The sequence below is a fragment of the Sulfitobacter sp. L-8 genome, assembly GCF_056859255.1.
Genome location: NZ_JBSXOD010000053.1, coordinates 230,686 through 658,406, shown reverse-complemented (window position 1 = coordinate 658,406; position 427,721 = coordinate 230,686). Strand labels below are relative to the sequence as shown.

The window sequence follows — 427,721 nt, the reverse complement described above, 5'->3', positions numbered from 1 at the left end:
GGGAAAGGATCAAACGTAAGACGCTCGAAACGCGACGCTTGCATCACCGACAGCACGCCGCATAATCAAACCAACCAGATGAGCCGAACTCTCTCTTAGTTTAGGCCGCCATTGGTCCCAAAAACCCTGACGACGGACAGTACAAATTAGTGATGTGGCGAAGTCATCAAATGTGTATACGCAAATCTCCAAAGATTTTGAGTTGGTCAAACAGCACCCATATGGCACCCAGCACAAATGTTGCAATGAGCAACCTAGATGCATATGCACTTAAGGTATTACTTTCGCTTGATAAAATTGGTGCCCAGGGGCGGAATCGAACCACCGACACGAGGATTTTCAATCCACTGCTCTACCCCTGAGCTACCCAGGCACCGGAGACCACCGCAGTGGTCGGGTGAGCGGTTTCTAGGAGGTTGCAGCAGGGGTGTCCAGTGGATTTTCCCTGTCAGGCAAAGCTTTTTTGTATTTGCTTTAATGTGGCATTCCAAAGGGGTCCACCCGATCGTCGTCCATGCCTTCGCGGCCATCGTCTTGGTCTGCCTCAGAAGCAGGCACGGCATAGCTTCCATCCAACCATTTCGCCAAATCGATGTCGGCGCAACGGCGCGAGCAGAACGGCCGGTACTGCACCGATGTTTCCGCCTTGCAGATCGGACAGCTCACTTGAGGAGCTCCGAGATCGGCAAGCGAGAGCGCTTTCGCTGCAATTCGTAGTGGCCAAGCGGTGTCCAGCCGATCAACGTGGTTTCCACGTTGTCAGTACGAAACGCCTGGCGCAACGCAGTTTCAAATGGCCGACGGTCCTTCTTTGGCATCGGAGCCAGATCAAGCGTGATCTGCCCGCCAAGTCCCCGCAGACGCAACGCCCGAGGCAGCGCGCGTGCACATGCCATGTTTGCCTTGATACCAGCGGCAAGCGACACATCCGGGCCGGTGTTGACGTCAACGGCCACCAAGGCGCGGGTTGGCTCAACAAACATCGACGCGCCGCCGTCCAGAATGACTTGCGGTTGTGAGAGGCGTTCGATCGCATCGAGCACTTCATGAATTTCGAAACTGCCGGCATCTGTCACGACATCTGCGGGGTCCACCCAATCACGCCAGGCCAGGATATGCGGGCCATCTCCTTCCGCCAACACCTCCATCTGCGTCGCATCGTCCCCCAGCACCTTGTCCGCAAGGGTCAGCATCGCGTCGATATCATCGGCGATGTCGTCGGCTTCTGCATCCGCACACGAAGACCGCAGGATCAACCCGTGTGTCGCCCCATCCGCCGCCTCATGCGCGATTTCCAACAGTCGGTCGCGTTCGCTTTCGTTGCGTATACTGCGGGAAATGTTCGTTCCGGGCGCATCGGGCGTCACGATGACATATCTGCTTTTGAACAGCAGCTTTTGTGTAACGGGGATCGCCTTGCCCGGTTCGGCGTGCCCTGTGACCTGCACCAGGATCGGCTGCCCGGGCGCAAGGCCTTTGATTTGTCGCAGAAAGGCCGACCCATCGGGCGTTCTCAAAAACATTCCGCCCTGCCCTTTCACGGGCCGATCGGCAATGGCACGGTAAATGGTCCCAGGGCGCGGGCCGTCGCTGTCGACCAGCAGGTCGTCCAGCTTGCCGTCAACGATCAAGGCGGCGGCTTCGAGGCCATTAAGGTGATCGAGAACGATCGTACGACCTTTCATGATACTTCTCCGTCCATAGGATGGCCTGCGGTACGCAGCAGGTTCGCAGTTTCGGCCAGCGGCAACCCAACGATGCCCGTGAAAGAGCCGCTGATCCATGGTATCAACGCACCCGCCGGCCCTTGGATACCGTATCCACCGGCCTTGCCCTGCCAATCGCCGGTGGCAAGATATGCCTTCAATTCGGTCTCGGACAAGCGCTTCATGCGCACGGTGCTGACCACGTCACGTTCCCAAAGCTGTGTGCCGCGCCGAATGGCAACAGCCGTAATCACCTTGTGCCGGCGGCCCGACATAAGCCGCAAGAAATCGGCGGCTTCGTTAACGTCAACGGGCTTGCCGAGAATACGGCGCCCCACCGCGACAGTCGTATCCGCACATAAAACGATATCCGTTTCGCCCGACGGCACCGCCGCAGCCTTCTCGCGCGCCATCCGTGCACAATATGGCCGAGGCAATTCCGCGGCAAAGGGCGTTTCATCTATGTCGGGAGCCCGCACTTCATCAGGTACAACGCCAATTTGCGCCAGCAATTCCTTGCGGCGCGGACTGCCTGATCCGAGAATAAAGGTCATACTAACCTCAATGCACTGACCGGATAGCGCGAAGCTGCCGGAAGAGCGCGTTACTTAAAGCGGTAATTGATCCGGCCCTTGCTCAGATCATAGGGGGTCATTTCCACCTGCACCTTATCGCCAGCCAGAACCCGAATGCGGTTCTTGCGCATTTTCCCTGCCGTGTGCGCGATGATCTCATGGCCATTTTCAAGCTCGACCCGGAACGTCGCGTTCGGCAGGAGTTCCTTCACGATACCGGGGAATTCGAGCGTGTCTTCCTTGGCCATGGTCTCTCCTTGAACACTTTACCCCGCAATTTCGGGGCGCAGGCCTAAATGGGCCCAATTTCTCTCTTTTTCAAGGGCTATTCACATCAAGGAAACGTTTATCGCGTCTTGGTCGCGTCCAAATTGGTCTGACCAGTGGTTTCGGTTCAACACGACCCCATCTTCACGCACTTTGGCTATCTGTTCCAGGTCAACGTCTGCAAATGTCCAACCAGCGACGTTGATCTGGCCGGCTGCCAGCACGCCGGTTGACGGAAAACCGACGTCAGGTGGGCAAAATATGCCACCGGCACCAACCGATTGCCCTAACGCATCGGACCAATCAGCAGCCCCCACGCATGACGACATCGCCGTAACGCACTGATTCTCGAGTGCACGCGCCATTGACCCGATACGCACACGCCAATAGCCTGCCAGCGCTTCTGTGACACTGGGGACCGCGATGATGTCGCACTGTGCCAAGGCTCTTCCCAACAATGGGAATTCGCTGTCATAGCATATCAGAATGCCTATTTTGCCAATCGCGGTTTCGAATACCTGCAATGAGTTGCCGCCAACCACCCCCCAGACTTCGCGCTCGAACCGGGTCATGATCTGCTTGTCCTGGACCCCGGTCTGCCCTGACGGCGTGATAAGACGTGCCCTGTTTACCGGGCGGCCCTGGGTGGCGGCTGGCCCCGACGCGGCCACGATGTGCACGTTGTATTCCGCCGCAAGCGCCTTGTGTGCCGTATCGGCGTCCGACAATCGATCCGACACCGCAAATAAAGACGCTTCCAGGTCCCCGGCCACGTTCAGTCCGGCCAGCGTTGCCAGCTCCATCGCGCCATATTCGGGAAAGACCAGCAATTCAGCGCCACTGGCGGCAGCCGAAGCGACCCACGCGGCAAGCTTGTCTTCGTAATGAGCCCAACTGGACAAGATATCCAACGGATAGGCGGCTGTCGCGATTCTCATACCCTGCTCCGCGTGTGCGTTCTTGCGCTCATGGTGCCCCCATAAAGCCCATGCTGCAAGGGTCCGAAACCAAATCAACCGTATTTCACTTTCTGAATAACACCATGGCCGATCTTCATGCTCCTTGCAAAAAACGTGGAAACAATTCACTAATTTGAAATCAACAGGGGATGCTCAAATGATCAAGAAAGGCGTCACCTTGCGCGGGATCGAGGTGTTCGAGGCGCTCGCGGGGCGCGGATCCGTTGCGCATGCTGCGGCGATGACCGGTCTCAGCCAACCTGCAGTAAGCCAACAGATCAGCAACCTTGAAGCCGCCGTAGGTGCCAAGCTAATCGATCACAGTTGTCGCCCGATGCGTTTGACAGCCGCAGGCGAAACCTTTCTGAGGCACAGCAGTCTGGCCTTGGCCCATGTCCGGCAGGCGCAATCAGAATTGACCGTGATGGATCTGGTCAGCCTCACCGACCTGCATCTGGGGGTTATTGATGATTTCGACAACGATCTTACCCCCCGTCTGGCCACGATCCTGGCCGACAGCATGGCAGGGTGCAGGTTTCGCATGGTCACCGACAGCAGCAAGAGGTTGCTGCAGGCGGTTCAGGACAAAGCGCTGCATATCGCCATCGCTGCCACCGACGGTGACGCAAAAGAAGGATTGATCGAAATTCCGTTGGCCCGCGATCCCTTTATCATCGTTGCGCCTGCGGAGATTGAAGCAGACGGGGCTGACTTGCTCGGCGGCCGCACTGGCCTGCCGTTTCTGAGATATGAGGCCGATCAATTAATCGCAGGGCAAATCAGCAACCAGCTTTCGCGCCACAATATCAATCTGACGTCGCAGTTTGAAATTGGCAGTCACCTTGCGCTGATGGCGATGGTCGCCCGGGGCATCGGGTGGACGATCACGACGTCGTTCGGCTATTGCCGGGCACAACGATTTCATAGCCAGCTTGCGACGCAGCCCTTCCCTACGGCGGAGTTCTCGCGACAAATTTCGCTGTTCGCCGGGTCGGACTGGACCGGGTCGGTCCCACACGATATCGCTGACACCATGCGACAACTTCTGCATACGCATATGATTGCGCCGACCCTTGCACAACTGACATGGCTTGCAGGCAGGTTCAAAATTCTCGAGACATGAGACCTTGCGACCGCGCGGTATTGCTGGTTCACTTCCACATGGGAAAGGCACGGATATGAGCAAGATTGTCATTCTTACGGGTGCAGGAATTTCTGCCGAGAGCGGACTAGAAACCTTCCGCGCGGAAGACGGGCTTTGGGCGCAACATCGTGTCGAAGACGTCGCCACCCCGGAAGGATTTGCGCGCGATCCGGCACTGGTCGTCGATTTTTACAATGCACGTCGCAGACAGGCTGCCGAGGCAACGCCAAATGCCGCCCACAAGGCCCTTGCAAAGCTCCAACAGCGCTACCCCGGTCAGGTCGTCATAATCACACAGAACGTGGATGACTTGCACGAGCAAGGCGGTGCTCGGGATGTGATACATATGCACGGCGCGTTGAACTCTGCGATGTGCGCTGCGTGTGAACACCGCTGGCCCGCTGCGATGGTCATGGCTCCCGGTGATGCTTGCCCGCAGTGCTTGGCACCGGCAGCGCGACCTGACATCGTCTGGTTCGGCGAAATGCCCTATGATATAGACGCAATTTTCGACCATCTGGCCGAGGCTCGTATTTTCGCGGCTATCGGCACGTCGGGAAATGTATACCCTGCCGCGGGTTTTGTCGCTGAAGCCCGTCGGAACGGTGCGCACACGGTCGAACTGAACCTGGAGCGTTCTGCGGTGGGTGGACAATTTGCCGAACACCGAACAGGGCCAGCGACCCGTGTCGTGTCCGAGTGGGTCGACGAGTTGCTGGCCAAGCCCGAGCAGCCCCGCGGCGGTTTCAGATCGGGGGATGATCATTGATCCGGCCGTTGGACATCGAAAGCTTTACGGTCGGCTTCAAAATCGCCTGGTCGCTCCGTGTTACGGCCTGCGCTCGTGGTCCACGGGAACCGCAACGCTGACGGTGCCGGCCTTTTCAAACTCCAGCATCACGGTAACTGTATCACCCTGCACCAGCGGCTGCTTCAACCCCATGAACATCAAATGATCGCCCCCACGTTTAAAGACGTGCGTTCCCCCTGATACCAAGTTTATTCCGCCGTCAATCTTACCCATGCGCATCACCCCGTTGGCATCCGAACTATGGCTGTGGAATTCAACCTTCTCAGCGATATCCGCTGATGCCCCGATCAACCTGTCGTCTGCTCCACTGTGGTTCGTCACACTCATGAATGCCGCGCCAGATGTCGATTGCGGGGTCGAACTCCGCAGGTAAGCGTCGGTCACGTCAAGCCCTTGCGCGGCAAGCGGCGCGGAAGACAGGATTACAAACGTGCAAAAAGCGCGCGCGAGAAAAGCAATATTCATCAAGATATCTCTGTTCTGTTTCAAGCGTTTACAAGGGGTCCACGCTTAAGGATACGTAGTTGAAAGGCGGTTCAGGTCAAAGGCAGCATTAGCAGTCGACAAACGGCCCCTCAATGCGGCGTGTTAACACCCGGACACCGGTGCGATCTGCCAGACCAAAACATGTACGAAACGCGGGGAAGTTTTCCTGATACGTTATACACGCAACGCCTCGGGTGACCTTAGCGCCAAACGAAACAACCCCGGCCAAAGGCCAGGGTTGAAAAATACCGTTTAACAAAGCGTTTAGGACAGAGCGTCTGCGGTCGCGCTGGACTTGGCGATAGCCTTTTTGACCTTCAACGCGTTGTCGGACAATTCGGTGTCCTTGGCTTTCGCCATGAATTTGTCCAAGCCACCGCGGTGGTCAACAGTGCGCAACGCAGCAGCAGAAATGCGGAACTTGAAACCGCGACCCAGCGCTTCAGACTGAAGGGTCACATCATTCAGGTTCGGCAAAAACCGACGGCGGGTGCGGTTTTTGGCGTGGCTTACGTTGTTGCCCGTCATCGGGCCTTTTCCGGTCAATTCGCAAACACGCGACATGGGTTCATCCTTTTGCTGAAGGGCGATTCCGGCGATGCGGTGTGACACCCGTATGGGACGCACAATGGCGACCCTTGAATTAGTTTGCTGGCTTTAGGCGGAATCGCGGGCGGGGTCAACCCAAGCCTGCTGTGCTTATCACGCTTTTCCTTTTGCATCATGCTAAAAGATTTGTCATCTGTGACACATGAGTATTCACACACGCGCCCTTCTTGTTCACCTGTTCACCGCCACCGGTGCGATATTCGCGATGCTGGCCATGCTCGCCGCCGTTGATCAGGAATGGGACATGATGTTCCTGTGGTTGGTCATCGCATTCTTCGTGGACGGTTTTGACGGGCCTCTTGCCCGAAAATACGATGTAAAGAACAATGCGCCCGAATTTGACGGCGTCCTGCTCGATCTCATCATCGACTACCTGACCTATGTCTTCATTCCTGCATTCGCTCTGTTCAAATCCGGCTTGATGGATGGGTGGAGCGGCTGGGTGATGATCATTATCATCACTTTTGCAAGTGCCATGTACTTTTGTGACACCCGCATGAAAACAAAGGATAATTCGTTTTGGGGCTTTCCGGGCTGCTGGAACATGCTGGTGTTGGTGCTGTTCGCCCTGTCACCACCATGGTGGGTGTCGCTTATTCTCGTGACGTTTCTTGCCATCACCATGTTCGCGCCGCTCAAATTCGTGCATCCGGTGCGAACCGAGCGCTGGCGCAGCGTGACGTTGCCGATGGCGCTGGCGTGGACATTCTTTGCCGGCTGGGCCGCCTGGGTCGATTTTCATCCGCAAAGCTGGGCCCATTGGGGGCTGGTGATTACCAGTCTTTACCTGACTTTCGCCGGTGTTGTGCAGCAGTACATGTACGAACGCGAAGTCTGACCGCCGCCCTAGATCAAAATCCCAGCCGCGCCTTCGTGTCGCAGCAATGCCACTTTGGTTTCGATACCGCCGACGCCTGAATAGCCGGTCAGCCCCTTTGCCCCCATCACACGGTGGCAGGGAACGATGACGGGAATCGGGTTCAGTCCACAGGCTTGCCCGACGACCTGCGCAGGGACACCCAGCTTTCTGGCGATATCGCCATAGGTAAGGGTATCGCCGAAAGGGATCGCAGAGATTTCCGCACAGACGGCTCGCAATGTATCGCTGCCGCCAATGCGCATAGGGAGTGCAAAGGCGGTAAGCGTCCCTGCGTCGTAGCCAAGCAGTTGCACCACCGCCTCATCAAGCACTGCGCTGACGTCGTGATACGCAGTACCCTCGTCCCATTCCAGCCGTGTCACCGCATCTTGCTCTTCGGTCACGACCAGCGAACCAAAACGCGTCTGAACGCTGCGCCGCTTCACCCCGGTCTCCGGTGGAAGCGGCGCAGCTCCATCTCAGGATACCGCTTCGTCACAACGGGCGCACAAGCCTGCGTGCTGGTGGGTGCCCACGTCCGGCAATACTTTCCAGCAGCGCGCGCATTTGTCACCCTGCGCCTTTTCAAACACCACCGCGACGCCATCGGTTTCAGGCATACGGAAGGCTTCGGGTGGCGAATCGTCACCGGTGATTGCCACGTCAGATGTGATGCACACGTCTTCGAAGGTGACACTTTCCAATGCCGCCCGCTGCGCGTCATCCGCCACAAACACGGTCGGCGCTGCCTCGAGCGAAGCGCCTATAACCTTTTCGACCCGTTGCACTTCCAATGCAGCCGTCACAACGCGACGCGCAGCACGCACCTTTGCCCACTTCGCGGCCAGTTCGGCATCCAGCCAGTCGTTGGGCGTATCGGGGAAATCAGTCAGGTGAACCGAACTTTCGTCCCCGGGGAACCGCTCAAGCCAGACTTCTTCCATGGTAAAGACAAGCACCGGTGCCAGCCATGCGGTCAAACGATGGAACAGGATATCAAGCACGGTACGTGCAGCCCGGCGTCGCAAGGTGTCGCCATCGCAGTAGAGCACGTCCTTGCGTACGTCGAAGTAGAACGCCGAAAGGTCAACAGTGGCAAAGGTGAAAACCGCTTGGAAAACGCCTTGGAAATCGTACTTGGCATAACCGTCGCGCACGACCTGGTCCAGCTCGGCCACGCGGTGTAGCACCCAACGCTCCAGTTCCGGCATATCGGCGGGTTCGGTCCGGTCGCTTTCCTCCAAATCCGACAGCGCGCCAAGCATGTAGCGCATCGTGTTGCGCAAGCGGCGATAGCTATCGGCGGTCCCTTTCAGAATCTCGGCCCCGATGCGCTGATCGGCGGTATAGTCCGTTTGGGCCACCCACAAGCGCAGGATGTCAGCACCATACTGCTGCACGATCTTTTCCGGTACGATGGTGTTGCCGAGAGACTTGGACATTTTCATGCCCTTCTCATCCAGGGTAAACCCATGGGTCACAACGTTGCGGTACGGCGCGTGCCCCGTGGTGCCGACCGATTGCAACAACGACGAATGGAACCAGCCCCGGTGCTGGTCGGTGCCTTCCATATACACATCCGCGATCCCGTCCTCGGACCCATCGGGGCGGTCGCGCAGAACGAAAGCGTGTGTAGACCCGGAATCGAACCACACGTCCAGAATGTCGAACACCTGGTTATATTCATCCGGGTTCACAATACCGGTCAGGAAGCGTTCTTTTGCACCTTCTTCGTACCAGACATCCGCACCGTCGGCTTCGAACGCGTCGACCACCCTTTGATTAACCTCGGAATTGCGCAGCAAGAAATCCTCATCCGTCGGCAATGCGCCTTTTTTGGTAAAACAGGTGAGAGGTACACCCCATGCCCGTTGACGTGACAGCACCCAGTCGGGGCGTGCCTCGATCATTGAATGCAGACGGTTGCGGCCTTTCTTCGGTACCCAGTTGACGTTGTCGATCTCGGTCAGGGCGCGTTCGCGGATGGTCTTGCCGAATGTGTCCTGCCCGTCGCCGACAGGGCGGTCGATCGCGGCAAACCATTGCGGCGTGTTGCGATAGATCACCGGAGCCTTGGAACGCCAGGAATGGGGATAGCTGTGCTTGATCTTGCCACGCGCCAACAGCCCGCCGACTTCCGCCAACTTGTTGATCACAGCGGTGTTGGCGTCGCCTTCCTTACCGTTCGGCTTCAGGATCGCCTTGCCGCCAAAGAATGGCAGATCGGGACGGAAGGAACCGTCTTCGACCACATTGTAGGTGATGACCTGCTCGAGCATGCCGAGATCGCGATACAGTTCGTATTCCTCAAGGCCGTGGGACGGCGCGCAATGCACAAAGCCCGTGCCTTCGGTGTCGGTCACAAAATCAGCGGCGCGGAAATCGCGGATATCATCCCATTCGCCATTGCCGCCTTCTGCCCCGGCCAAGGGGTGTTGCAGCTGGATCCGGGCCAGTTCGTCCTGCGACACATCGCGCAGCCGGCGCACCATTGTATCCTCCAGACGCGCCCTGGCGAACACGTCCATCGCCATGGAATCCGACAGCAGATAGCGATCACCGACATCGACCCAGGATTCTTCCGGGCAGCCGGTGACTTCGTACAGGCCATACGAAATGTCTTTACCGTAGACCACGGCCTTGTTGCTGGGCATGGTCCAGGGGGTCGTGGTCCAGATTACCACATGTGCCCCGTCCAACGTATCATCACCGGTGCCTACAACCTTGAATTTCACCCAGATCGTAAAGCTTTCCTTGTCGTGATACTCAACTTCGGCCTCGGCCAAAGCGGTTTTCTCTACGGGTGACCACATCACGGGCTTGGACCCCTGATACAATGTGCCATTCATCAGGAACTTCATGAATTCTTCGGCGATCACACGTTCTGCGTGGAAATCCATCGTCAAATAGGGATCGTCCCAATTGCCGGTGATGCCCAGGCGTTTGAACTCCTCGCGCTGCACATCGACCCAGCTGGCAGCAAACTTGCGGCACTCGGCGCGGAAGTCGTTGATCGGCACGTCGTCCTTGTTCTTGCCCTTCTGACGGTACTGTTCCTCGATCTTCCATTCGATCGGCAGACCGTGGCAATCCCACCCGGGGATATAACGCGCATCGAAACCCATCATCTGATGGCTGCGCACGATCATATCCTTGATCGTCTTGTTCAGCGCGTGACCGATGTGCAGGTGGCCGTTCGCATAGGGGGGGCCATCGTGCAGCGTAAAAGGCTTGCGCCCCTGTTTTTCACGCAGGCGGTCATAGACGCCGATCTTTTCCCACCGGGCCAGCCATTCGGGTTCGCGCTTGGGCAGCCCCGCGCGCATGGGGAAATCGGTCTTGGGCAGGTTCAGCGTTGATTTGTAATCGAGCGTTTCGGGGGTGTCGGCGCACATGGCAGGCGTCCTTTGGCAAACGGAGTATGGGAATGGATGATCAGATATGGTGCGAGTGGCTCAAACACCTCGGCCCGGCGTCTCGTGGAATCAGAGCGCCGGGAAAATAATTCGTATAATGATCGCGGACATCCGGGTCATAGCGCCTTATAGGCCGCGGCAGAACCACCGACAAGCCCCCTCGCCCAGGCAATCATGTTCCTCTGGAAAACAGCCCCGACAATGCGCGTTTGACAATGCTGCGCACCTTGGGTCTGCGCCCTTCGCTAAATGGCATCGGGCGGCAGACTTCCATGGCGGCCACCCCTACTCGCGCCGTCAAGGCTCCGTTGACCAGCCCTTCGCCAAAGCGACGCGAAAGCTTTGCCAGCACCGTGCCGCCTAAAATCGGCTCCAGCATATCGTCGCCCACCGCAACCGCTCCTGTTGCCACCAGATGCGACAATACCACGCGCGTCAGCCGCCACGAGCCAAAGAAACCCGAACGCCCGCCATAAATCTCGGCCACCCGGCGGATCATCCGCAGGTTGCTGGTCAATGCAGCAGCGACATCGGCCAGGGCAAGAGGTACCAACGCGGTCACCGTCGCGACCTGACGCGCCGCAGCCTCAACTTCTCGGCTTGCGGCAATATCAAGCGGGCCGAGCAGTTCCGCCTCGGCCAGGGACAATAGCGCCTGCGCATCCATCTGGTCGCCGCGCAGTTCCGCCAGCCGGTCACGACCCCAGCGGGTATCTTCGCGACCTTTGTACAATGCGACCAGGCGGTCGGTCACTGACCGCGCCGCCTTCAGATCGTCCTGGGACAGCGCCTGACCCGCGTCGTGATGCAAACCATCGAGCCGGGCGAGACGGCTGAATGCGGCCAATTCACGCAAGCACAACAAGGCCAGTACCAGCAACACAGCGCCGATCAGGATGGTCATCGCCATCCCCAGGATCGGATAGCTTGCCATCAGCCCCATCACAAAGTTCCATGCGGCAATCGACACCAGTGCCCCAATCAGCGTGCTCAGCAGCCACCAGAACAGGCGCACCAGTTTTGACGGCTTGCGCGCAGCCAGCCGCGCCGCGATCTGCATCGCCTGCCCTTGCGGGGCCGCGATGCCCACGTCAGGCACGGGCGGAGCGTCCGAGACCGAGGGGCGCGGCGACGCTTCCGCTTCCAGGTCGAATAAAACCGGGCCTTTCGACATTACGCTGCTCTCCTTTGCCATTCAAACCGGACATCCGGCAAACCGAATTCATTGTCAGCACCGTCGCTGCGCATGACTTCCACGAACCCCGCCTGCCGGTAGAACCGCGAAGCGCGCGCGTTCGCGGCAAAGCTCCAAAGCCCCAGGTGACTACGGTTATCCTTGGCAACGTTTATCAGGCGACGCCCGATACCTTTGCCCTGCGCCTTGGGGTGGAGATATAGCCCGTGTATTTCCGCACCCCGTCGCACCACAAACCCGACCACTGCCTCGTCGGTCCGCGCAACCTGCACCCAGCCGACATCTATCATGTCGCCCAAGGTGCCGATTTCCTCGGCACGACTGTGGGCCCGGGGCAGCCATTCATGCTGGGCATTGGCGCACGTCATCACATCAGATAACCTGCCGGCATCAAGTGCCCGCGCCGGCGCGATTGTCAGGTCGGAGAGGATCACAGGCGGTCACCGATCAGAAATTCCGCCGCACGATCCAGCCGGATGTGCGGCGGCCCGTCGCCCGGGCGCAGGGTCAGCCGCGCGGGGGCGAACCGCATGATCTGATAATCCTGATCCAGCCATTTATCTGCCCCCGCCCGGGCGGGACTGAGCAGGTGCGCAGGGTCCTTGGGCAACTCACCTGGGTAAAACGCGGCCTCCTTGCCGGTCTCAAGCAAGCTGCCGCGCACCACATCCAGTGTTTCGCCGTCGTGGATCATTGTTGTTTCTGTGGTTGCCCGAAGCGACGCCAGCGACATGGCGGATGTATCGGCCCCGGCAAATCGCGCCCGGTCGCGGGCATCCCGGGTGAGGGCTTCCATGATCGCTGTAAGGCTAGGGTGTTGCGAATGATGCAGATGGTCCGCCTTGGTCGCGGCAAACAATATCTTCTCGACGCGTTTGCCGCGCAGGAGCTGGGTCAGAAAACCATTGCGGCCGGGTTTGAAGCTGCCGAGTATTTCGCTCATTGCGCCGCGCAGGTCTTCGACAGCACGCGGGCCTTGATTGATCGCACCCAGAGCATCGACCAGCACAACCTGACGGTCGATACGGGCAAAATGATCGCGAAAAAAGGGTTGCACGACCTTGCGTTTATAAGCCTCGAACCGCCTTGCCATTTCACGAACCAGCGACCCACGTGATCCGTCACCTCCCGGCAGTGGGGCAAAGGTCAGCACCGGCGATCCGGCAAGGTCTCCGGGTAACAGAAACCGCCCCGGCGTGCAGTCTGAATAACCATTGGCCCGTGCGGTCTGCAAATATTCCGCGAAGCTGGCGGCCAATGCCTGTGCGGCAGGTTCATCAAGGCGGCCATCTGGATCTGTCTGCGCGACAAGGACGCGGTACGCGGCGGCCTCTTGTCGGTCGACGATACGCGCCAATACCTGCGCAGACCATTCGGTATAGCTGACATCCATCAGCGCTAGATCCAGCAGCCATTCGCCGGGGTAATCCACGATATCCAGATGAACCGTGCGCGGTCCCTGAAACCCGGCCAGCAACCCGTTCGGCCGCACCCGCAGCGACAGGCGCAGTTCGGATATGGCGCGCGTACTGTCGGGCCAATGCGGGGTCGGCCCCGTCAATGCGGCAAGGTGGTTTTCGTAGTCGAACCGTGGCACGGTGTCGTCAGGTTGGGGCTGCAAGAACGCAGCCTCGATCCGCCCCTCGGATGCGGCCAACAGGCCAGGCATCCGCCCGCGATCCAGCAGGTTCGCAACGAGCGACGTAATAAAGACCGTCTTGCCGGAGCGCGCCAGCCCGGTCACCCCCAAACGGATGACCGGTTCAAAAAAGGTCTCGGCCACACCGTCCTGAACGTTTTCGACCTGCCGCCAAATTCCATCGGCAATTCTTGAGAGTACCAAAGCCCGCGCCCGCCTTCATCTGCTGTTGCGGATCAACATAAGCACAGGGTTCAGGGATTGCCAGATGGGCTGCCCCGAGGTACATGGTCGCCATGCATCGCTATGCCTTGAAAGTTGAATATCACGGTGCCCCTTTTGTCGGGTGGCAACGTCAAGTCGGCCTTGCCTCTGTGCAGGGCGCGATCGAAGCAGCTTTGGCCAAGATAGAACCTCGTGAACACAGGATCGCCGCCGCGGGACGGACGGATGCGGGGGTTCACGCGCTGGCACAGGTTGCCCATTGCGACATGACGCGCCAATGGGATCCATTCCGGCTGTCCGAAGCGCTGAATTATCACCTCAAGCCTCACCCTGTCGCTATCGTGGGGTGCGCCTATGCCACGTCCGATTTTCATGCCCGATTTTCAGCAACCGAACGGCGCTATCTTTTTCGCATTCTGGTGCGCCGCGCCCCGACCACCCATCAAACGGGTTTGGTCTGGCAGGTTAAAAAACCCCTCGATTTGGACCGTATGCGCATGGGGGCTGCCCATTTGATCGGACAACATGATTTCACCACGTTCAGATCAACGATTTGCCAGTCCACCACGCCGGTAAAAACACTCGACACGCTGAACATCAAAGAAGTCGAAACCCTCGGCGGACTTGAGGTGCACTTCGACGTGCGGGCACGGTCGTTTCTTCACAACCAGGTACGCAGTTTCATTGGTACGCTCGAACGTGTGGGTGCCGGTTCGCTCATGCCGGCGGATGTCAAGGATATGCTCGACGCTCGCGACCGCGGAGCCTGCGGCCCCGTTTCGCCGCCGCACGGGCTTTATCTGGCACATGTCGGTTATGACAAAGACCCGTTCTCTCAGCCTGCGGCATAGCCCTTAGCTGACGGCGATAGGTTTCCAGTCGCCGTGGTGCACACCGGGGTCGTCGATCCGTTCAAACCCGTGCGATCCGAAAAAGTCTCGCTGTGCCTGGATCAGGTTCGCCGTGCCTTTCGCGGTCCGCATCGTGTCGTACCATGCCAATGGGGCCCCAAGTGCAGGTACCGGAATACCTAGTGATACCCCGGCTGCCACGGTTTTGCGCAGCCCGCCCAAGTGGGCCGCAAGCAGGTCGCGTATCGCGGGGGACAAGATCAAGGCACCTTCGGGCAATCCGGCACGAAACGCATCGGCGATATCGTCAAGCAAAATCGACCGAATGATGCACCCTGCCCGCCAGATTTCGGCGATACGGGTCATATCAAGGTGCCATTCAAATTCGTCAGAGGCTGCTGCCAGCACCCTGAATCCCTGTGCATGTGCCAAGACACGCGCAGCAAGCAAGGCCGATTTCAGCTCTTCCGGTGATGGGAATGCTGCCTTGTGCGCAACAGCGGGAAGAAGCGGTTCGGCGGCGACGCGCAGGTCTTTCTCGCTTGACCAGCCGCGCGCACCGACAGCGGCCTCAATTGCGCTTGCAGACTGCCCTAGCTTCAAAGCCTCGATCAAGGTCCAGCGGCCTGTACCCTTTTGGCCCGCCTTATCAAGGATCATGTCAACCAGCGGTTCGCCACTACGGGCGTCAATCGTTTGCAGGGCCGCGGCAGAAACTTCGATCAGGTAAGAACTGAGCGGCCCGCTTTGCCAGGTTTCGAACTGCGCGCCAATTTCCGCCGCCTTGAACCCACCGGCATCACGCATCAGACCGTAAATCTCGGCGATCATTTGCATGTCTGCGTATTCGATACCGTTATGCACGGTTTTGACAAAGTGGCCTGCCCCGTCCGGCCCCAAATGGTCAACGCATGGATCGCCCTCAAATTTCGCTGCGATCTTGCGGAGCATCGGGCGCAGTTGTGACCAACTATGCGCGGTGCCTCCGACCATCATCGACGGGCCGTGACGCGCGCCTTCGGCCCCGCCCGATACCCCCATGCCGACAAAGTGTTTGCCGGTGCCGGAGAACGCGGCCGACCGGCGGCGTGTATCGTGAAAGTCTGCATTACCGCCGTCAATGATCGTATCGCCATCATCCAGTAGAGGTAGAACGACGTCGATCATCGCGTCCACGGGCGCACCAGAGGGGATCATGAACAATATGCTTCTGGGACGGGCAATCGAGGCAATGAATTCGGCAATGTCCGGGTATCCGACAAGGTTTCCAGCCAACTCGTTCGCCTGCGCCAGAAAGACGGGGATCCTGTCTGCGTGTTTGTTGCTTACGGCAACCCGAAAGCCGTTTTCGGCCAGGTTCAGCGCCAACGCACTGCCCATGGTACCCAAGCCGAAAACACCGATATCGGCGTTCACATTGTTCGGAGCCATTCTATTTCCCTTTGTATGAGATATCGAAATATCGGCCGCCGCTTTTCCCTCTTGCCAGTGCCGCAACCCTAAGAAATTGATTTTAGGACAGTTTTGCTATATGACAAATTTATAAGAACAAAAATAAGTACAGGCAGTTACAATAAAGATGATACATAATCTAAAACGTGCGTGGGAAGACGTGATCCTGCCTATTTGGCAACGCCCGAAACGGGTGCAGATTGCCGCGCTTTGCTATCGCGAAACGCCACACGGCAAAGAGGTCTTGCTGATTACAAGCCGTGACACCGGGCGGTGGATCGTGCCCAAAGGGTGGCCTATCGATGGGCTGGACGGGGCTGGAACCGCGTTGCAGGAAGCGTGGGAAGAGGCCGGCGTTTCCAAGGCGGATATCGAAGCGGAGCCTATCGGGTTCTATGACTATGACAAGCGCCTGAGCGAAGGCATGACCACGCCGGTCATCGCCCAAGTCTATCTTACCCGCGTGCGTCACATAAAGGATGACTACCCGGAGGTGGCGTTGCGCAAGCGACGCTGGATGACGCCGACGGCGGCAGCGGAACTGGTGTCGGAGCCCGATCTCAAGGACATCCTGTTGAACCTGTAGCTGGCTGTGGCCTTGTGGAAAATAGCAGGTTGTGCGACGAGCGTATGCTTTAAGCAAAAGAGGCTGCGATGACCGACGGACCTATCGGCCAACAGTGGAAAACGCTGGATTCCGACCTTAATCGTATTTCACGGGTCGAACAGGCTGCAACCTATGTGGCACGGCCCATGGTTGGGTTCGGGATCGCCCTTGCCTTTATCGTGCTGGCTGCATTGGCCGCGACCTTGTTCTTTGGGCAGGCACCTTCAAACTATGTCGTTGTCGCCGCTGCGGCTTTCGGGGCCTATATGGCGGTCAACATCGGTGCAAACGATGTGGCCAACAACATGGGGCCTGCCGTAGGTGCCAAAGCCCTCAGCATGGGGGGGGCCATCGTCATCGCAGCGATTTGCGAAAGTGCGGGTGCATTACTGGCCGGCGGCGATGTTGTATCGACCATTTCCAAAGGGATCATTGACCCGGCATCGGTCGAAGACGCACAGGTGTTTATCTGGGCGATGATGGCGGCCCTGGTTTCGTCCGCGTTGTGGGTCAACCTTGCTACATGGGTCGGAGCCCCGGTATCCACCACCCATTCCGTCGTCGGTGGTGTGATGGGGGCAGGTATCGCAGCAGCCGGGTTGTCGGCGGTGAACTGGTCATCGATGAGCATGATCGCCGCAAGCTGGGTCATCTCGCCCGTCATGGGCGGGGCGGTCGCCGCGTTTTTCCTTGCCCTGATCAAGTCGCAGATCCTCTACAAGCAGGACAAGATCGCCGCCGCGCGTCGCTGGGTGCCCATCCTGATTGGGCTGATGGCGGGCGTTTTCGCCAGCTATCTGGCTCTGAAAGGTCTGAAAAAGATCGTGCACGTGGATATGGGGCCGGCCTTGTTCATTGGTCTTGCCGTTGGGGCGCTGTCCTACGCAATGTCGTACCCGGTGATCCGCCGCGCCTCTGTCGGGATGGAAAACCGGAATAAATCAGTGAAGATCCTGTTCGGCCTGCCGCTGGTTTTTTCGGCGGCGTTACTCAGCTTTGCCCATGGGGCCAATGACGTCGCCAATGCCGTCGGCCCGCTGGCAGCTATCGTGCACGCGTTGGAATTCGGTACCGTCGAGGCAAAGGTGTCGATTCCGATGTGGGTCATGGTGATCGGAGCGTTTGGCATTTCGTTCGGGCTGTTTCTGTTTGGTCCCAAGCTGATCCGGATGGTCGGTAGCCAAATCACCAAGTTGAACCCCATGCGGGCCTATTGTGTGGCGCTGTCCGCGGCGATTACCGTGATCATCGCCTCTTGGTTGGGCCTGCCGGTCAGTTCCACCCATATCGCGGTGGGTGGGGTGTTTGGTGTGGGTTTCTATCGCGAATGGCACATGGAGCGCCGTCTGCGCAGGCCGGACGTGACATCCGGTCAGGTCAAGCAGATCGCCCGAGAAGAGCGGCAACGCCGCAAGTTGGTTCGGCGGTCCCACTTCTTGACGATCATAGCGGCATGGGTGATTACCGTGCCCGCGACAGCCATGATTTCAGCGATCACCTTTCTGGGACTGAATGCGGTGGTCAATTAGATGTCGGACGGCGATAGGCTGGGTACCCCCGCGCCGGCCTTTTCAGCCTCTTTGACCAGCTTCGAAACCCTCTCGCAAATCGGGGTCGGTACAGATATAGATTTCCCCAACCCGATGATCGTGCCCTGCAAGGCATCGATTTCGGTCGGTTTGCGGTTTTCCAAGTCGTAAAACATGGATGTCCGGGCTTTGGGGTCGATGGTCAGCATCTTCGACGCAATACGTGAAAACAACGGCGTCGGCAGCCGCAGCACCCACGGTATCATGCGGGACGGTAACGGTGTGTTCGACAGCGGCCTGATGCCATGGGCACGCAGAACCGTCAGTGCCTCGACCATTTGTGCTGCCATGACACGCCGCCAGCTTCGGCTGAGAAGCTGCTGTTGCAGTGACAGCCCCGAAAGAGCGTTCAGAGCATTATTCAGATTGATCAGCAGCTTGCCCCACTGCACGTCGCTGATGGCCCCGGTTTCGGTGACCGGCATGTCCGGCGTGGCGAGCAATTCCGCCAAGGCACCCGGCCCGGCTTCGATGACGATGTTTCCGCTGGTCGCCCGGTGAAAGGTAGAGTTTGGTTGTCGGACGATGTTGAACGGCACCATGCCGGCACGGACGTCGAACCCGGGCAACATTTTACGCAGGATGTTCACCGCTTCGAGCCCGTTCTGCAGGCTGACGACAACGGCGTTCGGGGGCGCATAGGTCGCAATCATCACCGCGATGTCGGGGGTGTCGGCGGTTTTGACCGTGACCAGAATGACACCGGCCTCGGTAAGGCGGGCCGGGTGATCCGTCAGAGATATCTGCGAGGGCATGACAGCAAGGCTGAGTGACCCAAAATCGGTAAGGTGCAGACCGTCCTTATTGATCTGCTCAATCATACGCGGCCGCGCCAGCAGGGTTACCTTGCGGCGCTGCGCAGCCAGCATTCCCCCGACGAAGCAGCCGATCGCCCCTGCTCCCGCAACGGTGATCGACCGCGCGGCCGTCATTTACCCAGACACCAGCGCATGATGGATTTCTGAGCGTGGAGGCGGTTTTCGGCCTCGTCGAAGATGACCGAACGGGGGCCGTCCATGACCGAACTTGTCACCTCGTCGTCCCTATGGGCGGGCAGACAGTGCATGAACAAGGCGTCGGGCTTGGCTTTGGCCATAAGCGCGTCGTTCACCTGATAGGCACGAAGCTGATTGTGCCGCCTTTCGCGCGCCGACTGAGGGTCGTGCATCGAAACCCAGGTATCGGTTACGACCAGATCGGCGCCTATCACCGCTTTGTCCGGGTCGCGTTCGGTGGTATAAAGACCGGAAAGGGCGGCTTCGGGATCGAGCGTCGGCGGGCCGGTGAACACCAGATCGAAATCAAAGGATTTAGCGGCATGGGCGAAGCTGGCGAATACGTTGTTGCCGTCGCCTGACCAGACGACCTTTTTACCCTTGATGGGACCATTGTGTTCTTCGAAGGTCATGATGTCAGCCATGATCTGGCAAGGATGGGTGCGGTTGGTCAGCCCGTTGATAACCGGTACCGTCGCATATTCCGCCATCTCAAGCAGGGTGGCTTCCTCGAATGTTCGGATCATGATCAGGTCGACATACCGGCTGAGCACCCGTGCCGTGTCGGCGATGGTTTCGCCGTGACCCAATTGCATGTCGGCCCCGGAGAGCACCATGGTCTGCCCCCCCATCTGGCGCACACCCACGTCGAAGCTGACACGGGTACGGGTCGAGGGTTTTTCGAAGATCAGCGCGACCATGTGGTCCTTGAGCGGTTGTTCGTCATCGGGGGCACCACGCGGCCGGCCAGCGCGGTCCGCCTTCATTGCGGCGGCACCGTCGATGATATCACGCAGGTCGGCGGGAGCGGTTTGGTTGATGTCGAGGAAATGTTTCATTGGGTATTCTTTTGTTTGAGAAGCGGGGGCCAGCCCCCGGACCCCCGGAGTTTGCTTTGCAAAATGAAAATCAGTTTGCGGTGATATTGCTTGCGGCTTGCTCGAGACGGGAGATGGCTTCGGTGATTTCGTCGTCGGTGATATTGAGCGGAGGAAGCAGCCGGATGACATTGTCAGCAGCAGGGACGGTGATGACCTGATGGTCATAGCCCGCGGCGACGACATCACTGTTGGTTACCTTGCATTTGATGCCCAACATCAAACCGCTGCCGCGGACACTGTCGAAGACATCGGGATGGCCTGCGACAAGACCTTCGAGTTTTTGGCGTATCAAGCCGGCTTTGCGGTTTACCTCGGCCAGGAAATCCGGGGATGCGATGATATCAATTACCGCGTTGCCCACCGCGCACCCCAGCGGGTTACCGCCGTAGGTGGAGCCGTGCGTGCCCGGTTTCATGCCGGATGCCGCGTTTTCGGTCGCGAGCACCGCCCCAAGCGGGAAGCCGCCGCCAATTCCTTTGGCCACCATCATGATATCCGGCGTGATTCCGGCCCATTCGTGAGCGAATAGTTTGCCGGTGCGGCCTACCCCGCACTGCACCTCGTCGAAGATCAATAGGATGCCATGTTGATCGCACACGTCGCGCAGCCCCTTGAGGCATTGATCCGGGACAGTGCGGATACCGCCTTCGCCCTGCACGGGTTCGATCAGGATCGCGGCCGTTGACGGTGTGATTGCTTCTGTCAACGCATCGTGATCACCAAATTCGACATGCCTGAATCCGGGCAGAAGCGGGCCGAAACCCTTTGTCATTTTTTCGGACCCGGCGGCGGCGATCCCCGCCGAGGAGCGCCCGTGGAACGACCCTGTGAAGGTAATGATTTCCACCCGGTCGGGCTGGTCCTTGTCATAGAAGTGTTTGCGCGCCATCTTCACCGCAAGTTCACACGATTCCGTGCCGGAATTGGTGAAAAATACCGTGTCTGCAAAGCTGAGCGCCACGAGTTTGTCGGCCAGCGCCTGTTGTTGCGGAATCTGATAAAGGTTTGATGTATGCCACAGCTTGCCGGCCTGTTCCGTCAAGGCCGCCACCAGCGCAGGGTTGGCGTGGCCGAGAGCGTTTACCGCGATACCTGCACCAAGATCGAGAAATCGGCGGCCATCCTCTTCGATCAGCCATGAGCCTTCCCCCTTTACGAAGCTGAGAGGTGCACGGGAATAGGTCGGCAGAACAGATGGGATCATCGGGATCATCCTTTAGCGGTGGCCGGGTCAAAGGCCCAAAAGGGCATGTGTCACAGCAGGGGTCAATGGGATTTGCAGGGGTGCGACACAATATTATCGCAAAACGATCAGGGCCAACCCATTTTCGGGCAGGTTCAGCTTAACAAGCCTAGCGTCGTCGCAAGATATGACGTGGAGAATTGATCATGAAGGACGGTTTATTGAAAATTCAGCATTTTGCAAAGTATAATTTCCCGTGCTGCTGTCTTTTGGTGACGGTAAAAGGCGCAGGTGCATGCCACCATGTGGTTTTCCGCGGTCGTTTGCCTGTCCATGGCTTCAATCTCTGCTTCGCGCCTTGCACCCAAGCTGTCAGTGATTAGTATAGGGACTTGAGAATTTTCCAAGGCGGTCCGGTATGGGGCCGCTTTTTAGCTGAGGACGCCAAATGTCTTGGACCGATGACCGCGTAGAGATCTTGAAGAAAATGTGGGGCGAAGGCCAGTCGGCCAGCCAGATCGCCAAGGAATTGGGTGGCGTGACGCGCAATGCCGTGATTGGCAAGGTGCACCGACTGGGTCTGTCCAATCGTACCGCTGCCGGAGCCGCCGCGGCTCCCGCTCCTACGCCTCCCAAGGCGGAGCCCAAACCAAAGCCGGCCGCAAAGGCTGCCCCAAAAGCCACTAATGTGCCCGAGCCTGAGGCGGCGGCACCAGCGCCCCGGCCCAACTTGCCTGCACGGGCCAAGATAATCCCGGCTGGACAGCCTTTGCCTCCGCAACCTTCTGCAAATGAAATCAGCCCCGAAGCCTTGGCGAAGGTGAGCGAAGTTGAAAAGAAGTCAAAGAAGATCGGATTGATGGATTTGACCGAACGCACCTGCAAATGGCCAGTCGGCGACCCTGCCACTGAAGATTTCTGGTTTTGCGGCCTTCCGGTGCAACAGGGCAAACCCTATTGCGAGGCCCACGTGGGCGTCGCCTTCCAACCGATGAGCGCCCGCCGCGACCGCCGCCGCTAACCCGCAACGGACACCAGTTAGACGAAAGGCCGGACAGTGATGTCTGGCCTTTTTCGTATCAACCCGTCGGCACAGGGGGTGGATCGTCCCTGCCGGGCTCTGCCGGATTTTCCGAGAACAGCGCGATCTTGTTACCTTCGGGATCACGCAGGTAGCTGACGTAGAAGCGCGGACCATAGGTGGCGCGAAACCCCGGTTGCCCTTCATCGCTACCGCCCGCGGCGAGCGCAGCGGCGTGCAACGCGCGCACCTGTGCCTGACCGGTTGCTTGGAACGCGACCATGGATCCGTTGCCACCGGAAGCCGGCGCGCCATCAAAGGTCGGTTTGACGTAGAAATCCGCCAAGGCGGCGGGCTGCCCCGTAGCCTTCGGCAGTACAAAGCTCAGGCCCTCGGGACCTTCGGTCAACGCATAGCCCAAGGCAGGCAGGAAAGCGGAATAGAAGCGTTTGGCGCGTGCAAGGTCGTCGGCCCCGACGGTGACATAGGCGATCATACGAAACCTCTCCTACCCCGCTGCTGTTTTCCCACGCCGATCACCGCGCAGGTGCGCATAAAGCACATGGGTGCGCCAACGGCCATCAATCTGCAAATAGCTTTGCGCGACGCCTTCGTATTTGAAGCCGGTCTTTTCCAGCAACCCGCGTGAAGCGATGTTCTCGGGCAGGCAGGCGGCTTCGACCCGGCTTAGATCAAGGCGCGTGAAGGCATAGTGAACGGTCGCTTCGATGGCTTCGCGCATGTAGCCACGGCGACTGAAGGGTTCGCCTGTCCAATAGCCGAGCGTCCCTGCTTGCGATGGCCCACGGCGGATGTTGTCGAGGGTGATCGCACCGATAAGCATGTTGTCGTTGCGCCGTATCAGAAACAACGGCAACGCCGTACCACCCGACACCGAACGATTTGCCCAATAGACACGGTTCGTGAACGCCTTGCGAGACAGATGGTCGCTGGCCCAGGACGGTTCCCACGGGCTGAGGTATTCAATGCTGTCGGAGCGCAGCGTCGCCCACGATCTGAAATCTGCGTGCAGTGGCGGACGCAGCGTCAACCTCTCGGTTTCGATCGCCACCTTTCGTTTGAGCAGCTGCATCAGGCGGCGCGACGCTCCTGAATTTCCTGCAAGGTAGGGGCCGCTTCGACCGGGCCATAAAGCGCCAGTGCCGCCGGAGCTGTTTCGGCAATGTTCTGGGCAAAGTCGCGTACGTCACCGGTCGTGACCGCGTCGATTTGCGCGATCGTCTCCTCGATCGGTGGAATGCGGTCCCATATCTGGATCAGACGCGCCAACCTTTCGGCGCGGTTCGACGGGCTTTCCAGCCCCATCAGCAGGCCGGCCTTCATCTGGGCGCGTGCCCGCGCCACTTCGGCGGGGGACATGTCGGAGGCAGCGCGTTTCATCTCGTCTATGGTGATACCGGCCAGTTCAGGCAACTGTTCGCCGCTGGTACCAGCATAGATTGTCATCATGCCAGTGTCCGCATAGGCACCGGCCTGCGCAAAGATCGTGTAACAGAGGCCACGGTTCTCACGAATCTCTTGGAAAAGACGACTGGACATACCACCGCCAAGCGCCGACGCGTATATCTGTGCGACATATATGTCATCCGCCCGGTATCCCGGAGATTCGAAACCCAGCGCAAAATGCGCTTGCTCAAGCGGTTTCAACTGGCGTACTTCGCCGCCACTGAAGCGGGCGGCATCCACATCGAACATGGGCTTTGGTGTCATGTCACCGAACATCTGTTCTGCGAGGCGCACGATTTCGTCGTGGTCTACGGCCCCGGCCGCCGCAAGGATCATCTGTTCGGGTCCATAATGCTGTCCGATAAAATCGGATAGATCGGTGCGGGTAAATTTCGACACTCGTTCAGAAGGGCCAAGAATGGTGCGACCGATCGGCTGATCCGGATAGGCCTTTTCCTGAAGCCAATCAAAAATCACATCATCAGGAGTGTCGAGCGCCTGGCCGATTTCTTGCAAAATTACCCCACGCTCCACTTCCATCTCACCGTTATCAAGCAACGGATTCCGCAGGATGTCAGCTATGACGTCGAGCCCGAGCGCCACGTCGTTTTCCAGCACACGGACGTAGTAGGCTGTCACCTCTCGCGAGGTATATGCATTTATATAGCCCCCCACGTCTTCGATCGCCTCGGCGATTTGAAGCGACGTGCGCTTGGTCGTCCCCTTGAATGCCATATGTTCAAGAAAATGAGCGATGCCGTTTTGTTTGGCCGCCTCGTGGCGGGCACCTGCTGTTACCCAGACACCGATAGAAGCAGATGCCAGCCCCGGCATCTTTTCGGTCACTACGCGAAAGCCATTGGACAGGCGATGTTGTTGCAGGCTCACTGGGCGATGCCCCCCTTGATGATATCTTTTAGCGATGCAAGATCATTGGAAACACGGGTTACGCGTTCGTCGCGGTCGAAAAGATCAGCCATATGATCGGGCAGTGGCGGGCGTACCCCGGTTGCTGCCTCGACCGCATCTGGAAACTTTGCAGGATGCGCTGTCGCCAAGGTGATCATGGGCGTAGCAGGATCGCGCAACGCCTGCGCGACCCGTACCCCGATAGCAGAATGCGGACACAGCAATTCGCCGGTGTTGGCATAAAATTCCTTGATGGTGGCGCTGGTTTCCTCTTCGGAGACGCGGCCAGATTTATAGGTATCTTGCAGGCTGCGCAAAACGTTGTCGCCAAGATCGAACCCACCGTTGGCCAGATCATCCATTAACGCGCGGGTCGCGTCGCTGTCCTGACCTTGGGCGAAATACAACGCGCGTTCAAAATTGGAGCTGACCTGAATATCCATCGAGGGGCTGATTGACGCATGCACCGCGCCCTTGTGGTACGCGCCCGTCGTAAGGCACCGGTGCAAGATATCATTCTGGTTCGTGGCAATCACAAGGTCTGCGATCGGCAACCCCATTTCCCGTGCAATATAGCCGGCGAAAATATCACCGAAGTTGCCGGTGGGGACGGTAAAGCTTACCTTGCGGTCACACGCGCCCATGCTGAGAGCAGCAGTAAAATAATAGACGACCTGCGCCAGCACCCGCCCCCAATTGATACTGTTAACACCCGCCAAACGAACCGCGTCGCGAAAGTCGTGGTCGTTGAACATATCCTTGAGACGCGCCTGGCAATCATCGAAATCGCCATCCATCGCCAAGGCATGCACGTTACTTTCCACAGGCGTTGTCATCTGGCGGCGCTGCACGTCGGACACGCGGCCATGCGGGAACAGGATAAACACGTCAACATTGTCGAGCCCGCGAAACGCTTCGATCGCTGCCGAACCCGTATCACCCGAGGTGGCCCCGACGATGGTCACACGTTCGCCCTTGCGCGAAAGCACCGCCTGAAACATCTGCCCGATCAACTGCATCGCAAAATCTTTGAAGGCCAGCGTCGGCCCATGAAAGAGCTCAAGAAGAAAGTGCCCCTGGTCAAGCTGCACCAGCGGCGCGCGTACCACGTGGTTGAATCCGGAATAGGCCTTGTCGATCAAGGCTGTGAATTCGGTATCAGTAAACGTATCGCCGATGAAGGGGCGCATTACCTTAAAAGCTACGTCCTCGTATGACATGGTCGCCATGTCTGCCAAATCTTTATCGCTGAACCTTGGGATGGTTTCGGGTACGTATAGCCCCCCATCGCGGGCAAGACCGGTCAGCAACGCGTCTTCAAAAGATAAAACAGGGGCGGAACCACGGGTGGAGATATAGCGCATAAGGTTGTTCAGCTTTCGGCTTTGGGGGCGCGACGGCGGCGCAAGAAAAACAGGCTCATGCCAAGCCAGATGGCGGCAAGAGAGAACCAAGTGATGGCATATTGCAAGTGGTCATTGGGAATTCGGCTGGTATCAACCGGTAACGGACTGATATCGTTGTCTGCCGGGGTGCTGAAGCGGGCAACAAGCAGGATTGGCAAAGTTTGCAGCGTCTGCGCCATCGCCGGGACGTCGCGCGCGAACCAGATATTTTCGGCGAGATCCGGAGCCGGCGTGAACCCGTCGGTTTCCTGCGGCCACTGAAGGTTGCCGGTGATCGACGCGGGCCCGCCAGCGCGTTCATTATCCTTGTCGGCAGCGATGGCGAACCCACGGTCCACCAATATCCGCCGCCCGTCATTCAGCTGTAATGGCGTGATGATCCGGTAACCTGCTCCCACGTCCTTTTTCGACACAAGCACGTGGATTTCCTCGTCGTCCAACAAACCTGATACGGTGACCGGTAGGTACGCGTCGGCGGTCGCGTCTATCGCCTGAGGCAGATCCACGGGCGCGGCGGCGATACGGGCGTTGATGTCAGAAATGATCGCTTGTTTCCATGCAAGCCGCTGGACCTGCCACAGGCCAAGCGCAATCAGGATCGAAGCTCCACCAAGGCCGATAATCAGCAAAAATAGCGTACGACGCATGAGAAACTCTTGAGATTTGTACCCTGTGCCGGGTGGCGACAATGTAAAGGCGCGCAAGGTTCCCCTTACGCGCCTGAAGCTTTTAGTGAATACGCCACGGTTTGCAAGGCGTCGGGGATGCTTAAATGCCCCACATGTAGACGGCAAAGAACAAGAACAGCCATACTACGTCGACAAAGTGCCAATACCAGGCTGCTGCCTCGAATCCGACGTGCTGTTCAGGGGTGAAGTGACCCTTGATCGCGCGGACCAGACAAACGGCCAGGAAGATCGTACCGATGATCACGTGGAAGCCGTGGAAGCCTGTCGCCATAAAGAAGCTAGAGAAGAACAGGTCGCCACCGAAGGTCCAGTCATCGTGGACCAGCAGTTCATAATACTCATACGCCTGGAAAGCCGTAAACATCATGCCCAATACGATTGCGATGCTAAGCCCCGCAATCAGGTCCTTGCGATTGTTTTCGTGAACCAGCGCATGGTGGGCCCAGGTCACGGCACAGCCTGACAAAAGCAGTATCAGCGTGTTGATCAACGGCAGGTGAAAGGCATCAACCGGGATGATGTCGGGCTGAACATAGGTTGAACCCGGAAACGCGCTCATCGGATACAGCGCTTCTTTGAAGAAGGTCCAGAACCAAGCGACAAAGAACATCACTTCGGACATGATGAACAGGATGAAACCATAACGCAGGCCGATGCGCACGACCGGAGTATGGTCGCCAACCTTGCTTTCCGCGACCACTTCGGACCACCAGCCAAACATGCAATACAGCACAGCCGCAAGCCCGCCTAGGAAGACGTATGGCGTGATATCGTGCATCCAGAATACAATGCCGGCAAGCATGATCACGCCACCAAGCGCACTGAGCAAAGGCCATGTGGATGGCGTTAGAATATGATAGTCATGATTTTTTTCATGAGCCATGGGTTTAGTCCCTCACCTTTTACTTAATTCAGGTTTATTTTTTCGTCCTGATCAAGGGCCGCATATCCCTCGGGCAGGTCAATTTCATAGAACGTATAAGATAGTGTGATCGTATGTACATACTTGCCATCACGGTCATTGACGATTTCGGGGTCGACGAAAAATGTTACCGGCATTTTCACGCGTTCGCCCGGGGCAAGCACCTGTTCGGTGAAGCAAAAGCATTCGATCTTTTCAAAGAATGCGCCGGCTGCATAAGGCGTAACATTATATGCAGCCTGTCCCGCCACGGGGCGATCGGTAGGGTTGTAGGCCTCGTAATATGCAAGCCCCGTTTCGCCGATGCGAAGTTTCATTTCATTCACCACGGGCTTGAATTCCCACGGCATGCCGCCATTCAAACTGCCGTCAAAGCGAACTGTTATGGTCTGATCCAGGATTTCGCTTGATTCCGCGCTGACCTGGCCCGGTGTCCCGCCAAAGCCGGTGACACTACAGAACCAGTTATAAAACGGTACGGATGCCCAAGCCAGCCCGCCCATCAGCACGACGACGGACACGGTTTGCAGCACCGTTTTGGTAGGACCTGACATTGCCATTACTTGGTCTCCTGCGTCTGGATAGCCCCGCCCGGCAAATTGTTAAAATCGATGTTGGTGATTTTGACATAGGTCAGCGCCATCACGAGCAGAACAAAACCGCCAAGCATCAAACCGATGCCCAGATTGCGGCCCCTGCGTCGTGTGTGAAGCTCATGCTCTGCCCGAATGCTCATGCCCATCCTCCTAAACCGTATGACCGTAGGGTTGCTTCGACCAAAATCGCGCCGAAATGCAAGAACAGATACCATAGAGACAGACGGAAAAACTTGCGTTCGACTTGAAAGTTGTCCGCTTCGCTATCGTCTTCGTCGCGCTGCCAGATGCGGATCGCCCCGAGAAGGAACATCCCGTTCAATATGGCAGAGGTGACCAGATAGATTGGCCCGCCGATCGCCGTGAAACCGGTGCCGACCGCCAAGATAACCAGCAAAACCGTGTAGCCGAGGATATGACGACGGGTGGCGCGGCGACCGTGAGTGACTGTCAGCATGGGGACCTTGGCATCGTCATAGTCATTGCGCATAAACAGTGCCAGCGCCCAGAAATGCGGCGGGGTCCACATGAAAATCAAGGCGAACATCAACCAAGCCTCGATCGAAAAACTGCCGGTGGCGATAATCCAGCCGATCACAGGGGGAAACGCCCCTGCGGCACCCCCGATAACGATGTTTTGCGGCGTCGCCCTCTTGAGCCACATGCTGTAAAACACCGCATAAAAAAGGATGGTGAACAAAAGCATGCCCGCGGCGAGCAGGTTTGCGGCAAGCCCCAACATCATGACGGACAGACCCGACAGGGCAACACCGATCGCCAACGCTTCCTTCGGCTGCACCCGTCCCGATGGAATAGGACGGTTCTGGGTACGCCGCATAATGGCGTCGATGTCGGCATCCCACCACATGTTCAAAGCACCAGATGCCCCTGCCCCGATCGCAACGAACAAAATCGACGCAAAGCCAACGATCGGGTGCACTGAAACAGGTGCCGCCAACATGCCCACGACAGCGGTGAAAACCACGAGCTGCATAACGCGGGGCTTCAGCAACGCAAAATAGTCGCCCAGCTGTGCCTCGTATTCGCCTGCCGGAGTGGTGCTCATGTCAGTCATGCCAGATCTCGCAAAAAGATAAATTGGGGCGTGACCCTCACGCCCCAATACAAAATAGTTGGTATTACTTCGACGCGACGGTCAAAGTTTGGGGGATGCCCGCATACTCAGCCTTGGCTTTTCCAAGCCACTCGGCATAGGCCGCTTCGGACACCACCTTGACAGTAATGGGCATGTACGCATGCGCGTTGCCGCAAAGCTCCGAGCATTGCCCAAAGTAAATGCCTTCCTTCTCAGCGGTAAACCACGTTTCAGCCAAGCGACCGGGCACGGCATCTTGCTTTACGCCGAACGCCGGCATCGCCCAGGCGTGGATAACGTCGGAACCAGTCACCTGTACCACAATTGTTTTGCCAACGGGAATCACAACCGCGGTATCTGTCGCCAGCAGGAACTGCTGCTCGGTGTAACCAGCGGCTTCCAATTGGGCGACAACTTCTGGTGTCTTGCGGTTGTCACCGCCAACCGCAGGTGCGCCGATCATGTAGCTGTCAAAGCCGAACCCTTCGTCAACGTACTCATATGTCCAGTACCACTGATTCCCGGTGGCCTTGATCGTGATATCCGCCTGTGGGATCTCTTGCTGACGAAACAGGATCGGAAGCGAATAAGCACCGATCAGCACCAGGATCAGGATGGGCACGATGGTCCACGCGATCTCTACCGGAGTGTGGTGGGTAAACTTAGCGGCCACCGGGTTACGCTTTTTGTTGTAGCGGAAAGCAACCCAAAGGATCAGGCCGGTCACCAGCAACGTTATCAGCGTGATGATCACAAGAATCAGATGGTCGAGGTCATGGATGTCTTGTGCAACCCGTGTAACGGCAGGCTGAAAGCCCGTCTTGCCGTCAACAGGCTGGCCAATGATTTCCAACCCGTCCACGCGAAGATTCTCTTGCGCCCATGCAGGCACGGTAGAAAAAGCGGCCATGAGACCCGAAAAAGTGAGAAGATGTTTCATATGTCGTCCTGATCTTGTGACCATTGATAAGCGAATCTCGACCTTACAGCCAAAGAGAAGCCGCGGTGCCGTTGTAATCTTTACGCTTACAATCATATTCTAACTTCAAGATAAAGACTTCTGCTTGCGTCAAACGGACGCGAAGCGCTTTTTATGACACGTTTCGAGGAACATTTTGATGAGCCAGCCGCCCTTCAACCCTTTTGAGGCGAGTCTTGATCGCGACACCGCTCTCAAAATTCTACGCGGCGCAGTCGCGGGTGCCGATGACGGAGAGCTGTTTTTCGAGCGGCGGCGCTCTGAAGGGCTGATGTTTGATGACGGAAGGCTCAAGACCGCCAGTTACGACGCGTCCCAAGGTTTCGGCCTGCGGGCAGTCCGTGGCGAAGTCGCCGGTTACGCGCATTCATCCGAGATCACCGAAGCCGCCTTGCGCCGCGCCAGTGAAACCGCGCGACTGGCGGTGGGGGACGGGGGCGGCACCTGGGCGGATGCACCCGCCGCGACCAATCAGCGGCTTTATACCGATGAGGACCCGATCGCCGGGGCGGCCTTTCCTGTCAAGATCGAAACCCTGCGCGACATCGACGCGTTCGCCCGCAGCCTGGACAGTCGGGTCGTACAAGTTTCCGCTTCGATCTCTGCGTCGATACAGGAGGTCGAAATCTTGCGCCCCGAGGGCATTTCCGTCACCGACATACGTCCGATGACCCGGGTCAATGTATCGGTCATTGTCGAACAGAACGGACGTCGCGAAAGCGGTTCGGCCGGAGGCGGCGGCAGGGTCGGCTTGAACGGTCTGCTGGAAAGCGCCGACTGGCAGGCCAAGACACGCGAAGCATTGCGCATCGCCTGCGTGAACCTGGAGGCTGTTCCGGCCCCGGCGGGCGTGATGGATGTTGTGCTTGGCCCTGGCTGGCCGGGCATCCTGTTGCATGAAGCTATCGGTCACGGGCTTGAGGGAGATTTTAACCGCAAGGGATCAAGCGCATTCGCCGGCCTGATGGGGCAGCAAATCGCCGCAAAAGGCGTGACCGTGCTGGATGATGGCACAATTCCCGACCGGCGGGGATCAATTACCGTGGATGACGAAGGCACCCCTTCCGCCAAAAACGTGCTTATCGAAGACGGCGTGCTGGTCGGCTATATGCAGGATAGACAGAATGCACGGCTGATGGGAGTGAAACCCACCGGTAACGGTCGTCGGGAATCGTATGCTCATATTCCGATGCCGCGGATGACCAATACTTATATGTTGGGTGGCCAGATCACCCCCGGCGACATCGTGGCTGACCTGAAGGACGGCATTTATGCCGTGGGGTTCGGTGGAGGTCAGGTCGACATTACCAACGGAAAATTCGTATTCTCGTGTACCGAAGCGTATCGCGTCCGGAATGGGGTGGTCGGGGAACCGGTAAAGGGTGCGACACTGATCGGTGACGGTGCGACCGCGCTCAAGCAGATACGCGCCATCGGAAACGATCCCGCATTGGACCCGGGAATGGGCAATTGTGGCAAGGCCGGGCAATGGGTGCCAGTCGGCGTCGGCCAGCCCACATTGATGATCGGTGGATTGACCGTTGGCGGGGCCGCGGCTTAGTTTTCCGCATCCGGCCGTCTTGCGATACAACCCAAGCCACGGGTCCGGGTTATATGCGGCGATCAACTGAGGGCGGTCGGCGTAAGGCCGGCTATTTGAGGCAAATAGGCTGCATATCATTCATGCGTTGTTAACCAGGTCGATCTATATCTGAATCTGCAACGGATGGAGACCCGGGGAATGACTGACAAGGATTACAATCCTTCTTCCTGTACCCCCCCAATCCCACCCACCTCGGAAGATGAAAGTTTTGCCCGCCTCCGTCTGTTGCGTTCGCGGCGCGTCGGCATCGCGACCTATAACCGCTTGCTTGCCGAACATGGATCGGCGCGGCGTGCGCTTGCCGAGCTTCCCTCGATCGCACGTGCGGCAGGTGTCTTGAATTACGAGACCTGTCCCGAGGCCGTGGTCTATGCCGAGATGCGCGCGGCAAAGACAGTGGGCGCGCGTCTGGTCATACAGGGTTCGTCGGATTATCCGCAGACTCTGAACGATCTTAGCGATGCGCCTCCGATGCTCTGGATCATTGGTGATGCAACACTGCTGAACCGGCCGACAGTGTCTCTGGTGGGGGCGCGAAATGCGTCGTCGCTGGGGACTCGCATGGCCAAAGCCTTGGCGCGCGGGCTTGGCGAGGCGGGATATATCGTTGTCTCGGGGCTCGCGCGGGGAGTTGATGCCGCCGCGCACCTTGCCGCCCTGCCCACCGGCACCATTGCCGTTCAAGCAGGTGGCGTTGACATAATGTACCCTGTCGAAAATACCCGGCTAGCGGAGGACATAGCAAAACAGGGTCTACGTATTTCCGAACAGCCCGTTGGCCTGCAACCGATGGCGCGGCATTTCCCCAGCCGCAACCGGATCATTGCCGGTCTAGGCCAGGCCACGGTCATCGTCGAGGCCGCCGCGAGGTCCGGCAGCCTTATTACTGCACGCGATGCCCTGGATCAAGGGCGCGAGGTGTTGGCCGTACCGGGGCATCCGTTTGATGCGCGTGCCGCCGGATGCAACATGTTGATCCGCGACGGCGCGACGTTGGTGCGTCATGTCGCAGATGTGATCGAGGTTTTAGAACCTCTCCATCCGGAGCGAGGCCACGACGCCCGGCAAAGACGGTCGGACAGCCCACCGCGGCCCGAGCCCGACTTGCACGAGACAGACGCGCTTCACAGCCGCATCCTGTCGCGGCTGGGTCCCAGTCCGGTTGCGGAAGACCAGCTTATCCGTGACCTAGAGCTGGCACCTGCATCGGTGACTGCCGTGCTTGTGGAGCTTGAGCTGAACGGCCATGTGCTCAGGCAATCGGGCGGGCTGATATCGCGGGTCAACTGATCGGGATCGGGTCTTCAGCCATGTTGCCGGGGGCCAGCCCCCGCCCCGGATTTTATCCGGGTCTCCCCCGGGATTTTCAGCCATTTGGAAGTGGTGTTCTGGGTTGGGTTGACGACGTGGGGACATGGGCGGGTTCGAGAAATTGCCGTGCCGGGTCCGGGTTTATTGCGGGATGATCCGGCGCTGCGGCATTGACAAAACACACTGATCGCCACATGTCACAGCACAAGCCACGCAATTTCAGTTGATCCAGGGTGCGGAAATTTATGCCAGTTGTTGTTGTCGAATCGCCCGCTAAGGCCAAAACGATCAACTCGTACCTAGGTAGTGACTACACCGTTCTGGCGTCTTATGGGCACGTGCGCGATCTCCCCCCCAAGGACGGATCCGTGGACCCGGACAACGGGTTCGACATGACGTGGGAGATTGCTGCTGCCAGCAAGAAGCATGTCAAAGCCATCGCTGACGCTCTCAAGGACGACAATGCGCTGATACTCGCGACGGACCCTGACCGCGAAGGTGAAGCCATAAGCTGGCATTTGCAGGAGGCGCTTACCAAGCGAAAGTCGATCAAGAAAGATACGCCGGTCAGCCGTGTGGTATTCAATGCGATTACCAAGACCGCCGTTACCGAGGCGATGAAAAACCCGCGGCAGGTAGACATGCCGTTGGTCGAGGCTTATCTGGCGCGGCGCGCGCTCGACTATCTGGTGGGCTTTAATCTTTCACCGGTTTTGTGGCGCAAACTGCCCGGGGCAAAGTCGGCGGGCCGGGTTCAATCCGTGACACTGCGGTTGATCGTCGAGCGCGAGATGGAAATCGAAGCCTTTCGCAACCGTGAATACTGGAGCGTGAAAGCGTTAGTCGCCACACCGCGCGGGCAGGAATTCGAAGCCCGGTTGGTGACGCTGGCCGGCAAGAAGCTGGACCGGTTTGATTTGGCGAACGAAACGCAGGCCGAGATGGCTGTGCAGGCGATCACCAGCCGTGACTTGACCGTGACAAGCGTCGAAGCGAAACCCGCCAGCCGCAACCCGTCCGCCCCCTTCATGACGTCGACCCTGCAGCAGGAAGCCAGCCGCAAACTGGGAATGGGGGCTCGGCAAACAATGAGCACCGCTCAGCGGCTTTATGAGGCCGGACACATTACATACATGCGAACCGATGGCATTGATATGGCACCCGAGGCGATGACGATGGCTCGGGACGCGATCAAGGACAGATTTGGAGCGGAATACGTTCCTTCGGCACCGCGTATCTATAAGAACAAGGCGAAAAACGCGCAAGAGGCGCATGAATGTATCCGGCCGACAGACATGGCAAAGGATGCAGATGCGCTTAAGCTAGGGGAAGCGGATCAACGCAAGTTGTATGATCTGATCTGGAAACGGACGCTGGCGTGCCAGATGGAGAGCGCGCGGCTGGAACGCACCACCGTAGAGATTGGCAGCAAGGATGAACAGGTCGGGCTGCGCGCCACAGGTCAGGTCGTGCAGTTCGACGGGTTTCTGCGCGTCTATGAAGAAGGCCGTGACGATGTGGTGGATGAAGACGACAAACGCCTGCCGCAGATCCATGAAGGTGACAAGATGGACAAGCGTTCTGTTACCCCAGAGCAGCATTTCACCCAGCCGCCGCCACGCTATACAGAAGCGACCCTGGTCAAGCGGATGGAAGAATTGGGCATCGGCCGTCCCTCTACGTATGCCAGTGTCGTTACCACGATTCAGGATCGTGAATATGTGCGCAAGGAAGGCAACCGTCTGTTCCCCGAGGATAAGGGCCGTTTGGTGACGGCGTTCCTCGAGAACTACTTCCGCAAATATGTGGGCTATGATTTCACCGCCGATCTGGAAAACCAGCTTGATAAGGTGAGCGCGGCGGATGCCGATTATAAGGATGTGCTTGGCCGGTTCTGGCAGGATTTCTCGGCTGCGATCGCGGAAACAGCCGATCTGCGCATCACCGAGGTGCTGGAAAAGATCAACGAGGTGTTGGAACCGCATCTGTTCCCGCCGAATGAAGACGGCAGCGACCCGCGTCTGTGCCCAAACTGCGAAATCGGGCGTCTGTCGATGCGCACGGCACGGTCCGGCGGGGCGTTCATAGGGTGCTCGAACTATCCGGAATGTCGCTATACGCGACCGTTTGGCCCGCCCGATCCCGAAGCGGAGGCGTCGGCGATTCCCCCTGATGGCAAGCTGTTGGGCGAGGATCAGGGCGATGAAATTCGCGTATTCAAAGGGCGCTTCGGTCCGTACGTGCAGCGCGGCCCCGTCACCGAAGACAACAAGAAACCGCCGCGGCAGTCGGTACCCAAGGACTGGCCTGCAGAAGAATTGGAGCTGGAACGGGCGCTGTTGCTATTGTCCCTGCCCCGCGAGATTGGCCCGCATCCCGAAGACGGGGTCATGGTCTGGGCCAATATTGGTCGCTATGGCCCCTACATCAAACACGCGGATAGCACGTCGGATCGGGGTGGTACCAATGCCAACCTCGAGAGTCTTGACGAAGTGTTTAGCGTCGGCATGAATCGAGCCGTCCAACTGCTTGCCGAAAAGGTCGCCAGCCGGGGTGGCCGTGGCAAAGCCGCCAAGCCAATTCGCGAGATGGGCGAACACCCTGATCAGGGCGGGGCTGTAAACATCATGGAAGGTAAATACGGCCCCTACGTGAAGTGGGAAAAGGTCAACGCCACCATACCAAAAGAGATCGAGCCGGCAGATCTGTCGATGGAGCAAGCGGTCGAGCTGATCGAGGAAAAGTTGGCGAAATCTCCGGCCAAACGCAAGGCGGCCGCAAAAAAGCCCGCTGCCAAGAAAGCTACGGCCAAAAAGTCCACGACAAAGGCCGCTGCGCCGAAAAAGACCGCGGCCAAGAAACCTGCGGCGAAAAAAGCGCCCGCAAAAAATGCGACAACCAAAAAGGCGACCGCAAAATCGGCGGACTGAGGCGGTAACGTGGCGATTGCGGACATATCAGCGCATTTCATGTAACCGCCGTACACTGGTGGTATCCCCCCGAATTATAGCGCTGCAGCGCTATAATTCCACGCCGACATGCCCCCCCCGGGTGCAAAACGGTCACCTTTTTGCGTTGCAGGGGTCGAGAGAATCCATTGCCGGTGCTTTGCTTTTGCAACCATATTTGACACCCGAGTAACGTGGCGTCATAGAAGTCGTATGCATAAGGTATGATGGGGCGCGAGGCCTCTTTCGAAAGGAGCCGGAATGAAGAAAATCTATGGAAGTGCCGCCGAGGCATTGGACGGTGTGCTAAAGGACGGCATGCTGATCGCCGCGGGGGGCTTTGGCCTGTGCGGCATCCCGGAATTGCTACTGAGCGCCATTCGTGATGCAGGCACCAAAGATCTGACCTTTGCGTCGAATAATGCTGGCGTAGATGATTTCGGCATCGGCATCTTGTTGCAAACCAAGCAGGTCAAAAAGATGATCAGCTCGTATGTTGGTGAGAATAAAGAATTCATGCGCCAATATCTTGGCGGCGAGCTTGAGCTTGAGTTCAACCCTCAGGGCACCCTGGCCGAGCGTATGCGCGCCGGTGGGGCGGGCATACCGGGATTTTACACGAAAACCGGCGTCGGTACCGTCATTGCCGAGGGTAAAGAGCACAAGGATTTCGACGGCGAGACCTATATTCTGGAACGCGGTATCGTCGCGGATCTTGCGATTGTCAAAGCGTGGAAAGCTGACGACACCGGCAACCTCGTGTTCCGTAAAACGGCACGCAACTTCAACCCTCCCGCGGCGATGTGTGGCAAAATATGTATCGCCGAGGTCGAAGAAATCGTGCCACGGGGCTCGTTGGGTGGCGACGCTATCCACCTGCCCGGCATATATGTGCACCGTATTATCCAAGGTGAGCATGAAAAACGCATCGAACAGCGTACAGTGAGGACTGCATAATGGCTTGGGATCGCAATCAAATGGCCGCACGCGCAGCGCAAGAGCTGCAAGATGGTTGGTATGTTAACCTGGGCATCGGCATTCCCACGCTGGTATCGAACTACATCCCCGACGGGATGGACGTGACGCTGCAATCTGAGAACGGCATGCTGGGCATGGGTGCATTCCCAATCGACGGGGAAGAAGACGCCGACCTGATCAACGCCGGCAAGCAAACCATCACCGAACTTGAGCGTACTTCATACTTTGATAGCGCAATGTCGTTTGGCATGATCCGGGGCGGCAAAATCGCCATGGCGATACTTGGCGCAATGGAGGTCGCGGAAAACGGGGATCTGGCCAACTGGATGATTCCGGGAAAGCTTGTCAAAGGCATGGGCGGTGCCATGGATCTGGTGGCGGGTGTAGGCCGCGTCGTGGTCGTGATGGATCACACCAGCAAACATGGTGACAGCAAGGTTCTGAAGGAATGTACGTTACCGCTGACCGGCAAGGCCGTGGTTGACCGGATCATCACCAATCTGGGCGTGATGGACGTGGTCGAAGGCGGGCTTAAAATCGTCGAATGCGCCGAGGGCGTCACCGAGGAAGAGCTTCGTGCCGCGACGGAGGCGACTCTTATCTGATCTGATGCTGCAAAGCCGGATCATAGCGGCGCGGCCTCGATGGGCCGCGCCGTTTGCGTTCAAGGTGCGGGCCTTGTACCAACTACCGTGCCTGATCCGGACGGCGCGCTTAGTTCATCGCGACGAAGACGCAGCCGTCTGATATAAGTTCCGGTGGCGTCTGACAAAGCCCTTTGGCAACTTGGAACGCCGCCAATACCTTGGGTACATAATCGCGGGTTTCCGCAAAAGGCGGCACACCGGCGTGTTTGCGGACTGTTCCCTCGCCGGCATTATACCCCGCCAGCACCAGTATGGGGTCCCGGTCGAACTCGCCCATCAACCAATCAAGATATTTCACGCCGCCGGCAATGTTCTGTTGCGCGGCAAAGCTGTCCTTGACCCCAAATCGCGCTGCCGTGTCCGGCATCAATTGCATCAACCCTTGGGCACCGGCACCGCTGACCGCATCGGCGCGCCCGGCTGATTCAACGCTGATCACCGCCAGTACCAACGCAGGAGACACTTGTGTGCCGATGGTTGAACGCAAGATATCAATGCCGTTGGCCCTGGCGATCTCTTGCATCTGCTGCATTCGCGGCGCGGGTACCTTGGTGTTGGCGGTTGCCAAAGTCGTCATGGCAACTTCAAGCCTTCCAGGTCCGGATTTGTCGACGGCGGGGGATACCCTTTCCCAAAACCAATCGTATTGGCCCGGAGCCAGAGGCACGATGGCACCGGATGCGGTGGCTACCACATCTGGCACGGCCATGACCTTTGGTTCGATGAATACATTGATCCGGTTGGTGCTGCCGGGCTGTGGCGGTTTCACACGTTTCGCCTCGAATGTTGGAAAGGGTTTGGGCGCTTCAGCCCAAAGCACGGACCCTGCCAACGCCCCCGCTACCAGAGAAACGGTGATTAATCGAAACATCGCTGCCTGCTTTTCAGTGTTTTTTTACTGCTCTTGATCGGGAATATCACATGATTCAGCGTAGTCGCCTAGCGAATCCTCAGTCCGATCATGGCGATTTTGCCTTATTTGCCACGCTTTCGCGGTGAAATATGTAAAAAGACCGCGCAGAAAGCAGAAATTACCTCATATTTAACAGCACCATACCTGTGACTGAGCAAAGAAAATTAGCAAAATGTAAAATGTCCAGCTTCCTGCCAAAATCATGCCCCAATCCACAGGCTATATAGCGCCATACCAAGTCGAACAGGCGTTTAGTGAGAGTACAGCGTCAGACGTAAGACCCGGTTGACCAGAAACACTTCATGATCCTTGGAGGGACATACCATGATTAACTTTATCAAAAACTTCAGCAAAGATGAATCCGGTGCTGTGACAGTTGACTGGGTTGTTTTGACTGCCGCCGTAGTTGGCCTGGCCGTTGCTGCATACAGCTCGATCGAAACTGGCGCAAAAAGCCTGACAAGCGACACGGCGACCTACATGACAGGCAAAAAGCCTACATAATAGCTTTCGGCTATTCATCTGAACATTATTGGCCGCATTCTGCACGACAGGGTGCGGCCAAATTTAATTCATCCGAGCAACACCAAGGTCAGTTTATATGTTTTTACATTTGAAAAAACTATGGCGTCGAGAAGAAGGTGCCGTGACCGTTGACTGGGTTGTTCTTTCGGCGGCTATCGTTCTATTGGCTGCATTGATCGTCTCAAGCATGACGACAGGTACGGTTGATCTAGCTGACAGCCTGATGAAGAAAAACCCCGGCACCTATTGATAATCGCGTTACGAAAATTTGCAGCGGCTTGGCAACCGACCGCATCGCGTAACGACATTATGCGACACAACGCTTCCCGTCTTTGCAGCCTGACAAAGCTCCACTGCATTTTATAGCCCGGAACGCTCCTTAGTCTGAACACAATCATCGTCTAAACCAAGGTTAAGAATTTAGTCGGAAGTGGCCCGGCATCATATCAAAAGAGGTAAGTAACATGCGGATGGTATTTGGACTGGTCCTGTTGGCAGGTATCGCCCTGGCGGGCGGTGCTGTCTATCTGGCAAAAGATCGTATCGGTGAATATCAGATGGCCAACGCCCGGGCGCAGGCCGCACTTGCGCAGATTGTCCCGACGGTAGATGTATTCGTTGCGGTTGAACCATTGAAATATGGCCAACAACTGCGCCGCGAGGATGTTCGCCAGGTAGCTTGGCCCGAAAACGCGATCCCCGAAGGTTCCTTTACCGACGAGGCTGAACTATTCCCTGAAAATAACGACCAACTGCGCGTGGTTCTGCGTGCGATCGAAAAAGACGAAGCGATCATGCTCGTCAAGGTTACTGAGCCTGGTGAAGACACCGGCCTCACATCGCGGCTGGAGCGCGGAACCCGTGCGTTTACAATCAAAGTTGACGTATCCAGCGGCGTTTCGGGCTTTTTGCGCCCCGGAGACCGTGTGGACATTTATTGGACAGGGCGCGTCGACTTGGGTGACGGCATTCAACGTGGTTCTGGCGATGTGACCAAGCTGATCGAAGCAGGCATCAAGCTGATTGCAATTGACCAAAGCGCAGGTGGCGAACGCAGTGAGGCAGCTATCGCCCAGACTGTAACGGTCGCGGTAAAACCCAATCAGGTTGCCGCCCTCGCTCAAGCTCAATCCACTGGCAAGCTGGCGCTTTCATTGGTCGGTGCCGAAGATGACACGATAGCATCTGGCATCGAAGTGGACCAACGTTCTTTGTTGGGTATCTCGAACGAGACCGTCAAGGTGGAAGTCGCCGAGGAAAAGGTGTGCACGATCCGCACACGTCGGGGTGCCGAAGTCGTCGCAATTCCGATCCCCTGCACCAACTAATGTCGCGCTCAGGATGATTTGGATACACCGTGCTTCGACTGCGCGGTGTATCATATTTTACGACCTATGTTGCTGATAGTCCACATACCCGTCGCGGCACATGTCATTGATTCTTGCAAAAAAAACAAAATCAAAGCACAGTGTACCAAATGACGGGCGCAAAGACCCAATCCAGAGGCGTGATCACAAAGGCAGGTCACATGAAAATTGACGATCTCATCAAGGCAGCTCTTTTCGGGCTGACGATATGTGCGATGCCGTTAGCCATGGCGGCACCGAGCGCGGTTGCGGCCGAAACGCTGCGCGTGGTCAAACGTGGTACCAGCCGCTCCCTGGACGTGCCGATGAATCGCGCGGTAGTCGTTGAAAGCGACATCCCCTTCGCAGAGTTGAGCATTGCAAACCCCGGTATCGCAGACATCTCGTCACTTTCGGATCGCACGATCTATGTATTGGGTAAATCACCCGGCCTTACGACGTTGACGCTTTTGGATGCTGCGGGACAGTTGATCACAAACGTCGATGTACGCGTCGCTGCCGACATTTCCGAATTCAAGGAACGGTTAAGACAGATATTGCCAGGCGAACGAATCGAAGTCCGCACAGCCAATGACGGTATCGTGCTGTCCGGCATCGTATCCTCCACGCAGCGATTACAGCGCGCTTTGGACCTGGCCGAACGTTACGCCCCCGAACGGGTTTCCAATTTGATGAGCGTGGGTGGCATTCAACAGGTGATGTTGAAAGTCCGGTTTGCCGAAATGAAAAGATCGGTTTCGAAGTCGCTCAGCGCATCTTTGGCGTTGAACGGTCTTTTGGGAAGCGACGTCGCCTTGAACGGTGGGACCAATAGCACGAACACCGCCGGCGCAATTACCAATTCGTTGTCAGGCTCGACCCCTTCCGCCAACTCCAATGCAGGCGCAATTCTGTTTGGCTTCAACGCCGGGTCCACCCAGGTGGGGCTTCTGCTTGAAGCACTTGAGCAAAAAGGGGCCGTGAGGTTTTTGGCAGAACCAAACCTTGTCGCGCTGTCGGGGCAAGAGGCCAAATTTCTTGCAGGCGGCGAATACCCGGTTCCTGTCTCGCAGTTGGGCGACAGGATTTCGGTCGAATATAAACCGTTCGGCGTCGAGATGAGCTTTATCCCCCGTGTTGTGGATAAGGACCTTATCAACCTCGAACTCAAAGCGGCGGTCTCAGCGATTGACCCCACCAATAGCGTATCGCTTGGCAATGGTTTTGACATCTCGGCGTTTACGCGCCGCGAGACGTCTACAACCGTTGAAATGCGGGACGGAGAAAGCTTTGCGATCGCGGGTCTGTTGACCGACGACTTTACCGATAGCTCCAAGCAGTTGCCTTGGATCGGCGACGTGCCGGTTTTGGGTGCGTTGTTCCGCAGTGCAAATTACCAGCGCAGTCAAACGGAACTGGTCATTATCATCACGGCGCATCTGGTCAGCCCTACCCGGGGCGAAGCCTTGGCACTGCCGACCGATCGCATCCGCCCCCCTACCGAAAAACAGCTGTTCTTGTCAGGTCAAACCGCCAGTGGGGGCAAAACTCCGACCCGGGGTGCTGCCGGAGAAGTAGCCAAGCAAGATTTCAGCGGCTCATATGGCTATGTATTGGATTGATCGATGACGAAAAGGATCATTTCAAAAATCGGTTTGATAAACGGCTTCACAGCGCTGGCCATGGTCGCCGCGTGCGGCACAAGCTCCGATCCGGTTTACACGCAGTTTTACCGCGAAGCAGGTTCGCTTACAGATCTGGGCACCTTTGGCGATGCGACCTTGAACAACCGCTTGGTAATGACGGGTGAACGCCAATATACTTTTGACTTGGCAAACCGCTTTGCGGGTGAAGTCCAGTCAACCGTGACTTTTGCCTTTAATTCTGCACAGCTAGACAGCACCGCCCAGGCAGTTCTGCGGCATCAGGCCGGGTGGATCAGGCAATTCCCCGAGGTTCGGTTTCGCGTCTACGGGCACACCGACGCGGTCGGATCAAACCAGTACAACAAGGAACTGGGCCTGCGCCGCGCCTATGCGGTGGTTGCTTTCCTGTCTACCCAGGGGATCAGCCGCAGCCGACTTGAGGCTGTCGTATCCTTTGGGGAAACCCAGCCTCTTATCGTGACGCAGGGTCGCGAGCGGGCCAACCGGCGCACGGTTACCGAAGTAAGCGGGTTTGTCGGGCGGCACCCCACTGTCTTGGACGGTAAATATGCGCAAATCATATATCGTGATTACGTGGCCAGCGCGGTGCCACCCACCCAACTGACCAGCGGTGCTACGGGCACTCCGACCACTTCGGAATAATTTTAAAGATACAAAAACCGGGATCAGGGCGCATCAAAAACGTCCCGATTTTTTGGTTTTCAATCAACCTCAGGCGCTTTGATCGTTTCAAAAAACCAAACAATAGAAACTTTTTAGCCCCAATCTTGCCCAAGTTAGCTGGGATATTCACTGCAATAGGACAATTGCGTTCGGCCAAAACGGCTGGAAGCCTGGACCGCAGAGAATGACCAGTAAGCGATAATCGCCGCTGATCTTTGCTAAGTCCGAATAGTAAAGAAAGGTTGAGCTATGAGTAACAGTGCACCACAGGTTGACGCATCTCCGATTGTCGCCTGTACCGTCAGCCGGGATGTCCAGAATTTCGATCTTCTTATCGAAGATATGGAGGGCGCACTTGGTGAAAGCTGGGGCGATCTTGGTTTTGCGGAAAGCCTGGCGTTTTTCGGGCAGCCCGAAGCCCGATCGCTGGAGCTTATTGCCCTGGCTCTGGATGCGGAAGATGAAGAAAACCTGGTGATGATGGGCGAGATCATTACCCAAGCCAAATCGCGCAGGATCAAGGTGATCCTCATCGCCGAAGACATGAGCCCGGCAGCGCTGCATTCATTATTGAGACAGGGTGCAGACGAGTTCATCCCCTACCCGCTTCCCGAAGGAGAGCTGTCCGCAGCAATAGAACGGCTTCGTGCTGATCCGCAGCAAGGCCCGGAACCTGCAACCAATGCCCCCAAGCTCAAGGCCGGTACCGATAAGGACGGGGCCTTGATTGTCGTGCACGGTCTGGCGGGCGGCACGGGCGCGACCACCTTGGCGGTCAACCTGGCGTGGGAACTGGCGACATCAAACAAGAAAGCTTCGCCAAAGGTCTGCCTTCTGGACCTCGACCTGCAATTCGGGACTGTAGCCACCTTTTTGGATCTGCCGCGTCGCGAAGTTGTCTATGAAATGCTCAGCGACACCGAATCGATGGACGACGAGAGCTTTGGCCAAGCGTTGCAGACTTATGAAAACACGTTGCAGGTGCTAACCGCCCCGGTCGAGATATTGCCACTGGACCTGATCACGTCAGAAGACGTGAACCGGGTGTTGGAGATTGCCCGCAGGCAGTTCGATTATGTGATCGTGGATATGCCATCAACGCTGGTGCAGTGGTCGGAAGCCGTGCTGAACAGTGCACATATCTATTTCGCCATGCTCGAACTTGATATGCGCTGTGCCCAGAATGCCCTGCGCTTCAAGCGCGCTCTGCAATCAGAAGACCTGCCTGTCGAAAAGCTACGGTATGTCATGAACCGCGCGCCCAAGTTCACTGATCTGAACGCCAAAAGCCGGGTCAAACGTATGGCTGAAAGTCTCGGTATCTCTATTGACGTGCAGCTCCCAGATGGCGGCAAGCAAATTACCCAGGCCAATGACCACGGCATGCCGCTTTCGGCATCGGCAGGCAAAAACCCCTTGCGTCGCGAAATCTCTAAACTCGCCGCGTCCATTCTAGATTTGACGGCCGACGAGGCCAAAGCAGCGTAACGACGTTTCGGGCAAAGTTGCTCCAGAAAGAGTGAACAGATGTTTTCAAAGTACAAAAAGCAAGGTGACGCTCCGTCGGTCGGACAGATCGCTGCAGTAAAAACTGCCCCAGAACTATCAACCGAGCCGGTTTCACCCAAACCCGTTTCAATACGCCGTGCTTCGCTTCCTGCAAATGTCGCCCCCCTGGACAGAGATCTGAAACGAAAACAGCGGATGGGCGACATCAAGCTCGAGCTGCACCGCGCGCTTCTGGATAATCTCAACCTCGCAGCGTTGGAACATGCGAGCGAACAGGACCTGCGTACCGAAATCAACGAGATATCGGCCGAAATACTCTCGGAAAAGTCCATCGTCCTCAACCGTGAAGATCGCAACCAGTTGAATTCCGAGCTTTATGATGAAGTGACCGGTCTAGGCCCGCTTGAGACCTTGCTGAAAGACGACAGTGTCAACGACATTCTGGTTAACGGCCCGCAGCAAATTTTCGTTGAACGCGACGGCAAGCTGCAACTTACAGACGTCACGTTCAAGGATGAGAAGCACTTGCTTCGGATCATCGACAAGATCGTTTCGGCGGTGGGCCGGCGTGTCGATGAAAGCAACCCCTATGTCGATGCGCGCCTCAAGGACGGTTCGCGCTTTAACGCCATGGTTTCCCCCATCGCGGTGGACGGCAGTCTTGTGTCTATCCGCAAGTTCAAGAAGGACAAACTGGGGATAGATGATCTGGTTGCTTTCGGGGCATTTTCCGAAGAGATGGCCGCTTACCTACAGGCTGCGGTGGCCACGCGCCTGAATGTAATCGTATCCGGTGGTACAGGTTCAGGCAAAACCACCACGCTGAATGCGCTTTCGTCATTCATCGACAATAACGAACGCATTTTGACGATCGAGGATACCGCCGAACTTCAGTTGCAACAGACCCATGTCGGCCGGATGGAAAGCCGTCCGCCGAATGTCGAAGGCAAAGGTGAAGTATCGCCACGCGACTGTCTGAAGAACGCGCTGCGTATGCGCCCAGACCGCATCATCGTCGGGGAAACCCGTGGCGAAGAAGTTATCGACATGCTTCAGGCAATGAACACCGGCCACGACGGTTCAATGACAACGATCCACGCCAACTCGGCGCGCGATGGCGTCAGCCGACTGGAAAACATGATCGCGATGGCGGGGATAGAGATGCCGCTCAAGGCCGTGCGGTCGCAAATTTCGTCGGCGGTAAACCTGATCGTTCAAGCGTCGCGGCTTCAGGATGGGTCGCGCCGCATGACCTCGATAACCGAGATCACCGGGATGGAGGGTGACGTTATCTCCATGCAGGAGATTTTTCGCTTTCAACGCGTCGGCCTGACCCCCGAAAACAAGATCATCGGGCATTATACCGCCACCGGAGTGCGTAGCCATTACTCAGAGAGATTCAGGATGTGGGGCTATGATTTGCCTGCGTCGATCTATGAACCCGTCGTGGCGAAATAAGGAACCCGTATCATGAGCGCTGAACCAATTATCTATGGCCTGATCTTCATTGGGGTTCTTGTCTTGGTCGAAGGTCTGTACCTGGTCGCCTTTGGCAAATCCATCAGCCTGAACAGCAGGGTGAACCGCAGGCTGGAAATGCTGGAAAAGGGCGGCCCCCGCGCCGAGGTTCTGGACAAGCTGCGCAAGGAAATGCAGCAGCATATGAACAACAAATCCATTCCCATCTATTCAATACTGGCTGAAAAAGCACAAAAAGCCGCCATCGCTTTTTCACCCAAACAGTTGATCATGATCATGGGTGGGTTGTCTGTCGTGGCGTTCTTTGGCCTGACAATCGGAACGACCACCGAATTCCTGATCAGGGTTTTGATATCTGCTGGGATCGGGATAGGTGCCGTCTATTTCTGGATCGCTGCAAAAGCTAAAAAGCGGATGAGCATGATCGAAGAGCAACTGCCCGACGCGGTCGAACTGATGGTCCGTTCGCTGCGTGTGGGTCATCCGTTCACCAATGCGATTTCCATCGTCTCAAAGGAGATACAGGACCCTTTGGCGTCAGAGTTCGGGGTCATCGCGGATGAAGCCGCCTATGGCCGCGATATCGGTGAAGCCTTGAAAGACATGGCCGAACGGCTGGACATGCAGGATTTGCGGTTTCTGGCGGTTGCTGTCACGATTCAGCAGCAGTCGGGGGGGAACCTTGCGGAAATCCTCGCAGGGCTGGCCAAGGTTATTCGCGCCCGGTTCCGTCTATTCCGCCGGGTCAGTGCCATCACCGCCGAGGCAAAGTGGTCAGGAAAATTCCTGTCGGCGTTTCCAATCGGTGCCTTGATCCTAATCAACTTGGGCGACCCGAATTATTACGACGAGGTAATGACCCACCGGTTGTTCGTGCCTGGCTGCATCGCCGTGGGATTGTTCCTGGGAGCGAATTTGCTGGTCATGCGCAAGCTTACAGACATCAAGGTTTAAGGGGTTCCGACATGCAGATAATCACGACTGTTAACGAAATGCTTGGACCTATTGGCTTGATAGCGGTGTTAGGTGTCCTTGGGGTGATGATGGTGGCCACAACCGTTATCATGATGCTTCGCCAACCCGAGGATCCGCTGGCCAAACTCAAACGTAATCAGACCAACGCAAACGCCGGCGCAACTCAACAACGCCTCCGGCAGTCTGACCGGAACGAACAACTGCAAAAGTTTGCCAAATTTCTCGAGCCTGAAAACGTAGAGGAGCTGAGTGCCAAGGCGTTGATGTTGCGACAGGCAGGTTATCGGTCGCGTGATGCCGTTCGGTTTTTTCACTTTGCCCAGATGGCCCTTGGCATTGCGGGGCTGGTTATCGGCGTCGTCTACGTGAACTTTCTAGGGGGCGGTGAAGGTCTGAGCACCAACAAGATGATGCTTTATACCGTTGGGCCCGGCGGCATCGGCTATTATTTACCACGCTACTGGATCACAAAACGTATCGAGGCGCGAAAGGAACAGATTACCCGTGGTTTTCCTGATGCCCTGGACATGATGCTGGTCTGCGTCGAAGCCGGTCAATCGCTGGACCAGTGCATCGTGCGCGTGGCAAAGGAATTGCGCGCCTCTTACCCGGCCCTGGCGGAAGAATTCGAAATCGTGGCCTACGAGATGAAAGCCGGCAAGGAGAAGGTCGGCGTGTTGAACGATATGGGAGAACGCTGCGGTGTTCAGGACGTGGCTTCGTTTGTGACGGTGCTGGTGCAATCTGCGTCTTTCGGAACATCGATTGCGGATGCGCTTCGGGTCTATGCGTCAGAAATGCGGGACAAACGAGTTATGCGTGCGGAAGAAGCCGCAAACAAGTTGCCAACAAAGATGACACTTGCCACTATGATGCTCACTGTTCCGCCGTTGCTGATTATTCTGGTCGCACCTTCGGTGATGGGCATTACACAACTAGGTTCCGCAGGACCCAAATGACCCCGATAACACTCCGCAAGCGTCGCCTTGAGCTTGTGATCTGTCTTGTGTTCCTATTCGGATTGACTGCCTGCTCTGCGGGCAGTTTTTCCGATTCATCGGGGTTCAAAAAACCAACCAGCCCCTATGCTCCCGGCATCAACCAACGCAAGGATGCCCAAGACGGCATCGAAGTAGCGCATCGCCTGATGCAGGCCGGCGAATACGAATTGGCGATCCGCGCGTTCAATCGTGCGGCGCTTGCCACCTCGCTCGATGCAGAAATTCTCTCCGGACTGGGCAGCGCGAACCTTGGTTTGGGTCGGCTGGGTCAGGCAGAAGATCTTTTGCGCAGTGCCGTAGAAATCGACGATACACGCCCCGAAGTTTGGAACAACCTCGGGGTGGTCCTGATGGAGCGTGGCAAACTGGCCGAAGCAAAACTGACGTTTCGCAAGGCCTATGCGCTGGATAATGGCGAAAGTGACGCAATCCGCGACAATTTGCGCTTAGCACTCGCAAAATCGGAAAAATCTGTTACGGTTCAAGATAAAGAAGAAAGCTATAAATTGGTGCGGCGCGGTTCGGGCGATTTTCTTATCCGGCCAGCATCATAAAAGAGGCAGAGCAACAAAAGGACGCAAAAAATGCGCCACCCCACTCTACTGACCGCCTGCTTTGCAGGTGTCATCACGCTTGCAGGCTGCGGTGACAAATCAGGTGACAACACGGTGTCACGCGCATTTCAGGACGTGAATGTCGTCGATGAGTCCAATCTGAACGATGTCATGTTGACTGTCGGCGACCCGAACGAAGCGGTCACCTATTTTACACGCACCGCCAAAGAAAGCCCCGACCGCATTGATATCCAGCGTGGTCTTGCCAAATCCTTGATCCGCGCCAAACGGAACAAGGAAGGCGCTTCCGCCTGGGCCGTGGTGGTCAACATGGAAGACGCAACTGCCGATGACCAGGTCGAATATGCCGATGCCTTGATCCGCGCCGGCGAATGGGCAGAAGCCGAAAAGACCCTGGATGCCGTGCCACCGACCCACGAAACCTATAACCGCTATCGCCTCGAAGCGATTATCGCGGACAGCAAGCAGGAATGGGCGAAGGCGGACAGTTTCTATGAAACAGCAATCGGCCTGACGACCACTCCCGGTTCCGTCTTGAACAACTGGGGGTACTCCAAGCTGACGCGCGGCGACTACAGCGCCGCCGAAAGGCTGTTCGGAGAGGCTATTCAGAACGATCCTTCCCTGTTCACGGCCAAGAACAACCTGGTTCTGGCCCGGGGGGCGCAGCGTGAATATACGCTTCCGCCAATCGAAATGGATCAGACAGAACGTGCGCAGCTTTTGCATACTCTGGCCCTTTCGGCGATCAAGAAAGGCGACGTGGAAACTGGCAAGGGTTTGCTGCAAGACGCGATCAACACCCACCCGCAGCATTTCGAGGCGGCTGCCCGGTCTCTTCGCGCGCTTGAAAACGCTGGATAATTCTCCGTGTCGATCAGCGTTTACGCCGCCATGTGGTTTCTGCCCTTCGTCGTACCACTGTGCCTGTACACAGCCTATACCGACATGGCTTCCATGCGGATTACCAATCCGACCGTTATCGCCCTCGCTTCGGTATTCGTCGTCATCGGGCCGATAGCGCTGCCTTTCGAGACTTATCTTTGGCATTTGCTCGCGATGTTCATTGCATTGATCGTCGGCATACTCGTGAATGCTGCGGGCATTATGGGCGCGGGTGATGCAAAATTCATCGCCGCAGCCACGCCCTTTGTGGCTTTGGGCGACTTGCGACTTGCCATGGCTCTGTTCATGGCCACTTTGGTTGCGGCCGTGGTGATCCATCGCGGCGTTAAACATACCCGATTGCGCCAGCTTGCCCCGCATTGGGTCAGTTGGGATCAACCCACGAAATTCCCCATGGGGCTGGCGCTTGGTACCGCCCTCGCATTCTATTTAATTCTCGGTGTGATCTTCGGGGCCTGAATTACGCCATATTCGCCCCTTAGGGTATGCCCATAAGCGCTTACATCCGATCTGAAGGGCCGTTCATGAATATGCACAGCAACGCCGTTATGGCACCTCCGCCGCCTCGTACTATCGAAGAAATGCGGCTGCCTTTGGTGATGATGCGAGACATTCTGATCAAGACAATTTTTCGCAAAAATACCAATTCGGTAAGCGACCTGGCAAAGGCGGTCCGTCTGCCGGTTCAAGTTACCCAGGAGTTGGTTGACCTGGCGCGCGACCAGCGCCTGCTCGAGGCGACCGGAACGCTCAACGCCAATAGCTCCAACGAAATGGGGTATCAACTGACCGATCTCGGCAAGGCGCGCGCCTTGGATGCACTGGCGCAATCAGAATATTTCGGGGCGATGCCTGTTCCCTTGGACGTCTACCGTGAACAGGTAAAACGCCAGTCCGTCAAGAACATGCAAATAACCCGTTCTCAACTCGAAGGCGCCATGGGCCATCTGGTGCTTCCGAATGAACTGATCGGCAATCTGGGCCCTGCTGTCTCTGCGGGGCGATCAATCTTGATGTACGGCCCGCCGGGCAACGGCAAATCGAGTATCTCAAACGGCATCCGCGACGCATTGGGCGATAAGATATACGTCCCCCGGGCGATCGAATATGCCAGCCAGGTCATTACCGTCTATGATCCGATCGTGCACACCGCCGCCGAGGATGACACGCAAGACCCCAACGCCCTGCGCCGGATCACCCGCTTTGACAGCCGCTACGTAAAATGCGAACGCCCGACGGTGATCACCGGCGGGGAACTGACCCTCAATATGCTTGATCTGGTCTACAATCCGACCGCGCGGACCTATCAAGCCCCGTTGCAACTGAAATCGACGGGCGGCATTTTCATTGTGGATGACCTCGGACGTCAGGCTGAACCGCCTCAAAGTCTGGTAAACCGCTGGATCGTCCCTCTTGAAGAAAACAAAGATATTCTCGCCCTCCAATCAGGAGAAAAATTCGAGGTGCCTTTTGACACACTTGTAATTTTCTCCACCAACTTTCACCCTAACGAGATCTTCGATCAGGCTGCCCTGCGGCGTATCTTTTACAAGATCAAGATAGATGGACCCAACCAAAAGAACTTTCTGAAAATATTCGCGATGGTAGCGAAAAAGCGCAAGGTCCCGCTGGACGAAGGGACGTTGATCCATCTTCTCAAACACAAGTACCCTACGATCAACAATGTATTCGCGAATTATCAGCCGATTTTCTTGATCGACCAGATGATCGCGATCTGCGAATTCGAAGGCATCCCCAATCAGATGTCCCCTGACCTTATTGACCGTGCATGGGCGAACATGTTCGTCCAAGATGAAAAGATCATAAAATGATCGTCGTCGCCGGATGTGGTCGCATGGGCGAACCCATGCTCGCCGCGCTGCGCCGTGCCGGGCATCAGGCATGGGGTTTCGACGTCGTTCCCAAAGACGACAGTTTCATAACCACCGACATTTCAAAGGTCTATGCACCTGTTGAAACCCTCATCACCGTCGTCCGCGACATCGCCCAGACGGAAGATGTGCTTTTCGACAAGCAGGCCTTTATCGACTCGCCAAACCTCAAGCGCATCGTCGTATCCTCGACCCTGAGCCCCCGTTACGTTCAAAATCTCCGCGCACGTATCGCGCCCCATATCGCGCTGATAGACGCTCCAATGTCTGGTGCGAGGATCGCAGCTCAGCAGGCACGGCTAAGCTTCATGCTGGGCGGTTCGCAAACCGACATTGCCGCGATTCGACCCCTGTTGTCCGCAATGGGAAGCCATTTTCACCACATGGGCGACTACGGTGCCGGTATGCAGGCCAAAGTGTTGAACAATATGCTCGCCGCCGCAAACACCGCCATGACCCGACTTGTGCTAGACTGGGCCGACCACGCAGGCATCCACGAGGCGAACCTCCTCGCCCTTATCCACACCTCATCCGGCCAGAACTGGTTCGCCTCGGGAATGGAGGAAATAGAATTCTCGCGCGACGGCTATGCCCGGGACAATACCATCGGCATCCTGGTCAAGGATATCGCAAGCGCACTGGATGCCGCCCCTCCGGGCGCTGACATCGCGCTCCCCACAGCCATTCAATCCGCGATCGCAAACCTGAAACCGCGCCCCTGATTTCATTTTGCCGATAAACTCCGGGGGTGCGGGGGCTGGCCCCCGCCCGGTTCGCACCTATTTAACCCAACATGCACAGTTTACCCCCCAACTTCGCGGCATGGTTTAACCAAAAAGGCTGGACGATCCATCCTCACCAGCAAGACTTGCTGGATCGCGCAGATGCGCCGGCCCTGTTGCTGATCGCGCCTACCGGCGGGGGCAAGACCCTTTCGGGCTTCTTGCCAAGCCTCATCGACCTGTCCGATGGCGACCATGCAGGGCTACACACCCTGTATATTTCACCGCTCAAAGCACTTGCAGCCGACATCAAACGCAACCTGATGACACCGGTTACCGAAATGGGCTTGCCCATTCGCATTGAAGACCGCACCGGCGATACATCCCAGGCGCATAAACGCCGGCAGCGCGCGGATCCGCCGCATATCCTGCTTACCACCCCCGAAAGCCTGGCGCTGCTGACGTCTTACGAAGACGCGGCCCGCACATTCAAAGGCCTCAAACGTGTGGTGATCGATGAAATACACGCTCTGGCCGACAGCAAGCGCGGCGATCAACTGATGCTGGCGCTGTCTCGACTGGAAACGCTCTGCCCCGGTCTTCGTCGTGTAGGTTTGTCGGCAACCGTTGACGACCCGGCAGAAATCGCGCGGTTCATGGCACGGCATCCGGATCCATGCCCAATACTGCTGGCTGACCCTGGTCCGGCTCCAGACATCCAGATGTTGCGCACGGATGCGTCGCCTCCTTGGGCGGGAAACGGTGCGGCCTATGCAATCCCAGACGTACTTGAACAGGTAAAACAACATAAGACCACGCTGATTTATCACAACACCCGCGCCCAGGCTGAAATCTTTTTCCACAGGCTATGGCTCGCCAATGAAGAAAGCCTGCCCATCGGAATCCACCACGGCTCGCTCGACCGCCAGCAGCGCCTCCGCGTCGAGGCCGCGATGGTGCGCGGCGACTTGCGGGCGATCGTCTGTACGGGATCGCTTGACCTCGGTATCGACTGGGGGGACGTCGACCTGGTAATTCAGATCGGTGCCCCCAAGAACGTCAAACGCCTCGTGCAACGCATAGGACGGGCCAATCACCGCTATAACGCTCCGTCCAAGGCGCTTTTGGTTCCGGCCAACCAATTCGAGGTCGTTGAATGCGCGGCAGCGCTAGAAGCGACGATGGCGGGAGAACTGGACGGTGAGCCTCGCGGCCCCGGCCCCCGGGATGTGCTGTGCCAGCACATCCTCATAACCGCGTGCGCCGGCCCGTTTGCTGCCGATGATCTTTATGCCCAGGTCACCTCAACCGGGTCGTTTGCGACCCTCACACGCGCCGCATTCGATGCCTGCCTGGAATTTTGTGCAACAGGTGGATATGCATTGCGCTCTTACGACCGTTGGCAAAGACTGCTGTTAAAAAATGGAAAATGGCAACTGCGTGACCCCAGAAGCAGTCGCATTATCAGAATGAATATTGGCACCATCCAGGATACGGAAAAACTGAAGGTGCGCATGAAAGGGAAACGTACCGGTGTTCCCTTGGGCGAAATCGAAGAAGGATTCGCCGCGACGCTCTCGGCCGGTGATACATTCCTGATCGGGGGTCGGATCGTCAAATACGAAGGCTTGCGCGAGTTGACCGTCGAGGTAAGCCGCGCTACAGCGAAAAAACCGCGCGTGGCGAGCTTCATGGGCACAAAATTCGCGACCTCAACCCAACTATCGGCCAAGGTCCAGGCCATACTGGCTCGGGATGGCTGGCCCGAATTACCTCGACACACCACAAAGTGGCTATCGCTGCAACGTCACATCAGCCAACTCCCACAGCCCGGCCGCATGCTGATTGAAAGCTTTCCCCACGAAGGCATCCAACATACTGCCTTCTATGGCTTTGCAGGGCGAAACGGACAACAAACGCTCGGCCTGCTCTTGACCCGGGAAATGGAGGAGCTTGGCCTGCACCCTCTTGGCTTTGTGGCAACCGACTACGCGACGCTTGTGTGGGGGTTGGATGAAATCGACTCTCCAGGTGATTTACTTACCCCCGCCACTCTGGATCGCGGGCTGGACGCATGGCTCTCCGGCAATGCCGTTATGAAACGTATCTTTCGTGCTGTAGCTACCATTGCCGGGCTGATAGAAAAAAACACGCCTCAATCTCGAAAATCAGGGCGGCAAGCCACTTTCAGTTCCGACATCCTGTACGATACCTTGCTCAAGTATGACCCTGAACATCTTCTACTCCAGATCACGCGGGAAGAGGCGTTTCGAGGACTGGTGGATTTCGGACGAATCAAGGAAATGCTCCTGCGCGTCGACGACCGCATCGATCATATTAAACTCGACAGGGTGAGCCCTCTGAGTGCGCCTATGCTCTTGGAGGTAGGTCGTGTTCCTATAAAAGGCGAAGCGGAACGAAGGCTCATGGCAAAAGAAGCCGAGAGACTTATGGGGGAAGCAGGGTTGCTAGCTTTAAATGTCTCGCCTGCATAACAAAATGCACAAATGTCTCGCCTCGTTTGATAACGTGGCAACAGCTTCGGGCGATGAAGTGAGTATTTTAAAAAGGGTGAAGCCGGACATTCACAGAATATTCACTGGTTCTAAGTATCCAGATAGGTGCGGTACAGGCTGGAGAGCCGATGGCCGTAAAGGGTGAAGGCGTCCGTTCCCAAGAATGCATCTTTTGATTACGGACGTCTTCCATTCACCCTTTCTGAAATACTCATGAAGCCCCCATGCCGCTCCCACTACTTCAATATTTCACGAAGGATTTGCTTGCTTCTGGCGGCTGACCGCTGCATGAACGCATCATGAACATGTGCTGCCAATTCAACTTCTCGGGCATATATTTTACAGCTCTTGGATCGGGTGCCTTGTGGTGGGCCGAAAGACGTTTACTCTGTGTGTCAGATCTTCATCTGGGAAAGTCCGAACGCGTAGCCCGCAGGGGAGGTGCCATTCTGCCACCCTATGAAACGCAAGATACGTTGGAACGTCTTGAACAGGATCTGCAAGATTATCCGGTCGAAACGGTCGTCTGCTTGGGCGACAGTTTTGATGACATGACAGCAGGTCGTAGTTTGCCTACCGGTATACGGGGCTGGGTTGCCCGTCTTCAGAGCCAAAGAGAATGGGTATGGATACAGGGCAACCACGATCCGGCACCGATGGATATGGGCGGCGTGTGTCTGCCCGAGGTGTGTATCGGGCCTATTACCTTCCGGCACATTGCCGTAGCAGGTGCGTCTGGCGAGGTGTCGGGGCATTATCACCCCAAAGCAAGCCTGCGGTTTGGGAAGCACACAATATCCAGACCGGCGTTCTTGATTGATGAAAATCGGGTAATCATGCCAGCCTATGGGACATATACCGGAGGCTTGCGCAGCAGCTCTCCGGTTTTGCAGTCTTTGATGAGCGCCGACGCTTGTGCCATCTTGACCGGGTTTTGCCCCACCCCCATTCCGATGCCCCGTTAGACACGTGCATTGTCGGGGTATAACGGTGGTAATTATTTAAAAGGGCACCGTATGAATACTGAAGAAAAAACCCGCATCCGGACGAGCTTTGCTGCACAGACGATGATGGCCACATTTGAAGCACGTGTCATCGATATCCAGCGCGGTTCGGTGAGCATAGAGGCACCAATTTCTCCCGGTGCCCGCCAGCAGCAGGGCTTTGGTCACGCCGGCCTTACCTTTTCGATCGGCGACAGCGCGGCGGGGTATGCCGCCCTTACGACGCTACCGCTGCACCAAGAAGTCGTGACCGCCGAGATAAAGATCAATCTGCTTGCCCCTGCGCGGGGAGAAAAGCTGATCGCCATCGGCAAGGTCGTGAAACCGGGTAAGCGGCTATGCGTCGTGACCGCAGAGGTTTTTGCCGTGGAGCAAGGCGTTCAGAAGCTTATCGCCCTGCTGCAAGGAACGATGGTGCCGGTAGAGGCATAGGTTCAGCGAAGGGTCGCGATGTGCTAGGCTGTCAGCCCTTCGGGTTCCGACAGCCCGTTGGCGCGGCAACAGGCCGTCACGGTATTTGCCAACAGGCAAGCGATTGTCATTGGCCCTACCCCGCCCGGTACCGGCGTAATCGCACCGGCGACCGCGGCGCAACTTTCATAATCGACATCGCCGACAAGTCGGGTTTTGCCCGCGCCGCGTTCGGGGGCGTCCAAACGATTTATGCCCACGTCGATGACCGTAGCACCTGGCTTGATCCAGTCGCCCGGAACCATCTCAGGTCGTCCTACCGCGGCTATGACGATATCGGCGCGGCGCACAACGTCTGCCAAATCTTTGGTGCGACTGTGGGCAATCGTCACCGTACAGCTGTCACCCAGCAGCAACTGCGCCATCGGCTTGCCGACGATGTTGCTCCGCCCGATCACTACGGCGTTCATGCCGGACAGGCTCCCGTGATGGTCGCGCAGCATCATCAGGCATCCCAACGGGGTGCAGGGGACCATCGCCTTCTGACCGGTACTCAGCATACCGACGTTGGAGATGTGGAACCCGTCGACGTCCTTGGCGGGATCAATGGCGTTTATGACAAGGTCTTCATTGATATGCCGGGGCAGCGGTAGTTGTACGAGTATCCCGTGAATATCGTGGGCTGCGTTCAAGGTCTCGATCAGGTTCAGCAATTCCGCTTCGGACGTGGCCGCATCCAGGCGATGCTCGACCGATTTCATACCGACCTCGCGGGTCATCTTGCCTTTTGACCGGACATAAACGTCGGAGGCGGGATCGGTACCGACCAAGACCACCGCCAGCCCCGGCGTAATATCGTGATCGGATTTCAACCGGTCGACATGTCGTGCCACCTGCGCACGTACGCGGCCTGCAAACTCTTTACCATCGATGATAGTCGCCGCCATGGTTCTGTCTCCTGCAATTCACTAATTTAAATGCGTGCGCGTTGCATGTGAAAGGGCGCGGGACGAAGCTTTCCCGCGCCCTTTTCATACGCCTTTAGAACAGACCTTCAACATCACCGGCATCATTTAGGCGGATATTTTCAGCCGAAGGTACACGTGGCAGGCCCGGCATCGTCATGATCTCGCCGCAGATGGCGACCACGAATCCTGCGCCTGCGGAAAGCCGCACTTCGCGGACCGGGATGTGAAAGCCAGTCGGAGCCCCCCGCGCTTCGGGATCCGTAGTGAAGCTATATTGGGTTTTGGCCATGCATACCGGCAGATTGCCATATCCCTGCTCTTCCCAGTCTTGAAGCTGTTTCAAGATTTTATGATCCATCAGGGCGGCGTCGGCGCGATATATCTTGGTCGCGATGGTATTGATCTTGTCGGCAAGGCTCATTTCATCCGGATAGAGGGGTGTGAACCTAGCCTCGCCGCGATCTATGATTTCCACAACTTTGGTTGCCAGATCAGCAGACCCTGCGCTGCCCAGCTCCCAGTGCCGTGACAGGACCGCTTCCGCCCCTTGAGAGGCGACGTAATCCTTTACCGCCTGGATTTCGGCATCGGTGTCGGTCACGAAGTGGTTGATCGCCACAACCACCGGCACGCCAAAGGATTTCAGGTTTTCGATATGACGCCCGAGGTTGGGGCAGCCTGCCTGGACGGCATCGACATTTTCGGCCCCCAGATCGGCCTTGGCCACGCCGCCGTTCATCTTCATCGCGCGCACCGTGGCTACGACCACGACGCAGGACGGTGCCAACCCGGCCTTGCGGCATTTGATGTTCAGGAACTTTTCTGCCCCAAGGTCAGCGCCGAAACCCGCTTCGGTGACCACGTAATCCGCCAGCTTCAGCGCGGTCGTGGTTGCTATGACCGTGTTGCATCCGTGCGCGATATTGGCAAACGGCCCCCCGTGAACGAAGGCGGGGTTGTTTTCTAGCGTCTGCACAAGGTTCGGCTGCATCGCGTCCTTCAACAGGACGGTCATCGCGCCATCTGCCTTGATGTCGCGGGCATAGATCGGTTTACGCTCGCGGGTATAGGCGACGATCATATCGCCCAAGCGTTTTTGCAGGTCACTCAGGTCACGCGCCAAACACAAGATCGCCATGACTTCGGATGCCACGGTAATATCGAACCCGGCCTCGCGGGGGAAACCGTTCGACACACCGCCCAAGGACGCCGTGATCTGGCGCAGGGCGCGGTCGTTCATATCAACGACACGGCGCCAGACGACGCGCCGCAGGTCGATCTCTAGCGCGTTGCCCCAGTAGATATGGTTATCAATCATCGCACTGAGCAAGTTATGCGCCGATGTGATGGCATGAAAATCCCCGGTAAAGTGCAGGTTCATTTCTTCCATCGGTACGATTTGGGCGTAGCCGCCCCCAGCGGCACCGCCCTTCATTCCGAAGTTCGGGCCAAGCGACGCTTCGCGGATACAGACGGCCGCGTTTTTTCCGATCCGGTTAAGCCCGTCCCCTAGCCCGACGGTCGTGGTCGTTTTACCTTCGCCCGCAGGGGTCGGGTTAATCGCCGTGACCAGGATCAGTTTGCCATCGGGGCGGTCCTGTACCGAGTTGATGAATGATTGCGACACCTTCGCCTTATCATGCCCATAGGGCAGCAGATCGGCGCTGCTGATTCCAAGTTTCTGACCGATTTCTTGAATGGGCCGTTTTGCTGCTTCACGTGCAATTTGAATATCGGTCTTAAATGCCATGTTGATCCCCTGTCGCGGTGCTGGACGTTATGCGTTGCTGTGCCTTGCATACGCGCCATATGCCACGTTCAGAGGGCGCATTTCCGACATTTCCACCACGTGAAACGGCGACTGACCCCAAGCGCGTTTCTTTTTGGAAATCTTTTTAGCGATTCAGGGCCGGTACGTCATTCAGCCGTGTCGCCAAGCGGGTTGATCGGGGATGAACAGACGCAGTGCATCACCGACCTTCAGCAGCCCTTCTCGTTCGACCCAAGCGGTTACCCCGCGACGATTCCAGGCGGCAGCCTTGAACTTTGCACCATGACCGGGGTTGTCACGCTCTACCTCGCGTCCCGGTAACACGCAGGGTAGATTTTCCATATCTATGGTAAGGGTCGCACCAGACTCGGCTTGTAGGCGCGCGTTTGGCGGCACATGAGTAAAATCGGGAATCCCGTTGATGACGATAGAGGCACCAAGATGAACAGGGTCAAGATCATCAAGGCCCATGTCATCTGCTATCAAAGCCAGCTCTTCAGCAGATAGAATGGAAAGCTGACGCACGTTTCTGATTTCGGTGCCTTTGGGATAGGTTGCCGTCATGCGTATGCAAGACGGACGGGTGAGGCCGGAATGGACGTCCTCTTCGAACCCTGCATAACTTGCGAACACTTCCGACCGGATTTCGGCACGGATGCCGTTGGCAAGCTTTGGGACCACGCCCAGCCAAGTGATAGTCCCCGTGAAGTCCGTGGGTCTGAGCGCCGGCATAGTTTATATCCTGTTCTTTTTTCCACGCCGCAGTTTGCGCAATGGCAGATCAAAAGGAAAGGCCCCGCAAATGCAGGGCCTCTTAAATATGACATATCGGGATAAACAGCGATGCTGCTTAGGCCATTGGTTCAGGTTCCAACCCGCTCGACGGCGGCGTTTTCTTTCCCTTGGCTTTGGGGATAGCGGTCACGCTGGGTTTATCCATGCCGCTGGTGTCGTCTCCGTCGGGGTCCTGGGGCGGTTTGCCCGCGATCACACGCTTGATCTCTTCGCCGGTAAGAGTCTCGTATTCCAGCAAACCTTGAGCCAGACGTTCGAACTCCTCCTCATTTTCAGAAAGGATCTTATAGGCGCGATCATACCCCTCATCGATAAAGCGTTTCACTTCGCTTTCGATAAGTTCCTTTGTGGCCGCAGAGACTGAAAAGCCGCCCGCCCCGCCGTTCGCCTGATAACCTGCCGCAGCTTCGGAGTAATCGATGTTACCCACCTTGTCGGACATCCCCATGCGCATCACCATACCACGTGCCAACTGGCTGGCTTGCATGATGTCGCCCATCGGTCCCGACGATACAGTTTCAGCACCGTATTTGAAGATTTCCGCAGCTTTGCCCGCCATCGTCATCGCGATCTTCTGCTCGGCTTCATCCTTGAACATCTGCAACTTGTCCATTTCGGGCAAGCTCATCACCATCCCCAAAGCACCGCCACGAGGGATGATGGTCGCTTTATAGACAGGGTCACATTTGGGCAATTTGATGCCAACAATCGCGTGGCCAGCTTCGTGATAGGCAGTCTTTTCCTTCTGGTCCTGCGTCAGCACCATCGAACGCCGCTCTGCGCCCATCATGATCTTGTCCTTGGCGGATTCGAAATCCATCATCGCAACAAAACGGCGGCCTACACGCGCAGCAGTAAGCGCTGCCTCGTTCACAAGGTTCGCCAGATCGGCACCCGAGAAGCCCGGTGTACCACGTGCAATGATCCGCAGATCCACGTCAGGGCCAAGCGGCGTTTTCCGAGCATGGACGCCCAGAATTTTCTCGCGGCCTTTGATATCAGGATTGCCGACCGACACCTGACGGTCGAAACGTCCAGGGCGCAGCAACGCCGGGTCAAGCACATCCTTACGGTTGGTCGCGGCGATGATGATCACGCCTTCGTTCGCCTCGAAGCCATCCATCTCGACCAAGAGCTGGTTCAACGTCTGTTCGCGCTCGTCATTGCCGCCGCCATAGCCCGCACCCCGGTGCCGTCCGACAGCGTCAATTTCATCGATAAACACGATACAGGGCGCGTTCTTTTTCGCCTGTTCGAACATGTCCCGTACGCGCGACGCACCGACACCGACGAACATCTCGACAAAGTCGGAACCCGATATGGTGAAGAACGGCACGCCGGCCTCGCCCGCAATTGCGCGGGCCAAAAGCGTTTTACCGGTACCCGGAGGGCCTTCAAGCAGCGCCCCTTTGGGGATCTTGCCGCCCAGGCGGCTGAACTTTTGCGGGTTCCGCAGAAATTCGACGATCTCTTCGAGTTCTTCCTTGGCTTCGTCGATACCTGCAACATCATCAAATGTCACCCGACCGTGCTTTTCGGTCAGCATCTTGGCCTTGGACTTGCCAAAGCCCATGGCCCCGCCTTTGCCCCCACCTTGCATGCGGTTCATGAAATAGATCCACACACCGATCAAAAGCAAGATCGGCAGCAACGACATCAGAAACGTCTGGAACCCAGATTGCTGCTGCGGTTCGGCACGAACCGGAATGTCGTTGGCCATGAGCAATTTGGTCACTTCGGCGTCTTCAGGCCTGATCGTGACATAGTCACTGCCGTCGGCGCGGCGGAAACGTACCTGTTCACCATCCAGCGTGACGTTGCGGACATCACCGGCTTCGACAGCAGTCACAAATTCTGAATAGCTGATTTCGCGGCTTTGAAGGCCACCGGTCGACCCGCTGAACAAATTGAACAGCGCCAAAACCAAAAGCATCAATACAACCCAAAAGGCGAGATTGCGCATATTACCCAAAGGAAAGTCTCCTACATCCGGGGGACGGCACCAAGACAAAGCACCCGTTGCATCTAAGATAGACACGATGAGCGTATGTTCAATGCGTTATGTGAGTGGCAAAGAATACGTCTTCGCCTCGTTGGGGCACTGCTTGCCAGTTTTGCGCCCAACCAGCAAGGGGTGCCGCGATCAGTTCTGCGCCGTTCCACACCGCCGGAGAGGCCAAAAGCACCCCTCTCGGAACGTCGATGTCGCGCCAGTCGGGACATTGTGCCAGACCCTCGGGGCCCAACGCCCGGATGGTCAGATGGTCAAGATTACCGGTCCATTCAGGGGGCGGAACGACACGCCACCGGTTGTCCCATACGTCCAGAACCGATGCCTCATGCATGTTTGCGGCATTCAACTCTCTGAATATCCAGAGTTTTTGGCCCTTCCGGCGGATGATGCAACCCTGAACCGTGGCCGCCGGGGACGTTTCCAAACTGGAGAATACGTCACGCAATGCGCTACTGCGTGGTGCATACGGCGCGTTGTTCACCCATTTCAAAGCATGGCATAAAAACCTGCGCCTTGTTTCAGACGGAAGCGTTCGGAACGCCTGTTCGTCAACTGAAACGGCTCCGGCGCGACAGACCGCGATTTGCCGCGCAGCCATCAACATGTGATGAACAAGAGCATCGCGTGCAGATTTCAGATTTCCAGCGACATCCGCCAGCGCCATAGAATCAATGCCGAGTTCGGACAGTACGGCCAACGCCTTGCGCACGCGAACCCGGGTGTATTTGTCGTCATTGTTGCTTGGGTCACTTACCCAGGTGATATCTCTTGCGGTCAGATATTCCTGTAATTCGATCCGGCGCGAGGTCAAAAGCGGGCGCACCCACCGCATTTGATCGCGCTCAAACGCGTGCGAGATTGCGGCCAAACCATCTACTCCGGCCCGTCGCCCCAACCGCATGACAAATGTTTCGGCCATGTCATCCGCCGTATGGCCCACCGCGATAACGTCAAGCCCCTGCACCCGCCCCCACTGCGCCAGCAAGCGATAGCGTTCCTTTCTGGCCTCGTCTTGCAGGTTGCCGCGCGCGTCCCAACCGATCCATGGCAGCACCGTATGAGGAACATTCAGCCCGGCGCAGATTTCGGCAACCAAATTCGCCTCGGCTGCGGCTTCGGGCCTTAACCCGTGATCCACGGTAGCGGCAGATAGCGCGACGTGATGGTCCCGCGCAAAATCGTGCAACAGGTACAACAAGGCTAACGAATCGCTCCCGCCGGAAACCGCGACCCCGATAAACTTGGGAGGGTCGGGCAGGAAGCTGTCAGCGACGCGATGAAACAGCGCTGACGCCGTCATTGTTTATTGGCACGAAAGCACGGCACGTTGTGCCTGAGCCTGTGCCACGTATGGGCTGGAAGGAAACCGCATGGCAACCTCACCTAAGGTGACGCAGCCTTCCTGAACCTGACCCAGTTCGCCGAGGGATTTACCCAGTTGAAAAAGCGCCTCCGCGGCCAACGGTCCGGTCGGATCAGCGCTAAAGCTGGCCAGATACGCACGCGCGGCTTCGCGGGTATCACCCAAGCCTTGCAGCGCGTCACCGTGGCGCAAGTCGGCTTCGGGGCCTAGCGGTCCGCCCGGATAGGTCTGATTGAAGGTCGCAAACTGGTCAGCGGCGGCGCGAAAGTCACCGTCAGCGAGCGCCGCCTTCGCCCGCTCAAAATCCGATGCTTCACCAATCGCCAGTTCCGCGCTGTTGTACGGCGTTGTTGGCGATGTCGTCAGCGCAGATGCCGCAGGTGCGGCAGTGGCCGGCAATTCTCCTCCGCCAAGCGTCGATGTCTGGCCGATGCTTCCCACGTCGCCGCCTTCCAGCTCAACCAACCTGAATTCAAGATCACCGATCCGGTTGGTTCCGTCGGTCACTACCCGATTGACCTTGTTCTCAAGCTCTTCGGTTTTCGAAGTGAGCCGTTGCAGTTCGCTTTCCATCGCATTGACGCGATCCAGAACCGACCCGCTTGCCACGGCGATACCCGCTCCGCCCGTCGTTGAAAGCTCGCGGCGCAGTTTTTGCACCTCAACATTCAGAACAGTCAATTCCTGGCGCACATCCGCCAGGGTTTGGGCATCCTGTGCATGCGCTGCGACTGGCCCGAAGGCCAGCCCAAGCGTCACTATCAAAACAAACCGCATAGTGATATTCCTAACTTCCCGTAAGCTGATTTAGCTGGTCAAACCACCAGCCAGAACCGTCACCGCCCGGCGGTTTTTGGCATAGCAGGCTTCTTGCGAGCAAATCTCGATCGGCCGTTCCTTGCCGTAGCTCACGACGCGCAACCGGTTGGCCGCGACCCCCCGCGAAATCAGGTATTCACGTGCGGCGTTGGCACGACGTGCACCCAGGGCGAGGTTGTATTCGCGTGTGCCCTGCTCATCAGCGTGACCTTCGATCACGGCTTGATAATCGGTGTTGGTGTTCAGCCACGTAGCCTGACCGTTCAACGTGGCCTGACCAACGGTTGTCAGCGTGGACTGGTCAACCTCGAAAAGCACGCGGTCGCCGATGGCCTGCTGGAAATATGTCGTCGAAGCGGGGTCGTTCGCACTGCCCGGGATGATTCCGCCGTTGGCGTTGGCCATATTGCCGGCACCGTTCATACCGTCCGCACCAAAACGGTTCGGGTTGGTACAGGCGGAAACGGCCAGGACTGCGATGAAAAGAGTGCTGGTTAGAATGCGGTTCATAAGATGGGCCTTTTTAAAGCTGGCTGTTATCGGTGTTTCAAAACTATTATCACAGAGCCTGGGCATTGGGAAATGCCAAGGTATCGCGAAATCACTTCTGTAGTGGCGACCACGACGGGTCCGATCCGCCTTCCTGAGTGCGTACGGGTTTCAGGTTCCGGCCGGAAATATCGACAGAATACAGCGACGAAGCACCCCCTGCACCCTGGGTTTCACGGGCAAACATGATGACACGTCCATTGGGGGCCCATGTCGGGCCTTCGTCTAGGAACGAAGCCGTCAGCAGCCGTTCTTCCGAACCGTCCAGACGCATCACCCCGATGTGGAAGCGGCCTTTGTTCTGCTTGGTGAACGCAACCAGATCACCGCGCGGTGACCATACGGGTGTCCCGTATCGACCCTCGCCAAAGGAAATGCGTGTCGCCTCTCCGCCGTTGGCGGGCATCACGTACAACTGCTGCGAACCTGAGCGATCGCTTTCAAAGACAATCTGGCTACCGTCCGGCGAATAGCTGGGGGCGGTTTCGATCGACGGTGTATTGGTAAGCCGTGTGGATTGCCCTGTGGCAATATCCATGACGAAGATATCGGTGTTGCCGCCCTGAGTAAGCGAATAAGCAATGGTGTTCCCCGATGGAGAGAAACGCGGTGCGAAGCTCATCGTGCCTTCGGCGCTTTCCAGCCCGCGGCGCTGAACCGATCCGATATCCAGGACGTAAATGCGAGGGAACCCGCTTTCGTAGCTGGTGTAAAGGATGCGATCACCCGAAGGAGAGAAGCGCGGGGCCAGCACGATCGACGAGCTATCGGTAAGATACTGCACGTTGGCACCGTCGTAATCCATCACCGCCAGTCGTTTCTGACGACCATCCTTGGGGCCGGTTTCTGATACATAGACGACGCGGCTGTCAAAATACCCGCCTTCACCAGTGATGCGTGAATAGACGGCATCCGCAACTTTATGGGCCATCCGTCGCCAGCCATCGACCGTTCCCGCAAATTGCAGGCCCGACCCAAGTTCGGCCCCCGAGAACACATCGTAGAGACGGAACTTCACATTCATCGTATTGCCCGACACGCTTACGGCCCCGGTGATCAAAGCTTGGGCATTGATCGCTTTCCAATCGGCGTATTGCACCGGCGCATTGAAATCGCTTACCGTTGAAATGAATGCACTCGCAGGTATTTCGCGAAACAGGCCCGAGCCGACGAGATCTTCGGATACAACCCGCGCCAGGTCGACGGCCATCTGACCTGCGTCACCACTTTCCGGTTGGAAACTGGGAACGGCAAACGGCAACGGTTCAATCACGCCCTCTGTGATCTCGATCCGCAGCGGTCCTTGCTGCGCCTGTGCCGAAGTGGCCAACACGCCAAAAAGCGCCAACCATATGCTCAAGACTCGTACAATCATTTGATGCGCATCCTTTCAGGATTAAAAGTCATCTCAATATTCTGCCATTGGCCAAATTTATCTACAGGAAGCTGGTATCCACGCGCCCCACAGCGGATAATCGCCCGCCTTGCCGCTTCGAACGCCTTACCGGCAGCGGCTTGTGTCCCCCCCGAGCTGCTGGTCATGGTGATCGAATTGGTTTGGGGTGTACCATCCTGGTTCATTGCCACGCTGACAACAACAGTAGTGCGCAAGGCCTCAGAGGAAAGTGAACCGACATTCCAACATGACGAGACAGCCACCCGCAACGCTTCTTTCTCGCCGGCCGACAGCGGTGGACCAGACGGGGTCGCCGGGGCCGTTGCCGGCGCATCAGAGCTGCCCAAGGCTTCGGCCAAAGCGGCGGCAACGGCGTCTTTGTCGGTCGATGGTGCGGGGGCGGGCTTCGGCTTGGGTTTATCAGGCTTAGGGGCCTCGGGCTTGGCGGGTGCCGGCTTTGCCGGGGTCGGCTTTGGTGTATCGACAGCCGTTTCCACCACCTCCGGTGCAGGAGGCGTCGGCCGACGAGCAGGCGGTCGCGGCGATTGTTCGGGGGCGGCCTTGGGTGCCTCTGTCGCTTCGGTGACGATCTGCGTCGTCGCCTCTTCGGGCGCGGTGGCCTCTTGTGCCTCTTCGACGATTTTTTCCGCGGTCGCGTCGGGCGTCGTCGCCTCTTGCTCGATAACGTCAGAACGCGCCGCGGGATCTGGTGGCGCAACCGCTTCCGGAGCGACGCGTTCCACCGGGCGCGGCACGGCGACGGGGGCCTTTTCCGGAACCAGTACAGCGACTTCGGCCGGCGGCTCCGGCGCTTCGGGTGCTAGCTTGCTGATATCCTTGGACGGGGGCGGTGGGGCAGGTTCGGCCACCTCGGGTACCGGATCGGGCGGTGGGGCTTCTGCCTGTAATGGTGTGGGCTGTTCAATGGCCTGATCGGAGGGTGCGTCGACTTCAGGCGGCTGCGCGGATGTTTCCGGCGCGACGGGCTGGTCCACCTCAGAGCTTTGCTCCGGAGCTTGAGCCGATGCCACCATCGCATCGAATTCAGCCGCTGAGATGACCGATACTTCCTGCATCTTGAACGGTTCGGGGCGCGACGTGAAAATATTCCCCAGCAAAAGCCAGGCAATAAGCCCCAGATGGCCCGCGCCAGAAATGTAATGCCCGGTGTGCATGTTACCCGCCCGACGCGCCTGTGCCATCCAGCTTGGGCCCGCCGTTTTCGGTAACCAAGCCAATGTTGCTGAACCCGCCCGCATTCAAAGCGCCCATGATCTCCATGATCGAGGCATAGGACACAGCCCCATCGGCCCGAAGAAACACCCGGTCGCTCGCGCGTTCTGCGGCAATGGCCTTCAGCTTGGTGACCAAATCGTTGCGGGCTGTTTCGGTTTTCTGTATCTGTACGGACCCGTCGGCAAGAACGGTGATGGTCAGCGGTTCTTCCTGTTCGGACGGCAAGGCGGTCGCTGCGGTTTTCGGCAGCTCGACAGGGACGCCAACCGTCAGCAACGGGGCCGCAACCATGAAAATAATCAAAAGCACCAGCATCACGTCCACAAACGGGGTGATATTGATTTCGGCCATCGGCTGCGCACGGCCCCGGCGTCTGCCACGCCCCCCGCCGCCTTGCTTCTTCATTACCCCACCAGCCATGATTTAACTGTCCAATTGACGGCTGAGAATTGTGGCGAACTCATCGGCAAAGGCTTCGTAACCGCCCAGTATGCGATCAGAATCCGCGCTCAGCTTGTTATAGAATATAACCGCTGGAATCGCCGCCAACAGCCCGATACCCGTGGCCAAAAGCGCTTCTGCAATTCCGGGTGCGACGACGACGAGGCTGGTGTTTTGCTGCGCCGCAATTTCGATGAACGAGTTCATGATCCCGAAAACGGTTCCGAACAATCCGATAAACGGCGCCGTCGACCCTGTTGTCGCAAGTACCGGAAGCCCTTTTTGCAAACGCTCCGCCTCTTTGGCGATCGCGACGTCCATGCTGCGATCAATCCGCGCCGTTGCTCCCGGAATCAGGCCGCCGTCCTCGCGGTGCGACCTGCGCCACTCGGTCATACCGGCCGCAAAGATTTTCTCTGCGGCCCCGTCCGGGTCCGGCCCGATCGCATCATAAAGTCCGTCCAGAGGCTCCCCTGACCAGAAAGCCTGATCGAAACGCTCATTTTCCGCCTTGGCACGACGGTACTGAATGATTTTCTGGACAATGATCGACCATGACCAAAACGAGGCCAGGATCAAGATGATCATTACTAATTTTACGGTAATTGTCGCTCTGAGAAATAACCCCAAGAGCGAGAAATCAATCTCGCTCGCCGCCGCCAGCGTTTCTGCTTCCATCGGTTCTGCTCTTTTCTTTGCGCCCGTAGCCGGGCCTGTCTGCCTCAACGGCCCTGTTTTCCAAGGCGCTATTTGGCACAAGCTTAACCGAGTGCAATATCTATTACTAGGATTATGGCACCGAACCGCTGTCTAGACGGTGAGTGAGCGAAGTTTCGCTGGCAATCGGCACGGTTTGCCGACCCCATTGATACACACGATCGTGACATTCGCCCTGAACAGGACTGTTTCGCCGCGATAGACCTCTTGGGACATCACCAAGCGGGCCGGTGATAGCGATATCGGCCAGGTACGCACCTCAAGCAGATCGTCAAAAACCGCGGGCGCAATGTAATCAGCTTCAACACGTCGTACTGCAAAAACCACCCCGGACGCCTTCATCTCCAACTGATCGATACCGATCTCGCGGACCCAATCGCTTCGGGCGCGCTCGATGTAGCGCAGGTAATTGGCATAATACACGATACCCGCCATGTCCGTATCTTCGTAATAGACCCGTATGGGCAACCGGTGCGTCATGAGGTCCCTCCCATTCGCGCAAACAACCTCAATGCATGCGACGTATCCTGCGCCGCCGCAGGCAATACCGGGTCATACGCTGCGCGCAGCAGGTCCGCTACGTCTGGGCGCAATACGGTGTTGCCCTCATGCTTGGCCAAGGGTGAAACATCCCGAAACGCCACATCGGACCACAACAGAAATGACTGGACCACCTGGCCCAACGCCAGGGTTTCGGCTGGCAGGGCGCTCAGTTGCTCATCCATTCGCAGAAACACGAAACAAGCCTTGATCGCTCCGGCGGCATCGAACCGAAACAACCGGTATTGGTTGGCACCAACAGCCTGTAACCTCTCCACCAAAGGCCCCATATCCGGGACCAACTGGTCCAGGCCGGGCACCCCCCCCAGTTCGGCCCATTCCCGAAAAAAGAACATCATCAAATTACTGCCAAGCTCGGGGTCGGTTTCGACAATCGGCTGCCTCACCAATCGGCACGTCGCCTCGACCGCGCCCTTGACGACAGCAAGGGTCGCGTCATCCACACCAAAGACGACCGGTGCGATCGGTCGCCCCCACCGCGCAAACGCGAACCGCCCGTCAGACCGTGTGAAAATCGCTTCGATATCTTGTGGTGTCATCTCAACTTCCAAATGGGCCCAAATCCTCGCCGAAGGCATCCCCGGCCTCAACCAAACAAATCCGCCTGGGGCTTGGGAGGAGCAATGCCCAAGTGCGTCCAGGCCTTCTGTGCCAACATGCGTCCGCGCGGGGTACGCTGGATCAATCCCTGTTGCAGCAAGAACGGCTCGATCACCTCTTCCAACGCATCCCGAGATTCCGACAGCGCCGCCGACATGGTCTCGATGCCCACCGGCCCGCCCTGATAATTCTCGGCAATCAATCTGAGGTATCGACGGTCAGCCCCGTCCAGACCCAGATGATCGACACCAAGCCGCGTAAGCGCCATATCCGCCAGTTCCCGCGTTACCCGCCCGTCCCCTTCCACCACCGCGAAATCTACGACCCGGCGCAAAAGTCGACCGGCGATACGTGGAGTACCCCGGGCACGTCTGGCAATTTCACGCGCACCGCCTTCATCCGCCGGTGCACCCAATTTGCGGGCATTGCGGTCGACGATAACAAAAAGCTCATCCTCGGTATAGAATTGCAATCGCGTCGGTATGCCGAAACGGTCGCGCAAGGGCGTGGTCAGCAACCCCATCCTTGTCGTTGCCCCGACCAGGGTGAAAGGTTGCAATTCGATACGGACGGTTCTGGCCGCCGGACCCTCTCCGATAACCAGGTCCAGCTCAAAATCTTCCAAAGCAGGATATAAAACCTCCTCCACCGCTGGATTAAGGCGGTGGATCTCGTCGATGAAAAGCACGTCGCGCGCTTCCAGATTGGTCAGGATCGCAGCTAGATCCCCGGCTTTTGCAAGCACGGGTCCCGAGGTCATGCGAAACCCCACGCCAAGCTCACGGGCGATGATCTGCGCCAGCGTGGTCTTGCCCAAACCGGGGGGGCCGTGAAACAGCGTGTGATCCATTGCCTCGCCGCGCTGTCGGGCGGACTGGATAAACACCTTCAGATTTGACCGCGCCTCAGCTTGGCCCACAAATTCGTCCAATGTCTGGGGACGCAATGCGCGGTCGATGTCGCCGGGCAGCGGATCCGGCCGCAGATTGGGGTCACTGTCGATCATGTATCATCCAAGATTGAAGGCAAAGCGAGAGAGCGCAAGCGGTACGCCCGCCACCCTATCCCTTCGGGGCCAGAAGTTTCAACGATGCTCGGATCAAAGCAGGGGTATCGGCATCCGGGTTTTCTCCCGCCGCTTGGGCCACTGCCCCGGCCGCATCGCCCGGCCCATATCCAAGATTGCCAAGCGCCGACAGCGCCTCGGATTGCGCGGATTGGTTCGGCGCGTTGACTGACGGCCTTTTCGGTCTGGGGTCTTCGATGACGCTCGCGGCCTCGACTTCGCCATGCGCTTCGGCCAATGTCCCTGTCATGGCCATCACGCCGGGGGCCTTTTCCTTCAGGTCCAGTACCACGCGCTGTGCGATCTTGGGGCCGACCCCCTTGGCCACCTTGATGGAATTCCAGTCACCAAGAGCGATCGCGCGGCTGACACCCTCGGGACCAAGCGCCCCCAGAATCGCCAGTGACGCCTTGGCACCCACGCCCTGCACGGACGTCAGCAACCGGTGCCATTCCTTTTCAACCAGCGTTTGGAAACCAAACAATTGCATTAGGTCTTCGCGCACGACCAGTTCTGTAAACAATGCCACGACCTCACCGACACCGGGCAGTCCTGCCATCGTCCGTTCAGAACAGTAGACCAGATACCCGACACCTCGCACATCGATCAGCAAATGATCTGGCGCGCGATAGTCGATCCGTCCTGTAATCTTCCCGATCATGCGCTGGCCTTGGCAATCGCCTGCGCCAATGTCCCGGCCCCGCCGTGGTGCGCATGACAGATTGCAATCGCCAGTGCATCCGCCGCATCCGGGCCGGCGATCTCTGCGCCGGGCAACTGCATCCTGACCATGTGCAGCACTTGACCCTTGTCGGCGTGGCCTACGCCCACGACGGTCTTTTTGACAGAGTTGGGTGCGTATTCCCCGATCGCCAACCCCGCCTGCGCGGGTACCAACATCGCTATACCACGCGCTTGTCCCAGTTTAAGCGTGCCTGCACCGTCTTTGTTCACGAAGGTCTGTTCAACCGCCGCGGAATGGGGCCGGTAGGTCACAAGGATCCTGGTTAACTGAGCATGCAACGACAAAAGCCGCGCGCCCAGATCGGCCCCTTCGGATACACAGATCCCATTGGCGACATGGCTCAACCTGCTTCCGGCAACATCGATGACGCCCCAACCCATGTTTCGCAGCCCCGGATCAATGCCGATTATCCGTATCATCTGCTTTATTACCTCACGTTTCTGATTTCGGTATCAATTAGCACGAAACGCGAACATCCACCAAGCGTTTTGCGTAGCGCCTTGAAATTGCCACAATTGGCCTGCTTTTCCGCGCAGAAAGCCTGAACGCGACCGTTGGCCCCGTGGAAACGACAGTTTCGGCGCGCCCAAAATCCGCCTTGTTTCTATGGGCGAAATGCAAAGTATCGCTATGCAGAAAACGCAGATCACGCATGCGCCCCTGCCTATTGTGAAGCGTTTTCATTCTGCCTAGTTGCTGGGCATTCCGCCGGGTTATCCGGCTCTTTTTATTTAAGGATGGCTCCCATGGCTGTTTACTACAACACTCCCACAACTTACGGCACAGCTGCTGCGGTGAACCGTTTCTTCTCACAGCTTGGCGACATTGTAGGGTCGATTGAAGCTTGGAACGATGCGCGTCTGACCCGCAAGGCACTCTCGGCACTCTCTGACCGCGCACTTGATGACATCGGCCTGGTCCGTGGCGACATCGAACATGTGGCTCTCAACCATTTCATTCGCTGAACGAATGCCTATCAAGGTGCCCGTCGGACTTTATAAATCTGGCAAAGCCGCGCTGACCTGAAAAGTTGCGCGGCTTTGTCATTTCGGATGGCCGCCTTTCCCACGCCGTCACCGGTTGACCCTAGCCACGAAAGAGCGGGCCTATTTTTGCAGATACTGCCAGCGTGATAGGATCCATGCCCAGGAACCAGGCACCGGCCTGTTCAAATGCAGTGCCATTGCGCAACGTTGTCAGCCTGCTTTCGTAGGTGTCATCGCCGATCACCGACAATACGAACGCTTTATACAGAAAAAACAGTGCCATCAGAACAAAGACCAGTTTGAATGGAAAGCTGGATGTTTGCCGCGTTGGCCTCGCAACGATCAGCCCGTCGTTTTCGACAGTGCTGTAATACCCTTTTGATAACCTGGCACGGTTACGTTCAAGGTGATGGACGCGTCTTCCAAAATGTTGATGTGTCTCAACCATGGCAGCCTCGAATTGCTTGAGGCCCCCACCTCTCACCCTCCCACATTACAGCAAGAATGTGCCGAAATCCACAAATATGCTGCGAACCGCGTCCAAAAAGCGCGCAGATTAAGGCATCTTTTGGACGGTTAGCGTCGTCCAGTCACCAATCATCTCTTTGTGTACCAGATTGATGCCAGATGCGGCATAAACGTCGATAACGTCCTGTGCCTGTTCATTCAGGATACCCGAAAGAATCGCCATCCCCTTCGGGGCAAGCGCCGCAGCCATATCAGGGGCCAATGCGACCAAAGGCCCTTTGAGAATATTCGCGAATATCAGGTCGAAAGGCGCTTTCGCAGAAAGCTCCGGGTGGTCAAAGCCTGCGGCCTCGACGCAAATCACCCGGTCGCTCAGGTCATTTGCAGCGGCATTTGCCCGCGCCACATCGACCGCCACTTCGTCAATGTCACTCGCCAGTACGGCGTTTGGCCAAATCCGCGCGGCCGCCATAGCCAAAACAGCGGTACCGCAACCGATGTCAGCCACATTCCGACCCACCATACCCGCTTCCGCCAAACGGTCCAGCGCCCGAAGGCAGCCCAGGGTCGTTCCATGGTGACCCGTCCCAAACGCCATCGCCGCCTCGATCAACAGGGGCTCACAATCAGGCGGGACCTTGTCTGCGTCGTGGCTGCCATAAACGAAGAACCGGCCAGCCGCGACAGGCGACAGTTCGCGACGCACATGGGCGACCCAATCTGTCTCTGGCAATTCCGACACGACAAAGTCCTTGGCCCCCATCGATGCGGCGAGCACCGCCAATGCCGTTTCATCCGGTGCCTCTTCGAAATAACCACCGACTTCCCACAGCCCCGACCCATCTTCCAGTTCGAACACCCCCACACCTGTCGGTTCCGGCGTCAGCCGTTCCATGGCATTGCCCAAGGCATAGGCGGGCTTGCGTCCTGCAAGGGTGGTCAGCGCTGTGAAAGTGGGCATCGGGTTCTCCGCATATATGACGCCTGTGGCCTAAGCCGACAGACGCAGAGGGTCAAGCTTCGCTACGGGGCCACGGCGACGCGCAGGGACGCAAAGACAGTTTCGTGGCCGGGCCTGGGGTGGCGCGGGATCAACAGCGCCAGTATCAATGAAATCGACGCCATCCCGGCAGCAAGAAAGAACACTGCGGCAGGCGATACCATCCATAGCAAACCCAGGCCCACCGGCAGAAACACTGCCGCGATGTGGTTGATCGTGAATGCCACTGCCGCCGTTGGCGCGATGTCGGCAGGGTCGGCAATCTTTTGGAAATAAGTCTTCAACGCCAGCGCAAGCGCAAAAAACAGGTGATCCAGCACGTAAAGTGTCGACGCGACCACGACGCCCCAGCCAAGATAGTAAACACCACCATACGCCAGAAACACGAAAACCAGCCCGATGTACTCGAAACTCAATGTACGCCGCTCACCAAAAAATCCAACAGCCCTGCCCATCAACGGGGCAAAGACTATGTTGGCAATCAGGTTGATCAGATACAGCAACGTGATCTCATGCACGTCGAAACCGAACCGCTCGACCATCATGAAACCGGCGAATACCACAAATATCTGACGCCGCGCACCCGACATGAACTGCAGCGCGTAATACAGCCAATAGCGCTTGCGAAGCACCATCTTCTTGACCTGCGGCGTGGGGGCTTCAAACTGCGGATAAGCGATCAGCGCCACAACAGCCACGGTTGCGGTGATCCCGCCGCCAATCATGTAAACAATGTTATAGGACAGAGCCAGCGTGTCCCACAGCGCCATGATCGCCAAATACGCCAGCAATGTTGCCGCGGATCCCGCAGCCATCAACCAGCCGATCACCCGTGGCGCATCCTCTATCTTGAGCCATTGCAACTGGAGCGATTGATTCACCGTTTCATAGTAATGGAACCCGATCGAACTCATCATTGTGATTGTCAGGATCCCGCCCATTGACGGAAACCACGCGGTCACAGCCGTGGCCATGCCAAGCAGGACCAAGGATATCAAGCCCAATACCTGTTCGCGCACAAAGATTATAATCGCGATAACGCCAACTGCCAGAAACCCCGGAATTTCACGTACCGTGTGCAACAGTCCGATGTCGGATCCGTCAAACTGCGCCGCTTCAATGACAAAGTTGTTCAACAATGCGGACCACGTGTTGAACGCCACCGGCATCGCCAGCGCCATCAAAAACAAAAGCGCCACGGGGCGGCGCCAAATAGGGTGATGCTTGGCATCGTCGAGGGTCACATATCTGGTCATATCTGTAGGCAATACCCCCGTTTCCGTCCCTTGACGAGATGAAAACACAGGCGACCTGCCCCTACCTTCCTATTCCAATTGGCAAAAAATCCTCGCCGAAGGCATGTCTTGCCTCCGGCAAGACCGAACAAAGATCTAGTAAAAGCTTTGCGGATCAATATCGACCGCAATACGCATATCGCCTTTCATACGCAGCTGGCCCACCCATTTCGCCAAAGCATCCTGAAGCGCGACTGATTTCTCTGCCTTGACCAGCAACCGAACCCTGTGTCGCCCACGCACCCGCGCAATCGGAGCAGGAGCGGGTCCGTATACCTGCGCGCCGACCATGCGCAACGGACCGTCCTGACGGGCAAGCTGATTTCCGGCATCAAACAACGCCGCCACGTCTGGCCCGCTTAAAATGATTCCCGCCATACGGCCATAGGGCGGCACCCCCGCTTGGCGGCGTTCGCCCGCTTCGGCTTTCCAGAACCCCTCTTCGTCCCCCGCCAAAATCGCCCGGATCACCGGATGGTCGGGTTGAAAAGTCTGCAACATCGCCGCCCCCGGCGCTTCGGCTCGTCCGGCACGGCCCGCAACCTGGCGCATCAATTGAAACGTTCGCTCTGCTGCGCGTAGGTCGGACCCCATAAGGCCCAGATCCGCGTCAATCACCCCCACCAGCGTGAGGTTGGGAAAATTATGCCCCTTGGCCACCAGTTGCGTGCCGATAATGATGTCCGCGGCCCCTCCAGCGATCCCCGCGATCTCGGCCTTGAGCGCACGCGCGGACCCGTACATGTCAGAACTGAGCGTGGCTACGCGGGCGTTGGGCCAAAGCGCCGCGGCCTCTTCGCCCAGCCGTTCCACGCCGGGACCGATCGCAGCCAGCTTGCCTTCGGCATCGCATGAAGGGCAAGCCTCGGGCATCGGTTTGCTTTCGCCACACTGGTGGCACACGAGGCGTTTGAGGAAACGGTGTTCCACCATCCGCGCATCACAATCATCACAGCCGATCTGATGGCCACAGGACCGACAAAGGGTCACCGGCGCATAGCCGCGGCGATTGATGAACAGCATTGCCTGCTCGCCGCGTTCCAATCGTTTGTCGACCTCGGCGCGCAAGGTTGGCGACACCCATTTGTCGCTTGGCAGCCCCTCGCCGCGCATGTCGATGGCACCCATCTGTGGCATCACCGCTGGCCCGAAACGTGATGTCAGCTCTACCCGGGTATACTTTCCCGCTTCCGCATTAGCCCAGCTTTCCAACGACGGTGTGGCAGAGGCCAGCACCACCTGCGCCCCGCAGATCGACGCCCGCAGCACCGCCATGTCACGGGCATTATACAGTACGCCCTCTTCTTGCTTGTAGGATGTGTCATGTTCTTCATCGACCACGATCAGCCCCAGGTTCTGGAACGGCAGGAACAGCGCTGACCGTGCACCGATCACGACCTGAGCCTGCCCCTGCCCCACCATCCGCCAGATCCGGCGGCGTTCGGTCATCGTTGCCCCTGAATGCCATTCGGCCGGCTTGGCACCGAACCGTGCCTGCACCCGGTGTAAAAACTGTTCGGTCAGTGCGATTTCGGGCAGCAACACCAGCGCCTGCCGCCCTGATTTCAGCGCGGCAGCCACGGCTTCAAGATAGACTTCGGTCTTGCCGGACCCGGTAACACCGCGCAGCAAGGTAGTACCGTATTTGCCGGAGGCCACCCCCGCCGCGAGCAGCGCCGAGGCGGCGGCCTGATCATCCGTCAAGTTCTTGCTGGGCAGGCTTGGGTCCATCCGCATGAATGGTTGGTCACGCGGGCTGTCTTGTTCAAGCACCGCCCCCTGCGCCACCAACCCCTTGATAACCGACGCCGTGACGCCCGCCATCTCGGCAAGCTCTTTCAGGGTAAAGGATAGATCACCATATTCCGCCAAGGTCTCAAGAACGCGGCGGCGGGCATCGGTCATCCGGTCGGGATCGGATGTGCCGCGCCGGTATATCTTGCGCATTGACGGCGGGTCGCCCAACCCCGGCGCACGTGTCGCCAAGCGCAGCATCGCCGGCATCGGCGTCAATGTATAGGCAGCGGCGCGCGTCAGAAAAATGCGCAATTCCTCGCGCATGGGTGCTGCGTCCAGCACGCGGATCACCGACCGAATCTTGGCCAGATCATAGTCGCCTTGCCCGGCCCCCCAAACAACGCCGATCACCTTGCGCGGGCCCAGTGGCACCTCTACAAATGCGCCCATATGGCAGCCGCCCTCAGGTGCTTTGTAATCCAGCGCACGACCCAAGGGCTGAGTGGTCAGTACCGCTACCAGATCTCCTTGATGAAAAAATTCGGGTGTAGTCACCACCAGCTCCGGCATCGTGTTTCGGGAATCAGGGTTCCAGCTTTACGGATCATGCGCTAAAGCCCTTGGCGACAGACATAGCCATTCCTGCTGCCTATTCCAACCTGAAGGACATAACATGAAATTCTTCGTAGATACCGCCGAAATCGACGCCATCGCCGAGTTGAACGATCTGGGCATGGTCGATGGGGTAACCACCAACCCGTCATTAATCCTGAAATCCGGTCGTGACATCCTGGAAGTCACCAAGGAGATCTGCCAGCTTGTCGACGGACCGGTTTCGGCCGAGGTGGTTGCGCTCAAGGCCGATGACATGATTGCCGAAGGCCGTAAACTTGCCGAAATAGCCGAAAATATAACCGTGAAGCTTCCGCTGACCTGGGACGGTCTCAAGGCCTGCAAAACCCTTTCGGACGAGGGTAAGATGGTCAATGTCACGCTATGTTTCTCGGCCAACCAGGCATTGCTCGCGGCAAAAGCCGGAGCAACATTCATTTCCCCGTTCATCGGACGCCTTGATGATATCAACCTCGATGGCATGGACCTGATTCAAGACATTCGCATCATCTATGACAACTATGGCTTCGATACCCAGATTCTGGCCGCTTCCATCCGCACTGTTAACCATGTGCTGGACGCTGCCCGCATCGGTGCCGATGTGATGACTGCCCCGCCGGAAGTCATCAAAAAGCTGGTTTCGCACCCGCTTACTGACAAGGGGCTTGAAACATTCATGGCGGATTGGGCGAAAACGGGTCAAAAAATTCTCTGACCTGCCTATTGCCCTACAGTTCTGCGTGCGCAGCCCAAAACCGCGCACGCAGGAAAATCAGTACAGACAAGGCGGCAACTGCCCTACTTAACCCTGCCGCAAGCCTTGGGTCCCACCCAGACACGCCGCGCGCGGTCTCTCTTGGGGCGCTAGCTAAGATCGTGCCGTTCCGGATCCCGTAAATGCCCTGGGCACCCGAAAAAATAAGCCGCCGGTTGGAAGAAAAAAGCAGATTTCACCAAAGCTGCATGCTATGCCCATGCAAAACAAAAAAGAGACGAGCATGAGCAGTAATCACAAAATCGAAGATTCTCTTCGCGAAGCAATCATTTCACAACCCGACGTCATTCTGGACGATAATGATGTCATGCAGGCGCTTATCGCCGCGAATGAACGCGCGATGGGTGGCAATATCGTGGATCTGCGCGGCATCGCTATGGACAGGCTGGAAACGCGTCTCGACCGGCTGGAAGATACGCATCGCAACGTCATCGCAGCCGCCTACGAGAACCTGGCGGGTACCAACCAGATACACCGTGCGGTTTTGCGGATGCTCGACCCGGTTGAATTCGAAACGTTCCTGGCCGATCTGGGCGGAGAGGTCGCGGACATTCTGCGAGTGGATGCCGTTCGGCTTGTGCTTGAGTCCGTGCAAAATGATGATGATCCGACGATCCAGAGGCTGGGTGACGTCCTTAACGTGGCTGAACCCGGATTTATCGACAATTACATCACCGGCGGCCGTAGCGGTACGGTGCGTCAGGTTACCCTGCGCAGTATCCAGAACAGCCCCGAACACATCTATGGCGGCACTGCCGACTGGATCCGTTCGGAAGCCTGCCTGAAGCTGAATTTCGGAGCAGGGCGTCTACCTGGCCTGCTGATTCTCGGGTCCGAAGACCCGCATATGTTTGGGGCCCAGCAGGGAACCGATCTTCTGGGGTTCTTCGCCGGCGTGTTCGAGCGCACGATGCGCCGTTGGTTGTCTTGAGCAGCGCGTCAAACTCGTTTTTGATCAGCCCGGCAGCGCGGGACGCGCTTCAGACATGGCTGGAGCACCAGCGCGCTTTGAATGGGGCGGCCGAAAATACCATTACGGCATATCAAGGCGACTTGGTCGACTTTCTGGCTTTCATGACCCTGCACAAGGCTGACAGTCAGGGATTGGGCGCGTTGGCCAGGATCAGTATCTCAGACATGCGCAGCTGGATGGCACAAACCCGCAGTGCGGACATAGGGCCGCGGTCACTGGCCCGCAAACTTTCCGCGGTCAAGGCGTTCTATCGCTGGCTGGCGGAACGCGAAGGGTTCGAACCAACGGCCGTCTTGTCGACAAGGTCACCGAAATTCCCAAAAAAGCTACCCCGTCCACTTTCCGTCGACGCCGCGACCGCGATGATCGATCGCGTAGGGGTACAGGCGCGGCAGCCGTGGGTCGCGGCCCGTGACGTTGCAGTGCTCACCCTGCTGTGGGGCTGCGGCTTGCGGATATCCGAAGCTTTGGGCCTGAAAGGTGCGGATGCGCCATTGCCTGATGTTCTGCGCATTGTCGGAAAAGGCGGTAAGGAACGGATCGTGCCGGTATTGCCAGCGGCGCGGGATGCCGTTGATGATTATTTGCGGGTCTGCCCCTATCCACAGGAATCGGACGCCGCATTGTTCAGGGCAATTCGCGGCGGGCCGCTGGCAGCACGTGCCATCGCCCAAGTGATGGCCGACGCCCGCATGCAGCTGGGCCTGCCCGCCACTGCCACCCCCCACGCCATGCGGCACAGTTTTGCGACGCATCTATTGGATGCAGGTGGCGACTTGCGGGCGATTCAGGAATTGCTGGGTCACGCGTCTCTCTCGACCACCCAGGCTTATACGGCCGTAGACACCGCCCGCTTGATGGACGTCTACAACCGCACCCATCCAAAGGCTGCCGGCTAGGTCGACTGGCCGACGAAACGGTTCACTGCCAGAACCGCCACCCGGCCCGTCGCACGCACCTCTGTCGCCTAACGTTCCAATTGCGCGACAAAATCCTGTGCTGCTTTTGTCGGATCAATCGCCCCTTGCGCGACCAGATCGCTCAGCTCGCTCAGGGCCGCCTTGGCCTTCGGTGCTTCCAGTTGCGCCAGCAAGGTGTGCTTGACAGTTTGCTCGAACCAATACCGGGCCTGCGCCGCGCGCGCGCGCGCCCAAAACCCATTGGCCCGGCGCCAGTCTGTCAGCGCCTGCACCTCGCGCCATGTCTCGCTTAACCCGCTTTCCTGCAAAGCAGACACCATCATCGCCTTGGGGAACCCGTCAGGGTCCTGGGGTCGCTTGCGCAGCAACCGCAGCGCCCCTGCATAGTCAGCACAGGTTCGCGACGCCGCGGGTTTTAGATCGCCGTCGGCTTTGTTGACCACAATGATGTCGGCCATTTCCATGATGCCCCGTTTCACCCCTTGCAGCTCGTCCCCTCCGGCGGGGGCCAGCAGCAGCAGGAACACATCCGACATTTCCGCAACAACAGTTTCGGATTGCCCAACACCAACAGTTTCGATGAGCACCACATCGAATCCGGCCGCTTCACATAGGGCAACCGCCTCTCGGGTGCGTCGCGCAACCCCGCCAAGATGGGTCTGGCTGGGCGATGGTCGGATGAATGCGTCTTTTTCGCGCGACAGCAGGTCCATGCGGGTTTTATCCCCCAATATCGACCCACCTGACCGCGACGAAGACGGATCGATCGCAAGTACCGCGACACGCAGCCCCTGTGCGATCAACATCATCCCGAAGCTTTCGATGAACGTGGATTTTCCGACCCCCGGTGTACCGGAAAGCCCAATCCGCAGCGCCTCGCGCTCTTTGGGCAGCGCCGCCAACAGGGCCGTCGCTTGCGCCCGGTGATCTTCTCGGGACGATTCAACCAGCGTGATTCCGCGTGCCAGCGCCCGACGTTCGCCTGCCGCGATACCCTTGACCAGATCGTCGATATTCATATGCGTCACCCTCTTGGTCTTTGGCATCATCTTGTCAGGCGCAATGCCGCAAATGTCCAGACCAAGGCGGGACTTGGCTGTACGATGGGTTTCCCCCATAACGGGCTGCATGAGCTTTACCCTTCCCATAGATGACGTCCTTCCGCAGGTGATATCGGCGCTCCGCACAACCGGCCGCGTTGTGTTGCAAGCGCCGCCAGGGGCTGGCAAAACAACCCGAGTGCCGTTGGCAATGCTGGACGCAAATCTCACCCCGGGGCGCATCATCATGCTGGAACCGCGCCGCCTTGCCGCGCGCGCAGCCGCCGACCGCATGGCGGCGACCCTTGGTGAATACGTCGGCCAGACGGTCGGTTTCCGCATGCGCGGCGCGTCAGCAGTCAGCAACGAGACCGCGATCGAGGTGATAACCGAAGGCATCTTGACGCGCATGTTGCAACAAGACCCCGAACTGTCGGGCGTGGGTGCCGTGATCTTTGATGAGTTTCACGAAAGATCGCTCAATTCTGATCTAGGGCTCGCTTTGTGCCTTGAGGTCGCCGGAGCACTGCGCAGTGACTTGTTGCTGGTCGCCATGTCAGCGACGTTGGATGCGGCCCCCGTTGCGGCTTTGATGGACGCCCCCATCGTGACATCACAAGGGCGCAGCTTTCCCGTCGTTCCCAAGTGGCTGGATCGCCCCGTGGGCAACCAGCGCCTTGAAATTGCAGTGGCAGACCTGGTTCTTCACGCTTTGGATAGCTCTCCTGGGTCGGCGCTGGTATTCCTGCCCGGCGAAGGCGAAATTCGCAGGGTAGAAGCCGCATTGCAGGGTCGGCTTGCGCCGGATTGCACTGTCGCGCCCCTGTTCGGTGCGATGGATTTTAAAGCGCAACGTGCGGCAGTCGCGCCAGCCCGAACGGGTCGCAAAGTCGTTCTTGCCACGTCGATCGCCGAAACCTCCCTGACCATCGAAGGCGTCCAGATCGTTGTGGATTCGGGGCGTGCGCGGCGGATGCAATTTGACCCGTCATCCGGCATGTCCCGGCTGATAACCGAACGCGTGACCCGCGCGGAAGCCACACAGCGGGCGGGGCGCGCGGGACGGGTTTCCGAAGGGGTCGCCTTCAAGCTTTGGACGCGCGGCGAAGAGGGGGCACTGGCGGGCTTCCCCCCTGCCGAGATTGAGGTCGCCGACCTTTCGTCCTTTGCGTTGGAGCTTGCGATCTGGGGTGCGAAGGCAGACGACCTGAGCTTTGTTACCCCGCCACATCAAGGGCGGCTGGCAGAGGCGCAGAGCGTGTTGCAGATGTTGGGTGCCCTTGACCAGACCAAACACATTACCCCGCATGGTCGCGCCTTGGCCCGGCTTCCGCTCCATCCCCGTCTGGCGCATATGGTGACCAAAGGCGGGCCCTCTGCCCCGCTGCTTGCGGCGATCCTGGCCGAGCGGGATCCATTGCGTGGAGCCCCGGTTGATTTGGCGCTGCGGATGGATGCCGTCGCGGGCAAACGCACATCAGGCGAAGTAAATCACGCGGCAGTGTCGCGGATCAGACAAGACGCCAAAAGGCTGGCACGCGCGCGGAACGATCATGGCCCTGACAGCTTGGGGGCTCTTGCAGCGCTGGCATATCCTGACCGCGTGGCATTGCGGCGCAAGGGCGATGCACCGCGCTTTGTGATGTCGGGCGGCAAGGGGGCCATATTGCCCGACAGCGACCCTATGGCCAATGAACGCCTGTTGGTCGCCACCGACCTGGACGGTGACCCACGCGAGGCACGCATCAGGCAGGCTGCACGGCTGTCCGAAGCGGACTTGCGAGACGCATTTGCAGGCCAGATCGTCTGGCATGACGTCTGCGAGTGGTCACGCCGCGAGGGTCGCGTTCTGGCACGGCAGCAAGAACGCTTTGGCGCATTGGTGCTGGATGACCGCCTCTGGTCGAACGCCCCTTCCGAGGATATAGCGCGCGCCATGCTGACCGGTGTGCGCCAGTTGGGCCTCGCCCCGGGCAAGGGCGCGGCGTTTTTCCTGGCGCGCGCGCGGTTGATGCCGGACAACTTCCCTGACTTTTCAGACGATCACCTAATGGCCACGATAGATGAATGGCTGCTTCCGTATCTGGACGGTGTGCGCAGTGCCGGAGACTGGAAAAACTTTGACCTGCTACCGGCATTGGAGGCGCGGTTATCATGGGAGGCCCGGCAGGACTTGGACACATCCGTTCCGGCCCATTTCATAACACCGCTGGGACGCAAACTACCTATCGACTATACCGCAGCTCAGCCTCAGATAGCTCTGCGCCTGCAAGAGGTGTTCGGGGTCACCCAGCACCCGATGATCGCAGGACAGCCCTTGCAGTTCACCTTGCTGTCCCCCGCCCAGCGCCCTGTTCAGGTCACCACCGACCTACCGGGTTTTTGGGCCGGATCATATGCTGATGTGCGCAAGGATATGCGGGCGCGATACCCTCGCCACCCGTGGCCCGAGGACCCGACGCAGGCAAACCCGACGCTGCGGGTGAAACCAAAGGGGACTTAGCATCTGCGGCGTTCCCACGCGTGCCCCGCAAGGGCCAGCAATCCACCGGCAATCGCCCAGTTCTTCACGAATATAGACATCTGCCAAGGATCGCTGGGGATAAGGTGGAATATGCTGGTGAACATGCAATATAGCGCCAAGGCAAAGCTGACTTGCGCAACCCAAATGCCCGTCACCAACATGAACGCAGCTACACCGTTAAAGACCATGGCTGGCCAGACCAGCGCCCCAGGAAGATACCACGACGCCAACAGGGCTTGGGCAGCCGACGGGTCAATCAGTTTTTGGAGAAATCCCGCAAAAAACAGCGACGCCAGCAGCCAACGCCCGAGCGTCAGGGCGACATCGCTTACCGATGCTTTCATGACTGTAACATGGCAAGGAAAGCCACGGCACATGCGCTGATGTTACCGAGTTCACGTTTGGGGTCCAGTTCATGGCCCATGGAGCGCGTCGGGTAAATTTCACAGTTCTTGCCACAATAGCCGCCTCGTTGGACAGGCAGGCAATGGAATGTGATTTGATGCATTACTGAAGGCTCGTTTCAGGACAAAACAATCGGCGCTCACTATGAGAAACCGATACCGGCGAAAAAAAATGCCAGGTGTTGGGTTAACCCAAACACCTGGCGGAACTCGTTAACTGCACCGCAGTGCTTACAATGATCAAACTAGGGACTCGCTAACATCGTTCCAAACAATTGTCGCATGATGGCAATTGACCACCACCACCGCAAGTAGTGACACCACATCACGCCCACTGCGGATCGCGTCGGCAGCCACCGCATTCCCAACATGCCAAGCTTACTGCCCAACGAATGTTGAAAGCACTTGTGGCTGACAGTGAATATGCACGCGGGAAGGTTACAAATAGTTTCGCGCAGCATGAAAAAAAGGCTGAATTTATCAGAAATTGAACGATTTCGACACGCTCGCATGTATCACATATATCATGTGATACAGCAGGGGGCAGTTCCCCGATATCAAAGATTTGTCATCGCCCCGATGGCCAACACGTCACCTGTTGGGGCACCGGTTGGCGACCCTCCAATTGGTTCGTCGGAAATGGCAAGCGTCATCTGGGCTGTCTGATCACGCCACGAGGGCGGTATCGCGACGCGGGTGGTTTCGCTGTCGGGCAGAACGCCAAGAGATACCGGCGCTTGGTCGGGCAGGATCGCCCAAAGTTCGAATGATCTGTTGGGGACAGGTTCCCCAGCCACCCGTCGCAACGCAATTTCGTTTTTGACGGGTTCCAAGACCGCCAATACCCGAAGCGGGCTGGAATCGCTGTCCAATTGCGCGGCAAGGACCGGTGGTGGAATGTCTGGATGGGTGGTCACCTTCAGCAACTGGACACCTAGATAGCCGGCGAACAACAGCGACGCCATGGCAACGCCTTGCCATAACAAAACACGCTGCAATATCGACACTTTCTGCCTGGCGAACACCTGAGCGAACAGCTTCTTCTTGACCCGGGCCGGAGGCTTTACCGGATCGATGTCGTCAGTCAGGGCGGTCATTCGTTCATACCAAAATACGACCTTCGTCGAAAACGCGGCATCCGACGCCATTCGCTGACGGGCAGCGGCTGTGTCTTGCTCGGACGCAAGCCCAAGCACCATTTCAGCAGCCAGCATTTCGTCGTCAGGGGCAGTATCGTTCACATCGCTCACAGGCTCATGCACTCCCTCAAGGCGATCAGTCCACGGCGGAGCCAAGTACGCATCGTATTTAGCGGTACATTAAACCGCACCGCCAGATCGGCATATGTTTCGCCATCCAGATAGGCCCCGCGAATGGCCTGCCCCCGGTCCCCCTCAAGAGTCTCGAGACATCCCGCCAGCTTTGCCGCTTCTGATGCATTGACGGCTGATTGTTCCGGGGTCGGGCCGGGTGCGACCAGCTCGAAGCCGGGACTATCGAGATTCTGGTGCCCTTTTTTACGCGCACGAAGGCGGTCGATCGCGGTATTGCGCGCGATGGTAATCAACCACGTCATCGGGCTGAGGCCATTGGAATTATATCTGTCGGCATTATTCCAGATTTTGACGAATGTGTCTTGCATTGCATCCTCTGCTGCGGCGCGGCTGTTCAACACACGCAGGCAAACTCCGAAAAGTTTCGCGGACACACGATCATAAAGCTGTTCAAACGCCGCGCGATCTTGCAACGCCACACGCGCAATTAAATCTTCGATCTCTTGTCGGTCCATGTCTATGGTCCAGGCTCCAATAGGAAAACATGCGGGATGCGTTTCGGCATAAACTAGGTGACTAGTTGCAATTGTCCAGCACTACATTGACGTCGCTATGGCTACCCATCGTGGCCGTTAAAACGTTTTCTCAGCTATCGCACGGAAATTGGCCGGTATCGAAATCAATTATGTCTTGCGGCCTCACAGACAATAGACGCCGGACGAAATTGGGGCTTTAGTCTGTCGTGGCAAAATGGAAGGACGAAACATGGCACGATCAAACTGGCGCTTGGGAGTAGGCATAGGCGGCACGTTTACGGATGTTGTGCTTGAGGGGGGTAACGAAGTTTTTTCCACCAAGGTCCTGACCACATATGACGCCCCTGAAAACGCGATATTGGACGGTCTGTCGCAGGTGTGCGGCAAGGCGCATATCAACCCGGCGGAAATTACCCAGATCATCCACGGCACCACCTTGGCAACCAATGCGTTGATTGAACGGCGGGGTGCAAGAACCGCGTTGATCACCACCGAAGGGTTTCGCGACGTGATCGAGATGCGGACGGAATCGCGGTTCGAACAATACGATCTTAACCTGCCCCTTCCCGAACCACTTTTGCCACGTCAGCGGCGGTATACCTTGCGGGAACGTGTGGGGGCGGACGGTGATGTATTAGTTGCATTGGATCGAAACGACATAGAAAGCTTGGCAGATGAACTGGCCTTGGCCGGATATGACAGCGTCGCCATAGGCTTTCTGCACAGCTATCTGAACCCTGCTCATGAACGAATGGTCCGCGATGTCCTGTCCCGGAAGCTTCCGGACATGATGGTGTCTCTTTCCTCTGACGTGTCCCCCCAGATGCGCGAATACGAACGCTTCAACACCACGATCGCAAACGCTTACATCAAGCCGTTGATGAAATCATACCTAGACCGGCTGGCCGACCGGCTAGAGAATGCGGGAACCACCTGCCCGATCTTTCTGATGCATTCGGGCGGCGGGATCATATCGCTCGCTTCGGCTGCTGAATTTCCCGTGCGGCTGGTTGAATCCGGTCCGGCGGGCGGTGCAGTGTTTGCCGCAACGCTGGCGTCGCAATACGGGCTGACCAAGGTGCTCAGCTTTGACATGGGCGGCACCACCGCGAAAATTTGCTTGATCAAGAACCAGATGCCCAAAACCGCGCGGGTCTTTGAAGTTGCCCGAAGCTATCGCTTCAAGAAAGGGTCGGGCATGCCGATCTCCATTCCCGTGATTGACATGGTGGAAATCGGCGCGGGGGGTGGTTCGCTGGCTCATGTCGACAAATTACGGCAAATCCGGGTCGGTCCGGAAAGCGCAGGTTCTGAACCTGGCCCCGCATGCTATGGTCGCGGCGGTGTGCGTCCGGCGGTCACCGATGCTGATCTGGTGCTTGGAAAGCTTGACCCCGACAATTTCGCCGGCGGGTCGATGGGCCTTTCTGTTGCAGATGCGAAAACAGCGCTGATCGAAACGCTTGGCCAACCGCTGGATATGGATGCCGTCACGGCGGCGTTTGGTCTGGCAGAAGTTGTCGACGAAAACATGGCAAATGCCGCACGTGTTCATGCCGTCGAAAACGGCGAGGACCTTGCCGAATACACCATGATTGCCTTTGGCGGTGCCGCGCCTTTACATGCCGCACGGCTATGTGAAAAGCTTGGCATATCGCGCTGTCTGATCCCGAAGGGTGCCGGCGTAGGATCTGCCATCGGCTTTTTACGTGCCCCTTTCAGCTTCGAGGCCAACCGCAGCGTCTATATGCGCCTGTCGGATCTGTCACCCGTGACCGTTCAGGGCCTGTTTGCCGAGCTCGAGGCAGAGGCAACCGGCTTTGTAAGGTCCTGTGACACCACCGCTGCCATACAGGCGGAACACAAAATCTATATGCGCTACGTGGGGCAAGGGTGGGAAATCCCTGTCAACCTGACCGCTGCGCAAGCCGCAAACCCGGATGCCGAAACCTATCTGAAGCTGTTTGAAGCCGACTATACCCGGTTGTTCGGGCGTGTTGTCGACGGACTGGACATCGAAATAACCGTTTGGTCGGTAAATGCCGCGACCCCGACTGCCACGGTGACGCAGGTACATCCCGTGACTGAATTAGTGGCCGCTGAATCTCCTGACCAAAGGCAAATGTTTGATGCGGCGTTGGGCCATATGACCACCGCGCAGGTTACGGCGCGCCGTGGGCTGGGGCCCGGTGATCGCGTCTGCGGACCGGCGATCATCACGGAAGACGAAACCACCATCATCATTCCAGCCAGCCGTCGTGCGACCGTACAGAATGACGGAACAGTCGATATTGAAAGGGTACCAGCATGAACACCGCTTCCGTAGCCTATCAAGTCATGTGGAACCGACTGATTTCGGTTGTCGAAGAACAGGCACAAGCGCTGGTACGCACGGCCTTTTCAACTTCCGTCCGCGAGGCAGGCGACCTGTCCGCCGGTGTCTACAACGCCGACGGTCTGATGATCGCGCAGGCCGTCACCGGCACACCGGGCCACGTCAACGCCATGGCGGACGCTGTTGCCCACTTCATCCGCCGCATCGGGCGCGACAACATCCACCGCGGCGACGTCTATATCACCAACGATCCATGGGAGGGCACCGGCCACCTGCATGACATCACCATTGTGTCTCCGGCCTTTCATGGCGATCGGTTTGTCGGTTTCTTTGCGTGCACAGCACATGTCGTCGACATCGGAGGGCGTGGCTTCGGCGCGGACGCCAACTCGGTATATGAGGAAGGCATCTATATTCCGATCATGAAATTTGCCGCGCGGGGCACTGTCGATAAAACGCTGGTGGCGATGCTGCGCGGCAACGTGCGCGAACCCGATCAATTGATCGGCGACATCTATGCGCTTGCCAGTTGCAACGAAATCGGACAGCGCCGCCTGTCCGAAATGATGACCGAATTCGGCTTGGATGACCTGACAAGCGTGGCCGATTACATCTTTGCCAATTCGCGCCGCGCCACGCTGGAAGCCATTACAAAGTTACCGCGCCGTTCAGCATCGGGCGAGATGCGCATAGATGGGTACGACACGCCGATTGATCTGCGGTGTCGGGTCACGATCGCCGCCGATCATATCGCCTGCGATTTTGCTGGCACTTCGGGTCCGGATCCCAAAGGAATCAACGTGCCTCTGGTCTATACCAAGGCCTATGCCTGTTACGCGCTTAAGTGCGCTGTTGCGGCAGAGATTCCCAACAACGCCGCGTCGCTGGAGCCGTTCAGGATAACCGCACCGGAAAATACCATCGTGAACGCGATGCACCCTGCCCCGGTCGCTCTGCGGCATGTGATCGGCCACATGATCCCCGATACCGTTTTTGCAGCTCTTGACCAGCTTCTTCCGGCGACCGTTCCGGCCGAAGGCGCGGGGTGCCTGTGCAACTTTCAGGTATCTTTGCGCCCGCGCAGCGATGCACCTGCCCCGGCCTCGGCGCGACGGTCCGAAGTGCTTGCGTTCAATTCCGGGGGTACCGGTGCGCGCCCTGGCGTTGATGGGTTGAACGCAACAGCATTCCCGTCCGGCGTGATGACAATGCCCGTCGAAGCAACAGAACACGCCGGCCCGGTGATCATCTGGCGCAAGGAACTGAGGCCTGACAGCGGTGGTGCGGGGGCCATGCGCGGGGGCTTGGGCCAATATATGGAAGTAGGAGCCAAAGAGGGGCACGAGTTCGACTTTTCCGCGATGTTCGACCGTGTCCACCACCCTGCCCGGGGCCGTCAGGGGGCCGGACAGGGGGCACCGACCACGATCAAACGCAGCGACGGCAAAGCGATGCGGGGCAAGGGCAAGCAGTTCGTACCGCATGGTGCGCGGGTGGCTTTGGCATTCCCCGGTGGGGGCGGATATGGACCCGCCGCCGACCGCGACCCTGAATTGGTAAAACGCGACCTTGCCCGCGGGTATATCTCGGCCCGGTCCGCAGCCCTCGACTATGGCCTGGCCGAGGCCGACATAACCGCAGTGCTGCGCGCCATCAAAACAGGAGAGATCGAATGACGCCTAAACATGCATCCTATGACGTCGTCATTGTCGGCGGCGCGATCTTTGGGTCATCTGTGGCATGGTGGCTGACGCAGATGCCGGGTTTCAACGGCACGGTGTTGGTCGTTGAACGTGACCCGACCTATCAATTCGCCTCGACGAGCCATACCAACAGTTGCATCCGCCAGCAGTTCACCGCGGCGATAAACATCAAGGTATCGCAATTCGGGGTCGAGTTTATCAAGAATTTCCGTCGCATCATGGGGGACGACCCAGAGGTGCCGCATCTTGCGCTGCACAGTTTCGGGTATATGTATCTGGCGGATACCCCCGAGTTTGCACAAACGCTGAAGCAAAACCAACAGGTGCAAGTGGCGCTTGGTGCGCACACCCGGCACCTTGGCCGCGAAGAGATAGCTGCAGCATATCCGTTCTATCAGCTTGATGACATTCTGGCTGCCAACCACAACACCCATGACGAAGGCTATTTTGACGGCGGCACCATGTTTGACTGGTTCAAGCGTATGGCCCGGCGCAACGGTGTCGAATATATCCACGACGAAGTCGTCGCCATGACCAAATCCTCGGATGGCACGGCGATCACCAGCGTGAGCCTGAAATCCGGCTCTACGGTTGGGTGCGGCACGGTTGTAAACGCGTCCGGCCCCCGCGCTTTGGCAACCGCGCAGATGGCGGGGCTCAGTTTGCCCGTAGAGCCCCGTAAGCGTTATACGTTCATATTCGACGCCGCCAAACCATTGGACCGGGATCTGCCGCTGACCATTGATCCGTCCGGGGTGCATTTCCGCACTGACGGAAAGTATTACATGGCAGGATGCCCGCCGGAAGATGACCCTGCAGTGGCCTACGATGACTTCGGCTTTGATCACGGGTTATGGGAAAACAAGGTCTGGCCGGCGGTCGCTGCCCGCGTGCCCCAGTTGGATCAAGTCAAGGTCATCAACGAATGGGTCGGGCATTATGCGTATAATGTATTGGATCAAAACGCCATTCTGGGGCGTCACAGCGTGGTCAGCAATTTTGTCTTTTTGAATGGGTTTTCGGGGCACGGGTTGCAACAATCTCCGGCTTTGGGGCGTGGCATCGCTGAACTGATCACCTATGGTGAATATCGCAGCCTCGATCTGTCGCCGTTTGAATATCGGCGGATCGAAACCAATCAGGCGATGATCGAAAAGGCCGTGATATGAAACTGCAAGAAAACAAGTTTCTTTCTGCAATTCGCGCTGGTCAGCAACAGGTCGGGCTGTGGATCAGCCTCAGCCATGCCTATGCCGCCGAGGTGATTGCGCCCTCTGGCTATGACTGGGCCTTGCTCGACATGGAGCATTCGCCGAACGAACTGGCGTCGTTACTTGGTCAGCTTCAGGCATTCGCCGCGACGGATACAACCGCGATCGTGCGCCCGGACTGGAATGATCCGGTCAAGGTCAAACGCCTGCTGGACCTCGGAGTGCCGGGGTTGCTGTTTCCGATGGTCGAAAGCGTGGACGAAGCGCATGCGGCAGTCGCGGCCTGTCGCTATCCGCCTCGGGGCAAGCGCGGCGTCGCAGGAACCACACGAGCCAACGGGTTTGGACGCATCGCAAACTATTTTACCGAGGTTGAAAAGCAGACCGCAATACTGATCCAGCTGGAGACCGTTCAAGCGGTCGAAAACGCCACCGCTTACGCGACGGTTGAAGGCGTGGATGGCATATTTTTCGGGCCAGCGGATATCGGTGCCGATATGGGTCACGTCGGCCAGCCGATGCACCCCGACATATGGCAACTGATCCGCCCAGCCGCCCGAGCGTTAATGAGCCGGGGAATGCCTGTGGGTACCTTGGTTTCTGATCCGTCATTCGCTGCCGAACTGCTAAACGAAGGCTTTAGCTTTGTGGCATGCGGCAGTGATGTTGGGTTGCTTGCCAAAAGTGCCGACGCCCTTTTGGCCCAGGTCAAAACAAATTTGAAATAACCGACAGAGGAATACACATATGATGAAGAAACTGGTCTTAACAGGAGCTGCCGGTCGTTTGGGGTCTTATCTGCGCGAACCGCTAAGCAAGATGTGCGAAGAACTGGTCAGCACAGATATCATCGAAGACTTTGGCGCGCTGTACCCGACCGAGACATACGCCCAGGCCGACATCGCGGTCTATGACCAAATCGCGCCCGTGTTGGCAGGGGCCGATATGGTTGTCCACTTCGGGGCCATCGTCGATGAAAAACCCTTTGAAGAACTTCTGGGGCCCAACTTTGTCGGATCTTACAACATTTGGGAAGCAGCCTATCAACACGGTGTGCAGCGCGTCGTGTACGCTTCTTCAATCCACGCGGTCGGGATGCACAAAAAGGCCGATTTCATTGGCATCGACGCGCCCCATAAACCCGATACGTTCTATGGTCTGGCCAAATGTTTCAGCGAAGACCTTGCCAGCATGTATTGGGACAAACGCGGGCTGGAGGCTGTTTGTCTGCGGATCCTGAGCTGTGCCCAGGTCAACAACACGCGCGCGCTTGGGTCCTGGCTGTCTTATGATGATCTGATCCAGCTTGTTACACGGGCCATCGACACACCATCGGTCGGGTTCAGCATCGTTTACGGTGTGTCCAACAACGACCGTGTGCCGGTGGACAACGCCAAAGCGTCTTTTCTTGGCTATCGCCCCAAGGATAACGCCGAACAATTTGCGGAGCAGATTCTGGCCGACGCACCGCCCGTGGACCTGAAGGACCCAGGACAAATGCACCACGGCGGCCCCTTCGCAGCGGTTGACCTTGGCGAGAGCGGCGTGGCGTCGATGAACATCGTCGATGATAAGAAAACGAACTGATTTCAGGGCAGTCGATCAAGAGGGGCCGGATTCACCGGCCCTTTCTTGACATCATGCCGATCAAACTGCGCAAGCCGGTACCTGCGCAATGATAGGGTGTACGCCTTTAGGTGTTGAACAAAAAGTGCAAGACGTCGCCGTCCTTGACGGTATAGGCCTTACCCTCGGATCGCATTTTACCCGCCTCCTTGGCAGGCCCTTCGCCGCCAAGCTTGACGAAATCGTCATAAGCAATCGTTTCGGCCCGAATGAAACCTTTTTCAAAATCGCCATGGATCACGCCTGCTGCCTTGGGTGCCGACGTCCCTGACTTGATCGTCCAGGCGCGCGCCTCCTTGGGACCCACGGTAAAGTAAGTCTCCAGGTGCAACAGCTCGTAACCGGCACGAATCAACCGATCCAGCCCAGCCTCTTTCAGGCCCATCTCGTCGAGGAACATCTTGGCCTCATCGGGGTCCAGTTTGCTGATCTCTTCTTCGATCTGCGCCGAGATCACCACATGACTGTTCCCCTGAGCGGCCGCCATCTCTGCCACTTTGTCAGACAGCGCATTGCCGTCAGCGGCCTCGTCCTCTCCGACGTTGCACACATAGAGCACCGGCTTGGTGGTCAGCAGTTGCAGCATACGCCATGCTTTCGCGTCGTCTTCGTCGATCTTGACGGTACGGGCCGGCTTGCCGTCCTCGATTGCGGCTTGTGCAAGTGCAAGCAGGCGATCTTGCTGGGCGGCGTCCTTGTCATTGCCTTTGATCTTGCGGACCAATCCTGCGCGACGCTTTTCGATGCTTTCGAGGTCTGCCAGCATCAATTCCGTATCGATCGTTTCGGCATCCGCAACCGGATCAACACGCCCCTCAACATGGGTCACGTCGCCGTCTTGGAAGCACCGCAGCACGTGGGCAATTGCATCTGTCTCGCGAATGTTGGCGAGAAACTGATTCCCCAAACCTTCGCCTTTCGACGCGCCTTTGACGAGGCCGGCGATGTCGACGAATGTCATACGCGTCGGGATAATTTGCTTTGACCCCGCAATCGCGGCCAGTCTATCCAGCCGGGCGTCGGGAACGCCGACCTCACCCACGTTGGGTTCGATCGTGCAGAACGGAAAATTCGCCGCCTGCGCCGCGGCAGTTTTGGTCAGCGCGTTGAACAGGGTCGATTTGCCGACATTCGGCAGACCCACAATTCCCATCTTAAAGCCCATGACAAGCATCCTCTATAAGTTGGCGCTGTCCTATGGTCTCAGCGACGTCTGCGCAAGTCTTAGCGCTGCCGCCGATCCTCGTGAGACTGGTAGATCAGTATCCACGCCAGGACGATGAACATCGGATGGGTTAGACCGCCGGAAAAAATGATAGCTGGAATCCAGATTATGAACACGATTATGGCGGTAAAGATCCGGCCCGTCAGCAGGATCGATAGCGGCGGCAAAAGCAGAGCAAGTACGTAGTTCATAATCTTTACCTAAGCTGTTCCAGAAGGATCTAAAGGATAGATATGTGAGAGTCGGTGCAGAATTCCAACCTTTCGCATGGTTTTTTCTGATATCCGCTAGCTCACTCTTGATGTCGCATTGATTTCCCGCGTCATATTCGGCATTGCAACAGGGCAACGTAAAAAGGCCACCTTCATGACACGTATCGATGCCAAATTCGCTGACCTGAAAACTAACGGCAAGAAAGCCTTTGTCGCTTATGTCATGGCGGGCGACCCGGATTTCGACACATCGCTTCAGGTTGTGCGCGGTCTTCCTGCCGCTGGCGTCGATATCATCGAGCTGGGATTGCCCTTTACCGACCCTATGGCCGACGGCTCAGCTATCCAATTGGCCGGGCAACGGGCATTGGGTGCCGGGATGACACTGGACAAAACCCTTGCGCTTGCCGCCGCGTTTCGCGAGCAGGACGATACCACTCCGATTGTTCTGATGGGCTATTATAACCCGATTTATTCAAAAGGCGTGGACACATTCCTGGCGGCGGCGAAAAAGGCCGGTGTGGATGGACTGATCGTCGTCGATCTGCCGCCAGAAGAAGACAACGAACTCTGCCTGCCCGCCCAGAAGGCTGGTATGAATTTCATCCGTCTGGCCACCCCGACAACCGATGACAAACGTCTGCCGCGCGTTGTGCAAAATACCTCGGGTTTTGTGTATTATGTGTCAATCACCGGCATCACCGGGTCTGCCGAAGCCGAAGCGGGCGATGTCGCCCCCGAAGTGGCGCGCATCAAGTCTGCCAGTGGTCTGCCTGTTATCGTGGGTTTTGGCGTAAACACGCCAGACAAAGCCCAAGCAATTGCCTCGGTGGCGGATGGTGTGGTCGTCGGCTCGGCTATCGTCTCGAAAATCGCGGATGGCCTGCCGGTGGCTGATGTTTTGAAATTCGTCAAAACCCTGTCGGATGGGGCCCATCGCGCCTAAGCCCTCTGACAGAGCTTGCCGGCAGCGCAAAGCGATTGATTTACCGGGGGCGTATTGGTTAGGTAAACTGACCAATACATAGGATATCTTCGCCATGCCCGTGATTACGAATATCAACGACCTTAAACGCATGCATGAACGCCGCGTGCCGCGCATGTTCTATGATTACGCCGAATCGGGTAGCTGGACCGAACAGACGTTCCGCGAGAATACGTCGGATTTTGACCAGATCCGTCTGCGTCAGCGCGTGGCCGTCGATATGAGCGGCCGTTCGACCACCACACAGATGATCGGTCAGGACGTAGCGATGCCTGTGGCGCTTGCCCCTGTCGGCCTTACCGGCATGCAACACGCCGACGGAGAAATCAAAGCGGCGCGTGCCGCCGAAGCCTTTGGCGTGCCATTCACCCTTTCCACGATGTCGATAAACTCGATCGAGGATGTGGCCGAGGCCACGACCAAGCCATTCTGGTTTCAACTCTACACCATGCGTGACGAAGATTACGTCGCACGCCTGATCCAGCGGGCAAAGGATGCCAAGTGTTCGGCCCTTGTCATCACACTTGATCTGCAAATTCTGGGTCAACGACACAAGGACCTGAAAAATGGGCTGTCCGCCCCGCCCAAGCTGACGGCCAAGACAGTTGCCAACCTGTGCACCAAATGGGGCTGGGGCATCGGCATGCTGGGGGCGAAACGCCGCAGTTTCGGCAATATCGTGGGCCATGTGCACGGTGTCGATGATACCGCCAACCTGGGTGCCTGGACGGCTGAACAGTTCGATCCGACACTTGATTGGGGCAAGATCGCCAAACTGAAAGAACAGTGGGGCGGCAAGGTAATCCTCAAGGGTATTCTGGACGCCGAGGACGCCAGAATGGCGCTGAAGGTCGGGGCCGATGCGATTGTCGTCAGCAACCACGGCGGTCGGCAGTTGGACGGTGCCATCAGCTCGATCCGCGCATTGCCGTCGATACTGGACGCCGTGGGCGATCAGATCGAAGTGCACCTGGACAGCGGTATCCGGTCAGGTCAGGACGTGCTCAAGGCGATGGCGATGGGGGCCAGCGGCACCTATATCGGGCGCGCTTTTATCTATGGCTTGGGGGCCATGGGCCAAGCGGGTGTGACCGCGGCACTTGAAGTGATCCACCGAGAGCTGGACCTGACGATGGCCCTGTGCGGCGAAACGTCGATCGAGGGGCTGGGCAAGCACAACCTGCTTATCCCCAAGGGCTTTGAGGGCGACTGGCAGGAATAATCCGGGTCAAGGTTCTGACCAAAAGCGGAACCTTGATCTCAGACAGCGAAAAACATCGCGACGGGGTTGTCCAATGGGCGGCTCCGTGCGGTTTTGGTCTTTTCATATATCCCGATCCCGTCTATACGCGCGACTTCACGCGGACATACAGCCTTGGAGGATGTCCGCCCTAAACATATTGGAGAATAGCATGGCTGGAGAGATTCCTGATCTTGAAGCTGAAGTACGGACGGGGACAGGCAAGGGCGCCGCTCGTCAAGCACGCCGCAATGGCATGGTTCCGGGTATCGTATTTGGGGGCGACGCTGATCCGCTGCCGATCAACCTGGATTTCAACAAACTGCTGAGCAAACTGCGCGCTGGTCGTTTCAAGGCAACCTTGTTCAACATGAAAGTTGAAGGCCACGACGACGTTCGCGTGATCTGCCGCGACGTTCAGCGCCACGTTGTCAAAGACCTGCCCACGCACGTCGATTTCATGCGCCTCAAGCGTACCACCAAGATCAACCTGTACATCCAGGTCGAGGTTTCGGGCGAAGAAGAGTGCCCAGGCCTGAAAAAAGGCGGCGTTCTGACGCTTGTCCGTCCTGAAGTTGAACTGGTGGTTACCGCCGGAGACATTCCCGATCACATCACTGTCGACATTTCCGGTTTGGAAATCGGAGATAGCGCAACCATCGCCAATGTTAAGCTTCCCGAAGGTTCCAAGCCTGTCATCGACCGTGATTTCGTGATCGCGCAGGTTTCCGCGCCTTCCGGTCTTGCCAGCCAGGACGATGACGAAGAAGAAGATGTTGCCGCCGACGAAGTTCCGGCAACCGAAGTCAAAGAAGACTGATTGCGGTTTCCGCAATAACCGTCGGATTGAAACGGGGTCGCCTAGGGTGGCCCCGTATTTCGTTTGCGACCCCGATTTGCTAGGGTGCCAAAAACCGATAATTTACCACCTCCACAAAGGACTTGTGCATGAAACTGATCGTAGGGCTTGGGAATCCGGGTGCGAAATACTCTGGCAACCGCCACAACATCGGCTTTATGGCGGTGGATCGCATCGCGCAAGACCATGGGTTTGCCCCGTGGAAAGCCAAGCACCAAGGCATGGTAACGGAAGGCCGGTTCGGATCAGACCGCGCTATCCTTCTTAAGCCCGAGACATTCATGAACCTGTCGGGGCAGTCAGTGCAAGCGGCCATGCGGTTCCACAAGCTGGACCCATCTGACGTGATCGTGCTGCATGACGAAATCGATCTCGCCCCTGCCAAGGTTAAATTCAAGATCGGCGGAGGCCACGCCGGTCATAATGGTTTACGTTCCATCCATACACACATCGGCGCGGATTATAGCCGCGTGCGCCTTGGCGTGGGTCACCCCGGTCACAAGGACGCGGTACCTGGCTATGTGTTGCGCGATTTCTCCAAGGCGGATCAAAGCTGGCTAGAAGATGTGTTGTGCGGTATAAGTGACGGGGCCGCGGATCTGGTGCGCGGGGACACATCAAAATTCTTGAACGCCGTTGCGATGCGTGTCGCCCCTCCTCGGTCCGGAACCGGCACCAAAAAGCCAGGAAAACCCGCGTCAAACCAGGCTGCCCCTATCGCAACGCCGGTCGATGCTGTCTCGAAACCCCGCAACGACGGGTCCACTTCGTCATCAGATGAACGTACGGCGCTGCAAAAATTGATGGACCGCTTTAAATGACGCTGGAACAAGCCTTCGCAGAACAAGCAGACCATTGCATCGCCCTTGGGTCACCCTTCATGGGCCAACTCATGACCCTTCTAAAGAATGACTGGCCGACAGACAGTGCCTTGGGGCGCAAGGTAGCCGGCTTTGAAGGCGATGTCGGTCCGATGGGGGCATCATTGCCGCTGCGCATTGCGGCGGGGCTCCATACCCTGGTGCTTCAGCACAAGGCTCCGTCACTGGCCGCGGCCTATCCCCCCCACGAGGTATCAGAGACCATGTTGTCCGAGGCGGTTCTGGATGCGCTTCAGACACATGAGGCGTTTTTGATGAAGTGGATCGACCACGCCCCGCAAACCAACGAAGTCCGCCGATCGGCGGCCCTGATCGCCGGTGCAAGGGTGGCCGTCCAACACTTTGATCTGCCGATATATCTATCAGAGCTGGGTGCCAGCGGCGGACTTAATCTGATGTGGGATCATTTCCTGCTGGAAATTGACGGGCATCGTTTCGGCTCAGCGCTATCGACTATTTTGCTGTCGCCCAAATGGACAGGTGCCTTGCCGCCATCGGGGCAGCCGCGCATTGAAAAGCGCCGCGGCGTTGACCTGAACCCGCTTGACCCGACCCGGCGTGACCACCTGTTGCGGTTGATGGCCTATATGTGGGCCGATCAACCCGAGCGTCTGAACCTGACCCGCTCTGCTGCATCGGTTCTGGATGCGAAGGTGCATCAAGACGATGCAATCGACTGGCTGGCCCGCCAATTGCCCGCCGCGCCCGAAGGAAGGCTCCATCTGATCCAGCATACGATCGCATGGCAGTATTTTCCGAAAGCCGCTCAGCTTCGCGGTACCGCTTTGATCGAAGCTGCGGGCAAACGCGCTACCAAAAACCGCCCCCTGGCATGGCTGGCGATGGAAAGCGATGGATCAGATCAGCAGGGTGCCGCACTGACCTTGCGGATGTGGCCCGGCGACATCAGGCTGGATCTTGGCCGCGTTGATTTTCACGGACGCTGGATAGACTGGAAGTACAGCGGCTGACGTCAAGTTTATCTGGTACGACCATATTTCGTATGCTTGGATGCCCCGAGGGCAGCGAAGGGAATATTCATGCGTTCGTTCGGAAAATGGCTGGGCCGGGTCTTGTTGGTGCTGGTATTGGCACTGGTGGTATTCGGACTGTGGAAGCGTGAAGAAATCACCCGTCTTCTTGCGGTGAATTCGCTGTTTTCCGAAGACAAGATCGTATCAAACTTCAGTCATATGGACCGGGCTTTTCTGACCACGCCGGTTTCACGGGGTAACGGTCCGACTGCCGAAATCGCCTATGGACCAGAGTTCACGCTACCCGCTCCGGTTGACGATTGGATCGCGGCGCGTGATGTCACGGCGCTTGTTGTGATCAAAGACGGTGAAATCGTCTACGAAAACTATTTTCTGGGCACCGACGCCGAAGATCTAAGGATAAGCTGGTCGGTCTCAAAAAGCTATTTGTCAGCCCTTGTCGGCATCCTGCTCGAGGGAGGTGACATTGCGTCGATTGACGACCCGGTAACGAAATACGCGCCAAGCCTGATTGGCACCGCCTATGACGGTGCAACGATCCGCAACGTTCTGAACATGGCCAGCGGAGTGACCTTTGACGAAGACTATCTTGACCGGAATTCAGATATCAACCGGATGGGCCGCGCTTTGGCCTTGGGCGGTGAACTGGATGATTTTACCGCCAGCTTGAAAGACACATTCGCGCCGGCCGGAACGCAGTGGCAATATGTTTCGATCGATACCCATGTCATCGGCATGGTGGTGCGCGGTGCAACCGGGCGGACCATCCCCGATCTGCTGGGGGAAAAGGTCATCGGACCGATGGGTGTGGAACGCGCACCTTATTATGTAACCGACGGTGCCGGCGTGGCTTTCGTTCTGGGTGGTCTCAATCTGACCACGCGCGACAATGCCCGTATGGGTCTGCTGTACCTGAACAAAGGTTTCTATAACGGAAAGCAAGTCGTTCCGGCAACGTGGGTCGCGGCTTCGACGGAAGCATCGGCCCCGACCCGCCCCGGCGACATCGGGTATGGGTATCAGTGGTGGATCCCCAAGGGTGCCCGACCTGGCGAATTCATGGCGCGTGGCGTATATGGGCAGTACATTTACATCAACCGCGAGGCTGGCGTGGTAATCGCAACCAATGCCGCCGATCGCGGCTTTCGCGAGCCCGGTATAAGTGATCAGAATGTGGATATCTTTCGGCTCATCAGCAGAACTCTGGGGAACAATCTATGAAACCTGAAGAAAGCGTGAATGTCCTCGGGGGTAAGCTTAAGATTTGTGGCACTGATCCGGTGACGGGCTTTTTCCGTGACGGATCCTGCAACACCTGTAGCGCGGACCAAGGCAGCCACACGGTGTGTGCTGTCATGACAGCGGAGTTCTTGGCCTATTCAAAATATGTGGGCAATGATCTTAGCACCCCGCGGCCCGAGTTCGGTTTTGCGTGACTTAAAGACGGTGATCCCTGGTGCCTATGCGCGGGTCGCTTCCTGCAGGCGGCCGAGGAAGGATGCGCCCCGCAAGTACACCTTGAAGCGACCCACCGGCGCGCGCTGGATATCATACCCTTGCAGATACTGGAGGCCTATAGTGGCGCGACAAAGGGTGACCGCGAAGTCTGAAACGCGTCACCCCTGCCCTTCACATCTTCATATCAAAGCCCAGTGCCTTGGCGACGGTAAAGATGTCCTTGTCACCGCGGCCACACATGTTCATGCAGATGATATGATCCTTGGGCAGCTCCGGTGCGATCTTCATCACATGCGCCAAGGCGTGGGACGGTTCCAGTGCCGGGATAATCCCCTCGAGCGCGCAGCTTAGCTGGAATGCCTCAAGCGCCTCGACATCGGTGATCGACACATATTTGGCGCGGCCGATATCATGCAGCCACGCATGTTCAGGGCCGATGCCGGGGTAATCAAGCCCCGCCGAGATCGAGAACCCCTCGAGAATCTGCCCGTCATCGTCCTGCAACAGATAGGTCCGGTTGCCGTGCAGCACGCCAGGGCGGCCCCCGGTCAGCGATGCGCAATGTTCCATCTTGTCGTTGACGCCCTTGCCGCCCGCCTCAACACCGATGATGTTCACCTCCTTGTCATCAAGGAAGGGAAAGAACAGCCCCATCGCGTTTGATCCGCCGCCGATCGCAGCAATCAGGGTGTCGGGAAAACGGCCTTCGGCGGTCATCATCTGCTCGCGTACTTCCTTGCCGATGATGCTTTGGAAATCACGGACCATCGCAGGGTACGGGTGTGGGCCAGCAACTGTTCCGATGCAATAGAATGTGTCGCGCACGTTGGTGACCCAATCGCGCAAGGCATCGTTCATTGCGTCCTTCAACGTACCCCGGCCCGAGGTGACGGGGACGACCTCGGCCCCCAAGAGGCGCATCCGGAACACGTTGGGTGCCTGGCGCTCCACATCATGTGCACCCATATAGACAACGCATTTCAGACCGAACTTGGCGCAGACGGTGGCCGTCGCAACGCCGTGCTGGCCCGCGCCGGTTTCCGCGATAATGCGCTTTTTGCCCATGCGGCGGGCAAGAATGATCTGCCCCAGGACGTTGTTGATCTTGTGCGCGCCGGTGTGGTTTAGCTCGTCGCGCTTCATGTACACCTTGGCACCGCCCAGATGGTCGGTCAGCCGTTCGGCAAAATACAACGGGCTGGGTCGACCAACATAATTGGTCCAAAGATCGTTCATCTCGGCCCAGAAGCTATCGTCGGTCTTGGCCTTTTCATACTCCGCTTCCAGCTCCAGAATAAGAGGCATCAGGGTTTCTGACACAAAACGCCCCCCGAAATCGCCAAAACGGCCATTCTCATCGGGTCCGGTCATGAAAGAGTTGAAAAGATCATTGTCCATGAAGTGCTCCTTGCGCTTAGCGCCCAGCCATAACGCCCCAGCCGGGGCAGGTAAAGACAGGGACGGGCTGGCATCTGACAGTTGGCGTCGGTTCCTGCGAAATTCACGCCGTGCGCCAAACAGGTTCAATTTTCGTCATTGAGCGCGTTTACTTCAACAGGTTGAACAAACTGCGCTTCAGTTCGTCCTCCACCCGTTGTTTCAATGCGTCTTCGACAGACTGTCCCTCTTCGCGCACGACCCCAAGCTCTTGTTGCAGCTTTTCATCCAGTTTTTGACGGAATTTATCCTTTTCCTTGGCAAAGTTCATGTCGATCGCCGCCTGGACATCAGGCTTGATCTGGGGCGATACCCATGGCCCGAATATCCGCACAGGGACCGACAGCCCCCGACGCCCGTTCACCCTCAAAGCTTTCGGTGTCACCGTATAGTCAAGCGTCTGCGCACCCAGATCTATCGCGCCGACCCCCGATGCGGTGAAGTTGGGCAGCAGCATAAGCAAATCTTCGTTACGCAGCACACCTTGATCAATCGCAAAGGTAGCTCCGAGCGAATCGAACACCGTGGTGCCGCCCTGCACATCGAAATTACCCATAAGACCGTCCAGGTCGATGCCGTCGATGCTTCCGCGGCCAACGCTTATCGCACCATCGCCGCGCAGGGACCGCATGATGGCGTCCAGTGAACCGCCCGAACCGAGAAACGAAATTTCGGCGTCGCCGGTGCCCTTGAACCGCGATAGACCGGCAGTTTGCTGCAACAATGGCTGCATCGAAATCGCCTGAGCAGCCAGCTTGCCGCCTACAGACAATCCGTTGCGATTGTTAACTACGAATTCCCCGCTGACTGTGCCGTTATAGGCATTTACCTCGCGCAGTTCTGCCACCAGGCGCGATTTGTCATTGCGCAGCAAGATACGGGTGCCGCCCAACGTTAATGTTCCCAGTTCGATACTGTCGGCGCGCAGGGCGATTTCGCCGTTGAAGGCGGCCAGCCCCGAAGCGTCAATCGGGGCCTTGGACCAGCCCGCAGCGGTTCTCGTTGTCGACGCCGCTTCGCCCGGCGGGGGTGCGCTGCCCGCGAATCCGGCAAGCTTCAGCGCCCCGGTGTCGAGCTGAGCATTCACATTGGGCGTGCCGTTCAGCGTTATATCTGCTGCGCCACGCATCGTGTTCCCGTCCAGGTCAGCAACCAGTTCGCGCAGGGCCAGACGGCGGTCCGGCGTCAAGGTCAACTGAAGCTTCACATCCATAGTGCGACCCAGACCTTGAGGCAACGCAACATTCCCCGCCCCAAGGGCAGCGAGAAAGCGCCCGGTGTCCGACGCTTTGAGCCAGAGGTCGCCCGCAACCGCCCCGCCAAGGCCTGCCCGACCGACCAGGCTGGCACCACCCCCGCTGGTATCCATGCGCAGACGGATCGGCCTGATATCTCCGTTTAGAAACTGGTCGAACCGGTCTACCGTTGCTTCGATCGCCACGCGTTCAGATGCCGGGCGAAGCGATGCCCTGATAACGGCGTCACCGGCGCGAACAGGCCAGTCAAGCGACAGATCGACACCCTCGTAGTGCACCAGGTCTCCGCCTTCGGCATCGTATATCAGTGTGGCATCGATGATGTTCAGCCGTTGGATGGTCAAGGCGCGCGGCGTCCGGTCCGGTGCGCTCGGCGCGGTTTTGATCTGTGCATCGCTGCCACCATCGGTAAACTGCCAGCTTGCGCGGCCGTCCAATCTCTGTTCCAGCCGGATCGTCGGGCTTTGCGCTTCGATGTTGGTAATCTTTATCTCGCCGCGCAGCAGCGCCATGGCATCGACCCCGATCGCAGCATTCGCCGCAGACAACATCGCGCCATCTTTGGCCCAGGTTGCGTTCCCGACCTCAAGTCCCCCGGCAGAGACCCCCAGTACCGGCCAGAAGGTCAAGCCCACGTCGCCGGTGATTACCACATCCCGACCCGTAAGGTTGCGCAACTGGTCAGCAGCGATTCGTGCAATCCGATCTGCGGGCAGCAAGAACAGCGACCCGACAGCAACCACTATGATAAGCAGCAGTATGCCGAATATACGTATGATCCACTTCATCGCCTGTCTCCTTGCCTGATACAGGGCCTTTCGCAGACCCTTTGCATGGCTTATAGCGCATTTCATGAGCACAAACCCACCAAATCTGCGCCCCGACCTGGCCCCGAAGGCCAAGATCGCCGAACCGTCGCGCCCCGGTCAGCCCACCATCGGCATGGTGTCGCTGGGCTGTCCGAAAGCGTTGGTCGACAGCGAACGGATATTGACGCGACTGCGCGCCGAGGGATACGGCATTTCGCCAGACTATGCCGGTGCAGATGCGGTGATCGTGAACACATGCGGTTTTCTCGACTCGGCCAAGGCCGAAAGCCTTGATGCCATCGGTGAAGCGCTCAAGGAAAATGGCAAGGTGATCGTAACCGGCTGCCTCGGCGCAGAGCCCGACTATATCCGCGAACACCACCCGCGTATTCTGGCTGTTACTGGCCCACACCAATACGAACAGGTGCTGGACGCAGTCCATGGCGCAGTGCCGCCGTCACCCGACCCCTTTATCGATCTGCTGCCTGCACGGGCCGTCAGCCTTACCCCGCGCCATTATAGCTATCTGAAGATTTCGGAGGGCTGCAATCACAAGTGCAAGTTCTGCATCATCCCCGACATGCGCGGCCGCCTGCAATCGCGCCCTGCCCATGCGATCCTGCGCGAGGCTGAAAAGCTGGTGCAGAATGGCGTGAACGAGCTGCTGGTGATTTCTCAGGATACATCGGCTTACGGGGTCGACATCAAACATGCCGAAGACCGCGGTCACCGTGCGCATATCACCGATCTGGCCCGCGATCTTGGGTCGCTGGGGGCGTGGGTAAGGCTGCATTACGTCTATCCCTATCCCCATGTGCGCAACCTGATCCCCTTGATGGCCGAAGGGTTGGTGTTACCCTATCTGGATATCCCGTTTCAGCACGCACACCCCGACGTTCTAAGGCGCATGGCGCGCCCTGCCGCTGCTGCCAAAACCTTGGATGAAATCAACGCTTGGCGCGAAATCTGCCCCGACGTCACGCTGCGTTCCACCTTTATTGTCGGGTATCCGGGCGAAACTGAAAGCGAATTTCAAACCTTGCTGGATTGGCTGGACGAAGCGCAACTGGATCGCGTCGGCTGCTTTCAATATGAGAACGTTGATGGCGCACGGTCAAATGCGTTGCCAGACCATGTGCCGGCAGAGATCAAGCAAGATCGCTGGGATCGGTTCATGGAAAAGGCCCAAGCCATATCCGAGGCGAAACTTGCCGCCAAGGTCGGTCGCACCATCCAGGTCATCGTCGATGAAATAGACAGCGACGCAGCCACCTGCCGCACCAAGTCCGATGCGCCCGAGATTGACGGAAACCTGTTCATCGATGAAGATTTCCAGAACTTGAAAGTTGGCGACATCGTTTCGGTCGAGGTGGAAGAGGCCGGCGAATACGATCTTTGGGGCCGCCTGGTTTAAAGCGCGTCCTTACAGCCAATGTTTGTGCTATCAGGTACCCCTGGGAATATGAAGAACACGCCCCCATCCCGGCGCGCAAAATTCTGCCCATATAGTTGATACCGTGCGAGGCTACACTACATATAGCCCATACCGAGGGGGCGCAAAGTGTGATCCGGTGATGTCGGCCTTGAAGATGTTCCCCTAATGTTCTATATACGTTCCGTATCAGAGCAAGAAAGGGTTATATATGTCCTATCAGCCTCAGTTTCCGGGCCTGTTTTCCACCGATCAGGGTGCGGTAGTCGCGCATGCACACCAAGAGCATCCCGTTTTGCCTGCGACGCAAAAGCAGATGCACTATGCTGAAGCGTTGTCTGCGAAGATCGGCATCGAACTCCCCAAGGGGATCGCCAATGACCGTTCTGCACTTTCTGCTTGGATCGACACCCACAAACCCAAACCCATCGAAGGCCGTTTTGCAGATTATCCGTCGTCTAAACAGGTCGCCTTTGCTGAACGGATTGCGCGGCTCAAGCACCGGGAAATTCCGCAGCAATGTTTCCGCGACAAAGTCATGATGTCGCGCTGGATCGACGGCAACAAACCTCGGTAGCGCTTCGGGAAGGTGCACCCGGCTATGCCCCTTTCTTTCCGCCGGACCGGCACTTGATCGCCATAGGAATGCCGCATGGCCGTTCTATCATATAAGGTGTACTCTCCTTATGCTGGGGTCATATCATGGCTTACCCGTACTCTCGCTCTGAAACCGTTGCCGATGGCACTGTGCATGTGCTGGGGTTGGGGATCGCAATTCCCGCGGTGACATTATTGTTGATCAACGCGGCAGAGCACGGCGTCTTGATCGTTGCGACAACGATATATTCAGTTTCGGTCGTCGCTTCGCTTTCGGCATCGGCCATTTACCATCTGATGCCCTTTGACCGGACGCGCCCGCTGTTGCGGCGCATGGATCACGCTGCGATTTATTTCAAGATCGCGGGGACCTATACGCCCATCGTCATGGTGATCGGAACAGGCTTTGCGTATGCGGTCCTGGCATTGGTCTGGGTGCTGGCCATCCTGGGCGCCACAGCCAAGCTTTGCTTCTGGAGCGCGGATTCCAAAGCGTCGCTTTATCTTTACCTCGGGATGGGCTGGCTTTCGGTTCTGCTGATCTGGCCGATGTGGCAAACCATTCCGGGCGTGGCCTTGCTTTTGATCACAATAGGTGGTGTGACATATTCACTGGGGACGATCATTTATGCTCATGCCGGGATGCGATACCAGAACGCCTTCTGGCACGGCATCGTATTGACGGCGACGCTCTGCCTGCTTGCCGCTGTCACATTGAGCGTCACACCAGATCCATCTGCTCCAGATAGGTTCGCACGCAAGCTTGAACATGGCGAAACCTATCGCCTCCCAGATGCTTGCCACCGTACCAACGCGTCACAACAACAAGTTGATCGCTCACGCCTTCACGATCAAGCATGCGGATGATCGTCATGCCGGCCCCCGATTCCCCGTCATCGGATTTAAGCGGCCCCCCGTCAGACAGGATTACCGCCCAAGTGTTGTGAGTGGCCTTTGCATAGGCCTTGTCCCGCTTGAGCTGTTTCAGAGCGGCATCAACGTCTGAACGGCTTTTGGCCTCGCATCCCGACACCGCATATTTCGAACCGCGATCCGTGATGATGTGACCCAAGCGTTGCATAGCAGCGCTTCAAAGCCCCGCCGCAGTGCGCCGCACCGTGTCAAGACGCGACGCGTTGGGTGGATGGGTCCCCAGGAAACGGTCGCCGGGGTCGGGAATGCGCGCAAAGAACTCGGCCCCCCTGAGCGGGTTGTAGCCAGCGCGTTTGGTTATGACGGTGCCGAGCGCGTCTGCCTCCAGTTCGAAATCCTTGGAATAGCGACGCGCCCCGACTTGCGCGCCCAATCGTTGGGCAGTTTCAACGGCCGTCGCGTCGCCGCCGCTCAGAGTGGCCAAGCCGGCAAAAATTACCGCGCCAGCAACTGCGTTTTGTTGCTGGCGTGCGATGTGTCCTTCGATATGGTGCGCGGCTTCATGGCTCATGATAAAGGCCAGTTCGTCTTCGTTACGGGCATCGGCGATCAAAGCCAAGGTGAACGCGATAACCGGACGCCCGGCCCTGTCCTCGGTCTGGTAGGCATTTGCGGGCTGTCCGGCCCGATCATCCACCACGATGTTAAAGTCGCAATTCACCCCTGTTGTGCGCGACCGACATTCGCGCTCCGCGACCGGTTCAACCGTCCTGAGCACGCTGACGAAACTACGCGCGGCGTTGGACGCTGAAAAGGTGCCACCCTGCCTCTGGGCCGTCGGCTGGGGCGCAGGTTGCGAGACCGGTCCGGAGACAGTGGCGGGCTCGCACGCGGCGAATAAGGTCAATGCGGCAATGGCGACATAAAATCTTAACATCTTACAACGGATCCTTGTTATGGGTCGTCCAAATTACATTCCACGAGAAGTCTAACGCGGTCTCACCGCCTTGAACAGACAGCATTGTTCCGATGTTATCGCCTAGTGCTTGCAATGACCCGCCGAAAGAATAATGTGCGCGTTATGTTTACAATTGAACACGAATTTGATGCCAGTGTGATAACCTTAATCGACGAAGGCAAATCACCCTTACGCGAAGATGTGACGGTGCAGGCCTTTGCCAGCGTGGTCACGTTTGAACAGTGGGACCCCCGCACTGACACGGTGAGCAAGATCAGTATGTCGCCCGAACAGCTTCGGGATCTTACCATCGCCCTGAATTTGCCCGAAGGCATCTACCGCACTCCACCGAAAGGTTAGAAAAGGACCCCCACATGGCCACAGGCACCAATATCAAGACGTTTTACAATGGCTCGTGGCACGACGGAGACCTGTCCGTTATCAAGGCGGCCGATCATGGCGCTTGGCTCGGGACCACCGTGTTTGATGGCGCGCGTATGTTCAATGGGCTGTCCCCGGATCTGCGGGCGCATTGCGAACGTATCAACCGGTCTGCCGACGCGCTGATGATCACTCCGACTGTCGAAAGCGATGAAATGGTCGACATGGTTCATGAAGGACTCAAGACCTATGACAGGGACGCAGCGGTCTATATTCGCCCGATGTACTGGGCGCTGGCGGGCGATGAGTTGGGGATTGTGCCGCGCAAGGATGCGACAGGCTTTGCAATCAGCCTCGAGCAGATCCCGATGGCCGCCCCCGATGCCGCCACGACCCTGACCCGGACCCGTTTCCGCCGCCCGGTTCTGGAAGACAACGTGGTAAATGCCAAGGCAGGATGCCTCTATCCCAACAATGCCCGCATGATGGTGGAGGCCCGCTCAAAAGGATTTGGCAACGCTTTGGTCGCCGATGCGATGGGAAATGTCGCCGAAACTGCTTCTGCCAACGTATTCATGGTTAAAGACGGCGAAGTGTTCACGCCGATTCCCAATGGCACGTTCCTTGCCGGTATCACGCGGGCGCGCCACATGAAGAACATGCGTGCCGACGGCATAAAGGTGCACGAAGCGGTTTTGAGCTTTGACGATTTTCACGGAGCAGACGAAGTGTTCATGTCTGGGAATATGATGAAGGTAACCCCGGTCAAAGCCTTTGACGACACGCAATACCAGATCGGCCCCATTACGCGGCGCGTCCGCGAGATGTACTGGGACTGGGCTGAATCGGGACGCAGCTGACCCGTGGTGCCAAGACCAGACGCTAGGCCGACAGGTTCAGTGTGTTGATCAAGGTGACTTTTATCCGTTCAATACGGGCCAGTCCAATCGGAGAGCAAGATGCGTAAATTTATGGTAGTGCTGGATGATAGCCGGGAATGCTTGAACGCGATGCGGTTTGCGGCGATGCGGGCGTCGAAGTCGGGCGGTGGTGTCGTTGTGCTCTCGGTTATTCCGCCGGATGAATTCAATCACTGGATCGGGGTGGCAGAGGTGATGCGCGAAGAGGCACGCGAACGCATTGAAGTCCATTTCGAGGTCTTCGCCAAATGGATGCGCGACAGATTGAACGTCGAGCCCGAGCTGGTGATCCGCGAAGGTGTTATCGTTGACGAAATAATCGACCAACTGGATTCCGACCATGAGATTGGCGTTTTGGTATTGGGTGCTGGCACCGACAAAAAATCTGGCCCCGGCCCCCTGGTCACGCAACTTTCGCGCAACGCAGGTTCGTTGCCCGTGCCGATTACCATCGTGCCGGGCGACATGAGCAAAGAGCGGCTGGAGATGATAACATGAAGATGCACGCCTGATTTAGAATCGTTCCAAACCTTGACTTGCGCTCATCCAGACCGCATATCTGATCTAACCCCGTACAGGAGCATGTGATGTTTATTCAAACCGAATCCACGCCCAACCCAGCGACGCTCAAGTTTCTGCCCGGTCAGACCGTGCTTGAAATCGGGACCGCTGATTTTCCGGCCCCCGAGGCGGCAAGCTCATCACCGCTCGCTACCCGTCTGTTTGCCGTCCAAGGCGTCACCGGCGTCTTTTTCGGCACGGATTTCGTGACCATCACCAAAGCAGACTCGATCGAGTGGGATCATCTGAAGCCTGCCCTGCTGGGTGCGATCATGGAGCATTTTCAATCCGGTCAGCCGGTCATGGAAACAGGTCACGACCATGTGTCGGGCCATGCTGACCACACTGGCGAAGACGGCGCGATCGTTGGGCAGATCAAGGAACTGCTCGACAGTCGTGTGCGCCCCGCGGTGGCACAAGATGGCGGCGACATCACGTTTCACGGGTTCGAGCGCGGCGTTGTCTATCTGCACATGCAAGGTGCCTGCGCCGGCTGCCCTTCTTCGACGCTCACGCTGAAGATGGGCATTGAAAACCTGCTGCGTCACTATATTCCCGAAGTGACAGAGGTGCGCCCGGTTGCCTGAAAAGCCGCTGATACTGGCGTTTGACACATCGGCCGCACATTGTGCGGCCGCTTTGCTGTCCGGCGATGACGTTCTTGCCAGCGTCGAAGAACCGATGGCCAAAGGTCAGGGCGAACGCCTGCTTGGACTATGCCGCGAAATTCTGGATAGCGCCGGCGCGGATTATGGCGACCTCACCGCGATAGCGGTGGGGATCGGGCCGGGTAATTTTACCGGTATTCGAATTTCCGTTTCCGCCGCGCGCGGGCTTTCGCTTGGCCTCGGTGTTCCTTCAATCGGCGTTTCGCGCCTTGAAGCACTGGCGCACGGTACCGCGGGCACAGTGGTTACCTGCATTGATGCGCGGCAGGATAAACTTTTCATTCAGGCCTTTGGTACGTCAGATGACCCTGTACCGACGATGTGTGGATGGGACGATCTTCCAGACCTTTACCACCATTCCGATCTGACATGCGTCGGATTTCAGGCCGAACGGCTTGCCCATCATTACAACGGTAAGGTTGGCCTCTGTACCATACCTATTGCCGAAGCGACGGCACGCATCGCGGCAACCAGGCTTGATCGTGCCCTCCCCCGGCCCGCGCCGTTGTATCTGCGGCCTGCGGATGCAGCACCTGCCCGTGATACCCCGCCCTCAATCCTGCCATGACGCCCCAGAGGCTTGCGCAAATTCACGCAGCGGCCTTTGTCGATGACCGCCCCTGGACCGCCGCGGAGTTCAAGGCCCTCATGGCATCGCCGTTTGTCGCGGTCTTTACCCAACTAGACGGTTTTGCACTCACCCGCCTGATAGTCGACGAAGCCGAGCTTTTGACCATTGCCGTGGCCCCCGCGGTGCAGGGGCAAGGCACAGGGCGACGGCTTCTGACCGCCTGGCTTGACCAGCTGGTGGCGGCACAGGCACGAACCGCCTTTCTGGAAGTCGCCGCCGACAATCTTGGCGCGCTACACCTTTACACCAGCCTTGGCTTTCAGGTCAGCGCCCGACGGCGTGGCTATTATCAGCGCAAAGATGCGGCGGCTGTGGATGCTTTGGTTCTTTCTCGGGAAGTAACGCATAGTCATTTTCCGGTTTCCCCCCCTAAAGGTTGAGAAACAGGTTGACCCCACCCACCGGCTAAGCAGTATCGTACAACTTACCGGCGGGTTCCTGCACAGGCATGGCCTCGCGTCCGGGTACTGGTACTATGCCAATACCCCAACACCAATAAACCTGGGAGACATTCCATGACCCTTATGACTAAATTTCTCGGTGCTGTTGCGGCGACCGCGCTTAGTGCTGGTGCCGCCCTTGCTGAACCCGCGCTGATCTTCGACCTTGGCGGCAAGTTTGACAAATCCTTCAACGAAGCGGCCTTTGGTGGTGCCCAGCGATGGGCCAAGGAAACCGGTAACACTTTCCGCGAGATCGAATTGCAATCCGAAGCCCAGCGCGAACAGGCTTTGCGTCGTTTTGCCGAGGCGGGATCGAACCCGATCATCATGACTGGCTTTGCCTTCGGTGATGCATTGGGGCAGGTTGCCGGTGATTATCCGGATACGGATTTCGTCATCATCGACATGGTCGTTGATGCGCCCAACGTCAGGTCCGTGGTGTTCAACGAACATGAAGGGTCGTATCTTGTTGGTATGATGGCGGCGATGGCATCGAAAACCAACACTGTCGGCTTCATCGGCGGGATGGACATCCCGCTGATCCGCAAATTCGCATGTGGATATGCCCAAGGCGTGAAAGCCGCAAACCCCGATGCGACGGTAATTTCCAACATGACGGGCACGACACCCGCCGCATGGAACGATCCGGTCAAAGGGTCCGAGCTGACAAAAGCCCAGATCAGCCAAGGCGCTGACGTGGTTTACGCTGCCGCGGGGGGCACTGGCGTCGGAGTGCTGCAAACAGCGGCTGACGAAGGCATCCTTTCCATCGGGGTAGATAGCAACCAGAACTACCTGCACCCTGGCAAGGTGCTGACGTCCATGCTCAAGCGGGTTGATAACGCGGTCTATGACGCGATGTCGGACGGCCCCGGAATGGAAAAAGGGTTCAACGTCATGGGCGTCGGAAATAACGGCGTCGGCTATGCGATGGACGACAACAACAAGGACCTGGTGACCCCTGAAATGAAAGCTGCTGTCGAAGAAGCTGCGGCCAAAATCTCGGACGGCTCGCTTGAAGTACATGATTACATGGCTGACGATACCTGCCCTAGTCTGAGCTTCTAAAAGTGGGCACCCATACAACCACGGAGCGGCAGGCGACTGCCGCTCCTGCGATCGAGCTGAAGGGCATATCCAAGGCATTCGGCCCGGTGCACGCCAACAAAGACATTTCCATCCGCGTGATGCCGGGAACGATCCACGGGATCATCGGCGAAAATGGCGCAGGCAAGTCCACGCTGATGTCGATCCTGTATGGCTTTTACAAGGCCGATAAGGGCGAGATATTCATCGCTGGCAAGAAAACCGACATTCCCGATAGTCAGGCGGCAATCGCCGCAGGCATCGGCATGGTGTTCCAACACTTTAAACTGGTCGAAAACTTCACGGTTCTCGAAAATGTAATTCTGGGCGCGGAAGACGGTCGCTTGCTGAAGCCATCGCTGGCCAAAGCACGCAAAAGCCTGCTGAAGCTGGCGGATGACTATGGGCTGAAGGTCGACCCCGATGCGCTCGTTCAGGATATCGGGGTGGGCATGCAGCAGCGTGTCGAAATCCTCAAGGCTCTCTACCGTCAGGCCGACATCCTGATTCTGGACGAACCGACCGGGGTGTTGACCCCAGCCGAAGCCGATCAGCTATTTCGCATCCTGGGACGTCTGCGATCCGAAGGCAAAACCATCATCCTGATCACCCACAAGCTGCGCGAGATCATGGAAGCGACCGACACGGTTTCAGTAATGCGCCGCGGGGAAATGACCGCCACCGTCAAGACCGCCGATACATCCCCGGCTGCGCTGGCAGAGCTGATGGTGGGCCGTAAGGTGTTGCTGCGTGTCGACAAGAAGCCAGCCGCACCGGGCGATGTGATCCTGGAAATAGAAGGGCTGCGTGTCGTTGATGACAAGGGCGTTGAACGCCTGCGTGGGATCGATTTGCAGGTCCGCGCCGGAGAGATAGTGGGCGTTGCGGGCGTCGCTGGAAACGGCCAATCCGAACTGCTTGAGGTTCTGGGCGGTTATCACACGGGCAAGGGAACGGTGCGGGTAAACGGGCAATCACTGGACTTGACCGGTAAACGGTCCGATGGCCAGTCCCGGCGTAACCACGGCGTCGCACATGTGCCGGAAGATCGTCAACGTGAAGGTCTGATCATGGAGTATCAGGCTTGGGAAAATGTGGCCTTCGGATACCATAACGATCCAGCCTATCGCAGTGGTTTGCTGATGAACAATGCAGCGATCAAGGCCGATACCGCGGGAAAGATGGAACGTTTCGATGTTCGCCCGCCTAACCCCAGGCTAGCGGCAAAAAACTTTTCCGGGGGCAACCAGCAAAAGATCGTACTGGCACGCGAAATCGAACGGAATCCCGATCTGCTGTTGATCGGGCAGCCGACCCGGGGCGTTGATATCGGTGCGATCGAATTCATTCACGAACAAATTGTCGCGTTAAGAGACCAAGGCAAGGCGATCCTGCTGGTTTCGGTCGAGCTGGAAGAAATTCTAGCGCTCAGTGACCGTGTGGCCGTCATGTTTGATGGTCAGTTGATGGGTATCCGCGACGCGGACAAGACCGATGAGAAGGAACTCGGTCTGTTGATGGCGGGTATCACCGACACCGGAACGGCGCATTCAATCGACGAGATCGAACGTAATCTTGCCCTTGCGGGCGGCGATCCGCACAAGGAGCTTTGACGTGGACGTGATGCCAAAATGGGCCGAAATCGTTCTGGTGCCCCTGATCTCGTTGTTGTTCGCGGCCGGTCTGTCGGCGCTGGTCATCCTTGGCATCGGCGAAGATCCGGTGGCGGCCGTCAAGCTGATGGTCACGGGGGCGTTGGGTAGCACCTATGGCTGGGGCTACACGCTTTATTATGCCACTAACTTCATGTTCACCGGGCTGTGTGTGGCGGTCGCGTTTCACGCACGACTGTTCAATATCGGCGGCGAGGGTCAGGCCATGTTGGGCGGTCTGGGCGTCGCCCTGGCCAGCCTTTACATTCCGTGGCCGCACTGGACCCTTGCGTTGGTCGGTGCAACGACGATGGCCGCGCTCTTCGGTGCGGCTTGGGCCGCGATTCCTGCGTTCTTGCAGGCCAAACGCGGCAGCCATATCGTTATCACGACCATTATGTTCAACTTCATCGCGGCAGCGGTGCTGAACTATATCCTGGTCAACATCATGCGTCCCAAAGGCAGCATGGACCCCGCAACTGCACGTTTTCCGGATGCGACGAAACTGCCGACATTGCATGACCTGCTATCACCTATCGGAATAAACTTTTCCAAGGCGGCCCCTGCCAACATATCGCTTCTCGTGGCGGTCGCCGCATGCGTCTTTGTCTGGATCCTGATCTGGAGAACCCGTCTGGGGTATGAAATCCGCGCTTACGGTCATTCGGAATCGGCCGCCAAATACGCGGGGATCTCACCGATAAAAATCACCATGGTCACCATGATGATTTCCGGGGGGCTTGCCGGAATGATGGCGATCAACAATGTCATGGGCGAGGCTGAAAGACTGGTGCTGAATGCGACGGAAGGGGCCGGGTTCATCGGTATCGCTGTCGCCTTGATGGGACGCAGCCATCCCTTGGGCGTGTTTCTGGCCGCGATCTTGTTTGGTTTTCTATACCAAGGCGGTGCCGAACTGGCCCTGTGGACGTCGATCCCGCGCGAGTTGATCGTGGTCATCCAGGCGCTGGTCATTCTGTTTACCGGCGCGCTGGATAACATGGTGCGGATGCCATTGGAAAAGCTGTTTTCCGCGATCCACGCCGCCAGAGCACCCAAACCCGAACGCAAGCCGGTGGAGCCCGCAGAATAATGGATTTTATCACCCTTATCCAGCTTCTCGACAGCACCGTACGGCTTGCCACACCTTTGCTTCTTGCCTGCCTCGCAGGGTTATTTTCGGAACGCGCCGGTATTTTCGATATCGGACTTGACGGCAAGATGCTGGCGTCGGCGTTTTTCTCGGCCGCTATCGCATCGTTAACCGGAAATGTCTGGCTCGGGCTGCTGGCGGGCATCGCCGCGTCGCTGGCGCTAAGCGCTTTGCACGGCTTGGCATCGATCACGTTTCGCGGCAATCAATTGATTTCCGGGGTGGCAATAAATTTTCTTGCCGCCGGGCTGACTGTACTGATCGCGCAAGACTGGTTTCAACAAGGCGGGCGCACACCGTCATTGATTGGGGGTGCGCGGTTCAACCCGATCACGTTGCCCTTTGCCGATCAGGTCGAACCGATCCCCTTTATCGGGCCGCTATATGCAGAGCTGATTTCAGGCCACTCTATCCTGGTATACATTGCATTCGCAGCCGTACCGTTGACGTGGTGGGTCCTGTATCGCACCCGGTTCGGTCTGCGGTTGCGCGCGGTGGGTGAAAACCCGGCTGCGGTTGATACCGCTGGCGTTTCTGTCATTGGGCTGCGCTACGCTGCGGTACTGATTTGCGGGGTGCTGACCGGTATCGCCGGAGCTTATCTAAGCACCGCTCTGCAAGCGGGATTCATCAAGGATATGTCGGCTGGGCGCGGCTATATCGCACTGGCGGCGTTGATCTTTGCGAAATGGCGGCCCTGGTACGCGCTATGGGCGACCTTGCTGTTTGGGTTGTTCGGGGCACTTGAAACCCGTCCCGACGTCATCGAGGCAATGTTGGGCATCAAGGTCCAAGGCCAGCTCTTGGGGGCGTTGCCATATGTGATGACCGTTATCATCTTGGCCGGCTTCGTTGGCAAAGCAATCCCTCCCCGCGCCGGGGGCGAGCCCTATGTGAAAGAGCGTTAATCACCATTAGCGACGAAATTTCGGCAACGCAGCATACGCAATTGATTTTAACGATTAGATTGGGCAAATATCAGCCATGCAAATATACCTGCCCATTGCCGAAATTTCGGTCAACGCATTCCTCCTATTGGGTTTGGGTGGCATCGTAGGTATTTTGTCGGGCATGTTCGGGGTCGGCGGCGGGTTTCTGATCACCCCCTTGTTGTTCTTTATCGGTATTCCGCCCGCGGTCGCCGTGGCGACAGGTGCGAACCAGATCGTCGCGTCGTCGGTTTCCGCGTTGCTGGTTCACCTCAAGCGCAGGACCGTCGACCTGAGAATGGGCAGCGTTCTGCTGGCCGGCGGCCTGGTCGGCGCGGGCGCGGGCGTGGTCATATTCAATTACCTCAAATCGTTGGGCCAGGTCGATCTGCTGGTTAACCTTTGCTATGTAATTTTTCTGGGCATCATCGGTGGGTTGATGTTGATTGAATCGATCAACGCCTTCTACAAAACCCGGTCGGGCAAACGACAGCCCCGCAAGAAACACACCTGGATTCAAAAGCTGCCGTTCAAAATGCGGTTTCGCGTTACCGGGCTTTATATCTCGGTCATTCCGCCCTTGCTGGTGGGTGCGTTTGTCGGGCTGCTGGCCGCGATCATGGGTGTCGGCGGCGGGTTTATCATGGTTCCAGCGATGATCTATCTTTTGGGCATGCCAACCAAGGTCGTGGTAGGCACGTCGTTGTTTCAGATCATCTTTGTCGCAGCCTTCACGACACTGTTGCATGCCACGACGAACTACACCGTCGATATCGTCCTTGCTATCTTGTTGTTGATCGGAGGCGTGATCGGCGCGCAATTCGGGACAACCATAGGTACCAAGCTCAAGGCGGAACAGCTTCGTATCCTGCTTGCCCTGCTCGTCTTGTTGGTTTGCGCCAAACTGGCATTGGATCTTTTATTGCAACCGTCTGAGCTTTATTCGATCGGGTTCAGTTCATGATGCGCGGGTTTGGCATAATTGCGGCCACGTTGATCGGCTTTTTTACGTCAGCACAGGCTGAGGAAAGCATCGTTTTGGGTCTTAACCAAAGCGAAGTGTCGATCTCCACCGATTTCACAGGGTCGGAAATAATCATTTTCGGGGCGGTAAAACGCGAAACCCCGATCCCAGATGGGCCCGAGCTTGAGGTGGTCGTGACGGTATCCGGACCGTCAAAACCCGTCGTAGTGCGGCGCAAGGAGAAGAAGTTCGGCATCTGGGTGAACACGGATGCCGTGGAAGTCGACCGCGCCCCCAGCTTTTATGCCGTCGCCAGCAGCGGCCCTTTGCAAGACGTTCTGAACCGTATCGAAGACCTGCGTTACAAAGTGTCGGTTCCGCGGGCAATCAGGTCAGTGGGGGCACCGATGACGATAAAGGATTCCAGCGCCTTCACCAACGCGTTGGTACGCATCCGCACAACGGCCCACCAGTATCAACAAAATGAAAGCGGCGTGACGGTCGACCAGCAAACACTTTTTCGCGCCAACGTGCAATTGCCCGCCGCGCTGGTCGAAGGCGCGTATGACACGCGCATATTCCTGACCCGTGGCGGCGTGGTCATTTCACAGTATCAAACGCTGATCGATGTACGCAAAGTCGGGCTTGAACGATGGTTGTACAACCTGTCAAGAAACCAACCGTTGATCTACGGTCTGCTGTCGCTCGCCATTGCCGTCGCCGCAGGTTGGTCTGCCTCTGCGGCGTTCGCGTTGCTGCGCCGCTAACCGCGACCGATATAGGGCATCTTTGTTGCCATCACCGTCATGAACTGCACATTTGCCTCTGCTGGCATCTGCGCCATGTGCAGCACCGATGACGCCGCGTGAACCACATCCAGTGTGTCCATTTGCGGATTGGCAGCTTTTAACCCTGCGACCAGTTCGCTTTCGGCGTTGCCGATATCGATTTGTCCACACGCGATATTAAACGGGCGCCCGTCCAGTGATAACGCCCGCGTAAGCCCGGTCACCGCATGTTTGCTCATCGTGTAACAGACTGATCCAGGGCGCGGGACATGGGCCGATAGCGAGCCGTTGTTGATAATCCGGCCCCCGCTCTCTTGACGCCGCATCCGAGCGAACGCCAACCGCGCAGAAATAAACATGCCGTTGATATTGACCTGCATGACCTCGTTCCAGCCCTCCAACGACAATTCGTCGATAGGGCCCGCCGGCCCAAACAGCCCCGCGTTGTTGAACAGCACGTCAAGATGCCCAAAGGTATCGAAAGCAGTCTCCATCGCTGCGGGGTCAGTGACATCAGCGGGCAGTGCCACCGCGTTTTCATATACGGCCGCCAACGCGTCGAGCCGATCAGCACGCCTGGCAACCAACCCGACGCGCCAACCATTTTTCAGAAACGTTTCGGCAGTGGCGTATCCGATACCGGAACTGGCACCTGTAACGATGATGGATTTCACAGTTCATTCTCCGTTTGTACATCCAGGGTCAGAGCGGGCGCACTGACAGCCTTCAGATCATCCACACGCAACGCGCCCTGCGGCTTGGAGAGCCTGTTGCGCACCACCCAGATCAGCCTTTCCTGCGCGCGGGTGATTGCGACATAGGCCAGCCGCTTCCACAGGGGCTGGCCTGCCTCTGACCGCCCCATACGCGCCGCGGCATAGAGATCCGGCGCGAAGACCTGAACCGTGTGCCACTGACTGCCTTGCGCCTTGTGGATCGTCACCGCGGCACCATGCAGGAAGGTAGCACCCATTCGCGCGGCGAAAGGGATAAACGGTTCTTCTTCGTCAGGTTTTTCGATTTTCACGATCGACGCCGCCGAAATCTGAGGATCTTCGGCCCCCACCACGTGCAATCGACTGAAACCCGGCTTGCGCCCATTGCCCAAATATACAACCTGCGCACCTTTGATCAGACCGCGTGCCTCAAGATCAAGGCGCTTTTTGCGGTGTTTCAACGGCAGTTCGATCCCGTCACATATCAACGGTTCGCCTTCCAACAGAGCGTCTTCGGGTGCCCCATGCACGGATCGAAAGGCGTTGATCAACCTGATGCGCGTCGCATTGCGCCATACCAACACCGGCGAGCGCGCCATCAAATCCACTTCGACGCGTTGCCCCCAGACAACCCGATCATCCTGTTTTGAAGCGTCCTCGACCATTCTTTCAAACTGTTCAAAGGTCAGATCCGGGTCCGCCAACGCATGGGCCAGATCCAGAATGGGGTTGTCGTCCTGCTGACGGTGCACGCGGCTAAGGTTGAGGACGCGGTTTTTTGGCAGTTTTTCAAAGACCATCGTTCCTGACTGGCCCACAGGTGCTAGCTGCGCGGGATCTCCGAACAACAAAAGCGTCGGGAAAATTTCTTTCAGGTCTTCGAACTGCTTGTCATCCAGCATCGAACTTTCGTCGATGAAACCGATGTCCAACGGTTCTTCGCGACGTTTCCACCCCGTAATGAAATCACTGCCCCGCAGACCAGCGGCGGCCAACGCGCCGGGGATGGATTTGTTCTTGGCGTAAAAAGCGGCGGCGCGGTCCAGCGATATCTCGTTCATCCCGTCAATCACAGGTCGTTCGCCGCTTCCTGCCAACCATTCAGCGATGTTTTCATACTCGGGGTCATAAACCGGAGTATACAAGATTCGATGTATGGTGGTGGCCGGCACCCCCCTCAACCGCAGCACCGATGCAGCTTTGTTGGTTGGAGCAAGGATCGCGAGTGTTCGCTTTTCCTTGCGCTTGCGGGATTCATAGTCACCCGAAACAATTTCAACGCCCGCAGCTTCCAACGCTTTGTAAAGTTCAGCCAAGAGCATGGTCTTGCCCGAGCCGGCCTTGCCGGTGACCGCCATCACCTGATCAGCCCCCCCGGCGGGTGGCATCAACAGGCTGTCGTCCAAATCTATACCGGCATGGCGCAACATGTCGGTTATACTGTCAAAGGCGGCGGCCTGATCGTCGGAATAGGTAAGCGCGGGTATGGTCATTCTGAGACCCTAATTCAGGGGCGCGGCAGGGGCCAGATGGCACAGCCGACAATCGCACTTTGTTGCCGGCCCCGGCTTGGTTTTGCAACAGCCGTCACACACACCCAAAACGATATACCCGCGCGCCAAGCTTGTGGCGCACGGGTATCTATTGCGAATGGCCAAGTACGCCTCCGGCGCAGTCAATGGCCCTATTTTTTGGCGTGTAGCGCGTCTTCCAATGTCCGCAGCCCGGTCTTGGGGGACTGTACCAGAACGGCCATGTTGCCGGGCTTGTGTTCATTGGCCAGCATCTTCATGTGGGCATCAGGCAGATCGGCCCAGCTGAACACCTCGGACATGCACGGATCAAGACGGCGTTCGATCATCAACTTGTTCGCCGCAGAGGCTTGCTTGAGGTGGGCAAAGTGGCTGCCTTGCAACCGCTTCTGGTGCATCCACATATACCGCACGTCGAACGTCAGGTTGAAGCCCGAAGTACCGGCACAGATTACGACCATGCCACCCTTTTTACATACGAAGGTGGACACCGGGAACGTTGCCTCGCCGGGGTGTTCAAACACCATGTCGACGTTCACGCCCTTGCCTGTGATTTCCCAGATCGCGGCACCGAACTTGCGCGCCTCTTTGAACCAGGCCGCATATTCGGGCGTGTTCACGGTGGGCATCTGACCCCAGCAGTTAAAGTCCTTGCGGTTCAGAACGCCCTTGGCACCCAGATCCATCACGAAGTCACGTTTGGATTCGTCCGAGATCACGCCAATCGCATTCGCGCCGGCGGTGTTGATCAGCTGGATCGCATAGGACCCCAGACCGCCCGAGGCGCCCCAGACCAGAACGTTCTGGCCCGGTTTCAGGTCATGAGGCTCGTGACCGAACAGCATCCGGTAGGCGGTGGCCAGCGTCAGCGTGTAGCAAGCGGCCTCTTCCCATGTCAGGTGCTTGGGGCGTGGCATCAACTGCTGCGCCTGCACGTTGGTGAACTGGGCGAAAGATCCGTCTGGGGTCTCGTAGCCCCAGATACGCTGGCTGGGGGAATACATCGGATCGCCGCCGTTGCACTCTTCGTCGTCGCCGTCATCCTGGTTGCAGTGGATCACGACTTCGTCGCCGACCTTCCAGCGTTTTACCTTGTCGCCGACCGCCCAGACGATGCCGGACGCGTCAGAGCCCGCGATGTGGAAGGGTTGCTTGTGACCGTCAAACGGGCTGATGGGTTTGCCCAAAGCGGCCCAGACGCCATTATAGTTCACACCCGCTGCCATAACCAGGACCAGCACTTCGTTGCTGTCGAGCGTCGGAACATCCACGACTTCTTCCAGCATTGCCGTATTTGGCTTGCCGTGACGTTCCTTGCGAATGGTCCAAGCGTACATCTGCTTGGGGACATACCCCAAAGGCGGCATCTCACCCACCTCGTACAGATCTTTTTCAGGCGCGTCATATTGAGCGATGCTTGTGTCCAAGGCCATATCGGTCTCCATGGTCAGAATAGGTTTGTGCCGCAGTGCAGAATCGCAGCTTGTTAATTTTGAATATGACCCGAAGCGCAACAATGCAATAGTAATTACCCCTTAATTTGTAATTTTATAACTTTGCAGTTGCAGAAACTTCGACGTCTCGGGGCGCATTGTCGAAAAAATGGGCGATAGAGTTGGCGTAATACGCCAACGCAGGTCGTTCACGGGAGATAGCGATAACCCCACCCCCGCGCTGTTCGATCATTCCGCGCTGCAACAAGTGCTCTTTGGCCTTTTCGACTGCGTTTCCGAACTGTTGTTCGGGGATCGCAACGGACCGAGCCGTCGTTGCCGCCATTTCGGCTGCACAGGCCACAAGGGCAGCGTCGTCCAGCGGTGCGTCGTTTACCAGCATGATGCGTGCCAACAGCGGGACGAACAAAATTGGCATCTCTTCGGCAATCCGGCTCATCAAATCCTGGGCCAGTGCGTTCACATCAGGGTCACTGCCGTAGTCGCTCAATTTCACAGGGGTACCGAACACCACCGCCGCTTCGCCAAATCGCAGGAATCGTCCACGCAGGCGCAACCACATTTTACGCAAGATGAAGATCAGGATCACTGAAATGCGCGCCTTGAACCGTCTGGTCCCTGCGTGATGGGCAGCAATCAAGACACGGTCTTCCAATACTCTGTCGTAATTAATGGCAACCGGGACAAAAACAACATCGCGTTGCTCTACGTTTGCGTCGACCACATAGCCAAGCAACCCTAATTTCGGGGGCATCAGCTTGCCATCAAGGCTCAGCCCGCCTTCGGGGAAAATTGCCTGAGTGACGCCCCCTTCGGTGGCCATCTGCACATATCGTGCCAGAACCTTGCGATACAGCGTGCCGCGCGACTTGCGCCGAATGAAATAGGCACCCATGGATTTTATCAATCGGCTCAAGGGCCAAACCCTTGCCCATTCGCCCACAGCGTAGCTGAGCGCCGAAGCCTCGCCCGCAAGATATGTGACCAGCATATAGTCCATGTTGCTTCGATGATTCATCACAAAGATCACGGTGGCGTCGCTTGGGATGCTCTTTATCAATGCGGCGTTGTTTGCACCTGTACGCACCTCGTACAGCGCATTGGCCAGGAACCGTGCCAGACGGATTCCGAAACTGAAATAGGCGAAAGCGCTGAAGCTCGGCACGATCTCTCGGGCATATCGGCGCGCCTGCTCAAACGCGACGTTTTCGGGGATAGCTTCCTGGCGTGCGTGATCAACGATTGCCTGGTTTATCTCTGGGTCGTAGATCAGCCTCTGGATCATGTCGTGGCGGCGGGCCAGCTTGAACGGTTCAATCGGGCGGGTCAGGCGTGTATTAAGCTGTGCAACCGCTCTTTCCAAACGCCTGCGAAAAAACCAGCGTACCGACGGCAGCAAGAAATGGCTAAGCGCCGTGACGGCTGCGAACAGCACAATCACCACAAATAGCCATAGAGGAAGCTCGATAGTCTGCGTCATACAACCACCCTTACAGGCGTGTAGGCCGCGGGCAATAACCTTGGATGCTTTTGGTTTCATAGTGCGTTTTGCAGACACACCCGATCAACCCGGGCGAGCCGTTAATGCGTTGGGGCGCGATCTGGCCTGACACGTGAACGATGATGTGGACGGCATCCGTACAACAATGCCCTACATGCCGCGATGCAGCGAATTGACAGCGCCCGATTATTTCAAGTACCAATACCACAACGCAATAATGTTTCGCACCCGATTAACGAGAGGCCGCACCATGTCACATCAGAAAAAAGACCGCCCCTGGCTGATCCGCACTTACGCAGGACACTCCACCGCCCAAGCGTCTAACGCGTTGTACCACGCAAACCTTGCAAAGGGACAGACCGGGCTTTCGGTGGCGTTCGACCTGCCGACACAAACTGGCTATGACAGCGACCATATTTTATCGCGCGGCGAAGTCGGCAAAGTCGGGGTACCTGTCGGCCATCTGGGCGACATGCGCGCATTGTTCAAGGATATCCCGCTTGAGCAGATGAACACCTCCATGACGATCAACGCCACCGCGCCGTGGCTGCTGGCGCTGTACATTGCTGTGGCCGAAGAACAGGGCGCGGATGTGTCCAAGCTGCAAGGCACCGTGCAGAACGATCTGATCAAGGAATACTTGTCGCGCGGCACCTATATCTGCCCGCCTGCCCCGTCTCTCAAGATGATCGCGGATGTGGCCGAGTATTGCTATACCAACGTGCCCAAATGGAACCCGATGAACGTCTGTTCCTACCACCTGCAAGAGGCCGGTGCCACGCCCGAGCAAGAGCTGGCCTTTGCCCTTGCCACCGCCACCGCCGTGCTGGACGCCCTGCGCCCCCGTGTGCCAGAAGAAGACTTTCCCATGCTGGTGGGGCGTATCTCTTTCTTTGTGAACGCGGGCATCCGCTTTGTAACCGAGATGTGCAAGATGCGCGCCTTTGGGGATCTGTGGGACGAAATCTGCCGTGACCGCTATGGCGTCGATGACCCGAAATACCGTCGCTTTCGCTATGGGGTGCAGGTCAATTCGCTTGGCCTGACCGAACAGCAGCCCGAAAACAACGTATATCGTATCCTGATCGAAATGCTGGCGGTTACCTTGTCAAAGAACGCCCGCGCTCGCGCCGTACAGCTGCCCGCATGGAACGAAGCTCTCGGCCTGCCGCGTCCATGGGACCAACAGTGGTCGATGCGGATGCAGCAGATATTGGCATTCGAGACCGACCTGCTGGAATTTGATGATCTCTTTGACGGGAACCCTGCGGTCGACGCCAAAGTCGAAGCCCTGAAAGAAGGTGCCCGGGCCGAGTTGGCGAATCTCGACGGGATGGGAGGTGCGATTTCGGCGATTGACTATATGAAATCTCGGCTGGTCGAGAGCAATGCAGAGCGCCTGGGCCGGATCGAGACAGGGGAAACCGTGGTTGTGGGCGTGAACAAGTGGCAGCAAGGGGAACCGTCACCATTGATGACCGGCGATGGCGGCATCATGGTCGTCGACCCGACGGTCGAAGCTGACCAGATCAAGCAACTAAGCGCTTGGCGTGAGAGCCGTGACCAGTCAGCCGTGGATCGGGCACTGGCAGATCTGCGCGCCGCTGCGTCGGAAGGGCGCAACATAATGGAGCCATCGATTGCCGCTGCGAAGGCCGGTGTGACGACCGGCGAGTGGGCCGCGCAAATGCGTCAGGTGCACGGTGAATATCGCGGGCCGACCGGGGTCGCCGCGGGCAGGTCAAACAAGACCGAGGGACTGGATGACCTGCGCGACGCAGTGGATGCGGTAAGTTCGCGGTTAGGCAGAAGACTAAGCTTTCTGGTCGGCAAACCGGGACTGGACGGCCATTCGAATGGAGCCGAGCAGATAGCGGTACGTGCGCGTGACTGCGGCATGGATATTGCCTATGAAGGGATACGACTCACGCCATCTGAAATTGTGGCGGCAGCGGCGAATGGTGACCATCATGTCGTCGGGCTTTCCATTCTTTCCGGCTCGCACATTCCGCTTGTTGAAGATTTGATGATACAAATGCGTGAAGCCGGGCTTGGGCATATACCCGTAATTGTGGGCGGCATCATACCCGAGGAAGATGCAAAGAGGCTGCGTTCGTTCGGGGTTGCGCGCGTCTATACCCCGAAGGATTTCGAATTGAATACCATCATGCAAGATATTGTTTCCTTGGCCGATCCCGAAACAATTGCGGCCGAATAATGGCTTCTGGTACAACTGGTCTCTTTTTTTGTTCATCCATTTGGCGTATTACAGCGAAAGTCGTATGAAATAGGAATGGCCAAAATGAGTGTTGATTTAAGTAAAATGTCTCACAAAGAGCTTGAAGCGCTACAGGAAGACGTGAAATCGGCAATTAAATCCGCGTATGAACGCGATCGCGCTGAAGCCCGCAAAGCCGCTGAAAAGGCGGCAGCGGAATACGGGTTTTCTCTCGACGAAGTTTCTGGTGGCGCTCGGAAAACCAAATCATCCAAGACTGTGGCCAAATACGCCAATCCATCGGATCGCACCCAGACCTGGACCGGAAAAGGCCGCCAACCCAATTGGTTCCGCGAACTGGTAAATAACGGAACGCCCGCTGAAACCCTGGAAGTTTAAGATACCTCCCTTCAATGAAGGAATTAAGGGGGGGCCGCCCCTGGCTCTCCTTTTTAGCTTCATTCCACGGAAGAGCGAAATATGACTATCCATATCGGGGCTAATCCCGGCGACATTGCACAAACGGTTCTGATGCCAGGCGATCCGTATCGAGCGAAATGGGCCGCCCTCAATTTCCTTAATGATGCTACTTTGGTTAATGAAGTTCGCGGAATGCTGGGATATACCGGAACGTGGAATGGCAACCGGGTAACAATTCAGGGCTCAGGTATGGGGATGCCGTCCCTGTCTATTTATGCAAATGAATTGATTACCCAGTACAACGCACAAACGCTGATCCGCATTGGGTCGTGCGGGGGAATGCAGCCGCAGGTCGGCATTCGCGACATTATCATTGCAATGACAGCGTCAACGATAACCTCCCCCTCCTCTGGGATCCTGCGCGAAATAAATTTTGCACCGACCGCCGATTGGTCGTTGCTGCGTGCAGCGGTGACTGCCGCAGAGGCAAAGGGCAGTACGACCCATATAGGCGGCATCTATTCATCGGATGTTTTTTATTCAGAGCGCCCGGATCTGGACGAGCAATTGACGCGACACGGCATTCTGGGCGTGGAAATGGAAGCCGCCGAGCTTTATACGCTTGCCGCCCGCCACAAACGCCGGGCGCTTGCGATATTGACAGTGAGCGATCATTTGCAAACCGGTGAAGCCCTGCCAGCGGAAGACCGGGAAAGATCTTTCGGCGACATGGTCGAAATAGCGTTACAGGCGGCGTTTCCTCAGAGTTGACGATGCCGGGTGCATCGAGGTCGGACGCTCCGCGGGGGATTTAAGACCATTTGGAACAGGGGGGGCGCTGGTTTCTCATCGGTCACATCCGTGGGAACGGTCGTAGGCACTGGGGAATGCGGGGGTCCACGTTTTCAGCGCCGCGGCCTCTGGTGCAAGGATTTCTACGAGCAGCGGATAACAGGGGGCGGCGTCCGATGAATGTTCGGTTGAACAGTCCCCCCCCGGGCAGGCGCTGAGCGCTGCGAGCAGATCGGTTTCGGCGAAAAACTCCAGGTAGTCGTCAGGGCGCACTGGGCTTGCCTTCATGAAATATTGCCCGGTATCGCGTGTGAAGCCGGTACACATGAAGACGTTCAGCACATCATGTATATGCTGTTCGGCTTCATCAAGTGTCATGTCCCGGCACGCCGCGAGGGCGCGCGTCAGGTTGGAGTGACAGCAATTATGGTATGACTGCCCGGACAGCAGCCTGCGGGTATAGGGGTCACAGCGTGTACCGATAACGTCGTGGACGGAACCGCCGAATTCGTCCTTGCCATACCATTCGAGCGTGTCGTGGGTGATCGTCGCCAGGGGGCGCAGGTAGGGGAAGTTCGACCAAAGGCGATGTCCGGTCGTGACGTGTGTCCCGTGCAAGGCACGGGTTTTGCCGGAATAGAAATGCTCTGCAAGGTTATCTCGCGCCCAGATATTGAGGTCGCCGACTTGCGGGCCATCCACCGAGGTGATGCGGAAAAAATGCCCGGCAGGCACCGTGAAGCACGCGGCATCGCGGGGCTGCACCATGATCTCATCGAGTTTGCGGAGGGTTTGGCGCGCATTCAGGTAAAGCGCCATATTCGGGGCAGGCAAGGTCTCTACGGGATAGCATATTACCGGTGGGCGGGCACGGCGGGCGGTAGAATCGACTGGTTCGTTCATGCGTTTTGTCCTGCTATGCGTCCTGAGAACAGGCAACCGCCCAGGAATGTGCCTTCCAACGCGTTATAGCCGTGATAACCACCGCCGCCAAAGCCGCAAACCTCGCCCGCTGCGAACAACCCGCGCAGCACCGTGCCATCGGGGGCGAGAACCCGACCCTGTAAATCGGTATGGAGGCCACCGAGGCTTTTGCGGGTCAGGATATTCAACCTGACAGCGATGAGGGGGCCGTTCCGAGCGTCCAGGATAGCGTGGGGTTTGGCGGTGCGGATCAGCTTGTCGCCGCGATACGCGCGGCCCCCCCGAATGGCGGTAATCTGGGCATCCTTGGCGAAAGGGTTGGCGAGCTGACCATCGCGCGCCGCGATCTGACGGCGCAGATGTTCAGGGTCAAGGCGATGATCGGGGGTAAGCCTATTCATCCCGGCAACCAATTGCGTCAGGTCGTCTGCCACGACAAAGTCTTCGCCCTTGTCCTTGAACATCTCCACGGCGGCTGTAGCGCCCTTGCCAAGTCGCGCCGCGAGGACTTCGCGCCAGCCTCCGTCGGTCAGGTCAGGATTTTGTTCGGAGCCCGAAAGCGCGAATTCTTTTTCGATAATCTTTTGGGTGAGGATGAACCAGCTATGGTCGCCTGTCTGCAATATGCGTTTAAGGGTCGCCAATGTGTCAAACCCGGGCATGCAAGGCGCTTCCATCCTGTCGCCTTTTGCATCCAGCCAGACCGAGGACGGACCGGGCAAAATGCGAATGCCGTGATTGGGCCAGATCGGGTTCCAGTTCTTGATACCTTCGCAGTAATGCCACATCCGGTCCTGGTTGATCAGTCCAGCCCCAGCCTGCGCGGCGATCGCATGCATCTTTCCATCGACGTAATCCGGTACGCCGGAAACCATGTGGCGGGGCGGCTGCCCGAGACGGTCGACCGGCCAGTGTTTGCGCACCAGCCCGTGGTCGGCACCGATACCGCCGGTGGTGAGGATCACCGCGTCGGCGTGATGGTGAAAACTGCCCGTGATCGCGCGGGTCGTGCTTTCGCCGCGCGGGGCGTCGGTATCTTGCAGGATATCGCCGGAAACTCCGGTCACCGCCCCGCTGGTCAGTTCCAGCGCGGTTACCCGATGCCTGAACTGTAGGCACAGCTTGCCGGATGCAGCATAGCCTTGCATCAACTTCGCAAAAGGTGCCACGACACCGGTACCGGTTCCCCATGTGATGTGGAAACGCGGGACAGAGTTGCCGTGCCCGCCAGCCATTGCCCCGCCCCGTTCGGCCCAGCCGACAATCGGGAACCAGCGCATCCCAAGATCGCGGAGCCACCCGCGCATGTCACCAGCGGACCATTCGATGAAACGTTCGGCAAAAGCGCGGGGGTTCGCATCTTCGGCACGGTCAAATTGCGCCGAACCCATCCAGTCCGTCAACGCCAGCTCGGCGCTATCGCGAATTCCCAAGCGGCGCTGTTCGGGGGTATCGACCATGAACAAACCACCCAGTGACCAATATGCCTGTCCACCAAGACTTTGCGGGCCTTCCTGATCAATCATCAGAACCCGACGCCCGCGCTGTATCGCTTCGTGTGCAGCAACCATCCCAGCCAGGCCGGCACCGACAATGATAACATCCGCCTGAAATTTCTGGGTCATCATGGATCCCCCTTCTGGTCGAAGGCTAGCCCAACCGCGAGAGGGTTGTCGAGAGATCGCAATCTACAGTGACGGTGGGGAAGCGTTGATTTTACAATCGACCGGCGGACCATTTGACGCCGTGAAGGCATCCGCACCGCACGCAGCGCAACGATAGAACCGCAAAGCCCCGTGATCGCGGTCTGCATCCCTGCGCCAACGGCAGTCACGTTTCGCGGTGCCCCGCCGCATCACGCGTGCGAGGATAATGACGATGATGACAAGGGCGACGAGTAGAAAGGGCATTGGAACGATCTGGCCCTCCCATGAGAGGAATGCAAGGAGGGCCAGTGACTTAAACGGCGCGTTCCACCATCATCTTTTTGATATTGGCGATCGCCTTGGCTGGGTTCAGTCCCTTTGGACACGTCTTGGTACAATTCATGATCGTGTGACAGCGGTACAGTTTGAAGGGGTCTTCAAGATCGTCCAGACGTTCGCCGGTCGATTCATCACGACTGTCGATGATCCACCGGTACGCGTGAAGCAAGGCGGCTGGCCCGAGGTAGCGATTGCCATTCCACCAGTAACTGGGGCACGACGTCGAACAACAGGCACACATGATGCATTCGTACAGACCGTCCAGCTTCGCCCGGTCATCGATTGACTGCTTCCATTCTTTCGCAGATGCGGATGTCTTGGTTTCAAGCCAAGGGTGGATCGACGCGTGCTGCGCGTAGAAGTGGGTAAGGTCAGGGATCAGATCCTTGACCACTGGCATGTGCGGCAGTGGGTATATCTTGACCGCACCCTGTACCTCTTCGATGCCATAGGTGCATGCCAGGGTGTTGATACCGTCGATATTCATCGCGCAGGACCCGCAGATGCCTTCGCGGCAAGAGCGACGGAAGGTCAGGGTGGGGTCGATTTCGTTTTTGATCTTGATCAACGCGTCCAGGATCATCGGGCCACAGGTGTCCATATCGACGAAATAGGTGTCTATGGCCGGGTTTTTGTTGTCATCCGGATTCCAGCGATACACCTGGAATTGCTTGATATTGGTGGTGCCGGTTGGCTTTGGCCATGTCTTGCCGGTAGTCATTCGCGAATTCTTGGGGAGCGTGAGTTGAACCATGTCGCTTCTCCTGTCTGCTGGGCAAATACCCAATTAGTTTCTATTCTGACGCTTATCGTTTCTTGATATAAAGCGCGTTACCTTCGGCTCGCATGGTTTGCCTAAAGCCGCTGTTCAATATTCTTGCACATAAATCTGAATCCCATTGATCGGCATGGCGTACTTCCACCAGCATCGCATCGGGCAGCCAGCCACCGACCTTGGCTTGGTCAAGCATCGGGTTCAGGACGACCTCTTCGGCACCTTCCACGTCGATCTTGAGCACGGTGAAATCATGATGCCGCGCGGCGTGGGTGAACGCGGACAACGGGCGCGTGGGGACCAGTGCCCCCCCCGAATTCATACGACCTGGGACAGGTATCAAAGAGGCCTGCCCATAGTTGTGGCCGCGGAAATTCAATATTGCCTCGCCCTCTCGATCCGACAACGCGCAGCCTTCGATGCGAACCTTGTGGGTCAAATTATTCAACGCAATATTATGGCCCAACCTGCCGATCATGGTGGGGTTCGGTTCAAATGCAATCACCCGAGACCCATCGCCTGAGGCAAGACCGAGAGGCACGGAATACACCCCGCAGTTGGCCCCAATATCCAAAACCAGCGTGTTCTTGTCTTCCACCAATTCGACCAATGCGACCAACGACTTGATCTCGGGCGGGTGCCCGTCCAGCCAAATACATGTCTCTGTGTAGTTGTCGCGCGGATCGACCACCATCCGGATGTCGGCAAATTCGATCTCGACCGGGCCAAGCATCGCCTTGATACGGGCCCGTTCTTCCTGATCGCCATGACGAAACTGTGCACGTAAGGTGGCCATGTTCATAACCGATGCATATCCCGCCTGTTCGCCGCGCGCATGTTCCATCACATGGGGATCCCTGATGCCCCAAACGATGACCGCGAGAGGCATTGCACGGTCTCGGGGCGTGACAATACGCTTCTGATGGTGGCGACCGTTGTATCGTCGACACCGATAATTGCCGACTTCGCAAAGACCCGGACCTCGGTCGCATCGGCATTGTCAATGACACAGTTCGTAAAGGGGGTGATCAGTTCCTTGGGTACCTGAGGAAAGCGAGTGGCGATTGCCTCTGTGACAACGCCCTTGGCCCCTTCGCGCGCCATGCCGTCGACCCGTTGCGTTGCTTGTTCGCAGGCCGTCAGTGCAAGAAATATGGACATTGCAATCAGTGGTTTCATGCTGCCTGCTTTCGACCTGGTCCGGCCCTGTAGAATGTGCATCCCGTCGTCTGCCCCGAAACCATAAAGCGGTATCGCCCTCGCGGGCGATCCTGCTTCATCATCCGCAGCAATAAGGGTGCTTCAATCATTGGATCAGTACACCCGCGCCTTGGGGGCGATTTTCTTCAGATCAATCCCACCTTCATCCTGTGGGGTCAGCGGATCCAGGTGAACGCCGCGATAGCTTAGCGTTGCTTCGTTCCCGTCAAACCACGCAAGGCTGTGCTTGCGCCAGTTTTCATCATCGCGTTCCGGATAGTCTTCGTGCGCATGAGCGCCTCGGCTTTCCTTGCGGGCTGCCGCAGCCGTAATGGTCGCAACGGCGTTCGGCATCAGGTTGGTTAGCTCCAGAGTCTCCATCAGATCCGAATTCCAGTACAGAGACTTGTCCGTTACCTTCAGGTCAGAAAGCTTGGCCGCCACTTCGTCCATCTTTACCTTGCCCTCGTTCAAGGTCTTGTCGGTACGGAAAACCGCCGCATCCGCTTGCATTGTCTTTTGCATTTCCAGCCGCAATTCCGCTGTCGGCGTTTGACCATTTGCGTAGCGTATCGCGTCAAACCGTTCAAAGGCCGCCGCAACCGACTTGAGGTTCGGAGCAGGAAGCGGCGTTTTGGGATCAACGACTTCCTTGGCGCGGATCGCCGCGGCGCGGCCGAACACCACCAGGTCGATCAGCGAATTTGACCCAAGCCGGTTCGCTCCATGCACCGACGCACAGCCTGCTTCGCCTACGGCCATCAATCCGGGGGCGATATTGTCCGGGTTGTCCGGTGTAGGCGACAGTACTTCACCCCAATAGTTGGTGGGGATACCGCCCATGTTATAATGCACGGTCGGCAGAACCGGGATCGGTTCCTTGGTCAGATCGACACCGGCAAAGATGCGGGCGGATTCCGAAATCCCCGGCAGGCGCAGATCAAGCGTTTCTTTGGGTAAATGGTTTAGATGCAGGTGGATGTGATCCTTGGCCGCCCCCACACCGCGCCCTTCGCGAATTTCCATTGTCATACACCGCGATACCACATCACGGCTGGCCAGGTCTTTGTAGGTGGGTGCGTACCGCTCCATAAAGCGTTCGCCTTCGGAGTTGGTCAGATACCCGCCTTCGCCACGCGCGCCTTCGGTGATCAGGCAACCGGCACCGTAAATGCCTGTGGGGTGGAATTGCACGAACTCCATGTCTTGCAGCGGCAAACCGGCGCGTGCAGCCATCCCGCCCCCGTCACCGGTGCACGTATGGGCAGAAGTCGCCGAAAAATAGGCCCGGCCATAGCCGCCGGTCGCCAATACCACCATCTTGGCGTTGAACAGGTGCATCGTGCCGTCGTCGAGCTTCCAGCACAGAACGCCCTGACACACACCGTCTTCGGACATGATCAGATCAATCGCGAAATATTCGATATAGAATTCCGCGCTGTGCTTTAGCGACTGACCGTACAGTGTGTGCAAAATGGCATGGCCGGTGCGATCCGCTGCGGCACAGGTGCGCTGCACCGGGGGGCCTTCACCGAATTCTGTAGTGTGCCCGCCGAACGGACGCTGATAGATCTTGCCCTCCTCGGTCCGGCTGAAAGGCACGCCGTAGTGCTCGAGCTCGTAAACCGCCTTGGGTGCCTCGCGAGCAAGATATTCCATCGCATCTGTATCGCCCAGCCAGTCAGACCCCTTGACCGTGTCGTACATGTGCCACTGCCAGTTATCGGGCCCCATGTTGGAAAGCGACGCGGCAATGCCGCCCTGCGCTGCGACAGTGTGGGACCGTGTCGGGAACACCTTGGTGACGCAGGCGGTTTTCAACCCCTGCTCGGCCATGCCAAGCGTCGCACGCAGGCCAGCACCACCTGCCCCCACGACTACGACATCATAGTCATGTGTTTCGTATTCATATGCGGCCATGTCTCGGTCTCCGGTATAGCGTATGCGTGGGTTAAAGTGCGATGCGGGCGATGGCGAAAACACCGATCGCCGCTGCACCGTAACTGATGCAAGTCATCAAGATGATCGCGATTTTCTGCGATATCCCATAAACGTAATCTTCGATCAGGACCTGTACGCCGTCGTTGAAATGTTTGAAGCCCACGACAAGCGTAAGTGCAGCGACGATGGCGGGGAATGGCCGGGAATAATAGGCGAGTATCTCTTCGTAGCTCCCGCCCAGTACGGCCCCGAAAGTAAAGACAAACAGCGGGATCAAAATCAGCAACGCAACCGAGCTGATCTTCATGCTCCAGAAATGTCCGGTCCCTGTCTTGGCTGAACCCATGCCGATCGCGCGTTTGTGGTCTGTCAAAAATGGCATGTCAAACCCCTCAGATGATGAATGCTGTGATGATGGTCAAAACCACCGAACCGATCAGGATAGACCAACCCAACCGCTCGGCGGTTTGCAGGTCCAACGCATGTCCGGTGTCCCATATCAAATGCCGAATGCCGGCCAGCGTGTGGTACCACAGGCCCAAGAGCGACAGGAACATGACCAGATCGCCAAACCAACTGGTGATAAATCCGTTAATGGCGTCAAACGCTTCGGCGGACGTCGCTGCGGCAAGAAACCACCACACGATCAAGAGTGCCGCGACCAGCATCGCATTGCCGGTTATTCTAGTCAGGATCGACGTCATTGATGTTAGCTGCGGGCGGTAGATCGTCAGATGCGGTGACAACGGGCGATTGCCCCGGTTCACATCAGCCATGATGGATTCCTTTTCTCGTCTTCTCGTCAAGATGCCCTATAGATAGCGGCATTTTCAGGGCTGTCACGTACAGAGGGCGGTTTTCGTGACGGTTACTTTGCATAGCGATACATTTTTCACCCAGTTTCGAGTGAATATCCCAAATTTGTGATCACGGGATTTTAAACTGTGATCACAAATGCCAAAGCGCGTCACCCGGTCCATTTGTACCAGGCAAATTGAAGCCGGTGCTTGAGAGATTTCATCAGATAGCCTTTGGCCTTCTTGCGCTTGTTTTCATCTTTCTTCTCGGTTGGATTGAAACCGATATGGCGTACATCCCCCGCCGACAGGCTCGCCAATGAAAAACCCTTGAGCTTATGAACAAAGCTGATGTCGCGTTCCGGCCCGATGTCTTCATAGGGGCCAAAGGCCTGATAGTCCGACATTCTTCGCAATCCGGGGTTGAACGAAAAGCTCCCCCAGCGGCGGTGTGATTTCGGATCGGTGCGGAAATAGCCGACGCCGTCGAGATGCTGTTCTTCGACGTCAAAAATCTTGCGTGGCCATTCCTCCCGCGCCCGCAACATCACGGCGTGGATTTTAGGGAACGCATCAAGCAAAGCCCGCGATTCGGTCAAGAACAGGCTGGAGGGGAAAACCCAGTCTTCTTCGCAGTGAAAAATGTAAGGAGTCTTTACTTCGCCATAGGCCCGATCAACCGATCGTATCTGCCCCAGGTTTTGCGTATTTTGAAGAAACACATGCGACCTGTCGGCCAGCAGACGGGCGACTACATCTTTTGTTGCGGCGCAGTCCGAATCCTCGATCACCACGAATTTGTCTATGCCGGTCAGATCGCATGCCAACATGGAAGTGAGGGTCTGTTCCAGTTCTGCGGGGCGGTTGCAGCAGGTGATGACGACGGTTGCGAAACCGCTCCGGTCGTCCTGTGCTCCTGCTGCAACCATATTCATTAGTTTAAAGAACCATCAATGCCTTTACACGCGTCGACCAGACCTTTGACAGCCTTGACGGAATTATCGAACATCGCCTGCTCTTCCTTGTTCATCGAAATCTCGACAACACGTTCGATGCCGCCGGCACCGATGACGGTTGGCACGCCAACGTAGAACCCGTTCAGCCCGTATGCGCCATCGACGTATGCAGCGCATGGCAGAACACGCTTTTGGTCCTTAAGATAGCTCTCGGCCATTTCGATAGCCGATGTCGCAGGGGCGTAAAACGCCGAGCCGGTCTTGAGAAGGCCCACGATCTCGGCACCACCGTCACGGGTACGCTGGACAATCGCATCCAGTTTTTCCTGAGTGGTCCAGCCCATCTGGACCAGATCCGGCAATGGAATGCCGGCAACCGTGGAATACCGCGTCAAGGGAACCATCGTGTCACCATGACCGCCCAGAACGAATGCGGTCACGTCTTTCATAGACACATCGAATTCGACAGCAAGGAAGTGCCGGAAGCGGGCAGAGTCCAATACGCCCGCCATGCCGCACACTTTATTATGTGGCAGGCCGGAGAATTCGCGAAGCGCCCATACCATCGCGTCCAACGGGTTGGTTATGCAGATAACAAAGGCATCCGGCGCGTTTTGCGCAATCCCTTCCCCAACCGATTTCATGACCTTGAGGTTGATCCCCAACAGGTCATCCCGGCTCATCCCTGGCTTGCGGGCGACGCCCGCAGTCACGATGCAAACATCCGCCCCGGCGATATCGGCGTAATCATTGGCACCCGACATGGTGGCGTCGAATTTGGCCGACGGGCCAGATTCAGCAATATCTAGGGCTTTGCCTTGCGGCACACCTTCGGCGATATCGAAAAGGACAACATCGCCCAATTCCTTGAGTGCTGCGAGGTGAGCAAGTGTGCCCCCGATCTGCCCTGCGCCGATAAGTGCGATTTTAGGTCTGGCCATGTGGTAATCTCCGACAAGGTTGCGTTTGCGCAGGAGATAACGAAATGCAGCGGACCGCGCAAGTTGCGGTTCGCACTTGTCATGTAGCAGGACAAAACACGCCCAACACAATGGGGCCGTCCCATAAGGAACGGCCCCGGAGTCTGTAGCTGAAATCAGCTAACAGGACGGTAAGATGGCTTAGCCTTGGTATTCTGGCTGTGCCTTCAACGCGTCTTTGTTGCTGTCGATATAGATGCGGAAGTCGTCACCGTTGGAGTTCTGCATGATTTGCAGCTCATCCCAAGTTACGGCAACAGGCTTTTCACCCAGACCAAGGAAGCCGCCAACGTTGATCACAACTTGCGATACCTGGCCGTTGTCACCCATGATCAAGCTGTCGATTTCGCCAACGGTCTCGTCGTTGGTGCCATATACATAGGCGCCTTCCAGATCGTCCGCGGTCAGCTTGGCAACGCGGTTCATATCAGCGTTTGCATAACCTTCGCGCTTTACAGCGGGGGGTGTCAGCATTGGACGATCGGTAACAGGCTGGTTCACGTTCGACTGGTTAGCCTGAGCGTCTTTCGCAGGTACCGTTCCGTCCGCCATTTTCATGTCAGACTTCTGGTCCATCGACGCCTTGGCGTTGTTGTCCATATTGGCGTTGTTGCCCATATTGGCGTTGTTGTTGTCCATGTTGGTTTTCATGGAACCAGCATTTTCGGTCTTTGTCGTATTGGTAAGATCGGTCGAACCGGCGGCATTGGCATTTACGTCCAATGTCTTGCGGTCAAACTCAGGTGCCTGTTCCAGCGCCGCCTTGGATGTGTTCACAACCAGGAAGCGACCGTTGGCATCGCCTTCTTGACGAACAACCTTGATGGCATCCATGCTGACGCTCACGTCACGTTCGCCCATGCCCAAGAAGCCGCCGATACCGAGAATGACAGCTTTGACCTGGCCGTCGGCACCAACAATAATATCGTTGATTTCGCCGATATCATCCCAGTTTTTCTGCCCATCGGCTGCGATGGTCGCGTTTGTGTCGATTTGGGCTTCAGAATTATATACACGCATGCCGATCAAATCAGATGCGAAAAAGTCGTTAGCGGTTGCCGCTACTGTGCCAAAGCCAGGGTTGGTGTGGGTCTCTGCAAAAGCTGCGCCAGAGAGGCTAATAAGAATCGCCGTTGTGCTCAAAAAACGTTTCATCATCGTTACTCCTATTCGGGGTCCGAGTGGCCATCACTCGGTTGTGATATCAACTACGCTCCCTGAAATACGTTCCCCGAAATTTAACTTTTTTCTTTTTTTGATTTTTCCCCTACGCCCGGATTATTCTAAATGGCGTTCAAGCGGCCGCGATCGGTAAATTCCGGTGCCGGCACCCCAGGGTTGCGGTGAAGGAACACTCCGTCCTGACCTCATCAGGCTTCCGAGGGAACGGGGCATAAAGCGGCAAAATAGGTTAACGCTGCTGTGTTATTAGAAAAGCCACACTGCCAAATCGGCGGCCCAGCGTGCTGGCGCGATATTATCCTTCGCCGCGACGAACGCGGTAGCGACCGCTGTCAGACCGATAAGTTGAAGCAGCTTCTGGGACTTCTGCATTGCGACGCCTTTCGATATTGTGTTCGTGACAGTCAGATAATTTTCGTGACCCTTTGATTGTCGTCGTGAGCTTGGGACGTTGATCGCGAACCGCGTAACCGGAACGCGGATCAGCCCCGTATCTTCTGGTCCGGCCCTTCCGAGGTCGCCGGAGCACCAACGTGCCTCAGAACACCAAAGTTTTTATTAACGAGGAAATTTCAGCGGATGAAAGAAGCTTCATGCTGCGGCGCGGCACGTTTGCCCTTGAGGTTTTTGTCTAAAAATGCAGACCTACACGCAACATTATTTCCTGGAGAGTCGTTCGATGTCGAAAATCACCCGTCCGCTGCGTTCCGTTCTTTACATACCCGGTTCCAAGGAACGCGCGCTGGATAAGGCGCGTGGTCTTCCCACGGATGCGATCATTTTCGATCTGGAGGATGCAGTGATCCCGGACGAAAAAACCAGTGCGCGAGACACGCTGGCACGTGCTCTGCAACAAGGTGGTTATGGCAGTCGCTTTAAGGTGGTTCGTATCAACGGACTTGATACCGAATGGGGGCGTGAGGATGCGCAGGCGGCTGCTCAGATGGATTGTGACGCCATACTGCTCCCCAAGGTCGAAAGCCCCGCCGATCTTGATACCCTCAGCGAAATCGTGGGTGACATCCCGCTCTGGGCAATGATGGAAACACCCGGTGCGATGCTTAATGCCGCCGCTATCGGGTCGCACCCTATGTTGCAGTGTATGGTCATGGGCACCAATGACCTTAACAAAGACCTGCAAACCCGGGTTCGCCCTGACCGGCTGCCGTTGATGACCGGCCTGGGGTTATGCGTGTTGGCGGCCAAGGCGAATGGCATCGCGATCATTGACGGTGTGTATAACGCCTTCAAGGATGATGAGGGCCACCGCGCCGAATGCGACCAGGGCCGTGATATGGGATTTGACGGAAAATCCCTGATTCACCCGGCGCAACTGGATGTCGCCAATGCCGCTTTCTCCCCCTCCGAGGCCGAAGCAGATTTGGCGCGGCGTCAAATCGCGGCGTTTGACGAAATGCAGGCAACAGGTCAGGGTGTGGCAGTCGTCGATGGACGTATCGTCGAGAATTTGCACGTTGCTACCGCCCGCGAGACATTGGCAAAACTGGACGCGATTGCGGCCCTTAAAACGGAGTAGCCCACATGATGGCACTTTTGATCCTCGGACTCATCCTTTGGGTCGGGGCCCATTATTTCAGACGACTGATGCCGCAGCAGCGTGCCGCCCTTGGAAAAAAGGGCAAGGGTCTTATCGCGGTTGTTATCGTTATCGCGCTGGTGATGATCATCATTGGCTATCGCGGTGCTGCGTTCATAGACGTCTGGATGCCGCCGACGTACCTTGTTCACCTCAACAACTTGCTGATGGTCCTCGCATTCTGGGTCTACGGGTCAAGTGCCGCCAAAGGTGCGAAGGCATGGCCTGCCAATAAAACCCGACACCCGCAATTGCTTGCCGTCAAGATATGGGCCTTCGCGCACTTGCTGGTAAACGGCGATCTGGCTTCGATCATTCTGTTCGGCAGCATGTTGGCCTGGGCCGTAGGTGCGGTGATCCTTATCAACCGAGCCGAGCCGCATTGGACGCCTCCGCCTCATGCAGGCAAAGCCACCTACATCCGTCTCGCGATTATAACAGTTGTGATGCTGGCGATCGTCATCGCCATTCATACGCTGCTTGGCGTGCCGCCCTTTCCCTGACCTATTAAGAGAAGTTCCATGAAACTCTACCGCTTCCTGTCCGAAGAGGACACATCCGCCTTTTGTCACAAGGTTACCGATGCACTGAACAAGGGCTGGGAACTTTACGGCACGCCCACGCAGACATGGGATGCGAAGGCGAACGTCATGCGCTGCGGTCAGGCCGTGACCAAGGAAGTCGAAGGCACCTATACGCCTGACACCAAACTGGGGGCACAATGATGGCACAGGCCAAGACCAACAAGGGCCGTTTCTTCGAGGACTATAAAGTAGGCGAGACGCTGCATCATGCTGTGCCCCGCACGGTCAAGGATGGTGAACGCGCGCTCTATCACGCGCTTTATCCTGCACGTCATGCGCTTTATTCCTCTGATCAATTCGCGCAAAGCTGCGGCCTGCCTGCCAGCCCGATGGACGATATGATCACCTTTCACATCGTGTTCGGGAAAACCGTGCCGGATGTATCGCTGAACGCCGTCGCCAATCTTGGCTATGCGCAGGGGCGCTGGCTGGCTCCGGTCTGGCCCGGCGATACCCTGCGATCTGAATCAGAGGTGATCGGGCTCAAGCAGAACTCGAACGGTAAAACCGGGGTCGTCTATGTGCGCACCACCGGCTTTAACCAGAACGACACCAAAGTGCTGGAGTATGTCCGCTGGGTGATGGTGCGCAAACGCGATGCCGACGCCCCTGCTCCCGAAACGGTCGTGCCCGATCTGCCCAAGGCGCTGACAGTTGACGATCTGTCGATCCCCGAAACGCTCGACTTCAGCAATTATGACTTTACCCTCGCGGGCGAGGCGCATCGCTGGGGCGATTATACCGTGGGCGAGATGATCGACCACGTGGATGGCGTCACCGTCGAAGAGGCGGAGCATATGATGGCCACGCGCCTGTGGCAGAACACGGCAAAGGTGCACTTTGACACCTCTGCCCGGCCGGACGGGTCGCGGCTGATCTATGGCGGGCACGTGATCTCGATGGCGCGGGCTCTGTCGTTCAACGGGCTGGCCAATGCGCAGATGATCGTGGGGCTAAACGGCGGGGCGCACGCAAACCCCTGCCTGTCCGGCGACACGATCCGTGCTTGGACAGAGGTCCTGGACAAAGCTGACACTGCCGCCCCCGGCGTCGGGGCCATCCGGCTGCGGCTGGTCGCCACCAAAGGCGGGGAGCCGTTCAAGCTGAAGGGCGAAGACGGCAAATACCTGCCCGATGTTCTGCTTGACCTCGACTATTGGGCACTGATGCCCAAATAACGGCGGGTGGCGGATTATTTGGCAGCCACCAGGCCGCATTTCCAGCGCAGTTGTGTCACTTCAAGAGAATTTGCGAGATGCAAGCAATGACAGGCGAAAGTTTGCTTGCCTCCCCACGTGCTTCGGCATTTTGTGATCACACGACAAATTCGTGTGATCACAAATGTCGCTTTTAGCTGGATAAACCTGTTTATCTTCGAAAAACTGTTACCGAGTATCAAGACTCAATCGTATAACACGATTAGACTGGAACAAAGACGGGACCGTTTTTTATGAACATCCACGAATATCAGGCGAAAGCCCTTTTGCGCAGCTTTGGTGCGCCAGTATCCGACGGTCGCGTCGTGCTGAAAGCCGAAGATGCGAAAACAGCCGCAGGAGAGATGGACGGGCCGCTTTGGGTTGTCAAAGCTCAGATCCATGCAGGGGGTCGCGGCAAAGGGTCGTTCAAGGAAGCGGACGCCGGAGACAAGGGCGGCGTACGCCTGACCAAGTCGGTTGAAGAAGCCGCCGAAGAAGCCAAGAAGATGCTGGGCCGCACATTGGTCACGCACCAGACCGGCCCCGCGGGCAAGCAAGTCAACCGCATCTACATCGAAGACGGCTCCGGTATCGAAACCGAACTTTACCTTGCATTGCTGGTTGACCGTCAGACATCGCGGATCGGTTTTGTCTGCTCGACCGAAGGCGGCATGGACATCGAGGAAGTCGCGGCGTCGACCCCTGAAAAGATCGTCAGCTTTTCTGTAGACCCCGCAACGGGCTACCAGGCATTTCACGGTCGTCGCATCGCTTTCACGCTGGGCCTTGAGGGCAAGCAGGTGAAACAATGCGTTACCTTGATGGGTCAGCTTTACAAAGCGTTCATCGAAAAAGACATGGAGATGCTGGAAATCAACCCGCTGATCGTTACAGATGGTGGCGACCTCAAGGTATTGGATGCCAAGGTCAGCTTTGATGGTAACGCCATGTATCGTCATAACGATATCGCGGAACTGCGCGACACCACAGAAGAAGACCCCAAAGAGCTCGAAGCGTCAAAATACGACCTGAACTACATCGCACTGGACGGTGAAATCGGTTGCATGGTCAATGGTGCCGGGCTCGCCATGGCGACGATGGACATCATCAAGCTTTATGGTGCGGAACCGGCCAACTTCCTTGATGTGGGGGGCGGTGCGACCAAGGAAAAGGTGACCGAAGCGTTCAAGATCATCACCTCTGATCCGCAGGTCAAGGGCATCTTGGTCAACATCTTTGGGGGCATCATGCGCTGTGACGTCATCGCCGAAGGTGTTGTCGCCGCCGTGAAGGAAGTCGGCCTCAAGGTTCCGCTGGTTGTCCGTCTTGAAGGCACCAATGTTGAAGAGGGTAAAGCCATCATCAACAACTCAGGCCTTGACGTGATTGCTGCCGACGACCTGAAAGACGGTGCGCAAAAGATCGTCAAAGCGGTCAAGGGCTAAGGGCACAGGACAAGCTGATGGAACATTCTCCTCGCACATCCCCTTTGGTGGCAGGCATCGCGCTTCTCGGCGCGGGCCTGCTGCTGTACCAGGTCAAGCCAACAGTTCTGTCCCTGCCTGCGCCTAACGGCAAATCCCGGCGAGATCGTGGCATCCGGCGCGTCGCACGCAAATCGCGTGACGGCGTGGCATCGCTGATGCCCAGCAATCTGACCGGATCTATCGGAAGGTCCCTGATAATCATGGGCCTCGGGCTTGTTACGATCCGCCTGCTTGATCGGTTCGTCAACGAAGAAGATGCCTTGTACTGATGCGGCTGATCGCACCTTTTCTCGTCAGCCTGGGGCTGTTGGTACCTGTGGTCGCGCACGGGCAGGATGCGGCGTTGGCCGCATTCAACGCCTGGTGCTTCAAGGCCGGGCAGACAGCCGATGGTATCCGCGCTCGGATGGAGCGGGACACGGCATCACCCTTGCCGTTTGACCTGACTTTCTGGGACGTATCCATAGAGCCCACCAGCCACGATATTCCCGTCGGGGTGGAACGACGCTGCGAGGTTTCCTTCAGCGGCAATCACACCGAACAGGCGGTTCAGGCGTTACGTCGACAGATGGCTACGCCGCCCGTATTCGGCACCGTGATCCCGTTGCCCGCAACCCATAGCGCTGAACCTGGCACCGTGCTTATCGAAGGACGCGAACTGCTGCGCGGGCGCGTGGCGGTTGTTCATGTCGGCCGGCGCAATGATCAAACATTTTTGGCCGTGGATCGTCTTTTTGATGGTCTGGGACTGCCGAGGGAGGGCTAACGAGATGACTAACATATCCAAACCAGCAACCGTTGCCAAATGGAGCATGGCAACCGCCGCTGCGCTTCTGCTTGCGGCATGCAACAACCCGCACAATGACGGCGTGCGGCACGGCGCTCAGGCCGTTCATCCTTCGGGTTCCGCCCTTTCCCTACGTTTGGCGCAGGCATCGGCGACACCTAAATAACTAATTACGCGCACTCCGGTGCGTCAAAATTGCAAGACAGGAGGCCCACATGGCCGTACTCGTAGACGAAAATACCAAAGTGATCTGTCAGGGCCTTACCGGTTCTCAGGGCACTTTTCACACCGAACAGGCCATCGCCTATGGTACCAAAATGGTCGGCGGCGTGACACCGGGCAAGGGTGGCCAGACGCATCTGGACCTTCCCGTTTTCAATTCCGTCCACGAGGCGCGCCACGTCACCGAAGCCAATGCAACCGTGATTTACGTGCCGCCGCCCTTTGCGGCGGATTCGATCCTCGAAGCCATTGACGCCGAGATGGAGCTGATCATCTGCATCACCGAAGGTATTCCGGTCCTCGACATGATGCGCGTCAAGCGGGCGCTTGACGGATCCAAGTCCCGCTTGATCGGGCCAAACTGCCCCGGCGTGATTACGCCTGATGCCTGCAAAATCGGCATCATGCCCGGCCATATTCACCGGCGCGGTTCCTGCGGGGTTGTTTCACGTTCCGGCACACTTACCTACGAGGCTGTGAAACAGACATCCGATCTGGGCCTTGGCCAATCTACCGCTGTCGGTATCGGTGGCGATCCCATCAAAGGGACCGAACACATTGACGTGCTCGAGATGTTCCTGGCTGACCCCGAAACACATTCAATCATCATGATCGGCGAAATCGGCGGTTCCGCCGAAGAAGAAGCCGCACAGTTCCTTGCCGATGAGAAGAAGAAAGGCCGTTGGAAGCCCACAGCCGGATTCATCGCGGGCCGCACTGCTCCTCCCGGGCGTCGCATGGGCCACGCCGGCGCGATCGTGGCCGGTGGTAAAGGGGACGCCGAATCAAAGATCGAAGCCATGAAACAAGCAGGTATCGTCGTCGCTGACAGCCCCGCAACCTTGGGCGAAGCCGTTCAGGATGCCATCGACAGAGGCTAAACCATCAGGGCCGGGCGGGTCTGGACCCTGCCCGGTCAACCATCACTAACCGTCGCGCGCTCATCAGAGGTATCGCCATGACAAACCAACCGCAAAACGACCAATTCCACGATACTTCCTTTTTGGAGGGGCAAAACAGTGCATACCTGGAAGCGATGTATGCACGCTATGCCGAAGATCCTGATGCGGTCGACAGTGCATGGAAGGCGTTCTTTCAGTCGATGGATGACGACAATGCCGACGTGAAAGCACAGGCTGCCGGCCCATCGTGGGCACGTTCCGACTGGCCGCCGATGCCACAGGACGACTTAACGTCGGCATTGACAGGTCAGTGGCCCGCCCCTGCTGAGGCCAAAGCGGCCGGCGACAAGATCGTCAATAAAGCCACCTCTAAAGGTATCGAGCTTTCGGACACCCAGGTTCAGCGCGCCGTGCTTGACAGCATACGCGCATTGATGCTGATCCGAGCCTATCGTATTCGCGGCCACCTTGCCGCCGACCTCGACCCGCTTGGCATGCGCGAAAGCGACACCCACCCGGAACTCGACCCAGCCTCTTATGGGTTCGGGCCTGCGGATATGGATCGCCCCATTTTTATCGACAACGTGTTGGGGCTTGAAATCGCAACGATGAAGGAAATCATCGGGATCGTCAAAAGCACCTACTGTGGAACCTTCGCGCTGCAATACATGCACATCTCGGATCCAGAACAATCTGCCTGGCTCAAGGAGCGGATCGAAGGCTATGGCAAGGAAATTCAGTTCACCCAAACCGGGCGCAAAGCTATTCTGAACAAACTGGTCGAGGCCGAGGGTTTCGAAAAGTTCCTGCACGTCAAATATATGGGTACCAAACGTTTTGGTCTGGACGGCGGTGAATCCCTGATTCCGGCGATGGAGCAGATCATCAAGCGCGGTGGCCAGCTTGGTATCAAGGACATCGTGATCGGCATGCCCCACCGCGGACGCCTCTCGGTTCTCGCCAACGTGATGCAAAAACCTTACCGTGCGATTTTCAACGAATTCCAAGGCGGCAGCTTCAAGCCCGAAGATGTCGATGGCTCCGGCGACGTAAAATACCATCTTGGCGCATCCTCGGATCGCGAATTCGACGGTAATACCGTGCACCTGTCGCTGACAGCGAACCCATCGCACCTTGAGGCAGTCAACCCCGTTGTTCTGGGCAAGGTTCGCGCCAAGCAAGACCAGCTGAACGACAAGCAACGCACCGCCGTGATGCCCGTGCTGCTGCACGGCGATGCAGCCTTTGCCGGGCAAGGTGTCGTTGCCGAATGTTTCGCGCTTTCGGGCCTGCGCGGCCACCGCACCGGCGGCACCATGCATATCGTGGTGAACAATCAGATCGGCTTTACCACCGCGCCGCACTTCAGCCGGTCCAGCCCCTACCCCACCGACAATGCGCTGGTGGTCGAGGCACCGATTTTCCACGTCAACGGTGATGACCCCGAAGCAGTGGTTCACGCCGCCCGCGTCGCTACCGAATTCCGCCAGAAGTTCCACAAAGACGTGGTGCTGGATCTTATTTGCTATCGTCGGTTTGGCCATAACGAAGGTGATGAGCCGATGTTCACCAACCCGGTTATGTACAAGAAGATCAAGAAGCAGAAAACAACCTTGACGCTGTACACCGACCGTCTTGTCAAAGACGGGCTGATCCCCGAAGGCGAAGTCGAAGACATGAAAGCCGCCTTTCAGGAAAAACTGAATACCGAGTTCGAGGCCGGGAAGGAATACCGCCCCAACAAGGCCGATTGGCTGGATGGCAAATGGTCACATCTGGATCGCGCCAAGGAAAAGAAATACCAGCGTGGCAAAACCGCCATATCCCCGGAGACCATGGCCGACGTTGGCAAGGCGCTCAGTACCGCGCCAAACGGGTTCCCCATTCACAAGACGGTGGGCCGTTTGCTTGAGGCCAAGGCCGAAATGTTTGCATCAGGCGAAGGCTTCGATTGGGCGACAGCCGAGGCATTGGCCTTTGGGTCATTGCTGACCGAAGGATATAAGGTCCGCCTGTCAGGGCAGGATTCAGCACGCGGAACATTCTCGCAGCGGCATTCAGCTTTGATCAACCAGGAAAACGAGGACCGTTACTACCCGCTGAACCACATTCGCGAAGGGCAGGCGGAATTCGAGGTGATCGATTCAATGCTGTCCGAATATGCGGTACTGGGTTTCGAGTACGGTTACTCGCTGGCGGAACCCAACGCGCTTACCTTGTGGGAAGCCCAGTTCGGTGATTTCGCCAACGGCGCGCAGATCATGTTCGACCAGTTCATCAGCTCGGGTGAATCCAAATGGCTGCGCATGTCCGGTTTGGTCTGCCTCATGCCGCACGGGTACGAAGGCCAGGGGCCTGAACATTCCTCTGCGCGTCTGGAACGCTTCCTGACCATGTGCGGCGGTGACAACTGGATCGTGGCGAACTGCACCACGCCCGCGAACTACTTCCACCTGCTGCGCCGCCAGCTGCACCGTAGCTATCGCAAGCCGCTGATGCTGATGACACCAAAGTCACTGCTGCGCCACAAGCTGGCCGTCAGCACCGCCGAGGAATTCACCACCGGGTCATCCTTTCACCGTGTGCTGTGGGACGATGCACAGCATGGAAATTCTGACACCACATTGGTGGCGGACGACAAGATCAAGCGGGTCGTCATGTGTTCGGGCAAGGTATATTTTGACCTGCTTGAAGAACGTGACGCCCGTGGCATCGACGACATCTATTTGCTGCGTTTTGAACAGTTTTATCCCTTCCCCGCGCAATCAGCGGTCAAGGAGCTTGAACGGTTCAAGAACGCCGAAATGGTCTGGTGTCAGGAAGAACCCAAGAACCAGGGGGCCTGGACCTTCATCGAGCCGAACATCGAATGGGTATTGGGCCGGATCAAGGCTACCTACACTCGTCCCGTTTATGCTGGGCGGGCCACCTCGGCATCGCCGGCAACGGGTCTCGGCTCGCAACACAAAGCCCAACAAGCAGCGCTTATCGACGAAGCACTGACATTCAAAGGAAAGTAACCCATGACCGATGTTCGTGTGCCCACCCTGGGCGAATCAGTGACCGAAGCCACCGTGGCAACATGGTTCAAGCAACCCGGCGACACGGTAGCGATCGATGAAATGCTCTGCGAGCTGGAGACAGACAAGGTTACCGTCGAAGTCCCCAGCCCTGTGGCCGGCACCCTGTCTGAAATCGTGGCCGCCGAAGGCGAGACTGTCGGCGTGGACGCATTGTTGGCCAGCATTTCTGAACAAGATGCCGGCACAAAGGATGCGCCGAAGGCCAAGGATGCCGCTGTCGACGAAGAGGCCGCAAGTCAGTCCCCGCGGAATGAGCACCCGTCCAAGGCCATCGATGCTGGCCCCGAAGACACCAAAGCCCGGGACGCGAGTGAACTCAGCGATGTCATGGTGCCGACCTTGGGCGAATCCGTCACCGAGGCGACGATCAGCACCTGGTTCAAGAAAGTCGGCGATATGGTCGCCCAGGACGAAATGCTGTGCGAACTTGAAACCGACAAGGTCAGCGTCGAGGTCCCCGCTCCTGCGGCGGGCGTATTAAGCGAAATCATTGCCGAAGAAGGCAGCACGGTCGAAGCCTCGGCCAAAATTGCGGTTATCAGCGCGGGCCAAGGGGCCGCGGCCGCTTCGACCGCACAGGAAAACGCACCTGCGCCGGCAGCTGCACCGCAATCGACCACCGGTGCCGACATCGAAGATGCACCCTCGGCCCGCAAGGCGATGGCCGAAGCCAACATCCGCCGCGATCAGGTTACCGGAACCGGACGCGACGGCCGCGTGATGAAAGACGATGTCGCCAAGGCTGTGGCGGCAGGCAAATCCGATGTGTCTGCACCTGCGCCAAGCGCCAAGGCGGCATCGCGCGCGCCTTCGTCGCCGCAGGACGCTGCACGCGGGGAACGCGTCAAGATGACCCGCCTGCGCCAGACAATCGCCAAGCGCTTGAAAGACAGCCAGAATACGGCGGCAATGCTGACGACCTATAACGAGGTCGACATGACCGAAATCATGGCGCTGCGCGACGAATACAAGGATCTGTTCCTCAAAAAGCATGGCGTCAAGCTTGGCTTTATGTCATTTTTCACCAAGGCCTGCATCCATGCCCTGCACGAAGTCCCCGAGGTAAATGCGGAAATCGACGGCACCGACGTTGTATACAAAAACTATGTCAATATGGGTATTGCCGCTGGCACTCCTACCGGCCTTGTCGTGCCGGTCATCAAGGATGCCCAGGATATGTCCTTTGCCACGATCGAAAAGAAGATCGGCGAAATGGGGGCGAAGGCTCGCGACGGCAAACTGTCGATGGCAGAGATGCAAGGGGGTACGTTCACCATCTCCAACGGCGGCGTATATGGCTCGCTCATGTCGTCACCCATCCTGAACCCGCCCCAGTCCGGCATACTCGGCATGCACAAGATTCAGGATCGCCCCATGGCGATCAACGGAAAGGTCGAAATTCGACCCATGATGTATCTGGCCCTCAGCTACGATCACCGTATTGTAGATGGAAAAGGTGCAGTGACCTTCTTGGTGCGTGTCAAAGAAGCCCTCGAAGACCCGCGACGCCTGCTCATGGATCTCTGATACAAACATAAACACCGCACCGCCTCGAAAGGACAGACGATGACAGAGACAACAATCCTCGCCAGCTATGGCCTGCTGATTATGATCACCATCTTGCTTCAGGTTCTTGGCGGTGCGCAACAGCTCAGCATAGGCTACCTGCTCTCATCACGCGACGAAACCCGTACCCTCAAAGGCATGACGGCACGTCTCAAACGGGCGCTCGATAACTCGATCGTGGCGATGACGCTGTTTGCTCCGGCTATCTTGATCTTGGTGACGCTCGACCGCACCAGTCCCTCAACGCTGCTTGCCGCGCAGGTGTTTCTGGTCGCGCGTATCGTGTATGTTCCGATGTATGCCTTTGGCGTCCCAACCTTGCGTACCTTGGCATGGCTGTCGGGGTTTGCGGCGACGGCAGTTCTCTACTTCCTCGCACTGTGATCCGTCAGCATCGCCATGACACCCGAACTCACCGTACTGACCCTTGCCGCCCTCCTGCAAGTCGTCACCTTCATCGCCTATGCTGTTCCGGCCAATCGTGAGCTTGGCCGCGGCTATACCATGTCTGCCCGAGACCGCGATCCGACAAGAACCATGACAGACCCTACGGCCCGCCTGGGCCGCGCCATGGACAATATGTTCGAGGCACTCATCCTCTTCGGCATTGCGGTGTTGGTGGTGCAGGTATCGGGGCAGAACACGCGCTACACGGCCACCCTGTCCTGGCTGTTTCTGTTCGCGCGCATCCTCTACGTGCCGGCATATTATTACGCATGGCGGCCAGGCCGTTCTTTGATCTGGGTTGTGGGCTTGACGGCCACGGTCCTGTTGCTTCTCGCGGCCCTCTTTTGACATTCCAAATGGATCAAAATCCCGGGGGCGTGCGCTTGCGCACGGGGGCAGCGCCCCCTCGACCAGACTTTCATCCACGCCCCTTCGCCCTATAATCCAAGCCTACCCTGACCTTCCAAGGAGACCCAAATGTCCAGCTACGATGTCATCATCATCGGTTCCGGCCCCGGCGGCTATGTATCAGCGATCCGCTGCGCTCAACTGGGCCTGAAGACCGCCTGCGTCGAAGGACGCGACACTCTGGGCGGCACCTGCCTGAACGTTGGCTGCATCCCGTCCAAAGCCTTGCTGCATGCCACCCACATGTTGCACGAAGCTGAACATAATTTTGCACAGATGGGCCTCAAGGGCAAAAGCCCGTCAGTCGACTGGAAACAAATGCTAAGCTACAAGCAAAGCACCATCGACACCAACACCAAAGGCATCGAATTCCTGTTCAAGAAGAACAAGATCGACTGGCTGAAAGGCTGGGCGACCATTCCCGAGGTCGGCAAGGTCAAGGTCGGGGACGAAGTTCACGAAGCCAAAAACATCGTCATCGCCACGGGGTCAGAGCCAGCGAGCCTGCCGGGCATCGAGGTCGACGAGCAGGTGATCGTGACATCTACCGGTGCCCTTTCGGTCAACAAGGTACCCAACAAAATGGTCGTGATCGGTGCGGGTGTGATTGGTCTTGAACTCGGGTCGGTCTACGCCCGGCTCGGTGCCGAAGTAACCGTGGTTGAATATCTTGATGCGATCACCCCCGGCATGGACGGCGAAATTCAAAAGAATTTCATGAGAATTCTCAAAAAGCAGGGAATCAACTTCGTCTTGGGGGCCGCGGTACAATCCGCCGAAAAATCGAAAGCCAAGGCCACTGTATCATATAAACTGCGCAAGGACGACAGCGAGCATCAGCTGGACGCGGATCTGGTTCTGGTTGCCACCGGCCGCAAGCCGTTTCATGACGGGCTGGGTCTCGACAAGCTCGGCGTCAAACTGACCGACCGTGGTCAGGTCGCCGTGAACGATCAGTGGCAAACCTCGGTCGAGGGCATCTATGCTATCGGGGACGTCATCGAAGGCCCGATGCTGGCCCACAAGGCCGAAGATGAAGGTATGGCCACCGCCGAGGTGATCGCGGGCAAGCATGGTCACGTGAACTATGGCGTCATCCCCGGCGTGATTTATACCCATCCCGAAGTATCCAACGTCGGTGTCACCGAAGAACAGCTCAAGAAGGAAGGTCGGGCTTACAAAGTCGGCAAGTTCAGCTTCATGGGCAATGCCCGCGCCAAGGCGGTATTTGCCGGCGAAGGTTTCGTGAAACTCCTTGCCGACAAGGAAACAGATCGGATTTTAGGGGCACATATTATCGGCCCGGGCGCGGGTGATCTCATCCACGAAATCTGCGTGGCGATGGAATTCGGTGCATCTGCCGAAGATCTCGCCATGACGTGCCACGCACATCCGACCTATTCCGAAGCGGTCCGCGAGGCTGCATTGGCCTGCGGCGACGGCCCTATTCATATGTAGCGATAATCAGGGTGGGCATTTGTGCCCACCTCCGCGATGGTGAGCAGCAATGCAGAGCAACGTCTGACCAGGATGCGCTTTGCCCATCGACGCCCATCGACGATTTATGTCATCGTAACCATCGGCGGGTGCGGGTCATCGCGCCGTGACACGTGTGCGATCCTTATTGCGCTGCGCGAAACCCGGCTTCGTCAAGCAATGCATCGGATCGTGTTTCCACGACATTCTCGAGCTTTTTCATAAATTCGGCGCGCCCCAGACCCGGCGGGATCGGCTCCAAAAACGCCACCACCGCGACTCCCGGTCTGCGGTAAAAACCGCGGCGCGGCCAGAAATAACCCGCATTGGTGGCGACAGGGACACAGACCTGTCCCATCTGTTCATAAAGCGCGGCTGTACCGGTCTTGTACGGCATTGACAAACCGGGCGCGACCCGCGTGCCTTGCGAATAGATGACCAATTGTCCGGGCTCTGCTTCGCCGGCTTTTACGTCGGCAAGCATCTTTGATATTGCCGCTCCGCGCTTGCCACGGTTGACTGCGACCATTTCCATGCGCTTGGCGTACAGGCCGATAACGGGCGTCCAGAGTATCTCTTTTTTCATGATGAATTTTGCCACCGGCAAAGCATTGAATATCATCAATATATCAAGGAACGACTGGTGCTTCGCAGCAACCAGCACCGCGCCCTCGGGCACAACGCCACGCACTTCGCAGCGCATGCCGACGATCTTTTCGGCCATCCACATCGTGCCGCGGGCATAAGCCTTGCACCCTGCATATGCGCCACGCTTGGAAAACATTGCCCATGGGGCGTAAATCAATCCCACCACGGGCATGTATACCGTCGCCAGCACCACAAACGTGATCGAGCGTATCCACTGCAACATCAAGCTAGTCCTTTTAACGTCCGTCGGGCTGCGGCTCCGGTGGCGGCGAAAGCAACCCCCCCGGACAGAAACGGCACAATCAGCGGCACCAGCCAATGCCAGCCCTGAAATCTCAGGCCGGTCAGGAAGGCTCCTGTATCGGTGGACGTCGGCAAGAGCAATATCGCCAGCATCCCGACCGCTGTACCGCCTGCCGCACCTGCCAGGGCGCGCAGGGTAAAGCGCCGGATAAATGCCTGTGCGATATAGCCGTCGGTGGCACCGACAAGGCGCAGCACCGCGATGACCTGTGCATTGGCAGACAGCGCCGCATGCGCGGCCAGCGTTACCATGGCGGCCAACGAAGCAACGATCAGAACCGTGGATACCCACCCCAGCAGCCTTAGGCGCGATGCGGCCTTAACCAGCGGTTCTCGCCAACGGCTGTGGTTATCCAGCACTGCGCCGGGTACTTCGGCGGCCAGCCGCAACCGCAACCCGTCCACATCCATACCATCGCTGTCTTCGACAATTTCAATGAGCCGAGGAACCGGCAAGGCGTCAATGGCCAGATCGGCACCGAACCATGGTGCCAGCAATGCTTGTTGTTCGGCATCGGTTAGCGCTCTCGCCGATGCCACGCCCTTGGTCGTTTCCAAAATACGCAAAGCGGCGGACGTCTGCGCCGCGCGCTGATCAACCGGAGCCACGACCCGGATTGTCGCGGTGCGGGCCAGTTGTTGGCCCCAAATATCGGCCAGTCGTCCCGAAGCCAGTGAAAGCGCCAAAGCAAACACCGCGAGAAATGCCATTGTTGCGGCTGCAAATAATGTCAGCTGTGCTGTGAAGCCTGACGGCGGCACCACGCGATCAGCCTGACGGTCCCCGCTCCAGAGCGCCTGCATCGCTGTGCGAAGCATTTTCAAAGATCTGCTCCTGCCAATTGGATGCGCCGGTTCGCGATTCGCAGCACACGTGCCTGCACCTGCGCTTTGGTCGCCCGAATGAGCCCCAAGTCATGGGTGGCGATCAATACGGTTTTTCCCATCTTGTTCAGCTCTACCAACAGCCGCAACAGCCGTTGCGACATTTCCCAATCCACGTTTCCGGTCGGTTCGTCGGCCAGCACCACATCGGGTGACATGATGACCGCGCGCGCCAAGGCTGCACGCTGCCTTTCGCCGCCTGAAAGTTCGGGGGGCAGGGCATCCTTGCGATTGGTCAAGCCCACCCATGACAGCAGTTCCGACAGGTCTTCACCGCCGGTTTCGGCGTGTCTGCCCGAAACAGTCAGCGGTAGCCCGATGTTGTCCACGAGCGGAAGATGGTTGAGAAACTGGCAATCCTGGTGCACCACGCCCACGCGCCTGCGCACCATCGCGATTTCGTCACGGTCCATGTTGCGGACGTCGTTTCCAAACAGGGACACATGACCCGCAGTCGGCAGCAGCGCCCCATAACACAGTTTCATCAACGTGGTTTTGCCCGACCCCGACGGACCGGTCAGGAAATGGAACGACCCTGGTGCCAGCTTGACCGAAACATCGGACAAAAGCTCGCCTCCGCCATAGCTGTAGGCCACGTTTTCAAACTCGATCACACGCATATCCTGCTTGGTTTGAACTGTTGTGCCTCAGCACCGCTTGGGTTTCAATGCACCCAAGCCAAGGCTTTGCATGAAGATTGCACTTTTCCTGCGGATTTCTAGGACATAAGGTTGATTTAACGTGAAATTAGTGAGGTTTCTAATGGGCCGGGACACGAAATGCGACTGATCTGCCCAAATTGTGACGCACAATACGAAGTGCCGGACGAGGTCATTCCAACCTCTGGACGGGATGTGCAATGTTCAAACTGCGGTCAAACATGGTTTCAGCATCACCCAGATAATGTGCTGCAAGAAGACAGCGACACCCGCACCGATCGTGCCCCGGACGAGAACGATCGACCGCTTTCGCGCCGTTCGCCCGAACCGACCGCTGTACCTTCTGGCGAACGCAAAAAGCTTGATCCGTCAGTCGCCGACATATTGCGGCAAGAAGCAGAAGCTGAACAGGAGGCCCGGCGTCGCAGGCAGGCCGCCTCGCTGGAAAGCCAACCTGATCTGGGCTTGGAAGGTGCCGATGAACCAAAACCTCGGGAACGGTCGGAACGCGCCCATTCCAAGCTGTCGCGGCCAAGCGCCAAACAAGAAAGGCAAGCACCACCGGACGATATCGCAGCCACGGCCATCGGATCACGGCGTGATCTGTTGCCCGATATCGAAGAGATAAACTCCACTTTGCGCACGGGAAATGAACGCCGTACGCTTCCGTCGAGCCATCATGCCAAAACCCAGCCCAGAAAAGCCGAACGCAGTGCATTTCGGTCGGGTTTTCTGATTGTTGTGATTATTGCGACGCTTATGGTGGGGGTTTACCTGATGGCACCTGATCTCGGTACTGCGGTACCGCAGCTGGAGCCGTATCTCACTGCATACGTCACCTGGATCGACGCGGCGCGGCTGTGGTTAGACGCAACGCTGCAAAACGTCTTGCAATGGTTGGATGCCAAGGCGTCGCAGTCAGCGGGGTAAGAGCCGCGCCATCCAAAAGGCCTGATGGTCAGAAGCGGTCCAGCAAACGGTTCAGATAGTCACGTTCCACCTCTGGCCGTGCCGTCTGCGCCGAGCGACGTCTGATTTCATCCAGCAACTCGCGAGCGCGCCCATAGGCATCGTTGTCCAGGGCAAGTTCACCTTCGGACCCTTGCGCGCCATTGGCACCCTGCTCGCGGCCGAGCGGATCCTGACCATCTGCTTTTCGGTTGCCTTTCGCGGAGCCCTGACCCGGATCGCCGGGATTTTGCTCTTTTGCCATGGCCTCGCCAAGCGCTCTCATACCGTCGCGCAAGGCTTCCATTGCTTGCGACTGGTTATCTATCGCTTCGGCCAGATCATTTCTGCGCAAGGCGTCTTCGGCCCCATCCATGGCACGGCCTGCACGATCCAATGCATCCCGTGCAGCGTCCCCCTCGGGGGTGCCACCACCAGGAAGCCGACCTTGCTGGCGGCGCAATTCGTCGCGCAAAGCCTGCTGGCGATCCGCAATAGACCCTTGGCCCTGGCCCGGTTGCGCCTGACCATCATTCGGCCCCGGTTGTTGCCCGGGTTGGTTCTGGCCCTGCTGCGGGCTTGCACCGGGTTGCTGTCCTTGTTCCTGTCCGTCTTGCTGACCGGTTTCACTATTCGGATTGAAACGGTCCTGAAGGTCGCGAAACGCCTGATCGCTCAACCCTTGCTGGTCACGCAATGTATCCGCCAGCCCTTCCATCGCCTGCTCGCTTGGACTTTGGCCCTGTTGTCCGGGCTGACCTTCGGTGACGCGCATGTTCTCCATCAACTGCTGAAGTTCGCGCAATGCCTGTTCAGCCTCGGCCATGCGGCCTTGCTCCATCAGTTCCTGAATACGGTCCATCATGCGTTGCAAGTCGTCCTGCGTCATCTGCATGGTGTCGCCCTGCGGGGCGTTTTCCTGCTGCTGGTCACCCTCTTGCGCCTGCTGACGTTGCAACTGGCGCATGTAATCATCTGTCGCGCGGCGCAACTCGTCCATCAACTCGGCTATTTCCTCGTTCGAGGCACCATTCTTCATCGCCTCCGAAAGCCTCTCCTGGGCCCTGCGCATGCGCTCCAGGGCGTCCGCCAGAACGCCTTCTTCCAGTTCGATCGCCAAATCCCAAAGATCATCCGCGATCTCGGTCTGCACCTCATCCGTCAGGCCATAGGTCGCACGAATTTCCAATCGTTCGATCTGCTGGCGTAATCGCAATGCAGAGGTTTGCGTGCGAAACACGTCTTCGGGACGATATGCTACCGCCTTGAGGATTTGCGCCAGTCTCGACGCGTTTGCCTTGGCCCACAACAGGTCGCGCCTTTGTTCAATCACGGCTGCGGCCAGTGGGTCGAAAAAGCGTCGCCCCGGCAAGATCATGTCGGCAGGCGGTGTAACCGCCTGTTGTTCTGACGCATCGAGCACGGTCAGGCTTACCTTGACCGGCAGATTGGCCCAAGGGTGTTTCGAAAAATCCTCGATCAGGTTCTCTTGAAAACGACTGCGGTCACCCGCAATAGGCATTGGCAATGGTACGATGATCTCGGGCCTGTCATCGGGTGCGGTTTCCAATCCATAGCGCCGATCTACCGACGCCAGATCAAGGCTGATCCGGGCCTCTCCTGCCTCGACGCCATAGTCGTCACGCGCGGCAAACGGCAGACGCATTTCACCCAAGGCGGCGACTTCGGGCTCTGCGGTAATTTCCACCTCTGGCTTGGCATCCGGCAGCATAACGATGTTCCACGCCCGCCCGTTCGGCCCATCAATGCTGATATCACCGCTTTGGGCGACCTTGAAATCAACCACAACCGCGGCTTGGGTATCATCGGTCGGGGTGGTGCCAGATACGGTTTCGGAAACCGACAATGCCCCGACTTCGCCATATAGCCGCAGGGTAATCAGCGTGCCTGCGGGAAGATACAATGGCTCTTCCTTGAGGTCGGCGAGATAAAGCGTCGGTTTACCGGTATAGCGAGGAGGCTCGGCCCAGCCTTCCCACACCGGGCCGCTGACCACACCGCCCGCAGAGGGTGCCATGCCTACGACTGACCCGATGCGCAACACCGAACCAAAGATCAACGCCACACCAAAGGCTAGCACCGCGACATATCGCAAAGCATAGGGATCACGGTGCGACACCCGCAAATCAGCGGGAACGGCCTGGGCGGTCGCGGCGCGCTCAGCCATTCGCGCTCTGTGAGCCTGCCAAACCGCGATAGACCCGGCGTCAGTCGCCCCAATCGCCTGCTTGTCCATCAGGGCTTGAATAGGTCGGCCGGGCAAGCTTGCATCCAGTCTTGCCAACGCGTCAATCCGTGACGGCACCTTGATGTGGCGAACCGCATAGAACACCCCGCCGATCGCGCACAACAGGACCACGACAGTGGCTGCGTAAACAAGGTCCACGGCGACAATATCCTGGATCCCCAACATCAGCGCCGCCAGTACGAACAACGCCAAAGCCAGCAACGGCCATAGCCCCTGCACCAATTGTTCGGCCCACATCCCCAGCCATGTCAGCCTGAGCGGCCAGCGTATCGTGGCCAGCCCGTCTTGCTGGTTATGATCTGGAAATGGATTCATCTGGTGCTGTGCTCCCAAGTGGGTTTCACACGCGGTGCGCGGTCAAAGCCATTCAGGGATGATATCGCGATTTATCATTTCGTCAAACGTCGGACGTTGGCGGATAACCGCAAATTGATCGCCGTTCACCAAAACCTCGGGGATCAAAGCCCGCGAGTTGTATTCGCTGCTCATCACCGCACCATAGGCCCCGGCGCTGCGAAAGGCGACCAAGTCACCCGCGGACAGCTCTGGCATCATCCGCTGCTTGGCAAAGGTATCGCCAGTTTCGCAAACCGGCCCCACAACATCATAGGGGCGCTGTTCACCCCCTACCGGAGGTTCGAGAACCGGGATTATATCGTGATAGGCATCATACATGGCAGGCCTGATCAGATCGTTCATCGCGCCGTCGATGATAAGGAAATCGCGACCTTCACCGGATTTGACGTAAATGACCTCGCTTACCATCAGTCCCGCATTGCCCGCGATCAGGCGCCCTGGCTCAATCTCGATCTCGCAATCAAGATACCCCAAGGTACGCTGCACCATAGCGCCGTAATCTGTCGGCAGTGGCGGCGCGGCATTGCTGCGCTCGTAGGGGATGCCCAGACCACCGCCCAGATCAAGGCGGCGAATGTCGTGACCGTCTGTACGCAAAAGCTCGGTCAGCTCTGCCACCTTCTGATAGGCCTGCTCGAACGGGGCCAGATCGGTAAGCTGGCTACCGATGTGCACGTCAATCCCGATAACCTCGAGGCCCGGCATAGAGGCTGCAAGCCGATATACATCCCGGGCCCGGGCGATCGGAATGCCGAATTTATTCTCGGATTTGCCCGTCGCGATCTTGGCATGGGTCTTGGCGTCGACATCGGGGTTCACCCGGATCGTGATGGGCGCGACCTTGCCCAGAGATTGCGCAATCGCGTCGAGCTGCGCCATCTCGGGTTCGGATTCGACGTTGAATTGCCGAATGCCCCCTTCGAGCGCCAGCCGGATTTCCGACGCCGTTTTGCCGACTCCCGAAAAAACGATCCTGTCACCCGGTACGCCCGCGGCCTTGGCGCGCAAATATTCGCCGGCAGACACCACATCCATGCCCGCGCCCGCCCGCGCCAGCGTCTTGAGAACCGCTTGGTTTGAATTGGCTTTCATTGCATAGCACACCAGATGGTCCATCCCATCCAATGCGTCATCGAACGCTTTGAAGTGCCGTAACAGCGTCGCTGTAGAATACACGTAGAACGGCGTGCCGACCGCCGCCGCAATTTCCGAGATTGCAACATCTTCGGCAAACAAAGCGCCATCGCGATACAGGAAGTGATCCATATTTTCGGGCTCCTAGCCTATTCCTGCCGAAGATACCGGCGTCATTTCACGGGGGCGGACCGCAGGAACAGATACAGCGGCAGGCCACAACTGACCCCAATAGCAAAGGTTGCGGGAATGGCAATCAGCGCCCGCCAATTGCGGCGTACCGAAACTTCGGCCAACACCCAGAGCGTCAGCGCAATCGCGGCAATCGTCAGATCCCACACCAGCCCCGAGGTCGCTGCATTGACATGCCAGGCATCGACCATTCCACCCAGATCCAGCCCATTGGTCAGAAACCAGGAAACGAAGTAATACATCGGATGGACAGCACCCCAGACAGCCAAGGCAAGATAGGTCATTCGCAAAATCGACACGGTCAATGCCCTGCCGATATGCCGACGGTGCCCCGCCCTGATACGTGCATCCCTTGTTCAAGGTTGTCGGGCTGTTGCCGCCAGTTCGTTGCCTGGCGGTTTTGTATCGCGGTATCGCCGACGCATGCGGTCAGAAGGATTGCAGTAAAAATCAGCGCCGCTGTAAGCTTCACAGCGTCCATCCCGCCACGCCCACACGCAAAGCCCCGCGCCCCATGCTGACACCTGTCCCAACAGACACGCCCGAATTAGATAACGTGACCGAACTGTGAACCTTCGGAGGCTGAGGTTCGCCGTCAGCGCCGCATGCGGCGAGCGTTAACAACAAAAGAAGGGCGGCGAGGCGTTTCATCCAACAAGACCTTTCCAACGGGAAATTTGCTTGCGCACCTGTTCGGGTGCAGTTCCGCCATAAGACATACGCGAATTCACAGAATTTTCTACGCCCAGAACGTCAAAAACATCTGCTGTAATGCCATCATGAGCGGATTTCATCTGCTCCAGCGTCAGGTCCGGCAGGTCGCAGCCGTTCTGTTCGGCCAATGCCACCAGCGATCCGGTGATGTGATGCGCATCGCGGAACGGCAGCCCCAGCACGCGGACCAGCCAATCGGCCAGATCGGTCGCGGTGGAAAAGCCCGACCCGGCCGCGGCGGCCAGGCTGTCGCGGTTGGCGGACATATCCCTGACCATGCCTTCCATCGCGGCCAATGCCAGCATCAGGTTGTCGGCGGCGTCAAAGACCTGCTCCTTGTCTTCCTGCATGTCCTTGGAATAGGCAAGCGGCAGCCCTTTCATCACCATCATCAGCGCCACATTGGCCCCCATAATGCGGCCAATCTTGGCGCGGATCAGTTCCGCCGCGTCGGGGTTCTTTTTCTGCGGCATGATGCTCGACCCGGTCGAGAAACGGTCAGACAGGGTCACGAAACGGAATTGCGCCGAGGACCAGATCACCAGCTCTTCGGCGAAACGGCTCAGGTGCATGGCGCAGATCGATGCAGCGCTCAGGAATTCGAGTGCGAAGTCACGGTCGCTGACCGCATCCAGCGAATTGGCGGCCGGACGGTCAAAGCCAAGCGCCTGTGCGGTCATGTCGCGGTCAATCGGAAAGGACGTGCCCGCAAGCGCAGCCGCGCCCAAAGGCGATTCGTTCATCCGTGCCCGCGCGTCGCGCATTCGGCTCAGATCGCGGCCAAACATTTCGACATAGGCCATCATATGGTGACCCCAGGTCACGGGTTGGGCGGTCTGCAAATGAGTAAAACCGGGCATGACCCAATCGGCCCCGGCCTCTGCCTGACCCACCAAGGCCTTGATCAGTGCCAACAGGCCGGTTTCAGCAGCATCGAACTGGTCACGCACCCAAAGCTTGAAATCGGTTGCAACTTGGTCGTTTCGGGACCGGCCCGTGTGCAGACGGCCTGCGGGTTCGCCGATAATCTCCTTCAGGCGGGCCTCGACATTCATGTGGATGTCCTCAAGCGCCGTCGAATAATTGAAGGTTCCGCCTTCGATCTCTGACAACACCGTAAGCAGTCCCTCGCGAATTGCCTCTGCATCGCTATTGCTGATGATATTTCGGGCCGCCAACATGGCCGCGTGCGCCCGTGACCCTGCGATATCCTGCGCTGCCATGCGCTGATCAAACGAGATCGAGGCGTTGATCGCTTCCATGATCGCATCCGGTCCGGCGGCGAAACGGCCACCCCACATCTTGTTCGAAGTCGTATCGGTCATCAGGCAAACCCCTTGGCGGGAAAATGGAAAAAGTAATGCTCGGGGTCGTTTACACTGCGCCGGCGTTCGGTGCAAACCCCGGCTTGGGTGAAACCGTTCATGCTGTGGTGCTGGCAACGTCGGCACAGGCAATCCGGTGGCGGGCTACCCGGTCATCCGGCAAGGCAGGCCATTCAGGCCGCATGGTTCAAAATTGCCGCTTCAGACATGCTCAGGTTACGCCGCGCATAGCCGCCATAGGTATGCGGGTCGAAATCAACCTGCGGAAATTTCCCTAGCAGGCGGGCGCGGTCTGTGGCGTCCAGGGTTTCAAGCGACGCAGATGCGGGGTGGAAGCTTTCTGTTTCGACACCATTGGCCCATAACACCTGATGGAAATCGAGCAGAAGGTGAATATACGTCACTTCGCGCGCGTGGGCATCTATGGTCACACTGGTGCCATTCACCAGATCACGCGCGGTGACCAGCACCTCGGAAGTGTTGAAAAGGCTGCGCGCCGCATCGCCGGTGATCAGCACCCGGTGGCTGGGTGAAACCAGCAAATCCTGGTCTGGCCGGGTCTGGCCCAACGCGTTGGCGTGAAACCGGACAGGGCGCAGCTGAGGCATGGCAAACAGCCGGGCACCGCTCATCCGGCGACGACCGATCCAACGGATAGGCTGAAGGCCGTTGTCCTTGGTCTGAACCATTTCGCCTTCGCGCAGATGCTCGATGCGTGACGACCCTGTGCCTGTCCGGATCATCGTACCGGGGGTAAAACAAATCACACCTGCACCGCTCTGGTCCAGCCGATCCGGCGATATGGTCGCCAGCGCATGGTCCACGATCCAAAGATCTGTATCGCGCGGCGGCAACTGATCCAGAAACATCAACAATGGCTGACTGCCCCGGCCCACTTCGATCAAGGTCGCCGTGTAACGCCTCACCCCATCCGTCATGGTAAAGCTGTTATGCATCAACGGCGTGTGCATATCGCCACCGTGCGGTTCGCGCCGGATAGGAGGCTGTTTTTCCAGCGCGGCACCGACAAGGCGTTGCACCTTGCGTGCGGCACGCCGGCGCAATTGTGCTGCATCATCTGCCCGGTCAAGTCGCAACACGTTATTCGGACCATCGACACAAATTGTATCGCCTCGCCAAGACCAGGCAGCTCCCACTTTGAGTGATTGAACCGGCGCGGCCTCTAGCCCGTCTATTTCTGTTTGCGACCAGCTTATGACAAACGTGCCTAGAAAGCCCGTTTTAAACACTGTTCACCTGCCTCGATCTTCTTTTTGTTATGGACAGGGTAGCAAAGCAGCGCCTTTGTGGGAAGGCGAAAAGTTCGGAGTGTGCGGACCTCGGCCAGTGCGTTCAGACGGGTTTGATTTGCGTCGCCCGTCGGGTGACAAACGACACCAACCGGGCATCAGAACGCGTAATTTATGCGCACCGATCCGACAACCTGGTCGTTCGGCTGGGTCGAATATTCCTTGCCCAACCAAGTCAGCCCATAGAATGCCGATAGCCGTTCGCTTTGCCAGTGAACACCCATACGCAACCGCTTTCTTTGGTTGGTGAGCACGTATCCACGGTCACGTGGCAAATAGGTACTTGAACTGACATGGGCGATATCGGCCCCAGCGACCCAGCTAAAGCCGGTCGCGGCATCGTTCTGGATAACCCGATAGCGATGACCGGTGGTCGTATCACGGACCAGAAGCTCTTGGTGGCCCACCCCGCCAAGGGTGAGGTCGAAACCTGCGCGGACCAGATCTTCGACGCCGGCCTGTGCTTCTATGAATGGCCGCAGGCTGGTCGTGGTCCCGAAATCGAACCGCCGCCCTGCTTCGATCAATATCGTCGGATGAAAGCCATTGCCAATTTGTCCGGCAAGGGTGCGGTCAGATGGGGCGGGCGCGCCGATCAGTTGGTGAAATTGTTGCTGTAGCTCGCCCAGTTGAGTTTGGGGCCCGGTTGCATAGATCGACGCACCCAACGCGAATTCAATGTTGTTACGTTCAAAATGGGTATGAACACCGACCGACAAAGCACCCGCCCAAGGCCGAGATCCCGGTCGGGGATTGTTCAAGCGATCGGGTGCCAGCACCTCCAACCCGAGGCGCAGTTCGACGAGGGCACCGGCTGCACGCGGCAGATTTCCGTCCCACTCTCGCCCCCATACCCGCGAGGAAGAGAACGACCCCGTGCGCTCTCGGTCTCGCAGATCACCGAGCAAATCGTTATTGATCAAGCGCCCGTACCCCAACCGGGTAAGCTCGCCCCCGGCGGCGGTGACCGGCACGGTCATGAGGCAGATCAGTATGACAGACAAGGATCGAAACATCGTTACTCCGAAGATTATGTCACCGTCCCTTGCCATTGGAGGGTAGGCGATCGAGATTCGCTGGCTCAGTGATGGCAACTTATTGCCGCTAACAAAACACCAAGCCCGCGTTTGCGCCAAGATAGTTTCAAAACGTTGCAATACGCCGACATTACGCTAACGTTACGACAGCGAAACAGCAAAAATTTGGACCCCCCGATGTCAAGCTCAGTACCCCCTGCAACTCGTCGTATCGTATCGTCCCGCCATCTTGCCGAAGGTGAAGGGTGGGAAGCATCCGAACTGGAATACGGTATGATCATTGCCTATAATGCCTTCAGTCGCTGGATGATGCGGTGTATGGCGGCGGCTGGCAATCCCGACCTGACCTCTCTGGAAATCCTGGTGCTACACAATACCAACCACCGTGACCGCGAAAAGCGCCTGACGGATATTTGTTTTCTGCTGAATATCGAAGACACGCACACGGTCAACTATGCCTTGCGCAAGCTGCTGAAGTCCGGCCTGCTAGAGGCTGAGAAGCGTGGCAAGGAAGTATTTTACCGCACATCCGAAAGCGGCACCCAATTGATCGAGGCGTATCGTGCAGTGCGAAATGCCTGCCTGATCGACAGCATGGGCCACACCGATATCAAAGGCGACGATCTGCGCGAGATTGCCGCGCAGTTACGTACGATTTCGGGACAATATGATCAGGCCAGCCGCGCGGCAGCATCGCTTTAGCTGCGGACGCCCAGATTACTGGCGGCACGGGCCAGTTCCGTGATAGCCGTCCAATCGCCTTTGCGCACAAGGTTGTCAGGGGCAACCCAACTGCCTCCTGCGCAAACCACGTTGGGCAGCAACAGATAGCTGTCCGCATTTGCCGGACTGATCCCGCCGGTCGGGCAAAATCTAATTTGCGGCAACGGCGAAGCCAAGGATTTCAGGGCAGGTGCCCCCCCGGATGCTTCGGCGGGAAAGAACTTGAGCATATCGTACCCGCGTTCATACAATCGCATCGCTTCGCTGGCCGTGGCTGCGCCGGGCAACATGGGCAGGTCCAGATCTTCTGCAGCTCGTAAAAGCTTGTCAGTCGCGCCGGGCGATACCCCGAACTTTGCTCCGGCATCGACGGCACGTTTCACATCGTCCGGAGTAATCAACGTACCAGCCCCGACGATACCGCCCTCGACCTTGGCCATTTCGGCGATCACCTCAAGAGCCGCGTCGGTGCGCAATGTCACCTCAAGCGCCGGCAGTCCTCCGGCGATCAGTGCTTCGGCCAATGGGCGGGCGTGAAGCACGTCATGCACGACCAACACCGGAACAATCGGGGCGCGTTTACAGATGGCGTAGGCAGCAGCGCTGGCGTCTTGGGGGGTCATATGGATTATCCTTCGATCAAAATCAGATACTACTGGCACCGGCATCTGCCGCGCCTACGGTTCTTCGGAAAGTAGCGAAAAGCTCGCGCCCTTGTCCGTATTCGTTGCCCGTCAGGTCGGCAACCGCTTCGGGCCGATCCAACGCGCCTTGGGTCAACACCTCAAGGCGTCCTTCATGGGCGTCTACGCGAATAAGGTCTCCGTCCTGTATTCGTGAAATGGGGCCACCGTCCAAGGCTTCGGGGCACACATGGATCGCGCTCAGCACCTTGCCGGATGCCCCAGACATACGTCCATCAGTAACCAACGCCACCTTGAGCCCGCGCGCTTGCAGGTTCGCCAAAATCGGCGTCAGGCTGTGCAATTCAGGCATACCATTGGCCTTGGGCCCCTGAAAACGTACGACCACGACGACATCCTCGCTGAATTCGCCGTTCTTATATGCGTCCTTGACCGCCTCCTGATCGTGAAACACCCGCGCTGGGGCCTCAACGATGTGGTGTTCCGGTTTGACGGCAGATATCTTTGTCACGGCATTACCCAGCGATCCCGACAAACGTTTCAAACCGCCAGTTGGCTGGAACGGGGCGTCGACCGGGCGCAGGATCTTGTCGTTCAAGGTTTCCTTAGGACCAGCGACCCATTCCACCGCACCGTCTTTCAACTTTGGATCCTGAGTATAGCGTTCAAGACCATCGCCTGCGATGGTTTTGACATCATTGTGCAGCAAGTCACCCGAGAGAAGCTGACCGATCATGTAGCCCAGCCCACCGGCCGCGTGGAAATGGTTCACATCAGCCAACCCGTTCGGATACACCCGCGCCAGCAATGGGGTCACGTCAGCCAGATCCGAGAAATCCTGCCAGTCCAGCACGATCCCGCCAGCGCGGGCCATCGCAACAAGATGGATCAACAGGTTGGTAGAACCGCCCGTGGCATGCAGACCGATGATTCCATTCACATAGGCTTTTTCATCCAGCACATCGCACACGGGGGTGTAGCTGTTGCCCAGATGACTGATCGCCAGCGCGCGTTGCGCCCCTGCGATGGTCAGCGCATCGCGCAGCGGCATGTTGGGATTGACGAAAGAAGCGCCGGGCAAGTGGAGGCCCATGAACTCCATCAACATCTGGTTAGTGTTGGCCGTACCATAGAAGGTGCAGGTACCCGGACCATGGTAAGCCGCCATTTCCGAGGCCATCAGTTCCTCGCGTGTGGCTTCACCTGCTGCGAACTTCTGGCGAACGATGGCTTTTTCGTCGTTGGAGATGCCCGAGGTCATCGGCCCCGCGGGCAAGAATACCGCGGGTAGATGACCGAACGCCTGCGCCGCGATAACCAAACCCGGCACGATCTTGTCACACACGCCAAGGAAAACCGCGCTGTCGAATGTATTGTGACTTAACCCCACCCCGGCAGCCATCGCGATGATGTCGCGCGAAAAAAGGCTAAGCTCCATGCCCGGTGTGCCTTGGGTCACGCCATCGCACATAGCAGGCACGCCACCCGCTACCTGTGCGGTTCCCCCGACGGCGCGTGCTGCTTCCCGAATGATCTCGGGAAAGCGCTCAAACGGCTGGTGGGCCGACAGCATGTCATTATACGTCGTTATGATCCCGATGTTTCCCGCTGATTTGGTCGCCAGCGCCATTTGATCGGGACCTGCCCCCGCGTAAGCATGTGCCTGGCCACTGCACGACAAATGGGCTCGAGCCGGGCCTGCCTCGGCGGCCCGGCGCATCCGCGCAAGATAGGCGTCGCGGGTATCAGCGCTGCGTTTGATAATCCGTTCGGTCACACGCAATACGGTATCGTTTGGCATTGAACTTCCCTTTGCAATCTGGATCCGGTGGGTATTGAAAATAATCCGATAGCCTCGCCCGGCAATGTTAGCGCTAACTTATCATTGTCCGGTGTATTTTGTAAACCCGATGCACGGCTTGTAAGCCCCGTTGTGAAAATTTCCTTTCCCCGCCAAAACAGGTATCCTAAACACGCCCAATGACACATGATGACTTTTCATATCTGATCGGGGTGGACGGCGGCGGTACCGGATGCCGCGTCGCGGTGGCCTCTCTTGATGGGCGGATATTGGCCGAAGCCAAAGGCGGGCGCGCAAATGTTAGTACCGATTGCGCCGAAGCCATCACCAATATCATGCGTGCAACCCATGAGGCCGTGCAGAAAGCCGGCCTAAGCATCGCTGACACGGACCGGGCTGTGGCACATCTTGGGTTGGCCGGGTATACCGGTCCAGAGATCGGCAGACAAATTACCGCGCTGCTTCCCTTTGCAAGAACCGTGGTATCCGAAGATACCAATACCACCATTGTCGGAGCAATCGAACAAGAAGACGGCTATGTCATTGCGCTTGGGACAGGCACGATCATTGCACGTCAGAAAGCCGAACAGCAAACCTGTATCGGCGGCTGGTGTTATCAGGTGTCCGATCAGGCTTCGGGCGCGTGGCTGGGGCACGGCGCATTGGAACAGACGCTTTTGGTCGTGGACGGCATCGTACAGGCCAGCCCGTTGTCGCAGCGCATGCTGGATAAATTCGGCGGTGCGGCAGGTATCGTCCAGTTCAGCCTGAAGGCGCGGCCAGGCGATTTTGCCACACTTGCTCCCGATGTTGTGGAAACTGCATCCGCAGGAGACACGATCGGTACCACCCTTATGGTACGCGGTGCCGAGTATCTGGACAGCGCACTGCGCGCGCTCGACCACGGGGCCGGGGATATTTTATGTCTTTCAGGGGGTGTGGGCCCCCATTATGCCCCGTATCTGCCGTCGGAACGGACGGGAAACCTGGCATCCGCCAAAGGCAGAGCCGTCGATGGTGCCGTCGCACTTGCTATGCGTGCCGCCGCACAGCCGCGATGACACGCAAACGCGTTCTGACTGGCGCACGTATCTTCGACGGCGCAAGGCTGCTTGATGATCACGCGCTGATGATCGACCAAAGTGGCAAGACGCAGATACTTGCCCCCGCCGCGATCCCCGAGACCTGTGATGTGCACAGGCTTGACGGCGGCATCATCACCTCGGGCTTTGTCGACCTTCAGGTCAATGGCGGTGGCGGCGTGATGCTTAATGCCGCACCGAGCCTCGACACCGTTGCCACAATCGCCCGGGCGCACCGCCATCTCGGTACAGCGGCGTTTTTGCCGACCTTGATCACCGATACCCGCCAACATGGGATTGCCGCGATCAAGGCCGTGGCACAGGCCATCGACCAAAACATCCCCGGCGTCGTCGGCCTTCATCTTGAGGGGCCGCACCTGTCGGTGACGCGCAAGGGTGCGCATGACGGCAATCTGGTTCGCCCGATGGATGATGACGACATTGCATTGTTGCTGGACACGTTGCAGTCCATTCCCAACCTGTTCGTTACCGCCGCACCCGAGAACATCACATGCGCGCAGATTGAAACGCTCAGCACCGCGGGGGTCGTAGTGTCCATCGGACACAGTGATTGCGATTATGACACCGCGATGCGAGCGTTTGATGCCGGTGCCCGGATGGCCACGCATCTGTTCAACGCGATGAGCCAGGCCAGCGCAAGGTCGCCCGGGTTAGTGGGTGCAGCGCTTGACCATCCCGATATCGCCCCGGGGCTTATCGCGGACGGCATACATGTACATGCCGCGATGATCCGAGTCGCGCTTGCGGCCAACAGAGGCAGGCATGACGTCTTTCTGGTGACCGATGCCATGGCCCCTGCGGGGTCTGACATCACCCGTTTCACGCTGAACGACCGTGAAATCCTTAGGCGCGACGGTCGCTTGACGCTTGCCGATGGTACCCTGGCCGGTGCCGATCTGACCATGCCCCAAGCCGTTCGTTTCATGGTCGATCACGTAGGAGAGCCGCTGGAGAAAGCGTTGGCCCGTGCGACCACGATCCCGGCGGGATTGCTGCCGCAGGCACCGGACCTGACGCATGTCGATGCCATGATCTGGCTGGACGATAAATTGGACAGACCTCGCTGGCTAGACGAGCTTTAGGGCCCGCGGGGCACACCTGAGCGGGGGAACAATAGGCAAAGGCGGCGCAGGTTTGGTCTGCACCGCCTTCGTGGTTCATCTATCGCGCAACGCGCCGACGATCTGGTTGAACGCCTCGCGGGCTTTGGCACGCATTTCATCGTCCGTCGCGTCCTGTATCGGATGCGGCACCAGCACGTAACGCGCCCCTTCCATGCCTAACGCTTTGCGTTGCGTTTCGGCGGCTTGGCCAAACGCGCTGGATGCGACGGAGACTGACGGGATCCCCTGGATTTCAAACCAGACTGTATCGTGCATACTGCACGTGGTACATGATCCTCAGTCCGCCAGCCCTTCGACCAGAAAATCGCATTCGTCGCGGATCTGGTGGCGCAGCGTGTCCGGACAGGGTTTGGCGAATGTCGGCTTGGTATAGTGCCGCACTTCGACGCCCGGTGCTTTTTCGGTCAGCAACCTGTCCAGTTCATCCAGCAAGATGTTGCCGCGCGGCTTGCTGATGTTCAGCAGCCCGACAACCCCCTGCACCGAACCTGACCGTTCGCTGATCTGACGCGCGACGGGCACACGTTCGTCCGTCGGGTCGAGAATTGTTGTCATTCATCTCCTCCTCTGCTGGTGATTACGTTAGCCTAGATCAATCTTTCTGGATACGGAAATTGATCCGGCGGCACCGGTGGACCAACCGTGAAACGCCGACGAAAACTTGCCTGCCTCGCCACCGGCCACGACGATATGGATGTATTCCTTACCCGCAAATTTCGGGGCAAGTTGCGCCAGTTTTTCAGGCCCCATCTTGTCGGCGTCGGCCACCGATATTCCCGCGCCCGAATGGTCATCCTGGACCATTTCCCTTAAGGGTCGCGACGTGACTTCCTGAATACGGTCTCGCAGCCGGTCTTTTGAATAATCGCCATCGCGGGTCATCGTCTTGATGTGTTCGGGGCACACGACCAACAGTGCATCCACCGGCAGGTTATGCAGTTTCGGCAGAAAGACGGATTCGAGTCCCTGACCAAGCGATCCGGCAATCTGATCGGGCCGTCGCGATGTCTGATCCACAAGATGCACCGGGCCGCCGGTCATTGCGAATATCGTGACCACCGAATCCTCGGGCTCGAAGCCCCGTTCGACATGTAACGGCTCCCACGGAGATACTTCCTCGTTCTCGGCAAAGCACATCGTGAATTTCATCGGATTACCCAAGGTAGAGCGTTCGACACCACCGGTTTTCGCCCCGCCGATGTTTCGGATCACCAGACGCAAGGCGCGGCCGATCGTGGCGTTGGCGCGATTGCCCGCGCCCATCGCCCCCAGCCCTGCGTTCATTCCGATCTTGTCACGGATCGGGCCATTTACCACCATTACGGTCGCCGCCCCCATGGTCGTGGCGGTGACGCCGTGAATGTTGAATTCATCAGTACATACGGCTTCGACAGCGGCGATGACTACAGGCAGGTATTCGGGTTTGCACCCTGCCATCACGGCATTAATCGCAATCTTTTCTACGGTACCGACCCCCATGTTCGGCGGAACGACTGCAACCACATCCTGCGGATCCCGGTTGGTTCCCGCCAGCATCCGCATTACCCTTTCGGGCGTCGGTGGAACCAGCGGCAGACCGTCGGAAAAGCCCTGATCAAACATGAATTCGGCGACATCATCGCCGCTTGCCACCTCGACTTTCCGGGCCAGAAGCATATCGCCGTCCGCCGCGGCCCGCAGCTTGTCGTAGACTTCGGGGTCGAAATGTTTCGATCCGCAGCCCGGCCGCCAGGCAGGGAGACTGTCCCAGTCGACCTGCGCGACAGGTTGCCGGGTGTCTTGGGCAATCTGATCCGCCAGGGTTTTCCAGTCGTCCCGCACGAAGCCTTCAAAATGCGCGGCAACGGTGCCGCTTTCGTCGATCCAGTAAACGGCGGGCACGATTTCGAAACCCCAGTCAAACGACGTTCTACAGCCCGCATCATCGAGCACTGGCATCGTCAACCCGTGGCGCTGCGCAAAATCTGCATTTGCTTTGCCAGACTGCGCGGGAACCAACACGGTAACCTTGTCGTCATAAGCTTGTGCCAGCGCTTGCAGCACCGGGGCAGCTATATTGCAGGTTTCGCAGTCCTCTTTGACAAAGCAGACCAAGCTGGGGCCAGTCCCATCGAATTGATGCGCCTTTCCGTGCAGATCTTTCAACGTGAAGGCCGGTCTTGAGTCGGTCATCTTTGCGCCTCTCGAATTATGCATTTGCATAGTGTGAGGGATCGTCAGCCATGTCCAGACAGTTGGCGGAAGTGGATGGGAATCGAACCCACCACACGCCTTATCGACGCGTCCGTGGTTTTGAAGACCAGGGAAGCCACCAGACTCCAGTCACCTCCGCACCGGTGCAGTCTAACCGTGTGCAGCGGCGGGTAAATGCCTAATGCGCCTGTGTGTTCATTTGACGGGTATCGCCGTCGCGTCGTGTTATACCTAGCGAGTCCAGATGTTCCAACAGCGGTACAATGAACTTGCGGGTGGTGGTCAAGGCGCTGCGCGCCTGACTGGTGGTGAACCGTTCCGGTGGTGGAAAGATGTCGCGCAGTCGGCTGACCGCTTGAGCCACGCATTCCGCGTGAAACAACACCCACTGGTTCAAAGCAACATTGTGCAGTGATACCAAAGTACCAGAGGCAACCAACAGCGCAACAAGATCGGGATCATCCGCATCGCTGAATTGCGCGGCGTCAGGCGGCGCCATCCCGGCCTTGGTGAACCACGCCGCGATCTCGGCCAGCCGCATCCGTTGCGCGTCGTTCATAGCGGCAAGGGGATCGTGGGCGGTCAAGGCAACCTGCCCGTCTTCGACGCGTAATTTCCGGTCAGCGATTAATCCCTTTTCCACATAGGGCAGCAACCCGAAAAACCGGCTGCGCTGTTCTATCGTCCGACGAGGAGCCAGACGCTTGACCGGGTGCGCAGCGTGGAAGCTTTGCAGCGCGGATATGACATCACTCCGAGCCTCCAGCAAATCTGGGGTCTGCGCAATATGACCCGAAGCAATACAGGTAAATGTGCCCGCCAAGCGACCAAGCGCTGACCCCCTTGGCAATCGGGCAACGCGTTCCACATCTTCCAATGCGGCCAGCCCCTTCCCTTGATGGCACAGAGCGGCAGCGATCAATCCGGCGTCGCGCGTGACCGCCGCACGCATCAGATTCAACCGGGCCACATCGCCCGACCTTACAGGCTGCGCCTGCGGGTCAAGTATTACAGCGCCGCCCATTGTCACGGCCGGTGACAGGCTGCGCAAAACCACCCGTTGCCCGGCAAAGCCGACGGTTTTTCGCCGGAACCGTATCTGTGCAAATCCGGATTGCCCCGGTGACACCTGCCCCCCACCCATCAAGCGAACCGTCACCACCTCTTGGGAGGTACCGAACATCGCCCGCAGTTCGTGCATGTGCTTCAGGGCGCGCGCGGCATCGGGCAGCACCGCGATGTGCACGTCCATACAGTTCGACGCCTTAAATGCATCAGCCGTGCAAAGGACGCTTCCCTGCGACACATCCTGGACAGCAAGCCCCCGCAGATTGACGGCCACGCGTTCGCCGGGGTGGACCACATCGCGCGGCTGACCCCGCGATTGCACGCTGCGTACGCTGACCGGGGTGCCCTGCGGCTGCAACGCAAACGTGCCATCGGTCCCAAGTGGTGCACCCAGTAGCGTGCCCGTCACCACCGTCCCCTTACCGGGAAGCGTGAAAGCTCGGTCAATGGACAGAAAAGCATCGACGGGCGCGCGCGACGGCCATTGCATCGTCAGCAACGCCCCAAGCGCCTGTTGCACCGCGGCGAGACTATCGGGGCAATTTGCAGAACACGGTATGAACGGTACTTCGGACACACCAAGGGCCGCCAGTTGGCTTCTGATCAGGTCAAGCTTTGCCGACAACTGGGCGGCAGGCACCAGATCCACCTTGGTCACAGCCACAACACCTACCCCCACCCCCAGCACGCCCATGATCCGAAGGTGTTCAAGTGTCTGGGGGGCGACCCCGTCGATCGCCGAAACGACAAGCAGTGCGGTCTGTGCCCCGGTGGCACCGGCCACCATGGCACGGGTGAAATCCTGGTGCCCGGGCGCATCGATCAGATCGACGGTGCCTGCGGGAAAATCGCAATGCGCGAACCCAAGCGTGATCGACAACCCACGTTGTTTCTCAAGAGCAAGACGGTCGGTATCCGTTCCGGTCAGCGCACGCACCAAGGATGTTTTGCCGTGGTCGACGTGACCTATGACGATAGCACAGACCGTGTTCATCTTGCGAAAAGCGCTCGACAGGCCGTGACGATCATCGAAACCTCTGGGTCTGTCACCGTGCGCATATCGAGCCAGAGCCGCCCCTGATGGATACGCCCAACCACGGGGGTGTGGCCGTGACGCAAAGCATCTGCAATGGCGTCTGCCGCCCAAGCCGCCCCCCCATCCAACCGGACGCTGAAACTTGCGAGGCTCTGCTGCGGTAATGCCCCCCCACCGACAAAGGCCGATGAACGCGCAACGGAAACGTTCAGACTGTCTAGATCCTGCAACGCCTGCGCGAGATTTTCCGCCCGGGCCTGTACCTCGACCAGGGGCTGCGACAGCATTTGCAGCACCGGTATCCGCGCCAGCGGATCGAAAGGGGCGCGGTACAGACGCAGGGTCGCTTCGAGCGCGGCGAGAGACAGCTTGTCGATCCGGACAGCACGCGCCAAAGGGTGTTTGCGCAGCTCGTCAATCAGATCGGCACGACCGGCAATGATGCCGGCCTGAGGCCCGCCCAACAATTTGTCCCCCGAGAACATCACCAAATCAACGCCTGCATCAAGAATATCGCGCACGACCGGTTCATCGGTCAGCCCATAGGGAGACAGGTCAATCAGAACACCGCTGCCCAAATCCTCCATCAGGATCACACCTTGTTCGGCTGCCAGCCGGGCCAGATCAGTGCGCGACGGGGCGGCGGTAAAACCGACGATGCGGAAATTGCTGGTGTGGCTCTTGAGCAGAACAGCCGTATCGCCATCAATTGCATCGGCGTAATCGCTCAAGCGGGTTTTGTTGGTGGAACCGACTTCTTTCAGCGTCGCACCGCTTTGTGCGATCACGTCCGGAAGACGGAACGAACCGCCGATTTCGATCAGTTCGCCACGGGATGCGATGACTTTGCGACCTGCGGCAGTGCCCGTCAGAGCAAGCACCACCGCCGCCGCGCAGTTGTTGACGACCAATGCGGATTCGGCACCTGTGAGTTCGCAAATCAGCGCTGCGGTGTGGTCGTGACGCGACCCGCGTTTGCCCGTGGCCAAATTCAGCTCCAGGTTCGAAGGTCGTGTCCCGATGTCATGCATCGCGCGCAACGCTTCGGGTGCCAAACGGGCACGGCCAAGGTTGGTATGTATGATGATACCGGTTGCGTTTACAACAGGGCGTAGATTTGCCGAACGCGACGCGCCCATGGCTTTTTCCAGGGACGCCGCAAATGCGTCACCATCAAAGTCAGGCAGATCCTGGACCCGCCCCGCCAATAGATCGGCCCGCAGACTGGCCAGCGATAAGCGCAGCGCGGTTACCACTTCGTCGCGACTGTAGGTGTCGATAAGGGTCAACATCGCAGGCGTTTGCAGAACCGCTTCGACTTGCGGCAGATGTCTGAGCAGGCTGTTCACAATCCGTCCCTTCCCCGAGAGCGTCAGTTTAACCGCTACGCAACGTTCAGCAAGGCGGATCGCTCCGCCCCGCCGCCCACGTATCGGGAACCGACACAACCCTGACCCGGCCTTGCTGGATGTCCCGGCGTCCAAAAATATTCACTCGCGATAAGGTTAACGTAAGCTTTGTATGTGCATGAGCGTCGAACTTTCAATGCAGGCTGAGCTATGTCCATTTTGTCTACTGTTTTTCTGCGCTTAACAGCGCTGAAAAATGCACTACCCCTGTCACCGCTAACGTTGACGGCCTTGACGCTCGTTTTCATCTTTATCGTGGACAACAGCACATTTTGGTCTATCGCTATCGCGATTTTTTCCGGGCATCTGGTATCTTTGGCGGTCTATATACTGGCGGTATTCTGTTTGATGCTGGCCGCATTCAGTCTGTTCGCATTTCCCTGGACCGTAAAGCCATTCCTTGCGTTCATGCTTATCCTTAGTTCGATTACGTCCTACTACATGGATAACCTCGGCGTCGTCATCGACCGGGACATGATCCAGAACGTGATGGTAACCACCTTTACGGAATCCAAACATCTGATCACATTAAGCTTTGTGCTACGTGTCTTGATCGCAGGGGTATTGCCTGCCCTGGTTGTGTTCGCCGTCAAACTCAAGCCGCAAGGGAAAGCCAAAGCCGCGCTGCTGCCCGTCGTCAGCTTTGTACTCAGTCTGGCGCTGGCGGCAGGCCTGTTGATGACTGATATGAAATCGTACGCGTCCATCTTGAGAGAACGTAAGGATTTCATGAGCGCTTTCCAGCCGGGCATGCCGTTGGTATCAACCATCCGCTATGCGAAAATGATGTCGCGATCGGCAAATACGACGATGGCCAGCATCGGCACCGACGCAAAAAAGGGGCCTGCCTATGCTCAGGGTGACAAACCTGTCCTGACCATTGTCGTAGCGGGGGAAACCGCGCGCACCCAGAATTTCAGCCTGAACGGATACGGCGTCGACACCAACCCGAACCTTGAGAAACTACCGGTGATCAGCTTCAGCCAAGTGAGTTCGTGCGGGACCGCGACGGCGGTGTCGCTCCCCTGCATGTTTTCAAAATTCGACCGAGGCGACTATTCGTATGAAAAGGGAGTTTCGACCGAAAACGTTCTGGACGTGATGAAGCATGCTGGCTTCAAGGTCGAATGGTGGGACAACAACACAGGCGACAAGGGACTGGCGGCACGCATCCCGTCGCGGTCGTTCACCAATACCGACAACCAACAGTTCTGCCCGACCGGTGAATGTGACGATGGTATCTTCATGCAGGCCCTCAAGGACTATGCAGCCTCTATCACCGAAGACACCGTCCTGGTGATGCACCAGATCGGAAGCCACGGCCCGACCTATTACCTGCGTTACCCTCCGGAGTTCGAGCGCTTTACCCCGGCCTGCCGCACAGCTGAGTTCAAGAATTGCACCCCACAGGAAATCGTCAACGTCTATGATAATTCGATCGCCTACACCGATGCGATCCTGGCGCAGACGATCGAGTTCTTACAATCGCAGGATCAATTGACCACCTCGTTGCTATATGTCTCGGATCATGGTGAATCCCTAGGAGAGGGCGGACTGTATCTGCACGGATCGCCCTATTTCATGGCCCCTGATGTCCAGACCAAGGTGCCGATGATCTTGTGGATGTCGAATGCTTTTTCGGATAAATTCAAGATAGACCGGTCCTGCATCGCATCCAAGAAGACCGACACCCTGTCACATGACAACCTGTTTCATTCGCTATTGGGAATGCTTGATATCGACACCTCTGAAAGAAACGCTTCACTGGATATATTTGCGTCCTGCAAAGGCTCTAAAAAGGTAGTCCAAATTGACCGTTAACAGAACCGTCCCCCGGCCCAAACCAGAACGGGTCACGGGAATTGCGCATCTATTCGCAGCCGCTGGATATTCGGTAAGCGGGGCAGTCAGACTGTGGCAGGAAACCGCGTTCCGTCACATTATCATCGGCTTCCCGATCTGCGTCGCCTTGCTGGGTATCGCAGGTGCTAGCTTTGTCGAATTCAGCATTTTGGCGATCATGTTCCTGATGCTGATTGCAGTCGAAGCATTAAACACCGCCATCGAATGCATTGTGGACCACCTCGCCCCCAATTGGGAGGAATTCGCACGCGATGCCAAAGACCTTGGGTCGTTGGCTACAATGTGTCTGCTTATCGCGATCGGCGTCTATCTAAGCGTTTTCGTCTTGCGCTTCTTTGCCTTGATCTGACCCACAGGGCGAAACCTGATTTGCCAATGCTTCGGTCACGGCCAGATCAGCCATCCGCAAAACGGCATCCCGTGTGCCGGCCACAGCGATAAATCGACCGTTATGGCAGAATTTTGCACCTTTGACCCCTGACACTGCTTCCAGATCAGCATCCTTGAGACCAGCCCAGGCGGCCGGAAGGTCTGCCCGATTTTCAAATGTGCCGTCTTTGGTGCGAATGGTGGTCAGGGCCCAATCAGAACCCCGAGGGTGGACCACGAAAAGAAAATGATCCGCACCGGCCTTTTCGATCCCGGCGCGAAACGGCATCCCCATGGGAAGCTCCAAAACAGCGGATGTACCTGCCTTTTCAATGGCGTCGCTCACCAACGCTTCGGCTCTGAGCTTGGCCGCCTTGCGCTGGATCGACGCTTCGACAAACGCCCGCGCCACTGGCAGAGCCGCCGCGAAGGCGCGATCATCGGCACCTTCTTCGCGGTCATCGAACACCGGCTTGAGCGTTTCCAACAGCACCGGCAACGTGAGAGAGGCAAACAAAGGCCCAGCGTCCGACGGGTTCACCGCGCCATTGTCAATCAGGTCGACGGGCAGGACGAACCCCCTGTCAAAGCTGGCATGAACAGCCTCGATATCCCATGCGGGAATGTCGAAGGACTTCAGATATTCCCGCCCGTAGTGTGCCCAGATCAGGCCGAATGAGCTGTAGGGCTGACCGTCTTGTCGAAGCGGGTTGGGCCGCTGGTGATGATCAAATATACCAAGTTCCGCATCGAACCGCCCGCCGACATCATAAATGATCCGTCCAGCCGCAGGTTCGATCTGCTGCGCATCGCGGCTGCGGATCAGCTTTGCATTAGGGAACAAACGGGTCAAAATGACCGAAGACAGGAGTTCATCAGCATGAAAACCGCCGGAATGGGTCACAAGTTGGGTAATTGTCATGGTACCTGCCTGTCTTACCACTGAATGAATAAAGATGCCCAAAGACATGTGCCTCTGGTCGCTCTGCCGGGTCACAAGGCAACGACCTGCCCGCCCCTTTTCACGCTCTGTAATTGGGGACGACCCTGCGGCCAAGGGTGAAAGGCGATATTATCCAAAAATGTCGTACATCTCTGGATAATCTCAAGTTTCTTCAGCTTTTCTCTATGGGAGGACAACCACTGACAAACCACGACCGGTCCGTCGCGTTTATTCGACAATCAGTCATGCATGTTCACGGCTGGGGAACTCCTCAAGCGACTTCAGGATCGGGCAATCGGGCCGCTCGTCGCCCACGCATTCGCGTACAAGATGAGATAACGTATCCCTGATTTCCTGAAGGTCACTGATCTTCTTTTCGACCTGCGCCAAGTGTTCCTTGGCGATAGACCGCACATCTGCGCTTGCCCTGCTCTGATCATTCCAAAGCGCCAGCAATGCACGGCAATCTTCTATCGTAAACCCCAAGGTGCGCGCGCGCCCAAGAAAGGCAAGCTTGTGCATGTCGGCGTCACGAAAACATCGATAGCCATTGGGGTCGCGCAGAGGCGTGATAAGCCCAATGTCTTCGTAATACCGAATTGTCTTTGCCGGTAGCGCGGCTTTTTTGGACACTTCACCGATATTCATCTGTTATGCCTCCACTTGCGATGGCGATGGAAATGCGGTGCCGTTCTTGCTGGCACCGGGTTTTTCGTCAGCTAGAACCGCGCTGACCCACCGTAAGCGAAGCGCGTTGGTCAGCACGAAAACACTCGACAGCGACATGGCACCGGCGGCCAGGGCAGGCGACAGCATCAAGCCAAACACAGGGTAAAACACTCCGGCTGCAACGGGAATCAAAAGCGCGTTATAGCTGAACGCCCAGAACAGGTTCTGGCGGATGTTCGCCATCGTCCGTTGGCTGATATGCAAGGCGTTCACCACACCCCGCAGATCCCCGGACATCAGAACAACATCTGCAGCTTCGATTGCCACATCCGTGCCTGTACCGATCGCCACGCCGACATCCGCGGCGGCCAGAGCAGGCGCATCGTTGATACCGTCACCCACAAAGGCAACCTTTCCGCCTTGCGCTTTCAACTGTGCAACTGCGTCCACTTTGCCTTCCGGCAGGACCTCGGCGATGACGGTATCCACCCCCAGTCGTGCCGCAATAGCATTGGCCGTCGCGCGATTGTCGCCAGTGATCATTGCAACCTTCAGGCCAAGACTGTGCAGGGCCGATATCGCCTCGGCTGTCGTAGGCTTGATCGGATCCGATACGGCGATGATCGCAGCAAGCTGGCCATCTATCGCGGCGTAGAGCGGTGTTTTACCTGCTTGCCCCAACTGTTCCGCGATAGCCGCGGTATCACCAAGATCAATACCCTGCTTTTCCATGAGCCGGTCTGCGCCCACCATTATGGTTCGCCCCTCTATCACGGCGCTCACCCCATAGCCGGTAATCGAATCAAAGGTTTCCACCTCGGCCAGTGACAACCCGGTCTGTTCGGCACGACGAACGATTGCAGCCGCAATGGGGTGTTCTGACCGAACCTCGACCGACGCGACCATACGCAAGACGTCTGCGTGATCGAAATCATTCAGAAGGGTGAAATCTGTCAGTTCCGGCCGGCCCTCGGTCAAGGTACCGGTTTTGTCCAGCGCGACCGTTCCGACACTGCTGAGGGTTTGCAGCGCATCACCTTGCCGGAACAGCACCCCCAGTTCGGCCGCACGCCCCGTTCCCACCATGATAGATGTCGGCGTTGCCAGACCCATGGCGCAGGGGCATGCGATGATCAACACGGCGACGCTGGCCACCAAGGCAAAGCTCAGCGCCGGTGCAGGACCAATCAGCAGCCACGTCAAGAAAGTGACAAGTGCGATCGCCATCACCGCGGGCACAAACCAAAGTGTGATACGATTAACCAAATCCTGAATAGGCAGCTTGGCTCCCTGCGCCTCTTCGACCATTCGGATAATCTGAGCGAGCATCGTGTCGCCCCCGACCTTGGTCGCCCTGAACGTCAAGGCACCGGTACCATTCACGGTACCCCCGACGACTTCGGCATCCGCGGTCTTCTCGACCGGGATCGGTTCGCCCGAGATCATGCTTTCATCGACATACGATTCCCCCTGGATAACCACCCCGTCGACGGCGATCTTTTCGCCCGGACGGACCTGGATCAAATCGCCCGAGACGATATCGTCAAACGGGACATCAACAAACACACCATCCCGTTCGACCCGCGCGGATTTCGCCCGAAGCCCTACCAGTTTACGGATTGCCTGTCCTGTACGCCCCTTCGCACGCGCCTCCAGGTAACGACCCAGCAGGATCAAGGTTACGATGACGGCCGCGGCCTCAAAATAGACCACACGGGTGCCTTCCGGCAGAACCGACGGGACAAAAACCGCCACGGTGGAAAATGCCCAGGCGGCAAATGACCCAAGGGCCACTAGCGAATTCATATCGGGGGCAAGCTTGATCAGCGCGGGAACCCCTTTGACATAGAACTGGCGACCAGGCCCCGCCAGAATGATCGTGGTCAGCACAAACTGGATCATCCAATTTGTCTGCATCCCCAATGTATTCATCGCGAAATCATGTATCACGGGAAAGATGTGACTGCCCATCTCCATTGTGAACACCGGAAGCGTCAGGATCGCGGCAATTATCGTTCTGCGTTTGATCAGCGCCGCCTCATGTGCCTTGCGGTCTGTAACCGCCGTGGCGTCGCGGTCATCAGTCACCAAACGTGCAGGATAGCCAGCGTCAGCGGCGGCTTTGACAAGTTCAGCCGGTGTAACTGTAGTGCCCAGAACACGGATCGTGGCCTCTTCTTTGGCAAGGTTGACCGAAACCGATATCACCCCTGCCAAAGGGGTAAGCGCGTTTTCAACCCGCCCGACACACGAAGCGCAAGACATGTTTTCGATGGACATGCGGTAGGTGCTCACGCTCGCGGGATAGCCGGCTGCATCAAGTGCGGCGGTAAGTGCAGTGGTCTGAAAGCTGTCGTCAACCGTCACGGTCGCGGTTTCAGACGCCAAATTGACATTGGTTGTTTCGATCCCCGGCACATCTTTTAGTGCGTTTTCAACCCGGCCGACACATGATCCGCAACTCATTTCGCCGACTGCAAATGAAAGTGACTTTTCGCTGCTCATAAGGGGCCCCTTTTACCTAATCCTGCCCTAGATGGTGCTTCCAGCAACTGGAAGGTCAAGGGTGTTTCTGTAATTATTGTAAAGGCAGGCCACATCGTCGCCGCAACAGGGGATTGCATGGCAAGCCCGGTTATCAATGATAGCGGCTTATCATTGGCACCTGCGTGCAACGGTGGATTTTGGCAGCGGTCCGGCAGCAAGCGCGATCGTTGGGCGGCGGATCGTCAAGCGTCGGGATGAAGCCGGACATAGCCGACACCCAGCATTACGACATGATGTGCATGCTGCGATCGCAGTTATCGCACTGCGATTCATACCGACAAAGCAAACCTTAGTGGGTCCAGGCACCGCGACGGGCTGTTGCAAAGTTTTCGCCATACCCGCCGGGGCGAATGTTGGCCCGGCGCTTGTTGGGCTGCTGTACAATCACATCAAGGCCGTGACCGCGCGCGTACTCCAACGCGTCATCCTTGGTTTCAAAACGCAGCCTGACCTGAGTCTGCGTGTCATCCGATGACGTCCACCCCATCAAAGGGTCAATACTGCGCGCAGTTTCCTGATCGAACTCCAGCAGCCACGTATGTGTCTTGGCGGTACCAGATGACATTGCTGTTCTTGCAGGTTGATAAATACGTGCGCGCATTGCTGAATCTCCGCTGAGTTGTGACGGTTTATCTGGCATTTGCAGGTCAGGATCAAGGGATCACAGCTATGTGCGTCGATTTCACATTACATACGCTGCATTGCAGCATATATTCAGGTCATGCGAATGGAGCAAACAAATGAATCCGATCACACTACTGTCGCTTAATGCGAAACTGGTTTCGCTTATGCTGGATACGCAAACTGTAATGGCGATGCGCCTGATGGGAATGGTTGGTGCCTTGCCACACGCGCGCGGTGAAAACTCGCGTATGGTGAATGAAAAAGGCCCGGCGATGTTCAAGGCTTATCAGGCAGCCGCCCAAGCCGCGATTGCGGGTGGGCGTCCCGATCAGATCCTGACCGCAGCGATGGTCCCGGTCAGCAAGAAAGTTCGCGCGAACCGCAAAAGACTAATGAAATAACCCTTTCAAAGGTGCGCAGGTATGTCTGCCCCTTGAACATGAGGAAAAACATGACACCTTAGGAGGCACCCCCAAAGGACGAAGTTATGGCCTACGCTCATTCTGACAGCTTGCCCGAACGCAAGGATGTTTACCTTGCCAACCCCGCGCCAAATGTGCGCGAGCGCCCCAAGCTTGAGGGCGGCAAGAAGTTCGTGCTGTCGACCGAATTTGATCCCGCAGGTGATCAACCTACAGCCATCAAAGAGCTTGCCGAAGGTATTCTTGCGGGCGAACGCGACCAGGTTCTGTTGGGCGCGACCGGAACCGGCAAGACATTTACCATGGCGAAAGTGATCGAAGCGACCCAGCGACCGGCGATCATCCTTGCCCCGAACAAGACTTTGGCGGCGCAGCTTTATGGTGAATTCAAAGGTTTTTTTCCCGATAACGCTGTCGAATATTTTGTCAGCTATTATGACTATTATCAGCCTGAAGCGTATGTCGCGCGCTCTGACACGTTTATCGAAAAAGAATCGCAGATCAACGAACAGATCGACCGGATGCGCCATTCTGCCACGCGCGCGCTGTTGGAACGCGATGACGTGATCATCATCGCGTCGGTCTCGTGTATCTACGGTATCGGCTCGGTCGAGACCTATGGCGCGATGACGCAGGATTTGAAAACGGGGTCGTCTTACGACCAGCGTCAAGTAATCGCCGACCTGATCGCGCAAGCATATAAGCGCAATGACGCCGCCTTTCAGCGCGGCACCTTCCGCGTGCGTGGCGACAGCCTTGAAATCTTTCCGGCCCACCTTGAGGATCGGGCATGGCGGTTGTCATTCTTTGGCGAAGAGCTGGAAAGCATCACCGAATTCGACCCTCTTACGGGTGAGAAAACCGGCACGTTTGACCAGATCAGGGTATATGCCAACAGCCACTATGTGACGCCGAAACCGACGATGAACCAAGCGATCATCGGCATCAAGAAAGAGCTGCGGATGCGGCTGGACCAGCTCGTCGCCGAAGGGAAGTTGCTGGAAGCTCAGCGGCTTGAACAGCGATGCAGCTTTGACCTTGAGATGCTCGAGGCAACCGGTGTTTGCAACGGCATCGAAAACTATTCGCGCTATCTGACGGGCCGCGCACCGGGCGAACCGCCCCCCACCCTGTTTGAATTCATCCCCGATAACGCCATTGTATTCGCTGACGAAAGCCATGTTTCCGTGCCGCAGATCGGCGGGATGTACAAAGGCGACTACCGCCGAAAATTCACGCTGGCCGAACATGGGTTCCGCCTGCCGTCCTGCATGGACAACCGCCCGCTTAAGTTCGAGGAATGGGATGCGATGCGCCCGCAGTCGGTTTTTGTTTCCGCCACCCCCGCCGCGTGGGAGATCGAACAGGCTGGCGGCGTTTTTGCGGAACAGATCATCCGCCCCACCGGCCTGATCGACCCCAAAATCGAAATCCGTCCGGTCGAGATGCAGGTCGACGATCTGCTCGACGAGGTGCGCAAGGTCGCCGCGGATGGTTATCGCACGCTTTGTACCGTACTGACCAAGCGCATGGCCGAAGATCTGACCGAATACATGCACGAACAGGGCATCCGCGTGCGCTATATGCACAGCGATATCGACACGATCGAACGCATCGAAATCCTGCGCGACCTGCGGCTTGGCGCGTTTGATGTGCTGATCGGGATCAACCTTCTGCGCGAGGGTCTGGACATCCCCGAATGCGGTCTGGTGGCGATTCTTGATGCGGATAAGGAAGGGTTCCTGCGCTCGGAAACTTCGCTGATCCAGACCATCGGTCGGGCCGCGCGGAACGCCGAAGGCCGCGTGATCATGTATGCCGACCGCATCACCGGCTCGATGGAGCGGGCGATTGGCGAAACGGACCGTCGTCGCATCAAGCAGCTGGCGTACAACGAAGAACACGGCATCACGCCGACTACGGTCAAAAAGAACGTCGAAGACATCCTTGCCGGTCTCTATAAAGGCGACGTGGACATGAATCGCGTTACCGCCAAGATCGACAATCCGTTGGCGGGCGGCAATCTGCAAACTGTACTTGACGGGTTACGCACTGATATGCGGAAAGCGGCTGAAAACCTCGAATTTGAGGAAGCCGCGCGTCTTCGCGATGAGGTCAAGCGTTTAGAAGCGGTGGACCTGGTAATTTCGGATGACCCTCTGGCGCGACAATACGCAGTGGACAAGGCCGTGGACAATGCCCAAAAAGCGTCGGGACGGTCCACAGCCGGACGTGGCGGAATGCGCGGAGGCAAGTCGCGATACGGGGGCAGACGCTAGGCCTTATCGTCGACGTCCTCGGGCAACCCATCGTGCTTGGTCGAAGCCATCTCCTCCAGTTCGTCTTCCGTCATGCTGTCATACATGTCCTTGGACGCCCCTTGGAGATCCTTGACCTTGGTTTCACCGCGCTTTGCGGAGAGTGCCGCACCAGCGGCGCGCTGTTGAGCTTTGGATTGGGCTTTCATTTCCGGTTCCTTTCACATCGGAAGAGCTACGCAAATCCAACCAGCTTATTGCGCTTTCAGTTCCGATGTACGGCTCTATGGCACGCTGGCATCATATTTGTCTCACGGTGACGTCGGAACGTGTATAATACCGCTCGGCATCCCACCTGTGGATTCTGCGCCTAATCGGAGGATTTCAAATGCGCCTGTTTACCGCCACCGCCCTTACTCTAGCTGTTTTTTCCACATCTGCGTTTGCAGACCAAACATCTGGGACAATCATCGCGTACGACCGGCTGGCAAATGTAATTGTTTTCAAGGACAAATCGGTCTGGACACTAGACGCCAAAACCATGGTGCCCTCGGATTTGCAGGCGGGGGATACCGTCACCCTCACCTTTAACTCTGATGGTGACAACGGGGCAAAGCCTGCCACAGAATTACACCGCGATTAAATAGACAAGGCCGCCAGCTGAAACTTTCAACTGGCGGCCTTGCTAGCGTTGCAGGTCTATTGAATTACTCGGACGGAGGAGTGATGCTCACTCCGGGCACCGTCACAGATTTTTCTTCAGTGGTGACTTCGACCTTTGGAACTGTGACGTCAACCTCTTCCTTGGTGACATTAACCGACCCGGTTTTCGCTTCGAATTCAGGTAGGTTTCCACCCTCTACGGACACGTCCACATTGGGCAGACGACCTTCTTCAGTCTGATCAATATCGACCATGTATACGCCGATTGCGATCACCACGACCGCGGCCAGTCCACCGATTACAGCTGTAGAGGTTTTCATAGTATTTCCTTCCGATCCATTCATGCCCCGAGGGGCGATTGGAAGGGCAACTCCTTCATTCACGAAATTGTTCCAGTAACTTTTTCGGGAACATTAATTCCATGGAAATGTTGTCTCACCAGTAAATGACATTAGCAATGCAGGAGCATTCACTATGGAATATGGTATTCTCGGTCTCATCATCCTCATCGCAGACATATATGCGATTTATCAAGTTTTCACATCAGGTGCCTCGGGACTCTCCAAAATCCTTTGGGTGCTTGGCATCATCATCTTCCCGGTTGTAGGCTTTATCGTATGGCTTATTGCTGGACCTCGCGGCGGCAAAGTCCGCGTATAACAGTTGATAAACTCACCGAAAGGCCTGCATTATCCTGCAGGCCTTTTGGCGTTTCTATAGCATTTACTTCAATCGATAAGTAATTTGTTAAGCCTCCCGACCCATGGTCAAACCCGAAAGGGCCATCACGACCATGCGTTTTGCGTTAGCAACAGTCTTGTTCCTGCTCTCTTGTCCTGCTGCCTTTGCTGGAGCTTGGTTGCGCGAAAGCGGTACTGGGTTCACTTCATCCACAGCGACCGTTTCTCAAAGCCGTGATCTGGCCCAGACCACATATCTGGTATTCGGGGTCCGAGACGACCTGACGCTGGGAGCGGAGCTTGGTTTTGACACTGCCGCGTCAGGTCTGCAATCAGGTTCGGCGTCCTTCTTTGTCCGCCGTCCCTTGGTCGAACAGCGGCGGTCGAATGTCTGGGCCTACGAACTCGGCATGGGGGTGGATTGGAACGGCGACCTCATTCTGCCCAACATCCAAGCAGGAATTTCATGGGGCCGCGGCTACCGTCTAAGCGGGATAAATGGATGGATGGCCATCGACACCTCGGTGGTGTGGGATGTGTATAAAAGCGAACATTTGGCCAAGATGGATGGTACAGTGGGCGTGAATTTCACCCCGCGGCTAACCGGTATGTTCCAGATCTTTCATTCCGGATCGGCAGACGCCGATGCAACCTATTTCGCACCTTCGATCGTTTTTCGTCCGCTCAAATCCCGCCCCCGTATCCGACTGCAAGTGGGGGCAGAAACACTGATCGGCGACCCGACCAGTGTGACCGCGAAGTTTTCGCTTTGGCGCAATTTCTGATATGCATCGGCAAGCGTGACGGCAGACGACGCCATCAGCGTTTATCGATACGCGCCTGTAAAAAGACGGAGCCTTTGACACTGGCATTCCAGACCAGATGAAAAAGGTTCCGATCAGCGCCTTGGTCGGTCATGACATAAGGAGTCGTGTGCTGCGCAATATTCGACGCATCGCGCACCGGCCCATCCATTACAATACTATCGACTGCGATTGCCCACCCGCCGAACGGAAAGCGATCGGCAATATCCACTATCCACGTTTGAGCAGGACTGGCTTGGGTATGTTCAACCTGTACCGGATTGGAAACAGGGTTGCTGATGCCGTGAAATGAATTCCCGCTCATTTCGATGTTTCGAAGTTTGGAATAGTCCATATCAGCAAAACTGGTGTCGATACGTTCGACGCGATCAATGAACCCGTTAATGCTGCGAAACCGATTATCGTTGATTGTCAGCCCATTGATGACGTGTCCGACCCCATGCGGTTTGATGACGATATAGCTGAACCATGGCGCGACTTCGCCGGACAGAAAAATATTGCCGGTTATGGAAAGGGCGCTGAAAGAATATTCGTTACTGTATTCCGGGGCAGCGTCTTGTTCGTTGGTCCACTCAATAAAGCAATTGTCGACATAGTTTCCGCTGATCACACTGGCAGTATGCTGTGTCGCCATGATCAGACCTGCTGACCGTATTCCATTTTTTACCGTGTCTCCTTGAAAGAAATGGTTGCCAGTCACGATGTTATTCTGTCCGCCAAGCAAAGCGAAATGCCTGAAACGAGTTGCACGGTTGTCGCGAAGCTTCACATCATTGGCGTTGCAGTTGATCGCGATGGATTTCCTGTCCGAAACCGCCATTGCGTCTTCCGATGACAGAAACTGGCAGCGATCGACGAACATACCCTGACAGCCGCCGCCGGACGAGGTGATGCCCCGGTCTTTGGGGCGAGAGATAAAGCAGTCTCGTACATGAAAGATGGTTCCGGCAGGGGCCAGATTGATACCGCTTGCTACGTTATTGCACTGTAACTCCACGTCAGAGAGCACGAATTTGCTAAGCGAGCTATAGTTGCTGAAATCCAGTATGTATTGAAATCTTGAAAACCTGAAGTTCTGTGTGCCCGCCGCGTCAAACAGCGGGGCGTTCAGGGTGATCTCCTGAGTGGCTATATTCTTGGACCTTACATAGATTTCCCGTCCAACCCCGCCCCCGGTGACAAGCGCCCCTACCGGAACATTCGCAACGTTTGATACATTGGTCAGCTTGCGTGCATCCGACGGCGCATAAGTAGCCTGTGAATCGACGACAACAGTCTCCCATGATCCATTGGCGGCGGCCTCGAGCTGTCCGTTGCGGATAACGCGGCGCGTGGAATAGCTGGTTCGATCCGGCGTAGCGGCCTGCATGTCAATCGGTCCGGTGACGCTGACCTTGCGCCCTCCCAAGTCGAGCGATTCGTGGTCTGCATTGTTCAACAGGGCCTGAAATGCTTTGCGAAACGCAATTTCCTCGTTATCGAATGCGTCGATGTAATGTGGCAAATCAAAATTCTGACGCAACAACAGTACCGCTGACACTGGCATAGTGACCGTCCCTTCAAACCGGGTAGGAGCATCAAAGGTCACGTCCCCGTTCAGCAGATATGTCCCCTTGGGCACCAGCACCGTGCGCCCTTGGGCGGCCGCATTGGCGGCCACGAACGCGGGCCTATCATCGGTAACGCCGTCGCCGACCGCACCGTAATCGCGCACATCGACCTGGGCCAGCATGTCACGCAGAAAGACGCCGGTGACATCCTCGACCTCCAGGTCGTCGATCCGGACAACCCCACCATTCTGCCCGATCAGGTCCAGTCCAAAATGCCCATAGACGGGCCTCATCCCCCATACCATATCAACGCCGCCACGCAGGCCCGAGCCGACAATCGCACTGACCTCGACCTCCTCGCCATAGCTGGTTAGCTGCACAGACGGACCGTATTCGACCAGACCGCCCACACGGCTACCGTCGCCTAACGCCGGATAACCCGCTATGCGCACTGCGGGCAGGTTGCCGCTGATCGCTTTCACACGGGCCGTGATCCGCAAGTAACATCCGGGTAGCAACGGTGTTTGCCCCATATATCGCAACTTTTGCGTCGCCTGCGTCTTGATCAGTTCCAGCGCCCCACCAAAGTCCTGATCCGCTGGGATGAACGCCGCGTTGATCGCATTGGCATAGGTGTCTGACCCCGCTGTGCCGTCGCCGCTGGAATACATGTCCAGCCCGCCTGCGAACGCTGCGGGTGTCAGCAGCAGACCATCTGTAATTGCCTTGTTCATCGTCATCCCTTTCTTAAGGGTGCGATGCCAAGACATATGCCACCCCACCGATTGCAACACTCCGGCGTTCGACCGGCACGGGTGGGGTAATATTCAAACGAGGTTAAACGGACCTGACGACACCGTACGCCCAAAAGGCAAACCTGCGGCGTCTCTCCGGATCAATACACAGTGGCGGTCAGGCCGAAACGCTTGGTGCATCCAAAAGCTGAACCGCTGCAATTCGCCAACCATCCGGGGTCTCAACCATCTGATAGTCCAGTAGATAAGTGAACCCCTTCAGGTCGGTCACCTGAACCTTTTGCCACCATGTCCCGGCGGCCTCACGGAGGTCTAGAAAACGGAACTCTGAGTGTTTCCAGACCATTGGGTAGCCAGCCGTCACCATTCGTTTGAAATTTTCAGCCGACCGAAACATCATCTGGAGATTGGGGCTGGCGAATTGAAACGCCCCCTCGAAATCGTCAGCCTTGAATGCTTCGAACTGGCCGGTAATCGTGCTTTCTATATCAGCTTGCTGCGCCGTGGCACCAAACGTTGTCAGCACTATCAAAACCATCCCGAACAGGCTTGACAGAAGGGTGCCGCGCATCACATTTCTCCCTATGACGTGGTGACTTCAGATTAAGCCACGCACATCACAGGGCAAGAGTTTCACGCCGTGGTCAAGTTGCCTGCCAGAGCCTCGTCAATCAAAGCAATGGTTTCGTCGACGCCATAAAGCGCGATAAAGCCGCCAAACCGTGGGCCTTGGCTGGCCCCCAGCAACACCTCATACAGCGCTGTGAACCAGTCGCGCAAAGGTTCAAACCGCTCTTTACCGACAGCGAAAACCATCGTTTGCAACGCTTCGGCGTCCAGCCCGCCGTCCCAACTTTTCAGCCGATCCCGCAGGTCCTCCAAGGCTTCCCGCTCAAGATCTGACGGGGCGCGGAACACTTTGGCGGGCTTCACGAAATCATTGTAGTAGCGCACCGCATGGCCGGCAGCGGCATCCATCCCGGGGTTGCCTTCGGGCGTCGCATCCGGCGCATAACGCTGGATAAAGCCCCACAGCTGCGATTTTTCTTCGGCTGACGATACCGATGCAAGGTTCAGCAACATTGAAAACGGCACGATCATATCCGACGTGGGCACGTCGCCCCCGTGGATGTGCCAAACCGGGTTGTTCAGCTTGCCCTTGTCGTCCTGCGTCTCATAAGCGCGCAATTGCTGGTGATATTCGTCCACCGCCTTGGGGATCACGTCGAAATACATGCGCTTGGCCGTCTTGGGCTTGAGATACATGAAATACGACAGCGATTCCGCGCTGGCATAGGTCAACCATTCGTCGATCGTCAGTCCATTGCCAGAGGATTTCGAGATCTTGTGTCCGTCCTGGTCCAGAAAAAGCTCGTAGGTAAAATGCTCTGGCGGGCGGCTCCCCAAAATGCGGCAAATGCTGTCATAGATCGGCGTGTTGGTGCTGTGATCCTTGCCGTACATCTCAAAGTCGACATCAAGGGCGGCCCAACGGGCACCAAAGTCGGGCTTCCACTGCAACTTCACATTGCCGCCGGTCAGCGGCAGGGTCATTTCGGTGCCGTCTTCATCGTCGAAGGTGATCGTGCCGTCCTTGGCGTTGACCGCTTTCATCGGCACATACATCACCCTGCCCGTTTCAGGGTGGATCGGCAGGAAGATCGAATAGGTCTGGCGGCGCTCTTCGCGCAGCGACTTGAGCATGACGGCCATAATCTCGTCGTATTTTTCGGCGGCACGCAATAGCACCTCGTCGAACTTGCCTGACTGATAGAACTCGGTAGCCGAAATGAATTCGTATTCAAAGCCAAACGTATCCAGAAAACGACGTAGCATAGCATTGTTATGGGCACCAAAACTGTCGTGCGTCCCGAACGGATCGGGCACGGATGTCAGGGGGCGCTGCAAATGTTCCACCAATGCCTCGGGGTCCGGCACATTGCCCGGTACCTTGCGCATCCCATCCAAATCATCGGAAAAACAGATCAAACGCGTCGGAATGTCGCTGATCACTTCAAAAGCGCGGCGAACCATCGTGGTGCGTGCAACTTCGCCAAAGGTGCCGATATGAGGCAAACCCGATGGTCCATAACCTGTCTCAAATAACACATACCCCTTCTCGGGGGTCTTGTTTGCGTAGCGTTTCAATACCCGGCGTGCTTCTTCGAAGGGCCACGCTTTGCTGGTTAGGGCTGCTTCACGCATCTGCGACATGTTTTGGTTTCCATCAATTGTGCTCGACACCCCATGTGTCTAAGCAGGCTGTACCTATTGCGTCCCCGACGGGGCGTCAATAATCTGTACCTCTACGACCTTTATTCACAGGAGTATCTTATGAACGATGACACGTCCCTGACACTGAGCGCTCAGGATTGCCTGGTGGCCTTGATGATCGCGGTCTCGGCGTCGGACGAAGATATTCGCACGACGGAACTGCTTAAGATTCAAAGCGCTGTAAATACTCTTCCGATATTTTCGGGATACGACCTGGACCGGATCAGCACCGTCAGTCAGATGGTTTTCGATTTGTTCGAACAAGAAGACGGGCTTGATGCACTGTTCGGTCTTATCAAAGGGGCGCTTCCTGATCGGTTGAACGAAACAGCCTATGCCCTTGCTTGCGATGTCGCAGCCGCAGACGGGAAACTAGAGGAAACGGAACTGCGTCTTCTCGAAGAAATCCGCTATGAGCTTGTGCTGGACCGCTTGCACGCGGCCGCAATTGAACGGGGTGCGCGAGCACGACATCTTGTCTGAACAGCACGGGCCTCTTGCCTCCGAACCGTCCGAAGCCTGCCCTCAAGCGGCGTGATAAGCGCCCCAACGCTCGATCAGGCTTTGCTGCAAGCGCTTGGCACGGCCGTTCCATGTCCGCCCGCCTTCGGGGCGTTCGCGTTCTGCGCGGCTCAAGGTTGCGCGGCGTGGTTCGTCGGCTGCGAATATCGCAAATGCCATGACACGACCATTTGGAGCCGTCATATACCCGGCCAGCGCCGAAACAAAATTAAGCGTTCCAGTTTTCGCTTCGACCTTGATCGGGTGATTGGACATCGGTCTGCCCTTGGAATCGCGAAGTTTGACCGTTTTCAGGATCGGTTTCAAAGTACCGGATCCATAAACCTTGACCAAAGCGGTCGTCATATCGCGAGCGGATATTCGGCTGTCTTCGCCCAAGCCCGAATGATCGACCAGCGCCGGGGCATCCATGCCCAGATTTTGCTTTGCCCAATGGTTCATCTCGGCAGCGGAATCCTTTAGCGTTTCAGGTTGGCGTCCACGTGCGGTCGTGGCCGCAAGCCCCGCCATCTCTGCTGTCAGGTTGGTCGAGTATTTAAGCATATCGCGCAATATTTCCCGCAACGCTTCGCTTTTCTGTACGACCACGACCGTACCGGCAAGCGGGCCCGCCATGATTTGTGGGCGGGCCAAGCGAATCCCCTGAGCGCCGGCCATCGTTGCAAAGATGTCGCCGGCGTAAAGGCCAGGTTTGCGCACAGGCAACCATCTGGCCCCGCCGCTTCCCAAAGCTCTTTTCGCGACCGTCCAGTCATCTCGCGCGCCACTATCCGTGTAGGTATAAAGCGGCGAAGCACGGTCCTGGATTTGCATCACCGCCATTGCGACTTCGGGGCGGTATTTACCGCTTCGCCCGTCCATCGTAACGGCATAGCTATCCTTGTTACGCTTCCACTCGAAATGAACACGATTATAGTTCAAGGCCACGCCGGTGACTGCTGGGTTGTATCCGACATGATCCGGCTGGTCGGGGTCTATGCGGTCGATCATCGGCAGATAACTTTCGTACACTTTGAAAGCGCCACGAACGCGGGTGATGCCCGCCTGCTTCAACTTCGCGGCCATTTCAGCCAGTGAATCCGTGTTAAGCGTGGGGTCTGCCCCGCCCGCAAGAATAAGGTCTCCCTGCAATTCGCCGTTCACTATGCCACCGGTGGCCAGCAGCCGTGTTTCGAACTGGTGATCAGCCCCAAGCACATCCAATGCATAAAGCGCTGTAATCGCTTTGGTGACGCTGGCTGGGGGCATCCCGACCAGCGAATTGGTCTGCTCCAGCACCGCACCGGTGCTGGCATCGGCCAAGGCAAAGCTGACCCGGCCGCTCAGTTTGGCTTGCGCAATGATGTCGGCGGCTTCGGGAATTGATTGCCGGTAAAGATCATCGCCTCTTAAAACGGGGCGCAGTGAGGTTGTCGGCGGAGCGGCAAAGGCCGCAGGGGACAATAGACCAGCCGCAGCTGACCCCAGGAAAAAACGACGTGATACATTTCTTTTCATATGGTCGACATAAACCCGAGTCGGCACGGCATACAAGCGCTTGCAAATCACATTTTCATGGGGTTAAGGCCGTGCTAACTCAATGGCATGCAGCGCGCCATCGTAATTATGTTCATCGCCATGTCCCTGATTCCCGCCGGCGATAGCGCGGGCAAGATCATGACGTCGCAGTTGGGCGTAGCACCAGTGTTCGTGGCATGGTCGCGCTTTGCGTTCGGGACATTCTTGCTGCTCCCTTTTGTACCGCCCGATACGCTTCGGCTTTTTAGGAACTGGCGCATCTGGCTTCGCGCCGCGATGCTCTGTGGCGGCATCACCAGTATTCAAACCGCTTTGCAAACCGAAGAGGTTGCGAATGTGTTTGCGGCGTTCTTCATTGGTCCGCTGCTAAGCTATACCTTGGCCGCGATATTTCTGCGCGAACCTATCACGCTGGCCCGCAGCGTCCTGATCGTCGCAGGTTTCGCGGGCGTCTTGCTGGTCGTGCAACCGGGGTATGGGGTCAGCATCGGGCTGCTGTGGGCTTTGGCGGCGGGTACGTTCTATGGAATATTTCTTACCATGTCGCGATGGCTGTCGCACTTGGCACCGCCGCTATCCCTGTCCTTCAGCCAGCTTTTGATCAGCGGCCTTCTTCTCTTGCCGTGGGGGCTTTTACATTTGCCTGACCTAACCGGGCCGATCGCGAGCCTGACAGTGGTGAGTGCGGCGTGCTCTATGGTGGGAAATCTGCTAATGCTCTATACGTACCGGTTGGTTCCCGCCACCAAAGTAGCGCCGTTGATCTATTTTCAGCTGTTGTCGGCTGTTACCCTGGGATGGCTGCTGTTCGGGGCATTGCCTGATGTGCTGACTTGGGCGGGGCTGGGCGTCATACTGGTTGCGGGTATCGCGTCGACCCGACTACGCTGACCAAGCACCCGCAGCCCGTATTGCCGTTGAACTGATATCGGTCATCGGCACATTTACAAAACACCACGCCGGAGGTTCCGCGCTGCGCAACAGCTGACTTTGCTGCGCCGGGATCCGGTACTTTGCATACAGCGATGCGGCCCGGCTCATTCGGGCGGAAATACGTTGACCGGGTCTGGCCAGAACCCCGATAGGAACCGTCTCGACGATGTGTTGCCAATTCTGCCACAAATGTAGTTGCGCAAGGTTATCCGCCCCCATGAGCCACACAAATCGAACCCCCTGATACCGCGCACGCAGGGCGGTCAGGGTTTGTGCCGTATGTCTGGTCCCCAGGCGTTCTTCGATATCGGTCAGTACGACACGCGGATGCTGGATAATCTGGCGTGCATGCGCCAGGCGCTGCTCCATCGGCGCGGGGCCGTGCACCTTGAGCGGGTTGCCCGGACTGACCAACCACCACACCCGATCAAGGCCAAAACGCTTCAGCGCCTCTCGCGTGATGTGCGCATGCCCGGTGTGCGCGGGGTCAAACGACCCCCCGAGCAAGCCAATGACCTGTCCTGCCGTGGCATATGGAAAATGATCGCCCAAATAGAACGGCCCCCGAAATACATCAGGGGCCGAAAGGAGGGCAGCACAGCCCCTTTGTCAATCGCGTTATACGCGGCCTAGTCGGTGAATTTCTTCAACTCGCCCGATTTCAGACGCGCAAAATAGCTTTTCATCTCGCGCTTCACGATCGGCATGAGAACGTACAACGCTGTAATGTTCACGACGGCCATGGCAAAAATCATGGCATCGGAAAAGTCGATGACAGAGCCCAGGTTGGCCGCAGCTCCTATGATGATGAACAAACAGAAGATTACCTTAAAGACGATCTCTTTGGTTTTGCCTTCACCAAACAGATAGGTCCATGCCTTCAGCCCATAATACGACCAACTGATCATCGTGGAAAAGGCAAACAACACCACTGCGATCGCCAGGATATAGGGGAACCAGCTAAACCCGGTTGCAAACGCCGCCGACGTCAATTGTACGCCGCTCGATCCGTCTACGGTTTTGATCGCTGTACCGGCTTCGTTCAGGATGAAACGGCCCGTGGCAGGGTCCGTGACCAGAACCCCTGATATAGTGATGACCAACGCAGTCATCGTACAGATCACCACCGTGTCGATGAATGGTTCAAGCAAGGATACAACACCTTCGGTCACGGGTTCCTTGGTACGCACCGCAGAGTGCGCGATCGCCGCCGACCCAACGCCCGCCTCGTTCGAGAAAGCAGCACGTTTAAAGCCCTGGATCAAGGCCCCAACCAAGCCCCCGGCCACGCCAAGCCCGGTGAATGCACCTGCGAAGATCTGGCCGAATGCCCAACCTATCTTGTCGTATTCGACGATCAGGATCACCAGCGCCGCGCCCACGTACAAGACACCCATGAAAGGCACGACCTTTTCCGTGACATTCGCGATGGACTTGATTCCGCCCACGATCACGGCAAACACCACGGCAGCAAAGATAATACCCGTGATCCAACCGGGATAGTCACCCAAGATTCCGGCAATCTGCGCATGCGCCTGGTTCGCCTGGAACATGTTTCCGCCGCCCAAAGCCCCGCCAATGGTAAAGATTGAAAAGACGATCGCCAGGAAACCGCCCAGTGGAAGACCGCGTTCCTTGAAACCCTTGGTCATGTAATACATCGGGCCGCCTGAAACGGTGCCATCGTCGTATTCATTGCGATACTTCACGCCCAATGTGCATTCAGTAAACTTCGATGCCATCCCCAACAAACCGGCCAGGATCATCCAGAACGTGGCACCCGGCCCTCCGATCCCGACCGCGACGGCAACGCCCGCGATATTGCCCAGGCCGACGGTACCGGACAACGCAGTGGCCAGTGCCTGAAAGTGGCTGACTTCGCCGGCATCATCGGGATCGGAATAATCGCCCTTTACCAAGGATATGGCGTGGCCGAACGCCCAGAACTGGATAAACCCGAAATACAGGGTGAACACCGACGCCGCCACCACCAGCCACAACACGATCCAGGGGAAATTGGTGCCCGGCAGGGACATGAAGATCAGGTTGACGAACCATCCGGTCGATCCGGCAAAAACGTCATTGATGCGTTGGTCCATGCCGACTGCATCTTGCGCCGATGCCAGTGCGGGAAAGACCGTGCTCGCGACCGCGCCGAGCCCCGTTGTCAAAAACTTATTCATTGTCAGCCCTTTCATGGAATAATCGTGACTGGCACGCTTGATGCGACAACCAAGCGACCTGTGACACCGCCGAACATGCGCTCTTTGAGACCGCGCAAGCCGACCCGACCCACCACAATCTGCTGGGCACCGTGTTTCTTTGCGAGGTCATCCAGTATGTCAGCGACATCACCGTGCCTCACAATGCCCTGAACGGTAACGCCATCATCGGTTACCTGTTTGACAGCGGGCTCGACGATACGCTCTCGGGCCAGTGCCAATTCTTCTTCGCGCCGCTTGTGACGCTGCGCGTTTTCCTCCGAAGTCTGAAAGCTGAACGGCGACCATTCGATCACGTAAACAAGCTTTAGCTCGCACGAGCCGATCAGTTTGGCCTGGGTGGTCGCAAAAGCCAGAGCACGCGCGCCAGCCTCTCCTCCATCCAGCCCAACCACGATGGTTGATGTTGTCATGATTTATGTCCCTCTGTTTTGAGCACTGCCTTTGTCGTTTCGTGCCGAACCCGAGGTTTGCACGCGCCCCGGTTGTAAAACTTTACCTTGGCATGTCCAAAAACACGAAATGATTTTTCTTGCGGCATTTGTTTTCGCTGTGTTTGTTGTGCCCGACTTATGACCCGCCGCAGCGCGGAAGCTATTGGAACCAACAGCGCAGCAAGGCAACCATAAATTTCATGAATTGAAACCGCTGCGGATCAGGTGCGCGGCCCCCATGAATCGGCCCGATCCGGCACCCTTGGAAATGAAAGGCGATCAGGCCTTCAAATTTACCGAGCGGCTCTTACATATTGAGTGTTTGATCTTGCCCGCTGCTGGCGATATTGCACATCCCAAACCGTATTCAGCTTATCCGAGGATTCTCATGGCCGCCTATCAGTATGTCTATCACATGTCCGGTGTCTCAAAGACCTATCCGGGCGGCAAAAAATGTTTCGACAACATCAACCTGAACTTCCTGCCCGGTGTGAAAATCGGTGTGGTCGGTGTCAACGGCGCGGGTAAATCCACGCTGATGAAGATCATGGCTGGTAAGGACAAGGATTACTCGGGCGAAGCATGGGTCGCTGAAGGCGCCAAGGTCGGCTACCTGGAACAGGAACCCTATCTGGACCCCGCCCTGACCGTGCGCGAAAATGTCATGCTGGGCGTGAAAGCCAAGAAGGACATTCTGGACCGCTACAACGAACTGGCGATGGACTATTCCGACGAGACAGCCGACGAAATGGCCGCCTTGCAGGATCAGATCGACGCGGAAAACCTCTGGGATCTCGACAGCCAGATCGACGTCTCGATGGAAGCCCTGCGCTGCCCGCCCGACGATGCCGATGTGACCAAACTGTCCGGTGGTGAAGCCCGCCGCGTGGCGCTGTGCAAGCTGCTGCTTGAAGCGCCCGAAATGCTGCTGCTTGACGAACCGACCAACCACCTGGACGCGGAAACCATCGCATGGCTGCAACAGCACCTGATCGACTACAAGGGCACGATCCTGATCGTCACCCACGACCGGTACTTCCTTGATAACATCACCAGTTGGATCCTCGAGCTCGACCGCGGCAATGGTATCCCCTACGAGGGGAACTATTCCAACTGGATCGACCAGAAAGCCAAACGGCTTGAGCAGGAAGCCCGTGAAGACAAATCCAAGCAAAAGACACTGTCGCGCGAATTGGAATGGATGCGTCAGGGGGCCAAGGCGCGTCAGGCGAAATCCAAGGCGCGGATCAAGTCCTATAACGAAATGGCCGACAGTTCCGAGCGCGAGCGCTTGACCCGCGCCCAGATCGTCATCCCCAACGGTCCCCGTCTGGGTAACAAGGTGCTTGAGGTCGAAGGCCTGTCCAAAGCCATGGGCGACAAGCTGTTGATCGAAAATCTTGAATTCTCATTGCCACCCGGCGGTATCGTCGGCGTCATCGGCCCCAACGGCGCCGGCAAATCGACCCTGTTCAAAATGATCACCGGCAACGAACAACCCGATACCGGCACCATCGAACTGGGAAATACCGTTGATCTTTCCTATGTCGACCAGTCGCGCGATGACCTGAACCCTGATGACAACGTCTGGCAGGCCATCTCTGGCGGTGCCGAGATCATCAAGCTTGGCGACGCCGAAGTAAACTCGCGTGCCTATTGCGGCGCCTTCAACTTCAAGGGCGGCGACCAGCAGAAGAAAGTCGGCCTGCTGTCGGGTGGTGAACGCAACCGTGTGCACATGGCGCGTCTGCTGAAAGAGGGCGGCAACGTACTGCTGCTCGATGAACCGACCAACGATCTGGACGTCGAAACGCTGCGGGCGCTCGAAGACGCACTTGTCGATTTCGCGGGCTGCGCCGTGGTTATCTCGCACGACCGCTTCTTCCTTGACCGGATTTGCACGCACATCCTGGCGTTCGAAGGCAACGCTCATGTCGAATGGTTCGAAGGTGGCTTCACCGATTACGAAGAAGACAAAAAGCGCCGTCTTGGTGATGATGCGATGGAGCCCAAGCGACTAAAGCACAAGAAGTTCTCTCGTTAATCTTTCTCGACCGTAGCTGCAAAAAGCGGGGGCATCTTTCGATGCTCCCGCTTTATTTGTTAAAAGCCAGCCAGCAACTCTTCATGATCTTCAGAAGCATCGTCTTGGCTGCCATCTTCTACTCTATTCGCCACTAAATAATCGCGAATGGCGTTGCAGGCTGACAACCCCGACCACAGCCGTTGACTCGAAATAGACTGCACCGCGATATCGGCGGCAAGGTCGGTTTGAGTGTTCTGAACTGTCGTGTTCTCGTCCAGTGCCGCTTCAATTTTGCGCTGCGTTGCCTCGGGGTTGAACCGGGCACGCCCCATTACAACGCCCACAAGCATGCCGCTACCTGCGTGCCCTAGGAAAAAGCGATCCTGCGCAAGGGCGTCGACCGTTGCCTCTGCAACGCATACCATTTGCGTGCAAAATTCATGTGGCGTAACCGCACCGAAAATGTTCCGGATCTGCGGCAACTTAACCACGAACAGGTTCATCGCGTAACATCCTTCGGGCAGACGCAGCAGGCGGTTCTCAAAGCCATGCAGATCATCCACGCCGACCACGTTCAGGTCGAAGCTTTCGTCACGCCGGATCTTCATCAATTCGGTAAGCTCTGCGAGCGAATGGCATGCTTCGCGCTCGCGACGCATGCTGTCATTAAGCATCCCGGCCGTATTTATCCGCGCAGCAAGCTCCACGCCATTCAGGGGTTTGAAAATGAAATCAGTTGCACCGGCGCGGAAAGCATTTTCCATCAGATCATGCTTCTGACTGCCAGTGATCATAATGATAGGTGTGCTTTTATACGCCTGAAGTCCGCGAATAACAGAGCACAGCTCAATGCCATCGACCCCAGGAAGTATTATGTCGAGCAAGAAACACTCGAATGAGTTCTGATTGTCTTGCAACAAACTCAGCGCATCTTCGGCAGTTTCCGCACACACGAGGTCAAACCCCAGCTTTTTGGTCAGACTGTCACGCAGCATGTCCAGTACTGTCGGATCGTCATCTACAGCTAATATCTTCATCACATTCACCCACTCATTATAAATATAGTCACTCGTACTCGGCGCTCTTAAAGTCATATTCGCATCAAAATCTGGCCATAATTTGTCGAAAACAGCCTGTGCCTGCCAAGGGTGGCGGGTGATTTTACGTGACACCGCATGGATTTATGGTTAATGGAACCCGAAGTTAGGCGAAAATGTGCAAACACCGGCGAAGTCTCGCCAAGTACCTGCGTCAAGTTGACTTCCCCTTGCGCGAATCTCTGCAACCTGCCATATCAAAGTGGCTAACGTTATTCTTTTTCGACCAACTGTCTCCCTCATACGGCGTTCAGACTTCGATCCAGACCGACAACGCCGAGCCATCGCACGATGCGGATGGCATACTAGAGGAGACTACGGATATGGCCACTGGCACCGTAAAATGGTTCAACACAACAAAAGGCTTCGGCTTTATCGCACCCGATGGCGGCAGCAAAGATGTTTTCGTACATATTTCCGCTGTTGAACGCGCTGGCCTTACCGGTCTTGCTGACAACCAGAAAGTGACATTCGACATTGAAGCTGGCCGTGATGGTCGCGAATCTGCATCGAACATCGCTCTGGCCTAAGCCTTTTTAGGCTTTGACCTGTTAATCGATTTAACCGGCTACCCATCGGGGCAGCCGGTTTTTTTCATACATGGTCGCCTCGTGTTCTCAGGCCGGCACTTTCCGACAGTGATTGGCGGCATGTGTTATTCATTTCAGCAGATGCGACGAAGAATACAGAAAGGGCCAGCGTGTTTGCCGGCCCTCTGCACTACTTGTCTATATAACCGTATTAGTTCAATGCCTTGTCGGTAATCGCGTGGGTCCACGCGCCGGTTGGCTCCTTAGTGATAACCGGATCCGACCCGCCGGACAAAAGCGATTGAACTGTGCGTTCGTAATCTGCTTCGTCCAGTGCGCCATTGCTTCCAAACGTCAGCTTTGCCACTTCGCCCATCATACGCTTTTGATGATCTTCGGTCTGCGCCCCTGATGCGTCGTTATCCAACACGATTTCCGCCGCTTCATCAGGATTTTCCTCGGCGTATTTCCAGCCCTTCATCGACGCCCGTACGAACCGTACCATCTTGTCCTCGAAGGCCGGGTCCGCAAGATTTTCTTCCAGCACGTACAACCCGTCTTCAAGCGTCGCGACCCCCTGATCTTCGTATTTGAACACGATCAAATCATCTGGCGTCAGGCCCGCGTCGATCACCTGCCAATACTCATTATACGTCATCGTGGATACGCAAGCCGCCTGCTTTTGCAACAGCGGATCCACGTTGAAGCCTTGCTTAAGCACGGTTACCCCGTCCTCACCACCTTCGGTAGGAAGGTCAAGCTTGCTCATCCAGCTCAGAAACGGAAATTCGTTACCAAAGAACCAAACCCCTAATGTTTTACCCTTGAAGTCGTCAGTCGATGTGATGCCAGCGTCCTTGCGGCACGTCAGCATCATACCCGACGATTTGAAAGGCTGCGCAATATTAACCATCGCCAACCCTTTTTCTCGGGCGGCCAGGGCGGCGGGCATCCATTCTACCGCGACATCCGCACCACCGCCGGCAAGCACCTGCGTTGGTGCTATGTCAGGGCCGCCCGGTTTGATGGTCACATCCAGGCCTTCTTCGTCGTAAAAGCCCTTGTCCAAGGCGACGTAATACCCGGCGAACTGTGCCTGGGTAACCCATTTCAGCTGCAGGGTTACGTCCTCAGCCGCCTGCGCCATCGTGCCGATAAGGCCAACAGCGACCCCGGCGACATAGGTTGAAAGTCTTTTCATTTTGTAACTCCCTCTTGGTTGGTATTGTTTTCTTTTTAATTCCTCTGGCTCGGGTGCCAGAAGGTCACAGTACGTTCGAAAAGCGTCATCAGGCCATAGAATGCCGATCCCGCGATTGCCGCCACAACAATTTCGGCCCAGACCATATCAAGTGCAAGCTGCCCCACCGACGTCGAAATGCGAAACCCCATGCCCCGTACGGGCGAGCCGAAAAATTCAGCAACTATTGCCCCGATCAATGCAAGCGTCGTGCCGATCTTAAGGCCATTGAACACGAAAGGCATCGCGGCAGGCAAGCGCAGCTTGAGCAAACTTGCCCAGTAACTTGCGCCATAGGTCCGCATAAGATCGCGCTGCATAGCGTCGGTGGCCTGCAAGCCCTGTACGGTGTTTACCAGCATCGGAAAGAATACCATCACGACAACCACCGCAGCTTTAGACTGCCAGTCAAAGCCAAACCACATCACCAGTAGGGGTGCCATTCCGATCACCGGCAAAGCGGCGACGAAGTTACCGACCGGCAACAGGCCTCGCTGCAGAAACGGAAAACGGTCGATCGCAATGGCAATTGCAAATGCCGCTCCGCAACCGATGATATAACCTGACAGCGCACCTTTTATCACAGTCTGGACGAAATCACCCCACAGCACATCCGGCGACATCACCAATCTTGTGGCAATGACGGATGGCGCGGGCAACAGGACCTGCGAAATCTGCATACCGCGAACGACACCTTCCCAAACCGCGACAAGGGTCACCCCGAACACCAAAGGTGCCGCCAATGATACCCACCGGCTAGGCCGCCTGCGCGCCAGCCACACGTTAAGCGACCAGCCCAGAAACCAAGCTATGCCCGCGAAAGCAATCCAGGTCATGACGCCATCCCCATCCGCCTGAGGGTGACGCGCTGCACCAGCCCGATGATACCCACCAACGCGGCCGCCAATGCCGCAGCCATGATCAGGGCGCTCCAGATTTGGATGGTTTGCCCGTAATAGCTTCCCGCCAGCAAACGTGCGCCCAGCCCCGCGACCGCCCCGGTCGGCAGTTCGCCGACAATTGCACCCACCAGGGATGCCGCCATTGCGATCTTCAGCGATGTAAAGAAATAAGGCATCGACGCAGGCAACCGCAACTTCCAGAAGGTCTGGCTCGCGCTGGCATACCAGGTCTTCATCTGGTCAAGCTGTATCTGATCGGGACTGCGCAACCCCTTGACCATTCCCACCACCACCGGAAAAAACGACAGATACATGCTGATCATTGCCTTGGGCAAAAGCCCTGAAACTCCCACAGCGTTCAGAACCACAATGATCATCGGAGCTATAGCCAAAATCGGAATGGTCTGGCTCGCGATGACCCAAGGCATTACCGACATATCCATGGTTCGGTTGAATACGATGCCGACCGCCAGCAACGTGCCCAAAAGCGTTCCCATCCCGAACCCAAGCAACGTAGCGCTCAGCGTCACCCAGCTATGGTACACCAGCGACCGCTTTGAACTGACCTTTTTCAGAACGGTGGTCTCCCAAATCTCGACCGCAACCTGATGTGGCGCGGGAAGCTTCGGCTTCTTCTGCGCCCATGTGTCCGCAACCAGCGACGTTGCGGTCACGGTTGCACCGGACCGCGTGGCCTTGTCGTATGTCCACGCGGCATTTAGCCAGATCGCAGCGCCATACCACAACACCAACAGCAGCCCCAAAATCGTCACCACCGGCCAAAAGCTCTGCCTCATGTCACCCGACCCCGCTTCCAAATGGGCCCAAAATCCTCCCCGAAGGGCCGCTCGACGGTGTTGCGACGGTCATTCATCGCTGTGCCCTGCCCGCAGCCCTTCGCGCACCCGGTGCGCAATCTCAAGAAACTCCGGAGTCTCGCGGATCTCCAATGGGCGCTCTTTCGGCAAGGGGCTGGTGATCACATCGGAAATCCGCCCGGGCCGCGGGCTCATCACCACGATCTTGGTGCTCAGGTACACCGCCTCGGGGATAGAGTGGGTAACAAAGGCAATTGTCTTTCCGGTACGCGCCCACAACCGCAACAATTGCTCATTCAGGTAATCACGCACAATTTCATCCAGCGCGCCGAAAGGCTCGTCCATCAACAAGATATCCGCATCAAAGGCTAACGCCCGCGCGATCGATGCGCGCTGCTGCATCCCCCCGGACAGTTGCCAGGGAAACTTACGCTCGAACCCGGCAAGTTCGACAAGTTCCAACACCCGTCCGACCCGCGACACCTGTTCAGCCTTCGAATACCCCATGATTTCAAGTGGCAGCCGGATGTTGCCGCCGATTGTGCGCCATGGATACAGCCCCGCGGCCTGAAATACGTAACCATATGCCCGCGCCATCCGTGCCTGCGCCGGGGTCACCCCATTAACCTGGATGGCCCCGTCGGTCGGTTGTTCCAAATCGGCCATGCACCGCAAAAATGTGGTCTTGCCGCACCCCGAAGGACCGATAAAACTGACGAAATCGCCTTTCTCTATATCAAGCGACACGTCTTTCAGCGCATGCACAGGGCCGTCGTTGGTTTCAAATGTCAGGGATAGGTTCTGGGCCGAGATGACTGTCAATTTACAAATTTCCTCCGCCTTCAAACGTGCTTGTTCCGATTATATTGTTGATGGTGTCCCAAAATATTGTGCCATCGATGTGTGTGCCTGCAGCCTCGGCGCAGTTGGCCTGTATAGCGCTAACACAAGCACACAAATAAACGTGCAGCATGCGAAGAAACCGAGACATTATCTTGATTTCGTGCAAATGGATCGCATAAGTCAGATCATCGAACTTATTCTTTTTGTTCTCTCGTGTTTTTATATATCGTCTAAACTTATGCTTCCCGCTTTCATCGACACCTTCGTGCTGACCATGAAGAATAGCATTCCTTAATTCGTACAATTCATCAACTGCCGGAATCAACTCGACATTTTCTGGGAAAAACGTTCTGAGTGGGATTGGTGAGGGCAAAAGATGTAAGGATATCTGCTCCACTAGTCGCATTTTATTTGGAAAGGTGTGTGGGTATTCGCTAAGCGTTCTAGATTGCTGCGCTTTTTGTTCAGTGATCTGTAAAGATTTTATCCGTTCTTGGTATGCAATTACCGCTAGAAAGAGAACTTCGTCGACGACTACATCGACCGTTCCCATTGCGATGCAAAACTCTCCAACGACTGGGCTGAGTTTTTCAATCATCTTCTACTCAGATCCCTGCGGGAATGTTCATCGGATCGCGTTTGATCAACTTCGGAGCAGTCAGCTCTTTCCACTTGCTCAACGCAACATTTGCCGCAGGAAAGGCCGGTCGCGGTATAAATCTTCCACGCCCGGGATTGGGCTGCGAATTTTGCCCCCAGGCCCAGATCACCTCGCCTCGACTCAAGGTATAGCGGCTTTGCGCTTTCACCTCGAAACCCTCGAAAACGTTGTAGTCCAAAACCGAATGATGGTTGGCCGTCGAAATGGTTTTGCTGATCTTGGGGTCCCATACCACGATATCGGCATCAGCCCCTTCGACGATCGCCCCTTTGCGCGGATAGATATTCAAGATCTTGGCTACATTCGTGGATGTCGCGGCAACAAATTCGTTCGGCGTCAGACGGCCTGTCTCCACCCCTTCGGTCCACAACACAGCCAGCCGTTCCTCCAATCCGTTGGATCCATTCGGAATGATGCGAAAATCATCGCGTCCCGCACGTTTCTGGGCCGTCGAAAACGCCGCATGATCCGTGGCAACGACCTGAAGCGACCCGGACTGCAAGCCGGCCCACAAGCTATCTTGATGGTCCTTGGACCGGAAGGGCGGCGACATCACCCGCCGCGCCGCATGATCCCAGTCTTTGTTGAAATACTCAGACTCGTCCAGTGTCAGGAACTGGATCAACGGCTCTCCATAAACCCGCATGCCCTTTTGCCGTGCCCGTCGGATCGCTTCATGTGATTGTTCGCAAGAAACGTGAACGATATACAAAGGCACCCCTGCCGCATCGGCGATGGTGATCGCACGGTTGGCAGCCTCACCCTCCAGTTCCGGCGGTCGCGAATAGGCATGCCCTTCGGGCCCGGTAACCCCCTGATTGAAGTATTTCTCCTGAAGTGCCGCAACCAGATCGCCATTCTCTGCATGCACCATCGGCAAGGCCCCCAATTCGGCACACCGCTGGAAGGACGCGAACATTTCGTCGTCTTCCACCATCAAGGCACCTTTGTAAGCCATGAAGTGCTTGAAAGAATTCACTCCCATCTCAACGGCATCTTTCATCTCGTTGAAAACGTTCTCGTTCCAGCCAGTGATCGCCATGTGATAGCCGACATCCGAACAGATCTGCGGCGCGGATTTGCGGTGCCATTCGTTGATCGCGTTCTTGATCGACCCGTCCGCCCCCGGCAAACAGAAATCAACAATCATCGTCGTCCCGCCGACTGCCGCAGCCCAGGTTCCGCTTTCGAATGTCTCGGCCGCGGTTGTCCCCATAAAGGGCATTTCCAGATGAGTGTGCGGATCAATCCCGCCGGGAATCACATAGGCCCCTTCCGCGTCAATATACTGCTCCCCCACCAGATCCTCGCCAATCTGCTTGATCACCTCACCTTCGATCAAGACATCGGCTTTCCAGCTACGGTCCGCAGTCACCACGGTGCCGCCTTTGATTACCTTGCTCATCTCATCTCTCCCGTCACGTTTTTACTTATTTCCAAATGGTCCAAATCCCGGGGGTGTGGGGGCTGGCCCCCGCGCTCACGTCCCAGGCATCTACACAGACCCGAAACAGCCCAATGCCGGCCCATGCACGCCGATGTCCAACGGCCCGAAATCGCTCTCTACGCACAACGAAAAATATCCGGCCCGGGGCATGTAAACCACACAGTACGTCCCATCACCGCGCGACACCGCCCAACAAGTCTGAACGATGCCGCCGCTGAAATTGACAGCAATCTCTTTCGGCGGCCGCAGGCTGCGCTGAAACGCTTCCGCCGTACGTCGCAGCACAAGGTCGTCGCTTCGCTGCGCCTCTTGCAGTTCTGAAAGGATCAAACCGCTGATCCTTTCCGCGATGGTCAATTCCGGCTCTAACATGAGACACATTTCAACACCGTTTGGCATGCTCCCGCCTGTCTTTATTGTACGACAACGCCTTGGTTTACCCAACAATCTCTGCGGTCTCCAAGACAGCATGCAGCAACACATCGGCACCCGCCTTGGCCCATTCTTTGGTGATCTCTTCGGCTTCGTTATGCGAAAGCCCGTCGATGCATGGGCACATCACCATCGCTGTCGGGGCAACACGGTTGATCCAGCACGCGTCGTGCCCCGCGCCTGAAATCAAATCCATGTGGCTGTATCCCAGACGTTCCGCAGCTGACCGTATCGCAGTGACACAGCCTTCGTCAAAGGCCACCGGATCAAAACCTCCGACTTTTTCAAAAGCCACCTCCAGGCCCATGTCATCAGCAATTTTCTGACCCGCGACCCGGAATCGCGCCTCCATATCCTCGATGACGCTCAAGTCAGGCGAACGAAAATCCACGGTAAAGACCACCCGCCCCGGAATTACATTACGCGAATTCGGAAAGACCTCGATGTGACCGGCGGCACCGACCGCGTGGGGCGCATGCGACCATGCGATCTCGTCCACCTTTTCAAGCATCCGTGCCATGCCAAGTCCGGCATTTTTTCGCATCGGCATCGGTGTCGACCCTGTATGCGCGTCCTTGCCCGTGACCGTTACCTGCGTCCACGACAACCCCTGACCATGGGTGACGACGCCGATATCCTTGCCTTCGGCTTCCAGGATCGGACCCTGTTCGATATGCAGCTCGAAGAACGCATGCATCTTGCGCGCCCCGACTTCCTCTTCGCCCCGCCACCCTATACGTTCCAGTTCGTCGCCAAAGCTCAGGCCCTTGGCATCGGTCTTTTCATAGGCCCAGTCCTGCGTGTGGATACCGGCAAAAACACCCGATGACAGCATTGCCGGCGCATAGCGCGTGCCTTCTTCGTTGGTCCAGTTTGTCACCACAATCGGGTGCTTTGTCTGGATGCCCAGATCATTCATGGTGCGCAGAAGTTCCAAACCGCCCAACACACCCAGAACCCCGTCGTACTTCCCGCCGGTCGGCTGGGTATCCAGATGAGACCCCACATAGACCGGCAAGGCATCGGGGTCGGTACCTTCGCGGTGGGCAAACATATTTCCCATCTGATCCAACCCCATCACACACCCGGCATCTTCGCACCAGCGTTGAAACAGCGTGCGCGCCTCGGCGTCTTCGTCAGTCAGGGTCTGTCGGTTATTGCCGCCAGCCACACCGGGACCGATCTTTGCCATTTCCATCAGACTATCCCACAGGCGATCCGGGTTAATCTTCAGGTTTTCACCGGGCGCGGCCATAGCGGTCTCCTTTGTTGTACATTTTCTGCGTCATCGCGAAAATTTTACCATTTGGTAAATACACGATTGCGGCTAGGTTGGAGTCTGTCAAGAAATGCTTTCGTCAGAATCCCGGTGCGTGGCTCAGGGTGCTGCTTTTTAAAGCACAAACACAAAAGGGGCCGCAGATGTCTGAAGTCAGTGCAAAAAAACCAAGCCGCATTCAAAGACGGAACCGTCGGGTCATTCTGGACGCGGCATTGAATATCTTTGCCCAACATGGGTTTCGCGGTGCCACTCTGGACCAGATTGCCGCCGAGGCGGGGTTGAGCAAGCCAAACATCCTTTACTACTTTCAGGGCAAGGAAGACATCCATGTGTCCCTGTTGAGCCAGCTCATGGAAACGTGGTTGGATCCATTGGTCGAACTGGACCCGCAGGGCGATCCCGAAACAGAGATCCTGGATTATGTGCAGCGAAAACTGGATATGGCTCGGGATTTGCCCCGCGAAAGCCGTCTGTTCGCGGGCGAGATTCTGCAAGGGGCCCCCCACATGGGACCCCACCTTGAAAGCGATCTGAAACCGCTATTCGATGAGAAATGCGCGGTGATTTCTGGCTGGATCGACCAAGGAAAAATTGCGGCTCTCGATCCGCAACATCTAATATTCTCGATCTGGGCAACGACGCAGCACTACGCTGACTTCGAAGCGCAGGTGTCCGTGCTGCTAGAGGAAGAGGCCGCAAACAGGCAACGAGCATCCAACCATCTTCGGTCGTTGTTCAGCGCGCTACTGCGCCCCCATACTCCCCCACAATCAAGCTGAGCTGCACCGCCCGGGCGGCGAGCCGAACATCTTTCGATGCTGGCCCGACGGACGATCGGTCAATGTCTTACCCGCCCTGCTACTCTGCCGCTGCGGCAGCAGGATTGTTCGGATGGGTTGTCCAGTTGGCGTATTCTTTATGCACAACCTTGCCGGTGCGCGGATCTGTGGTGCCCGGGGTCATCGCTTCCATCGTGATGCAATCTTCGACCGGGCAAACGTTGACGCACAGGTTACAGGCCACGCATTCTTCGTCAATCACGCTAAAGGTGCGATCGTCAGTCATGGCTATCGCCTGATGCGATGTGTCTTCGCAGGCCGCAAAGCAGCGACCACACGATATACACAAGTCTTGATTGATCTTTGCCTTGGCGACGTAATTCAGGTTCAGCTGGTTCCAGTCGGTCACGTTCGGCACCGCACGGCGTACCAATTGATCCACCGACGTCATGCCTTTTTCATCCATATATTCCGACAGACCGCTGATCATTTCCTGTACGACCTTGAAGCCATAGGTCATGGCGGCGGTGCACACCTGCACATTCCCGGCCCCAAGCGCGAGAAATTCGGCAGCGTCACGCCACGTTGTCACGCCGCCAATGCCGCTGATCGGCATGTGCGACAGCGCAGGGTCACGGGCGATTTCCGCCACCATGTTCAATGCGATCGGTTTCACCGCCGGGCCACAGTATCCGCCATGCGCACCTTTTCCGTCAATTGTTGGTTCGGGTGCGAACAGGTCAAGGTCGACGGATGTGATTGAATTGATTGTGTTTATGAGACTTACCGCGTCCGCCCCGCCGCGCATCGCTGCTTCGGCCGGCTTGCGTATATCGGTTATGTTCGGTGTCAGCTTGACGATGACCGGCATACGGGTTGCGGCCTTGACCCAGCGGGTGACCATTTCAATGTACTCTGGTACCTGGCCTACCGCTGCACCCATGCCACGCTCGGACATCCCGTGCGGGCAACCAAAGTTCAGCTCCACCCCGTCCGCGCCGGTTTCCTCGACCTGAGGCAGAATGAACTTCCACGGTTCCTCCTCGCATGGCACCATCAGCGATACGATCATCGCATGGTTCGGGTAATCACGCTTCACCGCCTTGATCTCTCGCAGGTTCACGTCGAGCGGCCGGTCGGTGATCAGCTCGATATTATTGAGCCCCAAAAGGCGGCGGTCCGCACCGTAGATTGCACCGTATCGCGGACCGTTGACGTTGACCACGTGCGGATCAATGCCAAGCGTTTTCCAGACAACGCCGCCCCAGCCAGCCTCATAGGCCCGGCGCACGTTGTATTCCTTGTCTGTGGGCGGTGCCGAAGCCAGCCAGAACGGATTGGGGCTTTTGATGCCCACGAAGTCGCTTCTCAAATCAGCCATTTGCGTTTCTCCTGTCGGGGCTTACCCCATCAAAACCATGTGAATGTCCAAAGCTGCATCGCGCCCCTCGGCGACGGCGGTCACGGTCAGGTCATCCCCACCGCTGGCGCAATCACCACCGGCCCAGACACTCTGGACGCTGGTGCGACCGGTGCCATCGACCCGTATCTTTCGACCTTCTAGCTCAGGCAGTGCATCGCCTTGCAAGGTCTGGCCAATCGCCTTGAAAACCTGATCCGCCGCCAAGCGAAGCATTTGTCCCGAGCCGACCAGATTATCATCGACATATTCAAATTCTATCTCGCGCACCGCCCCATTGCCAATCACCGCGACGGGTTCGGCGTGGGTCACAATCCGCACACCCTTGGACGCGGCAAGGTCCTGTTCGAATACGCTCGCGTTCATGCGGTCACGTCCACGCCGATAAACCAGTGTGACGTTCAGTGCGCCCAGCAACTTTGCCTGAACTGCCGCATCAATCGCGGTCATACCGCCGCCGATAACAACGACATCGCGGCCAATCGGAACCGCACCCATATCGTCAGCTTGCCGCAGGTCCGAGATGAAATCGACGGCATCTTTCACTCCGCCCTTGTCTTCGCCTTCGGCACCCAAGGCATTCACACCGCCCAGACCAATGGCAAGAAACACCGCATCATAATCCCTGCGTAGGGCATCCAAAGTGATGTCAGCCCCCAGCGAAGACCCCGTTTTCATTGTGATGCCGCCGATTTGCAGCAGCCAATCAACCTCTGCCTGGGCAAAACCATTCGGTGTCTTGTAGGTGGCAATACCGTATTCGTTCAGCCCGCCGGGTTTGGGCCGTGCATCATGCACCACGACCTCATGCCCTAGCATCGCCAAACGGTGCGCGCAGGACAATCCGGCAGGACCTGCTCCAACCACCGCCACACGCTTCCCCGTCGGGTCAGCGCGGACAAACGGGTGTTTGCCCTGTTGTTGAAGATGGTCCGTGGCATAGCGCTGAAGCTCGCCGATCTTGACGGGCTTGCCCTCGGCGATCTCGCGGACGCAGGCCTGTTCGCACAGTTGTTCGGTCGGACACACCCGGGCACACATGCCCCCAAGGATGTTCTGACTTAGAATGGTCTTTGCCGCAGCATCCGGCGTACCGGTCGCGATCTGACGAATAAACAGCGGTATATCAATGTCAGTCGGGCAGGCCGTGATACAAGGCGCGTCATGGCAGAAATAGCAACGATCCGCCGCAACCAGCGCTTCGTGCGCATCCAACGGAGGGTGAAGGTCGGAAAACTGGGCAGCGTAGGCATCGGCGTCCAGCCTGCCCGCCGTGATACCTGGCTCAAAGACTTTTTGCGACATTGATCTGACCCCTGCTGCAACCAACTGTTATCCAACGCTCCCACGGATTTATTTTTTTATCAACTGGTAAAATTATTTCAGTGCTGCGAAATCCATGCGCAATTGCCCGCCGGTTGTACAATTTACATCAAAAACTCTTGATTTCGTACGATTTGGTGACAATGTTTATTGTGCGACGCGTAAGACTTTCGGCCTCTCCGCCCTTCGGCAATGGTGCGATCAAGTTCTGACCGAGCCACGCTGCCGCATAATGTGGGCAGGCCAACTACAGGAGACACGGGGCATGGCGACTGGCACCGTAAAATGGTTTAACACCACCAAAGGATACGGCTTTATTGCGCCTGATGGCGGCGGTAAGGACATTTTTGTTCACATTTCAGCGGTAGAGCGTGCAGGCCTGACGGGGCTGGCAGACAACCAGAAAGTGACCTTCGATATTGAAGCAGGTCGTGACGGCCGGGAAAGCGCAAGCAATATCGCGCTGGCTTGATCAAGCTCAATATGACGAATTAGAAACGGGCACCGCGGTGCCCGTTTTTTGTGCAAGTGGTTAGCCGGACACCTTGATGCGGGCAATCAGCTCTAACACCTTTGGCCCGATCTCGGCGACGACCTTGGCCACGCCCTTTTTGTTGGGGTGGATGCCATCAGCCTGGAAAAAGGCCTGCGCCTTTGCGGGGTCTTGCACGCCATTCTCATCTGCCAGCCCGTCAAAGAAGCTGTTAAGAAATGTCGCGTCGTATTGTGCCGCCAACTCGGGATAGATCGCGTCGAACGACGCCTTGTATTCGGGACCGTAGTTGCCCGGTGCCGTCATCCCTACCAGCAGCACTTCGACATCGGCCTGTTTTGCCGCGTCAAGTATACCAGCGATATTCGTTCTGGTGACTGCGGGGTCGATGCCGCGCAACAGATCATTTCCGCCCAAGGTGACGATCACACCGTCGACTTCGGGGGTGAGGGTCCATGCCACCCTTGACAGACCACCCGCAGTGGTATCGCCTGAAACCCCCGCGTTGATCAACCGCACGTCAGCGCCGTTCTGATCAAGCCAGCTTTGTAGCTGAGGAACCAATCCGTCCTCCTCTGGAAGCCCATATCCCTGCGTCAGACTGTCGCCCAATGCGGCAATAACCAAAGGTTCTGCCATGACCGGCCCCGATAAAAACAGAACAACTGCCGTCACCACCTTGTGCATCATCGTGAAACCTCCATATCCAACAGGGACCATATACCAAAAGGCAACCATATGACCGACCAGGTTTTCCAGATCAAAGATGCATCGTTGAAACTTGATAGCAATACTGGAAAGGTCGATATCTTACATGGGATCACTCTGGAAATTGCGCAAGGCGAGACTGTCGCCTTCACCGGACCATCGGGATCGGGCAAGTCCTCCCTTTTGATGGTTATGGGCGGGCTGGAGCAGGCCACCGGTGGTTCGGTACGCGCCCTGGGCCAGGACCTGACCACCATGAGCGAGGATAGCCTTGCCAAGTTTCGCCGGGGGCGGATGGGCATTGTGTTTCAGTCTTTCCATTTGATCCCGACCATGACCGCGCTTGAAAACGTCGCGACACCGTTGGAGCTTGACGGTGCCGAAGACGCGTTCGAGCGTGCGGAAGCCGAACTGCACGCGGTCGGTCTGGGCCACCGTCTGCATCATTACCCGGCGCAAATGTCGGGCGGCGAACAGCAAAGGGTTGCCTTGGCGCGTGCCTCGGCACCGCGACCGGCCATATTGCTGGCCGATGAACCGACCGGGAACCTGGATAGCGTCAACGGTGCCGCGATCATGGATATGCTGTTTGATCTGCGTCAAAAGCACGGGGCCACGCTGGTGCTGGTCACCCATGCCGACGATCTGGCGGCGCGCTGCGATCGCGTTATCACCCTGACTGACGGGCGCATTGTATGAGCCTGCGTCTGGCGAGCCGCTTCGCCCGTCGGGAAATGCGTGGAGGCCTGCGCGGCTTCCGGCTGTTTCTGGCGTGTCTTGCGCTAGGAGTGGCCGCAATTGCAGCCGTCGGGTCTGTGCGATCTGCGATCGATGGCGGCCTTCAACGCGAAGGTGCCGCGCTTCTGGGGGGTTCGGCCGAGCTTGAATTTACCTATCGGTTTGCAAATGCTGACGAACGTGACTGGATGAACGGCCAAGCCGTACGCCTTTCCGAAGTGGTCGAATTCCGATCAATGGCGGTCGTGGGGGAAGGCATGCAGGCTGATCGCGCCTTGACCCAGATCAAAGGCGTGGACGATCTCTATCCGCTGGTGGGCGCTATGGTATTGTCCCCGCAGATTCCGCTGAGCCAAGCGCTGGCCACCCAGGATGGCGTCGCGGGTGCCGTCATGGAACGCGCCCTGTCTGATCGGCTGGGCCTGTCTCCGGGGGACACGTTTAAGCTTGGGACCAAGACCTTTCGCCTTACCGCCCAAATAATGCGCGAGCCCGACAGCGCCGGCAGCGGGTTTGCCCTGGGGCCGCGCACCTTGTTGCGGACAGACGCGCTTGACGGGGCCGGTCTTTTGTCGGCCGGCACGTTGTTTCACTCAAAATACCGTTTGCTTCTGCCCCCCGGTACCGACCTGGATCAGATCAAGTCTGCCGCTGTCGCACGGTTTCAAAATAGCGGCATGCGCTGGACAGATTCCCGCAACGGGGCCCCCGGTGTGTCGCGTTTCGTCGATCGGCTAAGCGCGTTTCTGGTATTGATCGGGCTGTCTGGTCTGGCCATCGGAGGTGTGGGGGTCTCGGCTGCGGTACGATCGTATCTGAACGGCAAGACCGAGGTGATCGCGGTGCTGCGGGCACTGGGGGCCGACCGGGCCACGGTGTTTCAGACCTATTTCATCCAGATCGGGATTTTGTCGCTGCTTGGCGTGGCCCTTGGCGTGATACTGGGTGCCATAGCGCCGCTTGCAGTGGCACCATTGATATCGGCGCGGCTCCCTATCCCGGCGGCGTTTGCCATCTATCCCGCTCCGCTGGCCGAAGCAGCGATCTACGGGCTGCTTACAGCCTTTTCGTTCACGCTTTGGCCGCTGGCACGCAGCGAAAACATCCGGGCCGCGACCCTATTTCGGGATGCGTGGGATGGTGCGGCAAGGTTTCCCGCGCCTCGCTATGTCTTGGTGACCGGTCTAAGCGTCGCGGTGCTGGTCGCGCTGGCCGGATGGTTTAACGGAAGTTGGCGTTTGACAGCCTGGACCCTGGGCGGGATTGCCGGTGCGCTGTTGATACTCACGTTGGCTGCGGCCTTGCTGCGGTTTCTTGCGCAACGCGCTACAACATTCGCGCGCGGTCGTCCGCGACTGCGGTGGGCGATTACCGCAATCGGCGGAAACAGTGAGGCATCTGGGGCCGTCGTGCTCAGCCTGGGTCTGGGCCTGTCGGTGCTTGCCGCCGTCGGGCAGATCGACGGCAACCTGCGTCGCGCGATTTCAGGCAACCTTCCGGCAGTGGCACCGTCGTACTTCTTTGTCGACATCCAGAAAGACCAGATCGACGGTTATACCAAGCGCCTGACTGATGACCCTGCTGTCAGCCGTGTCGACAGCGCCCCGATGCTGCGCGGGGTCGTGACCAAGATCAATGACAAGCCTGCCAAGGACGTCGCAGGCGACCACTGGGTCGTGCGCGGCGACAGAGGAGTTACCTATGCCGCCACCCCTGACAGCGACACGGTCATTACCGCAGGCAAATGGTGGCCAGCTGATTATGACGGCCCCCCGTTGATCAGCTTTGCCGCCGAGGAAGCCGAAGAGATCGGGTTGAAGCTGGGCGACACTCTGACCATCAATGTATTGGGCCGAGACATCACGGGGACCATCGCCAGCTTCCAAGAGGTGGACTTTTCCACGGCGGGTATCGGGTTTATCCTGACGATGAATCCCGCGGCCCTGCAAGGGGCACCGCATACCTATATATCAACAGTCTATGCCAAACCCGAGGCGGAAGCAGCAATATTGCGCGATATCGCGTCGGCTTACCCGAATATAACCGCGATCCGTGTACGTGACGCGATAGATCGTGTGGCTGCCGTGTTGAGCGGTCTGGCCGCGGCCACTTCATACGGTGCGGCGGCGACGTTGTTGACCGGCTTCTTGGTGTTGATCGGTGCGGCTGCCGCTGGCGCGGATGCCCGGCGATACGAGGCGGCCCTGCTGAAAACCCTTGGGGCTTCGCGCCGGTCAATTGCCACCAGTTTTCTATTGCGGGCGGGCTTGCTGGGGCTGTTTGCCGGGGCGGTCGCGTTGCTGGCGGGTATTCTTGGCGGTTGGGCGGTCAGCCGCTTTGTCATGGAAACCCGTTTCGAGGTGGTCTGGCCGTCTGCACTGCTTATTGTTCTGGGCGGCGCAACCGCGTCTGTCCTGGCCTCGCTTGGGTTTGCCTTAAATGCGCTGAACGTACGCCCTGCCGGGGTGTTGCGGGCCCGGGAATAAGCCGAATTTGAACCACAACCGAGGGAAATGAGAATGACGGAAAATCTACCGGCACCTTTGCCGCCCGTATTGAACAAGGCGCAGCAAGCTCAGGTTGTCAACATCCTACGCCGTGCCGCCAAAGCCGAAGTGCTGCCAAGGTTTAGAAACCTTTCCGATTTAGAGGTTCACACCAAGACCGGCCCGTTTGACCTCGTCACCGCAGCCGATCTTGCCGCCGAAGCCATGATAACCCGTGCGCTGACCCGTGCCTTTCCGTCGGCCTTGATCGTGGGCGAAGAGGCAGTGGGGCAGAACCCGCCCCTGCTGGACAAAATCGTCAGCGCACCGCTTGCATTTATTCTTGATCCGATTGACGGCACATCGAACTTTGCCCATGGCTTGTCCACATTCGGCATGATCCTTGCCGTGACCCGCTTTGGAAAACCTGCTTTTGGCGTGATCTATGACCCTGTAAACGACGATTGGGTGATCGGCGATGATTTTGCACCACCACGCTTTGAGCGTTCTTCCGGCATCTCCCGTCCCCTTGGCGTCAGCATCGGCAAGCCGCTCGCGGATCTGACGGGCTATGTACCGCTCGGCAACTTCCCCACCGCCTTGCGGCCCAGGATCGCCGCCACCTTGCCAGGCTTTGGCAAGGTCAATTCCCTGCGCTGCTCTGCCCATGAGTACCGCACCTTGGCACAAGGTCATGCCGATTTTATGCTTAGCGGAACGTTGCAGCCATGGGATCATGCAGCGGGGGCGTTGATTTGTGCCCAAGCGGGCGCACATGTCGAAATGCTGTCGGGCGGGCCATATGATGCGACCTTGCGCCGCGGGCACTTGCTGGTGGCCCCCGATAAAACCACATGGAACAACTTGCGCAAGGTGTTTGCTTTCCTCGCCGACGACTGACGAACCAACCGCGGCTGCAAAACGCAAATCGGGCGCAAAGGATCCCTCCGCGCCCAATCGCCAGTCACTTGAAACAAAAGCTACTCTGCCGCTTCGGCATAGTCTTCCATCGGTGGGCAGGTGCAGATCAGATTGCGGTCGCCATGCACGTTGTCGACACGGTTGACCGGAGGCCAGTATTTGTCGACGCGGAACGCACCGGGGGGGAAGCAGCCCTGCTCGCGCGTGTAGGGGCGATCCCACTCGCCAACCAGATCCTCGACCGTGTGTGGCGCGTTCTTGAGCGCGTTGTTCTCGCGCGGCATATCGCCGTTTTCAATCGCGCGAATTTCCTCGCGGATTGCCAGCATCGCATCGCAAAAGCGGTCCAGCTCGGCCTTGGTTTCCGACTCGGTCGGCTCGACCATCAGCGTGCCCGCGACAGGGAAGCTCATCGTCGGCGCATGGAAGCCCGCGTCGATCAGACGTTTCGCGATGTCATCGACCGTCACGCCTGCGCTATCCTCGAACGGGCGCACGTCAAAGATGCATTCATGGGCGACACGTCCCGTCGGCCCCTTGTACAGCACCTCGAACGCCCCTTCGAGCCGCTTGGCAATGTAGTTGGCGTTCAGGATCGCCACCCGCGTCGCCTGCGTCAGCCCGTCACCGCCCATCATCAGACAATAGGACCACGAGATCGGCAGCAACGATGGCGACCCGTAGGGTGCCGCCGATACGGCACCCTCACCGCCGTTGGGGTGACCGGGCACATGCGGGATGAGGTGTGATTTCACCCCAATCGGGCCCATGCCGGGGCCACCGCCCCCATGGGGAATGCAGAAGGTTTTGTGCAGGTTCAGGTGGCTGACATCACCGCCCACATCGCCCGGACGCGCCAGTCCGACCATCGCGTTCATATTGGCCCCGTCGATATAGACCTGCCCACCGTGGTCATGGGTGATCTTGGTCACCTCGGTCACGGTTTCCTCGAACACGCCGTGGGTGGATGGATAGGTGATCATGCAACCCGCAAGGTTCTCGCTGTGCTTCTCCGCCTTGGCGCGGAAGTCATCCAGATCGATATCACCATTGGCCGCCGTCTTGATCACAACAACCTTCCAGCCGACCATATTGGCGCTGGCGGGGTTGGTACCATGGGCCGACATGGGGATCAGGCAGATGTTGCGATGCTCCTGCCCGTTGGCACGGTGATAGGACGCAATCGCCAGCAGACCTGCATATTCCCCTTGCGCGCCCGAATTCGGCTGCATCGAGATCGCATCATACCCCGTGATGTCACAGAGCTTGGCCGACAGGTCGTCAATCATGTGCTTATAGCCAAGTGCTTGATCGTCAGGTACAAACGGGTGGATCATCGAAAATTCCCGCCAGCTGACCGGCATCATTTCCGCAGCCGAATTCAGCTTCATCGTGCACGACCCCAGCGGAATCATCGCACGGTCCAGTGCCAGATCACGGTCGGCCAGACGACGCATATAGCGCATCATCTCGGTCTCGGCGCGGTTCATATGGAAGATCGGGTGGGTGAGATAGGTAGAGCTGCGCAGCATCTCGTTCGGCACACGGTATTCGGGTGTGAAATCGTCATCAGCCTGCCGCAGGCCAAATGCCCGCCAAACCGCTTCGATGGTTTCCGGTCGCGTCCGCTCGTCAAGGCTGATGCCCACCCGGGTTTCGCCGACACGGCGCAGGTTGATCCCCTCATCCACCGCCGATTTCATCACAGCCGCCTGCAAGGGGCCAACGTCGACAGTGACCGTGTCGAAATAGACTTTCGGATCGACCTTGAACCCGGCACTCTCCAACCCCTTGGCCAAACGCACGGTCTTGCGGTGAATACGCTGGGCAATCGCCTTAAGGCCTTCGGGCCCGTGGAACACCGCATACATCGACGCCATCACCGCCAGCAAAGCCTGCGCCGTACAGACGTTCGAGGTCGCCTTCTCGCGCCGGATATGCTGCTCGCGGGTCTGCAGGGACAGACGGTAGGCGCGGTTGCCGTGCGCATCAATCGACACGCCGACAATCCGCCCCGGCATCGCACGCTTATATGCATCCTTACAGGCCATATATGCCGCGTGCGGGCCACCGCAACCCTCGGGCACACCGAACCGCTGGGTTGAGCCGATGGCGATATCGGCTCCCATGGCTCCGGGTTCTTTCAGCAGGGTCAGCGCCATCGGGTCGGCTGAAACGATACCGAGGGCCCCGGCGTCATGCAGGCCCTCGATATGCGACGTAAAATCTCGCACATGTCCATAGGTGCCCGGATACTGGAACAGTGCCCCGAAAACCGCAGTGGCATCCATCTTGTCAGGATCACCAATGATCACCTCGATCCCAAGCGGGGCAGCGCGCGTCTGAATAACCGCGATATTCTGTGGATGGCAATCACGGTCGACGAAAAAGGCCTTCTTCTTCGACTTCGCGCTGCGCATCGCCATGGTCATGGCTTCGGCACAGGCGGTAGCCTCGTCCAGCAGCGACGCGTTGGCGACGTCGAGCCCGGTCAGATCACTGATCATTGTCTGGAAATTCAACAACGCCTCAAGACGCCCCTGACTGATCTCGGGCTGATAGGGCGTATAGGCCGTGTACCATGCGGGGTTCTCGAAAATATTGCGCTGGATCGCGGGCGGCGTCACCGTCCCGTGATACCCCTGGCCAATCAACGAGGTCAGGACCTTGTTCTTACCGGCAACAACACGCATATGCTCCAGCACTTCGCGTTCCGACATGGGCTTGCCGAAATCCAGAGGCTCTTTCTGCCGGATCTGCGCAGGCATCGTATCGTCTATCAGCGCGGCGAGGCTTTGCGCACCAACAGTTTTCAACATATCCGACATTTCCGCCCGAGATGGCCCAATGTGCCTGCGGTTGGCGAAATCATACGGCAAATATTCGGTCGGTTTGAAAACCATGGCGCAAGGCCCCTCTTCCAAATGGTATATAAATCCCCGCCGGAGGCTCCGACGGGGCTGCATGCGTTACCCGATAAACTTCTGGTAGGCCGCTTCATCCATGAATTCATCCATCTGGCTAGGATCGGACGCCTTCATCTTGAAGAACCATGCATCGCCCTGTGGATCATCATTCACCATCCCCGGGTTATCCGACAAGGCCGCGTTCACCTCGATGATCTCGCCATCGATCGGTGCCAGAATATCAGACGCGGCCTTGACGGATTCGATCACGACGACCTCGTCGTCCTTGCTGACGGTCGTGCCTTCGTCGGGCAGTTCGACAAACACCACGTCGCCGAGCTGTTCGGCGGCGTGAATGGTGATGCCAACGACGATCTCGTCGCCTTCAACCCGCAGCCATTCGTGCTCTTCGGTAAACTTCATTCTTTCATCCTTCGCTAGATTATCTTTTAAAATTCGCCGCAACAAAGGGCAGCTTGGCAACGGTCACCGGCAAACGCTTGCCACGCACTTCGCCCCACAGCATCGTATCAATACCCGCCTGCGCCTCCTTGACATAGCCCATTGCGACAGGCCCGCCTACCGTCGGCCCGAAACTGCCCGAGGTGACCTCGCCCACCTGCGTGCCCCCTGTCGCCGCGTCAAACAGCGGTGTGCCGTCGCGCATCGGCGCACGGCCTTCGGGGGCCAGACCGACACGCTTGCGGCCGACACCATCGTCAAACGCCGCTTGAACGGCATCGGCACCGGGGTAGCCGCCCGCGCGTTCACCACCGGCGCGGCGCGCTTTCTGGATTGCCCAGGTCAGGCTGGCCTCTACCGGATTGGTGCCCGCGTCGATGTCATTGCCATAAAGACACAAGCCCGCCTCAAGCCGCAGCGAATCCCGTGCGCCCAGACCGATGGGTTCCACACCCTCGATCTCCAGCAACCGGCGGACCAGCGCTTCGGCGTGGGCCTCCGGCACCGAAATCTCGAACCCATCCTCGCCGGTATAGCCCGACCGCGACGCCCAGACCTCTACCCCGTCCAGCGTCAACGTGCCGAAATCCATGAATCGCATTCCGTCCGCAGCGGCATCAAGCGACGCCACAGCCGCCCCCGCCGCAGGGCCCTGCACAGCCACCAGCGCGCGGTCGGTGATCGAAGTCACGGTGATCTCGGGCTCCAACGCCGCCTTCATGCGTGCGATATCGGCGTCCTTGCAGGCGGCATTCACCACGACGAACAGGTCATCGCCACGGCGCGCGAACATCAGGTCATCCTCGATCCCGCCGGCGTCATTGGTGAAGAACCCATAGCGCTGCCGCCCGTCTTCCAGCCCCAGCACATTCATCGGCACCAATGTCTCGAACGCCAGCGCCACGACATCCCAGGACGGGCCGGTCACCATCACCTGCCCCATGTGGCTGACATCAAAGACGCCCGCCGCGGCGCGGGTGTGCAGGTGCTCTTTCATCACGCCCATCGGATACTGCACAGGCATGGAATAGCCCGCAAAGGGCACCATCTTGCCCCCCAATTCCAGATGAAGATCGTATAGCGGTGTCTGTTGCAAATCGCTCATGGTCGCGTGGCTCTCTCTCACTCCCAGAAGGCCATAGACCAAACTGGCACCTAGCAGACCACAGGATGCGGTCCATCAAATGCCCCCTCTGTCCTTTCGCCTGAGATCGTTATCCCTTCGGCGGGTGCATGACGCACCACTCTCCAGAGTGTTTAGTTGCCGTCACGGTCCTTGCGCCTGAGAGTTTCCGGGGCGGTTGCTCCTTCGGCACCGGCTTGCGCCGGTTCTCCCGTGATGGTGGCCAATTGCTATGCCGGATTACCGCGCATCGTCAAGTGAAGTCGACATTGTCCCTGCAAACTATTGCACCCGACGGACAGGTGACACAGCGATCGTGGATCCGCATACCAAATGTGGACATCTGGCTCTCGCTGCGCCAGAACGCTCCCATGACACCCTATTTCTTCGGCTATGGCAGCCTCGTAAACCGAAATACCCACGCCTACCCCGACGGGAGGCCGGCGCAACTGCAAGGTTGGCGGCGCCACTGGGTGCGCACTGAACGGCTGGGCCAGGTTTTTCTAAGTGTCAGACCCCACGCGACAACCACCATCGACGGATTGATCGCGGCGGTACCGGGCGCGGACTGGCAGGCATTGGATGCCCGTGAAACCGGCTACAACCGGATCGGATCGGGTACTGCTGTTGTGCACGACATCATCCCCGCGCCCGAAATGGCGCATTATTCGATCCCCCCGGAAAGCCACCGCAAGCAGGGCGACGACACCATTCTGCTCAGCTACGTCGATGTTGTGGTGCAGGGGTTTCTGCGCGAATACGGGCTCGACGGTGTCGGCCGGTTCTTCGACACGACCGAAGGCTGGGAAACACCGATCCTCAACGACCGCGCTTCACCGCGATACCCGCGTCATCAGATACTCACGCCGCAGGAAACAGCCCTTGTCGATCAGCATCTCGATCGGGTCAAGGCACACATAGTATAACGCGGCCCCCGGTCAGTATGAACGCGCGCCATCCTTTTGGCCGGTTTCATTTTGCCGAATAAACTCTCGCCGAAGGCTCCCGCAATATCAGCCGGGGCCGACAGACGCGTTATTGACGCGCCTTGACGACTTGCAACAACGGCATCACCGCAGCCATCTCGGGCCCGCGGGCCTGCCCGGTCAAAGCCAGGCGAAGCGGCATGAACAGACCCTTGCCCTTGCGTCCCGTCGCTTCTTTGACGGCAGTGGTCCATGTGGACCATGTCGTTTCATCGAACTCTCCGTCGGGCAGAAGCGCCATGGCCTGGGCGACAAATTCGGCGTCTTCATCCGCGATCATCGGCTCTGCCCCTTCGCTGAACATCTGCCACCAGCCTTTCAAATCCAGCATTGTGGTGATGTTCTCGCGGGTGACCTGCCAGAACAACGCAGCCTTGTCGTCGGGCACACCAAGCGCCGCAATGTCTTCGGCCACATCTTCCAGGGTCAGCGTTTGCAGATAACGGCCGGTCATCGGGAACAGATCCTCAACGTCGAATTTGGTCGGGGCAGAACCGAACCGTTCGATGTCGAACCCGTCGATCAACTGCGCCATATCGGTACGCAGTTCGACCGGGTCAGAGGAACCGAGCCGCGCCATGATCGACAACAGCGCAAAAGGATGCACACCGCGTTCGCGCAGATCGCGCAACGCCAGCACGCCCAGACGTTTCGACAGCGCTTCACCTTGCGGGCCGGTCAACAGCGAGTGGTGCGCAAAGGTCGGAACGGTGCCGCCAAGCGCTTGCATGATCTGGATTTGCGTCGCCGTGTTGGTCACATGGTCGGACCCGCGCACAACATTGGTCACGCCCATTTCCGTGTCATCGACCACAGACGCCAGAGTATACAGAATCTGCCCGTCGCCGCGGATCAACACAGGGTCGGACACCGACGCCGCATCGATCGAGATATCGCCCAGGATCCCGTCTTTCCATTCAATCCGTTCCTGTTCCAGCTTGAAACGCCACACACCGGGGCCGCGTTCGTCGCGCAGCTTGGCTTTTTCGGCGTCCGACAGGTTCAGCGCGGCGCGGTCATAGACCGGCGGCTTGCCCATATTCAGCTGTTTCTTGCGCTTGAGGTCCAGCTCGGTCGGGGTTTCCCAGGCTTCATAGAATCGCCCGATCTTGCGCAGCTCGTCCGCGGCGGCGTGGTATTTGTCCAATCGTTCGGACTGGCGCTCAACGCGGTCCCAATGCAGGCCGAGCCATGTCAGGTCTTCTTTCAGACCGTCGACGTATTCTTCCTTGCTGCGCACCGGATCGGTGTCGTCGATCCGCAGGATGAACTCTCCGCCGTTCTTGCGGGCGATCAGATAGTTCATCAGCGCCGTGCGCAGGTTGCCTACGTGGATATAGCCGGTCGGGGACGGGGCGAAGCGGGTGATGGTCATTGGGTTCTCCTGATTGGGCGCTGGCTTGTCACAGCGCGGCCCCGATGTCTAGTAAATGTCCAGCAAACGCAGGGCGATCAACTTGGATCGCGCCAGCGGTTTACAATAGGATAGCGACGATCCAGCCAGAACGCGCCCTTGGTCAGACGCGGGCCAGGCGCGGATTGGGCGCGCTTGTATTCGCTGATATAAATCAGGTGTTCGACCTTTTTGGCGACGTCACGATCAAAGCCCGCAGCCACACAATCCGCGATCGATCCGTTTTGATCCACAAGTATCTCTAGCATCGCGTCGAGATCGGGATAGTCCGGCAGGCTATCACTGTCTTGCTGGTCGTCGCGCAGCTCGGCTGTCGGAGGCTTGTCGATGATACGCGGTGTAATGACTTCGCCCGCCGGACCCATCATCCAGTCACGGTGGTTGTCATTGCGCCAACGACAGGTCTCGAACACGCGTGTCTTATAGAGGTCCTTAATCGGGTTATATCCGCCCGACATGTCACCATAAATTGTGGCATAACCGACCGCGACTTCGGACTTATTGCCAGTAGTCAGCAGCATCTCACCGAACTTGTTGCTCATCGCCATGAGCAGCAGACCGCGCAATCGTGACTGGATGTTCTCTTCGGTCAGGTCAGGCTTGGTACCCTCAAACAGCGGCGCGAGCGTTTCGGTAATCGCCGCGCGCCCTTTGGAAATCGGAACATAGTCGTATTGACACCCCAGTGCCTTGGCGACGGTCTCGGCATCGTCCAACGACGCTTGGGACGTATATTCTGATGGCAGCATCACACAGCGCACGTTATCCGCACCAAGTGCATCCACCGCGATTGTTGCCACGATCGCCGAATCGACCCCTCCCGATAGGCCCAAGAGCACCTTCTTGAACCCGGTTTTCCCCATGTAGTCGCGAAGGCCATGCACCATCACGCGGTAGTCTTGCTCGTATTCCGGCGGCAAATGCGCCTTTTCGCCCTCGATTATGCGCCATCCCTCGGCTGTTTGTTCAAGGTCGACATGCGCGACCTGGGCATCAAACGCCGGCATCTGGAACGCAAGCTTGCCACCGGGGTTCAGCGCAAAGCTGGCACCGTCGAATACCTGGTCGTCCTGCCCACCGACCATATTGAGATAGATCAACGGCAGTTCCGTTTCGACCACGCGGGCAACCATATGGTTCAACCGGGTCTCGAATTTGCCGCGGTAATACGGAGATCCGTTCGGTACCAACAAAAATTCAGCCCCTGTTTCGGCCAGGGTTTCGGCCACATCCGGGTGCCACGCATCTTCGCAAATCGGGCTGCCGATGCGCAAGCCGTTGACCGAATACGGCCCTGCAAGCTCACCGCTTTCAAAAAGACGCACTTCGTCAAATACGGTTTCGTTGGGAAGATTGTGCTTGAACACGTGGTGAACAATCTTGCCGTCCTTCAAAACCAGATACGCATTGAAAAGCTTGGCACCCTCGACCCACAAGGTCCCAATCGCCAGGGCGGGGCCGTCGGCACAATCAGCAGCCAGCGCTTGGATATGGTTCATGACGTCCAGCTGAAACGCAGGTTTCATCACCAGGTCCTGGGCATTGTAGCCAGTGATAAACATCTCGGGCAGTGCTACGAGGTCCGCACCGGCCTGCTTGCCTTGCGCCCATGCGTCCCGGGCAAGTTTGGCGTTGCCTGACAGATCCCCCACGGTTGGGTTCATCTGGCCTAGCGTAATGCGAAAACGCGATGTCATATGGCGATCCTTCGATGATGTTCGCCAGTGATGTAGCAGATCATACGCCAAGTGAAAGACCAAGCCCCGCCGACGTGTGTAAAAGTCGATTGCCCCGCAGATGACCATTGCTTAGGCTATCGTCAACATCTGTGCCCTTGTCCTGATGGGCGCACTCCTGTTCGAAAGCTGTATCATGACCAAAACATCACTGCGTTACTTGATCCTGTGCCTCGCCATCCTTCCGCTCTCTGCACGCGCGCAAGACGGCGATGTCCTTAGCAAGCAATACGATGATGGCGGCGTATACGAAGGCACGTTCAAGGAAGGCGTCCAGCACGGGACGGGGACCTACACGTTACCGAATGGATACAAATACAGCGGCGAATGGTTCGAGGGAGAAATAAAGGGCGAAGGTGTCGCTCACTTCCCCAACGGATCGGTCTATGAGGGCAATTTTTCAAAGGGTAAACCGGACGGGCTGGGCAAGATCACTTTTGCCGACGGCGGTACCTACGAAGGCGAATGGCAAGCCGGTGCGATCATGGGGCAAGGTATCGCGCTTTATGCGAACGGCGTCCGTTACGAGGGCAGTTTTCGCAATGCCAAGCATCACGGGAAAGGCGTCATGCAGTCCCCGGGAGGCTATGAATACAAGGGCGATTGGGTGGATGGCGTGAAACAGGGCGTCGGTACGATCACCTATCCGGACGGTGCCGTATACGATGGCGACATTGTCGACGGCACGCGCAGCGGCACAGGCACTTTGACGATGCCGGACGGGCTGACCTATGTGGGGATGTGGAAAGACGGGCAGATCGACGGTACCGGTACATTGACCCAACCCAATGGGGACACCTACGAAGGCGATCTCGTTGCGGGACAGCGCCATGGTAGCGGCAAGGTGACATACGCCAACGGCGACACCTATGAGGGCGCGTTCAAGGACGACCGCCGCGACGGTCAGGGCACGTTTACAGGCACGGACGGATATATTTATTCCGGGTCATGGGTGGCAGGGCAGATCGAAGGCGAGGGTCAGGTCACCTATCCCGACGGGTCTGTGTACAAAGGTACTTTTCGCAATGACCTTGCCAATGGCATGGGCAAGATCACCTATCCTGACGGTTCTACCTATGACGGGCAGTGGGTTGACGGAATCATCGAAGGCGACGGTCGTGCGACCTATCCCAACGGGGTTGTCTATGAGGGCAGCTTCAAAAATGCCCGGAACGATGGCGAGGGCGTGATGACCTATGCCGACGGGTATCAGTACAAGGGGACATGGAAAGACGGGCAGCGCGACGGTACCGGTACCGCGACCTATCCAGATGGCACTGTGTATAGCGGCGACTTCAAGGACGGGCTGCGTGACGGTACCGGCAAGATCACCATGGCCGACGGCTTTGTCTATGAAGGTCAGTGGAGCAAGGGTGAGATTGAAGGCAAAGGCATTGCGACCTATTCCAACAGCGATGTCTATGAAGGCATGTTCCAATCCGGCAAACGCCACGGCACCGGCACGATGCGCTATGGCTCTGGCGAAGCGGTCACGGGCGAATGGGTGAACGGTGCTTTGCAGCAGCAAGCCGACGCCGTACAGCCACCGCAGCCCAGCGAGCAGGCCAGCGAGCCGCCCTCGGCGGTTTCGGAATAAAAAACCGCTGCAAGCACCCGGCGGGCCTGTGATTCCGCCCTATGCGCCCAGTTTGCGTGGGTGTATCCGTGCCAGCGGGCAACGGTTGGCATTGCCAACATGACGGTCGTATGACGCCCGAAGTTTCACGCGCAAAAAAGCCTTCCCATTTGTATTTGGCGAGGTATAACTTGGCACCATGACACACGCCGATCATATTTCGACCCTGCCGCGCGGCTGCGCGTCGTCCTTGCGTGCCAACCTACTGCTCCTAATCCGCCTCTGAGCGTGCCATCCGGTGCGCCCGCTCAGAGGGATGTATCGCGCACCACGGATTTGCAGCAGAACGAAAGAACTAAAAAATGACAGATACGACAAAACAAGACCGCGTCTTGATCTTTGACACGACGTTGCGCGATGGCGAACAGTCTCCGGGTGCGACCATGACCCATGCGGAAAAGATCGAAATCGCCGGACTGCTGGACGAAATGGGTGTAGATATTATCGAAGCCGGCTTCCCCATTGCTTCGGAAGGTGACTTTGCCGCAGTGAGCGAAATTGCTCGGTTGTCGAAAAATTCGGTAATCTGCGGTTTGGCGCGTGCGCAAACCGGCGATATTGACCGGTGTTGGGACGCGGTGAAACATGCACCCCAGCCCCGCATACATACGTTTATCGGCACCTCGCCGCTGCACCGCGCCATTCCGAACCTGACGATGGACGAAATGGCCGAGCGTATCCACGAAACGGTGACCCATGCGCGCAACCTGTGCGACAACGTGCAATGGTCGCCGATGGACGCCACCCGGACCGAGCTTGACTATCTTTACCGCGTTGTCGAAATCGCGATCAAGGCAGGGGCGACCACGATCAACATCCCCGATACCGTCGGCTATACCGCACCCCGCGAAAGCGCCGATCTGATCCGCAAGCTGCTTGAAAACGTGCCCGGCGCGGATGAAATCGTCTTTGCCACGCATTGCCACAACGACCTGGGCATGGCGACGGCCAACAGCCTTGCCGCCGTCGAAGCGGGTGCGCGCCAAATCGAATGTACGATCAACGGCTTGGGCGAACGCGCCGGCAATACCGCGCTGGAAGAGGTCGTGATGGCGCTGAAAGTGCGCAATGACATCATGCCGTTCCAGACCAAGGTCGACAGCACCAAGCTGATGAATATCTCGCGCCGCGTCGCGGCTGTTTCGGGCTTTGCGGTGCAGTTCAACAAAGCAATCGTCGGCAAGAACGCCTTTGCCCATGAAAGTGGTATCCATCAGGACGGGATGCTGAAGAATGCGGAAACGTTCGAGATCATGCGCCCCGAAGATGTAGGCCTGACCGAAACCAATATCGTGATGGGCAAGCATTCGGGGCGGGCCGCATTGCGGTCCAAGCTTGAAAACCTCGGCTATGAATTGGGCGACAACCAGCTCAAGGATGTCTTTGTCCGGTTCAAGGAACTGGCTGATCGCAAAAAGGAAATCTATGATGATGACCTTGTTGCTTTGATGCGTATGGCGACCGACCCGGAAAGCGACCGTATCGTCCTGAAATCAATGACCGTGGTCTGCGGCACCGAAGGGCCGCAAAGGGCGGATATGTCCCTGACCATTGATGGCGCGGAAGAATCCACTGCGCAAACCGGTGACGGCCCCGTCGACGCGTCGTTCAATTGCATCAAGGCGCTGGTCGACCACACTGCGCGGTTGCAGCTTTATCAGGTGCACGCGGTAACCGAAGGCACGGATGCGCAAGCCACCGTGTCGGTGCGGCTGGAAGAAGACGGGCGTATCGTAACCGGGCAATCGGCGGACACTGACACTGTAGTCGCTTCGGTTCGGGCGTATATCCACGCGTTGAACCGCCTGTTGGTGCGCCGTGAAAAAGGCGGCACCGACAAGCGCGAGATCAGCTATAAGGACGTCGGTTAACGCCTAGGTCCGGATGATCGGCATAGGGCGGGTGCAGCAACTTGCGCATCGCCCTATGCCAAGATCGCGGCGACCATGTCAGCCTCCAGGGCGGGGTCTACCTGCCCCGCCTTTATCAAGTGTAAGAGGCAGTAAAACCCTAGGTTCGACTGACCCAATCCGCACGCCAAAGCCCCTAACCGGCCAATTTCCTCGGGGGTCAGTTTGTCGAACGCCGTTAGGTTGCGCACAAACAATCCGTCCCCATCGCCCACTTGATGCTTCATCCGACGATTGAAACCGGGACGGCGCGTGCCTCGCAGCATGAACCGTGTCAGTACCAACAGGTTGTGAAACTCAAAGTCGCGGACGCTTAGCCAATCCAGCAGCTTGCCCAGACCTGGTTCGCCATCATAAAGCTGGAGAAAGCGCATTTCTATCTGCACCGCCAGTGCAGCTTTCATCTTGGTGTCGCCGTTGTTCAAGATCATCAGCTCCGCCCCTTGGGTGTCGATCTTGAGAAAATCGATCCTGTCGATTTCCTTGATGTCATCCAGACGTACGGTAGGTATCTCGACCGTACGCACCAGCTCGTGGCCGCTAAAATTGAGAGTGTCGATATTTGCCTGCCGCAGCGGAAAGAACGACGACAGCCCGTCTTGCCGGTAGATGTGCAGCTTGTGCGACTTGCCATCACCGACAGCGGCGTTCACGTAAGTCGCGTTGGGGTGATCAAGATCCAGCAGCTTTTCGTAGGCTTCCAGTTGCGGTTCAAACCCGTACAAGGAACACATATCATTATCTATCAGCGCTTGATAAGGCGCATCGCCGCCTATGGGGTTCGCTCCGATGTCAACGACTTTGACCCTTCCAAACGGGCTGAATGCCTTTCGCGCGACGTCCATGATCTGTGTCATTTTGTATCTTTCTTGGATTGTACCGCCCATGCGCACCGCTGTATTCGCGCGGTAGCGGACCACGCCGAACAGCGACTGCGGCGCTTTGGCGGTGCCGGATTCACCATCGGCGGTTTGCAACCTGTATCAATATGGGTCGCGCGGGGTTCTGTCGGTCGAGAGCGATTGTTGCGACCGTTCCACGATCATGATCGTCGCATCCGCTAAATGCTGTCGTTCAATGTGATGATCGCCCCGCGCAACGCGCAGCTTGTGCGCCTCGATCATCACCTCGGCATGGGATGATCCGCGCGGAGGGATGAAGGCGTAGCAAGCCAGCTCTATCAGAAAGCCCAACGGGTCTTTGAAATAGATAGAGTGCATGAAACCGCGATCCTTGACGCCCGAATTGCCAATGCCGCGATCTTTCAGGCGTTCGAGAACCTGATCGAACATTGCGCGGTCCACTTCAAAGGCCAGATGGTGTACGCAACCGGCGTCGGTGGGGGTACGGTTATGCACCGGCTTGCGATTCTCGTTGGTAAAGACTGTGATCAACCGCCCGTCGCCGGGGTCGAAGTAAAGATGCCCTTCGTCGGGATCGTCCAGGTTAGGCTGGTCAAATATAAACGGCATCCCCAACAAACCTTCCCAGAAGTCGATGCTGGTCTGTCTATCCGCCCCCATAAGCGTGATATGATGAACGCCGATAACCTGAATTTTCCGCATTTGTCTCGTCCCGCTTCCACTTTTGCTGGGGAAAGCATAGCGTGGCGGCGGCATCATGCCACCCCTTTAGTCAACCCCCCTTTCGTCTTGGGCCTCGTCGGCTTATAAGCCGCAGAGCCCGCACCCGGTCAGAGTCGATGGGCCAGAACGAATTTTTGCAAGGTCCCGCCGCTCATGTCCATTTTTGATCAATTCCGTGGTATGTTTTCGTCAGATATGGCGATCGACCTCGGCACCGCCAACACGCTGGTTTACGTCAAGGGCAAAGGTATCGTTCTGTCGGAACCATCGGTTGTGGCCTATCATGTCAAAGACGGGGTCAAAAAAGTGCTGGCCGTAGGGGAAGACGCCAAGTTGATGCTGGGCCGGACCCCCGGTTCAATCGAGGCAATTCGCCCGATGCGCGAAGGGGTGATTGCCGACTTTGACACCGCGGAAGAAATGATCAAGCATTTCATCCGCAAAGTGCACAAACGCTCGACCTTTTCAAAGCCCAAGATAATCGTTTGCGTACCGCATGGTGCCACTCCGGTTGAAAAGCGTGCGATTCGTCAATCGGTGCTTTCTGCGGGTGCGCGGCGTGCGGGTTTGATCGCCGAGCCCATCGCGGCGGCAATCGGGGCTGGCATGCCGATTACCGATCCCACCGGTAACATGGTGGTGGATATCGGTGGCGGCACGACCGAAGTCGCGGTTTTGTCACTGGGTGACATCGTCTATGCCCGTTCGGTGCGCGTGGGTGGCGACCGTATGGACGAGGCGATTATCAGCTATCTGCGCCGCCAGCAAAACCTGCTGGTCGGGGAAACCACCGCCGAACGCATCAAGACGTCGATCGGAACGGCGCGGATGCCCGATGACGGGCGCGGAACATCAATGCAGATCCGGGGCCGTGACCTATTGAACGGCGTGCCGAAAGAAATCGAAGTGACCCAAGCGCAAATCGCCGAAGCCTTGGCCGAACCCGTGCAGCAAATCTGCGAAGCCGTCATGACAGCGCTTGAGACCACGCCGCCCGATCTGGCTGCGGATATCGTTGACCGTGGCGTAATGTTGACGGGCGGCGGCGCGTTACTGGGCGATCTGGATCTTGCCCTGCGCGAACAGACCGGTCTGGCCATTTCAGTGGCGGACGAACCGTTGAACTGTGTCGCGTTGGGCACCGGCAAAGCGCTTGAATACGAAAAACAACTGCGCCACGCCATAGACTACGATAGCTAATTTAGGCACAGTTAAAGCGGCCCGAGACGCGGCAGGACGGCCCTGCCCTCTAGGTAGGAAACAAGTAGCGCATGCCCATCGACCGATCCTCATCGAACGATTTTAGGCGCCCGATGCGACGCTTGCTGTTGGCTGTGATCTCGTTGATCCTTTTGGGGGTCTTCCTGCTGTGGCGCATCGACAGCCCGCGCGTTGAACGCTTTCGCGCTCAGATCACCGATCGAATTGTGCCCAACATGGAATGGGCGATGGCCCCGGTAACTGGTACGGTTAATCTGTTTCGTGATTTCCAAAGCTATCAACGGCTTACAGTGCAAAATCAGGAACTGCGGTCAGAGCTGCGCAAGATGCAGACCTGGAAAGAAGCGGCGTTGCAGCTAGAGCAGGAAAACGCCCGTCTGCTGGATTTGAACAAGGTGCGGCTGGACCCGAGATTGACCTATATCACCGGCGTCGTTCTTGCCGACTCCGGTTCGCCATTTCGGCAGTCTGTCTTGTTGAACGTCGGTGCGCGTGACGGGATCGTGGACGGTTGGGCAACCGTTGATGGCATCGGCCTTGTGGGTCGCATTTCGGGGGTCGGCAAAAACACGGCGCGCGTCATTTTGGTGACTGACACGTCAAGCCGTATCCCGGCGGTGATACAACCATCTGGCCAACGCGCGATCATCGCCGGTGACAATTCAGCCGCGCCCCCGGTCGATTTTCTGGAGAACCCTGATCTGGTGCGACCGGGCGACCGGGTCATCAGTTCCGGCGACGGCGGCGTATTTCCAGCCGGTGTCCTGATCGGTCAGATTGCCGCAGATCCCGGTGGCCGTTTGCGGGTGCGGCTTGCCGCTGATTTTGAACGTCTTGAGTTTCTGCGAGTCCTTCGCCATCACGGCTCTGAACAGGTAAGCCAAGATGCCTCTGTGATCCTCGAGGAAGGGACAGCACCCATCATACCTTTGGCGTCTGCACCGGTAAGCGAATGATGGATGAACTCTCGCCTCTGCGCCTTTGGACGATGCGTGCGGCTTTCCTGGTTTTGACGGTGGTATTGTTGTTTTTCCATCTCTTGCCGATCGAAACCCAACCCGTCGCGTTTCTGGCACCCGAACTGACCCCCCCCTTGGTCAGCATTGATCCGGCCGAGGCGCGGCTCAGGTCCTTGCTTGACCAAGGTAGCGACCGGTTTTGGGTCGCGCCGGATCTACTGATCGCATTTGCCTTTGCGTGGTCGGTGCGCAAACCCGACTATGTACCCGCCCTGTTACTCGCCACAGCGTTCTTGCTGAACGACTTTTTATTACAACGCCCGCCCGGGTTGTGGGCGCTGCTGGCGCTGATCGCATGCGAGAACCTTAAACTGCGCGGACGCACATTGCGCGACAGTACATTCGGCGCGGAATGGCTTGCCGCGTCGGCATGGCTGGTTGTCATTATGCTGGCAAACCGGATCGTGTTAACCTTGCTTATGGTACCCCCGCCCCAATGGACGCTCAGCTTGATCGAGCTTGGCGTGACGGCTTTATTCTATCCTGTGGTCGTTTTTGTGACCCATACCTTGATGGGTGTGCGCAAATCGACCCCCGGCGATCTGGACCGCCTCGGCGGGCGGTGACGAAAGGAATGTAAGATGAGACGCAGCAGAGCAGACAGCGATGCAAGTCACGCCAAGCTAAGCCGGCGGGCAGCACTTTTGGGTGGTGTCCAACTGCTGTTCATGGGCGGCCTTGCTGCACGAATGAACTACCTTCAGGTCGATCAGGCGGACCAGTTCCGCCTGTTGGCCGAGGAAAATCGGATCAACATTCGCCTTATTCCGCCGTCCCGCGGTGAAATATTTGACCGAAACGGGGTGCGATTGGCGCAAAACGTCCCTTCCTACCGGATCGTGATCGTGCGCGAAGATGCCGATGACGTGGATGCGGTCATGGACCAGCTTTCGCAGGTCATCAAGCTTGACCCCGAGATGCGCGAACGCGCGCTTGCTGAAATCAAGCGTTCCGCCCCCTTCCTGCCGGTCACTGTCGCCGATAATGTAAGCTGGGACGACGTCAGCCGTGTGTCCGTCAACACCCCTGCCCTGCCGGGCGTAAGCCCCGAGGTCGGTCTGACCCGGGTGTATCCGCGTGGTTCGGATTTTGCCCATATCGTCGGTCGTGTCGGCCGGGTGAGCCAGGCTGACCTAGACGCGCTTGAAGACCCTGACGCGGTTTTGCGTATCCCGCGCTTTCAAATTGGAAAAATCAACGTCGAAGCGCGCCAGGAAAGCTTGTTGCGAGGGGTAGCCGGTACCAAGCAGGTCGAAGTCAACGCCACCGGGCGTGTCATGCGTGAATTGGCACGCCGCGAAGGTCAGTCGGGCGCGGACCTCCAGCTTACGATTGATTCTAAGCTTCAGAATTACGTGCAGGCCCGGTTGGGTACCGAAAGCGCGGCTGTGGTTGTCATCGACTGCGAGAACGGTGATCTGGTCACCAGCGCGTCATCCCCCAGTTATGACCCCAACCTGTTCGTCGGAGGCATCTCGTCGGCAGATTACAACCCCCTGCTTGAATCGAAATATCGCCCGCTCGTGAACAAGACCGTCCAGGGGACCTATCCGCCCGGATCCACCTATAAAATGATGGTCGCACTCGCAGCGCTCGAAGCTGGTATCGCCGGGCCGGACGATACGACCTATTGCCCGGGTTTCCTTGAAGTAGGGGGGCGCCGGTTCCACTGTTGGAAGCGCGCAGGGCACGGCTGGGTCGACCTTGAGACCTCCCTCGAGCAATCGTGTGATGTTTATTACTACGATCTGGCGCTAAAGGTGGGAATCGAGAAGATTTCAGCGATGGCGAACCGGTTTGGTCTGGGCATCAAGCACGACCTGCCGTTGTCCTCGGTTGCCGCAGGCCTTGCGCCTACCAAGCAATGGAAACAATCTGCCCGCGGTGCCGATTGGGTGATCGGCGATACAGTCAACGCATCTATCGGGCAGGGTTTCACGCTGAGCTCTCCGCTGCAACTGGCGCTGATGACCGCGCGGATCGCCACCAACCGCATCGTTACGCCCAGACTGATAAAATCCATCGATGGCATTGAGCAACCCAGCGGTGCCGGTGATCCGCTGGGGATCAGTGAAAACAACATCCGCAAAGTGCGCAAAGGCATGCAGGTCGTGGTCAACGACCGCCGCGGCACTGCCTATCGATCAAGGATCATCGCAGACGATATGCGGATGGCCGGGAAAACCGGCACAAGCCAGGTTCGTAACATCACGGCGGCCGAGCGGGCCCGTGGCGTGAGCCGAAATGAGGACTTGCCCTGGGAGCGCCGGGACCATGCGTTGTTTGTGGCCTTCGCACCATACGACAAACCCCGCTATGCCTTGTCGGTATTGGTGGAACATGGCGGAGGCGGGTCTGCGGCAGCAGCACCGATCGCTCGCGATGTGATGTTACAAGCGCTGTATGGCGGCGAACCACCGCTCGAAGCATATCCGACTGCCGATCGCGACCGGATCGCGGCCCAGCAGGAACAGCTTCGCAAAGTCCAGCCTCAAGCGGCTATAAACGGAAAAGATCAGGCATGAGCTATCTCGAGTATACGGTCAAACATGTCCCTACCGGCCTGCGCAAAATTCTCCACCTCAATTGGCCACTGACGGTGCTTTTGGCGGCGGTATCGGGCGTCGGGTTCTTGATGCTGTATTCGGTGGCGGGCGGAACGTTCACACCTTGGGCTGAACCGCAGATGAAGCGGTTTGCACTTGGACTCGTATTGATGATCGCTGTGGGTATGGTGCCGATCTGGCTATGGCGCAACCTTGCAGGGGTCGCCTATTTTGGCACGGTATTTTTATTGGTCGCGGTGGATCTTTTTGGCGCGGTCGGTATGGGCGCACAACGCTGGATCGAACTGGGTTCGTTCCGGCTCCAACCTTCAGAGTTGATGAAGATCACGCTGGTGATGATGCTAGCTGCGTATTACGACTGGTTACCCGCCAAGAAGACCTCGCGTCCGCTTTGGGTGGTTCTTCCCCTGCTATTGATCATCGTGCCCACTTTTCTGGTTCTAAAGCAGCCTGATCTCGGTACCGCGATCCTGCTGATGGCGGCGGGTGGCGGGCTGATGTTTCTGGCCGGTGTACACTGGGCCTATTTCGCAGTGGTCGCTACGGCCGGGCTCGGGCTCGTCACTGCCGTGTTCCAGTCCCGTGGAACACCTTGGCAGTTGCTGAAAGACTACCAGTTCCGGCGCATCGACACGTTCATTGATCCAAGCACCGACCCCCTTGGGGCGGGCTATCACATCACCCAATCCAAAATCGCCCTCGGCTCCGGAGGCTGGACCGGGCGTGGGTTCATGCAAGGGACACAATCGCGACTGAACTTTCTTCCCGAGAAACATACTGATTTCATCTTCACTACCTTGGCCGAAGAGTTTGGTTTTGTCGGCGGCTTCTCGCTGCTCGGCCTGTATGCCTTGATCATCCTGTTCTGCATTGCATCCGCCCTGATCAACAAAGATCGGTTCTCATCGTTGCTGACCTTGGGCATTGCGCTGAACTTCTTCTTGTTCTTCGCGGTCAACATGTCGATGGTCATGGGGCTGGCACCTGTGGTCGGTGTCCCTCTTCCCCTGGTGAGTTACGGCGGGTCTGCGATGCTGGTCCTGCTGCTTGCATTCGGGTTAATTCAATCCGCCCACGTTCACCGCCCAAGGTAACATCGATGACACTCAATATTCTGTTTGCCGCTCGCCCCGAACGCTGGTCTTGCTATGAGGCACCGTTGCGCAAAGCGCTGGAAAGCGCCGGCTTGGATGCGACGCTTGGAATGGACCTGCCGCCCGCCGAGGTCGATTACATCATTTATGCGCCCGACAGCCCGCTTCAGGATTTCTCTCCCTATACGCGCGCCAAGGCGGTCCTGAGCCTTTGGGCGGGCGTAGAGAAGATAACCCATAACGAAACACTCAAGATAGCCTTGATCCGCATGGTCGACCCTGGCCTGACGACAGGAATGGTCGAATGGGTGACAGGTCATGTGCTGCGATACCATCTGGACCTGGATACCGATATCCTCCGCTCGGATTCACGCTGGGAACCGCGAACGCCTCCTCTGGCGCATGAGCGAAACGTCACGGTTTTTGGCTTGGGTGCACTTGGCACGGCTGTTGCCCAATCGCTGGCCACGCTCGGGTTCAATGTCGCGGGTTGGTCACGCAGTCCCAAAACTTTGAGCGGCATCACTTGTCACAGTGGACACGAGGGCCTGAAGTCGGCGCTTGCGCACTCTGAAATTGGAGTACTCTTGTTGCCGGACACGTCGGAAACAGCAAATATCGTCAACGCGACAACCCTGTCTCTCATGCCCAAGGGGGCGTATATCATCAACCCTGGCAGAGGTACATTGATCGACGACACCGCTCTTCTCGCTGCACTGGATGAAGGGCAAATCGCTCATGCCACCCTCGATGTCTTTCGAAGAGAGCCCCTCCCCTCCGGCCATCCATATTGGGCACACCCCAAAGTGACCGTCACACCTCACATCGCTGCCGCAACCCGCACGTCCACCGCCGCAGAGAATATCATCCAAAATATCGTCCGTGGTGAAACCGGAAAAAGTTTTTTGCATCTGGTCAATCGCGACCTCGGCTATTGACGCACCATGCCGTGACTGAATTGCTTTGAGTTTATTTGGCAAAATGAAAAGAGACGGTCCGCCAACAGTTTCATTTTGCCTCTTAAACTCTCGGCGAAGGCGCAAAAACTAGGTTCTGCTCAGCCCTCTCCCTTTCAATAAAGCCTCCACGCCAGGGAGCCGCCCCCGAAATGCTCTGTATAACTCTTCCGGGTCAGCGCTGTTACCAGCGGATAGGATATGTCGATCCAAGGAAGCCGCGCGTTCAGTGTCGAAGGGGTCTCCGGTTTCAGCGAATGCAGCAAAGGCATCAGCGTCCATGACTTCTGACCACATGTAGCTGTAGTAGCCGCTAGAGTATCCATCTCCAGTAAAAACATGGGCAAATTGCGGTGTCGCGTGGCGCATGGTGATCGCTTCAGGCATACCAAGTGCCGCGAGGACCGAATTTTGCTTTGCCATGAGATCATCAGGTAGGTCGCCGTCGTGAAATTCGATATCAACAAATGCTGAAGCAAGGTATTCGACGGTTGCAAAGCCTATGTCGAAATTTGATGCCCCAAGGAGCTTATCAAGTAATTGCTGGGTCATAGGTTCGCCTGTGACGGCATGGGTGGCAAAGGTCTTGAGCACCTCCGGCACTTCCAACCAATGCTCAAAAAGCTGACTGGGAAGTTCGACGAAATCCCGTGCCACCGACGTCCCGCTCACAGATTCATACGTCACATCAGAAAGCATTTGGTGCAGTGCATGTCCAAATTCGTGAAACAGTGTTCGAGCATCGTCATAAGAAAGCAAGGCCGGGGTTGCTTTGGCGAAGTTGCACACGTTTATGACGACAGGCGATTGTATATGTGGAAATTTCGCTTGCGACCGCATCGCTGAGCACCATGCACCGGACCTTTTCGACTCGCGTGCGAAGTAGTCGCCGATAAATATCGCGACGTGTTGACCATTGCGAGTTACCTCCCACGCACGACAATCCGCATGATAAAGCGGCACCTCGAGGCGTGTAAATTCGAGAGAGAACAAACGGGTGGCGCAGTCAAAGGCCGCGTCGATCATACGGTCCAACTGGAAATAAGGTTTCAACGCGGCTTCGTCGAGATCATGCTCCGCAACGCGCCGTTTCTGTGCATAGTATCGCCAATCCCACGGGGCGAGATCGCCGTTCACACCTTCGCCGTGCATCATATCGGTAAGAACAGCCGCATCACGTTCGGCCTGCGCTTTTGCCGGCTCCCAGACATCAGTTAGCAACTGACGCACGGCAGCCGGGGTTTTCGCCATCTCGGTTTCCAATTTGTAGGCGGCAAAATTTTCGTAGCCCAATAGTTGGGCACGTTCTTGCCGCAAGGCGAGGATTTCGGCAGCGATTTCGCGATTATCGGTTTCGCCACCATTTGCTCCGCGTGCCTGCCAAGCGAGAAAGGCCTTTTCACGCAGGTCTCTGCGCGGCGAGAATTGCAGGAATGGGACGATCAGAGACCGTGACAAGGTGATGACTGGGCCATCCAAATTCTTTCCCGACCCTGCACTGCGGGCGGCGTCGATCACGAAGTCGGGCAAGCCTAGCAGGTCGTCTTCGCCCAGGGGCAGATACCATGATCTTTCGTCGGCAAGCAGGTTCTGGGAAAATTGTGTACCCAGTACGGCCAGGCGGCTTTTGATGGCTTTCATGCGACTGTCATCCGGCCCTTCCAATGCCGCACCCGCCCGGACAAACCCGCGATGTGTAAGCATCAACACGCGTGCCTGTTCCGAAGAGAGGTCGAATTTGTCGCGGTTTTCCCAAACGGAAGCCACACGCGCAAATAACGCCTTGTTGCTTGATATAGCGAAAAAATGCGCGGCCAGACGTGGGGAGAACTCGCGTTGCAGCGCGTCGCGCGCCGGGTTGCTATCAGCACCTGCCACCGTGAAGAACACGCCGAGCACACGGTCGAGCAAACTGCCTGCTTCCTCGAGCGCTTCGATGGTATTGGCAAAAGTTGGGTCGAAATCGCAGCTGGTTATTGCGTCAATTTCGCTGAGATGACTTTCAAGAGCCGCTTCGAGTGCGGGTTCGAAATCATCGTCGGAAATCTTGTCGAAAGGTGCAATTCGGAACGGGGTTTGCCAGTCTTGTAGCAGAGGGTTTGTCATCTAGCTCTCCTTTGATCTCAAAGGTAGGAGGCCTGACAGCAGGTTACAATCACCCGTGATGTTCGAAGGGGCGTTTCTACTGGTACACCGACAATCCATCAGACCTGTCTCATCCGTTTCTGGGGGACAGCGTGCCTATATCTGTGGCGGGTACAATCTGCGGCCCTGATTGATCCAGGATCGCCAAAGGGTCTTTAGCGACCTTGAACTGCGTGACGACGTCGTTGTCTTTGCATAGACGAAGATCACACAATTCAAGGTCGGCCAAATCAAGGCTTATGGACGCACGTAGGCGTAGCCGTCCTCTTGCAGTTCAATCAGGCGCACAACGCCGGACGGAACAACGTTTGCTTCTTCCAGCAGCACGACATCGTGGCCAGAATTCTTTTTCATCGCTTCCATTGTATTTGCACAAGCGGCAAAGCTGATGTTCTCCATCTCAAGCGACATGGTTGCAACGCGCTGAGCGACCGGGCTTTTGTCGGCGATGAGCATATTTAGTCCGGGGCCATAGGTAACTACTTCGATAACAACGTCATCGCCTTGGCTCTTATAATAGGCTGAAACATTTGCGGCATTGTTCAATGCCATGTTCATTACCTGCGGGTCATTTTCATCCACGTGGATGGCGACCTTGTGAGTGACCCCTTCGGCCATCGCTACAATAGGGGCCAAGCTCAGCATGATGGCCAGTACGAATCGTTTCATTTGTTTCTCCCTGTTAATGTGTTGTTTGATAATAGCGAGTTTTTGCGCGAGGTAACCCATCACTCGATTTCGTTACCGCAAATTGGACAATCTTGGCGCGGACTGACGGAAATGACACGATTATCGCCATATAGGCCGTCATAAATCAACATTTTGCCACGCAGCGGGGCACCTGCACCGGTTATCAGCTTAATTGTTTCAACCGCCATCATCGCACCGATGACTCCGGGGAGGGGGCCAATCACCCCGGCCTGTGCACAAGACGGCGCAAGATGTGGCGCAGGAGCCTGTGGAAAGATACATTGATAACAAGGAGCATCTTCAGCGGGATGAAAGATGCTCAGTTGTCCTTCCCACTGGCTCAACGCGCCGGATACCAGTGGGATGCCGGCTGCCACGCAGGTCCGGTTCGCCAGATAACGCGTGTCAAAGTTATCAGTGCCATCCATCACGATGTCATAATCGGCAAACAGATCGGCAGCGATGTCTTCGGTGAGGCGTCGGTGGTATGGGCGTACAGTGACAAACGGGTTTTGCGCCTCCATCTCTGCTTGAGCAGAGAACACCTTTGGCGTGCCGATGGCATTATCCTTGTGGATCACCTGCCGTTGCAGGTTGGCGTTTTCAACGATGTCGTCGTCGATCACGCCGATTGTTCCCACGCCCGCCGCGGCGAGGTATTGCAAAACCGGTGCCCCAAGCCCGCCGGCACCTATCACCAATACACGGCTGTTTTTCAGTGCCTTCTGGCCTGCACCACCGACTTCGCGCAATACGATATGACGGGCATAGCGATTGAGTTCAGAATCCGAAAAAAGCGGAGCGTCAGAAGGTTTTTGCGCGACCTGTTCAGGATTGGACCGGATTCTAAGCCGGTTGAGAACCCAACTGTACCCAATGACCAACAGGACGAAAGCGGTCAACAGCACCCAAGGCGCGGCACTGCCTCCGATCGCCTGGCGGATTGGATTGGCAGGCGGGAGCAGCAGGTTCAGCCCGATTACAGCGCCAAAGAGCACACCAAGGACCAAATACCTGCGATCGCGCGACTGGCCTGCCAAAGCCCCCACGCCCCAGATCGCCGCAGCAAGACCAAGCACAAGCAGCATTAAGCTTTCGTACCTGCCGCGTGAGAATACAGTTTCAACCGAGATCTGTGCATACCGCCCGCCTTGTTTTGGATTTAACCAACTTCAAAACGGCAACCTACGCATTTTTCCGCTGGCACCAAGCTAAAACATACAAAACCGGCGGTCAGAATACCCGCTGCCCTTCCGACCATGTTTCCTTTAGGATCGCCAATCCGTCCAACCGCTTGAACCGGATAATATCCGCCCGCATGCCGATCTCGAGGGTTCCTCGATCCGACAGGCCAGAATGTAGTGCCGGAGCATGCGTCACCGTGGCTAATCCTCGTGCGAGGTTACCCCACAAGTCACCCAGTTGCAGTGCTGCCATCAACAACCCCGTCGGCACGTAATCAGAGGAGAGGATATCCAGACGATCCGCTTGTGCGAGGTCTAAGGCGGCAACATTTCCCGAATGCGAGCCGCCCCGTATCACGTTCGGAGCTCCCATGATCGTCGCGATTCCCCTCGCATGGCAGGCTTGGGCTGCTTCGAGGGTGGTCGGAAATTCGGCCAGTTTGACCCCGTGACTGTGGCTGGTATCGACTTGTGCAGCGGTGGTATCGTCGTGGCTGGCAAGCGCCGCTCCATAATGCGCCGCAGCAGCGACCGTCGCAGCTTCGTGAATGGCACCAAACTGTTTTTGCAGGCTGTGGAGATAGTCCACATGTGCCAGGAACTCAGCCTCGCCAAAACTGTGTTTACCGCGCATGTAGGCTTCGAATTTCGTCAAATCGCGAAATTGGCGTTGACCCGGAGTGTGATCCATCATCGACACGATGCCGATCCGGTCCTGCGGTCCGAATTCTGCCAATTCCTCTTGCAGGGTTTCAGAACAAACTTCTGCCCGCAAATGAATGTGGTGGCTGATCCGCAAGGCACCTGCATCGCGCATCCAGAGTATTTCATCCGCCATGGCCCTTGCATATCGTTGGTATCTGTTGCCATCCGATATGATCGACCCGACCCTGATCGCGTCGAACACTGTCGTTATACCGGCTCCCGCCAGTTCGCGGTCGTGGGCCATTATTGCAGCGCGGTGCGGCCAGTCTACCTTGGGGCGCGGGGTCATGTGCCGCTCCAGGTTATCCGTGTGCAGTTCGACAAGGCCGGCAGCGATGTAATCGCCCTCCATGTCGTACGCATCCTTGGGAATGGACGTCCCCGTGGTGATGTCAGAAATCATCCCGTCACGCAGCCGGATGGCACCTGTCACAACAGTTTCCTTGAGGATCAGCGTGGCGTTGGCGAAAGTAATCTCTTGGGTCATAGGACGTTCTTTTGATTAGGAAGCTCGGGTCGAAATCCCGAGCCAGAGAGATAGCGGCCCACCTGTTCGACGGTGTGCACAAGTGGCCCGCTGTTATCGACACGGTGATACGGAACACCCGTCGGCATGGCGAAATCGGCGCGATGCAACCTGCGCGCAATCTCGGCCGGGTCTTCCCTGTTGCGTGCTGTCAGGCGTGCGGCCAGTACATCTTGGTCAGCGCTAAGCAGGATCACACAAAACCTGTCAAAAAGCGTTTGCGCCCTCGGCAGGATCGCCCGTGACAGATTTACAAGTACGTCGCGGCCCTGCGCAAGATCGAACATTATTGTCTTGGGTATACCATAGTGCAACCCGTGTGCTGCCCAGCTAAGGACAAATGCGCCCTCTTGCTCGGCAATCGCGAACGCCTTTTCGGTCACGCCGTCATAGACCTCACCGCCTTTTTCAACAGGTCGTGATATTACGCGCCGCGCAAGGGTAAACCTGGCGTCGACCCTGGCCAGGGCGTCCATCACGCTGTCCTTGCCGACGCCCGACGGGCCTACGATTGCGATGAATCTTCCGGTCATACCGATCTATCCGGTGTAAAAGCGGTCACGTCGAACTCCCGGTCGCAAATCTCGTCCCGTGCGGCGTGGTCATGAAATATTCCGATGATGGCCACGCCCCGCGCCTTGGCTTGCAAGATCATCTCAAGCACGGTGGCGCGGTTCGTCGGATCGAGGCTGGCCGTCGGTTCGTCCAGCAACAGCGCCGGATACGGATAGGCAAAGCCGCGCGCGATGTTTACCCTTTGCTGTTCCCCGCCCGAAAACGTCGTGGGGCTAAGTTGCCACAACCGTTCGGGTATATTCAGTCTCAGTAACAAAGCTTCTGCCCGCTGCATTGCATGGTCCCGGTCCGACCCCGTCGCCAGCAACGGTTCAGCCACCACGTCCAGGGTCGACACCCGCGGCACCACGCGCAGAAACTGGCTGACATAGCCCAACGTGGTGCGACGCAGCTGGATCACCTGCCGGGGTGCCGCGGTCACGACATCCAGATCGCCCACCATAATGCGCCCCGACTGGGTCAGGTAATTGCCGTAAATCATCCGCATCAGGGTCGATTTACCTGCGCCTGAGGCACCCACCAACGCCACGCATTCTCCCGCTGCGACCGACAGCGACGCGTCCCGCATGACCGATATCTCAGCCGCGCCTTGATTATGGAGCGTAAAGGTCTTTGAAACATTTTCGACAGTGATCATCGGATTCATACCTGTAGGACAGAGGAAACAAGAAGCTGCGTATAGGCATGCTGCGGATCGTCGAGCACCTGATCGGTCAACCCGCTTTCGATCACATGGCCGTCTTTCATGACCATCAGCCGGTCGGCCAGTAAACGCACCACAGCCAGATCATGGGTGACGATTATGGCGCTCAACCCCATCTCGCGCACGAGACCACGCAGCAGATCCAGAAGCCGCGCCTGCACGCTGACATCCAGCCCGCCGGTGGGTTCATCCATGAACACCAACCGCGGGCCCGTCACCAGATTGCGCGCGATCTGCAAGCGCTGTTGCATACCGCCAGAGAACGCCGTGGGCCGGTCATCAATGCGGTCGGCGCTGATCTCGACACGGCCCAGCCAGTCGATCGCCTTGTCGCGGATCTCGCCGTAATGGCGTGCGTTCACGGCCATCAGCCGCTCCCCCACATTGCCGCCTGCGCTGACATTCATGCGCAGCCCGTCGCGGGCGTGCTGATGCACAAAGGCCCAGTCGGTGCGCGACAACATGCGGCGTTCAGGCTCGCTCATCGTGACCGTATCACGCAAGCCCTCGGCGCGGGTATCGAAACAGACGGCCCCGGCGTCGGGCTGCAAATGCCCTGCCAGACAGTTCAAAAGCGTCGACTTGCCCGACCCGCTTTCCCCGACGACGCCCATCACCTCGCCCGGAAAAAGATCAAACGACACATCCGTGCAGCCGATCCGCGCGCCATACATCTTGGCGATGCCTTCCACTTGCAACAACGGGGTCATGCCGCGTCCTCCGCCAAGGGGGCGCCCTGCGCACCCAGATGCCCCGCCGCACGCCGCGCGCCGCAGTAATCCGTATCCGAACACATGAACATCCGCCCACCAGCGTCATCCATGATCAACTCGTCCAGATAGCTTTCCGTCGCGCCGCATAGGTCACAGGCATGATCCGCTTTCGTCGGCTCGAACGGATAATCGTCAAAATCCAGACTGACCACCTGCGTATAGGGCGGCACCGCATAGATGCGCTGTTCGCGGCCTGCGCCGAACAGCTGGATACCCGCCATCTCGAGCTTGGGGTTGTCGAACTTGGGGATCGGGGACGGGTCCATGACATAGCGCCCTTCGACCTTCACCGGATAGGCATAGGCCGTGGCAATCGCACCGTGCTGGCTGATGTCTTCGTACAGCTTCACATGCATCAATCCGTATTCCTCAAGGCTGTGCATCTTGCGTGTCTCGACCTCTGACGGTTCAAGAAACCGCAGTGGTTCCGGGATCGGCACTTGATACACCAGTATCTGATCCTCGCGCAGGGGCAGCTCTGGGATCCGATGACGGGTCTGGATCACGCTGGCCTCAGTCGTGGCCTCGGTCACGGCGACACCCGCCGTTTTCTCGAAAAACCGCCTGATAGAGACTGCATTTGTCGTATCGTCGGCGCCCTGATCGATCACCTTGAACCGGTCCTCGGGCGTCAGTACCGCTGCAGAAACCTGCACACCGCCCGTGCCCCAGCCGTAGGGCATCGGCATCTCGCGGCTGGCGAAAGGCACCTGATACCCCGGTATCGCCAATCCTTTCAGAATCGCGCGGCGGATCATGCGTTTGGTCTGCTCGTCCAGATAGGCGAAGTTATAGTCGCTCATGACGCCACCCCTTCCTTCATTTTGCCCTTTAAACTCCCACCGGAGGGGCCCTCCCCCTCGGCCTGTCCCTCCGCCTGCTCTGATGCCTGTGCCTCACGGCGCAGTTTGCGGATCAGCTCCAGTTCGGATTGGAAGTCGACGTAGTGAGGCAGTTTGATATGCTCCAGAAACCCCGTCGCCTGGATGTTATCCGCATGATACAGCACGAATTCCTCGTCCTGCGCGGGCGCGCCTAGGTTATCCTCGCCCAGTTCTTTCCAGCGCAACGCGCGGTCGACCAGCGCCATGGATATCGCCTTGCGCTCGGTCATACCGAACACCAGACCATAACCGCGCGTGAATTGCGGAGGCTCGGATTTCGATCCCGTGAACTGGTTGACGGTCTCGCATTCTGTCAGCGTGATCTCGCCGATCTCAATCGCAAATCCCAACTCCGGAATGTCCATTTCTACGGCGACCGTACCGATACGCAACTCGGCGACGAACGCATGGTTGCGCGCATAGCCCCGCTGGGTGGAATACGCCATGCCAAGGATAAACCCCTCATCCCCCCGTGTGAGAGCCTGCAATCGCAGGGCGCGGCTCGCCGGAAGCTCCAGCGGGCTGCGGGTCAGATCGTCCGGTATGTCCGCCCCTGCGGGTTCCGATTGAATCAGATCCTCGCGGTCAAGGAACCCCATGATATGGGGCGTCTCGCCTGTATCAGGCTCTGCTTCTTGCACATCACCCACTTCGCCGTCGGCGGCGAGTTTGAAATCGAGCAGACGGTGGGTATAGTCGAATGTCGGCCCCAAAACCTGGCCACCGGGCGCGTCCTTGAATGTAGCAGACACTCGGCGGTCACACTCCATTGCGGCCGTGTCCACGGGACGCGAGCCGCCAAACCGTGGCAGCGTGGTGCGGTAGGCGCGGATCAGAAAGATCGCTTCGATCAGATCACCGCGTGATTGTTTGATCGCCATTGCGGCAAGGTCGGGATCATACAGCGACCCTTCCGCCATCACACGATTGACCGCCAGTGTCATCTGTTCACGGATCTGGTCGACACTCAATTCAGGCACAGCGACGTCGCCGCGGCGTTCTTCGGCCAGCCACGCGTGGGCATTGTCGATGGCGCGTTCGCCTCCCTTTACAGCTACATACATCAGCCGACCCTCGTGGTCCGCGGCAGAGCGGCAACGCGGTCTGCACAGGTAAACAGAAAATCTAACCCACGTGGGTAAAGTGAATGGTCGCGGTGCAGCGCCAGATCGTCCGGTACCGACAGCGCCGCCGCCCCCAATATCCCCGGCCCCGTTAACGTAACGCCGTTGTCTCGCAGCTCGGGCAGTTCAACGATCAAGGTAGCTGAACGGTCGGGGTATTCGGACGTCCCCAAAGAAAATGCGCCAAGCGGCAGATCATCCCAGAGGCCGATCGCAAACACCGCCTGCGCGGGGGATACAAAGGGGGCACCCGTCTGGAAAGTTATCCAGTCCCGCACTTCCAGCGTATCGAGGCTGGCCCCGAGAAAGATCGGTGTATCAGGGTCACATAATGTCAGCACCGTCACACCTGCCGCCACCCCTAACGGGGGCGGGGGCTTGGCCCCTGTTACGGTAGATATCGTGCCGGGACGCGCCATCGCCGTCATGATGCCGCGGAACGCGCGCGACGCGTCAATAGGAGGATCAACAAAGCCGCCCGCCAAAGCATCCGTCTTCATCGGTCCTCTCCCCTTACCATCGTCAGAAACTCAACCTTGGTGGCGGCGGCCTTGCGTGCACGGCGCTTCTTGTTCGCATCTATTTCATGTCGCAGAGGCGTCAGAACCGCGTCATCCACCTGCTGGGCTCGGTCGGTTTGCATCAGGGCATCTATCAGACTAGCTTGCAGCGCATGGGTTTTACTGCGACCCTGCACGTACCCGTGACCGACCGTACCGCAGCCCAGCTTGACGGAAGCGCGCGTCACCGACATTTCACCCAGGTTGAAAGCAGCACCGACGGCACCTGCCCGGCCCCGCACCATCACTGCTCCGATTTCTGGATTGCGTAAAAGTGTATGGGCAGGAGCGATATTCAGTTCATTCCACAATCGCGCGACCGACGCGGCGGGCGACTTTGCCAGCAGGCTTAGCCAAGCTCTTCTTGCTTTCATCTTAACCAGCAAATCAGTCTCAACATTCATCTAGACACCTTTCGAAGATGTATATACAACTATACAAATATTAGTTGACAACCCGCTTCCTGCCAAGCCTGCACCTTGTGAAATATTTATGACGCCGCCTCGCCGCACTCCGATCTGGTCAACGATTGCCCAAAGCCTGCGGGCTGACATTGCCGCAAGCGTGTATAGCCCGGGTGACAGGTTGCCGACCGAAAGCACCCTCGCCAGCCGCTTTGGCGTAAATCGGCACACGGTGCGCCATGCCTTCAGGGCGCTGGCCGACGAAGGGTTGGTGCTGTCGCGGCGGGGCGCGGGGGTCTTCGTCAAGTCAACTCCTACGGATTACCCCATTGGGCGCCGCGTCAGATTTCATCAAAACCTCAGCGCACAGGGGCGCATTCCCAGCAAGGAATTGCTTTTGCTGGAAACCCGCGCGCCCCGAGATGAAGAATTCAGTGCCCTTGGTCTTGCTGACGGCACAAAGGTTCAGGTGTGCGAGGGACTGTCTTTTGCCGACGGTCAGGTGGTCGCGGTATTTCGCAGCGTTTTTTCAGCAGCACGTTTTCCCGATATTCTTGATCATCTGGCCCAGACACAGTCCGTGACGGCGGCGTTAAGACTGGGCGGTGTGACAGATTACACACGTGCGTCCACCCGCATCAATGCCAAGCTGGCAAACGCCACACAGGCATTGCATCTGCGCGTGGCGGAACACGCACCGATCCTGCGCACCATCAGCCTCAACGTAGACAGCAACGGTACCCCCCTGGAATACGGGCGGACGTGGTTCGCCGGTGACAAGGTAACCCTCACGCTCAGTGATGGCTGACGCATCGACTATAACTGGCGCGTTGGCGGGCCGTTTGCCGCGGGATCCCTAGCGGTCGTCTTTGCCCTTAATCAACCTGCGCCGGAGCCATCCGGAAAACGTATCCATCCCCATAACCATGAAGATGATCAAAACGATGTAATAGGTGACTTCTTCCCAATCCTTCTGCGTGCCAATCGCCTGGGTCAGCATCAGACCGATCCCGCCGCCGGTAATCGCACCAATAATCGTGGCCGATCGAGTGTTGGATTCGAGATAATACAAAACTTGGCTTAAAAGAACCGGAGTGATCTGCGGAATTACACCGAAACGATAACGTTGCAGCGGCTTTGCGCCGGTCGAGGTTACTCCTTCGACTTGTTTGTCATCGATGTTCTCAAGCGCTTCGGAAAACATTTTGCCAAAGGACCCGGTGTCGGTCATCAAGATCGCAAGCGCGCCGGTTAAGGGGCCCGGTCCAAATGCACGCGACAACACGATGGTCCAGATCAACCCGTCCACCCCACGCAAAAAATCGAACACCCGTCGCGATGCAAATCTGATAGATTTGAGCGGGGCAAAATTCTTTGCAGCAAGAAAGCCAAGCGGCAATGCGACAAGCGCGGCACCGAACGTCCCCAAAAATGCCATCAGCAAAGTTTCATACAGCGCCCAGGCAACATCACCATGGCGCCACATGCGGTTGGTCCATATGTCGTGAAAAATCGCGCCCGCTTCGCCGTTCACTGCCCGATTGACCAATTGTCCAAACCCGAGCCCGTGATAGGGACTGTCGAGGGTGAAAAAGAACAGCTCCCACCCGTATGAATACTTGAAAACTTCGGTTCGGTTACGTGTGATGGTCAAACGCCCCGCGTCGGTATTCACCATCACTCTATTTTTCGAGGCGCTGATGTAATCGGGGATTTCGCCGGCCGGAAATGTCGCGTTCACCCCGCGCTTTCCCGGTGTCGCGACAATCGTTCCATAACCCGGAATCTGATACCTGACCTGCGGCCCGAAAGTGATGACGTGCCCCTTGCCCAGATCCACGACTGGGCGGTCTTGCAATGTCACCCAGTCCGGTGCCGTGCCGGACGGATATTCGCCTTTGCGTTCCCCTTCGATCGCGACCGAAAATTCGCCCGTGCGGTTATCTTGGGTCACATGGGTCTTGAAGCTATAGGCATCGGCCACCAACGTGCGGGCGTTGTTGACATTGATCCGATCGCCGATGCCCGCAATGTCAAACGAAAAGAAGATATAGACGAAGTATGCAATCAGGATCAGCGGCACCGAAAACGATATCATCTTCTTGCGTGAAAACAGGGCCAGGGTCGGGCCGTGCAGGGCAGTCGCAGTCATAACATTACCTTTGCGCTTGCTTGGCCATCTGTAAGACGGTGGCGGAACTTGCTTGAAATCTGATCGACGGCCACAATAGTCAGGAACAACAAAAGAAAGATTGCCGCTGCTTCGTCGAACTTGCCCTGACCCCAGCTCATGGTATTGCGCAGATCGTAACCGATGCCCCCTGCCCCCACGAACCCCAGGATCGCAGATGCGCGAATGTTGATCTCAAATCGCAACAAGGCATAGCTAAGGTAATTGGGAGCAACCTGAGGGATCACTCCGAACCACATACGCTGCCCCCAGCCGGCCCCGACCGACTCCAGGCCCTCAACCGGTTTCAAAGATGCGTTTTCGTTCACCTCCGAGAATAGTTTGCCCAAGGCCCCGACAGTATGCAGGGCGATGGCGATCATCGCGGGCACCGGCCCGCCGCCCAACAAAAAGATAAGCACCAGCGCCACCACGATCTCTGGAACAGCCCGCAGCACATCAAGCACACGGCGAACAGGGGCGATAAGCCAAGGCACCGGGGCAAGCCCGCGGGTTATCATCAGCGACAATACCAAACCTATCATCGCGCCCAGCAAGGTAGACGCCGCGGCAATATTAACTGTCTCAAGCAGTGACGGGAAATACTTCACCATATAGCCTGGCAGAAGATGCCCCCGCGCTATCGCCTCGCCGACGACGTCGGCGGGAAAATCCAGGATATTGGGCAGACCCGCCCAAAACCCACCGGCATTGCGGTGATCAGCGGTGTTGAAACCGCTCACCAGCATTACCACGAACACCACAATCAGTATTAAATTCATCAGACGCTTGGAGCGCGCCTGTGCCAGATAGGAATCCTTGATCCCCTGCACGGGACGAACAGTTTCAAAGGTTTGGTTCACGATGTGCCCCTGCGACAAAAGGCTGACCCCGGACCGAACCGGGGCCAGCGAAATTTTCAAATCACGTCGATCAATTCGATTTGGCTTTGCGCGCTGCCACGATTGACAGGTAAGCGTCATGGGTGATCGGGTCGAAACCAAGACTGTCACCTGCCGCTACGCCATAGGTGCACGCGGGGTCGGTTTCATACAGATTGTCAACGAGCGCCGTCATTTTGTCCTTCACATCCTGCGGCATGGTCTTCCGCAGCACCACCGGACCTTCCGGGATAGGTTCCGAACGCCAGATTTCCACCAGGTCGTTCATATCGACCAGGCCTGCATCCACCGCTTTGCGCAGCGCACCCGAATTATAGCCGTCTTCCCAGTTGCCCTGCCCATCGGCCCAGGTCACGCCGGCATCTATATCACCGTTATTGACGGCAACGATCGTCTGTTCGTGTCCGCCGGTAAACTTGACTTCACCAAAATATTTGCCGGACTCCATGGTGATCTCGTCCGATATCCGGGGGATCTCGATCGACGGGATCAAATAGCCGGAGGTCGAGTTCGGGTCACCAAAACCGAACACCTTGCCTTTGACGTCTTCGATCTTGGTGATGCCGCTGTCTGCGCGCGCAAACCCGATCGAATGGTAACCGTACGATCCATCAAGGTTAATCTTGACCAACACCGGCTCGACAGCTTCGGGGTCCTGAAGATAAACCGCCGCATAGGATGACGCCCCTAGCCACGCCATATCCAACGTGCCCCCCAACAATCCCTGAATGACGCCGTTGTAATCAGCGGGCGCGAACAGTTTGGTCGGCACCCCCAAGGTCCCTTCGGTCAATTTGCGCAAACACTCATTTGAATTCATCCGATCCTGTGCGTTTTCGCCGCCCAGAATTCCGATACGGAACTCCGAAATGTCGGATGCTTGTGCCAACGCGCCTGTGGCAACTGATGAAATAGCCAAGGCGGCAACAAGTATGTTTTTCATGAACTCTCTCTCTTTTCAGAAAATTCCCCTAAGACCGGGGACAGGGTAAAGTGGGGTATGGTCTACAGCGCAGCCAGGCTGGCCACGCGTCGAGGCGGTGTATCAATCTGAGTAGATGTGGTGGCCTCGGAAAAGCTCGCGTCGGCCCCGTAGATGTCGCGGGCCACACCGGTGGTCAGCTGTTCTGGCGTGCCGTCGAATACGATACGCCCCGCCCGCATACCAATGACCCGGTCGCAATAACGCCGCGCGGTATCAAGGGTATGAAGGTTGGCAATAACCATGCGGCCGTCCTGCTCGTGGATGTCGCGCAATGTTTGCATGACCACTTGGGCATTCATCGGATCAAGCGACGCAATAGGCTCATCCGCGAGGATGATCGTGGGGTCCTGCATCAACGCCCGCGCAATTGCCACGCGCTGCTGCTGCCCCCCGGATAGAGCTTCGGCACGCTTGTGCGCGTGTTCGGCGACGCCAAGCCGGTCAAGTATGTCAATGGCGCGTATTATGTCGTCCTGCGGAAAGATACCGAACATTGTCGCCAGGGTACTCCGACGATTGAGCGTGCCATGCAAAACGTTCGATACAACATCAAGGCGGGGTACCAGGTTGAACTGCTGAAATATCATCGCACAATGCGACTGCCAGTCCCGCCGCTGCGACCCGCGCAACCTGGTGACGTCGCGACCGTTCACGATGATTTCGCCACTGCTGGCTGTCGTCAGACAGTTTACCATTCTCAACAGCGTGGACTTGCCGGCACCTGAACTGCCGATGATTCCAATCATCATCGGGCGATCCACCTTAAAACTCGCAGCATGGACCGCAGTGTTTGCGCCGAACTTCTTGGTAACGGAATTGAGCTGAAGCATTCGGTTCCCCTTTTTCACGGGAACCCTAGCCAGGAATTAATTCACATAGGTTTCATCTATGTGAAGTTTTCGCGACAGCGATCAGCCTCGTGCAGCCTCACGATAAACCAGTGGATCCAAAGCCCGACGCCCCACGTGTACTGTCGGAAAGCTCATCAACCTCAACCGGCGCATAGCGGCGCACATCAGCGATGACCGCTTGCGCTATTCGGTCGCCGTGGCGGATGACAAAGGGGGCTTCGCCAATATAATAAAGCCCTACCATGATGATCCCGCGGTAATCTTCATCCACAGTCCCCGGCGCATTGGGAATAAGAAATCCGTGCCTGAGCGCCAACCCCGATCGCGGCCTGATCTGCATCTCGGTCCCGCGCGGCAATTCGACAGAAAATCCAACCGACAATAGACTGACCTGCCCCTGCGAAAACGTCATCGGCCCATCCGGCAGAAACGCGCGCAAGTCCATGCCTGCGGCTCCCGCCGTGGCATAGCTTGGCAACGGCAGATCGGTGTTCCCGGGGGCCCGCTTGAACTTGACCTCAGCCATTGTACACCTTCCATATCATCGCCACCGGGTCGTTGGCCGACCATTCCAAATGGTTAAAAATCCTCGCCGAAGGCATAAAATCCCTGTTATTCCAAAGCCTGCGATATCCGCAACGCAAGCTGCTGTGCGACTTGATCCTTACCCATCCGAGGCCAGCTTTCCACGTTGTCGTGGGTGATCAGAACCACCGCATTTTCAGCGCCCCCCATGATACCGGTGCCCGGTGAGACATCATTGGCCACAATCCAGTCACAACCCTTGCGCAAACGTTTTGCGGTTGCGTTGGCGACGACATCGTTGGTTTCGGCAGCAAAGCCCACAACCAATTTCGGACGTCCAGCGCCCATATGACTGACTGTTTTCAGAATGTCCGGATTCTCCGTGAATCCAAGCACCGGCAAACCATCTTGGGTTTTCTTCAACTTGCGGTCGCTTGCGCTGGTCACCCGCCAATCGGCCACGGCGGCGGCAAACACACCGACGTCGACGGGCAGGGCAGCCTCCACAGCTTGTTGCATCTGCACCGCCGTTTGCACCCGCACCACCTCGACCCCCATCGGCGGGGCGACCTCGGCTGGCCCGGTCACGAAAACAACGTCAGCCCCGAGATCGCGCAAGGCGCTGGCTATGGCCGTTCCTTGTGCGCCTGACGACCGATTGGCAATGTATCGAACGGGATCTATGGGCTCATGGGTCGGCCCCGACGTCACCAATATCCGTTTGCCTTTCAATCGACCGTTGCCAAAATGTGCATCTACCGCCGCCACGATCTCAAGCGGTTCGGCCATACGGCCCGGGCCATATTCACGACACGCCATGTCGCCCTCGTTCGGGCCGATGACTGCCACGCCGTCACCGCGCAGGGTATCAAGATTGCGTTGCGTCGCGGCGTGGTTCCACATCCGCACGTTCATAGCCGGAACAATCATGACCGGTTTATCGGTCGCCAGCAAAAGCGTGGAGGCCAGGTCATTCGCCAACCCTCCGGCCATCTTCGCCATCAAGTCCGCAGTTGCCGGGGCAACGACGACCAAATCCGCGACACGGCTTAGTTGGATATGGCCCATTTCCGCCTCGTCGCCCAGATCGAACAGATCCCGGTAAAGCTTTTGACCCGCCAATGCGGACACGGATAACGGCGTCACGAACTCCTCTCCGGCACGGGTCAAAACCGGTGTAACCGTGGCCCCGCCTTCGCGCAGCCTGCGGATCAGGTCAAGCGATTTGAATGCCGCGATACCGCCGCCGATAATCAGCAGAATATGTTTGCCAGCCAACATGATCGCCCTCTTTGCCGTCACTGGATCGGACCATAGGCAGGTCTAACCGTTTCTTCCAGCCCCATCATGCCGCTTGCCATCCCTCACCCGCGGGTACATTTTTTACCGCACCGGGCAGGCATTTCGTGCACCGCGTACTTTTCTCGCGGTCCGCCCGCTCCGGCAATCAGTCGACCGGTATCATCAAGGTGACGGTCTCGCCTCCCTCGGGGTGCCGTTGGAAACTGATATCACCGCCTAAGCGCTCTAGCGCCGCTGCCACAATAGAAAGCCCCAGCCCGCTGCCGCCTTCCTTCGCGCCTTTTCCCCGGTAAAACCGCGCCGATATCCTGGGAATCTCCTCCGCGGGTATTCCGGGGCCCATATCATGGACCGAAATGTGACATCTGCCGCTTTCGTTGGTAAGGGAAATATCCACCGAAGCACCGACGGGGGACGCATGTATGGCGTTCTCAACCACGTTTCTGACCGCCACCGACAGCAGCACAGCGTGGGTACGCATGACGGCTTCGCTGTGATCGGTGAATCCGATCGCGACCTGCTTTTCCGCTGCGGTCCGCGCCAAATCCGACGCCACGGCCTGAATTATCTTCGCCACCTGCCCCTTGCTTTCGTCTAAGGCATCATCGCTATCCAGCGAGGCGAGCGCCAGCAACTGCCTGACCATTCGATCAGCGCGCCCCACCCCATGCTGGATCTGATCGAGTGCGCGCAGACGGGTGTCCTTATCCGGTGCCATCGCCGCAACCTGCGCCTGGGTCTTTATCGCGGCCAAGGGGGTCTTCAACTCGTGCGCCGCAAACGAGGTAAAGCTTTTTTCTCGATCTCGCATCACGGTGACCCGTGAAAACAGACCATTCAGCGCATCACCCATCGGTTTTATCTCTCGGGGGAGCGGGGCCACCGACACCGGGCTAAGGTCTTCAGCGGGCCGTTGCGACAAAGCGCTTGCCAAGCGTTCAAGCGGGGCCAACCCACGCTGGACACTCACCAATATCAATACCGCCATGATCGGCAGCACCAGCAGCGCCGGCAGAGCCAGCCCCCTGGTGACATCCTCTACCAGGCGGTCGCGCACCTTATAGCTGTCACCAACCATGATACGCATTCCCAACGCTTCGTTGACGACCGAATACACCCGCCATTTTTCTCCGTCGATCACATTGGTGCTGAAACCGGTATCCCGGTCGGTCAGCTTGCCTTGGGGCGCACTGCCCGAACTGCCGACAAGTGCGCCGTTGAGCGACCAGATCTGGCACGATAGCTTGTGCGAGTAATCCGTCTCCAAGATGCCATCGGTTTTTGCTGCCCCCGTCGCTGCTACGGCTATGGTGTTCAGATCAATCCTTTGATCCGAAAGCAATGACGATACCATCTGCCCGGCTTCGGCCAGTCTGGCGTCCAGGACTCTTTCAACTTTGCCACGGGTAGATTGCTGCACCCAAACGAAAGCGGACAGCCACACCAAAGATGTCGCCGCCACAAGGATGATAAACAAACGGAACCGGACAGAATTCATTGACCCGCCCCCGCCAGCCGATAACCAGCGCCCCTGACGGTCTGGATGAAACCTGCACCAAGTTTCACACGAAGTTTGTGGATATGGACTTCGACAGCATTGCTTTCCACGCCATCCTGCCAGCCATAAAGACGATCCTCAAGCACGGTTTTCGACAAGATGGCGCCCGGCCTTTCAAGCAGCGCCCTCAATATGGTGAACTCCCGCGGAGAGAATTCGATGGTGCAATTGTCTTTGTGGCCGATCATTCGCGCCGGGTCCACTGCAAGACCGTTCCACCGGATAAACGATTCGGCCCTGCCTTCCGCCCGCCGCACGATTGCTCTCAGGCGGGCCGAGACTTCGGCAAGGTCAAACGGTTTGCCCAGATAATCATCGGCCCCCAGATCAAGCCCGGCCACCCGGTCTTGGGTCTGATCCAGCGCGGAAAGCAAAAGGGCAGGTGTGTTGTCACCCTGCGATCGAAGCTCTGAAAGCAGCTCCAGCCCGGTCCCATCAGGCAGCATGATATCAAGCACGATCGCAGAATACCCCCCATGGGCCAGCGCTTCTCTGGCATCCGCGACCGTTGTGACCAATTCAGGCGTCAGACCCGACAACCGCAAACCGACCGACAATCCGTCTGCCAGGGTTTCATCGTCTTCAACAATAAGAATGCGCATTGAGAAGGGGTCCTTTGTTCATATCCCCGATGGGTCACTCACCTTAAGCCTCACTTAAGGCAGTCATAGGACGTGGGCCCTATGATACATAGTCAAAATCTCAAGCGGTTCGCGCTGTCGTCATTGATAACTGCCTGTCTGGCGGTCATTTCCATGTTCCTTTCCGGTGCGCCCACGCAAGCCCAGTTGCTTTTGACGGAGCGGGCAGCGCCGATGCAGGTCGCCGATGCTTTCAAGCTGGAGGTAAGGGACCGAGACGACGGGACACGCGAACTGACTTGGGAAATCGCGAAAGGGTATTATCTTTATCGCGACTATCTTGCGGCCGAGACAGACGCAGGTACCAAGGTGCCGCTGGTGTCGCCGTCCGGTATCCCCAAAGATGACCCGACTTTCGGCTCAGTCGAAGTATACTATGATCTGGTGCAGGTAGACCTGGCTGCGGCGGAGGGGCCTGTGACATTGACCTATCAAGGCTGCCAGGAAGACGGCATCTGCTATCCCCCTGTTACACGCACTTTGCCCGCACTGGCCGCCTCGGCGCAGGCACTTGCTTCGATCCCCGCGGATAAACAACCCATCGAGACCGAAGCTACAAAGGATCAAAGCTCGCAGTTGACGCTTTCCCAAGATGGTGGGTTGATCGAGGGGCTTCGCCAGCGTGGCGGCGTCTTGTTCGTGCTGGCCGGCTTTTTCGCTTTCGGGCTACTGCTGGCTTTCACGCCATGCATGTTCCCGATGTATCCGATCCTTGCAGGTCTGCTGTCGGGCCAAGGGCAAAAGCTCACTGCGCGGCGCGGCATAACATTGTCGAGTGTGTACGTCCTGGCAATGGCAAGCGCCTTTGGCTTGCTGGGTGTGGCAGCGGCCTGGTCGGGGCAGAACTTGCAAATCGTTTTGCAGTCGCCGGTCGCTATATATGTGGCTGCGGCTGTGTTCGTCATTCTGGCGCTGTCGATGTTCGGGCTGTTCGAAATACAGCTGCCCGCCGCCTGGACAAGGCGCATATCGGCGGTCGGCACGTCGTCGGGCGGAACTCTGGGGGGTGCCGCCGCCCTTGGCTTCAGCTCGGCCTTGATCATGGGCCCCTGCGTGACGGCCCCCTTAGCCGGCGCGTTGCTGTACATTGCGGGAACGGGCGATGTGGCGTTGGGTGCCGCTGCTCTGTTTGCGTTGGGGCTGGGGCAAGGTGTCCCGCTGCTTGTCGTGGGGGCACTGGGCGCACGGGCTTTGCCGCGTGCAGGAGGATGGATGCAGGGGTTCAAGCTGGCCTTTGGTTTCATCTTTCTGGGCATGTCGATCTGGCTGATCGGCCGCGTGTCGGCGGGGCCCGAGATATTGGCCCTGTGGTCCGCGCTGTTGATCGGTGGTGGGATATTTGCCGGAGCGATGGATCTGTTGCCCGTAAACGCCGGCCCGGTACGACGCTTGATCAAGACCGCCGGAGTATTTTCTTTGCTTGCAGGCGCGATCATGCTCTTCGGCGCGGCTTTGGGGGGCGACGATCCCATGCGCCCGCTTGACCGACTTCGGGCTTCGGCAGGAAGCGGTGAAGGTCCGGAAAAATCGGTGAACTTTGTCACTGTCGTATCAAGGCAGTCCCTTGAGGCCGCATTATCGAACGGTGCTGCAAAACCATCGTTGATCTACGTCACTGCGGATTGGTGCGTGACCTGCCGCGTGATCGAACGTGAAGTCTGGGCGGACGCGTCCGTTCAGGCCGCGCTTTCGCAGATGACGGTGATTGCCGCGGATGTGTCCGACTTTGGCCCCGAAGGACAGGCCATGCTGGACCAGCTGGGGGCGGTTGGGCCGCCGACGATGATTTTCTTGAACAGCGACGGTAAAGAGCCCCCCAACACGCGTATCGTCGGGGATACGACCGTCAAAGCCGTCCTCTCGTCCACCGGGATGCTGTGATGAACAGCGTTGCCGTCAGCTGGGCCGCCTGTTCACGCTGCTAACAGCAGCCAAACGTACAAGATAGAAAAAACAACCATAAAGGAAAAACCATATGACACGTATTACACGCCGCGAAGCGCTTACCGGAACCGCCGCAGCCGGATTGGTCACGATGGCCGGCTTCAGCTTTTGGCCCGGTCAATCGGCCGCTCAAGATCAGGAACTGACAGTCGAGGACGTCTTGTTTGACCCAGCAAACCCGGTGATGGGCAACAAGGATGGTGATGTCACGATCGTCGAATTCTTTGACTATCAATGCCCCTATTGCAAAGCCAACCATCCTATCCTGAAAGACGTAGTTGAAAACGACGGTAACGTCCGGCTGGTCATGAAGGATTGGCCGATATTCGGGGCCCCCTCGATCCTCGCGGCACAGCTTGCGCTTGGCGCATCCTCGCTGGGTCAATATAAAACCGCCAGCGATGCGCTGATGGAAACGGAAGGCCGCCTGTCGAAAGAGCTTATTCACGACACCCTTACACTTGCCGATCTGGACGTTTCCGCGCTTGAAAAAGCTTACGAGGATTCCCGCGAGAAGTGGGATGGATTGATGGCTCGCAATAGCCGCCAAGCAACGCTATTAGGGCTTCAGGGTACACCGGCCTTTATCATCGGAAAAACGATCTACCCGGGTTCAATGTCCGATGAGGCGCTGCGCGATGCCATCGCAAAGGCGCGGGCCTGAAGCGAAGGCCTTAAGCTTCGCTAAAGGTAGACACTGTTTAGCCGCACGACATCGGCAAGCAAAAAAAGAGGTGAGCACAATGAAAAACCTAATAACGCGTCGGGGGGCTCTGATGTCCGGCATCGCTATGGCGGGGTCTCTTGCGGCCCCGGCCATCTTGCAGGCTCAGGCCGCGCCGACAACCAACCGCCGCAACATTTCCAGTTTCTCGACCCAGAACTGGCAGGATCATTTCGACGATCTTGGTGTCGCCACCATCGTTGCTGATACAGGTTCAAGAGCATTGCATTACTGGAACAGCACCGGTGACGATTACCGGGTGTATCCTACGTCGATCCCGATCTCGGAAGAGCTGACGAAACGGGGCTACACCAAGATTGTCCGCAAGAAAGTCGGACCCGACTGGACACCGACAGCATCAATGATGGCGCGGTTTCCCGAATATCGCTACATGCCACCCGGCCCCGATAACCCATTGGGCACCCACGCTATGTATCTTAGCTGGCCCGCCTATATCATTCACGGCACCCATGACACCCGCAAAATCGGGCGGCCTTCGTCAGACGGTTGCATCGGTCTTTATAACGAGATGATTGCGCAGCTGTTCGAGATTTCGCCAATTGGCACTCAGGTACGGATTATCTGAACCCGGTAACACCTGCCTTGCTGCTGTCATAATCCACGGCCTCGAGGTTTAGTGCCTTCCGACGTTTATTTCCTACCGATGCATTTGGCCCGGAACAAATTCACTTAGCTGAATGTTGTACTTTCATTCAGTTAAGTGAGGATACGGGAATGGTCGCCAAAGGTTACAAGGTCGCGTTCGCTTTTGCAGGTCTGATATTTGCATCAACGGCACAGGCTGACATCGCTATCTACGGCCCGGGTGGCCCAACCCCGGCTTTCAAAGAAGCTGCCAAGGCTTTTGAACAGCAATCCGGTATCGGCGTAGCCGTTACGGGCGGGCCCTCTTCAAAATGGATGGAAGACGCCAAAACCCAGGCCGACGCTATTTACAGTGGCTCTCAGAACATGATGGACGATTTTATCGTCGCGCATGGGACTATTCTCGCTGAGACGGTCGAACCTTTGTACCTGCGCCCATCGGCCATTCTGGTACGTAAGGGGAACCCAAAAGGGATCAAGGGCATCGCCGACCTGGTTGACCGCGAGCTTGGGCTAATGGTGGTGGATGGTGCCGGTCAAGTTGGCATGTGGGAAGATGTCGTTGGCCGCATGGCTGACGTAACGGCCATGCATTCGTTTCGCGCGAACATCGACTATCTGGCCCCGAACAGTGGTGACGCACGCGACACTTGGAAAGAAGACCCGAGCCTTGACGCATGGTTGATCTGGAACCACTGGCAAATCGACAACCCCGATATTGCCGATATGGTCCCCACGGAGCCGGAGCTTACAATTTACCGAGACACCGCCATCGCCCGGACCGAAAAGGGTCGGGATAACGATGAGGTGACCCAATTCATCGAATTTGTCAAAAGCGATGAAGGCGCCAAGATATTTGGGGCGCACGGGTGGCAGCATAGTTTTAATTAACCCCCTGCAAGGCGGACATGACGACGCCGCGTCGGGAAAGGATGGGAGAGGACAAATGATGACCACACTTTTTGCCACTGTCGTTTTATGCGGCGCGACGACGCTTCTGGTTTCACACGCATCACCCTGCCGGGCGGTCAGAAAGGCACGTTCCACAAGCACAATGTAAAATTGGGGCACAATGTAAAATTGGGGCGTCAAAAAAACTGCGTCTCCGGCTGCGACTGCCACACACGTAATGGATAGAGGCGCAGATTGCGGTCCTATCGTACTAGAGGGACTGCCTGACATGGCGACCATCACGCTGCTCCAGTTGAACGACCTTCACGGCTACTTAACCCCGCATCCCGAGCTAGTCTGGGGTGCGGCGGGGCCGGAGTTCCCCAAGCTGGGCGGTCTTGCACGGATCAAGACACTGTTCGACCGCATGCGCGCGGATAACCCCGGCGGTGTGGTCGCGCTGGATAACGGTGACACGTTCCACGGGACACATCTGGCGGTGTCGACCAAGGGACAGGCGTTGGTTGCGCCTGTCAATGCTTTGGGGTTGACGGCAATGACCGCGCACTGGGAATTTGCATGGGGCCCCGACCACGTTCACCAGCTTGCTGCGCAGTTGGACCATCCTTTGTTAGCGGCGAATTGCTATTCAAAAGCCGATGGGTCGCGTCCGTTCCCTCCAAGTTTGGAACTGACGGTTGCAGGCATCGCCGTCGGCATCATTGGCATAGCAGCAACCATCATCGACAAAACCATGCCCGATCATTTTTCCGAAGGTGTCCGGTTTACGGATGGCGTGGAAGAAGCTCGCGAACAATCTGCGCGGTTGCGTAAAAACGGGGCCGAACTGATTATCGTGCTTTCACACCTGGGCCTTCCCCAGGATATCGAGTTGGCCAAGCAAGTTCCGGAGATCAATGTTATTCTGAGCGGCCATACACACAACCGACTGGCGGAGCCGGAACGGGTCGGGGACACGGTGGTCATACAGTCGGGTTGTCACGGCGCGTTCATCGGCAGACTGGATATTGATATTGAACACGGCAGAATTGTCCAAAGTCGACATGCGCTGATACCGATCGATGACAGTATTCCCGAAGATGATCAGATGGCAGGCTTGGTCAATGAAGCCCTTGCCAAAGGCACCGACCTCTCCGAGGTGATCGGTCATACGCCCCGCCACCTGCATAGAAATACCTGTCTTGACGCTCCCATGGACGATGTGTTGCTAGCGGCCGTAGCCCGGACGGGCGGTACCGACATCGCGTTTTCAAACGGGTGGCGCTATGGGGTGCCGATACCAAGCGGCGACGTAACCCTCGAAGACCTATGGGACATCGTACCTATGAACCCTGTCGTTTCGACAGTCACGATGACGGGTCGTGAAATCTTGGCGATGATGGAAGAAAGTATCGAACGTACATTTGCCTGCGATCCGTTCGGCCAGATGGGCGGGTATTTGAAAAGGTTCAGGGGAATGACATTTCATGTAAAGCTTGAAAACCCGGCTTCGCGAAGGATCGTAGGCGCGTTCGTTGGTTCGGACCCGCTGAAAAGCGGACAAAGCTACGCTGTTTCGTTTATCACCTCTCAGGGTGTGTCAAAAAAATATGGCACGAACAGGAAGGCTCTGGAGATTCACGCGATAGATGCGTTGAAAACGTGGTTCGAAAATCCGGAATGGGATGATGTGCAAATCGTTCCGGGATCGGGGCGTGTTTTGATCGTCTAGCGGACATTCGCATCGGGGCAGTTTAAGGTAATGTGATCGCGCTCGAATTACCTTCGTGATCCGGGATCGCAGATTTCAATCGCACGTAAAACGTTGATCCGACCCCCAGCGTGCTTTCATAATAGATAGTTCCGCCATGCGCCTCGACAATCCGTTTTGAAACGGCGAGCCCCAGTCCGGTACCCTGAAAGCGGCGCTGGTCACTGGAATCAATCTGCCCGAATTCTTCGAATACCTTGGTTTCGCTATTTTCAGGGATGCCTATGCCGTTATCCTGGACGGAAAGCACAACGTCGTCGCCATCACGCACAAGTTTTACATGAATATCATCGTTCGAATTGGAAAACTTGGCGGCATTCGATAGTAAATTGGTAACCACCTGATCCAACCGTTTCTTGTCACCCACGATGTAGAACTGATGGGGATTAATATCGCATACCACCACCACACCAGTGGTTTGGGCATATGCATGGAATGACGTCACGGCATCATTCACCACATTTCCCAGATCGATCCTGGTCATATCAAGCGAAAATTTCCCGGCATCCGATGACTGGAGCAACAGAAGATCGACGACGAGGTCGTTCAACCGATTGCTGTTCCTTCCGGCCATTTCCAACAGGCGCGCCATCTTTTCGGGGATTTCCCCGGAATTACCAGAGTTTATGATATCCAGCGCACCCTTTATCGAAGTAAGCGGGGTACGTAATTCATGACTGACCGTGGCAAGAAAACGGGTCTTGGCTTCGCTCGCAGCCAAGGCATGTTTATGTTCAATTTCCAGTGCGAGCCTGCTTTTGAGAAGGGATGAGTACCCGATCAAAAAGCTGCGTGCCAGCTCTAGAATGAACCCCACAACGAAAAGTACAGTAAATAGATTGAGCCATATTTCAGACGTTATCGGCGGCCGCACAATCCACACGTCGCGGATAGGAATATACAGGATAGCGACAACATAGATAAAAAGCCTGAGCCCTAAAATTGGAAGAAACTGGTGGTTGTTCATGGCTGCGAAAATGGACGCCGAAACCAACAGGAATAGTGGAAGAAAGTGGTTGCCGCCGACACCTTGCTGAATGGCAATAGCCACGCAGAAAAGCGCAATCGTGGCCGCGCTTAATGCCGTTGCCAAAGCTACGTGAAATGTAGCTTTGCGGATGTTGATCGATTGGTCACGCGCCGTCCGCACGATGTAACGCAATAGCAGGACATCATATATTTCCCACGCGATGATGGCGACAAAGAATAGCATCGCAACGGTTGGATCATAGTAAAACCCGGCCAGAAAAACCGACAGCGAATAGATTATGGTTCGCTGCAACGACAATTTCTGCCCAACGTGGGCATAGTCTTTCAGACGTTTGATGCGCGAATGGATATCGTTAGACAACTCAATGCCATTTTGTTCAATATCCTTTCCCTTAGCTTCCATCTGTGGGTATCCTATCGGCCGCGTAGCGGCGGTGCAGTGTTACAATTTAGCCATGGTTCAACTCTAAATGGAATTTTACTGTACCAAAGTGTCAAAAAAAAGGCTGTATAGATACTGTTAACGTTTACAATATGTCGCATAATCGCAAAAAACAGGCAATAAAAGATGGGTTTTCACGCAGTAAAAGCCTCCGAACAACAATCCGTTGAAATTGGCATAGCAGATGCGAAGCGTGCGGGTGAACAAAAGGCAGTGCAAAACCGCCCGACGTTTGCCGCGAGAATTGAAGAAACAGTGGTGTGTGTGGAAAATCAACATCGCTACGGCCAGCTTTATGTGGATTTTCTTCGGGCTCGAAAAACGGTCTTTATCGACCAAAAGGGTTGGGACCTGCCGCAAACAGACGGCATGGAGTTCGATCAGTACGATACCCCGCAAAGCCGATCTGTTGTGATACATGAATACGGCCGGGTCCTGGCGGGCGTTAGGCTTTTGCCGACAACTGCGCAATGTGGTTGTTATTCCTATATGCTTAAGGACGCCCAGCGCAGCTTACTTCCGAATATTCCGGAATATATTCTTTACGAACCGGCACCGGTGGCGGCCCATGTCTGGGAAGCTACCCGTCTTTTCGTCACCAGGAACGAACCTGCCGAACGTCGGCTGATTATTCAGACTAAGTTAATAAAGGCCATGGCCACCGCAGCAACAGAACAGGGCGCGACCCATGTCATCGGCATCGTTCCCGCAGCTTTTCAACGATGGATGAACCGTTTGGGCCTTAGCGCACTGCCCGTAGGGCCCAAACTGAACATCAGCGGCGATCACATACAAGCAGCTGTAATGTATGTCGCAGGTCAACTTTAGGGCTAAAGGTATTGCGGCGTACTGTCAGGGTGTTCACAGGGATCGAAACAATCATTGGGCACAATTAGCCGAAGTTAGTCCGCAGCCTGAAAAGTAGGCAGGCCCGGTTTGATAGCTCGATATGATCTGGAAACAAAAGTCTCTACTGCAATTACGTTTCGACGCTTGTGCCGTTTTTTATATATAAATTTAGCGTATCTCGCCAATATTGGAGTAAATATCCCGGCATCAATAATGATCCGATCAACCCACACTGCGCCGCCGTTCATCGGTTTAATATGCAGGCGGTGACGCCAAAGTCGCATGGCACCGTCAGTCTCCTTGCTTTCTATTATCCTGGCGGCGGGGCATATCATTCTGACCTCTACTTGATGTTTTCTGAATTTGAAATAACCACCGACCGCCATCGCGGTATAATAGATGCCGCCTTTTTGCAGCCGGTCGGTTGAAGAACCATCTGGCCCAGGCACCTTTTCTGCAAGACAGGCGCACTCAAACAGTTGATCAGCACTTTCAAGGTATCGCCCCTTGATAGTCACTTCTCTGGACATGATTGGCTCTCCCCTTGATAGCACATCCGAAACCGTCAGACGCAACCCGGCAACAGCCAACCCAATGGCTGTTCGATTACCCTGATTTGGTAAGAACTATTCAGTATTTGGGGCGGTAAAATGGCGATATTTGGCTATTGTCATGGCTGTTAATCGCCTGCGTCGCCAGGGGGGCTTCACTTGACGCCATACGATCTGGCGGCTTCAATCTGCCAGTTAAACCGGTGTCGATTTCAGGATAAGCGGGCCGCCGGGGCGCATCGTGAATGTCAGGTTTGGCGGCGCAACTGGGTGGTCGCTCATCGAGAATGACGCCCGCCTCAATGCAGACCCTAGAAGAACCATAATTTCGGTTTCTGCATATTGTGCACCGATGCAAATGCGTGGCCCGTCCCCGAACGGAATGAATTGACCGCGCGAGTACTTTTGGTCGAGAAACCTCTCAGGTTTATACTGACTTGCTTGTTCCCACAGCAATTCATTACGATGTAAGGAATAGACTGGAAACATGATAACGTCGCCTTTTTTAAAGGTTACGCCTTTGATTTCGGTTTGATCGGTCGCATCGCGTGCAAAGAGCGCACCAGCGGGGTACAGGCGTAATGTTTCAAGAACATGCGCCTTAAGTCGCGGCATTTTTGAAAGCGTTTCAAAGGTAATCGGCCCCGTTGGACAAGCTTGTTTCACTTCATCTCTCAACGTTTCCTGTACCTCGGGATGCATTGCCAACAGATAAAGCGCCCAAGCCACCGTATTTGCAGATGTTTCATAGCCGGCGGCAACAAACGTCAGCAAGTTATCGACCGTGGTTTCGACATCTTCCTGATCGCTTTCAAGAGCTTCGATAAGCAAATCCAGAAAATCTTCGGGTTCGGCATGTCGTTGCGCCTGCCGATTGGCGATAACTTCGCGGGTAAGCTGCCTAAGGTCGGTGATGGACTTTTTGCTTCTGAGCCATTTCAGGCGAGGCAACCACGACGGCAACCCCATCAGATCGAATAGCGACATATAGCTGATATAGTCGGTGAAACTACGCATCCCTTGGCGAATATCCTGTTTCGACACTGTCTCACTGCCAGAAAACATTACCCTTGAGATGTTTGCCAAAGTCGCTTCCTGCGTGGAGTCCGCAACATCGACTTCACCCTCAGCGCGCGCAAAGAAGCTGGCGAGTTCTTCTCCGGTCGCTGCAAAATGGCTGGTCAGCACCGGCAGGTTACGGGCCGCAAACAGCGGGGCATACCGGTGTCTTTGCGCCCGCCACTGTTCGCCCTCTGCCAAGATCATCCCGTTACCCACCGCAGCGCCAATGACGTTTCGGGTGAATTGGGATTTCGGGAACCGCCGCCCCACCCCTGCCAAAAGTTCGGTGACCATTTCCGGATCGCAAACATAGTGAATATTCGCGGGGCCCTTCAGATACTTTTGCGTCCTCGTTGCATCAGGAATTACCGAGAAGATATTTTTGCCTGCTTTTTTCGCAAAATCGATTAGACTGACATCGTCTACAGCCAACTGCGCCGCCACCGGCTGACCGGAGCCTCCGAGCGCTTTCATCACTGTATTTGACTTCTCCATCATGCCCAATGCCTTATCTCCCCTTGCCCGCGCGTTTTCTCGTTTTGCGAACCTTGATACGTTATAGATAATTTAGCCATCAAATTAACAACAAAAGTACACTGCACGTTTCAAAACCGCACATTTTTAGCGACCCCCGATGTGTGGCGAGCTCAACGCCTAGTCAACCGTAATTTCTATATACCTAAACGATCACCAGCAGCCATGGCTTGCCCTTCGGGATATCGACACAAACAAGGGCTGGAACCCGAGCCGGCAAACGGGAAAAGGATGCACCCAAGCCAGGTACATCCTCAATACTTACCCACCAATAAAACAGAACAATAACTGCGGTCTGCGGCAATCGCTTTCCCCGAACACCTGGGAACGGCGCAATGTCGTATCCGATAGCCGCGCCGCGCAATCAGACTACATCAGGAACTGCCTCACTTCAGCAGAATGGGTTTCCAGCGTCTTGCGCATCTTGCCGAATGCAGCTGCTTCAAGCTGGCGTACTCTTTCTTTCGATAAACTGAGCTCCGCTCCCAGACTTTCCAAGGTGCGGGGCTGGTCGCGTAACTTGCGCTCCCGAACAATGAATTGTTCACGTTCGTTCAAGGCTTGCATTGCGTCTAAAAGCCAGTTGCGCAGCGTCACCGTGTCGTGACTTTCCTCAACTTGCTCGGCAGCCTGAGCGTTATCGTCAATCAAGGCGTCGATCCACTCGCGGCCCTCGTCTTCGGCGGATTGCGTCGCATTCAAGGAGTAATCCGAACCGGAAAGCCGCCCCTCCATCATCTCCACATCCTGCATGGGTACGCCGATTTCAGTCGAAATCATTTGCCGCAACTGGTGCCGGTCCAACGTGTGGCCCGCAACCTGAGCTTCGCGCTCCAATCTCGCCTGAACTCTCTTCATGTTGAAAAATAGCGATTTCTGAGACGACGTAGATCCGGTTCGTACCATGGACCAGTTGCGCATGACATGATCTTGGATGCTCGCCTTGATCCACCACACCGCGTAGGTCGAAAACCGCACGCCCCGGTCCGGATCAAACTTGTCCGCTGCCTTCATAAGACCCAATCCCGCTTCCTGGATAAGGTCATTCATCGGGGCACCATAGCGTTTGAACTTGCCAGCCATCGAAATGGCAAGCCGCATATATGCCGTTATCAAACGATGCAATGCATCTTCATCACGTTGATCACGCCAAGCATAGGCCAACCTCAGTTCGGTCTCGGCGTCCAAAAGCTCTGCTTTCATTGCAGTCCGTGTTAAAGAATATTCGCGTGCGTGTGTAAGCGCCATACTATCACCCCCTGATGATTTGACGCCTCGAAACGCGCCTTTCCTCTAAAACGCCCGCGCTAACCAATTAGTTCATTACGATCGCAAAAAATCGTCAAAAAAATCCCACGCCAGTCGCCCCGGTGGGCGGTTTCCCTGCGTAAAGGAGTAGACGCACAGGCAGTTTGACATTGGGACGAAACGGCTAAACTATCCGCTGATCTCAATAGACCCGAAGGATAACGATCATGACAATCTGGCATTGGGTGCGCCATGGCCCGACCCACGAAAAAACATTTGTGGGATGGCGGGATGTCCCTGCCGATCTGTCAGATACCGCACAGATTGATCGATTGACGCAACACCTCCCCGCCAATGCATACCTACTCTCGTCGGATCTGGGCCGCGCTGTCACCACTGCTGATGTCCTCGCTTTACCTACGCGTACCCGCCTCGCCCACGAGGCGGACTTGCGCGAGCTCAATTTCGGGTATTGGGACGGGATGCGCGCCAGCGAGATTTCAATCAGCCACCCCGATCTAAGCCGCGCCTATTGGACAACCCCAGGCGACGTTGTCGCCCCTGATGGCGAAAGCTGGAACCAAGCAGCGTCTAGGATCAACGCGGCAGTCGACAGAATAAACGCCCGACACCCCGATACCCATATCATTGCCGTGGCCCATTTCGGCACGATCCTGACGCAAATCCAAAGGGCACTGGGGGTCGATGCCCACGCCGCGATGGCCTACAAGATAGACAACCTGTCCACGACGGAAATTCGCGTTTCCGACGGCTCATGGAGCGTTCTGCGCATCAATCACACTCCTTGATACCGATTCAACGATCCACATTCGCGCCGCCTTTTCACGCCGCTCCCGATCCCACGCCATCGCCACGCGCGTCGGTGCCCCAACTGCCATCCCCTGATTTCATTTTGCCAAATAAACTCAAATCCGACAGTACGCTGAAAAATTAACGGTTCTTAAACACCCTGAACCTACGCCTTAACCATCCGTCCCAACAAAGGCTTTCCATGGTTTCTCGTGCTTACACTGTTGCGTTTCATGGGGTCGATGCGCGGCTTGTGGAAGTACAATGCGCGGTTTCAGCGGGGTTACCGTCATTTTCTATCGTCGGGTTGCCCGACAAAGCAGTTTCCGAAGCACGCGACCGCGTACGCGCGGCATTGTCGTCAATGACCATCGCTCTTCCCAGCAAACGTATTATCATCAATCTAAGCCCGGCCGACCTCCCCAAGGAAGGCAGCCATTTTGACCTTCCGATCGCCCTGTCATTGTTGGCCGCCATCGACGTTCTGCCTCGTGACGTCGTGCAGACATTTGTGGCGTTGGGCGAACTTTCTCTGGACGGCACGTTGACACCAGTATTGGGGGCGCTCCCCGCAGCGATGACTGCCGCAGAACATCATAAAGGGCTGTTATGCCCCGCGGCTTGCGGTGCCGAAGCTGCTTGGGTCGGCAACACACAGGTAATTGCTGCGGGTTGTTTACGTGATGTCGTACACCATTGTTCCGGGCAAACCCCTCTCGCAGCCGCGACCCCGGGCGAAGCACCATCCTGCGCTTCCCAAAAGGATCTGCAAGAGGTCAAAGGACAAGAACGGGGAAAACGTGCCCTGGAAATCGCTGCGGCAGGGCGTCATCACCTTATGTTTGTGGGCACCCCCGGTTCGGGCAAGTCTATGCTTGCAGCACGCCTGCCGACCATTTTGCCACCTCTATCCCCGCGCGAGGCGCTTAGCACGTCGATGATCCATTCTTTGGCGGGGCTTATTGACGAAGGCGGTATCTCGCGACATCGACCGTTTCGCGAACCACATCACACCGCGTCGATGGTCGCTATCATCGGCGGGGGCCGGCACGCAAAGCCGGGCGAAGTAAGCCTTGCCCATAACGGGGTTTTATTCATGGACGAGCTTCCCGAATTTCCCCGCACTGTCCTGGAAACCCTCCGGCAACCCTTGGAATCCGGCGAAGTGACGGTCGCGCGGGCCAACGCCCATGTAAAATACCCTTGTAAAATCATGCTGGTGGGTGCGGCCAATCCTTGCAAATGCGGGCACCTGAATGACCCTGCACGTTCGTGTAGCAAAGCACCAAAATGTGGCGAAGATTATATGGGGCGCATATCTGGTCCACTCATCGACCGGTTCGACATGCGGGTGGACATCCCTCCGGTTGCTTATACCGATCTCGATCTTCATGACGGAGGGGAAACATCGGCGACGGTCGCCGCACGGGTTGCGCTGGCCGTCGAAATGCAGGCTTGCCGTTTCCAGGCATTTCCAGAGATGACGCAAAACGCAGATGCCGACGGCACCCTACTGGAAGAAATCGCAACACCGGATTCCGAAGGGCGCGCGTTGCTTCTCCATGCCGCGGCACGGTTTCATCTGTCGGCACGCGGGTATCACCGCGTTTTAAGGGTGGCTCGGACAATCGCGGATCTGGACAACTCGGACGGCATACGCAAACCCCACGTGGCCGAAGCGCTCAGCTTCCGCTTGCCGCATGGTACCGTCGGATGATCCAAAGGCGATGCTCTGCCGGTTCGTCACCTCAGGTGCGACGGGCCTCGATTGCTTCCCAAATCTGTGCGGCGATATTGGTTTCGTCAAAACGTTCCAGTTCCTGGATGCCGGTGGGGGACGTCACGTTGATCTCCGTCAGGTAATCACCGATCACATCGATACCAACAAATATCTGGCCTTTTTCCTTTAACCGGGGCCCGATTGCAGCACAAATCTCAAGATCACGGTCGGTCAGGCCAATTTTCTCGGGTCGCCCCCCAACATGCATGTTGGATCGTGTTTCACCCTCAGCCGGAACGCGGTTGATAGCACCGACAGCTTTGCCATCGACAAGGATAACGCGCTTGTCACCCTTTGACACAGCGGGCAGAAACTTCTGTATGATCAATGGTTCGCGCGAAAAGCCGGTGAAAAGCTCGTGCAACGCACCCAGGTTCCGGTCATTGCCGTCCAGACGAAAAACACCGGCCCCACCATTTCCATAAAGAGGCTTGAGTATCACATCCCCATGCTTGGCCTTGAATGCCTTTATCGTGTCAATATCACGCGCGATCGTTGTCGGGGGGATCAAGTCAGGGAAATCCAGCACCAACAGTTTTTCCGGATAGTTGCGGACCCAGAAGGGGTCATTCACCACCAGGGTTGTTTGCTTCAACCGATCAAGCAGATGCGTCGACGTGATGTAGTGCATATCAAAAGGCGGGTCCTGCCGCAGCCACACCACATCGAAATCGGCTAGATCAACTTCGCGTTCCGGACCAAGCGTTGCATGGTCGCCCTGAACACGCTGGACCGTCAGATCATGCCCGCGAGCGGTAATGCGCCCTTCCTGATAGGCCAGGTGATCAGGTGTATAATAAAATAGCGAATGCCCGCGCGCCTGCGCCTCTTCTGCCAATCGGAAACTACTGTCCGCGTTTATGTTTACGGCCCCGATCGGGTCCATTTGAAAGGCAATTTTCATGACGGGTCTCCGTGCTGTTCATCTTTAGATGGCGCAGAGATGCACAAGGTGCAATGGCCCAAGCATGTTTAAAAGGCGTTTTCGAGGATTTGAACTTCGCCGGAATGGTCGACTAACGCTACGTCGAACCGCATGTGAGTCAGGCTGCCGTGTGGCCCGTGACCGACATATTCTTCGGCAGAATTGCGAATGCGTTGCATCTGCCTGGGGGTTAATCGCTGCGCGGCCTGCTCAAAGCTCCGACTTTTCTTGACCTCAACAAATACGATCCCGACTTCATCGCGCATGATCAGGTCGATCTCGCCGGATCTACCCCGCCACCTTTCGTGGGCCAATGCAAACCCACGCCGCAGATAATTCCGCGAAACGGTTAGCTCCGCTGCGCGACCCGCGTGATATGATACGCAACCCCGCGCGGTTCTGTCCTGTACTGCGGAACTGACGGTCAAGTTGTGTCTCCCTTTCCCAGCTTCAGCGCCATTTGATATACCTGCCTGCGCGGCACATCATGCGCCTGTGCGACCATATCAACTGCATCTCGCATCGACATCGTGCTCAGTGCAGTCTCAAGATCAGACGTTAGGTCATGTTCGCTAATTGTCGGTAAACGACCACGATCAATCAACACCACGATCTCGCCTTTGGGCGTTTTTTCGGCGTACTCATCGCGCAACTCGGCCAGTGACCCGCGTCGAATTTCCTCGAATTTCTTAGTCAGCTCACGACACACAGCCGCCGGGCGCTCTTTTCCCAACGCCTGTGCGGCATCGCGCAACATTGCCCCGACACGTTTGGGTGATTCGTAGAAAACCAGCGTTCCGGCTATATCCTTCAGCTTTTGCAAAGCAGCCAATCGTGCTCCTTTTGCGTTCGGTAGAAACCCTGCGAAGAAAAACGCATCCGTTGGCAATCCACCCAAAGCAAGCGCTGTCAGTACGGCAGAAGGGCCGGGCGCACATGTAAGCATCAGCCCCGCATCTGTGACCGCTCTTGACAGCTCAAAGCCCGGATCGGCGATCAGCGGCATGCCGGCTTCCGACGCATAGGCAACAGATTGCCCATCGCCAATTGCTTTCAAAAGCCGATCTTGCGCGTTTTTCCCCGAGTGATCATGCAGAGCCACGATTGTACGCCCACCAAGAGGGACGCCGTGAATATCCAGTAGTTTACGCAAGCTGCGCGTATCTTCCGCGGCCAATACTTCAGCGGATGCCAGTACATCTAAAGCGCGCAGAGTGATGTCTCGGGCGGTGCCGATAGGTACCCCGACAAAATAAAGCCCTGCCGCGAGGGGTATCTTTTGGTAATTCAAGCTGGACCCGCCTTTCGCACCCTCTATGATCGGTGCATATATTCATGGGTCATCGCCTCCGACCCGCCACATTTTGGAGTGACGCTGTTATGATTGCTGTTTTTGAAGTTCTTCGCAAGCCGATGCGGCTTTTGATCTTGCCCTTTGTTGCGCTGGCCCTGACCGCCTGCGAGCCGGTCATCGCAACCAACATGGGGGGCGTAAAAGGCCCCAAAGTTGATACAAGCAAACCCATCCCGGTTGCCTTGCTCATTCCACGGGGCGGATCGGCGGCTGACAACCAGCTCGCTCAAGAGCTCGAAAACGCGGCGCGGCTTGCCATCCGTGATCTGGGCGGTGTCCAGATCGACTTGCGGGTATACGGTACTGCCGGCAATGCAGCCCTAGCCGGCACAGCCGCCTCGCAGGCCGTAACCGACGGTGCCCAAATCATTCTCGGACCGCTTTATGGCGAGGCTGCAAATGCCGCGGGTAACGCGGTTGCGGCACAGGGGGTCAACGTACTGTCCTTCTCGAACAACTCGAGCATCGCCGGCGGCAACGTCTTTGTGTTGGGTCATGGTTTCGACGACACTGCCGACCGATTGGTCCGCTATGCGAAATCGGCTGGAAAAGACAGGATACTGGTTCTTCACGGTCAGGACCTGGCAGGCCAACTGGGACGCGACGCTATCCTCAATGCCATAGCTGCGAATGGCGCTACTTCCGCAGGCACGGTCGACTATGCGCTAAGCCAAGAAGCCGTTATTGCTGCGGTACCACGGGTTAAGGCTGCGGTAGATGCAAACGGAGCCAATGCAGTCTTTCTGACCACGTCATCGGCCAGCGCCCTGCCGCTTTTCGCGGAAATGCTTCCACAAGCCGGAGTCTCTGTCGCAACGACCCAGTATATCGGCCTTACACGCTGGGACATACCTCCGCAGACGTTGGCTTTGCCAGGGGTACAGGGGGGGTGGTTCGCACTACCTGACCCAGGTGCAAGCTCAGCGTTCGCGCAACGCTATTCAGCAGCATATGGCAGCACACCCAACCCGATCGCCGGACTGGCGTTTGACGGTATCGCAGCCGTGGGCGCGTTGGCAAAATCCGGTAAAAGTGACGCTTTAACGGCTTCACGTCTTACACAGGGCGCAGGCTTTCGCGGCGCAAGCGGCGTATTCCGCCTCAGACCCAACGGCACGACGGAACACGGGTTGGCGGTCGCGACGATCCGTAACAAGCAAGTGGTGATTATAAGCCCTTCACCGCAATCGTTTGGCGGTGCCGGCTACTAGGGAACGATGCGCTGGTGAAACCACTTATTACGCAAGCAGAATCAGGTGAGGCGACAGCGCGTCACCTGATTAGCGCACCCGAGCTTATCTTTGACGAAGACGCGATCACCCAAGCGCTGACCACGGCGATCGCAGGGGCAAGCGATGCGTCAGATATTCAGGCCGCCACCGTAAGCATTCTGCGCACTGCGCAAAAAACCGGGCGTGCGGAAATCGCGCGCGCCTTTGCCGCGTCGCCATTCGACGCGCGCGCCATGACATCAGCCTACTGTTTCCTGACAGATCAGTTGGTGCGCACCACTCTCCAGATTGCTGTTCAGCACCTTCACCCTGCTCGGACAACCGGAACAACCGATCAACTGACTATCATCGGCGTCGGCGGCTATGGTCGGGGCGAAATGGCTCCGTTTTCCGACGTTGATTTACTGTTTCTTATCCCCGCAAAACCATCTCCGCGGGTCGACAGGATCATCGAATCAATACTCTATATTCTGTGGGACCTTAAGCTGAAGGTGGGGCACGCGACCCGCACCATTCGTGACTGTGTTCAGCTGGGGCGCGAAGATTTCACCATACAGACCGCGCTGCTCGAGCATCGTTTTATCGCCGGCGACCTCGGTTTGGCGCAGGATCTGGATCAAACTCTCAAAACCGAATTGTTCGCCGGTACCGGCCGCAGCTTCATTGAAGCAAAGCTCGAGGAACGTGCCGCACGTCATCGCAAACAGGGCCTGCGGTATGTCGTGGAACCGAACGTCAAGGAAGCCAAGGGCGGCCTGCGTGATCTTCAGTCGTTGTTCTGGATATCGAAACACATCTATAGCGTGGAGCACGCGGCCGACCTTGTAGAGCGGGGCGTGTTTCTAGAGGAAGAGTTCAAGACCTTCGTCGACGCCGAGAATTTTCTGTGGGCGGTGCGCGGACATCTTCACCTGCTATCGGGGCGCGCGACCGAACAGCTTACCTTTGACATGCAGGTCGCCGTTGCCGAGGCGATGGGATATGCCGATACCCGTGGTCGGCGCGGGGTCGAAGTGTTTATGCAGGCCTATTTCCGCCACGCCACCCAAGTCGGTGAATTGACACGCATTTTCCTGACCAAACTGGAAGCTATCCATATCAAGGCAGAGCCGCTGCTGGAGCGTATCTTTCGCAGACGGCCCAAACTTCGCGACGGCTACACCGTAGTCGTCGGACGGCTTGCGATTGTAGACGACAATGCTTTCATGGCGGACAAACTGAACCTTCTACGCATATTCGAGGAAGCCTTGCGTACCGGCATGTTGATCCATCCCGATGCCATGCGTCTGGTCAAAGCCAATCTGCGCATGATCGACGATGACATGCGCAACGACGCGGAAGCCCAGCGTATTTTCCTTGATCTGATGCTTAAGCATGGCAACCCGGAACGCGGTTTGCGCCGGATGAACGAATTGGGAATGCTTGCGGCGTTCATCCCTGAATTCGAACCCATTGTCGCGATGATGCAGTTCAACATGTATCATAGCTATACGGTGGACGAGCACATAATCCAGTGCATCACCAACCTTGCGCTGATTGAAAAAGGCGAACTTGAAGAAGATCTGCCCGTCGCTTCGTCCATCCTCAAACGTGGCGTGAACCGCAAGGTGCTGTACGTGGCCCTTCTTCTTCACGACATTGCCAAGGGGAGACCCGAAGACCACTCCATTCTCGGCGCGCAAATGGCGCGCAAGATCGCCCCGCGACTGGGGTTGAACAAAGCCGAAGTCGACACAGTCGAATGGCTGGTCCGCTATCATCTTTTGATGTCGGATATGGCCCAGAAGCGCGACATCGCCGACCCGCGTACTGTGCGCGACTTTGCCAAGGCGGTACAAACGGTGAAACGGCTCGACTTGCTTTGCGTGTTGACTGTCTGTGACATTCGCGGCGTCGGGCCAAACACCTGGAATAATTGGAAAGCTGTCCTGATCCGCGGGCTCTATCGACAGACGAAGCGGGCGCTGGAAACCGGACTGGAAGACCTGAATCGCGCCAATCGCGGTAACGAAGCCAAGAAAGCCTTGCGCATTGCCCTTTCGGATTGGCCCCGCAAGGATCTACAAGCCGAAACGACGCGGCATTACCCCCCCTATTGGCAAGGGCTTCATGTGACCGCGCATGCTGTATTCGCCCGGTTGCTGCGCGACATTACCGAAGGTGAAATTCGCATCGATCTGCATCCCGACGAAGACCGTGATGCCACCCGCGCCTGTTTTGTCATGGCCGACCACCCCGGCATCTTTGCTCGCCTCGCCGGCGCTCTCGCGCTTGTCGGGGCCAATGTGGTAGATGCCCGCAGCTATACAACCAAGGACGGCTGGGTGACTGATGCGTTCTGGATCCAAGATGCGGATGGAAACCCTTACGATGCTGCCCGCCTGCCCCGGCTGCGCAATATGATTTCGAAAACCCTCAAGGGTGAGATCATGGCCCGCGAAGAGCTGAAATCACGTGACAAGGTTAAAAAGCGTGAAAAAGTCTTTAAGGTACCTACCCACATAACCTTCGACAATGACGGTTCTGAAATCTACACCATTATCGAAGTTGACACCCGTGACCGTCCCGGACTGCTTTATGACCTTGCCCGGTCCCTCGCAGAATCCAACGTATACATCGCGAATGCCGTGATCGCGACATATGGTGAACAGGTTGTTGATACATTTTACGTGAAAGACATGTTCGGGTTGAAATACTACACCGAGAGCAAGCAAAAAACCCTGGAAAAAAGACTTCGCGCCGCCATCATTGACGGGGTAGAGCGTGCCCAGACGTGATCCCCTTTCCTACGCGTTACCAGCGTGCCGCGCTCCTGTGCACCCGATGTTTCTCTCGCCGTTGGCATCCAGCCTAAAAGGTAACCCGATCATTTCGCCAATTGCGTAACGGCCTGCCAAAGGCTACGCCTCACCCATCGCAGCAACAGGCAGCATCGCAATGAAACCCATCCGTCTCATGTCCGGATTCTTCACCGTAGGAATATGGACCCTCATCAGCCGTGTCATGGGATTTGTACGCGACGTAATGATTGCCGGGTATCTGGGTTCCGGCCCGGCAGCCGAGGCGTTCCTGGTTGCTTTCTCATTGCCCAACATGTTCCGACGTTTCTTCGCCGAAGGGGCGTTCAACATGGCGTTTGTGCCGATGTTTTCCAAAAGACTGGAAAGCGGCGAAGGTGCGGAAGAGTTCGCTCAGGATGCCTTTGTCGGTATGGCCTTCATCCTGACAATGTTCACCGTGATCGGCGTTATCGCCATGCCTTGGCTGGTCTTGTTGATGGCATCCGGCTTCGCGGGCGATGAACGTTTTGACCTAGCGGTGGAATACGGGCGCCTGGCCTTTCCCTATATTCTGTTCATCTCCCTCGCAGCCCTCGCCTCCGGCGTACTGAACGCAACCGGACGGTTTCTAGCCGCAGCGGCGGCACCGGTGGTTTTGAACGTCATCTTCATCATCGCGGTTCTGGTCGGTGCGGCCCTTGGTCGGGACGGCGCGGACGCGTTGGGATTAGGCATTGATAAGGCTTTGGGCTTGCAGGTCGGTGATACCTTGGCGCTATCCGTGCCTATCGCCGGTATCGCGCAACTCGCATTGGTCTGGTGGGCCGCCAAACGCGCAGGCTTCACGCTGACCTTCGGTCGCCGGCCACGTATCACACCGGAATTGAAACGCCTTGCGATCATCGCAGCGCCTGCCGCCTTGGCCGGGGGGGTTATGCAGATCAACCTGCTGGTGGGCCGCCAAGTCGCCAGTTTTTACGAAGGGGCTGTGGCCTGGCTCAACTACGCCGACCGATTGTACCAGCTGCCACTGGGAGTGGTCGGCATCGCCATCGGCGTCGTGCTTCTCCCTGATCTCTCCCGGCGGCTCAAGGCGGGTGACGAACAAGGATCGCATACCCAGATCAGCCGCGCGGCCGAAGTATCGCTGGCGCTTACCATCCCTTCGGCGGTGGCGCTCATGGTCATCCCGTTTACACTGGCCTCGATCTTGTTCGAACGCGGGGCCACCACGACCGACGACGCCGCTGCGATCGCTATCGCAGTGGCTATATACGGCCTCGGACTGCCCGCTTTCGTCCTGCAAAAAATTCTGCAACCCCTGTACTACGCCCGGGAAGACACCCGGCGACCGTTCTATTTTGCCGTGGTCGCAATGGTGGTGAACGTGGTTCTCGCCGTAGGGCTCAGCCCGGTGATCGGTTGGATTGCTCCGGCGGTCGCCACCACAACCGCCGGATGGGCAATGTTCGCCCTGTTGGCCCGGGGCGCGCGCGGCTTTGGCCTCGCCGCGCGGTTCGACGCACGGTTTCATCAGCGTATCTGGCGTATCCTGATTGCCTCCGCTGTAATGGGTGCGGCGTTATGGATCGCCAACCTGCTGATGCAGCCTCTGCTTGCGCAGCATTGGTGGCGCGGTATTGGCCTGCTCATCTTGATGATTATCGCCGCGTTGAGCTACTTTGGCGTCGGTCACCTGATCGGAGCCTTCAAGCTTGCCGAATTCAAACGCGCGCTGAAACGAGGCTGACTTTCAGCGCTTCCAAATGGTCCAAAATCCCCGGGGGGGGGGCCGGCAAAGCCGGGGCGGGGGCTGGCCCCCCTCTTTAGGCTTGTGTCCAGTCCAGGACCACCTTGCCGGACAAACCTGATTTCATCGTCTCGAAACCTACTTCGAATTGATCCGCCGCGAACCGGTGGGTAATGATCCCCGACACGTCCAACCCGTTTTCCAACATGGCGATCATCTTGTACCAGGTCTCGAATATTTCGCGGCCATAGACACCCTTCAGCGTTATGGCCTTGAACACGATCCGTGACCAATCAACCGGCGACTTTCCCGGAGGGATCCCCAACATGGCAATACGCCCGCCCATCGTCATGGCTTCAACCATCTGATCCAGCGCCACTTGATTGCCCGACATCTCCATGCCGACATCAAAGCCCTGTTTCATCTTGAGACGGGCGATCACATCGGCCAAGTCATCCGTCGCTGCATTCACCGGCACGACGTCGGCGACCTTAACCGCAAGCTCAAGCCGCGCCGGGTTCACGTCGGTAATAACCACGTGTCGCGCGCCCACATGCCGCGCGACAGCCGCGGCCATTATCCCGATCGGACCCGCACCCGTGATCAACACATCTTCACCGATCAAATCAAAGCTCAACGCTGTGTGAACCGCGTTACCCAGCGGGTCCAGTATAGCACCGATATCGTCCGAAATCGTATCCGGCAGAGGCACCACGTTGAACGCCGGCAACTTCAGATATTGCGCAAATGCTCCCTGTTCGTTGACGCCAATACCACGGGTCGCCGGATCTAGGTGAAATTTTCCCGAACGCGACTGTCGCGATGTCTTGCCGGTCAGATGCCCCTCGCCTGAACAGCGCTGCCCGATGGACAGGTCCGCTACATTGCGCCCCAGTTCAACGATTTCACCGGCAAACTCGTGTCCTGTGATCAGCGGAACCGGAACAGTTTTGCGCGCCCACTCATCCCAATTCCAGATATGAATGTCGGTTCCGCAGATGCCGGTCTTGGTTATCTTGATCAACACATCGTCCGGGCCGATTTCCGGAACCGGAGCCCGCGTCATCCAAAGCCCCTCGCGAGGCTCCGACTTACAAAGCGCCTTCATCTGATTGCTCACGAGATCACCCCGCATTTCTTGCCTGCAACTTCAAATGCGGCCAGGGCCCGGTCCAGCTCATCTCGGGTCAATGCGGCGTTCATCTGGGTTCTGATGCGCGCCTTCCCTCGGGGGACCACCGGAAAGAAGAACCCGCTGACATAGACACCTTCCTCGAACAGACACGCCGCCATATCCTGCGCCAATCGCGCTTCGCCCAGCATTACCGGAATGATCGGATGCTCGCCCGGCAGCAGGTCGAAACCCAGGGTCTTCAGCCCGTCGCGCCAGTAATGCGCATTCTCGAAAAGCTTTGCGCGCAGATCATCCCCCCGTTCGACCAGTTCCAGCGCCTTGATCCCGGCCATCACGATCGAGGGCGGCAGCGAATTGGAAAACAGGTATGGCCGGGCGCGCTGGCGCAGCAAGTCAATCACTGCCTGTGGCCCCGCGATATACCCGCCTATCGCACCTCCCATGGCCTTTCCCAAAGTGCCGGTCAATATATCCACATCAACTTTGAAATGCGCGGGTGTTCCCGCACCTTTAGGCCCCATGAAACCTGTGGCGTGGCAATCATCGACCATGACAAGCGCCTCATACTTTTCGGCCAATCTGGTTATTTCGGGCAGGTTCGCCAGGTACCCGTCCATACTGAAAACGCCATCCGTGGCGATCATGATAAACCGCGCGTTGTCCTTGCGGGCCTGTCGCAACTGCGTTTCCAGATCATCCATATCCGAATTGGCGTAACGATAGCGCTTCGCCTTGCACAGACGAACCCCATCAATGATCGACGCATGGTTCAGGCTGTCTGATATGATCGCGTCTTCCGCGCCCAGCAACGGTTCGAACAAGCCGCCGTTGGCATCGAAACACGCAGCAAATAAAATCGCATCGTCCTTCCCCAAGAACGCAGCAAGCTTTCGTTCCAGTTCGCGGTGGATATCCTGCGTTCCGCAGATAAAGCGTACCGATGCCATTCCGAACCCCTTTGGCCCCATCGCATCACGGGCAGCCGCAATCAGGTCGGGGTGATCGGCAAGACCAAGGTAATTGTTGGCACAGAGATTTATGACGCGGTGGCCGCCAACACAGATTTCGCCCGACTGCGGAGTGGTAATCATCCGCTCGCGCTTCATCATGCCTTCGTTTTCGATATCCGTGAGTATCGCCGCGACGTGATCGAGGTAGGCTTGGGTCATAAGAAAACTCCTTCTGTCGACATAGCTATCACAACAGATGTCACGCCGGAATATAGAATTTCTCTTATAGCGGAATTATTCCCATATTACGGATTTTTCACTCGCATCATGCATTCTGAACAACCAGAAATGCCCGCACCGCACCCGAAACGGCAGCAATCCTGTGATGAACATCCGCCGCATATCGTGCAGTGTCACCGGCGTGAACGGTGCTGGTCGCATCTGCGCTGCAAAGCTCGACGCTCCCCTCAAGAACCGTAAGGTGCTCCCGGGAACCACGGGTATGAGGTTGGCTGTCCAGGACACCGCCGTCATCAATCAGCAGTTCATAGACTTCGTGTTTGCCCGCCTCCTCGGGGGGCGACAGGATGCGTATCCGGCATCCGGAGCCTAGGTTGTTGATGGTAGGCACGTCGGTCGCCCGCAGGACTTCGATCTGCGTCGGCGCTTTAGCCCCCTCTAACAGCCCGGCGAAATCAACTTGCAACGCTCGCGTCAAATTCCACAGCGTCGCAATTGTCGGACTGCTTTCCCCCCGTTCGATCTGGCTGACCATGGATCGGGAAACCCCCGACAGTTTTGCCACGGCATCAAGGCTAAGGCCCTGTCCCGTTCGGGCCGACTTGAGGCGGGCAGGAAGCCGCGTCAATATAGCGTCTGAATTATCCGTCATACTGGATAAATGTGCGTATCAGACCGCTCCTGTCAATGCACAACGGGCTTGATTTCCACACCCACCCGGCTTTGCTCCGTGTCAGTTCAGGGCAACTATCAGCGCGATTACGCTGGTCGCCGTGCATGCACCCAGAAACGCCGACAGGGCCATCCAGCGTCTGAAGGTGGGATCCTCGTGTGGGGTATCATATTGTTGTCGCATCAATGCAGCCTCAACAAGGGCAGGTAATCGTGGCCCAAACCGGGTTAACACCAGCGCTGTGCGGCTCAAGTCTTTGAATACGGCTTTCGGACCAATCGATTTCGCGATGTAGTCGCTGACGATCGGGCTCGAAACCTCCCAGATATTTATATGAGGGTTGAGCGAGCGGGCGACCCCTTCAACGACGACCATGGTGCGTTGCAACAAGATCAGTTCGGTCCTGGTTTCCATGCCGAACCGTTCTGTGACTTCAAACAAATAGGTAAGCAGCCGCGCCATGGAAATGCGGGTGGCGTCCATGCCGAATATCGGTTCGCCCACGGCTCTCAAAGCACGTGCGAATTCATCTACATCCTTGTCAGCGGGGACATACCCCGCCTCGAAATGTACTTCGGCAACACGTTTGTAATCCCGGCGAATAAAGCCAAACAGAATCTCGGCATAGACACGGCGGGTATATTCGTCGATGTGCCCCATGATGCCAAAGTCATAGGCAATTACGTTCCCGTTCGGCGCCACCTTCAGATTGCCCTGGTGCATATCGGCATGGAAGTATCCATCGCGCAGCGCATGGCTTAGAAATAGCTGCAACACACGGTCGCCAAGTGCCACACGATCATGACCGGCGGCATCTATCGCATCGTTGTCACCCATCGGGACGCCGTCTGCCCATTCCAGGGTCATGACCCGCCGCGCTGAATATTCCCATTTGATCGCAGGTAGCTGAAAGCCTTCGTCATTCTGGGTGTTCGCGGCAAATTCCGACGCAGCGGACGATTCCAGGCGAAGATCCAGCTCCCCCCTGACCACGCCGTCAAAATGTTCGATCACTTCCAACGGGCGCAACCGGCGCGACCCGGGCGAGAATAATTCGACCATGCGGGCAGCAAGGTAAAACGCATCAACATCTTTGCGAAATGCCTTTTCGATACCGGGTCGCAGCACTTTGACAGCGACGTCTTCGCCGGTTTCGGCAAGAGTGGCGCGGTGAACCTGCGCGATAGAAGCCGCCGCCACGGGCTCACTGAAGTAGGAAAAGATCGATTCGACAGGCAGGCCTATCTCTTTTTCAACTTCGGCCTTTGCCTTTTCTATCGAAAATGGCGGCAGCTTGTCTTGTAGCACGCGCAACTGCACCGCCAGTTCGTCGCCCACCACATCAGGCCGTGTCGACAGAACCTGACCGAACTTAATGTAGGCGGGGCCAAGCGCGGTCAGGGCGCGCGTCGCGGGGGGCATGGTGGGATCGCCAGCATACCCCAGAAACTTGAAGGGCTTGCCAAGTGCCTTGGCCACAAAACGCAACGCCGGTGTTGCATCAAAAGCGTCGAGCACAACATTCATCGCGCCGGTCCGCTCCAAAGTTGCACCGGTGCGGATCAACCGCCAGATATTATGAGGTCCGCGCATAGGTTAAATCTTCCAGCCCGAATGCAATGCAGCGACGCCCATCGTCAGGTTGCGGTACTTCGCCTGCTCGAATCCGGCCGTTTCAACCATGTTCAAAAATGTCTCTTGATCAGGAAAGTTGCGAATTGATTCCACCAGATACTGATAACTGTCGCGATCGTTCGCTATCATCTGCCCCATCCGGGGGATCACGTTGAAACTGTACAGATCATACGCTTTTTGCATCAACGGATTCGGAAGCTGGCTAAACTCCAGAACCATCAGACGCCCTCCGGGGCGCAGCACGCGGTAGGCTTCGTTCAGCGCCTCTTGAGGGCGTGTCACGTTGCGGATGCCGAAACTGATCGTATAGACGTCAAAGCTGTTATCGTCGAACGGCAGCGCCATGGCGTCGCCAACGACCCAATCAAGGCTATCGGCCATCGCCGCCGCTTCAGCGCGTTTGCGCCCTTCGACCAGCATCGGTTCGGTCAGATCCAGCACGGTGGCATGGCCGGCCCCAGCCCGAGCGAGAAACTTGAATGAAACGTCACCCGTCCCCCCCGCGACATCCAGCAGCTTTTGTCCCGAACGCGGGGCAAGCCAGTCCATCATCGCTTCTTTCCAGATACGGTGAATGCCCACGCTCATGACGTCGTTCATGATATCATATTTGCTGGCCACAGAGTTAAAGACACCCTGCACGCGTCCGGCCTTGTCGGCTTCGGGAACGGTTTCAAACCCGAAATGGGTGGTTTTGTCGCTGTCGTTTGTCATGGGGTCTTGTAGTCCTTTGATCTGCACCTTTGTTATAGGGCGCGAGGGGCTGGGTACAATGCGCCCCTTTTGTCACAGGGGAAGAACTATGCCGGAATTGCCAGAAGTCGAAACTGTGCGCCGGGGTCTGGCCCCCGTGATGGAAGGGCAGGTCATTGCCCGCGCCGAAGTGAACCGCCCCAATCTACGCTGGCCATTCCCACCTGATATGGCCGCGCGGCTGACCGGCCAGCGGGTGGAAAGGCTGCGCCGACGTTCAAAATACATCCTCGCGGATTTATCATCGGGGGAATCGCTGCTGGTTCACCTTGGCATGTCTGGGCGAATGCTGGTCTCGGGGGACCCCCTGGGGCAATTTGTCCACGATCACCCGGCTCCGGAAAAACACGATCATGTGGTGCTGCATATGGCCAACGGGGCCCGCGTGACATTCAATGATCCGCGGCGTTTCGGGGCGATGGATCTATTGGACACCTTGACTGCGGACACCCACAAACTGCTGGCATCTATCGGACCGGAACCGTTCGGCAACGATTTTCACGAAGCCTATCTGGTTGCCGTACTCAAAGACCGCAATTTACCGATAAAGTCTGCGCTTTTGGATCAACGCATCGTTGCGGGACTGGGAAATATCTATGTCTGCGAAACACTTTACCGGGCGCGGATCCACCCTGGGCGCAAGGCTGGACATGTCTCGGCACAAGAGGCAGCCGGACTTGTTCCGATTATCCGCGACGTGCTCCAGGAGGCCATTGCGGCGGGCGGATCCACCTTACGAGACTTCAAGCAGTCGGACGGGGAACTGGGCTATTTCCAGCACAGCTTTGATGTCTATGGTCGCGAGACGGAACCCTGCAAAACCTTGGGCTGCGACCATCAAGTCAGCCGAATCGTCCAGTCCGGCCGATCGTCCTTCTACTGTCCGCAATGCCAAAGATAACTTGAAACGACCTACGCTCGTGATATGCACATTCTTCAAAGCGTAACAAACGAGAGCATTCTTGATGGCTTATGAAACGATCACGGTCGACGTCGACAACCATATCGCGCTTGTCACGCTAAACCGGCCTGACGCACTGAACGCATTGAATGATCAGTTGATGACCGAACTGGCCGATGCCCTGAAATCCGCTCAGGAAAACGAAAAGGTCCGGTGCATCGTCATTACCGGCTCGGAAAAGGCATTTGCAGCAGGTGCCGATATCGCGATGATGCGCGACAAAAGCTTTGTCGATGTTTTTGCGGGTGACCTGTTCACACCCGAGACAGACCAGATCATGCGCGTTCGCAAACCGATCATCGCGGCCGTTTCGGGCTACGCGCTTGGTGGCGGATGTGAACTGGCAATGATGTGTGATTTTATCATTTGCTCGGAAACCGCTAAATTCGGCCAGCCGGAAATCAACCTGGGCGTTGTCGCCGGAATCGGCGGCACACAGCGCCTGACCCGCGCGATCGGCAAATCCAAAGCGATGGACATGAACCTGACCGGGCGTTTTATGGACGCAGCCGAGGCCGAGCGTTCCGGCCTGGTATCGCGGGTCGTGCCAGTGAAAAAGCTGATGGAAGAAGCAATGGCGGCGGCGGCGAAGATTGCAGAAAAATCCCTTATCTCCACGATGGTTGTCAAAGAAGCGGTGAACCGTTCCTTTGAAGTGCCACTGAGAGAAGGTTTGCTGTTTGAACGGCGGGTGTTCCATTCGCTTTTTGCAACGGAAGACCAAAAGGAAGGCATGTCCGCTTTCCTTGAAAAGCGCGAAGCGCAATTTCGCGACAAGTAATTAACTATGTGGGTTTGCAATGCGCCTCTGGTTGCACTATAGGCAGGCCCAATACATGCGCGTGCAGCCCGCTCTGGCTAGAATCACCTTATCGGAATGTGTTCCGGTCTTTGGGTTTGTGTCGCGTATTCGCAATTTGAACATACTAAAGATGAAGGCTGATCCTCATGGCAAACACACCACAGGCAAAGAAGCGCGCCCGTCAGAACGAAGCACGTTTCCAAATCAACAAAGCACGCCGTTCGCGTATCCGTACCTTTCTGCGTAAAGTAGAGGAAGCCATCGCATCCGGTGACAAAGAAGCCGCAACGACCGCACTTCGCGCTGCCCAGCCAGAGCTGATGCGCGGCGTGACGAAAGGCGTTTTTCACAAGAACACTGCATCGCGTAAGATGTCGCGCCTGGCCTCGCGGGTAAAAGCACTGGGTTAAACCCTACCCGCCACAGACTTACTGATTCCTGAAGGGGCATCGCATTGCGGTGCCCCTTTTGACTTTTTGGTCACTACTTTTGGTAGAAAGAGATTCTTTTGCACCATTCACTGAGTCAAGTTTTAAGATGTGTTGAAACGATTGATACGACATTGCTAAAAGTACCAAGCGCGATTCATTTCGCTTGGGGGGACAGGCTCTGACCTAACTAAACATTTGCTAGGATGTTGCTGTTGGGTAGAGGATGTATGGCTGATCTTGCTAGGGGTCACCATGAGATCTGCGGATGCTGCTGCCAGCACATTTGCCCTGCCTTTGTATACGACGAACGGCTTGTTCGGCAGCGACGCTAGGTAATTTGACACCTGCGCACGCGCCAAACGTGCCCTTGTATAATAAGTCCGAAGGACAGCAGGCCGGTTTCTCGTTGGGACCGGGTAAGTGGCCCGTTGTCTTCGTATTAATAAAGAATTGCAGCCGGGCGTGCACCGGTCTGTATAAATTTGGGGACAGTAGGGTACATGACGCAGGCTCAGTGGACTAAAATTAGAGACCGCTTAAAGAAAACAGTTGGGCAGAATAACTTTACAACCTGGATCGCCCCGTTGTCCGTTGGCCCGCTCGAAGATGGTGTAACCACTCTCTTTGTCCCGACGAACTTTTTCGGCAATTACGTAAGCCAAAATTTTGCCGATTTGATTTTGCACGAGATGCAATCCGAGAATGACAACGTCACTCGCCTGAAGTTCGAGCTGGCAACACCTGACAAGTCAGCAATTCCGCTTCCTGCGCCCGCGCGCCCCAAAACTGCTACGGCACAGCCTTCGAACAGCTCGCTTAACACTGCACCTCTCGACGCCCGCTTTAGCTTTGATAACTTTGTTGTCGGCAAGCCCAATGAACTGGCCCACGCAGCGGCGCGGCGCGTGGCCGAAGGCGGCCCCGTTACTTTCAACCCACTGTTTTTATATGGCGGCGTCGGGCTCGGGAAAACCCACCTGATGCACGCCATCGCCCAAGAGCTTCATCTCAGAAAACCAGAGCTGAATGTTCTGTATCTTTCCGCTGAACAGTTCATGTATCGGTTTGTTCAGGCGCTCCGAGATCGCAAGATGATGGATTTCAAGGAAATCTTCCGCTCAGTCGATGTGTTGATGGTGGACGACGTACAGTTCATTGCCGGCAAAGACAGCACGCAGGAAGAATTCTTTCACACCTTCAACGCGCTGGTTGATCAGAACAAACAAATTATCATTTCTGCCGACCGCGCACCCGGCGAGATCAAGGATCTTGAAGACCGTGTGAAATCGCGTTTGCAGTGTGGCTTGGTCGTCGATCTTCATCCGACCGACTATGAACTGCGGTTGGGCATTCTACAAAGCAAGGTCGAAGCCCAACGCGCCAACTATCCCGGCCTCGAGATCGAGGCCGGCGTCCTGGAGTTCCTGGCCCACCGGATCACCAGCAATGTACGCGTATTGGAAGGGGCGCTGACCCGGCTGTTCGCTTTTGCATCTTTGGTTGGCCGTGAAATCAACATGGATCTCACCCAGGATTGTTTGGCTGATGTCCTGCGCGCGTCTGAACGAAAAATCAGCATCGAAGAAATTCAGCGCAAGGTATCGGAACACTACAATATCCGTCTTAGCGATATGGTGGGGCCAAAGCGCCTGCGTAGCTATGCTCGCCCCCGTCAGGTGGCAATGTACTTGTGCAAAAAGATGACGAGCCGGTCACTCCCCGAAATCGGGCGCCGTTTTGGGGGCCGCGACCATACCACCGTCATGCATGGCGTGAAACGCATCGAAGAGCTCAAGCAAAGCGACGGGCAGATTGCCGAAGATCTGGAATTGCTGCGCCGTTCGCTCGAAGCCTAAACGCACCACTTTACCCATAACCGGCACGGAGGCCTTGACGGGCCTTTGTTTCGTGCTGAAAAGTCAATAAAACTCTTGTGAATACATTGGTATCGGGTAGTTTGCCCTCCCGGACTGCCGGAATGGAGATGGCATATGAAATTCAGCATCGAACGCGCCGCGCTGCTTAAAGCTGTGTCGCAGGCACAATCAGTGGTAGAGCGCCGTAATACCATTCCAATTCTTGCAAACGTGCTGATCGAGGCCGAAGGTTCTGACGCATCTTTCCGGGCGACCGATCTGGATATCGAAGTCGTCGACAAGGCCCCGGCCCAAGTCGAACGTGCTGGCGCAACCACAGTATCCGCAACCACGTTGCACGAGATTGTGCGCAAGCTTCCCGATGGGGCGCTGATCACATTGACATCAGACAATGCGTCGGGCCGCTTGACGGTCGAAGCAGGACGATCAAACTTTTCGCTGGCTACCTTACCACGCGAAGATTTCCCCGTTATGGCGACTGCGGAATACCAGTCGAATTTCAAAGCCCCCGCCCCTGTATTGCGCCGTCTGTTCGATAAGTCGAAATTCGCCATTTCCACCGAAGAGACACGGTATTACTTGAATGGCGTTTACATGCATATTTCGGACAGCGACGGCAGTAAAGTTCTGCGCTGCGTGGCCACTGACGGTCACCGTCTGGCGCGTATTGATGCACCTATGCCCGATAATGCCGCAGAAATGCCGGGCGTCATCGTGCCGCGTAAAACCGTGGGTGAACTGCGCAAACTATTGGACGATGACGAAATGGAAATCGCCGTTTCGGTTTCCGAAACCAAGATCCGGTTCGCGACACCCGACATCACTTTGACGTCCAAGGTCATCGACGGGACCTTCCCGGACTACACCCGTGTCATTCCACAGGGAAATACCCGCAAGATGGAAGTCGACGCCAGTGACTTTGCGCGTGCCGTCGACCGCGTTGCGACGGTCAGCTCTGAACGGTCTCGTGCGGTGAAGCTGCAACTGGATGAAGACCGGCTTATCCTGTCGGTAAATGCGCCAGACAGTGGTGCCGCAGAAGAAGAACTGGCCGTCGCCTATGCTGACGAACGGCTCGAGATTGGGTTTAACGCCAAATACCTGCTTGAGATCGCCAGTCAGGTTGACCGCGAAAACGCGGTGTTCCTGTTCAACTCCTCTGGCGATCCGACATTGATGCGCGAAGGCAATGATATGTCTGCCGTGTATGTCGTCATGCCGATGCGTGTGTGAGGCACCGGCACTTCCGTAAAATCCGTGTCGATCGCGTTGATGCGTTCAGGCCTATCTCATGACAGGGCTTTTTCTTTCCCGGCTGACACTGTCGCATTTCAGGTCGCATAAGCGCGCCGTTATCGAATGTGATCACCGCCCCGTTGCAATCTACGGGCCGAACGGAGCCGGCAAAACCAACATTCTCGAAGCGATCTCCTTGCTTTCTCCCGGTCGTGGCCTGCGGCGATCCAGTGCCTTGGATATGACGCGCCGCCCCGAAGCGCTTGGCTGGAAACTTTCGGCACATCTGCACAGTCTGGGTCAGGTTCACGAGGTCGAGGTGTGGTCGGAAAACGGGGCTGCCCGCCAAACCAGAATTGATGGCAAAGCCGTACCGCAAACCGGGCTGGGACGCATTGCAAGGGTGTTGTGGTTGATACCGTCGATGGACCGGCTGTGGATCGAGGGTGCGGAAGGACGGCGGCGTTTTCTGGATCGTGTCACTCTTAGCTTTCTGCCTGATCATGCCGAACAGTCGTTGAACTACGAAAAAGCGATGCGCGAACGTAACCGCCTGTTAAAGGATATGGTCCGTGAACCATCGTGGTATTTGGCGTTGGAACAGCAGTTGGCCGAAACCGGTGCGGCGATCCACGCGAACCGGCTAGCGGCGCTTCAGGCGCTCACTGATGCGCAGGAGCAGGCGGAGACGGTCTTTCCCACAGCCTCGCTTTCTCTGATATGCGACATGCCGACGTCGGCCGACGATCTACGCAAGGCTCTGGCCGATAACAGGATGAGAGACCTCTCGGCGGGTCGCACGCTGATCGGCCCGCATCGTGCTGATCTGGAAGGCGTCTATACAGCAAAGAACGTTCCTGCACGCGATTGTTCGACCGGGGAACAGAAAGCGCTTCTTGTCTCATTGATCCTTGCCAACGCACGGGCGCTGGCATCCGACTTCGGGGCCGCTCCGGTGTTGTTGCTGGACGAAGTCGCGGCGCATCTTGATGCCGGTCGGCGCGCGGCTTTGTATGATGAAATCTCCGCCCTTGGTGCGCAGGCATGGATGACCGGCACCGAGCATGACCTCTTCGACACTCTGGGCGCGCGCACCCAAATGTTGGAAGTCACCGAAATTGACGGACAATCCACAGCGAGGATGCAACCGTGACGATATCTTTGCCGGACCTGCTGCTTTACTGCGGTGCCTTGCTTGTCCTATTTCTTACGCCCGGCCCGGTTTGGCTGGCCATCATGGCGCGTGCCCTGTCCGGGGGGTTCAGCGCTGCCTGGCCGTTGGCGTTGGGTGTATCAATCGGCGATATGCTGTGGCCGCTTGTCGCGGTGTTAGGGATCAGTTGGATATTATCGGTATTCGACGCTTTCATGCTGGTCATGCGCTGGATAGCCAGCGGCGTATTCCTGGTGATGGGTGGCCTGTTGATCCGCCATGCAGAGGCGAAAATTGACCGGGACAATCGATTGACCCGCCCCGGCGCGTGGGCAGGTTTTGCAGCAGGGCTTCTTGCGATCCTCGGTAATCCCAAGGCGGTTCTGTTCTATATTGGAGTACTGCCCGGTTTTTTCGATTTACGCGCAGTCACGTGGTTGGACGTGGCTGTCATCATAGCGGTTTCCGTCACGATTCCGTTGGTCGGAAATCTGATGGTCGCGGCCTCTGTCGGTAAATTACGCGGCCTGATGACCCGCCCCGCCACATTGAAACGCATCAATATGGTGGCGGGTATCCTGTTGATCTGCGTCGGGCTTGTCATTCCGTTCGTATGACACAAAATCTTGTGTCGGGCGCGTGACATTCCCCTGAGAAAACACTATAAATTGGGCAACAAAAGAAGGTTTCCCATAATGTCAGACACCGATCAAATTCCCGAGGAATACGGCGCAGATTCTATCAAAGTTCTCAAGGGCTTAGAAGCTGTGCGCAAGCGCCCCGGCATGTACATCGGCGATACTGATGACGGATCGGGGTTGCACCATATGGTGTACGAGGTGGTTGACAACGGGATCGACGAAGCGCTGGCGGGTCATGCAGACGCCGTAAACGTTACAATTCACGAAGATAACTCCGTTTCGGTCAGTGATAACGGACGTGGCATTCCGGTTGGTATCCACCAGGGCGAAGGTGTGTCCGCCGCCGAAGTCATCATGACACAGCTCCATGCCGGCGGTAAGTTCGACAGCAACTCCTATAAGGTTTCCGGCGGCTTGCACGGGGTTGGGGTCTCCGTTGTGAATGCGTTGTCCGACTGGCTGGAACTGCGCATCTGGCGCGAGGGAAAAGAACACGTCGCCCGTTTCGAGGGCGGTTTCACCAAAGAACACTTGAGCGTTGTCGGCCCAACCGAACGCACCGGCACGGAAGTGCGCTTTATGGCATCCACCAGCACGTTCTCGAACCTGGAATATAGTTTTGACACGCTCGAAAAGCGCTTGCGCGAACTGGCATTCCTGAATTCGGGTGTGCGGATCATTCTTACAGATGAACGCCCCGCCGAACCTTTGCGCACAGAGCTGTTTTATGAAGGTGGTGTTAAGGAATTCGTGAAATACCTCGACCGCTCCAAATCCTCGGTTATGCCAGAGCCGATCTTTATCACTGGCGAACGTGACGACATCGGTGTCGAGGTCGCGATGTGGTGGAATGACAGTTATCATGAAAATGTCCTGCCCTTTACCAATAACATCCCGCAACGCGATGGTGGTACGCACATGGCCGGCTTTCGCGGTGCGTTGACACGCACCATCAACAACTATGCGCAGTCGTCAGGTATCGCGAAAAAGGAAAAGGTGTCCTTTACCGGAGATGACGCCCGCGAAGGTCTGACATGCGTTCTGTCAGTCAAGGTGCCGGACCCCAAGTTCAGCTCGCAGACCAAAGACAAACTCGTCAGTTCCGAAGTGCGCCCCGCCGTCGAAGGCCTGGTAAACGAGAAACTTGCAGAGTGGTTTGAAGAAAACCCGCAGATCGCCAAAATCGTTGTCGGCAAGATCATCGAAGCCGCCCATGCCCGCGAGGCGGCGCGCAAGGCCCGTGACCTGACGCGTCGGAAAACCGCGATGGATGTGAACTTCCTGGCGGGCAAGCTCAAGGATTGCTCGGAAAAAGACCCGTCCAAGACCGAAGTCTTTCTGGTCGAGGGTGACTCGGCCGGTGGATCGGCCCAGACCGGCCGCGACCGCCAGACACAGGCGATCCTGCCATTGAAGGGTAAAATTCTTAACGTCGAGCGGGCCCGGTTCGACCGGATGCTGGGCAGCCAGGAAATCGGCAATCTTGTCATGGCGCTTGGCACCGGTATCGGACGTGATGAATTCGACATCGACAAGCTGCGGTACCATAAGATTGTCATCATGACCGACGCCGACGTCGATGGTGCACATATCCGAACGCTTTTGCTGACGTTCTTCTATCGTCAAATGCCGCAGCTGATCGAGAACGGCCACCTCTACATTGCGCAACCGCCGCTCTACAAAGTGTCGCGCGGCAAGTCCGAAGTGTACCTGAAAGATCAGGCGGCGATGGAAGATTACCTGATCCAGCAAGGCATCGAAGGTGCCATGCTGCACCAGGGAAATGGCGAAGAGATAACCGGCCAGGATCTGGCACGTGTCGTCGATCTTGCCCGCCAGATGCGTCGGGTTCTTGAGGCCTTTCCGACCCATTATCCGCGCCATATTCTTGAACAGGCTGCAATCGCCGGCGCTTTCGTTCCGGGTGCGGTCGATGCTGACCTTCAAGGCGTGGCTGACAAGGTCGCTGAACGGCTGAACCTTATCGCGCTGGAATGGGAACGCGGATGGCAAGGGCGGATCACTCAGGATCACGGTGTCCGACTGGCCCGTATCCTGCGCGGTGTCGAAGAAGTCCGCACGCTTGACGGACGCCTGCTGCGCTCAGGAGAAGCAAAGCGCTCGGGCGGCTTCACCCAGCACCTGCAAGACGTCTATGACATGCCTGCGAAACTGGTACGCAAAGATCGTTCACAGATTATCCATGGACCCATGGACCTGCTCGAAGCGATCTTGGCCGAGGGCGAAAAGGGCCTGTCACTCCAGCGGTATAAGGGATTGGGTGAAATGAACCCCGACCAACTTTGGGAAACCACGCTGGACCCTGATGCCAGAACGCTTTTGCAAGTCAAGGTCTCCGATATGGCCGAGGCTGATGACCTGTTCACAAAGCTCATGGGCGACGTCGTAGAGCCCCGCCGCGAGTTCATCCAACAAAACGCGTTGAATGTGGCAAACCTGGATTTCTGATTTTATGCAGGATCGCGTGTATTCACGCGCGATCCCCCATTTGTTCAGCGTCGAAAGGCCAACACCTAAATCAGATGCAACCTGTTTGCTTGTCATCCCACTTGTCAACGCAATCCGCACCGCATCAGCGCGGAATTTGTCCGTCCGTTTCAGTCCCATAGTCCAACGCTCTTGTTGCGGTAAGTGCTATCAAAGGATCGGCGTCAAACCGCGACAGGTCCTGTACAGCCAATTTCCAGGTTGCGCTGGACGCATGAGCGACGGGTCCACGATTCTATGCGAAAACAAGCCGCGGTTTGGGCGGCCCTTAGCGAACCTTGGAGAGCCCGCCAATTTTCAGGATGTGGCTCAGAACCTCGTCAGCCCCATCATTGCGCCGCAGTGCGCAAAACACGTATGGTCGGCCGTTACGCATTTTTTCGCAATCTTGTTTCATTCGTTCCAATGAGGCACCGACATGCGGTGCAAGATCGGTTTTGTTGATCAAAAGCAGATCCGATTTCGTCAGCGCCGGCCCCCTTTTGCGCGGAATGTCCTCACCTGCCGCGACATCAATCACATAGATTGTTATGTCCGCCAGTTCGGGGCTGAAGGTGGCCGACAAATTGTCACCGCCGCTTTCGATCAAAACAATATCCAGATCGGAATGACGCGCGCGCAGCTGCGCAACTGCGGCGAGATTGATCGAGGCGTCCTCGCGAATGGCGGTATGGGGGCATCCGCCTGTTTCTACCCCTATGATGCGGTCCTGCGGAAGAATTTGCATCCGCATCAGCGCCTCCGCGTCCTCTTGAGTATAGATGTCATTGGTGATCACGCCAATCGAGAAGTCTTGTTGCAATGCGCGGGCCAGGCAGGCCGTCAGCGTCGTTTTTCCGGCCCCCACAGGGCCACCAATACCAATGCGCAATGGACCGTGAAGTTCTGTCATGAGCGGAATATCCTTGGTTGAAGCGTTTCATGTTGCATGGCGGCGATATCCGAGAAAAAGGCGGTATTGCCCAGATCATCCAGCGTGGCACCGAAGGTGTTCTTGGCAATCTGGTCGCACAGCGGGATAAGGGACGCGAGGATCCGTTGCCCCTCGGTTTGACCCAGCGGAACAGCACGCACCGCCGCAAATACCAGATTGCCGGCAAAAGAATGCAAATACAGCGCTGCGGTCAAATCGACGTCCAGTTGCATGTGCGCAGCAGCGTGACCAACAGCGACGGGATAGCAAAGCGCAGCCGGATGACCGCCCCAGATCGCGGCAGTTGTTTGGCTGAATGCGTTGCCTTGAAGCTGTGTTTCAAGGATACGCTCGCTAGAGGTTGAGATCGCCAGAGCCGTTTGGTTCACTTGCTCCAAAGCAGCGTGAGACCGGCACCCATGCGCCGCGCGTAACAGGATGCAGTCGTTTCGCCCGCTACCATGGTTCAGTACATCCGATATCCATTGTTCAAGGTCGGAAGCCTTCGCGACTGCCCCGCTTTGAAAGACTGTTTCCAGCCCATGCGAATAGGCAAATGCACCGACGGGAAAGGCAGGTGACAGCCACTGCGCAAGGGTCAGAACGTCATGTTCAGTGTTCATGTGCGGTGGCGACATGGTCATGGGAATGGGTGCGACCATGGCCATACGCACCGCCTTCTGGGTTAAACGGAGCGGTCAGCGGCTCAACCACAGCACCAAGGTGCTCGAGCATGTGGCCAATGACGGGGTCGGCCTGTATCAGCAGGTGGTCCGAATTGATCTGGCAGGGCGTATGACGGTTGCCAACATGCCAAGCCAGTCGCACAAGATCGCTGCCCCATACTTTGTAAAGCTCTTCGACGCCCGCGGTGATCCGGACCAATCCGCCGTTATCGAGCTCAAGCGCATCGCCATCATCCAGAGAGGTTGTCTGTGCCAAATTCACGATGAAGGGCTCACCCGATGTCATCGTCAACCGCTTGCGGCGCAAAAACCGCCCAGCGTAATCCAGCTTGCAAGTTGTTGCCGGGCCATCCCAATGACCCTTGCGATGCAGGGTTTGTGCGATAGGAAGTTGTGTCATGGTGTCCTCTCAGAACATGAAGTAGCGTTGGGCCATCGGCAATACGTCGGCGGGTTGGCAGGTCAGCAGAACGCCGTCCGCCCGCACTTCGTAGGTTTCGGGGTGTACGTCGATTTGCGGCAGGGCATCGTTCAGGACCATGTCGGCCTTGCCAATGGACCGCGTGTTTTTCACCGCAACCGTTTGTTTTGACAGCCCCAAGGTGGTACCAATCCCCGCAGCTTGTGCTGCCGCCGAGACAAAGCTGACCGACGTATGTCGTAGTGCAGTGCCATAGGCACCGAACATCGGGCGGCTGTAAACGGGCTGCGGTGTGGGGATCGACGCATTTGGATCGCCCATCTGCGCCACGACAATGGTGCCTGCCATCAAGACCATCTCGGGTTTGACGCCAAAGAATGCAGGGTTCCACAACACCAGATCAGCCCGTTTACCCACCGAAATATCACCGATGACATGACTGACGCCTTGTGCAATTGCTGGATTGATCGTGTATTTTGCGATGTATCGCCGCACGCGCAAGTTGTCGTTGTCGCCGGTTTCCTCGGCCAATGCACCGCGTTGTTTCTTCATCTTGTCAGCGGTTTGCCACGTTCGGATCAGCACCTCGCCCACGCGACCCATAGCCTGTGAATCAGACGCAATAATCGAAAACGCACCGATATCGTGTAGAATATCCTCGGCGGCAATCGTCTCGCGCCGGATACGGCTTTCGGCGAAAGCGATGTCTTCGGGAATTGATTTATCAAGGTGGTGACAGACCATCAGCATATCCAGATGCTCTTCCAGCGTGTTCACCGTGAAAGGTCGCGTCGGGTTGGTTGAGGACGGCAGCACATTCGCATTCCCACAAATCTTGATGATATCCGGGGCATGTCCTCCCCCCGCACCTTCAGTATGGAAAGCATGGATGGTGCGGCCCTTCATCGCATCGACGGTATGTTCGACAAAGCCGCTTTCGTTCAATGTATCGGTGTGGATCATCACCTGAACGTCCATGTCGTCGGCCACCGTCAGACAGCAATCAATGGCTGCTGGGGTCGTGCCCCAATCCTCGTGCAGTTTCAGGGCACAGGCACCAGCATTAACCATTTCGACCAAAGCATCGGGTTGGCTGGCATTGCCTTTGCCCGAAAGGCCGATGTTCATAGGGATGCCGTCAAAAGATTGCAACATCCGGCCGATGTGCCAGGGCCCGGGTGTACAGGTCGTCGCCAGCGTCCCATGCGCCGGGCCGGTGCCGCCGCCAAAACAGGTGGTCACGCCGGAATGCAAGGAGTCCTCCATCTGCTGGGGGCAGATAAAGTGGATATGACTGTCCATACCGCCCGCAGTCAGAATGCGACCCTCCCCCGCGATGACTTCGGTGCCAGGGCCGACGATGATATTAACGCCCGACTGCGTGTCAGGATTGCCCGCTTTGCCAATGGCATGGATCAGCCCGTCTTTTAACGCAACGTCAGCTTTGTAGATGCCGGAATGATCCACGATCAACGCATTGGTAATGACGGTGTCGACCGCACCGCCTGATCGGGTGACTTGGGATTGCCCCATGCCGTCGCGGATGGTTTTGCCGCCGCCAAACTTTACCTCCTCGCCGTAGCTGGTCAGGTCGCGTTCCACCTCGATCACAAGATCTGTATCAGCAAGCCTGAGCCGGTCACCCGTCGTGGGACCATACATCGCGGCATATTGTGCGCGGGGTATCTGGGTGGGCATTACAGGTCTCCCATAACTTGGGCGTTAAAGCCAAAAATACGACGGGTCCCGCCGATCGGAATCAATTGCACCTCGCGGCGTTGGCCGGGTTCAAACCGCACTGCGGTGCCGGAGGCGATGTCGAGGCGCAGACCCCGCGCGATGCTGCGGTCGAATTCCAGCGCCGGGTTGGTTTCGGCGAAATGATAGTGGCTACCGACCTGTACCGGCCGGTCGCCGGTGTTGGCCACTATCAGGGTAACGGCCTGCGCACCCGCATTCAGGGTCAGTGTGCCGGAGGCAGGAAAAACCTCGCCGGGGATCATCTGCGGGTCGCCAGCAGGACCGAGGCCGCCACAATGAGCAAAATCCCCCCGACGACAGGCAGCCAGCCGGAATCATTCAGGTGATGATGTAGATCTGCGTTGTTATGCGCTGCGGCCAACGTGGCGGTGAACAGGTAAAAAAATGGGGCAAGCAGATGTTTCATTTCAGGTCCTTCTGTACAGGTTCAACGAATGGGGTTGTGGACAGTAACCAGCTTGGTCCCGTCGGGAAATGTGGCTTCGACCTGCACTTCGTGGATCATCTCAGCGATGCCTTCCATGCATAGATCGCGGGTGACGACGTGGCCGCCGGCCTCCATCATATCGGCGACGGAACGCCCGTCGCGGGCGCCCTCGACGACCGTGTCAGTGATCAAGGCGATGGCTTCGGGATGGTTCAGCTTGACCCCCCGGGCCAAGCGTTTTCGGGCGACTTCGGCGGCCATTGCAATCAGCAGTTTGTCTTTTTCGCGGGGGGTCAGCTGCATGGTTTATAGTCTCCACGACGTGGGTAAAGTGTTGTTGGAAAGAAGTTCAAGGATGGGCACCAAGATGCGCCGAAGCTCAAAACCATCGGCGGCAAGCTGGCGGATCACCAGCACATCGTCAGCTAGCATGCTGGCACCGGCAGTTTCAGGCAGCAGGGCGCGCACCGCTTTGAGATGGTTCTGCGCTCTCGGGCCGACCATCACGACGCCTGCCATGGCACCGGCCCCATTTCCAACGGCGGCGCGGGCGAGGTGTGCGGCGGCGTCTCCGTGCAGATCCATGCCGTTGATATAGAGCGGGCGGCCATCTCGGGTGATCCGGATACGGTCTTGAAAACTCACGTCGCGCAACACTTCGCGCATAGCGGCGCGGCCAAAGACGACGGACTCCACCATCAACAGACGGGCGTGCTGGGCCAGCTCGACATTCAAACGGCGCCGAAGGGCGCAACGCTCAAATAGGATCAACTCTTGTGGCAGCCAATTCAGGCTGGCCCCGTCCTGAACCGACACGTCGGTGGTAACGCGGGCAATCTCGCCACTTTGTGCCCTGTAGGCGCGCTCGGCGGCTTGGGTGGTAATGCTCAGGGCGGCACCTGTCTGCACCTTCAGGGAAAGGGAAAACTGATCGCCGCCGGTGATGCCACCCGCCGTATTGACCAGTATTGCTTCGGCATCCGGTCGGTGGGTCTGTGGAAGTACCAACCTGAGCGCTCCTGATTGGCGCAGGTCGTGCAGGCGGGTCATGCCGTGCTCATCCCCAAAGACAGACAGCTTCCCCGAGCCAATTGCGCGCGGTTGGGACAGCCCCGTTTGAGGCAAATCGATATGAAGGGATTGGTTGATAAGTGGCTCCGGCGATCTGTCGTGTCGCCTGTAATTCCATCACATAGAGCAGCGATGCGGCAGAGATTAGACGAAAAGCATTCGCCGGAATCGTGCAAACGATCAAATGCAAGGCAGTTACGGCGAATGACGCACAACATTTGAGCATTCTCGTATGATGAATGACTTAATGCACAGACAAATTTGCCCTTAGTGCTGCGACGCAACAACCATAGCGCATCCCAGACTGTCGAATCGCGACAGAGAAAGAATGGGTGTGTGACGACCGGATGAATTGGACCTCAGAACGGCCGCCACACGGTTTGCAACATTTAAGTTGCAGGGAGTAGCTAATCGCCATGTCTTGCGAGAGCAAGGTGCGGCCGGTGTCCCTGCGCGGAGATATCATATGAAAACGACAATTGCTCTTGCGACTGCTCTTGCCACATTAACGAGCCTACCTGCCATGGCCGCTGATTGCCCGATCAAAGTGGGGGTGCTGCACTCGCTGTCCGGTACGATGGCGATTTCGGAAACCACATTGAAAGACACGATGCTGATGCTGATTGATCAGCAAAACGCCAAGGGCGGAGTGCTGGGCTGTCAACTTGAAGCGGTTGTGGTCGATCCCGCGTCTGACTGGCCACTATTTGCCGAAAAGGCCCGCGAATTGCTAACGGTGCAGGATGTCGATGTCATCTTTGGCAACTGGACCAGCGTAAGCCGGAAATCTGTTCTGCCGGTTATTGAAGAGTTGAACGGCTTACTGTTTTACCCCGTGCAATACGAAGGCGAAGAGAGCTCCAAGAACGTTTTTTACACAGGAGCCGCGCCGAACCAGCAGGCCATCCCCGCGACCGATTACCTTTTGGAAGAACTGGGCATCGAGAAATTCGCGCTGCTGGGTACCGATTATGTCTACCCCCGCACAACCAATAATATCCTAGAATCCTATCTGAAGTCCAAAGGCGTTGCCGAGGACGATATCTTTGTGAACTACACGCCGTTCGGCCATTCCGACTGGTCCAAGATCGTCGCCGATGTCGCAGCACTCGGTGCGGACGGCAAGAAAGTCGGCGTGATATCGACCATCAACGGGGATGCGAACATCGGTTTCTACAAAGAGCTTTCAGCAGCTGGCATTTCTGCCGATGACATACCGGTGGTGGCGTTTTCGGTCGGCGAGGAAGAACTTTCGGGTCTGGATACGAGCAACCTTGTCGGCCATCTTGCCGCGTGGAACTATTTCCAATCCGCAGACACGCCTGCCAACGCCGAATGGATCGCTGCGTGGAAAGACCGCATGGGCAAAGACCGCGTCACCAATGACCCCATGGAGGCCCATTATATCGGCTTCAACATGTGGGTAAACGCGGTGGAGGCTGCGGGGAGTGCCGACGTGGACGCCGTGCGTACGGCAATGTACGGGCAGGAATTTCCAAACCTGACCGGAGGCACCGCTGTTATGTTGCCCAACCACCACCTCGCCAAACCGGTATTGATCGGGGAGATCACAGCGGATGGCCAGTTCGATATCATCAGCCAGACTTCGGAAGTGCCGGGGGATGCGTGGACTGATTTCCTGCCGGAATCCGCCAAGCTGGAGTCGGATTGGAAGGATTTGGGCTGCGGTATGTACAATACCGAGACAAAAAGCTGCGTGCAGATTTTGTCTAACTACTGACCCAACCGCGAGGGCACGTTACGGCGTGTCCTCCGCCCCTGATTTCCTGGAATTTGCTTATGAAGACCTTGCTGCTGGCCTTGTGCTTTGCGCTCTCCTTACCCACTTGGGGGTCGGCTCAAACGACCTCCGTTCAAGACGTATTACAAAGCCAACGGGCGTTGATCGAACAAAGTTCGCGGCGCACCATTGGCCCGGCGATTGATGCGATCGTCGCGAGTGGACTGCCACAGATGCAGACCGTGCTGGAGGTTTGGCAGAACAAGGACATGTGGCAACGAAGGGCAGATGGACTGTTTTTCGCTGCGACAAAGAACGCGGACGGTACGTATACGCTGCAAAGTTTCGACGACGGTGCGGATGCAGGCAACGCCGCCTCCGCCGACCTCGATCAACTCAAACCCAACAGCGGTGTGCGGGCAATGATCGCCACCGCTTTGGTGCAGTTTCAACTGTCCGATCCCAACCCCGCCAAACGCGTTGATGCGCTGAACTCGATCGCCCGTGATCCCGAGGCGGCACTGCTCATACCGTTGCGCGCCTCGATCGCAAGCGAGTCAGATGCGGATATCCTGGCCCGGAAGGAGCGATTGGAACGGTTGATGACCATGGCTTATGACAGCGATGAGTCACGTCGCGTGGCCGCGATTACCGAGATGTCAGGGGATCTGGGAGTTGATTTTCGCGCAACCCTTAATCCCCTTCTTGCCACAACCCGTGTTATCTCGCGAACCAAGCCGGACGCGAATATCGCCCAAGAGGTGATTGCCGGCTCCGATGCGCTGACACGTAGTTCAGCATATGCGCTCTTGGTCGATGCGGATATCGCCCCAGCCGAGATTACGGCGGATGCCCGAGATGCAGCGCTTCGGGCTAACATTGAAGGAGGCCGGATCGCGGGTTTTCCAGTGGCGCAATTGTCCACCGAAGCCGCACGTGACAGGGCTTATGATGCGCTTGTCGCCAGTGACCTGGCACCGCCCCGGATAACTCAAGCAGACATCGACGCAAGCCTTTCGAGTTTTCGCTTCTTCGATGTCTATACGGAATCTTCCCAGGCGGTCACCACAGCTGCCAAGGCTGCAATCGCCTCGACCGAAACACGGGTCGCGATCAGTCAGGCGGCGGATCTAGGTCTTGACGCTCTTTCGCTAGCGTCGATCTATTTTCTTGCCGCCATTGGCCTCGCCATCACCTTTGGCGTCATGGGGGTCATCAATATGGCACATGGTGAATTTATCATGATGGGTGCCTATACCGGTTACGTGGTGCAGATATTTGTGCCAAACCACACTGCTTCGATCCTGATCGCGGTTCCGCTCGCATTCGCGGTGACCTTCGCCGCCGGTGTCGCCTTGGAACGCCTGGTTGTGCGCTGGCTTTACCACCGTCCGCTTGAGACCTTGCTCGCGACCTTCGGGGTTTCCATCGCGCTGCAACAGCTGGCGAAAAACATCTTTGGCACCCAAGCTCGCCCGCTGACTTCTCCCGCTTGGTTGGATGGGGCATGGGTCATCAACGATATGGTTTCCATCAGCTACATCCGAATTGCTATTTTCATTCTCGCGCTACTGTTTCTGGCCCTGTTCCTGTTCATCATGAAACGCACGCGGCTGGGTTTGGAAACGCGCGCAGTTACACAAAACCCCCGTATGGCGGCGAGTATGGGGATCAATCCCGATCGCGTAAACATGCTGACCTTCGGGCTTGGGTCCGGCATTGCCGGGATCGCAGGGGTGGCGATCGGTTTGTTTGCGAAAGTAACCTCGGAAATGGGCAGCGACTACATCGTGCAGAGTTTTATGACGGTGGTTGTTGGCGGCGTCGGAAACATCTGGGGCACGCTGGCAGGGGCGGCGATGATTGGCGGCTTTCAAAAGAGTGTTGAATTCCTGAACCCTTCAAACACCTTGGCGGCCCAGACCTACATGATCATTTTCATCATCATATTCATTCAGTTCCGGCCACGGGGGATTATCGCCCTCAAAGGCCGTGCGGCGGGGGATTAACACCATGAACAGATCATTCATTGCGCGCAACCCATCAGTCCTGATCTTTCTCGGCATCCTCGCTCTGTTCACGTTGGCGGTGACGGTCCTGTCCGAAGGGTTCGGCCTCGGCCTCATTTCAACCAGTTTCATCAAGGTTTTGGGCAAGACGCTGTGCCTATGCCTGATCGCGATCGCGATGGACCTGATCTGGGGCTATACAGGCATCCTGTCGTTGGGTCATTTCGCGTTTTTCGGCCTGGGCGGCTATATGATCGGCATGTGGCTGATGTACGAACGCACCCGCCGGATCGTCGTCAGTTCGCTGTCCGAAGGGGTCCTGCCCCCGACGCCCGAAGAGATTACAGCGGGCATCGGCAACCAGATATTCGGCGTCGTGGGTAGCAGTGACTTTCCGCTGATCTGGGCCTTTGCCGATAGTTTGGTGCTGCAACTGGCCTTTGTCTTACTGGTACCCGGGCTATTGGCATTGGTCTTTGGCTGGCTGGCGTTTCGCAGCCGTGTCACAGGGGTGTACCTGTCGATTCTGACGCAAGCCATGACACTGGGCCTGTCGCTTTATCTGTTCCAGAATGCGAGCGGTTTGCGCGGAAACAATGGCTTATCTGGCTTACAAAACCTGCCCGGTGTCACTGCCCCGCAATCGGTTGTGTCACTGTGGTTCTTCTGGGCCTCGGCGCTGGCGCTCGCACTTGGCTACCTGCTGGTCGCATGGGTGGTCTCTGGCAAGTTCGGCTCCGTCATTCGGGGCATTCGAGACAACGAAGCACGGGTCCGGTTTCTGGGCTATTCGGTCGAGACCTATAAATTGGCGGTTTTTACGTTGACCGCTTGTATCTCAGGCATAGCAGGCGCGCTTTATTACCCGCAAGCGGGCATTATCAACCCTGCCGAAGTTGCGCCAATTGCATCGATCTACCTTGCTGTGTGGGTGGCAATTGGCGGGCGCGGACGGCTTTACGGTGCGGTAATCGGTACCGCCCTGGTTAGTCTCATCTCAAGTTGGTTTACTGGCGGACAGGCACCGGATGTCCCGTTGGGGATCTACACAGTCAAGTGGGTGGATTGGTGGCTTGTACTACTTGGCCTCAGCTTTGTGCTGGTCACGCTTTACGCACCAAACGGTATCGGCGGACCAATCGATTTGCTCAAACGCAAGCTGAAGGAGACGGATGTATGAACACCCTTCTTGAAGTTTCCGGCGTGACGGTGAGCTTTGACGGTTTTCTTGCCATCAACAACCTTTCGTTCCAGATCGCCAGTGCAGAGTTACGCGCGGTGATCGGACCGAATGGTGCAGGGAAAACAACTTTCATGGACATCATCACTGGCAAAACCCGGCCTGATTCGGGGCATATTCTGTGGGGTCAAAAAAGCCTGTCCTTGATTGGCATGTCAGAGGCCAAGATCGCCCAAGCCGGGATCGGGCGCAAATTTCAAAAACCAACCGTGTTCGAGGATCAGACCGTACAGGAGAATCTGATGATGGCCCTGCGCAAGGATCGCGCGCCTTGGGCGGTACTAATCTTCAAGCCGTCCACATCAGACTTTGAGCGCGTCGACGACCTTGCCGCCGAGATCGGATTGAGCGACGCACTTCTGCGCGTGTCCGGAGAGCTAAGCCACGGTCAGAAACAATGGTTGGAAATTGGCATGTTACTGGCGCAAGAGCCGCAACTGTTGCTTGTTGATGAACCCGCCGCCGGCATGACACCTGCCGAGCGCGAAAAAACCACCGCGATCCTCGTCGAGGCCGCAAAGACCCGTGCGGTGGTCGTGGTTGAACACGATATGGAGTTTGTCAGGCGCCTCAATTGCAAGGTCACCGTGCTGCATGAAGGTGCAGTTCTGGCCGAAGGATCGCTGGATCATGTAACAAAGAACCAAGACGTCATTGATGTCTATTTGGGGCGCTAGAGTATGTTGGACGTAAAAGACCTCACCTTGCACTATGGTAATTCGCAAATCCTTTATGACATCTCCATGCACGCCAAACTGGGCGAAGTTACCTGTGTTATGGGAACAAATGGTGTTGGCAAAACCAGTCTGCTCCGGGCAATTTCCGGCACGCATATTCGCTCAGGTGGGAGCATCTCATTAGGCGGCAAACCGCTGGGGCAAATCGGAGCGCATAAGATCGCCCACATGGGTGTTGGTTATGTCCCGCAGGGGCGCGATATTTTCCCTTTGCTCACTGTGCGCGAAAACCTGCAAACAGGGTTTTCCTGCTTGCCAAACTCAGAGCATTTTATCCCGAACGATATCTATGAGCTGTTTCCCGTTCTGGAGGAAATGGCGCACCGTCGGGGGGGCGATTTGTCTGGGGGACAGCAGCAACAGCTGGCCATCGCCCGTGCCCTTATTACCAAGCCAAAATTACTGCTGTTGGATGAACCGACAGAAGGCATACAACCCAATATCATTCAACACATCGGAAAAGTCATAAGCTTGCTGCGTGACCGGGGCGATATGGCAATTGTTTTGGTCGAGCAATACTTTGATTTTGCGTTCGAATTAGCAGACCAGATTATTGTCATGCAGCGTGGGGAAATAGTTGAAAATGTGTACAAGAATGAGATCAAGCGGGAGGATATTCTAGCCAAGGTGTCTGTTTGACAAGTCAGCGAGGGTTGGTGTTGGATCAACTACAGCGACTGCACCCTCGCTGGTCTCTCTATACGCGAGACCGAGTGCTGAGAATGGTCAGTCCAGATCAGCCTAAGTCAGTTCGTTTGAATGACGCTTTCTGTAAATTGTGCTGTACTGGCAAATGAATTCCGAATGCCTGCCCTCGCCCGAGGCACTACTGTCTTTGTGCTATCAAGGATGAATGCGGGAAAAGCATCAGAATCCGGACCTGAGGTCACAATTTGTCGCTCTATCCACCGATGGGCGAAGAGGTGACCCTTGGATATGAATGCGGGCGAGACAAAAATATCCACGCCGCTGCCAAACGCGCCCAGAACGATCGTTATATGAAGGCTAGGAAGATCACGTTGACGGATTGATCCAAAAGCCCCCGCGACGCCAACCAGCATGTCCCCATGTTCAGGGGGATAGTTGCCGGTGAAGTTGAGAAAGACGGAGCCAACACGTACGGTCTGGTCACAGGGGGTAAGTCGGGTCGAAAAAACCAACCCCTTCCTTTGACGCCCGAGCAACACAGCGAAATTGCGGCTATCAGTTAGCAGTTTGGATTGATCGCACCTCGTACGCCGAACGGGGCAAAGCAAACCTATGATCGACTTGATGTACCAGTTCCTGAAAAACGCCGTAACCATTGCCGGCGGGGCTATCTCTTCAAGCGTTGGAGACTAGGCCACCCCCCGCGCACAGGTTACCCGCGATCCCGTGAAACGGGTCTACAGTTTTGCGTGAAGTCACGACCGAATGTGAGCCAAACAAGCGGTATCGCGGAGTTGGATCTTGGAAAGCCAGACCTCCAGTGATCGGATTTCCGCCCAAACGTCGCTTTTAAAGGGCCTGAGAAACGACTGGTTCCGGTCAATACATTCGATTTTGTCGAATGCTCTCATCAAATTATTCCGCTTTTTCAGACCCAGTTTTCTTGGGAAACCGGACTTGGAAAAATCGAACGCAGATAGCCGCGATGTGCGCGGGTTTATCGTTCAAAGGATAAGGCCATGACTTTCAAGGATGCGGAAACCTACGAACAGCTGATCCGGGATTTTTCTTGGCATGTGCCGGAAAAGCTGAACATCGCCCATGAAATCTGTGAGCGTCACGCAATAGAAAGCCCCGACGCGCTGGCTCTGGTCGAGGACACCGGGACCTGCGTGCGATGCTACAGTTTCGCCGATCTGAAACGGCTGTCTGACAATTTGGCGTACAGTCTTGCGACGTTGGGGGTCAATCGCGGGACCCGCGTCGTCGTTTCACTGGGGCAGGATGCCGAAGGGCTGCTGGCGCATCTGGCATGCTTCAAGATAGGGGCGGTTTCGGTGCCGATTGCCGCGCTCTATTCCGGAGAGGGCATTGCCTTTCGCGTCAACGATTCAAACGCGCATTTGATTATCACCGACCGCGCCGGGGCCGACAAGGTCGCGCCGCTGGACATGCCCGGCGTGAGCCACATCATCGTGACCGGCGGCATGGCGCAGGGTGACGAGCTTGGTTTCGATGCGCTGATCGCCCAAGACTGCGGTGCCTATCCGCTGGCGGACACGCGCGCCGACGAACCGGCGCTGATCTTCTATACCTTCGGTTCCACCGGCCAGCCCAAGGGCGCGTTGCATGGGCACCGGATGATCCTCGGGCATCTGAACTGCGTTCGGCTTGGCTTTGAGATGGCACCGCAGCCCGATGATGTCTTCTGGACGGCATCTGACTGGTCCTGGCTGGGCTCACTCGGCGATCTGGTGTTTCCGGCGCTTTATTTCGGCAAGACGCTGATCGGCACGCCGGGTCGCGTGACTGCGGAAAACATTTACCGCACCTTGCAGGACCACAAGGTCACCTGCCCCTTCATGGCGACCGCCGTGTTGCGCAAGCTCAGCAAGGAACCGTTTCCGCAAGATCCCAGGTTTGTAATTCGTGCCATCATGACCGGGGGCGAGGCCATGCCGCCCGAGGTCTTCAAGTGGGCCATCGCTACCTTCAAAGCCCCGATCAACGAGGAATTCGGCCTGACCGAGGCGAACCAGATCTCTGTCGGCTGTGCAACGCTTTATCAGTCCCCCGCTGGATCCGTCGGCCGCATCGCGCCGGGTGCCGAGATCAAGATCGTGGATACCTTCGGGGCCGAGATGCCCAGCGGTGAGCGCGGCGAGATCGTCATCTGGTTCGACAGCCCGTCGAACATGCTGGGGTATCTCAACCGTCCGGAACAGACCGCCAGCAAGCTGGTGGACGGCTGGTTCCGCACCGGCGACGAGGGCCGGATCGATAAAGACAACTTCCTTTACTATTATGGCCGCCTCGACGATTTGATCATGGTGAACGGCATGCGCGTCGGTCCCGAGGAAGTGGAGGCCGAGCTGCTGTTGCACCCCGCTGTCAAGGACGCTGCCGTGGTGGGCATGCCCGATGCCGGAAGCGGTGAAATGGTGACGGCAGCGATCACCTTGCAAGAGGGTCACGTTCAGTTTGACGCGCTGATCCAGGAGCTTCAGGCGCTGGTCAAGCGCAACCTCGCGGCGCATTGCTACCCCAAGCGGATCGTGGTCGTTGATGACATCCCCGTCACGTCGACAGGCAAGATACAGCGCAAGGAAATGCGCCGGAACTTGCTGGCGCTTGAGGCGGCAGTCCTTGTCCCCGCACCACCGGCAGCAACGCCCGAGCTCACGAGTCCGGCGTGACGGGATTTCATACGTCACGGTCCGGCGAGGTGCTGGAAATCGTGATCGACAACCCAAAGGCCAATGCCATCGATGCCGCGACCAGCCAGGCATTGGGCAAGGTGTTTGCCGCGTTCAACACCGACCCGGGCCTGCGCGTCGCCATCATCACCGGTGCCGGAGATCGCTTCTTCTGTGCGGGCGGTGACGTCGCAGAGCTGGACCGCGCCCAAGGCAACGTCGACTATGGCCCGCAGGGTTTCGCGGGCCTGACCCATTTTCCCGCCCTGTCCAAACCGGTGATCGCCGCGGTGAACGGGATTTGCGCAGGCGGCGGGCTGGAGCTTGCGCTGGCCTGCGACATGATCGTTGCCAGTGCGGGTGCGCGCTTTTGTCTGACCGAAACGCAGATCGGCACGCTTCCCTATCTGGTCACCGTCCAGCGGCTTTTGCAGCGCATGCCGGTCAATATCGCGACCGAGATGCTTTACACCGGTCGCCGCATGAGCGCCGCCGAAATGCAGGGCACGGGGCTGATAAATCACGTCGTGCCACACGAAGACCTGCGCCAACATGCCCTCCACCTTGCGGAATGTGTCGCCGCCTCCGCCCCGCGCTCCATTGCGACCGTCAGGCGCGCCATCACGCTAATTGCCGGCAGCGATCCGATTGATGCAGCCGCACTCGAGGCTCTGGAAAGCGACTTCGCGTCGGTGATGGCCTCGGATGATGCCAACGAGGGCGCCGCGGCCTTCGTCGAGAAACGCAAACCGCAATGGCAGGGGCGCTGACCCTAGACCATGACGGTCTCTGCCTGCCGCTCTGCCACAACGCGGAACGCCTCCACCGCCAGTCGGATGCCTTCTGAATTGTGATGCACCTTCGGATACATCAGATAGTGCAGGACAGTCATCTCGGGCGCATCGGCAACCACAAACAGCTCTTGGCGATCAATCTGTTCCTGAACGGCATGCTCGGACAGATAGGCCGATCCGCCCTCGCGCAAAATGATCTGTAGGGCTAGATCGCTCAGCCCGACCGTGACCGTCGGGGTAACCGGCATGACAACGGCAAGGTTGAACTTTTCGTTGAACTGCGGCCCCCAATCGACATGCACGTAACCCTTGTTCAGATTGGCAAAGGCAAGGTCCGGCGTTGTCGCGACCAGGATCAGCTTTTCGCTGATGTAGGGTTCGATGACATAACCCGGCACCATCGTCGGCACCGACGTCACGATCACGTCGAAATACCCGTCCGCCAGATTCCGGATCATGCCGCGGGACCAGTCCGATTCGACCCGCAAAAGATAATTCGGCGCATTCGCGTGCATCCAGCCGATCCAGTCATGACTGAGCCGCGCCCAGGACGTGAGCTGGATCGCGACGCTGAGACTGCCTTTGACATCCTCGCGCTGAGACATGTTCTGCCGCCCCTGCTGCCAGGCCCGCGCCATGCGCAGCGCATAGGGGCGGAACCGTTCCCCTGCCGGTGAAAGCCGCATTCCGGAGGCAGAGCGCACGAACAAGGGCTGGCGCAGATCATCCTCCAGAAGCTTGATGCGTGTGCTGGCCGCGGATTGCGTCAAGTTCAGCTTTTTGGCCGCCTTGATGATCGATCCGCTTTCGGCGACTTCAAGAAATGTCAGAATTCTCTGTATGCTCATGAGGAACGATACCGATATTGGAGAAGCTTTGGTGACCCGATCGGATGCCTGCACGACAGGAACGGGGTTTGCACAAGGTCATGCAACGGACCGTCTCAAAACAAGCGTGACTGATAGGCTAAAGGCTTGGTTATACCGTGTCCAGTAGCCTGGCCCCAGGCTTCCCGCACCCGCCCACGCCAACGCGGCGCGTACCAAGGCACTGCAACCGGCGCATAGATTCAACGCTAGTGGTGGAGAGTTTGCCGGCAAGGGTATCGGTCCCGAAGAAACGCCTTGCGAACTCTTGAGAAATAGCCATTGGCCCCGCAGCAGCACACGCCATGTCCCGGCCGCGCATAGGACGCGTACGCAATTGAAGTTTCCTACGAAAGCTTCAGTATACCAATCCTCGGGTTTCATCACGATTGCCTGTGGAGCGGCCCTGTTGGACCACCGCGCGATCACGGCGCAGTGGCAAGCGGATCGCGCAGCGCACCGGTAACGTGTCGATCTGGTGCGCTGCACTCACAAACAACGTATACGCAGCAGGGGCATCCATGGTGTGTCAGATCGGATTACCATCCAAACAAGCCAATCCAGCTTTGGCAAGCTTATAAGATGGACCGTTGTTCTTGAAATTCCGAATGCAAGAACAACGGACGAAATTATCCGATCCAAATATCTCAACAATATTATTGGACAAGATCACCGTTTCAACATGCGGATCTCGTAACACGGCTCGACTTGCAGGCTTCTATCCAACAGCAGCAAAGCTGGTCGGAGTTAAAGATTTACAACCGCAAATTCGACCAACAAAGATCTCTCTATACACATGCCGTGTAGCGTTTGTAGGACAAATACGCCAAGTTATATCTACATCTCTAATCAGGAGAATATTTGTGACAAAACCAGTTTGATCGAGCCGGCATTACCCTTTCCATGCACATGATGCATGATGTTTCGGTCATTTTTCAGAGAAACCACAGCCTGTACCGCCACCTGAACCACAGGGAGCAAGATTGCCAAGGTCGCGCTTACTAGACAATAAAGACCGAGAGCTACCAGGAATGAAAACCCTGACAAAAGTGCGCCAAGAGAGGTTAACAGTCCGGCGAAGGTTCCTATCAATATATACCCGGCTACCATAAGTTTACTCCAAATATTGTGTTAGTATTTTGCGTCTTAAATTTTAAAAATCAACCAAAGATAGAAGTCTGTTAGCTGAGCAACAATAATGTCACACCTTAGGCATTCCGCTGACGAGCACTGACAACCTCAACTTGGTATTGGAGCATTCGGGCAAAATAATGGCGCTGATGTGTTGTCATCATTTTTTTTTGCCTCATTGATGTAAAAAAGTAATCATTCGGGCCGGAAACGTTGGTAGCGGTCATTGCCGAATTGGTGAGCGCCTTCGTCTGCGTTCCGAATATTGTTACGGCCGAGAATGAGGCGCAAGAAGCGTACCGTTGCCGCACAACGCCCAATTACAGGAAGCGCACAGATCCGTTAATACAGGATTTAATACGGAGGGTGTTTCGATTTTTTATTGTCGGTACGCCGCCAGCGGAGGCGTAGCGAACAAAACACCGCCGATATGGCGCGCGCCCGCGCGTGTCAGGTGAGAACCGTCATGAGAAATCAGCGCGCCATCTGCGGTGAATAACGGGCACCCGTTAGGGCATAAAAGCGCCAGCGTGTCGACAAACACACCTTTTGGCAACGTCTCTCTCAAAAGCCGAGACATCTCGATATCCTTGGCGGGTGGTTCGACCAACGTGCCCGTCGGATCGTCCAGTTGCATCGTCCCCCGTCTTGACAACATTCTTTTGCTGCCAATCACAAAAACCTTTTGGTCGGGGTTGAGGTTAAGATTTGCCAGGACGGCTGGCATGCGCCTGGCACTCCACTCTCGCCAACTGAATGCAAAGATCACAACATCGGCGCTTCGGATTTTCTTCAGGTCTTTCTCTGTCAAACTTTGCCTTGAACAGCTTGCTCTCTTGTCTTCTGGAATCAAAGAACGTTTTTCATTCCAGGAAAATCCGAAATTCAATTGGCAGCTAGCCGAGATGCGGATAGCGCTGATAGAATGATCTGTGAAGGCCTCATTTTCCAACATCATGTTGTAAAAGTCCTGGCTGAAGCTGTCCCCGACGAGCAAAAGGTTTGGCTGACTGTGGGAAAGAGGCTTGTTTACGACTTTGCCGTGTCCGCCTCTCACGTAGACCGCATATTCCTCTCTGCTTTTCACAAGCCAAGACCGCTGATTCTCGGGAAACCGTCGTTCAAGCCCTTGCGACAAAAGAAAGATAGCTGCCAAGCCTCCGAGGGCGGCAGCCCCAAAGGACGAATGAAGAAAAATCTGCCCGGCACTGAACAGGTTTTTCCGCCGAAACGGCTCCTCCACAAAACGCCAGCTGACCCATGCCAAAACGAGAGACAATACTGCCAAACCGATCATCAACTGATCCGAAGGGTCCGCCTCGTCTGCTATAACGCGGGCAAACGCGAATAGCGGTTGATGCCAAAGATATGCCGAATAGCTGATTAGTCCGATAAATACCGCTGGCCGTAAAGACAGGATCCGACCCACAAAAGTCTGTCCCGAAGCGCCAACCAGAATGCCAACCGTTCCCAGTACAGGAACCAGCGCCCAGATAGATGGGAAAGGCGTGCCCTCATCGAAAAACAAGATTGAAAAGAGGATAGCCAACAGGCCTACGCCACCGATAACCTCCCCAGCAACACGCCCACACGCCCCACGCTTCAATAGATAAACCGCGGCGAGCGAACCGGACAGCAACTCCCACCCTCTTGTGGGTAGTAAGTAGAATGCTGTGGCCGGTGACCGGTGGACCACGAACTCCGCTAGTGCCAAAGATGCCAGCGACACAACGACCATTGCCGAAACAAGTCCGCCCCGCCAGTACTTCCAGAACAACCACAGCACCACTGGGAACAGGATATAGAACTGTTCTTCCACGGAAAGGCTCCAGGTATGCAATAGTGGAAGCCGTTCGGCTGCTGTCGCGAAATAGTCGGCTTCGGACCAGAAAAAGAAATTCGAGACAAAGGTAATTACGGCAATCATGGATCGCGCAAAATCCCGCAACTCGTAAGGCAGCATGAAAATCGCAGCAAGTATCGCCGTCACGGTCATCACGAAAAACAGCGCTGGCAAGATACGCCTTGCTCGGCGTTCATAGAAATTAAGGATGGAAAACTGGTCAGCTTCAAGCTCTCGCATCAGAATACCAGTAATTAGAAAACCGGATATGACGAAGAATATATCCACGCCGACATATCCGCCCGGTACCCATTGCAACCCTGCGTGAAAAAGGATCACGGGCAGCACGGCGACTGCGCGCAGCCCGTCCATTTCACTACAGTAAGATAGTCCCGGAGAGCTCATCGATATTTTGAACCATTGAAACTCTCCATTTCAAGCGAAATGTTGCCCGGTGACCCCAAGAATAGCGCTGTTACATCTACAATTACCGCACTTACCGGTCTTGGCATGTATGATTACGGTCTCTCAGTTCATTGAGGCAGCCCTTGCTCGATGGCCGATCGGCTTCAGACTCCTGAATACAAGTGGTGGCGGCGTAAATGACGGAAAAACATGGCTCATTTACCCACTGCCTGTCTTTACGGGCGTCCCTTGACGCTCCCCAGCGAGGACTAATTAACGTGAATAGTTATTTTACACATAATAAAATTTAGACACTAGCGGATGATGACAGCGCGCTTATAGGTGTTTTTGTTAAATCGTTAAGCACGAAATAACTACATGACCATCAAGCAAATGAGAGACTGCCGGCGCATGCGTATGCGGTATGGCATTGACCTCCATGGGTTTCAGAGAGGTGGCAAGCACTGTCGCCTGCATTTCGAAGTCGGCTTCGTGCCCGCGCCGGTGCGGGCTCTCGTAGCTGAGATCAAGGCTTTTGCGGCCCGTAGCGACGTTGCGCATCTTAATGATGGCGACAATGCTCTCTTGCGGATCGCCGATCTGGCATGCTCGCGGCTGGCGATCGACTCTGGCGAGGGAGAGGTTGATCTGCGCTTGCTGGCAGTGCTTGGCCGTGTTTCCGAGGGCCGTGTGCGCAACTTGCTTTTAGAGACAGATGGCCCCCTTGAACACGGCCCCGATGGCGGGATCAAGGCGCTGAGCACAGCCTTTTGGTTGCAGAAGAAGAAGGGTTATCTGGCTTCCGTCTGGCAGGAAGAGGAACCTGATTTTCAGGAGGCCGGTAAGACGGCCGAAGTCGTCCCAGATAAGATGATCTTCGTACCTGTTACACGGGATGGGTCCACGTTTACACCTGACCTTCAGCGTAACAGCAGCTATCGCATTGGAGCAAAGGGAGCAGAAGAGAACCACGAAGATTTCGCCGTTGCTCTGTCACGGTTGAACGTAATGGCGGTCCCGCGGTGGCGGCGTCCAAACGACAATGGCATCTGGGGCATCGTCAGCGGTGTTGCCTGGCAACGTATCGAAAAGAAGTGAAGCAAGACATGAGCATCCCCACTGCAACCGAAATCCTGGCCCTGCTCCGAACTGCGACGCCGCAACCGACCTCCAAAGCTCCACGTGATGCGCGAGGCATCTATGGCCTCTTCGACCACACGGGCACCTTCCGCTATATCGGCTCGACCTCTTCGCGAGCCGAGACTTTCTACAAGCGCATCCATCGGCGCCACCGCACTGGTTCCGAGAACACCAGCCATTACTTCTCGTACATGTACAACACCGGACGGCTCTGGTGCCGCCGCAATGATCCTGCGACGAAATCAGACGGTGATATCGCAAAGAAACTGCGCAACGCATTTATCGCACAACACTGTGGTGCAGTGTGGGTGCCACTTCCGGATCATGCAGATATCTCCGGTCTTGAGGCGCAGGTCATCGCCCTTGCACCCGCCGAAATGATCGCTTGGAACCGGCGCGGAATGGAGCCCTACGAGGAACCAACCACACTTGTAGATGCACTGATCGAGGAGTTGCGGCTTAGCCCTGTCGAACGTGCGGCACTGTGCCGACAGCTCGAACGGTTCCGCGGCGGCGACCAGGCCGCCGCACCCGTCATCCCTGAGCCTTTCTCAGGCCCGCTTCCGATGCTCCCGGAGGGCCCGTTCCGCTTCTTTGCACTGGACGTCGAGACCGCCAACCACGATCGCGGGAGCATCTGCCAGGTGGGACTTGCCTGCGTTCGCCCCGATAATCAGATCGAGAGCTGGGTTGCCTTGGTCGATCCCGGAACCGACCGCTGGGTATTCAGTTGGCTTCACGGCATCACTGCCGACATGGTCAAGGGAGCGGCAGGTATCGAAGAAGTGCTTGCCCTGCTGGAAAAGCGGTTGGAAGGCGTTCCGGTTTATCAACATTCTGGCTTCGATCGCAGCGCTATCCGCGCAGCCTGTGCTGCGGTTGGTCGAGCAGAGCCCAACTGGAAATGGCAGAACAGTATCACCGTCGCACGAGCCGCTTGGCCAGAATTGAAAGGCAACGGCGGGCACGGTCTTGCCTCCTTGAAACAGCACCTCGGTTTGCACTTCGAGCATCATGACGCGGGCGAGGACGCGCGTGCCGCTGCAGAAGTTGTGCTACTGGCCGAGAACGGTGCAAAGGGCGTCGGAGATGTGTTTGAGGTCATTGACGTTGAAGAACACATCGTTCCAAGTTCTCCTGTGCCGGACGATCATCCTCGACGTGAACGCCGTTCTCAGGAGAACGAAACCGTATTTATGCGTCCAGTATCAACCGAGATCGTAGTGGGGCGCAGCGTGCTCACCCAGGGCAACCTTGACAACAACCATTTTTATCTGCGCGAGTTTATCAGCGCCTTCCCACCAGAGGTCATCGGCGGTAGCAACAAGGCCAGTGCTGCGCCATCTACCTTGACGATCCATTGGGGTGGCGTGGCTTCGATTGCTACCGACATTGATGGCTCGAAAAAGATTTTCCGCGATCGGTCTTGGGTACGGACCTTCTTCGAAAGGAATGCTGCGCGGCCCGGTGACACCGTCGAAATAGTCGAGACCGCTCCGCGCAGCTACCATGTGAAACTCGTTCGAGCCTGACATCGTACTAAATCAGCCTCTCCTAGGCCAAACCTGTTTTCGTAGGTAGATCCTTCGGACCTTGCTTATGATACTCGGTCGGCTGTGGCACCTTGCTCTGCCCCAAGGTGCCCCCACTGCACAAAGAGCGTACCCCGCGGGCCGGTTGACCAGCGGTGCCTGTTCAACGCCCAGTCCGTCTGATCGGCAGGGTATCATCGTGAATGCACCGGTGGCGTCAAGGTTGCCGCGGTACCGGTTAGCGACCTGCCTCGCGCAGTCTGTCACTGCCGTTTCACGTGCTCGTTGTACCCGCTTTTTCCTGAAATCGGGGTATTCGATCCCTTGCCAACATCGCGCCTGCACGGCTGCGACATTGCATCGCACCGTTCGATCACCTTGGATGTCGCTTAGGCCATGCCGAGGCGACGACAGATAACAGATACCACGCGTTTATTGAGGGATGGACAGGGGCTTTCCCGACCCGCCCCGTGCCGCAATCCAACCATGAGGTGAAATTTATACCTCCTGTTCGTCCAATTCGTCTGGAACGAACGTTTGCCAGCCGCGTTATTCAATCAATAACGAAAACTTGAAAAGACGAGGAGAATTTCAATGTACGGCATCTTCTATCTTATCGGCCTAATCGTGGTCGTACTCGCGGTTATCAATCTGATCTTTTAACGCAAGGAATTTACCATGACTAACATCAACAAAGATAGCACCGGCACCGACACTTCCATGACAGAGAAAGCCAAGGAAGCCGCAGGGTCGGCATCCGAGCAGGTGAAAGCCCACGCAAAAGACGTCGCCGACACCGTCGCAACCGAAGCCGGCAACTATGCGGGTCAAGCCAAGGATGCCGCGGCTGACGAAGTCAAGAACGTGTCATCCGCTCTGCGCACCGCCGCAGACGAAATGCGCCGCGGCTCCCCTCAGGAACGCACGTTCAGCCAAATCGCCGACGGCTTGGCAGACGCGTCCGACTCGCTGCGCGACAAAGATCTGGGCGAGATGGTCACTGCCGTTTCCGACTTTGCAAAGCGCAATCCTCTGGTGTTCTTGGGAAGCGCGGCTTTGATCGGCTTTGCTGCCACCCGGTTCGCCAAGGCCTCTCGCACTGGTTCATCGCGGGCTGACTACGGTGACCGTAACGATGACCGGATGGCGAGACCTGCCCCCGGCATCCCTTCCAGCACCGCCAATCAAGCGGGCGGCGTTCAATCTCCGGCGATCGCCCCAAACCGTGAAAGGAACAACCTATGACCACCGATCCGAATAAAACGACTGGGAGCCTGCTGAGCGACGCTCTCACTCACGTCAGCTCTCTTGTGCGTAGCGAAGTCGACCTTGCTCGTGCTGAAATCAACGACAATCTGAAAAGTGCCGGTATCGCGATTGGTATGATCGCAGGGGCCGTCGTGGTGGCATTGACCGCGCTGAATGTTCTGACTGCCGCACTTGTCGCAGCCCTTACCGAAGCGGGTATTCCCGCAGGTTGGTCGGCGCTTATCGTAGGCATCACGCTGGCAATCGTCGCCTATATCATGGTGAGCAAAGGCACGAACGATCTAAAACTCAGCAGCCTTGCCCCAACCCGTACTGCAAAAAATGTAAAGCGCGATGCGCAAGCCGTTAAGGAGGTTTATGATGACAAGTGATACACGTAGCCCCGAAGAAATCGAACGCGAGATCGAACGTGAGCGCGCCGGTTTGTCCAACACACTTGATGATCTGCAAGACAGATTTTCGGTAGAAACGCTTGCCCGTCAGTTCACCGACCAGTTCCGTGAACACGGCGGCGACATCGGCCGGTCGGTTTCTGACGCGGTCAAGCGCAACCCGGTTGCACTGGCGCTGACAGGCGTTGGTCTGGCCTGGTTGATGATGGGCGACAGGACAGGTGGCCAGCGCCATCATACTTCGGTTCGCCGGGTTCGGCATGTCGATTACGGCCACCAGCATGATGATGACCGGATGGATATGGATTACGACGGTCGCATGTCTTCGTCCAGAGGCTACGATGCCTCGAACCCGACGTCGCACCGGGCGCGTTCGCTTGGCCCACAGCCTGGCAACCCGAACAAGCCCTATTATTCCGGCCGCAACAACGACTATCAAAACACTCCTTCATGGGCGCGGGTTGACCATGACGATGACCACGAAGGCATGGGAAGCAAGCTGCGCGGTGCTGCGTCTGGCGCAGGTAGCAGCATATCGGGGGCCGCTTCAGCGACAGCCGATACCGCCCGCAATGCAGGGTCTGCTGTGGCCGGAACGGCAAAAGGCGCGGCTAGCTCGGTTTCTCAGACCGGGAAATCCATTGCTGAGGGTGCCCGTGGCATGGCCAATGACGCATCCGAACGTGCTGCGGCGTGGCGTGCGCGTCTGTCCGAAGGTACGGAACACCTGACCGAAGAAGCACGCAACCGTGTGGTCGCGGCGCGCGAAAGAGCCGTAGAGGCGCGTCGGGCCGCTGCGTCCTACAGCCGTCAAGGTCGTGATCGGGCGGTCGATATCTTTGAAGAGCAGCCTCTGATTGCCGGTGCTCTTGCAGTGGCTCTTGGTGCAGCTTTGGGTGCAGCCCTGCCCCGCAGTCGGATGGAAGACGAATATCTGGGTGAGCACAGCGACTATCTGATGCACGAAGCTGAGCGTATCTTTGACGAGGAAAAGGCCAAGCTTGGCAAAGTGGCACAAGCCGCCAAGGACGAAGCCGCCAAGATTGCTCGTGAGGCCAAGCAAAATGCCGACGACGCGGCACCTGCGGACACGGCAGCGCAAGCTGTCATGGACAAGGCGAAATCGTCAGGCAAGCGCATAGCCGACGCCGCCGAGGCAGAAGCCAAAAAGCAGAATGTAGGCGATACCAAGAAATCGTGAGCATCTGCTGATACGAAGACTATCAGCCTGCGCGTTGTGCGCGGGCTGACTTATCTACTGAGGAGGCCACCGCCATGGCACGAGGAAGACACGCAGACAGTCCCACCGAGATTCCGAAAAAAGGATGGAAGGACATAATTTTGCGTGTGAAATCATCACTTGGCTCAGATCATGTAGGTCTTATCGCAGCCGGGGTCGCGTTTTATGCATTGTTGGCAATCTTTCCGGCAATCACCGCACTGATGGCGCTAGGCGGATTGATCCTGAATCCTGTGCAGGTGGCTAACCAGCTTCAGTCTCTTACTCAGCTTATCCCCAAGGATGCTGCGCAGATTATTCTGGACCAAGCGGTTGCGGTTGCCGGGTCCCAGCAAACCGGACTTGGCTTCGCGTTTATATTAGGCCTTTTGTTGGCGATATATTCCGCGTCTAAAGGTATGGGCAGCCTGATCGAAGGGTTAAACGTCGCGTATAACGAAGAGGAAAAACGCGGGTTCATCAAGAAAACACTTTGGACCCTTGGCCTCACGCTTTTCCTGATTTTCGGTGTCTTGGTCGGCCTTTTGGCGGCCTTGGCCATACCGGCAGTGCTGAGCATCGTCACATTGCCCGGGTGGATGGAAACAGTGATGACATTTTCCGTTTGGGTGCTGCTGGCGTTGATGACCGTTTTCGGGCTGGGTGTTCTATATCGCTTTGGCCCATCCAGAGACGATGCCGAATGGGAATGGCTGACACCCGGTGCCATAGCAGCATGCGTTATCTGGATCGTGGCCTCGATCGGGTTCTCGATCTACGTCACGAATTTCGGTAACTACAATGCGTCTTTCGGGAGCATGGCCGGCGTTATCATTCTGCTGATGTGGCTGTGGATATCAGCGTTCATCGTCCTTCTTGGGGCGGAACTCAACGCCGAGATGGAAGCCCAGACGACGCACGACACGACGGTCGGACCGGACGAACCAATGGGCGAACGCGGTGCTTCCAAAGCTGACAAACTGGGCAAAGCCGTCGACTGATGTGCGGGCAAGCCAAGCCTTCGTGACAGCGTTTATGACTGGAACAGGGGTCCGTCAGTGTTTTAGATGCGCCTGCAACTGGCGCTTGGTGTGTTGTCTGCCCCACCAGGAACGGATCTGCGTGGCATAAAGCGTTTTAGGGCGGATCCGACATTCGTCGTTTTCAAACTCCAGATAGAATTGCCGCTTCGCCGCGACGATCGCGGTACTTGCAGCCGATATAGCCGCCACCTTTAGCTCCACCCGCGAGATTTCCTCGAGTTGGATTTCCTCGGCTGTATTTTGGCGGGCACGTTGCAACAGATCTTCAATGCTGCCGATATCAACCAGTTTGCCGCTTTTCAGAGGCCCCTGAAACGTGGTGGCACTGGGTGATGAAAGGTCCTCTTTGGCAATCTCTGTGCGGTCTGCAATGAAAGTTTCCCTCTCACCATCCGATGACCAGATGGTCAAAATTATCTCGAGGATGTAGATCGGCTCGAAGCCCAAATTGCTGATGAACGTTCGCGCATCCAGGCCCTGGCTTCCCCCAAGGTGAATTAAGATTTCGGTTCTGCGTTGACGCTGAAATCCTATCACAAGTATTTGCAGATAGACGATCCAGACCAAGGCGGTAATGCCGCCCACGCTCGCCTGAACCAGCGAAGAGTTTTGCGCAAGCCAGTCCCACATAGGATTCATCCATTTCCATGATAGGTTCCGGCGCTCTTCTCGAGCTTGCGCACCAGTGCGATTATTATCAGCGTCAGAACCGTTGTCATTCCGGCGATGACCCATTCGCCCAAACCGCTTGCGACGCCGACTGCCGCTGCGACCCACATACTGGCACCCGTTGTCAGCCCTCTGACCTTGCCCTGAGAAAATACAATCAACCCCGCCGCAAGGAAAGCAACGCCACTTGTGACAGCCTCGATGATACGCAGAGGGTCCATACGCACGGTGTCACCGAAATCAGACGCACGCGACAGCAATGCCAGCGTCAACAGACTATAGATGCAGGCGGCAAGGCCAATCAGCATATGGGTCCTAAGGCCCGCCGGTCTTCGGGATCTTTCACGTTCCAGCCCGATCAGGCCACAAAAGACCACCGTTGCCAGGGTTCTCGTTACCACAACGGTGACGGGCAAACCCGATCCGGCCGAAAATTCATTTATCAGATCAGTCCACATTGCGGCTCCCCTATGCAAAGTATGGCTGGCGTTTTATAAATGATCTCTGGTGCCCCACCCCCCGAGAAATCTGGGGATATATAAAGGCTGCCCTGACAGGATAATGTGGCGTATTCGGCATGTTCGGTTCCCGCATCTACAATCACGCGCCGCCCTCGCCCCGGCAAAGGTGACTTATTAGCAAAATAACATAGAACGCTGAATTTCAGGTCCAGTAGTTTTGCATCATCGAACGGATCAATGCCTGGCTTGATGGGGGACACCAGAAATACAGTAGGACTTCATGTCGCTGAATGAATATGATCGAATATAATTGAATTCGGCCCTATACTGAACAGAGACAAAAGAGGGGGCGCTTATGAGCCTTGAGAAAAATTCTTCCAGTCATGATCACGGTCATTCCCATCATCATGACCACTCGCATCTCACCGACATAGATGCCCGGGTACGGGCGCTTGAAACGGTACTCTCGGCCAAGGGCTATATAGATAGCGATGCAGTCGATGAAATCGTCCAGACCTATACAACCAAAATCGGGCCCCAGAACGGTGCGCATGTCGTAGCCAAATCCTGGTGCGACCCTGAATTTCGCGAATGGATCGAAAGCGATTCGACGGCAGCGATCCATTCGCTTGGCTACACATCACGCCAAGGCGAACACATAGAGGCTGTTTTCAACTCTGATACGCAGCACCACCTGATCGTTTGCACCCTGTGTTCTTGCTATCCGTGGTCGGTGCTGGGGCTCCCACCCGCTTGGTATAAGTCGCCGCCGTACCGTTCGCGCGCGGTCTTTGATCCGCGCGGTGTCCTGGAAGAATTCGGATTGGTCCTGCCGCCGACGACACGAATAGAGGTTCACGATTCGACGTCCGAGGTCAGATATCTTGTCATCCCGCAAAGACCGGCAGGGACCGAAGGCTGGACAGAAAGCGAATTGAGCCGTCTTGTCACCCGCGATTCAATGATCGGCACAGCGTTGGCATCAGCACCGGGTGACCGGCCATGAATGGCGGGGCTGATCTGGGTGGCATGATGGGCCTGGGGCCTATTGCAATCGAAAAAGACGAACCGTTGTTTCATGCAGACTGGGAAAAACGTGCGTTCGGTATGACCATTGCATTGGGGGCCTGCGGACAGTGGAATATCGACACGTCCAGGTATACTCGCGAAAATATGCATCCCGCCGACTATATGCTGACCCCCTATTACAAGATCTGGATAGATGCGGCTGTCCGGATGATGAAACAACGTTCGATGATTTCCGAAACCGAAATCGAAACCGGGAACGTGATTGATGCGCCCGCCGCCGTGAAACCCAAGCTGAAAGCATCGGACGTCGAAACCGTGTTATCCGCAGGCGGGCCCGCTGATCGCCCGGCCCAAGGGCATCCGGTCTGGCAAGTTGGCGACCGTATCAAGACGATAAACAACCACCCCCGCACCCATACCCGGCTTCCGCGCTATGCGCGCGACAAGGCCGGTGAAATAACCAAGGTTCACGGGTTTCACGTGTTCCCCGACAGTAACGCGTCGGGTCTGGGCGAAGACCCACATTGGCTTTATCAAGTTACCTTTACATCCCGGGACCTATGGGGAGAGCAGGGGAACGCGGCCGACACCGTTTCTCTTGATCTGTGGGAACCCTATTTGAAAGCCTTGCAATGAACCCAACAGACGCATCCAAGCTACCCGGCATCAAGCTTCAAGGGGACGAACCGGTATTTAACGAGCCATGGGAGGCTCAGGCGTTTGCCATGACGGTGAACCTACACCAAAACGGCGTTTTTGAATGGCAGGAATGGGCAGATACCCTATCGCAGGAAATCCACTCGGGAACAGTCCGCAGCTATTATGAACACTGGCTGTCGGCGCTCGAAAAAATCGTTGCCGACAAGGCGCTCACGACGATACCTGATCTTGCCGAGGTCAAATCCCGGTGGCAACAAGCTGCAATCGAAACGCCCCATGGCCAAGCCATAGTGCTCAAATAGCATACGGGATCATCGTACGATACCGTCGTGGCGCTCCCCGGGGGTGATGACAAGACCCTAAGGACCAAAGGGCCTTGTCGCCCTAGCATGTAGCGGCGGCGCCTAGGCCCGGTGTTCTGGGTTTTCGTAATCGAAACGGCAGCCGGCCTTCCAAGCGTTGCGGTCGTTGCCATGGTTCGGCAGACCTCCGGCATCTTTTAACATCCGGGCCATGTGCATCAAGTTCCACGTCATGATGGTCGCGTTGCGTTGGGTGAATTCATTGTCGAACCCGGCTGGCCCCCCTTCGACGTCATCACCATAAGATGGGCCCGGGCCGGCTTCGCCGATCCAACCACAGTCAGCCTGTGGCGGTATCGTATACCCCAAATGGCTCATCCCATAAAGAATACTGCTGGCGCAGTTTTTGATACCGTCTTCGTTCCCGGTCACCACCGCGCCACCAGTCTTGCCGTAAAAGATGCTTTGGCCCTTTTCATTCAACATACCCGACATCGCGTACAAGCGTTCTATCAGAACCCGGCACAGCGAACTTACCTCTCCTAGCCAAATCGGCGTACCGATGATCAGAATATCGGCGGCCGCGACCTTTTTCCATAACGCTGGCCATTCATCGCGGTCCCACCCGTGTTCAGTCATGTCGGGGTAAACGCCGATCGCAATCTGTTGTGCCGCCACGTGGATGTATTCGACTTCGACCTTGTTACGCGACATGATGTCCCCCGCCACGGACAGCAGCAGCTTCGTATGGGACTTTTCTTCTTCCTTCTTCAGGCTGGTGTTGAAAATAACCGCCTTAAGATCCGAAAAGTCAGTGGAATTCTCGTCGCAAAGCTTTGACTGGGTTTCATTCAGGGTCATGATGGGTCTCCTCCTGTTATGTTTCGGAAATGGGTTGCCGAACGTTGTTCAATGCATTGGTCCGGACGATGGTTTCGAGATGGTGAAATGCGCCACGGCTTGCCGACATAAATGCAGATGGTGATTGGCGATTGGGGCACCGCAATGGGCGTATATCTGCGTTTGGCCGTGGGTCATGGCGTCGACTTTGGTGTATTGGCCGTTCCTGTGCGGCGCGCCAGATATCGTTCAAGCTGCACCAGAGCGTCATATATCAATACCGCAAAAAGCCCGACAATAAGCCCGCCTTGCAGGACAAAAGCCGTGTTGTTGGTCAAAAGGCCGGCGATGATCACTTCGCCTAGCGTGCGGGCCGCTACCGTTGACCCGATCGTGGCGGTACCCAGGGCAATGACCACGGACAACCTGATGCCCGTCAGTGTCACAGGCAACGCAAGCGGCAATTCCACGCGTATCAGGCGCTGCCATCTGGTCAGCCCAAGACCTCGCGCGGCTTCCATCGTTGCAGCGGGCAGGTTCGATAGGGCAGTCATTGCATTTTCGAATATCGGCAACAAACCGTACAGGAAAAGCGCCACAAGGGTCGGCCCCGGCCCGAACCCCAAAACAGGAACCGCCAACGCCAACACGGCAACGGGGGGAAATGTCTGCCCCATATTGGCGACCGTCCGTGACAGTGGCCGGAACGATGCCCCCACCGGACGAGTCACAAAAATGGCCAGCGTCACCGCAACCACGGTGGCCGCCAAGGAGGCCACGAAAACAAGGCCAAGATGGCTAAGCGACAACGACAACAACGTAGCACGGGCATAGATTACCGGCCCGCCATTCGGTGCCAGCGGCGCAAATACCGGTATGAATAGTTCGGGCCACAGCACGAGCAGCAGCAGCAACGCTGACAGGAGCGGGCGTAGAATCATTCCGATGCTCATGCGTGCAACTCCGCACGTGCGCGGATGGTATCAAGGGTTACACGTCCTACGACGACGCCGTCGTTCTCCACCGGTACAGCTTCGCGACCAGTCCACAGGCACGCCGACAGCGCGTCGCGAAGACTGGCCTTCGTTGACAGGGCATCACCGTTTGCCGCGCCGGGTTCGACAACTTCACCAAGCGGAATTAGCGACAGCAACCGCAAGGGACGCTCCACATCGCCCACCATATTCGCGACGAATGCCGTCGCCGGTCTGGTAATGATCTCGGCTGGTGTGCCATGCTGGACAAGCTTGCCCCCGTCCATAACAGCCACGCGGTCTCCCAAGAGGATCGCTTCCTCCATATCATGGGTTACCAGCATGATCGTCGACCCGAGCTTTTGCTGTATACGGCGCAGATCTTCTTGGGCGCGGTTCCGGATGATGGGGTCGAGCGCGCCAAACGGTTCGTCCATCAGCAACAGGTCGGGCCGGGACGCCAAAGCCCGTGCCACGCCGACACGTTGCTGTTGCCCCCCGGACAATTCCGCCGGATAACGGTTGCGAAACTGCTTGGGTTCCATTGAAAACAGCGCAAGCAATTCATCCACCCGCGCGTTGATTTCGGCGCGCGACCACTTCAACAGCTGAGGGACCGCCCCGATATTTCGGGCCACCGTATGGTGAGGAAACAGCCCGTGACCCTGAATGGCATAACCGATCCGCCGCCGCAGTATATGCGGCTTGACCGACATCGTCGGTACCCCGTTGATGCGTACTTCGCCAGAGGTCGGTTCTTCCAGCCGGTTGATCATGCGTAACAACGTCGTCTTGCCAGACCCTGACGTGCCGACAATTACGGTGATCGTTCCGGTCTCGACGGTCATCGAAACGCTGTCGACAGCCTTGGTGTCTGCATAGATTTTGGTGATGCGATCAATTTCGATCATGCAGTTTCCTTCGCTGTCGGCCGCGTGAGTTCGACCAGGATATCCATCACGATCGCAGAGGCGAGCGCCAGAATAACGGTGGGCAGCGCCCCCAACAAAATCAGGTCGGTCGCAGTTTGGTTCAGTCCCTGAAACACGAACGTGCCAAAACCACCACCGCCGATCAGCCCGGCAATGACCGCTAGGCCGATGTTTTGCACCAACACGATACGCAGTCCTGTCAGGATGATCGGCAAGCCCAATGGCAGCTCTACCCGCAAAAGACGCTGTTGCTGCGTCATGCCCATGCCGCGGGCGGCTTCGACTGCGGCTGGGGGTGCTGATGCCAACCCGGCAACGGTGTTGCCCACCACAGGAAGCAATGAATACAGCACCAAGGCCAGAAATGCGGGCGCAAACCCAATACCCGCAATCCCGATCGCTTGTGCGCCCGGGACCGTGTGGCCCACCCAACCCAAAAGCGGGATCATCAGACCGAACATGGCAAGCGACGGAACCGTCTGCAAAAAGCTGAGTATCGGCAGAATAGCGGCACGCAATCCGGCGCGACGGTGCGACAAGATACCGACGGGAAATCCTATCACCGCCGCCGCACCAAGAGATCCGAAAGCCAACCCCAGATGGCGCAGAAATTCCCGATAAAAGGCGTCGCTCCGGGCGGAATATTCCCTGAGGATGGACAGGTCGGATAACAGACCGGACCACAAGACCGCACCCATCGCGCCGACAACCACGGCAAGCAATCCGCCGCGTGCCAACGGGCCGGGTGCCATCGCCAACAATGCATCTACCAACAGCAGCGAAAATATCGCGAACAAGAACCAAAAGCCCATGGCCGGTGACACTCTGGCGTATTCTCCGGCTTGATCAAGCAGCGCCGGTGCCCCCTGCATCAATACCCACAGAACTCCAACCAGCCCCAACACCGCGCCACACAGACGAAGCCGCGCGAACCGTGCCGGCAGACCAAACGCAAGACCCAGCAAGACCGCCGCAACGCCGGGCCATGTCGCCACGGGGTCTGCGACATTCCAAGCCATCACACCTTGGCCAGCAACAATCCGGTTGGCGGCCAATGTCATGAACGGCACCGTTAAGCTTAACAAACCAAGACCCGCAAACAGGACGCCCGGCGCAGACAACGCTACCCCGGACCCCCGTTCGTTTCGCTGGATGGACCCGGCGCGGGCAATCAGTCCAGCACCCCGGCCTGGGTAAGATAGTCTCGCGCCACAGCTTCGGCCGGTTCACCGCCGACCTGGATACGGCCGTTAAGCTTCTGCAACGTTGCCATGTCCAATCCACCGAAAATCGGGTTCAGCACATCGGGTATGGAAGGATATTCCTTCAGCACCTCGGCACGCACGATCGGGGTCGGTTCATAGACCGGTTGCACGCCTTTATCGTCCTCCATCACCACCAGGCCCGTGGCCCCGACACCGCCATCAGTACCATACACCATCGCGGCATTGACCCCTGAAGTGCCACGTGCCGCGGCCTGAATCGTGGCTGCGGTGTCCCCGCCGGACAGGATCACGGTTTGATCCGGTGTCAGCGTGAAACCATAGGTAGACTGCATGGCGGGCAATACGGCCGGGGATGAAACAAATTCTGTCGAAGCCGCAAGCTTTATATCGCCGCCGCCAGACACCCAAGCGCCGAAATCCGACATGGTCGTCAGGTTGTTTTTCTCTGCAACCGGCCCAGTGACCGCGATCGCCCAAGTGTTGTTTGCGGGCGCAGAATCGAGCCACGTAACGTCGTTCTGTTTGCTATCCAGTTCGGCGGCTCTTGCATGGGCTGCCTTGGCGTCCTTCCAGACATCGCTATCGGCTTCGTTGAAGAAGAAGGCGGCGTTGCCGGTGTATTCAGGATAGATATCAATCTGCTTGGAAAGCAGGGCCTCGCGGACCACCTGTGTGCCGCCCAATTGCAAACGACGCTCAACAGGAAGGCCGGCGTCTTCAAGCGCAAGCGCGATGATGTTGCCCAACAGCCCGCCTTCGGTATCAATCTTGGATGATACTGTTATTTCGGCTGCGGCCCCCGAAGCAAACAGCGTAGACAGTCCAACTGCGGCAATAATGCGTGTAATCATAATGGGTTGGCTCCTTGAATATGAGATTGGATAAATCGGTTTCTGGTACGATTGATTATTAAGCTGGCACTATTGATTATTAAGGTAGCGGCCAAAGGGCCAAAGCCAAGACCAGAGTGTCCATCCGTCAACAAATTTCTAAACCCCCATTAAATGCTCCATTGTTTCGGTGTTTCGCTGCCGCGAACGATCCGCACTAATACCTTCCTACTGTCTTACCACTGCCGTGATCCTGCCTGATTTGGCCGACATACCGTTCTTCGAAACAGATGATTGAAAAGGGGACGGCAATGGACCGCCTGACAGAAATGGAAGCATTCGCCACGGTTGTGGATCAGGGTGGCTTTACGGACGCCGCGAAAAAGATGGGAATATCAAAGTCTGCGGTTTCCAAGCATGTGTCCTCTCTCGAGGCGCGCTTGGGTGCGCGGCTTTTGAACCGGACCACACGCAGGGTCAGCCCGACCGAGATCGGCCTTGCATACTATGACCGCGCCCGCCGTGTGCTGAACGACGCAGGCGAAGCCGATGCTTTGGTGACGTCGATGCAGTCGGCACCCTCTGGCTTGCTACGGATTTCGGTCGCGACGGATTTCGGCGTAAATCATCTGTCCCCGGCATTGTCCGAATTTCTTTGCGATTTTCCGGATATCACCGTCAACATGGTTTTGAATAACCGCTATGTCGAACTTATCAGTGAAGGGTTCGATATGGCTGTGCGCATCGGAGAGCTGGAAGACAGCACGCTGCGGGCACGCAAGTTGACGGAAACCACCAAACGGATGATCGCCTCACCTGGTTATTTTGAAAGATATGGCCGGCCCGAAAAAATTGACGATCTGAACAACCACAAACTGCTGCACTATTCGAACCAGTCCAGCGGCAATATGTGGAAGCTGACCTCCCCTTCAGGTGAAAAGCGTCAGGTGCGCACAGCCGGATGGCTTTCGGTCAATGACGGGCAGTCTTTGCTGAACGCCGCGATATCAGGGCTTGGCATCGCGTACCTTCCCAGTTTTCTGTATGCTGATGCGATGGAAAAGGGGCTGGTCGAAGACGCCATTCCGGATCTGCCGTTGGAAACCCAAGGGATTTACGCAGTTTATCCGCCCGGCCGATTCACCCAGCCCAAGGTCCGCGCCTTCATTGATTTCCTGGCTCACACTTTTGCCGACAAAGGTCCTACGGACTGGTGATTTTTCCCAACCCGACACCCCCTCGGTGAACTTGATCCGAACTTTCGATCACCCCCGCTACCCATAGAGGTAGCGGGGGATTTTTTGGGATCAATTGTTGCGCGGTAACAGGACTGCTTCGACCCGCCGGTTGGCTTCGCGGCCTTGGGCGGTCAGGTTTGTCGCGATGGGTGCAAGATAGCCCATTCCATGGGCATCAAGCCGGTCGTTTGGCACCCCGTACTGCTGGACGAGACGCTGGCGCACCGATTCCGCGCGGCTTCGCGATAGTGCGATATTGGGTTCCAGCAGGCCAACGCTGTCGGTATGGCCAACCAAAACGACCTGGAACTCGGGCCTTGCCTTCAGAAAGGACGCAAGATTTTCAAGTGCGGCAAAGGTTTTATCACCCAACGAAGACGTGCCACTATCGAATTCAAGCGCGGACAACACCACGTGACCCCGATCCAGTAACCCTTGGGCAAAGCCGTTCGCGTCAGTCGCCTCCGCTGTGACTTCGACGTGGGGGGTGGCAGACGGGGCTCGGTCGCTCATGGGCACGTCGGCTTGGATGATCTGTACATAAGCTGAAGAAGTCTCGGTGCTGGTCAGAACGGTCACGACATTTTCCGGCGCGTTCGTCGTGCCCTTGATAGCGGTGACAAACTGATAGCTGCGGATATCGACGTACATGTTCGGGGCGGGCAAAGTCTCTATCGCGAAGCGAAAGTCAAAGCCGCCGCAACTGTACGCATCACAGTCCAGAATGATGGTGTATCCCTCTGCCTCAAGCTGGCTGCGGATCGGGCGCATAATTTGCAAAGGAGTGGTCCCGGCGATCTCAATTTTCCAGGCGGATCGCCTGACGTCCCCCTCAATCCGAAGCGTCCGGATCTCGTTATCCTTAAAGACAGTGACCGGTGCGGCATAGATGTCTGGGGCGGTGTCTCTTTCTGCGGTCAGCCGCGCCGAAGGCGGCAAAGACAGTTCGACAGCGCCGCCCATGTTCGCCATCAGCAGCCAGAACAGGACAGTGCGCCAGATCATCTGGATTGGGCGTGATAGGCGTCATTTGGGCGCATGTCCGTAGCGCTGGCGACGCGATTTGTCATGTTGAAGAACCCGGCCACCGACGCGATGTCAAAGATATCGCGATCCGAAAACCCGACGTCCCGTAGTGCCTGACGGTCGGCTTCCGAGGTTTTGGCACTGGCCACCGTAAGGTTTTCCGCAAACGCCAGCATCGCTGCCTGACGCGCATCCAGATCAGCGACGCGCCAGTTCATCACCATCTGTTCGCCCAGAATTGGGTTGCCCGACAGTTCTCGGACAGCCGCACCGTGCGCAGTCAGGCAATAGTAGCATTTGTTCACGGACGACACGACGACCGCAATCATCTCGCGCTCGAGCTTGGACAGGTTTGAATCGCCTAGCATCAAGTCATTGTACATTGCGGTAAACGCGTTCAGCTTATCGATATCAAAGGCATAGGCCCGCAGCACATTCGGAACCATGCCCAGCTTTTGCTGACATACATCAAAATATTTCTGGGTTGCCTCGGGCAAAGGGTCGACCATGGGCAGGTTCAGGGCGGTGGGGGCGTCATGTGCCATAGGGCAACTCCTTAATCAGCAGACTGACGATAATGATAGTCACCTACATGGGCAAAGCCCAGACTTTGGTACAGGCGGTTGGCACCGACATTCGCCTTGGTGCAAAGAACCGCCAAGCGATCGGCGCCCTGCCGTTCAGCCCAGAATGCCGCGCGACGCATCAACCATTTCGCGACGCCCTGCTGGCGCTGGTGCTCAAGAACTTCGACAGCATGCACCATGCAGACCCCATCATGGATCGCGGCGAATGCGACACCGCCGGGCATTTCGTTCCAGCGGGTCAGGATCGCCGTCTTGGTTTTGGCGCGGTGCATGACCTTGATACGTTCGGGGCCGATGCCGCCTTTGGCCCAGATTTCCAGCATGATCGCCAGCGGTTCCCAGATGTCAAAGGCCGTGACCCGAGGGATCGGCACGTCGGTCAGCTGTGCCACAGGGGCGACATACAGGTTGACCGGATCGACAATAGCATAGCCCCGCGCCGCAAGTTCGGCGTCCAGGGGGTCATCCCCGCTGCGGATCATGAACAACGGACGCTGACCCATCGCGCGCATCGACGTTTCGGCCTGTGCGATGTCGGTATCGGGGCCTGCGATCGTTGCGGCTGACACGCGTTTGCCCCCGCCCTGGCCGTCGCGCAAGGTCCAACCGCCTTCGGTCCAGAGTCTTGCGGCGGGCCATGTGTGGTCGATGACCTGATAAAGCCGCTCCAGATCAGTCAAGGAAACACCTGCGCGAGCTTCGCCATCGCCGCGTCAACCTCGGCCTGATCATTGCCGCGGATCACGATATGCGCGCCGTATTTGCCGTCTTTCTGGAAGGGGTAGGACCCGATAGAGAGGTTGGGATAGGCGTTCGCCAACTCTCCCAACGGTCCGGCGATGTCGCCTTCGCCCCGTTCGATGCGATGGGTGGCGCTGATCAGGGGGGCCCCACCGGTCAGGGTTGGCAAGACGCTGGCGACCATCGCCTCGAACACGGCAGGGACGCCGGCCATGACATAGACGTTTTCGAGTTTGAACCCCGGCGCGGCGGACACGGGGTTGTCGATCAGCGTGGCATCATCGGGGATACGCGCCATGCGCAGACGGGCGATGTTCAGCTCTGTCGCGCTTTTGGCGTAATGTTCGGCCAGAATGGCACGGGCATCCTCGCGCACGTCGATATTCTTGTTAAAGGCCGCAGCAATGCAATCAGCGGTGATGTCGTCATGGGTCGGCCCGATGCCGCCGCTTGTGAAAACGCTGTCATAGACCTTGGCCAATTGTTGCACGGCGGCGATGATGGTGCCGTTTTCATCCCCCACCACGCGCACCTCCTTAAGGTCGATCCCGACACGGGTCAACTGCCCCGCCAGATGGTGCATGTTTGAATCGCGGGTACGCCCCGACAGGATTTCATCGCCGATGACGATCATCGCAGCAGTGGGGTTGGGCATGGCTGTCTCCTTGAGGGGCCGTTGATTGAGGTATAGGTCACACCCCATGCGCTTTCAAACCGAACTTGTCCCCGCCCGCCTGATCCGCCGCTACAAACGGTTTCTGGCCGATTGTCAGCTTGAGGACGGCACCGAGGTGACGGCCCATTGCGCCAACCCCGGATCGATGATGGGGCTTGCCGACCCCGGCATGAAAATATGGCTCGAGCCGAACGATGATCCCAAACGCAAGCTGAACTACGGCTGGCGGCTGGTTGACCACGAGAACGGACATTTCACCGGCGTCGACACCGCCCTGCCGAACCGCGCAGTCAGGGCAGCACTCGCCGATCGGAAAATCGGTCCGCTTGCCGCCTATGGCACCGTGCGCCCCGAGGTAAAGTACGGTGAAAATTCGCGAATCGACTTTCTGATGACCGAGAAGGGCCTGCCGGATGCCTACGTCGAAGTGAAATCAGCGACCCTGTCGCGCACCGCAGGGCTGGTCGAGTTTCCCGATAGCGTAACCGCACGCGGTGCCAAACATCTGGCCGAACTGGCGCAAATGGCGCGCAGTGGGCACCGTGCCATACTGCTCTATCTGGTGCAGCGCACGGATTGCACCGCATTCTCAGTGGCCGCTGACATTGACCCGGCCTATGCGGCGGCCTTTGCCAGTGCAGGTGGCGCGGGGCTTGAAACTTTGGTCATCGGGACCCGGATCAGCCCCAAAGGCGTTGCACTTGCCGAACCCCTCGCCTTAATTGACCGACCTGACTGGCACTTGGCCGAAAGTCGCGATAGGTAACTAGGAAATTATTTGTTGGAGATACCGGTGATGAACGAACACCGAGGACGCCAGACCAAAGACGGCATTCGCATTTACGACCCCTCGGATTTCGCCGGTATGCACACCGCTGGCAAGCTGGCGGCGCAAATCCTTGATGACATCGCCGAACATGTCTTTGTCGGCCAGACTACCGGCGCGATCGACGGTGTAATCACGCAAATGGTCGAAGACGCAGGTGCAAAATCTGCCACTATCGGCTATAAGGGATATCAGCACGCCAGCTGCATTTCGCTTAATCACGTGGTCTGTCACGGCATCCCCGGCGACAAAAAGCTCAAGGATGGGGACATCCTGAACATCGATGTCACTGTGATCGTCGACGGCTGGTTCGGTGACACATCGCGGATGTATGTGGCGGGCAAGCTGTCGCGCAAGTCCGAGAGGCTGATCGAAGTCACCCACGATGCGCTGATGCGCGGGATCGAAACGGTGAAGCCGGGCAATACCTTTGGCGATATCGGCCACGCCATTCAAAGCTTTGTCGAAGCTCACCGAATGAGCGTCGTCACCGATTTTTGCGGCCATGGGCTGGGGCGGGTATTTCACGCGCCGCCGAATGTGTTGCACTACGGTCGCCCCGGCACCGGAGCTGTGCTGGAGCCGGGGATGTTTTTCACGATTGAACCGATGGTCAATCTGGGCCGCGCCGAAACCAAGGTGCTTGCCGATGACTGGACTGCCGTCACCCGTGACAAATCACTGTCCGCCCAATTCGAACACTCCATCGGCGTCACCGAGACCGGGTTCGAGATATTTACCCTGTCACCGGGAAATATGTTCCACCCAACCTATAGCCGGGACTGACCCCCTCAGGTCCGGCCCCCTCAGGTCCGGCGTTTTATCATCTTTTGTTCGATGACGGCCCAGATGACGCTGCCGGCATAAGCAAAGCAGCAGATAACCAGCGTCGCCCATGGGAAGCTGACCAGGCTTGCTATGAAGCCCGTAAAAAAGATCAGGAAATATGTAACGTTCGCCCGTGAAAAGCTGACCGACTTGAACGACCAGGTCGGGATGCGACTGACCATGACCCACCCCACCAGGACGATGTACAACGCTGTCAACGCATCGGGCATGGCCGCGCCGGGACCGAAAGCATACGGCAGATAAATCGGGAGCATGACCAGCATCGCGCCCGCAGGCGAGGGTACACCGGTAAAATAGCCGCCATCATCCAGCGGATCCTTGGTGCGCGAATCTACGTTGAACCGGGCAAGCCGCATGACACAACAAATCGCGAAGACCAGCACGCTTAGCCAGCCGGCCCGGTAGAAATCCTGCAGCCCCCAAAAGTAAACGACCAGCGGCGGCGCGACCCCGAAATTCACAAAATCGGCAAGGCTGTCGAGTTCGGCACCGATTTTACTGTCGCTCCCCAAATACCGCGCTGTACGCCCGTCCATCCCATCCAGAATCGCCGCGACCGTGATCAGCATGACGGCGAGCGAGAATTTACCTTCGGCGGCAAAGCGGATCGCGGATATCCCCGCGCAAATCGCCGCGATGGTCAGCATGTTGGGCAACAGCTGAAGCAGTGAGAATTCGGTCTTGCCTTTGTCAGTTGGAACGGGCGACTGATCGGTCATTTATGACAGCTCCGCCAGAACGGTTTCGCCGGCAACCATGGTTTGGCCGATGCTGACGCGCGGCTCCACGCCTTGCGGCAAATACACATCCAACCGCGATCCGAAACGGATCAAGCCGAACCGCTGCCCCGCCTGGATATGCGCACCTTGCTTGGTAAAGCAAACGATGCGTCGCGCCACCAGGCCAGCGATTTGCACCACCGCGATGTCGCGACCGTCTGCCATCTGGATGCGCAGGCTGTTGCGTTCATTATCTTCGCTGGCTTTATCCAAGGACGCGTTGAAAAATTTGCCGGGCCGATAGGCGATCGCGGTAACCTCGCCCGCGACCGGAGACCGGTTCACGTGGCAGTTGAACACATTCATGAAGACGCTGACCCGCGTCAACGGCGTGTCCGCCATCCCCAGTTCAGCAGGCGGAACAGCGGGTTCTATCAGCGATATGATGCCGTCTGCCGGGCTGATTACAAGGTTGTCACCCTTGGGTGTCACACGTTCGGGGTCGCGAAAGAAATAATAGCACCATACGGTGGCACCGACGCCAATCCATCCCAAGATCTCTGCCACAAGGAACAACACCACAGTAATGGCAGCAAAAATAGCCACGAACTTGCGCCCCTCGGGGTGCATTGGCTTGATAAAGGTGCTGGTCATACTTAGGCCCATGGCGGTCTATTCTCCTGTAAAGTCATTCCTTAGCACATATGCGCCAACGCAGGGAATGCAAAGCGTCAACCGTACCTGCGCCATCACGCCACGCCAAGCAGCGTGATCCATGTGTCGCCGTATTTACGTTTATCCAGTCGGGCAAACCCGTCCGGGGCATCCATGGCGGCGTTTTCTTCCCACACGACCATCGCATCCGGGCCCAGCCATCCGCCAGCCAGCGCTTTGGTCAACGCAACCTTTCCCAACCCCTTGCCGTATGGGGGGTCCAGAAAAACCAGATCAAACGGAGCCGCGATCCAGCCGCCGAGGTTTGTCGCATCCGTCCGCATGAGAGTGGCCGACGCTTCGACCCGCAACTTTTTGATGTTCTCTGCAATCAGCTTTTGGCCGACGCGACCGTTTTCCATGAAGACAGCTTCGCGCGCACCGCGCGAAAGCGCCTCGAGCCCCAATGCGCCGGTACCCGCGAATAGGTCCAGCACACGCGCGCCATTGATAACATTATGGTGGGTCAGCATGGAAAACAGGCTTTCGCGCACGCGATCGGATGTCGGGCGCAGATGCGCTTCCTCGTCACCTTTCCCCACAGCGGCAAGCTGAGTCCCGCGGTGCTTTCCTGCGATGATCCTCATGATTTCAACAGGGCTTTCATGTCGGTATCGGGGTTCTCGACCAAAGCAGGTGCCGGGGATTTTCCCGCTTCGATCAGGCGACGGCCGATCATGAAGCCGCGCGGGTCGTTCATGGCGTCGACGGCAAGCAGTTCGTCGCCGCGGTAATACCAGAACGCGATGCTATCGGCATCGGTGCGCCGGGTGATGACGCGATCATATCCTGAGTTCAGCCCGGCAATTTGCAATTTCACGTCATATTGGTCGGACCAGAACCATGGTTTTGCCAGGTATTCCCTGTCATCCCCCATAATGTTTCCGGCGACACATTCTGCCTGATCAATGGCGTTGGGCACAGATTCCAGCCGGATTCTCTGGCCCCGATATGGAAACGAGGCGCAATCCCCCGCAGCCCACACATGCGGTGCCGAGCTACGCCCGTAAGCGTCGGTCTTGATGCCATTGTCGATCACGATACCCGCGGCATCCGCCAGTTGGGTTGCAGCTTCGATGCCCACGCCGACGATGACGAAATCCACGGCCAGCTCGCTTCCATCCGACAGCACTGCACCCGTCACTTTGGTATCTCCCGAGAGACGCTCCAACCCCACGCCTTCGCGAATATCGACCCCGTGGGACGTATGCAAAGCCCGAAAAAAATCCGACGTTTGCGGTGCTGCGACCCTTTGCAGAATACGGTCGCCCATTTCGACCAATGTCACCTTGAGGCCCAGCTTGGCAGCGACTGATGCGGCTTCCAGACCGATATAGCCCCCGCCGACGATCAACACCCGCGCGCCTTCGGTGAAACGCGGGCGCATCGCATCGACATCGGCCAGACCCCGCACCACATGCACCCCATCCAATGTGCCGCCGATCCGGGCGGGCAAGCGCCGCGGCACAGACCCGGTGGTTAACACTAATTCATCATAGGCGAAGGTTTGGCCGGCGGCGCGGACGGTTTGCGCAAAGGTGTCGATTGTTTCGACAGTGGTACCCAACATCAGGTTAATCCCGTTTTCGGCATAGAAACTTTCCGGACGCAGAAATAACCTTTCCAATGCCATCTCGCCCAGAAGATAGGCTTTGGACAAAGGCGGACGTTGATAAGGCGGTACGGCTTCGGTACCGATCAGGGTGACCTCGCCGGCAAAGCCGGTGTTGCGCAGCTTGGCAACGCAGGACGATCCTGCCTGTCCTGCCCCGATCACGACCACATGTTTCATCGCTGTCCCCTTCGAAAAAACCGTTTTCCTGCCTGCTGCAAAGCCTATATCTTTAGCCAAGACAAACGCAATGACATGAAAGGTCACGCATATGACGATTTCCCAAGGTGATACGTTGCCCGACGCAACGCTGGTACGCATGGGCGAAGACGGCCCTACCGCTGTGCAGATGTCGGATAAGCTGAAGGACCGCAAGGTCGTTGTCTTTGCCGTTCCCGGAGCGTTCACACCGACCTGTCATTCGGCACACGTACCCAGTTTTGTGCGCAACAAGGACAAGTTCGATGCCAAGGGCGTCGACGAAATCATCTGTATCTCTTGCAACGATCCGTTTGTGATGCAGGCCTGGGGCGAAGCAACCGGTGCCAACGCTGCGGGCATCACCATGCTTGCCGACGCCAACAGCGAATTCACCAAAGCGATCGGGATGGACTTTTCGGCTGCTCCGGCTGGGCTGATATCACGTTCCAAGCGTTACGCGATGCTGGTTGAAGATGGCAAGGTCACGTTGTTCCAAGCCGAGGAAAGCCCCGGTGTCTGCGACCTGTCCGGCGGCGAAGCCTTGTTGGACAACATGTAACCCCCAAGGGGGATCGCACTATGAAACACAAAACGCAGCCTCGGCGTATGAGGCTGCATTTTTATTCCGGGGGGCGTGGCTGCGCTATTTCGCATCGCCCATCAGCCCGTCCATCTTGCGTGCCAGCTTGGCATCAAGAGAGCTTAGCCCGTCGACGTCATGGGTGATAAGCGTGACCACCACCTTGTTGTAGACGTTGCTCCATTCGGGATGGTGGTTCCATTTTTCTGCCCAGATCGCGGCGCGGGTCATCCAGCCAAAAGCGTCGGCAAAGTCATTGAAGACAAAAGTCTTGGTTATCCCGTCACGGTCATCTGTCATTTCCCAACCCGTATTAAACAGCGGTGCCAGTACAGTTTTACGTGTCTCTTCGCTCAGCTTTTCGCTCATTGTTGTTCCTCGATTTCAGCTCTTTTGAACGGGCCATATTCGGTGAGTATGTCGATCTCTTGGTCAACGGCGGCCCGCTCCTGTGAAAGATAGTCTGCGACGGCACGCATGAAACCCTCCTCTCGTATCCAATGCAAAGACCAAGTAGGTCTCGGCAGATAACCGCGAGCCAGCTTGTGTTCGCCCTGCGCACCGGCCTCCACGGCGGCCAGTTTCCACGCGATGGCGATGTCGATGGCCTGATAATAGCACAGCTCGAAATGCAAGAAAGGGTGGTGTTCAGTGCATCCCCAGTACCTGCCATAGAGCGCCTGCGCGCCAATGAAATTCAACGCACCCGCAACCCACGCACCATCGCGCTTTGCCAAGACTAGCACAATGTCGTCGCGCAAGTTTTGCTGAGCGATATCAAAGAACTGCCGCGTCAAATACGGTGTCCCCCACTTTCTTGCCCCGGTGTCTTGATAGAACTGCCAGAATGCATCCCAATGCGCAGGTTGGATGGCATCCCCGGTCAACACTTCGATTTCGCCGCCAAAGCGCTGCGCCTGCTCTCTTTCCTTGCGTATATTCTTGCGCTTGCGAGAGCTGAGCGTGGACAGGAACCCGTCGAAATCTTCAAACCCGTTGTTTCGCCAATGAAACTGTTGGCTTTTTCGGACCAATAGACCCAGATCCTCACCTGCCTGGGCTTCGGCTTGGGTGCAAAACGTGATGTGCAGGGATGACAACCCGTTGTTATCCGTAAGCTGTACCGCCCCCTGCACCAAAGCCGCCATTCCGGAACCTTCAAAACCGGGGCGCACCAGAAAGCGCCGACCAGTGGCCGGAGTATGCGGAACAGCGATTTGCAACTTGGGATAATAGCGCCCGCCGGCACGTTCCAGCGCATGCGCCCAACTGTGGTCAAAGATGTATTCGCCCTGGCTGTGAGACTTTGCGTACATCGGGGCCACCGCGATAACCTGGCCACCGATAGCGGCGCTAAGGTACTGCGGTTGCCAGCCGGTCCCCGGACCGACGCTCCCGCTTTGTTCGAGCGCGGACAAAAAACGATACGTCGTAAAAGGGTCGTTCGGACGCACACCGGGTTTTGCTTCGGGGCATGCGCAGGCATCCCACTCGGCTTGACCAATATCGGCAATCCGAGGGGAAATTCTTATTTCGACTTCTTGTGCGCTCATCCCGACCTTCCGATTGCCTAGCACCTTATCTGTGGCCGCGACGGTCAGCTTCAAGAAGAGAGCGGAGCTGCATACCCTTCAAAGGTGATATTATCAGCGAATTCCCGCGCCGACATTTCCGCCTCGAGGCTACGGACGGTCCAGCAACAGACCATCGCGCCCTGACGGCGGAGCTGGGCAACCCGGTCGCGCGCAAGGTCATCAACTTCGTGGCTGATGAAACTTGCACCGGTGGCGTCGTAATCTGGAATTTCGCGCAGCCGATCACAGGTCGCCTTCGGCAGCGGCCAGTCGTCGTAACAATAGGCGCTGGTCACAATGCCGCGCGGAACTTCGGGGATCAATTCAGCCATCCGCCCAACCGCATGCGGGTTAAACGACATTACCGCGACGTCGCCGCGATATCCGCGCAGCGCTTGTGCCGTGGCCCGTTCGAGAGGACCAAGATCGTCGCCCATTGCACCGTCCTGATCCTTGATCTCGACCAACACAGGGGCGCGGCCCGCGATCTGGTCCAGCACGGCTTCCAACGTCGGGATCTTGTCATTACCCCCTTTAAGGGTCATGCGCCCCAGCTCGGCCGCGTCCAGCAGCCGCACGGCACCCTTTTCGTTGGTCAAGCGATCCAGGGCATAGTCGTGAAACACCACCGCGGCGCCGTCGCGGGTCAGTTGCACGTCCAATTCAATGCCATACCCACGGCTGATCGCGGCTTCAAATGCGACAGGGCTGTTTTCCGGACGACCCGCGCCGAGATCATGCAAACCACGGTGGGCAATGGGTTGGGTGTAAAACGCTGATGGCAGGGTCATTTGATTTCGAAGATACCTTCAATTTCAACGGCCACGCCCAATGGCAAGGATGCTGCCGATACCGCAGACCGTGCGTGACGCCCCGCATCGCCCAAAGCCTCGACCAGAAAGTCGGACGCACCATTCACCACTTTGGGTTGATCCGTGAAGTCCGCGGTCGAATTGACGAAAGCTGTCAATTTGATCACGCGCACAAGTCTTTCGATGTCACCGTTACAGGCGGCCTTTACCTGCGCCAACAAGCTGATCGCGCAGGTTTTCGCTGCGGCGGCGCCGGCGTCGACGTCCATGTCCTGGCCCAGTTTGCCGGTGATAAATCCGTCTGGTCCACTGGATATCTGGCCCGACACATAGACCGTGCTGCCGGTTACCACGAATGGCACATAATTTGCGGCAGGAGCCGGGGCATCTGGCAACGTGACCCCAAGATCGTTCAAGCGGTTGGTGATGCTCATGATTTTCAGTCCTTTAAAATAACTGCGGTACTTTTGCAGGACGATAGCGGGGGCTTTCGCAAACGGAAAGGGCCATCGTCATTATTGCCATAGTGGCTAAGGCGAAACGCCGCACCCGTAAACATATATTGCTAATTCAGCTCATCGTGCCCATAAGGAGCCGAGTTTGGTTGGTTTCCAAGGAATTGCATCGTGTCGTTAGGCAATATCAAAAGATCTTCGCCGCGTGCGCTGATTGTCATCGCATTGATCGCCGGCCTCGCCGGGTGTAGCGGCGCTGGCCGCGTCCAACCGACCGGCATCAACGATCCGCACGAACAGAGCAATCGCAAGGTCCACAATTTCAACAAGAAACTGGCCGGATCCGGAAACGGGAGCGGCCTTGCGCACGCCGTGCCTATGGGAGTGCAAACGGTCGTTCACAATATTGCCGAAAACCTCTCGATGCCGCAGGTCGCCGTGAACAGCGCCTTGCAGGCCGATGTAAAAGGGTTCGGCATAGCGTCCTACCGCTTCCTTACCAACACCGTGCTTGGGGTTGGCGGGATCGCGGACGTTGCATCGGAATTCCAAATTCCAAAGCATGACACCGATTTTGGTGAAACGCTTTATGTGTGGGGCGTCGGTGAAGGTTCATACTACGAGCTGCCGTTTGTCGGCCCCTCGACAGGTCGCGACGTTGCGGGCCGGTTTGTGGATTTGTTCACCAACCCACTATCTTATACGCTGCCGCGGCCCGAAAAATATGTCGGTACCGTTACTAAATTTGCCGATAGCGTGTTCAAAAACAGCCGCCGCAGCGATGCCATTAACGACGTGCTAGAAGGCAGTACTGACAGCTATTCGCAAGCAAGATTGATTTATCTGCAAAAACGTCGGTATGAATTGTCTCGGCGCACCGGAGCCCCCGTAACTTACGATGACCCATATTTGCAATAAGATGAACAGACGCGCATTTGGCGGGGGAGCGTTGGCCATCGTGCTGGCACGCCCTGCTCTTGCATTAAACGCAGATGACGCCACGGCCTTCATCAAACGGCTTATCGGCGACATCTACATCGTCATAGACAGCGGCGCGCCCGAGGCTGCAATGATCCGTCAGTTTGAAGAGTTGTTCGTCCGATACGCCGACGTCCAAATCATGGCGCAATACGCTCTGGGGGTGGATGCCCGCAGCGCCACCGCCGAACAGAAGTCAGCGTTCAATGCAGCATTTGCCGGTTATATTGCCAAGAAATATGGCAAGAGATTCCGGCAATTCATTGGCGGCCGGATCGAAGTGGAAGGTGCGCGCAAGATCAAGGCTGGCTTTGAGATCAAAACCACTGCGTATCTCAAGGGCGAAAATCCGATCGAGGTCATCTTTTTGGTATCGGACAAGTCTGGGGAGCTTCAGTTCTTCAACATGTTCCTGGAAGGCGTCAACCTGTTGCTGACCGAACGCAGCGAGATCGGATCCATGTTGGACATGAGCGGTGGCGATCTGAATGCCACGATACACGAGTTGAACAAGGCAGGCTGACCGGGCCGAACCCGAGTTCATTACTGCACTTCGTCCTTTGTTTTCCTAGGTCTCAAGCCATGCATGCCCCGTCGCAACGGCATGCATGGCTTATGTTGGTTTATCTTCCGAAAATATCGCGCAGCACCTGATCAATGATCCCAAGCGGGTTCTCGCGCTGCTGTCTGCGGACCGGCTGGCGTTCTGGTTTGGGCTCAGGGGCTTGCACCACAGCCGGGGCCGGTACGATCATCGGCAACGGCGTGTTGGGCAGCCCTTCGTGAACACGCACCATGACCTCGCGCCAGATTTCTGTTGGCAGACCACCACCCGATACCCCGCTAAGAGGTGTGTTATCGTCATAGCCCATCCAGACGCCGGTAACGTAATCGGCAGAGAATCCGATGAACCACGCATCCCTGTTGGCCTGCGTCGTGCCCGTTTTTCCTGCCAGCTCGCGCCCGCCGAATTGTGCCCGCTGGCCTGTACCCTCTGATACGACTTTCGACATCATATAAACCAGTTGCAGCGCTGCATCCTCTTGGATGACCCGTTCGCCGATGCCGCCGCCCGTACCCATCAACGGTTCGCTGTCCCCCTGAAGCGAAAGATCAATCAAACCGTAAGGTTTCACCGAAGACCCCCCGTTCAGGATACCTGCATATGCCCCGGTCATTTCAAGCAAGGTGCTTTCGGACGCACCAAGCGCCAGCGCAGGTCCAGCCGCCAGATCACTTTTGATCCCGAATTGCTCGGCGACGCGGCTGACAACTTCACGGCCGACACTTTCGGACAGCTTGACCGCCGGAATGTTGAGCGAATCCTTCAATGCCGTGGTCAGCGTCACCTTACCCTTGAAGTTGCTGGTGTAATTCTTGGGACACCATTCACCCGAGCCGGGAATATTCAGACAATACGGCGCGTCGTCGATCAGGTCGTTGGGTGAATACCCCAGATCAAGCGCCGCCGCGTAGACGAATGGCTTGAACGCCGACCCCGTTTGCCGCATCGCTTGGGTGGCGCGATTGAATGCGCCCGCGACCTTGGTCTTGCGCCCGCCGACCATGGCCCGCACGGCACCATCGGCGGACATGACGACGACTGCCGCCTGTGCTTTCGACCCTTCGCGAACCTTGCTCTCGAAAACCGATTTCAAGCCAGCCTCGGCTGCTTGCTGAATTTTTTGGTCAAGCGTGGTTTTGATAATCACGTCTTCGGTGGTGTTTCGGGTGAAAAACTCCGGGCCCGAGGACATCACCCAATCGGCGAAATACCCCCCGGCTTCTGCCTCTGCGGCTTCTGACAACTCTGCGGGGTTGGCGATCGCGCTGTCCGCTTGCGCTTTGGTCAGATAACCTTGGTCTTGCATCAGGCGGATGACCGTCGCAGCCCGGTCCTGCGACCGGTCAAGATTGTTCGTCGGAGCAAGTGTGGTGGGGGCCGTCAGCAACCCTGCAAGCATCGCCCCTTCGGCAGGTGACAAGGCGGACGCAGGTTTTCCAAAGAAGCGCTGCGCAGCGGCCTCTGCCCCGAACGCTCCGCCACCCATATAGGCCCGGTTCAGATAGATCGACAGAATATCGTTCTTGGAGTATTTGGCTTCCATCGCCATGGAAAAGATCGCTTCCTTAGCCTTGCGCGACAACGAGGTGCGGCGGCACTCGGCCTCGTATTCTTTTTCGGTTTGCCCGCTTGAAGCGTCGTAAGGTTCGCCCAGGCACAACAGCTTCGCGACCTGTTGGGTTATCGTCGACCCACCGTGACCCGAGAGCGGTCCTCGGCCTTCACTCAGGTTGATCTTTATCGCCGAAGCGATGCCGCGCGGACTGACCCCGAAGTGCTGATAGAAACGCTTGTCTTCGGTCGCGATCACGGCATCCCGCAAAGCGGGTGACACGCTATCGGCCGTTACGATCCCGCCGAATTGGTCGCCCCGCCAAGCAAACACTTCGCCATAGCGATCCTTCAGGGTAACTGACCCGCGCGCGCGACCATCAAGCAAAACTTCGAGAGGCGGCAATGTCGTGTAGAAATAGCCAACCGCCAGAGCCAGCATCAACACCGCCACCGCGGTGATGCGCCATGTAATCGTCCAGATCAACCGAAACACCCAACGCACCAATGCACTAAGCAAGCCGATCGGCCCTTTGCGTCGGGATGGCGTGCCACGCCCGCCCCGGCGCTTTGCGGGTGTCTTTGTCGACTTTCGGCTTGAAGCGGCCGTCTTAGTCGAAGCCGCACTTTTTGATGTACGGCGCCGGTCAGCGACCAATGGGCGCTTTCGCTTGGATGAATCACTCATTGGGCTGCTCGCTCTGCCATTCGTTCGTGCCTTTTAACCTGTGTAACCGGGATTGTTTAGCGCTGAGCGCCGCAAGTTGGATCTATTATGTGATCATTTTTTGTGCGCTTTTTGGTGTGTGCTCTATTTTTATGCACATGTGGCGCTTTTGGATTTCCCCCGCGCAGTCTCACCTTCCATAAACCCTCCCGGCTCCGCTTTCCTGTTGAAACATCTTGCAGGGAAATGCCTGCCAAGCAGCAGAGGGACTTATAGGTGAAACTCATCATTGCAACAATCAAGCCGTTCAAGCTGGAGGAAGTGCGCGAAGCACTGACCGACGCGGGTGTGCGCGGCCTGATGGTGACAGAAATCAAGGGCTTTGGAGCCCAATCCGGACACACCGAAATCTATCGCGGTGCCGAATATGTCGTGAATTTTGTGCCCAAGGTAAAGCTCGAACTGGTCGTGGCCGATGCACTGTCCGATCAGATGGTCGAAACCATTACCCGCACTGCCCATACGGGCAAGATCGGCGACGGCAAGATCTTTGTCCTTGATGTCGAACAGGCCGTGCGCGTCCGCACCGGCGAAACTGGCGAAGACGCCATCTGACCCCCTTACACCCAAGGAAACAACGAGATGAAACCACAATATCTGATACCTTTGGCTGCGGCCACGGCGCTATTGCCGAGCTGGGGTTTCGCACAAGATGCACAATTCGCAACATCTGCCGAGACCGCTTTTATTTTCAACACTTTGCTATTCCTGATCGGGGGGTTTCTGGTTTTCTGGATGGCCGCTGGGTTCGCGATGCTGGAAGCCGGACTGGTCCGCTCCAAGAACGTGACAACCCAATTGACCAAGAATATCGCGCTCTTTGCGCTGGCTGCCATCATGTACTGGCTGGTCGGGTATAACATCATGTACCCCGGGGATAACTGGATCCTGCAAGGCGTCTTCGGATCAATTGCGCCCAAGGATATCAAGTCTTCCATCGATGCGGGCGGCTATTCGAACGCGTCGGACTTTTTCTTCCAGTTGATGTTCTGTGCGACGACGGCATCCATCGTTTCGGGAACCCTGGCAGAGCGCATCAAGCTGTGGCCGTTCCTGATCTTCACCCTCGTGCTGACCGGGTTTATCTATCCGATCGAAGCAAGCTGGCAGTGGGGCGCGGGATGGCTCTCCGAGATCGGTTTCAGTGACTTTGCTGGGTCCACGCTTGTCCATGCTGCCGGCGGTTTCGCCGCGCTTGCCGGAGCTCTGATTTTGGGACCGCGTATTGGCAAGTACAAGGATGGTCGGACGATACCGATGCAAGGTTCGAACCTGCCTTTGGCAACACTGGGAACGTTCATTCTATGGCTGGGATGGTTCGGCTTCAACGGCGCGTCGCAGCTTGCGATGGGTACGATGGCGGATGCCGACGCTGTCGCACAGATCTTTGCAAACACCAATATGGCCGCGGCGGCCGGGGCGATTTCGGCGCTGGTGTTGACCCAGATCATGTACAGGAAGGTCGACCTGACCATGGTACTGAACGGCGCGCTGGCCGGGTTGGTATCGATCACTGCGGGCCCGCTTGACCCGACGCTGTTCGGCGCGCTGTGGATCGGTGCGATGGGCGGTGTGATCGTGGTGTTTGCGGTACCGTTTCTGGATAAGCTCAAGATCGACGATGTGGTGGGGGCGATACCCGTGCACTTGATCGCCGGTTTCTGGGGTACACTGGTTGTTCCGGTCTATACTGAGGGCACTTCCTTCGTGACCCAGATCATCGGCTTTGTATCTATCGGTGCGTTCGTGTTCATCGTGTCTGCCATCGTCTGGGCCGTTTTGAAGGCGACAATGGGGATACGTGTCAGCGAAGAAGCTGAGATTGCCGGGCTTGATGTATCAGAGCTTGGGATGGAAGCGTATCCGGAATTCTCAAAGAGCTAGGACCGTTGATGTCCATCGATCTGGCCCGGGCATCACTGCCCGGGCTTTTTGCATCCAACGGTCACATCGTTAGGGTTTCGACACGAGATATAGATATTGGCGATACCACGCGCCGGGTGATGTCGCGCATTGAGTATTTAAGAAAGGGTGAAGGTTTAAGTCAGATACCGACGTCGATGATCGCTTTTGCGAGGATGGGCACAGTCTGGCTGTTCAACCCTGCAATATTCATCCGGCTGTCACCGACCATGTAGATCCCGTGATCGGTGCGGAGCTTTTCCACCATTTCAGGCGACGCACCGAGGCGCGAGAACATGCCACGATGTGCCGCCAGGAAACCGAACCTGTCCGAACCGGAGCGGTTTTGCAATTCTTGCGCCAACTGGCTGCGCAAGCCGAGCATCGTGGTCCGGATGTCTTCGAGTTCTGTCATCCAGTCAACGCGCAGGGTATCATCATTGAGGATCATTGTGACGAGCCGCGCACCATGATCCGGTGGGAAACTGAAGTTCTGACGGTTGAGAAACGCCAATGTGCCCTGATTGAGCCTTTGCGCCGACGTGTCCGAAGAAAGCGCCATCAGGACGCCGGTGCGTTCGCGGTAGATACCGAAATTCTTGGAGCAGCTTGCAGCGATCAGGCATTCCGGAACGGCGGCCGCGACCTGCCGGGTCGCGGCGGCATCGGCAAGCAACCCGTCGCCAAAGCCTTGATAGGCGATATCGACCATCGGGGTTGCGCCGGTATCTTGCAGTACCTGTATCACGGCGTTCCATTGTTCGCCGTTCAGGTTGGCCCCCGTCGGATTGTGACAGCAACCGTGCAAGAGGATCACATCGCCTTTTTGCGCGGTTTTGAGATCCTGTAGCATCCCTTCAAAGGCGACCCCCCGTGTTTCGTCGTCGAAGTAGCGATACGGGACGACGGGCATGTCGAGATATTTGAGGATCGACAAGTGGTTGGGCCACGTCGGATCAGATACGAAAACCCTGGCTTGGGGGCGGGCCATCTTGATCAGTTCGAAAGCCTGGCGAATGGCCCCCGTCCCCCCTGGCGTGGCGGCGGCGGCGATGCAATCGCGGGCGACCGCGTCCCCCAGCACCATGGAGATCATTGCATCAGCAAAGGCAGGATCGCCGGCCAGACCGGTATAGGCTTTGCTGTCCTGCGTCTCCCAAAGTTGGTGTTCGGCAGATTTGACGGCGCGCATAATCGGTGTCAGCCCCGTCGCGTCCTTGTAGACGCCAACGCCCAGATCGATCTTGGTCTCGCGGGGGTCATCCTTGTACATTTGCATGAGAGCAAGGATTTTATCGGCAGGTTGGGCCTGAAGAGTTTCAAACATCATGCGTCTCCGGTTGCGACGGGCACCGTGGGGAACATGCCCCATTCGGCCCATGATCCATCATAAAGCGACCAATTCGCATGGCCGATCCGTTCGAGCGCCAGAGCCAGAATGGCCGCGGTGATACCTGACCCGCAACTGGTGATGACAGGGCGCGACAGGTCAATGCCAGCGGCCTCGAAGATGGTCTTGATGTCTTGTGTGGACTTCAGAGTTTTATCGTCGTTCAGCAAATCGGTATAGGGCAGATTACGGGAGCCGGGGATGTGCCCTGCACGCAGACCTTCACGCGGTTCGGGGGCTTCACCGCGGAAGCGCGCCGCCGAGCGGGCATCGACGATCTGCGGGTCTTTGAGCTTGGACGCCTGAGCGACCTGCGTCACGTCACGGACCAAGTGGTTCTGAAAACGTACCGTCATGTGACGGTCTCGGGCGATCGGGGGCATGTCCTCGACCGGGTGGCCCTCGGCTTGCCATTTCGGCAGACCGCCATCCAAGACGGCGACATTTTCCTGCCCCATAAGGCGGAATAACCACCAGACGCGGGCTGCTGACAAAAGGCCTGCCCCGTCATAGACGATGACTTGGTGTCCGTCGCCAACCCCCAATGCCCGCATCCGGGACATGAATTTTTCGGCCGGTGGGGCCATATGTGGCATATCAGAGCGCGCGTCGGAAATGTCATCTATATCGAAAAACCGGGCCCCGGGTATATGGGCGGCGTCATATTCAGCCTTTGGATCGCGGCCCGCATCGGGTAAATACCACGAAGCGTCCAGAACACGCAGATCCGGATCCTTGAGATGTTGAACAAGCCAATCGGTTGAAACAAGCGTCTTCGGGTTGTCAGCCATGGGTCAGCCCTTTTTGAAACAGGTTGTTCACTGCCTAACCGCGCAGGCGCATACAGGCAAGGGTCTGAGATCAAACCGGCCGACGCCGCTTTAAATTATCGATGGGCAGGAAATCAACCGTGGTCTTTCAGCAGGCGCTGCTTTTGCCGCGACCAATCGCGCTTGGCTGCGGTTTCACGCTTGTCGTGCAGCTTTTTACCCTTGGCGATACCGATCTTGATCTTTGCCATGCCGCGGTGATTGAAATACATCACCAGCGGCACCAGGGTCATCCCCTTGCGCTGTGTTTCATTCCAGAGGTTCGAAAGCTCTTTCTTGGACACCAGCAACTTGCGGCGGCGGCGTTCTTCGTGGGTAAAGGTCTTGGCCTGGGTGTAGGGCGCGACGTATGAGTTCACCAACCACAGTTCGCCATCTTCCACCGCGGCGTAGCTTTCGGCGATATTGGCCCCGCCGTTGCGCAGTGATTTGACCTCGGACCCTTCGAGGATAATACCGCATTCAACGTCATCCTCGATAGCGTAATCAAACCGTGCGCGACGGTTTTCAGCGATGACCTTATAGTTCGGGTCTGACTTTGATGAAGATTTAACCTGAGACATAAACTGGATGTAGGACGCCAACGCCTTGCGCGCAAGATGGTGTGTGTGCGAATGCCGCCCTACCAGTGCAGGTCGGCTATCTACCCTTCATCTTTCGGTGGTCGCACCTGAGATTAGGCGAGTAATTCCCGATAGCCTACAAGGCGGGCGAGCCGTTGTCATAGACAGGATTTTCCGGCTTTCGGTTTAATCCCTGAGCTTGGCGTGCACCTCGGCAAGGTCGATTTCGGCGATCGGCATCTTGTTTCCGGGATTGTCGAAATCGTATTTGAAAAGCTCGAAATCCGCTTTGTAAATTTCACGAACCAGATGCATCGACAGATCGTCAAAATAGTCTTCGACCGGGTGGGCACGTTTGGGGCCGTGCCCTTCGGATTCGTTGAAACGCGGAATTTCCGCCAGCTTTACCTGATGGGGTGTTTCGATGGCGTCCAGCACGTCTTGCATGCCATCGTTGAACTTTTCGGTCCAAATGATCTTGTCATACGTACCGCCATTCACGACGAATGTGCTTACATGCCCCGACTGGGCCGACCAGTGAATGTCCGGATCCATCGGGCGGCGCCAGCGGACCGTGTCGCGCGCAAACAAAAGGAACCGGCGAAAGCTGGCAATCTGATCAAACTCTTGTTTGCCATCCGCACCGCCGACTTCGATGCCGTATTTCTGCATCAGTAGCGGCACCAGATTACCACGATAACGCTTGCCGTTTCGCTGTATGCCGCAGATCTTGTCGAAAAACGAACTTAGTACGCGGGTATACGGGTTGCGTACGCAGGTGAATGCATAGGACGTGTGGTTTTCCACATTCCTTTCAATCGGCCCCTGCGATTCATCAAGGGCCCACTTGTGCAAGCCGGATTTGGCATCATGAATATCGCCGTCGAAAAATTTGCCGTGATCGGAATAGAACATGATTTGACCAATGGTCGAACATGCGCATTTTGGTACGACGCGGTACACAACGCTTTCACTTTCCGTCATCCAGGTACCTGGAAAACCCATTTACTGCCCGGCCTCCTAATTTTATCATTATAGGTGTTATAATTTATGGCGCAAAAACGGCAATGTAACAAAAAAACAAATATTCGCGGTTTATTCAATCGTGGATCGCGATTATCAGTATAAGTCACCTCGTGCAAAAGGCTGCTGATCTGATATGGCCAGAATCGCCTATATTCTTCTGTGTCATAAGGATCCAACTGCGATAATACGGCAGGCCGAACGCTTGACCAAGGCCGGCGACTATATGTCCATTCACTTTGATGCGTCTGCGAGCAACAGCGCGTACAAGGAAATATACCAAGCATTGTCGGGCAATCCCAACGTTACCTTCGCAAGCAAGCGCATTCGTTGTGGCTGGGGGGAATGGTCGTTGGTTCAGGCGACGCTTAACGCTGTACAAAGCGGGCTGGACGCCTTTCCGCGGGCAACCCATTTCTACATGCTGTCGGGCGATTGCATGGCGATTAAATCGGCCGAATACACGCATAACTATCTTGACGATAATGACCTCGACTTCATTGAAAGCTTCGACTTTTTCGAGAGCGACTGGATCAAGACAGGTTGGAAAGAAGAACGGCTGATTTACCGTCACTGGTTCAACGAACGCACCCAAAAGAAACGGTTCTACGGGATGTTCAAGCTGCAGAAGCGGCTTGGGCTGACCCGCGACATTCCGCATGATCTTCAAATACAAATAGGCAGCCAATGGTGGTGCCTGCGTCGCCAAACGGTTGAAACGGTGATTGAGTTCACCAAGCGACGCAGGGACGTTATGCGTTTCTTCAAAACCACGTGGATACCGGACGAAACATTCTTTCAGACCATCGTGCGCCACGTAGTGCCCAATTCCGAGATCAGCGCCCGCACCTTAACGTTCCTGATGTTCACCGACTATGGGATGCCATTGACGTTTTATAACGACCACTACGAACTGCTGTTGGCGCAAAACTATATGTTCGCGCGAAAAATCAGCAGTGAGGCAACCGAACTGAAACGCCGACTGGGGCTGCTCTATACCGCTGAGGGTGTTGATTTTCAAATCAGCAACGAAGGGCGCAGCCTGTTTAAATTCCTAAGCGACCGCGGGCGTGTCGGGCGCCGATTTACCACCCGGTTTTGGGAAAATGACAGCGCCTTGGGACGTGAACGCGAACTGCTGATTTTGGTGTGCAAAAAATGGCATGTGGCAAAGCGCGTGGTGGGGCGTGTGCGACAAGCGACGAACTTGCCCGCAATCGAATATTTGTTCAACGAGGAAAACACAGCCTTGCCCGATCTGGGTGGTATACAAAATACCCTGAACAAGCGCACCCGGCACCGGCGTGTCTTGATGCGTATGCTGTTTGATTATTACGAGACAGACCGGCTGGTCATATGCATCGACCCGGGAAATATCGAACTGCTCGACGATTTTGCATCGGACCGTTCAGTTACCCGGATCCTGGAGATAGAATGCAAGTTCTCCGATGACTACCTGATCGGTCATGCAATGCGTGTAGGTCTGGCGGGCGAACATACGTCGGACGGCACGATGGAGCGTCTATTGCCCGCGATCCGTAATGATATAGCTTTTGAAACCGATCGCATTCGCGATTCTCAGTACGAGCATTATTCGCGTATACGCGAAACTGCCACGGCTGATGATAACGCCGCTGCATTGGCGACATTTTTGAATATTCCTGAGGCAAAAGCATATGATATTGCGAATGCTCCGTACCTGTTTTCCGATTAAGGACACCCTATGGCCTATACTTACGACCCCCAAAACATCTTTGCCAAAATTCTACGGGGCGAAATTCCCAACGATACGGTTCTGGACACTGAATACTCATTGGCCTTTCGCGATATCCAACCGCAGGCCCCAAGCCACGTTCTGGTCATCCCCAAGGGTCCTTATGTCAGCTACGATCATTTCGCAGCCGAGGCATCGGACGCCGAAATCGTCGATTTTACCCGCGCGATCTCGGAAGTGTGCAAGGCCGAGGGCCTTGCTTTACCTGTGGGTGAAGGGTTTCGCATGATTGCAAACGCTGGTGCCCACGGGGTCCAGGATGTGCCGCATTTGCACGTTCATATTCTTGGCGGTCGCCCGATGGGGCGCATGGTCAGCCAACAGGCCTAATCGGAAACAAGCGGCGATTGACAGGCGAAGATGAAACAAGGGGGGCGACCCGCTATAATCATGCGCCCCCTTGTGGCAGCACCCACCGCACCGCTCGACGCTACTTTTTCCTGCGGCTTTTCATCCAGCTAGAAAAACGGTTTTGCCGTTCGGCAAAATCGTCTTCGATCCGCTCGACCGTCGGGTCGATACGGCTGCGTTTGAACCGCCGCCAGCGGACCCAGATTGCATAGGCCGTCGCCGCAAACAAAGTCAGGATGATGATATTCCCAAAAGGGATACCCGTGGACGCATTCGGCCCGTCAACCACCCACATTGATGTCGCGTTGGGGAAGATGGAAAAGAATTCGTTGCGCCAACCGTAATGTTTCAGCGCCACGTATTGTGGCGACCCAGACGATGATTTCAAATCAGATGCTTCTGCCTGAAGGTTCGTGGTGTCGAACTTGAAATATGGCGGCCACCCCCAGCCTGTGTCTTCGTTGCGGTACACCATGACATCGCCTTTGGCGCGCCGGGTCTGGATAAAAAACACATCGCGGTTGCCCAGCGTTGCGTTGTTGCCGACGTCTGCCTTGGACCAGAAAATAGAATTATTGCCAAAATCTATACGCTTTTCGTAAGTATCGGTGATCCTTACGATGTCGACTTGCGGCAGGGTATAGTGAAAGAAAGCTGCGATAACGGCCCAGATCGTCAACCAGAAAACCCACTTTAAAATCGCCATATGCTTACTACCCTTGGTAAAAATTAGTGAGATGCAAGATTACTGTGATTGGCACCACCTTTTGGATAGCGCCCAAGGATCGCTTTGGGAAACTCTGATCCTCCCTATCGCTATCACTGTGTTTGCACGAAAACAGCCTTCTCGACAAGGTCCAGCCAGCGGGGTGCCGCATCTGGTTCGCGCCAATACAATTCGGAACCTACTACTCGAAGATCGGCCAGATGAACTTGACCTCACCCCCGTCTTCCCGGTCAAGCAATGTCATCTCGCCACCAAGCTGCTGCGCCGCAGCCGTCAAAATACGCATGCCAAGCCCCGACCCTGACGGGTCGGTTGCTGGAATGCCCGGGCCATCGTCTATGCAAGACAGGTGATAAAAGCCGCCACGCCTCTCTCCCGAGATGATAAATGCGCCCCTTTCGCGATCCTGATAGGCGTATTTGGCTGCGTTGGTCATCGCTTCGTTGACGATCATACCGACGGATGACGCAGAGCGTGACGATAGGTTGGTCTGCTCAAGTTTGATCTCGATGTGTACTCCGGCGGGCATCTGTTCACTTGTTGAATGGGCTACTTTCCTAAGGAATTCCGCGATATCGACTGCTGCTCCGCTGTCGGTCAGATACAATGCCTCGTGCAGCTGGCTGATCGTGGCCAATCGCCCCTGAACACTGTCGAGTGCCGCACGGGCTTCGGGAGACTTCTCTTTGCGTACTTGAATTCGGATCAGCGCTTCGAGCGATTGAAGGGAGTTTTTGACGCGGTGATCCACTTCTTTGCGCAGGACCTCGGCATCCGCCAAGGCTTTGCGCAGTTCGATCTGGCGCATGACCTGGACCGCCAAAACCTTTAGTGCACGTCGTTGAAAGTCGTTAAGCTGTCGTGGTTCTTTATCGAGAACGCACAGCGTACCAAGCGGCAACTTATTATCATCCTCAAGTAAAGCCCCGGCATAGAACCGTATTTGATCCGGGCCCGTGACAAATCCATTGTCAGCGGTTCGGGGATCGGCGGCAGTGTCCTGTATCTCGAGGTAATTCCTGGCGGCAATAGCGTGGGCACACATGCTGTCGTCAATTTTGCTACCCTCGATAGCGAGACCGACCTTGGATTTGAACCACTGACGATTGTCATCGACCAATGAAATCAAAGCAATCGGTGCCCCACAGATTTCGGCGGCAAGCTTGGTGATGTCGTCGAACCCTTCATGAGGGGCCGTATCTAGAATGTTGTACCCGCGTAACAAGGCAAGGCGCATTTCTTCGTCTTCGATCAAGGACGCTTTCATCTTGGGCACTCACAGGTATTGTGCACAAAAAGCACCTTATCCGCAAAAAACAGCGATTTTCGCATAGCGCAGATTGATCTCCGTTTTTTCAAGGGCTCAAACTAGACATCTTTCTAAGCGCGTCAAGTCACATAAATTTTGCGCCAAGCCAGACCCTGGCGGCGCGAACATGTCACCGAAACATGTGTGCACCACCCGGCATCGTCCTTTTCATGGCGTAGCAACCAGGTGGCATACACAGAAAACAATCAACCGACGACGTTGAACTCTGGCCCATATGGATAGCCCGTGATGTTGTCATTTCCGTCGTCAGTAATCACCAAGATATCGTGTTCGCGATACCCGCCCGCGCCGGGCTGGTCAGCAGCCAGTGTGAGCATCGGCTCCATCGAGATTACCATGCCGGGCTCAAGTACCGTGTCGATGTCCTCGCGCAGCTCAAGCCCTGCTTCGCGCCCATAGAAGTGCGACAAGACCCCGAAAGAATGACCATACCCGAAGGTCCGATACCGGAGAAGATCTCGTTCTTCGAGAAAGGCGTTGATTTGCTGGGTCACGTGGGCACAGCTTACACCGGGTTTAAGAAGGCTTATCCCAAGCTCATGCGCCGCCACATTCGCCTCCCAAATCTTGAGGCTGGCTGCGTCCACTTCTCCGGCGAACATCGTTCGTTCCAGCGCGGTATAGTAAGCCGAGATCATCGGGAAAGTATTCAGCGACAGAATATCGCCACGTTCGATCTTGCGAGATGTCACCGGGTTGTGTGCGCCATCGGTGTTCAGACCTGACTGGAACCATACCCAGGTGTCGCGGTATTCAGCGTCGGGAAAGCGCCTGGCGATCTCCAGCTCCATCGCATCGCGACCTGCCATGGCGACGTCAATCTCGCGGGCTCCGATCTTGACGGCCTCGCGGATAGCATATCCGCCGACATCCGCAACCTGTGCACCTTGGCGGATCAAGGCGATCTCGGCGGGGGATTTGTGCATCCGTTGGCGCATGGTGGTTTCGAACAGGTCGACCATGACCGCAGGTTCAAGGAAATCTTCCAGCTTGTCACGCTGCATCAGCGTCAGGTGGTCGCCCTCGTATCCGATAACGGCACCTTTGCCGGTGATGGATAGAACTGCGCGCCAATAGTTATCGCGTTGCCAATCGGTGTAGGTGATATTGTCGGCAAAGCTGCGCCGCCAAGGTTGACCGGCGTCAATTCCAGCCGACACTGTGACGCAATCCGTATCGGTGACAACCAGACCATACGGCCGACCGAAGGCGCAGTATAAAAAGCCCGAATAATAAGCGACGTTGTGCATGGACGTAAAAACAGCCGCAGTAACGCCTGCTGCCTCCATCCGTTCGCGCAGTTCCTCAAGTCTTGCTTCGTATTCGGCGGCCTCGAATGGCAACGGAGATTTCGCGCCATTATGGAACCGGTACATATCAGGACGTGCGGTGGTGGACGAGTTGGTCATGTCAGACCCTCCTTCTCAGAAAGGTCCCGGCGTACAGGACGCAAGAGCCGTTAAACCTAGAGCGACGCCATCGCTCTGACCCTTGCCAATCCTTCGCCGATTTTATCGACACGATCAAGAGGTCACTTTACCCCCAATAACGCTTTCACCATATCGCTGTCAGTATCTTCAAGCAGTTCGATGATATCGAAATGGTGCCGGCCTTCGATGACGAACTGTTTTGCACCCCAAACCCGTGCGAATTGTTCGGCCTGCTCTAGAAAGGCCGGCCTTTCCTGTGCGCCTACCCAGATCGTCACATTCACACCGTGGGGCGGGGTCATGTTGACCGGGCTTTCCGCCGTCGCCTCGGCCTCGTCCAGCTGCAAAATGTCGTTCATTGATGTCTGAAGCAAGGGCATCAGGTTGGCGACCGGCGAAATGGACACGATATTTTCGATCCGGTCGCGTACGTCGCCGGGCAGCACCAATGGGTCCATCATACGCGCCACGAGCTGGCCGCCCGCGGAATGCCCGGCCAAGGCGATCATCCCTTGGGTACGCTTGGCAATTTCCATCATTGCACGGGCCACTTGCCCGGTGATCTGGGTGACGCGCACATCGGGACATAAATCATACCCGACCATCGCAACAGCATAGCCGCGCGCCAGGGCACCCGCCGCCAGATGCGACCAGTCGGACGGTGCGAACGCCTTCCAGTATCCGCCATGTACGAAGATCACCGTTCCGCGTGAAACCCCCTCGGGTTCGAAGAAATCGTATACTTCCCGGTCTGTCGGCCCGTAGGAGATATTCTTTTGCGCTCGGAACCCAAGCTTTTTGCGGAACGCTGCAGCAGCCGATTGCCAGCGCGGCGGAAACTGATCCGCACCCTCAATATATGCGGCGTTAGCATAGTCATCATCTAGCTGCATTTAAGTCCTCCGTCAGGGTACCATTTCGAACTCGAACTAGACAATCATACCGATTGTTGCTTTGGGTACCACAGACAAAAGCGGAGAGATCAAAATGACTGACGCCAAAACCAATCTGAAATCCATGCTCAAAGACCCGACCCTGCTTGAAACCCGCGCCTACATCGGTGGCCAGTGGGTCGACGGCGACGATGGCACATTTGATGTGACCAATCCTGCCCGCGGCGATGTAATAGCCAAGGTGGCCGACCTGAGCCGTGCCCAAGTTGCAGGGGCGATCGCCCAGGCGGAAAAGGCCCAGAAGGGATGGGCCGCGTGGACCGGTAAGGAACGCGCTGCCGTATTGCGCAAATGGTTCGACCTGATGATGGAAAATCAAGATGATCTGGGCACCATCCTGACCGCCGAACAGGGCAAGCCGCTGGCCGAAGCCAAGGGCGAAATCGCCTATGGCGCTTCGTTCATCGAATTTTTCGGCGAAGAGGCCAAGCGGGTCTATGGCGAAACCATTCCGGGGCACCAGCGTGACAAGCGCATCACGGTCATCAAGCAGCCCATCGGGGTTGCGGCGTCCATCACGCCATGGAACTTCCCCAACGCGATGATTACCCGCAAAGCCGCGCCAGCGCTGGCGGCGGGATGTTCCTTTGTTGCCCGCCCCGCTGCTGAAACCCCGCTGTCGGCCATTGTCATGGGCGTACTTGCCGAACGCGCAGGTATTCCGGCGGGCGTGTTCAACGTGTTGCCGTCGTCTTCATCCTCGGCTGTGGGTAAAGAGTTCTGTGAAAACCCCGCCGTGCGCAAGCTGACATTCACCGGGTCGACCGAGGTCGGGCGTATCCTGCTCAAGCAAGCCGCCGATCAGGTCATGAAATGCTCGATGGAATTGGGCGGCAACGCGCCGTTCATCGTGTTTGACGACGCCGATCTTGATGCCGCCGTTGAAGGCGCGATTCTATGCAAATTCCGCAACAACGGCCAAACCTGTGTCTGTGCAAACCGCATCTATGTGCAGGCGGGCATCTACGATGCTTTCGCTGAGAAACTGAAAACGCGGGTTAACCAGATGAAGGTCGGCGACGGGTTTGAAGAAGGCGTCGAATTGGGGCCGCTGATCAATGCCGACGCCGGTGCCAAGGTTAAGGAACACATCGAAGATGCAGTTTCCAAGGGGGCCAAGATCATTCTTGGAAATGCCAAGGACGATCAGGCTGGCAATTTCTTCGAGCCGACAATCGTGACCGGGGTGACGCAGGAGATGAAAGTCGCGACCGAGGAAACTTTCGGCCCGTTTGCACCGCTGTTCAAGTTCGAAGACGAAGACGAAGTGATTGCGATGGCCAATGACACGATTTTCGGCCTTGCATCCTATTTCTACGCCAAAGACCTTAGCCGCGTTTACAAGGTGGCCGAGGCGCTGGAATACGGCATCGTTGGCGTAAACACCGGGATCATTTCAACCGAGGTCGCGCCGTTTGGCGGGGTCAAGCAGTCGGGCCTGGGCCGCGAAGGCAGCCACCATGGCATCGAAGATTACCTTGAGATGAAATATATCTGCATGTCGATCTGATAGATCATCACGGGCGGCGGATCATCCTGCCGCCCGCGCACGTTCAACCGGCTTCAACGGGCGATCGCCGCCTTGACCAGTTTACCCAACCGCGCGACCCCGGTCCGTATCTTGTCTTCCGTTGACGTTGAATAGCTCAGCCGAACAGTGTTGCGCCCGGAGCCATCCGCAAAAAATGCATGCCCGGGAACAAATGCAACCCTTTCGGTTTCCAGTGACCGCTTAAGAAGCTCTGCCCCATCAAGACCGTCGGGCAATGTGACCCAGATGAACATACCTCCTTCGGGTTTGGTCCAACTGACACCTTTCGGCATATGTTCTTCCAGCGCTTTCAACATTGCATCGCGACGGGCGCGATAGGCGTTTCGGATGGTCGCGATGTGGCTGTCGAAATGCGTCTCGGCGACTTTGCAAATTGCGATCTGGTTTAAGGAAGCGCTGTGCAAATCTGCCGCTTGTTTCATCAGTACCAACTGGGCAATCACCGGCTGTGCCGCACAGACCCAACCAACGCGCAGCCCCGGCGACAGTGTCTTGGAAAAACTGCCGCAATAGATTGTACGGCATGCCTCCAGATCACCATTCTTGCGCGCGGCCTCGATAGCCAGGATCGGAGGGATCGCTTCACCGTCGAAGCGCAACGACTGATACGCGGCATCTTCGATTATGGCGATGTCCATTTCATCTGCCAAATCGATTACCCGTTCACGGGCGGCATGGCTGACCGTGGCACCGGTCGGGTTGGCGAAGTCGACCGACAGATATGCGAACTTGGCTTTGCCCCCGGCATGTTCCGCATCCGCGGCATAATCTGCACCGCTGCGATTGCTTAGTGGGTCCAACTTGTCATACCGCGGTTCATAGGCATTGAATGCGCCCAAGGCACCAAGATAAGTGGGCCACCCGATCAGGGCCGTGTCCCCCGGCGATAGGAAAAGCTTGCCCAGATAATCGAGTGCCTGCTGAGACCCGGATGTAATCAGGATATTGTCGGAGGTTGCGGGAATACCCAATGTCTGCATGTGCGTGGCGATCCACTGCCTGAGCGGCGCATGGCCTTCGCTTGGTGAATATTGCAGGCCTTGGGTCGCCAACGGGCCGGTCAAGCTATCGACGAATGCCTCTTGAAAAGCCGTCGTCGGAAAGAGGTCGGGGTCGGGAATACCCCCCGCGAACGAAATAATATCGGGTTGATCGAGCAGTTTAAGCAATTCGCGAATTTCGGATGCTTTCATGCGCGTTGCGCGGGTCGCAAATATTTCCTGAAGTGACATCCGGCATTCCTCTCCCTTGGATTCGAGGCACTGTGACGCCGGCGCATTTTTATGTCAACAAGAGTGACCTAGTAGGGAGAAGTCAAAAGCCCGGCGCGCGTGCACCGGGCTTGGTTTAGTATCTTATCAACCTGTTCAATTGACCGCGCTGGTTCAGTTCACTGCGCTGGCGTCGATCACGTCCTTTTCGATCGCCGAAACGTTGCTGGCAATCTGAATTTGACGCGGCTTCAGTGCTTCGGGCACTTGGCGTTCAAGTTCGATATGCAGCATGCCGTCTGCATGGGCGGCACCTGTTACCTGCACATGATCGGCCAAATGGAACCGGCGCTCGAACGCACGGGTGGCAATGCCGCGATACAGATAGGTTTTATCCGCATCTTCATCCGCCTTGCGCGCCGAAACGATCAGGGATTTCTCACGAACCTCGACGCTCAGGTCAGCTTCGCCAAAGCCGGCAACCGCGATCGTAATCCGATACGAATCGTCATTCAGCTTTTCAATGTTATAAGGGGGATAGCTCGGTTGGGCCACGTCATTGGCCAGAACCCGATCCATCAGATTGGCGATCTGATCGAAGCCGATGGTCGAACGGTGCAACGGTGCAAAATCAAAACTACGCATGTTATTCATCCTCATTTGAGCGATTACTCTGACAAGCCTTCCACTTCGGACAGGCTCTGGTTACTTCGCCGGAACCCTCATCAGGCATTCCGACTGCACTCATGTGGGGATGGAAAATGCAGTTTCAAGACCCTTATTTGCAGAGTTGAAACCTACGCGACACGTTATGGTTTGACGAATTTCGCGCCTATGCTGCGTCTACGATCCTGCGCGCTCAAGCGTCGGCTGGCGGGGCCGGGCTGTTGGAAGACGCCCTTGCCAGCGACCAGTTCGGCCTGCAACAACGCCAGCGGAGCCCCCAAAGCGGTACCCAAAGATACCTCTTTGTTTTCAACATGGGCTTTTGCAGATACTACCGAAACGATCTGGGGCGACCCGTTTTCAAAGGTAAAGATCGGAGCACCACTGGCACCGAAATCCACCGAACATGACGTTACCAATACACCTTCCTGGCGGGCGATTACGCTACAAACTTCTTGCAACGAGGGTGCTTCGGACCGGTTTTTGGCATAGCTGACGACCCCCAATCGGTCGCCCCTGCGGGGCCTCGGGGCAGTTTCAAACGGTTTGATCGTGGTGTTCTGGATCGGCTGGTCAAGTTCAAGCAGAGCCAGATCGTTGCGCACCCGTTCAGACGACACCACCCCGTCGTAGACATAGTCAGGGTGTACAACCGCACGGCGCACCATGCGATATGCCCCCGCGCGACCATTGCGCCATCCGGCAAGGAACTGAACCTCGCCGTGGTCGATACGTTGCTTTGTCTTGCGATCAAACAGACAATGCGCGGCGGTCAGCACCAGCCTTGGTGCGATCAATGCGCCGGTGCAAAATCCCTTGCCGCCGATGTCCAGCCGCCCGACGGCCTCCCATTCACCGGCATCAATGCCCGTATCCAAACGCCGCAAACGCGCATCCTGGGCAAGTCCAGCCGTCGCCACGGTTAGGCACATGATAAAAAGGGCAACCGAACGGCGCACGAATAACCTTCCTTTCGCAATGGGATAATCTAAAGCAGCTCTCCTTTAATACCGTCGAGATAAGGCGAAAATGCGGCGAAAACCCTATCGCAAGCGAGGAATCTGCAAATTGGTGCCTTTTTCTTGTGAAAGCGCTGGTGGCTTTGGCCCCCCTGACGCCCAGTCCAGCAATTCGACGGTATGAACCACTGGCACACCGGCGGCAGAACCGATCTGCATCATGCATCCGATATTGCCTGCGGCGATGACGTCGGGGTTCTTGGCCATCAACGTCTTGACCTTGCGATCCTTCAGTTGCTTGGAAATGTCTGGCTGCATCAGATTATACGTGCCCGCCGACCCGCAGCACAAATGAGAATCAGCCGGTTCGACCACTGTAAAACCCGCTTTCCTCAAAAGGTCTTTGGGATAGGTCTTGATCTGCTGACCATGCTGAAGCGAACACGCGGCATGATAGGCGACTGTCATACCCACATGGGCGGGGTCCGGGCGATGCACCGCATCTGTACCCGCGATGTCGCCTTTTGCGGGGTTTGCGGGGTTTGCAGCCTCTGCGCCGCCATCGCGCACTGTCAGATCATGCAGAAGCTCGGTCACATCACGGGCAATCGCCGACACTCGCGCTGCATCGGCGGCGAGCGGATCATTTCGAAACATATGACCATAGTCTTTGACGGTGGTGCCGCAACCAGAGGTGTTGATCACGATAGCGTCCAGCCCCTGACCGTCCATTTCGGCGGCCCACGCCTTGATGTTTTTCGCGGCCGTGGCGTGGCTTTCGCTGGTCTTTCCCATATGATGGGTCAACGCCCCGCAGCACCCCGCACCTTCGGCTACGACAACCTCGCATCCTAGCCGCGTCAGTACCCGGATCGTGGCGTCGTTGATATCAGTGTTTAGTGCTTTTTGCGCACAGCCGGTCATCAGCGCCACCCGCTTTTTGGGGCGGCCAAGCGGCGCGAACGTCTGGGGGTCGTCATTGCGGCTGACCGGAGGGATGGTTTTCGGGGCCATCGCGATCATCGCACGCAGCCGCGCATCGGGGATCAGCGGTGCAAAGGGACGCCCGATCTTTGCCGCCAACAACGCAACGCGAAAGCGCATGGGGTAAGGTAGAATTCGCGCCAGTACCCAACGAAGCGCCCGGTCTCCTAATGGTCGCTTATACCGTTTTTCGATGTAGTCGCGCGCGTGGTCAACCAGATGCATGTAATGCACGCCCGAAGGACAGGTCGTCATACAGGCCAAACATGACAGGCAGCGGTCGATATGCTTGACCGTCTTGGCGTCTGGGTCACGGTCATTTTCCAGCATGTCCTTGATCAGATAGATGCGCCCGCGCGGGCTGTCCAACTCATCGCCCAGAACCTGATACGTGGGGCAGGTCGCCGTACAGAATCCGCAGTGTACACAGGCGCGCAAGATTTCGTTGCTGCGCGCCGTGTCTGGGTTTTTCAGCTGCTCGGGGGTGAATGTAGTCTGCATGAGTACTCCGACTTTTACGGGCGATGGCCCTAAACATCTGATGAATTAAGCGGCAAGGTAGAGAGCAAGAGCCAACCCGAACCAGGGGAGCGTCGTGGCAGCCGCCCCTAATATCCCGGTAGCGCGGCGCATCTTGGTGCCAGGGTTTGCATGACGGATCGCCTGCACGGCAAAGGCGATGACGCTGATCCACCCCAACCAGATAAAAAACAACCCCGCGACAGTGATGGCAAGATCGTCACCCCATCGCCCCGCAAAGCCGTACCGCAAAATCATCGCTATACTTGCACTGATCAACGCAAGAAGCGCCAATCCTCGTGCTGTTCGTGGCGAGGGCGGGCTTCTTGTCAGCCACCGAAAGGTGAGTGGCCCCCCGATAAAGACAGCTATAAATAGCAGCCAAAGTTTCACGCCGCGTGTTCCATCAAACCGGCATTGAACAGGCCCTTGGGGTCAAATTTAGCGCGGAGCGCACTGGTCAAACGGGCGACCCCGGCATTTTCGGGGTGAAACACGCCAAGCCGGGCCTTGGTTTCACTATCTGCCCTCACCAAGGTCGCATGACCTGCAAAGGCACCAAGCTTTTGCCGCAGATCATGCCCTGCCGCACACCGCAGCCATATCAAGCCGCCAGCCCAATCATAAAGCCATGCCTCTGCCTGAGATCGCGCGGCAAGTGACGGGCCGTCAGACGGCTTGCAAGACACACGCCATACATCGCCTTTTGCAGCCGCAAATGCAGCGACATCGCGGGTTGCGGTCCAAGCTTCGGCTGTTTGGTGTTCATCGGATACTGTGATTTCTGCCCCCATGTTGCCCAGCAGATCGCGCAGACGCCCCAAGCGATACAACACCGAGGTTTCAAAACCCTCAATGCGCAACATTGTCTTCTTACAGGCGCGGTCGTGCGCGGCCCCGGTCACTTCGAACGGGCTGCCCAGTGCTGCGGCCATGGCGCGCACCGCAGCCGCATCATCCAACCCGTGCAGAACCAAGGCCGCCTGCGTTTCGGGGCGTGGCAGAACCTTCATCGAAACTTCGCTGAGTACGCCGAGCGACCCGTAAGATCCGGCCATCACCTTGACCAAGTCATAGCCGGTCACATTCTTCATTACCCGGCCGCCGTTCTTGATCACGACGCCCTGCCCATCAACGAACCGCACGCCAAGCAGGAAGTCGCGCGCAGCCCCCACAGATATGCGTCGCGGGCCGCTGACATTTGCGGCCATTACGCCGCCGATCGTGGGCGATCCGGTGGTACCGAGCAATCCGCGATGGTCCATCGGCTCAAACGCAAGGCGTTGATTTTCCTGTGCCAACGCTGCTTCTATATCAGCCACGGGCGTTCCCGCCTGCGCCACCAAGGTCAGGGCACCGGGTTCGTACAACGTAATGCCGCTAAGGCCGGCCACCGACAAGACGGTTCCCGCCTTGGGCACGCCACGGGTACCGCCGCCCTGCACGGCAAGTGGCGTCCCTGCGCCCTTGATCGCGTCTACCAATGCATCTTCTGAAGTGATGTCCATCATGCCGGAACTCCTAAATTTTGAACGGGGCGACACGCCCCTGACACGGCAAGCGGCCGCTTATTCTGCGGCCAGCATCACAGTGCGGCGGGTTTCAGAGGCGTCGAGAGGAAACACCTTGGCAGGGTTCAGAAGCCACGCAGGGTCAAAGATGTCCTTGATCGACATTTGTGCGTCAAGATCTTCGCGGGCGTATTGCACATGCATCAGATCGCGTTTTTCAATACCGACGCCGTGCTCGCCGGTTAGGCACCCACCCACCTCGACACACAGCTTCAGTACTTCAGCGCCGAATTCTTCGCATAACTCAAGATCACCGGGTTTGTTTGCATCGAACAGGATCAGCGGATGCATGTTCCCGTCGCCGGCATGAAACACATTGCCCACCTTCAACCCGTAATGATCGCTCATCTCGCCAATCCGTTTCAGGACATGCGGTAAAGCGGACACGGGAATGGTGCCATCCAGACACATGTAATCGTTAATCTGCCCCATCGCCCCAAAGGCTGATTTGCGACCCAACCAGATCTTGGCGCTTTCCTCGGCCGATTTTGACTGACGCAGTTCCACTGGGTTATGCTGTTTTGCGATGTCGGAAATCAAACCCAGTTGATGATCTATTTCCGCGTCCGATCCTTCGACTTCCACAATCAAAAGCGCTTCGCACATCGGATACCCAGCCTTGGCGAAGGCTTCGGTCGCCTCGATGCAAGGGCGATCCATGAATTCAATCGCGACAGGCAGGACGCCCGCCTTGATGATGTCCGAAACACAGGCCCCTGCGACTTCGTTATCGTCGAAACCGATCAGGACCGGTCTCGCCCCCTCGGGCTTGTGCAAAATACGCAAGGTCGCTTCGGTCACGACGCCAAGCTGACCTTCGGACCCGCAGATCAGGCCCAACAGATCAAGCCCGCCTGCATCAAGATAGGGCCCGCCAACCTCGACGACTTCGCCGTCCATCAGAACCATCGTGACGCCCATCAAGTTGTTGGTCGTCACCCCGTATTTGAGGCAATGTGCGCCGCCCGAGTTCATCGCGATATTACCGGCGATGGCACAGGCAAGCTGGCTGGACGGGTCCGGGGCATAGAAAAAACCGTGTTCTTCGACGGCACCGGTCACGCTCAGGTTGGTACGCCCGGTCTGCACCCTGATGAACCGGTTTTCGTAATCGGTCTCAATCACTTCATTCATCCGCGCTACGCCCAGAATCACGCAGTCTGCTGTCGGTAGCGCACCCCCTGCAAGCGAGGTTCCTGACCCACGGGGTACCACGGGCACCCCTTCTTCGTGGCAAATACGCAATACATCCGAGACCTGCTGTGTCGTGTATGGCAAGACTGCAACCATGGGCGGGCACTTGTAGGCAGTAAGCGCGTCGCATTCGTAAGCACGGGTTTCCTGCTCGTCCGAAATAACGGCATCGGCAGGCAACACTTGCTGCAAACGCTGTACCACGCGCGCCTTGCGCGCAATGATTGATGGGTTGGGAACTGGCATTTCCATGGAGGACCTCCGATTTGGTAAAATATTATGACCAATTTATACCATTGGCAATACTGAACCCTGCGGCGTATGCAGCTTAACATGACTTGGATGGATCGCATCACCCTGTTTCAGCCGCTGGACTATGCGGCCCTCGCCGGCGTTTTCATCGCGTGGCTGGGTCTGGGGTGGCTCATTGAAAACGCCAGCGCATCGAAACCTTCGGTTTCTCAGCTTATGGCGCAATACAGACGCGAGTGGATGGTGCAGATGATCACCCGCCAGCCCCGTATCTTTGATTCTCAGATGATCAGCACATTGCGCCAAAGCACGGCATTCTTCGCATCGACCAGCATGATCGCGCTAGGCGGCGCGCTTGCACTCATCGGCAATTCGGAACGTCTGTCGACGGTCGTCGAAGATCTGGCGCTTACCAACGTGCCGTCAGTGGTGTGGGAATTTAAAATGCTCTTGCCGCTATTCTTCCTCACCAACGGATTTCTGAAATTTGTTTGGTCGAACCGCCTGTTCGGATATTGCTCGGTATTGATGGCAGCGGTTCCAAATGATGTTGAAGACCCTCGGGCACCGATACTGGCCAAGAAGGCAGCCGAAATTAACATCACCGCTGCACGAAGTTTCAACCGGGGCTTGCGATCGCTTTATTTTGCCTTGGCCAGCTTGGCATGGATCATCGGGCCAATTCCCCTTGCCGTCGCGGCGGTGATTACGGTGACAATCGTGTGGCGAAGAGAGTTCACTTCGCTTTCCCGACGCATCCTATTGGAAAGCGATCCAAGCTAGACTATATGTTCCTCATGAAACTTTGGTATTTAGATGTATAAGCTCGGTTTTTCCAGCTTGGTTTTTGTTGCACTCGCACCGGTGGCATTCGCGGATCCCGCTGTTATCGAGAGCGTGCATGCCTCGCAACGAGGCGGGCTGTGGACGTTCGACGTTACCATCAGCCACGCTGATACCGGCTGGAGTCACTTTTCCGATGCTTGGCGCATCCTAGATAAAGATGGCAACCAGCTGGCAATTCGCGAATTGATTCACCCTCACGTGGATGAACAGCCGCTCACCAGGTCTTTGTCAGGCATTGAACTTCCCGATGGTATCACTTCCGTTGACATCCAGACGCGCGATACCCAGTCAGGGTGGCATTCCAACAAGAAAACCGTTCAACTGAGATAGCGGTTTTATTCCCTATGATAGGGACCACCCGCCAGAATTGACGCCGCACGGTATAGCTGTTCGGCAAGCATGACCCTGACCAGCATGTGCGGCCAGACCATTTTTCCGAACGACAAAGCGTGGTCTGCTTGCTTGCGCAGCGCCGGTTCGATCCCGTCCGCTCCGCCGATCACAAATGCCAGATCGCTGCGCCCCTGATCGCGCCACACGCCCAACCGGCTGGCGAAATCCGGTGATGTTTCGACCCGGCCTCTTTCATCCAGCACGCAAAGCAGCGCCCCCTCTGGAACAGCTCGGCGTAACAGCACCGCTTCCGCGCTCATTCCGCCGTTTTTCTTATCTTCTACTTCGATGATCCGCGCAGGGCCTAAACCCAATGCGCGGCCAGTGCGGTCAAATCGCACCAGGTAGTCGTCGATAAGGTCTTTTTCGGGACCGGTGCGCAAGCGACCCATGGCACAGATGTGAACCCGCATAGTTCTTGGTTAATGCGGCATCACTGCTGGGGATTCGGTAGAAATCCACATTTTTTCCAGCTGATAGAATTCCCGCACTTCCGGTCTGAAGACGTGCACGATGACATCGCCGGTGTCGATCAGAACCCAATCGCCGGTATCTTTACCTTCGACCTTGGGCGAACGACCATAGTCGTCCTTTACCATTTGCGCCAACTTTTCAGCGATAGCTGAGACTTGACGCGTAGACCGGCCAGAGCACACGACCATATAATCGCCGATCGCCGTTTTACCGCGCAGATCAATCTGCACGACATCTTCGGCTTTATCATCGTCGAGCTGGGACAAAATTGAAGCCAGCAATGCATCGCTTGTGGCCATATCGTTATCAGCAGCCATTATTGGTGCCTGCTGGTTCGCAGTGGGAGCTGCGCGTGAAAGCATTGACAGGACATTGTCCTCCTTTAGTCGCGCCGACAGTCCCCCGGCGCTGGGGATGCCCTAGAATAGGCACGCTGAGGTAAAACTTCAATGACAAGCGAACACACAAGCACTTACCAGCCGGCGTCTGTCACAATATGGCGTTCATCACTGCCAAGCGCTTTCCATGCGCGACACATGGTACCTGCCAGCCCGCCCTCGTCCAGCGTGTGTGACGACTGATAGCAAGAGCTAATCCGTTTCATATAAAGGGGTTTATCGATCTGCCACCGATTTTACGCCAAAGATTTGTCGCCAGAAATGGGTATCAACGCGACACGAACCCGCGTCGCCCGGCGCTGGTCCTGATAGATGATGTCACTGTTGTTAGTTTCAGGAGGTGCCGCAAGACAAGGGGCATTTTTCGATCAAGGCGCGGTTTACGAGAATCGGTTTTAACAAGACACCCAGCCCCCAGTGGTGCAAAAGGTACACCCACGTTGCCCCCCCCGGCTACCGCGTGTATTACCCCGCCGTATCAAAAATGTCTCACATTCTCAGATGAAACGACGACGCGCGCTCGGGAAACTCAGTCATCCTGTGGGCGCGACCGGGACACTGTAAGCTTGCTGGTATCCAACATCGTCACTTCGCGTTGTGGGAACGGGATCGAGATGCCATTGCTCTTGAACGCATCCCAAAGGGCCAAGTATACGTTTCCTCGAATGTTGGTCAGGCCCTCGGTCGGGTCCTTGATCCAGAACCGTAGAATATAATCCACGCTGCTATCCCCGAAACCAACGATATGGCATACAGGTGCCTTGAAGCTTAGCACCCGCTCTACGCCCTTGGCTGCGTCGATCGCCAGTTTTCTTACTATGTGGGGGTCGTCATTATAGGCGGTGCCAAAATAGATATCGAGCCGGACAAAATCATTGGAATGCGACCAGTTCACCACTTGGCCGGTGATAAGGTCTTCGTTTGGAATAAGATATTCCTTGCCGTCGCGCGTCACAACCGAGGCATAGCGGGCACCCAAGGTTTGTATCCAGCCGAACGTATCGCCCAAGCTGATCACATCCCCCGGCTTTATGGACTTATCGATCAGAATGATGATGCCGGACACAAGGTTCGACACCACCTTTTGAAGACCGAAACCAAGCCCTACGCCGATGGCACCGGACAACACGGCAAGCCCGGTCAAATCGACGCCTACGGCCTTTACGCCCATGAAGAAAGCCACGCCGTAAAGCGTAAGTTGAACGCCCTTTACAGCGAGCACCTGCATAGAGGGGCTGATATCTTCATTCTTGCGGATCGTCGCCGCGCTGGCTTGGCTGACGATACGTGCCACGGAAAAGAATATGCCGATAACAACCAACGCGGTTATCACTGTTAAGAGCGAAAGCCGGAAATCCCCGATCGACAGCGCCACGGCATCAAGAAACCTTGACACGTCATCGACAACATTCAGGAAATACAGCGTTGCATATATCCATAATCCCCATGTCACCAAGCGGCGCATGGGCCGATTTCGGACCAGTCTGGCCGCAAACGCAATGCCGACCCAGACGGTCACCAGCGTAGCAAAGATACCGATCAAATACGATCGAGACGGCCACGTGATGTTTTGCATCACCAAGTAAATCATCCAGGCCATCGAGGCGAACCAAATCAGCCCCAAACGCCGCTTGAACTGAACAATCGCGCGCAACTGCCACTTTGACCAACCTTCGCGCGTACGCACCCAAGCTTGCAACCAGTTTCCCGAAGCGTGATGCAACGCCCATGACGCCAGTGCGAGCCCTATGATGATGAACATCTGGTATTGCCGCCAGCCAGGTTGCATCAGGCTTTCAGCAAGTCTTAGCCCGCCTGCAATCAGGGCTTGGACGCTTTCCAGGAAAGTCGCAAAGGGATCTGGCTTCATCAAGTTACTTTCGCAAACAGACGGGAATTACCGTTTGGTGATCGTGAAATAATCCATGCCATAGAGCAAGCAGCGATACGCCCAGGGGTTCGCAGGTCTGTTGCGCGCCAGCCCACGTCAGAATCCTTGATTGCAGCGCTGAAAAGGGCTAGTCACGCAATTATGACACACCTTTCGGAAAACCTGTTCAATATCTGTGATCGCGCCCGTCTGCGCGAACGCTTTTTCGGTGCCACCCGGACAGTGCTGGCGCGGCTATAACGCCTGAACGCGCTTTGGCGCATATTTCCTACTATTTTCACAAGCTATCCAACCTACGGGAGAGGACCACATGTCCCCCAAAACGCTCTATGATAAAATCTGGGACGCCCATGTCGCACACGAAGCTGACGATGGCACCTGCCTGCTGTATATTGATCGCCATCTGGTTCACGAAGTGACCAGCCCGCAGGCGTTCGAAGGCCTGCGCATGACAGGCCGCACCGTGCGCCGCCCGGATCAGACTATCGCCGTGCCCGATCACAACGTGCCGACCACGCTGGACCGCGCCAATGCCGCCACGATGACCGAAGACAGCCGCGTTCAGGTTGCCGCCCTTGATACCAACGCCAAGGAATTCGGTCTGCACTACTACCCCGTGTCCGACGTGCGTCAGGGTATCGTTCATATCGTCGGGCCGGAACAGGGCTGGACCTTGCCCGGCATGACCGTCGTGTGCGGCGACAGCCACACCGCGACGCACGGAGCGTTCGGGTCTTTGGCTCACGGGATCGGCACGTCCGAGGTTGAACATGTCCTGGCCACGCAGACGCTGATCCAGAAGAAATCCAAGAACATGAAGGTCGAGATCACCGGCAAGCTGCCAAAGGGTGTGACCGCGAAAGACATCACAATGACCGTCATCGGCGAAACCGGCACTGCCGGCGGTACGGGTTACGTGATCGAATATTGCGGCGAGGCCATTCGCGACCTGTCGATGGAAGGTCGCATGACCGTGTGCAATATGGCAATCGAGGGTGGCGCGCGCGCCGGCTTGATTGCGCCGGACGAAAAGACATTCGCATACTGCATGGGTCGCCCGCACGCGCCGAAAGGGGCGCAGTGGGAAGCGGCGCTTGCGTGGTGGAAAACGTTATATTCTGACGATGACGCACATTGGGACAAGGTCATCACGATCAAGGCCGAAGACATCGCACCTGCTGTCACATGGGGCACGTCGCCCGAAGACGTATTGCCAATCACTGCGAAAGTACCTGCTGCTACCGACTTTAAGGGTGGCAAGGTTGATGCGGCAAAACGGTCCATCGAATACATGGGCCTGACCGAAGGCATGGCGCTGACCGACATCGAGATTGACACCGTCTTTATCGGGTCCTGCACAAACGGTCGCATCGAAGACCTGCGCGCTGCGGCCGAGATTCTGAAGGGTAAAAAGGTCAAGGAAGGCATGCGCGCCATGATCGTGCCCGGCTCTGGCCTTGTGCGTGCACAGGCCGAAGAAGAGGGCCTTGCCGACATCTTTAAAGACGCAGGTTTTGAATGGCGCCTTGCGGGGTGCTCGATGTGTCTGGCGATGAATCCTGACCAACTCGCACCCGGCGAACGCTGTGCGGCGACATCGAACCGCAACTTCGAAGGCCGCCAAGGCCGCGGCGGGCGTACCCACTTGATGAGCCCGGCAATGGCCGCCGCCGCCGCGATCACCGGAAAATTGACGGATGTACGCGCGATGATGAGCGACCCTGCCTGATATGTTCACGCTGTTTTACAAAACAGTCCGCCCATCGGGCCGAGACCACAGTGCGGTTTTGGCCCCGCCACCCTGCCCCGGCAGTTGGTGTGCGCGGCATCCACAAAGGAAATCGAGAATGAACAAGTTCACCACTTTAAGCGGCATTGCCGCCCCGCTGCCGTTGATCAACATCGACACCGATATGATCATTCCCAAGCAGTTTCTAAAAACCATCAAGCGGTCCGGCCTTGGCGTGAACCTCTTTGATGAAATGCGCTATGACGACGACCGCAACGAAATCCCCGAATTCGTGCTGAACAAGCCGCAGTACCGGGATGCACAGATACTTGTTGCCGGCGACAATTTCGGCTGTGGTTCATCGCGGGAACACGCCCCTTGGGCCATCGCTGATTTCGGCATCACCTGTGTGATCGCGCCCAGCTTTGCGGACATCTTTTATAACAACTGCTTCAAAAACGGCATTCTGCCGATCGCCCTGCCGCAAGAGCAGGTCGACGTGTTGATGAAGGACGCCGAAAAAGGGTCGAACGCCCGGATTGAGATCGATCTTGAGGCCCAAACCATCACCAGTTCGGACGGCGATGTCTTCAGCTTTGAGTTGGACAGCTTCAAGAAGCACTGTTTGATGAATGGTTTGGACGACATTGGCCTTACCCTCGAGAAAGGCGCTTCGATCGACAGTTTCGAGGCTTCGGCGTCGCAAGCGCGGCCTTGGGTATAACCGCGCAATATCAAATTATTTTATAGACCCCGATGGATTTGTGGGCTTAAGCTTCAAGCCCACAACTCTAGGTAAATATGTGAGCGAAGTTGCTTAATGATGCAGAAAAGCACCACTATTCTGTCTAAAATGTCACCCATGTGGCATGGTGTTCCTGAACATACTTGAGGATTATGGCGAAAGAAGGCACAATTAAGGCAATAATGAGGCACGCTTCCGTTAATCGGAGGCAACAAGTTGGAACAAGACCACGGCATCGAACCGCGGCTGGCCAGTTTGGAAGGGTATTTTTGTGTTCGCACGTTTGACTGGCGCAGCAGCGCGTGGCGTTTTAGTGGCATTGCTGGTGGCAACCCCGGCTTTGATGTTGCCTGACGTCACCTATGATGCCAACCAAATCACTATGTTGGTTGCGCTTCTTGCGGGCTTTCTCACGTTTATCGAATACACCTCACACTTCCCCAGCATCGTCGAATTTCGCGATGCTGCTCCGTTTAACCGGATGCGCTTCGTTTCGCTGCTTGCAACGGTTTCATTGCTTACGATGATCATGCAACACAAAACCGATCCTACCGCGGTCTCCAGTGCGCTGACTTCGATCGGGACGATCATCGGAAATGCAATGGACTTTCCTTTCTCTCCGGTTCGGCTGATCGTGTTGATGCTGCCCGTCAATGCCAGCATGGAACTGGTGAATTCAGTCCGTACCTCTGCCGGGATCGCTTATCTGATCTCGTTGATCTCGATGGCATTCTTCCTGATCTTGGTGCGCGTGATGAATTGGCCGGCAAGACAGGGTGCCTTCAACGTCTGGATCAATCTGCCGCTGTTTGATCCAACAGCCGGAGGTGACGTCATCTATCGCCTGAAGCGTGACGCACGGATCAATATTGTTCTGGGCTTCCTATTGCCCTTTCTGATCCCCGCAGTGGTCAAGGCGACCTCAAATATGATAGACCCGATTACGTTCCAGAATCCACAAAGCCAGATTTGGACAGTCGCTGCATGGGCATTCTTACCAGCCAGCATCATCATGCGCGGAATTGCCATGGGCAAGATCGCAGAGATGATCGAAATAAAGCGCCGTCGCGCTTATTCTTCGGGCGATCCGGACAAGCCTGCCATGCAGCCTGCCTGACCTTTGCATTTGTGCTCGCGGCCGGTGCTTCGCAGGCTGAACCGATACGGGTCGCAACGTACAACACCGAACTTTCCCAACCCGGTCCGGGTCTTTTGCTGCGTGACATAATCAGGGCCGACAACCCACAGGTTGCCGCCGTGATCCAGACGATCTCGGCCGTGGCTCCTGATATTCTGGTATTGCAGGGTATCGATTATGACCTGCAAGGCTCAGCCTTGGCTGCGCTTGCCAAGGCGATCGGCCAGGACGGACCCGATTATCGGTACCGTTTTGCCCTGCCACCCAATGCGGGGCGACAGACCGGCATTGACATGGATGGTGATGGCAGCGCCGGACACGCCAGAGATGGTCAGGGATACGGCCGGTTTCTGGGGGACGGTGCGTTGGCAGTCCTGTCGCGGTTTCCGATCGTGCCGAATGGCGTTCAGGACTACTCCGCCCTTTTGTGGCGCGACCTGCCCGGAGCGCTACTGCCACGAAGCCCGCATGGCCCTTTCCCATCTGCCGAAGCTCAGGAGATCCAGAGACTGTCATCGCACGGCCACTGGGTTGTTCCCATCGATCTCCCTCATGCACCCCCGATCACTCTCATGACCTTTTACGCGACTCCGCCGGTTTTTGATGGGCCCGAAGACCGCAATGGCAAACGTAACCATGACGAGATCATGTTCTGGGATCATTACTTGGCCGGCAGGTTTGATACGCCTCCCGATGACCGTTTTGTCCTGCTTGGCAATGCGAACCTTGACCCCGACAAGGGTGAAGGCCAGAAGTCAGCCATCACAACACTGCTGCACCATCCGATGCTTCAGGACCCGCTGCAAGGCCAACCCACTGTCACGTTTGACGGGTTGGGCGACATGCGCACGGATTATCTGCTGCCATCATCCGACTGGCGCGTGGTTGCGTCAGGGGTCGCCCGTAACGCCTCTGCCAGCCGTCATGGCCTGATCTGGGCCGACCTGGACCGCTAGCAGTTCTTGACCCTTTTCAATCCTCGCGCTACCCCGCTTGCAACGCATTTATCAGGAGTATCCCATGGCCAATCCATCATTGCTTATCCTCGCCGGTGACGGCATCGGCCCCGAGGTCATGGACCAGGTCGTTCGCATTATCGACTGGTTTGGCGAAAAACGCAGTTTGGCGTTTGATGTCGAACATGATCTTGTCGGTGGTGCAGCGTATGACAAGCACGGGACGCCACTGCATGATGATACGATGGCCAAGGCTCTGGCCGCGGATGCGGTGTTGCTGGGGGCGGTCGGAGGCCCGAAGTACGATGCGCTTGATTTTAGTGTAAAACCAGAACGTGGCTTGCTGCGCCTGCGCAAGGAAATGGACCTGTTTTCCAACCTGCGCCCTGCGCAGTGTTTTGATGCGCTGGCTGATTTTTCATCACTCAAGAAAGATATCGTTGCCGGTCTCGATATCATGATCGTGCGGGAATTGACCTCTGGCGTCTATTTCGGAGAACCGCGCGGCATTTTCGAAGAAGGCAATGAGCGTGTCGGGATCAACACCCAACGCTACACGGAGTCCGAGATCGACCGCGTGGCGCGGTCGGCCTTTGAACTGGCGCGCCGTCGCAACAACAAGGTTTGCTCGATGGAAAAAGCCAACGTGATGGAAAGCGGGATCCTGTGGCGTGAAGTCGTCCAGAAAGTCCACGATGAAGATTACCCCGATGTTGAACTGACCCACATGTACGCAGATAACGGCGCAATGCAGTTGGTACGCGCCCCCAAACAGTTTGACGTCATCGTCACCGACAACCTGTTTGGCGATATCCTGTCCGATTGTGCGGCGATGCTGACAGGCTCGCTGGGGATGCTGCCCTCTGCCTCGCTGGGTGCGCCCAATGCCGACGGCCGCCCCAAGGCGCTGTACGAGCCCGTACACGGCTCTGCCCCCGATATCGCGGGCCAGGGCAAGGCAAACCCGATCGCCTGTATCCTCAGCTTTGCAATGGCGCTGCGCTATTCCTTTGACCAGGGCGAAGAAGCCGCGCGTCTGGAAAAGGCGGTTGAACAAGTGCTGGCTGACGGTGCCCGCACCGCTGATCTAATGGGTCCCGAAGACGGTACGCCCATCTCGACCAGCGAAATGGGTGATGCAATTCTGGCAGCGCTGGACGCGAGCCTGTAAACAATCGGCGTATCGGGCCTGTTGCCGGGCCTGATACGCAACTATCCTGTTCTGACGCGCACCCTCCGCTTGATCACAACGGAACCAGTATATGACAACAGCCATCCAAGCCGAAGTATTGCTGCCCACCCAAGAGCTGCGTCATGACCTGCCCTTTTACACCAAGACACTGGGCCTGCGGCTTGATAGCATCTTTCCCGCCGATGATCCGTCGGTGGCGAGCTTTTCCGGTCACGGTCTGCGGATTCGTATAGAAAAAGGTGCCGATGTCTGCCCCGGAAAACTGCGCATCCTTACCGATGACCCAGACGGTTTTGCCAATGGTGCCCGTCACCTGACAGCACCGAACGGCACCCAAATCGAAATTGTTCCGCTGACCCCGACCGCCGATCAGCCGCAAACCCAGCACGAATTCGCCGTGCGACGCCTACGCGACGAAGCGCCGTGGGTCATCGGGCGCGCCGGCATGCATTACCGTGATCTGATCCCGTCACGCCTTGGCGGTTCGATCATCGCCAGCCACATCAGAATCCCCGATGGCGGGCCAGTGCCGGATATGGTTCATTACCATACGGTCGGGTTTCAGCTAATCTTTTGCTATCGCGGCTGGGTTGATGTGCTGTACGAGGATCAAGGAGACCTGATCCGCCTGCACGCCGGTGATTGCGTGACGCAACCACCCGGCATTCGCCACCGCGTCGTGGAAGCTTCGCCAAATATCGAAGTGATCGAGATCGGCGTGCCCGCCGAACATGTCACCACTATTGATCATGATATGACCCTGCCGAACGGCAAGGGCGACCCGGCGCGTGAATGGGACGGACAGCGTTTCGTGCATCACCGGAAACAGGGCGCGACTTGGCAATCCTTCCGGGTACCGGGCTTTACCGCGCGCGATACCGGCATCTCTGCGGGTACCAAAGGCGTCGCGGGGATCCAGGTCATTCGCCCCGACGGCACTGTGCCGGCCCCTTACATACATGATGCGGACATACATTTCACCTTTGTGATGGAGGGCAAGATGACATTGGTCCCTCAAGGTCAGGAACCGCGTGATCTAGAGCCCGGCGATGCGTTTGTGATCCCGCCTGGGATGGTCACGCAATACGCAAACTGCTCCGACGATCTTGAACTGCTTGAAGCAACCTTGGGCGGAGAATTCACGACGACGATCGCAAGGTAGTACCTTACCGCTACTGCATCTGGTGACCCCGGCAGGATTCGAACCTGCAACCTGCCCCTTAGGAGGGGGCTGCTCTATCCAGTTGAGCCACGGGACCGCCACTGTTCGTGTATCAAGCATCTACAACGGCTGTCACCTGCAAATTGACCGCTGGGGGGAAGTATTATGGTCGGGCACGCAGCATACTTGCGCCTACGCGATGAACTACGCTAGCGTAGGATTTAAGAGATTTAGCAGGATATTGCCATTGTCACAGCCCCCGAAACGACCGCTTACCCTTCGTGATGTATCCGATGCGTGCGGGGTGTCCGAAATGACCGTCAGTCGCGTGCTGCGCAAACGTGGGGATGTGTCTGAAACGACGCGCCTCAGGGTGCTCGCCGCGGCGAAGGAATTGGGCTACGTTCCCAATCAGATCGCAGGATCTCTGGCGTCCCAGCGGGTCAATCTGGTGGCTGTGATCATTCCTTCGTTGTCGAATATGGTGTTCCCCGAAGTATTGAACGGGGTCAATCAGGTACTTGAAGACACGCCCTTGCAACCTGTCGTCGGTGTCACGGATTACATGCCCGAAAAGGAAGAGCGGGTCTTGTATGAAATGCTGTCCTGGCGGCCGTCGGGGGTAATCATCGCAGGGCTGGAACATTCGGACGCGACCCGCGCCATGCTCAAAAATGCCGGCATTCCCGTGGTCGAGATCATGGACGTCGATGGGCGGCCGATTGACGCGATGGTCGGAATTTCGCATCGCCGTGCCGGGCAGGAAATGGCTAAGGCGATCCTCAAGGAAGGCTATGAACACATCGGGTTCATGGGCACCAAGATGCCGCTCGACCACCGCGCCCGCAAACGCTTCGAAGGGTTTACCGAAGGGCTGGCCAAGGCCGGGATAGAGATCGAGGACCGCGCGTTCTACTCTGGCGGCTCCGCTCTCGCCAAGGGGCGCGAGATGACGCAAGACATGCTGGAACGCTCTCCCGAGCTTGATTTCCTGTATTATTCCAACGATATGATCGGCGCTGGCGGACTGCTGTATCTGATTGATCAAGGAATAGACATTCCTGGACAGATCGGCCTGGCGGGCTTTAACAACGTCGAACTCTTGCAAGGCTTGCCGCGTCAGCTTGCCACAATGGACGCCTGTCGGCTCGAGATTGGGCAGGCGGCGGCGCGTATCATTCTGAATGACACACTTGAAGAACCCGATCCCGATTTGCAAACCCAGGTCACGATGACCCCCACCCTTTCGCTCGGGGACACGCTGCGCCGCAATCGCAAGCAATGACGCCCGTCACGCTTGGCAATCGCGATGCCCGGCGGATTTTTTTGCATCGGCATCTGCTGAGCGATACACCACAGGGCCCCGCCCATGGTGCCGCGCTTTTGCAGGTGATAACGGGCTTGGGCTTTGTACAGCTTGACAGTATCAACACCGTGGCGCGGGCACATGACCTGATCTTGTTTTCCCGGCGCCAGCGTTATCGCCCCGAGGCGTTGAAAACGCTTTATGAACGTGATCGCGCCCTGTTTGAGCACTGGACCCACGATGCGTCGGTGATCCCGATGGAATATTACCCATATTGGGAAATGCGTCGACAGCGCGATGCCGCAAGACTGCGCAGCCGGTATCAGAATTGGCAGCGTCATGATTTTGAATCGCGGTTCCAGACCGTGCTGGAGCAAATCCGCGAAAGAGGACCGGTAAGTTCGTCCGATGTGGGCAAGGGTGAACCCCGATCCAAGGGCGGTTGGTGGGACTGGCATCCCTCCAAGACGGCGCTTGAATACCTTTGGCGTGCCGGGGCGTTATGTGTTGTCGGGCGCGATGGTTTTCAGAAACGCTATGACCTCACAGAAAGGGTGATTGATGCAACGCTATGCGATCCGATAAGCGCCCCGGATGCGATACGGACGATCGATTGGTGTTGCAGCGGTGCTTTGGACAGGCTGGGATTTGCCACACATACCGAGATCGCGGCGTTTTGGGCACATCTGACCCCCGCAGAAGCGAAAGCCTGGGTCGAGCAGGAATGCGCTGAGGGCCGGTTAGAGCCGGTAAATATAATCGGTGCCGATGGCACGGCGCGGGGTGCCTATGCCCGGCCAGGTTTGCTGAATGATCCAGCCATCAACATCGCCCCGTCCCCTCGGCTTCGGGTTCTCAGCCCGTTCGACCCTGCGCTGCGTGATCGAAACCGCGCTGAACGTTTGTTTGGTTTCAGCTACCGCGTGGAAATGTTCGTCCCCGCTGCCAAGCGGAGCTATGGCTATTACGTCTTTCCGGTTCTGCAAGGTGACCGCATCATCGCACGGGTCGATATGAAGGCCTTTCGTGATCGCGACACCCTGGTCGTGCAGGCATTATGGCCCGAACCCGGCGTGCATTGGGGCAAAGGCAGGCAATCCGCCTTCGAGGCCGAACTATTCCGCTTGCGGCGATTGGCTGGTGTATCGAATATCGCGTTCGAAAACGGCTGGTTACGCTAAGCTACCTTCAAAATGCCGATGATAGTTTGAGCGATTTTCGCATCATGCCCCTACAACGATGACAATTTGTAAACATTTTGTTGACGTGTTGCTTTTCCATGCCAGACTGCAGCGAAAGGAATCAAACCCATGCGCAGTTTTGCCCCCAATTATCGAATGGCCCCGCTGTGACACGCCACGTCATCGTCATCGGCGCGGGTATTGTGGGCGTATCTACTGCCATCTGGCTGCAACGCGCAGGTGCACAGGTAACCATTATCGACCGCGCTGGCCCCGGGAAAGGCACATCGCACGGCAACGCGGGGGTGCTTGCCGCTTGCGCGGTCGCCCCGGTGACTGCGCCAGGGCTTTTGACAAAAGCACCTGTGATGTTGATGCACCCGGACGTGCCGCTGTATCTGCGCCTATCCTATCTGCCGCGCCTGTTGCCGTGGCTTGGCAAATACCTGAGCGTCGCCAACGATACTGACACAAAGCGCATTTCAGCGGGGCTGGCCCCGATCGTCAGCGACAGCATCGACCAGCATAAAAGCCTGACCGCCGATTTGGGATTGTCCGATTGGATAGCGGACAGTGATTATGTGTTCGCCTACCGCACCAGGGCGGCCTTTGATGCCGAAGCCTATACCTGGGCGCTGCGGGCCCGGGCTGGCTTTACTCCTGAACTGATCAAGGGCCCCGCGATACGCGACTATGAACCCGCTTTGGGCCAAGACATCACTTTGCTAGCTACGATGAAAGACCACGGTTTCATCCGCGATCCCGGCGGCTATGTCGCGGCATTGGCCCAGGCGTTCACTCAGGGCGGCGGCACGATAATGAAAGCCGAGGTCAAGGACTTTGATCTGACCGGTGGAACAGTCGCAGCCGTGCAAACCGACCAAGGTGCGGTCGCCTGCGATGATATCGTATTGGCCACTGGTGTTTGGTCAAAACCGCTGATGGCGAAACTGGGCCTGAGCATACCGCTGGAAACAGAGCGCGGCTATCATATCATTTTCGGCGACGCGACCGGCGGGCCGTCGCGCCCCACGATGATCGCCAGCGGGAAATTTGTTGCGACACCGATGGCACAGGGGCTGCGCTGTGCGGGGATACTGGAATTTGGCGGCCTTGATGCCCGGCCATCCAAGGCACCGCTGGCGCTGTTGCGCCGTCAGGCCAAGGCTGCCTTTCCGAACCTTACCGCTACGTCCGAAGTGGAATGGTTGGGGCACAGGCCCGCCCCCAGCGACAGTCTGCCGTTGATTGGCCAGATTGGCACAAGCCGGGTCTATACCGCCTTCGGGCATCACCACATCGGGTTGACGGGCGGCCCGAAAACCGGCCGTCTGGTTGCAGGGTTGATCATGGGGCAGCCTGGCAACACCGACATACGACCCTATGCCCCGCAACGATTTGGCAAGGGCTAACCTTGCAAACATAACCAATTCAACAAGGAGAGACTGATGAAACTGATCCATAAAATGACGACAGGTGTGGCGACGGCGGCAATTACATTTGCCGGCACCCTGCCTGCCTTTGCCGCCGAGAAATGGGATATGCCGATGGCCTATTCCGCATCTAACTTTCATTCTGTCAATGGAATGGAATTTGCCAAATGTGTGACCGACGGCACCAAGGGCGAGATCGAGATCACGGTACACCCGGGCGGGTCACTGATTGCCGGCGCTGACATCAAGCGCGCGATCCAGACCGGTCAGGTCCAGTTGGGCGAACGCATCCTGTCCGGCCACCAGAACGAGAATGCAATCTTCGGATTTGATTCAATTCCCTTTCTGGCACCGTCCTTTGAGGCGTCCGATAAGCTGTGGCAAGCAGCCAAACCCAAGATCGAAGAGCTTTTGGCAGAGCAGAATCTAACACTGCTTTACAACGTGCCATGGCCGCCCCAGGGTCTCTACTTCAAGAAAGATGTGAACAGCGTCGAGGACATGAAAGGCGTCAAGTTCCGTTCCTATAACAACGCGACCAGCCGGTTGGCCGAATTGACAGGCATGTTGCCGGTCACAATAGAGGCGGCCGAACTAAGCCAAGCGTTTGCGACCGGGGTAGCAGAATCGATGATCTCGTCCGGCGCGACAGGCTATGATCAGAAAGTCTGGGAAAGCCTGACCAACTTTTACGAAGTGGATGCCTGGTTGCCTCGTAACTATATCATGGTGAACAACGATGTCTGGTCCGAGGTGTCCGAAGAAAACAAATCGGTCATCACCGGCTGTGCCAGCGACGCGGAAGCACGCGGTCTGCAAGCGTCGAAGGACTATACCCAGTTCACCTATGACGGTTTGCGCGAAGGCGGTATGAAAGTCGAACCTGCCAGCGATGAACTGATGTCGGGCCTGCGAGCGGTGGGTGAAACGATGACCGCCGAATGGCTGGAATCGGCTGGTGAAGATGGCAAAGCCATCGTCGATAAATACAAGTCGATGCAGTAACCATTTAACGGCGGCCCTGATCAAGGGCCGCCGATCTTTTCCGACCAACCGGAGACATCCCCTTTGAAAAGCCTGCGTAAACTGCTCGATTTCATTTACTTTGCATCCGGGGCACTGGCCGCCGTCAGCCTTGTCGCCATCTTGTTGTTGATCGTGGTGCAAATGATTGCCCGTTGGACCGGAGAGGTCTTTCCCGGTGCGGCCAGCTATGCCGGCTATGCGATGGCGGCTGCGAGTTTTCTGGCCTTTGCCAATGCATTGAACCGGGGTGCGCATATACGCGTGTCGATCCTGTTGAACGCATTGCCCAAAGGACCCAAACGCTTGCTTGAGATCTGGTGCTTTGGCTTGGCCGCAGTGATCGCGTGGTACTTTACATATTATGCCTATTGGTTTGTTTACTGGTCCTGGAAGTTCAACGAAATCTCTCAATCACAAGACGCCACTGCCCTATGGATACCGCAGTCGGTGATGGTCGTGGGCGGCGGTATTCTGGCCATCGCCTTGACGGATAATCTGCTGCAACTGGTCATCAAGGGGAACCACCGCTTGACCCGTGATCTTGTCGATCAAAGCTTTGGGGAGTGAAGCGATGACTGAACTTTACGCAATTGCGCTCTTCCTCATTGTTCTGTTTTTTCTGCTGGGCACTGGTGTGTGGGTGGGCCTTGCCTTGATGGGCGTTGCCTGGGTCGGGATGGAGCTTTTCACGACCCGCCCTGTCGGCGATGCCATGGTCACCACAATCTGGGCCTCGTCCAGCTCCTGGACGCTGACGGCACTGCCGCTGTTCATCTGGATGGGCGAGATATTGTTCAGGACCCGCCTATCGGAGGATATGTTCAAAGGATTGTCGCCCTGGCTGGCCCGTTTGCCCGGCGGGCTGGTTCATACCAATATCGTGGGCTGCACCGTCTTTGCCGCCGTGTCAGGTTCCTCTGCTGCTACGCTGTCAACCGTTGGCAAGATGTCGATTCCCGAATTAAGGGCGCGCAACTATCCAGAGAAGATGATTATCGGAACTTTGGCCGGGGCTGCGACCCTGGGCCTGATGATCCCCCCGTCGTTGGCGCTGATCGTCTATGGTGTGACGGTTAACGAAAGCATCACCAAGCTGTTCTTTGCCGGGGTCGTACCGGGCCTTGTTCTGGCGCTGATGTTCATGGCCTATGTGGCCTTCGTCGCGCTGACGGCCAAAGACTGGAACCCCACGGTTGAAACGGGCATGAGCTTTGCCGACAAGCTGCGCAATTCGCGGTTCTTGCTGCCGGTATTCGCGTTGATAATCGTCGTGATCGGGTCGATGTATCTGGGGTTCGCCACCGCGACCGAAGCGGCGGCTATCGGGGTGCTGGGGGCGTTGACGCTGGCGCTGCTGCAAGGGTCGCTGAACTGGACCAGCTTTCAGCAAAGCCTGATGGGGGCGATGCGGACATCTGCGATGATCGCATTGATCCTGGCAGGTGCGGCGTTCTTGAAGCTGTCGATGGGGTTCACTGGGCTGCCACGCGCGCTTGCCGATGGCATCGCCGTGATGGAACTGACCAGGTTTCAACTGTTGATGGCTCTATTGGTATTCTACATCGTTCTGGGCATGTTTCTGGACGGTATTTCATCGGTAGTGCTGACGATGGCGGTGGTAGAGCCGATGGTGCGCGGGGCCGGTATCGACCTGATCTGGTTCGGCATCTTCGTCGTGGTTGTCGTCGAAATGGCGCAGATCACTCCGCCTATCGGGTTCAACCTGTTCGTGATCCAGGGCATGACCGACCACGAAATGGGCTATATCACCAAGGCGGCTTTGCCGATGTTCGCAATCATGGTTGTAATGGTATTCATTTTGATCTTCTTCCCCGAAGTCGCGACCTGGTTGCCTGAAAACCTGCGCCAGGCCCCATCATGACAGACTTTCCCCAGATACAAACCGTCGGGCTATCGGGCATCCTTGTGCGCTTTGCCGCAACCATGTCTGAACCCGCCAACCGTGCCGCGCTGTCATTTCGTGCCGCCGTCGACAACGCCGAATGGCCCGAGGTGTCGGAAACCAGCACCTCGCTTGTGTCCACTTTTCTCCAGCTTGACCTCGTGCGCGTCCCGCTTGATCAGATGATCGAACGCCTGACCGATCTTCTGGCCACTCGAGACTGGTACACTGCCGATTTGCCGTCGGGCCGGACCTTGTGGCACATCCCCACGGTCTACGGTACTGATCTGGCCCCCCAGCTTGAAGAAGCGGCCGATCTTGCCGGTGTCGACCCCGACGAAGCGATCGCTCAGCTGTCACAGGCGCGGGTCAGGGTACTGACCATCGGGTTTGCCCCCGGCCAGCCCTATATGGGGGAACTGCCGGAAAACTGGGATATTCCTCGGCAACAGGGGCTGACACGGTCGGTACCTGCCGGGGCGCTGATCGTAGCGATCCGGCAGTTGATCATCTTTACCAACGCGTCCCCCACCGGCTGGCGGCACGTCGGCCAGACCGCCTTCAAAACGTTCCGCCCAACCAGCGAGAAACCGTTCGCATTGTCACCGGGGGATGAGCTGTGCTTCCCCTCGGTAACCCGTGACGCGCTTGAAAAGATACTGACGAGTGATGGAACGGGCCAGGGCGGCGCTGATGCGCAGGTGCTGACATGAGCGTAACCTTGACCATTGCGCAGGCGGGTCCCGCCTTGGCCGTTCAGGACCTTGGCCGGCCCGGCTGGCGGGCCCAGGGGCTGACCAAAGGCGGCGCGGCAGACCCGATGGCCATATATGAAGGGGCGGCGTTGCTGGGACAATCGCCCGAATTGGCAGTGATCGAAATGACCGGGACCGGGGGCACCTTTGTCGCGGATGGTGACATCCGCATCGCGCTGACCGGTGCCGGCATGGCGGCCAAAATAGACGGCGACGTCGTGGTCTGGAACGCCAGCCACCTGCTGCCCGCAGGTGCGAAGCTGACCATCGGCGGTGCCAGCAGCGGCACCTATGGCTATTTGCACGTCGGGGGCGGCATTATGTCGGATGTGCTCCTGGGGGCGCGGGCCAGTCACCTAAGCGCAGGATTGGGACGGCCTCTTGCCGCAGGGGACGGCTTTGTTGTCGGAGATGACACAGGGCGCGAAACCGGGCTGACGCTCCCTCGTGACGGGCGCTTTGACGGCGGGGTGGTACATGTGGTCGCCAGCATGCAGACCGAACATTTTACCCCCGCAGAACGCCTGCGCTTTACCCAGACGCAATTCAGCCGCGACCCCCGAGCCAATCGCGTCGGCGTGCGGATGGATCACCAAGGCGGGGGCTTTCATGCCGAAGGCGGATTGACGATCCTGTCCGAGGTCATCGTCCCCGGCGACATTCAGATCACCGGCGACGGCGCGCCGTTTGTGCTGATGGGCGAATGCCAGACTACCGGGGGCTATCCGCGCATAGGTACCGTTATCCCCAGCGATATCCCACGTGTGGCGCAAGCTGCCGCTGGGGCACCGATCATGTTCAAATTCCTCAGCCTCGCCGAAGCGATAACGTTGGAGATCCGTCATCGCGACGCCATTCATGCGTTACGCGGCCAGGTTAAACCTCTGATTCGCGATCCGAGGCAGATTCGGAACCTACTTCTCTACCAATTGGTCGGGGGTACCGTGTCAGCATGGGACGACCCGTTTGAAAAGGATAAATAGAATGCAGACCGTCGATTTGAATGCAGACATGGGAGAAAGCTTTGGCCCATGGAGAATGGGCAATGACGCCGCCTTGCTGAAAATCATCAGTTCGGCGAATATCGCGTGTGGCGGGCATGCCGGCGATGCCGATGTGATGGCTGCCACGATGACACTGGCGCGCGACAATAGCGTGGGCATCGGGGCACATCCTGGGTTCATGGATATTGCCGGTTTCGGACGCAACCGCATGACTGTGCCACGCGGTACGTTGCAAAACCAGGTACGCTATCAGGTGGCCGCCAGTGTCGGCATGGCGCGCAGCCTCGGCACATCGGTGCGGCATCTAAAGTTGCACGGGGCGCTCGCGAATATGGCATCCGAGGACGAAACTTTGGCCCATGACCTGTACGAGGCCGCGTTGAGCGTCGCCCCGGATCTGATTGTAATGGTGCTGACGGCAACCGCCCAGCAAAAGGCCGTGCAGAGCTTGGGGTGCAAGTGGGCAGGCGAAATTTTTGCTGACCGCGCCTATAATGACGACGCGACGCTGGTTGACCGGTCGAAACCCGGTGCGGTGATCCACGACGCCGCCCTCGCGGGCAACCGCATGGTCGCAATGGTCAAGGCAGGAGCGATTTTAACCGAAGGTGGCGTGTCGATTCCCGCTGCCATCGATACGATCTGCCTGCATGGCGATACCCCAGAGGCCGTAGATATCGCACGGGCAGTGAAAACCGCTCTTCAGGACGCGGGCATCACGCTCCAGTGCTTCGATGGTCGCAGCAGCTAGCCAGTTCAGCCGTCTGATATTGAACAGAAACCAAAGCAGCACCCCACGGGGTGCTGTTTCGTCATTTTCACATTGGATCGAGTAAAAATGGTGAGCCCGTCGGGGTTCGAACCCGAGACCTACTGATTAAAAGTCAGTTGCTCTACCAACTGAGCTACAGGCCCACTAGGCGGCTTACTAGAAAGCTGGGGCGGTGGGGTCAAGCCCCTAACGTGCGAAATTATTCGCACATGCTGGATAAGTTTCATTCGGCACGTTATATGCGCCAAATGTGTAGTGATATTATCAATGGTTTGCCCTTTATGAAGATGCATGGGCTGGGGAACGACTTTGTCGTGCTCGATGCTCGTGCGCCCAAAGGGGAAGATTCGGGGCCGCCCCCGTTTACGGTTACCCCGGCGTTGGCAAAGGCAGTGGGACATCGGCATTTCGGCGTGGGGTTTGATCAGCTTGCCGTGATCTCGAACGGGACCGGCGATGCTCACCTGACGTTCTACAACGCCGACGGGTCGGTGTCGGCTACCTGTGGAAATGCGACCCGGTGTATTGCGCGTTTTCTCATGGAGGAGAGCGGGAGCTCCACACTTCACCTGACCACCGATCGCGGTGATCTGGCCGCCCAGGATATGGGTGACGGCCTTACCGCCGTAAACATGGGCCAGCCGCAACTTGACTGGGATGAAATCCCGTTGTCGCATCGGATGGATACGTTGGCCCTGCCGATTGATGGCGGCCCGACGGCCACCGGCATGGGGAACCCTCATTGCACCTTTTTCGTCGACGACATAGGGGCGGTTGATCTGGAACAGTTCGGACCAACGATCGAACACCACCCGCTGTACCCGGAACGCACCAACGTTCAGATTGCCCAGATCATCGACACTGACCACATCCGTATGCGGGTGTGGGAACGTGGCGTCGGCATCACGCTTGCATCCGGATCGTCAAGCTGTGCCACAGCCGTCGCAGCGGCCCGCAAGGGCCTCACTGGACGCAAGGTACGCGTCGACCTTGATGGGGGGACGTTGTACATTGACTGGCGCGAGGACGGCGTCTGGATGACCGGGCCGTCTGCTCATGTGTTCAGCGGCACCCTCACACGTGATTTTCTGGACGGGCTGGCATGAGCACACCAATTTTCTCGAATCACGGTTGCCGCCTGAACGCTTACGAAACCGAAGCGATGAAAGAACTGGCCCAAGAGGCCGGATTGAAGAATGCGGTCATCATCAACACCTGTGCCGTCACCGCCGAAGCGGTTCGCAAGGCGCGTCAGGACATCCGCAAACTGCGCAAGGCGAACCCCGATGCGCGGCTGATCGTCACCGGCTGTGCTGCGCAAACCGAACCGGAAACCTTTTCCAAGATGGTCGAGGTTGATGCTGTGATCGGCAATACCGAAAAGATGGTCGGAGCCACATGGCAGGGGCTGGCTGCTGATTTTATCGGCGAAACCGAAGCGGTACAGGTTGACGACATCATGTCCGTCACTGAAACGGCGGGGCATCTCATCGACGGGTTCGGCACGCGCAGCCGGGCCTATGTGCAGGTCCAGAACGGATGCGACCACCGCTGCACCTTCTGCATCATTCCCTATGGCCGCGGCAATTCCCGCTCGGTCCCCGCGGGGGTTGTGGTGGACCAAATCAAGCGTTTGGTCGACAAGGGCTTTAACGAAGTGGTGCTGACCGGCGTCGACCTCACCAGTTGGGGCGCAGACCTGCCTGCCACTCCCAAACTGGGGGATCTGGTGATGCGGATCCTGCGGCTTGTTCCAGACCTGCCGCGCCTGCGGATCAGTTCGATCGATTCCATCGAGGTGGACGAGAACCTGATGCAGGCCATAGCGACCGAAGCCCGTCTGATGCCGCACCTGCACCTGAGCCTTCAGCACGGCGACGACATGATCCTGAAACGGATGAAACGTCGGCACCTGCGCGATGACGCCATCCGCTTCGCAGAGGACGCCCGCAAACACCGCCCGGACATGACCTTTGGTGCCGACATCATCGCCGGCTTCCCCACCGAGACCGACGCGATGTTCTATAATTCGTTAAAGCTGGTGACCGACTGCGATCTGACGTGGCTGCACGTGTTTCCCTATTCCGCCCGCCAAGGCACGCCAGCGGCCCGGATGCCCGCCGTCAACGGTGCGGTGATCAAGGAACGCGCGGCGCGATTGCGCATGGCGGGCGATGCTCAGGTGGCGCATCATCTGACCGTGCAGCAAGGTCGTTTGCATCGCGTATTGCTGGAAAGCCCTACCATGGGGCGCACGGAACAATTCACTGAAGTGCGTTTTTCGCAGCCCCAGACCGAGGGTGATATTGTGACTGCCAAAATCACCGGGCAACGGGCGGGACATCTTTTGGCTGGCTAGCACGACGGGTCGACTGCCGGCAAAGATGTTCGGTGCGATGACGCAGTACACCTGTCGACTGACTGACAACGACAAAGCCTCCCGCAGCGGTCATGCTGCGGGAGGCTTTGTCGTTTCAAACCATACTGTGTAGACAGGTTAGTTTTTCTTGCGCTTGATCGGTGCCCAAAGGCGCTTGTTGGTAAGGTACAACAGTACCGACAACAGGGTCAAAAAGATCACGCCAGCAAATCCGGCCTGTTTGCGGGCCATCATCTTGGGTTCGGCGGTCCACATCAAGAACGCTGCGACGTCTGCCGCTTCGCTGCGGACATCGGATTCATGACCGTCAGCATATTGCACGTCGTCGCCATACAAGGGCTGTGCCATCGCGATCCAGCTGCCCTGAATTGTTGACACGCCTTCATGCTTGCAGGATTCCGGCACACCACCGTTAGGGAAAGCCGCGTTATAATAACCCGGGAAATCCTCGGGGGCGCAGGCCGGCGGTTCTTTGTAACCGTTGAGCAGCGAAGCAATATATTCCGCGCCACCAATGCCCTTGACGAACTGGTTGATGCCCAGGCCGTACGGACCGTGGAAACCCGCACGTTTCTTGGCCATCAGGCTAAGGTCGGGTGCGCTTTCCATTGCAGAAACGGGAAAGTGGTCAACCGGGGTCCCGGGGCGCGTATCGTCCAACTCGGGGTCGAAAATGTCGAACCGTTGAGCATAGGCACGCACCTGGTCTTCAGGCAAGTCGGGTCCACCCTCATCCGCAAGCGTACGGATGGGGACGAACTTCAGGCCGTGGCAAGCGGAACAGACTTCGGTATAGATCTGCAACCCGCGCTGAAGTTGGTTGGTGTCGAAGGCCCCGAACGGCCCTTCGTAAGAGAAGTCGAAGTCTTCCATATAGGTACCACCGCCTTCCGCGAAGGCAGCCGGAACGGCAAGGCCCATGGCGACAACAGCCGAGAGTATTGTTTTCTTAATCATTGTCATGGTCCTTACTCTGCTGGCTCGACCAGCGTCTTGGTGCCGCCGGTGTTGGGCGCATAATGTGCGTCAAAATCGGCTTCGATGGTTTCAGGATGGGCCGATGGCTTTTCGATGACGCCCAACAGGGGCAGGATCACCAAGAAGTACCCGAACCAATACGCCGAAGCTATCAACGAGAAGCTGGCATAGGGTTCTTCCGCCGGCATCGCGCCGAGCCACATCAAAGCGAAAAAGTCGACGACCAGCAGCGCGAACCACCATTTGAACATCGGACGGAACCGGCCGGAACGTACGGAGGATGTATCCAACCATGGGACAAGCGCCATAACCGCAATCGCACCAAACATCGCCAACACACCAAAGAACTTGGCGTCGATGATACCGCCGGTCACGAAAGACGCGATCTGGACGACCCAGACATCGGCGGTGAAGGCGCGCAAGATCGCATAGAACGGCAAGAAGTACCATTCAGGCACGATGTGTGCAGGTGTCGAAAGCGGGTTCGCCTCGATGTAGTTATCGGGGTGGCCCAGATAGTTCGGCATGAAGCCCACAATAGCGAAGAACACGACCAGGATCACGGCAAGCGCGAACAGGTCTTTCATCACGAAGTAGGGCCAGAATGGCAGCGTGTCTTTCTCTGCCTCTGCCTTGCTGGTGCGGCGCACTTCTACACCTGTCGGGTTGTTGTTGCCCGTGGTGTGAAAGGCCCAGATGTGCACGATCACAAGACCGGCAATCACGAAGGGCAGCAGATAGTGCAAGCTGAAGAAACGGTTCAACGTGGCGTTATCGACGGCAGGCCCGCCAAGCAGTAGCGTTTGCAGGCTTTCCCCGATGAACGGGATAGCGCCGAACAGACCGGTGATAACAGTCGCACCCCAGAAAGACATTTGCCCCCAAGGCAGAACGTAGCCCATGAAGCCGGTCGCCATCATCAGCAGATAGATCAACATACCGATGATCCACGTGATTTCACGCGGGGCCTTGTATGACCCGTAGTAAAGACCGCGGAAGATGTGGGCATAAACCGCCACAAAGAACAACGATGCGCCGTTTGCATGCAGATAACGCAGCATATAGCCGCCGTTTACGTTGCGCATGATGTGTTCGACGCTGGCAAAAGCCATGTCGACCTGCGGTGTATAATGCATCGCCAGCACGATGCCTGTGACGATTTGCAGCGCCAGGCAGAACGTCAGAACAATACCCCAGATCCACATCCAGTTTAGGTTCTTCGGTGTCGGGATCATCAAAGTGTCGTATAGCAAGCCAACAACGGGGAGACGGCTGTGCAGCCATTTTTCTCCGTTTGATTTCGGCTCGTAATGGTCGTGAGGAATTCCAGCCATTCCCGTTCTCCCTTAACCTAGTTTAAGCGTGGTTTCATCCACGAATTCTGCGACAGGCACGAGCAAGTTGCGCGGTGCTGGACCTTTGCGGATACGACCAGCCGTATCGTAATGCGATCCGTGACACGGGCAGAACCAGCCTCCAAAATCACCGGCATCGCCCAACGGCACACAGCCGAGGTGCGTACACACGCCGATCATGACCAACCAGTCTTCCTTGCCGGCCATGGCGCGATTTTCATCGGTCGCAGGCGCGTCCGCCGCCAGATTGTTATTCTCGGCAACGGGGTCAGGCAACTCGGACATGTCGACGGCGCGAGCTTTGGCAATTTCTTCTTCGGTACGGCGACGGATAAACACCGGCTTGCCCAGCCATTTGATGGTAAGCTGCGTTCCGGGTTCCACCGAAGAGATGTCAACGCGGATCGACGACAATGCTTTAACATCTGCCGAAGGGTTCATTTGATTGACCAAGGGCCAGACAGCCGCACCGACGGCGACCGCACCTGTACCAGCTGTGGCGTAATAGAGGAAATCCCTCCGGGTGCCTGCGTGATCTTCTGCTTGGGACACGGGTTAACTCCAAATCATGGGCCTGCCGGCCATTAAATCAAGGGGCGATGCAACCGCATCTCCCACAATTCTGTTGGTTACTAGCGGGATGGGCCGCGCACGTCCAGATACCTTTGACGCGCAAACCGTCGCAGTGTTGCATTCAGGGCAAACTAATACCCCGCAATATATGAATTTAGCCCTTTGGCGGTGCCGTTGCCTGCATCGAATCGCGCGAATCAAATTTTCGGGCCCACGCTGCCAGCGCATCGTTGCCTTTGCGCCAGTTCCGGGCGTCGTGGCGGAAATCAAGATATCCAAGCGCGCACCCCACGGCGATCTGCCCCATGTCAAGCGGCCCGGACAACTGGCTGATCCAACGCGTATTCAAAGCATCGCAAGCGCGCTCAATCTTCCCCCACTGGCCTTCAACCCATTCAGGCATCTGCTTTTCCTCGGGGCGCATCCGGCCTTCGTACACCATGAGCAACGCTGCATCGAGGATACCGTCCGCCAGCGCCTCTAGCGTCAGGGTATCCCACCGGCGCGATCCCGTGGGATAAAGCTTGCCCCCTGCGCGGGCGTCCAGATATGCGCAGATCACCCGGCTATCAAAAAGCGTAGGCCCGTCGCTGCGTTCCAACGCCGGCACTTTGGTAAGCGGGTTTTTCGATAGCAGTGCTGCGTCCGGGGCCAACGGCGTTGTGGCAATCGATTCTATTTCCACATCATCCAGCTGGCCGGTTTCGTGCAAAAGCACCATGACTTTGCGCACATACGGCGATGTCGGGGCATAAGAAAGTTTCATCAGCGTCTCCTCCAAGAGTCCGTGGTGACTATCACTGGCAATCGTGCCCTGTGCAATCGCTTGTTGGCTATCTACCCGTTGCGTTGCGCATCAGCGCCGCAATCAAATCGGTTTCCACACCAAATCCATGGCTGGCCACGCCTTCCGCAGCAGACAGACGTACAGTGTCCGTCTTGTTTTGGCCGAGCTTCCAGGTACCATCAATACCGGTGACCTTCATTCGGCAGGGTACGATCATCCGCATCAGCTTTTGCATGGTTTCGTCCTGCATCTTGGCCGTGGTCCATGGTACCTTGGGAAGCAGACGGTTTTCAAACAGAGCCGACTGCCGATCCAGCAGATCAAGCAGTTCCTCTTGCGGGCGACGCTCCAGCATACCGGTCATATGCACCGCCACGTAATTCCATGTGGGGACCTGATCATCGATCCCATACCAGTCGGGCGAGATATAGGTATCACCGCTGCTGATCGCGATCTTGACCGCGATCGGCTGGTTCAGCTCCCGCGCAATCGGGTTCGACCGCACAAGGTGGAGTTCGGCCACATCTCCGGCATCGTTCAGCAAAAATGGCACATGGCTCAACATCGGGCCGTCCGGACCGTTTGCGGCCAACACGCCAAAGCTGCGGTCGCGGGCAAAGGCGAGGTTCTTGGCGCGGTCAGCGTCATGATAAACGGGGTTGGGATGCATAACGTGATGTCCGATATGAAAGGTCGCTTTTGGTATTGCAGACCCAGCCCGGTCTTGGCAACTTGAACCTATTCTCAGGGCGGGGCGCAATTCCCCACCGGCGGTATGTGGCCCCAGTGCCATGAGCCCGCGAGCGCAACGCGCCCCTTCGGGGGCGGTTGGTCAGCAGATCTGGTGAGATGCCAGAGCCGACGGTCATAGTCCGGATGAAAGAGAATGCGTTTGTTGCGGCCCCTTGGGGCCGTCGGCAACCGTGATCGCCTTGGGTGACTTGTGTCGCTGACGTAAAAAGGAGATCACCATGACACACACCCGCTACGCCTTTGTAAAAGCACGCTGGCACGCCGATATCGTTGATCGTGCCTATGACGGGTTTTCCGAAACCATCCCCGCCAGCCAGATCGATGTCGTCGATGTCCCCGGCGCGTTCGAGATGCCGTTGATGGCGCAGACCCTGGCCAAATCCGGCAAATACGATGCGGTGATCTGCGCGGCCTTCGTGGTCGATGGCGGCATCTACCGGCATGATTTCGTGGCGACAGCCGTGGTTGACGGGTTGATGCGCGTAGGCCTTGATACGGGCGTGCCCGTGCTATCCGTATCGCTGACGCCGCATCACTATCAGGAAACCGACCACCACAATGCGATCTACCGTGCGCATTTCGTCGAAAAGGGCCGCGAGGCCGCCTCGGCAGCGCTTGGCATCGTCGCGGCGCGTCAACTGCTTGACGCCTAAGACGGGTTTACCGCGCGGGCCTGTGCGTCAGGCCCGCTGCGCCCCGATGCTGGCGATGCCCAGCACATCCAGCACTTTGGCCTCGATGTGTTCGGCGTTCATCCCCGCGACCGCGTACATATCCGCCGGGCTTGCCTGATCAATGAAGGTATCGGGAAGCACCATCGACCGGTATTTCAAACCAGCGTCGAACACGCCCTCATCCGCCAGAAGCTGTGCCACATGGCTGCCAAAACCGCCAACGGCACCTTCCTCGATGGTGATCAGCGCCTCGTGATCTGCGGCTAGACGCAAGATCATCTCGCGGTCCAGCGGCTTGGCAAAGCGTGCGTCGGCGATGGTCGATGTGATCCCCTTGGCGCGCAAAGCCTCGGCGGCTTTTTCGACCTCTGCCAGACGCGTGCCAAAGGACAGCAGCGCCACGCGCTTGCCTTCGGCGATGATGCGTCCCTTGCCGATTTCCAACGGCTGCCCGCGTTCGGGCATGGTCACGCCCGCGCCTTCGCCCCGGGGAAACCGGAAGGCAATCGGCCCGTCGTCATGCGCCGCGGCGGTGGCGACCATATGCACCAGCTCGGCTTCATCGGCTGCGGCCATTACCACGAAACCGGGCAGGTTCGCCAAAAAGGCAACGTCGAACGAGCCTGCGTGGGTCGCCCCATCGGCCCCGACCAACCCTGCGCGATCGATGGCAAAGCGTACGGGCAAGCGTTGTATCGCGACATCATGCACAACCTGATCATAGCCGCGTTGCAGAAAGGTGGAATAGATTGTGCAAAACGGTTTCATTCCGCCAGCAGCCAGTGCCGCTGAAAACGTCACCCCATGCTGTTCGGCGATACCCACGTCGAAACAGCGGCTGGGATAGCGTTCGGCAAACAGATTCAGCCCGGTGCCATCGGGCATCGCCGCCGTCACTGCGCAAATCTTGTCATCGTCGGCGGCTTGCGCGATCAGGCTATCCGCAAACACCCGCGTATAGCTGGGCGCGTTCGAGGGTGCCTTGCTCTGCTCGCCGGTCAGAACATTGAACTTGGCGGTTGCATGCCCCTTGTCCCGCGCGGCTTCGGCGGGGCCGTAGCCCTTGCCCTTTTTGGTTATCACATGGATCAACACCGGCCCCGTCGCCCGCGCCTTGACCGTGCGCAAAACCGGCAACAACTGGTTCAGGTCATGCCCGTCTATCGGCCCGAGGTACGAGAAACCCAGTTGCTCAAACAATGTGCCGCCGACCGCCATCCCTTTCAGCATGTCCTTGGCGCGCTTCGCACCCTCACGGAACGGACCTGGCAACATGCTTACCGCGCCTTTGGCGGCCGCCTTAAGCTCTTGGAACGGCTCTTCGGCGTATAGCCGTGTCAGATAAGCCGACATCGCGCCCACCGGGGGCGCAATAGACATTTCGTTGTCGTTCAAAATCACGAACATCCGTTTTTTCAGATGACCGGCGTTGTTCATCGCCTCATAGGCCATGCCTGCCGACATCGACCCGTCGCCGATTACAGCGATCGCGTCGCCCAGACCTTCGGGCACCACGCCGCCCAAATCCCGCGCCACCGCAAAGCCAAGCGCGGCACTGATCGAGGTCGAGCTATGTGCCGCCCCAAACGGGTCATACGGGGATTCGGTGCGCTTGGTAAAACCGCTTAAACCGTCCTTCATTCGCAATGTACGAATACGATCGCGGCGTTTGGTCAAAATCTTGTGAGGGTAGCATTGGTGGCTCACATCCCAAACCAGTTTATCACGGGGTGTGTCAAACACCGCATGCAAAGCCACCGTCAGTTCGACGACCCCCAAGCCTGCCCCCAGGTGTCCGCCTGTCACCGACACTGCCGAAATCGTTTCCTGGCGCAATTCGTGCGACAGCCTGATCAGCTCGGCGTCCGAAAACTGTTTCAGATCCGCAGGGCTATCCACGCGGTCCAACAAGGGCGTTTTGGGTCTGTCGGTCATCGGACTCTCCACCGGATCAGCTTTTGCGGGCAATAACGAAGCGGGCTGCATCCCGCAAGGTGTCGGCGTCGGTACCGTACACATCCAGGGCGTCGCAAGCCGCGCGTATCAGTTCGTGCGCTTGCTGCTTGGCGGATTCAAGCCCCAGCAGCGAAACGAATGTGGCCTTTCCCGCATCAGCATCCTTGCCCAAGGCCTTACCTACGGTAGCTGCATCGCCTTCGATATCAAGAATGTCGTCGGCAATCTGGAATGCCAAACCAAGATTTTGCGCATAGTTACGCAACGGAGCCGGATCATCGCCCGCCATCACCGGCCCGACGGTTGCCGCCCAGCCGATCAGCGCCCCGGTTTTTCCACCTTGCAGTTCTGTGATCTGGGCGAGGTTCAAGGGCGAGGCTGCCGTTTCCGCGGCGATGTCCATTGCCTGACCGCCGACCATACCACGCACCCCGGCGGCCTGCGCCAACCCAGAGACCAACGCAACCCGAGCGGCGTCACTGCATCCGGCCCGGGCCACCAATTCAAACGCCAGCGATTGCAGCGCATCGCCTGCCAGCACTGCTATTGCTTCGTTCCATTTTGCATGAACGGTCGGCTGTCCGCGCCGCAGGGCGTCATCATCCATGCAGGGCATGTCATCATGTACAAGCGAATAGCCGTGCAGAGCCTCGATTGCGCCGGCGGCCGGTGCCGCCTGAGCTGCGGAGATACCATGCAAACGGGCGCTTTCGATCGCCAGGAATGCGCGCAGCCCCTTTCCCCCGACAACGGCATAGCGCATCGCGTCGGCCACCGTGCCATCCAGTCCGTCCAGCCCATGCAACACCTGCCCAGTGGCCAGATCAGCCGCCTGGCTTAGCGCTTCGGCAAAAGGTTTGCGTTTCAATTCATCCTGGAAAGATATTTCAAACCCCGTCAACGGCCGTTACTCCGGTCGGGTTACCGTCACCGTCCAAAGTGATTTGCGCAACTTTCTCTTCGGCTTCTTTCAGTTTGGTCTCGCAGCGTTTCTTCAGGGCCGCCCCACGCTCGTAAAGCGCGATACTTTCATCCAGCGCAACATCGCCACGCTCAAGCTGTCCCAAAACCTTTTCAAGTTCCGCCATCGCAGCTTCAAAGCTCATTTTTTCTACCGGAGTATCCGTCATCGCGCGCATCCAATCAATCTAAGTCAGCCGGAACATAGCGTGCCTGTGCGCCACCTTCCAGTGATCGCGCCCCGCTATAGAGCAAAAATCAAACGAAACGGCCGGCAGATCGACAGCAATTCAGTCGGGGGCCAGCATATACCCCGCCCCGCGCACGGTCTGAAGATATCGCGGTTGCTTCGGATTATCCTCGATCTTGCGGCGTAATCTGGTGATCTGCACATCAACGGCACGCTCCTGCGCCTGGCCCCGATCGCGTCCCAGTTCTTCCACCAGGGTGGATCGACTTAACGCAGTGCCGGGCTGCGCGGCGAATATCCGCATCAGCTGTATTTCAGTTGCGGTCAGGCGCACCAAATCGTCACCCTGCCAAAGTTCGCCGCGTTCGATATCATACCGGATAGCGCCCATCGACAGCACCTTGACGGCAGCATCGGCCACCCGTGTATCGGGCATCCGCCGCAAGATAGCATTGATACGCAACAAAAGCTCTTTCGGCTCGAAGGGCTTGGCAAGATAATCGTCGGCACCCGCCTCGAGCCCCTCGATCCGATTGCCGGTTTCACCCTTGGCGGTCAATAAAAGGATCGGCGTCTGCATGGTTTCGCGCAGGCTTCGCGTTAGTCGAAGCCCGTCTTCGCCGGGCATCATGACGTCCAGAACGATCATGTCGAAATCCAGCCCGGCCAGAATGCGGCGCGCATGTGCCGCGTCGCGTGCGGCAGTCACCAGGAAACCGTGTCGCATCAAGAACTTTTGCAACAACGACCGGATACGTTCATCATCATCGACAATCAGCAGGTGCGCGTCCATTTCGCTCACGTGCTGCTTTCCTTCAGACGGGTGTAACTATGGTGCATTTCAGGGTCCATCATTGCCTCCAGAACGGTGCGAAACCCGGCCACCGCCTCGGGTCCGGCGTCGCGAAAGGCGCTGCGCATACGCATGCGTTGTGCATCGGACAAAGTTTGCTCAAGCGCGCGCCCGGCGTCCGTCAGGTACAAATGTCGCTCTCGCTTGTCCGATTTACCAACGTGACTTTTCACCAGCCCATCGGCGATAAGCGTGCGCAGCACCCGGTTCAATGACTGCTTTGTTACACCAAGAATTCCTAACAGGTTATTTACCGTTGTTCCGGGGGCACGGTTGATAAAGTGGATGGCACGGTGGTGCGCGCGACCATACGCCATATCAACCAGGATCTTATCAGGGTCTGCCGTGAAACCGCGATAGGCAAAAAACATGGCCTCGATCCCCTGACGCAGCTGTTCGTCGGTCAGAAAAAGCAGATTTTCCCCCGTCTGAGAAGATGCGCCCCGTCCGTCTGCCATGGTGTACCCCTCTGATTACGCCCATAGTTTACGTCAGCGTTATTGACTTTCCAAGGGTCAAAGGCTATCGAATCCGCATATTTACGTAATAAAATATCTCAATACGTCGGGTAACACGCAATATTTGCAAATGTAACCGGGCGATTCAGGAAGGATACACCATGGACGGCGCATACGACGACCGCGACGGAAAAATTTGGATGGACGGTAAGATGGTCGATTGGCGCGACGCCAATGTCCATATCCTGACCCACGCGATGCATTACGCGTCATCTGTGTTCGAAGGCGAGCGCTGCTATAACGGCAAGATTTTCAAAGGGCGCGAACATTCCGAACGCCTGCGCAAATCGGCGCAGTATCTCGACTTTGAAATCCCCTATACCGTGGATGAGATCGAAGCCGCGAAATACGAAATGCTCAAGGCGAACGGCTGGACCGACGCCTATGTGCGGGCCGTGGCATGGCGCGGGGCTGGCCCCGATATGGGCGTTTCAGCCGCTCGCAACCCGGTGCGTCTGGCCATCACGGGCTGGGAATGGGGCAACTATTACGGCGACGCCAAGATGAAAGGCGCGAAGCTCGACATTTCGAAGTGGAAGCGCCCGTCGCCCGAAACAATCCCCGTGCACGCCAAAGCGGCGGGCCTGTACATGATCTGCACCACGTCGAAGCACGCAGCCGAGGCCAAGGGCTGCTCTGATGCACTGTTCATGGATTATCGTGGCTATGTGGCCGAAGCGACCGGGGCGAACATCTTTTTCGTCAAGGACGGCGAAGTCCACACGCCGCTGGCCGATTGCTTCCTCAACGGTCTGACCCGCCAGACCGTTATCGGAATGCTCAAGGAAAAGGGCCTGACGGTGCATGAACGCCGCATCATGCCAGAGGAGCTTGAGGGATTCGAACAGTGCTGGTTGACCGGCACGGCAGCCGAGGTCACGCCGGTCGGTCAGATCGGCGACTATACCTTCGAGGTCGGCAGCCTCACCCGCGATATTTCAGACGCCTACGAAAAGCTGGTTCGGGCCTGAGCATCTTGTGATCGTCATCAAAGCGGCGCGAGGGCATTCCCCCCGCGCCGCATCTATTTCAGGCCGGTGGCTCAGTACAGCGCGACCGGATTGATCATCGCCTGCACCGTACCTTTGATCAGCGGTTGGCCCAGAACAAACATGAATTCCTTTACGCCGTCACGGACCAATGGGCCGGTATTCATCGTTTCCAGAATATAGATACCATTGTCTTTCAGCAGCGTCACGTGGCCATAAAACACCTTATCGCCCTCTTTAGCCGGGATCGCCTCGAGCCCCCAGGTGTCTGCACCTACGGCCATCGGGTTCATTGCCGCAACAAAGACCGCGCCTTCGTTGTTCAAGCCGGGTTCGGTGGACCCCCATGCGGCAGGATCGCTTTCAAGCTTCCCGTCGGTCCATCCAGTATGGAACAGCACGATATCACCCTCGTTTACCGTGATACCCTGAGCATCCATGGCGGCAGTAATCTCGGCCTCTCCAAAGTGTTCGCCGGCAGCGAGAACATCCTTGCCCATCTGTTTGGCCATATCGATAATGACGGCACGGGCTACCAGCGGCGGCACGGCGTGGGTGCCAAGCTTGGTCAAGCCGCCAATGGCTGAAATTTCCTTCTCATCCAGACAGTTATAATACATCCCGTTTTCGCCTAGGTGTCCCAGTCCATCCAGTTGCGATCCGATGCCTATCCAGGTCTGGATAATGTCGTCGTTGTAGTTGCCCTCATAGCCGAAGGCTGACAGCTTCTGCCCGCCTTGCTGGTTGGGTTGCACGATTTGCAGGTTCAACGATCGCGGCGGGAATGCTGGCGTATCTGGCCCGATAACGATTCCCAACGGCATGGATTTGCCTTTTTTGATAAGCTTGGCCGCTTCCAGCGTTCTTTCGGTGCTGACCAGGTTTGCCGATCCAATTTGATCGTCAGCGCCCCATTTTGATTGGGCACAGTCTTGTGCCACCGCCGAAGAAGCTGCAAACCCGGCGATAATTGCCGCTCCGATAAATTTTGTTAAAGTCATGTTTCCCTCCCAGAAAATTGGCGCAGAAACATCTGATGCGAAGTTCCCACGCCGCTAGAAGATCACGCTAACACGATTCTCGTTTATGGTAGTCTCTTTTGCACAGGCAGCTTGAATATCAGCTGGGCGTACCCTGCGGCGGGCTGCTTGCCTTTGATTTTGCTCTATCCAGACCCAAGTAACGCTCGCGCCAGATGATCAACACCCCACCGGTCATGACCAACCCGGCACCGATCAGGATAGCCAGCGTCGGTATCTCGCCGAAGAAAGCCCAGCCGATGACGATTGCAAAAACCATCGACGCGTAATCGAACGGGGCCAGCATTGAAACCGGCCCGAAACGAAACGACGACGTTATCATGATCTGCGCGACCCCGCCCACCAGACCCGACACAATCAAGATTGCGACGATTTCCGTGCTGGGCGATATCCAGGTCAGCGCTGGCCAGTCGACCAGCATACCGGCAGGGAACGTGAGGAAAGACAGGCAGGTTGCAGTCAACGAAAAGAAGAACACGATGGCGGCGGTACTGTCGGTCTGAACCAGACGGCGAACGTGTATCTGCACCAAGCCACGCATGATCGAGGCCCCCAGCACCATGACCGCCCCCAACGTCGCCATCTTTGACACGGTATCACCATCAACAGTAAAGCGCGGAAACAGCACGATCAGCACCCCGATCAACCCCACGGCGACCGCCGATAGCCTGAACAGGCGTACCTGTTCACCCAGAAATATAGCCGCGAAAACAACGGTGAACAACGGCGTGGCATATCCGATCGCCGTCACTTCGGGCAGGGGCAACAGGCTAAGGCCGGCAAAGGTAAGCCCCATTGCGATGGTCCCGAAGATGCCACGCCAGACATGGCCCATCAGGTTGCTTGGCTTAAGCCCATGGCGAAGATCGCCGCGCTGCCAAAGCCACAAGATGATCATCGGAAAGGCAAAGAACGACCGAAAGAACACCGCTTGCCCAGCGGGTACTGTGGCTGTGGCGATCTTGATCAATGCGGCCATGATCGAAAAAAGCAATACCGCGCCCAGTTTAAGGGCGATGGCCCGACCGGGGCGGTGCTGTGTCATGACGCTTGGCATGACGCATGCTTGCGCTTCGGTTTGTCAAAGTTCAAGGCTTGGGCGGCAGGGCAAAGGGATTTTTAAACTTCTGTGGCTATAAATTTCCGCTTTTTGCTGGGCTTAGCCAATGGTGCCCCGGTTTTCTCCGACTTGCCCGCGATGCAGCAGCATGTGATCCAGCAACACGCAGGCCATCATTGCTTCGCCGACCGGTACTGCACGGATCCCAACGCAAGGGTCGTGGCGGCCCTTGGTGATGATTTCTGTATCTTCGCCCGATTTGGTGATGGTCTTGCGCGTGGTAAGAATGCTTGACGTGGGCTTGACCGCAAAACGTACAACGATGTCCTGCCCCGTACTGATACCGCCCAATATACCGCCCGCGTGGTTCGACGAATAGACAGGGCCGTCTGGGCCCATGCTGATCTCGTCCGCGTTCAACTCTCCGGTGAGCATGGCGGCAGACATGCCTTCGCCAATCTCCACGCCTTTGACGGCGTTGATGCTCATCATCGCGGCGGCGAGATCGGTGTCGAGCTTGCCATAAACCGGCGCGCCAAGGCCCGCGGGCACGCCGCGCGCTGTCAGCTCGATGATCGCACCGACGGACGATCCGGATTTGCGCAGACCGTCCAGATACGCCGCCCACTCTTCTGCCGCTTTGGCGTCGGGCACCCAGAACGGGTTCTGTTCGATCTGGTCCCAATCGAACGCATCGCGGTCGATCTGGTGGGGGCCCATCTGCACCATGTAGCCGGTGATCTGCACATTCGGCGCAATCGCCTTGATCGCCTCGCGCGCAAGGCCACCCGCTGCCACACGCGACGCGGTTTCACGTGCCGAGGACCGCCCGCCGCCGCGGTAATCGCGGATGCCGTATTTCTGGAAATAAGTGATGTCGGCGTGACCGGGGCGGAACTTGTCCTTGATGTCACCGTAGTCTTTCGACCGTTGATCGGTGTTCTCGATCATCAGCTGGATCGGCGTGCCGGTGGTGACGCCTTCGAACACGCCCGACAGGATCCGCACCTCGTCCGCCTCGCGGCGCTGCGTGGTGTATTTGTTCTGGCCGGGTTTGCGCTTGTCCATCCAGTGCTGGATCATTTCTTCGGTGATCGTCACACCGGGGGGGCAGCCGTCCACCGTGGCCCCCAAAGCAGGCCCGTGGCTTTCGCCCCAGGTGGTCACGCGGAAAAGATGGCCAAAGCTGTTGATCGACATGCAAATGCTCCTTTGGCGGCGATCATTAGCGATGCCGCACCCGCGCCTCAAGGGATTTCGCCTTGCGCACAGCTTTGCGGCGTTCTACCGATAAGATACCTCGGGGGGCCCTTTTGGCTGAGATGTGCGCGCACGGACCCGTTGAACCTGAACCGGTTAACACCGGCGGAGGGAAGGTCTAGATGGTTCTCCAACACTTTCTGACGCCGCAAAATGGAGGATACCATGAAGTATCTTACACTTGCTGCCGCCAACCTGCTTGCGACCTCTGCCTTGGCAGAGCCGCCACAGTTGGTGGTCTATACCTATGATAGCTTCGTTGCCGACTGGGGCCCAGGCCCGGTTATCGAAGCGGCCTTCGAGGCCGAATGTGACTGTGATCTGAAATTCGTTGGAATGGGTGACGGTGCGGCGCTTCTGGCCCGGCTCAAGCTCGAAGGTGCGCGATCTGACGCCGACGTGGTGCTTGGCCTGGATACCAGTCTGGTCGCCGCGGCAAAGGATACCGGGCTGTTTGCTCCGGCCAAGGTCACTGCCGATTACGATTTGCCCGTCACATGGGCCGACGATACGTTCGTGCCCTATGACTGGGGGTACTTCGCCTTTGTCCACGACAAAAAGCTCACCGCGCCCAAGAATTTCCGCGAGCTTGCCGACAGCGACCTAAAGATCGTAATTCAGGATCCGCGTTCCTCCACCCCCGGTCTGGGCTTGTTGATGTGGGTCAAGGACGCGTACGGTGACGAAGCCCCGGCGATCTGGGAAGGGCTGGCGGATAATATCGTGACGGTGACCAAAGGCTGGTCCGAAGCGTATGGCCTGTTTCTTGAGGGCGAGGCCGATATGGTACTGAGCTATACCACGTCACCCGCCTATCATCTCATTGCCGAAAAGGACGAAACCAAGGCCGCTGCGATTTTCGACGAGGGCCACTACATGCAGATAGAGGTGGCAGGAAAGCTTGCGGCAACCGATCAACCGGAGCTGGCTGACAAATTCATGCAATTTATGGTCTCGGACGCCGCGCAATCGGTGCTGCCAACAACCAATTGGATGTATCCGGCGGTAGCTCCGGCAGCGGGCCTGCCGGAAGGTTTTGACCAGTTGGTCGAACCAGAAAAGGCGCTGTTGGTGCCAAATGACGCCGTGCCAGCCCTGCGCGATGAGGCGCTGGCCGAATGGCTTTCCGCCCTGTCTCAATAAGCACCAAGCCAGGGATCAGCGCCGCCGTGACGGTGGCGGCGCTGATCTTGACCGCGCTACTGGCCGTGTTGGGGCGCGCCGAATTCACGAGCGGTCTTGGCCCTGCCGATTGGTCTGCGATCCGCTTTACCATCCTCCAGGCAGTGATATCCGCCGTGGTTTCCACCCTGCTGGCGGTCCCGGTTGCACGCGCGCTGGCGCGGCGGCGCTTTCGCGGTCGCGGTTTGTTGGTCACGTTGCTTGGCGCTCCGTTCATCTTACCTGTGATTGTTGCGGTCCTGGGGCTGATTGCGGTGTTTGGCAGAGCGGGGTGGTTGAACGCGGGCCTGGCACAGGTCGGGTTGGAACCAGTGTCGATATATGGCCTGCACGGCGTCGTTCTGGCGCATGTTTTCTTTAACCTGCCGCTCGCCACCCGTCTTTTGCTGCAAGCGTGGCAGACCGTACCAGCCGAACGATTCCGCCTTGCCGCCCAAATGAACCTGACCCCCTATGCGGTTTTTCGCAGTATCGAAGTACCGCTGCTGCGTCAGATTTTGCCCGGTACCGCAGCGCTTGTATTTGTGATTTGTCTGACCAGCTTTGCGGTTGCCCTGACCTTGGGCGGCGGCCCTCGCGCCACGACTGTCGAATTGGCGATCTATCAGGCTTTCCGATTTGATTTCGACCTGAGCCGCGCGGCCCTGCTGTCATTGGTGCAGCTAGGCATTGCGGGCGGCACGGCTGCCGCGGCACTTTGGATCATTCCGACCATCAGCATCGGTGGCGGGTTTGACCGATCGTTGCACCGGTGGGATGGGCAAGTTGGCGTGCAACAAGTGCTGGATGTCTTGTTCATCGGTCTTACGACCGCGTTTTTGTTGCTCCCGCTTGTCGCGGTGGTCACCCGCGGCGTGGCCGGGTTAGCCAAAACGCCGTTGGCGGTTTGGCATGCCGCGGGCGTGTCCATTATCGTGGCTCTGTTCAGCATTGTGGTGCTTTTGGTGATCGCGCTTCCGATGGCGGGTTGGATCGCCACACGACCACGGGGCGGGTCAGAGGCAGTGGGGCTGCTGGGGCTCGCCGCGTCGCCGCTTACCATCGGCACGGGTTGGTTTATCTTGATCAACCCGGTGGTCGATCCCTTTGCGCTGGCCTTGCCGGTCACTGCACTGGTAAATGCGTTCATGGCTTTGCCTTTCGTGCTGCGTATCATCGTCCCGCCGATGCGCGATACCGTACAGGTTTACGGACGCCTGACCCAGACATTGGGGATGGGCGGCTGGTCGTTGTGGCGATGGGTGATATTGCCACGACTACGCCCGCAAATAGGGTTTGCCGCAGGCCTGACGGGAGCGCTGTCTATGGGTGACCTCGGGGTCATCGCTTTGTTCGCTTCGCCCGATACCGCCACGTTGCCGCTGCAAATGTATCGGCTTATGGGGGCATATCGAATGGACGCCGCCGCGGGTGCGGCCCTGATTTTGCTGGCCCTTTCCTTGGGTATCTTCTGGGTTTTCGATAAGGGGGGACGTTGGCATGCTCAGGCTTGAAGAAGCAGAAATCGCTCAAGACACCTTTACGCTGCGTGCCGATCTGTCGATTGAACAGACAAGAAAATACGCGGTTATCGGCCCGTCCGGCGCGGGCAAGTCCACCCTTCTGTCCGCGCTTTGCGGATTTATCCCCCTCAGCACGGGCAGGCTACTCTGGCAGGACACCGACATCACGACGTTTGCCCCCGGTGACCGGCCCATGACGATGCTTTTTCAGGACAACAACCTTTTTCCGCACTTGAGCATCCAGCAGAATGTGGGGCTTGGCCTGCGCCCAGACCTTCGCCTGTCGATTGACGAAAAAGACAGGGTTCTTGACGCTTTATCTCGTGTCGGCTTATCTGCGTTTGCACAGCGCAAGCCGGGTGCGCTTTCCGGTGGCCAGCAAAGCCGTGCCGCGCTTGCCCGGGTTCTGGTGCAGGCCCGCCCGTTTGTGTTGCTGGATGAACCTTTTGCCGCCTTGGGCCCTGCCTTGCGAAATGAAATGCTGGATCTTGTCGCCGAACTGATCACCGAAACCAAAGCGACGTTGATCATGGTCACCCACGCACCAGATGACGTGCGCCGCATCGCGGACGAGGTAATCTTTGTCGCGAACGGGGTGGCCGCGAAGCCGCAACCGGCCAAAACCTTGATGGATAATCCACCTCAAGAGCTACGTGATTACCTTGGATGATCAGAAAAGGATCGCATAGAATACCACTGATGTGACCAAGATCGTCAGATAGCCCAACAGCACATACAGGCCGTCACGCGTGAACAGGCCAAATGAAAACAATGCGACCGTCCCTCCGCCAAACGACGAAGCGAACGGTACGAATTCCAGCATCGGCCACGCGGTGGGCAAGACCATGCACGTCAGAAGCGTGATTGACCGCATTGGACCGGTAACAAGGATCAGCAAGCGTCGTCCGGAGTGACGGTCAAAAAACTTGCTTGGTGCGCGCAGCCAGCGGATGCCAAGCAAAAGCCGCGATGACTTCACCCGACGGCGCAAGATAAAACCGGGAAGCCAAAGCCGTCTGCGGCCCCATAGCGCTTGGGCAGACAGCACAATGATCACCATTGCTATAAGCGTGGTGACGCCGAACAGCCCTGACAGCGGCGAGACCAGCAATAGCGACGCCACCAGGATAAATGGCAATACAGACCGCTCTCCGAATTCGTCCAGTACGTCTTTCACCGACACGGTATCATGGCGGGCGGCATGCTCCATCCCATCCAAAAGGTGGGTCAAACTGCGTTCATCACACTGTTTCATTTCCCACCTCCCCCCGAAAAACAGTCAGCCGTAGCCCTCAAGTATAGCGGCCAACCCAGATCGGTAACTTGGATAAAGCGGCATCCACCCCAACGCCTTTTTGATCCGGTCGTTCCGCACCTTCTTGCTTTCGGCATAGAAACTGCGTGCCATCGGCGACATATCCGCGTCTTCAATATTGACCTCCGGAGGTGCCGGCACACCCAAAAGCGCAGCGGCATAGGCGATCACATCCTGTGGCGGCGCGGGATCATCATCGCACAGGTTGTAGATTCCGCCGGGTGTAGGGTGATGCAGCGATAACGTCAGCGCTTGGGCAATATCGTCGACGTGGATACGGGAAAACACCTGATCTTTCTTGATGATGCGGCGGGCAGTTCCTTCTTTTACCTTGGTAAACGGTCCGCGTCCGGGGCCGTAGATGCCAGCCAATCGAAAGATATGAAGCGGCATTTCGGGGATGGCCCGCCAACGACTTTCGGCCTGCATGCGCGCGGCACCGCGTCTGGTGGCAGGCGTCAAAGCTGTATTCTCGTCCACCCATCCACCGTCGTGGTTGCCGTAGACACCGGTCGTGGACAGATATCCGACCCACCGCAGCCCCGGTGCCATACGTGTCATTGCTGTTTCGCAGGCATTAAGCACCGGGTCGCCCTCGGCCCCCGGTCCGGCTGAAACCAGAACGTTGGGTAACTGGTCAAGGAGCGGCTCAAGGTCAGTGCCCGGCCAAATCAGAGGTTCAACCCCGGAAGCCGCGATTTCATGCGTCTTATCGGCGCTGCGCGTTGTACCGATGATCCGCCAACCCTGCGGCAACAGGCGTCTGGCCAAGGCTTGGGCACTGTACCCATGACCGATAGAAAGAAGCGTTTTATTCATTTCATCCATCGTCGCTCACCTTTCCCGTCTCAAGGCAAGCTGATCTGCTTGTCGGCCGGGACCAGCGCATTGATCTGGGCAATGTGCTCGGGCAGACATTTGGTCAGAAAATCATAGTTCCGTACGACATGTTTGCGCGCCTCTGGTCCCAGTCGCTGGTATTTATCGGGATTTTGCAACACGTCAATCACTTGGTCGGCGAAGGCGTCCGGATTGAAGAAGTCGACAAGCAGACCGGTTTTGCCATGGGTGATTGCCTCGCGGACCGGGGCGACGTCGGATGCAACAATCGTCGCCTCCATCGCCATAGCTTCCAGTAACGACCACGACAGCACGAACGGCATTGTCAGATACAAGTGACAGCGGCTGATCTGTATGACCTTTTGATAGTCGTCATAGGGTAGCTTGCCCAGAAAATGGACACGGGTCCAATCGACATCCTTTCCGACCTCGGCTTCCATTTCAGCACGAAGTCCGCCGGGATGTTTGCTTTTCCCCCCATAGGACGTGTCATTTCCCCCAACGATCAATACGCGTGCGTCGGGCCGTTCTTTCAGTATACGCGGAAGCGCCCGCATGAAGATGTGAAACCCGCGTGTCCGCTCCAGATTGCGGGAAACAAAGGTGACGATTTCATCGGATCGTGTCAGATCGTGCTTCAGACGGCCCAGTTTCAACCGCACCAGGGGGTTTGGTCTTAATTGATCAGTACGGATACCGTCGTGGCACACGTAGAGCTTTCGATGGAAGCTTTGCGGAAACCGGTCGCGCTGCCAAAATGTCGGGCTCAGGCCCATGTCCACGGTTTCAATGTTTGCCAAGGGAACGGCATTGCGCGCATGCAGCAGGAACGGCGTATTCTCCGATACCGGTTCCGCCGGATCAAACCCGACCGGGCCGCCGGTCGCGCTATAGTAATACTCGAAAAGCCCAATGATCGGGACGTCTTTCCATATCTCCTTGAAGAAAGTCAGCTCTCCCCAGCCGACGTGGCCGATGACGATGTCAGGCTTGAACCGTTCGGTCTTTTCGATCTGTCGGGCAGCCCGGACCGCTCCCAGAGCATTTCCCGTCGATTCCTCCCAGTTTTTCGACAGGCCATAGGCGTTATCAGCGGGTTTGTGATGCGGCTCGTAAACTCGGGTCTGCACCCCTTTGAAACTGGGCGCGGCCTTGCGTTGGGTCAAAAAATAAATCTCGTGGTCACCTGTAGCGGCCAGCCACTGTACCAATTCGCGATATTGGCCGGGCATATTCTGGTGAACAAACATGATTTTCATCGAAACTGCCCGTCTTGTGATGCCATGCAGCGAATTAGTGCCAGACCGGTTTGGAATGCAAATGCTAGTTTAACCAGACGCACCGCTGGCCAGGGTGCTACCCTATTCGGGAAAGGATTGGATCAATGCGCGTAATTGGCCCCTTCTGCATCAAGGATCGCTTTTAATTCAGCCAGATGCCGTGCATCCTGTTCGGGGTAATTTTCAAGCTCGCGCGCGGTTTTTTCGGCAATATCGTCAGGTATGCGGCGCAGCGGCATGCCTGTTTGCAGCGCCCGGATGTAAGTCTCGGCGGCACGTTCAAAATAATAAAGCCTGTTGAAGGTATCAGCCACGCTGTTGCCGATCACCAGCACACCGTGGCTGCCCATCACCATAACCTTTTGCCTGGGGTCGCTTAACAGCGCGGCACACCGGGTACCTTCGTCCTCGAAGGCCAACCCGCCATAGTTTTCATCGATCACTACCCGATTAAAAAACGTGCAGCAATTCTGGTCAATCGGCGGCAGTCGGCTGTCTTGCAAACAAGCCAACACCGTCGCGTGGATCGAATGAACGTGCATCACGCACCGGGCATGAGCGCAAGCGCGGTGGACCCCGCCATGCAACCCCCAAGCTGTCGGGTCGGGGGCGTCAGGCCCGGCAAGCGTTTCGGGGTCATTGGCGTCGACTTCGATGAGATCGCTTGCCTTGATCCGCGAAAAATGGACCTGATTTGGGTTCATCAGGAACCGGGTTCCATCATCATTGATCGCCAGGCTGAAATGGTTCGCGACACCCTCGTGCATGTCCAGTCGCGCTGTCCAGCGAAACGCAGCGGCCAGATCGACCCGCTCTTGCCAGTGGTCCATGTTTTGGCGGATTTGTGTAATGGCCATCTTCGGTTTCCTTCTTTGTCGCGGGTTTGCCGTGCCCCCTGGGGTCGCATCACCTTGAACCTCATGCAATCTTCGTGTCAACGTCAGGCATGAAACAGCAATCCTTCCCTTCGTGGCCCGATGTTGCGGCTCAACTGGTTTCAGTGGCCGCCGGTCGCGCGGTCGCCGATACAATCATTACCGGCGGCATCTGGGTAAACGTCCATACCCGCGAAACCCTGCCTGATCATGACATCGCTATCGTCGCAGGGCGCATCGCGTTTGTCGGACCCGATGCCAGCCACTGCAAGGGCGAGACGACGCAGATGATAGATGCCAAGGGGCGCTACATGATCCCGGGTTTGTGTGACGGGCATATGCATATCGAAAGCGGCATGCTGACCCCTGCCGAATTTGCCCGCGCGGTCATCGCTCATGGTACGACGTCGATGTTCATCGACCCGCATGAGATCGCCAATGTGCTTGGTCTTGAAGGCGTACGCATGATGCACGACGAAGCGTTGTTGCAGCCGATCAATATTTTCACCCAAATGCCGTCCTGTGCCCCGTCGGCACCCGGGCTGGAAACAACCGGATTTGAAATTACCGCCGACGACGTCGCCGAGGCGATGGCATGGCCCGGTATCATCGGTCTGGGCGAAATGATGAACTTTCCCGGTGTGACCGCCGGCGATCCCAAGATGCTGGCCGAAATCGCGGCGACGCAGCGGGCAGGCAAGACGGTTGGCGGGCATTACGCATCGCCTGATCTAGGGCCGGCTTTCGCGGCCTATGTCGCGGGTGGTCCTGCCGATGACCACGAAGGTACCTGCGAGGCCGATGCGATCGCCCGCATGCGGCAGGGGATGCGGTCGATGATCCGTTTGGGATCGGCATGGTATGACGTGAAAACGCAGATTACCGCGATCACCGAAAAGGGATTGGACCCGCGCAACATGATCCTGTGCACCGATGATTGCCATTCTGGCACTCTGGTGAATGACGGGCATATGAACCGCGTCGTGCGTCATGCCATCGACTGCGGATGTGACCCGCTGATCGCTTTGCAAATGGCAACGATCAACACTGCAACCCATTTCGGATTGGAACGCGACATCGGCTCGCTGACGCCGGGCCGTCGCGCCGATGTGATCCTTACCTCTGATCTGAAATCGTTACCGATCGAGACCGTGATTGCCCGTGGCCGGATCGTGGCCGAAAATGGTGCCTGCCTGGTCGATTGCCCGCACTATGATTGGCCGCAACACGCGCGTCAGACCGTAAACATGGGCAAATCGCTGACTGGCGACGACTTTCGAATTTACGCTCCGGCCGGTGCCAATGCCGTAACTGCCAATGTGATTGGTGTCGTGGAAAATCAGGCCCCGACCCGTGCACTGAAGTTTGAACTGCCGGTCACCGACGGGCGCGTCCAACCGACCGGCGATGTCTGCCAGATCGCTCTGGTGGAAAGGCACCGCGGGACCGGCACCGTCGTGAATGCATTGGTGTCGGGGTTCGGCTACGACGGGCCTATGGCAATGGCGTCAACCGTGGCGCATGACAGCCATCACATGATCGTGGTCGGGACCGACAACCAACACATGGCGCTGGCCGCAAACCGATTGGGAGAAGTCGGAGGCGGCATCACGATCTTCAAAGACGGTGCCGAGCTGGCGATGGTCGAACTGCCGATTGGCGGTCTGATGTCGGACAGACCCGCCGCCGAGGTTGCCGCCAAGACACAAGCGATGATGCAGGCCATGCGAGATTGCGGATGTACGTTGAACAACGCCTATATGCAGCATTCGCTGCTGGCGCTTGTCGTCATTCCCGAATTGCGCATCTCGGACCTTGGCTTGGTGGATGTGCGTAGCTTTGAATTCATTCCTTTGTTAGAGCCTGTTTCATGAACAAGATATTGACGCCCGATACCCGGCCAGCAGAACAATTCACAGATGCAAAAGCGGCCGTGGAACGGTTGATCGACCTTTATTCCCAGGCGACCGGCTTTCTGACGGCGCACTTTCAAAAGGCAATGGACAACGCCGCGCCGGCAATGCGGATCAGGGCGTTTTATCCTGAAATCCGCTTCACCACCTCCAGCTATGCGCAGGTGGATTCGCGATTGTCCTTCGGTCATGTGTCTTCGCCCGGGACCTTTGCCGCGACGATCACGCGACCGGAATTGTTCAGGAATTACCTGACCCAACAGATCGGCCTGCTGATTGAAAATCATGGCCAACCCGTCACCATCACAGTTTCTGATACGCCCATCCCGGTGCATTTCGCAGTCAGCCATGACGACAGCGTAACCATACCGCAGGAAGGTGCTGCGGAATTCACCCTGCGCGATGTATTTGATGTACCCGATCTGAGCACAACGAACGATGACATCGTGAACGGCACCTGTCTGCCTCTGGATGGTGTGCGCCCGCTGGCCCCGTTTACCGCGCAGCGGGTCGATTACTCTCTGGCACGTCTTGCACATTATACCGCGACCGATCCGGAACATTTCCAGAGCCATGTTCTATTCACCAACTATCAATTCTATGTCACCGAGTTCGAGGAATACGCCCGCGCCATGCTGCGCGACCCCGAAAGCGGCTATACTTCGTTTGTATCCACCGGCAACTTCGAGATCACCGACGGCGACGCAGCCCTCCCGTCCTCGGTAAAAACCCCGCAAATGCCGACCTATCACCTAAAGCGCGCGAATGGCCTGGGAATAACCCTTGTCAATATCGGTGTCGGCCCCTCGAACGCGAAGACAGCCACTGACCATATCGCGGTGCTGCGCCCTCATGCTTGGCTTATGGTCGGACATTGCGCCGGGCTGCGCAACACTCAGGCGCTTGGCGATTTCGTGCTGGCGCACGGGTACCTGCGCGAAGATCACGTATTGGATGATGACCTGCCGGTGTGGGTCCCCATTCCCGCATTGGCCGAAATCCAGATTGCTCTGGAAGACGCCGTTGAACAGGTGACCCAACTGGAAGGGTATGAATTGAAGCGGATCATGCGAACCGGCACGGTCGCAACCATCGACAACCGCAACTGGGAACTTCGCGACCAATCCGGCCCGGTGCAGCGTCTGTCGCAGTCACGCGCAGTGGCATTGGATATGGAAAGCGCTACAATCGCCGCGAACGGCTATCGGTTTCGTGTGCCCTATGGCACGCTTTTATGTGTCTCTGACAAACCCCTGCACGGCGAACTGAAGCTCCCCGGAATGGCTTCGGAATTCTATAAAACACAGGTTGCGCGCCATCTGATGATCGGAATTCGGGCGATGGAGCAATTACGCGATATGCCTTTGGAGAGGCTTCACAGTCGGAAATTACGCTCATTTGACGAAACAGCCTTTCTATAAAGGCTCAAAATCGCAGAAAAACGCATGTTTTCACTGTTTATCGCCACCTATTCGTTGTGTTCGTCCACTACATACCGTTACATTCTGCCCGTGAGGCCCTAATCCGGGCGGACGAAGGAGAAAAAAAGATGGCAACTAAACCAATGACAAAAACCCAGCTCGTCGCGGCTTTGGCTGAGGAAATGGGCGAAGACAAGAAAGCGGCAGGAAATGCGCTCGACGCAATCTGCGCATTGATCACAAAAGAAGTATCTGGCGGAGGAGCGGTGACGCTTCCCGGCATCGGTAAAATCTATTGCCGTGAACGCCCTGAACGTATGGTGCGCAACCCCGCCACCGGCGAACAGTTCAAAAAAGACGCGGACAAGGTTGTGAAGATGACCATCGCGAAAGCGCTGAAAGACAGCGTTAACGAATAAACCTGGATACAGGCTTTGACAAAGGGTCGCCCTAGGGGCGGCCCTTTGCGTTTTAGGCAGGGCTGCTTTGCTTTAAACGTGCTTGCCCTCATCCCGCATCTGCGAAAGGGTTCGCAAGATATCAACCTCAGGGGCTCAGCATGGACATACGCGCAATTCTTGGGGGCCTCGCGTTTGCATTCATGTGGTCGTCTGCCTTTAGCTCTGCGCGGATCATTGTTGCGGATGCATCGCCGCTGATGGCTTTGTCGGCCCGGTATCTTATATCGGGGTTGCTGGGGGTCGGCATCGCCTTGGCCTTGGGGCAATCTTGGCGGCTCACACCGGCGCAATGGCGCGCGACCATAATCTTTGGAATCTTGCAGAACGCGGTGTATCTGGGCCTGAATTTTATTGCGATGCAGACTGTTCAGGCGTCACTCGCTGCGATCATCGCCTCTACAATGCCGCTGCTGGTCGGGCTGGCCACCTGGTTAATTCTAGGGGAAAAGCTAAGGCCCCTTGGTATGGGTGGCCTGGTCGCGGGTGTTATCGGCGTGATCGTCATCATGAGTGCGCGGATCAGCGGTGGCGTTGATTTGACCGGCCTGTTGCTATGCGGCATCGGGGTGGTGGCACTTTCGGCCGCGACCTTGCTGGTGCGGGGTGCGACTTCGGGCGGGAATTTCCTGATGGTCGTCGGGTTGCAAATGCTTGTGGGATGCGTGGCACTGACCCTGGCCATGCTAGCCTTCGAGACACCTTATATCAATCCGAGTTGGCCATTGGCCGCGGCTTTTGCCTATACCTGTCTGGTTCCGGGATTGCTTGCGACTGTGGTCTGGTTCTGGCTGGTCAACCGAATTGGCGCGACGCGGGCGGCGACGTTTCACTTTCTCAATCCCTTCTTCGGTGTGGCAATCGCGTGGGTATTGTTGGGTGAACCGCTTGGGCTTCAGGACGCCATCGGTGTCGCGATCATCGCCATCGGTATCCTGGCGGTTCAAATATCACGTCAGCGTACAGCATGAAAGCCAGGTCGTCGCCGATGCATTTGGCAGCGAAGTAAACTTTGGACAGCACGGCACTGCTTCACACAAATTTGCGACGCGCACATAAATCCTTTGAAAATCCAAATCTCCCCCCATCTTATACATCAAGACTCAAAGGAGACTTCCATGCCGACCTATGAAAAAACCCAAGCTGCCATCGACGCCCTGTCACCCGAAGAGTTTCGGGTCACCCAGCGAAACGGAACCGAACGCCCGGGCACGGGCAAATTGCTTGGCAACAAGGAACCGGGAATTTACGTTGATATCGTTTCCGGAGAGCCGCTGTTTGCGTCGTCTGACAAATACGATTCCGGATGCGGCTGGCCGAGTTTTACCAAACCGATCGAACCCGCATATGTGTCGGAACTGCGCGACAGCAGTCTTGGCATGGTGCGCACCGAAGTCCGTAGTACCAATGGTGACAGTCATTTGGGCCATGTGTTTCCGGATGGCCCCGCCGATCGCGGCGGGCTGCGCTATTGCATCAACTCAGCGTCACTGCGCTTCGTTCCTCGCGATGCGATGGAAGCCGAAGGGTACGGCGATTATCTAAATCAAGTGGAGGATGTGTCATGAGCACGCAACGCGCAGTCTTGGCTGGTGGATGTTTTTGGGGGATGCAGGATCTGATCCGCAAACGGGACGGAGTTGTCTCCACGCGGGTTGGCTATTCCGGTGGCGATGTACCGAACGCGACCTATCGCAATCATGGTAGCCATGCGGAAGCAATTGAGGTGATATTCAAAGACGACGTACTTAGCTATCGGGATTTACTGGAGCTTTTCTTCCAGATTCACGATCCCACAACGTTGAATCGGCAAGGCAATGACCGTGGGCTAAGTTATAGATCCGCCATCTATTACGAAAACGAAGACCAGAAAACTGTGGCACTTGATACAATCGCGGATGTCGAAGCTTCGGGTATATGGCCCGGCAGAGTGGTTACCGAGGTCGAGCCCGTCTCTGATTTCTGGGAAGCAGAACCGGAGCATCAGGATTACCTCGAGCGTATCCCGAACGGGTATACCTGCCATTATCCGCGTCCCGACTGGGTGTTGCCCAAACGCGCCGCGGCAGAATAAGAAAAAGGCGGGTATTATCCCGCCTTTTTTATCAATCGCAGGCAAACAATCTCTCATTGCCGCCAAAGAAAGACGATGCGTACCACTCCATTCGGAGCTTTGTGGCCTTTATCGCCATTCCTATCTAAACAAAACAACTCGTTATCTAACCATGTCGCACGACCGAGGCCATGAACACCCGCTAAGATAGAAGTCTATTGTGTTCAGATTATGTCAATTTTCTAAAAATTAATCTTTATTAACAGCCCCTCGCCGGCTTCGACGACCATTGTATATAGGCTGGCAAAATTTCAACCGACAGCGACCCTTGGCCTGCCCGTCGCTTCTACGGTCACGATTGCCTCGACAAAGACTTCGCGATTTTCCACGCCGGCCGTGCGGATGTCTCTTTGTGCGGTCACTTGAATATCGGCTGCTCCGGCCGCCGCTGCGTCAGCGTGGGCCTTGGTGCGCAACGCTTGCTCCAGCAATGCCAGCGCACTGTTCTGGTCCGAGAAATCCTGGGGGCCCCCAACAAGGTGAACACGAAATTTACCTTCGGCGGGCGAGGTGACCGTCCCACTTTCGCGCATGGTGACGCGCCCCACGACAGCCCCGATTGCGTTAGCCACCCCGGCATGTTCAGGCAAAATCATCTTTGCCCCTACCGCCGTTCCGACTGCTGGATAATATGCCGCAGCAGATGCCCCCAACCCTATCACCGGCAGGTTCAAAGCCGCGTCAATCTTCAGCAAACCGCGATGGTGCCCCAGGCCACGTTGTAACAGGATGTGCCGGGCCAGGACATCGGGGCTGCCGTCAAAGGCGGGCGTTTCCTCAGCGAATGCGGTTTCCAACAGGGCCAATGCGGTCTGTTGCGTTAGCTGATCAATAATGATCTGCGCCATCTTGTCAGGATCCGGTGCCAGCATTTCTCCGGCTCCTGTTCTTCTGCGCCCCAGCAACCGGAGCGCCTTGACCGAAGCCATCGCATCCCATGCATCCAGACGGCCCAGCGCATGGCTTGCGTCGGAAGGCGTCACACCTGCGACCTGGACCAGTCCTCTTTCCACCAGACGTTTCAATGCACCGGTCTCTATTCGGGCGCGCAGGATCTTGTCCAGAGGGTGCAGACTATCGCCGATCCGATCCAGCAGCGCTATTTCACGCGGGCCGATACCTTCGTGCGTTTGTCCTGGCACCGCGCGCACAAACCGCCCGTCAAATTCCCCCGGCGTTGCGTTGCGAAGCTGTGCGTCAAGTGCCTGGTGAACAACCTCAGGATCGTCAACGGCGACCAGAGAAACCGGCAGCAAGCGCTTTGGCCCCAATGTGACGCCACCTTGCAGACCTTCTGTCCGAAAATGTACTTCACTGTCGCCCCCCAAGCCAGTGGTGCGCATCGCAACCGCTTCGACCATGGTACGATAGATACCCACCTGCGCACCTGCCGGGTCAATCGTGGGGCGGCCATCGCGCAGAAGGGCCACATCCGTGGTGGTGCCGCCGATATCGCTGACCAGAGCATGATCGGCCCCGGTCAACCAACGTGCACCCACGATTGATGCCGCAGGTCCGCTCAGGATAGTTTCTATCGGGCGTTCGCGGGCCTGCGATGCTGATATCAACGCACCATCACCGCGAACTACCATGAGCGGGGCTGTCACACCAATTTCAACCAGTATTTCTTGAGCGCGCCCGATCAAGCGGTCTATCATTCCGATCAGGCGCGCATTCAGCACCGCAGTCAGCGCCCGCTTGGGGCCATTCAACTTGGCAGATAGCTGGTGTGACGCAGACACCGGGCGGCCGGTGATCTGCGTGACCAATTCAGCGGCCCGCAGTTCATGCGTCGGGTTACGAGTGGCAAAATGGCTGGCAATCGCAAAGCCGCTGACCTCAGATTTATGGGTCTCAAGAAAGGTTGTCAGCCGCGGCTCGTCCAATGGCTGCGCTTCGCTACCGTCATGGTTATGGCCCCCGTCCAACAACAGGCACGGGTCACCCTTCAGCGCGTCGGCCAGACCATGGGTTTGCAAATCACGTTCCTTGAAACCGATATAAATCAGCCCAATGCGACCTCCTTGTCCCTCTACCAGCGCATTGGTTGCCAGCGTGGTCGACAGTGACGCCAGCGAAACCTGCGCCGCTTCGATGCCGGCCCGGGCCAAGACGGAACGCACGGCATTTCCTACGCCAATCGCCAGATCGGCCCGCGTGGTCAACGCCTTGGCTGCCCCAACGACGACGGTTTCGTCACGGATCAATACGGCATCTGTATAGGTGCCGCCCGTATCAACTCCCAGCAGGTACGCCATCGACTTTTCCTCGCTCAGCTTTCTGCTGGTTTAGAGAATAAACAGAATCGGTCCAGCCCGTTTACGTCATTTTCCGGCCAATTGTTCGATGGCCCATTGTGCCGCTTCGACAATCGTGGGGTCCGGATCACCGACCAGACCCTGCGCCGTCGGTACCAGGTCAGCTTGGCCAGAATTTCCGATAGCGTAAAGCACATTGCGGATGAACCGGTTGCGCCCGATCCTCTTGATCGGAGAGCCGCTGAACCGGGCTCGAAAAGCGGCGTCATCCAAGGTTGCAAGCTCGGCCAGGGGGGGCGACCCCACGCCACCGTGATAGCGCATGTCGCTGGCCTGTACCGCAAATTTGTTCCATGGGCACGCCGCGAGACAATCGTCGCACCCATAGATACGGTTGCCCAGTTTGGATCGCAGCTCAGGGTCCACGGGGCCACTGTGTTCGATGGTCAGATACGATATGCAACGCCGCGCATCCAGCCTGTAAGGGGCCGGAAACGCATCTGTCGGACAGGCTGCGAGACAGGAACGGCAGCTGCCGCAGTGGTCTTTTTCCGCACCGTCCACGTCCAGATCCAAGGTTGTAAAGATAGCACCCAGAAACGCCCAGTTGCCCCAGTCGCGACTTACCAGATTGGTGTGCTTGCCCTGCCAGCCCAGACCTGCCGCCTGCCCCAATGCTTTTTCGGGTACGGGCGCGGTATCGACAAAGACTTTTACCTCGCATGGTTGTTGTTCGATCAACCACCGCGCCAACCGCTTAAGGCGCTTTTTTACGATGTCGTGATAATCCCGACCCTGAGCGTAAACAGAAACCGCCGCATTTTCCGTTTCGTCCAGGACTGATGTCGGATCATAGAGCGGCGTATAGCTTTCAGCCAGCATGATAACCGATTTCGCTTCGGGCCAAAGCACAGCAGGGTCGCCACGCCAGGCCATACGGTCCGCCATCCACTCCATTTGTCCATGATATCCGGCGTCAACGAACGCCGCGAGCCGTGCTGGCACATCCGGCACATCCCAAGGCCTGCACACACGGCAGGACACAAACCCCTCGATTGACGCCTGGGAAACCAAACGGTCCTTTAGACCGGCCGTATCCAAGGTGTTGTTCAAGCAGAACCACCCGCGACTAGATCAAAAATCAAGGTCATTGTAGTGTTTCGGAGGAGGGAAGCCCGGAACCTGATCAGCCAGCAGCGACCGGAAAGCCGGGCGTGACTTGATTTTGGCGTACCAATCCTTGACCACATCAGACCGGTTCCAGTCTACGTCCGATATGTAATCCAGCGATGACAGATGCGCCGCGGCCGCGAAATCTGCCAGTGTCATGACATCACCAGCCAACCAGCGCCGGTGGTCCAGTAGCCAGGCCATGTAATCAATGTGATACTTAATCGCCTTGGCCCCGTCCTTTACGTTTCTGCTGTCGGGGAAGCCTTGTTTCATCACCTTCTTGTTGACCCGTTCGTACAGCAACTTTGAAGTCACCTCATCGTGAAACTTGTCGTCAAACCAGCTTACCAAGCGGCGCACTTCCAGGCGCTGCACCGGGTCGGATGGCATCAACGCAGGTTCGGGACGTGTCTCTTCGATGTATTCACAGATGGCTGCACTTTCGGACATTATAAACCCGTCAAGTTGCAAAACCGGTACTTTACCCGCAGGGTTGCGACGCATGAAATCCGGGTCCTGTTCCCAATAACGCTCCTCTACACGCTCTACCTCGATCTTTTTTTCTGCGAGGCTTAGCCGCACCTTACGGCAAAAAGGCGATAGGGGGACATGATACAAGCGCGCCATAAACGGGTTCCGGTACTGAAAAGAAATACACAACCCTCATGCCCGTGTTGGGTGGGATTTTCAACTCTCGAAACAGGAGGCCCGGCCATCCTTGCTGATTGTTGCCGCCCCATCGCGTATCTGTGCGCTGCGACGTCGCACCGAAGCAGAGGGGCGCGATGCTGACCGTGTTTTGGGCGACGGCAGGATCGCGGCCAGTCGCGCCGCCTGCGTATCAGTCAATTCCGCGGGGATCGCACCAAAGTAATGCCGAGCAGCGGCGTCTATTCCGAATACGCCTTCACCGAACTCGACAACGTTCAAATACACCTCGATGATCCGACGCTTGGACCAGATTGCTTCGACCACCGGCGTGAGAGCCGCCTCGAGCGCCTTTCGTACCCACGTGCGACCCTGCCAAAGATAGACGTTCTTGACCACTTGCTGGCTTAGTGTCGAAGCGCCCCGGTTGGACCCTTCGGCGATCGCCTTCTTAATCGCCGCCAAGTCAAAGCCCCAGTGTTCGCAAAAATTGGCGTCTTCCGCCGCGACCACAGACCTCGCCACCACAGGGGCGATGTCTTCAAGCGCTACCCACTGCTGATTCACGCCACCCAACCTGCGACTTTCACTGAACATGTACGGGGTTGTGGGCGGGTTGAGCATGGTAAACAGCAAGATCACGGCCAGAAGCAGGCCAGCAACCGCGATTAAGCCTTTGATCAAACCACCAATCGCTCGGCGTTTGATGCTGCGCCGCTGGACGGGAGGGGCCTTTTTCTTCTTGGGTGATGCGCGCTTTGCCATGGCCCCCTCTTAGCGTCCGGAGCGGTCAATGTGAACGGTTGTCTCGGGCTGAGATCGCTTTTGCCAAATAGGTCCCGATAAGGTTCGAGGCTTTGGCCGAGGGATGGGTATTGTCGCTTGCAAACATCGTGGGGTCCGTTCGGTCGATGACGTTTTCCGCGTCAAGAAACGTGACACCGGAAGTGTGGGCCGCATAGCGGGCGATGCGGCGCTCCATCAACACCAGATCGTCGCGGCAGCCTTCGAATGACCCTTTTCCGTTGCCGGCATAATAGCCCATCCATAGCACCTGCGCCCCGGTCCGGCGTAGCCCTTCGATAAATGTCGGGATATCACCGCTGTGCGCATCAGGAGCAATCAACCGGTCGACAACAGGTGTGCAGGCCCCGCATTTGCAGTCGTTGAAGCCAAGGTCATTCGCCCCGCCGTCCATTACCACCCAGTTCCACCTACCGCCTGGATATTGCTGGCGGATGTCAAACCCGATTGCGGAAAACAACGGGCTGTCATTGCTGAATTTCGCGCCGGGAACAGATTTATCGACGACTTGGCGATTCAGGACCTTTCCTATTACATCACCGATAGACTGGTCGTCAGAGCCATTCCAAGCCATGACAGAATCGCCGAGGACCAAAATATCGCCCCCGTTCTTCGGCGCCGCGTCGGTGCAGGCGGTCAGCACCAGCCCGGCAAACAGCATCAAGAAAAGGCGGGTGCGCAGCGCAATAATCTTTGTCATTCCCTGACTATAGGGCACGAACCATTGCGGTAAAGATCATTTTCAGCCGACCGATCGGTCAAAAGGGTGCCGGAACTTGACCGGCACCCTGGTGCTGTTCCCGGAATTATTCGGCAGGAATAGCTTTTTGTTCATGGCTAAGCGGAGCCGGGATATGGACCAGCATTTCTTTCGGACAGATCTGCAAGAAGTTGTCTTTTTCGATCTCCCAATGCTGAAGAATATCCTCGGCCTTTCTGCTGCCGGTCTCTGCCAGGTGCCGTTCGATTAGCCCTTTGAGCTGATCGGTCCAGTGGTCGACAGTAACCGGGCATGTCACCAGCGTTTCACGGTTGAGCATTTTATCTGCCTTGCCTTGTGGGTCGTACAGATACGCCATGCCGCCGGTCATCCCGGCACCAAAGTTTGCACCGATATCACCAAGGATAACCGCAACACCGCCGGTCATGTATTCACAGCCGTTGCTGCCGCAGCCCTCAATCACCACATGAGCCCCGGAATTGCGCACGGCAAAGCGCTCTCCTGCGCGGCCTGCCGCAAACAGGTGTCCCTTGGTGGCACCATACAGAACCGTGTTACCGATAATCGTGTTTTCGGATGCCACGATCGTGCTGGCCATCGGAGGACGCACCACAATGGTACCGCCCGACAGGCCCTTGCCGACATAATCATTTGCGTCGCCAGACACTTCCAGCTTTAGTCCCGGTGCCGCAAACGCGCCCAATGACTGCCCGGCCGAACCAGTCAACTTGACCGTCAGGTGATCAGGCTGAAGCTGGTTATTCATGCCAAAGCGGCTAATGATATGGCTGGAAACCCTGGTGCCGACCGTGCGGTGCGTATTCTGCACTGCATAGCTCAGCTGCATTTTTTCGCCTTCCTCCAGGAAACGCGCGGCGTCGCGCACGATCTCGGAATCCAGCGTGTCCAACACAGCGTTGCGCGGTTTGTTGCGGTCATAGACGATTTCGGCCGCACCATCGACGGTGATCAACAGCGGGTTGAGATCCAGATCGTCAAGGTGGGCAGACCCACGGCTGACCTGCGCCAGCAGATCGGCACGGCCAATCACGTCATCCAGACTACGCGCCCCGATAGAGGCGAGCAATTCGCGCACTTCGGTTGCATAGAACGTGATGAGGTTCACGACCTTATCCGCGTTGCCGGTAAACTTGCCCCGCAGCGCTTCGTCTTGGGTACAGACGCCGACGGGGCAGGTGTTCGACTGGCACTGACGCACCATGATACAGCCCATAGCGATCAGCGCCGCAGTGCCGATGCCGTATTCCTCGGCCCCCATCATCGCGGCCATCACGATATCGCGGCCCGTGCGCAGCCCGCCGTCGGTCCGCAGGGTCACGCGGTCACGCAGGTTGTTCATCGACAGAACCTGATGCGCTTCGGTCAGCCCCATTTCCCACGGAAGCCCTGCATATTTGATCGAGGTCGCGGGCGACGCGCCGGTACCACCGTTGTGGCCCGAGATCAGGATGATATCCGCCTTGGCCTTCGCCACACCCGCCGCAATCGTGCCAACGCCCGAGGACGCCACCAGCTTCACGGTGACCTTGCAACGCGGGTTGATCTGCTTGAGGTCATAGATCAGTTGCGCCAGATCTTCGATGGAATAGATATCGTGGTGCGGCGGGGGAGAGATCAGCGTTACCCCCTTGGTCGAATGGCGCAGACGGGCGATCAGGTCGGTGACCTTCATACCGGGCAGCTGGCCACCCTCGCCGGGCTTGGCCCCTTGGGCGACCTTGATCTCAAGTTCTTCGCACTGGTTCAGATATTCGGCAGTGACACCGAAACGACCCGAAGCAACCTGCTTGATCTTGGCCGACGGGTTATCCCCGTTTGATTCAGGCAGAAAATGCGCCGGATCTTCGCCACCCTCGCCGGAATCCGACTTGGCCCCAATACGGTTCATCGCGACGTTCAGGGTCTTGTGCGCCTCGGGCGACAAGGCCCCAAGCGACATGCCCGGCGTCACGAAACGCTTGCGGATTGAGGTAATGGATTCGACTTCCTCAAGCGGGACAGGTGCGCCGAGCGGCTTGATATCCAGCAAATCGCGCAAATGGATCGGCGGATTGCTCTGCATCTTGGCGCTGTATTGCTTCCACATCTGATACGACGCCTTGTTGCACGCCATTTGCAGCATGTGCATCGAAGACGCTTCCCAAGCGTGTGTTTCGCCGGAATGGCGGGCTTTGTAGAAACCACCGATGGGCAACACGGTACCATCACCCTTCCAGCCGCGATCATGAACCGCTTCAGCCTTGCGCTGAATACCGGTAATGCCGATGCCGCTGATCCGGCTGGTCATGCCGGGGAAGTATTCAGCACACATGGCACGGCTCAGCCCCACGGCCTCGAAGTTCAAACCACCGCGATAAGACGAAATCACGCTGATACCCATTTTCGCCATGATCTTGAGAAGACCTTGGTCAATCGCTTCCCGGTAGCGGGCCATCGCTGTGGTCAGGTTTACATCAAGCAAACCGCGTTCGATACGGTCTGCCAATGAATCTTCGGCGAGATAGGCGTTCACGACCGTCGCACCGCAGCCAATCAGAACGGCAAAGTAATGAGGGTCGACACATTCGGCCGACCGTACGTTCAGCGAGGTAAAGGTCCGCAGGCCCTTGCGTGTCAGTTGGCTATGCACCGCCGAGGTCGCCAGAATCATCGGCATGGCCACGCGGCCGTCCCCGGAAAACTGGTCGGTCAGCACGATATGCCCGGCACCCGATCGAACGGCATCTTCGGCCTCTTCACGAATACGGCGCAGGCTTTCGCTCAGGTTGGTACCACCCGGGGCAAAGGTACAGTCGATGGTCACCGAATCCGCATTGAAAACATCCATCAACTGGTCGAATTGCGCATTCGCAAGAAACGGGCTGTCCAGCACCAGAATCTCGGTTTGGGCACTGGATTCGTCCAAAACGTTCTTCAGGTTGCCAAAACGTGTTTTTAGGCTCATCACGCGGAATTCGCGCAGGCTGTCGATCGGGGGGTTGGTAACCTGACTGAAGTTCTGGCGGAAAAAATGGCTCAGCGGGCGATACTGGTTCGACAACACCGCCGACGGGGTGTCGTCGCCCATCGACGCCAAGGGTTCCTTGCCGTCTTCGGCCATGGGGGCCAAAATCTGCTCCAGGTCTTCGACGGTATACCCCGCAGCGACCTGACGCCGGCGCAGATCGTTACCACTGAAAAGCGGTTTTTCTTCAATGTCGCTGAGCGCTTCATCCAGTTCATTGATCTTGCCGACCCATTCACCGAACGGGCGGGACGCGGCCAGCTTGTCCTTGATCTCGGTATCGCCGAACATCTTGCCTTCTTCGATGTCCACGGCCAGCAACTGCCCGGGGCCAAGCGCGCCTTTGCGCACGACGTTCGCTTCGTCTTGCGGTACCATCCCTGCTTCGGAACCGGCGATAAGCATGCCGTCGCCTGTAACCACATAGCGCATAGGCCGCAGGCCATTACGGTCCAGACCAGCGCATACCCAGCGACCGTCTGTCATGGCAAGGGCGGCGGGGCCGTCCCACGGTTCCATCACCGAGTTGCAGTAGGAATACATGTCGCGCCATGCCTCGGGCAGCTCGACTGCTTGCTTGGACCAGCTTTCGGGCACCAGCATGGTTTTCGCCATGGGCGCATTGCGACCGGCACGCACCAACACTTCGAACACCGCATCCAGCGCGGCCGAGTCGGACGAACCGGCGGCGACGATCGGCTTGATGTCATCGGCCATGTCGCCAAAAGTACCCGATGCCATCCGGATCTCGTGGGATTTCATCCAGTTCAGGTTGCCCTTAAGTGTGTTGATCTCACCGTTATGGGCCAACATGCGGAACGGCTGCGCCAACCACCACTGCGGGAACGTGTTGGTCGAGTAGCGCTGGTGATAGATCGCAAACGCGGATTCAAAGCGTTCGTCCAAAAGATCCGGGTAAAAGTTGGCTACGTCCTGGGCCAGCATCATACCTTTGTAGATGATCGACCGGCACGACATCGACGCGATGTAGAGCGTCGGTACCTGCGCGGCCAGCGCGGCCTTTTCAATGCGGCGACGAATGACGTAAAGCTCGCGTTCAAAGGTTTCTTCGTCAACGCCCTTGGCGTTCGAAATCAGGATCTGTTCGATCTCGGGACGGGTGGCGTTCGCCTTTTCACCCAGAACCGAAATATCCACCGGGACGTGGCGCCAGCCGTAGATATAGTACCCCATGCGCAACACTTCGGTTTCGACAATGGTACGGCAGGTTTCCTGCGCGGCAAAGTTGGTGCGGGGCAGGAATACCTGTCCGACCGCGATCAATTCATTCTGGCGCGGGCTATGACCGGTGCGACGCACCTGATCATAAAAGAAGTTCACCGGGATCTGCACGTGGATGCCGGCACCATCGCCGGTTTTTCCGTCTGCGTCTACCGCGCCGCGGTGCCAAATTGCTTTCAACGCCTTGATGCCGTTATCCACGACATCCCGGCTTCTTGAACCGTCGATGTTCACCACAAGGCCAACACCGCAGGACGAATGCTCTTCCTCTTCGGCGTACAGACCATTTTCCGCCATATAAGCCCGCTTGGCTTCTGCGCGGGCTACCCAGGCGTCATCATACTTGGTCATTCGAAATCTCCTAAATCGGGCGCGCCATGGCGCGATAATAAGTTGGTCAGAAGCAGAAGCTTATTCAGCAGCGATCGCGCTGGCCGTTCCCATCTTCTCAAGAATTGCCTGCGCGCAGTCGCGTCCATCTTTGATGGCCCAGACGACCAAAGACGCCCCGCGCACGATGTCGCCGACGGCATAGACGCCGTCCAGGTCGGTCGCACCCGTGATGTAATCAGCTTTGATCGTGCCCCAGCGGTTTACCGGCAGCTCGGGCGTGTTCCACATGGTTGGTAGATCCTCAGGTTCAAACCCAAGCGCCATGATGACCAGATCAGCCTCTTCGATGTAATCCGACCCTTCAATCAGCTCGGGTGCCTGTCGCCCCGAAACATCCGGCGCGCCAAGTCGCATCTTTTGGACCATCACACCAGTGACCGGATCACCGACAAACCCTTTGGGGGCAGACAGCCATTCGAATACCACGCCTTCTTCTTCGGCATTTTGGACTTCGCGCTGGCTGCCGGGCATGTTGGCCCGGTCACGCCGGTACAAGCATTTTACCGACGTTGCGCCCTGACGGATCGACGTGCGCACGCAATCCATCGCCGTATCGCCGCCGCCAATAACCACGACTCTCTTGCCGTGGGCATTCAAACGACCGGACTCGAACTCTTCTACATCGTCATCAAAGCTTTTCCGGTTGCTGACTGTCAGAAAATCAATGGCTCGCTCCAGGCCGACACCGCCGACGCCGGGGGCCTGGATATCGCGAGTCTTGTAAACGCCGGTTGCGATAATGACAGCGTCATGCTTGGCCCGAATGTCGGCAAAGCTGATATCCACGCCCACATCGCAGTTCAGTTCGAACGTGACGCCGCCTTCGGCCAGCTGATCATTGCGGCGCATCACGATGTCTTTTTCCAGCTTGAACCCCGGAATGCCATACGTCAACAATCCGCCAGCCCGGTCGTAGCGGTCATAGATAGTGACTTGCACGCCAGCGCGTCGCAAGACGTCGGCCGCCGCCAGACCGCCGGGCCCGGCACCGATAATGCCAACGGATTCCGCCCGCTCTGTATGTGGTTTGATCGCCTGGACCCATCCATTTTCCCACGCAGTGTCGGTGATGTATTTCTCCACCGATCCAATGGTCACGGTCCCGTGGCCGGACTGTTCAATCACGCAGTTACCTTCGCAAAGACGGTCTTGGGGGCAGATACGTCCGCAGATCTCCGGGAATGTGTTGGTGGCCTGACTAACCTCGTACGCCTCTTTCAGACGCCCTTCGGCGGTCAGGCGCAACCAGTCGGGAATGTTGTTGTGTAGTGGACAATGAGTCTGGCAATAGGGAACGCCGCATTGGCTGCACCTGCTTGACTGCTCTTTCGCCTTTTCATCGGCGTATTCAGCATAGATTTCCCTAAAGTCCTCGCGACGCAGATTCGGCATGCGCTTCTCAGGCATATCCCGCGAAATCGTTGTAAACTTCAGCATAGGCTGCTTCGCCATGATCGAACACTCCGTCAGATAAACTTTCTCAGGCCGCTATATACAAGTCTGACCGCCATAAAAAGTCATAAATGCTGACCTATATATCGTTTTATTCGCAGTTGAGGATAAAATACTGATCCTTATCCCACAAAATTATATCCGATCCGGACCTAATTATGCTCTTTGCAATCAACCTGAGGGGTCTATACCTCCGATTCCTATCATGTGTGGAAAAGGCACCTAGGTTATGACCCTGTTTCAACTTTTGCTCGTCGCCATCATTCAAGGCTTGACTGAATTTCTGCCAATCTCATCTTCGGGCCACTTGATATTGCTGCCCACATTGACAGGCGGGCCGGACCAAGGGCTAGCCATCGATGTCGCGGTCCATGTCGGCACATTGCTTGCCGTGGTCATATATTTCCGTGCCGAAGTGCTTGAAGCGACAATAGGCCTGGGGCGGCTGGCCCGTGGTAAGGTCGATACCAATGGCGCGCGTACAGCGTTGCTTTTGATCATCGCAACAATTCCCGTTTTGGTGGCGGGATTATTGTTCAAGGTCCTGGGCATTGAGGAAGCGCTCCGGTCCGTTGCCGTGATTGGCTGGACCATGTTGATATTTGGTATCGTTCTGTATTGGGCCGACAAGACCGGCCAAGAGAAGCTGCGCACCAATGACTGGAACCTCAGGGATGCGATATGGATGGGACTGGCCCAAACCATAGCCTTGATACCCGGTACCTCGCGCTCCGGCATCACGATTACGGCGGCGCGCAAGCTCGGGTATGACCGCACCAGTGCCGCGACCCTTTCCATGCTGATGTCGATCCCGACGATCCTGGCATCGGGTGCCCTGCTCTCGCTGGATGTGATTGGCCAAGCGGACTGGCAACTGGCGCAGGACGCGTCGATTGCGGCGGCGTTCGCCTTTGTTGCAGCCCTTGTGGCCCTGACACTCATGATGCGACTGCTGCGCAGCGTCAGCTTTACACCCTATGTGATCTATAGGGTTATCCTGGGCATAATACTGCTAATCTACGCCTATAGCTAAGGCCTAGCACACCCCGAGACCCGGCCGGGCATTGTACGCCAGTCTACTGCCCGGCTCAGGTCCGCAGGTTTTTAGCAGAGTTCTTGATGTCGTCATACTGGCCCGATGGACGAAACCGCCACAGATAGCCGGGCAATACCGACGCCATCGACTTGGGAACGATACCAAAGGCCGAAAAACCGCGTGCGTCCTTGGCGACCACGTTGTCGCGAGAAAGGCTGTCAACCTGATCCCGCGTAAGCATGGAATTCTTGATCAGCCCAAAAGACGCGGCTTGCATCATATCAAATCCAAATGCCATCACGCGACCCGCAAACGTCGGCAACGCCAAAACCAGACGCCGTCGGTGAATGACCTCGAGCATCCGCCCGATCAACGCGCGAAAGCTCGCCACCTCGGGACCGCCCAGCTCGTACACACCGCCCGGGGCGTTCTGAAGAACGGCTTGCGCCGCAGCTTGGGCCACATCATCGACATAGACCGGTTGAAATAATGTATTCGCCCGGACAAGGGGTATTACCGGGCTGGTACGCACCATACCTGCAAACCGATTGAAAAACTGATCTTCGGGACCAAAGATAATCGAAGGGCGCAAGATGACCGCACCCGGCATGTGCTTTGCAACGCCCGCCTCGCCCAGGGCTTTGGTATGCGA

Annotated in this window: 409 protein-coding genes, 4 tRNA genes, 3 pseudogenes and 3 riboswitches (1 of these 419 running past the window's edge); of the genes and pseudogenes, 186 read left to right on the top strand and 230 right to left on the bottom strand. The window is 57.2% G+C overall.

The genetic code is table 11. The features are described 5' to 3' along the window. Positions 1–298: 298 nt before the first annotated feature. From AC13DE_RS16505 to AC13DE_RS16480, 6 genes are all read right to left on the bottom strand, one after another. Positions 299–373: transfer RNA gene (locus AC13DE_RS16505), tRNA-Phe, on the bottom strand. Positions 374–474: 101 nt separating this feature from the next. Further along, a complete protein-coding gene (locus AC13DE_RS16500) occupies positions 475–666 on the bottom strand; it encodes a DNA gyrase inhibitor YacG (RefSeq protein WP_446313947.1) in 192 nt (63 codons plus the stop codon). After that, positions 663–1,685 (bottom strand): ribonuclease E/G, encoded by a 1,023-nt coding sequence (locus tag AC13DE_RS16495; RefSeq protein WP_483048433.1) that lies wholly within the window; start codon positions 1,683–1,685, stop codon positions 663–665. The genes AC13DE_RS16500 and AC13DE_RS16495 overlap by 4 nt, the downstream gene beginning before the upstream one ends. Continuing rightward, complete coding sequence (locus tag AC13DE_RS16490) at positions 1,682–2,260, bottom strand: Maf family protein (RefSeq protein ID WP_446313948.1); 579 nt, start codon at positions 2,258–2,260, stop codon at positions 1,682–1,684. Before AC13DE_RS16490 ends, AC13DE_RS16495 begins: the two co-directional genes overlap by 4 nt. 50 nt (positions 2,261–2,310) lie before the next feature. Beyond that, entirely contained in the window at positions 2,311–2,529 is a 219-nt protein-coding gene (infA, locus tag AC13DE_RS16485; RefSeq protein ID WP_005851736.1) for a translation initiation factor IF-1, read from the bottom strand. A gap of 81 nt (positions 2,530–2,610) precedes the next feature. Continuing rightward, the gene (locus tag AC13DE_RS16480; protein WP_483048432.1) at positions 2,611–3,486 is read right to left on the bottom strand and encodes a carbon-nitrogen hydrolase family protein; all 876 of its coding nucleotides are present in this window, start codon (positions 3,484–3,486) and stop codon (positions 2,611–2,613) included. Positions 3,487–3,664: 178 nt separating this feature from the next. On the opposite strand from AC13DE_RS16480, the gene AC13DE_RS16475 reads away from it, so the two are divergent. Together AC13DE_RS16475 and AC13DE_RS16470 are read left to right on the top strand one after the other, a co-directional pair. Then, positions 3,665–4,630, top strand: a complete 966-nt coding sequence (locus AC13DE_RS16475; protein WP_483048431.1) for a LysR family transcriptional regulator — start codon at positions 3,665–3,667, stop codon at positions 4,628–4,630. A 55-nt stretch (positions 4,631–4,685) separates the two neighbouring features. After that, entirely contained in the window at positions 4,686–5,420 is a 735-nt protein-coding gene (locus tag AC13DE_RS16470) for an NAD-dependent deacylase (protein ID WP_446313951.1), read from the top strand. 60 nt (positions 5,421–5,480) lie between these two features. Here the strand turns inward: AC13DE_RS16470 and AC13DE_RS16465 are convergent, their stop codons facing one another. Together AC13DE_RS16465 and rpmB are read right to left on the bottom strand one after the other, a co-directional pair. After that, positions 5,481–5,927, bottom strand: a complete 447-nt coding sequence (locus AC13DE_RS16465) for a copper chaperone PCu(A)C (RefSeq protein ID WP_483048430.1) — start codon at positions 5,925–5,927, stop codon at positions 5,481–5,483. Positions 5,928–6,212: 285 nt separating this feature from the next. Beyond that, positions 6,213–6,512 carry a 50S ribosomal protein L28 gene (rpmB, locus tag AC13DE_RS16460; RefSeq protein ID WP_446295131.1) on the bottom strand — a complete coding sequence of 100 codons (300 nt, stop codon included), beginning with the start codon at positions 6,510–6,512 and terminating at the stop codon, positions 6,213–6,215. A 187-nt stretch (positions 6,513–6,699) separates the two neighbouring features. Between rpmB and AC13DE_RS16455 the strand changes: the two genes are divergently transcribed. After that, positions 6,700–7,395, top strand: a complete 696-nt coding sequence (locus tag AC13DE_RS16455; protein WP_446295132.1) for a CDP-alcohol phosphatidyltransferase family protein — start codon at positions 6,700–6,702, stop codon at positions 7,393–7,395. An 8-nt stretch (positions 7,396–7,403) separates the two neighbouring features. Here the strand turns inward: AC13DE_RS16455 and AC13DE_RS16450 are convergent, their stop codons facing one another. From AC13DE_RS16450 to AC13DE_RS16430, 5 genes are all read right to left on the bottom strand, one after another. Next, complete coding sequence (locus AC13DE_RS16450) at positions 7,404–7,862, bottom strand: methylated-DNA--[protein]-cysteine S-methyltransferase (protein WP_483048429.1); 459 nt, start codon at positions 7,860–7,862, stop codon at positions 7,404–7,406. Positions 7,863–7,895: 33 nt separating this feature from the next. After that, the gene (ileS, locus tag AC13DE_RS16445; RefSeq protein ID WP_446313519.1) at positions 7,896–10,811 is read right to left on the bottom strand and encodes an isoleucine--tRNA ligase; all 2,916 of its coding nucleotides are present in this window, start codon (positions 10,809–10,811) and stop codon (positions 7,896–7,898) included. A 193-nt stretch (positions 10,812–11,004) separates the two neighbouring features. Next, positions 11,005–12,006 (bottom strand): YcjF family protein, encoded by a 1,002-nt coding sequence (locus AC13DE_RS16440; protein WP_446315577.1) that lies wholly within the window; start codon positions 12,004–12,006, stop codon positions 11,005–11,007. After that, positions 12,006–12,461 carry a GNAT family N-acetyltransferase gene (locus tag AC13DE_RS16435; protein WP_446296892.1) on the bottom strand — a complete coding sequence of 152 codons (456 nt, stop codon included), beginning with the start codon at positions 12,459–12,461 and terminating at the stop codon, positions 12,006–12,008. The genes AC13DE_RS16440 and AC13DE_RS16435 overlap by 1 nt, the downstream gene beginning before the upstream one ends. Beyond that, positions 12,458–13,870 (bottom strand): YcjX family GTP-binding protein, encoded by a 1,413-nt coding sequence (locus tag AC13DE_RS16430; protein WP_483048428.1) that lies wholly within the window; start codon positions 13,868–13,870, stop codon positions 12,458–12,460. The genes AC13DE_RS16435 and AC13DE_RS16430 overlap by 4 nt, the downstream gene beginning before the upstream one ends. A 92-nt stretch (positions 13,871–13,962) precedes the next feature. Here AC13DE_RS16430 and truA point away from each other — a divergent pair, with 92 nt between their 5' ends. Next, entirely contained in the window at positions 13,963–14,742 is a 780-nt protein-coding gene (gene truA / locus AC13DE_RS16425) for a tRNA pseudouridine(38-40) synthase TruA (RefSeq protein ID WP_483048427.1), read from the top strand. Between the two features lie 3 nt (positions 14,743–14,745). Here truA and gndA read toward each other — a convergent pair whose 3' ends face one another. Then, positions 14,746–16,173 carry an NADP-dependent phosphogluconate dehydrogenase gene (gndA, locus tag AC13DE_RS16420; protein WP_483048426.1) on the bottom strand — a complete coding sequence of 476 codons (1,428 nt, stop codon included), beginning with the start codon at positions 16,171–16,173 and terminating at the stop codon, positions 14,746–14,748. Positions 16,174–16,321: 148 nt separating this feature from the next. On the opposite strand from gndA, the gene AC13DE_RS16415 reads away from it, so the two are divergent. Then, entirely contained in the window at positions 16,322–16,780 is a 459-nt protein-coding gene (locus AC13DE_RS16415) for an NUDIX hydrolase (RefSeq protein ID WP_483048425.1), read from the top strand. Between the two features lie 68 nt (positions 16,781–16,848). Continuing rightward, entirely contained in the window at positions 16,849–18,330 is a 1,482-nt protein-coding gene (locus AC13DE_RS16410; protein ID WP_446296887.1) for an inorganic phosphate transporter, read from the top strand. On the opposite strand, the gene AC13DE_RS16405 is transcribed toward AC13DE_RS16410, so the two are convergent. The 3 genes from AC13DE_RS16405 to AC13DE_RS16395 all read right to left on the bottom strand — a co-directional run bounded on the left by AC13DE_RS16405 (position 18,327) and on the right by AC13DE_RS16395 (position 21,470). After that, positions 18,327–19,322: a 2-dehydropantoate 2-reductase gene (locus tag AC13DE_RS16405; RefSeq protein WP_483048424.1), complete on the bottom strand. Its 996-nt coding sequence runs from the start codon at positions 19,320–19,322 to the stop codon at positions 18,327–18,329. The two genes, AC13DE_RS16410 and AC13DE_RS16405, sit on opposite strands and share 4 nt — an antisense overlap. Then, on the bottom strand, positions 19,319–20,224 hold the full coding sequence (gene argF / locus AC13DE_RS16400) for an ornithine carbamoyltransferase (RefSeq protein ID WP_446296885.1): 906 nt from the start codon (positions 20,222–20,224) through the stop codon (positions 19,319–19,321). The genes AC13DE_RS16405 and argF overlap by 4 nt, the downstream gene beginning before the upstream one ends. Before the next feature lie 70 nt (positions 20,225–20,294). Continuing rightward, positions 20,295–21,470, bottom strand: a complete 1,176-nt coding sequence (locus AC13DE_RS16395; RefSeq protein ID WP_483048423.1) for an acetylornithine transaminase — start codon at positions 21,468–21,470, stop codon at positions 20,295–20,297. 427 nt (positions 21,471–21,897) lie between these two features. Here AC13DE_RS16395 and AC13DE_RS16390 point away from each other — a divergent pair, with 427 nt between their 5' ends. After that, positions 21,898–22,470 (top strand): GcrA family cell cycle regulator, encoded by a 573-nt coding sequence (locus AC13DE_RS16390; RefSeq protein ID WP_483048422.1) that lies wholly within the window; start codon positions 21,898–21,900, stop codon positions 22,468–22,470. A gap of 58 nt (positions 22,471–22,528) precedes the next feature. Here the strand turns inward: AC13DE_RS16390 and AC13DE_RS16385 are convergent, their stop codons facing one another. The 10 genes from AC13DE_RS16385 to coxB form a co-directional block, all read right to left on the bottom strand. Continuing rightward, on the bottom strand, positions 22,529–22,966 hold the full coding sequence (locus AC13DE_RS16385; RefSeq protein WP_483048421.1) for a VOC family protein: 438 nt from the start codon (positions 22,964–22,966) through the stop codon (positions 22,529–22,531). A gap of 12 nt (positions 22,967–22,978) precedes the next feature. After that, on the bottom strand, positions 22,979–23,563 hold the full coding sequence (locus tag AC13DE_RS16380; protein ID WP_446296881.1) for a GNAT family N-acetyltransferase: 585 nt from the start codon (positions 23,561–23,563) through the stop codon (positions 22,979–22,981). After that, a complete protein-coding gene (locus AC13DE_RS16375; protein WP_446313529.1) occupies positions 23,563–24,825 on the bottom strand; it encodes a M16 family metallopeptidase in 1,263 nt (420 codons plus the stop codon). Before AC13DE_RS16375 ends, AC13DE_RS16380 begins: the two co-directional genes overlap by 1 nt. After that, on the bottom strand, positions 24,822–26,210 hold the full coding sequence (thrC, locus tag AC13DE_RS16370; RefSeq protein WP_446296879.1) for a threonine synthase: 1,389 nt from the start codon (positions 26,208–26,210) through the stop codon (positions 24,822–24,824). Before thrC ends, AC13DE_RS16375 begins: the two co-directional genes overlap by 4 nt. A gap of 8 nt (positions 26,211–26,218) precedes the next feature. Then, positions 26,219–26,899 carry an SURF1 family protein gene (locus AC13DE_RS16365; RefSeq protein WP_446296878.1) on the bottom strand — a complete coding sequence of 227 codons (681 nt, stop codon included), beginning with the start codon at positions 26,897–26,899 and terminating at the stop codon, positions 26,219–26,221. 121 nt (positions 26,900–27,020) lie between these two features. Further along, positions 27,021–27,824 carry a cytochrome c oxidase subunit 3 gene (locus tag AC13DE_RS16360; protein ID WP_446313532.1) on the bottom strand — a complete coding sequence of 268 codons (804 nt, stop codon included), beginning with the start codon at positions 27,822–27,824 and terminating at the stop codon, positions 27,021–27,023. A gap of 23 nt (positions 27,825–27,847) precedes the next feature. Beyond that, positions 27,848–28,423, bottom strand: coding sequence for a cytochrome c oxidase assembly protein (locus AC13DE_RS16355; RefSeq protein ID WP_446313533.1), 576 nt, complete (start codon positions 28,421–28,423; stop codon positions 27,848–27,850). Then, complete coding sequence (locus AC13DE_RS16350; RefSeq protein ID WP_446296875.1) at positions 28,423–28,599, bottom strand: cytochrome C oxidase assembly protein; 177 nt, start codon at positions 28,597–28,599, stop codon at positions 28,423–28,425. Before AC13DE_RS16350 ends, AC13DE_RS16355 begins: the two co-directional genes overlap by 1 nt. Continuing rightward, entirely contained in the window at positions 28,596–29,534 is a 939-nt protein-coding gene (gene cyoE, locus AC13DE_RS16345; protein ID WP_483048420.1) for a heme o synthase, read from the bottom strand. The genes AC13DE_RS16350 and cyoE overlap by 4 nt, the downstream gene beginning before the upstream one ends. A 64-nt stretch (positions 29,535–29,598) precedes the next feature. Next, positions 29,599–30,495: a cytochrome c oxidase subunit II gene (coxB, locus tag AC13DE_RS16340; protein ID WP_446313535.1), complete on the bottom strand. Its 897-nt coding sequence runs from the start codon at positions 30,493–30,495 to the stop codon at positions 29,599–29,601. A gap of 178 nt (positions 30,496–30,673) precedes the next feature. Between coxB and tldD the strand changes: the two genes are divergently transcribed. The 5 genes from tldD to AC13DE_RS16315 all read left to right on the top strand — a co-directional run bounded on the left by tldD (position 30,674) and on the right by AC13DE_RS16315 (position 37,979). Further along, positions 30,674–32,095: a metalloprotease TldD gene (tldD, locus tag AC13DE_RS16335; RefSeq protein ID WP_483048419.1), complete on the top strand. Its 1,422-nt coding sequence runs from the start codon at positions 30,674–30,676 to the stop codon at positions 32,093–32,095. A gap of 180 nt (positions 32,096–32,275) precedes the next feature. Further along, positions 32,276–33,427 (top strand): DNA-processing protein DprA, encoded by a 1,152-nt coding sequence (gene dprA / locus AC13DE_RS16330; RefSeq protein ID WP_483048418.1) that lies wholly within the window; start codon positions 32,276–32,278, stop codon positions 33,425–33,427. Positions 33,428–33,693: 266 nt separating this feature from the next. Further along, entirely contained in the window at positions 33,694–36,378 is a 2,685-nt protein-coding gene (gene topA / locus AC13DE_RS16325) for a type I DNA topoisomerase (RefSeq protein WP_483048417.1), read from the top strand. Positions 36,379–36,657: 279 nt separating this feature from the next. Continuing rightward, the gene (locus AC13DE_RS16320; RefSeq protein ID WP_446296869.1) at positions 36,658–37,353 is read left to right on the top strand and encodes a CoA transferase subunit A; all 696 of its coding nucleotides are present in this window, start codon (positions 36,658–36,660) and stop codon (positions 37,351–37,353) included. After that, positions 37,353–37,979, top strand: a complete 627-nt coding sequence (locus AC13DE_RS16315) for a 3-oxoacid CoA-transferase subunit B (RefSeq protein ID WP_446296868.1) — start codon at positions 37,353–37,355, stop codon at positions 37,977–37,979. Before AC13DE_RS16320 ends, AC13DE_RS16315 begins: the two co-directional genes overlap by 1 nt. Before the next feature lie 109 nt (positions 37,980–38,088). Here AC13DE_RS16315 and AC13DE_RS16310 read toward each other — a convergent pair whose 3' ends face one another. Next, entirely contained in the window at positions 38,089–38,892 is an 804-nt protein-coding gene (locus tag AC13DE_RS16310) for a lytic transglycosylase domain-containing protein (protein WP_446313539.1), read from the bottom strand. Positions 38,893–39,258: 366 nt separating this feature from the next. Here AC13DE_RS16310 and AC13DE_RS16305 point away from each other — a divergent pair, with 366 nt between their 5' ends. The 17 genes from AC13DE_RS16305 (at position 39,259) to AC13DE_RS16225 (ending at position 56,146) form a co-directional block, all read left to right on the top strand. Continuing rightward, positions 39,259–39,438 (top strand): hypothetical protein, encoded by a 180-nt coding sequence (locus AC13DE_RS16305; RefSeq protein ID WP_446296866.1) that lies wholly within the window; start codon positions 39,259–39,261, stop codon positions 39,436–39,438. Positions 39,439–39,580: 142 nt separating this feature from the next. After that, positions 39,581–39,709: a hypothetical protein gene (locus AC13DE_RS16300; protein ID WP_446296865.1), complete on the top strand. Its 129-nt coding sequence runs from the start codon at positions 39,581–39,583 to the stop codon at positions 39,707–39,709. A gap of 214 nt (positions 39,710–39,923) precedes the next feature. Then, positions 39,924–40,787 carry a Flp pilus assembly protein CpaB gene (cpaB, locus tag AC13DE_RS16295; RefSeq protein ID WP_483048416.1) on the top strand — a complete coding sequence of 288 codons (864 nt, stop codon included), beginning with the start codon at positions 39,924–39,926 and terminating at the stop codon, positions 40,785–40,787. Positions 40,788–40,987: 200 nt separating this feature from the next. Then, on the top strand, positions 40,988–42,427 hold the full coding sequence (locus tag AC13DE_RS16290; RefSeq protein WP_446296863.1) for a type II and III secretion system protein family protein: 1,440 nt from the start codon (positions 40,988–40,990) through the stop codon (positions 42,425–42,427). Positions 42,428–42,430: 3 nt separating this feature from the next. Beyond that, positions 42,431–43,114, top strand: coding sequence for an OmpA family protein (locus tag AC13DE_RS16285; protein WP_446296862.1), 684 nt, complete (start codon positions 42,431–42,433; stop codon positions 43,112–43,114). A 270-nt stretch (positions 43,115–43,384) separates the two neighbouring features. Continuing rightward, complete coding sequence (locus AC13DE_RS16280; RefSeq protein WP_483048415.1) at positions 43,385–44,623, top strand: CpaE/TadZ family protein; 1,239 nt, start codon at positions 43,385–43,387, stop codon at positions 44,621–44,623. A gap of 39 nt (positions 44,624–44,662) precedes the next feature. After that, positions 44,663–46,102 (top strand): TadA family conjugal transfer-associated ATPase, encoded by a 1,440-nt coding sequence (locus AC13DE_RS16275; protein WP_446296860.1) that lies wholly within the window; start codon positions 44,663–44,665, stop codon positions 46,100–46,102. A gap of 12 nt (positions 46,103–46,114) precedes the next feature. Next, positions 46,115–47,077, top strand: coding sequence for a type II secretion system F family protein (locus AC13DE_RS16270; protein ID WP_446296859.1), 963 nt, complete (start codon positions 46,115–46,117; stop codon positions 47,075–47,077). An 11-nt stretch (positions 47,078–47,088) separates the two neighbouring features. After that, the gene (locus tag AC13DE_RS16265) at positions 47,089–48,057 is read left to right on the top strand and encodes a type II secretion system F family protein (protein WP_483048414.1); all 969 of its coding nucleotides are present in this window, start codon (positions 47,089–47,091) and stop codon (positions 48,055–48,057) included. Then, the gene (locus AC13DE_RS16260) at positions 48,054–48,653 is read left to right on the top strand and encodes a tetratricopeptide repeat protein (RefSeq protein WP_446313543.1); all 600 of its coding nucleotides are present in this window, start codon (positions 48,054–48,056) and stop codon (positions 48,651–48,653) included. Before AC13DE_RS16265 ends, AC13DE_RS16260 begins: the two co-directional genes overlap by 4 nt. Positions 48,654–48,683: 30 nt before the next feature. After that, positions 48,684–49,538, top strand: coding sequence for a tetratricopeptide repeat protein (locus tag AC13DE_RS16255; RefSeq protein WP_446296856.1), 855 nt, complete (start codon positions 48,684–48,686; stop codon positions 49,536–49,538). A 6-nt stretch (positions 49,539–49,544) separates the two neighbouring features. After that, entirely contained in the window at positions 49,545–50,039 is a 495-nt protein-coding gene (locus AC13DE_RS16250; protein ID WP_446296855.1) for an A24 family peptidase, read from the top strand. A gap of 65 nt (positions 50,040–50,104) precedes the next feature. Next, positions 50,105–51,412 (top strand): P-loop NTPase family protein, encoded by a 1,308-nt coding sequence (locus AC13DE_RS16245; protein ID WP_483048413.1) that lies wholly within the window; start codon positions 50,105–50,107, stop codon positions 51,410–51,412. After that, positions 51,409–52,194 (top strand): NAD(P)-dependent oxidoreductase, encoded by a 786-nt coding sequence (locus AC13DE_RS16240; protein ID WP_483048412.1) that lies wholly within the window; start codon positions 51,409–51,411, stop codon positions 52,192–52,194. Before AC13DE_RS16245 ends, AC13DE_RS16240 begins: the two co-directional genes overlap by 4 nt. Positions 52,195–52,265: 71 nt before the next feature. Continuing rightward, positions 52,266–54,689 (top strand): ligase-associated DNA damage response DEXH box helicase, encoded by a 2,424-nt coding sequence (locus tag AC13DE_RS16235; RefSeq protein ID WP_483048411.1) that lies wholly within the window; start codon positions 52,266–52,268, stop codon positions 54,687–54,689. Between the two features lie 320 nt (positions 54,690–55,009). Continuing rightward, a complete protein-coding gene (gene pdeM / locus AC13DE_RS16230; RefSeq protein WP_483048410.1) occupies positions 55,010–55,675 on the top strand; it encodes a ligase-associated DNA damage response endonuclease PdeM in 666 nt (221 codons plus the stop codon). Between the two features lie 51 nt (positions 55,676–55,726). Then, positions 55,727–56,146, top strand: a complete 420-nt coding sequence (locus AC13DE_RS16225; RefSeq protein WP_446296850.1) for a PaaI family thioesterase — start codon at positions 55,727–55,729, stop codon at positions 56,144–56,146. Positions 56,147–56,169: 23 nt separating this feature from the next. Here the strand turns inward: AC13DE_RS16225 and folD are convergent, their stop codons facing one another. From folD to ruvC, 16 genes are all read right to left on the bottom strand, one after another. After that, positions 56,170–57,072, bottom strand: coding sequence for a bifunctional methylenetetrahydrofolate dehydrogenase/methenyltetrahydrofolate cyclohydrolase FolD (gene folD / locus AC13DE_RS16220; RefSeq protein ID WP_446312260.1), 903 nt, complete (start codon positions 57,070–57,072; stop codon positions 56,170–56,172). 94 nt (positions 57,073–57,166) lie between these two features. Beyond that, complete coding sequence (locus tag AC13DE_RS16215; RefSeq protein WP_483048409.1) at positions 57,167–58,843, bottom strand: formate--tetrahydrofolate ligase; 1,677 nt, start codon at positions 58,841–58,843, stop codon at positions 57,167–57,169. A 171-nt stretch (positions 58,844–59,014) separates the two neighbouring features. Continuing rightward, positions 59,015–59,596, bottom strand: coding sequence for an MOSC domain-containing protein (locus tag AC13DE_RS16210; protein ID WP_483048408.1), 582 nt, complete (start codon positions 59,594–59,596; stop codon positions 59,015–59,017). Between the two features lie 118 nt (positions 59,597–59,714). Beyond that, positions 59,715–61,631 carry an ATP-dependent zinc metalloprotease FtsH gene (gene ftsH, locus AC13DE_RS16205; RefSeq protein ID WP_446296299.1) on the bottom strand — a complete coding sequence of 639 codons (1,917 nt, stop codon included), beginning with the start codon at positions 61,629–61,631 and terminating at the stop codon, positions 59,715–59,717. 79 nt (positions 61,632–61,710) lie between these two features. Then, positions 61,711–62,973: a tRNA lysidine(34) synthetase TilS gene (tilS, locus tag AC13DE_RS16200; protein ID WP_483048407.1), complete on the bottom strand. Its 1,263-nt coding sequence runs from the start codon at positions 62,971–62,973 to the stop codon at positions 61,711–61,713. Positions 62,974–62,976: 3 nt separating this feature from the next. Beyond that, complete coding sequence (locus AC13DE_RS16195) at positions 62,977–63,813, bottom strand: tetratricopeptide repeat protein (protein WP_483048406.1); 837 nt, start codon at positions 63,811–63,813, stop codon at positions 62,977–62,979. 30 nt (positions 63,814–63,843) lie between these two features. Continuing rightward, entirely contained in the window at positions 63,844–64,365 is a 522-nt protein-coding gene (gene pal / locus AC13DE_RS16190; protein ID WP_446296296.1) for a peptidoglycan-associated lipoprotein Pal, read from the bottom strand. Between the two features lie 91 nt (positions 64,366–64,456). Further along, positions 64,457–65,779 carry a Tol-Pal system beta propeller repeat protein TolB gene (tolB, locus tag AC13DE_RS16185; protein WP_446296295.1) on the bottom strand — a complete coding sequence of 441 codons (1,323 nt, stop codon included), beginning with the start codon at positions 65,777–65,779 and terminating at the stop codon, positions 64,457–64,459. After that, positions 65,776–66,975 (bottom strand): energy transducer TonB, encoded by a 1,200-nt coding sequence (locus AC13DE_RS16180; RefSeq protein ID WP_483048444.1) that lies wholly within the window; start codon positions 66,973–66,975, stop codon positions 65,776–65,778. Before AC13DE_RS16180 ends, tolB begins: the two co-directional genes overlap by 4 nt. A 1-nt stretch (position 66,976) precedes the next feature. Next, on the bottom strand, positions 66,977–67,456 hold the full coding sequence (gene tolR / locus AC13DE_RS16175) for a protein TolR (RefSeq protein ID WP_446296294.1): 480 nt from the start codon (positions 67,454–67,456) through the stop codon (positions 66,977–66,979). Between the two features lie 3 nt (positions 67,457–67,459). Continuing rightward, positions 67,460–68,155, bottom strand: coding sequence for a protein TolQ (gene tolQ / locus AC13DE_RS16170; protein ID WP_446296293.1), 696 nt, complete (start codon positions 68,153–68,155; stop codon positions 67,460–67,462). 132 nt (positions 68,156–68,287) lie between these two features. Continuing rightward, on the bottom strand, positions 68,288–68,674 hold the full coding sequence (gene ybgC, locus AC13DE_RS16165; protein WP_446296292.1) for a tol-pal system-associated acyl-CoA thioesterase: 387 nt from the start codon (positions 68,672–68,674) through the stop codon (positions 68,288–68,290). Beyond that, complete coding sequence (locus tag AC13DE_RS16160; protein WP_483048405.1) at positions 68,671–69,294, bottom strand: hypothetical protein; 624 nt, start codon at positions 69,292–69,294, stop codon at positions 68,671–68,673. Before AC13DE_RS16160 ends, ybgC begins: the two co-directional genes overlap by 4 nt. 47 nt (positions 69,295–69,341) lie before the next feature. Then, complete coding sequence (ruvB, locus tag AC13DE_RS16155) at positions 69,342–70,361, bottom strand: Holliday junction branch migration DNA helicase RuvB (RefSeq protein WP_446296290.1); 1,020 nt, start codon at positions 70,359–70,361, stop codon at positions 69,342–69,344. Between the two features lie 55 nt (positions 70,362–70,416). Further along, positions 70,417–71,082 carry a Holliday junction branch migration protein RuvA gene (gene ruvA / locus AC13DE_RS16150; RefSeq protein ID WP_413851782.1) on the bottom strand — a complete coding sequence of 222 codons (666 nt, stop codon included), beginning with the start codon at positions 71,080–71,082 and terminating at the stop codon, positions 70,417–70,419. Beyond that, the gene (gene ruvC, locus AC13DE_RS16145; protein WP_413851786.1) at positions 71,079–71,582 is read right to left on the bottom strand and encodes a crossover junction endodeoxyribonuclease RuvC; all 504 of its coding nucleotides are present in this window, start codon (positions 71,580–71,582) and stop codon (positions 71,079–71,081) included. The genes ruvA and ruvC overlap by 4 nt, the downstream gene beginning before the upstream one ends. A 330-nt stretch (positions 71,583–71,912) precedes the next feature. On the opposite strand from ruvC, the gene AC13DE_RS16140 reads away from it, so the two are divergent. Then, positions 71,913–72,131: a DUF1127 domain-containing protein gene (locus AC13DE_RS16140; RefSeq protein ID WP_446296289.1), complete on the top strand. Its 219-nt coding sequence runs from the start codon at positions 71,913–71,915 to the stop codon at positions 72,129–72,131. A gap of 121 nt (positions 72,132–72,252) precedes the next feature. Here AC13DE_RS16140 and AC13DE_RS16135 read toward each other — a convergent pair whose 3' ends face one another. From AC13DE_RS16135 to AC13DE_RS16120, 4 genes are all read right to left on the bottom strand, one after another. Beyond that, positions 72,253–72,600 (bottom strand): hypothetical protein, encoded by a 348-nt coding sequence (locus AC13DE_RS16135; protein WP_446313440.1) that lies wholly within the window; start codon positions 72,598–72,600, stop codon positions 72,253–72,255. 108 nt (positions 72,601–72,708) lie between these two features. Then, positions 72,709–73,581 (bottom strand): 50S ribosomal protein L11 methyltransferase, encoded by an 873-nt coding sequence (locus tag AC13DE_RS16130; RefSeq protein ID WP_483048404.1) that lies wholly within the window; start codon positions 73,579–73,581, stop codon positions 72,709–72,711. 62 nt (positions 73,582–73,643) lie between these two features. Beyond that, complete coding sequence (locus AC13DE_RS16125; RefSeq protein ID WP_483048403.1) at positions 73,644–74,876, bottom strand: MFS transporter; 1,233 nt, start codon at positions 74,874–74,876, stop codon at positions 73,644–73,646. Between the two features lie 135 nt (positions 74,877–75,011). Further along, positions 75,012–77,222, bottom strand: a complete 2,211-nt coding sequence (locus AC13DE_RS16120) for a primosomal protein N' (RefSeq protein WP_483048402.1) — start codon at positions 77,220–77,222, stop codon at positions 75,012–75,014. Positions 77,223–77,325: 103 nt separating this feature from the next. On the opposite strand from AC13DE_RS16120, the gene fsa reads away from it, so the two are divergent. From fsa to AC13DE_RS16105, 3 genes are all read left to right on the top strand, one after another. Next, positions 77,326–77,979 carry a fructose-6-phosphate aldolase gene (fsa, locus tag AC13DE_RS16115; RefSeq protein ID WP_289082868.1) on the top strand — a complete coding sequence of 218 codons (654 nt, stop codon included), beginning with the start codon at positions 77,326–77,328 and terminating at the stop codon, positions 77,977–77,979. 283 nt (positions 77,980–78,262) lie between these two features. Next, positions 78,263–78,970, top strand: a complete 708-nt coding sequence (locus AC13DE_RS16110; protein WP_483048401.1) for a DUF484 family protein — start codon at positions 78,263–78,265, stop codon at positions 78,968–78,970. Next, a complete protein-coding gene (locus AC13DE_RS16105) occupies positions 78,967–79,911 on the top strand; it encodes a tyrosine recombinase XerC (RefSeq protein ID WP_483048400.1) in 945 nt (314 codons plus the stop codon). Before AC13DE_RS16110 ends, AC13DE_RS16105 begins: the two co-directional genes overlap by 4 nt. A 68-nt stretch (positions 79,912–79,979) precedes the next feature. Here the strand turns inward: AC13DE_RS16105 and meaB are convergent, their stop codons facing one another. Then, the gene (gene meaB, locus AC13DE_RS16100; RefSeq protein WP_446313446.1) at positions 79,980–80,951 is read right to left on the bottom strand and encodes a methylmalonyl Co-A mutase-associated GTPase MeaB; all 972 of its coding nucleotides are present in this window, start codon (positions 80,949–80,951) and stop codon (positions 79,980–79,982) included. Between the two features lie 109 nt (positions 80,952–81,060). On the opposite strand from meaB, the gene hrpB reads away from it, so the two are divergent. Continuing rightward, a complete protein-coding gene (gene hrpB / locus AC13DE_RS16095) occupies positions 81,061–83,475 on the top strand; it encodes an ATP-dependent helicase HrpB (protein WP_483048399.1) in 2,415 nt (804 codons plus the stop codon). Here hrpB and AC13DE_RS16090 read toward each other — a convergent pair. The 3 genes from AC13DE_RS16090 to AC13DE_RS16080 all read right to left on the bottom strand — a co-directional run bounded on the left by AC13DE_RS16090 (position 83,472) and on the right by AC13DE_RS16080 (position 85,689). Continuing rightward, positions 83,472–83,840, bottom strand: coding sequence for a DoxX family protein (locus AC13DE_RS16090; protein WP_483048398.1), 369 nt, complete (start codon positions 83,838–83,840; stop codon positions 83,472–83,474). The genes hrpB and AC13DE_RS16090 overlap by 4 nt on opposite strands. Positions 83,841–84,457: 617 nt before the next feature. After that, a complete protein-coding gene (locus AC13DE_RS16085; protein ID WP_483048397.1) occupies positions 84,458–85,150 on the bottom strand; it encodes an anti-sigma factor in 693 nt (230 codons plus the stop codon). Next, a complete protein-coding gene (locus tag AC13DE_RS16080) occupies positions 85,147–85,689 on the bottom strand; it encodes a sigma-70 family RNA polymerase sigma factor (protein WP_446313433.1) in 543 nt (180 codons plus the stop codon). Before AC13DE_RS16080 ends, AC13DE_RS16085 begins: the two co-directional genes overlap by 4 nt. A gap of 250 nt (positions 85,690–85,939) precedes the next feature. Here AC13DE_RS16080 and AC13DE_RS16075 point away from each other — a divergent pair, with 250 nt between their 5' ends. From AC13DE_RS16075 to AC13DE_RS16055, 5 genes are read left to right on the top strand one after another with little or no spacing between them, the layout of a single operon-like run. Next, a complete protein-coding gene (locus tag AC13DE_RS16075; RefSeq protein WP_483048396.1) occupies positions 85,940–88,021 on the top strand; it encodes a hydantoinase/oxoprolinase family protein in 2,082 nt (693 codons plus the stop codon). Next, a complete protein-coding gene (locus AC13DE_RS16070; RefSeq protein WP_483048395.1) occupies positions 88,018–89,721 on the top strand; it encodes a hydantoinase B/oxoprolinase family protein in 1,704 nt (567 codons plus the stop codon). The genes AC13DE_RS16075 and AC13DE_RS16070 overlap by 4 nt, the downstream gene beginning before the upstream one ends. Then, a complete protein-coding gene (locus AC13DE_RS16065) occupies positions 89,718–90,917 on the top strand; it encodes an NAD(P)/FAD-dependent oxidoreductase (RefSeq protein ID WP_483048394.1) in 1,200 nt (399 codons plus the stop codon). The genes AC13DE_RS16070 and AC13DE_RS16065 overlap by 4 nt, the downstream gene beginning before the upstream one ends. Then, positions 90,914–91,687: an HpcH/HpaI aldolase family protein gene (locus AC13DE_RS16060; protein WP_446296275.1), complete on the top strand. Its 774-nt coding sequence runs from the start codon at positions 90,914–90,916 to the stop codon at positions 91,685–91,687. Before AC13DE_RS16065 ends, AC13DE_RS16060 begins: the two co-directional genes overlap by 4 nt. A 22-nt stretch (positions 91,688–91,709) precedes the next feature. Then, entirely contained in the window at positions 91,710–92,546 is an 837-nt protein-coding gene (locus tag AC13DE_RS16055) for an NAD-dependent epimerase/dehydratase family protein (protein ID WP_446296304.1), read from the top strand. 106 nt (positions 92,547–92,652) lie between these two features. Here the strand turns inward: AC13DE_RS16055 and ychF are convergent, their stop codons facing one another. Together ychF and AC13DE_RS16045 are read right to left on the bottom strand one after the other, a co-directional pair. After that, positions 92,653–93,750 carry a redox-regulated ATPase YchF gene (gene ychF / locus AC13DE_RS16050; protein ID WP_483048393.1) on the bottom strand — a complete coding sequence of 366 codons (1,098 nt, stop codon included), beginning with the start codon at positions 93,748–93,750 and terminating at the stop codon, positions 92,653–92,655. 59 nt (positions 93,751–93,809) lie between these two features. Continuing rightward, positions 93,810–94,001 carry a hypothetical protein gene (locus tag AC13DE_RS16045; protein WP_446296273.1) on the bottom strand — a complete coding sequence of 64 codons (192 nt, stop codon included), beginning with the start codon at positions 93,999–94,001 and terminating at the stop codon, positions 93,810–93,812. Positions 94,002–94,176: 175 nt separating this feature from the next. Here AC13DE_RS16045 and trpA point away from each other — a divergent pair, with 175 nt between their 5' ends. From trpA to AC13DE_RS16010, 7 genes and pseudogenes are all read left to right on the top strand, one after another. Then, positions 94,177–94,968, top strand: a complete 792-nt coding sequence (trpA, locus tag AC13DE_RS16040; RefSeq protein WP_446296272.1) for a tryptophan synthase subunit alpha — start codon at positions 94,177–94,179, stop codon at positions 94,966–94,968. 94 nt (positions 94,969–95,062) lie between these two features. After that, positions 95,063–96,229, top strand: a complete 1,167-nt coding sequence (locus tag AC13DE_RS16035) for an alpha-hydroxy acid oxidase (RefSeq protein WP_446296271.1) — start codon at positions 95,063–95,065, stop codon at positions 96,227–96,229. A 190-nt stretch (positions 96,230–96,419) separates the two neighbouring features. Continuing rightward, positions 96,420–97,067, top strand: a complete 648-nt coding sequence (locus AC13DE_RS16030) for a 50S ribosomal protein L25/general stress protein Ctc (RefSeq protein WP_446296270.1) — start codon at positions 96,420–96,422, stop codon at positions 97,065–97,067. 128 nt (positions 97,068–97,195) lie between these two features. Beyond that, positions 97,196–97,927: an aminoacyl-tRNA hydrolase gene (pth, locus tag AC13DE_RS16025; protein WP_483048392.1), complete on the top strand. Its 732-nt coding sequence runs from the start codon at positions 97,196–97,198 to the stop codon at positions 97,925–97,927. After that, positions 97,924–98,958 carry a DUF2332 domain-containing protein gene (locus AC13DE_RS16020; RefSeq protein WP_483048391.1) on the top strand — a complete coding sequence of 345 codons (1,035 nt, stop codon included), beginning with the start codon at positions 97,924–97,926 and terminating at the stop codon, positions 98,956–98,958. The genes pth and AC13DE_RS16020 overlap by 4 nt, the downstream gene beginning before the upstream one ends. Positions 98,959–99,027: 69 nt before the next feature. Next, positions 99,028–100,203 (top strand): serine hydrolase domain-containing protein, encoded by a 1,176-nt coding sequence (locus AC13DE_RS16015; protein WP_483048390.1) that lies wholly within the window; start codon positions 99,028–99,030, stop codon positions 100,201–100,203. Beyond that, a pseudogene (locus tag AC13DE_RS16010) lies at positions 100,200–100,592 on the top strand (DUF2237 family protein). Before AC13DE_RS16015 ends, AC13DE_RS16010 begins: the two are co-directional and overlap by 4 nt. A gap of 19 nt (positions 100,593–100,611) precedes the next feature. On the opposite strand, the gene trpB reads toward AC13DE_RS16010, so the two are convergent. Together trpB and AC13DE_RS16000 are read right to left on the bottom strand one after the other, a co-directional pair. Beyond that, a complete protein-coding gene (trpB, locus tag AC13DE_RS16005) occupies positions 100,612–101,838 on the bottom strand; it encodes a tryptophan synthase subunit beta (protein WP_446296265.1) in 1,227 nt (408 codons plus the stop codon). A 148-nt stretch (positions 101,839–101,986) separates the two neighbouring features. Then, positions 101,987–103,921, bottom strand: coding sequence for an AsmA family protein (locus AC13DE_RS16000; RefSeq protein WP_483048389.1), 1,935 nt, complete (start codon positions 103,919–103,921; stop codon positions 101,987–101,989). Positions 103,922–103,985: 64 nt separating this feature from the next. Here AC13DE_RS16000 and rimO point away from each other — a divergent pair, with 64 nt between their 5' ends. The 3 genes and pseudogenes from rimO to trhA all read left to right on the top strand — a co-directional run. Further along, positions 103,986–105,356, top strand: coding sequence for a 30S ribosomal protein S12 methylthiotransferase RimO (gene rimO, locus AC13DE_RS15995; RefSeq protein WP_483048388.1), 1,371 nt, complete (start codon positions 103,986–103,988; stop codon positions 105,354–105,356). A gap of 229 nt (positions 105,357–105,585) precedes the next feature. Continuing rightward, positions 105,586–105,951, top strand: coding sequence for a hypothetical protein (locus AC13DE_RS15990; protein WP_483048387.1), 366 nt, complete (start codon positions 105,586–105,588; stop codon positions 105,949–105,951). A gap of 125 nt (positions 105,952–106,076) precedes the next feature. Beyond that, positions 106,077–106,625: pseudogene (gene trhA, locus AC13DE_RS15985) on the top strand (PAQR family membrane homeostasis protein TrhA); the annotation flags it as partial. Between the two features lie 67 nt (positions 106,626–106,692). Here the strand turns inward: trhA and AC13DE_RS15980 are convergent. After that, entirely contained in the window at positions 106,693–107,052 is a 360-nt protein-coding gene (locus AC13DE_RS15980; protein ID WP_446313752.1) for a YigZ family protein, read from the bottom strand. A 9-nt stretch (positions 107,053–107,061) separates the two neighbouring features. Next, complete coding sequence (locus tag AC13DE_RS15975; protein WP_446296260.1) at positions 107,062–107,781, bottom strand: M48 family metallopeptidase; 720 nt, start codon at positions 107,779–107,781, stop codon at positions 107,062–107,064. A gap of 144 nt (positions 107,782–107,925) precedes the next feature. Here AC13DE_RS15975 and AC13DE_RS15970 point away from each other — a divergent pair, with 144 nt between their 5' ends. From AC13DE_RS15970 to AC13DE_RS15915, 12 genes are all read left to right on the top strand, one after another. Continuing rightward, positions 107,926–108,162 (top strand): hypothetical protein, encoded by a 237-nt coding sequence (locus tag AC13DE_RS15970; RefSeq protein ID WP_446296259.1) that lies wholly within the window; start codon positions 107,926–107,928, stop codon positions 108,160–108,162. A 14-nt stretch (positions 108,163–108,176) separates the two neighbouring features. Further along, complete coding sequence (locus tag AC13DE_RS15965) at positions 108,177–109,043, top strand: branched-chain amino acid aminotransferase (RefSeq protein WP_446313751.1); 867 nt, start codon at positions 108,177–108,179, stop codon at positions 109,041–109,043. 99 nt (positions 109,044–109,142) lie between these two features. Next, positions 109,143–109,601, top strand: coding sequence for a universal stress protein (locus AC13DE_RS15960; RefSeq protein ID WP_446296257.1), 459 nt, complete (start codon positions 109,143–109,145; stop codon positions 109,599–109,601). An 89-nt stretch (positions 109,602–109,690) separates the two neighbouring features. Then, positions 109,691–110,251 (top strand): NifU family protein, encoded by a 561-nt coding sequence (locus tag AC13DE_RS15955; RefSeq protein ID WP_483048386.1) that lies wholly within the window; start codon positions 109,691–109,693, stop codon positions 110,249–110,251. Continuing rightward, on the top strand, positions 110,244–110,900 hold the full coding sequence (gene tsaB / locus AC13DE_RS15950) for a tRNA (adenosine(37)-N6)-threonylcarbamoyltransferase complex dimerization subunit type 1 TsaB (RefSeq protein WP_446296255.1): 657 nt from the start codon (positions 110,244–110,246) through the stop codon (positions 110,898–110,900). Before AC13DE_RS15955 ends, tsaB begins: the two co-directional genes overlap by 8 nt. Beyond that, positions 110,897–111,343, top strand: a complete 447-nt coding sequence (gene rimI / locus AC13DE_RS15945) for a ribosomal protein S18-alanine N-acetyltransferase (protein ID WP_483048385.1) — start codon at positions 110,897–110,899, stop codon at positions 111,341–111,343. Before tsaB ends, rimI begins: the two co-directional genes overlap by 4 nt. Before the next feature lie 135 nt (positions 111,344–111,478). Beyond that, positions 111,479–112,474 (top strand): BMP family lipoprotein, encoded by a 996-nt coding sequence (locus AC13DE_RS15940; protein ID WP_446296253.1) that lies wholly within the window; start codon positions 111,479–111,481, stop codon positions 112,472–112,474. A gap of 2 nt (positions 112,475–112,476) precedes the next feature. After that, complete coding sequence (locus AC13DE_RS15935) at positions 112,477–114,105, top strand: ABC transporter ATP-binding protein (RefSeq protein WP_446313748.1); 1,629 nt, start codon at positions 112,477–112,479, stop codon at positions 114,103–114,105. 1 nt (position 114,106) lies between these two features. Next, a complete protein-coding gene (locus AC13DE_RS15930) occupies positions 114,107–115,237 on the top strand; it encodes an ABC transporter permease (RefSeq protein WP_446313747.1) in 1,131 nt (376 codons plus the stop codon). Beyond that, positions 115,237–116,205 (top strand): ABC transporter permease, encoded by a 969-nt coding sequence (locus tag AC13DE_RS15925; RefSeq protein ID WP_446313746.1) that lies wholly within the window; start codon positions 115,237–115,239, stop codon positions 116,203–116,205. The genes AC13DE_RS15930 and AC13DE_RS15925 overlap by 1 nt, the downstream gene beginning before the upstream one ends. A 76-nt stretch (positions 116,206–116,281) precedes the next feature. After that, positions 116,282–117,190: a sulfite exporter TauE/SafE family protein gene (locus tag AC13DE_RS15920; RefSeq protein ID WP_483048384.1), complete on the top strand. Its 909-nt coding sequence runs from the start codon at positions 116,282–116,284 to the stop codon at positions 117,188–117,190. Further along, positions 117,187–117,957, top strand: coding sequence for a TIGR02186 family protein (locus tag AC13DE_RS15915; protein ID WP_446313745.1), 771 nt, complete (start codon positions 117,187–117,189; stop codon positions 117,955–117,957). Before AC13DE_RS15920 ends, AC13DE_RS15915 begins: the two co-directional genes overlap by 4 nt. Here AC13DE_RS15915 and AC13DE_RS15910 read toward each other — a convergent pair. From AC13DE_RS15910 to AC13DE_RS15895, 4 genes are all read right to left on the bottom strand, one after another. Beyond that, a complete protein-coding gene (locus AC13DE_RS15910) occupies positions 117,954–118,652 on the bottom strand; it encodes an SDR family oxidoreductase (protein ID WP_483048383.1) in 699 nt (232 codons plus the stop codon). The two genes, AC13DE_RS15915 and AC13DE_RS15910, sit on opposite strands and share 4 nt — an antisense overlap. Then, entirely contained in the window at positions 118,649–120,187 is a 1,539-nt protein-coding gene (locus AC13DE_RS15905; protein ID WP_446313744.1) for an ATP-dependent DNA helicase, read from the bottom strand. The genes AC13DE_RS15910 and AC13DE_RS15905 overlap by 4 nt, the downstream gene beginning before the upstream one ends. A 191-nt stretch (positions 120,188–120,378) precedes the next feature. Beyond that, complete coding sequence (ccrA, locus tag AC13DE_RS15900) at positions 120,379–121,659, bottom strand: crotonyl-CoA carboxylase/reductase (RefSeq protein WP_446296245.1); 1,281 nt, start codon at positions 121,657–121,659, stop codon at positions 120,379–120,381. Between the two features lie 115 nt (positions 121,660–121,774). After that, positions 121,775–123,160 (bottom strand): 1-acyl-sn-glycerol-3-phosphate acyltransferase, encoded by a 1,386-nt coding sequence (locus AC13DE_RS15895; protein ID WP_446313743.1) that lies wholly within the window; start codon positions 123,158–123,160, stop codon positions 121,775–121,777. 271 nt (positions 123,161–123,431) lie between these two features. Here AC13DE_RS15895 and AC13DE_RS15890 point away from each other — a divergent pair, with 271 nt between their 5' ends. From AC13DE_RS15890 to deoD, 3 genes are all read left to right on the top strand, one after another. Beyond that, positions 123,432–125,399 carry a methylmalonyl-CoA mutase family protein gene (locus tag AC13DE_RS15890; protein ID WP_483048382.1) on the top strand — a complete coding sequence of 656 codons (1,968 nt, stop codon included), beginning with the start codon at positions 123,432–123,434 and terminating at the stop codon, positions 125,397–125,399. Between the two features lie 84 nt (positions 125,400–125,483). Beyond that, entirely contained in the window at positions 125,484–125,798 is a 315-nt protein-coding gene (locus AC13DE_RS15885) for an H-NS histone family protein (protein ID WP_446296243.1), read from the top strand. A gap of 81 nt (positions 125,799–125,879) precedes the next feature. Continuing rightward, a complete protein-coding gene (deoD, locus tag AC13DE_RS15880; protein WP_446296242.1) occupies positions 125,880–126,590 on the top strand; it encodes a purine-nucleoside phosphorylase in 711 nt (236 codons plus the stop codon). 75 nt (positions 126,591–126,665) lie between these two features. On the opposite strand, the gene AC13DE_RS15875 is transcribed toward deoD, so the two are convergent. The 12 genes from AC13DE_RS15875 to AC13DE_RS15820 form a co-directional block, all read right to left on the bottom strand. Next, the gene (locus AC13DE_RS15875; RefSeq protein ID WP_483048381.1) at positions 126,666–127,514 is read right to left on the bottom strand and encodes an urea carboxylase-associated family protein; all 849 of its coding nucleotides are present in this window, start codon (positions 127,512–127,514) and stop codon (positions 126,666–126,668) included. Further along, the gene (locus tag AC13DE_RS15870) at positions 127,511–129,163 is read right to left on the bottom strand and encodes an FAD-binding dehydrogenase (RefSeq protein ID WP_483048380.1); all 1,653 of its coding nucleotides are present in this window, start codon (positions 129,161–129,163) and stop codon (positions 127,511–127,513) included. The genes AC13DE_RS15875 and AC13DE_RS15870 overlap by 4 nt, the downstream gene beginning before the upstream one ends. 331 nt (positions 129,164–129,494) lie before the next feature. Beyond that, complete coding sequence (locus tag AC13DE_RS15865; protein ID WP_483048379.1) at positions 129,495–130,274, bottom strand: succinate dehydrogenase iron-sulfur subunit; 780 nt, start codon at positions 130,272–130,274, stop codon at positions 129,495–129,497. A gap of 52 nt (positions 130,275–130,326) precedes the next feature. Further along, a complete protein-coding gene (locus AC13DE_RS15860) occupies positions 130,327–131,139 on the bottom strand; it encodes an FkbM family methyltransferase (protein ID WP_483048378.1) in 813 nt (270 codons plus the stop codon). After that, on the bottom strand, positions 131,139–131,474 hold the full coding sequence (locus tag AC13DE_RS15855; protein WP_446296237.1) for a hypothetical protein: 336 nt from the start codon (positions 131,472–131,474) through the stop codon (positions 131,139–131,141). The genes AC13DE_RS15860 and AC13DE_RS15855 overlap by 1 nt, the downstream gene beginning before the upstream one ends. A 135-nt stretch (positions 131,475–131,609) precedes the next feature. After that, the gene (gene sdhA, locus AC13DE_RS15850; protein ID WP_446296236.1) at positions 131,610–133,415 is read right to left on the bottom strand and encodes a succinate dehydrogenase flavoprotein subunit; all 1,806 of its coding nucleotides are present in this window, start codon (positions 133,413–133,415) and stop codon (positions 131,610–131,612) included. 31 nt (positions 133,416–133,446) lie between these two features. Next, positions 133,447–133,818, bottom strand: coding sequence for a succinate dehydrogenase, hydrophobic membrane anchor protein (sdhD, locus tag AC13DE_RS15845; RefSeq protein WP_446296235.1), 372 nt, complete (start codon positions 133,816–133,818; stop codon positions 133,447–133,449). 10 nt (positions 133,819–133,828) lie between these two features. Beyond that, positions 133,829–134,212, bottom strand: a complete 384-nt coding sequence (gene sdhC, locus AC13DE_RS15840; protein ID WP_446296234.1) for a succinate dehydrogenase, cytochrome b556 subunit — start codon at positions 134,210–134,212, stop codon at positions 133,829–133,831. Between the two features lie 191 nt (positions 134,213–134,403). Next, complete coding sequence (locus tag AC13DE_RS15835; protein WP_483048377.1) at positions 134,404–135,168, bottom strand: glycosyltransferase family A protein; 765 nt, start codon at positions 135,166–135,168, stop codon at positions 134,404–134,406. Further along, the gene (mdh, locus tag AC13DE_RS15830) at positions 135,168–136,130 is read right to left on the bottom strand and encodes a malate dehydrogenase (RefSeq protein WP_446296232.1); all 963 of its coding nucleotides are present in this window, start codon (positions 136,128–136,130) and stop codon (positions 135,168–135,170) included. Before mdh ends, AC13DE_RS15835 begins: the two co-directional genes overlap by 1 nt. A gap of 180 nt (positions 136,131–136,310) precedes the next feature. After that, positions 136,311–137,327 carry a PRC-barrel domain-containing protein gene (locus AC13DE_RS15825; protein ID WP_483048376.1) on the bottom strand — a complete coding sequence of 339 codons (1,017 nt, stop codon included), beginning with the start codon at positions 137,325–137,327 and terminating at the stop codon, positions 136,311–136,313. 270 nt (positions 137,328–137,597) lie between these two features. Beyond that, positions 137,598–137,723, bottom strand: coding sequence for a hypothetical protein (locus AC13DE_RS15820; protein WP_446296230.1), 126 nt, complete (start codon positions 137,721–137,723; stop codon positions 137,598–137,600). 307 nt (positions 137,724–138,030) lie between these two features. On the opposite strand from AC13DE_RS15820, the gene AC13DE_RS15815 reads away from it, so the two are divergent. From AC13DE_RS15815 to lpdA, 14 genes are all read left to right on the top strand, one after another. Next, entirely contained in the window at positions 138,031–138,888 is an 858-nt protein-coding gene (locus AC13DE_RS15815; protein WP_446296229.1) for an HpcH/HpaI aldolase/citrate lyase family protein, read from the top strand. A gap of 5 nt (positions 138,889–138,893) precedes the next feature. Continuing rightward, positions 138,894–139,451: an NnrU family protein gene (locus tag AC13DE_RS15810; RefSeq protein WP_446314458.1), complete on the top strand. Its 558-nt coding sequence runs from the start codon at positions 138,894–138,896 to the stop codon at positions 139,449–139,451. Between the two features lie 18 nt (positions 139,452–139,469). After that, positions 139,470–139,673 carry a DUF1737 domain-containing protein gene (locus tag AC13DE_RS15805; protein ID WP_446314459.1) on the top strand — a complete coding sequence of 68 codons (204 nt, stop codon included), beginning with the start codon at positions 139,470–139,472 and terminating at the stop codon, positions 139,671–139,673. Further along, the gene (locus AC13DE_RS15800) at positions 139,673–140,710 is read left to right on the top strand and encodes a MaoC family dehydratase (protein WP_483048443.1); all 1,038 of its coding nucleotides are present in this window, start codon (positions 139,673–139,675) and stop codon (positions 140,708–140,710) included. The genes AC13DE_RS15805 and AC13DE_RS15800 overlap by 1 nt, the downstream gene beginning before the upstream one ends. 272 nt (positions 140,711–140,982) lie before the next feature. Continuing rightward, on the top strand, positions 140,983–142,176 hold the full coding sequence (gene sucC / locus AC13DE_RS15795; protein ID WP_446297903.1) for an ADP-forming succinate--CoA ligase subunit beta: 1,194 nt from the start codon (positions 140,983–140,985) through the stop codon (positions 142,174–142,176). Between the two features lie 17 nt (positions 142,177–142,193). After that, on the top strand, positions 142,194–142,487 hold the full coding sequence (locus tag AC13DE_RS15790; protein WP_446297902.1) for a hypothetical protein: 294 nt from the start codon (positions 142,194–142,196) through the stop codon (positions 142,485–142,487). Next, positions 142,487–142,984: a hypothetical protein gene (locus AC13DE_RS15785; protein WP_483048375.1), complete on the top strand. Its 498-nt coding sequence runs from the start codon at positions 142,487–142,489 to the stop codon at positions 142,982–142,984. Before AC13DE_RS15790 ends, AC13DE_RS15785 begins: the two co-directional genes overlap by 1 nt. A gap of 4 nt (positions 142,985–142,988) precedes the next feature. Continuing rightward, positions 142,989–143,171 carry a hypothetical protein gene (locus tag AC13DE_RS15780; RefSeq protein ID WP_483048374.1) on the top strand — a complete coding sequence of 61 codons (183 nt, stop codon included), beginning with the start codon at positions 142,989–142,991 and terminating at the stop codon, positions 143,169–143,171. A gap of 49 nt (positions 143,172–143,220) precedes the next feature. Continuing rightward, the gene (sucD, locus tag AC13DE_RS15775) at positions 143,221–144,108 is read left to right on the top strand and encodes a succinate--CoA ligase subunit alpha (RefSeq protein WP_446314464.1); all 888 of its coding nucleotides are present in this window, start codon (positions 143,221–143,223) and stop codon (positions 144,106–144,108) included. Positions 144,109–144,185: 77 nt separating this feature from the next. Then, the gene (locus tag AC13DE_RS15770) at positions 144,186–147,149 is read left to right on the top strand and encodes a 2-oxoglutarate dehydrogenase E1 component (RefSeq protein WP_483048373.1); all 2,964 of its coding nucleotides are present in this window, start codon (positions 144,186–144,188) and stop codon (positions 147,147–147,149) included. Positions 147,150–147,152: 3 nt separating this feature from the next. Next, on the top strand, positions 147,153–148,739 hold the full coding sequence (gene odhB, locus AC13DE_RS15765; RefSeq protein WP_483048372.1) for a 2-oxoglutarate dehydrogenase complex dihydrolipoyllysine-residue succinyltransferase: 1,587 nt from the start codon (positions 147,153–147,155) through the stop codon (positions 148,737–148,739). Between the two features lie 39 nt (positions 148,740–148,778). Then, a complete protein-coding gene (locus AC13DE_RS15760; RefSeq protein WP_446314467.1) occupies positions 148,779–149,162 on the top strand; it encodes an MAPEG family protein in 384 nt (127 codons plus the stop codon). Positions 149,163–149,177: 15 nt separating this feature from the next. Beyond that, positions 149,178–149,573 carry an MAPEG family protein gene (locus AC13DE_RS15755; RefSeq protein ID WP_483048371.1) on the top strand — a complete coding sequence of 132 codons (396 nt, stop codon included), beginning with the start codon at positions 149,178–149,180 and terminating at the stop codon, positions 149,571–149,573. A 129-nt stretch (positions 149,574–149,702) separates the two neighbouring features. Next, complete coding sequence (gene lpdA, locus AC13DE_RS15750; protein WP_483048370.1) at positions 149,703–151,091, top strand: dihydrolipoyl dehydrogenase; 1,389 nt, start codon at positions 149,703–149,705, stop codon at positions 151,089–151,091. 163 nt (positions 151,092–151,254) lie between these two features. On the opposite strand, the gene AC13DE_RS15745 is transcribed toward lpdA, so the two are convergent. Genes AC13DE_RS15745 through AC13DE_RS15735 form a run of 3 tightly spaced genes read right to left on the bottom strand, consistent with a single transcriptional unit; the run spans position 151,255 to position 153,559 of the window. Next, positions 151,255–151,980: a lysophospholipid acyltransferase family protein gene (locus tag AC13DE_RS15745; RefSeq protein ID WP_446297894.1), complete on the bottom strand. Its 726-nt coding sequence runs from the start codon at positions 151,978–151,980 to the stop codon at positions 151,255–151,257. Further along, positions 151,980–152,879 (bottom strand): cell division protein FtsX, encoded by a 900-nt coding sequence (locus tag AC13DE_RS15740; RefSeq protein ID WP_483048442.1) that lies wholly within the window; start codon positions 152,877–152,879, stop codon positions 151,980–151,982. The genes AC13DE_RS15745 and AC13DE_RS15740 overlap by 1 nt, the downstream gene beginning before the upstream one ends. A 2-nt stretch (positions 152,880–152,881) precedes the next feature. Then, positions 152,882–153,559: a cell division ATP-binding protein FtsE gene (locus tag AC13DE_RS15735; protein ID WP_446314470.1), complete on the bottom strand. Its 678-nt coding sequence runs from the start codon at positions 153,557–153,559 to the stop codon at positions 152,882–152,884. A 165-nt stretch (positions 153,560–153,724) separates the two neighbouring features. On the opposite strand from AC13DE_RS15735, the gene AC13DE_RS15730 reads away from it, so the two are divergent. After that, positions 153,725–154,534 carry a zinc-ribbon domain-containing protein gene (locus AC13DE_RS15730; RefSeq protein ID WP_446297892.1) on the top strand — a complete coding sequence of 270 codons (810 nt, stop codon included), beginning with the start codon at positions 153,725–153,727 and terminating at the stop codon, positions 154,532–154,534. A gap of 28 nt (positions 154,535–154,562) precedes the next feature. Here the strand turns inward: AC13DE_RS15730 and AC13DE_RS15725 are convergent, their stop codons facing one another. The 7 genes from AC13DE_RS15725 to AC13DE_RS15695 all read right to left on the bottom strand — a co-directional run bounded on the left by AC13DE_RS15725 (position 154,563) and on the right by AC13DE_RS15695 (position 162,869). Then, complete coding sequence (locus AC13DE_RS15725) at positions 154,563–157,136, bottom strand: TIGR02302 family protein (protein WP_483048369.1); 2,574 nt, start codon at positions 157,134–157,136, stop codon at positions 154,563–154,565. A 42-nt stretch (positions 157,137–157,178) separates the two neighbouring features. Continuing rightward, a complete protein-coding gene (gene lysA / locus AC13DE_RS15720) occupies positions 157,179–158,444 on the bottom strand; it encodes a diaminopimelate decarboxylase (RefSeq protein ID WP_483048368.1) in 1,266 nt (421 codons plus the stop codon). Positions 158,445–158,485: 41 nt separating this feature from the next. Next, on the bottom strand, positions 158,486–158,803 hold the full coding sequence (locus AC13DE_RS15715; RefSeq protein WP_446297889.1) for a DUF2834 domain-containing protein: 318 nt from the start codon (positions 158,801–158,803) through the stop codon (positions 158,486–158,488). 169 nt (positions 158,804–158,972) lie between these two features. Then, entirely contained in the window at positions 158,973–159,155 is a 183-nt protein-coding gene (locus AC13DE_RS15710) for a hypothetical protein (protein WP_446314476.1), read from the bottom strand. Next, positions 159,152–160,543 (bottom strand): argininosuccinate lyase, encoded by a 1,392-nt coding sequence (argH, locus tag AC13DE_RS15705; protein WP_483048367.1) that lies wholly within the window; start codon positions 160,541–160,543, stop codon positions 159,152–159,154. Before argH ends, AC13DE_RS15710 begins: the two co-directional genes overlap by 4 nt. A gap of 173 nt (positions 160,544–160,716) precedes the next feature. Then, entirely contained in the window at positions 160,717–161,793 is a 1,077-nt protein-coding gene (locus AC13DE_RS15700; RefSeq protein ID WP_483048366.1) for a Hint domain-containing protein, read from the bottom strand. Between the two features lie 158 nt (positions 161,794–161,951). After that, positions 161,952–162,869, bottom strand: coding sequence for a lipid A-modifier LpxR family protein (locus AC13DE_RS15695; protein ID WP_483048365.1), 918 nt, complete (start codon positions 162,867–162,869; stop codon positions 161,952–161,954). Positions 162,870–163,067: 198 nt separating this feature from the next. On the opposite strand from AC13DE_RS15695, the gene AC13DE_RS15690 reads away from it, so the two are divergent. Continuing rightward, positions 163,068–163,592, top strand: a complete 525-nt coding sequence (locus tag AC13DE_RS15690) for a winged helix DNA-binding protein (protein WP_446297884.1) — start codon at positions 163,068–163,070, stop codon at positions 163,590–163,592. Here the strand turns inward: AC13DE_RS15690 and eda are convergent. Both eda and edd read right to left on the bottom strand, forming a co-directional pair. After that, positions 163,589–164,236 (bottom strand): bifunctional 4-hydroxy-2-oxoglutarate aldolase/2-dehydro-3-deoxy-phosphogluconate aldolase, encoded by a 648-nt coding sequence (gene eda / locus AC13DE_RS15685; protein ID WP_483048364.1) that lies wholly within the window; start codon positions 164,234–164,236, stop codon positions 163,589–163,591. The genes AC13DE_RS15690 and eda overlap by 4 nt on opposite strands. Positions 164,237–164,258: 22 nt before the next feature. Next, complete coding sequence (edd, locus tag AC13DE_RS15680) at positions 164,259–166,058, bottom strand: phosphogluconate dehydratase (protein ID WP_483048363.1); 1,800 nt, start codon at positions 166,056–166,058, stop codon at positions 164,259–164,261. Between the two features lie 179 nt (positions 166,059–166,237). Here edd and AC13DE_RS15675 point away from each other — a divergent pair, with 179 nt between their 5' ends. Both AC13DE_RS15675 and nagA read left to right on the top strand, forming a co-directional pair. Next, positions 166,238–167,119: a glucosamine kinase nucleotide-binding domain-containing protein gene (locus tag AC13DE_RS15675; RefSeq protein ID WP_483048362.1), complete on the top strand. Its 882-nt coding sequence runs from the start codon at positions 166,238–166,240 to the stop codon at positions 167,117–167,119. After that, the gene (gene nagA / locus AC13DE_RS15670) at positions 167,116–168,243 is read left to right on the top strand and encodes an N-acetylglucosamine-6-phosphate deacetylase (protein WP_483048361.1); all 1,128 of its coding nucleotides are present in this window, start codon (positions 167,116–167,118) and stop codon (positions 168,241–168,243) included. The genes AC13DE_RS15675 and nagA overlap by 4 nt, the downstream gene beginning before the upstream one ends. A gap of 75 nt (positions 168,244–168,318) precedes the next feature. On the opposite strand, the gene AC13DE_RS15665 is transcribed toward nagA, so the two are convergent. From AC13DE_RS15665 to selA, 5 genes are all read right to left on the bottom strand, one after another. Next, positions 168,319–168,840: a UGSC family (seleno)protein gene (locus tag AC13DE_RS15665; protein WP_446314484.1), complete on the bottom strand. Its 522-nt coding sequence runs from the start codon at positions 168,838–168,840 to the stop codon at positions 168,319–168,321. Positions 168,841–168,867: 27 nt separating this feature from the next. Continuing rightward, positions 168,868–170,457, bottom strand: coding sequence for a TlpA family protein disulfide reductase (locus AC13DE_RS15660; protein WP_483048360.1), 1,590 nt, complete (start codon positions 170,455–170,457; stop codon positions 168,868–168,870). 63 nt (positions 170,458–170,520) lie between these two features. Beyond that, positions 170,521–170,615: transfer RNA gene (locus AC13DE_RS15655), tRNA-Sec, on the bottom strand. Positions 170,616–170,656: 41 nt separating this feature from the next. Next, entirely contained in the window at positions 170,657–172,540 is a 1,884-nt protein-coding gene (locus AC13DE_RS15650) for a SelB domain-containing protein (RefSeq protein WP_483048359.1), read from the bottom strand. Next, positions 172,537–173,931, bottom strand: coding sequence for an L-seryl-tRNA(Sec) selenium transferase (selA, locus tag AC13DE_RS15645; protein WP_483048358.1), 1,395 nt, complete (start codon positions 173,929–173,931; stop codon positions 172,537–172,539). The genes AC13DE_RS15650 and selA overlap by 4 nt, the downstream gene beginning before the upstream one ends. Before the next feature lie 210 nt (positions 173,932–174,141). Between selA and AC13DE_RS15640 the strand changes: the two genes are divergently transcribed. Together AC13DE_RS15640 and AC13DE_RS15635 are read left to right on the top strand one after the other, a co-directional pair. Next, positions 174,142–175,812, top strand: coding sequence for a phosphoethanolamine transferase (locus tag AC13DE_RS15640; protein ID WP_483048357.1), 1,671 nt, complete (start codon positions 174,142–174,144; stop codon positions 175,810–175,812). Then, positions 175,802–176,203, top strand: a complete 402-nt coding sequence (locus tag AC13DE_RS15635) for a diacylglycerol kinase (protein ID WP_446313115.1) — start codon at positions 175,802–175,804, stop codon at positions 176,201–176,203. Before AC13DE_RS15640 ends, AC13DE_RS15635 begins: the two co-directional genes overlap by 11 nt. Here the strand turns inward: AC13DE_RS15635 and AC13DE_RS15630 are convergent. The 4 genes from AC13DE_RS15630 to AC13DE_RS15615 form a co-directional block, all read right to left on the bottom strand. After that, positions 176,165–177,145, bottom strand: a complete 981-nt coding sequence (locus AC13DE_RS15630; protein WP_483048356.1) for an MYG1 family protein — start codon at positions 177,143–177,145, stop codon at positions 176,165–176,167. The two genes, AC13DE_RS15635 and AC13DE_RS15630, sit on opposite strands and share 39 nt — an antisense overlap. A 264-nt stretch (positions 177,146–177,409) precedes the next feature. Beyond that, the gene (gene cueR, locus AC13DE_RS15625; RefSeq protein WP_446297872.1) at positions 177,410–177,814 is read right to left on the bottom strand and encodes a Cu(I)-responsive transcriptional regulator; all 405 of its coding nucleotides are present in this window, start codon (positions 177,812–177,814) and stop codon (positions 177,410–177,412) included. Between the two features lie 3 nt (positions 177,815–177,817). Beyond that, positions 177,818–180,340, bottom strand: a complete 2,523-nt coding sequence (locus AC13DE_RS15620) for a heavy metal translocating P-type ATPase (RefSeq protein WP_446313118.1) — start codon at positions 180,338–180,340, stop codon at positions 177,818–177,820. A 331-nt stretch (positions 180,341–180,671) separates the two neighbouring features. Further along, positions 180,672–180,983 (bottom strand): ETC complex I subunit, encoded by a 312-nt coding sequence (locus AC13DE_RS15615; protein ID WP_483048355.1) that lies wholly within the window; start codon positions 180,981–180,983, stop codon positions 180,672–180,674. A 139-nt stretch (positions 180,984–181,122) separates the two neighbouring features. Here AC13DE_RS15615 and AC13DE_RS15610 point away from each other — a divergent pair, with 139 nt between their 5' ends. Together AC13DE_RS15610 and uvrB are read left to right on the top strand one after the other, a co-directional pair. After that, entirely contained in the window at positions 181,123–181,407 is a 285-nt protein-coding gene (locus tag AC13DE_RS15610) for an antifreeze protein (protein ID WP_446313119.1), read from the top strand. Between the two features lie 86 nt (positions 181,408–181,493). Next, complete coding sequence (uvrB, locus tag AC13DE_RS15605; RefSeq protein WP_446306270.1) at positions 181,494–183,707, top strand: excinuclease ABC subunit UvrB; 2,214 nt, start codon at positions 181,494–181,496, stop codon at positions 183,705–183,707. Here the strand turns inward: uvrB and AC13DE_RS15600 are convergent. Beyond that, positions 183,704–183,895, bottom strand: coding sequence for a DUF3008 family protein (locus tag AC13DE_RS15600; RefSeq protein WP_446297345.1), 192 nt, complete (start codon positions 183,893–183,895; stop codon positions 183,704–183,706). The two genes, uvrB and AC13DE_RS15600, sit on opposite strands and share 4 nt — an antisense overlap. A gap of 179 nt (positions 183,896–184,074) precedes the next feature. Between AC13DE_RS15600 and AC13DE_RS15595 the strand changes: the two genes are divergently transcribed. After that, the gene (locus tag AC13DE_RS15595; RefSeq protein ID WP_483048354.1) at positions 184,075–184,329 is read left to right on the top strand and encodes a hypothetical protein; all 255 of its coding nucleotides are present in this window, start codon (positions 184,075–184,077) and stop codon (positions 184,327–184,329) included. Between the two features lie 64 nt (positions 184,330–184,393). Here AC13DE_RS15595 and AC13DE_RS15590 read toward each other — a convergent pair whose 3' ends face one another. Beyond that, a complete protein-coding gene (locus AC13DE_RS15590; protein ID WP_446297347.1) occupies positions 184,394–184,669 on the bottom strand; it encodes a hypothetical protein in 276 nt (91 codons plus the stop codon). Positions 184,670–184,823: 154 nt separating this feature from the next. Between AC13DE_RS15590 and AC13DE_RS15585 the strand changes: the two genes are divergently transcribed. After that, positions 184,824–185,009, top strand: a complete 186-nt coding sequence (locus AC13DE_RS15585) for a PLDc N-terminal domain-containing protein (protein WP_483048353.1) — start codon at positions 184,824–184,826, stop codon at positions 185,007–185,009. A gap of 133 nt (positions 185,010–185,142) precedes the next feature. Then, on the top strand, positions 185,143–185,814 hold the full coding sequence (locus tag AC13DE_RS15580) for a hypothetical protein (RefSeq protein WP_483048352.1): 672 nt from the start codon (positions 185,143–185,145) through the stop codon (positions 185,812–185,814). Positions 185,815–185,848: 34 nt separating this feature from the next. On the opposite strand, the gene AC13DE_RS15575 is transcribed toward AC13DE_RS15580, so the two are convergent. The 3 genes from AC13DE_RS15575 to AC13DE_RS15565 form a co-directional block, all read right to left on the bottom strand. Further along, complete coding sequence (locus AC13DE_RS15575; protein WP_483048351.1) at positions 185,849–188,137, bottom strand: glycosyl hydrolase family 28-related protein; 2,289 nt, start codon at positions 188,135–188,137, stop codon at positions 185,849–185,851. Positions 188,138–188,315: 178 nt separating this feature from the next. Continuing rightward, complete coding sequence (locus AC13DE_RS15570; RefSeq protein ID WP_446297351.1) at positions 188,316–188,729, bottom strand: DUF4864 domain-containing protein; 414 nt, start codon at positions 188,727–188,729, stop codon at positions 188,316–188,318. Between the two features lie 62 nt (positions 188,730–188,791). Then, positions 188,792–190,372: a lysine--tRNA ligase gene (locus AC13DE_RS15565; RefSeq protein WP_483048350.1), complete on the bottom strand. Its 1,581-nt coding sequence runs from the start codon at positions 190,370–190,372 to the stop codon at positions 188,792–188,794. A gap of 120 nt (positions 190,373–190,492) precedes the next feature. On the opposite strand from AC13DE_RS15565, the gene AC13DE_RS15560 reads away from it, so the two are divergent. Next, positions 190,493–190,915: a tellurite resistance TerB family protein gene (locus AC13DE_RS15560; RefSeq protein ID WP_446297353.1), complete on the top strand. Its 423-nt coding sequence runs from the start codon at positions 190,493–190,495 to the stop codon at positions 190,913–190,915. A 42-nt stretch (positions 190,916–190,957) separates the two neighbouring features. Here AC13DE_RS15560 and dacB read toward each other — a convergent pair whose 3' ends face one another. Then, the gene (gene dacB, locus AC13DE_RS15555) at positions 190,958–192,451 is read right to left on the bottom strand and encodes a D-alanyl-D-alanine carboxypeptidase/D-alanyl-D-alanine endopeptidase (RefSeq protein WP_483048349.1); all 1,494 of its coding nucleotides are present in this window, start codon (positions 192,449–192,451) and stop codon (positions 190,958–190,960) included. An 87-nt stretch (positions 192,452–192,538) separates the two neighbouring features. Between dacB and AC13DE_RS15550 the strand changes: the two genes are divergently transcribed. Beyond that, positions 192,539–193,363 carry a DMT family transporter gene (locus tag AC13DE_RS15550; RefSeq protein WP_446306003.1) on the top strand — a complete coding sequence of 275 codons (825 nt, stop codon included), beginning with the start codon at positions 192,539–192,541 and terminating at the stop codon, positions 193,361–193,363. Here the strand turns inward: AC13DE_RS15550 and AC13DE_RS15545 are convergent. From AC13DE_RS15545 to AC13DE_RS15535, 3 genes are all read right to left on the bottom strand, one after another. Next, positions 193,355–193,957, bottom strand: coding sequence for a nicotinate-nucleotide adenylyltransferase (locus AC13DE_RS15545; RefSeq protein ID WP_446297356.1), 603 nt, complete (start codon positions 193,955–193,957; stop codon positions 193,355–193,357). The two genes, AC13DE_RS15550 and AC13DE_RS15545, sit on opposite strands and share 9 nt — an antisense overlap. A gap of 77 nt (positions 193,958–194,034) precedes the next feature. Next, a complete protein-coding gene (locus AC13DE_RS15540; RefSeq protein ID WP_483048348.1) occupies positions 194,035–195,588 on the bottom strand; it encodes an alanine/glycine:cation symporter family protein in 1,554 nt (517 codons plus the stop codon). Positions 195,589–195,599: 11 nt separating this feature from the next. Further along, entirely contained in the window at positions 195,600–196,040 is a 441-nt protein-coding gene (locus tag AC13DE_RS15535) for a universal stress protein (protein ID WP_446297358.1), read from the bottom strand. 409 nt (positions 196,041–196,449) lie between these two features. Here AC13DE_RS15535 and ettA point away from each other — a divergent pair, with 409 nt between their 5' ends. Further along, positions 196,450–198,105, top strand: coding sequence for an energy-dependent translational throttle protein EttA (gene ettA, locus AC13DE_RS15530; protein WP_483048347.1), 1,656 nt, complete (start codon positions 196,450–196,452; stop codon positions 198,103–198,105). A 59-nt stretch (positions 198,106–198,164) separates the two neighbouring features. On the opposite strand, the gene AC13DE_RS15525 is transcribed toward ettA, so the two are convergent. Next, a complete protein-coding gene (locus tag AC13DE_RS15525) occupies positions 198,165–199,259 on the bottom strand; it encodes a response regulator (protein ID WP_483048346.1) in 1,095 nt (364 codons plus the stop codon). A gap of 248 nt (positions 199,260–199,507) precedes the next feature. Between AC13DE_RS15525 and AC13DE_RS15520 the strand changes: the two genes are divergently transcribed. Further along, entirely contained in the window at positions 199,508–199,714 is a 207-nt protein-coding gene (locus AC13DE_RS15520; RefSeq protein ID WP_005851393.1) for a cold-shock protein, read from the top strand. A gap of 211 nt (positions 199,715–199,925) precedes the next feature. Here AC13DE_RS15520 and AC13DE_RS15515 read toward each other — a convergent pair whose 3' ends face one another. From AC13DE_RS15515 to AC13DE_RS15480, 8 genes are all read right to left on the bottom strand, one after another. Next, positions 199,926–200,915 (bottom strand): ABC transporter substrate-binding protein, encoded by a 990-nt coding sequence (locus AC13DE_RS15515; RefSeq protein ID WP_483048345.1) that lies wholly within the window; start codon positions 200,913–200,915, stop codon positions 199,926–199,928. Between the two features lie 35 nt (positions 200,916–200,950). After that, a complete protein-coding gene (locus tag AC13DE_RS15510) occupies positions 200,951–201,790 on the bottom strand; it encodes an ABC transporter permease (RefSeq protein ID WP_483048344.1) in 840 nt (279 codons plus the stop codon). Then, complete coding sequence (locus AC13DE_RS15505) at positions 201,787–202,653, bottom strand: ABC transporter permease (protein WP_446295355.1); 867 nt, start codon at positions 202,651–202,653, stop codon at positions 201,787–201,789. Before AC13DE_RS15505 ends, AC13DE_RS15510 begins: the two co-directional genes overlap by 4 nt. 69 nt (positions 202,654–202,722) lie before the next feature. Continuing rightward, positions 202,723–203,505, bottom strand: a complete 783-nt coding sequence (locus AC13DE_RS15500) for an ABC transporter ATP-binding protein (protein WP_483048441.1) — start codon at positions 203,503–203,505, stop codon at positions 202,723–202,725. Continuing rightward, positions 203,498–204,115: a hypothetical protein gene (locus tag AC13DE_RS15495; protein ID WP_483048343.1), complete on the bottom strand. Its 618-nt coding sequence runs from the start codon at positions 204,113–204,115 to the stop codon at positions 203,498–203,500. Before AC13DE_RS15495 ends, AC13DE_RS15500 begins: the two co-directional genes overlap by 8 nt. Positions 204,116–204,122: 7 nt before the next feature. After that, the gene (gene hydA / locus AC13DE_RS15490) at positions 204,123–205,583 is read right to left on the bottom strand and encodes a dihydropyrimidinase (protein ID WP_483048342.1); all 1,461 of its coding nucleotides are present in this window, start codon (positions 205,581–205,583) and stop codon (positions 204,123–204,125) included. Between the two features lie 90 nt (positions 205,584–205,673). Continuing rightward, positions 205,674–206,024: a hypothetical protein gene (locus AC13DE_RS15485; protein ID WP_446296801.1), complete on the bottom strand. Its 351-nt coding sequence runs from the start codon at positions 206,022–206,024 to the stop codon at positions 205,674–205,676. 37 nt (positions 206,025–206,061) lie between these two features. Continuing rightward, positions 206,062–207,312 (bottom strand): Zn-dependent hydrolase, encoded by a 1,251-nt coding sequence (locus AC13DE_RS15480; RefSeq protein WP_483048341.1) that lies wholly within the window; start codon positions 207,310–207,312, stop codon positions 206,062–206,064. Between the two features lie 167 nt (positions 207,313–207,479). Here AC13DE_RS15480 and AC13DE_RS15475 point away from each other — a divergent pair, with 167 nt between their 5' ends. Further along, positions 207,480–208,118, top strand: coding sequence for a TetR family transcriptional regulator C-terminal domain-containing protein (locus tag AC13DE_RS15475; protein WP_446296803.1), 639 nt, complete (start codon positions 207,480–207,482; stop codon positions 208,116–208,118). A gap of 79 nt (positions 208,119–208,197) precedes the next feature. Here AC13DE_RS15475 and preA read toward each other — a convergent pair whose 3' ends face one another. Together preA and AC13DE_RS15465 are read right to left on the bottom strand one after the other, a co-directional pair. Further along, a complete protein-coding gene (gene preA / locus AC13DE_RS15470; protein WP_446296804.1) occupies positions 208,198–209,499 on the bottom strand; it encodes an NAD-dependent dihydropyrimidine dehydrogenase subunit PreA in 1,302 nt (433 codons plus the stop codon). 21 nt (positions 209,500–209,520) lie between these two features. Continuing rightward, positions 209,521–210,843, bottom strand: a complete 1,323-nt coding sequence (locus tag AC13DE_RS15465; protein ID WP_483048340.1) for an NAD(P)-dependent oxidoreductase — start codon at positions 210,841–210,843, stop codon at positions 209,521–209,523. 283 nt (positions 210,844–211,126) lie between these two features. On the opposite strand from AC13DE_RS15465, the gene AC13DE_RS15460 reads away from it, so the two are divergent. Next, on the top strand, positions 211,127–211,333 hold the full coding sequence (locus AC13DE_RS15460) for a cold-shock protein (RefSeq protein WP_446314375.1): 207 nt from the start codon (positions 211,127–211,129) through the stop codon (positions 211,331–211,333). A 60-nt stretch (positions 211,334–211,393) separates the two neighbouring features. On the opposite strand, the gene AC13DE_RS15455 is transcribed toward AC13DE_RS15460, so the two are convergent. After that, the gene (locus AC13DE_RS15455) at positions 211,394–212,044 is read right to left on the bottom strand and encodes an arylesterase (protein WP_446314374.1); all 651 of its coding nucleotides are present in this window, start codon (positions 212,042–212,044) and stop codon (positions 211,394–211,396) included. Positions 212,045–212,092: 48 nt separating this feature from the next. On the opposite strand from AC13DE_RS15455, the gene AC13DE_RS15450 reads away from it, so the two are divergent. The 3 genes from AC13DE_RS15450 to AC13DE_RS15440 are packed head-to-tail and all read left to right on the top strand — an operon-like array spanning position 212,093 to position 216,186. After that, positions 212,093–212,761: an ABC transporter ATP-binding protein gene (locus AC13DE_RS15450; protein ID WP_446296808.1), complete on the top strand. Its 669-nt coding sequence runs from the start codon at positions 212,093–212,095 to the stop codon at positions 212,759–212,761. Continuing rightward, positions 212,758–215,286, top strand: a complete 2,529-nt coding sequence (locus tag AC13DE_RS15445) for an ABC transporter permease (RefSeq protein WP_483048339.1) — start codon at positions 212,758–212,760, stop codon at positions 215,284–215,286. Before AC13DE_RS15450 ends, AC13DE_RS15445 begins: the two co-directional genes overlap by 4 nt. Positions 215,287–215,319: 33 nt before the next feature. Next, the gene (locus AC13DE_RS15440; RefSeq protein ID WP_483048338.1) at positions 215,320–216,186 is read left to right on the top strand and encodes an inositol monophosphatase family protein; all 867 of its coding nucleotides are present in this window, start codon (positions 215,320–215,322) and stop codon (positions 216,184–216,186) included. Positions 216,187–216,266: 80 nt separating this feature from the next. Here AC13DE_RS15440 and gcvP read toward each other — a convergent pair whose 3' ends face one another. The 3 genes from gcvP to gcvT form a co-directional block, all read right to left on the bottom strand. Next, a complete protein-coding gene (gcvP, locus tag AC13DE_RS15435) occupies positions 216,267–219,110 on the bottom strand; it encodes an aminomethyl-transferring glycine dehydrogenase (RefSeq protein WP_483048337.1) in 2,844 nt (947 codons plus the stop codon). A gap of 66 nt (positions 219,111–219,176) precedes the next feature. After that, positions 219,177–219,536, bottom strand: coding sequence for a glycine cleavage system protein GcvH (gcvH, locus tag AC13DE_RS15430; protein ID WP_446296812.1), 360 nt, complete (start codon positions 219,534–219,536; stop codon positions 219,177–219,179). 19 nt (positions 219,537–219,555) lie between these two features. Next, on the bottom strand, positions 219,556–220,680 hold the full coding sequence (gene gcvT, locus AC13DE_RS15425; protein ID WP_483048336.1) for a glycine cleavage system aminomethyltransferase GcvT: 1,125 nt from the start codon (positions 220,678–220,680) through the stop codon (positions 219,556–219,558). A gap of 155 nt (positions 220,681–220,835) precedes the next feature. Next, a riboswitch (glycine riboswitch) is annotated at positions 220,836–220,922 on the bottom strand. Between the two features lie 147 nt (positions 220,923–221,069). On the opposite strand from gcvT, the gene AC13DE_RS15420 reads away from it, so the two are divergent. Then, positions 221,070–221,624, top strand: a complete 555-nt coding sequence (locus AC13DE_RS15420) for a gamma-glutamylcyclotransferase family protein (RefSeq protein WP_483048335.1) — start codon at positions 221,070–221,072, stop codon at positions 221,622–221,624. 109 nt (positions 221,625–221,733) lie between these two features. Here AC13DE_RS15420 and gltX read toward each other — a convergent pair whose 3' ends face one another. Both gltX and AC13DE_RS15410 read right to left on the bottom strand, forming a co-directional pair. Next, on the bottom strand, positions 221,734–223,059 hold the full coding sequence (gene gltX, locus AC13DE_RS15415; RefSeq protein WP_446296814.1) for a glutamate--tRNA ligase: 1,326 nt from the start codon (positions 223,057–223,059) through the stop codon (positions 221,734–221,736). 77 nt (positions 223,060–223,136) lie between these two features. Next, the gene (locus tag AC13DE_RS15410) at positions 223,137–224,795 is read right to left on the bottom strand and encodes an NAD+ synthase (protein WP_483048334.1); all 1,659 of its coding nucleotides are present in this window, start codon (positions 224,793–224,795) and stop codon (positions 223,137–223,139) included. 175 nt (positions 224,796–224,970) lie between these two features. Here AC13DE_RS15410 and AC13DE_RS15405 point away from each other — a divergent pair, with 175 nt between their 5' ends. Further along, a complete protein-coding gene (locus AC13DE_RS15405; RefSeq protein ID WP_446296816.1) occupies positions 224,971–226,431 on the top strand; it encodes an MORN repeat-containing protein in 1,461 nt (486 codons plus the stop codon). Between the two features lie 341 nt (positions 226,432–226,772). After that, positions 226,773–228,341: a 2-isopropylmalate synthase gene (locus tag AC13DE_RS15400; RefSeq protein WP_483048333.1), complete on the top strand. Its 1,569-nt coding sequence runs from the start codon at positions 226,773–226,775 to the stop codon at positions 228,339–228,341. A gap of 53 nt (positions 228,342–228,394) precedes the next feature. Here AC13DE_RS15400 and AC13DE_RS15395 read toward each other — a convergent pair whose 3' ends face one another. Then, the gene (locus AC13DE_RS15395) at positions 228,395–229,237 is read right to left on the bottom strand and encodes an FkbM family methyltransferase (RefSeq protein ID WP_446296818.1); all 843 of its coding nucleotides are present in this window, start codon (positions 229,235–229,237) and stop codon (positions 228,395–228,397) included. Between the two features lie 126 nt (positions 229,238–229,363). Beyond that, positions 229,364–229,945, bottom strand: a complete 582-nt coding sequence (locus AC13DE_RS15390; protein ID WP_446296819.1) for a VOC family protein — start codon at positions 229,943–229,945, stop codon at positions 229,364–229,366. Positions 229,946–230,119: 174 nt separating this feature from the next. Between AC13DE_RS15390 and AC13DE_RS15385 the strand changes: the two genes are divergently transcribed. The 6 genes from AC13DE_RS15385 to AC13DE_RS15360 all read left to right on the top strand — a co-directional run bounded on the left by AC13DE_RS15385 (position 230,120) and on the right by AC13DE_RS15360 (position 236,805). Then, a complete protein-coding gene (locus tag AC13DE_RS15385) occupies positions 230,120–231,166 on the top strand; it encodes a rod shape-determining protein (protein WP_446296820.1) in 1,047 nt (348 codons plus the stop codon). A 71-nt stretch (positions 231,167–231,237) separates the two neighbouring features. Further along, positions 231,238–232,143: a rod shape-determining protein MreC gene (gene mreC / locus AC13DE_RS15380; RefSeq protein WP_446296821.1), complete on the top strand. Its 906-nt coding sequence runs from the start codon at positions 231,238–231,240 to the stop codon at positions 232,141–232,143. After that, positions 232,140–232,772, top strand: coding sequence for a rod shape-determining protein MreD (locus tag AC13DE_RS15375; RefSeq protein WP_446296822.1), 633 nt, complete (start codon positions 232,140–232,142; stop codon positions 232,770–232,772). Before mreC ends, AC13DE_RS15375 begins: the two co-directional genes overlap by 4 nt. 15 nt (positions 232,773–232,787) lie before the next feature. Beyond that, on the top strand, positions 232,788–234,731 hold the full coding sequence (gene mrdA, locus AC13DE_RS15370; protein WP_446312316.1) for a penicillin-binding protein 2: 1,944 nt from the start codon (positions 232,788–232,790) through the stop codon (positions 234,729–234,731). Beyond that, a complete protein-coding gene (gene rodA / locus AC13DE_RS15365) occupies positions 234,728–235,867 on the top strand; it encodes a rod shape-determining protein RodA (protein ID WP_483048332.1) in 1,140 nt (379 codons plus the stop codon). Before mrdA ends, rodA begins: the two co-directional genes overlap by 4 nt. Positions 235,868–235,872: 5 nt before the next feature. After that, the gene (locus AC13DE_RS15360; protein ID WP_483048331.1) at positions 235,873–236,805 is read left to right on the top strand and encodes a 2-hydroxyacid dehydrogenase; all 933 of its coding nucleotides are present in this window, start codon (positions 235,873–235,875) and stop codon (positions 236,803–236,805) included. Between the two features lie 108 nt (positions 236,806–236,913). On the opposite strand, the gene AC13DE_RS15355 is transcribed toward AC13DE_RS15360, so the two are convergent. From AC13DE_RS15355 to phnG, 11 genes are all read right to left on the bottom strand, one after another. Next, complete coding sequence (locus tag AC13DE_RS15355; RefSeq protein ID WP_483048330.1) at positions 236,914–238,929, bottom strand: M3 family metallopeptidase; 2,016 nt, start codon at positions 238,927–238,929, stop codon at positions 236,914–236,916. Positions 238,930–239,205: 276 nt separating this feature from the next. Continuing rightward, positions 239,206–239,637 (bottom strand): DsrE family protein, encoded by a 432-nt coding sequence (locus AC13DE_RS15350; protein WP_446296827.1) that lies wholly within the window; start codon positions 239,635–239,637, stop codon positions 239,206–239,208. A gap of 59 nt (positions 239,638–239,696) precedes the next feature. Next, positions 239,697–240,746 carry a HesA/MoeB/ThiF family protein gene (locus AC13DE_RS15345; RefSeq protein WP_483048329.1) on the bottom strand — a complete coding sequence of 350 codons (1,050 nt, stop codon included), beginning with the start codon at positions 240,744–240,746 and terminating at the stop codon, positions 239,697–239,699. A 145-nt stretch (positions 240,747–240,891) separates the two neighbouring features. Next, positions 240,892–242,034, bottom strand: a complete 1,143-nt coding sequence (locus tag AC13DE_RS15340; protein ID WP_483048328.1) for an alpha-D-ribose 1-methylphosphonate 5-triphosphate diphosphatase — start codon at positions 242,032–242,034, stop codon at positions 240,892–240,894. Then, positions 242,031–242,606, bottom strand: a complete 576-nt coding sequence (gene phnN, locus AC13DE_RS15335) for a phosphonate metabolism protein/1,5-bisphosphokinase (PRPP-forming) PhnN (RefSeq protein WP_446296830.1) — start codon at positions 242,604–242,606, stop codon at positions 242,031–242,033. The genes AC13DE_RS15340 and phnN overlap by 4 nt, the downstream gene beginning before the upstream one ends. Continuing rightward, entirely contained in the window at positions 242,603–243,286 is a 684-nt protein-coding gene (gene phnL / locus AC13DE_RS15330; protein WP_483048327.1) for a phosphonate C-P lyase system protein PhnL, read from the bottom strand. The genes phnN and phnL overlap by 4 nt, the downstream gene beginning before the upstream one ends. Positions 243,287–243,291: 5 nt before the next feature. Continuing rightward, entirely contained in the window at positions 243,292–244,062 is a 771-nt protein-coding gene (phnK, locus tag AC13DE_RS15325; protein ID WP_483048326.1) for a phosphonate C-P lyase system protein PhnK, read from the bottom strand. Next, positions 244,059–244,928, bottom strand: coding sequence for an alpha-D-ribose 1-methylphosphonate 5-phosphate C-P-lyase PhnJ (locus AC13DE_RS15320; protein WP_446312308.1), 870 nt, complete (start codon positions 244,926–244,928; stop codon positions 244,059–244,061). Before AC13DE_RS15320 ends, phnK begins: the two co-directional genes overlap by 4 nt. Next, a complete protein-coding gene (locus tag AC13DE_RS15315; RefSeq protein WP_483048325.1) occupies positions 244,925–246,073 on the bottom strand; it encodes a carbon-phosphorus lyase complex subunit in 1,149 nt (382 codons plus the stop codon). The genes AC13DE_RS15320 and AC13DE_RS15315 overlap by 4 nt, the downstream gene beginning before the upstream one ends. Further along, entirely contained in the window at positions 246,073–246,633 is a 561-nt protein-coding gene (gene phnH / locus AC13DE_RS15310; protein WP_483048324.1) for a phosphonate C-P lyase system protein PhnH, read from the bottom strand. Before phnH ends, AC13DE_RS15315 begins: the two co-directional genes overlap by 1 nt. Beyond that, positions 246,630–247,097, bottom strand: a complete 468-nt coding sequence (phnG, locus tag AC13DE_RS15305; RefSeq protein WP_483048323.1) for a phosphonate C-P lyase system protein PhnG — start codon at positions 247,095–247,097, stop codon at positions 246,630–246,632. The genes phnH and phnG overlap by 4 nt, the downstream gene beginning before the upstream one ends. An 88-nt stretch (positions 247,098–247,185) precedes the next feature. On the opposite strand from phnG, the gene phnF reads away from it, so the two are divergent. Then, positions 247,186–247,905: a phosphonate metabolism transcriptional regulator PhnF gene (gene phnF / locus AC13DE_RS15300; protein WP_446314536.1), complete on the top strand. Its 720-nt coding sequence runs from the start codon at positions 247,186–247,188 to the stop codon at positions 247,903–247,905. A gap of 48 nt (positions 247,906–247,953) precedes the next feature. On the opposite strand, the gene phnE (AC13DE_RS15295) is transcribed toward phnF, so the two are convergent. The 8 genes from phnE (AC13DE_RS15295) to AC13DE_RS15260 all read right to left on the bottom strand — a co-directional run bounded on the left by phnE (AC13DE_RS15295) (position 247,954) and on the right by AC13DE_RS15260 (position 255,992). Then, the gene (gene phnE / locus AC13DE_RS15295) at positions 247,954–249,249 is read right to left on the bottom strand and encodes a phosphonate ABC transporter, permease protein PhnE (protein ID WP_483048322.1); all 1,296 of its coding nucleotides are present in this window, start codon (positions 249,247–249,249) and stop codon (positions 247,954–247,956) included. Further along, positions 249,246–250,133 (bottom strand): phosphonate ABC transporter, permease protein PhnE, encoded by an 888-nt coding sequence (phnE, locus tag AC13DE_RS15290; RefSeq protein ID WP_446314566.1) that lies wholly within the window; start codon positions 250,131–250,133, stop codon positions 249,246–249,248. The genes phnE (AC13DE_RS15295) and phnE (AC13DE_RS15290) overlap by 4 nt, the downstream gene beginning before the upstream one ends. Before the next feature lie 67 nt (positions 250,134–250,200). Continuing rightward, entirely contained in the window at positions 250,201–251,112 is a 912-nt protein-coding gene (gene phnD / locus AC13DE_RS15285; protein WP_483048321.1) for a phosphonate ABC transporter substrate-binding protein, read from the bottom strand. A 62-nt stretch (positions 251,113–251,174) separates the two neighbouring features. Continuing rightward, complete coding sequence (gene phnC / locus AC13DE_RS15280) at positions 251,175–251,984, bottom strand: phosphonate ABC transporter ATP-binding protein (protein ID WP_483048320.1); 810 nt, start codon at positions 251,982–251,984, stop codon at positions 251,175–251,177. 97 nt (positions 251,985–252,081) lie between these two features. Beyond that, positions 252,082–252,531: a dUTP diphosphatase gene (gene dut / locus AC13DE_RS15275; RefSeq protein ID WP_483048319.1), complete on the bottom strand. Its 450-nt coding sequence runs from the start codon at positions 252,529–252,531 to the stop codon at positions 252,082–252,084. Between the two features lie 86 nt (positions 252,532–252,617). Next, positions 252,618–253,811 (bottom strand): bifunctional phosphopantothenoylcysteine decarboxylase/phosphopantothenate--cysteine ligase CoaBC, encoded by a 1,194-nt coding sequence (coaBC, locus tag AC13DE_RS15270; protein ID WP_483048318.1) that lies wholly within the window; start codon positions 253,809–253,811, stop codon positions 252,618–252,620. A 166-nt stretch (positions 253,812–253,977) separates the two neighbouring features. Further along, on the bottom strand, positions 253,978–255,330 hold the full coding sequence (locus AC13DE_RS15265; protein WP_483048317.1) for an ATP-binding protein: 1,353 nt from the start codon (positions 255,328–255,330) through the stop codon (positions 253,978–253,980). Beyond that, a complete protein-coding gene (locus AC13DE_RS15260; protein ID WP_483048316.1) occupies positions 255,327–255,992 on the bottom strand; it encodes a response regulator in 666 nt (221 codons plus the stop codon). The genes AC13DE_RS15265 and AC13DE_RS15260 overlap by 4 nt, the downstream gene beginning before the upstream one ends. Before the next feature lie 81 nt (positions 255,993–256,073). On the opposite strand from AC13DE_RS15260, the gene dsbD reads away from it, so the two are divergent. The 5 genes from dsbD (at position 256,074) to AC13DE_RS15235 (ending at position 261,928) form a co-directional block, all read left to right on the top strand. After that, positions 256,074–257,912, top strand: a complete 1,839-nt coding sequence (gene dsbD, locus AC13DE_RS15255; RefSeq protein ID WP_483048315.1) for a protein-disulfide reductase DsbD — start codon at positions 256,074–256,076, stop codon at positions 257,910–257,912. Positions 257,913–258,006: 94 nt separating this feature from the next. Next, on the top strand, positions 258,007–258,639 hold the full coding sequence (locus AC13DE_RS15250) for a DsbA family protein (RefSeq protein WP_483048314.1): 633 nt from the start codon (positions 258,007–258,009) through the stop codon (positions 258,637–258,639). Positions 258,640–258,718: 79 nt separating this feature from the next. Then, on the top strand, positions 258,719–259,285 hold the full coding sequence (locus AC13DE_RS15245; protein WP_446296067.1) for a L,D-transpeptidase: 567 nt from the start codon (positions 258,719–258,721) through the stop codon (positions 259,283–259,285). Positions 259,286–259,434: 149 nt separating this feature from the next. Next, entirely contained in the window at positions 259,435–260,196 is a 762-nt protein-coding gene (locus tag AC13DE_RS15240) for a substrate-binding domain-containing protein (RefSeq protein ID WP_483048313.1), read from the top strand. Positions 260,197–260,485: 289 nt separating this feature from the next. Next, on the top strand, positions 260,486–261,928 hold the full coding sequence (locus AC13DE_RS15235; protein ID WP_483048312.1) for a bifunctional metallophosphatase/5'-nucleotidase: 1,443 nt from the start codon (positions 260,486–260,488) through the stop codon (positions 261,926–261,928). Positions 261,929–261,950: 22 nt separating this feature from the next. Here AC13DE_RS15235 and AC13DE_RS15230 read toward each other — a convergent pair whose 3' ends face one another. Next, on the bottom strand, positions 261,951–263,360 hold the full coding sequence (locus tag AC13DE_RS15230; protein ID WP_483048311.1) for a sensor histidine kinase: 1,410 nt from the start codon (positions 263,358–263,360) through the stop codon (positions 261,951–261,953). Positions 263,361–263,525: 165 nt separating this feature from the next. Between AC13DE_RS15230 and AC13DE_RS15225 the strand changes: the two genes are divergently transcribed. Next, positions 263,526–264,227: an acyl-homoserine-lactone synthase gene (locus AC13DE_RS15225; RefSeq protein WP_483048310.1), complete on the top strand. Its 702-nt coding sequence runs from the start codon at positions 263,526–263,528 to the stop codon at positions 264,225–264,227. A gap of 74 nt (positions 264,228–264,301) precedes the next feature. Here AC13DE_RS15225 and AC13DE_RS15220 read toward each other — a convergent pair whose 3' ends face one another. The 3 genes from AC13DE_RS15220 to AC13DE_RS15210 all read right to left on the bottom strand — a co-directional run bounded on the left by AC13DE_RS15220 (position 264,302) and on the right by AC13DE_RS15210 (position 267,643). Beyond that, on the bottom strand, positions 264,302–264,778 hold the full coding sequence (locus AC13DE_RS15220) for a hypothetical protein (protein ID WP_483048309.1): 477 nt from the start codon (positions 264,776–264,778) through the stop codon (positions 264,302–264,304). Positions 264,779–264,994: 216 nt separating this feature from the next. Further along, positions 264,995–266,359 carry a cytochrome P450 gene (locus AC13DE_RS15215; RefSeq protein ID WP_446296074.1) on the bottom strand — a complete coding sequence of 455 codons (1,365 nt, stop codon included), beginning with the start codon at positions 266,357–266,359 and terminating at the stop codon, positions 264,995–264,997. Positions 266,360–266,764: 405 nt separating this feature from the next. Beyond that, on the bottom strand, positions 266,765–267,643 hold the full coding sequence (locus AC13DE_RS15210) for an RNA polymerase factor sigma-32 (RefSeq protein WP_483048308.1): 879 nt from the start codon (positions 267,641–267,643) through the stop codon (positions 266,765–266,767). 227 nt (positions 267,644–267,870) lie between these two features. On the opposite strand from AC13DE_RS15210, the gene AC13DE_RS15205 reads away from it, so the two are divergent. After that, the gene (locus AC13DE_RS15205) at positions 267,871–268,452 is read left to right on the top strand and encodes a histidine phosphatase family protein (RefSeq protein WP_483048307.1); all 582 of its coding nucleotides are present in this window, start codon (positions 267,871–267,873) and stop codon (positions 268,450–268,452) included. 203 nt (positions 268,453–268,655) lie between these two features. Beyond that, on the top strand, positions 268,656–270,170 hold the full coding sequence (locus AC13DE_RS15200; RefSeq protein ID WP_483048306.1) for a YifB family Mg chelatase-like AAA ATPase: 1,515 nt from the start codon (positions 268,656–268,658) through the stop codon (positions 270,168–270,170). A 31-nt stretch (positions 270,171–270,201) separates the two neighbouring features. On the opposite strand, the gene gshB is transcribed toward AC13DE_RS15200, so the two are convergent. The 3 genes from gshB to rsmI all read right to left on the bottom strand — a co-directional run bounded on the left by gshB (position 270,202) and on the right by rsmI (position 272,449). Further along, positions 270,202–271,137 carry a glutathione synthase gene (gshB, locus tag AC13DE_RS15195; protein ID WP_483048305.1) on the bottom strand — a complete coding sequence of 312 codons (936 nt, stop codon included), beginning with the start codon at positions 271,135–271,137 and terminating at the stop codon, positions 270,202–270,204. Between the two features lie 68 nt (positions 271,138–271,205). Next, a complete protein-coding gene (locus AC13DE_RS15190) occupies positions 271,206–271,586 on the bottom strand; it encodes a YraN family protein (protein ID WP_446295275.1) in 381 nt (126 codons plus the stop codon). After that, complete coding sequence (gene rsmI, locus AC13DE_RS15185) at positions 271,583–272,449, bottom strand: 16S rRNA (cytidine(1402)-2'-O)-methyltransferase (RefSeq protein WP_483048304.1); 867 nt, start codon at positions 272,447–272,449, stop codon at positions 271,583–271,585. Before rsmI ends, AC13DE_RS15190 begins: the two co-directional genes overlap by 4 nt. An 89-nt stretch (positions 272,450–272,538) precedes the next feature. Here rsmI and AC13DE_RS15180 point away from each other — a divergent pair, with 89 nt between their 5' ends. From AC13DE_RS15180 to murJ, 3 genes are all read left to right on the top strand, one after another. After that, positions 272,539–273,723 carry a penicillin-binding protein activator gene (locus AC13DE_RS15180; protein WP_483048303.1) on the top strand — a complete coding sequence of 395 codons (1,185 nt, stop codon included), beginning with the start codon at positions 272,539–272,541 and terminating at the stop codon, positions 273,721–273,723. Between the two features lie 14 nt (positions 273,724–273,737). Further along, positions 273,738–276,521 carry a [protein-PII] uridylyltransferase gene (locus AC13DE_RS15175; RefSeq protein ID WP_446315559.1) on the top strand — a complete coding sequence of 928 codons (2,784 nt, stop codon included), beginning with the start codon at positions 273,738–273,740 and terminating at the stop codon, positions 276,519–276,521. A 160-nt stretch (positions 276,522–276,681) separates the two neighbouring features. After that, positions 276,682–278,274: a murein biosynthesis integral membrane protein MurJ gene (gene murJ / locus AC13DE_RS15170; protein WP_483048302.1), complete on the top strand. Its 1,593-nt coding sequence runs from the start codon at positions 276,682–276,684 to the stop codon at positions 278,272–278,274. A gap of 76 nt (positions 278,275–278,350) precedes the next feature. On the opposite strand, the gene tdh is transcribed toward murJ, so the two are convergent. From tdh to ubiE, 5 genes are all read right to left on the bottom strand, one after another. Beyond that, complete coding sequence (gene tdh, locus AC13DE_RS15165) at positions 278,351–279,394, bottom strand: L-threonine 3-dehydrogenase (RefSeq protein WP_483048301.1); 1,044 nt, start codon at positions 279,392–279,394, stop codon at positions 278,351–278,353. Next, a complete protein-coding gene (locus AC13DE_RS15160) occupies positions 279,391–280,578 on the bottom strand; it encodes a glycine C-acetyltransferase (protein ID WP_483048300.1) in 1,188 nt (395 codons plus the stop codon). Before AC13DE_RS15160 ends, tdh begins: the two co-directional genes overlap by 4 nt. Positions 280,579–280,684: 106 nt before the next feature. Continuing rightward, positions 280,685–281,251, bottom strand: a complete 567-nt coding sequence (locus tag AC13DE_RS15155) for a helix-turn-helix domain-containing protein (RefSeq protein ID WP_446314559.1) — start codon at positions 281,249–281,251, stop codon at positions 280,685–280,687. Between the two features lie 81 nt (positions 281,252–281,332). Beyond that, positions 281,333–282,865, bottom strand: coding sequence for a 2-polyprenylphenol 6-hydroxylase (gene ubiB / locus AC13DE_RS15150; protein WP_483048299.1), 1,533 nt, complete (start codon positions 282,863–282,865; stop codon positions 281,333–281,335). A 3-nt stretch (positions 282,866–282,868) separates the two neighbouring features. Beyond that, entirely contained in the window at positions 282,869–283,621 is a 753-nt protein-coding gene (gene ubiE / locus AC13DE_RS15145; protein ID WP_446314561.1) for a bifunctional demethylmenaquinone methyltransferase/2-methoxy-6-polyprenyl-1,4-benzoquinol methylase UbiE, read from the bottom strand. Positions 283,622–283,709: 88 nt separating this feature from the next. Between ubiE and mutM the strand changes: the two genes are divergently transcribed. From mutM to gyrB, 8 genes are all read left to right on the top strand, one after another. Beyond that, positions 283,710–284,561, top strand: coding sequence for a bifunctional DNA-formamidopyrimidine glycosylase/DNA-(apurinic or apyrimidinic site) lyase (gene mutM / locus AC13DE_RS15140; RefSeq protein ID WP_483048298.1), 852 nt, complete (start codon positions 283,710–283,712; stop codon positions 284,559–284,561). A gap of 64 nt (positions 284,562–284,625) precedes the next feature. Then, positions 284,626–285,402: an enoyl-CoA hydratase gene (locus AC13DE_RS15135; RefSeq protein WP_446295263.1), complete on the top strand. Its 777-nt coding sequence runs from the start codon at positions 284,626–284,628 to the stop codon at positions 285,400–285,402. A gap of 167 nt (positions 285,403–285,569) precedes the next feature. Further along, complete coding sequence (gene rpsT / locus AC13DE_RS15130; RefSeq protein ID WP_446295262.1) at positions 285,570–285,833, top strand: 30S ribosomal protein S20; 264 nt, start codon at positions 285,570–285,572, stop codon at positions 285,831–285,833. 521 nt (positions 285,834–286,354) lie between these two features. Next, a complete protein-coding gene (dnaA, locus tag AC13DE_RS15125; RefSeq protein ID WP_446314563.1) occupies positions 286,355–287,710 on the top strand; it encodes a chromosomal replication initiator protein DnaA in 1,356 nt (451 codons plus the stop codon). Positions 287,711–287,845: 135 nt separating this feature from the next. Then, complete coding sequence (gene dnaN / locus AC13DE_RS15120; protein ID WP_483048297.1) at positions 287,846–288,964, top strand: DNA polymerase III subunit beta; 1,119 nt, start codon at positions 287,846–287,848, stop codon at positions 288,962–288,964. Between the two features lie 58 nt (positions 288,965–289,022). Continuing rightward, positions 289,023–290,120, top strand: coding sequence for a DNA replication/repair protein RecF (recF, locus tag AC13DE_RS15115; RefSeq protein ID WP_483048296.1), 1,098 nt, complete (start codon positions 289,023–289,025; stop codon positions 290,118–290,120). Continuing rightward, complete coding sequence (locus AC13DE_RS15110; protein ID WP_483048295.1) at positions 290,117–290,737, top strand: LysE family translocator; 621 nt, start codon at positions 290,117–290,119, stop codon at positions 290,735–290,737. The genes recF and AC13DE_RS15110 overlap by 4 nt, the downstream gene beginning before the upstream one ends. A 78-nt stretch (positions 290,738–290,815) precedes the next feature. Further along, positions 290,816–293,230, top strand: coding sequence for a DNA topoisomerase (ATP-hydrolyzing) subunit B (gyrB, locus tag AC13DE_RS15105; RefSeq protein WP_483048294.1), 2,415 nt, complete (start codon positions 290,816–290,818; stop codon positions 293,228–293,230). Here the strand turns inward: gyrB and AC13DE_RS15100 are convergent. From AC13DE_RS15100 to AC13DE_RS15060, 9 genes and pseudogenes are all read right to left on the bottom strand, one after another. Further along, positions 293,216–293,389, bottom strand: a pseudogene (locus AC13DE_RS15100) (transposase); the annotation flags it as partial. The gene gyrB and the pseudogene AC13DE_RS15100 overlap by 15 nt on opposite strands. A 148-nt stretch (positions 293,390–293,537) precedes the next feature. Continuing rightward, complete coding sequence (gene ureG, locus AC13DE_RS15095; RefSeq protein ID WP_483048293.1) at positions 293,538–294,161, bottom strand: urease accessory protein UreG; 624 nt, start codon at positions 294,159–294,161, stop codon at positions 293,538–293,540. Continuing rightward, positions 294,158–294,850, bottom strand: a complete 693-nt coding sequence (locus tag AC13DE_RS15090; protein ID WP_483048292.1) for an urease accessory protein UreF — start codon at positions 294,848–294,850, stop codon at positions 294,158–294,160. The genes ureG and AC13DE_RS15090 overlap by 4 nt, the downstream gene beginning before the upstream one ends. Beyond that, complete coding sequence (locus AC13DE_RS15085; protein WP_483048291.1) at positions 294,795–295,268, bottom strand: urease accessory protein UreE; 474 nt, start codon at positions 295,266–295,268, stop codon at positions 294,795–294,797. Before AC13DE_RS15085 ends, AC13DE_RS15090 begins: the two co-directional genes overlap by 56 nt. A 9-nt stretch (positions 295,269–295,277) precedes the next feature. Next, entirely contained in the window at positions 295,278–296,987 is a 1,710-nt protein-coding gene (gene ureC, locus AC13DE_RS15080; protein ID WP_483048290.1) for an urease subunit alpha, read from the bottom strand. Next, a complete protein-coding gene (locus AC13DE_RS15075) occupies positions 296,987–297,292 on the bottom strand; it encodes an urease subunit beta (RefSeq protein ID WP_483048289.1) in 306 nt (101 codons plus the stop codon). The genes ureC and AC13DE_RS15075 overlap by 1 nt, the downstream gene beginning before the upstream one ends. After that, on the bottom strand, positions 297,289–297,456 hold the full coding sequence (locus tag AC13DE_RS15070; RefSeq protein ID WP_446295250.1) for a hypothetical protein: 168 nt from the start codon (positions 297,454–297,456) through the stop codon (positions 297,289–297,291). The genes AC13DE_RS15075 and AC13DE_RS15070 overlap by 4 nt, the downstream gene beginning before the upstream one ends. Before the next feature lie 21 nt (positions 297,457–297,477). After that, on the bottom strand, positions 297,478–297,780 hold the full coding sequence (locus tag AC13DE_RS15065; RefSeq protein ID WP_446295249.1) for an urease subunit gamma: 303 nt from the start codon (positions 297,778–297,780) through the stop codon (positions 297,478–297,480). Positions 297,781–297,783: 3 nt separating this feature from the next. Continuing rightward, positions 297,784–298,527, bottom strand: coding sequence for an urease accessory protein UreD (locus tag AC13DE_RS15060; protein WP_446295248.1), 744 nt, complete (start codon positions 298,525–298,527; stop codon positions 297,784–297,786). Between the two features lie 487 nt (positions 298,528–299,014). Between AC13DE_RS15060 and urtA the strand changes: the two genes are divergently transcribed. The 7 genes from urtA (at position 299,015) to AC13DE_RS15025 (ending at position 308,389) form a co-directional block, all read left to right on the top strand. Next, positions 299,015–300,289 (top strand): urea ABC transporter substrate-binding protein, encoded by a 1,275-nt coding sequence (gene urtA, locus AC13DE_RS15055; protein ID WP_446295247.1) that lies wholly within the window; start codon positions 299,015–299,017, stop codon positions 300,287–300,289. 59 nt (positions 300,290–300,348) lie between these two features. Continuing rightward, positions 300,349–302,298: an urea ABC transporter permease subunit UrtB gene (urtB, locus tag AC13DE_RS15050; protein ID WP_483048288.1), complete on the top strand. Its 1,950-nt coding sequence runs from the start codon at positions 300,349–300,351 to the stop codon at positions 302,296–302,298. Between the two features lie 4 nt (positions 302,299–302,302). Next, positions 302,303–303,478, top strand: coding sequence for an urea ABC transporter permease subunit UrtC (urtC, locus tag AC13DE_RS15045; RefSeq protein ID WP_483048287.1), 1,176 nt, complete (start codon positions 302,303–302,305; stop codon positions 303,476–303,478). Beyond that, positions 303,475–304,215, top strand: coding sequence for an urea ABC transporter ATP-binding protein UrtD (gene urtD, locus AC13DE_RS15040; RefSeq protein WP_483048286.1), 741 nt, complete (start codon positions 303,475–303,477; stop codon positions 304,213–304,215). The genes urtC and urtD overlap by 4 nt, the downstream gene beginning before the upstream one ends. 3 nt (positions 304,216–304,218) lie before the next feature. Beyond that, positions 304,219–304,914, top strand: coding sequence for an urea ABC transporter ATP-binding subunit UrtE (gene urtE, locus AC13DE_RS15035; protein ID WP_483048285.1), 696 nt, complete (start codon positions 304,219–304,221; stop codon positions 304,912–304,914). Positions 304,915–305,942: 1,028 nt separating this feature from the next. Beyond that, positions 305,943–307,619, top strand: a complete 1,677-nt coding sequence (locus tag AC13DE_RS15030) for an acetate--CoA ligase (RefSeq protein WP_483048284.1) — start codon at positions 305,943–305,945, stop codon at positions 307,617–307,619. Then, on the top strand, positions 307,616–308,389 hold the full coding sequence (locus AC13DE_RS15025; RefSeq protein WP_483048283.1) for an enoyl-CoA hydratase-related protein: 774 nt from the start codon (positions 307,616–307,618) through the stop codon (positions 308,387–308,389). Before AC13DE_RS15030 ends, AC13DE_RS15025 begins: the two co-directional genes overlap by 4 nt. Before the next feature lie 2 nt (positions 308,390–308,391). On the opposite strand, the gene AC13DE_RS15020 is transcribed toward AC13DE_RS15025, so the two are convergent. Both AC13DE_RS15020 and AC13DE_RS15015 read right to left on the bottom strand, forming a co-directional pair. After that, complete coding sequence (locus AC13DE_RS15020) at positions 308,392–309,261, bottom strand: LysR family transcriptional regulator (RefSeq protein WP_483048282.1); 870 nt, start codon at positions 309,259–309,261, stop codon at positions 308,392–308,394. A 1,528-nt stretch (positions 309,262–310,789) separates the two neighbouring features. Continuing rightward, complete coding sequence (locus tag AC13DE_RS15015; RefSeq protein ID WP_483048281.1) at positions 310,790–312,658, bottom strand: acyltransferase family protein; 1,869 nt, start codon at positions 312,656–312,658, stop codon at positions 310,790–310,792. A 378-nt stretch (positions 312,659–313,036) separates the two neighbouring features. Between AC13DE_RS15015 and AC13DE_RS15010 the strand changes: the two genes are divergently transcribed. The 6 genes from AC13DE_RS15010 to AC13DE_RS14985 all read left to right on the top strand — a co-directional run bounded on the left by AC13DE_RS15010 (position 313,037) and on the right by AC13DE_RS14985 (position 319,211). Then, entirely contained in the window at positions 313,037–313,756 is a 720-nt protein-coding gene (locus AC13DE_RS15010) for a hypothetical protein (RefSeq protein WP_483048280.1), read from the top strand. Positions 313,757–313,764: 8 nt separating this feature from the next. Beyond that, positions 313,765–315,330: an exonuclease domain-containing protein gene (locus tag AC13DE_RS15005; protein ID WP_483048279.1), complete on the top strand. Its 1,566-nt coding sequence runs from the start codon at positions 313,765–313,767 to the stop codon at positions 315,328–315,330. A gap of 678 nt (positions 315,331–316,008) precedes the next feature. Next, positions 316,009–316,575 (top strand): hypothetical protein, encoded by a 567-nt coding sequence (locus AC13DE_RS15000; RefSeq protein WP_446296677.1) that lies wholly within the window; start codon positions 316,009–316,011, stop codon positions 316,573–316,575. Next, entirely contained in the window at positions 316,572–316,970 is a 399-nt protein-coding gene (locus AC13DE_RS14995; protein ID WP_446296676.1) for a phage holin family protein, read from the top strand. The genes AC13DE_RS15000 and AC13DE_RS14995 overlap by 4 nt, the downstream gene beginning before the upstream one ends. Continuing rightward, a complete protein-coding gene (locus tag AC13DE_RS14990) occupies positions 316,960–318,192 on the top strand; it encodes a DUF3618 domain-containing protein (RefSeq protein ID WP_483048278.1) in 1,233 nt (410 codons plus the stop codon). The genes AC13DE_RS14995 and AC13DE_RS14990 overlap by 11 nt, the downstream gene beginning before the upstream one ends. 74 nt (positions 318,193–318,266) lie before the next feature. Beyond that, positions 318,267–319,211, top strand: a complete 945-nt coding sequence (locus AC13DE_RS14985; RefSeq protein WP_446296674.1) for a YihY/virulence factor BrkB family protein — start codon at positions 318,267–318,269, stop codon at positions 319,209–319,211. Positions 319,212–319,265: 54 nt separating this feature from the next. Here AC13DE_RS14985 and AC13DE_RS14980 read toward each other — a convergent pair whose 3' ends face one another. Next, positions 319,266–319,883, bottom strand: coding sequence for a hypothetical protein (locus AC13DE_RS14980; protein ID WP_483048277.1), 618 nt, complete (start codon positions 319,881–319,883; stop codon positions 319,266–319,268). A gap of 5 nt (positions 319,884–319,888) precedes the next feature. Beyond that, positions 319,889–320,380, bottom strand: coding sequence for an MgtC/SapB family protein (locus AC13DE_RS14975; RefSeq protein ID WP_446296672.1), 492 nt, complete (start codon positions 320,378–320,380; stop codon positions 319,889–319,891). Positions 320,381–320,738: 358 nt separating this feature from the next. Between AC13DE_RS14975 and nthA the strand changes: the two genes are divergently transcribed. The 3 genes from nthA to AC13DE_RS14960 are packed head-to-tail and all read left to right on the top strand — an operon-like array spanning position 320,739 to position 322,374. Then, complete coding sequence (gene nthA / locus AC13DE_RS14970) at positions 320,739–321,389, top strand: nitrile hydratase subunit alpha (protein ID WP_446296671.1); 651 nt, start codon at positions 320,739–320,741, stop codon at positions 321,387–321,389. Next, on the top strand, positions 321,386–322,048 hold the full coding sequence (gene nthB / locus AC13DE_RS14965; protein ID WP_483048276.1) for a nitrile hydratase subunit beta: 663 nt from the start codon (positions 321,386–321,388) through the stop codon (positions 322,046–322,048). Before nthA ends, nthB begins: the two co-directional genes overlap by 4 nt. After that, complete coding sequence (locus AC13DE_RS14960; RefSeq protein WP_446313210.1) at positions 322,045–322,374, top strand: nitrile hydratase accessory protein; 330 nt, start codon at positions 322,045–322,047, stop codon at positions 322,372–322,374. The genes nthB and AC13DE_RS14960 overlap by 4 nt, the downstream gene beginning before the upstream one ends. A 102-nt stretch (positions 322,375–322,476) precedes the next feature. Here the strand turns inward: AC13DE_RS14960 and AC13DE_RS14955 are convergent, their stop codons facing one another. The 5 genes from AC13DE_RS14955 to osmF all read right to left on the bottom strand — a co-directional run bounded on the left by AC13DE_RS14955 (position 322,477) and on the right by osmF (position 327,197). Then, positions 322,477–323,235 (bottom strand): flavodoxin family protein, encoded by a 759-nt coding sequence (locus AC13DE_RS14955; protein WP_446296668.1) that lies wholly within the window; start codon positions 323,233–323,235, stop codon positions 322,477–322,479. 173 nt (positions 323,236–323,408) lie between these two features. Further along, positions 323,409–324,167, bottom strand: coding sequence for an ABC transporter permease (locus tag AC13DE_RS14950; protein WP_483048275.1), 759 nt, complete (start codon positions 324,165–324,167; stop codon positions 323,409–323,411). Beyond that, positions 324,164–325,099 carry an ABC transporter ATP-binding protein gene (locus AC13DE_RS14945; RefSeq protein ID WP_483048274.1) on the bottom strand — a complete coding sequence of 312 codons (936 nt, stop codon included), beginning with the start codon at positions 325,097–325,099 and terminating at the stop codon, positions 324,164–324,166. The genes AC13DE_RS14950 and AC13DE_RS14945 overlap by 4 nt, the downstream gene beginning before the upstream one ends. Next, positions 325,096–326,181, bottom strand: coding sequence for an ABC transporter permease (locus AC13DE_RS14940; RefSeq protein WP_483048273.1), 1,086 nt, complete (start codon positions 326,179–326,181; stop codon positions 325,096–325,098). Before AC13DE_RS14940 ends, AC13DE_RS14945 begins: the two co-directional genes overlap by 4 nt. A 110-nt stretch (positions 326,182–326,291) precedes the next feature. Continuing rightward, on the bottom strand, positions 326,292–327,197 hold the full coding sequence (gene osmF / locus AC13DE_RS14935; protein ID WP_483048272.1) for a glycine betaine ABC transporter substrate-binding protein OsmF: 906 nt from the start codon (positions 327,195–327,197) through the stop codon (positions 326,292–326,294). Positions 327,198–327,487: 290 nt separating this feature from the next. On the opposite strand from osmF, the gene AC13DE_RS14930 reads away from it, so the two are divergent. Further along, positions 327,488–328,393: a LysR family transcriptional regulator gene (locus AC13DE_RS14930; RefSeq protein ID WP_446296663.1), complete on the top strand. Its 906-nt coding sequence runs from the start codon at positions 327,488–327,490 to the stop codon at positions 328,391–328,393. Between the two features lie 90 nt (positions 328,394–328,483). Here the strand turns inward: AC13DE_RS14930 and AC13DE_RS14925 are convergent, their stop codons facing one another. Genes AC13DE_RS14925 through AC13DE_RS14910 form a run of 4 tightly spaced genes read right to left on the bottom strand, consistent with a single transcriptional unit; the run spans position 328,484 to position 331,423 of the window. After that, the gene (locus AC13DE_RS14925; protein WP_483048271.1) at positions 328,484–329,419 is read right to left on the bottom strand and encodes an OmpA family protein; all 936 of its coding nucleotides are present in this window, start codon (positions 329,417–329,419) and stop codon (positions 328,484–328,486) included. Further along, positions 329,416–329,985, bottom strand: a complete 570-nt coding sequence (locus AC13DE_RS14920; protein ID WP_483048270.1) for a peroxidase-related enzyme — start codon at positions 329,983–329,985, stop codon at positions 329,416–329,418. Before AC13DE_RS14920 ends, AC13DE_RS14925 begins: the two co-directional genes overlap by 4 nt. 11 nt (positions 329,986–329,996) lie before the next feature. Then, positions 329,997–330,707, bottom strand: coding sequence for a GNAT family N-acetyltransferase (locus tag AC13DE_RS14915; RefSeq protein WP_483048269.1), 711 nt, complete (start codon positions 330,705–330,707; stop codon positions 329,997–329,999). Further along, positions 330,704–331,423, bottom strand: a complete 720-nt coding sequence (locus tag AC13DE_RS14910) for a competence/damage-inducible protein A (protein WP_446313217.1) — start codon at positions 331,421–331,423, stop codon at positions 330,704–330,706. Before AC13DE_RS14910 ends, AC13DE_RS14915 begins: the two co-directional genes overlap by 4 nt. A gap of 46 nt (positions 331,424–331,469) precedes the next feature. Between AC13DE_RS14910 and sfsA the strand changes: the two genes are divergently transcribed. Together sfsA and map are read left to right on the top strand one after the other, a co-directional pair. Further along, on the top strand, positions 331,470–332,210 hold the full coding sequence (gene sfsA / locus AC13DE_RS14905; protein WP_446297994.1) for a DNA/RNA nuclease SfsA: 741 nt from the start codon (positions 331,470–331,472) through the stop codon (positions 332,208–332,210). A gap of 30 nt (positions 332,211–332,240) precedes the next feature. Next, a complete protein-coding gene (map, locus tag AC13DE_RS14900; protein ID WP_483048268.1) occupies positions 332,241–333,056 on the top strand; it encodes a type I methionyl aminopeptidase in 816 nt (271 codons plus the stop codon). 20 nt (positions 333,057–333,076) lie between these two features. Here the strand turns inward: map and pssA are convergent, their stop codons facing one another. The 4 genes from pssA to AC13DE_RS14880 form a co-directional block, all read right to left on the bottom strand. Next, positions 333,077–333,838, bottom strand: coding sequence for a CDP-diacylglycerol--serine O-phosphatidyltransferase (pssA, locus tag AC13DE_RS14895; protein ID WP_446297996.1), 762 nt, complete (start codon positions 333,836–333,838; stop codon positions 333,077–333,079). Beyond that, a complete protein-coding gene (locus AC13DE_RS14890) occupies positions 333,839–334,504 on the bottom strand; it encodes a phosphatidylserine decarboxylase (RefSeq protein WP_446297997.1) in 666 nt (221 codons plus the stop codon). It abuts the gene before it with no gap. A gap of 83 nt (positions 334,505–334,587) precedes the next feature. Continuing rightward, positions 334,588–335,139 (bottom strand): 16S rRNA (guanine(966)-N(2))-methyltransferase RsmD, encoded by a 552-nt coding sequence (gene rsmD, locus AC13DE_RS14885; protein WP_483048267.1) that lies wholly within the window; start codon positions 335,137–335,139, stop codon positions 334,588–334,590. Beyond that, a complete protein-coding gene (locus AC13DE_RS14880; protein ID WP_446313222.1) occupies positions 335,136–336,344 on the bottom strand; it encodes an NAD(P)/FAD-dependent oxidoreductase in 1,209 nt (402 codons plus the stop codon). Before AC13DE_RS14880 ends, rsmD begins: the two co-directional genes overlap by 4 nt. A gap of 91 nt (positions 336,345–336,435) precedes the next feature. Between AC13DE_RS14880 and AC13DE_RS14875 the strand changes: the two genes are divergently transcribed. After that, complete coding sequence (locus AC13DE_RS14875) at positions 336,436–336,924, top strand: peroxiredoxin (protein ID WP_446298000.1); 489 nt, start codon at positions 336,436–336,438, stop codon at positions 336,922–336,924. 84 nt (positions 336,925–337,008) lie between these two features. On the opposite strand, the gene AC13DE_RS14870 is transcribed toward AC13DE_RS14875, so the two are convergent. From AC13DE_RS14870 to AC13DE_RS14855, 4 genes are read right to left on the bottom strand one after another with little or no spacing between them, the layout of a single operon-like run. Beyond that, positions 337,009–337,314, bottom strand: a complete 306-nt coding sequence (locus AC13DE_RS14870; protein WP_446298001.1) for a 4a-hydroxytetrahydrobiopterin dehydratase — start codon at positions 337,312–337,314, stop codon at positions 337,009–337,011. Then, the gene (locus tag AC13DE_RS14865) at positions 337,311–338,498 is read right to left on the bottom strand and encodes a GNAT family N-acetyltransferase (RefSeq protein ID WP_483048266.1); all 1,188 of its coding nucleotides are present in this window, start codon (positions 338,496–338,498) and stop codon (positions 337,311–337,313) included. The genes AC13DE_RS14870 and AC13DE_RS14865 overlap by 4 nt, the downstream gene beginning before the upstream one ends. Before the next feature lie 50 nt (positions 338,499–338,548). After that, on the bottom strand, positions 338,549–339,310 hold the full coding sequence (locus AC13DE_RS14860) for a glycerophosphodiester phosphodiesterase family protein (RefSeq protein WP_483048265.1): 762 nt from the start codon (positions 339,308–339,310) through the stop codon (positions 338,549–338,551). Next, positions 339,307–339,765 carry a RidA family protein gene (locus tag AC13DE_RS14855; protein ID WP_446313226.1) on the bottom strand — a complete coding sequence of 153 codons (459 nt, stop codon included), beginning with the start codon at positions 339,763–339,765 and terminating at the stop codon, positions 339,307–339,309. Before AC13DE_RS14855 ends, AC13DE_RS14860 begins: the two co-directional genes overlap by 4 nt. 192 nt (positions 339,766–339,957) lie before the next feature. On the opposite strand from AC13DE_RS14855, the gene AC13DE_RS14850 reads away from it, so the two are divergent. Both AC13DE_RS14850 and AC13DE_RS14845 read left to right on the top strand, forming a co-directional pair. Next, positions 339,958–340,704, top strand: a complete 747-nt coding sequence (locus tag AC13DE_RS14850) for an MlaA family lipoprotein (RefSeq protein WP_446298005.1) — start codon at positions 339,958–339,960, stop codon at positions 340,702–340,704. Between the two features lies 1 nt (position 340,705). Then, on the top strand, positions 340,706–341,287 hold the full coding sequence (locus AC13DE_RS14845; protein WP_483048264.1) for an MlaC/ttg2D family ABC transporter substrate-binding protein: 582 nt from the start codon (positions 340,706–340,708) through the stop codon (positions 341,285–341,287). Positions 341,288–341,387: 100 nt separating this feature from the next. Here AC13DE_RS14845 and AC13DE_RS14840 read toward each other — a convergent pair whose 3' ends face one another. Continuing rightward, positions 341,388–343,568 (bottom strand): transglycosylase domain-containing protein, encoded by a 2,181-nt coding sequence (locus AC13DE_RS14840; RefSeq protein ID WP_483048263.1) that lies wholly within the window; start codon positions 343,566–343,568, stop codon positions 341,388–341,390. A 255-nt stretch (positions 343,569–343,823) separates the two neighbouring features. Here AC13DE_RS14840 and AC13DE_RS14835 point away from each other — a divergent pair, with 255 nt between their 5' ends. Continuing rightward, positions 343,824–344,162: a P-II family nitrogen regulator gene (locus AC13DE_RS14835; RefSeq protein ID WP_483048262.1), complete on the top strand. Its 339-nt coding sequence runs from the start codon at positions 343,824–343,826 to the stop codon at positions 344,160–344,162. A 27-nt stretch (positions 344,163–344,189) separates the two neighbouring features. After that, positions 344,190–345,491, top strand: a complete 1,302-nt coding sequence (locus tag AC13DE_RS14830; RefSeq protein WP_446313228.1) for an ammonium transporter — start codon at positions 344,190–344,192, stop codon at positions 345,489–345,491. Between the two features lie 160 nt (positions 345,492–345,651). Here the strand turns inward: AC13DE_RS14830 and AC13DE_RS14825 are convergent, their stop codons facing one another. The 4 genes from AC13DE_RS14825 to AC13DE_RS14810 form a co-directional block, all read right to left on the bottom strand. Next, the gene (locus tag AC13DE_RS14825) at positions 345,652–346,836 is read right to left on the bottom strand and encodes an amino acid aminotransferase (protein WP_483048440.1); all 1,185 of its coding nucleotides are present in this window, start codon (positions 346,834–346,836) and stop codon (positions 345,652–345,654) included. Then, entirely contained in the window at positions 346,836–347,690 is an 855-nt protein-coding gene (sseA, locus tag AC13DE_RS14820) for a 3-mercaptopyruvate sulfurtransferase (RefSeq protein ID WP_446313229.1), read from the bottom strand. Before sseA ends, AC13DE_RS14825 begins: the two co-directional genes overlap by 1 nt. 113 nt (positions 347,691–347,803) lie before the next feature. Next, positions 347,804–348,292, bottom strand: a complete 489-nt coding sequence (gene smpB, locus AC13DE_RS14815) for an SsrA-binding protein SmpB (RefSeq protein WP_483048261.1) — start codon at positions 348,290–348,292, stop codon at positions 347,804–347,806. Between the two features lie 186 nt (positions 348,293–348,478). Further along, the gene (locus tag AC13DE_RS14810; RefSeq protein ID WP_446313230.1) at positions 348,479–349,297 is read right to left on the bottom strand and encodes a sulfotransferase family protein; all 819 of its coding nucleotides are present in this window, start codon (positions 349,295–349,297) and stop codon (positions 348,479–348,481) included. 154 nt (positions 349,298–349,451) lie between these two features. Between AC13DE_RS14810 and AC13DE_RS14805 the strand changes: the two genes are divergently transcribed. Continuing rightward, a complete protein-coding gene (locus AC13DE_RS14805; RefSeq protein WP_483048260.1) occupies positions 349,452–351,029 on the top strand; it encodes a DUF5928 domain-containing protein in 1,578 nt (525 codons plus the stop codon). A gap of 9 nt (positions 351,030–351,038) precedes the next feature. Next, positions 351,039–351,419: an HIT domain-containing protein gene (locus tag AC13DE_RS14800; RefSeq protein WP_446295556.1), complete on the top strand. Its 381-nt coding sequence runs from the start codon at positions 351,039–351,041 to the stop codon at positions 351,417–351,419. A gap of 100 nt (positions 351,420–351,519) precedes the next feature. Here the strand turns inward: AC13DE_RS14800 and AC13DE_RS14795 are convergent, their stop codons facing one another. The 4 genes from AC13DE_RS14795 to AC13DE_RS14780 form a co-directional block, all read right to left on the bottom strand. Continuing rightward, entirely contained in the window at positions 351,520–352,146 is a 627-nt protein-coding gene (locus tag AC13DE_RS14795; protein ID WP_446313232.1) for a DUF1523 family protein, read from the bottom strand. Between the two features lie 202 nt (positions 352,147–352,348). Next, entirely contained in the window at positions 352,349–353,434 is a 1,086-nt protein-coding gene (locus AC13DE_RS14790) for a histidine kinase dimerization/phosphoacceptor domain -containing protein (RefSeq protein WP_483048259.1), read from the bottom strand. 248 nt (positions 353,435–353,682) lie between these two features. Next, positions 353,683–354,906, bottom strand: a complete 1,224-nt coding sequence (locus AC13DE_RS14785) for an aminopeptidase P family protein (RefSeq protein WP_483048258.1) — start codon at positions 354,904–354,906, stop codon at positions 353,683–353,685. A gap of 122 nt (positions 354,907–355,028) precedes the next feature. Next, positions 355,029–355,820 carry an alpha/beta hydrolase gene (locus AC13DE_RS14780; protein ID WP_446295552.1) on the bottom strand — a complete coding sequence of 264 codons (792 nt, stop codon included), beginning with the start codon at positions 355,818–355,820 and terminating at the stop codon, positions 355,029–355,031. 94 nt (positions 355,821–355,914) lie between these two features. Between AC13DE_RS14780 and AC13DE_RS14775 the strand changes: the two genes are divergently transcribed. Continuing rightward, complete coding sequence (locus AC13DE_RS14775) at positions 355,915–357,390, top strand: NAD-dependent succinate-semialdehyde dehydrogenase (protein ID WP_446295551.1); 1,476 nt, start codon at positions 355,915–355,917, stop codon at positions 357,388–357,390. 53 nt (positions 357,391–357,443) lie between these two features. Here AC13DE_RS14775 and AC13DE_RS14770 read toward each other — a convergent pair whose 3' ends face one another. The 7 genes from AC13DE_RS14770 to AC13DE_RS14740 form a co-directional block, all read right to left on the bottom strand. Further along, on the bottom strand, positions 357,444–358,664 hold the full coding sequence (locus AC13DE_RS14770) for an aminotransferase-like domain-containing protein (RefSeq protein ID WP_483048257.1): 1,221 nt from the start codon (positions 358,662–358,664) through the stop codon (positions 357,444–357,446). Positions 358,665–358,817: 153 nt separating this feature from the next. Further along, on the bottom strand, positions 358,818–359,288 hold the full coding sequence (locus AC13DE_RS14765) for an Hsp20 family protein (protein WP_446313761.1): 471 nt from the start codon (positions 359,286–359,288) through the stop codon (positions 358,818–358,820). A 164-nt stretch (positions 359,289–359,452) separates the two neighbouring features. Continuing rightward, positions 359,453–360,241, bottom strand: coding sequence for a trypsin-like serine peptidase (locus AC13DE_RS14760; RefSeq protein ID WP_446313780.1), 789 nt, complete (start codon positions 360,239–360,241; stop codon positions 359,453–359,455). A gap of 111 nt (positions 360,242–360,352) precedes the next feature. Further along, the gene (glcF, locus tag AC13DE_RS14755; RefSeq protein WP_483048256.1) at positions 360,353–361,753 is read right to left on the bottom strand and encodes a glycolate oxidase subunit GlcF; all 1,401 of its coding nucleotides are present in this window, start codon (positions 361,751–361,753) and stop codon (positions 360,353–360,355) included. 45 nt (positions 361,754–361,798) lie between these two features. Beyond that, positions 361,799–362,029, bottom strand: a complete 231-nt coding sequence (locus tag AC13DE_RS14750) for a hypothetical protein (protein WP_446313763.1) — start codon at positions 362,027–362,029, stop codon at positions 361,799–361,801. A gap of 131 nt (positions 362,030–362,160) precedes the next feature. Then, positions 362,161–363,279 (bottom strand): FAD-binding protein, encoded by a 1,119-nt coding sequence (locus tag AC13DE_RS14745; RefSeq protein WP_483048439.1) that lies wholly within the window; start codon positions 363,277–363,279, stop codon positions 362,161–362,163. Between the two features lie 60 nt (positions 363,280–363,339). Beyond that, positions 363,340–364,788: an FAD-linked oxidase C-terminal domain-containing protein gene (locus tag AC13DE_RS14740; protein ID WP_446295546.1), complete on the bottom strand. Its 1,449-nt coding sequence runs from the start codon at positions 364,786–364,788 to the stop codon at positions 363,340–363,342. 81 nt (positions 364,789–364,869) lie between these two features. Between AC13DE_RS14740 and AC13DE_RS14735 the strand changes: the two genes are divergently transcribed. Beyond that, complete coding sequence (locus tag AC13DE_RS14735) at positions 364,870–365,571, top strand: DUF599 domain-containing protein (RefSeq protein ID WP_483048255.1); 702 nt, start codon at positions 364,870–364,872, stop codon at positions 365,569–365,571. A 33-nt stretch (positions 365,572–365,604) separates the two neighbouring features. Next, positions 365,605–365,964, top strand: coding sequence for a hypothetical protein (locus AC13DE_RS14730; protein ID WP_446295544.1), 360 nt, complete (start codon positions 365,605–365,607; stop codon positions 365,962–365,964). Positions 365,965–365,969: 5 nt separating this feature from the next. On the opposite strand, the gene rlmH is transcribed toward AC13DE_RS14730, so the two are convergent. From rlmH to AC13DE_RS14715, 3 genes are all read right to left on the bottom strand, one after another. After that, positions 365,970–366,440, bottom strand: coding sequence for a 23S rRNA (pseudouridine(1915)-N(3))-methyltransferase RlmH (gene rlmH / locus AC13DE_RS14725; protein WP_446295543.1), 471 nt, complete (start codon positions 366,438–366,440; stop codon positions 365,970–365,972). A 9-nt stretch (positions 366,441–366,449) separates the two neighbouring features. After that, positions 366,450–366,818: a ribosome silencing factor gene (gene rsfS, locus AC13DE_RS14720; protein WP_446295541.1), complete on the bottom strand. Its 369-nt coding sequence runs from the start codon at positions 366,816–366,818 to the stop codon at positions 366,450–366,452. A 610-nt stretch (positions 366,819–367,428) separates the two neighbouring features. Continuing rightward, entirely contained in the window at positions 367,429–368,769 is a 1,341-nt protein-coding gene (locus tag AC13DE_RS14715; protein ID WP_483048254.1) for a mechanosensitive ion channel family protein, read from the bottom strand. 162 nt (positions 368,770–368,931) lie between these two features. Between AC13DE_RS14715 and AC13DE_RS14710 the strand changes: the two genes are divergently transcribed. From AC13DE_RS14710 to AC13DE_RS14680, 7 genes are all read left to right on the top strand, one after another. Then, complete coding sequence (locus AC13DE_RS14710) at positions 368,932–369,030, top strand: isopropylmalate isomerase (protein ID WP_446295538.1); 99 nt, start codon at positions 368,932–368,934, stop codon at positions 369,028–369,030. A 70-nt stretch (positions 369,031–369,100) separates the two neighbouring features. Further along, positions 369,101–370,519, top strand: coding sequence for a 3-isopropylmalate dehydratase large subunit (gene leuC, locus AC13DE_RS14705; protein ID WP_446295537.1), 1,419 nt, complete (start codon positions 369,101–369,103; stop codon positions 370,517–370,519). A 118-nt stretch (positions 370,520–370,637) separates the two neighbouring features. Beyond that, a complete protein-coding gene (gene leuD, locus AC13DE_RS14700) occupies positions 370,638–371,243 on the top strand; it encodes a 3-isopropylmalate dehydratase small subunit (RefSeq protein WP_446295536.1) in 606 nt (201 codons plus the stop codon). A 292-nt stretch (positions 371,244–371,535) separates the two neighbouring features. Continuing rightward, a complete protein-coding gene (locus tag AC13DE_RS14695; protein WP_483048253.1) occupies positions 371,536–372,381 on the top strand; it encodes a hypothetical protein in 846 nt (281 codons plus the stop codon). An 11-nt stretch (positions 372,382–372,392) separates the two neighbouring features. Then, positions 372,393–373,358 (top strand): endonuclease/exonuclease/phosphatase family protein, encoded by a 966-nt coding sequence (locus AC13DE_RS14690; protein WP_483048252.1) that lies wholly within the window; start codon positions 372,393–372,395, stop codon positions 373,356–373,358. Positions 373,359–373,422: 64 nt separating this feature from the next. Then, positions 373,423–374,529, top strand: coding sequence for a 3-isopropylmalate dehydrogenase (gene leuB, locus AC13DE_RS14685; RefSeq protein ID WP_446295533.1), 1,107 nt, complete (start codon positions 373,423–373,425; stop codon positions 374,527–374,529). 91 nt (positions 374,530–374,620) lie between these two features. Beyond that, on the top strand, positions 374,621–375,712 hold the full coding sequence (locus AC13DE_RS14680; RefSeq protein ID WP_483048251.1) for a cupin domain-containing protein: 1,092 nt from the start codon (positions 374,621–374,623) through the stop codon (positions 375,710–375,712). Positions 375,713–375,732: 20 nt separating this feature from the next. On the opposite strand, the gene AC13DE_RS14675 is transcribed toward AC13DE_RS14680, so the two are convergent. Continuing rightward, positions 375,733–375,809: transfer RNA gene (locus AC13DE_RS14675), tRNA-Arg, on the bottom strand. Between the two features lie 102 nt (positions 375,810–375,911). Here AC13DE_RS14675 and AC13DE_RS14670 point away from each other — a divergent pair. The 9 genes from AC13DE_RS14670 to AC13DE_RS14630 all read left to right on the top strand — a co-directional run bounded on the left by AC13DE_RS14670 (position 375,912) and on the right by AC13DE_RS14630 (position 385,071). After that, on the top strand, positions 375,912–376,997 hold the full coding sequence (locus AC13DE_RS14670) for a LacI family DNA-binding transcriptional regulator (protein ID WP_446295531.1): 1,086 nt from the start codon (positions 375,912–375,914) through the stop codon (positions 376,995–376,997). Further along, the gene (locus AC13DE_RS14665; RefSeq protein WP_483048250.1) at positions 376,994–378,199 is read left to right on the top strand and encodes a winged helix-turn-helix domain-containing protein; all 1,206 of its coding nucleotides are present in this window, start codon (positions 376,994–376,996) and stop codon (positions 378,197–378,199) included. Before AC13DE_RS14670 ends, AC13DE_RS14665 begins: the two co-directional genes overlap by 4 nt. Before the next feature lie 167 nt (positions 378,200–378,366). Further along, on the top strand, positions 378,367–379,611 hold the full coding sequence (locus AC13DE_RS14660) for an NAD(P)/FAD-dependent oxidoreductase (protein WP_446313771.1): 1,245 nt from the start codon (positions 378,367–378,369) through the stop codon (positions 379,609–379,611). 36 nt (positions 379,612–379,647) lie between these two features. Next, entirely contained in the window at positions 379,648–380,637 is a 990-nt protein-coding gene (locus tag AC13DE_RS14655) for a TRAP transporter substrate-binding protein (RefSeq protein WP_446306202.1), read from the top strand. Positions 380,638–380,700: 63 nt separating this feature from the next. Then, complete coding sequence (locus AC13DE_RS14650) at positions 380,701–381,225, top strand: TRAP transporter small permease (protein WP_446295527.1); 525 nt, start codon at positions 380,701–380,703, stop codon at positions 381,223–381,225. Positions 381,226–381,229: 4 nt separating this feature from the next. Continuing rightward, positions 381,230–382,540 carry a TRAP transporter large permease gene (locus AC13DE_RS14645; RefSeq protein WP_483048249.1) on the top strand — a complete coding sequence of 437 codons (1,311 nt, stop codon included), beginning with the start codon at positions 381,230–381,232 and terminating at the stop codon, positions 382,538–382,540. Beyond that, positions 382,537–383,274: a 5-oxoprolinase subunit B family protein gene (locus AC13DE_RS14640; protein WP_483048248.1), complete on the top strand. Its 738-nt coding sequence runs from the start codon at positions 382,537–382,539 to the stop codon at positions 383,272–383,274. Before AC13DE_RS14645 ends, AC13DE_RS14640 begins: the two co-directional genes overlap by 4 nt. Beyond that, the gene (locus AC13DE_RS14635; protein ID WP_483048247.1) at positions 383,271–384,299 is read left to right on the top strand and encodes a 5-oxoprolinase subunit C family protein; all 1,029 of its coding nucleotides are present in this window, start codon (positions 383,271–383,273) and stop codon (positions 384,297–384,299) included. Before AC13DE_RS14640 ends, AC13DE_RS14635 begins: the two co-directional genes overlap by 4 nt. Before the next feature lies 1 nt (position 384,300). Further along, entirely contained in the window at positions 384,301–385,071 is a 771-nt protein-coding gene (locus AC13DE_RS14630; protein ID WP_483048246.1) for a LamB/YcsF family protein, read from the top strand. Positions 385,072–385,159: 88 nt separating this feature from the next. On the opposite strand, the gene AC13DE_RS14625 is transcribed toward AC13DE_RS14630, so the two are convergent. After that, positions 385,160–385,235 (bottom strand) — tRNA-Lys (locus tag AC13DE_RS14625). Between the two features lie 138 nt (positions 385,236–385,373). On the opposite strand from AC13DE_RS14625, the gene dapF reads away from it, so the two are divergent. Then, positions 385,374–386,198: a diaminopimelate epimerase gene (dapF, locus tag AC13DE_RS14620; protein WP_483048245.1), complete on the top strand. Its 825-nt coding sequence runs from the start codon at positions 385,374–385,376 to the stop codon at positions 386,196–386,198. Further along, positions 386,195–387,451, top strand: a complete 1,257-nt coding sequence (gene mtaB / locus AC13DE_RS14615; protein ID WP_483048244.1) for a tRNA (N(6)-L-threonylcarbamoyladenosine(37)-C(2))-methylthiotransferase MtaB — start codon at positions 386,195–386,197, stop codon at positions 387,449–387,451. The genes dapF and mtaB overlap by 4 nt, the downstream gene beginning before the upstream one ends. A gap of 138 nt (positions 387,452–387,589) precedes the next feature. Here the strand turns inward: mtaB and AC13DE_RS14610 are convergent, their stop codons facing one another. The 5 genes from AC13DE_RS14610 to AC13DE_RS14590 all read right to left on the bottom strand — a co-directional run bounded on the left by AC13DE_RS14610 (position 387,590) and on the right by AC13DE_RS14590 (position 391,835). Then, positions 387,590–388,435 (bottom strand): cytochrome c1, encoded by an 846-nt coding sequence (locus tag AC13DE_RS14610; protein ID WP_446295520.1) that lies wholly within the window; start codon positions 388,433–388,435, stop codon positions 387,590–387,592. A 5-nt stretch (positions 388,436–388,440) separates the two neighbouring features. After that, a complete protein-coding gene (petB, locus tag AC13DE_RS14605; protein WP_446295519.1) occupies positions 388,441–389,784 on the bottom strand; it encodes a cytochrome b in 1,344 nt (447 codons plus the stop codon). Between the two features lie 12 nt (positions 389,785–389,796). Next, positions 389,797–390,357: a ubiquinol-cytochrome c reductase iron-sulfur subunit gene (gene petA, locus AC13DE_RS14600; protein ID WP_446306201.1), complete on the bottom strand. Its 561-nt coding sequence runs from the start codon at positions 390,355–390,357 to the stop codon at positions 389,797–389,799. Between the two features lie 175 nt (positions 390,358–390,532). Then, entirely contained in the window at positions 390,533–391,144 is a 612-nt protein-coding gene (locus AC13DE_RS14595) for a glutathione S-transferase (RefSeq protein WP_289083245.1), read from the bottom strand. A 67-nt stretch (positions 391,145–391,211) separates the two neighbouring features. Further along, entirely contained in the window at positions 391,212–391,835 is a 624-nt protein-coding gene (locus AC13DE_RS14590) for an FMN-binding negative transcriptional regulator (RefSeq protein ID WP_483048243.1), read from the bottom strand. 66 nt (positions 391,836–391,901) lie between these two features. Further along, positions 391,902–392,057: riboswitch (FMN riboswitch) on the top strand. A 79-nt stretch (positions 392,058–392,136) separates the two neighbouring features. Here AC13DE_RS14590 and AC13DE_RS14585 point away from each other — a divergent pair. Further along, positions 392,137–392,571: a 6,7-dimethyl-8-ribityllumazine synthase gene (locus AC13DE_RS14585; protein WP_005850960.1), complete on the top strand. Its 435-nt coding sequence runs from the start codon at positions 392,137–392,139 to the stop codon at positions 392,569–392,571. Positions 392,572–392,598: 27 nt separating this feature from the next. On the opposite strand, the gene dxs is transcribed toward AC13DE_RS14585, so the two are convergent. The 5 genes from dxs to AC13DE_RS14560 form a co-directional block, all read right to left on the bottom strand. Then, positions 392,599–394,527 (bottom strand): 1-deoxy-D-xylulose-5-phosphate synthase, encoded by a 1,929-nt coding sequence (gene dxs / locus AC13DE_RS14580; protein WP_483048242.1) that lies wholly within the window; start codon positions 394,525–394,527, stop codon positions 392,599–392,601. A gap of 16 nt (positions 394,528–394,543) precedes the next feature. After that, complete coding sequence (locus AC13DE_RS14575; RefSeq protein WP_483048241.1) at positions 394,544–395,449, bottom strand: polyprenyl synthetase family protein; 906 nt, start codon at positions 395,447–395,449, stop codon at positions 394,544–394,546. Then, positions 395,436–395,678: an exodeoxyribonuclease VII small subunit gene (locus AC13DE_RS14570; RefSeq protein ID WP_446295514.1), complete on the bottom strand. Its 243-nt coding sequence runs from the start codon at positions 395,676–395,678 to the stop codon at positions 395,436–395,438. The genes AC13DE_RS14575 and AC13DE_RS14570 overlap by 14 nt, the downstream gene beginning before the upstream one ends. A gap of 120 nt (positions 395,679–395,798) precedes the next feature. Beyond that, on the bottom strand, positions 395,799–396,500 hold the full coding sequence (locus tag AC13DE_RS14565; protein ID WP_446295513.1) for a response regulator: 702 nt from the start codon (positions 396,498–396,500) through the stop codon (positions 395,799–395,801). Next, entirely contained in the window at positions 396,497–397,009 is a 513-nt protein-coding gene (locus tag AC13DE_RS14560; RefSeq protein ID WP_446295512.1) for a MarR family winged helix-turn-helix transcriptional regulator, read from the bottom strand. Before AC13DE_RS14560 ends, AC13DE_RS14565 begins: the two co-directional genes overlap by 4 nt. A 161-nt stretch (positions 397,010–397,170) precedes the next feature. Here AC13DE_RS14560 and AC13DE_RS14555 point away from each other — a divergent pair, with 161 nt between their 5' ends. Further along, the gene (locus AC13DE_RS14555) at positions 397,171–398,040 is read left to right on the top strand and encodes a branched-chain amino acid aminotransferase (protein ID WP_446295511.1); all 870 of its coding nucleotides are present in this window, start codon (positions 397,171–397,173) and stop codon (positions 398,038–398,040) included. Positions 398,041–398,111: 71 nt separating this feature from the next. Here AC13DE_RS14555 and AC13DE_RS14550 read toward each other — a convergent pair whose 3' ends face one another. The 3 genes from AC13DE_RS14550 to aroC form a co-directional block, all read right to left on the bottom strand. Then, the gene (locus tag AC13DE_RS14550) at positions 398,112–399,059 is read right to left on the bottom strand and encodes a cyclase family protein (RefSeq protein WP_446306200.1); all 948 of its coding nucleotides are present in this window, start codon (positions 399,057–399,059) and stop codon (positions 398,112–398,114) included. A 118-nt stretch (positions 399,060–399,177) separates the two neighbouring features. Further along, a complete protein-coding gene (locus AC13DE_RS14545; protein WP_483048240.1) occupies positions 399,178–400,155 on the bottom strand; it encodes a DMT family transporter in 978 nt (325 codons plus the stop codon). A gap of 102 nt (positions 400,156–400,257) precedes the next feature. Continuing rightward, complete coding sequence (gene aroC, locus AC13DE_RS14540) at positions 400,258–401,358, bottom strand: chorismate synthase (protein ID WP_483048239.1); 1,101 nt, start codon at positions 401,356–401,358, stop codon at positions 400,258–400,260. 91 nt (positions 401,359–401,449) lie between these two features. Continuing rightward, positions 401,450–401,549, top strand: a riboswitch (TPP riboswitch). A 34-nt stretch (positions 401,550–401,583) separates the two neighbouring features. Here aroC and thiB point away from each other — a divergent pair. Genes thiB through AC13DE_RS14525 form a run of 3 tightly spaced genes read left to right on the top strand, consistent with a single transcriptional unit; the run spans position 401,584 to position 404,772 of the window. Continuing rightward, positions 401,584–402,561, top strand: coding sequence for a thiamine ABC transporter substrate binding subunit (gene thiB, locus AC13DE_RS14535; protein WP_483048238.1), 978 nt, complete (start codon positions 401,584–401,586; stop codon positions 402,559–402,561). Beyond that, a complete protein-coding gene (locus AC13DE_RS14530; protein ID WP_483048237.1) occupies positions 402,537–404,093 on the top strand; it encodes a thiamine/thiamine pyrophosphate ABC transporter permease ThiP in 1,557 nt (518 codons plus the stop codon). Before thiB ends, AC13DE_RS14530 begins: the two co-directional genes overlap by 25 nt. Beyond that, positions 404,080–404,772 (top strand): thiamine ABC transporter ATP-binding protein, encoded by a 693-nt coding sequence (locus AC13DE_RS14525; protein WP_483048236.1) that lies wholly within the window; start codon positions 404,080–404,082, stop codon positions 404,770–404,772. The genes AC13DE_RS14530 and AC13DE_RS14525 overlap by 14 nt, the downstream gene beginning before the upstream one ends. On the opposite strand, the gene AC13DE_RS14520 is transcribed toward AC13DE_RS14525, so the two are convergent. The 4 genes from AC13DE_RS14520 to AC13DE_RS14505 form a co-directional block, all read right to left on the bottom strand. After that, positions 404,773–405,357 carry an exopolysaccharide biosynthesis protein gene (locus AC13DE_RS14520; RefSeq protein WP_446312753.1) on the bottom strand — a complete coding sequence of 195 codons (585 nt, stop codon included), beginning with the start codon at positions 405,355–405,357 and terminating at the stop codon, positions 404,773–404,775. Between the two features lie 24 nt (positions 405,358–405,381). Next, on the bottom strand, positions 405,382–406,236 hold the full coding sequence (locus AC13DE_RS14515) for an SDR family oxidoreductase (RefSeq protein WP_483048438.1): 855 nt from the start codon (positions 406,234–406,236) through the stop codon (positions 405,382–405,384). A 29-nt stretch (positions 406,237–406,265) separates the two neighbouring features. Beyond that, positions 406,266–407,516, bottom strand: a complete 1,251-nt coding sequence (locus AC13DE_RS14510; RefSeq protein WP_483048235.1) for a glycosyltransferase family 4 protein — start codon at positions 407,514–407,516, stop codon at positions 406,266–406,268. 122 nt (positions 407,517–407,638) lie between these two features. Next, positions 407,639–408,394, bottom strand: coding sequence for a class II aldolase and adducin N-terminal domain-containing protein (locus AC13DE_RS14505; RefSeq protein WP_446296061.1), 756 nt, complete (start codon positions 408,392–408,394; stop codon positions 407,639–407,641). A gap of 89 nt (positions 408,395–408,483) precedes the next feature. On the opposite strand from AC13DE_RS14505, the gene ade reads away from it, so the two are divergent. The 6 genes from ade to msrA all read left to right on the top strand — a co-directional run bounded on the left by ade (position 408,484) and on the right by msrA (position 414,278). Next, entirely contained in the window at positions 408,484–410,286 is a 1,803-nt protein-coding gene (gene ade / locus AC13DE_RS14500) for an adenine deaminase (RefSeq protein ID WP_483048234.1), read from the top strand. Then, the gene (locus AC13DE_RS14495) at positions 410,283–411,746 is read left to right on the top strand and encodes an AMP nucleosidase (RefSeq protein ID WP_483048233.1); all 1,464 of its coding nucleotides are present in this window, start codon (positions 410,283–410,285) and stop codon (positions 411,744–411,746) included. Before ade ends, AC13DE_RS14495 begins: the two co-directional genes overlap by 4 nt. 128 nt (positions 411,747–411,874) lie before the next feature. After that, positions 411,875–412,165 carry an HU family DNA-binding protein gene (locus AC13DE_RS14490; protein ID WP_446296057.1) on the top strand — a complete coding sequence of 97 codons (291 nt, stop codon included), beginning with the start codon at positions 411,875–411,877 and terminating at the stop codon, positions 412,163–412,165. Between the two features lie 140 nt (positions 412,166–412,305). Next, the gene (locus AC13DE_RS14485) at positions 412,306–413,175 is read left to right on the top strand and encodes a DMT family transporter (RefSeq protein WP_446296056.1); all 870 of its coding nucleotides are present in this window, start codon (positions 412,306–412,308) and stop codon (positions 413,173–413,175) included. A 147-nt stretch (positions 413,176–413,322) separates the two neighbouring features. After that, positions 413,323–413,772 (top strand): peptide-methionine (R)-S-oxide reductase MsrB, encoded by a 450-nt coding sequence (msrB, locus tag AC13DE_RS14480; protein ID WP_446296054.1) that lies wholly within the window; start codon positions 413,323–413,325, stop codon positions 413,770–413,772. Next, on the top strand, positions 413,769–414,278 hold the full coding sequence (gene msrA, locus AC13DE_RS14475) for a peptide-methionine (S)-S-oxide reductase MsrA (RefSeq protein ID WP_483048232.1): 510 nt from the start codon (positions 413,769–413,771) through the stop codon (positions 414,276–414,278). Before msrB ends, msrA begins: the two co-directional genes overlap by 4 nt. Positions 414,279–414,568: 290 nt before the next feature. Here the strand turns inward: msrA and AC13DE_RS14470 are convergent, their stop codons facing one another. The 7 genes from AC13DE_RS14470 to AC13DE_RS14440 form a co-directional block, all read right to left on the bottom strand. Continuing rightward, entirely contained in the window at positions 414,569–416,575 is a 2,007-nt protein-coding gene (locus AC13DE_RS14470; protein ID WP_483048231.1) for a hydantoinase/oxoprolinase N-terminal domain-containing protein, read from the bottom strand. A 66-nt stretch (positions 416,576–416,641) separates the two neighbouring features. Continuing rightward, positions 416,642–417,688, bottom strand: coding sequence for a tRNA epoxyqueuosine(34) reductase QueG (queG, locus tag AC13DE_RS14465; protein WP_483048230.1), 1,047 nt, complete (start codon positions 417,686–417,688; stop codon positions 416,642–416,644). Between the two features lie 21 nt (positions 417,689–417,709). Then, entirely contained in the window at positions 417,710–418,375 is a 666-nt protein-coding gene (gene fzlA, locus AC13DE_RS14460) for an FtsZ-binding protein FzlA (RefSeq protein WP_446296048.1), read from the bottom strand. A gap of 60 nt (positions 418,376–418,435) precedes the next feature. Next, on the bottom strand, positions 418,436–419,161 hold the full coding sequence (gene mtgA, locus AC13DE_RS14455) for a monofunctional biosynthetic peptidoglycan transglycosylase (protein ID WP_483048229.1): 726 nt from the start codon (positions 419,159–419,161) through the stop codon (positions 418,436–418,438). 25 nt (positions 419,162–419,186) lie between these two features. Next, on the bottom strand, positions 419,187–419,900 hold the full coding sequence (locus AC13DE_RS14450) for an SGNH/GDSL hydrolase family protein (RefSeq protein ID WP_446296046.1): 714 nt from the start codon (positions 419,898–419,900) through the stop codon (positions 419,187–419,189). A gap of 106 nt (positions 419,901–420,006) precedes the next feature. Beyond that, positions 420,007–424,539, bottom strand: a complete 4,533-nt coding sequence (gltB, locus tag AC13DE_RS14445) for a glutamate synthase large subunit (protein WP_483048228.1) — start codon at positions 424,537–424,539, stop codon at positions 420,007–420,009. Positions 424,540–424,599: 60 nt separating this feature from the next. After that, on the bottom strand, positions 424,600–426,033 hold the full coding sequence (locus AC13DE_RS14440; RefSeq protein WP_483048227.1) for an NAD(P)-dependent oxidoreductase: 1,434 nt from the start codon (positions 426,031–426,033) through the stop codon (positions 424,600–424,602). Between the two features lie 229 nt (positions 426,034–426,262). On the opposite strand from AC13DE_RS14440, the gene AC13DE_RS14435 reads away from it, so the two are divergent. Then, positions 426,263–427,066 (top strand): undecaprenyl-diphosphate phosphatase, encoded by an 804-nt coding sequence (locus AC13DE_RS14435; protein WP_446296043.1) that lies wholly within the window; start codon positions 426,263–426,265, stop codon positions 427,064–427,066. Positions 427,067–427,121: 55 nt separating this feature from the next. Here the strand turns inward: AC13DE_RS14435 and AC13DE_RS14430 are convergent, their stop codons facing one another. After that, positions 427,122–427,721, bottom strand: partial view of a complex I NDUFA9 subunit family protein gene (locus tag AC13DE_RS14430; protein ID WP_483048226.1) — the 3' portion only. Its footprint extends 384 nt past the window's final position; 600 of the gene's 984 nt are visible here — the last part of the coding sequence; its start codon lies beyond the right edge, outside the window; its stop codon occupies positions 427,122–427,124.

Bases quoted from the DNA above. Each gene is read 5' to 3' on its own strand.
- AC13DE_RS14800 (WP_446295556.1), top strand. From the start codon at position 351,039: ATGGCCTATACTTACGACCCCCAAAACATCTTTGCCAAAATTCTACGG.
- AC13DE_RS15375 (WP_446296822.1), top strand. From the start codon at position 232,140: ATGATGGATGAACTCTCGCCTCTGCGCCTTTGGACGATGCGTGCGGCT.
- AC13DE_RS16470 (WP_446313951.1), top strand. From the start codon at position 4,686: ATGAGCAAGATTGTCATTCTTACGGGTGCAGGAATTTCTGCCGAGAGC.
- phnL (WP_483048327.1), bottom strand. From the start codon at position 243,286: ATGATCACTGTCGAAAATGTTTCAAAGACCTTTACGCTCCATAATCAA.
- AC13DE_RS15835 (WP_483048377.1), bottom strand. From the start codon at position 135,168: ATGAATATGGTTGCAGCAGGAGCACAGGACGACCGGAGCGGTTTCGCA.
- trpB (WP_446296265.1), bottom strand. From the start codon at position 101,838: ATGGACAATGATCTTTTCAACTCTTTCATGACCGGACCCGATGAGAAT.
- AC13DE_RS16180 (WP_483048444.1), bottom strand. From the start codon at position 66,975: ATGCACACCGGGCATTACATTTCTGGCGCGGGCCATCTGGGGCTTATT.
- rlmH (WP_446295543.1), bottom strand. From the start codon at position 366,440: ATGCGGGTTCACATCTGTGCCATGGGTCGCTTGCGCACCGGTCCCGAA.
- hrpB (WP_483048399.1), top strand. From the start codon at position 81,061: ATGAGCTTTACCCTTCCCATAGATGACGTCCTTCCGCAGGTGATATCG.
- AC13DE_RS14610 (WP_446295520.1), bottom strand. From the start codon at position 388,435: ATGACAATGATTAAGAAAACAATACTCTCGGCTGTTGTCGCCATGGGC.
- AC13DE_RS16130 (WP_483048404.1), bottom strand. From the start codon at position 73,581: ATGCCCACTTTCACAGCGCTGACCACCCTTGCAGGACGCAAGCCCGCC.
- dsbD (WP_483048315.1), top strand. From the start codon at position 256,074: ATGATACATAGTCAAAATCTCAAGCGGTTCGCGCTGTCGTCATTGATA.
- AC13DE_RS16135 (WP_446313440.1), bottom strand. From the start codon at position 72,600: ATGGTTGAGACACATCAACATTTTGGAAGACGCGTCCATCACCTTGAA.
- AC13DE_RS15205 (WP_483048307.1), top strand. From the start codon at position 267,871: ATGACAATCTGGCATTGGGTGCGCCATGGCCCGACCCACGAAAAAACA.
- AC13DE_RS15250 (WP_483048314.1), top strand. From the start codon at position 258,007: ATGACACGTATTACACGCCGCGAAGCGCTTACCGGAACCGCCGCAGCC.
- AC13DE_RS16030 (WP_446296270.1), top strand. From the start codon at position 96,420: ATGGCTGGAGAGATTCCTGATCTTGAAGCTGAAGTACGGACGGGGACA.
- AC13DE_RS15730 (WP_446297892.1), top strand. From the start codon at position 153,725: ATGCGACTGATCTGCCCAAATTGTGACGCACAATACGAAGTGCCGGAC.
- AC13DE_RS15760 (WP_446314467.1), top strand. From the start codon at position 148,779: ATGACAGAGACAACAATCCTCGCCAGCTATGGCCTGCTGATTATGATC.
- rimI (WP_483048385.1), top strand. From the start codon at position 110,897: ATGACGCCCCAGAGGCTTGCGCAAATTCACGCAGCGGCCTTTGTCGAT.
- ettA (WP_483048347.1), top strand. From the start codon at position 196,450: ATGGCCGCCTATCAGTATGTCTATCACATGTCCGGTGTCTCAAAGACC.
- cpaB (WP_483048416.1), top strand. From the start codon at position 39,924: ATGCGGATGGTATTTGGACTGGTCCTGTTGGCAGGTATCGCCCTGGCG.
- AC13DE_RS14450 (WP_446296046.1), bottom strand. From the start codon at position 419,900: ATGACAAAGATTATTGCGCTGCGCACCCGCCTTTTCTTGATGCTGTTT.
- AC13DE_RS14735 (WP_483048255.1), top strand. From the start codon at position 364,870: ATGACTTGGATGGATCGCATCACCCTGTTTCAGCCGCTGGACTATGCG.
- fzlA (WP_446296048.1), bottom strand. From the start codon at position 418,375: ATGGCGCGCTTGTATCATGTCCCCCTATCGCCTTTTTGCCGTAAGGTG.
- AC13DE_RS14945 (WP_483048274.1), bottom strand. From the start codon at position 325,099: ATGATCGAAATTGATCGCATCACCAAAATCTATGCAGACACCAAGGCT.
- AC13DE_RS15520 (WP_005851393.1), top strand. From the start codon at position 199,508: ATGGCCACTGGCACCGTAAAATGGTTCAACACAACAAAAGGCTTCGGC.
- AC13DE_RS16055 (WP_446296304.1), top strand. From the start codon at position 91,710: ATGAAGAAACTGGTCTTAACAGGAGCTGCCGGTCGTTTGGGGTCTTAT.
- leuB (WP_446295533.1), top strand. From the start codon at position 373,423: ATGGCCAATCCATCATTGCTTATCCTCGCCGGTGACGGCATCGGCCCC.
- AC13DE_RS15990 (WP_483048387.1), top strand. From the start codon at position 105,586: ATGTCCTATCAGCCTCAGTTTCCGGGCCTGTTTTCCACCGATCAGGGT.
- AC13DE_RS15855 (WP_446296237.1), bottom strand. From the start codon at position 131,474: ATGAAACCACTGATTGCAATGTCCATATTTCTTGCACTGACGGCCTGC.
- AC13DE_RS16365 (WP_446296878.1), bottom strand. From the start codon at position 26,899: ATGCGTCGTACGCTATTTTTGCTGATTATCGGCCTTGGTGGAGCTTCG.
- AC13DE_RS15560 (WP_446297353.1), top strand. From the start codon at position 190,493: ATGAACGATGACACGTCCCTGACACTGAGCGCTCAGGATTGCCTGGTG.
- AC13DE_RS14910 (WP_446313217.1), bottom strand. From the start codon at position 331,423: ATGCCCAACCCCACTGCTGCGATGATCGTCATCGGCGATGAAATCCTG.
- mutM (WP_483048298.1), top strand. From the start codon at position 283,710: ATGCCGGAATTGCCAGAAGTCGAAACTGTGCGCCGGGGTCTGGCCCCC.
- AC13DE_RS16380 (WP_446296881.1), bottom strand. From the start codon at position 23,563: ATGCAGCTGCTCAAACGAAAGGTGGCGATCGAAACCGAGAGGTTGACG.
- AC13DE_RS14670 (WP_446295531.1), top strand. From the start codon at position 375,912: ATGAACTACGCTAGCGTAGGATTTAAGAGATTTAGCAGGATATTGCCA.
- AC13DE_RS14985 (WP_446296674.1), top strand. From the start codon at position 318,267: ATGGCACGAGGAAGACACGCAGACAGTCCCACCGAGATTCCGAAAAAA.
- rimO (WP_483048388.1), top strand. From the start codon at position 103,986: ATGAGCACAAACCCACCAAATCTGCGCCCCGACCTGGCCCCGAAGGCC.
- AC13DE_RS16405 (WP_483048424.1), bottom strand. From the start codon at position 19,322: ATGACGGCCGCGCGGTCGATCACCGTTGCGGGAGCAGGGGCGATCGGC.
- AC13DE_RS14495 (WP_483048233.1), top strand. From the start codon at position 410,283: ATGAACAAGATATTGACGCCCGATACCCGGCCAGCAGAACAATTCACA.
- coaBC (WP_483048318.1), bottom strand. From the start codon at position 253,811: ATGTTGGCTGGCAAACATATTCTGCTGATTATCGGCGGCGGTATCGCG.
- AC13DE_RS14550 (WP_446306200.1), bottom strand. From the start codon at position 399,059: ATGACTTTAACAAAATTTATCGGAGCGGCAATTATCGCCGGGTTTGCA.
- AC13DE_RS15960 (WP_446296257.1), top strand. From the start codon at position 109,143: ATGCGTAAATTTATGGTAGTGCTGGATGATAGCCGGGAATGCTTGAAC.
- trpA (WP_446296272.1), top strand. From the start codon at position 94,177: ATGACACGTATCGATGCCAAATTCGCTGACCTGAAAACTAACGGCAAG.
- AC13DE_RS16350 (WP_446296875.1), bottom strand. From the start codon at position 28,599: ATGAGCATTCGGGCAGAGCATGAGCTTCACACACGACGCAGGGGCCGC.
- ruvA (WP_413851782.1), bottom strand. From the start codon at position 71,082: ATGATCGGGAAGATTACAGGACGGATCGACTATCGCGCGCCAGATCAT.
- AC13DE_RS15215 (WP_446296074.1), bottom strand. From the start codon at position 266,359: ATGATGGAGAAGTCAAATACAGTGATGAAAGCGCTCGGAGGCTCCGGT.
- AC13DE_RS15650 (WP_483048359.1), bottom strand. From the start codon at position 172,540: ATGAACACGGTCTGTGCTATCGTCATAGGTCACGTCGACCACGGCAAA.
- AC13DE_RS14665 (WP_483048250.1), top strand. From the start codon at position 376,994: ATGACGCCCGTCACGCTTGGCAATCGCGATGCCCGGCGGATTTTTTTG.
- AC13DE_RS15660 (WP_483048360.1), bottom strand. From the start codon at position 170,457: ATGACCGACTCAAGACCGGCCTTCACGTTGAAAGATCTGCACGGAAAG.
- preA (WP_446296804.1), bottom strand. From the start codon at position 209,499: ATGGCTGATTTGAGAAGCGACTTCGTGGGCATCAAAAGCCCCAATCCG.
- AC13DE_RS15260 (WP_483048316.1), bottom strand. From the start codon at position 255,992: ATGCGCATTCTTATTGTTGAAGACGATGAAACCCTGGCAGACGGATTG.
- AC13DE_RS15180 (WP_483048303.1), top strand. From the start codon at position 272,539: ATGATTGCTGTTTTTGAAGTTCTTCGCAAGCCGATGCGGCTTTTGATC.
- AC13DE_RS15615 (WP_483048355.1), bottom strand. From the start codon at position 180,983: ATGCGCGCACGTATTTATCAACCTGCAAGAACAGCAATGTCATCTGGT.
- argH (WP_483048367.1), bottom strand. From the start codon at position 160,543: ATGACCGATACGACTTCGAACAAGATGTGGGGTGGCCGTTTCGCCGCC.
- AC13DE_RS16090 (WP_483048398.1), bottom strand. From the start codon at position 83,840: ATGAAAGCATCGGTAAGCGATGTCGCCCTGACGCTCGGGCGTTGGCTG.
- rpsT (WP_446295262.1), top strand. From the start codon at position 285,570: ATGGCAAACACACCACAGGCAAAGAAGCGCGCCCGTCAGAACGAAGCA.
- AC13DE_RS14760 (WP_446313780.1), bottom strand. From the start codon at position 360,241: ATGTGCCTAACCGTGGCGACGGCTGGACTTGCCCAGGATGCGCGTTTG.
- ileS (WP_446313519.1), bottom strand. From the start codon at position 10,811: ATGTGCGCCGACACCCCCGAAACGCTCGATTACAAATCAACGCTGAAC.
- AC13DE_RS15865 (WP_483048379.1), bottom strand. From the start codon at position 130,274: ATGGTTCAACTCACGCTCCCCAAGAATTCGCGAATGACTACCGGCAAG.
- smpB (WP_483048261.1), bottom strand. From the start codon at position 348,292: ATGTCTCAGGTTAAATCTTCATCAAAGTCAGACCCGAACTATAAGGTC.
- sfsA (WP_446297994.1), top strand. From the start codon at position 331,470: ATGCGCTTTCAAACCGAACTTGTCCCCGCCCGCCTGATCCGCCGCTAC.
- AC13DE_RS15785 (WP_483048375.1), top strand. From the start codon at position 142,487: ATGCGGCTGATCGCACCTTTTCTCGTCAGCCTGGGGCTGTTGGTACCT.
- AC13DE_RS14890 (WP_446297997.1), bottom strand. From the start codon at position 334,504: ATGGGCCTAAGTATGACCAGCACCTTTATCAAGCCAATGCACCCCGAG.
- AC13DE_RS15345 (WP_483048329.1), bottom strand. From the start codon at position 240,746: ATGCTGCTTGTGCTTGGTCTTGCTGCGGCGATCTGGGGCGTGGGGGCT.
- AC13DE_RS16125 (WP_483048403.1), bottom strand. From the start codon at position 74,876: ATGACCAGATATGTGACCCTCGACGATGCCAAGCATCACCCTATTTGG.
- msrB (WP_446296054.1), top strand. From the start codon at position 413,323: ATGCCGACCTATGAAAAAACCCAAGCTGCCATCGACGCCCTGTCACCC.
- AC13DE_RS14990 (WP_483048278.1), top strand. From the start codon at position 316,960: ATGACAAGTGATACACGTAGCCCCGAAGAAATCGAACGCGAGATCGAA.
- mdh (WP_446296232.1), bottom strand. From the start codon at position 136,130: ATGGCCAGACCTAAAATCGCACTTATCGGCGCAGGGCAGATCGGGGGC.
- odhB (WP_483048372.1), top strand. From the start codon at position 147,153: ATGACCGATGTTCGTGTGCCCACCCTGGGCGAATCAGTGACCGAAGCC.
- AC13DE_RS15060 (WP_446295248.1), bottom strand. From the start codon at position 298,527: ATGACCCGCCTGCACGACCTGCGCCAATCAGGAGCGCTCAGGTTGGTA.
- AC13DE_RS16235 (WP_483048411.1), top strand. From the start codon at position 52,266: ATGCACAGTTTACCCCCCAACTTCGCGGCATGGTTTAACCAAAAAGGC.
- AC13DE_RS16360 (WP_446313532.1), bottom strand. From the start codon at position 27,824: ATGGCTCATGAAAAAAATCATGACTATCATATTCTAACGCCATCCACA.
- gshB (WP_483048305.1), bottom strand. From the start codon at position 271,137: ATGAAAATTGCCTTTCAAATGGACCCGATCGGGGCCGTAAACATAAAC.
- sdhD (WP_446296235.1), bottom strand. From the start codon at position 133,818: ATGCCATTTTTGACAGACCACAAACGCGCGATCGGCATGGGTTCAGCC.
- AC13DE_RS14780 (WP_446295552.1), bottom strand. From the start codon at position 355,820: ATGCAGCTAGATGATGACTATGCTAACGCCGCATATATTGAGGGTGCG.
- recF (WP_483048296.1), top strand. From the start codon at position 289,023: ATGACAGGGCTTTTTCTTTCCCGGCTGACACTGTCGCATTTCAGGTCG.
- mrdA (WP_446312316.1), top strand. From the start codon at position 232,788: ATGAGACGCAGCAGAGCAGACAGCGATGCAAGTCACGCCAAGCTAAGC.
- AC13DE_RS15565 (WP_483048350.1), bottom strand. From the start codon at position 190,372: ATGTCGCAGATGCGTGAAGCAGCCCTAACCAGCAAAGCGTGGCCCTTC.
- AC13DE_RS16315 (WP_446296868.1), top strand. From the start codon at position 37,353: ATGGCTTGGGATCGCAATCAAATGGCCGCACGCGCAGCGCAAGAGCTG.
- eda (WP_483048364.1), bottom strand. From the start codon at position 164,236: ATGACCCCCCAAGACGCCAGCGCTGCTGCCTACGCCATCTGTAAACGC.
- hydA (WP_483048342.1), bottom strand. From the start codon at position 205,583: ATGAGCAAGGTAATCAAAGGCGGCACCGTGGTGACTGCGGACCGTAGC.
- ubiB (WP_483048299.1), bottom strand. From the start codon at position 282,865: ATGCGCGGACCTCATAATATCTGGCGGTTGATCCGCACCGGTGCAACT.
- ccrA (WP_446296245.1), bottom strand. From the start codon at position 121,659: ATGGCCTTGGACACAAGCATCGCTCAATATGACGCGCCTGAAAAAGAT.
- AC13DE_RS14770 (WP_483048257.1), bottom strand. From the start codon at position 358,664: ATGTCACTTCAGGAAATATTTGCGACCCGCGCAACGCGCATGAAAGCA.
- sdhA (WP_446296236.1), bottom strand. From the start codon at position 133,415: ATGGCCGCATATGAATACGAAACACATGACTATGATGTCGTAGTCGTG.
- AC13DE_RS16075 (WP_483048396.1), top strand. From the start codon at position 85,940: ATGGCACGATCAAACTGGCGCTTGGGAGTAGGCATAGGCGGCACGTTT.
- AC13DE_RS15020 (WP_483048282.1), bottom strand. From the start codon at position 309,261: ATGAGCATACAGAGAATTCTGACATTTCTTGAAGTCGCCGAAAGCGGA.
- AC13DE_RS14795 (WP_446313232.1), bottom strand. From the start codon at position 352,146: ATGGCGATTTTAAAGTGGGTTTTCTGGTTGACGATCTGGGCCGTTATC.
- AC13DE_RS16480 (WP_483048432.1), bottom strand. From the start codon at position 3,486: ATGAGAATCGCGACAGCCGCCTATCCGTTGGATATCTTGTCCAGTTGG.
- AC13DE_RS16255 (WP_446296856.1), top strand. From the start codon at position 48,684: ATGCGCCACCCCACTCTACTGACCGCCTGCTTTGCAGGTGTCATCACG.
- AC13DE_RS16440 (WP_446315577.1), bottom strand. From the start codon at position 12,006: ATGTCGAAAGGCCCGGTTTTATTCGACCTGGAAGCGGAAGCGTCGCCG.
- AC13DE_RS16000 (WP_483048389.1), bottom strand. From the start codon at position 103,921: ATGAAGTGGATCATACGTATATTCGGCATACTGCTGCTTATCATAGTG.
- AC13DE_RS14490 (WP_446296057.1), top strand. From the start codon at position 411,875: ATGGCAACTAAACCAATGACAAAAACCCAGCTCGTCGCGGCTTTGGCT.
- uvrB (WP_446306270.1), top strand. From the start codon at position 181,494: ATGGCCTACGCTCATTCTGACAGCTTGCCCGAACGCAAGGATGTTTAC.
- AC13DE_RS15360 (WP_483048331.1), top strand. From the start codon at position 235,873: ATGACACTCAATATTCTGTTTGCCGCTCGCCCCGAACGCTGGTCTTGC.
- phnH (WP_483048324.1), bottom strand. From the start codon at position 246,633: ATGAAGACGGATGCTTTGGCGGGCGGCTTTGTTGATCCTCCTATTGAC.
- AC13DE_RS16355 (WP_446313533.1), bottom strand. From the start codon at position 28,423: ATGGCAATGTCAGGTCCTACCAAAACGGTGCTGCAAACCGTGTCCGTC.
- dnaN (WP_483048297.1), top strand. From the start codon at position 287,846: ATGAAATTCAGCATCGAACGCGCCGCGCTGCTTAAAGCTGTGTCGCAG.
- edd (WP_483048363.1), bottom strand. From the start codon at position 166,058: ATGCCAAACGATACCGTATTGCGTGTGACCGAACGGATTATCAAACGC.
- ychF (WP_483048393.1), bottom strand. From the start codon at position 93,750: ATGGGCTTTAAGATGGGAATTGTGGGTCTGCCGAATGTCGGCAAATCG.
- AC13DE_RS15740 (WP_483048442.1), bottom strand. From the start codon at position 152,879: ATGCTTCGCACAGCGATGCAGGCGCTCTGGAGCGGGGACCGTCAGGCT.
- AC13DE_RS14995 (WP_446296676.1), top strand. From the start codon at position 316,572: ATGACCACCGATCCGAATAAAACGACTGGGAGCCTGCTGAGCGACGCT.
- AC13DE_RS14745 (WP_483048439.1), bottom strand. From the start codon at position 363,279: ATGGACATCACTTCAGAAGATGCATTGGTAGACGCGATCAAGGGCGCA.
- AC13DE_RS14955 (WP_446296668.1), bottom strand. From the start codon at position 323,235: ATGACCCTGAATGAAACCCAGTCAAAGCTTTGCGACGAGAATTCCACT.
- AC13DE_RS14525 (WP_483048236.1), top strand. From the start codon at position 404,080: ATGCTCAGGCTTGAAGAAGCAGAAATCGCTCAAGACACCTTTACGCTG.
- AC13DE_RS16410 (WP_446296887.1), top strand. From the start codon at position 16,849: ATGACCGACGGACCTATCGGCCAACAGTGGAAAACGCTGGATTCCGAC.
- AC13DE_RS15630 (WP_483048356.1), bottom strand. From the start codon at position 177,145: ATGACAATTACCCAACTTGTGACCCATTCCGGCGGTTTTCATGCTGAT.
- AC13DE_RS15085 (WP_483048291.1), bottom strand. From the start codon at position 295,268: ATGACACAACTTCCTATCGCACAAACCCTGCATCGCAAGGGTCATTGG.
- AC13DE_RS14790 (WP_483048259.1), bottom strand. From the start codon at position 353,434: ATGAAAGCGTCCTTGATCGAAGACGAAGAAATGCGCCTTGCCTTGTTA.
- AC13DE_RS14825 (WP_483048440.1), bottom strand. From the start codon at position 346,836: ATGTTTGAAACTCTTCAGGCCCAACCTGCCGATAAAATCCTTGCTCTC.
- aroC (WP_483048239.1), bottom strand. From the start codon at position 401,358: ATGTCGATCAACAGCTTTGGCCATCTTTTCCGCGTGACCACCTGGGGC.
- AC13DE_RS16080 (WP_446313433.1), bottom strand. From the start codon at position 85,689: ATGGACCGACAAGAGATCGAAGATTTAATTGCGCGTGTGGCGTTGCAA.
- AC13DE_RS16495 (WP_483048433.1), bottom strand. From the start codon at position 1,685: ATGAAAGGTCGTACGATCGTTCTCGATCACCTTAATGGCCTCGAAGCC.
- AC13DE_RS15070 (WP_446295250.1), bottom strand. From the start codon at position 297,456: ATGAAACATCTGCTTGCCCCATTTTTTTACCTGTTCACCGCCACGTTG.
- AC13DE_RS16160 (WP_483048405.1), bottom strand. From the start codon at position 69,294: ATGACACCACAAGATATCGAAGCGATTTTCACACGGTCTGACGGGCGG.
- pdeM (WP_483048410.1), top strand. From the start codon at position 55,010: ATGAACATGTGCTGCCAATTCAACTTCTCGGGCATATATTTTACAGCT.
- meaB (WP_446313446.1), bottom strand. From the start codon at position 80,951: ATGAATATCGACGATCTGGTCAAGGGTATCGCGGCAGGCGAACGTCGG.
- AC13DE_RS14740 (WP_446295546.1), bottom strand. From the start codon at position 364,788: ATGGAAATGCCAGTTCCCAACCCATCAATCATTGCGCGCAAGGCGCGC.
- AC13DE_RS16390 (WP_483048422.1), top strand. From the start codon at position 21,898: ATGTCTTGGACCGATGACCGCGTAGAGATCTTGAAGAAAATGTGGGGC.
- AC13DE_RS16415 (WP_483048425.1), top strand. From the start codon at position 16,322: ATGATACATAATCTAAAACGTGCGTGGGAAGACGTGATCCTGCCTATT.
- gcvP (WP_483048337.1), bottom strand. From the start codon at position 219,110: ATGGTTTTCAAACCGACCGAATATTTGCCGTATGATTTCGCCAACCGC.
- AC13DE_RS15695 (WP_483048365.1), bottom strand. From the start codon at position 162,869: ATGTTTCGATCCTTGTCTGTCATACTGATCTGCCTCATGACCGTGCCG.
- AC13DE_RS16245 (WP_483048413.1), top strand. From the start codon at position 50,105: ATGAATATGCACAGCAACGCCGTTATGGCACCTCCGCCGCCTCGTACT.
- lysA (WP_483048368.1), bottom strand. From the start codon at position 158,444: ATGGATCACTTCCTGTATCGCGATGGCGCTTTGTTTGCCGAAGATGTT.
- AC13DE_RS15350 (WP_446296827.1), bottom strand. From the start codon at position 239,637: ATGAAACGATTCGTACTGGCCATCATGCTGAGCTTGGCCCCTATTGTA.
- AC13DE_RS14655 (WP_446306202.1), top strand. From the start codon at position 379,648: ATGAAACTGATCCATAAAATGACGACAGGTGTGGCGACGGCGGCAATT.
- AC13DE_RS15445 (WP_483048339.1), top strand. From the start codon at position 212,758: ATGAGCCTGCGTCTGGCGAGCCGCTTCGCCCGTCGGGAAATGCGTGGA.
- AC13DE_RS16395 (WP_483048423.1), bottom strand. From the start codon at position 21,470: ATGATCCCATCTGTTCTGCCGACCTATTCCCGTGCACCTCTCAGCTTC.
- AC13DE_RS15410 (WP_483048334.1), bottom strand. From the start codon at position 224,795: ATGACATCGCGTTTTCGCATTACGCTAGGCCAGATGAACCCAACCGTG.
- AC13DE_RS15890 (WP_483048382.1), top strand. From the start codon at position 123,432: ATGTCACATCAGAAAAAAGACCGCCCCTGGCTGATCCGCACTTACGCA.
- AC13DE_RS15015 (WP_483048281.1), bottom strand. From the start codon at position 312,658: ATGAGCTCTCCGGGACTATCTTACTGTAGTGAAATGGACGGGCTGCGC.
- ybgC (WP_446296292.1), bottom strand. From the start codon at position 68,674: ATGACGCACCGGTTGCCCATACGGGTCTATTACGAAGATACGGACATG.
- murJ (WP_483048302.1), top strand. From the start codon at position 276,682: ATGAAACCCATCCGTCTCATGTCCGGATTCTTCACCGTAGGAATATGG.
- topA (WP_483048417.1), top strand. From the start codon at position 33,694: ATGCCAGTTGTTGTTGTCGAATCGCCCGCTAAGGCCAAAACGATCAAC.
- ruvB (WP_446296290.1), bottom strand. From the start codon at position 70,361: ATGATCGACAGTGACCCCAATCTGCGGCCGGATCCGCTGCCCGGCGAC.
- AC13DE_RS14960 (WP_446313210.1), top strand. From the start codon at position 322,045: ATGAACCCAACAGACGCATCCAAGCTACCCGGCATCAAGCTTCAAGGG.
- AC13DE_RS14810 (WP_446313230.1), bottom strand. From the start codon at position 349,297: ATGGGTTTTCCAGGTACCTGGATGACGGAAAGTGAAAGCGTTGTGTAC.
- AC13DE_RS16265 (WP_483048414.1), top strand. From the start codon at position 47,089: ATGCAGATAATCACGACTGTTAACGAAATGCTTGGACCTATTGGCTTG.
- AC13DE_RS15235 (WP_483048312.1), top strand. From the start codon at position 260,486: ATGGCGACCATCACGCTGCTCCAGTTGAACGACCTTCACGGCTACTTA.
- AC13DE_RS14830 (WP_446313228.1), top strand. From the start codon at position 344,190: ATGAAACCACAATATCTGATACCTTTGGCTGCGGCCACGGCGCTATTG.
- thrC (WP_446296879.1), bottom strand. From the start codon at position 26,210: ATGCGCTATATCTCCACCCGTGGTTCCGCCCCTGTTTTATCTTTTGAA.
- AC13DE_RS15725 (WP_483048369.1), bottom strand. From the start codon at position 157,136: ATGAATCCATTTCCAGATCATAACCAGCAAGACGGGCTGGCCACGATA.
- AC13DE_RS16020 (WP_483048391.1), top strand. From the start codon at position 97,924: ATGACGCTGGAACAAGCCTTCGCAGAACAAGCAGACCATTGCATCGCC.
- urtC (WP_483048287.1), top strand. From the start codon at position 302,303: ATGAACAGATCATTCATTGCGCGCAACCCATCAGTCCTGATCTTTCTC.
- AC13DE_RS16195 (WP_483048406.1), bottom strand. From the start codon at position 63,813: ATGCGGTTTGTTTTGATAGTGACGCTTGGGCTGGCCTTCGGGCCAGTC.
- AC13DE_RS15155 (WP_446314559.1), bottom strand. From the start codon at position 281,251: ATGACGGATAATTCAGACGCTATATTGACGCGGCTTCCTGCCCGCCTC.
- deoD (WP_446296242.1), top strand. From the start codon at position 125,880: ATGACTATCCATATCGGGGCTAATCCCGGCGACATTGCACAAACGGTT.
- AC13DE_RS15220 (WP_483048309.1), bottom strand. From the start codon at position 264,778: ATGTCCAGAGAAGTGACTATCAAGGGGCGATACCTTGAAAGTGCTGAT.
- nagA (WP_483048361.1), top strand. From the start codon at position 167,116: ATGACACGCAAACGCGTTCTGACTGGCGCACGTATCTTCGACGGCGCA.
- AC13DE_RS15440 (WP_483048338.1), top strand. From the start codon at position 215,320: ATGACGGAAAATCTACCGGCACCTTTGCCGCCCGTATTGAACAAGGCG.
- AC13DE_RS16490 (WP_446313948.1), bottom strand. From the start codon at position 2,260: ATGACCTTTATTCTCGGATCAGGCAGTCCGCGCCGCAAGGAATTGCTG.
- AC13DE_RS15480 (WP_483048341.1), bottom strand. From the start codon at position 207,312: ATGGCCGCGCCCGGTGAAAACCTGAAGATTAACCCGGATCGCCTGTGG.
- AC13DE_RS16310 (WP_446313539.1), bottom strand. From the start codon at position 38,892: ATGTTTCGATTAATCACCGTTTCTCTGGTAGCGGGGGCGTTGGCAGGG.
- pssA (WP_446297996.1), bottom strand. From the start codon at position 333,838: ATGACCGATCAGTCGCCCGTTCCAACTGACAAAGGCAAGACCGAATTC.
- AC13DE_RS14875 (WP_446298000.1), top strand. From the start codon at position 336,436: ATGACGATTTCCCAAGGTGATACGTTGCCCGACGCAACGCTGGTACGC.
- AC13DE_RS14640 (WP_483048248.1), top strand. From the start codon at position 382,537: ATGACAGACTTTCCCCAGATACAAACCGTCGGGCTATCGGGCATCCTT.
- AC13DE_RS14470 (WP_483048231.1), bottom strand. From the start codon at position 416,575: ATGGCGTACCTGCTGGGAGTTGATACGGGCGGCACCTATACAGATGCC.
- AC13DE_RS15515 (WP_483048345.1), bottom strand. From the start codon at position 200,915: ATGAAAAGACTTTCAACCTATGTCGCCGGGGTCGCTGTTGGCCTTATC.
- AC13DE_RS14510 (WP_483048235.1), bottom strand. From the start codon at position 407,516: ATGAAAATCATGTTTGTTCACCAGAATATGCCCGGCCAATATCGCGAA.
- gltB (WP_483048228.1), bottom strand. From the start codon at position 424,539: ATGACCAAGTATGATGACGCCTGGGTAGCCCGCGCAGAAGCCAAGCGG.
- AC13DE_RS15905 (WP_446313744.1), bottom strand. From the start codon at position 120,187: ATGACCATACCCGCGCTTACCTATTCCGACGATCAGGCCGCCGCCTTT.
- thiB (WP_483048238.1), top strand. From the start codon at position 401,584: ATGAAGTATCTTACACTTGCTGCCGCCAACCTGCTTGCGACCTCTGCC.
- msrA (WP_483048232.1), top strand. From the start codon at position 413,769: ATGAGCACGCAACGCGCAGTCTTGGCTGGTGGATGTTTTTGGGGGATG.
- AC13DE_RS16035 (WP_446296271.1), top strand. From the start codon at position 95,063: ATGCCCGTGATTACGAATATCAACGACCTTAAACGCATGCATGAACGC.
- sseA (WP_446313229.1), bottom strand. From the start codon at position 347,690: ATGGCTGACAACCCGAAGACGCTTGTTTCAACCGATTGGCTTGTTCAA.
- AC13DE_RS15245 (WP_446296067.1), top strand. From the start codon at position 258,719: ATGAAAAACCTAATAACGCGTCGGGGGGCTCTGATGTCCGGCATCGCT.
- AC13DE_RS14630 (WP_483048246.1), top strand. From the start codon at position 384,301: ATGCAGACCGTCGATTTGAATGCAGACATGGGAGAAAGCTTTGGCCCA.
- AC13DE_RS15595 (WP_483048354.1), top strand. From the start codon at position 184,075: ATGCGCCTGTTTACCGCCACCGCCCTTACTCTAGCTGTTTTTTCCACA.
- AC13DE_RS15465 (WP_483048340.1), bottom strand. From the start codon at position 210,843: ATGTCGCAAAAAGTCTTTGAGCCAGGTATCACGGCGGGCAGGCTGGAC.
- pal (WP_446296296.1), bottom strand. From the start codon at position 64,365: ATGAACCGCATTCTAACCAGCACTCTTTTCATCGCAGTCCTGGCCGTT.
- AC13DE_RS15340 (WP_483048328.1), bottom strand. From the start codon at position 242,034: ATGACCCAAGAGATTACTTTCGCCAACGCCACGCTGATCCTCAAGGAA.
- urtA (WP_446295247.1), top strand. From the start codon at position 299,015: ATGAAAACGACAATTGCTCTTGCGACTGCTCTTGCCACATTAACGAGC.
- AC13DE_RS14880 (WP_446313222.1), bottom strand. From the start codon at position 336,344: ATGAAACATGTGGTCGTGATCGGGGCAGGACAGGCAGGATCGTCCTGC.
- AC13DE_RS16015 (WP_483048390.1), top strand. From the start codon at position 99,028: ATGCGTTCGTTCGGAAAATGGCTGGGCCGGGTCTTGTTGGTGCTGGTA.
- AC13DE_RS15385 (WP_446296820.1), top strand. From the start codon at position 230,120: ATGTCCATTTTTGATCAATTCCGTGGTATGTTTTCGTCAGATATGGCG.
- AC13DE_RS14570 (WP_446295514.1), bottom strand. From the start codon at position 395,678: ATGACGGATACTCCGGTAGAAAAAATGAGCTTTGAAGCTGCGATGGCG.
- dut (WP_483048319.1), bottom strand. From the start codon at position 252,531: ATGGCTGAGGTCAAGTTCAAGCGGGCCCCCGGGAACACCGATCTGCCG.
- AC13DE_RS14435 (WP_446296043.1), top strand. From the start codon at position 426,263: ATGACCCTGTTTCAACTTTTGCTCGTCGCCATCATTCAAGGCTTGACT.
- urtD (WP_483048286.1), top strand. From the start codon at position 303,475: ATGAACACCCTTCTTGAAGTTTCCGGCGTGACGGTGAGCTTTGACGGT.
- AC13DE_RS14765 (WP_446313761.1), bottom strand. From the start codon at position 359,288: ATGCGTAGTTTTGATTTTGCACCGTTGCACCGTTCGACCATCGGCTTC.
- AC13DE_RS15825 (WP_483048376.1), bottom strand. From the start codon at position 137,327: ATGATGAAACGTTTTTTGAGCACAACGGCGATTCTTATTAGCCTCTCT.
- mtgA (WP_483048229.1), bottom strand. From the start codon at position 419,161: ATGGCAAAGCGCGCATCACCCAAGAAGAAAAAGGCCCCTCCCGTCCAG.
- AC13DE_RS15810 (WP_446314458.1), top strand. From the start codon at position 138,894: ATGATGGCACTTTTGATCCTCGGACTCATCCTTTGGGTCGGGGCCCAT.
- pth (WP_483048392.1), top strand. From the start codon at position 97,196: ATGAAACTGATCGTAGGGCTTGGGAATCCGGGTGCGAAATACTCTGGC.
- AC13DE_RS15460 (WP_446314375.1), top strand. From the start codon at position 211,127: ATGGCGACTGGCACCGTAAAATGGTTTAACACCACCAAAGGATACGGC.
- AC13DE_RS15575 (WP_483048351.1), bottom strand. From the start codon at position 188,137: ATGAACAAGGCAATTACAGATGGTCTGCTGCTGACACCCGCAGCGTTC.
- AC13DE_RS14865 (WP_483048266.1), bottom strand. From the start codon at position 338,498: ATGAGCGCACAAGAAGTCGAAATAAGAATTTCCCCTCGGATTGCCGAT.
- AC13DE_RS15745 (WP_446297894.1), bottom strand. From the start codon at position 151,980: ATGTTGCAGTGGATACGCTCGATCACGTTTGTGGTGCTGGCGACGGTA.
- AC13DE_RS16060 (WP_446296275.1), top strand. From the start codon at position 90,914: ATGAAACTGCAAGAAAACAAGTTTCTTTCTGCAATTCGCGCTGGTCAG.
- AC13DE_RS15710 (WP_446314476.1), bottom strand. From the start codon at position 159,155: ATGAAACGCCTCGCCGCCCTTCTTTTGTTGTTAACGCTCGCCGCATGC.
- AC13DE_RS15970 (WP_446296259.1), top strand. From the start codon at position 107,926: ATGTTTACAATTGAACACGAATTTGATGCCAGTGTGATAACCTTAATC.
- petB (WP_446295519.1), bottom strand. From the start codon at position 389,784: ATGGCTGGAATTCCTCACGACCATTACGAGCCGAAATCAAACGGAGAA.
- AC13DE_RS15915 (WP_446313745.1), top strand. From the start codon at position 117,187: ATGATGCGCGGGTTTGGCATAATTGCGGCCACGTTGATCGGCTTTTTT.
- AC13DE_RS14560 (WP_446295512.1), bottom strand. From the start codon at position 397,009: ATGGCAGACGGACGGGGCGCATCTTCTCAGACGGGGGAAAATCTGCTT.
- AC13DE_RS14530 (WP_483048237.1), top strand. From the start codon at position 402,537: ATGGCTTTCCGCCCTGTCTCAATAAGCACCAAGCCAGGGATCAGCGCC.
- truA (WP_483048427.1), top strand. From the start codon at position 13,963: ATGCATCGCTATGCCTTGAAAGTTGAATATCACGGTGCCCCTTTTGTC.
- AC13DE_RS15620 (WP_446313118.1), bottom strand. From the start codon at position 180,340: ATGAGCAGCGAAAAGTCACTTTCATTTGCAGTCGGCGAAATGAGTTGC.
- AC13DE_RS15450 (WP_446296808.1), top strand. From the start codon at position 212,093: ATGACCGACCAGGTTTTCCAGATCAAAGATGCATCGTTGAAACTTGAT.
- AC13DE_RS14930 (WP_446296663.1), top strand. From the start codon at position 327,488: ATGGACCGCCTGACAGAAATGGAAGCATTCGCCACGGTTGTGGATCAG.
- mreC (WP_446296821.1), top strand. From the start codon at position 231,238: ATGCCCATCGACCGATCCTCATCGAACGATTTTAGGCGCCCGATGCGA.
- rodA (WP_483048332.1), top strand. From the start codon at position 234,728: ATGAGCTATCTCGAGTATACGGTCAAACATGTCCCTACCGGCCTGCGC.
- urtE (WP_483048285.1), top strand. From the start codon at position 304,219: ATGTTGGACGTAAAAGACCTCACCTTGCACTATGGTAATTCGCAAATC.
- ubiE (WP_446314561.1), bottom strand. From the start codon at position 283,621: ATGACAAACGACAGCGACAAAACCACCCATTTCGGGTTTGAAACCGTT.
- gndA (WP_483048426.1), bottom strand. From the start codon at position 16,173: ATGGCTCCGAACAATGTGAACGCCGATATCGGTGTTTTCGGCTTGGGT.
- AC13DE_RS14860 (WP_483048265.1), bottom strand. From the start codon at position 339,310: ATGACCCTGCCATCAGCGTTTTACACCCAACCCATTGCCCACCGTGGT.
- AC13DE_RS14545 (WP_483048240.1), bottom strand. From the start codon at position 400,155: ATGCCAAGCGTCATGACACAGCACCGCCCCGGTCGGGCCATCGCCCTT.
- AC13DE_RS14940 (WP_483048273.1), bottom strand. From the start codon at position 326,181: ATGACATTGGCCGCCAACCGGATTGTTGCTGGCCAAGGTGTGATGGCT.
- AC13DE_RS16045 (WP_446296273.1), bottom strand. From the start codon at position 94,001: ATGAACTACGTACTTGCTCTGCTTTTGCCGCCGCTATCGATCCTGCTG.
- AC13DE_RS16240 (WP_483048412.1), top strand. From the start codon at position 51,409: ATGATCGTCGTCGCCGGATGTGGTCGCATGGGCGAACCCATGCTCGCC.
- dxs (WP_483048242.1), bottom strand. From the start codon at position 394,527: ATGACCGACAGACCCAAAACGCCCTTGTTGGACCGCGTGGATAGCCCT.
- AC13DE_RS14785 (WP_483048258.1), bottom strand. From the start codon at position 354,906: ATGACCAACTCGTCCACCACCGCACGTCCTGATATGTACCGGTTCCAT.
- AC13DE_RS15495 (WP_483048343.1), bottom strand. From the start codon at position 204,115: ATGATTGAAAAACTCAGCCCAGTCGTTGGAGAGTTTTGCATCGCAATG.
- AC13DE_RS15485 (WP_446296801.1), bottom strand. From the start codon at position 206,024: ATGCCAAACGGTGTTGAAATGTGTCTCATGTTAGAGCCGGAATTGACC.
- AC13DE_RS15090 (WP_483048292.1), bottom strand. From the start codon at position 294,850: ATGGCCATGGTCGCACCCATTCCCATGACCATGTCGCCACCGCACATG.
- rsfS (WP_446295541.1), bottom strand. From the start codon at position 366,818: ATGGCTGCTGATAACGATATGGCCACAAGCGATGCATTGCTGGCTTCA.
- AC13DE_RS14645 (WP_483048249.1), top strand. From the start codon at position 381,230: ATGACTGAACTTTACGCAATTGCGCTCTTCCTCATTGTTCTGTTTTTT.
- AC13DE_RS15875 (WP_483048381.1), bottom strand. From the start codon at position 127,514: ATGAACGAACCAGTCGATTCTACCGCCCGCCGTGCCCGCCCACCGGTA.
- nthB (WP_483048276.1), top strand. From the start codon at position 321,386: ATGAATGGCGGGGCTGATCTGGGTGGCATGATGGGCCTGGGGCCTATT.
- AC13DE_RS15690 (WP_446297884.1), top strand. From the start codon at position 163,068: ATGTCAAGCTCAGTACCCCCTGCAACTCGTCGTATCGTATCGTCCCGC.
- AC13DE_RS14595 (WP_289083245.1), bottom strand. From the start codon at position 391,144: ATGAAACTTTCTTATGCCCCGACATCGCCGTATGTGCGCAAAGTCATG.
- AC13DE_RS15920 (WP_483048384.1), top strand. From the start codon at position 116,282: ATGCAAATATACCTGCCCATTGCCGAAATTTCGGTCAACGCATTCCTC.
- AC13DE_RS16215 (WP_483048409.1), bottom strand. From the start codon at position 58,843: ATGGCATTTAAGACCGATATTCAAATTGCACGTGAAGCAGCAAAACGG.
- AC13DE_RS15210 (WP_483048308.1), bottom strand. From the start codon at position 267,643: ATGGCGCTTACACACGCACGCGAATATTCTTTAACACGGACTGCAATG.
- AC13DE_RS16475 (WP_483048431.1), top strand. From the start codon at position 3,665: ATGATCAAGAAAGGCGTCACCTTGCGCGGGATCGAGGTGTTCGAGGCG.
- AC13DE_RS15820 (WP_446296230.1), bottom strand. From the start codon at position 137,723: ATGCAGAAGTCCCAGAAGCTGCTTCAACTTATCGGTCTGACAGCGGTC.
- tolR (WP_446296294.1), bottom strand. From the start codon at position 67,456: ATGGCTGGTGGGGTAATGAAGAAGCAAGGCGGCGGGGGGCGTGGCAGA.
- AC13DE_RS16385 (WP_483048421.1), bottom strand. From the start codon at position 22,966: ATGATCGCCTATGTCACCGTCGGGGCCGACGACCTTGCACGCGCCAAA.
- AC13DE_RS15940 (WP_446296253.1), top strand. From the start codon at position 111,479: ATGACCCTTATGACTAAATTTCTCGGTGCTGTTGCGGCGACCGCGCTT.
- cueR (WP_446297872.1), bottom strand. From the start codon at position 177,814: ATGAATATCGGTGAAGTGTCCAAAAAAGCCGCGCTACCGGCAAAGACA.
- sucC (WP_446297903.1), top strand. From the start codon at position 140,983: ATGAACATCCACGAATATCAGGCGAAAGCCCTTTTGCGCAGCTTTGGT.
- AC13DE_RS15390 (WP_446296819.1), bottom strand. From the start codon at position 229,945: ATGCGGAAAATTCAGGTTATCGGCGTTCATCATATCACGCTTATGGGG.
- AC13DE_RS15550 (WP_446306003.1), top strand. From the start codon at position 192,539: ATGCAGCGCGCCATCGTAATTATGTTCATCGCCATGTCCCTGATTCCC.
- AC13DE_RS15075 (WP_483048289.1), bottom strand. From the start codon at position 297,292: ATGATCCCCGGCGAGGTTTTTCCTGCCTCCGGCACACTGACCCTGAAT.
- AC13DE_RS14925 (WP_483048271.1), bottom strand. From the start codon at position 329,419: ATGATCTGGCGCACTGTCCTGTTCTGGCTGCTGATGGCGAACATGGGC.
- phnF (WP_446314536.1), top strand. From the start codon at position 247,186: ATGACGCCGCCTCGCCGCACTCCGATCTGGTCAACGATTGCCCAAAGC.
- AC13DE_RS14950 (WP_483048275.1), bottom strand. From the start codon at position 324,167: ATGAGCATCGGAATGATTCTACGCCCGCTCCTGTCAGCGTTGCTGCTG.
- AC13DE_RS15240 (WP_483048313.1), top strand. From the start codon at position 259,435: ATGGTCGCCAAAGGTTACAAGGTCGCGTTCGCTTTTGCAGGTCTGATA.
- AC13DE_RS15755 (WP_483048371.1), top strand. From the start codon at position 149,178: ATGACACCCGAACTCACCGTACTGACCCTTGCCGCCCTCCTGCAAGTC.
- AC13DE_RS15610 (WP_446313119.1), top strand. From the start codon at position 181,123: ATGAATCCGATCACACTACTGTCGCTTAATGCGAAACTGGTTTCGCTT.
- AC13DE_RS15200 (WP_483048306.1), top strand. From the start codon at position 268,656: ATGGTTTCTCGTGCTTACACTGTTGCGTTTCATGGGGTCGATGCGCGG.
- AC13DE_RS15885 (WP_446296243.1), top strand. From the start codon at position 125,484: ATGAGTGTTGATTTAAGTAAAATGTCTCACAAAGAGCTTGAAGCGCTA.
- AC13DE_RS14440 (WP_483048227.1), bottom strand. From the start codon at position 426,033: ATGGCGAAGCAGCCTATGCTGAAGTTTACAACGATTTCGCGGGATATG.
- nthA (WP_446296671.1), top strand. From the start codon at position 320,739: ATGAGCCTTGAGAAAAATTCTTCCAGTCATGATCACGGTCATTCCCAT.
- AC13DE_RS15790 (WP_446297902.1), top strand. From the start codon at position 142,194: ATGGAACATTCTCCTCGCACATCCCCTTTGGTGGCAGGCATCGCGCTT.
- rsmD (WP_483048267.1), bottom strand. From the start codon at position 335,139: ATGAGGATCATCGCAGGAAAGCACCGCGGGACTCAGCTTGCCGCTGTG.
- AC13DE_RS15315 (WP_483048325.1), bottom strand. From the start codon at position 246,073: ATGTATGTAGCTGTAAAGGGAGGCGAACGCGCCATCGACAATGCCCAC.
- ureG (WP_483048293.1), bottom strand. From the start codon at position 294,161: ATGACAGAACTTCACGGTCCATTGCGCATTGGTATTGGTGGCCCTGTG.
- AC13DE_RS15265 (WP_483048317.1), bottom strand. From the start codon at position 255,330: ATGAATTCTGTCCGGTTCCGTTTGTTTATCATCCTTGTGGCGGCGACA.
- AC13DE_RS15925 (WP_446313746.1), top strand. From the start codon at position 115,237: ATGGATTTTATCACCCTTATCCAGCTTCTCGACAGCACCGTACGGCTT.
- AC13DE_RS15010 (WP_483048280.1), top strand. From the start codon at position 313,037: ATGACCATCAAGCAAATGAGAGACTGCCGGCGCATGCGTATGCGGTAT.
- AC13DE_RS14855 (WP_446313226.1), bottom strand. From the start codon at position 339,765: ATGAGCATCACCAACCGCTTGAACGATCTTGGGGTCACGTTGCCAGAT.
- AC13DE_RS16270 (WP_446296859.1), top strand. From the start codon at position 46,115: ATGAGCGCTGAACCAATTATCTATGGCCTGATCTTCATTGGGGTTCTT.
- AC13DE_RS14680 (WP_483048251.1), top strand. From the start codon at position 374,621: ATGACAACAGCCATCCAAGCCGAAGTATTGCTGCCCACCCAAGAGCTG.
- AC13DE_RS15780 (WP_483048374.1), top strand. From the start codon at position 142,989: ATGACTAACATATCCAAACCAGCAACCGTTGCCAAATGGAGCATGGCA.
- dprA (WP_483048418.1), top strand. From the start codon at position 32,276: ATGACTGACAAGGATTACAATCCTTCTTCCTGTACCCCCCCAATCCCA.
- argF (WP_446296885.1), bottom strand. From the start codon at position 20,224: ATGAAACATTTCCTCGACATCAACCAAACCGCTCCCGCCGACCTGCGT.
- AC13DE_RS16070 (WP_483048395.1), top strand. From the start codon at position 88,018: ATGAACACCGCTTCCGTAGCCTATCAAGTCATGTGGAACCGACTGATT.
- AC13DE_RS16305 (WP_446296866.1), top strand. From the start codon at position 39,259: ATGATTAACTTTATCAAAAACTTCAGCAAAGATGAATCCGGTGCTGTG.
- AC13DE_RS15230 (WP_483048311.1), bottom strand. From the start codon at position 263,360: ATGGAAGCTAAGGGAAAGGATATTGAACAAAATGGCATTGAGTTGTCT.
- gcvH (WP_446296812.1), bottom strand. From the start codon at position 219,536: ATGAAGTTTACCGAAGAGCACGAATGGCTGCGGGTTGAAGGCGACGAG.
- fsa (WP_289082868.1), top strand. From the start codon at position 77,326: ATGAAATTCTTCGTAGATACCGCCGAAATCGACGCCATCGCCGAGTTG.
- AC13DE_RS15455 (WP_446314374.1), bottom strand. From the start codon at position 212,044: ATGATGCACAAGGTGGTGACGGCAGTTGTTCTGTTTTTATCGGGGCCG.
- AC13DE_RS15975 (WP_446296260.1), bottom strand. From the start codon at position 107,781: ATGTTAAGATTTTATGTCGCCATTGCCGCATTGACCTTATTCGCCGCG.
- AC13DE_RS15355 (WP_483048330.1), bottom strand. From the start codon at position 238,929: ATGACAAACCCTCTGCTACAAGACTGGCAAACCCCGTTCCGAATTGCA.
- tldD (WP_483048419.1), top strand. From the start codon at position 30,674: ATGAGCCAGCCGCCCTTCAACCCTTTTGAGGCGAGTCTTGATCGCGAC.
- AC13DE_RS16120 (WP_483048402.1), bottom strand. From the start codon at position 77,222: ATGCCGGAGCTGGTGGTGACTACACCCGAATTTTTTCATCAAGGAGAT.
- gltX (WP_446296814.1), bottom strand. From the start codon at position 223,059: ATGACCATCACCCGCTTCGCCCCGTCCCCGACCGGCTATATCCACGTA.
- AC13DE_RS15955 (WP_483048386.1), top strand. From the start codon at position 109,691: ATGTTTATTCAAACCGAATCCACGCCCAACCCAGCGACGCTCAAGTTT.
- AC13DE_RS16320 (WP_446296869.1), top strand. From the start codon at position 36,658: ATGAAGAAAATCTATGGAAGTGCCGCCGAGGCATTGGACGGTGTGCTA.
- AC13DE_RS16140 (WP_446296289.1), top strand. From the start codon at position 71,913: ATGGCTGTTTACTACAACACTCCCACAACTTACGGCACAGCTGCTGCG.
- AC13DE_RS15505 (WP_446295355.1), bottom strand. From the start codon at position 202,653: ATGAGGCAGAGCTTTTGGCCGGTGGTGACGATTTTGGGGCTGCTGTTG.
- AC13DE_RS15870 (WP_483048380.1), bottom strand. From the start codon at position 129,163: ATGATGACCCAGAAATTTCAGGCGGATGTTATCATTGTCGGTGCCGGC.
- urtB (WP_483048288.1), top strand. From the start codon at position 300,349: ATGAAGACCTTGCTGCTGGCCTTGTGCTTTGCGCTCTCCTTACCCACT.
- tolQ (WP_446296293.1), bottom strand. From the start codon at position 68,155: ATGGAAGCAGAAACGCTGGCGGCGGCGAGCGAGATTGATTTCTCGCTC.
- AC13DE_RS16290 (WP_446296863.1), top strand. From the start codon at position 40,988: ATGAAAATTGACGATCTCATCAAGGCAGCTCTTTTCGGGCTGACGATA.
- AC13DE_RS15590 (WP_446297347.1), bottom strand. From the start codon at position 184,669: ATGAAAACCTCTACAGCTGTAATCGGTGGACTGGCCGCGGTCGTGGTG.
- AC13DE_RS15580 (WP_483048352.1), top strand. From the start codon at position 185,143: ATGCGTTTTGCGTTAGCAACAGTCTTGTTCCTGCTCTCTTGTCCTGCT.
- AC13DE_RS16110 (WP_483048401.1), top strand. From the start codon at position 78,263: ATGAGCAGTAATCACAAAATCGAAGATTCTCTTCGCGAAGCAATCATT.
- mtaB (WP_483048244.1), top strand. From the start codon at position 386,195: ATGAGCACACCAATTTTCTCGAATCACGGTTGCCGCCTGAACGCTTAC.
- AC13DE_RS16275 (WP_446296860.1), top strand. From the start codon at position 44,663: ATGTTTTCAAAGTACAAAAAGCAAGGTGACGCTCCGTCGGTCGGACAG.
- AC13DE_RS16260 (WP_446313543.1), top strand. From the start codon at position 48,054: ATGACCCCGATAACACTCCGCAAGCGTCGCCTTGAGCTTGTGATCTGT.
- AC13DE_RS15475 (WP_446296803.1), top strand. From the start codon at position 207,480: ATGTCTGAAGTCAGTGCAAAAAAACCAAGCCGCATTCAAAGACGGAAC.
- AC13DE_RS14805 (WP_483048260.1), top strand. From the start codon at position 349,452: ATGGCCAGAATCGCCTATATTCTTCTGTGTCATAAGGATCCAACTGCG.
- glcF (WP_483048256.1), bottom strand. From the start codon at position 361,753: ATGCAGACTACATTCACCCCCGAGCAGCTGAAAAACCCAGACACGGCG.
- AC13DE_RS15420 (WP_483048335.1), top strand. From the start codon at position 221,070: ATGACACCCTATTTCTTCGGCTATGGCAGCCTCGTAAACCGAAATACC.
- AC13DE_RS14715 (WP_483048254.1), bottom strand. From the start codon at position 368,769: ATGAAGCCAGATCCCTTTGCGACTTTCCTGGAAAGCGTCCAAGCCCTG.
- tilS (WP_483048407.1), bottom strand. From the start codon at position 62,973: ATGACGGCGTCAGCGCTGTTTCATCGCGTCGCTGACAGCTTCCTGCCC.
- sucD (WP_446314464.1), top strand. From the start codon at position 143,221: ATGGCCGTACTCGTAGACGAAAATACCAAAGTGATCTGTCAGGGCCTT.
- tolB (WP_446296295.1), bottom strand. From the start codon at position 65,779: ATGATTGTACGAGTCTTGAGCATATGGTTGGCGCTTTTTGGCGTGTTG.
- coxB (WP_446313535.1), bottom strand. From the start codon at position 30,495: ATGAAACATCTTCTCACTTTTTCGGGTCTCATGGCCGCTTTTTCTACC.
- AC13DE_RS14515 (WP_483048438.1), bottom strand. From the start codon at position 406,236: ATGAATAAAACGCTTCTTTCTATCGGTCATGGGTACAGTGCCCAAGCC.
- AC13DE_RS14980 (WP_483048277.1), bottom strand. From the start codon at position 319,883: ATGTGGGACTGGCTTGCGCAAAACTCTTCGCTGGTTCAGGCGAGCGTG.
- cyoE (WP_483048420.1), bottom strand. From the start codon at position 29,534: ATGACTGACATGAGCACCACTCCGGCAGGCGAATACGAGGCACAGCTG.
- AC13DE_RS14920 (WP_483048270.1), bottom strand. From the start codon at position 329,985: ATGGCACATGACGCCCCCACCGCCCTGAACCTGCCCATGGTCGACCCT.
- AC13DE_RS15000 (WP_446296677.1), top strand. From the start codon at position 316,009: ATGACTAACATCAACAAAGATAGCACCGGCACCGACACTTCCATGACA.
- ureC (WP_483048290.1), bottom strand. From the start codon at position 296,987: ATGCCCACCCAGATACCCCGCGCACAATATGCCGCGATGTATGGTCCC.
- osmF (WP_483048272.1), bottom strand. From the start codon at position 327,197: ATGATTACACGCATTATTGCCGCAGTTGGACTGTCTACGCTGTTTGCT.
- leuD (WP_446295536.1), top strand. From the start codon at position 370,638: ATGAACAAGTTCACCACTTTAAGCGGCATTGCCGCCCCGCTGCCGTTG.
- AC13DE_RS15225 (WP_483048310.1), top strand. From the start codon at position 263,526: ATGGGTTTTCACGCAGTAAAAGCCTCCGAACAACAATCCGTTGAAATT.
- AC13DE_RS15405 (WP_446296816.1), top strand. From the start codon at position 224,971: ATGACCAAAACATCACTGCGTTACTTGATCCTGTGCCTCGCCATCCTT.
- AC13DE_RS15510 (WP_483048344.1), bottom strand. From the start codon at position 201,790: ATGACCTGGATTGCTTTCGCGGGCATAGCTTGGTTTCTGGGCTGGTCG.
- dnaA (WP_446314563.1), top strand. From the start codon at position 286,355: ATGACGCAGGCTCAGTGGACTAAAATTAGAGACCGCTTAAAGAAAACA.
- dacB (WP_483048349.1), bottom strand. From the start codon at position 192,451: ATGAAAAGAAATGTATCACGTCGTTTTTTCCTGGGGTCAGCTGCGGCT.
- sdhC (WP_446296234.1), bottom strand. From the start codon at position 134,212: ATGGCTGATGTGAACCGGGGCAATCGCCCGTTGTCACCGCATCTGACG.
- AC13DE_RS15570 (WP_446297351.1), bottom strand. From the start codon at position 188,729: ATGCGCGGCACCCTTCTGTCAAGCCTGTTCGGGATGGTTTTGATAGTG.
- AC13DE_RS14710 (WP_446295538.1), top strand. From the start codon at position 368,932: ATGACACACCTTTCGGAAAACCTGTTCAATATCTGTGATCGCGCCCGT.
- dapF (WP_483048245.1), top strand. From the start codon at position 385,374: ATGAAGATGCATGGGCTGGGGAACGACTTTGTCGTGCTCGATGCTCGT.
- phnG (WP_483048323.1), bottom strand. From the start codon at position 247,097: ATGAATGTTGAGACTGATTTGCTGGTTAAGATGAAAGCAAGAAGAGCT.
- AC13DE_RS15815 (WP_446296229.1), top strand. From the start codon at position 138,031: ATGTCGAAAATCACCCGTCCGCTGCGTTCCGTTCTTTACATACCCGGT.
- phnN (WP_446296830.1), bottom strand. From the start codon at position 242,606: ATGACCGGAAGATTCATCGCAATCGTAGGCCCGTCGGGCGTCGGCAAG.
- AC13DE_RS14750 (WP_446313763.1), bottom strand. From the start codon at position 362,029: ATGATTTTGCGGTACGGCTTTGCGGGGCGATGGGGTGACGATCTTGCC.
- AC13DE_RS15980 (WP_446313752.1), bottom strand. From the start codon at position 107,052: ATGCAACGCTTGGGTCACATCATCACGGATCGCGGTTCGAAATATGCG.
- lpdA (WP_483048370.1), top strand. From the start codon at position 149,703: ATGTCCAGCTACGATGTCATCATCATCGGTTCCGGCCCCGGCGGCTAT.
- AC13DE_RS15535 (WP_446297358.1), bottom strand. From the start codon at position 196,040: ATGACAACATCAACCATCGTGGTTGGGCTGGATGGAGGAGAGGCTGGC.
- AC13DE_RS15400 (WP_483048333.1), top strand. From the start codon at position 226,773: ATGACAGATACGACAAAACAAGACCGCGTCTTGATCTTTGACACGACG.
- AC13DE_RS15965 (WP_446313751.1), top strand. From the start codon at position 108,177: ATGGCCACAGGCACCAATATCAAGACGTTTTACAATGGCTCGTGGCAC.
- AC13DE_RS15895 (WP_446313743.1), bottom strand. From the start codon at position 123,160: ATGACGCAGACTATCGAGCTTCCTCTATGGCTATTTGTGGTGATTGTG.
- AC13DE_RS15030 (WP_483048284.1), top strand. From the start codon at position 305,943: ATGACTTTCAAGGATGCGGAAACCTACGAACAGCTGATCCGGGATTTT.
- gcvT (WP_483048336.1), bottom strand. From the start codon at position 220,680: ATGAGCGATTTGCAACAGACACCGCTATACGATCTTCATCTGGAATTG.
- AC13DE_RS15065 (WP_446295249.1), bottom strand. From the start codon at position 297,780: ATGCAGCTGACCCCCCGCGAAAAAGACAAACTGCTGATTGCAATGGCC.
- AC13DE_RS14485 (WP_446296056.1), top strand. From the start codon at position 412,306: ATGGACATACGCGCAATTCTTGGGGGCCTCGCGTTTGCATTCATGTGG.
- AC13DE_RS15395 (WP_446296818.1), bottom strand. From the start codon at position 229,237: ATGACACAGATCATGGACGTCGCGCGAAAGGCATTCAGCCCGTTTGGA.
- AC13DE_RS14845 (WP_483048264.1), top strand. From the start codon at position 340,706: ATGAACAGACGCGCATTTGGCGGGGGAGCGTTGGCCATCGTGCTGGCA.
- phnE (WP_483048322.1), bottom strand. From the start codon at position 249,249: ATGACTGCGACTGCCCTGCACGGCCCGACCCTGGCCCTGTTTTCACGC.
- AC13DE_RS14590 (WP_483048243.1), bottom strand. From the start codon at position 391,835: ATGCATCCCAACCCCGTTTATCATGACGCTGACCGCGCCAAGAACCTC.
- AC13DE_RS14975 (WP_446296672.1), bottom strand. From the start codon at position 320,380: ATGTGGACTGATCTGATAAATGAATTTTCGGCCGGATCGGGTTTGCCC.
- AC13DE_RS16285 (WP_446296862.1), top strand. From the start codon at position 42,431: ATGACGAAAAGGATCATTTCAAAAATCGGTTTGATAAACGGCTTCACA.
- AC13DE_RS14730 (WP_446295544.1), top strand. From the start codon at position 365,605: ATGTATAAGCTCGGTTTTTCCAGCTTGGTTTTTGTTGCACTCGCACCG.
- AC13DE_RS16225 (WP_446296850.1), top strand. From the start codon at position 55,727: ATGAATACTGAAGAAAAAACCCGCATCCGGACGAGCTTTGCTGCACAG.
- leuC (WP_446295537.1), top strand. From the start codon at position 369,101: ATGTCCCCCAAAACGCTCTATGATAAAATCTGGGACGCCCATGTCGCA.
- AC13DE_RS16465 (WP_483048430.1), bottom strand. From the start codon at position 5,927: ATGAATATTGCTTTTCTCGCGCGCGCTTTTTGCACGTTTGTAATCCTG.
- ade (WP_483048234.1), top strand. From the start codon at position 408,484: ATGAAACAGCAATCCTTCCCTTCGTGGCCCGATGTTGCGGCTCAACTG.
- AC13DE_RS14840 (WP_483048263.1), bottom strand. From the start codon at position 343,568: ATGAGTGATTCATCCAAGCGAAAGCGCCCATTGGTCGCTGACCGGCGC.
- AC13DE_RS15770 (WP_483048373.1), top strand. From the start codon at position 144,186: ATGACAAACCAACCGCAAAACGACCAATTCCACGATACTTCCTTTTTG.
- AC13DE_RS16455 (WP_446295132.1), top strand. From the start codon at position 6,700: ATGAGTATTCACACACGCGCCCTTCTTGTTCACCTGTTCACCGCCACC.
- AC13DE_RS14775 (WP_446295551.1), top strand. From the start codon at position 355,915: ATGACTGACGCCAAAACCAATCTGAAATCCATGCTCAAAGACCCGACC.
- AC13DE_RS15675 (WP_483048362.1), top strand. From the start codon at position 166,238: ATGACACATGATGACTTTTCATATCTGATCGGGGTGGACGGCGGCGGT.
- AC13DE_RS15135 (WP_446295263.1), top strand. From the start codon at position 284,626: ATGGCTTATGAAACGATCACGGTCGACGTCGACAACCATATCGCGCTT.
- AC13DE_RS15805 (WP_446314459.1), top strand. From the start codon at position 139,470: ATGAAACTCTACCGCTTCCTGTCCGAAGAGGACACATCCGCCTTTTGT.
- AC13DE_RS16065 (WP_483048394.1), top strand. From the start codon at position 89,718: ATGACGCCTAAACATGCATCCTATGACGTCGTCATTGTCGGCGGCGCG.
- phnD (WP_483048321.1), bottom strand. From the start codon at position 251,112: ATGAAAAACATACTTGTTGCCGCCTTGGCTATTTCATCAGTTGCCACA.
- AC13DE_RS16280 (WP_483048415.1), top strand. From the start codon at position 43,385: ATGAGTAACAGTGCACCACAGGTTGACGCATCTCCGATTGTCGCCTGT.
- rpmB (WP_446295131.1), bottom strand. From the start codon at position 6,512: ATGTCGCGTGTTTGCGAATTGACCGGAAAAGGCCCGATGACGGGCAAC.
- AC13DE_RS15585 (WP_483048353.1), top strand. From the start codon at position 184,824: ATGGAATATGGTATTCTCGGTCTCATCATCCTCATCGCAGACATATAT.
- AC13DE_RS14520 (WP_446312753.1), bottom strand. From the start codon at position 405,357: ATGAAACAGTGTGATGAACGCAGTTTGACCCACCTTTTGGATGGGATG.
- AC13DE_RS14585 (WP_005850960.1), top strand. From the start codon at position 392,137: ATGACACACACCCGCTACGCCTTTGTAAAAGCACGCTGGCACGCCGAT.
- AC13DE_RS15320 (WP_446312308.1), bottom strand. From the start codon at position 244,928: ATGAGCGACTATAACTTCGCCTATCTGGACGAGCAGACCAAACGCATG.
- AC13DE_RS15005 (WP_483048279.1), top strand. From the start codon at position 313,765: ATGAGCATCCCCACTGCAACCGAAATCCTGGCCCTGCTCCGAACTGCG.
- folD (WP_446312260.1), bottom strand. From the start codon at position 57,072: ATGGCGGCGACTATCATCGATGGTAAAGAGTTTGCAGGCCGCGTACGT.
- AC13DE_RS14555 (WP_446295511.1), top strand. From the start codon at position 397,171: ATGGACGGCGCATACGACGACCGCGACGGAAAAATTTGGATGGACGGT.
- AC13DE_RS15540 (WP_483048348.1), bottom strand. From the start codon at position 195,588: ATGAATAAGTTTTTGACAACGGGGCTCGGCGCGGTCGCGAGCACGGTC.
- AC13DE_RS15860 (WP_483048378.1), bottom strand. From the start codon at position 131,139: ATGGAACATGCGCGCGGCGAACAGGCGGGATATGCATCGGTTATGAAC.
- phnK (WP_483048326.1), bottom strand. From the start codon at position 244,062: ATGACCCCGTTGTTGCAAGTGGAAGGCATCGCCAAGATGTATGGCGCG.
- AC13DE_RS14505 (WP_446296061.1), bottom strand. From the start codon at position 408,394: ATGGCCATTACACAAATCCGCCAAAACATGGACCACTGGCAAGAGCGG.
- gyrB (WP_483048294.1), top strand. From the start codon at position 290,816: ATGTCAGACACCGATCAAATTCCCGAGGAATACGGCGCAGATTCTATC.
- AC13DE_RS16210 (WP_483048408.1), bottom strand. From the start codon at position 59,596: ATGCCGGCGCTCAGACCCACGGACTTCACGGGGACTATCACTTGGCTG.
- infA (WP_005851736.1), bottom strand. From the start codon at position 2,529: ATGGCCAAGGAAGACACGCTCGAATTCCCCGGTATCGTGAAGGAACTC.
- AC13DE_RS15800 (WP_483048443.1), top strand. From the start codon at position 139,673: ATGGCACAGGCCAAGACCAACAAGGGCCGTTTCTTCGAGGACTATAAA.
- AC13DE_RS14870 (WP_446298001.1), bottom strand. From the start codon at position 337,314: ATGAGCGAAAAGCTGAGCGAAGAGACACGTAAAACTGTACTGGCACCG.
- AC13DE_RS15160 (WP_483048300.1), bottom strand. From the start codon at position 280,578: ATGACCCAAGCCTACCTCGATCACGTCGCGGCGATACTCACGGATATC.
- map (WP_483048268.1), top strand. From the start codon at position 332,241: ATGAACGAACACCGAGGACGCCAGACCAAAGACGGCATTCGCATTTAC.
- phnC (WP_483048320.1), bottom strand. From the start codon at position 251,984: ATGCTTCAGCTCAATTCCGTTACCAAGAAGTTCGGCGCAAACACTGCG.
- AC13DE_RS15600 (WP_446297345.1), bottom strand. From the start codon at position 183,895: ATGAAAGCCCAATCCAAAGCTCAACAGCGCGCCGCTGGTGCGGCACTC.
- AC13DE_RS15640 (WP_483048357.1), top strand. From the start codon at position 174,142: ATGTCCATTTTGTCTACTGTTTTTCTGCGCTTAACAGCGCTGAAAAAT.
- AC13DE_RS14635 (WP_483048247.1), top strand. From the start codon at position 383,271: ATGAGCGTAACCTTGACCATTGCGCAGGCGGGTCCCGCCTTGGCCGTT.